This is a genomic window from Brevibacillus thermoruber 423, assembly GCF_000454065.1.
Lineage (GTDB): Bacteria > Bacillota > Bacilli > Brevibacillales > Brevibacillaceae > Brevibacillus > Brevibacillus thermoruber.
This window is the reverse complement of the sequence record NZ_ATNE01000001.1, coordinates 290858-750575: the sequence shown is the minus strand read 5'-3', so window position 1 is coordinate 750575 and position 459718 is coordinate 290858. Positions and strand designations below refer to the sequence as shown.

Genomic DNA, 459718 nt, shown 5'->3' with positions numbered 1-459718 from the left:
GACGTGGTGGGACTGAAGGCGGATCCGGCAGGCATCCTGGTCAAAGTGGACCTGGAGAAGGAGACGTCGATCGTCCCGATTGAAGAGGCGCTTGTGCTCAATGACCACGCCACACGCCGCCGGATCGTGATGGACGCGCTGAAGGAGGAATCGCTGGACCTCGTGGGCTTTCTCGCCAAGGCTGCCCGCAACGAAGACAGCGAAACCGCCCACTACGCCGTTACCGCCATTCTGGAAATGAAGCGGGGGATGATGGCCGAACTGCAGCGGTGGTCGGTCGAACGGGAGCGCCACCCCGATGATCCGTCCATTCTGGCCGGGTACGCCGACGCGTTGAAGCGGTATCTCGGCAGCGGACTGATGGATGCCGAGATGGAGCGCACCTACCGCTTGCTGCAGGCGGACGTGCTGGAGCGCTTGATCCGGGAGAAGGACTGCGGGGAAGAGGCGTTCGCCGACAAGGTGGAGTGCGAACTCGTCCTGCGCCGCTACGACAGGGCGGAAGCGGCCAGCGAACGGTTTCTCCAGGCCTATCCGCAATCGGAGACGGCCTATTACACGGCGCTGAAACTGTATTACACGCTGCGGGCCGGGCGGAAGTTTCACGAGACGCTGAACAGGCTGAAACAATCGTCCGTCACCGTGTCGTATCCGACCCTGCAGATTATTCGGTACTGGAGCAGGGGTTCTCTATGATGATCAAGACAAAATCGCTCAGGCGCATGATCGTGCTGCTTGTCTTTGTCCTCCTGCTGACGCTGTTGATGCAGATGTCCCGTTCGGAGCTGGTGATGCGCTGGAACGGGGACAACGACGGGACCGGACCGCAGGCCGCCGCCCGCAACGCGCTGGCGCCTGCAGAGCTGGCCCGCATCCATCAGGAACGGCTGGTCGTTCTGGTTGACCCGGATGACGCGACGAGCCAAAAGGTGGCGTATCAGGCGGAACAAGTCCTGACCGCGATGAAAAAGCGGTTTGAGCGGGTACCCGTGGGAAGCGTCATGCCCGATCCCGCCCCCGACGGCGTGATTGTGACCGTGTCCGATTTGACGCGGCTCGCGGGAACGGAATGGCTGGACGGCTACGTGGCGCGGGGCGGCCGCGTGCTGCTGGCGATCGAGCCGGAGAACAACGAGGCGTTTTCCACCATGTACCGCAGGCTGGACATCCTCGAGATCGGCACGTACGTGGAGACCAGCGACATTCGCCTCCATACCAACGTGCTGCTCGGGTTTGCCGGCGGCGAGTTTCGCGATCCCGGCCTGCACATTTCCGTGCTGCGCGTCAAGCTGGGACAGCACAGCCGCGTTCACGTCTCGGCGGGGGAACACGTGCCGCTGTTGTGGGAAGCGCCGTACGGAAAGGGAGCCTACATTGTGTTCAACGGCGCGCTGCTGCAGGAGAAGATCAACCGCGGGCTTTTCGCGGGCGCCATCGGCGTGCTGCTGCCCGACCTGATCTACCCGGTGCTCAACGCCAAACTGATGTACATCGATGACTTTCCCGCGCCGTTTCCCCAGGGAACCCATCCCCTCATCGACCGGGACTACCGGATGGATCTGCCGCATTTTTTTAAGAAAGTGTGGTGGCCGGACATGATCCGGCTGGCGCGCAAGCACGATCTGAAGTACACGGGGGCGCTGATCGTCACCTACGGCAACCGGGTCACCCCGCCGTTTGACTGGGAGAGCGACGCGGACGTCTCCAGCCTGGTGCTGTACGGGCGCGAGCTGTTGAAGGAAGGGGGCGAAATCGGCGTCCACGGCTACAACCATCAGACGCTGTCCACCGTTCCGCGGGTGTCGCGGGCGTTCGGCTACAACATGTGGCCGAGCCAGCGGGAGATGACGGACTCGCTTCGCTCCTTGCGGCAGTACGTCGAGTCCGTCTTTCCGCACTACCCGCTGCGCACCTACGTGCCGCCGTCCAACGCCCTGGACGAGGCGGGCCGGCAGGTGCTGAAACAGGCGCTGCCCGACCTCATCAACATCTCGTCCCTGTACATCGAGGACATCCGAAACCTCTCCTATGTGCAGGAATACAAACTGGCTCCCGACGGCGTGGTGGAAATGCCGCGCGTGACCTACGGGTACCGGATCGGGGAGTACGACCGCTGGATGATGGCCAACGCGGTCACCGCCTATGGCATCTTTTCCCACTTTGTTCACCCGGACGACGTGATTGACGAGGTGCGGGGCGGCAATGGAAGCTGGCGCGATCTGTACACGAGCCTGGAGGAGTACCTGGAACTGGTACAGGACCGCTACGGTTGGCTGCGCCCCATGACCGCCGCGGAGGCGAGCGGCGAGGCAAGGCGGTGGCTCGAGAGCCAGCCCGTCTTTGAGCGGCGTCCCGGCGGCTTAAACGGCTACATCAACGGCTTTGCCGGCCCGCAGTACTTTCTGCTGCGGACCGACCGGAACATCGTGCGCACGAAGCGGTGCGAGGTGCGGCGCATCGAGCAGGGCGCCTATCTGGTGCGCGCGGATCATGAAATCTTTTCGATCGATTGGACGGAGAAACCATGAAGATTTGCATTGTCGCGGAAGGTTCCTATCCGTATGTGACCGGCGGCGTGTCCAGTTGGATTCATGACGTGATCAGCTCCATGCCCCGGCACGAGTTCGTCATTTTCGCGATCGGAGCGGAGGAGCGAAACAGGGGGAGATTCACCTACCGGCTGCCCGCCAATGTGAGCGAGGTGCGGGAGGTGTTTCTCGACGCCTTTTTGCAGGAAGAAGGCCGCTGGGGCCGCCGGTTTGAGCTGAGCGGCGAGGAGCGGGACGCCCTGCAGGGGCTGATTGTCGGCGAGCGGGACACCGATTGGGAGGCGCTGTTTCGGCTGCTGCGCGGCGGGCGCTGGAACGCGTCCACGGAATTTTTGATGAGCCAGGATTACTTTGACCTGTTGAGCGATGTGGCCAGACAGCGGTACGAGCAGCTTCCGTTTCGGGAGCTGTTCTGGACCGTCCGTTCCATGCTGCTGCCGCTGATGCAGCTTCTCCGCCACCCGCTGCCCGAGGCGGACCTCTACCACGCGGTCTCGACCGGGTACGCCGGCGTCATCGCCAGTCTGGGCAAGCACCTCTACGGCAGGCCGATGCTTTTGACCGAGCACGGCATCTACTCCCGCGAGCGGGAGGAGGAGATCATCAAGGCGGACTGGGTCAAAGGCTACTTCAAAGACTTGTGGATTCGCTACTTTTACGGCCTGGCCCGCTGCGCCTACCAGTACGCCGACCAGGTGGTGACGCTGTTCAACCGCAACCGGGAGATCGAGATCGAGCTGGGATGTCCCGCGTCGAAAATCGCGATCATCCCCAACGGCATCAAGGCGGACGCGTACGCCGACCTGCCGCGGAAAACGGCGGACGATCCGGCCGTTCACATCGGCGCCATCGTGCGGGTGGTGCCGATCAAGGACATCAAGACGATGATCCAGAGCTTCGCCGCGGTCAAGCGGGAGGTGCCGGAAGCGACGTTTACCATCATGGGGCCGTACGACGAAGACCCGGACTACTACCGCGAATGCGTGGAGCTGGCGGAGACGCTGGACGTGCGGGACCTGACCTTCACGGGCAGCGTCGACGTCAAGGCCCGCATCGGCAAGCTGGACGTGGTCGTTCTCACCAGCATCAGCGAAGGGCAGCCGCTGGCCGTCCTGGAGGCGATGGCGGCGGCCAAGCCGGTCGTGGCGACCGACGTCGGAAGCTGCCGGGAACTGCTCTACGGCAGCGCGGCGGACGGGGTGGAAGGCCGCGCCGGGCTGGTCGTGCCGGTGCTGGACGACAAAGAGATCGCCCGCGCCATCATCACCCTGTGCAAAAGCGAGTCGCTGCGCCGGGAAATGGGAGAAAACGGCCGGCGCCGCGTCCTGTCGGCGTATACCCACGATCAGTTCATTTCCCGTTACGAATCGCTGTACGCCTCGCTCGGAAAGGGGGAGAAGACATGGCGGGAATCGGCTTTCAACTGAAACGGCTGTTTGACCGCGAAGGCTTGTTCGGCCGCGTGCAGGCCATCTCGTACGCCTCCCTGGTGACGGTGGGGCCGATCCTGAGCTGCATGGCGGCGGTCGCGGTCGTCCACTGGCTGCTCGTCGCCGAAATGGCGCCGTATCGGGCCCGCGAGCTGTTTCAGGCGGGAACGGCGTACGCCTTCGCCTTTTCGTTTATCGTCGCGGCTCCGTTCTCCATGCTGTTTACCCGGCTCGCGTCCGACCAGCTCTACGAACAGCGCTGCGACGAACTGCTGCCGACGTTTTACGGAAGCCTGCAGGTGGCGCTGGGCTGCGCGTCTGTACCCGCCGCGGCCTTTCTCCTGCTGGCGCCGCTGGAGCTGGCGGAGAAGCTGGCGCTGGTTGTGCTGTACATGGAGTTGACCGTCATCTGGATGGGCGTGGTGTACGTGTCGGCGATGAAGGCGTACCGGCGGATTGCCGGGGCGTTTTTCGCAGGCATGCTGCTCGCGATGGTAGCGGTCTGGCTGTACGTTCGTCTGGAAGGGGAGCGGTTGGCGGCGTTGTTTGCCGGATTTGCCGGCGGATTTTTTGTCACGGCGGCGGTGCTGCTGTGGGAGGTCGAGCGTTTTTTCCGCACGCCGCGGCCGGCGTCGCCGTACGGATTTGTTCGGGATATGCGCCGGTATCCCTCCCTGTTGGCGATCGGCCTGTTGACTGCCGTCTCGATGTATGCGCATCAGTTTGCCCAGTGGGCGTTTCACGGCGAATGGCTGGAGGGGACGTTTCGCCTGACTCCGGAATACGATGTGGCCGTCTACTATGCCGTCCTCTCCGTGCTGCCGACGCTGGTCTGGTTCGTGGTGTCGGTGGAGACGGCGTTTTACCCGAAGTATCGCCAGTATTACGACGCGATTCTCGGACAGGGGACCATTCTCGAGATCGACCGCGCCCGCCGCGAGATGGAACAGGTGCTGATCGGGGAGCTGGCCAAGCTGATGGGGATTCAGCTCGTCTTTTCGCTGGTGGCCGTCGCCTGCGGCATCCGATACCTGCCCTACATCGGTTTTACCGCCGAACAGGTGGATACGTTCAACATCCTGGTCATGGCCTTTTACGTGTACATCATGAACAGCGTCTCGCTATTGCTGCTGCTCTACTTTGACGATCGAAAGGGAGCGCTGGCGCTCTCGGCGATCTTTTTGGCGGCCAACGTGGCGGCCTCCTGGGCCCTGCGCGACGTCGAATACCAGGGGCTGTCCCTGTTTGCCGCCTCGTTTCCCGTCCTCGCCGCCACCCTGGGCAGGCTGATATACCGGCTGCGCCGGCTGCACTATGCGACGTTCAGCGCGCAGCCGCTGGTTTTGCGGGAGCATGCCCGGATGCGCGGCAGGGCAGGGTGACAGCGGAGGAGGAGAAATGGGATGAAACAGACAAGGAGAAGCGGGTGGCTGGCCGTCTTGCTGGCGTTGAGCGTCGCGGCGGCGGGCGGCTGTACGCCGGACGCAGAGGTCAGCCAGCCGCAGGAGCAGGGTGCCCGGTCGGCCGTGCCGCCTGCCGGGGAGTACGCGCCCAAGCTGCAGGAAAACCGGCTGGTCTACGAAAAGGATCAGCCGGGAAGCGTCGTACATCTGTACATCACCGTGACGGAAGACAATCTCACCGCTGAGCGGCCGATGACCTGGGCGGAGCTGAACCGGATCGCCAACGAGGCCGACAGCACGGCCGAGCGGAAGCTGAACGTCATCGTGCAGGAAGGGACGGATCAGGGGCCGCAGAAAGGGATGTTCGGCTACGGAACCTCAGAGCCCAACGCCTCCATCACCCTCCGGGGCAAGTCGTCGATCCGGGCGCCGCAGAAGTCGTACAAGATCAAGCTCTTTGACAATGCCGGCTACTGGCGGGACCAGCGGACCATCAACCTGAACAAGCACGCTTCCGATTTCACCCGGCTGCGCAACAAACTGAGCTTTGACTACTTCAAGCAGCTTCCGGACATCACCAGCCTGCGCACGCAGTTCGTCCACCTGCACGTCAGGGATCTCACCAGCGGCCGTGCGCAGGCCCCGTTTGAGGATTACGGCCTGTACACCCAGATCGAACAGCCCAACAAGTCGTTTCTCCGGACGCACGGGCTGGATCCCTACGGCCATCTGTACAAGGCGTCCAACTTTGAGTTTTTCCGCTATCCCGACAAGTTGAAAACGGCGGACGATCCCGCGTACGACAAACAGGCCTTCGAGTCCGTCCTGGAAATCAACGGCTCCAACGACCATGCCAAGCTGCTGCGCATGTTGGATGACGTGAACGACATGAGCCAGGATTTCGACGACGTCTTTGACCGCCATTTCGACCGCGACAACTTCCTGACCTGGATGGCGGCCAACATCCTGATGGACGACGTGGACACGTCCACACAAAACTTTTTCCTCTATTCGCCGCTGAACGCGGAGAAGTGGTATTTCCTGCCGTGGGATTACGACGGGGCGTTTGGCTACTACGGCGGTCCGGGCGGCGACCCCCGGGAGCGTTCCTTGTGGCAGCGGGGGATTCAGAACTACTGGGGCAGCGTGGTGGCCAACCGGTTTTTTAAAAATCCGCAAAACGTCGAGCAGCTCGTGGCCAAAGTGCGCGAACTGCGCGCCATCATCAATCCGGAAAACACGCGCCGCATGATCGAGACGTACAAACCGGTCGTTTCCGCTTACGTCAGACGGGAACCGGACATCCGCTACCTGCCGGGACGGGTGGACTTGTACGAGCAGGAGCTGGAGCGGATCATCCATCTGCCCGTGGAGAACGAGCAGGCATTCATCGCCAGCCTGCAGGCGCCGATGCCGTATTTTCTGGGGGATGTGGAGCAGGCGAACGGAGCGCTGACGTTTCGCTGGGGGATGTCGTACGACCTGCAGGGAGACGAGCTGACCTACCGCTTCCAACTGGCGAAAGAGCCGTCGTTTGCCCGCCCGCTGGTGGATCGCGACGGTTTGAAGGGAACTTCGCTCGTGCTGAACGGCATCGGCAAGGGCCATTACTTCTGGAGAGTCACGGTGAAGGACGCGAAGGGGCACATCATGACGGCGTTTGACAACTTCTTCGATGAGAACGGCAGCGTCTATCACGGCGTCCGCGACTTTTACGTGAACTGACGGGAGGGGGAGCCTGCGCGTGCATGGAAACGGGAACATGCTGCGTCACGAACTGAAGTACTACATTCATCCGCACGAATACGTCGGGCTGCGCAGCCGGATGCGGGCGCTCCTTCCCCTGGACCGCCATTCCGTGAGCGACGAGGGCTACCACATCCGCAGCCTGTATTTTGACGACGCCCGGGAGAGCGCGCTGTACGACAAGCTCAACGGCTACTTCCAGCGGAAGAAGTACCGCATCCGCATCTACAACGTCAGCGACCGGTTCATCCGGCTGGAGCGGAAAAGCAAGTGGAACGAGTACGTGCTCAAGGAATCGGCCGCCTTGACCCGCGGCCAGGTGTACCGGCTGCTGGAGGGTGACATCGACTGGCTGGCGGACGAGAGGCAGCGTCTGTTGGCGGATTTTTACCGCGATCTCAAAGAGGGGGCGATGAAGCCGTCCGTGATCGTCGATTACATCCGGGAGGCGTATGTGGACGAGCCGACCAACACCCGGATCACCTTTGACAAACAACTGGCGGCCGGGCTTCATTCGTTTGACCTGTTTGACCCCAACCTGGCGACCTGGGAGGCGATCCAGGGGCCGCGGATGATCATGGAGGTAAAATTCCACCGCTTTTTGCCCGGGACGATTCGCTCGCTGTCGCAGGTGTCGGCTCACCAGCGCTCGACGATCTCCAAGTACGTCCTGTGCAAGGAGAGGCAAAAAGTGTACGGCCGCTGAGGCGGATGCGCGGCGGGGATGCACTGTATGGATGGGAAAGGAAGTGCGTTATGGACGAGCTGATCACGTTTCGGGACATCATCAAAAAAAGCGTGCTCAACCTCGAGGCGTTTGCAAACGTATCGTGGGTGGACATGTGCTGGGGGCTCTTGGTCGCGTTCGCGGTCGGCATGTTCATCTACTACGTGTACCGCGCCTGCTACCGGGGAGTGGTCTACAGCCACAATTACAACGTCACGTTCGTGCTGATGACGATCATTACCGCGCTGATCATCATGACCATCAGCACCAACATCGTGCTCTCGCTCGGCATGGTCGGCGCGCTCAGCATCGTCCGGTTCCGGACGGCGGTCAAGGATCCGATGGACATCGTCTACATGTTTTGGGCCGTCTCGGCGGGCATCGCCGCGGGAGCGAAGATTTATCCGGTCGCCATCTTCGGTTCGCTGGTGGTGGGCGGGACGATCTGGTGGCTGTCGCGGCGCAAGGAGGCCACCTCCCCCTATCTCCTGATCCTGCACTACGAAGCGATCGCCGAAGAGGAGGTCAAGCGGCGGATCCGGAAAATGAACGCCGTGCTGAAATCAAAGACGGTGCGCAAGGAGCTGACCGAGCTGACGGTGGAGCTGCGGATTCGCGACGACAACACCGCGTTTGTCAACGATTTCTCCGCGTTGGAAGGGGTCAAGGACGTGGTGCTGGTCAGCTACAACGGCGAGTACGCCCAGTGACGGCTCCTCCGCCCCTGTCCGGAACCGGCCGGGGGGGAGGGAGGATGGGCGTATTGACAAACGCGGCCATCTGTTTTTATAATCTCTCATGCTTACCTCCTTCACCGTACCGGAGAAGGAGCGGACAGACGCATAGGAAACCACGGCCTTGAAGAGGAAGAGTAAGAGAGGGCGCTGACGTCCAGAGAGCCGGCCCGCAAGCTGAGAGGGCGGCCGTCATCTCTCTTTGAAGCCGCCTTGGAGCTCCTGCTTTTGAAACCGCGAGTAGAAAGCAGCGGATCAGCCCCCGTTATCGGGTGAAAGTCCGTACAGGACTTTCCGAGTCTGCTTTTCGCGAGGAGAGCAGAAAAGCTGAGTGGTACCGCGATTCCGTCGCCTCAGCAATCGAATCATCGGGACGATGCCCCGGGTTCGGTTGCGAGGCGATTTTTTGTTGGGGAACGCGGGTTGGCCACACGCATTTTTCACAGGAATGGAGTGAGGGAAATGGATCGTCAAAAGCAGCGTGAACTGCTGCGGCTGCTGGAACAGGACAGCCGCCTGACCCCGGAACAGATCGCCAGCCTGTTGGCGGAACCGGTGGAAACCGTGAGAGAGACGATTGCCCGGTTGGAAGCGGACAAAGTGATTGTCAAGTATCCCGCGCTTATCAACTGGGAGCTGGTGGAGGACCATCCGTACGTGACGGCCATGATCGACGTCAAGGTGACGCCGAAGCGGGACGTGGGCTTTGACGAGGTGGCGGAGCGGATCTGCCGTTTCCCGGAAGTGAAGGCCGTCTACCTGATGTCCGGCGCCAGCTACGATCTGTCCGTCGTGCTGGAAGGAAAAACGATGCGGGAAGTGGCGGCGTTTGTGTCGCAAAAGCTGGCCACGCTGGACTCCGTCGTCTCGACCGCGACCCACTTTATCCTGAAGCGGTACAAACACGACGGCATTCAGTTTGAAGACAGGGACGAAGACCACAGGATGGTGGTCACCCCATGAGTCAGCAAACCGGCGTTCGCAATCGCCTGTCCGCCACAGTCGCATCGCTCAAGCCGTCGGGCATCCGCCGTTTCTTTGACCTGGCCGCCTCGATGGAAGGGGTCATTTCGCTCGGGGTAGGGGAACCGGATTTCGTCACCCCGTGGCGCGTGCGGGAAGCCTGCATCGCCTCGCTGGAACGGGGCTACACGTCGTATACCTCCAACGCCGGTCTCATCGAGCTGCGCAGGGAGATTCACAAGTACCTGGAGGAGCGCTTCGCCGTCTCGTACCATCCGGAAACCGAGATGCTGATCACGGTCGGTGCCAGCGAAGCGATTGACATCGCGCTGCGGGCCATCGTCGATCCCGGCGACGAGGTATTGGTCGTCGAGCCCTGCTACGTCTCCTACGAACCGGTCATCCGTCTGGCCGGCGGGGTGCCGGTGTTTTTGCACACGCGCGCGGAGCAGTCGTTCAAGCTGACGCCGGAGGAGCTGGAGGCGCACATCACGCCGCGCACCAAGGCGATCATCTTCTGCTACCCGAACAATCCGACCGGCAGCACGATGTCGGCGGAGGAGTGGAAGCGGCTGCTGCCGATACTCGTAAAGCACGATCTGCTGGTCATCTCCGACGAGATTTACGCGGAGCTGAGCTACGGCCGCAGGCATGAGAGCATCGCCGCCCTGCCCGGGATGAAGGACCGGACGATCCTGATCTCCGGTTTTTCCAAAGCGTTCGCGATGACGGGCTGGCGCCTCGGCTACGTCTGCGCGCCGGCGGACCTGCTCGGCGGCATGCTGAAGATTCACCAGTACACCATGCTCTGCGCGCCGGTGATGGCGCAGATGGCCGCCCTGGAGGCGCTGCGGCATGGTCAGGCGGACATGGAGCAGATGGTGGAAAGCTACCGGCAGCGGCGCAATTTCGTCGTGCAGGGATTCCAGGAGATCGGCCTGGCCTGCCACGAGCCGGAAGGGGCGTTTTACGCGTTTCCCTCGATCGCGTCCACCGGGCTGGACGCCAGCGAGTTTGCCGAGCGGCTGCTGATGGAGGAAAAGGTGGCCGTGGTGCCGGGCGACGTGTTTGGCGACAGCGGCAGAGGGCACATCCGCTGCTCCTACGCCACCTCCCTGGATCAGCTCCGAAAGGCGCTGGAGCGGATGGGGCGCTTTGTGCAGAGATTGTCGTGAAATAGGAAAGGCCGGGGAATCCCCGGCCTTTGCCTCACGTATTAGTTGGATACAGTTGTTTCGTCAGTGGAGAAATCCACTTCCCGCAGCGGCACCACTTTCGTCTTTTTCACGGCCTTGTAGCCGAGCCAGACGATCAGGAACAGCGGCAGGCCGATGTACGACACGAGAATGCCGTTCCAGTCGATCGTCTCCCCGGTGAAGGCGGTGTAGTTTTGGCCGAGGATGACGAAGCAGCAGACGACGAATGCGAAGATCGGGCCGAACGGGAACCACTTCGCCCGGTATGGCAGTTGGTTCAGGTCGCGGCCTTGGGCTGCGTACGCCTTGCGGAAGCGGTAGTGGCTGATCGCGATGCCCAGCCAGGCGATAAACCCGGACATCCCGGAGGCGTTGAGCAGCCACATGTACACGGCGCCGTCGCCAAACAGGGAGGCGAGAAACGCGAGCATCCCGATGCTGGCGGTCAGCAGCAGCGCATTGACCGGAACGCCCCGCTTGTTTACCTTGCTGAACAGCTTGGGCGCCTTGCCTTCTTTGGCCAGCATCCACAGCATGCGGGTGGAGGCGTACATGCCGGAGTTGCCCGCCGACAGGACGGAGGTCAGGATGACGGCGTTCATCACCGACGCGGCGAAGGCGAGACCGGCCTTTTGAAACACCAGCGTAAACGGGCTGATCGCGATGTTCTCGATGTCGCCGTTGACCAGGTTGGGGTTGTCGTACGGGATCAAGAGCCCGATCACGATGATCGCCAGAATGTAGAACAGCAGGATGCGCCAAAACACCTGCTTGATCGCTTTCGGCACGTTTTTGGCGGGATTTTCGCTTTCTCCCGCGGCAATCCCGACCAGTTCCGTCCCCTGGAAGGAGAAGCCGGCGATCATGAAGACGCCGAGCATCGCCATGAAGCCGCCGTTGAACGGCGCTTCGCCGACGGTAAAGTTGCGGAAGCCGACCGCTTCGCCGCCCATGATGCCGAGGATCATCAACAGGCCGATGATGATGAAGAGGATGACGGTCGCCACCTTGATCAGGGAAAACCAGTATTCCGATTCTCCGTATCCTTTTACGGACAAATAATTAAGACCAAACATGAGAGCGAGGAACAGGGCGCTCCACAGGATGGACGGCGTGTCGGGGAACCAGTACTTCATGATCAAGGACCCGGCCGACAGCTCGACGGCGATGGTGATGGCCCAGTTGTACCAGTAGTTCCACCCCAGCGCAAAACCGAGGGACGGATCGACGAACTTCGTCGCGTACGTGGAAAACGAACCGGAGACGGGGAGAAACGCCGCCATCTCGCCCAAGCTGGTCATCAGGAAGTAGACCATCAGGCTGATGGCCGCGTAGGCGGCCAGCGCGCCGCCCGGACCGGCGGAGTGGATGGAGCCGCCGCTCGCCAAAAACAGCCCCGTGCCGATGGAGCCGCCGATGGCGATCATGGTCAGGTGTCGGGCCTTGAGGCCCCGCTGCAGTTGATTGGATTCCATGAGTGCATGCACGACCTTTCTGATGAGATAGTCGGAAGGAAGGTCGGACATAAAAAATACCGCCACAACGAACAGGGCGGTATTGTTACATCCCCACCAAGCCTTCGTTGAAGATAGCACACCACGTTTGCCCGGCTCGCAAACGTGACAGTTCTGCCCCTTTCGGGTACAGCCCCAGCCCGTGTGCCCAGAGAATGCACAGCGGACTTCGGCGGCTTTTCCCTCCTCTGGAGTCATCGATCTTCTCTGGATCTCGTGCCAGAATCATATAAAAGCCGCGACCTCTATCCTCATCGTATTTGATGAGGATAATCTATGCAGTTATGTTATGGTTCAAGTATATAGAAAAACGGGGCAAAATCAAGGGCAAAATTTGTAAGATGTCCGTGCGTCTCGTGACCGTGACCGGAGACTCCAGCAGTCCGACTTGTCTGAAAAATTTAAGCGTCTTCATTGACAGAAAGAGATGGATCTGGTTATACTTAAAGAAACGTTGATCGGATAGCATATTTTCCCATACGGTTAGGCGGAGAAACGGAGAAAACCCTTACCCGTAAACACACTCCCAAGGGGATGTGTTTATCTACGTGAGGGTTTTTCTTTTTCTCCTGCCAAACTATTTGACTATTCGATCAACAATAAATAGAAAGAGGGGTCTGACGCATGTTGAAAAAATGGATGAACGTCGCAGCCGCGGCCGTTTTGCTCTCCACTGTCGCCCTGGCGGGGTGCTCCTCCGGCGAAGAGGCTTCGCCCGGCGGCACACCGGCAGGGAACGGATCGGCGGGAGCGAAGGAACTGGGACCAATCGCGCTCTATTCGCCGGAGACGCCGGATATGACCAAAGAGATCGGGCTCAATTTTGAAAAGGCTTACAAAGGGTCCTCCATCAACGTGCAGTACGCCGGGACCAACGTGCTGGTCAACCGCATGATCGCGGAAAAAGACAACCCGCAGGGCGACGTCTGGTACGGCGGCGGCGGATTCCTGCCGTTCGAGGCGGCCAAGGACAAGGACATCATCACATCGTATACGCCGGAAGCGATCAAGGATTGGCCGGAAGTACGGGACGGCATCAAACTCCGCGACAAGGACTGGAAGTGGATCGGCGCGGAGGTGTTCGTGCTCGGGTTCGCCTACAACAGCGACCTGGTGAAGCCGGAAGAGGCGCCGAAAACCTGGGATGACCTGCTCGATCCCAAATGGAAAGGCAAAATCCAGATGCCCAACCCGGCCGCGTCCGGCACCGCGACCCTCACCGTGCTGAGCCAACTGATGGCCCGCGGCGAAGAGCAGGGCTGGGACTACTTCAAAAAGCTGGTGGAACAGATGAGCGCCATGCCCGACTCCGGCTCCGCGCCTTCCAAAGCGGTTGCCAAAGGGGAGGCACACATTGCGATCGCCTTTGACTTCATGGCGTACGAGATGAAGGCCAAGGGGGAGAAAATCGATTTCATCGTGCCGGACAAGACGCCGGTCATCGTCAACCCGGTGTCGCTGGTGAAGGACGGCCCGAACCCCGACGGCGGCAAGGCGCTGATCGACTACCTGCTGTCCAAGGAAGGGCAGCAGACGCTGGCCAACTGGTACCACATCCCGATCTCCAAAGAAGTGGAGTCGAAAACGCCGCTTACCCTGGAAAATGTCATCCCGCACGCGCAGGAGCTGGACGTCGACTGGGTCGTGAACAACTACGACCGGGTGCGCAGCGAGTGGCGGCAAAAATTCCAGTAAGGAGGCTCTTGGATGGGGTCGGTTCGAATCGAACACTTGCATAAACAATTCAACGGAATCACTGCTTTGGAAGACGTCAATCTGGAGATTCGCGAGGGCGAATTCTTCGCCCTTCTGGGACCTTCCGGCTGCGGAAAAACGACGACCATGCGCTGTGTGGCCGGTTTTGAAAGCCCCACCGCGGGAAAGATTTTCATCGGGGAGCGGGATGTGAGCCATGTGCCCGCCAACCAGCGGAACTGCGGCATGGTGTTTCAGAGCTACGCGCTGTTCCCCCATCTCAGCGTGTTTGAAAACGTCGCCTACAGCCTGCAGGTGCGCCGCTTTTACCAGGGCGGCCTGGACACGAAGCTGTCCGTGCTGGCCCACATGCTCAACCGCAAGCTGGGGAAAGTGGACAAGGACACCGAAAAAAAGGTGCGCGACGCCCTTGATTTCGTCGAACTGGGCCACCTCGCCGACCGCCTGCCCGGACAGTTGTCCGGCGGCCAGCAGCAGCGCGTGGCGCTGGCCCGGGCGCTGATCATGGAGCCGGCCGTCCTGCTGATGGACGAGCCGCTGTCCAACCTGGACAAGAAGCTGCGCAGCAGCATGCGCGTCACCATTCGGCGCATCCAGCAGAAAGTGGGGATCACGACGATCTTTGTGACCCACGACCAGGAAGAAGCGATGAGCATGGCCGACCGCGTGGCCGTGATGCAGGGCGGCAGGCTGGTGCAGGTGGACACGCCCACGGCCCTGTACAGCCAACCGGCCTCCACGTTTGTCGCCGATTTCGTCGGCGCGTCCAACATCTTCAAAGCGACGGTGAAGGAGTCCGGCGAGGCGGGCACCGTGCTGCAGCTCGTCGGCGACGGGGTGATTCGCTCCGCGTTTCCGACCAACCGCAGCGAAGTGGACGTGATCATCCGGCCGGAAAGCATCCGACTGTTTGCGGACGGGGCGCAGGTGGATACGGGCGACAACCTGCTGGAAGGCACGATTTCCATGTCCACCTATCTGGGTTCGACCATCCGCTACGACGTGCAGGTCGGCGAACTGCAGGTGGAAGTGGACAAAACCTTTGAAGCGGGCAGCCCGCTGCTGCCGGCGGGGACGAACGTGAAGCTGGCAATCGATCCGAATGTCGTGGTGATCTTATGAAACAGCGGCACTCCTTTACCTTCAACGGCTTTACCGTGCTGAAATGGTTGATTTATCTCTTTTTCCTTGTGTTTTTGCTGGTCCCGCTGTTTTCCATCCTGCTCGTCAGCCTGACGGGAGAGCCGGTCAACCTGTTTGGCAGCCTGACCAGTCAGAAAATTTTGTCGTCCACGCTGAAGAAGCTCTCTCACCTGTCGCTGGACGCGTACTCGTCGCTGTTTGAAGGCACGGGGTACTTCGCCGCGCTGGTCAACAGCCTGAAGCTGAGCACGGGGGTGGCGCTGCTGGTGACGGTGTTGGTGCTGCCGATCGCCTACGCCTTCGCCCGCACCACCATGCCGTGGAAGCCGTTCTTCGCCGCGCTCTGCACCATCCCGCTGGTGGTGCCGACGTTCATCTCGTCCTACGCGTTTACCCTGATGTTCGGCAAGACCGGGTGGGTCAACCACATCTACCGGTCGCTAGGCGGCGAAGGCGTGCTGTTTGACGTGCAGTCGATGTTGGGAATCGTGCTGGTACAGGTCTTTTTCTTCTTTCCCTACGCGCTTTGGCCGATGGTGGCGGCGTTCAAGATCAGCGACCTGACGCTGGAGGAAGCGTCGCAAAACCTGGGGGCGCAAGGCTGGTACACCTTTTTGCGGGTGACGCTGCCGCTGGCCGTGCCGGGGATCGTCTCCAGCATGCTGCTGATTTTTACCGTCAGCTTTTCCGATTTCGGCACGCCGATCATTCTGGCGCCCAAAGACCTGAACCTGATCGTGGTCGAGGCGTACCGCGAGATCGCCGGCTTCTACAACTGGGCGGGCTCGGCCGTCCTGACCGTGATCATGCTGCTGGTGGCCGCCTTCTTTTTCTGGCTGCAGCGGTTGGTGGTCAAAGGGAAGGAGTACGGCACCATCTCGGGCAAGCCGACGCGGCAGAAGCTGAACGACCACAAAGGGGTCGTCGCCGTGCTCACTATCTACACCTTCCTGGTGATGCTGGTGCCGCTTTTGGCCGTCGGGTCCGTCTTTCTCTCGTCGCTGGCGACCACCTGGGGGCATCACGCCCTGCCCGACGGCTACACGCTGAAGCACTACCTGACCATCTTCAGCACGTCGCATAAAAATATCGTGAACAGCCTGGTGCTGGCGGCCGGAGCGCTGGTGCTGAGCGTCGTGATCGCCACGTTTGTCTCGTACTTCGTGGTGCGGCGCGGCTCCGGCGGGCTTGACTTCGTCTCGTCGATCCCGCTGATCGTGCCGGGGATTTCCCTGGGGATTGCGCTGATCCAGACGTTTAATACGGCGCCGCTGAAATTGACCGGCACCGCCCTCTTGCTGATCGTCGCCTACACGATTCGGCGGATGCCGTACATGATTCGCTCGACGATGAGTTCGATGATGGCGATCCGCAAAGACATCGAAGAAGCGGCCGTCAACCTGGGCGCCTCCAACCTGTTGGCGGCGGTTACGGTCATCGGCCCGCTGATGCTGCCGGGCATCGCGGCGGGCGCCATACTGGTGTTCGTGACGGTGATCAAGGAGACCAGCATCTCGCTCCTGCTCGCTCCGACGGATTGGGCGCCGATGAGCCTGGCCGTGTTTCAGAACCTGCTGCGCGGCGAGTACTACACCGCTTCGGCGATGGCGATCCTGATCATCGCCATTGTCATCGCGCTGCAGTCCCTGGCGAAAAAACTGACCAAAGACCAACTGTACTAAGGAGAACGGGCAATGAGAGGGTTTATCTTTGACCTCGACGGTACGGTCTATCTGGGGGACCGTTTGATTGAGGGGGCGGCGGAGGCGATCCGGACGCTGCGGGCGCGCGGCGACAAGGTGGTGTTCCTCTCCAACAAGCCGATCGCCACCCGCCAGTCCTACGCGGAGAAGCTGACGAAAATGGGCATCCCTACAACGGTGGACGACGTGCTCAACTCTTCGCTGATCACGGCCCGGTACCTGCAGCGGGTGATGCAGCCGGGCGAGCGGGTGCTGGTCATCGGGGAGCAGCCGATCCGTGACGAGCTGGCGGCGCACGGCATCGTCATGAGCGACGACCCGCACGATGTGCAGTACGTCGTCCTGTCGTGGGACCGGCAGTTCAGCTACGGGATGCTGAACGCTTTGTACCAGGCGGCGGTGCGGGGAGCCAAGGTGATCGCGTCCAACCCGGACCGGACGTGCCCGCTGGAAGACGGACAAATCCCGGACACCGGCGCGTTTATCGGGGCATTGGAAGGGGCGACGGGCAGGCCGGTCGACCTCGTGGTGGGCAAACCCTCCCCGATCGCGGCGGAAGCGGCCGTCTGCCATCTGGGGCTGGACTACGCTTCCTGCTACATGGTGGGCGACCGGCTGGAAACGGACATCAAGATGGGCAATGACACCGGGATGAATTCCGTCCTCGTGCTGACCGGCATCTCCACCAGGGAGATGGCCGAGCGGAGCGAATACCGTCCGCGCTACATTTTAAACAGTATTAAAGAAATTGTGAACATTTAGAAAGTGGTGGTATAATAGGAGCAACCAACCTGACCTGGAGGGTAACGGATGTATCCTATTGTCGATCTTGTCGAACACCAGACCATCGCCGCGGTTCAATCGGAAGCCGATGTGGACGACGCGATCAAAAGCGACGTGAATATCGTCTTTCTGTTGACCGGCTCGATTTTCAACATCAAGGAACTGGTGGACCGGATCAAGCAGGCCGGCAAATGCGTCTTTTTGCACATGGAGTTCATCGAGGGCATCGCCCCTGACAAAAGCGGCGTGGCGTACGTGGCCCAAAACATCGCGCCGACCGGCATCATCTCCACCCGCAGCAACCTGATTCGGGTCGCCAAGGAGATGGGGCTGATGGCGATTCAGCGCATCTTTCTGATCGATCGCAACGCCGTGATCAAAGGCATCAAGGTCGTGGAGCAGAGCATGCCGGACGCGGTCGAAGTGATGCCCGGCGTGATGCCGAGGGTGATCCAGGAGATGACCGGCCTGACGCCGCTGCCCATCATCGCCGGCGGACTGGTCGGCACCAAGCAGGAAATTGACGACGCGCTTGCCGCAGGGGCGCTGGCCGTGTCGGTCGGCACCAAGGACCTGTGGTTTTAGTGGACGTAGTTTTCGTGTAAGTCTTCTTGTGAATAGGAAAAAGGGAAGAGAACAGGAGAACCCCCTTGAAAGGACGGCTTGTCTGATGATGGCAGGCCGCACTTTTCACAGGGGGTTTTTTTCGGCATGAAACATGGAGCGCGTGAGAAGAACCGGCGCGGGCGAAGCGGCTGCAACAGGGAGGCTTCGTCCTGCCGGAGAGGAGGCTTTTGTGTGAAAATGAAATTTTCAGCGAGCAGCCGGCTGGCTGTACTTCAGGAGATGGCGGGGGAGACGCTTGACCTGCTCGTGATCGGCGGCGGGATTACCGGTGCGGGCATCGCGCTGGACGCCAGCGTCCGCGGCATGAAGGTGGCCGTGGTGGAAAAGGCGGACTTCGGTTCGGGGACGAGCAGCCGCTCCACCAAACTGATTCACGGCGGGCTCCGGTATCTGAAGCAGGGGGAAGTGAAGCTGGTGCGGGAAGTAGGGAGAGAACGGGCCATCCTGTACAAAAACGCCCCCCATCTGGTCATTCCCGCCCCGATGCTGCTGCCGATCTACCAAGGGGGAACCTACGGCTACCTGGCCTCGTCGGTCGGCCTCTACCTGTACGACCTGCTGGCCGGCGTGGAGCGCACGGAACGGCGGAAAATGCTCAGCCGCGACGAGACGATCCGGCAGGAGCCGCTGCTCAAGCGGGACCGGCTAAAAGGAGGCGGACTCTACGTGGAATACCGCACGGACGACGCCCGCCTGACGCTCGACATCATGAAGACGGCTGTGGCACACGGGGCACGGGCGGTCAATTACGCGGAAGCGCGCCAGTTTCTCTACGACAACGGCCGGTTGACGGGGGTGCGCGTCGCGGATGGCGTGTCGGGCCGGACGTTTGATCTGTACGCCACATGCGTCGTCAACGCCGCCGGCCCCTGGGTGGACGAACTGCGCCGCTTGGACGGCTCGCTTGCCGGCAAGCGCCTCTATCTGACGAAAGGCGTCCATCTGGTGGTCGCCTACGACCGCCTGCCGGTGGCGCAATCGGCGTACTTTGACACCCCGGACGGGCGCATGGTGTTCGTCATTCCGCGCGGCACGATCACCTACATCGGCACGACCGACACGCCCTACCGACACGACATCGACCAGCCCCGCACCACCGTCGCGGACCGCGACTACCTGCTGCGCGCGGTCAACGCGATGTTCCCCGATGTCAGGCTGAAGCCGCGGGACGTGCTCTCCCATTGGGCCGGACTGCGCCCGCTGATTTACGAGGAGGGCAAAGGCCCGTCGGAACTGTCGCGGAAAGACGAGGTGTTTCATTCCCCTTCCGGCCTGATCACCATCGCCGGAGGCAAGCTGACGGGCTTCCGCAAGATGGCGGAAAAGGTGGTCGATCTGGTGGCGCAGACGCTGCGGGAGCGGGAAGGACGGTCCTTTCCCGGCTGCACGACCGACCGGATTGTGATCAGCGGCGGAGAGCGGAACGGGCGTGAGCGGTATGAAGACTGGAAGCGGGAGATGCTGCGGCTGGGGGTGGAGAAAGGCGTCGACCGGGAGACGGCGCAGGAGTGGCTCGACACGTACGGCACCAACACGCTGCGGATTTACGATCGGCTGCCGGGACCTCCTCTTACCCCCGAACAGCTTCTGCGGGCGCAGATTCAATACGCCGTGGAGGAGGAGATGACAGTACACGCCGTCGACTTCCTGCGGCTGCGCACCGGCTGGACCTATTTTCAACTGCACAAGGCGGAAGAACAGGCGGAGCGCGTCGTCAGGCTGATGGCGGACGAACGGAAATGGGACGCCGCGGAGGCAGCACGCCAGCGGGAGATGATCGCGCGCTTGATCGCGTCGATCCGCCAGCTTCCGGAAAGCGACGCGGCGTTGGAGGAAGGAACGCGTTGTCCGCTTGACAGGGAGTCTCGTTGCAATTGATTTTTGACAAGCCGTTGACAAAGAAGGTCAACGGCTATTTGACTTCAGTTATGTACCCGAAAGTGAAGACGAACTGCTTATTCACTCAGATCAAGGCTGGCATTACCAAATGAGCAAGTACCAACATGCATTGAAAGAGAAGAACGTCACGCAGAGTATGTCGCGGAAAGGAAACTGTTATGACAATGCTGTCATGGAGAACTTCTTTGGTATCCTGAAATCGGAATTATTATATATGCAAGAGTTTGAAAGCATTGAGCATTTTAAACAAGAGTTGGCAAAATACATCGACTACTATAACAACAAACGCATCAAGGCAAAATTAAAAGGCTTGAGTCCAGTGCAATACCGAACTCAAACCTTACTTGCGGCTTAACTAAAATTACTGTCTAACTTTTTGGGGTCACTTCAGTGCTGGTGGTTTATTTTTTTGCTTGCTTTGCTTTTGGGGTTACCGAAAGATTTATTGAAGGATATCACGCTGAGCAATGCTTGGCTATTGGGAAAGCTACTTAGATGAAATTAGGGCGTCTAGTAGAAAGGGAGGAATATGTATATGAACAAAGCATGAATAATAGACATCTATTTGATGAGGCATCGATAATTCAATCGTTTATAGCTACGGCGTATTTGCTAAAGGCAAGCCGCAGATGAAGGTCATGGCATTCAAGCTTTTCGAAAAAATATGTACTCGACAAATGAAGATAGAGGAACGATGGCCAAGACTTGGCGGGAGTGACCATCTCAGACGGCTCAATGAGTGTCCCGCCCCTACAGCAAATGCCTGACGACAGGAAGTGGTGCATCAGGGACTCATAGAATTGCAGGCGACGTACCAGTTTGGGCTGTGCACCTTTTGGGACTGTAGAGATTCGTAAACAAGCCATATAAAAAACGAAAACTACGATAGAAAAATTTCAAGCACGATTAAAGATGAAACCCAAAATATGACATATAAAGTGTTGATATGTCAAAATTATAAGAGTATAATACCAATGTAAAGGTAAAAAATTGAAAAATAGGAGGTTTAATAATGTTAATGAAGAAAATGCATATTCTAACGTTATCAGCATCACTTGTTACATTATTTTTCTTCCAAGGGGTGATGACACCTGAAGCTTATGCAAAATCGAAGCAAAAAACTATTGACAGTATAGAGTTTAAACAGGATAGCGATAATGATGGATTAACAGACTTTAATGAATTGTTCATTACCAGCACAATAAACAATGATACTAATGGTAATGGGATATTAGATGGTGATGAAGATTATGACGGTGACGGACTTACAAATCTTGAAGAACAGGAATTGGGAACAAAATTAGATGCTAAAGATAGTGATGGCGATGGTTTAGATGATAAAGTTGAAATAGTTAAATACCAAACAAAACCATCAGTTGCAGATACTGATGGAGACGGTCTTAAAGATGGTATTGAAATTTCGTATTTAGGATCGGATCCATTAAATTCTGATGAAAACAACAACAAAAAGTTGGATGGGGATGAGAAACATAAATACACATTTCCAAAAAATGAATTTGGCATAAAAGGCGAAATGATCGGAATTTCAAACGTTCCTCAGAAAGTAATTGTCCGTCAGACACCAGTTCTGTTAGCCCAAGAAATAAGGAGTGCGCTAACTTTCAATATTGTAAGTTTGGATCCAAATATAGAATTTAATCTGTCGATACCAGTTAATGAGAAAGAAAAAAATGAAGATTATGTTTTATATAAATACAATGAAAAGAAAGTTCAGTTAGAACCTATTAAGGAACAAAAGTATTCCAAAAGGACAAATTCAATAGAGGTTGAGTTTCTAGGAGGAGGGACTTTTGTTTTACTATCCAGCAAAGATTTTACAGAATATGTACCAACAAAAGAAGCTAAAAAAGGAAAATTCAAGAAGAAAAAGGGGAAAGTAAAACTTAACAATTTACCACTAGAAATCGACGCTGAGAGCATTAGTGATGATGGGACATTTAAAATTTCAAAGACTGTAAAATATGATGATGATATCAGTCTGGATGGCGTGTCAACGCCGACTTTATTTTGACCCACCATCGCCGGTTTAGAATTGACCCACCCGGCGATTTTTTGTTGGTTAGGTGGTAGAGGGGGAGCCGTAGGCTCCAGTCCTCATCTTCTCACGAAGTCGGTAACTATTCCCCCTAATATTGACGATGTGGGAATGGTGTAAGAGCCGATCCAGGATAGCCGTAGCAAGTATCGGATCGCCCATCAGTTCCCCCCATTCACCGAAACTCTTGTTGCTGGTCAACAGAATACTCCCTCTCTCGTATCTTGCACTTACTACCTGGAAAAAGAGGTTAGCTGCCAAACTGTCAAACGGTAAGTAACCAATTTCGTCAATAATCAGGAGCTTTGGTCGAATATAGATGCGTAGGCGTTTATCCAGCCTGTTTTCCGTGTAAGCTTTTCGCAGATCTTCGATGAGTTGCGAGAGACTGACAAAGTAAACGGATATCCCTTGCGAGATGGCTTCTACAGCCAACGCCACCGCCAGATGACTTTTTCCTACTCCGGGAGGCCCTAAGAACAAGACATTCTCGTGTCGGGTTACAAAAGTCATCGTGGCCAGCTCTCGAATCAACCGTTCGTCAATGCTGGGTTGGAAAGCAAAATCGAACTCCTCCAGCGTTTTTCGGTAAGGCAAGTGTGCGAGTTTGGTGCGTACCTCCATATTCCGTTTTTGACGTTCCGCTATCTCTGCATCTAGAAGCATGTTGAGAAAGGACAGATAGGTGGGCTGTCCATGACTTGCCGCTTCCAAATGGGCATCCAAGAGTAGAGCCGCTTGCTGAAGCCCAAGTTCCTCAAGACGTAGCCGTGCCTGTTCCAGTTCAATCATGCTCCCACCCCCGTCAGCTGCTCATAGACATCCAGCGAACGCACTTCCACTTGCTGCGATGAAATCTGTCGGGCTTGCGGACGTGGATAGGCATATCCTTGAGCAGTCGTAAGACCTGCATACTGGTTTTCACAAAAAACAGTTGCACGGGATCGATAGACCTTTTGGTGTCGAGCAATACATGTGCCGTCGGCCCAGATTTCCACCCACCCATTCACTTCTCGCACGGTACCCTCACGTCCACTGTACCTCCATGGAACCCCATATCGTACACCATCGTAGCTAACAAATCCGTCTCGGCTGACCTGTCTCGGTTCATGCAAGTATTTTTCCCATCGTTCAGCTGAAGGGATAGGCGACAGATTTTCCTCACGGAGTCGGTCGATGGGACGTTCGCCGGTTGTTCCATGAATACGGCGGTTAATCCGCTCGCACCAGTGTAGGGCTTGTTGATTGAGATCCTGTAAATCAACGAAGCGTTTGCCAGGAAGAAAGTTGTTTTTTACGTATTGAACGCCTCGTTCCACTTTTCCCTTTGTTTCGGGGCGTCGAACTTTGCATACTTTTGGAACAAGCCCAATCGCTGCAGCAAAGTCGGCAAAAAGCGGATGCCAGCGAGGTTTTCGATCATCTCCCATGCCCAGTACGACGGTTTTCATCTGGTCGGTCAGCATTACCTTTGGGATGCCCCCAAAATATTCAAAAGCATGAATCAAGCAACGAAGAAAGCTGTGAATGTCACAACGCTTAGTGAACTCTATATAGGTGGAACGAGAGTACCCCAATACCATGACAAATACCGGCACTTTTCGGACTGTACCGTCCAAATCTACGTAATCACACAGTCCCCAGTCGACCTGTGCATATTCACCAGGTTTCGTCTCGTAACGAAGAACAGCGGGAACTTGTTTGGGAGGACGGAAGTCCTTCACATAGTCTTTCAAGATGGTACGTCCCCCGGTATACCCCTTTTCTCGTAGAAGATCGAATAAAACCTCGCAGTTATAGATACCTTCTTGAAGACGTTCCTGCAGGAACGGTTTATACGGATCAAGCTTGGAACCACGAGATTTACGGGTTCCCTTTTCGGGGGAGAATTCACCCCGGAGATATCGGCGAACTGTATTTCGAGAATGCCCCGTTAGACGGGCAATTTCACGAATACTCTTGCCTTCTGCCCTCATGGTATGTAACGATATCACTATCCCACTCCTTAGCATGTGTCTCCCTCCGAAGATTAACTTGGCCGTTAATACCGAAGGGGATATATTCGCTAAGGGTGGGTCATTTTCTTTCCGGCGAACCTGGGTCAATTATATCCCGGCGGTGACATGGCGAAGCGGATGATGTTGATAACACCCATTTATTGGAGTCTACTTATAAAATAGAAGATGTGTATGAACAGGGGGATGAGACAATAGCTACTGCTACTGCTGTCACCACCCAGTCTGGAAAGACACCCGTTATCTTAGTTCATGGCTTATTGGGAGGGGCTGACACTTGGGGATTCGAAGATAGATGGTATCATATTGGATACGATGAACCTTGGGCCTCTGAACCCATTCGTTCTTATGAAACGATAACTGGAGAAAGCTATAGCACTCATGAAGAAACTACATATTCAAATATTGATGTTCATTCAATAACTGGAATTGTTGATGATGAAGAGCTTGGTCCAAAGTTAATTATTGATTACGGGTATACCCCTAATGAAGATATTTTTACATTTATATATAACGCTGATGGTACTTCAGGTTGTGTTAGAACAGCAGCTAACCATCTAAATTCAGTTATTCGTGAGTTGAAGAATAGTGTATTCAGTAGTTCAACGCAGGATGTAAATCTGGTTGGGCATAGCATGGGAGGCTTGGTTTCTCGGTATTTAGTTGAGAATATCAGAAGCGCAGATGTTGAAAGGGTGGTTACCCTGGGGACTCCGCATTTTGGAAGCGATCAGGCACCTTTTGGAGATTTAGATAGAGATGATAGTGAATTGTGGAATGGTTCCAGGAAGTTTGAAAATGATTTCAGCAAACCACTTATTGGTTTTGCTGGATGGAACCCGAGCTATAATACACTGGTTGGGGATTTTGGCGATATAAGAAACATATATCAGACTGGACTAGGGGTTGGACCGACAAAAACTTATTCGAGTTGGAATGAATATGTAAATGAAAAATATTATGATAAAACGGGAGATTATCCTTTGTACGGAGATATTGAAGATGGTCCAGTAAATATTGATTCAGCTCTTGGCTCGGATTATGACCCAGAGGAAGACTTCGGTGATTCTCCAGTAGAAATGAATACTAGATTCCTGATTTGGGATGATGAGTTTGGAGGACATAGTACGATGCGTAAACACCCAAGAACACCATACTATGTAGAAAAGCATTAACAGGAACATATGACGATCGCTCTAAAAATTAAATAAGCTTGGGAAATAAAAAAGAGGGAGGAAAATAGCTTGGCAGTTCATTTCCTCCCTTTACTTTAGTAAAAATGTGGATTTGTTGAAAACAATAACAAGGAGTAATACATGGACAAAATCATGTCAAAAATAATTGCAATATATGCAATCATATGGCTAACAGTTCTAGCTATTATTATAGCAACCCAAGAAGAAATAACATTATACTACGCATCAATAGGTACATTTGTTATCGGGTTGATCGTTTTGATCGGCTTGTTCGCTTTAAAAAAAATACTCCATATTCGCTCTGCCGATAATAAAAAACAAGAAGTTTTATGGGGCATTATTTTTGCCTTATTATTTGTTGCGTTAATTCTTTTTGTAGTCGTTATGACAGCACTGTTTTAGGCGAATGGATCGGATTAAAGGCTCGAAATCACTAAAATTTTGCTTGGCGATTCCAGTTTATTATCCCCTCGCTATTAAATCGCAATATATACCCCATGCATAGCCGCAACCGGGCCCGCCGCTGGTGTGGAGACAAGATCTGCGGCAACCAGATGTAGGTCCGCCAGTTGCGCAAACGGCAGAAAAAAGGGGAAGCTGAAAGAGGCTTCCCCTTGGCTTGTTTCTATCCTTTTACAAACACCGTCTTGATCGCGGTGAAAAACTCGATGGCGGCCTGCCCCTGCTCGCGGGAGTGGGAGCTGGACTGCTTCATGCCGCCGAACGGGGCCTGCAGTTCCACACCCGCGCTCTCGGCGTTGATGCGCACCATGCCGGCGTCCATGTCGCGGATAAAGGCCAGCATGTTCCCGATGTCCCGGGTGAAGATGGAGGCGCTGAGTCCGAAGCGGGAATCATTGGCCACCTGCAGGGTGTCCACTTTTATCAGCGCCAGCACCGGGCCGAAAATCTCCTCCCGGGCGATGGTCATGTCCGGCGTGACGTTTTCAAAGACAGTCGGCTCCACGTAAAATCCGTGTTCCAGGCCGGGCGCGGTCACGCGTTTTCCGCCGCACAGCAGTACGGCTCCTTCTTCGAGTCCTTTCTGGATGTAGCCGAGCACGGTCTGCATCTGCCGTTCGCTGGCGCACGGTCCCATCCAGGTGTCGGGGGCGAGGCCGTCGCCCACTTTCAGAGCGGCCACCCGTTCCAGCAGCTTTTGCTTGAACGCGTCGTAAACGGCGCTCTGGACGATGACGCGGCTGGTGGCCGTGCACTTCTGGCCGGTGGAGCGAAGACCGCCGCTCACGGTCGCCTCCACGGCCAGATCGAGGTCGGCATCGGCCGCGACGATGACTGGGTTTTTGCCGCCCATCTCCAGTTGGTACTTGGCTCCCCGGGCGAGCGCTCCCAGGCCCACCTGCTTGCCCACCTGATCGGAGCCGGTGAACGTAACGGCGGCGATGCCGGGATGATCGACGATTCCCTGGCCGATTGTCAATAATCGCTATACAATTCCCCAAAAATATCGGTCGAAAATTCCCCATTTTCTCCGTTATTGCTCGTTAACTTCGGCAGGCTCCGGACGAAAGAAGCCTGCCTTTTTCTTTTCCTTGATCCGATAACTTTCTCCCTTTATGTTGGTCGTATTGGAGTGATGTAATAATCTATCCAAAATGGCCGTCGCCAAGACAGTATCGCCAAAGATTTCTCCCCATGCTCCATAGGTTTTGTTGGAAGTCAAGATCATCGAACCTTTTTCGTACCGTTAAGAGACAATTTGGAAGAAGAAGTGGGCGGCGGTTTCGTCCATCTTTCGGTATCCAATCTCGTCAATGATCAGTAGATCCGGTTTGGTTAGAGCCTTTATCTTTTGGGCAATCGTACGATTGCCATAAGCTGTCTGTAGCGTCTGAACCAAGTCGTGGGCGGTAATGAAATACACCGAATATCGATTCTTTATGGCTTCTAATCCGAGCGCTACTGCTAGATGGGTTTTACCAACGCCAGGTGGGCCTAGAAAGATGAGATTCTCCTGATGCTCCAGAAAACGTAACGTAGCAAAATCTCGGATACGCCTTTCATCGATCGATGGTTGAAAGACGAAATCGAATTGGTCTAGTGTTTTTCGATAAGGAAGTCGGGCTAAACGAGTACGTGTTTGCAAAAATCACTCGTATTTTGCCGCTAGCTCCTCCTGCAATAACTTGTCCAGAAACTCTAAATACGGTATGTTTTGTTTGGATGCTTCTTCGGCGTGGTAGTGGAGGATATCCGGAATGCGTACCCAACCTAATTGACGGCACGCTTCCAATAGTCGTTCTTGCAGAATCAATGCAGGACCTCCTCCTCTTCCATCAACTCTTCATATGCCGTAAGTGAGCGTTCTAACACTTCGGGTGTTGAATTCGGAACATAGCGGGGAGTAGTTGGGGAACCTTGGTGCCCGTCATTGTCCGGATTCCTTCGAAGTGTTTTTTATGCTCACAGTTTGATTCCGACCTATCTGCTTAGGATGTTCTGCGATCTGTTGACCGGCATAATAGAAACGTAAGATGCCGTTCTTTGCGTCTTGTATTTCTACTGTATATCCTACATAGGTCCATGGTACGGAATAGCGATTAGCCGCATAGGAAACGTGAGCGTCAGCCATCACCTTTCGGAAATGACGCTCGACAGTAGCAAACGGAACGTTGTTCATTGGTAGGAGAGTTTCCTCTTTCCAACGCTTAATTGGTACCTCATGGGTTGTTCCATGAACACGACAGTTAGCAACTGTGTCTAGCCAGTGCCGTACCAGTTCATTCAGCTCTTGAAGTCCAGTAAAGGTACGGACACGAGGCCAGAAGTTTTTGCATAGGTACCCCACTCCATTTTCCACTTTTCCCTTCGTACGAGCCCGATAGGGCTTGCAGCGTAACAACTTAAAACCGTAATGGCTAGCAAAACGGGCAAAACGCTCGTTCCAAATTACCTGGCCTTTGTCGTCCTGACCGATAACTACTGTCTTCATGTTGTCATATAGACAGTTTTGAGGAACACCACCGAAGCTGCATCGCTCGGACATGACAACCCATAAGGGGTTCTAGTTTTTCATCTTCCGTAAATTCCACATACATCATCCGAGAATACCCTAACACCATGACAAAGGCGTATACCCGTTTTTGCTTGCCGCCGTATGCCACTCGAAAATGTCCCCAGTCCACTTGTGCCTGCTGCCCAGGCAATGTCTCGTACCATTCGGTTGCCTTTGCCCGAATTTGTGGCCGTAAGGGTTTCATAAAGTCACGCAAGATTGTGTCCTTACCGGTGTAGCCACGCTCTTTTATTTCATCGTAGATAATTCGAGCATTGATACAACCTTCTGCCATTCGAGCACGAATGTACCACTTGAAAGGTTCCAGCTTGCTAACACGAGGTTTACGTAGGCGATAGCTCTCCGGTTCATTTTTCTGTAGCCACTTCCGAATCGTTTTTCGATCTCGTCCAGTTTCTTCCGCGATTTGGGTGATATTCATCCCTTTTTGTCTCATTTCCTTGATCACAAAAAACTCCCCATTCTTCACCATATTTACTCTCCTCCCGGAGAGTATGTCGGCTTTTTCTGGGGAATTTTAAACCGCTGATATTGGGGATTTTACGACCGATTTTGACACGATGACCGAACCCGCGCCGGTTACCATGTTGACGACGCCCGGGGGCAGCCCTGCTTCGTCCACGCATTCCATCAGCTTGGCGGCGGTGATGGCGGTCTCCTGTGCCGGCTTGAAGACGACCGTGTTGCCGTAGACGATGGCCGGCGCGATTTTCCAGATGGGAATGGCGACGGGGAAGTTCCAGGGCGTGATCACGCCCACGACGCCCAGAGGTGAACATCAGCCCTTCGCTGTCGTCGGCTCCGTTTCCGGTTTTTTGTTAATTGTAACCAAAAGTTGCGTGGAAGTCTCCTTCTGCGACACTTTTAAAAAACAGCCTACGTCGTAGGTTGCAGCTATTCGGACTTGAAGATAGCGGAGAGTGGATTCCACTTAATGAGATACTATTACTATCTGCTGAATTGGGGCAATGTAAAAAAATAATTGGAAATATTGTAACGAATATCCAATATAGTCCGTCTTTATTTAAGGAGGGACAACTCCAACAAATATAGAGTAGAGGTTGGTGATCATGTCAAAAAAGAAATTGCTCGCCAGTCTACACATCGTTGGTTTAGAGGTAAACGGAAAGGACGCATATCAGGAAAAAAGCTAATTTGGTCAGTTCATATTTCTTTCGGGAATGTTTTTCTTGAAAGCATTCTAAACAATGTCTTATGGTCTAAGGCTACTAATCAAAATGGAGGGTGATTATTCGTGAAGCTAAAGAGAGCATTGGCAGTTGTAGGGGCACTTTGTTTAAGTCTAAGTTCTTAAATCAGCGTGTCTGCTGAAGCACAATCATTGCCAAATAACGATAACTTCAACGTATTTAAAGCCAGCGACATTCGCTTCCTAAAAACCCTTCCCGGCGATCCCGAAGTGGAAAAAAAGAAGGCTTTAAAGGAACACAGCGTGGCAATTGATATTATCAACAAGCATATAAAAGATAATGGTATTCAGATTGAAACCGACCTAGATAACCCAGAATATCAACAATTCGTTAAGTCTCTAGGGGTTGCGTATGGTCTATTTAGTGAAGCCGACATGGAAAAAGTCGTTTCTTTCGTCAAATTCATAGATTTATATGAGAACTACGCAATAAATGACAAGATTAAAGCTTACAAAGATAAACTGGAAAAAAACATGACTCTTTCAGAAGATGAAATCGATGAGTTAATCATCCTTATGCCGATTACTCCAAATGCACCGTCTACAGCAGACAATAAAGCATCGGATTCGGCATCGGTAAGTACCACGGACATATCTGTTGCTGCTAGTAATGGGTATGATAACATTGCAGCGCGAGATTATGCGTATGAATGGTGGAATGGCAGAAATCCAGTGTATTCGTCGTATTATGCTGACAAATATGGATGTAAAATCGATGAGAAATGTTGGAACGATTGCGCTAACTTTGTTTCTCAAGCCTTACACGAAGCGGGAATGAAATATAAATATGGGTCGAACTACCAAGACCCTAAGTCTTGGAGTTTTGGGGTCGTTCCGTCATATACATGGGGCGGAGCACATAATTTCTACTTGCATTGGAGGGACCGCGCAGGTGTAGCTGCTTATGTTTCAGATTTACAAACTGGTGACGCTGTAAATGCAGATTTCGCTGGTGACGGTCATATCGACCACACAGCACTTATCACCAGAAACACGGGTAGTTCTAGCAGCAATAAATATCTAACTCAGCATACTTATGATGCTAAAGAAGTCATTCCTGGTACAAATACTGCGTATACTCTGGCAAAGTGGTACAATGATGGTTACACAGTATTCGGATATGAAATGGATAAAGCTACAAATTGATTTATGCAGAGAATTCACCGTCGTTTCTTGGGCGACGGTGAATTTTTTGAAAGATAATAAATAATTGAGATGGAAAGGGACGGTGAGGTTCAACTCATGAAAAATCCGTGGAAGATTGCTTTTTTTGGCTTAGCTGGCGTGGTGATTCTCGGTGTGACAGCGGTCGTGCTTTTTGTGAATCGGGTCGGATTTGACAATCTAAAGCTGCTGTTTACGTTGAATCAAACCGATAGCGACTACCTCATGCCGGTGTACATCTTGAAAACAACAGATCAACCAATCGTTCCGGTCGCAGTCACCCCGGAAGGGCATGGCATATACCTGACGGACAAACGACGCAGCTCTGATGTTCTGGAACTTCTGAAGGAGCGAATGAACAAGGAAGGCTGGACCTACGACACACAAATGGGCAGCGGTTATCTGTTTACAAAGGATCAGCAGAAAGTAATGGTGGAAACAAGAATATGGAACAGTGATTACGTCAGAATCACCGTTCCAGGCAATGTTGTAACGATTGCGGATTAAATAAAAAGGCGGCTCAAACGGGTCGCTTTTTGTTTTTCCATCTCGAAACGCTTAGGGACGGGAAAACAGGAGGGGGGCACATCAACGAATCCCACGCACTTATTTCTCTAGCAACGAATGCGACCTGACGAATGTTTTGATCCACGCTGGGAAAGAATAAGGGCAGTCTTTTGAGATCCCTCCTCAATGATCATTCTCGTGCACTGACACATCGTGGTATGGACAGAAGAAAGGAGGGGGCATGTTGGACCGCAAGTGGTTCCGAAAATCCAAACTGCTTCACCATCGTCAGCCGTCCACTTCTCAACAAGATACGCTTACCACGGATTTTCAAGAAAACCTGCGGGTTCTTCGTTCCCTATACACCAACTGTTCGGATGTGATCTTTCGGCCCTTTTTGATAGGGGGCAAGAAGAAAGCGGTGATTGTCTACATCGAGGGGCTGTCCAACATCGAGGAGATCGACCGGAGTGTCCTTGGGCCACTCATGGATGATGCAGGCGGAGCAGAAACCACCGTGCGTGCGATTTTTGAAAAAAAGGTAACGGCTGCAAAGGTGAAGGAAGTGAAGACTTTCGCCGACTGCATCGAGCAGATTTCGAGCGGCAATCCGGTGCTTTTGTTCGAACAGGAAAACAGGGGACTTTCGTTGGGACTGGCCAAGTGGGAGAAAAGGTCGGTTGAAGAACCCGTGGCGGAATCGGTATTGCGGGGACCGCGGGAAGGATTTACCGAGACCATGACGGTGAATACCTCTCTTTTGCGGCGAAAGATTCACAGCCCCCAACTGAAAATACTGTCGCTGAAAGTGGGACGCTATTCGCGGACCCAGGTCATGATCGTGTACATAGAAGGGCTTGCGGACAAGACCTTGATTGATGAGGTGAAAAATCGGCTGCAGCGCATTGACATGGACGGCGTCCTGGAATCCGGGTATATCGAGGAAATGATTGAAGATAATCCGCTGTCCCCGTTTCCGCAGGTGATCAATACGGAACGCCCGGATGTGGTCGTGGCGAATCTGCTTGAAGGACGGGTGGCCATCTTGCTGGACGGCCCCCCCTCTGCCCTGATTGTTCCGGCAACCATGTTTTCTTTGCTTCAAGCGGCAGAGGATTATTATCAACGGTTTATGATTGGCACCGCGATCCGCTGGCTGCGCTACATGTTCTTTATCATCTCGTTGCTGCTTCCTTCGCTGTATGTTGCGGCGATCACCTTTCACCAGGAAATGGTGCCCACCACGCTCTTGATCAGCATGGCACGTTCCCGGGAAGAGATTCCGTTTCCGGCACTGGTGGAAGCGCTCTTTATGGAGGCTACGTTTGAAGCGCTGCGGGAAGCAGGGGCCCGATTGCCGAAACAAGTCGGCGCTGCCGTCAGTATTGTCGGATCGCTGATTATCGGGCAGGCGGCGGTCACGGCTGGTATCGCTTCCTCGCCGCTGGTGATGGTGGTGTCGATCACGGGAATCGCTTCCTTCTCGGTTCCTCGCTATTCCGCCGGCATTGCACTCAGACTTCTGCGCTTCCCGATGATGTTTCTCGCGGGAATACTGGGATTGCTTGGCGTTATGCTTGGAATCATCGCTATCGTTGTGCACCTGTGCACGCTCCGCTCCTTCGGGGTTCCCTACCTGACACCGATGGCCCCGTTAATTCCACGTGACATCAAATACGTGCTGATCCGTCTGCCGTGGTGGAAGATGAACACGCGGCCCCGTTTAACCGGAGACGAGAACAAACACCGACAAGCTCCCGGGCAGAAACCAGGTCCGACCAGAGGAACAGAATAGGAGGCAGGCCGATGGGAAAGAGGCTGCTTGAGGAGGAAAGGGAAACATGATCGAGAAGGGCAAAATTTCCGCATCCCAGATGGGCATCATGATGTATCCGACAATCGTGGCGACGGCGCTGCTCTGGATTCCGGAAGCGACGGCGACCAAAGCGGGGCGTGACATGTGGATCTCGCCGATTTTGGCGTCCCTCGCCGGCTTTCTTACCGTGTATGTGGCGGTCCGGTTGAACAAGATGTACCCGAAGGAGACGATCATCCAATACAGTGAACATATTGTCGGCAGGATTCTGGGAAAGTGTATCGGGTTTGTCTACCTGCTCTTTTTTCTGCAATTGGAATGGATTGTGATGAGAGAATATGGGGAGGTGATGGTGGGTCAATTTCTTCCCAGAACCCCTCTGATTGTGATCCTTGGCTCCATGCTTCTGATCTGTGCTTTCGCCGTTCGCGGCGGATTGGAAGTATTGGGAAGGGCCGCCCAGTTCTTCGTTCCCCTTTTTATTCTCGTGTTCGGTGCAATCACTCTCCTGCTCGTTCCTGACCTGGAGCCGGAAAACATGCTGCCTGTCTTGGAGAAGGGAATCCTGCCGGCCATCCTGGGAGCGGTTGAACCGCTAAAATGGTTCGGCGAATTCATTGTCATCTCCTTCATGCTGCCCTTTTTGACAGACCGGGAAAGAGGGATGACATGGGGAATGATCACCGTGATTGCCACGATGGTCACGATGGCAGTGATCAATCTCGTCGTCCTTTGGTTGTTTGGGGAGATTACCACCAGTTTAACCTACCCGTTGGTGGAAGCGGTACGGTACATCAGCATGGGAGACTTTCTCGAACATATCGAGTCGCTGGTGATGACAATCTGGGTGGCGGGGACGTTCGTCAAAATCGCTGTGATCTATTATGTGCTTGCGCTTGGTACCGCCCAATGGCTGAATCTTGCTGATTATCGCCCCGTCGTATTTCCGATCGGTATGCTGCTGATTGTTACCTGCATTTGGCCGACCCCCAATTTGGCGGATTTGGCCGTTTATCTCAAAATCATCGCCCCGATCATCGGCATCTTCATCCAAACACTCTTGCCGCTGCTGCTGTTGATCATTGCCGTCATCCGAAAGCAGGTCGCCAATGGGGGTAGAGCGATGCAGAAAGGGTGAGCGAGAAGGCCATCCCCGCCTGCTTTTTTACGTGAAGACCGCTCACCCAAAAAAGGGGGACACAGAGATGATCATTCCTGGTTGGCGAAGACTATCAAGAACACTCCTGCCCCTCTTCCTCTGCGGAGCTGTTCTGCCGATTGCCGGCTGCTGGGACAGAAAGGAGATCAATGATGTACTGCTTGTGTCGGCAATCGGCATAGATAAAACGAACGAAAAGGTAGAGCTTTCGGTTCAAATTGTCGTTCCGAAAGCCACGGGTGGCGGCCAGCAGTCAATGGGGGGCGGAGGAGGCGGAGGAGGAGGCGGAGGAGGCGGAGGAGGCGGGGGAGGAACAAACCCGACCTTTGTCAATTCGGCAACGGGCACAACGATTGCCGATGCGATGGCGAAGCTTCAGGAACAGATCTCGCGGAAGATCTTCTGGGGGCAGCTGAAGGTTTTGGTCATTGGGGAAAAACTGGCGAAAGAAGGCATTCGCGAGCACGTGGATTACCTCGCACGCCATCCGCAATCCCGCCTGCGGATTCATGTGTTTGTCAGCAAGGGGAAGGCGGCCAACATTCTGGAAGTGCTTCCTCCTCTCGAAAAATCTTCAGCGGAATCAGCGCGGGAGTTGGCCAACCTGCAGTTCGGGATGAACAAGACGATGAAAGAGCTGCTGCAGATGTTGAAGGGAGAGGCAGGAGCGGCTGCCCTGCCCCGGATTGAAGAAGTCCCGCCCAAAACGGGAGGCGAGAAAGACCACACCACCTTGCGCTTGAACGGTACAGCGGTGTTCAAGAAAGGTAAAATGGTCGGATACGTCAACGACGAGCTAACCAGAGGGATTCTGTGGGTGAGAAACGAGATCAAAAGAGCGACGATTACCATTGAGCCAAAAGAGGCGAAAGGCCATGTTTCACTCGAACTGATTCGGGCGAAAACGCAGCGAATTCCCCACATTGAAAAGGGAACCTGGAAAATGACGCTGAAGGCCGTGGCAGAAGATGATGTGGTGCAAAACGCCGCCAATCTGGACTTGTTACAACCGACCGTTATCAAAATGCTGCAGCAACAAGCGGAAAAAGACCTTGAAAATCGGGTGTACATGGCCCTGGAAAAGGTACAGAAAGGGATGAAGGCGGACATATTCGGTTTCGCCGAAGCCTTTCATCGAAAATATCCCAAGCAGTGGGCTGCGGCGAAAGATCGCTGGGATCAGATCTTTCCCCACGTGGAAGTGAAGGTTGACGCCAAGGTGTACATCCACAGACCCGGTCTGTCCACCGAACCCCCGGCCGTACCGGAGAACGAAGTGCACAAGTAGAAGAAAACGGGGTGTCGCATGGAACGAATCCATTGCCTGCACGCTGAGCCGGCCTACAAGCCGGTTTTTTTTCATTCTCGTACGTTTGCTCCGCCTATTCAAACGACCGTCTCGCCGGCCAGGAGCCCTGCAGCTTGCGAATCTGCACGATTTGGCCGGTGTGAAAGGCGTCGTGCAGGACGAGGCTGAAGACGGATTGGGCCAGCGGCACGGCGGGCAGCGGACGGTCGAGCGCGTCGTCCTCCGCGGATGCCAGCCATTCCCCAATCTGCCGGTGCACCGATTCCATGCGGGAGAGGACGGCCTGCCACGCGTCGTCGTCATCGGGGCCGCCGGCGGGCGTAAAGGTGTCGTCGTTGGTGCGGGCGGTGTCGGCGAACGCCGTTCCTTTCAGGCGGTGGAGTAACCGCTCCTTGTAATAAAGCAGGTGGCTGACGTTTTCCCAGATGGTGTTGGCCGCTTCTCCCGGCGGCCGCCAACTGGCCTGCGCGGCGGTCAGGTTGGCGAGCGCGTCCTTCAGCGGCGGGTACCAATCCTCCTTGTCGTACGTGCACGTCCATGCGTGGCGAAGCAGGTCCAGGCGATCCATGTGACTCCTCCTTTTTTTGTCCAAGGGTCTGTTCGGACGGTATAATGGCGGTGACGAACATGATTGGTTTGTAACTACCTAAATTGATTATGACGGTTACAAGCACATGATACCAAATGATGGGAACGAATTCAAGCGTGCGTGCATCGTTTCGCTGCTTTTTCCCATGATGGAGGGTGGATCGTGGAGTGGCTCTGCATTGACTTTCTCAACAGCGACTGGAGGGACTGGCGCGGCTCGGGCAGGAGGGAAGACCGGTTGGACAAGGCGGACTGGTGGGCGTACGTTCTCCGCAAGTGGAACCTGGAGGCGGCCGTACCGCCTGATGCCCGGACGCGTGCCGCCCTGGGCGAGCTGCGCGACCGGATGAGGAGGATGGTGGAGGCGCTGGCGGCCGGGGGGACGCCGGAGGAGCGTGACGTGGAGGCGCTGAATGAGGCGCTGCTGCTGGTGCCGTCCCATCTCCGGCTGACAGGCGAGGCACAGGGGTACCGGCTGGAACAGGTGACCCCTGCTGAAGGCTGGCCGCTGGTCATCGGGCGGATCGCCGCCTCTTTTGCCGAACTGCTGGCAAACGGGGACGTGCGCCGGATCAAAATCTGCGACAACCGGGACTGCTGCTGGATCTTTTACGACGAGAGCCGCAACCGGGCCCGCCGCTGGTGTGACGACAAGATGTGCGGCAACCTGATGAAGGTCCGCCGGTTTCGCGAGCGGCAGAAAGAAAAAGGGGGAAGCTGAGGAGGCTTCCCCTGAGGCTTGTTCCTATCCTTTCACAAACACCGTCTTGATCGCGGTGAAAAACTCGATGGCGGCCTGCCCCTGCTCGCGGGAGTGGGAGCTGGACTGCTTCATGCCGCCGAACGGGGCCTGCAGTTCCACACCCGCGCTCTCGGCGTTGATGCGCACCATGCCGGCGTCCATGTCGCGGATAAAGGCCAGCATGTTCCCGATGTCCCGGGTGAAGATGGAGGCGCTGAGTCCGAAGCGGGAATCATTGGCCACCTGCAGCGCTTCCTGCAGGGTGTCCACTTTTATCAGCGCCAGCACCGGGCCGAAAATCTCCTCCCGGGCGATGGTCATGTCCGGCGTGACGTTTTCAAACACAGTCGGCTCCACGTAAAATCCGTGTTCGAGGCCGGGCGCGGTCACGCGTTTTCCGCCGCACAGCAGTACGGCTCCTTCTTCGAGCCCTTTTTGGATGTAGCCGAGCACAGTCTGCATCTGCCGTTCGCTGGCGCACGGTCCCATCCAGGTGTCGGGAGCGAGGCCGTCGCCCACTTTCAGCGCGGCCACCCGTTCCAGCAGCTTTTGCTTGAACGCGTCGTAAACGGCGCTCTGGACGATGACGCGGCTGGTGGCCGTGCACTTCTGGCCGGTGGAGCGAAGACCGCCGCTCACGGTCGCCTCCACGGCCAGATCGAGGTCGGCATCGGCCGCGACGATGACTGGGTTTTTGCCGCCCATCTCCAGTTGGTACTTGGCTCCCCGGGCGAGCGCTCCCAGGCCCACCTGCTTGCCCACCTGATCGGAGCCGGTGAACGTAACGGCGGCGATGCCGGGATGATCGACGATTCCCTGGCCGATGACCGAGCCCGCGCCGGTCACCATGTTGACGACCCCCGGGGGCAGCCCCGCTTCGTCCACGCATTCCATCAGCTTGGCGGCGGTGACGGCGGTCTCCTGCGCCGGTTTGAAGACGACCGTGTTGCCGTAGACGATGGCCGGCGCAATTTTCCAGATGGGAATGGCAACGGGGAAGTTCCAGGGCGTGATCACGCCCACGACGCCCAGCGGCACACGGCTGGTAAACATCAGCCCTTCGCTGTCGGTGGAGGGGATGACGTCGCCGATTTTGCGCATGCCTTCCCCCGCGTAATAGCGCAGGATGGCCACACCGCGGGCCGTCTCGCCTTTTGCTTCGGGCAGCGTTTTGCCCATCTCCCGCGTCATGGTCGCGGCGATGTCGTCGAGATGCCGCTCCAGCACGTCGGCCAGGCGGTACAGGTACTCGCCGCGGGCGGGACCGGAGAGCTTCCGCCAGGCGGTTTGCGCCGACCGGGCCGCTTCCACCGCTTGGTTCAGATCCTCGGCGGACGATTTTTGTACGTATCCGACCACCTCGTGCCGGTTGGCCGGATTAATGCTCGCCTCCACCTGGTTGGACGCGGACGGGCGCCACTCGCCGCCGATGTAGTTCTGGTAGGTTTGCGCTTGTGTATGAACGCTCACGATGATTCCTCCTCTCAATAAATGGCTGAAAATGGGAAACGGCCGCTAGAACGTGGGGCCGATCCGCCAGATGCCGAAGTCGTGCTGCTTCAGGATTTCCGCTTTGGTCAGCTTGCCGGAGCAGACGCGGACCAATTCGTCAAAAATCCGCTGTCCCACGGATTGGAGCGTTTCCTTTCCTTCGATGATCGTGCCCGCGTTCAGGTCGATGTTGTCCCCCATTTTCTCGAAAATGGGCGTGTTGGTGGCGATTTTGATCACAGGGGCAATCGGCGAACCGGTAGGCGTGCCGCGGCCGGTTGTGAACAGCACCACCTGCGCTCCTCCGGCCACCATGCCGGTCAGCTGCTCGATGTCGTGTCCGGGCGTATCCATCCAGACCAGGCCTTTCTTGGTCGGCCGCTGAGCGTAATCGATCAGCTCCTGCAGCGGCCGGGTGCCGGCCTTGTTGGCCGCGCCCAGGGACTTTTCCTCCAGCGAACTGAGGCCGCCCTTGATATTGCCTGGACTGGGGTTGCCGGTGCGGATGTCCACGCCCATCAGGATGGAGCGCTGTTCCATGGCGTGGATCACTTCGTAGACGCGCTTGGCTACTTTGTCGTCGACGGCGCGGTTGGCCAGCAGATGTTCCGCGCCGATCAGCTCCGTCGTCTCCGCCAGGATCGAGGTGCCGCCGAGGTCGACGATCATGTCGCTGACTACGCCTACGGCCGGGTTGGCGGACAGACCGGAACAGGCGTCCGAACCGCCGCATTCCGTTCCGACGATCAGTTCGCTGAAATCGCACGGCTCCCGCCGCAGGACGGACGCGTCCTGCACCATCTTGGCGGCTATTTTTGCGCCCTGCGCGATCGCCATCAGCGTTCCGCCGTGATCCTGGATGGAGACCAGTTCCACCGGCTTGCCCGTCTTGGCGATTTCCCCGGCCACGCTCCGCGCCTGATGCGTTTCACAGCCGAGGCCGAGGACGACGACGCCGTAGACGTTTGGATTGGCTCCCATTCCAACGTAGGTGCGAAACGTCTGCTCGTAGTCGACGCCCACCTGGGCACAGCCGTGCTGGTGGATAAACGAGACGGTCCCCTGCACCAGTTCGGTGATCTGCCTGGCCGCCTGCACGGCGCATGTGATCGTAGGCAGAATCAGGACGTGATTGCGCACGCCGACGCGGCCGTCCGGACGGCGGTAGCCCCAAAAGGTCGTGTCATGCTTCATGGGCGATCTTGTCTCCTCTCCCGCGTTTTCCTTCCAAATTGTGCACATGGACGTGTTCGCCGGGGGCGATGTCACGGGTGGCGACCCCGATGACCTCCCCGTATTTCACGATGTCCTCTCCCTTTCCGATCGAGCGGACGGCAAACTTGTGCCCGAATTCAATCGCATGCGGCAGCGTCACCGTATGCTGCACGTCCAGGCAGGCGACGGTGACGCGGCTGTCTGCCGGAATGGGTTCGAGGGCCGTAGCCACGTTGTCATGCGGCTGCATCATGATGGCGCGATAGGCGGACATGGACAAGCCTCCTTTCCGTATGCAAAGCGCAGGGGATGGGGATACCGGGATGTCGGGGCGCAAGAAGTCGACGGGATGGCATGTTCGGCAGAACGTCCCGTTTGTTTGATGATGTAAAACAACATCCGACAATATCGGATTGGAGTTGGCAATTTTTATGATAGGGCAAGAGGAAAAGTAATTGCAACCGTTTTCTGAATAAAAAAATTTTTCAAAAGAAGATGATTGTTTGAGGAGAAAATCGTGTGCTATGATGAGGGTAATCATTTTACAAAACCTGGTTTATTATACAAAACCGATGGGCACGACAGGAAAGGCGCTGGTTGTTCATGGACAAGAAGTACTGGGTACCCGCGCTGGAGAGAGCCAACGACATTCTGCACCTGCTGGCTGCGGAACCGTCGCGGCTGCGGCTGATGGATCTGGCCAACCGCTTGAAGATCAACAAAAGCTCGATGTTTTCCCTGCTGCACACGCTGGAGACGCTGGGGTGGGTGGTGAAGGAAAAGGGGGGGACCTACGCGCTGGGGCCGACGCTGGGGGCGCTGTCCGCCTCGTACTTCCGCCAGTTCCACATCCTGCAGGCGTTTAACGCCGAAGCGGGCGCATCCGTCCGGCGGGTAAACGAAACGGTGCAGCTCTCCGTGCTGAACGGCCGGGACATTATGTACCTGGCCAAGGAGGAGTGTTCCGGCCCGCTCCGGGTGGCGACGGATCCGGGCATGAAGCTGCCCGCCTACGCCACCGCCATGGGGAAGGTGCAGCTTTCCCGACTGGATTACGCCGAATTGAAAGCGCTCTATCCCGAGTACCGGCTGGAGCCGAGGACCCCGCACACGGTCCGCGACGTCGATCAGTTGTGGGCCCAGCTTGCGCAAATCAGGGCGTCGGGTTACGGCAGCGACGAGCAGGAAGCGATGACCGGCTTTTTCTGCGTGGCTGCCCCGGTGTTTAACCACGACGGGCAGATCATCGCCGCCGTGAGTTTTACCATGCTGGAGAACAGTTGGATGGAAAAGGCGGACGCGGCCCGGGACGAAATCATCGATCTCGGCAGGCGGCTTTCCATGCGCGCCGGTCATGTCTTTTCTCCAGGATAAAGGATTGCCGGAAAGGGGCGATTGCATGAGGCTGAAGGGAAAAGTGGCACTGATCACGGGCGGCGGCTCGGGGATCGGGAAGAGCACTGCGCTGTTGTTCGCGCAGGAAGGGGCGGCCGTGGCGGTCAACGACGTCTCCGCGGAGAGCGGAGAGGAAACGGCCCGCGAGATTCGGCAAGCCGGCGGTGAAGCCGTGTTCCTGCAGGCGGACGTCACTGACGACGGGCAGGTGGCGGCGATGGTGGAACAGGCGCTCAAGGCGTTCGGTGCCATCGACGTGCTGTTCAACAACGCCGGGATCTCCGGAGTGGGCGCTGTCCACGAGACCAGCGAGGAGCTGTGGGACCGGGTGGTGGCCGTCAACCTGAAGGGCGTCTTTCTGCCCAGCAGGCACGTCCTGCCCCACATGATGGAGCGGCGGGCAGGCTCGATCATCAACATGTCCTCCTGCATCGCCGAAATCGGGCTGATGCGGCGGGCTGCCTACGCCGCCACCAAGGGCGCGGTCCTGGCCCTGACCAAATCGATGCAGGTGGATTACGCCCCGTACAACATCCGGGTAAATGCGCTGCTGCCCGGCACGATTCTCACCCCGTTCGTGGAACAGTACCTGCAAACGTCCTACGACAACCCCGACGAGGCGCTGGCTGCCATCAGGAAACGGCAGCTTACCGGCGAACTCGGCCGGCCCGAAGACGTAGCGAAGGCCGCCCTTTTTCTGGCGTCGGATGAGTCCCGCCTGATGATGGGATCACCCTTGTACATCGACAGCGGGGTCGTGTTTGGAAAAATGGCATAAGACAGACGGAGGGAACCACGATGAAGCTTTTGACCTTTTATGCGGAGCGCGGCCTGGCGCTCGGCGTCAAGACGGACCGCGGCGTACTGGACGTAACGGCGTCGGTGGAGCGGCACGGAGGAGCGGAGGCTGTACCGCAGACCATCCGCCGGTTTCTCGAGGGAGGGGAGGAGGCGTTTCAGGCGCTGGCGGCCCACGTCCGCCGCATGGAGTCGGCGGGGGAGCCGCAGTTGTTCCTGGACGAATCGTCCCTGCGCTTCGGGCCGTGCGTGCCGGAGCCGGGCAAGATCATCTGCGTCGGACTGAACTACCGGAAGCACGCGGAAGAGTCCAACATGGCCGTGCCCGAATATCCGGTGCTGTTCAACAAGTTCAGCAACACGCTGGCCGCCCACAACGACGAGATCACGCTGCCCGCGGAATCGCAGCAGGTGGATTACGAGGCGGAGCTAGCCATCGTGATCGGCAGGCGGGCGAAGCGGGTGAAGCGGGAGGAGGCCCTCTCGTACGTGGCCGGGTACTGCAACGCGAACGACCTGTCCGCCCGCGACCTGCAGATGCGCACCAGCCAGTGGCTGCTGGGCAAGAGCTGTGACGGCTTCAGTCCGCTCGGCCCCTACCTGGTCACCTCCGATGAGGTGGGCAATCCGAACGATCTGGAGATCAAGTCCATCGTCAACGGCGAAGTGCGGCAGCACTCCAACACCTCGGACATGATTTTCCCCTGCGACGAAATCGTCCACTACATCTCCCGGTACATGACCCTGGAGCCGGGCGACGTCATCCTGACCGGTACGCCGGAGGGCGTGATTCTCGGCTATCCCAAAGAGCGGCAGGTGTGGCTGAAGGACGGGGACGAGGTGACGATCGAGATCGAAAAGCTGGGCCGTCTCACCAACCGGATGAAGCAGGAGGCGTAATCCGGGGGAAAAGCCTGTGCAGCAGCGACAGAAAACCGGACCTTCAGAGGTCCGGTTTGGTGTGCAGACAAAGTGACTGCTGGGAGGAGAAGCACGTTTCCGGCTTCCGCTCCGTGCTCGCCCACCAGGGAAGCAAAAACTGCACGCTCCGCACCGCTTTGCGGGGGATCGCCAAAGTCGTATCGCTGCGCAGCCCATTCCAAGGTGGCGCTCCTTTTTTCCGCAAATCGCTGCTCCGCTCGGTAGGGCTCACAAGTCGCTCTGCCTGGAAACATGCTTCTCCTTCGATCCAATTGATTTGTCTTCAGTCTGAACCAACCGGACCTGCAGAGGTCCGGTTTTTACCTGCGCTAATTGGTATCCGCCGCATCGTCCGAATCATCCGAGCCCGAAGTACCGCTGCCCGAGGAATTGTCCGTACCCGACGTGCCCCCGCCCGTCTGGTTCGTTGCGTCCGGCGCGGTCGAGCCCGCAGGCTGCGATTCGTCCACCTGATTGTCGTCGATGATGATGATCTGTCCGTCTTTTTGCCAGTCGACCGTGGCCTCCAACTGCTCGCTGATGAACCGAATCGGCAGGTATAGGCTGCCGTTTTTCACCACGGGAATGGCGTCGGTCGTGATCTTGTTCCCGTTCGTTTCGACTTCGTTTTTGTTCACATGCAGCGTGATCGTGCGGTCCCCGCGGGTTACGGTGACGGCGCCAGCGGCCTCATCCCAGCGCACATCCGCATCCAATGCCTCGCGGATGACCCGCTCCGTCACGAGAGCTCGTCCGCCCACGATAAACGGCGCCTGATCCATCGTGAGTTCCTCGCCGTTGACGAACGTTTTGACATCCGTCACGTTCGCCTTGGCGTACAGTTGGCCCAACTTTTGAAACGGCTCGGTATCTCCGGGCTGGTAGGTTCGCTCCAGCAGTTCTTTTTGCACCTCGATCGCCTGCGGCAGATCGGCGATGTCGACGAGCGCGTTGACCAGCTCCTCGTACGTGGCTGCCACCTGTTCCGTCACCTCGGGCGCGTCTTTCAACTGCTGACGAAGTTCGTTCAGTTTTTCCGCGGACTGCACCGCTTCCTGGACACTCAGGGTGGTGGGGGACTGATCGGACGTGGTTGCGGGGGAGGTTGTTGTATCGCTTTCGGTTTGAGAGAGAGTGTCCGCTGTCGATTGGTCATCTGTGCTCGCCGATGTGTCAGAGCCGGCTTCATCCGCCGTCCCGGCTGCGCCGCCGGCGGCATTCTCGCCCTGCACATCGCCATGGGCCGCCGTATTCCGGTCCGCAAGTCCTTCCGTTTGCGCCAGCGCTGCGGGTACGGCGCCCAACATCAAGGCAGCCGTGAGAGAGGCCGTTACGATCTTTTTCATCAGTGATCCTCCTCCTTCTTGCAAATGATGTCGACGTATCGCGACAGTGTCATTCTACCAAATGCTGCTAGACGGAAAATGATCGAATAGACCAAAAATTTTATACAGCCATGGTCCTTCGCATGCCGGCTCAAACCGGGGCAGGCGCAGGCACATCTTCACCCGAACGCGTCGGTTCAGTCCCATGTTCGTGATCGGTTGGTACGATGCAAAGCTGCACGCGGTCGCCTAAAAATGGAAGGATGGCGCTGTTCGTTGGGGGTGGAGACGGCGGAGGAAGGGCGGAAAAAACGGTCGAAGGGTCCGCCCGTCGATATTCCGACAAAGCTAGGCCAAATCTCGTGCAGGCCCGGACCATTTTGAGGCGAAGCAACAAATTTGTTCCAAAAGCAGTCTTTTTCTGGGAAAAAAGCAACCGCACCGATGTCGACAATCGGTGCGGTTTGGCGTGTTTAGGAGAAAACGGACGGATTCAACAGATTCTCGGGCCGCTCCCCAAACAGGCCGGCCAGCATGTTGCGCGCCGCTTTCAGCGCCATGTTTTCGCGCGTTTCGCGGGTGGCGCTGCCGATGTGGGGCAGGGTCACCACATTGGGCATGCTCAGCAGCGGATTGTCTCTGGACACCGGCTCAACCGCGTACACATCCAGTCCGGCGCCGGCGATGCGCCGCTCGGAAAGGGCGTGGATCAGCGCCTGTTCGTCGACGACGCGTCCGCGGGAAGTGTTGATCAAAATCGCATCCGGCTTCATGAGTGCCAGTTCCCGTTCGCCGATCAGCCCGGTTGTCTCCGGAGTCAGCGGGGTCATCACCACGACGTAGTCGGAGCGGCGAAGGAGATCGTCCAATCCAGCGTATTCCGCGCCCAGTGATCGTTCCGCTTCCTCTTTGCGGGTACGGTTGTGGTAGAGAATGCGCATGCCGAAGCCTTTTGCCCGACGCGCCACTGCTTCGCCGATCCTTCCCATGCCGACGATGCCGATGACCGCGCCGTGCACGTCCTTTCCCAGCATCAGGCTGGGGAGCCACTCGTTCCACCGTCCGTCCTTGACATACCGATCCGCTTCCGGGATGCGGCGGGCAGCCGCCATCAGCAGCGCAAACGTCAGGTCGGCGGTCGTCTCGGTCAGCACGTCCGGCGTATTGGTCGCCATAATGCCGCGGGCGGTCAGTTCGTTCAGATCGAGGTTGTCGTACCCGACGGCTATATTGCTGACGATTCGCAGGCGGGGAGCGCGGTCCAGCACGTCCGCGCTGATTTTATGGCGAGAGTAGATCATCAGTCCATCCGCCTGTTCCAGACCGGCGAAAAACGCGGCGTCGTCCAGCTTCTCCTCGATGTCGCGGTAGTCCAGCGTACAGCGCTCGCCGAGCATGGCTAACGCGCTCTCCGCAATTCGGTGGGGGATAAAGATGCGCGGTTTTGTCACCACATACCACTCGCTTTCCTAGGATCTCGCCTGTTTGACGGCCTCCGTAAACTTACGGGCGGTTTCCGTCAGTCTGGACAGGTAGGCCTCGCTTACTTCTTCCTTGAAGCTGACCAGGGAACCGCCGACGCCAACAGCGACGGCTCCGGCGCGGATGTACGCGGCGGCGTTGGACAGGTCGATGCCGCCTGTCGGCATCAGCGGAATGTGCGGCAGGGGCCCGTGAATGTCCTGCAGGTAGCGAGGGCCGACCACGTTGGCCGGAAATACTTTGACCACGTCGGCACCGTGCTCGTACGCCGTGAGGATTTCCGTCGGAGTGAGCGCCCCCGGAATGCTGATGACGCCATACCGCTTGGTCAGGCGGATCGTCTCGGGGTGGACGGTCGGTGAAAAGATGAAGGATGCGCCCGCCATGATCGCGGCGCGGGCCGTCTCCGGATCAAGAACGGTACCGGCCCCGACCACCACCCTGTCATCGAATGCATCCTTCACCTGCTCGATCAGCGTGAGTACTTTCGGCGTCTCCACGGTGATTTCCAACGTGGTGACACCGCCCTCGTAGAGTGCCTGGACGACCGGCATGATTTTGTCCGGAGTCGCCCCGCGAATAACGGCGACGATGCCGCTGTCGATGATTTTGTCCAATACACGCATGGCTGCTCTCCTCCCATGATTAGCGTATCACTTCTTCATTGGGCTCCTCGGCGAACCGCTTCAGGTCGGCCCGCTCCGGCAGCCCTTCCACGTCGCCGTTCACCATCGTGACGATCGCGCCGACGGCATTGGCCCGTCTGACCGCGTCGGCCATCGGCAGGCCGTCCAGTAGACCGGAGACAAACCCGGCGGCAAATCCGTCTCCCGCGCCTACTGGATCGACGACGCGGTCCACGCGGTAACCGGGGATGTATTCGTCCGTCTCCCGGGTAAAATAGTGGGCTCCTCCTTCCCCCAGCTTCAGCACCACCGTCTGCGCGCCGTGCTCGAGAAAGCGCCGACCCAGCTTCAGCGGATCGCTTTCGCCGAACAAAAACTCCCCTTCCGACAGGCCGGGCAGGACGATGTCCGCTTGAGCCGCAAGGGCCAGCAGCGTCTCGCGGGCCTGTTCCTCCGGCCACAGCTTTTTGCGCAGATTGGGGTCAAACACCACGGTCAATCCGTGCTTTTTCGCCAGCGTGATCGCCGCCTGGGTCATCGCCCGGCAGGTGTCACTGAGCGCGGGCGTAATGCCCGAGACGAACAGATACTTGGCCTGGGCCAGGTACTCTTCGTCCAGATCGCTTGGCGTCATGCGGCTGGCGGCTGACCCTTTTCGGTAGTAATAGACGTTGACGTCGTTGGCGCCGCGAATCTCCTTGAAGTAAATTCCGGTGGGGGCGTCCGGGTCCAGCCGGACGCGGCTAACGTCCACGCCTTCGCCGCGGACGAACGCGAGCAGCGCTTTGCCCAACTCGTCGTCGCCCACCCGGCTGATCCAGCCGACGCGGTGTCCCAGCCGGGCGAGCCCGATGGCAAAGTTGGTCTCCGATCCGCCGAATTTTCGCGAGTACGTGTGGGCATAGCGCATGAAACCCGTGGTTTCCGGGGTGAAAAGCACCATCGTTTCTCCAAAAGTGACTACGTCCATCTTGGTTTCCTCCAAAGCAGCGTTATTGATAAGCGCGTTTCCACTGCTGCCATACGGCTTTCACGATCGGAGTGAGAAGAGTAATGGCAGAGAGCAGCAGGAGAACCAACGGGATCGGGCGCGTGTAAAAAATGTCGTAGCTGCCGTTGGAAAGCGCCAGCGCACGGCGGAACTGGCTTTCCGCCATCGGACCGAGAATCAGTGCCAGTACGATCGGGGAAGCGGGGAAATCGTACTTTTGCATGAAGTACCCGACTACACCGGCGACCGCCATGATGATGACATCGAAAAAGCTGTTGTTGATCGCGTACGAACCGACGATGCAGAGCACCAGAATGATCGGCGTCAAGATTTCCCTGGGGATTTCCACCACTCTGGCGAAATAGCGGGCGGCGAACAATCCCATCAGGAGCATGATGACATAGCAGATGATCATCCCGATGAACAGGGTGTAGACCAGGTCGCCGTTGTTCTTAAACAGTAGCGGACCGGGCTGCAGTCCTTGCACCATCAGCGCGCCCAGCATGACGGCGGTTACCGCGTCGCCGGGAATCCCCAGCGTAAGCAGCGGCACCAGCGCGCCGCCCGTGCAGGCGTTGGCGCCCGATTCGCACGCGGACACGCCTTCGATCTTCCCTTTGCCAAACCCGTCCTTGTCTTTGCTGAACCGCTTCGCTTCGTTGTACGAGACAAACGCGGCGATATCCGCTCCCGCGCCCGGGATAATCCCGATAAACGTGCCCAGGCCGGTGGAGCGGAGGATGGTCGGGATCAGGCGGCGAAACTCGGCCCAAGTCGGGAGAATCTTCTCGATTTTCACCTTCACTTTCTCTTTTACGTTCATCTCCGAAAGCGACTTGAACGCTTCTGATGCGGCGAACAAGCCGATCATGATCGGAATGAAGGGGACGCCGTTGATCATCTGCTCAATCCCGCCCGTGAAGCGGGGGAAGCCGAGAATCGGGTCAAGCCCTACCATGGCCAACAGCAGCCCGACCATCCCGGCGATCAAGCCTTTGACCAGAGATTTGCCGGAGATGCTGGCGATGATGCTGAGACCGAAAACAGCCAGCGCAAACGTTTCGGGCGCGCTGAATTCCAGCGCGATGTTGGCCAGGATGGGAGAGAGGAACATCAAAATGACGATGCTGAGCGTTCCTCCGGTAAACGAGGAGAGTGTGGCGACGCCAAGCGCCTTGCCGGCCATTCCCTTTTGCGCGAGGGCGTAACCGTCCAGAGCGGTGGCGGCTGCCGCCGGCGTACCCGGCGTCTTGAGCAGGATGGCCGTAATCGAACCGCCGTACACCCCGCCGAAGTAAACGCCCGACAGCAGCAGCAGTCCGGCCACCGGCTCCATGCCGAACGTGAGCGGCAGCACCAGCGCCACCCCCATCGTCGCCGTCAGCCCAGGAAGCGCTCCGACGATGATGCCGACCGCCACCCCGACAATGGACATCACCAGCGCGAAAGGGTCTGTGAAAATGTTGCTCAGCCCGTTGAGAAACAAGTCCAACATGCGGTTCCCTCCTTACTCGAAGAATAGGCCTGCAGGAAGGGGAACCTGCAGCACTTTTTCAAAGACGAGATAGATAAACAGCGTCACCAGTACGGCCACAGCGACGGTCGGCACCGGCTTGCGGTAGCCGAGCAGCCACATGAACCCCAAGAGAAACACGGGCGTGGAGAGAAAAAAGCCGCATAGGCAGATGAGTGCAAGAAACGCAAAGGTACAGACAAAACCGAGCAGCGTCTGCTTCCAGGACGTCTGTCCCGTTTCCTCGTCTCCACCGCCCCGACGGCGATATCCGGAAGCGATCAGGATGAGTGACAGTACGAGCAGGATGGAGGCGATCAGCCGGGGGAAGAAGCCCGCACCCACATCCGTGTCGCCGACAGACGGGAAATTTCCTGCGGTGATCCACGTGGCGACGGACAGGACGATCAGAAGCAAACCGACAAAGATATCAACCTTCTTCACGAGTGACCCTCCTAGGCAAGGGCGGGTTATGGGAAACACCGCGCAATCTACGGGACACGGGCTTAGCGGTTACCCGTGTCCGAATTCTCTTACTTTTTCAAGCCAAGATCGGCAACAAGTTTGGCAAACAGTTCGCTGTCCCTTTGAATCGCCTCTTTGAAGGCAGCATCATCAGCGTAGGACACGCCCAGGTTCATGTTGTCGAGGACATCGGTAAAGGCCTTGTCTTCCGTCACTTTTTTGGCTGCCTCTTTCAGTACGGCCACCACGTTGTCCGGCGTATCTTTCGGCACGGCGAGGCCTCTCCAGGTGCCGATCGACAGATCCAGGCCTTTTTCTTTCAAGGTCGGCACGTCCTTAAACTTCGGCAAGCGTTCGTCGGCCATCACTCCCAGCATTTTCAACTTGCCGGCCTGTACCTGCGCCGCTACCTCTGCCGGGCTTACGGATACCGCTTCGATGTGACCGCCAAGCAGGGCGGTTACGGCCGGATTGGCGCCGTCAAACGGGATGTGGCTAAACTTGGCGCCGGTTTTTTGCTCCAGAGCCGTGGCAGCCAGATGCCAGATGGCACCCGTACCGGAGTTGCCGATGCGTACTTTGCCCGGATTTTGTTTCGCGTAGTCGAGGAATTCTTCGATGGTGTTCCACGGTGCGTCGGCGCGTACGGTGATGGCCGCCGGGTCGGCGTTCAGCCGGGCGACTGGTTTGAAATCGTCAGGGGTAAAGGCAGCCAGTCCCAGCAGCGGAAGCGTTGTCATTTCCACGGTAACCAAGGTGACCTTGTAGCCGTCCGGCTTTGCTTTGCTTCCTTCGCTCATGCCGACGGCCCCGCCGCCACCGGTCTTGTTCACGACCCCGATCGGCTGCGGCAGCACCTTTTTGGCCGAATCGGCAAATGCACGGGCGACCGCATCCGTGCCGCCGCCGGCCGCATAGGGAACGATGAGTTCGATTGGCTTTTTCGGGTAGTCTCCCTCGCCTGGGGAGCCATTGCCGCCGGACGGCGATGCCGCATTGTTGGAGCCGCAGCCGACGAGGGCGGCGATCAGGGCGGAAGCAGTCAAACCTGACAGGAAGCGTTTCCAATTCATATTGTCATCCTCCATTTCGTTTTTTGTTCCTCATTAAGGAACATCGTTCCGTAACATGCTGAAAAAATTACCCTCGGTATCCAAGGTGTCTGGAAATTTCCCGAGCGTAAAAAACAACACGATCCTTGCAAAACGCCAGCTTCTCTTCGTTCATCCGCATCGTCGGGCCGGATACGCTCACCCCAGCCACGGCTTCCCCGTTGTGATTGAGAATGGGGGCGGCAACGCAGCAGATGCCAGGTTCATGCTCTTCCCTGTCGAGGGAGTAGCCGTTGGCCTTGATCTCCTGCAGATGGACGAGCAGGTCATCCAGGGACGTGATTGTATTCTCCGTGAACTTTTTCAGTCCGCGCTGGGCGGCGATGCGCCGTACCTGCTCCTCCGGGAGGTAGGCGATGATCGCCTTGCCGACGCCGGTGCAGTGAACCGGTGCCCGTTTGCCGATCAACGAGTACATGCGAATGGTGTAAGGGCTTTCAATTTTCTCAATATAGACGACTTCTCCGTCCTCCAGGATTACCAGATGGGAGGTTTCCCCCGTTTCCTGCACCAACTGGTTCAAGATTGGCTTGGCGATCGTGCGGATTTCCAGGGATTGCGTCACGATCGATCCCAACTCGATCAGCTTCAATCCCAGCAGATATCGTTCCGTAAGCGGATCCTGCCTGACGTATCCCTGGTTTTTCAGAGAGGTCAGCAGACGGTGAACCGTACTTTTTGCCACATCCATGCGGTGGGCCAGTTCCGTAATGCCCAAGCCGTCGTTATGTTCCTTCAACAAGTCCAGGATGTACAGCGCCCTGTCAACGGACTGAACCGAAGAGGCATCGCGTACAGTTTTTTCCATTTTACACCTCCTTGTCGGTGTTGTTCTTCATTACGGAACATTGTTCCTTTTTTATATTGTCTGAATTCATCTTAATTTTTTTCGAGTACGTTGTCAATGAAAATGATCCGTGATGCAGACGGACGCGGTGATTGCGACATACTACCTGACAAGGAAAACTCATACAGCGAAACGAGGGACGCATGTGACCAGGAGGATAAAGCGTTGGGGATTGGTTCTCGCCGCGGCGGTTGTGCTGCCGGCTGCGGCTGCCGCGTGGTATTTTCAGCCGTACGAGGCGGACAGCGCCGCGATTCGCGCCATGCGGGACGGGGAAGGCGTGTCGGTTGCGAAGAAGCACGGTTTGATCGTGTTTGAAGGGAGCGAGGTGAGGCCGCCCGGCATCATCTTGTACCCCGGCGGGTTGATCGCGCCGGAAAGCTACGCGCCGCTGGCGAGGGCGTTGGCCGCGTCCGGACGGCGGACCGTAATCGTCAAGATGCCGTTTTACCTGGCCGTCGCCGGTGTCGACCGGGCGGATCGGGTGTTGGCCGCCTATCCCGGCGAAGCGTTTGTCATCGGCGGCCATTCGCTTGGCGGCACAATGGCTGCGCGCTATGCGGCCAGCCATCCCGGCCAGGTGAGCGGTCTCTTTCTGCTCGCGGCGTACCCCGACAAGCAGGGAAACGTGCGCCATGCCAATCTGCCCGTGCTGTCGCTCATCGGTTCGCGCGACGGCATCGTGGACAGGGAGAAATGGGAGCAGGCCGCTCAATTTCTGCCGGCCGACACGGCCTACATCACCATCGAGGGGGGAAACCACACCCAGTTTGGCAGCTACGGTCCGCAGAGAGGGGACTACCCTGCCGCCATCCTGCCGCATGATCAGTGGCAGCAGACAGCCTCCATCCTGGATGGCTGGCTCAGAAGGCTGCCGCGTTGATCAAAACAGCGCCTCTCCCGCATCCCCGTCCCCAATCCGCCCTGTCTCGTACGGCGGAGAGATGATGCCGGAGACGACGCCGACGATGCGGATGTTTTCCGACGGCAGGACGAGCGGCGCGACTCCCTCCTTGGCGGCGGCAAACACGCACTCCACCGGATTGACGTCGGCGGCAATCCGTACGATGTACTGCCCCTCCTGCCTCACCAGGACAGGCCTGCCCCGCACCGGCTCCAGAGAAAAGTCGGCGATCAGCAGGGCGTCCCCCGCCCGGATCCCGATGTTTGCAAGCCCGCCGTCCCGCATGATCAAGGCGAAACGGGCCATGTGGTAGCTGGCCGCATGCAAATACGGCATCAGGGAAAGCTCCTCATCCTCCAGCGGCAGCTCAAAGAAACGGGTGCTGTAGGCATCGCCGGCGATAAACACACGCTTCATTCCACATCCTCCTCTCGTCACCACGCAACGGGATACCCTTTGGCGTACAGTCTGTTGAGAAAACGGTCAAACCGCTTGTGGGCAAAGTCGAGCGGCACGCGGAACGTCCGGGCCAGGTAGAAGGGCGCTTCAAACCGGGTGCAATGCCCGATCAGCGCGGTGAACATGTAGTACGGCATCAGCAGGTGTTCGGCGAAGTGATTGGCCTGGGCCTCCTGCCAGTCAATCATCAGGTCGCTGCCCAGCGGCTGGACGCCCTCGTGCAGCAGCAGATGTCCCAGCTCGTGGGCGATTTTGACCCGCCGCGCGGGCTCGTCCAGCCGCTCGTCGACGGCGATCACGAAGCGGCCGGCTTCCGCCGGATGCCGGTGGGCGCGGCTCCGCCCGCGGATGCTGCGCAGCTCGATGCCGTAGCTGGCGCACAGATCGGTCAGGCGGATCTGCTCGGGACGCTGGATTCCGTGGTGCCGCAGCAGCAGGTAGACACGTGATTCCAGCCACGTCTGCGGCTGGCAGATATCGGATACGAGGGAGTGCATGGGAACCTCCTTGATACGGAACATATGTTCGTTTTGTGGACGGAAAGAATGCCCCGTCACGGGGCTACTTTTCCTTTTTGATCTCCTCCGTGATGGCGTACAGGGAAGGAGAACGGCTTTCTTTTACATGATGGGGCTTCATTTGCTTTTTCAAATCGTACCAGTATCGGCGAATCTCTTTTTTCTCTTCTTCGGACGCTTCCAAATACCCGTCGAGAAAATAGTAGTCGTCAGGATCGTCGATTTTTTCCTGAAGCAGCTCGTCCAGTGTCCGCTCGCGCCTCCGGTCGTCTGCGGCGGAAGGGGGAAGCGGCTCGTCCACTCGCCCGAGCAGCCAGTCCGTCGAGACGTTCAGAACGTCCGCCAACTGGGTCAGCATGTCATTGGGCGGCGAGCTGTGATTGTTTTCGTAGTTGCTGATCGTTCCCTTGGTCGTCCGGACCTTTTCCGCCAGTTCTTCCTGCGTCAGTCCTTTAGCCCTGCGGGCCGTTCGCAAGCGCTGGGACAGCATGGACCATCCATTCCTTCCTGTAAGTTAGGTACAAATATATTGTACACAAATGGAGATAAATAGGAAACATGATATAAAAATTTTGTACTTTTACGTTGACATACAAGACTCTTGTACTATATGATGTGAATGTCTTCTAAATCTAGGAACATATGTTCTTGTTTGGTTGTTGCAGTTATCCATATTTTTCCTACTAATGTGAAAGGATTGGTGCAAAGGGGGAGGGTTCCGTTGAAACAGTGGCCGTTGACGGAGGAAGAATGCCGCAAGGTGCTGCGCCGGATCGCTTGGCGCATCCAATATCAGGCCAAGAAGTACAGAAAGCGAGAATGCCTGGGCGCCGAACGCGTTGTGACCCTGGCTTCCGTGGAACATGACTTGTCCGCGTTGTACGTCCGGGAGATGTTGGCGGAGATTTCGTCGGACAAGGGAAGGTGGGTCGTTCAACGCGTGATCCTGCACGGGTATACCGAAAAGGAAACGGCTCGCGAGTTGTCCATGACGCAACAGGGGGTGCACAAATGCAAAACGAAAGCGCTGCACCAGCTTCGCACGTGTCTGCAGCATTTGAGCGGATGATGGACGAGGCCAGAAAAGGGAACAACGAGGCGCTGCTCCAGCTGTTGGAATGGTTTGAGCCGGAGATTCACGCGCTCGCCAGGTTTATCAAAATGCCGAAAGAAGACAGCATCCAGGAGATCAAGGCGCAGTTTATCGCGTTTATCCGCGAGGGAGACTGACCGTACGGATGCTCGGACAGCTCGGTTTTGATCTTCCGGTATACGTCATAAGTCTGACCGATCCGAGTATGGACGGCGGACAAGCCTGTCGGAAAAAGGCTGCTTAAAAAGCCCATTTCCCAAGAAAGAACCGGCTGCAGGAGAGTCGGTTCTTTCTTTTTTCGGTTGCATGGCGGTTGTTGGTTTGTACGTGTTTTTTCCTTCCAGAGTGAAGGGGAAAACAAAACAGGCAGAGAGGCTGGGGATAGGCCTCGTCTACCCTGTATCCCTTTTGTTTTCTCCTCCATCCATCTGAACTGAATGGGGGATCTGGAAATGGGAAGTTTGCAATCATGCGGACCGTTCGACTGCGCGAAATACGGTTCCCGCACCTTATACAACATCACGTCGTCCGCCATCCAAAAATGGCTGCCGCAGGCGAATGCGGCGGGGAAAGCTTACGGCATGAACCCGGCCACTCTTTTGGCGCTCGCCTCTGTCGAAACCAACGGTAACCCGACAGCCATTGATCCGACCGGTTCGACGTATGGCATTGTGCAAATCGGCAGCGATCACTTGAACGCGTATAATTGCGCCCACGGCACATCGTATACGTTGAACGACCTTATTGGCAAGGGGAACATCGTGAAGGACACGACCACCGCCGTACAGGTATCGTTCAACATTCTCGCCCAATACCTGAAAGCCATGACGACCAAAACGAGCAGTTTCAAACTGAGCGCGACGGGATGGAACGGGGCCATGTGCGGATACTCGGGCTCCATTGCACCGTACGGCAGCGGCTGCGGCAACTGGCCCGTTCCCACCAAGGCGTCCGGCTATGGTGAAGCGGCTTACAAGCTCGCTTCCGCTTACAGCCCGTGGTGGATCAATCCCAATACGGGTCAGGCCAGTTCGTTTTACTTCGGTGATTTGCAAGAAGCACCGAGCGGGGCTCTACCCGTCTACACGACGGTTTGTTTTGGGCCGTAAGGAAAACGCAAGGCCGGGAACTGATGTTTCCCGGCTTTTCTCCTCACGAAATGGAGGGGAGAAGATGAGAAGCCTGCGTTCAATGGTACGCCGTTGACCCGCAGGGTTTCCCTCTGCCGCTTTTCTGGCGGAATGTGTTTCATTGCACGTAGCTAGTCGGAGGCTGTTTGTTTTTGGATGACAACAGTCACCGTTTTGGTTGGCGCATGCGGATATGTCAATTCCAGCGTATAGTGATCCGGTTTGGCATTCGGAAAGGGGACCAACCTTCCCACGGGAAAATGGACGGTAAAGGTACCGTCAGGATTGACAGGATAGTCAAACGCGTACATCATATGCTGCTTGTAATTCTCCTGACCGCCATACAATCCGATTTGAAGCGTTTTACCCGGTTGCACGTAACCGTCGATTTTACCCGCAACGGTGATTTGGTTATCGGGAATCGGCAGTTTGAATACGCTCAGTTCTTGAGGGGACAGAATGACGATTTCGGAAGCGGCCTTTTCTTGGGAGGCAGCCGGTTCGTCCGCTCCTGTTTCCGGAGACTCGGGGGAATAGAGACCACTTACCACTACACATAGCGCAGCGACAATCTGTACGAGCATCTTTGGTTTTCGCACCTCGATCCATATATGGTAGACGACGCTTGCAATCCTTTCCAAAAAAGAGACGTTCCTGCATCCGGTAATGTTTCTGCTTCGCGCAAAAAACATGCATCGAAAGAGCCCTCGAAAGGCTCTTTTCTGTTTGGAAGAAAAAGGGAAGTCCCCGGTTGTTATTGGGCCGTGATGTTTTCCTATAGAAGTGAAGCGCGAACGTGCAGGCGCAACCTGTCAAGGAAGGAGGAGAGCGCCATGGAACAAACCGTCTTTGACTCGCTGATCCAGCAGGGGCCGTTTGCGGCTCTTTTTGTTTGGCTGTTGTTCTACGTGATGAAAGCCAACCGCGAGCGGGAAACCCGGCTGCAGGACCTGCTGGACAAGTTCAGCGACAAGTACGATCTGATCATCTGCGAACTGCGGGAAATCAAGGACAAGGTGGGGGAGTGAGATGGAGATACGCGAGATGCTGCTCACCAACAAGCGGGCCGCCCCCGGCGTCAGGATCACGCCCAAAGGGCTGGTAATCCACTGGACGGCCAACGAGGGAAAGGGGGCGGACGCCACCGCCAACCGCCAATACTTCAACAGGCCCACCACCCAGGCCAGCGCTCATTACATCGTGGACGACACTCAAATCGTCCGCTGCATCCCCGAAGACGAGATGGCTATCACGTCGCCAAGGCCGTGGCTGTGCTGGGATCCTATCCCAACAACGCGACGCTCGGCATTGAGATGTGCGTCAACGCGGACGGCGATTTTCGCAAGACGTACCGCCGGACCGTGGAACTGGCCGCCGATGTCCTGAAACGACACGGCTGGGGAGTGGACAGGCTGTGGCGCCACTACGACATCACCGGGAAAAACTGCCCGGCTTTTTTTGTTTCCGACGAAAAGGCCAGGCAGTATCTCGGCATGTCGGCCGCGCAAGCCTGGGCGAAGTTCAAGGATGACGTTCAAAAAACAGTCGTCACCGAACATCCACACCTCGAACAAAAACCTGTGGACACGGTTTCCATTGAGATAAACGGAAAGCGCCTCAGCGTGCAGGGCTGCCTCCGCAGCGGCGTATCCTGGCTGCCGGTTCGGGCCGTGGCCGAGGCCGTCTGCGGCAAGGTGGAGTGGTGCGGGCAAACGAAAACGGTGAAGCTGAGTAAGGGAGGGGAATGACAAGAAAGGGAAATCTCCAATTTTCAAGTAGTCAAATTTCCATTATGATAATGAATAGAGAGACTAATATGAAAAAGGGGAACGGGGATGGCGTCTATTTTTGATGAACGCAAAGCCTTGCACATGACGCTGCAGGGGTTGTTGGAACAGCGTGCCGCACTGCGGCGACAGTACGTGGATCAGGACAAGCAATTGGGATTGGACATCAAGGAACTGTTGGCCCGGATCAGGGAGCTGGACGAGCGTGAAGGCGCCCGCCAGAACGCAGACGTGGAGGCGTCCGCGGCCGAGGAGATGCCGACGGAAGTGCTGGAGCATTTGCGGAGCAGAAAGACGCATACCCGTCACGATTACGCGGCCGTGGCCGAACAGGTGGAAGCCATCTTGCGGGAGGCGTCGGCGCCGCTGACGCTGATGGATCTGTGCAGCGAGCTGAAAAAGCGGCACGGCGTGGAGTTCGCCAGTCCGTATATCGGCATCCAAAAAGCGTTGAAGCACCTGCCGCAGGTGAAAGTGGACAAGGACGGACGCAAACTGATCTTTTCCCTGAACCGGTAAAAAAAAAGCCGCAAAAAGGGCGTCGTGCGGCAAGCACGGACGCCCTTTTGTGCATGGACGGTGTCGGGGAGCAGCGGTTCGGGAAGCGGCCGGATGGCTGGAGGTTAGCGCAGAAAGGCTTTCAGCATCCAGACGTGTTTTTCCAGACTGCTGCGGATGGAGAGCAGCATGTCGGCGGTCGCTTCATCGTCCGCTTGTTCGGCCGTTTTGATGCCGTCCTTCAGTTCGTCGACCAGCGTCTGGAAATCGTCGATCAGGGTCTCGACCATCTGTTCGGTCGTTTCGATGCCGGATGCCTCCTCGACGCTGGCGTCCCGCAGACATTCACCCAGCGTGGCGATCGGTTGGCCGTTCAGCGACAGGACGCGTTCGGCCAGTTCGTCGATGCGGGCGGCCGCTTCGTTGTAGAGCTCGTCAAATTTGGCGTGCAGCGTGAAAAAATGGGGGCCTTTCACGTTCCAGTGGTAGTTGTGCAGTTTCATGTGCAGGACGGTCCAGTTGGCAATTTGTTTGTTCAACACGCTGTGAACCTGATTCGTCATGGTTTATCCGCTCCTTAATTAGAATTATTATTGTTTAATACTTATTATAAACAAGAGTCCTGTTTTGTCAATGCCTTTCAGAAAATCAACAGGGACTTTTTTCCACATGAACCCATTTCTTCACTCGATCCTCCCCGCAGCGGGCGGGAGCGAAGCCAACTCCGGCAAACAAGCGACCAGGTACGGTCAGCTTGCCATCAACGGCAGCCGCGGATGAGGGCGGTCACAATGCGAAAAAAGAAGCCGGGAAGGCTTGGGAAAAAGACGGCCGGAACACCGTGATTTCACGTTATCGGTACAGGGGCTGATTCTTCCCCAGGCTGCTCTTCCTGTTGGCAAACGCGGACCCAAAACGGAAGCCCGGGCTGTCCACCCGAGCTTCTTTTTTTGCGTGACACGATTGCGGCCAGCTTTTCACGTCCGACCGGACCCGGTCGTACAGCTTGATCGCGCGGCCGATGTCCGTGATGCCTGCCGTGTGCTTCATCGTACGTGCCGGTACCGGCGATGATCGTCATCCTGTCGCCGACGATCTTCGTTTCGATCTGCAGCTCCGACGCCGAGATGGCCTCTGCCACCTGCTGGGCGATGGCAGGGAACTTGCGCCAAACGCTCACGCCTCTCCCCTCCCGCGCGCGGCCCAACCGGCTGAAGCGACATTTCCGGACGGCTGTAACACCCGTTTGCATCCGAACAGTTCAACGTCTCCACGTGGAAAAATTGCGCAGCAGCGTTCCTGTACCCATTCGGTTGAGCGGGGGACAACCCCTCTCCATTTTGGGAATATTCCAAAATAATCGCCGGACATTGGCCGGGGGCGAGAGGAGGGTCAGGTCCGAAAGCGGTCGGTCAGGCTTTGCAGCTCTTCGGCCATCTTCGCCAGTGTCTGGGCGGACCGGGCGACTTCCTGGATGGACGCGAGCTGTTCTTCCGACGAGGCGGAGACGTTTTGCGCCTTGGCCGCCGATTCCGACGCGATCGACGCGATGCCGGACACCGCCTTCGCCACCTGTTCCGAGGAAGACGACATCTGTTGAGCGGCTGCGGTTACCTGCTGGATGTCGGCCGTCAGGGTGCGGATTGACTGCTGGATCTGTTCAAACGAGACGCCTGCATCGTGCATCACGCGGATGCCTTCCGAGACTTCCGCGCTGCCGACCGCCATCGCGTCCACGGCTGCTTCGGATTCCCGCCGGATGCTGTCGATGAGCGCGGCGATCTGCTGTGTGGCTTCCGCCGACTGTTCCGCCAGTTTTCGCACCTCGTCCGCCACCACGGCAAAGCCGCGTCCGTGTTCGCCCGCCCGCGCCGCTTCGATGGCGGCGTTCAAGGCGAGCAGATTGGTCTGCTCGGCCAGGGCGGTGATGACCTCGGTGATCTGGCCGATGGAGCGTGAGCGCTGCCCCAGTTCCTGGATCGCCAGCGCCAGGCGGTTCATCGTCTCGTAGATGCTGTTCATCTGGTCGACGGCCTGCCGGATCGCCCTGTCTCCCTCCCGTGTCTGCTCGGCGGTCGCGTCGGCCACACGCGAGACGTCCTGGACGTGGGAGGCGATGCTGCGGGCGTTGGCGGCGATTTCCTCCATCGTCTGCAGGCTGCTCTCCACCTGGTGAAGCTGGTGGTCCGCCCCGGCGGCTACCTCGGTGATATTTTCGGCAATGTGCTGGGTCGCCTGGGTGATCTGTTCCGCGCTGGAAGAGAGGTTGTCCGCGGCCGAAGAGACGTGGAGCGCGGTGCGGGAGAGCTGATCGGCCAGTTCTTTCAGGCTGCTGCACATCGCGTTGCAGGAGGCGGCGATGCGGCCCACCTCGTCAAGGGAGTCGTCGGAGACGGTCCGGGAAAAATCGCCGCGGCCGGCGTGTTCCAACGCGTCGCCGATCCGGACCAGCCGTTTCTTCAGATGGCGGACGAACAGGAAAACGGCGAGCAGCGCGACGGCGAATCCGGCCAGGAGCGTGCCGGAAAAGTAGGTCATAAAGCGGCTTTGGACGGCATCGATCAGCGATTGGGACGCCCCCACGTACCAGATGCCGATGATCTGGCCGCGGCCGTCCTTGATCGGCTGGTAAGCGGCCTGGTACTGCCGGCCGACCACGTTGGCTTCGCCGAGGAAAATCTGCCCCTGTTTCAGGACTGTCTGGGCCACCGCGTCCGACACTTTGGTGCCGATGGCGCGCTGGCCGTCTTTGATCACGTTGGTCGCCACCCGGGTGTCGCCGAGAAAAATGGTGACCGTGTCACCGCCGGTCAACCGGCCGATTTCATCCACAAGTGCGTCGTTTCCGTTGATTTTCGTCTCCCCTTTGTACAGCACGCCGTCGCGGACCGACCATTCTCCGGGGTGCTTCGCCTCCAGGTAGGCGTACCCCAGGGCCAGGTCGCCTTTGGCCTTTTCCAGGGCAGCCGACTTGATGCCCGATTCCAACTGCCGCTGTGCCACGACTAGGATCGTACAGGACAGGAGCAAAAGAACGGTGAGAAACAGCAGGTTTAATTTGCTTCCGAGCGAAAGTTTCCTGACGATGTTCACGGTGAACGATTTCCCCTCTCTTTTGCAAGGCTACTGGTATTATCGAACAAAAAAGTCAGAAATTTAGAGTTTTTTTTACCCTCGGTTCATATTAGAATATAACTTTTAAGGTGAGGGGAGTGGTGGATATGGGTGTGTTGACAATCGGCGGGGTGGTGCTGGCGGGAGGCCGCAGCAGCCGGATGGGGCGGCCCAAAGAACTGCTGGGCTGGAAAGGGGGCACGCTGATCGGACACGTGGTCAGCGAAGTGACGGCGCTGAACCTGCCCTGTCTGATCGTCTCCAACGCCCCCGACCGGCTGCCGGGGGAAGTGACCGGGCTTTCAGGGGTAAGCGTGACCGGTGACCTGGTGCCGTCCGCCGGTCCGATCAGCGGAATCGTGACGGCGTTTCGCGTGCGCCGGGAAGAAGCGCTGCTCGTCCTCTCCTGCGACCTGCCCTTTGCCGACCGGGAGCAGATCGGCCGCCTGCTCGCCCATGCGCAGCGAACGGAGGAGTGGGATGTCGTGGCGGTGCGAACGGACGGCCGTCTTCATCCGCTGTTTGCGCTGTATCACCGGAGGACGCAGCCGATGTGGGAAGAAGCGCTGCGGGCAGGCCGTCATCGGCTGATGGAGGTGCTGGAGCGGCTGCGGATCGCAGAGACGCCGGCCGGTCTCCTGGACGACTTGGCCGCCTACAACGCCAACACACCGGAAGAATACCGGAAGGCCCTCGCGGAACAGCACGCGCGGGAAGCGGGGCGGAAGCCGACGTGACACGTGAAAACCCCGGCAAGGCCGGGGTTTTCTTCATTCATCGCCAGCAGCGATCCGCTCCGCATGCGTGTACACGTTCATCTTGCCGTGGCGGACGAAGCCGACGGCAGTGATGTTCAGCTCCTCTGCCAACTGCAGCGCCAGGTCGGTGGGCGCCGATTTGGAGAGGATGATGCCGGCGCCGATCTTGGCCGCCTTGAGCAGCACCTCGGAGGAGATGCGGCCGCTGAACACGAGGATTTTGTCCTCCGTCGGCAGGTTTTCCCGCAGACAGTATCCGTAGATTTTGTCCAGCGCGTTGTGCCGGCCGATGTCGGAGTATCGGAGCAGCGTCCGCTCCGGCGTGCACAGCGCGGCGTTGTGCACGCCGCCCGTGCTGCGGTGGATGTCGGACGACGCCTGCAGCTCGTCCATCAAGCGGAACACCTGCTCCGGCGTGACGGTGACTTTGCCCGCCACCGGTTTCGCGGTTCGCGCATCGCTGAAAAAGTAGAACGACTGCCGGCTTTTCCCGCAGCAGGACGTGATCCGCCGCTTCGAGTAAAAGCTTTGCGACAGCCCGGTTTGCTGATGCAGATCCACGTAGGCAAATCCGCGGCTTTCGTCAATGGACATCTGCTTGATGTCCGCGTATTGCCGGATCGCCCCCTCGGCGGCGAGAAAGCCGACGACCATTTCCTCCAGGTCGGCGGGGGTGCAGACGATCGTGGCAAACTCTTCGTCGTTGAGAAAAATCGTCAGCGGGTATTCCGTAACGATCTCGTCGTCTTCCCGGGCGAGCCGGTCCTGCCCGATCTTCAGCACCGGCCGTCTGATCGTGCGCATCAGGTTTGACATAGAAGCCTCCTTGCCGTTTCATACGGGGTGTAAAAAAATTTTGAAAGTAATGTATTGTCGAGTAAGCGCTCACATGATAGTATACTATGTGAGGTTTTAGTTGTCACAAAAAATTCACCTTTACTTGCAACAGTTCACTAATAGACACGGGATAGCGCACCTGTCGCCGGTTTATTTGTGACACTGCCGGAAGTGAATAGCAAACACTTGCTGTTGATGCTGAAGTAGCGACCCTGCTGATGATTAACTGCCGTGTTTCATCTGTTCCCTCCTCGGGGCCAAAGCGTGGACGACGAGGAGAACCGGATGGATGCGGCAGTTTTTCTTTATGCAAGAGCCTGTTCGCGTTTGCGGACGCTCTTTAAACCCTTCAAAGGAGATGAATCACATGCAGGAAAAAGTGAAGAACCGCTGGCTGATCGCTGCGGCTGCGGTGGGGATCCACCTCTCCATCGGTTCGGTGTACGCCTGGAGCGTATTCACCAAGCCGATCATCAACCAATTTGGCTGGGAGCTGTCCGAGGTGCAGTTCACGTTCAGCATCGCGATCCTGTTCCTGGGGCTGTCGGCAGCGTTCCTCGGCCACTACGTGGAAAAACACGGTCCCCGCAAATCGGGCACTCTTTCGTCCATCTTTTTCGGTCTGGGGATCGCCGGGTCCGGTCTGGCCATCCACTTGGAAAGCCTCCCGCTGCTGTACCTCTGCTACGGCGTGTTGGGCGGCATCGGTCTCGGGGTCGGCTACATCACTCCCGTTTCCACGCTGGTGAAATGGTTCCCGGACCGCCGCGGGCTGGCCACCGGTTTGGCCATCATGGGCTTTGGCTTCGCCTCGCTGATCGCAAGTCCGATCATGCAGGCGCTGATCGTAAGCGTAGGTATCGCCAATACCTTCTTCATCCTGGGAGCCGTCTATTTTGTCGTCATGTTTGCGTCCGCTCAATACCTCTCCCCGCCGCCGCAGGGATGGGTGCCGGAGGGCTACTCGGCTGAAGAGGGAAGCGGCAAGCAGATCAAGAAAGACCTGTGCCAGTTGACGGCCAACGAAGCGGTGAAAACCCGCCGTTTCTACCTGCTGTGGCTGATGCTGTTCATCAACGTGACCTGCGGCATCGCGGTCATCTCGGTCGCGTCGCCGATGGCGCAGGAGATCGTGGGCATGTCCGCGGCGGCAGCCGCGACGATGGTCGGCCTGAACGGCCTGTTCAACGGGGCCGGCCGGATTGGCTGGGCGTCCCTGTCCGACTACATCGGCCGTCCGAACACCTACACGGCGTTTTTCCTGATTCAGCTCGTCCTGTTCTTCCTGCTGCCCAACCTGACAGTGCCGGCTCTGTTCATGGGCGCGATGTTCATCATCATGACCTGTTACGGCGGCGGATTCGCGTCCATTCCGGCCTATATCGCCGACCTGTTCGGCACCAAGCAGATGGGCGCGATTCACGGATACATCCTGACGGCATGGGCAGCGGCCGGTCTGGCCGGGCCGATCTTCGCCGCCTGGGTGCGCGACAGCACGGGCAGCTACACCGGCACGATGACCGTCTTTGCCGCCATGTTTGCCGTCGCCCTGGCCATCTCGCTGATCATCCGCCTGGATATCAAGAAATTGCGGGAGCAGGCGAAACAGAACGAAAACTCTGTTGAATTGGCAAGCTGATCAGTGGTAAAGTTTTAGTAAGAGAATTTTGTAAAGGTGACACCCTCGATGAATAAATACGAAGCTGAGTTCAGCAATTTGGTCAGAGCTTTCCGCAAGCGTCACATGGGCAAAGGCCCCAGCAAGATCGTGACCACGTTTTGCAAAAACTGGGCGATTTGCGAAATGGAGGGGAATCTTTCCCCGGTGGAAAAGTTCATTGCGACGGCTGATGAAGGCAAACAGATGCTCCGCGCGGCCCGTACGGAAATGGTAAAGGACATGTACCGCAAAAACCGGCCGGTCGAGATGGAGTCATTTCTGGGCGCAAACTTCGTCGATTTATTCGTCGATATTGACATTGAACGCGATTTTGGCATGTCCATTTTCGTCTTTGATCAAGACATCGAGAAAAAGTTTAAAAACGAGTCGTGAGTCTGCAGGAAGCAGCGACCCTGTTTGCCGGGCAGACAAGACGGCATTCGAAACACGCGCGTAGTTGGGACTTGGTAGCGACCCTGCCTGAGACAACCACCGTGGACATTCTCTGTCCGATGAGAAGGGACTGGTTCATGGGAGGGTTGTCTTTTTTTTTCGTCCTGCGCTGCGCGCCGGAAAACGGGGGATCAACGAGCCGTCAAGGGAAAAGGCGGGGGGCACGTGAAAAAGCGTGGACATGCGCGAAGAGACGCAGCAAGGAATCGGACGTAAACGCCGGCTGACCGGCGCGACATCAGGGAACGGGTTTCGAAGCAGAAGGAGGAACAGACGATGCACTTTCAGCGACAAACCATCAGCGTGGAGGAAGCGCTGCGCAGGCTGTTGGCGGGCCTGACGCCGCTTCAGGAAGAACAGGTCGGCATTGGCGAAGCGCACGGGCGGACGTTGGCCCGGGATCTCGCCGCCACGTGCGACATGCCGCCGTTTGACCGCTCGCCGCTGGACGGGTTTGCCGTGAGAGCGGCGGATACGGCCGGGGCCACTCCTGACCGGCCGGTTCGCTTGCGGGTGCTGGAAACGGTCGGGGCCGGACAGATCCCCCGGCAGACGGTAACGGCCGGAACAGCTGTCCGGATCATGACTGGCGCGATGATGCCGCCGGGAGCCGATGCCGTGATCATGTTCGAACAGACGGAGCAGCCCGGCGAGCTGCTGGAGTGGGTCGGGGTAAAACGAGCGCTTCACCCCGGGGAAAACATCTCCCGCCGGGGAGAAGAAATCGCCGCCGGGACGTGCGTGGCCCAAGCGGGAACGCGGATCAACGCGGGAACCCTGGCGGTGTTGGCGACGTTTGGCTACGCGCAGGTTCCGGTCGTTCGCAGACCGCGCGTCGGGTTGATTTCCACCGGCACGGAACTGCTGGACGTGGACCAGCCGCTCGAGCCGGGGAAAATTCGCAACAGCAACGCGGTGATGCTGTCCGCCATGATCGCCGAGGCGGGCGGCATCCCTGTTTTGTACGGACGATTGCCGGACGATCTGGCCCTGGCCAAGCGGCACATGGCCAAATGTCTGGAGGAGGTTGACCTGCTGGTGACGAGCGGCGGGGTGTCGGTCGGCGATTTCGACGTGATGGCTGCGTTGGCGGACGATCCGGACGTCACCCTGCTGTTCAACCGGGTCGCGATGCGGCCGGGCGGACCGACAACCGCCCTCCTGTACCGCGACAAACTGGTCTGTGCGCTGTCGGGCAATCCGGGGGCCTGTTTTCTCGGCGCCGAGCTGTTCGTCCGTCCCGTGCTGCGCCGGCTGCAGGGAGACCGGGAGGCGGGCCTGCGCCGCATCCGGGCCACGCTGGCGGAGACCTACGACAAACCGTGTCCCTACCCGCGCTATTTGCGCGGCCGGCTAACGGAGCGGGAGGGAAAGCTGTACGTCGTCCCCGACCACAACGACAAGGCGGGCAACCTGGCGACGCTGGGCAAAAGCGAATGCTTCCTGATCATCCCGGCAGGCGGCAGGGGCAAACAGGCGGGAGAGACCGTCGACGTGATTCCCCACGCCGCGCCGGACTGGAGAGATGAGGCGTAGCGCATGGCGAACAAACCGATGGTGCTGCAGGTGGTAGGCTATTCCGATTCGGGCAAGACAACGCTGTTGACCCGACTGATTCCGCTGCTGGAGCAGACGTGCCTGCGCGTCGGCGTGATCAAGCACGACGGCGGTCACGATTTTGAGTGGGACCGGCCGGGCAAGGACACGTGGCGCTACCGGGAGGCGGGAGCGTCGCTGGTGGCGATCGCCTCGCGGACCAAGACGGCAATGCTGGAGCTGAACCCCGTGCCGCTGCCTGTCCTGGTGGAGCGGATGGCGGACGCCGGCGCCGATCTTGTGCTGGTCGAGGGATTCAAACGGGAGGACTACGAGAAACTGGTCGTGCTCCGCGAACCGGCGCACCGCGAGCTGCTGGAGGCAGTCACCCGGCCCGTGGCTGTGGCAAGCTGGGAACCGTTTGAGCACCCGGCGCTGCCGGTGTACGCCATTGACGACGCGGCAGGCATCGCGGCGTTTGTCCGCGCACTATATAATAAGGAAAGGACGCGATGAGGCGTCCCTTTTTTCATACGCGGCGGCAGGCACCTAACATGCGGCAAGAATCGGGAGACCATTCGCGCCGTAGCAAAAATTGTTTCACGCAATCCGTGTCGCGGTGCACATCCGCGCGCTTTCTGCGCTACAATGGCGAGGGAGGGATCGATATGGAAAAACGTTTGCCGCAGCGCTGGAATCTGGAGGTGCTGTTTTCCGGCGGAAGCGAGTCGGAGTCATTTCGCGCGTTTCTCAGCATGTTGGAAGGAGATATTGCCGCTCTGCAGGCGCAGGTGAGCGCGGACCGCGTGCGGATGGACGACGAGGATGCGTTTGTCTCCATGCTGGCCCAGGTGCAGAGCATTGCCGTCCGGCTGAAGGAGGCGGGGGCGTTCGTCTCCTGCCTGACCGCCCAAGATGTAAAGGACGAACAGGCCAAGCTCCTGGGCGGACGGGTGAAAACCGTTGCCGCCTCATTTGCCGCGGCGCTGGCCAAATGGGAGGAACACCTGCTCGCGATCGACGAGCCGGTCTGGAACAAGCTGCTCGCCGCTCCGGAGGTGAAGCCGGTCGCGTTCAATCTCAATGAACGGCGCAGACGGGCGATGGAAAAGCTGCCGCCCGCGCAGGAAGTACTGGCCAACGACCTGGCCGTGGACGGATACCACGCCTGGCAGGATCTCTACAATACCGTCGTCGGCCGCATGACAATCGAAGTAGAGGTGGATGGCGAAACGAAGCGTCTCTCCGTCGGCCAGGCCGCCAACCTGATGCACCACCCGGACCGCAGCGTCCGCGCCCGCGTGTTCGCCAAATGGCAGGAGGCCTGGGCGCAGGAAGCGGAACTGTGCGCACAGGCGCTCAATCACCTGGGCGGCTTTCGCCTGGCGCTGTACCGGCATCGGGGCTGGGATTCCGTGCTGCGCGAGCCGCTTGACATCGGGCGGATGCAGGAAAAGACGCTGGACGCGATGTGGCAGGCGATCGACAACCGCAAGGACCGGCTCGTCGCGTACCTGGAGCGCAAGGCCAAGCTGCTGGGCGTGGACAAATTGAGCTGGTACGACGTGTCCGCTCCGGTCGGCCGCCAGCACAAGAAGATGTCCTATGAGGAAGGCGCTGCGTTCATCCTCGAACAGTTTGGCCGGTTCAGCCCGAAGCTGGCCGCCTTTGCCCAAAACGCCTTCGAAAACGGGTGGATCGAGGCGGAGGACCGGACGGGCAAACGGCCGGGCGGCTTCTGCACCAGCTTTCCGGCGAGGGGCGAGTCCCGCGTGTTTATGACCTACGCGGGCAGCCTGCAAAACGTGTCCACCCTGGCTCATGAACTGGGGCACGCCTATCACCAGCACGTCATGAACGATCTGCCGCCGCTGACGCAAAACTACGCGATGAACGTGGCGGAGACGGCTTCCACGTTTGCGGAAATGATCGTGGCGGACGCGGCGGTGAAGAACGCGGCCAGTGCGGAGGAGCGGGTGGCTCTCCTGGAAGACAAAGTGCAGCAGACCGTCTCCTTTTTCATGAACATCCAGGCCCGCTTCCTGTTTGAGAAACGCTTTTACGAAAAGCGGAAATACGGGCTGGTCAGCGTAGAGGAGCTGAACCGGCTGATGCTGGAAGCCCAGCGAAAGGCGTACCGCGACGCGCTGGCCGAATACGAGCCGCTTTTCTGGGCGTCCAAGCTGCATTTTTACATCACGACCTATCCGTTCTACAACTTCCCGTACACCTTCGGCTATCTGTTCAGCCTGAGCGTGTACGCGCGCGCCCTGCAGGAAGGGCCGGCCTTTGCCGACAAGTACGACGCCCTGCTGCGCGATACGGGACGGATGACCGTGGAAGAGCTGGCGATGCGCCATCTGGGCGAGGACATCACCGACATCCGGTTTTGGCAGAAGGCGGTGGATTTGGCCGTAGCCGACATCGACGAGTTTCTCAGCCTGACGAAATAAAGCGGGGCATTTCAGCGCGAGCGGACGGCTTCCCGACGACCGAAGGGGAACCGGTCCGCGCCGCGCGCATCCGCCAGGCCGACTGGCGGCCATGGATGGGGGAACCCCCGCCGGTGCTGCGATCTGCAGCTCCGGCGGGGGTCTTTTGTTGCGAAACCGTAAAGGGAACCGGCGGAATCTTTGGCAATCCTTAACCTGCCGTTTAACCACGGACGATCGTTTTGTCGTACAGTCATGGTAGGGGGAAATGGCGTCACGAACAGAAGGAGGGCGGCGGATGGCAAACGCGGCGAACGGGATGGTGACAGGCCGCACCGATTCGAGGGCACCCTGACAGAACACGAGACAAAGCGCGAAGAACAGAGGACTGCATGGGAGGGATCGTGATGGATACGGGAAGCCATCTGTTGTTGGGAGTCACACTGGCCGGTTTGGCCCACGTCAATCCGGCTGTCGCCGAAAATCCCGCACTCGCCCAGGCGTTGATGATTGCGACGATTGTCGGGTCGCATGCGCCTGATTTTGACACGCTGGTCAGACTGCGCGGCATTACCACGTACATCCGCTATCATCGGGGGATGACCCATTCCATTCCCGCCTTGTTTGTCTGGCCGGCGGTGATCGCCGTTCCGCTGGCGCTGGCATACGGATTGACGGATCACGCCGGGCTTCTGTACGTGTGGACCTGGATTGCTGTCGTCTTCCACGTCTTTCTCGACATGCTGAACACGTACGGCGTCCAGTGCTTCCGGCCGTTTACGAGGCGGTGGGTGCACCTGGACGTGCTGGCCATTTTCGAGCCGGTCCTGTTTGTCCTGCATGGCGCCGCTGCCGTCTGGTGGCTGGCCTTTGCCGGAGAGCCGGGGCGCATCTTTCCCGCCGTCTACCTGATCTCCCTGCTCTACATCGGGCTCCGCGCCTGGCAGCACGGCCGCGAGGTGCGAAGGGTGAGGGCCGCGCTCAGGCAGGAGGGGGTCTGTCACGTCACGCCGAGCTTTCATCCGTTTCGCTGGCGGTTTGTGATGGAGACGACGGAGCGCTTCTACACGGGCAGGATCGAATACGGGACGGTCATGCTGGAAGAGATCTACCCGAAGGAAAAGAGCAACGAGATCATCCGGGCCACGATGGGCATCGACGGCGTGCGGGCATTTCTCGGGTTTGCGCAGCGTGTGCACGTCACCTGGAAGGAGATCCAGGACGGCTACGAGGTCACCTGGAGCGACGTGCGCTTCTGGTACGACCGGAAACTGCCGTTTGGCGTCGACGTTCGTCTGGACCGCAACCTGAACGTTGTCACCCACAGGCTGGGCTGGCGCAAAAAGGCGTGGGACCCGCCGTTTGTGTGAACGGGAGGCGTGCTCCGACAGCACGGCAGCGATGACGGACAGCTTTCGCCGGGAAAAGGCGGGAGCTGTTTTTGCATAGAGGGGATTGACAATTAAAGGAAAGAAAGGTAATCGGGGCGGGCCCGCTGGCCGGTACGGTGGGCGGCTTTCTCGGCGGCGTGCTGCTGGTTACCGTGCACGGGGAGATGTCGGTGACCCTCTCCCAGTATCTACAGGCCCATATCGCTGACGGGGTAGCCCTGTTTGGCGTCATGATGAGCGTCAATGGCATGACCGTCCTCCTGCTGCAGGCGCCGTTGACACGCTGGACGGAGCGGTTTTCGCTGTTCCGGCGGCTGGTGGCGGGCGTTCTCCTGATGGCCGCGGGAGAGGTGGGATTTGCCTTTTCCGCGGAATGGGGCTGGTTCGTTGCGGCAATGATCGTGTTTACACTGGGAGAAATCCTGATCATCCCGGCCGAATACGCCCAGATCGACCAGATTGCGCCGCCCCGGATGCGGGGAACGTACTACGGGGCGCAAAGCGTCAGCGAACTGGGCAACTTTCCCGGTCCGTGGGCAGGCGGTCTGATTCTCTCCGCCTACGGCGGTCCGGCGATGTTTCTTGTCATGGCCGCGTTGGCCGTGGCCAGCCTCGCCTTTTACGGACTGGGCCGCCGTGTATGAAAAGAGGCGCGAGCGTTCGCCCGATCAGCCGGTTTCTGCACATTCATCATGCGGTTGACGATATCCCATCCGGCTCATCCCATCCAGCGGTCGCCGGGTGGGTTTTTTGCAGGATGACGGCGGACACCCAAGCCGCCGGCGTCTCGCTGGGACGAACGGAGCAGAAAAAATTTAGGCTTGGGGCGCACGAGAAAGTAAGTTAAAATGAAGGGCGTGGCGCAAGCGTTCATGCGCGAGACAAGAGAGGAGGAAAACGGCGGCATCGCCAAGCTGCCTCTTTTTCCAGAAAGGTGAGTACAATGGATCTGTGGTCAATGTTCGTAGCATTCGTATTAGGGCTTGTGGAAGGACTTACGGAATTCGCGCCCGTCTCCTCGACCGGGCACATGATTATCGTTGACGATATGTGGCTGAAATCCAAGGAGATGTTTTCGCCCGAGGTGGCCAACACCTTCAAGGTGGTGATTCAGCTCGGATCGATCCTGGCTGTGGTGATCGTCTTTAAAGAGCGCTTTTTCGATCTGCTCGGGCTGCGGAAACGCACGGCAGGCGGACAAGCCCCCGGCCCCAAACTGAAACTGGCCCAGGTGATTGTCGGGCTGCTGCCGGCTGCCGTATTGGGGTTCCTGTTCGAGGACTACATCGACAAATACCTGTTTTCGGTGAACACCGTGCTGATCGGGTTGGTGGCGGGCGCTTTCCTGATGCTGGCCGCCGATTGGTTCCGCCCGGGCAGGCCGAAAGTGGAGACGGTTGACCAGCTTACGTACAAGCAGGCCTTCTTTATCGGCTTGTTTCAGTGCATCGCGCTGTGGCCGGGCTTCTCCCGTTCCGGTTCGACGATTTCGGGCGGGGTGCTGCTGGGATTGAGCCACCGCGCCGCGTCCGATTTTACCTTTATCATGGCCGTCCCCGTCATGCTGGGGGCAAGCTGCCTTTCGCTCATGAAGCACTGGCAGTCCATCACCCTCGATGTCCTGCCGTTTTTTGCGGTCGGCTTCATCAGCGCGTTCGTCTTTGCACTGCTCTTCATCCGCTTCTTTTTGAAGCTGATCGACCGGATTAAACTGGTTCCGTTTGCCCTCTACCGCATCGTGCTGGCGGCGGTGCTTTACATGGCCCTGATGTAAGAAAAAACCGGCCCCGGAAGTTCGCGTCGAAAACGCCCGGGGCCGCCGCCGGACAAAAGCAAAAGCAGTCGGAAACGATGGGGCGTTCCGACTGCTTTTTTGTTGGCTGAGAAGGAAATCATGCGGCTGTTTGTCCGGGCGTCGGCATATGTTGGTGGTGAGGAGGGAGTCGGATGCGGGAGAAAACGGCTTTCGCCGTGCTGCGGATGGTGACGGGCATGATTTTTTTCGCCCACGGCCTGCACAAGCTGCAAAAAGGAATGGGAGCGGTGGCGGAGTGGTTCGGGAGCGTCGGCCTCCCGACGTGGTTGGCCTATCTGGTGATGCTGGCGGAAGTGCTGGGCGGGATGGCGCTGCTGATCAGGGTGGTGGTACGGCCTGCGGCGCTGCTCCTGGCCGTGATCATGGCAGGCGCCATCGTCACCGTCAAATGGCCAAACGGCCTGATAGGCAGCGGCGGCACGAGCGGCTACGAGCTGGATCTGGTGCTGCTGGCGGTGACCCTGTATCTGGCCGTAAAAAAGGGGGAGGGTCGCGACGGGAATGTCCGCTAAGCTCCGTCCAGCCAAAAAAACCGCTGGGGCAGCGGTTTTTTTCGTTCATCCGTATACCGGCTGCTCCCACCAGCCGAAAGAGACGGTCAGTTCCGAGGACGGGACTTCGGCGGGGATGTGGAACAGCAGGGCCGTTCCGGGGCCGAGGATCCAGCGGCCGCTCTTTTCGGCGGCGGTGGTGCTGCTCGGCGGGAGGATCCGGGTGGAGGCGATAACCCCGTCCCGGGGCATCTCGGACGTGGCGGACGCGTACAAGATTTGCCCTTTCGGGGCGGGGCAGGGGGGCAGTTGGATGCTGCCCGGGGATACCTGCCGGGAAGCGGTCGCCCCGCCGAGCTGGTTGGCCTTGCCGAACCAGATGTGCGCTTCCACGGGATGGTCGGCCCGGTTAGTGAGAAACCAATCGTTTACGTACACCTGGACGCCTGAACGGTAGGGATTGACCAGTGCCCCCCAGGCCTGGACGCCGTCGCCCGCAGTCAGCTTTTCCGTTTGCCCCAGGTAGTATTTGCACTGCATCGCCATCGCCGTCGCCAGAGGAATGTCGACGCGCATGTCCGTTTGCTCTCCGGCGGTCTGGCCGGAATACGGAAAGTATCCCATCTGCAGGAACATGTCGGGGATGCCGTAGTAGTACGACGGCTGCGTATACGGGGGCTTTTCCATACGTTCAGCTCCTTTGGGATGGAGTAGACGCTACAGCATATGGCAGCAGCCCGCGAGACGTGTTTACGTTTCCGGGGCAAACGGATCGATGCCCCGCTCCCGCAGCGCCTCCACCGCCTCCCTGACCGGCAAGAGGGGCAGGCGGAACTCGTCCGCTACCGCCTCTTCCAGCTCCCGGACGGAACCGAGCGTCACCTGGCGCTCGCTGCCGTCGGCGTGCGTGATCAGCAGGGTGTTGTTTTTCAGGGAGACGCTGCGTTCGTTGTCCCATTGATACACATGGATGCGCAGGCAGTTGAGAAAGGTGGCGCCGGGGAGGAACGAGCGGGCGATCGCGTCGGCGAAATCGTCCGGTTCCCGCCGCTCCTCCGGGTCAAAGTGCCAGTGATCGCTCACCAGCTTCTCCCGCCGGTAACGCAGGTATCGGTAACGACCCGGCCGCTCCGTATCCGGCGCGATCCGCACCGCCTCCGGGCCGAACCGGGTGCAGTTGTCGGGATCGCGGCGAAAACGGACCGGCTGATACAGGGGAGCGGCGGAGCCGAGATCGACGTAGACCGGCTCTCCGCCCCATTCCGGCAGCCGGACGATGACCGCCGTATGGGCGTCCCCCACCGGCACGAGATGGGCGGAAAAGTCCAGCGCGCGCAGCAGCGCGAGGAAATTGGCGTGGATGGAGTAGCAGGTGCCGCCGAACCCGCAGCGGGCGGCGTCGGCGACAAACTGTTCGGGCGAGGGGAGGCCGCTGTGCCCCGGACGCCGGGCCTGCAGCAGTTTGCCGACGTTTTCAAACGGAAACGCCTGCAGATGGGCGCGGCACAGCTCGCTGAGATAGGCGTAACCGGCCGGGCGCGGTTCCAGTCCCAGCCGGTGGAGATAGGCATATGCCCAAGCGGGTAACCGCGACATGGGAAACCTCCTCAGGAGACGGATTTCCAGGCGTGTACGGCGAGAAGCGCCCAGCCGGCCAGGAACAGGAGGCCGCCAAACGGGGTAATCGCCCCGAGCGCTTTGATGTTGGTGAAGCTGAGGGCGTACAGGCTGCCGGAAAAGAGCAGGGTGCCGACAGCGAAGCACCAGCCCGCCCAGGTTAGGGCAGACGAATCGGGGAACCATTTGCATAACAGGGCGACCAGCACCAGCGCCAGCGCATGCGTCGTCTGGTAGGTAACCCCGGTGTGGAAGACGCCGAGCAGGTAGTCGTTCAGTCTGCCTTTCAGCACATGGGAACCAAACGCGCCCAGGGCGACGGAGAGAAAACCGCTGATACTGCCGAGCAGAAGAAAGATACGCACAAAACATTCGCTCCTTTGTGTGACGATATGCATACACAGCGTTATTGTACCGCAACCGGTGCGTCCATGCCCAATTGCAAATTGTTGAACGCGCTTTCTGGCCTCCTGTCCAGACCGCGTGACAACCTCCGGCATAGTATACAGTACGTGGCGGCAGCGCTTGCATGCCGCCGCCGCAGGAGGTGAACAGCATGGGCAAATGGACGGCGCTTGTGGGCGGCCTCGTAGGCGGTTGGTCCTTTTTGAAAATCCCGCTGGAAGGCTCGTTCCTTTCCGCAATCGATCCTGTCGTCGATGGCATTGGCATCGTGGCGACAGTGGTGTTCTCGGGCGCACTCATCTATTTTGGCGTACGCGACTGGCTCCAGAAGTAACAACCGGATCGGTGCCGACAGAGGCAAAGGCGTCCCTGCAGAAAGGGGCGTCTTTGTTTTGGTCCGGATTCACTTCGTCGTTTTGTCGAGTGCTCTCATGCCGGATGCCCCCATATACATAGAGGAGGGAGAAGAAAATGGGGGGAAGCGACATGACCAACGACGAACGCAAGGAACTGGAGCGCTCGATTGAAGAAATCACGGAAATCGCCAAAGGCTTCGGCCTTGACTTTTACCCGATGCGCTACGAGATTTGCCCGGCGGACATCATCTACACGTTTGGCGCGTACGGCATGCCGACGCGTTTCTCGCACTGGAGCTTTGGAAAGTCCTTTTACAGGATGAAACTGCAGTACGACCTCAATCTGAGCAAAATCTACGAGCTGGTGATCAACTCCAACCCGTGCTACGCCTTTCTGTTGGACGGCAACACGCTGATCCAGAACAAGCTGATCGTCGCCCACGTCTTGGCCCACTGCGACTTTTTCAAAAACAACGTGCGGTTCTCCAACACCAACCGCGACATGGTGGAGAGCATGGCGGCCAGCTCGGAGCGCATCCGGCAGTACGAGATCGAGCACGGCAAGGAGGCGGTGGAGTCGTTTTTGGACGCCTGCCTGGCCATTCAGGAGCACATCGATCCCAGCCTGCTGCGGCCGAAACTGCGCTGGAAGCGGGAGGTGGAGGAGACGACCGGCAAACCGGGCAAAACGGAGCGGACAACGCCGTACGACGATCTGTGGCGGCTGGAACGCACAGAAGAAAAGCCAGCCGATCCGGGCAAGCCGATCCGCAAGTTCCCGCCCGAACCGGAGAAAGACCTGCTGTTGTTCATCATGGAGTACAGCACCATTCTGGAGGACTGGCAGCGGGACGTCATAACGATCATCCGCGACGAGATGCTCTACTTCTGGCCGCAGTTGGAGACGAAGATCATGAACGAAGGCTGGGCCACCTACTGGCACATGCGCATCCTGCGGGAACTGGACCTGACGGAAGCGGAGACGATCGACTTTGCCAAGCTGCACGCCTCGGTGATCCAGCCGTCGCCGACCAGCATCAACCCGTACCATCTCGGGCTGAAAATCTTTGAGGATATCGAGGCGCGCTGGGACAATCCGACCAGGGAAGAGCAGGAGCGTTTCGGCCGCACGCCGGGCCAGGGGCGGGCGAAGATTTTCGAGGTGCGCGAGATGGAGTCGGACATCAGCTTTCTGCGCAATTATTTGACCAAGGAACTGGTCGACAAGCTGGATTTGTACCTGTTCGGCAAGCAGGGCAGCGACTGGGTGGTGACGGAAAAATCCTGGGAGCAGGTGCGGGACGGCCTGGCCGCGACGCGCGTCAACGGCGGCTTCCCGTACGTCATGGTCCACGACGGCGACTACCTGCGGGCAGGCGAGCTGTACCTGAAGCACTACTACGAAGGACTGGAGCTGGACGTCAAGTACGTGGAAAAGACGCTCCCGTACGTGTACCAGCTCTGGGGCAAAAACGTCCACCTGGAGACGGTGATCGAGGAGCGGGCGGTGCAGTTTACCTACGACGGGAAAAAGGTGCATCGGAGGTTTTTGTAAGGGAAACGTGATTGGATGGCAGAAGCTGTTCCTTTGAAGAAGAGGAACAGCTTTTTTTGCATGGATCCTGGCCTGAGAATAAACCCAGCGCGCCCGCAGAACTGGAAAGCGCCCCCAACCTCCAAGAAAAAACGACAATTTTTTGAGAAAAAATTGAACAAAGCGTGAACAAAATGTGAAAAATGTGTTACAATAGAGCCATGAACCAATCGATAACGGACAGGGGTTGGGTGCCATGAACCAAATGAACAATGGTATCAAAGCAGCGGCAACCTTGAAATGGCTTGCGTGGGCGGCAACGATCATCGGTGCTGTTCTGCTGGTGATCAATGTAAGCGATTTCCGCGCGGAGAATTTTGGACTGATGGCGGCGATTGGATTTTTGATCGGAGGCATGAACATCTTTTTGCTGAGCACGGTGTTCCGGCTGCTTCACACCGAATCGTAGGACAGATGGCGACATTCCATGATCAGACACATAATAAGATGAAGAAACTGGGTGGATGACCTCTCAAGACGAGCGATCTTGAGAGGTCTTTTTTTTGTGTGCATGCGGCCTGACCGTGCCGTTTCGCGCGCGACTCGCCGGGGCTTCCCGCCGATGGCAGCCGGGAGAGAGAGGGCAGGCAATCTGCTTGAAAAAACCACCTGTATTGGCTGCTAATTAGAAAAACAGGGGATCGGTAACAAAGTTTTGATCAAATCGTGAAGTATTAGTGAACACTTTGTCACGAAAAAAGGGCAAATTCTTGAACGGTGTGTAAACAAAGGTACAAAACAAATGCGCTTTTGATACGATATGAGAGCAAAAAACATGTTTACTAATACTGAATGTGAACGGTTGTTTCCTTTCTGTTGGAACGGAGGAGGGGTAGGAAGAAATGGGAGCTAGAAAGTGGCTCGGACGGGTCCAGTTTTGGATCATGGCGGTATTGGCCAGCGTCCTGTTGAGCGGATGCGGGAGCGAATACATGGTTCTCAATCCGAAGGGGCCCGTTGCTGAAACGCAGTACAATCTGATCATTATCTCCGTGATTTTGGTCTCGATCGTGATCCTGCCGGTGTTGGCGATTACGTTCTACATCGTGTGGCGCTATCGGGACAAACCGGGGAACAAGGCGCCGTACCAACCGGAATGGGCGCACAACACCACCCTGGAGGTCATCTGGTGGGGGATTCCCGTCGTCATTATTGCCATTCTTGGCTATTTTACGGTGCGCGACACCTACGCGCTGGTCGAGCCTCCCAATAAAGAAGTGAAGCCGATCACGGTACAGGTGACGTCGCTCGATTGGAAATGGATGTTTACTTATCCTGAACAAAACATCGCAACAGTCAACTATGTGCATATTCCGGTGGGCGTTCCCGTTCAATTTGAGCTGACCGCCGAGGCGCCGATGAACTCGTTCTGGGTACCGCAGTTGGCCGGCCAGATCTATACGATGCCGGGCATGGCGATGGGATTGTGGCTGCAGGCGGATGAGCCGGGCGAGTACTTCGGTACAGGGGCCAACTTTACGGGGAAAGGCTTCGCCCACATGCAGTTCAAGGTGATTGCCGAACCGCAGGAGGAGTTTGACAAGTGGGTGCAGCAGGTGAAAAACACTGCGCCGGGCATGACCAGACAGGACTACGAAAACCTGGTGAAGCCGGGTCTGTCCGACCGCTTGACGTATTCGTCTTTCCCGCCGGGGCTGTTTGAGGAAATCGTGAAGAAATACGGCCATGCGCACGGCAATCATCCGGGCGGAATGAACCACTACAAGAACAATCTGAAAAACAACGACGACCAACACGACGAAGGACATCAAGGCGGTGGACAGCAGGATGCCGGACAGCACGGCAGCCACGGCGGAAATGACGCCCAAGCTTCTCACCAGCACGACATGTCCGGAACGAACCATTAACGCATAAACGGAAAGGGAGGAGGATCACCGTATGTGGGAGGACATCAAGTCTTTTGCATCCACGTTTTTTGTCACCGGTGACCCGTTGATTTACGGGGCGGATGTGGCTATTGTGCTGACCACCCTGGCCATCGTGTTTGTCCTGACCAAGTACAAAAAATGGGGCTGGCTGTGGCGCGAATGGCTGACGACCGTCGACCACAAGAAGATCGGGATCATGTACCTGATCTGCTCGCTCTTGATGCTGTTCCGCGGCGGCGTGGACGCGCTGCTGATGCGTCTGCAGCTGGCGCTGCCCAATGTGGAGTTTCTGCACTCCGAGCACTACAACGCGATCTTTACGACACACGGCACGATCATGATTCTGTTCATGGCGATGCCGATGATGTTCGCGCTGTTCAACATCGTCGTGCCGCTGCAGATCGGCGCGCGCGACGTCGCGTATCCGTTTTTGAACGCACTCAGCTTCTGGCTGTTCTTCTTCGGTGCGATGCTGTTCAACCTGTCCTTTGTGATCGGGGGTTCCGCGGAGTCCGGCTGGCTCGCGTATCCGCCGCTGTCGGAAAAAATGTTCAGTCCGGGCGTCGGACAGGACTTCTACATCTGGGGGATTCAGATCTCCGGTATCGGTAGTTTGGCCACCGGGATCAACTTCCTGGTGACCATCCTGAAAATGCGTGCACCGGGCATGTCGCTGATGAAGATGCCGCTGTTCTCCTGGTCGGTTCTGTCCAGCTGCATCACGATCATCTACGCGTTCCCGATCCTGACCGTGACGCTGGCGCTGCTCTTCATCGACCGTTACCTCGGCGCCCATATCTTCACGATGGACGGCGGCGGCAACCCGATGATGTACGTGAACCTGATCTGGATGTGGGGCCACCCGGAAGTGTATATCGTGGTGCTGCCGGCCTTCGGTATCTTCTCTGAGATCGTGGCTACGTTCTCCAAGAAACAGATTTTCGGTTACAAGTCGATGGTCTTTGCGATGATCATCATCAGTGTGCTGTCCTTCTTTACCTGGGCGCACCACTTCTTCACCATGGGCGCGGGGGCGGACGTCAACTCGTTCTTCGCGATCAGTACGATGGCTATCGCCATTCCGACCGGGGTGAAGGTGTTCAACTGGCTGTTCACGATGTTCCGCGGACGGATTCAGTTGAAACAGCCGATGCTTTGGACGATCGCGTTCATTCCGTGCTTCGTGATCGGGGGGGCGACCGGCGTGATGCTGGCTGTCGCTCCGGCGGACTACCAGTACCACAACAGCTACTTCCTGATCGCGCACTTCCACCAAGTGCTGATCGGCGGGGTCGTATTCGGATACCTCGCAGGGATTTACTACTGGTGGCCGAAAATGTTCGGCTTCAAGCTGGATGAGCGCCTGGGCAAATGGGGCTTCTGGCTCTGGAACATCGGCTTCTACGTCTGCTTCATGCCGCAGTACGCGCTCGGCTTCATGGGCATGACCCGACGCCTCTACACGTACGGATGGGACCTGGGCTGGGCACCGCTCAACCTGGTTTCCACTGTCGGCGCGTTCATGATGGGGCTCGGCTTCGTCTTCCAGGTATGGCAGATCGCCTACAGCATCAAACACGGCGAGCGCGACACCACGGGCGACCCGTGGAACGGACGCACGCTGGAGTGGTCGATTCCGTCTCCGGCTCCGGTGTACAACTTCGCCGTCATTCCGCAGGTAAAAGAGGCGGACGACTGGTGGGCGACCAAGCAGGCGAGGGCAAACGGCACGGCAAACGAAGCGCCGGCCAAGCTGGAGCCGATTCACATGCCGAAAAACTCGGGCATTCCGTTTATCATGTCTTTCTTCTGGTTCATTGCCGGATTTGGGTTCGTGTGGGGCTGGACCTGGTGGATCGTGATCGGTCTGGCAGGCGTCGGCATCTCGATGCTGGTGCGTTCGTTCCAGTATGACACGGACTACTACATCCCTGTGGACGAAGTGAGACGGACGGAGGCCTCTCTGGGGAGGGCTGTATAATGCAACAAACGATGGCACATCATGACCACGATCACGGACACGAGGACCACGAATCTCTCAAGGTCCTCGGGTTCTGGATCTTCCTGGTTACGGACTGCATTCTGTTCGGCACGCTGTTTGCCACCTATGCCGTATTGATGCACAGCTACGCGGGAGGGCCGACCGGTAAAGAGATGTTCCAACTGCCGGGCGTGATCGCCTCCACGTTCATCCTGCTGACCAGCAGCTTCACCAGCGGGTTGGCGATGCTGGCCATGCACAAGGGAAAAGTGAAACAGGTGATCGGCTGGCTGGCGATAACCGCCGTCCTGGGTCTGGCGTTTGTCGTGCTGGAAGTGACCGAGTTTTCCCATCTGGTCGCGGAAGGCGCCGCCATTTACACCAGCGCGTACTGGTCCGCGTTCTACGTGCTGGTGGGAACGCACGGTCTGCACGTGACGCTCGGCCTGTTCTGGATGGCCGCGCTGATGATCCAGTTGGGCAAACACGGCATCACGGCGGTCACCAAGCGCAAAATCACCAATCTGGGCCTGTACTGGCACTTCCTCGACGTCGTCTGGATCTTCCTCTTCACGGTCGTCTATCTCATGGGGGTGATGTAAGATGATGCAACACGACAGTCATGGTCACGGGGAGGGGCACGGCTCCCTCAAGTCGTACGTCATCGGGTTTGTCCTGTCGATCGTGCTGACCATCATCCCGCTGGTGCTGGTCATGAACAAGGTGCTGAGCGGCACTGCGCTGGTTGTCGCGATCATGGCGATGGCCGTTCTGCAGTTGTTCGTGCAGTTGTTCTTCTTCATGCACATCCGCGAAGGGGAGAAACCCCGCTACAATGTGCAGGCGCTGATCCTGGGCGCGGTGATCCTTTTGACGATCGTCGCCGGCTCCATTTGGGTCATGAGCTTCAACTCCATGGTGCAGTAAGGCGGACAGACAAAGCAAAGCAAGGCAAAACCTCTTGGGCCAATCGGGCTCAAGAGGTTTTTTTGTACGGGCGGCCGGAACAGCGCCCCCTCACAGCCGGACAATACCGGCAGCGGAAGGCAGGCCGTGCATGGAAGCACGGGGAGTGTAGGGGGATGGTGCCGCCAATGTGCCCCGGTGGTTTTTCTTTTTTCAAAACTTAGTTTATAATTAAGTTGACAATCATAAAAACTGGAAAGGGGCTTGTCTGAATGTACGAGATCGCGATTATCGGTGCAGGACCGGCAGGGGCCAGCGCGGCGCTGTTTACGGCGAAGGCGGGCAAAAAAACGCTGCTGATCGACAATGACAAGAGCATCACCAAACGGGCCTGGGTGGAAAATCACTACGGCGTGATGGAGATCACCGGCCCCGACCTGGTGGAGACGGGGAAAAAGCAGGCGGAAAAATTTGGCGCCGAGCTGGTGGCTGGCCAGGTGACCAACATCGTCAAAACGGAGCAGGGCTTTACCGTGGAGACGGACGGCGCAGGCACGTTTGAAGCCAGACACGTGATCCTCGCTACCGGCGTCTTGGTCGATCTGGCGGAAAAGATCGGCGTGGCGACCAAGCCCGGCACCGAGCCGCGGATCAAGACGGTGATCGACGTCGACCGGGACGGCAAAACCAGTGTGGAGGGCATCTGGGCGGCCGGAACGTGCGCCGGCGTCAGCGTTCATACGATCATCACCGCCGGCGACGGGGCCAGGGTGGCGATCAACGTCATCAGCGAGCTGAACGGCGAGCGCTACGTCGACCACGACGTGCTGAAAAGCTGAAACAGGATGAAATTCTCGTGCCCTTCTCTCCGTATAGTTGGGAGGGAAGGGTTTTTTCTTTGCAGCCCGAATTGGCTATAATCATGTTCATAGTGAAAACGAACGAGGAGGAGATCGGCGTGATCGCCAAGGAAAGTAACGTGAATGTTGTGGTGGCCGGGCTCCTGCTCGGTCTCTTGATGGCGTCCATGGACAACACCATCGTCGCCACTGCGATGGGAACGATCGTCGGCCAGTTGGGCGGTCTGGACAAGTTTGTCTGGGTCACCTCGGCGTACATGGTGGCCACGATGGCGGGGATGCCGATCTTCGGAAAACTGTCCGACATGTACGGCCGCAAACGCTTTTACGTGTTCGGGCTGGTACTGTTTTTGCTCGGGTCCATCCTCTGCGGGACGGCCGGCAGCATCGTCGAGCTGAGCATCTATCGGGCCATCCAGGGGATTGGCGGCGGGGCGCTGATGCCGATTGCCTTCACGATCATTTTTGACGTCTTTCCGCCGGAGAAGCGGGGGAAAATGACCGGCCTGTTCGGGGCGGTGTTCGGCACGTCCAGCGTCGTCGGCCCCCTGCTCGGCGCCTACATCACCGAGTACTTCGGCTGGCACTGGGTCTTTTACATCAACGTGCCGATCGGCCTCCTGTCGCTCTGGTTCATCTCCGCGTACTACAAGGAGTCGCTGGAGCACCGCAAGCAGAGCATTGACTGGTGGGGCGCGGTCACGCTGGTAGGAGCCGTGGTCAGCCTGATGTTCGCACTGGAGCTGGGCGGCAACCAGTTCGCCTGGGACTCCGCGGTGATTCTCGGCCTGTTTGCTGCCTTTGCCGCGCTGTTTACCGTGTTTTTGTACGTGGAAAAACGGGCGGCCGAGCCGATCATTTCGTTTTCCATGTTTAAGCAGCGGCTGTTTGCCGCGAGTAATGTGGTGTCCCTCCTGTACGGGGCGTCCTTCATCATCACGACCGTCTACATCCCGATTTTTATCCAGGGGGTGTTTGGCGGCTCGGCGTCCAACTCGGGTCTTCTGCTCACCCCGATGATGCTCGGGTCGGTTCTCGGCAGCCAAACGGGCGGGATGCTGACAACGAAGACCAGCTTCCGCAACATCATGCTGCTGTCCGCCGCATTTTTCCTGCCCGGCATGTTTTTGTTGGGGACGCTGACGCCCGAGGTCTCGCGCGGTCTGGTGACCGTCTACATGGTCCTCACCGGTTTTGGCGTCGGCTTTTCCTTCTCGGTGCTGGGCATGGCCGCGATCCACAACTTCGACATGCGTCAGCGCGGCTCAGCCAGTTCGACCAACTCGTTTTTCCGCTCGCTGGGCATGACGCTGGGCGTGAGCGTGTTTGGGATCGTGCAGCGCAACCTGTTCCAGAGCGGCATGGAAGAGGTGTTCGCCGGGGAAGGCAGCGGCGTTCCGGCAGGGGCGCTGGTCGATCCGCGGGCGGTGCTGACTCCGGAAACCCGGGCGTCCATTCCGGCACCTGTCCTGGAGCAGATTACCGCGGTCCTCTCCTCGACGATTGCCCAGACGTTCATGTGGGCGCTGATCCCGGCCTGTCTGGCGGTCGTGGGAATCCTCCTGATGGGCGGCGAACGGGTGAAAATTCCCGCTGCACAGGTGCGTCCAAAAACAGCGGAGCGGGAACGGGTGTAGCTAAAAGCGGCGGTCATACGCGTGGGGCTGATCATTCATCGGTCTGCTGACGGACGGGAAAAGGCCCCTGACATGCGGCAGTTGATGCAGGAGCGGGGCATCGGCTGCTGACGGGGCTTTCGTTCGCCTGCCGGGCAAGTATGAACGTATGTGGAACGAATCTGGATGTTCAACGTTTTCCAACGGTTTCGTTTATCATTCTGCTTGTGATTGGTTTTCAGCAATGGAGGTGTTCACGTGTTTCATACGCCTATCGGGCGCCTGCGCGCCGTCGGGTATGCGGAAGGCATCTCGTTTCTCGTGCTGCTCGGGATTGCCATGCCGCTGAAGTACCTCTTTCATTACCCGTTGGCCGTCACGATCGTGGGTGCGCTTCACGGCCTGTTTTTTGTGCTGTATCTGATCGCCGTTGTACACGCCGCGAGTGTGCACCGCTGGTCGTTCCTGCGGGTGCTGGGCGCGTTTGTCGCGTCGCTTTTGCCGTTCGGCCCGTTCGTGTTTGACGCGCGGCTGCGCCGGGAGCAGTAGGAGCCGGGCGGCAGGGTCAGGAACTGTACCGTGGAACCCGTTCAATCATCCCGAATAGTCGGGGGGTGGACGTGGTTCTTTTTTATTTGGGCCGGCGAGGGCAATTTACACCCGGTCCCGGACGTATTATAATCGAAGCCGTTTAGAGAAGACGCCCGAAAACGGGCTGGAGGGCTAACCAGTGGGATACGAGATCATTCTCATCATTGTCGGCATCAACATCCTCTACGTGTCGTTTTTTACGCTGCGCATGATCCTGGTGATCAAAGGGTACCGGCTGTTGGCCTCCCTGCTGTCGATGGTGGAGGTATTCGTCTACTTGAAAGGGTTGGCGATCGTCCTGGACAATCTGGACAACCCGCTCAATCTGGCCGCGTACTGCATCGGATGGGGAATGGGGGTCTATCTGGGATGCCGGATCGAGGAATACCTGGCACTGGGGTATGTCACCCTGCAGGTGGTCGTCGATTCGCCGGAGCTTGACCTGCCGGCAAAGATGAGAGAACACGGCTTTGGCGTCACCTCCTGGGTGGCGGATGGCAGAGACGGCAAACGGCTGGTCATGCAGGTGCTGACCAAGCGAAGCAACGAGCAAAAGCTGTGGATGCTGATCAACAACCTGGCGCCGAAAGCGTTTGTCATCTCATTTGAGCCGAAACACCTGAAAGGCGGTTTCTGGGTAAACCGGCTGAGAGGCTGAGGGAAGCGGCAGAGACGAACAGCGAATGCAAGCGAAAAACAGCCCGCGTGCACCGGAGGGAACACCGGCGGCACGAAGGGCTGTTTTTTGCGTGTGGGAAGCATCTCGCCCGGCTCAAATTCGGCCAGGTGACATTCGCATCATTGAACTTTTCGTTGGAACAAGTCCACAAGTCCGCCGTAGATGGCTTGTCCGTTCGTCTGTCTCGCCCAGTTCAGGGTGCCGTACTCGTAGTGCCACCACTCCTTGGGATAGTTGACGAACCCTGCTTCCGTCATCAGGTGGTACAGGAGGCGGCGGTTGTCGCGGATGCGCTGCTCGGTCTCGTCCGGGGCCGCCATGCACTCGTAGTAGCGGGTCGCCGCCCGCTCGCTGAAGTCGTCAAACGCCGTGCCCATGTCCAGCCAGCCGTCCGGCCCCGCAATCGTCAGGTCGACGGCTCCGCCGGACAGGTGAGGGGCGGGCTTGTGCACGTTGACGGTGGGAGAGGCGACGTACTTGTCCAATTCGCGGGCCAGCGCCTCCCCTTCCTGCCAGCCCTGGTCGATCAGCGACTGCTTGAACCGCTCGTACAGCGAAGCCTGCACCCGATAGGAGCGCCATCCGTCCAGCACCACCAGCCGATAGCCGTCGGGAAGCCGCCCGGCCGCTTGGGCCAGCCGCAGCGCCGCCCCTTCGCGCAGGTACGCTTCCGGGAGGGCACCCTGATAGCCTTGATGGTAGTAGGCGGGGTAGACGGAGATCCTGGGCGAGAGCGTCGAGAGGGGAACCAAGGGTTCGCCGCATTCCTGCAGCGGCGGAAGCAGGGCGGAATCACTGCGCGGCTCGTGCGGAATCGGGGGGTATGTCATACGGGTCACCTCCGTGCTGTGTGTTTGAATGGTTTTGCAGCTATCGTAACGAATCATAGAGATACAGTAAACGGATTCTTTCAGCAAGGATCAATGGGCACACATCCTGCTGCGGCACAAATCCTCACGATTTTTCTTCCTGGAATGATGGCAGCAGGGGTTGGGCTAGCTGCATCGTTATCATACTTGTCATTACCGAGTACTGTTCCAGCGCTTGTGAAAGTGTTTATCTTCTCACAATAAAACACTAGATAATTTCAATATTTAAAGATAGTGGTTTAAAAATCTTAATATATATTATATAGTAAATATTGGTATTTGAACAAAGTTGTTATGGGGAGATAATACTGATGCTGAAAAAGATGTATGGATTGGTATGTTCAACCGATCAAACACAATGATATTGATCCGGATACCGGAAAAAACCTAATTACAAGATACTTGCATTTGGAGCCCGGAACGTTAAAGTTTACAGCTAATAAAACAGTAAGCAAAGGTACAACAATTGCTACCTCTGGTAAAAGTGGAGCCACTGGTTACCATTTACACTTCGATGTACATGCAAAAGGAATGACTTATCCGGGTGATTACGATACGTTTTCTCCCTGGGTTTTTTGGCCCGAAAAGAGACCTTCACTATTAAATATAGATCTTGGAGGAGTTACACAAGGACAACACGAGGAAAAGTTCGACGATCCGGAATACTTCTTCGACTTTTTACTTATCGATTACGTTGGTAAGGACGAATTTTTTAGATGGATGGACTCTATTGAGGAGTCAGAGCGTACAATGACAAACTTTAAAAAATATTTCAAATTAACAGAAAAAGATATTAATAAGATTATGAAGACTTCATTGTCGCCTGAAAGAGAAAAGAAAATTTTGGGTAAATCCTAGATTAACTCCACTTAAAAACACTCTCATGACTTAAAGCGTGAGAGTGTTACATTTTCTATTCAATAACGAAGGGGGACAACCATTTTGCAAAGAAAAACGTACCTATACCTGACTCTTCCCGCAGCCATTGCCGCGATCTTGGTCACCTTTTATACCATTGATTCGTTTGACAGAATCTTCGTATCCTCACCAGAAAGGCAGACCGTTCGTGAAGAAGATGTGCTGCAAACCGTTGCCAGGATAAAAGACAACGTAAAAATCGGCTCATCCAAACAAGAAGTCGCCGCACTGTTCGGAGACCGTTACGTTCTCGTGGATGACCAGGGGGATCTCGAAAACGGCTGTGAAGAATTCTGGCTGTACCGCTTTTTCACAGAGGAGGATTACCAGCCTTCGGTGCCCGACCATGTCATTGATGAAGAAGGAATTCGCAGTGGAAAAGTAGGAGCCGCTTTCTTCATCGGCTGGAAAGATGAACGGGTGTACCTGTACACCATCGCTTACCTTCAAGGCCCGAATCACGATCTACATTTTTACTCCAATGTGAATGGAACCATCGAGGATGAAATCATGAATCCAGACGGCACGACGACTCGCAGCGAATAAGACAGCCCATTGAACCCCCGCTTTTTCCTTCCTATCCACGGCCACTTTTGTTATGATGGAGACAAGTGCCAGTCATGTGCGGCACAGACAGCTTCATACGGAGCAAACAGGTCTTCACCTGCGCGGACGCTTCCGGGTGGGTGAAGTTAAAAGGGAAGTTTGGTGAAATTCCAACGCGGTCCCGCCACTGTAAGAGGGGAGTTTTCCTTCACGGCGACAGCCATCCACTGCTCCAGCGGGAGTGGGAAGGAGAAGGAAAGCGGCGATCCTCAAGCCAGGAGACCTGCCTGTTTTGCGTGTGCACTGATTTCCTTCGGGTCAAAGGAAAAGGTGAGGATTGTCGTGGACGTCGTGTCGACGCTTTGCTTCCTTTGGTTTCCAGGGAAAGCAAGGCGTTTTTTGTTGTTTCTGGAAAGAAAATGTGAACGGTGTTTGCGATGGCCTACAGGGAGCGGACCGTTTGGCGTCGCGTCCCTGGTTGGCCGGCGAGAGGGGAGGAAACGGGCCGATGAACAAACCGGACAACAAGCGGGGACTGGTCCTGGTGTACACCGGGGACGGCAAAGGGAAGACGACGGCGGCACTCGGGCTGGCCGTACGGGCGACCGGGCGCGGCAAGCGCGTCTTGGTGGTTCAGTTTATCAAGTCGCCGGAGCGCACCTACGGGGAAAAGATCGTGTTTGACCGGCTGGGAATCGAGATGGTGCAGAAAGGCGTCGGCTTTACCTGGACCAAAACGCCCGAGGAGCACCGCGCCGCCCTGCGGGAAGCGTGGCGCTACGCCAAGGAGCAGGTAATGGGCGGCCAGTACGACGTGGTGATTCTCGACGAGCTGAACAACGCGCTGGCGATTGAGCGTTTTCCCGTGGCGGACGTGCTGCCGCTGGACGATGTGCTGGACACGATCAAGAACAGGCCGCGCCACGTGCATCTGGTGATTACGGGACGAGACGCGCGGCCGGAAATCACGGCGATCGCCGATCTGGTGACGGAGATGAAAGCGGTCAAGCACTACTATGACGAGGGCATCCCCGCCGTCCTGGGGGTGGAGTATTGATGACGGACGTGCTGGAGGTGTTCGGCCACGGCGGCGATCTGGTCACGGCGGCGGAGCGCTTCGGCGTGGAAGCCGGGCGATTTGTGGATTTCAGCGCCAACATCAACCCGCTGGGCCCCCCAGCCCGCGTGCTGGAAGGACTGCGGGAGGCGCTGCCCCAGGTGGTTCACTATCCCGATCCGGGGCACCGGTCGTTTCGCAGCGCCTTGGCGGCGAAGCTGAACCTGCCGGCGTCGTGGCTTCTGCCGACCAACGGGGCGGCCGAGGCGATGGCCCTGGCGATCCTCGCGCTGGAGCCAAAGACGGTCGGCATCGTCACGCCCTGCTTTTCCGAATATGCCCAACTTTCCAAGCAGTTCGGCGCCCGCGTGCTGGCGTGCCCGGGCCGGGAAGAACGCGGCTTCAAGCCGGACGAGGCGGAACTGTACCGGCTGTTTGAACGGGCGGACCTCGTCTTTGTCGGTTCTCCCAACAACCCGACCGGTCTCTTGTATGAACCGGACGAGCTGCTGCGGATGGCCGGCTGGACGGCCGAGACGGACACGCATCTGGTGGTCGACGAGGCGTTTCTCGACTTTGTCGCGGAAGAGCGGCAGTTTACGCTGGCCGGCAGGCTTTCCCGGTTTCCGCGCGTGCTCGTGATGCGCTCGCTGACGAAGATGTTTGCCATCCCCGGGCTGCGCCTCGGCTACGCCGTCGCCGTTCCCGCGCTGATCGAACGGCTGCGGGAAAAACAGGTGAGCTGGAGCGTCAACAGTCTGGCGCTTGCGGCCGGGGAGCTCTGTCTGGAGGAATCCGCCTACGCAGCAAAAACCAGACGGCTGATCGCCGAGGAGCGCTCCTATCTGTCCGGCGTCATCGGGGAGGAGTTGGGCTGGCGCGTCTGGCCGGGCGAGGCCAACTTTCTGCTCGTGCGCTGTCCGGCTGGGCTGACGGCGGCGGAACTGCAGGAGATGCTGGGCAGACGGGGCATTCTGATTCGCAGCTGTGCCATGTACCCCGGCTTGACGCCCGGCGATTTTCGCATCGCGGTCCGCACCCGGCAGGAAAACGACCGCCTGCTGGCGGCCTTGCAGGACGTGTGGAGCGAAAGGAGGGAGCGGCGCTGAGCCTGATCGTGGTGACCGGGGGCGTCCGCTCGGGAAAGAGCCGCTTCGCCGAAGAACTGGCCGCACAGACGGGAAGCCCCGTCTTGTACGTGGCCACCGGCCAGGTATGGGACGAGGAAATGAAGCAAAGGATTGAGCGGCACCGGGCGCGGCGCCCCCGAGATTGGGGACTGGCCGAAACGAACGGCACCCTGTCCGCTGCCCTTCCCCAAATGGAGAGGTATCCGGTGGTGCTGCTGGACTGCCTGTCGACGTGGATCAGCACGCGGCTGATGAGCGTGCCGGAAACGTCCTGGCGGGACGAAGCGATCTCGCGGGCGCTCATGGACGAGGCGGAGCAGTGGCTGGATGCCGCTTGCAGCTGCGGCCGGACCGTCATCGCCGTGACCAGCGAGGTGGGTCTGGGCGGCGTCGCGATGACCAAGCTGGGCCGTTGGTTTGCCGACGTGCTGGGCGACGTCAACCAGTTGGCCGCCAGACGGGCCGATACCGTCTACGCCGTCCTGGCCGGCATTCCCTGGAGGATTAAAGGATGAACGCGTTTTTTCATGCACTGTCGTTTTTTACCCGCATCCCTGTTCCCTGGCTGCGCCCGTCGGAAGAAGCCTGGAAGAAGAGCGTCGCCTGGTACCCGGCTGTCGGGCTGGTGATCGGCTTCGTGCTGTGGGGGGCGCATCAGGCGGCCTTGTGGGCGTTTGCGCCGCTGACCGCTGCCGTATTGACGATGGCCTGCTGGGTCTACATCACCGGCGGGCTGCATCTGGACGGCTGGATGGATCTGGCGGACGGTCTGGGCAGCAGCCGGCCGCGGGAACAGATGCTGGCGATCATGAAAGACAGCCGGACCGGCGCGATGGGGGTGCTGGCGGCGATCGTGCTGCTTCTGGTCAAGACGGCGGCGCTGGCCGAGCTTGACCATGCGGGTCTCAGCGTCTGTCTGTTCCTGGTGCCCGCCGCCGCCCGCACGCATGTGCTGCTGGCGATCCGCTGCTGGCCGTACGTCACCGGGGAAAAGGGCATCGGCAAAAGCGTCGGCGAGGCGCTCCGTCCCTGGCACATCGGTATCGGCTATCTGCTGGTGCTGGCGTTGGGCTGGTGGATCGCCGACGTCCGGGCGGTGACTGCCGTCCTGCTGTCGCTCGCGGCCAGTCTGCTGTTTGCCCGCTCCGTCGCCCGCAAGCTGGGCGGCTTGACCGGCGACTGCTACGGCGCCCTGATCGAGAGTGCCGAAGCCGTGATGCTGCTCATCCTGATTGGGAGCTGGTGGCCGTGAGATGGATGTGGGTGAGGCACGGACAGACGGAGGAGAACCGCGCCGGCCGCTACCTGGGACACAGCGATGTGCCGCTGAACGAGCACGGCTGCGCCCAGGCGGAGCAGGTGGCCCGGCTGCTCGCTTCGGAACGTCCGTCGGCGCTGTACACCAGCGATTTGCTCCGCTGCCGGCAAACGGCGGAACGGCTGGCAGCGGTCTGGGGACTGGAGCCCAGGGCCGTTCCCGCTCTGCGCGAGCTGTCGTTTGGCGCGTGGGAGCGGCTTACCTATGACGAGCTGATGGCCCGGGACGGCGAGCACGCCCGCCGCTGGTACGACAATCCGTTCGACTGCGCTCCGCCCGGCGGGGAGACCTTGGCCCAGTTGGGGGAGCGGGTCGATCGCTGGCTGATGCGGCTGATGAAGTCCGTCTCCATGGACGATACGGTCTGCCTGGTGACCCACGGCGGCGTCATCCGCTGGTTTCAGGCGGCCTGGGTGGAAAACGATCCCGGCCGCTACTGGCAGGTGGACGGCGTGGGCCACGGCGCCGTCCTCGTCGCCGAGTGGGACGGAAGCCGCTGGACGGCGTCGGTGCGGCGCTAGGCAGGCGGGAGATGCGGGAGATTGGAGCTTGCCTGCCTCCCGTCCGGGAAAAAGAACGGAACTTCCGTGAGTGGAAACAAAGAGAGGGACGAGATGAACGAGGCATTGATTTTGCTCGCGGCGTACTGGATTGATCGGGTGGTGGGCGATCCGCGCGGCCTGCCGCATCCGGTGGTCGGAATGGGCTGGTGCATCTTGCGGCTGGAGCGGCTGCTGCGCGCGCTGGTCAAGCGGGAAGAGCACCTGAAAGCGGCCGGCCTGCTGTTCCCGCTGTTGATCGCAGGCGGCAGCCTTGTTGTCACCTGGGCACTGCTGTACGCGGCGGGAAGGGTCCATCCCTGGCTGGCCGTCGCCCTGGAAGTCTGGATGATTTCCGCCACGATTGCCACCAAAGGCTTGGCCGACGCCGGCATGGAAGTTTTTCATCACCTCCGGGCAGGTGATCGGGAGGCGGCGCGCCGGTCGCTCTCCATGGTCGTCGGCCGGGACACGGAGCGGCTGGACGAACCGGAGATTTGCCGGGGGGCGGTGGAGACGGTGGCGGAGAACATCGTCGACGCGATCATCTCTCCGCTGGTGTACGCCGCGCTGGGCGGCGCGCCGCTGGCGATGGCCTACCGGGCGGCCAATACCCTGGATTCGATGGTCGGCTACAAGAACGAGAAGTACCGCAATCTCGGCTGGGCGTCGGCGCGGTTTGACGACCTGCTCAACTTCCTGCCCGCCCGCCTGACCGCCCTGTTGCTCGTCGCCGCAAGCTGGCTGATGCGGCTGGACTGGCGCCAGTGCTGGGCGGTGATCCGGCGCGACGCCCGGCTGCACCCCAGCCCCAACAGCGGACTGCCGGAAGCGGGCGTGGCGGGTGCGCTCGGCGTGCAGCTTGGCGGACTCAACTACTACCAGGGCGTGCCGTCCAACCGGGCCAAACTGGGCAATCCCCTCCGGCCGCTCCGCCCGGACGACATCGGCGCGGCGGTCCGGCTGATGAAGCTGGTGTCGGTCCTGGGGCTTGTCGTCTGCATGGCGGCGGCCTTCGGGATATCCGTGAGTACGGGCGAATAGGGATGCGTTATGGAAAGGAGGCTCCTCATGAGCGGAAAATTGTTTGTCATCGGCTTTGGGCCGGGCAGTTTCGACCACATCACCAAGCGGGCCCGGGAAGCGATCGAGGAAAGTGACGTGATCATCGGGTACACCACCTACGTGGACTTGATCCGCGGCCTCTTGACCGGTCAGGAGATCGTCAGCACCGGCATGACGGAAGAGGTGAGCCGGGCGCGGGAAGCCGTCCGGCAGGCGGAAGCGGGCAAAAAGGTGGCGGTGATCTCCAGCGGCGACGCGGGCGTGTACGGCATGGCCGGGCTGGTCTACGAAGTGCTGGTGGAACAGGGCTGGACGCGAGCGAACGGCGTGGAGGTGGAGGTGATTCCCGGCATCTCCGCGATCAACTCCTGCGGGGCCCTGCTGGGGGCGCCGATCATGCACGACGCCTGCACCATCAGCCTGAGCGACCACCTGACGCCGTGGGAACTGATCGCCAAGCGGATCGACGCGGCGGGGCAGGCCGATTTCGTCATCGCCCTGTACAACCCGCGCAGCGGACGGCGGACGCGTCAAATCGTGGAGGCGCAGCGCATCCTGCTCAAGTACCGCTCGCCCGACACCCCGGTCGGCATCGTCAAAAGCGCCTATCGGGAGCGGGAGCGGATCGAGCTGACCACGCTGGCCAACATGCTGGAGCACGACATCGGCATGCTGACGACGGTGATCATCGGCAACTCCTCCACCTTTGTCTACGACGGCCTGATGATTACACCGCGCGGCTATCAGCGCAAGTATACGCTGACGACAGACGAACAGGCGCTGAAGCCGCACCAGCGCCTGCGGGTGGAAAACGAGCCGTGGTCGCTGGAAGCGAAGGCGGGAAGCGGCGGAGTTCATGCAGCGCCATCCCCTGCCTCGGAGGAGTCCGCCGCGGCTGTCCTGGACGCGTCGACCGGACAGCGGGAGCAGCCTGACGCCGACAGGACGCCGTACGAGTGGGCGATGCAGGCGCTCGCCGCGCTTCATGCGGACAAAGGACCAGAGACGGCTGCTCTGCAGGCTGGCAGTCCCCCCAGCGGGTTTGTGCCCGAATTGATTTTCGAGTGCGCGGTCAGCCCGGGAGTGGCAAACAAGAAGTTTACCCCCCAACAGATGCTCGCGCTGGCCGAGTTGGCGGGAGAAAAAGGGGAAATCGAATACACGCCGCATCACCAGATCATTTTGCGCGTCCCGACCGCCGATCCCGGCGCGGTGACCGAACGCCTGCGCCAACTGGGGCTGGTGCTGATGCCGACCGGTGACGTGGTGCAGGTGAAAGCGTGCGACTTCTGCGACGGGGAGAAAAAGGACGGGATCGCCTACGCGGAGGAGATTCACCAAAAGCTGGGCGGCCAGGAGATGCCCAAGGAGCTGAAGATCGGGTTCAACGGCTGCGGCATGGCCTGCTACGGCGCGGTCAAGGAAGACATCGGCATCGTCTTCCGCAAAGGAAAGTTTGACCTCTTCCTCGGAGCCAAAACGGTGGGGCGCAACGCCCATGCCGGCATACCGGTGGCGGAGGGCATCGCGCCGGAGGAAATCGTGCCGCTGATCGAGCGGATCGTGGCTCGTTACAAGCGGGACGCCTTCCCGAACGAACGGTTCCACAAGTTTTTCCAGCGCGTCGGCGAGATCGAGGGATTTGTCTGGCGGGAGCCGGCCGCGCCCAAGATTGAAAACGCCGTCTGCGGGGATTGAGCGCACCCGCCGGGCCGGAGCGGGCCCGCAAGCGAAAAAGGAGGACGAGAAATGGACGCGGTGTTGTTTGTCGGCCACGGGAGCAAGGATCCCGAGGGCAACGAAGAGGTCAGGCAGTTTGTGGCCTCGCTGGCCCCGGAACTGGACGTTCCCATTATCGAGACGTGTTTTCTGGAGTTTGAACGGCCGGACGTGCTGCAGGGATTGGACGCCTGCGTGAAGCGAGGGGCGACCCGGGTGGCGGTCATCCCGATCATCCTGTTCTCCGCCGGCCACGCCAAGATTCACATTCCGGCGGCCATCGACGAGGCGAAGGAAAAGCATCCGCACGTGCAGTTTATCTACGGGCGGCCGATCGGCGTCCACGAACAGGTGCTGGACATTCTGGCGGCGCGCATGGCGGAAGCCGGCTTCGCCTCCGGTGCGGATGACGAAGACCTGGCCGTGCTGATCATCGGTCGGGGCAGCAGCGACCCGGACGCCAACAGCGACATCTACAAGATGTCCCGCCTGTTCTGGGAGCGGTGGAGGGCGAAATGGGTGGAGACGGCCTTCATGGGCGTCACCTTTCCCCTGTACGAAGAAGGGGTGGAGCGCTGTCTCAAGCTGGGGGCGCGCCATGTGGTGGTGCTGCCGTACTTTTTGTTTACCGGCGTGCTGATCAAACGGATGGCCGACCAACTGGAGCGGTTCCGCGCGCGTTACCCCGAAGCCCGCTTCACGCTGGCGGAATATTTCGGCTATCATCCGCTGCTGAAGGACGTGCTGAAAGAGCGGGTGGAAGAGGCGCTGCACGGCGAAGTGAAGCTGAACTGCGACACCTGCCAGTACAGGCTGGCGGCGATGGAGCACATCGGCCATCACCACCACCATCATCACGACCACGATCATGGCCACGGGCATCATCACCACGGGCATCACCACGCACACGATCACAGTCACGATCACAACCACGACCACCATCACGACCGCGTACGGCACGCGACGAAGTAGGAGGGACGAGCAATGATTCTCGTATTGGCCGGAACCAGCGACGCGCGGGAGTTGGCCCTGCGGATCAAGGCGGCGGGGTACGACCTTTTGACCACCGTCGTGACGGAGAACGCCGCCAAAAGCATGGAGGAAGCCGGTTTGCCGGTGCAGGTGGGCCGCCTGACCGCGGAGGACATCCGTCGATTGATCGAAGCCAAAGGCGTGCAGGCCGTGGTGGACGCAAGCCACCCCTACGCCGAGGAAGCGTCGAAAAACGCCATGGCCGGAGCCAGGGAAGCGGGCGTCCCCTACATCCGCTACGAGCGGGAAAGCATCGCCTCGCCCGGGCATGACAAGATCACCGTGGTGGAGGATTACGTCCAGGCGGCCGAAGTGGCGGCGCAAAAACGCGGAGTGATCATGCTGACGACCGGCAGCAAGACGCTGAAGAATTTCACCGACCGGCTGCTCGGCCTGCCGGACACGACGCTGGTCGCCCGGATGCTGCCGCGCGTGGACAACATGCAGAAGTGCGAGGAACTGGGCATCGAGCAAAAAAACATCGTCGCCATGCAGGGGCCGTTTTCCAAGGAGCTGAACAAGGCGCTCTACAGCCATTACGGCGTGACGCTGATGATCACCAAGGAGAGCGGCAGGGCGGGCGCGTTTGACGAAAAAGTGGAAGCGGCCCTGGAGATGGGCATCGAGACGATTGTGATCGCCCGGCCGCAGATCGAGTACGGCACCGCGTTTTCCGATTTTGACGGCGTCATCGGGCAGCTGCGGGAGTTGGCTGCCCCTGCCGTGGGGTGAACAGCCCCCGGGACCGCTCCCGCCGGGACGGACCCGCTGAGACGGGAAAGAGAGCTGCCGCAAAGAAAGGGAGGAGCGCGACATGGACTTTCGCACGGAGTTTAAACCGCTGACGGTTCAGCCGCAGGAAATCGAGGACAAGAGCTTTCAGATCATTACGGAAGAACTGGGAGAGCATCCGTTTACCGAGGAGCAGTTCCCGGTGGTGCAGCGCGTGATTCACGCCTCGGCCGACTTTGAGCTGGGGCGCAGCCTGGTCTTTCACCCGGACGCCGTCCGCGCGGGCATCGAAGCCATCCGCAGCGGCAAAATCGTCGTGGCCGACGTGCAGATGGTGCAGGTGGGCATCAGCAAGAACCGGATCGAAAAGTTCGGCGGCGAGGTGAAAGTGTACATCTCCGACAAGGACGTCATGGAAGAGGCGAAGCGGCTCAACACGACGCGGGCGATCATCTCCATGCGCAAGGCGGTCAAGGAGGCGGAGGGCGGCATTTTCGCCATCGGCAACGCGCCGACCGCGCTGTTGGAGCTGATCCGCCTGGTGAAGGAAGGAGAGGCCAAACCGGGCTTGATCATCGGCATGCCGGTCGGTTTCGTCTCCGCCGCCGAGTCCAAGGAAGAGCTGGCCAAGCTGGACGTGCCGTTCATCACCAACATCGGGCGCAAGGGCGGCAGTCCGGTCACCGTGGCGGCCGTCAACGCACTCTCGCTGATGGCGGAACGGCTGGGATAGGTCATGGCGGCAAAAGCGGCAACGGACGAAAAGGAAGCGAAACCGCTCCGCCACGGATACACCACGGGCGCGTGCGCCGCGGCGGCGACCAAGGCGGCCCTCACCGCCCTGATCACCCAGGAGCGGCAGACGCAGTCCACCATTCCCCTGCCGGCCGGCATGGATGTGACGTTTCAACTGGAGAGCTGCGAGTGGACGGCCGACGAGGCGACGGCGGGCATCATCAAGGACGGCGGAGACGACCCCGATGCCACCCACGGCGCCTTGATCCTCAGCACGGTCACCTGGCGGGACGAGCCGGGCATGGAGCTGGACGGCGGCGTCGGCGTGGGCCGGGTGACCAAACCGGGCCTGCCGGTGCCGATCGGCGAGGCGGCGATCAACCCCGTCCCCCGGAAAATGATCCGGGAGGCGGTCCAGTCCGTGCTGGAGCAGTACGGCGTGGAACGGGGCGTGCGCGTGGTCATTTCCGTGCCCGCCGGTGAGGAGATCGCGAAAAAGACGCTGAACGGGCGGCTCGGCATCATCGGCGGCATTTCCATTCTCGGCACGCGCGGCATCGTCGTCCCCTTTTCCACCGCCGCCTACAAGGCCAGCATCGCCCAGGCGATCAATGTGGCCCGCGAGGCGGGATGCGAGCACATCGTGCTGTCCACCGGCGGGAAAAGCGAGCAGTTCGGCATGCAGCTGTACCCCGAACTGCCGGAGGAAGCGTTCGTCGAGATGGGGGATTTCGTCGGGTTTTCCCTGCAGCAGTGCAAGCGAAAGCAGGTGAAAAAGGTGACCCTGGTCGGGATGATGGGCAAGTTTTCCAAAGTGGCCCAAGGCGTGATGATGGTTCACTCCAAAAGCGCGCCGGTCGATTTCGGCTTTCTCGCCGGGCTCGCGGCCGAGGCGGGGGCGCCCGACGAGCTGGTGCAGCAGGCGAAGGAAGCCAACACCGCGGCCCAGGTGGGCGACATGATGGCGGACTACCCCGCCTTTTTTGCCAAGCTGTGCGAAAGCTGCTGCCGCGCCGGCCTGAAGGAAGCGGGCGGCGGCATGGAAATCGAGACCGTGCTGATTACGATGAAAGGGTCCCTGTTGGGAAGGGTGACAGTGAATGACACAGGCGATTAAGGTGATCGGAATCGGGGACGACGGGCAGCAGAGCCTGCTGCCGTTGTACCGCACATGGATCATGGAGAGCGAACTGCTGGTCGGCGGAGAGCGGCACCTCTCCTTTTTTCCCGAGTACGCGGGCGAAAAGCTGGTGCTGAAGGGAGGCCTCTCGGCGCTGGCGGACCGGCTGCGCGAGGAGAAGCGGAAAACGGTGATCCTCGCCTCGGGCGATCCGCTGTTTTACGGCGTCGGCAGCCTGCTGGCAAAAAAGCTGAACGTGGAAATTTACCCGCACCTCAGCTCGATTCAGCTCGCCTTTGCCAAGACGGGCGAGTCGTGGCAGGACGCCTACTTCGCCAGCGTGCACGGGCGCAGCATGAAGGGGCTGGCGCAGCGGATCGATGGCCGGGAAAAAGTGGCCCTTTTGACCGACCGCGAGAACAATCCCGCCGCCATCGCCCGCTACCTGCTCGCGTTTGGCATGACCGAGTACGACGCGTTTGTGGGCGAAAACCTGGGCAGTCCGGAAGAACGGACCGGCTGGTACTCGCTGGAGGAGATGGCGGACGGCGCCTTTTCCGACCTGAACGTGGTGATCCTGCGCAAGCGGCGGGAGAGCCCCGTCTGGCCGCTCGGCATCGCCGACGAGGAGTTTTCCCAGCGCAAGCCGGACAAAGGGCTGATCACGAAAAAGGAAGTGCGCATTCTCAGCCTGGCCCAGATGCAGCTTCACGCCACAAGCGTCGTCTGGGACATCGGCACCTGCACCGGTTCGGTGGCGATTGAAGCGGCACGCATCGCCCGGGAAGGCGAGGTGTACGCGGTGGAAAAAAACGCGGACGATCTGGAAAACTGCCGCCAGAACATGGCCAAGTTCCGCACCGACTTCACCGTCGTGCACGCCAGGGCGCCGGAGGGACTGGACCAGTTTCCCGACCCGGACGCGGTCTTTATCGGCGGGAGTGGCGGCGAACTGCGGGAGCTTTTGCACGTCTGCTGCAGCCGCTTGAAGCCAAACGGCCGGATCGTCGTCAACGCGGCCACGATCGAGACGCTGTACGCGGCGACGCAGGCGTTTGCGGAGGAACACTTTGAGACCTCGGTGACGCTGGCGCAGCTGTCGCGCAGCAAGCCGATCCTGAACATGACCCGGTTTGAAGGGCTCAACCCCGTCTACATCATCACCGCCTGGGCCAAGCAGGAGGAGAAAGAGAGAGGAGGAGACAGCGAGTGAGCAGGATTGGAACCCTGTACGGCATCGGCGTCGGCCCCGGCGATCCGGAGCTGATCACGGTCAAGGCATTTCGCCTGCTGCAGCAGTCGCCGGTGGTCGCCTACCCGAAAAAGCGGATGGGCAGCAAAAGCTACGCCCACCAGATCGCCGAGCTGTACGTCAAGCCTTCGGAAGGCAAGGAGATGCTCGGACTGGTCTTTCCCATGACCAAAGACAAGGAAGTGCTGGAGCGGGAGTGGGCCAACACGGTGGAACTCGTCTGGGAGCGGCTGCGCCAAGGCAAGGACGTCGCCTTTGTCACCGAGGGCGATCCGCTGTTTTACAGCACGTTTATTCACATGATGCGGGTGATGCAGGCGGCGCATCCCGAGGTGCCGATTGTCTCCGTGCCGGGCGTCTCTTCGTTTCTCGGCGCCGCCTCCCGCCTCGGCCTGCCGCTTGCGGACGGCGACGAGCAGATCGGCATCATTCCGGCCACGGACGACCGGGAGGCGATGAGACAGGCGCTGCTTTCGCACGACTGCGTCGTCTTTTTGAAGGTGGCCAAGGTGCTGCCGATGATCATCGGGCTATTGCGCGAGCTGGACCTCGTCGACAAGGCGGCCGTCGCCACGAAAGTAACCTCCGCCGAAGAGATGGTGTGGACAGACGTCCGGGAGCTGGAGCGGGCGGAGCTCGGCTACCTCACGCTGATGGTGGTGAAAAAGACATGAAACTGTACATCGTGGGAGCGGGTCCGGGCGACCCGGATCTGATTACGGTAAAAGGGCTGAAACTGCTGCAGCAGGCGGACGTTGTCCTCTACACCGACTCGCTCGTCAGCGACGAACTGGCGGCCAAGGCCAAGCCGGGCGCGGAAGTCCTGCAAAGCTCCGGCATGGCGCTGGAAGAGATGGTGGAGCTGATGGTCGACCGCGTCCGCCAGGGGAAGACAGTGGTCCGGCTGCACACCGGTGACCCGTCCGTCTACGGGGCGACGATGGAGCAGATCGCCCTCTTGAAACAAGCGGGCATAGACGTGGAGATCGTTCCGGGCGTCAGCTCCGTCTTTGCCGCGGCGGCGGCGCTGGGGGCGGAATTGACCATCCCCGAGCTGACGCAGACGCTGATCCTCACCCGGGCGGAGGGGCGCACCCCGGTGCCGGAGCGGGAAAAGCTGCGCGCGCTGGCGGAGCATCACTGCACGATCGCCCTCTTTTTGAGCGCCACCCTGACGAAAAAAGTGGTCCGCGAGCTGACGGAAGCGGGCTGGAGCGAAGATACGCCGGTGGCGGTGGTGCAGCGGGCGAGCTGGCCGGATCAGGTGATCGTCCGCACCACGCTGAAACATCTGGACGAAGAGATGGGCAAGCACGGCATCCGCTCGCACGCGATGATTCTGGCCGGCTGGGCGCTTGACCCGGCCATTCACGAAAAGAGCGGGCAGCACCGCTCCAAGTTGTACGACAAAACCTTTACCCACGGGTACAGAAAAGGTGTGACAGAGGGATGATCATCGAACTGACGGAAGGGGAGATTCCCGCCATCGAGCAGCGGGGCGACTACGCGATCATCGCCATCACCAAGCACGGTGTGGAGATGGCGCGCCGGCTGCATGAGTCGTTTCCGGGGACGGATCTCTACTACATGAGCAAGTTTGCCAAGGGCGACGAGGGGGCAAAGGGCATCCAGCTCTTTTCCGGCAGCGTCCGCCTGCTGTTTCCCGCGCTCTGGCCGGCCTACAAGGGACTGATCGTGATCATCTCGCTCGGCGCCGTCGTGCGGATGATCGCGCCGCTGTTGGAAGACAAAAAGACCGATCCCGGCGTGGTGGTGATCGACGACCAGGGGGAACATGTGATCAGCGTGCTGTCCGGCCACCTCGGCGGCGCCAACGAGCTGGCGCGGGAAGTGGCGGCGGTGATGGGGGCACGGCCGGTGATCACGACCGCCTCCGACGTGCAGAAGACGATTCCCGTCGACCTGTTTGGCCGCCGTTTCGGCTGGGAGTGGGAGTCGGCGGACAAACTGACCCCGGTCAGCGCCTCCGTGGTCAATGAGGAACGCGTCGCCGTGGTGCAGGAGTCGGGGGAGCGCCACTGGTGGATGCACGACACGCCGATGCCCCCCAACATTCGGGTGTACACGTCCATTCCGGATGCGCTGGCTGACCGGCCGCAGGCGGCGCTGGTGGTGACGCACCGCCTGCTGACCCGCGAGGAAGAAGCGATTTTGGACAACGGGGTCCTGTACCGGCCCAAGGTGATCGTGCTCGGCATCGGCTGCAACCGGGGAACGTCGGCGGAAGAGATCGAAGCGGTGATAAAGGAAACGTTGGAGGACCTGAAGTTCTCCCTCAAGAGCGTCAAAGCGGTGGCCACGATCGAATTGAAAAAGGATGAAGCGGGCCTGATCGCCGTGTGCGAAAAATACGGCTGGCCGTTTGTCTGGTATGCGCCGGAAGAGCTGAACCGCGTGCCGATGGAGGAGCCGTCGGACACGGTGTTCAAGTACACCGGCGCGTACGGGGTGAGCGAACCGGCGGCCAAGCTGTACGCGGGCGTCGACAAGCTGGTGCTGACCAAGAAGAAATCGGGCAACGTCACCATCTCCGTGGGACTGATGCCGTACGGCGGGGAGGGACGCCCATGAGCGCGAACGACCGCCGGATCGTGATCGCCGGAACGGGCAGCGGCGCCGGCAAGACGACCGTCACCATCGGCCTGATGGCGGCCCTGAAGCGAAAAGGGTACGCCGTCCAGGGGTTCAAGTGCGGCCCGGATTACATCGACCCGACCTACCACACGGCGGTGACGGGACGGGTGTCGCGCAACCTGGACAGTTGGATGCTGCCGCACGACACCGTCCGGGAGATCTTTGCCCGGGGCTCGGAGGGGGCGGACATCGCCGTGATCGAGGGCGTGATGGGCATGTACGACGGCAAGGAGCCGACCAGCGACCGGGGCAGCACGGCGGAGATCAGCCTGCTGACGGCTTCGCCCGTGCTGCTGGTGGTCAACTGCCAGAGCATGGCCCGCAGCGCGGCGGCCATCGTCAAGGGCTTTCAAATGCTCAACCCGCAGGTGCGGATCGTCGGAGTGGTCGCCAACAAAGCGGGCAGCGAGGGGCACTACCAAATCGTCAAGGCTGCCGTCGAGCAGGAGTGCGGAGTGCCGGTGGTGGGCTACCTCAAGCGGGAGGCCGACCTGGAAATTCCCGAGCGCCATCTCGGCCTGGTGCCGTCGGTGGAGCGGGGCGAACTGCAGCCGCTGTTTGACCGCCTGGCCGAACGGGTGGCGGAGACGGTGGATGTGGACCGGGTCTGGGAGCTGGCGCAGGCGGAGCCGTTTCATGTGGAACGGAAGCTGTTTGCTCCCGTCTCCGCCGTCCCCGGGGAGAAACGGGTGAAGATCGCCGTCGCCAAGGACGCGGCGTTCCACTTCTACTATCCGGAAAACCTGGAGCTGTTGGAGGCAAACGGGGCGGAACTGCTCTTTTTCTCCCCGCTGGCCGGCGAGCCCGTTCCGCAGGAGGCGGACGGCCTTTACATCGGCGGCGGGTTTCCCGAGGAGTTCGCTGCCGAGCTGTCGCGCAACCGGACGGTGCTGGAGTCGTTCCGCCGGGCGGTGCGGGCCGGACTGCCGACGCTGGCGGAGTGCGGCGGATTCATGTACCTGACCGACGCGATCGTGACGACGGACGGACGCACCTACCCGATGGCCGGTATCATCCCCGGCACGGTGACGATGCAGAAGCGGCTGGCCGCGCTCGGCTACCGGGAGGTGCGGGGGACGGCGGAAAACTTCCTGATCGGCCCGGACGAACAGGCCCACGGGCACGAGTTTCACTACTCCACGTTTGCGGCCGACCTCAAGCTGCCGCACGCGTACGAGACAAAGGGGCTGCGCGGCACGAAACCGGAGGGGTACGCCCGCGACAATCTGGTGGCCGGCTACACCCATCTGCACTTCGCTTCCAACCCCGCCCTGCCCAAGCGCTGGGTGGAGCGGTGCCTGGAGGTGAAGGCGCGTGGCTAAGGCGCTGCCGCTGATGATTCAGGGAACCAGCTCCGACGCGGGCAAAAGCGTGTTGGCGACGGCCTTTTGCCGCATCTTTGCCCAGGACGGCTACAAGACGGCTCCCTTCAAATCGCAAAACATGGCGCTCAACTCCTACGTCACGCTGGACGGCAAGGAAATCGGGCGGGCGCAGGGCGTGCAGGCGGAGGCGGCCGGCGTCATCGCCACCACCGACATGAACCCGATCCTGATCAAGCCGACGCGGGACGCGGAGTCGCAGATCGTGGTAAACGGCGAACCGTACGCCAACATGAAGGCGCTCGCCTACCGCAGCGATTTTTTCGAGGAGGGACTGCGCGTGATCCGGGAAGCGTACGGCCGGCTGGCCGCTGCGTACGAGCGGATCGTGATCGAAGGGGCGGGGAGTCCGGCCGAGGTCAACCTGAACGATCGGGAACTGGTCAACATGCGGGTGGCCCGCCTCGTCAACGCGCCGGTCATCCTGGTGGCCGACATCGAACGGGGCGGCGTCTTCGCCAGCCTGGTGGGCACGCTGCAGCTCCTGGAGCCGCAGGACCGGGAGCGGGTGATCGGCGTGATCATCAACCGGTTCCGCGGCGATTTGTCCCTGCTCCAGCCGGGGCTGGACTGGTTTGAACAGTACACGGGCAAACCGGTGCTGGGCGTCGTTCCGTTCATTCCCGACCTGTGGATCGACGCGGAGGATTCGCTCATCCTGCACCGCTACCAGGGGCAAAAGGAAACGGCACGGGAGATCGATGTCGCGGTGATCCGCTATCCGCGCATTTCCAACTTTACCGACGCCGATCCGTTTTTCGTCGAGCCGGACTGCACCGTTCGCTATGTCACCCGGCCGGAAGAGCTGGGGCAGCCCGATCTGATCCTGCTCCCCGGCAGCAAAAACACGCTGGAAGACCTCTTGTTCCTGCGGGAGACGGGGCTGGAGCGGGAGATTCTCTCGCTGCACGCGGCGGGCCGCTCGTTTCTGGTTGGCCTGTGCGGCGGCTATCAGATGCTGGGGCGGACGGTCAGCGACCCGGACGGTGTGGAGTCGCCCCGCCAATCGGTGGCGGGCATGGGATTGATCCCGATGACGACCACGCTGGAGCGGCGCAAAACCACCGTCCTGTGCAGCGGCGAGGCGTCGTTCGCGGGCAGGCGGATTCGGCTGGAGGGGTACGAGATCCACATGGGCCGTTCCGTATTTGCCGACGGGGTCTCCCCGTTCATCCGGCTCGCCGATCGCGCGGACGGCTTCTGCGATCCCGAGCGGCGGGTGCTCGGCACGTATGTTCACGGGCTGTTTCACAACGATGAATTCCGCTGGCTGCTGCTCGACGAGCTTCGCGCGCGGAAGGGGCTGGCGCCGCTTGGCGAACGGCCGTCGTTTGTCGCGCTGCGGGAGCGGGGATTTGACCTGCTGGCCGACTGCGTCAGGAGACACGTGCGGCTGGATCTGATCGAGGAGCGGATGAGAGCGTTTCAGGAAAATGGGGTGGGAAGATGAAAACAGAATGGACACAACCGTATGTAAAGATTGAGCCGCTGAACGAAGCGGCGGCGGCTGAGGCCAGACGCCGCGTGGATCAGCTGACCAAGCCGCTGGGCAGCCTGGGCCGGCTGGAGGAGCTGGCTGTCCGGCTGGCGGCGATGACGGGCAGCGCGCTTCCTTCCGTAACACCGCCCGGCGTGCTTGTCTTTGCCGCCGACCACGGCGTGACGGCCGAGGGGGTCTCCGCCTACCCGCAGGAAGTGACCGCCCAGATGGTGGCCAACTTCGCGGCCGGGGGCGCGGCGATCAACGTCTTTTCCCGCCAGATCGGAGCCCTGCTGCACGTGGTGGACGTGGGTGTAGCTGCCGATGTGGAGGCGCCTGGCGTGTGGCGAAAAAAAATCAGGCCGGGCACCGGCAACCTGCTGCGGGAGGAGGCCATGACGCCGGAAGAGGCGGAGCGCGCCGTACAGGTCGGCCTGGAGTGTGCCGGCGCAATTGCCGACGAGGGCGCGAAGCTGTTGATCATCGGCGAGATGGGCATCGGCAACACGACGGCCAGCAGCGCCCTGCTGGCGGCGCTGAGCGGGGCGGAACCGGATGAGCTGGTCGGCCGCGGGACGGGCGTCGGCGACGCGGCGTGGGAGCGGAAAAAAGCGGTCGTCAAGCAGGCGCTCGCCCGGCATCGTCCGGACCCGGCCCGGCCGTTGGAGGCGCTGGCCAAAGTAGGCGGCCTGGAAATCGGCGCCATGGCGGGAGCCGTGCTCGGTGCTGCGGCGCGGCGCATCCCCGTGCTGGTGGACGGCTTCATCTCCACGGTGGCGGCACTGCTGGCCGTCCGCCTCTGTCCGGGAGCGGCCGACTACCTGATCGCCGGCCACCGCTCCCAGGAGCCAGGCCATCTCCATGCGCTCCGGGCGCTGGGCAAAGAGCCGCTGATCGACCTGGGCCTCAGGCTCGGCGAAGGCAGCGGGGCGGCGGTGGCGTTTCCGATCGTGGAGGCGGCCACCCGGATGATTCGGGAGATGGCGACATTTGAGTCGGCAGGGGTGAGCAGCCGATGACGCAGCGCGGCAAGGTATACCTTGTCGGGGCGGGGCCGGGCGATCCCAAGCTGATCACCGTCAAAGGGCTGGAGTGCCTGCGTCGGGCGGACGTCGTCATCTACGACCGCCTGGCCAATCCGACGCTGCTGGAGCACGTCCGGGAAGACGCGGAGCGCATCTACTGCGGCAAACTGCCGGACAACCACACGATGCGGCAGGAGGCGATCAACGCGCTTCTGGCAGAAAAGGCGCTGGAGGGCAAAACGGTCGTCCGGCTCAAGGGCGGAGACCCGTGCGTGTTTGGCCGGGCCGGTGAAGAAGCCGAGCATCTGGCCCAAAGAGGCGTCCCGTTTGAGATCGTTCCCGGCGTCACGGCCGGCATCGCCGCTCCGGCCTATGCCGGCATCCCCGTCACGCATCGGGAGCACGGCTCTTCCTTTGCCGTGGTGACCGGGCACTTGAGCGGCGGCAAATCGGGAGAGGACGCGGAAAAGTGGCGGGCGCTGGCACGCGGCGTGGACACGGTCGCCTTTTACATGGGGATCGCCAATCTGCCGCTGATTTGTGCCCGGCTCCTGGAACATGGCCGCCGGCCGGACACGCCCGTCGCCGTGATCGCCAGGGGAACGCTGCCGGAGCAGGCGACGGTGACCGGGACGCTGGCCACCATCGAGGAAACGGTCCAGCGCCACCCCGGCATCTCCAACCCCGCGATCATTCTGGTCGGCGACGTGGTACAATTGCGGGAGAAGATCAAGTGGTTCGAGGAGTGAGGCAGGGTGCGGCTCTACCCGATGATGGCCAATCTGCGGGACAAACGGTGTCTCGTCGTCGGCGGGGGACACGTGGCGGAACGAAAGATCGGCGGCCTGCTGAACACGGGAGCCGTCGTCACGGTCGTCAGTCCCGCCTGCACGCCGGCGGTCGATTCGTGGGCGGAAGCGGGACGCATTACGCTGCACCGCCGCCCGTTTGTTCCTGACGACGTGCGGGACGCGGTCGTGGTGATCGCAGCCACGGACGATCCCCGCGTCAATCTGGCTGTCCACCGGGCGTGCGGCCCGCACCAGTGGGTCAATGTCGTCGACCGTCCCGACCTGTGCACGTTTACCGTTCCGTCCGTGGTGGAGCGGGGCGATATGCAGATCGCCATTTCCACGGGCGGACACAACCCCGGTCTGGCGAAAAAACTGCGCCGGCAGTTGGAGGAGCGGTTCGGACCGGAGTACGGGGAATACACGGCCTTTTTGGGAGCGATGCGGGACAGGGTGCTCGCGCTCGGACTGAACGAAACACAGCGCCGGGCCGTTCTGGCCGAACTGCTGGACGACCGCTTCCTGCAGTGGACCGCGGCGGGAGAAACAGAGCGGCGCGATCAGGAAGCGGAGCAGGTGATCCGAAACCTGGGGAAACCCTGAGCGAAACGTCATGAACCGGCAGCCCGGACAACGGGTGTACCGGTTCTTTTGCTTTTTCCGGCCAAAGTTGTATAATTTTAGCGATACCTGTTTCATTTCGCAACATATTGGAGGCAAGAACATGGCGAAGATCAAGGTAAAAGGCATCGCGCCGTACCCGGGCTTGCGGGATCTGCTGCTGGACATCGCAAAAGAAGACGACCGGATCGAGATGGATGTGGAAATCGCCGATCTGGAAGAGGCCCTGCCCATTGTGCTGCAGGCCGAGAAGCAAAAGTACGACGTGATTGTCAGCCGCGGCGGAACGGCCCAGCTCATCCGCAAGCACGTGTCCATTCCGGTCGTGGACATCCCCGTCTCCGGCTACGACATCCTGCGCGTTCTCACATTGATCAAGGATTCCAACAGCAAGCCGGCCATCATCGGCTTCCCGGGAATCTGCCAGGGGGCGGCGACCGTCTCCAGCCTGCTCAACCTTGAAATACCCGTTTACCCCGTTCACCATGAGTCTGAAGTCAGAGGCGCGCTGGAGCAGGCGACCAATCAGGGCGCGCAAATCGTACTGGGCGATGTCGTCACGGTGAGGACCGCACAGGAAATGGGCTATCACGGCATCCTCATCACATCCGGCCGCGAGTCCGTCCAGGAGATGTTGACGGAGCTGGTGTACGTCCACGATATCTACATGAAGGGGCAGGAAAAGGCGCGTTTTTACGAGGAACTCCTGCAGCACGACACGACAGGCGTGCTGGCGGTGCGTGCGAACGGCGACATCCTGTACGCGAATCCTGCGGCGCAGGCGTGGCTGGGCAATGCCGACGCGATTCCGCCGGCAGTTGCGTCCCTGCTTTCCGCCGACCAGCCGGACGGCACAACGGTCACAGCAGAACACGTGGCGATACAAGACCGTTTGTGCGATATCCGGATTGCCGCCCGCACAAAGGAGGAACCGGCCGCTTTTGTTCTCTACCTGCAGGAAAGCAAGGGCGTGCCGCCCCAGCCATTTCGGGAGATACAGACGCCGGAGCGGCTGGCCGCGTTTGCGCAGGTGATCGGGTCCAGCCGGGAGATTGCGAAAACGGTAAAGCGGGCCCAGACGTACGCGCAGACGAACAAAAGCGTCTGGCTCACCGGGGAGATGGGCAGCGGCCGCATGCATTTTGCCCAAGCCATCCACGTGGCGAGCAGACAAGGCCGGCACCGATTCTATTCCGTCTGCTGTTCATCCGCAGAGGAAGAGAGGCTGGCGGAAGAACTGTTCGGAACGGAGGAAAAACCAGGTTTGCTTACAACCGCATCAGGAGGAACCCTGTACCTGGAGGAAGCGGACAAGCTGTCTGTTCGCCTGCAGGATCAGTTGGCGGCCGAGCTGCAAAAAGGGGGACGGCTGCGGCTGATTGCCTCCTCCACCCTGTCGCCCGGACAGGTCGCGAAACGAGGCGGCTTTTCCTCTCTTCTGCTCCACCAGCTCGCCGAGTGCCAACTGCGCATTCCTCCGCTGCGGGAACGCGTGGAGGACATTGGGGAATTGGCGCGCGTGCTCATCGCCCATCACAATTCGGCGTACGGCAAGCACATCGTCGGCATCAGGGAAGAGGTAATCGAACGGCTCGCCGAATACGACTGGCCCGGCAACCTGAAAGAATTCGAAAACGTCGTGGAAGAAATGCTGCTGCTGACGGAGGGCCACTATGTGGGCCTGGAAGAATGGCAGGAAGCGTGGCAGCGGTACAGCGCGGAAACACGTGCCGGAAACGGGGGGCTGCCCCTGGGCGGATTGAATCTGGAGGGAACTTGGGAAGAGATTGAACGGCAAATTTTGCTGCACGTGCTGAAAGAAGAAGGCATGAATCAATCACGCGCGGCCAAACGATTGGGCATCAATCGAACAACGCTGTGGCGAAAATTGGGAGGAGTGTTGAAAAAATAAACAGTTTGAATATTGAATCCCCCCTTTGACCCGTCTTATAATGACTATTGAAAGCGATATCAAATAGTTATTGTTTCATTTTTAAACAATAGTACCAAAGGGGGCACTTGCGCATGAAAATTAAAGCATCCATTGAACGGATTCCGGGCGGCATGATGATCGTCCCGCTGCTGCTCGGTGCGGTGATCAATACCGTGTTTCCCGGGGCGGCGAAGACGTTTGGTTCGTTTACAGGTGCGCTTTTGACCGGAGCACTCCCGATTCTGGCTGTCTTCTATGTGTGCATGGGCGCGACCATCGACTTCAAGGCGACGCCGTATATCGCGAAAAAGGGCGGTGCCCTGCTGGCTGCCAAAGTGGGTACGGCTGTCGTGCTTGGCTTTATCGCTGCGAAATTTCTCGGCGAAGGCATGGTTGAAAGCGGATTCTTTGCCGGATTGTCTGTATTGGCGATCGTGGCCGCGATGAACGACACGAACGGCGGCATGTACATGGCGTTGATGGGACAGTTCGGGAAAAAGGAAGACGTCGGGGCGTACTCGATCATGAGCCTGGAGTCGGGGCCGTTCCTGACGATGGTGACGCTGGGTGTGGCAGGTCTTTCCGCCTTTCCCTGGGAAACGCTGGTCGGCGCCATTTTGCCGCTCGTCGTCGGCATGATTCTCGGCAACCTCGACAAAGACATGCGCGACTATCTGGGCAAGGCCGTGCCGGTACTGGTGCCGTTCTTCGCCTTTGCGCTCGGCGCCGGTCTGAACCTTCAGAATGTGTGGAAAGCCGGACTGCTGGGGGTATTGTTGGGAGTGGCGGTGGTCGCCATCACCGGCATCGTGCTCTTTGCCGCAGACAAATTGACTGGCGGCAACGGTATTGCCGGTTTGGCAGCAGCCACCACCGCGGGTAACGCCGTGGGTGTGCCGGCCGCAGTAGCTGCCGCCAATCCCGTGTACGAACCATTGGTGCCGTCGGCAACGGCGCTGATCGCTTCCTGTGTGATCGTGACCGCCATTCTGGCACCGATCGTAACGGCTTGGTGGGCGAAGCGGATCGGCGTCAAAAGCAACACGGCTCAATCATGAGCCATCGAGAAGGAGGGAGTGTCCCGAGGCAGCGGCTCGGGACGCTTCGCTTCGATCGTCAGAGGAAAGAGGCTCCCGGCTGGCTGTTCTGCCTTCCCGCTGCGGCTCGGCGGATGATGTGCGGACGGTGGGGGTAGACAGCCCGGGACGGGAGAAACATGGACAGAAGGCGAGGCAACAGTCATGAGAAAAATAGGCATCATCGCAGACGATCTGACAGGCGCCTCGGATTCAGGCGTTCAGTTTGCGCGGATGGGCTTGGAGACACGCGTTCTTTTTGATTGGAAAAACGCGGCCGCGGAGTGCGTCGACGCGGACGTCGCGGTCATGGATACGGACAGCCGCTCCCTCCCGATACCGGACGCGTACGCCAGGGTGAGGGAAGCGGCGCAGTATTTGCGTGAACTGGAGTTCCAGCATGTTTACAAAAAACTGGATTCGACGCTGCGCGGCAATCTCGGGGCGGAAATTGACGCGGTGATGGACACGATTGCGTTTGATTTCGCCGTCGTCGCCCCGGCCTATCCCAAAATCGGCCGTGTGACGAGAGGCGGGAGACACTTTCTCAACGGGACGCCCATCGACCAGACGGAGATGGCCCGCGATCCCAAATGCCCGGTGAGCGAATCGGACATCCCCAAGCTGCTCGCCTCTCAATCCAAACGGAAAACGGGACTGGTCCCGCTGGCTGTGCTGCGGGAGGGGGAGGAAGCCGTTCGGGCACAGGTGGACAGACTGCGGCAGGACGGCGTGGAAGTGATGGTCTTCGACGCCGAGTCGGACAGCGACATGCAGCGGATTGCGTCAATCATGACGGGGTACCGGGCACGAATCTTGTGGACCGGCTCTGCGGGATTGGCCGATGTTCTTCCCGAGACGCTTGGACTTGCGGGACGCCCCCGGCCGAGGGTGGCGATTGCCCCGGCCGGAAAACCGGTGCTGCTGGTTGCGGGAAGCATCTCGCAAACGACACAGGAGCAGGTGAGGCGCGTTTGCGAAGCGCCGCACGTGGCTCGCGTGGAACTGAATCCCCTCGCCCTGCTGGCAGGGGAGGACGAGCAGCAGCGGGAACTGGAGCGGTGCGTCCGGGAACTGGAGGAAGCGGTCCAGAGCGGACGGGATGCGGCGTTCTATTCCCTCGCCACCTCCGCCCATGTAAAAGGGGCCAAGGAGTTGGGAGAGGCCCGGGGGATGACGGACACGGACATCTCCAACCGGATCGCGGATGCGCTGGGCACCGCCGCCGCCGCCATTGCCGCCCGGCATGACCTGCAGGGGATGATTCTCACCGGAGGAGACACGGCGAAAGCCGTATGCCGCCACTTGGGTGTCAGCGGCATTCAGCTCCTGGACGAGATTGAGCCGGGGATTCCGCTCAGCCGCCTCGTTGGCGCGCACCCGCTGTTTGTCGTCACGAAGGCGGGAGCTTTTGGCACCAATCACACGCTGCTTCATGCGTTACACGTTTTGAAAGGGGATCGGGAACATGAGTAAACCGATTGTAGGCATTACGATGGGCGATGCCGCCGGGATCGGCCCGGAAATTATTGTAAAGGCGCTGGCAGATCCGGCTGTCTATCAGATGTGCCGGCCGCTTGTCATCGGCGACGCGAAAATGTTGGAGCGCGCCAACCGCATCACGGGAGCCGGATTGTCCGTGAGTCGGGTCAGTGATGCGGGCACGGCGAAGTACGAACACGGCGTGATCGACTGCCTCGACCTTGACCTGCTGCCGGAAGACCTGCCGTTTGGACAGGTATCCGCCCAGGCCGGGGACGCCGCGTTCCGCTTCCTGGAAAAGGCGATCGAACTGGCGAAATCCGGGGAGATCGACGCCATCTGCACGGCGCCGCTCAACAAGGAAGCGCTGCACAAGGGCGGGCACATCTACCCGGGTCATACGGAAATACTTGCGGAGCTGACCAATACCAAGGATGTTTCCATGATGCTGTCCGCTCCCAAACTGAGAGTGATCCATGTGACGACCCACGTGGGGCTCATCGATGCGGTGAAAATGATCACGCCGGAGCGGGTCTACAAAGTCATCGTCCTGGCTCATGAGACCTTGAAGAAGGCGGGGATTTCCTCCCCGAAGATAGCCGTTTGCGGAATCAACCCGCACGCGGGCGAAAACGGGTTGTTCGGATACGGCGAAGAAGAGGAAAAAGTGGTGCCCGCGGTTCGGCAGGCGCAGCAGGAGGGCATTGACGTGGTGGGACCGCTCCCGGCTGACACCCTCTTTTTCCGCGCGACGCGGGGAGACTTCGACATTGTCGTCGCGATGTATCACGATCAGGGACACGGCCCTGTCAAGGTGCTCGGCTTGGAAGCCGGTGTGAACATTACCGTGGGGCTTCCGATTATCCGCACCAGCGTCGATCACGGCACAGCGTTCGATATTGCCGGAAAAGGCGTGGCTGACGAGCTGAGCATGAAAGAGGCGATCCGTCAGGCGGTCGAACTGGCGCCGAAACGGGCGTAACGCGCGTGCCGAGGCCGGCTGGCCCAGCCGTGTGGAAGCCAACGGCCAGCCTGGACCGAGGGACAACACGCAGATGGTTACCAGGCTGCGGCACGAGGAATAACAGCCCGGAGGATATCAGGGGATCCGATATCTCCCGGGTTTTTTTTCGTATCCATCATGCGGCGGGGCGCTTTTGTAAGAGAGAATAATCAAAATTGATAGATAATAAAAATGGGTTACAAGATCCTCAGAGGAGAATCCTTTTCGTACGGGCAGGGCGTGGAACAGTACCGGGAAGCGTGAGGGGGGACGGCGGATGAGGTTGGCTCGTTCGTGGATGTTCGTGCCGGGCAGCAGCCGGCGGCGGCTGGACAAGGTGAGGGAGCTGGCGGCTGACATGATCATTTACGATTTGGAAGACGCCGTGCCGCTTCAGGAAAAAGTGGGCGCGCGGGACATGGTGCGCCTGGCGCTGCGGGAAAACGACAGCCGTCTCCAATACGTGCGGGTGAACGACCCGTCCACGCCGTTTTACCTGGACGACCTCAACGGCACGATCGGGCGCGGACTGACGGGCATCGTTCTGCCCAAAGCGGCAAACCGTCAGCAGATTCTCGCTGCGGACGCCCACCTGACGCAGCTTGAGCATCACTTGAATCTGCCGTGCGGCTCGACGGAGATCGTACCCCTTATCGAAACGGCGGCCGGTCTCTACCACGCCTACGACATCGCCTCGGCAAGCCCCCGGGTGAAGCGGCTGGCGTTCGGTTCGGTCGACTTCGCCCTCGATATCGGCGCCCGGCTGACGCGGGAGGGAACAGAACTCTTGTTTGCCCGCTCGCAGTTGGTGGTCATTTCCCGGGCAGCCGGCATCGAACCGCCGATTGACGCCGTCTTCGCGGACGTCAAGGATGCGGAGGGCCTTGCGCATGAGGCCCGCCTTGCGCGGCAGCTCGGGTTTCAGGGCAAGCTGGTGATCCACCCCGACCAGATCCCGATTGTCCACGACGCGTTTTCCCCGACGGCGGAGGAAATCGCGGAGGCGAAAGCGGTCGCCGCCGCCTTTGACGAAGCGCTCGCTTCCGGCAGCGCCGCCATTCAGGTCAACGGCAAGCTGGTCGACTACCCCGTGGCGGAGCGGGCCAAGCGGATCCTCCGGGAGGCGAAAGCGCTGCAGCACCCCCGTACTTGACCCCACGGCCCCGATGTGATACAGTACGGCCAAACGGAAGAGCACTTGTTTTCTAGGGTTCCGCAGCGTTGGCTGGCCTGGTCCGAGAGAAAACACACAGCGGATTGGCTGTGACACGGAGGGATAAAAGCCCGGGAGATATCGTTGTGCCGACGATACCCCCGGGTTTTTTTGCTGCTCCGGAAAAACGAGACCACCAGGATGAAGAGGAGGAGAGAGACGTGAACAGAGATTGGGGAAAGGTGTTCATTGCGGCAGGGTTTGAAGTGTTGTGGGTGATCGGGCTGAAACACGCGTACGATCTTTGGACGTGGCTGGGAACCGCAGCGGCCATTGGCGTCAGCTTTTTCATGATGATCAGGGCCGGCCGGACACTGCCGGTGGGCACCGTCTACGCCGTCTTTGTCGGCATGGGCACGGCCGGCACGGTGTTTGCCGACATCGTCTTTTTCGGCGAGCCGTTTCAGTGGTTGAAAGTGCTCCTTATCCTGCTGCTGTTGGGGGGCGTAGTCGGACTGAAGCTGGTGACCCACGAGAAACCGGAAGAGAAAGCGGAAGGAGGGGAGACGCAATGGCGTGGCTGTATCTGATCGCCGCCGGACTTTTCGAGATGACGGGCGTCGCGATGATCAACAAATGGCACCGCGACCGGACCTGGCTGACGCTGGCGCTGCTGCTCGCCAGTTTCGGGGCCAGCTTTCTGTTTCTCTCCCTCGCGATGGAAACCCTGCCGATGGGAACGGCCTATGCGGTCTGGACCGGCATCGGCGCGGCGGGCGGGGCGATTCTGGGCATGGCCCTGTACGGCGAGTCAACCGATTGGCGCCGGATGCTGTGTATCGGCGTCGTCCTTGCCGCTGCGGTCGGATTGAAGCTGATTTCCTGACCGGGAGAGGGGATGAGGCCCCTCGTTCAACTCGTGCGGATCAACCGCCAGACGAGCCCCCCGGCCGTCATGTACGCGATCCCCGTGATCAGAAACGCAAGACTTGCCCCACCATACCAGTCGGCCGATTCGTGGAGCACCACGCCCATGACGGCCACTCCGAACAGTGCCCCCATCTGCCTGTTGGCATTCAAAATGGCGCCGGCCATATTGGTGTCCGACAGTCCCGACGCCTGCATCACGGCTGCCGTCATCGCCGGAACTGCGACGCCCACCGCCAGATTGACGGCCGCCAGCACGACCGCCAACAGCCAATAGGGGGTGGCCGGGGAGATGGCGACCAACAGCAGCGACCCGATGCCGGCCACGGCGAGTGAGGCGAGCATGGGCAGTCTCGCCCCCAGACGGGGCGTCAGGCGGGCGAACAACAGATTGCCCGCCACGAACACGAGCATCATCGGCAGGAGCTGTACCCCGGCCGCAAAGGGACTGGCTTCCCGCGCCTTTTGCAGAAAGAGGCTCAGCATGAAGGTCCCCCCGAAGAGGCCGAAGTTGATCAAAAAGCCAACCGCATTGGCAGCGGCAAAGCGGGAGTCTCGCCGTAACCGGACGGGAATAATCGGAGCTGCCGCACGGCGCTCCCTGTGCAGGAACAGGATCGCGGCGGCGGCTGCCAGGCAGACCGCACCGATGATCGACGGCGAGGTCCAGCCGTGAGACGGGCCTTCGATCAGGGCATAGAGCCCCGCCAGGGCGATCATTCCCCACGCATGACGGGCCGTATGCAATTCGACCGCTGCGCGGGGCGTCTGAGGCACCACCCGATGCGTCATGAACAGCCCGAGAATCCCGATCGGGAGGTTGATGAAAAAGATGCTCCGCCATCCGCACGCCTCGACCAATACCCCGCCAATGAACGGCCCCAGCCCCGAAGTGACGGAGACGATCGCCGACCAGATGCCAAACATTTTCGCCCGTTTCTTCTCATCCGGATACGCGTAGGCAAGCAGGCTGAGGGAACTGGGCATGAAGAAGGCCGCCCCGACGCCTTGGAGAAGACGGCCCGTCACGAGAATGGCTCCGCTCGGCGCCAAAGCGCACAGCAGGGAGGCCAGGACGAACAGGGTCAATCCCCCCATGTAAACCGTCTTGGCGCCATAACGGTTGGCCAGTGAGCCACCCGCCAGCAGGAGAGAGGCGAAGGACAGAATGTAGCCGTCGACAACCCACGTCAGGCTGGCGAGCGTAATGTCCAGCTTGTTTTGCAAGTCGGCAGCGGCGACATTCACCACGGTCACGTCAAGCGTTGCCATAACAAACCCCATCGCCAGTGCGACCAGCGTCGCCATACCCGTGGACGAGTTCGTTTGCAGCCTGGGTGTGTCCGTCTGCAGATCAGACGCCCGCTGTAACGTCATCTCAGTTCAAACCCCCCTGCCGAAAGCTGCTGTGCGCTTTGCCGCAGTATTGTGGTCCATAGCGATTTGCCGGGTGATCTCCAACAAGGCGCGGACCCGGGAAAACGACAGTCTTTCATAGGTTCCAACATCCTTTATCCATGTGTTGTTGTACCAAGGGGCCCCTTGCGGACTATACTAAATGAAGTGCTATCTGGATAAAAGTACTGATATTTTTTATAGTAACTATAGAGTGGTATAGCGAGGTGAGTAACGGATGGAGAACCCGTTGGATCGCGGCCAGTCCGCGTGCCCGATCGAAAAGATCATGGATGTGTTGGGCGGCAAGTGGACGTTTGTCATACTGCGCGATTTGTTTTACGGTCCCCGCCGCTTCGGCGAATTGCAGCGATCCTTGAAGGAGATAAGCCCCCGAACCTTGTCCCTGCGGCTAAAGGAACTGGAGGAAGCGGGCATTGTCAACCGAACGATCTACTCGGAGATTCCCCCTCACGTGGTCTATTCGTTGACCGAAAAGGGGCTCGCGCTGCGGCCGGTTTTTGACGCGATGAAGGAGTGGGGAGAGACCTGGGGGGTGTAAGGATGGGGAAAACCGCCGATTCCTGCTTTTTCCACGCAAAGCAAGAGGCGTGTCCGTCAACATTTGATCGGACAAGCCAACAGACATCAGGTCTGCAAAGGAGGAAAGCGCATGAAATTCATTGACAATCGAGGAATCACCGATCCCCGCATCAACCTGGCGATCGAGGAATACGCCTTAAAGCACCTGCCCGCCAACGAAGACTACCTGCTGTTTTACATTAACGAACCGTCCATCATCATTGGGAAAAACCAGAATACGATCGAAGAGATCAATGTCGACTACGTCAACGAACACCGGATTCACGTGGTGCGCCGGCTGTCGGGAGGCGGCGCCGTCTATCACGACCTTGGCAACCTCAACTTCAGTTTTATTACCAATGACGACGGGGAGTCCTTTCACAACTTCCGCAAGTTTACCGATCCGGTCGTTCGCGCTCTGCGCCAGATGGGCGTCGACGCGGAGCTGACGGGCCGCAACGACATCCAGGTGGGCGAGCGGAAAATTTCCGGCAACGCCCAGTACGCCGCCAAAGGACGCATGTTCAGCCACGGCACGCTGCTGTTTGACTCCGACCTGGAGCGCGTCGTCTCCGCGCTGAACGTGAATCCCCAGAAAATCCAGTCGAAAGGGATCAAGTCGATTCGCAGCCGGGTCGCCAACATCACGGAATTTCTGCCGCGCACGATGACGATCGAGGAATTCAAGCAGGCGCTGCTCGCCTTCATCTTCGACGGCAAACCGGTGGAGGAATATCCGCTCACCGACGAGGATTGGGCGAACATCCACGAGCTGTCCCGCTCCCGCTACCAGAGTTGGGAGTGGAATTACGGCAAATCGCCGAAAAGCAATTTCCGGCAGTCCCGCCGGTTTGACATCGGGACGGTGGAGGTGCGGTTGGAGATCGAGAAGGGGCGCATCAAGGAAGCCAAAATCTACGGGGACTTCTTCGGAATGAGGGACGTGTCCGAAATCGAGGCCATGCTTCGCGGTGTGCCGTACGACAAGCAGGCGGTGGCGGATGTGCTCGCTCGCATCGACATCGAGCCGTTTTTCGGAAAATGGTCGCGCGAGGAGCTGCTGTCCCTGTTTTTCTAGCGAAACCATTCGAAAGGTTACAAGGCAAAGAAACCCTCTCCTCCCTCGTGAAAAGGGGGACGAGAGGGTTTGTGCTGCGGCGGGTTTGGGGAAAGGCCGCGACACGGGAGGCCAGGGGGCCGGCGGGAATCACGCCGACGCCTGCTCGTTTGTTTTTCCCATCGATCGTTTCGCGATCTTGTTTGCCACCAGCGTAACCAGGAACGAACTGACGAGCCCGCCGGCCATGGCAATGGCAAATCCGGCGATGTTGTTGGACAGCAAAGGGGCCACGACGGAGGGGACATACGCCGTTCCCCTGACGCCGAACATGCCTGCCAGCATGCCGGCCAACCCGGCGGAGCCGATGGCCCCGGCAAAGACGATGCGGTTGGCAAACATGAACGGGTAGGCGGCCTCCACAAACGTGCCGAAGCCCATGTTGATCAAAAAGCCGGGGGCGGCCACCGCCGCTTCGCTCTTTTCCCGCGGCGAGACGATGTTGGCCAGCGTGATTCCCGCGGACACCATAACCAGCCCGACCATGTCGACGGCGCCCAGGAAGCTGTTCCCCGTTTTCTCCATTTCCAAAAGGACGATTGGCAGGATGGCGGCATGGTAGACGCCGCCGAGGATCGCCGGCCAGATCAGGAGACCGGCAATCAGTCCGGCGAGAACGGGACTGTAGCCCACCGCGCTTTCGATCAGCACCTTGATCAGTTCCCCCGCCTGCAGGGCGACGGGGGCGAACAGGAAGTGGACGGCCAGGCCGGCCGCCAGCCCCGACACGCCGCCGGCGATAATGTTGACCGTCGTCGCCGGGAAGCGCCATTCGACGCACGTGCGAAACAGCAGATGGACGAGAACCCCGGCGCCGATGCCGCCGATCATGCCGCCGATGATCCCGCCGTCCACGGACAGAACGCCCGCCAGGACACCGGCGACGACGGAGACTTCCTCCATCTCGGCCACCTGCTTGGCGGCCACCGCCGCGACGACGACGGGAAGCGCCTTGATCAGCAGGTCGAAGACACCCTGCAGCGCCTCCAGGCCGGGAACCTTGCCCAGCGCGAGAATGACCGCCATGGCGATAAAGCCGGGAAGCGACGCCATCATGATCCCTCTGACGTTGATCCGCTTCCACGGCTGTCCGTCCGGGATGGCGCCGCTCTTTCCGGTCGTTCCGATCACCGGGCGGTAGTTGATCCCCCAGTGTTTGCTCAAAGCGGCGACGAAGCTGACCGCCCTCGTCCGGTTGGTGGTTCCCGTCGTGCCGGAGGAGGCGATCACGTTGGCCCCTTTCGCGCTGACCAGGGCCATTGACGTGCCGCCCGTTCCGACGATCGGAACGCCCCGTTCAACAGCCGCCTCAATCGCCAGCCGGTTCGCCCCGTCCGGGTCCGCGCTCATCAGGATCAGGCCGTCAATCTCACCCCGCCGGATGTCGGCAGCGATCTGTTCATCCAGTTCCCGCACATGCCGGTTGCACGCCTCCAGCGTGCCGGCGAAAAGCACGGCGGGCGCCTCGCCGTCCCATCCGAATACCGAGGCGCCGGTGTCGCTGCCCGCCATGTCCATGGACCCTTGGGCGGCGATGAACTGCACCGCCCGAATGCGCAGGCCGGCCGCTGCCGCCTGTACGGCGATTTCTTCCAGCAGCTTGTCCGGCTCTTTTCCGCCCAGATTGTACAAGTTTCCCCCGCTGCTCCCGAGGATCGCGATCGTTTTCATCCCAAAATGTCCTCCCGTTTTCTTTGCTGCTGCTTTCCTTTGGTAAAGTGATATAGGATTACTTTATAAAAGAATGCCGGAAGATTCAACCGATTTTCGCGCGTTTCATGCATGAAAAAGAACCTCCCGGTAAGGGGAGGTTCAGCGCCGGATGGAACTTCGCGGTTCACATCCGGGAAAAACGTGTTGCTGTCCAGACCCGTCAAAAGAGGTGTGGTGTGGCCGCCGTTACGCCGAGATGGCCGGCGATTTCCCGTCCGACGGGGCAGGCGGATGAAACTCGTTTTCGTGCTTGGCGATGACTACCGCAGCCACGCCGTTGCCGATCAGGTTGGTGATGGCGCGCGCTTCCGACATGAAGCGGTCGACGCCGAGCAGGAGCGCGATGCCCTCGACCGGGATCATCGGGAACGCGGCCAGCGTTGCCGCCAGGGTGATGAAGCCGGAGCCGGTGACGCCGGCCGCCCCTTTGGACGTGAGCATCAAGACGCCGAGCAGGGTCAACTGCTGCCAGATGGACAGGTCGACGCCGTACGCCTGCGCGATGAACAGGGCCGCCATGGAGAGATAAATGGACGTGCCGTCCAGGTTGAACGAGTAGCCGGTCGGCACGACCAGACCGACGACCGATTTGGAACAGCCGTATTTTTCCAGGCGCTCCATCATGCGGGGCAGTGCCGATTCGGACGACGACGTGCCAAGCACCAGCAGGATTTCTTCGCGAATGTATTTGATGAACGAGAAGATGCTGAAGTTGTAGAAGCGGGCAATCAGCCCCAGCACCACGACGATGAACAGGAACATCGTGATGTAGACCGAACCCATCAGCAGGCCCAGTCTCTTCAGGGAGTCGATGCCGAAGGTGCCGATGGTGTAGGCCATCGCCCCGAATGCCGCGAGCGGGGAGACTTTCATGATCATGTTGACGACGCCGAAGAACCCGTGCGCCAGCTTGTCAAACAGGTTGATCACCGGCTGGGCGGCGGAGCCCAAGGCTGCGAGAGACAGGCCGAACAGGACGGCGAAAAACAGGATGGGCAGCAGTTCGCCTTTGGCCATGGCGTTGACGACGTTGTCCGGAATGATTCCGACGAAGAAGTCGATAAAGCCGTGGCTGGTTTCCTCGGCCGCCTTGGTGTACTTGGAGATGTCGGCGCCGCTGAGGCCGGTCTTGTCGAAGCCGACGCCCGGCTTGATGATGTTGACCACCAGGAGGCCGATGGCGAGCGCGATCGTGGTAACGATTTCAAAATAAATCAGCGCCTTGCCGCCGATTTTCCCCACCTTCTTCATGTCGCCCATGCCGGCGATGCCGTTGACGACGGTGAAGAAGACGATCGGCGGGATCACCATCTTGATCAACTTGACGAACACGTCGGCCAACACTTTCAGATCAGACCCGAACTTGGGCGCATAATGGCCGACGATAATCCCGAGGATAATGGCGATCACGACCTGCACGGTCAGGTTTTTAAAATTGATCCGCATAAGTCCCCTTCCTTTCCGTATGATGAAAGCGCTTTACATTCTCTGTATTTGCATTCTAAAGAATTGATGGAATATTGGAAACGATACGGTCATATTGGTTGTTTTGGTCTTTTTGGTCACGGACAACACGGAGCGCGGATCAGGGGCCAGCAAAAGGCCCTTGGCCTGCCGGTCCGGCAAGCCAAGGGCTGTATGGGTTTCGGTGTCTGTCCAGTCGTCAGCGGCCGGCACTGCCCGCTGCCGCATCGCGTGCGGAAGAGGAGGGTGCTGCGGCTTCCTCCAGCCACTGTCTGTACCGGTTCCAAGCCTCTTGGGAATCAAGCGCCTGGCGGGCCGCCGCCACGCCGTCATCCAACGTCGGGACGCGTCCGGTGATCCACAGCCGCAGGGCGCTGTTTACGAGCACCGTGTTGCGGTAGGCAGGTTCCGCCGTTCCGTTCAGCACCGCTTCCGCCGTCTGCCATTGCAGCTCCGGCGTCCAGTCGGTTTCCGGCGCTTCCGCCTGCAGGCCCAGCGAGGACGGATCGACGACAAAGGGACGGCAGCTGCCGTTTTCCACGATCAAGGTGCGGGTCGGTTTGGCGGCGGACACGTCTTCGGAACCTTCCATGCCCTGCACGACGATTCCCCGTTCCACTCCGAGGCGGAGCAGCAGTTCCGCCACCTTTTCAAATACCGTGCCGTGGAAGATGCCGATGGCCATGTACGGAGAGTCGGCTACCCGCAGCAGCTTTTCCACCGTGTTGAACAGGGTGCGGACGCCAAGTTCCAGCCGCAGGGGCCGCAGATTGCGCAGTGCGGGACACCACGCTTCCGTGGGGACGAACAAGACGCCGCTGCGCTCGGCTGCCGACAAAAGCGCCTGCCTGTCGGCGGCATCCGCGGACACGCCTGCGGCCTTCAGCACATCCGTCAGCGTGATGCCCCACTTGGGCGGCAGGGAAGGACTGCCGTGCAGGGTGACCCGCTGTCCGCAAGCGGCCAGCACAAAGGCGGCAGGGAACGTGGCCATGAACGATTTTCGCCGACCGTCGTAGGGGCCGGCACAATCGAGACTGTCCGGAAACGAGACGGGCGAAACAGTCCGCCGGAACACCTCCACAAACGCCGCCAATTCGTCCAGCGACTCCATTTTGATCCGCTCGGCCATCAGAAACGCGCCCATCTGCGCGGGCGTCGCGCTGCCGTTGAGAAACATCTCCGCCGCTGCTGCAGCCTGCTCGTACGTCAAGTCTTTTGCGCCGCGTTTGCCGCGTCCCACTTCTTTCAACAGCTCAAACATCGTGTCCGTCACCTCTCCCGAATCAGTCGGCATCCGCGGACTACCATGGATCGTGCCGCATCCGCCCTTGTTTGCGTTCGTTCATCGTATGTCTGCGCAGCACATGCGCATAACTTCCGGCATGTTTTTTGGCGTGCGCAAGACAGAATGCCGCCACTCCCCGTTCCGTCCAAGGTCCGCGGCCGAGGCTGTCGTTTGTCCTGCATCCGCAACAGCGGGGGGAAAGAGGAACGACAGACACGGTATCGCTGCGAGAAGACGGGAAACGAGACGGCGAAGACGATGGCGTTATACATGATTAGTATACTGGAAAGCCCTTCCTTTTGAGAAGCCGCACGACGGACTGAACGGGTTGCCGCCACCAGTGCGATCATCAAAAAATCACGATTAATCACGAACCGTTTTCATCTTGCCCACACGAAATGACTTTGCTAAGAGATGGAGGGTACTCCATGAATTCAATTGCAAGTATGAGCAGACTCGAACTGTTCAGTATGCGAAGCGCCTTGACGGTTTTTCATGGATACAGAGGCAAGGAGACGCTTGATGAATTTATCGAGATGATGGCAAACGCGTAAAGAGCCGGTAAGGTCGCTTCCTTATACGACAGTCAAGTATTGACAGGATGATGATAAAGCGACCTTTCCCAACAGCAGATGCGTACTTGAGGGTCAGACATTCTCGGTATATGTGGACGTTCTGCTTGCGGAGCGTCCTTTTTACATGCTGAATTCCAGGCCGATCCGGCGGCGACCCGGGGACTGTAAAAACGGGGAAACCAGCAGGACAACAAACGAATCGGGCGGAACAACCAACGGGAACCCCGGTACCGCGTTTGACATGAAACCAAAAGGTGTCATAAAATCAAAAAGGAAACCATTTGGGTTCCAATCGCGAACATGAACCTCGATCGGGTTCGCCCTCAGGAAAAAGGGAAGCACACATACCAGGAGGTACGACAATGGAGAACAAGACCCCGCAAACCCTTCCGGACATTCGACACACCCAGGTGTTCCATGCTCCGATCCAGAAAGTGTGGGAAGCCGTTGCCACGGCGGAAGGTCTCGCCGCATGGTTCATGCCGAACGACTTTCAACCTGTGGTCGGCCACGCGTTTCACTTGAATGCCGGTCCGTTCGGCATGTCCCCCTGCAAGGTGACGGAAGTGGATCCCCCCAACCGTCTTTCGTTTCGCTGGGGGAAAGACTGGATCATTACGTTTGAACTGAAAGACCTTGGCGGGAAAACGGAGTTTACGCTGATCCACTCCGGCTGGAATCCCGACACCGTTACGGAATTCGGCGAACCGCATACAATCGTGCGCGACCGCATGAATCAGGGCTGGACCGGGCTTATCCAAAAACTGGGCGCGCATGTCGAGGGCTGACATGGCTGCTTCGCCGTCCAGACATGACGTCTTTCAGGCCATCGCTGATCCTACGCGCCGCCAACTGCTGAGATTGCTGGGGGATCAGGAAATGTCTGTCACCGTCATCAGCGGACACTTTCCGATGAGCCGGACGGCCGTTTCCAAACATCTGCGCATTTTGGCCGAAGCCGGCCTGGTCAAAGGGAGGAAAGTCGGCCGGGAGACGCGCTACCGGCTTGATCCGGAACCGCTGCTCGAATTGAAGCAGTGGCTCGCGTATTACGAGCGGTTTTGGGAGAACAAGATGGCGATGCTCAAACACTACGTGGAGTCCGGCAAATTGGACGGCGCCGAGCCCGCAGCCTCGCTGAAAGCGGTCCAGCCGACGAAAAAGGAATAACCGCGCAGCCATTTGGCGCTGCGCCTGCCGCTGTGAAGACAGTCTAAGACGGTTCCTTCCCCGTTTTAGCCTGTCTTTTTTCGTTGGGAAAACGGCGCCTTTCCCTGGGGCCAAACGGGTGGGACGTGTTCATCGCTGCTCGTGCAGCTTGCTGATCTCGTCCATCAGCGCCGGACCGATCACCGGGGCGAACGTCTCGTACACCGGCTGCAGCGCCTGCCGCCAGACGGCCTGCTCCTGCGGCGTCAGCACGTGTATCTCCATGCTGCTCTCTTTGGTCAACTGCTTCCACTGCTGCTCGTTCATGGAGACGGCTATTTGGTAGCTGTAGGCCGTCGCCTCCTCCAACGCCTCGGCGATCACGCGCTGTACGTCGGCGGGAAGCTCCTCCCAGAACGATTTGTTGATGATCACGGCGTAGCCCAGATAGCCGTGGTTGCTGACGGTCATGTACTTCTGCACCTGGTAGAGACGCTTGCTGTAGATGTTGGAAATGGTGTTTTCCTGGCCGTCCACTTCGCCGTTCGCCAGCTTGCGGTAGACGTCGTTGAACGGAGCCCCCTGGGCTGTCGCCCCCAGCGCGCGAAACTGCGCTTCCAGCACGGGGCTTTGAATGATGCGGAAACGCTGGCCGGCGAAGTCCTGCGGCGTGCGGATCGGCTTGTGGCTGGTCATCTGCTTGAAGCCGTTGCTCCAAAAGGCCATCCCCTTCATGTTCAGCGGCTCCAGCGTCTCAAACAGCATCCGGCCGATCTTCCCGTGAAACGCCTGCTCCACGTCCTGCTGGTCGCGAAACACGTAGGGCAGATCCAGCACCGACCACGCCGGAATCCGGTTGGCCAGATTGGAAAAGGCGGGGGCGATCATCTGGATGTCGCCGCGCTGCAGCGCGTCCATCTCCGTCTTGTCGGAGTGGAGGATGCCGTTGGGAAACACCTGCACTTCCACCCGGCCGTTCGTCTTTTCCTTGACCAGTTGGGAAAAGCGTTCCACGGCCAGGCCCTTGGGCGTATTTTCCGCCACCACATGGCTGAACTTGATGATGATTCGCTCGTTCAGCCCTTCCTGCTCCTCGTCGTACCCCAGCGCCGCAAACGGCAGGTCGCTGCGAAAGCCGATGATCACGGCGCTGAGCAGGCCGAGCAGGACGAACACGACAATGCTTGCGAACGATCTCATGGGCCGACACCTGCTCTATGATCAGTTGATTTGCTCCACGTACTGTACCAAAATATATGGTAGCAGGCAAACCCCCCGGAAAGGAAGAACACACCTGTTCAAACGTCTGAAAATTAAGTGGAAGATCATGCTGCTGTCGGTCGGCATCGTGCTCTTTTCCCTCTTGATCGGCGGCATCATCATCATGGGCAGCATCATTCGCCTGACCGAAGCGGAGTTGGGACAGCGGCTGATGACCACGGCGCGGACGGTGGCGGAAATCCCGCTGATCCAGAAAAGCATCCAGGAGCCGGACGGCTGGCGGATCATCGCTCCGACGGCGCGGCGGATCCGCATCGTCAACGACGTGACGTACGTGGTGGTCATGGACATGAACCGGGTCCGCTATTCCGATCCGCTGGACGAGCGCATCGGCACCGTCTTTCTCGGCAAAGACGCGGAGGAGGCGTTTGCCGAACACACCTACATCCGCAAGGTGCGGGGAGAGCTGGGAACGGCGCTCAGGGCCTACGTGCCGATCATGAACGCCGAGCACCAGCAGGTGGGCGTGGTCATGGTGGGCCATCTGCTGCCGAGCATCCCGCAGATCCTCTACGACCAGCGGGAAAACATCGCGATCACGTTTTTTCTCTCCCTGCTGTTCGGCATCTGGGGGTCGTACCGGCTCGCCCGCCACATGAAACGGCAGATGCTCAACCTGGAGCCGGAGGAACTCGCCCGCATGCTGGTAGAGCGCACCGCCACGTTTCACGCCATGCGGGAGGGCGTCATCGCGATCGACACGCATGAGCGGATCACCATTTTCAACGACAAGGCCAAGCAGATTTTCAACATCGAAGGCGATGTGCTGGGGAGGCCGATCCGCGAGGTGATTCCCGACACCGCGCTGCCGGAAGTGCTGGAGAAGCAGCAAAACTTTTACGACCACGAACTGCACGTCGGAGGCGCGCTGATCTGGTCTAACCGCTTCCTGATCAAGACGGACGGGAAAGTGGTCGGGGCCCTCGCCATCTTCCAGGACCGGACCGAAGTGGCGCGGATGGCGGAAGAGCTGACCGGCGTCAAGGCGTTCGTCGACGCGCTTCGCGTGCAAAACCACGAGTACATGAACAAGCTGCACACGATCGCAGGACTCCTGCAGTTGAATCAGAAGGAAAAGGCGCTGCAGTACCTGTTTGAAATCAGTGAACAGCAGGAAGAACTGACTGCGTTTCTGTCGGCCAAGATCGCGGATGAAAGCGTTTCCGGCCTGCTCTTGGGTAAGGTGAGCCGAGGCAAGGAACTGGGCATCCGCGTCGTCATCGACCGGCGCAGCAACCTGGAGCGCTTTCCGCCGTACATGGACCACCACAACTTCGTGCTGATCCTCGGCAATCTGATCGAAAACGCGTTTGACGCCCTGGAGCAGGCGGACCGGGACGACAAGGAGGTCTACATCAGCATCGAGCAGGACGACGACATCTGCTCCATCCTGGTGGAAGACAACGGCATCGGCATGGATGACGAGACCCGGCGGCAAATGCTGGAGCGCGGCTTCTCCACCAAGGCGGGGAAGAACCGCGGCCTGGGCCTCTACCTGGTGCAGCAGTTGGTGGCGAAGGGGCGGGGCGAGCTGAGCTGCCAGTCGCAGCCCGGCGAAGGCACCAGCTTTTTGATTACCTTTCCGATGAAGGAGGCGGAAGCGTAGATGGCCAACCCATTTCGCGTGGTCGTCATCGAGGACGACCCGATGGTGCAGGAAGTCAACCGGCAGTTTATCGAGCGGGTGCCGTCCTTCCGCGTGGTCGGCGCGGCCTCCAACGGAGCGGAGGGGCTGGCTCTGGTGGAACAATTGAAGCCCGATCTGGTGATCATGGACATTTTCATGCCCGTGCTGGACGGCGTGCGCACCCTGCAGAAACTGCGCACCGCCAACCAGGCGGTGGACGTGATCGTAATCACGGCGGCGAAGGACAAGCCCACGATCCAGGCGATGCTCCGCAACGGCGCGATGGATTACATCATCAAGCCGTTCAAGTTCGAGCGCATCCAGCAGGCGTTGGAAAACTACCGGGCGTTTCGCCAGCAGTTGGAGCAGGAGGGCACCGTCTCCCAGGCGGAGGTGGATCAGCTCTTGTTCCGCAAGGCGGCGAAAAGCGCCCGGGAGGAGGAGCCGCTGCCCAAAGGGCTGCACATGCATACGCTGGAGCAGATTGTCCGCCATCTGCGCGAGGAAAAGCAGCCGCTGTCGGCGGAAGAGGTGGCGGAGCGGGTCGGCATCGCCCGGGTGACGGCGCGCCGCTACCTCGAATACCTGGAAAAGAGCGGACGGGTGAAACGGGACGTGGCTTACGGCGGCGTCGGCCGGCCGACCAACCGGTATGTGCTGGTGTGACGGACCCGGGAAGCGCAGCGCGACAGCCGAAGGGGAGCGGCAGACGGATGATCGACGGAGCCCCCTGTTTCCGGATGGAATCGACGAGCTTCCCTTCCGCCTGCAGGTGAAGCTCCTGACCGTGCTCCCGGTCATGCAGGAAATGTTTGAGGAAGCGGAGAAACAGTTTCTGGAGGTTCCGCACCGAAAGCGGTTCGCCGGTGAATCGGGATGAGGATGAAACCCTCGCTTCCCCATCGGTGTAATTTTTGTAATATTCAAAATAAATTGATACTCAGGGGGAGTTCATACAATGAAACGACGATGTTCCATCCTCATCGCTGTCTCGTTCGTGCTGGGGAGCATGCTCAGCGGGTGTTTCGCGGGCGGAAGCGGCACTCCGGCCGGCACCGGGGCGGCACAAGAGCCCGGGAAAACCGGCACGGCGGGCACCACCGCTTCCGGCGAGCCGCAAGTGCTGCGCATGAACCTGGAGGAGCCGGCCACACTTGATCCGACCTTTGCCGAAGACACCGTTTCCGGTGCCGTCATCCGCGCCGTTTTTGACGGGTTGACCCGTCTGGACAAGGACGGCCAGCCAATTTACTCCATCGCTTCCGACATGAAGGTGTCCGAGGACAAGACGGTCTATACGTTTACCCTGCGTGACGCCAAGTGGAGCAACGGCGATCCGGTGACGGCCCACGACTTCGAATTTGCCTGGAAGCATGCGCTCGATCCCAAGACCGGTTCACAGGCCGCGTACCAGTTTTACAGCATCAAAAACGCGCAGGCGTTTGCCGCTGGCAGGGCCAAGCGGGATGACGTCGGCGTCCGGGCGCTGGACGACAAGACGCTGCAGGTGACGCTGGAACATCCCACGCCGTATTTCCCGACGCTTGCTGCCTTCCTCATGCCAATCAACAAAAAGGTGGCGGAAGCCAACGAGCATTGGGCGAAAGACCCGAAAACGCTGGTGGGGAACGGACCGTTCAAGCTGGAGAGGTGGGAGCACAAAAACAAACTCGTCCTGGTGAAAAGCGACACCTACTGGGATCACGAGGCGGTAAAATTGGATCGCATCGAGTTCTCGATGATTTCCGACGCCAATACGGAGCTGGCGCTGTTCCAAAACGGCGATCTCGACTGGGCGGGTGGGCCGATCAGCAGCTTGCCGGTGGATGCCGTCAAGCCGTTGAAGGAGGAAGGCAAGTTGAAGACCAAGCCGAAAGCCACCTCCTACTACATCCGCTTCAACGCCGAGCGGGTGCCGTTTACCAATGCCAACGTACGCAAGGCGTTCGCCTACGCGATCAACCGGAAGGAGATTGCCGACAACATCGGCCAGGCCGGCCAGACGCCGCTGATGGGCATCACGCCGATCACCGCCTCGCTAAAACCGGAAGGATTCTTTGCCGATAACCAACCTGAAGAAGCGCGCAGGCTGCTGGCGGAGGGCATGAAGGAACTGGGCATCACCAAGCTGCCGGAAATCAGCTACCTCTACAACACGTCGGACCGCAACAAGGCGATCGCCGAAGCGCTCCAGGCCACCTGGAAACAGGTGCTGGGCGTCGACGTCAAGCTGGTGAACAAGGAGACAAAGGTGTACCTGGACGACCAGGAGCAGGGCAAATTCGAGATCACCCGCTCCAGTTGGACGGCTGATTACAACGACCCGGTCAACTTCCTGGAGAAGTTTATCGAAAAGTACAGTTCCAGCAACATTACCCGCTGGCACAACCCGACATACACGGAGCTGATTCACAAGTCGTACGCGGAAACGGATGAGGCCAAGCGAAGGCAGCTTCTGCTGGAAGCCGAGACGCTTTTAATGGACGAGATGCCGCTGACGGGAATTTTCAGCGACGTCAACGCCTGGGTGCAAAACGACAAGGTCAAAGGCGTGCAGATCGATCCGCTCAGCAAAATCGATTTCAAATGGGCGTACAAGGAGTAAAAAACAGCGAGGAGAATGCCGGATGAACAAGGGAAAAGCACTGAAACCAGGGGATACGATCGGGATCATCGCCCCGTCAAGTCCTCCGAAAGAAATCGACAGCGTACATCAGGCCAAGGAAGATCTGGAAGCGTTGGGATTCCGGGTGGTACTGGGAGAAACCTGCTATGAAAGCTGCGGCGGCTATCTGGCGGGAACACCCGAACACAGGGCGGCCGAGCTGAACGACATGTTTGCCGACCCCGACATCGACGCCGTGATGGCTTTGCGCGGGGGGTACGGCTCGCCGCAAATCCTGCATCTTCTCGACTACGACATGATCGGGCAAAACCCGAAACTGTTCATCGGGTACAGCGACATTACCGCACTGCACACGGCGCTCCGGCAGCAGGCGGGATTGGCAACCCTGCACGGTCCCAACGCATCTCCCGGACTGCTCAGCGGGACCAACGCGTATACGCGGGAATGCCTGCTGCGCGCCATGACCAGCCCCGAGCCGCTGGGCGAGATCGTCAACCCGCCGGGGGAGGAGATCGTCTGCCTGGTGGAAGGAGAGGCGTGCGGCGAGATCGTCGGAGGCAATCTCTCGCTGGTGGCGGCGCTGGCGGGCACGCCCTTCCAGGTGGAGGCGAAAGGCAAGCTGCTCTTCCTGGAGGATGTGGACGAGGAGCCGTACCGGGTGGACCGCATGCTGACCCAGTTGGCGCTGGCCGGCACGTTTGCGGAGTGTGCCGGGGTCATCCTCGGCACGTGGACCAACTGCCAGCCGAAAAAGCGGGAAGGCTTTACCGTCCTCGACGTCTTTTCCAACATCGTCGCGCCGTATCAAAAGCCGATGATCTGGAATCTGCAGGCAGGCCACGGCGACAACAACGCCGCCCTGCCGTTCGGCGTGCAGGCCTATCTTGACGCGACAGGCTGCCGGCTGATCGTCGAGGAGGCGGTCGTCCGGTGAAACCGGACAAGGAGGCGGTCTGGCGGCGGGCCGGATCGCCGGCAGGGACGGACAGATGATCGCGGCGTCCGCCCCCCTTTACATCTCCGCACGCGGGGAAAACGGCCACGGCGCTTTGGAGGAAAAAGCGCCGCGGTGAAAGGGAACGGCCGCAGCGTCTGCGAGGGAATAAACAGCGGCTCACAGCGAAATACTAACATCGTTCTGTACCATCATCATGCGAGGAAAGGATGAAGCGACGACGGATGAGCCCTGCTGTGACAGAAGTGAAAATCCGTTCCCTGACAGACGTGTTGAACAAGCAGATTGCCAACTGGAGCGTCCTGTACATAAAACTGCACCACTACCACTGGTATGTGACAGGACCCCACTTTTTCACGCTTCACGAAAAGTTTGAGGAACTGTACAACGAGGCGGCCGGCTACGTGGACGAACTGGCGGAGCGGCTGCTGGCCATCGGCGGACAGCCGGCCTCGACGATGAAAGCCTGTCTGGAGCAGTCGACCCTGCGCGAAGCGGCGGGCGGGGAGACTGCGGAACAAATGGTCCAGGCGGTGGCCGCCGACTTCCAGCAGGTGATCCGCGAGCTGGAGGAGGGCATGTCCATCGCCGAACAGGCAAACGACCAGGCGACCAGCGACATGTTTCTGGAGATCAGCACCAGCCTGCAAAAGCACGTCTGGATGCTGCAGGCGTTTCTCGGCAGGCAGCCGTGAAAAATCCCCCCTGGGCCGAACGAAAAGGCCCCGGGGGGATTTTGTTTAGACAAACAGGTTGATGCCGGCGTCTTCGGCGTCGCCCAGGTAGCTGGCGACACCGGCGAATTCGACGCCGTCGATCAGCTCTTCCGGCTTGATGCCCATGATCTCCATGCTCATCGTGCAGGCCACCAGCTTGACGCCGGCCGCCTGCGCGTTGCGCATCAGTGTCTCCAGGGAGTCGACGTTTTTCTGTTCCATGACGTAGCGGATCATCTTCGCGCCGAGACCGCCCATGTTCATTTTGGACAAGGGCAGATCGTGCGGTCCTTTGGGCATCATCGCCCCCAGCATTTTCTCCAACGGCTGTTTGCCGGACGCGGACGCGCCCTGCTTCCGCAAGATGTTCAGGCCCCAGAAGGTAAAGAACATGGTCACGCGTTTCCCCATCGCTGCGGCCCCCGAGGCAATGATAAACGAAGCGATCGCCTTGTCCAGGTCGCCGCTGAACACGATCAGGGTGGCGCCGTTTTTGGACGGGACGGCCGAGACGCCAGCGGGAGACGCGTCTGACACGCCGGGGTTCGCCTCCTTCGCCGAAGCTGCCTGCAGAGCGGCCGCTTCTTTTGCGGCGCCGCCTTTGCGGATGTAGGCGGTGCAGACGTTTTTGTCCAGCTCGGAATGGAGCAGGACGTGGCCGGTCTTTTCGCACCAGGCGGCGATGTCTTTGCCAAAGCCCGGATCGGTGGCGGAGACGGCCAGCACTTCACCCGGATTCATCTGCTGTATCGCCTGAAACACCTGCATGATCGGCCCGGGGCACTGCAGTCCGCAGGCGTCGATGGTGACGTGGGCGGATGGGTGCGCTTCCGCGGAATGACCCCCTGCGGGACGATCCGCCGGCCGTGTGTCGGCCTGCCGGTCCCCGGCCGCCCCTGTGCCGTCAGGGTCGCGCGGCGGCCGCGATTTTTCCCGGGCGGCATACGAATAGGTCTTGTAGCCCCCGTCCAGGTTTTTCACCCGGTACCCGTGCTGGGCCAGGATCCGGGCGGCCAGGTAGCCTCTCAGCCCCACCTGGCAGGAGACGTACACCGGCCGATCGCGCGGGATGTCCGCCAGCCGATCCCGCAGTTGATCCAGCGGAATGTTGATCGAGCCCGGCACAAAGCCCGCCTCCCGCTCGATCGGTTCGCGCACGTCGATCAGCAGGCCGCCGTCCGCCACAATTTGGTCGATTTCGTGCCATTGAACGGTTTCGGCCAGCCCGTCGACGATGTTGGAGGCGACGTACCCGGCCAGGTTGACGGGATCTTTGGCCGACGAGTACGGCGGGGCGTAGCAGAGCTCCAGATCGGGCAGGTCCCGCACGGTAAGACCGGCCTTCATCGCCGTGGCGATCACGTCGATGCGCTTGTCGACGCCGTCCGCCCCGACCGCCTGGGCGCCGAGGATGCGGCCCGTGCTGCGGTCAAACAGCAGCTTGAGCGACAATTGGGCTGCGCCCGGGTAGTACCCGGCGTGGGAATTGGGGTGGATGTGGACCGTCTCGTAGGGGATGCCCCATTTTTTCAGCGTCTTTTCGTTGTTGCCGACGACGGCGGCCGTCAGGGAAAAGACTTTGACGATGGCCGTTCCCAGCGCGCCCCGGTAGGAGACGTCCATGCCGTTGATGCGGTCGGCCACCAGCCGCCCCTGCCGGTTGGCTCCCCAGGCGAGCGGCACCACCGTCGGCTGTCCGTTCACCAGGTCGTGCACCTCGATGGCGTCACCGATGGCGTAGATGCTGGGATCGCTCGTCTGCAGCGTGGGGGACACCTTGATCGCGCCGCGCACGCCCAGCTCCAGTCCCGCCTCTTTGGCCAGCTCGCTTTCCGGCTGCACGCCGATGGCCAGCACGATCATGTCGGCGGTCAGCTCGCGGCCGCTTTGCAGCAGGATGCGCCGCCCCTTGTCCGCCAGGGCTTGGACGGCATCTCCCAGGACGAGTTCCACGCCGTTCGCCCGCATATGCTCCTGCACGATGGCAGCCATTTCGAAGTCAAGCGGCGCCAGCACCTGATTGCCCAGCTCCACCAGCGTCACGGCGACACCGCGCTCCCGCAGGTTTTCCGCCATTTCCACGCCGATGAATCCGCCGCCGATCACGACCGCATGCTGCGGGCGGGCATTGTCCACGTATGCCTTGATTCTGTCCGTGTCGGGGATGTTCCGCAGCGTAAACAGGGCTTCCGCCTCCTGGATGCCGGGCCAGTCGGGGACGATCGGCTTGGCGCCGGGTGCCAGCACCAGGATGTCGTAGTCCTCCTCGTACGTCTCGCCCGTCTGCAGGTTGCGGATCGTCACCGTTTTGGCCGCCCGGTTGATCCGCGTCACTTCGCTCTGGGTGCGGATGTCGAGGGCAAACCGCCGGCTCATTCTCTCCGCCGTCTGGACAAACAGCTTGCCCCGCTCGCGGATCGCTCCGCCGATGTAGTATGGCAGGCCGCAGTTGGCGAACGAAATGTGTTCGCCGCGCTCCACCATCACAATCCGATCCGTTTCATTCAGACGGCGCAGGCGGGCGGCTGCGGTCGCGCCGCCGGCCACGCCGCCGACAATCACGATTTTTCTCTCCATGTGCAGTCCCTCCGGTTCGTTTTCGCTCGGCAAACGCCGGGCGTTCGATCTGGATCAGGCAACGTTTCTTTATACCTATGGGGGTATATACCTATGTGGGTATTATGAATCGTCTGCACCATTCTTGTCAAGAGACGCACCTCACGTGTTCCCAAGAAGCGGCCACAGGTGGTACACTATTGTGGAACATTTTACAGGACATGAACGAGAAAGGATGTACGGTTCCCATGGCATCTCCTTACATGACTTTCAGTCGCGAGCAGTGGAGAGGACTGCGGGCTTCCACGCCGCTTACCATATCAGACGAAGAGTTGGCCTGTCTGCAGGGGTTGAACGAAAAGCTCTCCCTGTCGGAAGTGGCGGACATCTACCTGCCGCTCTCCCGGCTGTTGAACCTGTATGTGGGGGCCACCCAGGAACTGTATCATGCCACGCATACATTCCTCGGCAAGCAGGACAAGAAGGTGCCGTTCATCATCGGCATCGCCGGCAGCGTAGCGGTCGGCAAGAGCACAACCGCCCGCATTTTGCAAACGCTTTTATCCCGCTGGCCCAACCATCCCAAAGTGGACCTGGTGACCACGGACGGCTTTCTCTACCCCAACCGCGTCCTCGAAGAGCGCGGCCTGATGAAGCGCAAAGGGTTTCCCGAAAGCTACAACACCAAACGGCTGGTGTCGTTTCTGTCCGACGTCAAGTCCGGCGTGCCGGAAGTGGCCGCCCCCGTCTACTCCCATCTGGTGTACGACATCGTGCCCGGCGAGTGGCAGGTGGTGCGCGAACCGGACATCTTGATCGTGGAGGGGCTCAATGTCCTGCAGACGCCGGTGGACGAAAAACAGCGCCGCGTGACGGAAGTCTTCGTCTCCGACTTTTTCGATTTCTCCATTTACGTCGACGCGCGCGAAGAGGACATCATGAAGTGGTACGTGGAGCGGTTCAAGCTGCTGCGCGAGACGGCCTTCTCCAACCCGGCTTCCTACTTCCGCCGCTACGCCAACCTCACCGACGAAGAGGCGACGGCGGTGGCCACGAGCATCTGGACGGAGATCAACGGCATCAACCTGCGGAAAAACATCCTGCCGACGCGGGGACGCGCCCAACTGATTTTGGAAAAGGGGCCGGATCACATGGTCCAGAGCGTAAAGCTCCGCAGGCTGTAACCCCGGTGAATCCCCGAACGCAAAGAGGACAGTCCGGCTGGCGGACGTTTGCGGTCGGTGCGGACAGCCCTGGTTCGAAATCCTCGAGGAAAGGATCTGGTAAGAGTGAAAATCGTCAGTGCCTGTCTGATCGGCTGCCAGTGCCGGTATGACCAGCGCGCCTGTCTGGACGCGGAAACCGAGGCGCTGCTCAAGGAAGGAAAGGCGATTCCCGTCTGTCCCGAGCAGTTGGGCGGTCTGCCGACGCCGCGCCCGCCGGCGGAGATCGTCGGCGGCGACGGCTTTGACGTCCTGGACAGCCGGGCCCGGGTGATCGACCGGACCGGCCGCGACGTGACGGCCGAGTTTCTCGCCGGGGCCCGGCAGGCGCTCAGGCTGGCACAGGCGGTGGGGGCCACCTCCGCCGTGCTGAAGGAGAACAGTCCCTCCTGCGGCAGCTCGTTCGTCTACGACGGAACGTTCTCCGGCAACAAAACGGCCGGAGTGGGCGTGACCGCCGCGCTGCTGATCCGCAGCGGAATCGCGGTCCAATCGGAGCAGACGAAATAAAAGGAGATAGCGGCGGGCTCTCTCCCGCCATCCCTGAAACGCCGGCGGCTCTGGTCCTGCCGCCCGATGCGCGGACGGAGCCATTGAAAGGAGCGGGGGAAAGGGGGAGGCGGCGAACCGCGCGAAGCCATGCAAACAGGCCCGAGGCAGCACCTCGGGCCTGGCGGTTTTCTATTTCGTTTCCACGGCGTGCCCGCCAAATTCATTTCGCAGGGCAGCCACCACTTTGCCGTGGAAGGTGTCTTCCTCCAGCGAGCGGTAGCGCATCAAGAGGGACATCGCGATCACCGGCGTCGCCACCTGCAGGTCCAGCGCCGTCTCCAACGTCCATTTGCCTTCGCCGGAGGAGTGCATGACGCCGCGAATGCTGTCCAGCTTCGCGTCTTTGCGGAAGGCCCGTTCGGTCAAATCCATCAGCCACCCGCGGATGACGGAGCCGTTGGCCCAGACGCGCGCCACTTCGGCGAAGTCAAACGTGTAGCTGCTCTTCTCCAGCACTTCAAAGCCCTCGCCGATCGCCTGCATCATGCCGTACTCGATGCCGTTGTGCACCATTTTCAGGAAGTGTCCGCTGCCTGCTTCCCCCGCGTACAGGTAGCCGTTGTCAACGGTAATATCCTTTACCAGCGGTTCGATGTGGGCAAACGCCTCCTTGTCCCCGCCAATCATCATGCAGGCACCGTTCCGTGCCCCTTCCATTCCGCCGCTTGTGCCGACATCGAGGAAATGGATGCCCTTTTGCTTGAGCGTGTGATACCGCTCAACCGACTGCTTGTAGTGGGAATTTCCGCCGTCGATCACAATGTCGCCAGGGGACAGAAGGCCGGACAGCTGTTCAATCAGCTTGTCCACGATGTTCCCCGCCGGCACCATCAGCCACACGATACGCGGCGCAGACAGTTTCGCGACCGCCTCTTCGACCGAAGCGGCGGGAATCGCTCCGTGCCTGCCCAGTTCAGCGGCAGGGGCGGGGTCGACGTCATAAGCGACGACCTCGTGCCGGTGGGAGAGCAAGTTCAGGGTGAGATTGTATCCCATTTTGCCTAATCCAATCATCGCTAATCGCATTGCTATCGAAACACTCCTTAGTATCCAGGTTGTCAAACTCGCGGGATCTGACTTAGCTGTATTATATGACAAAAATATTCGTGTTTCATCACAAATGAAGAAAATTTTTTTCAAAATGACTTCGTCCCGGACATTGCCTATAATGTGAACCAGAAAGACATGATTGAGAGGTGCATGTTGTTTGCCCGATTCCACACCGCGTGTTTCCGAAAGCGTTCTCGCCAAACTGCGCGCCGTTTATTCGCAGCTCAGCAGCAAAGAGCAGCAGGTGGCCGGCTACATCCTGGAGCATGCGAGCGACATTGTCCATTTGTCCATTACCGAGCTGTCCGAGTTATGCGAATGCGCTGATGCGACCGTCTTTCGCCTCTGTCGGCGGTTGGGTTTTCGGGGGTACCAGGCGTTCAAGATTGCGCTGGCAAGCGAAGTGACGAACCCCAAGCAGGCGATTTACCAGGAAATCAACCTGGAGGATGACGACGTCCTTTCCATAGCCGGCAACATTTTCGCCGCAAACATGGAAACGCTGCGCGATACGCTGCACATTCTCAACCGCGACGAATTGTCCACCATCATCGATTGGCTGGCGGGCGCCAAACGCATTGAATTCTACGGGTCCGGCGGATCGGCCGCCATCGCCCAGGACGCCTATCACAAGTTCATGCGTACCGGGATCCCCTGTATTCATCACTCCGATGCCCACTATCAGGTGATGTCGGCCTCCCTCTTGCAGGAAGGGGACGTGGTTGTGGGGATTTCCCACTCCGGTTCGAACAAGGACATCCTGGAAGCGCTGCGCGTGGCGAAGGACGCCGGAGCGAAAACGATCGGCATCACCAGCTACGGCAAATCGCCGCTGGTAAAACTGGCGGACTGCTGCCTGTATACGACCTCGCGCGAGACGGTTTTCCGCACGGAAGCGCTCTCTTCCCGCCTGGCCCAGCTTTTCCTGATCGACCTCCTGTACGTGGCGGTTTCCCTCCGCCGGGAAGCGCAAACGGTCGAGAACATCCAGCATATCCGGGAAGCCATTTCCTTAAAACGCCTCTGACCACGGGCGTTTTTTTTCTTGGGGATACTATTGGTGGCGGAAAGCGTGGAGATGCACTTTTTGAAATAAATTTTTTTCTCATGTATTAACAAAAGAAAAAAATTTCGATATAATCACCTTGACCATCTTGAAAGCGGATACACATGAAGGGTGAGACCATAATGAACGAAACGTATTTTATCGGACTGGACATCGGCACAACCAGCACAAAGGCGATTGTGTTCACGCGCTCCGGTTCGATCAAGGGAACGGGGAATGTCGATTATCCGCTGCTCGTTCCGCAGCCTTCGTGGGCGGAACAGGAGCCGGACGCGATTTTTGCCGCGGTCATACAAGCGCTCCGCCAGGCGATTGCCCAGGCCGGGGCGCAGCGGTCGGAAATAGCCGGCATCGGGTTCAGCACGGCCATGCACAGCCTGATCGCCGTGGACGCCAGCGGCAATCCGCTGACCAACGTCATCATCTGGGCGGACAACCGCAGCGTGGAGCAGACGGAGCGCTTGAAACGGGACGGCACCGGCCACCGGATCTACCTGGCCACCGGGACGCCGATCCATCCGATGTCTCCTCTGACCAAACTGATCTGGATGAGGGAGAAGGACCCCGACACGTTCCGCAGGGCGGCCAAGTTTCTCTCGATCAAGGAGTATGTGATTTATCGGCTCTTTGGTCAATTCGTGGTCGATTATTCCATCGCGTCGGCCACGGGGCTGTTCAATCTGAAGCGGCTTGATTGGGACGAGGAGGCGCTGCGCGTCGCCGGCATCTCCGCGCAGCAGTTGAGCGAGCCCGTCCCGACCACACACGTGCTGCGCGGCCTGGACAAGCGCTATGCGGACGAGATCGGCATCGATCCCGACACGCCTTTTGTCGTGGGGGCAAGTGACGGGGTGCTGGCCAACCTGGGCGTCGGCGCGATCGAGCCGGGGCAGGTGGCGATCACCATCGGCACGAGCGGCGCTGTGCGGACCGTTGTGCCGGAACCAATCACGGATCAGAAGGGACGAACGTTTTGTTACGTCTTGACCGACAAGCACTGGGTGATCGGCGGGCCGACCAACAACGGGGGATTGATGCTGCGCTGGTTCCGCGATGAGTTTAGCTGGCCCGAGGTGGAAAAGGCGAAGGAATTGGGCGTCGATCCGTACGACGTGATGATTCAGGCGGCCCAGGACGTGCCGGCCGGGGCGGAAGGCCTGCTGTTCCTGCCGTTTTTGTCCGGGGAGCGGGCGCCCTACTGGAACCCGCAGGCGCGCGGGTCGTTTTTCGGAATCGGCCTGCACCACAAGCGGCAGCACTTTATCCGCGCCGTGCTGGAAGGGATTTTGTTCAGTGTGTACAGCGTGGGGATCGCCCTTCGCGACTTGGCCGGAGGGGCCCGGGAGATTCGCGCGTCCGGCGGCTTTGCCCGCTCCAGGGAGTGGCGGCAAATCATGGCGGACATGTTTGGGTATGAGGTATTGATCCCGGAAACCCACGAAAGCTCCAGTCTGGGAGCGGCCGTGCTGGCGATGCATGCCGTCGGCGCCATCCGCGACCTGTCCGAGGTGAACGGCCTCCTGCGCATTGCTCACCGCCACGAGCCGGACCTGGAGCGTTCCGGCACCTATTTGGAGTTGTTTTACATCTACGAGCGGGTCTATCTCAACCTGCTTGAGGAGTACAAGCTCATCGCCGACTTTCAACAACGGTCGAGAACTTCGCAGCACACGCGATAAAAAGGAGGGGTCACCATGCCGTTAGTCATCACCTTGCTGGCTATTATCATCCTGCTCATTCTGATCACCCGATTCAAGGTAAACCCGTTCATTACCCTGTTGATCGTTTCCGGTTTTGTCGGGATTGCCTCGGGGATGCCGCTCGACAAAATCGTCGATTCCATCAAGGAAGGGATGGGCGGTACGCTTGGATTCATCGCCATCGTGCTCGCGCTGGGCACCATGCTGGGGAAAATGATGGCGGAGTCCGGCGGCGCGGAGCGGATTGCCCGCACGCTGATCAACCTGTTCGGCGAAAAGAACGTCCACTGGGCGATGATGTTCGTGGCGTTTATCGTCGGGGTTCCCGTTTTCTTTCAGGTAGGCTTTGTGCTGCTGATTCCGCTGGTCTTCACCATCGCCCGTCAAACGGGAATGTCCCTGTTGAAGATTGGCATCCCGCTGATTGCGGGGCTGTCCATCGTGCACGGGATTGTTCCTCCCCATCCGGCGGCGATGGCGGCCGTCGATATTTTTCATGCGGACGTGGGCAAAACGATTTTTTACTCCATCCTGGTCGCCCTCCCGTCCGCCATCGTCGCCGGTCCCCTCTACGGAAGCTGGATCGGCAAACGGATCAAGACCAGCATCTCCTCGGAGCTGGCGGCGCAGTTGGCGGAACCGAAGCAGGACCGCGAACTGCCCGGCTTTGGCGTCACCGTGTTTACGATTTTGCTGCCGGTCATCCTGATGCTGGGGGCGACCATCGCGGACATCACGCTGCCGAAGGAACACACGGTTCGCGTGTGGGCTGACTTCATCGGCAGCCCGATCACGTCCCTGCTGATTGCCACCGTGATCTCGTTCTGGACGCTGGGCTTTGCCCGCGGATTCACCAAGGACGACATTCTGAAGTTCACCAACGACTGCCTGGCGCCGACGGCCACCATTCTGCTGGTGATCGGGGCAGGCGGCGCGTTCAACAAGGTGCTGCTCAACAGCGGGGTGGGCGATTACATTGCCGATCTGGCCACAGCGTCGGCCATCTCCCCGATCTTCCTCGGTTGGCTCATCGCGGCGCTGATCCGCGTCGCCACCGGTTCGGCGACGGTATCGATGATGACCGCCGCGGGCATTGTCGCCCCGATTGCGCAGCAAATGCCCGGAACCAGTCCGGAGCTGTTGGTGCTGGCCACCGGCGCGGGATCGCTCATCCTGTCCCACGTAAACGATTCTGGTTTTTGGCTGATCAAGGAATATTTCAACATGAGCGTTCAGGATACGTTGAAGTCCTGGACAGTCATGGAAACCATCCTGTCCGTCACGGCCATTATCCTGATCATGGGCTTGTCCCTGTTCGTCTGAGAAAACAGGCGGTGCTTCCCCGAAGTGAGGAAGCACCGTGCGCTATCCCCTCACCGCGCGTGAGGGGATGTTTTTTGTCATCGCTGTGCAGGGACCGTGTCTTCGCGTTTCACCGGAACACCAGCGACCAGGATTGCCGGTCGATCATCGAGCACCTGGAGGCCGGCGGAGAACAGGAGCGACAGGTCGCGGAAGCGATGCGCATCGTCCGGGTCAACGGCGCCAACCGGGTCTACACCGCCGGCCGCTGACGGCCGCGTCCTACACCTCGGCCGAGGGCGCAAACATCCGGATGAACCGGCGGGCCGCCTTGGACAGATGGCGGCCGGTCTGCCAGACGACGGCGGCGGAGGAGGAGACGGAGGTGCCGGTAATCTCCAGACAGCGGATCGTCTCGCCGGCCTGGGTCTCCCAGGCGGAGCGGGGGACGATCGACGCCGCCACGCCGGCCCCCACCATGCTGACGATCAGCGAGATGTCGGGACATTCACAGATGACGTGAGGGCTCACGCCCAGCCGGGAAAACTCCCGGACCAGCATCTCGTAGATGCCCAGCCCCGGCGCGCTGGGCATGATCAGCGGATGATCGGCGATGTCCCGCATGTGGATCCGGCTGGCGCCGGCCAGAGGGGAGGAGGCCGGAACGATCAGCACGAACGGCTCCTCTTCCAGCGGGATGGTGGTGCAGCCGGACAGCGAATGGGGCAGGCGGACGATGGCGACTTCGATCGTCCGCCGCTCCAGCCACTGGCTCAACAACTGCGTATCCCCTTTCCACACCTTGTAGCTGATCAGCGGATACTGCTGCTGAAACCGGCGGATCTGTTCCGGCAGCCCGTAGGAGGAGAGGGCGCTTACGCCGATTGACAGCGTGCCGCGGATGCCGGCTCCGGTTTCCTGCACTTCCGTGATCGCTTCCTCCATCTGGTGCACGATGTTGAGCGCCTGCCGGTAGAGCGTGACGCCCGCCTCCGTCAGCTCGATTCGTTTCCCCGCACGTTCCACCAGCGCCACGCCCAGTTCTTCTTCCATTTGCTTCAACTGCTGGCTGAGGGGCGGCTGGGCCATGCGCAAGCGCTTGGCGGCCCCGGTAATCTGCCCTTCTTCGGCAATGGCGATAAAATAGCGCAACTGACGGATGTCCACCGCACGAGCCTCCCTTGCTTTCATATCGATTTCATATGAATCCTAGATGGAATCAATATTTTTCATATCATACAGGCTATGATAGCATATGTGTCGGTAACAAGCATGAGAAGCAAGCGAGAAAGAAGGGACAGATGCATGCGTACATGGTTGGATCACATCTTTCGTCTGCGTGCTTCCGACACGACCGTTCAACGGGAAATTACGGCCGGATGTATCGGCTTTGTCACGATCGTCTATATTGTCGCCGTCAACGCTTCGATTTTGCAGGACGCCGGGATTCCCCTGGAAGCGGGCATCCTGGCGACGGTGCTGACCGCGTTTGTCGGCTCGCTCCTGATGGCGTTCTGGGCCAACGCGCCGATTATACTGGTGCCGGGGATGGGCATCAACGCGCTGTTTACCTTTACCCTGTGCCAGACGATGGGGCTTCCCTGGCAGCAGGCGCTGGCCGCTGTCTTCCTCGCCGGGCTGCTGTTTTCCGCCATCGCCTTCACCCGGGCGGCGACGCTGCTGTCGGAGGCGATCCCCGTCTCCCTCAAAGAGGCGATCACGGTGGGAATCGGCTTGTTTCTCACCTTTATCGGGCTGCAGAAAGGGGGCTTGATCGTCACCAATCCCTCCACGTTTGTCGCCCTGGGCGATTTGGCCAGCCCGCAGGTGATCGTCACGCTGGCGACGCTTGTCCTGACAATGATTTTGTTCATCCGCAGCGTGCCGGGAAACTTTCTGATCGGGATTGCCGCCGGGACGGTGATGGGGATGCTGGCGGGATTGGTACGGCCGGAGACGGGCGGCTTGGCCGCCTTGTCGCTGCACGAGTACGGCCGGGTGTTCGCCGGCTTGTCCTTCTCCGGGATGTGGACGCTGCCGTTCTGGGCCGCCGTGTTCTCGATGGCGATGGTGATCGTCTTTGAAAACATCGGCCTGCTGCACGGCCATACCGGCATGCTGGGCCAGCCGCAGAAGTTTCGCCGCTCCCTGCAGGCGACCGCCGTGTCCACCGCCCTGAGCGGCGTGCTGGGCACCAGCCCCACGGTGGCTTCGGTGGAATCGGCCGCGGGCATTGCCGCCGGAGGGAGAACCGGCCTGGCCTCGCTGGTCACCGGCGTGCTCTTCCTGCTGACGCTGGTGTTCCTGCCGCTGGTCAAGCTGATTCCCGACAGCGCGATCGCGCCGGTGTTGATCATCATCGGCGGGCTGATGCTGCAAAACGTGCAGAACATCAACCTGCGCGATTTCACCGAGGGCTTCCCCGCCTTCTTGATCATCGCCCTGATTCCGCTGTCGTACAGCATCGTGGACGGGATCGCCTTTGGCTTTGTCGCCTATCCGCTGCTGAAGCTCGCCCTCGGCAAGCGCCGGGAAGTGCCGGCGCTGCTCTACGTGATCGCCGGGCTGTTCCTGCTGAACATGGTGCTGCCCATCGTGGCGTAGGAAAGCTGCCAGCCGCGGCGAATGGAGCCGTAGGCCGATCCGCACCTCGGCACGTCGACAGCCGTCTCATGCGCAAGTTGCGCACGGGACGGCTGTTTTTATTATGTTCGGCTTCTTTCGGGAGTGGACGACCTGCTTTCTCCGTTTTTTTGTCCGTCCGGCAGGAGGTACAAGGGTAAAGAGGGGGGATGATCATTTGGAGAAATGCCAGCACACCGACGGTTTTTGCGTTGGGGCGAACGAGTATGACAAATCTTTGCTGCGGAGATGGTCGACGAAAAGTTTGCGCTGCTTGTTGTGTCACGGTCCGGTCAAATACCGGCACGGTCCAAAGATAAAGCCCCATTTTGCTCATGTAGCGAGGGCAGTTTGTGAGTACCGGGAGCCGGAGACCCATGAGCATGTCTGCGGCAAAGAGGTGATCAAGCAGTGGGTGAGCAGTCTGTTTCCCGCTAACAACACTACTGTGGAAGCGTGTGTATCAAACGGCAATCAGCGAGCGGACGTTCTCACCGTATTTCCGGACGGACAGCAATTGTGCATCGAGTTTCAATGTTCGCCCGTGCCTTTGGAAGTATTGCGAAAAAGAATGAAGGGTTACGAAGAAAACGGAATCGCTCAACTATGGATCATCGGGAATTCACGTTTCCGTGGAAAGCCGTTAAACCGGTTCCGGCTGCATGCATGGGAGGATGTGATTCGCCAACGGCACAAGCCCGGCTATTATGCCGTTCCCGCCGTTGCCATGCTCCTTTTGCCGGGCAGGCGCATATCCTGTAGGTGAATCACGACAAAGGAGACAGGACGAGATGAGTGGATACTGGTACGGACCTTATCGGTACACATCTTACATGCCCTTGCGGCACGCCGCGCTGGAGGGGTACGATGACCGGATGAAGGTCGTCCTCCGGATGATACAGGAAGGCATCGCAGGAGAGCGGCAGGATGAGCTGTTTTACGACTACCTGATCGGGAAAGCGCCGACCGAGCAGGAAAAACAGGTGATTGCCGGCATTCGCGATGACGAGCGGAAACACCGCCGGCTGTTTCTCCAGCTCTACGGCCAGTTGACCGGACAGCGTCCTGTGACGCATGACGAGAACGAGGCGTTCCAGCCTCCGGAGAGCTATCTGGCCGGGATTGAACAGGCCCTGTTTGGCGAACTGAAAGCGTTCGAACGTTACCGCACCATCTATAAATACATTCCGCTGCAGTATCGGGATACCGTGTTTGAAATCATGACCGACGAGCTGAAGCACGCCAGCTATTACAACTGGCTGTACGCCAAGAACAGGTGACGCTTAAGCGACGGCCGCCGCTCCTGTGGGGGAGCGGTTGAAAATCGACCGATACCGGCAGGCAGACCGAAACCGCCCGAAATCGGAGCGGTTTTTTACCGCTTCCTGAAACGGCACGACGTACGCGCTGCGCAGCAAGACCGGCTTCCCCGAAAGGGCTTCGGCCGAAGCGTGTCTGCCTGGCCCGAAGGCGCGCATCCGGCTGTTGTAGGGCCCATGACATTGTAGTACAATGATACAAACACACGTGAAAACAATAATCACTATCAATAAATGAGCCGCAAACATTGCCTGAACCGGAGATGATGACCATGCAGCAAGCAGACTTTGACAAACTGGAGCGGCACTTTTTTACCAGCAGGCGGGAGATGGCGAACGTCGTCTGGTCCGGCCCCGCGTCCGAGCTGTTGGAAACAGCGCAGATGTCCAGCCTGATCGGCGTGTACGCCCGACTGATCAAAGCGCCGGACCCGGCACCGGCCGCCACCTATTTCAGCGGGTGGCTGTGCGGACCGGCCCTGGCCGTGCAGTACGCGATGTCCGTCTGGAACAAGGCGTTTGACCTGTCGCTGAACAACCTCACCGTGCAGTTGTACGCCCAGGACGGCTACCACCGGTTCTCGTTCATGCTCAACCGCTGGGCGGAGCAGGACGGGCCGGCCGACGAGGCGGCGAGAGCGGAGTGGCGCGGCAGGGTGCTTCAGGATGTGTACGGGAACACGGTCAGGCCGCTCTTGGAGGCCGTTTCGGCAGCGGCCGGGGTAAACGTCAGCCAGTTATGGGGACAGCTTCCGGCCCGCTTTCAATACGAACGGGACGGATGGCTCAAGGAGACGGAGCAGGAGCTGTTGCGCCGCCGGATCGCCGACGACTTCCGCTTTCTGACCGAGCAGCTTGACCCGCAGGTATTCGGCCGAACGAAAAATCCGTTGGGGGTGAAACTGCGGCTGATCGAAGACCCGTTCGATCCCGACCGGCAAGTCAGCATGAAAAGCGCCTGCTGTCTCTACTACCGCACGGAAGGAGGCCGTTACTGCTACACCTGTCCTCGCCTGAAGGAAGCGGAACGGGCGGACATGAGAGCCAGACTCAGAGCGGAGGCGGCTCTGGCGAAGGCCAAAAGCGAATGACATGCGGCCGCCATCCGCGGCAGGGCCGCCTCTGCATCGGTCGTCCCGCCTCCGCTGCTGCGGAAACGGGTTTTTTTTCCTGCAACAAAGCGCTGCGGACACCGTCTTACTTATTAAGAATAAAGAAACATCCCAACATGAATCGGGGGGATACCATGCGCAGGTTTCTTGTGCTCTGCCTGCTGGCCGGGCTGCTGCAGGGCTGCGCGGCGTCGGAAGAGAAGCCGAACGACCAGGCCCAACCCGGCACGGCGCCCGCTACGGCTCCATCGGATCAACCGCCCGCCACGGCTCCGTCAGAACCGCCGAACGATGCCGCTCCGGCACAGCCGGATGCCGGACAATCGCAACCCCGGTACGAGAACGACCGGTTTCAAGACGTGACCGTGAAAAAGACAAAAGAAGATACGTTTGAAGTAAAAGGGAAAGCCCGCGTATTTGAAGGCGTCGTTCACTACGTCGTCGAGGACGGTCATAATGAACTGGCAGCGGGGGTCACCCAGGCGTCCGCCGGGGGGCCCGAGTGGGGAGCGTTTCACTTTACGCTTTCCGTGAAAAAGGAGAATCCCAATACGTCGCTCACGCTGATCTTGTTTGAAGAAAGCGCAAAAGACGGCAGCAGAACGATGGAACTTCCCGTCCCGCTGCCCTGACGTCCGTCCGGACAGACGACCCGCGCACTCCGCTCGGGTCTTTTTTTGTGTTGTACGGATCTTGTCCCCGGGCCGGCAGGTGCGTAAATAGGGCGGCGGTCCGAGCCATCCCCCGCGTTTTTCATACCAAAGCTCCATTCAATCTTTGTGATTTATTTACATACAATTTAGACAACTTGTGTAGAATCAGGAATGAATTTCCATGCAGGAAGGAAAGGGATGGGGACGATGGACAAGGAACGCAAGGTACAGGGGCGCTGGCGAAAACGATTGCTGGCGGCGGTGCTGGCCGGCTGCGTCATGCCCGCCGGACCGCTGCCCCAAGCGGGAGCGGAAACGGCCGGCCACGTGGTCATCAGCGAGGTGTTTGGCGGCGGCGGCAGCAGCGGCGCGGCGTATCGGCACGACTATGTCGAGCTGTACAATCCGACCGAAAAGGCCGTGACGCTGGACAACTGGTCGGTTCAGTACGCCTCCGCCACGGGCACGACGTGGCAGAAGACGGAGCTGTCCGGCAGCATTCCGCCGCACGGCTACTTCCTGATTCGGGAAGGGGGCGGCAGCGACGGGGCCAGCCTGCCCGCACCGGACGCCTCGGGAGGCATCGCCATGAAAGCGACGCAGGGGAAGGTGGCGCTGGTCAGCCACAGCCAACTGCTGTCGGGTGCCGATCCCGCCGGACAGCCGGGGGTCATCGACTTTGTCGGATACGGCAGCACAAACGCTGCCGAGGGAGGCAGCCCCGCCCCCGCACCGTCCGTCGTGACCAGTGTGTCCCGCAAAAGCAGCGCGTCCGCGGTGGTGCCGGGGGAGGGGAACGGCTGGGACACCGACCAAAACGGCAGCGATTTTGTCGCCGGCGAGCCGACGCCGAAACACAGCCGCAGTCCGGCGGAGCCGCCGCTCGACAATGGAAGCGATCCGGGCAAAGTGCCGGCCGTGACGGCCCAGCCGCCGGGTCCTGCCGTGTCCGCCGGAACGCTGGTGAAGCTGACGACCCCGCTGGAAGGGGCGGTCATACACTACACCCTGGACGGCACGGAACCGACCACGGCCAGTCCGGTTTATCAGCAGCCGATCGCGGTGGCCGAACCGCTGACGATCAAGGCGTTAGCCGTCAAGGACGGATGGACGGCGAGCGACGTCGCCGTCTACTCCTATACGATACAGGCCGACGTCGTCCGCATCCACGACATCCAGGGGGCGTCCCACGCGTCGCCCTACACAGGCGTGACGGTGGCAAACGTGGAAGGGATCGTCACGGCAGTCGCTGCGGGAGGGAGCGGCACGACCGGCTTTTACATGCAGGACCCTGAGCCGGACAGCGATCCGCGCACGTCGGAAGGCCTCTACGTCTACGAGCCGAACGCCCGGGTAAAGGCGGGAGACCGCGTCCAGGTGAGCGGGATCGTCAAGGAGTACGTGAGCAAAAGCCGGCAGGAAACCGACCTGACGCTGACGGAGATCGACGCGACGTCCGTCCGGGTGCTGGCGAGCGATCAGCCGCTGCCCGCCCCGGTTGTGCTGGGAGAGGGGGCGTATTCCTTCCCGCACCGCGTGATCGACAATGACAGCTTTGCCCGCTTCGATCCCGAGGAGGACGGCATCGATTTCTGGGAGAGCGTGGAAGGGATGCTCGTCCAGGTGAATCATCCCCGTGTCGTGGGGGCGACGGAGACGTTTGCCAACCCGCCGAGCGCGGAGTTCGTCATCGTCGCCGACGGGGCCAATCCGGACGAGGTGCGCACCCCCGCGGGCGGCGTCGCGATCGCCGAGGACAGCTACAACCCGGAGCGGATCACGGTGGCCGACAAACTGGTCGCAGGGGCGCCCGCCGCAAAAGTGGGCGATACCTTTGCGGGGCCGATCGTCGGGGTGATCGACTACAGCTTTGCCAACTACAAACTGTACAACACCGAGCCGCTGCCGGCGCTGGTGAACGGCGGCCACGAACGGGAAGTCACGGCGCTCGAACCGCAGGCGGATCGCGTGACGATCGCCTCCTTCAACATCGAGAACTTCTCCGCCCGCGCGGATGCGGAAAAAGTGAGGCGCATTGCCGACTCGATTGTCGGCAATCTGAAGCGGCCGGACATCCTCGGCCTGATCGAGATGCAGGACAACAGCGGCCCGCAGGACGACGGCGTGACCGATGCCAGTCAGTCGGCGCAGGTGCTGATTGACGCCGTGGCGAAGCGGGGCGGCCCCGCCTACCGGTACGTGGACATCGCGCCCGAAGACAAGCGGGACGGCGGACAGCCGGGCGGCAACATCCGCGTCGGGTTCCTGTACAACCCCGAGCGCGTCCGGTTGGCCGAGCGGCCGGCGGGGGATGCCGTCACCGCCGTTCGCGTGGAAACGGAGCAGGGCATGGCCCGCTTGTCCCACAACCCGGGCCGTATCGACCCGGCCAACCCGGCGTTTGCCAACAGCCGCAAACCGCTTGCCGCCGAATTTTGGTTCGGCGACAAACCGCTGATCGTGATCGCCAACCACTTCAACTCCAAAGGAGGGGACACCCCCTTGTTCGGCGTCCGGCAGCCTCCCGTACTCGCGAGCGAAGCCCAGCGGGTGGAGATCGCCAAGGCGGTCAACGGGTTCGTCCGCGACATCCACGCCGCCGATCCGCAGGCCAACGTGGTCGTGCTCGGCGATCTGAACGACTTCCCGTTCTCCCGTCCACTGCGGACGCTGGAAGGGGACGTGCTCCGCAACATGGTGGAAACGCTGCCGGCCGGCGAGCGGTACACCTACGTGTACCAGGGCAACTCCCAGGCGCTCGACCACATCCTCGTCAGCCGCCACCTGGCGGAGCGCACAACCGTTGACATCGTCCACATCAACGCCGATTTCACCGGCGAACAGGGGCGGGCCAGCGACCACGACCCGGTGCTGGTGCAGATCGACCTGTCCGAGCGGAACGGGGGGCAGTCCCCTGACGTGCGGGCGCTCATCGTCCGGGAACGTCACGTCAAGCTGCGGCCCGGAAGCGAAGTGCGGCTTCAGGTGGCGGCCGTTTTGGGGAAAGGCGGGCGGCGGGACGTGACCACGGAATGCGTCTACACGTCCAGTGAGCCTGACCTCGTCGCCGTGAGCCCGGAAGGCGTCATTCGCGCGGCGGATCACGCCAAAAACAGTGACCGGGCGGTCCTCACCGTCTCGTACGGCGGCCAAACGGCCAAGGTGCAGGTGACGGTCACCGGCGAAGCGGAGTGAAAACCGGCCCGGCATGTCCATTCGAAGGCCCGTTCGCAGCGGAATGGGCCTTCAGGGAAGGGCCTCTCCATCCGGAAATGGCAAACCCACCGGGATGTTCCGGTGGGTTTGCCTGTGGTGCGCCCGGCCGCTTATTCCTTGGCCGTCTTCCAGTATTCGTATGCGTGGACGGCGTTCCCCTTGTACGACGGGTGCTCCGACAAAAGCCTGGGCAGCTTGGCGAGCTGCCGCATCATTTCCGCTTTCCCTTCCTCGAAAAAGGTAATGTGCTCTCCTTCTCCGCTTTCCTTCATTTCCACGGCGATGATCAGCTTCTTGTCCAACTCGTCGGCAAACATCATTTCGTCCTTGGCCACGGCGGCGATGCCTCCCGGTCCTTCGGCGTAGTCGCGAAAGGCCATCAGCGTCACGTGGTCCAGCCGGTCGATCACCCACTTGCTGAAAGAGGTTCCGGGTTCGTCCGGGACGTCAAACTGGTCCAGCCAGACGGCCAGGTCGCAGCTTGTCTCCAGGTTGCTCTCCCGTTTCGTCTCTTCCACGAACGCGTCGAGATTGCCCATCCACTGCCGCAGCACATCGTTCGTGTCCTGCCGCCAGACGGGCATGACGTAGGGCTCGATGTCCAGATGGATGCCGCGGAACTGCTGATTGGGGGCGACATTCCGATTGTAGTCTTTCACGTAGCGGACCAGCTTCAGCATCCGCTCCCGGTACTGCTCCAGGGCCCAGATCGGGTGTCCGCCCATCGCGTGTACTTCGATTCCGGCAGCCGTCGCCTTTTCCACAAAATCGGCGTACGCCTCGTAGGGCTGCTGCAGGTCCAGCCGCACGTACAGCAGATTGATTCCCTGCTCTTTGGCAAAGGCGAGAATCTCGTCCCCTTCGGTGATGGCGTGCTCGGCGTGCCACACGTACGTGCCGAGAACCGGCTTCGTCGTCGTGTCCGTAGGCTTCCGCAGGTTTTGCCAATGGCGGTAATCGTGAACCGCGACGCCGCCGAAAGACGAATGGCCACCCAGCCGCGACGTCACCTCGGCGAGCTGCGCGTCCATCGCTTCCGCTCCCTCCTCAAAAAACGAGGTGTGCGGATCGTGCGGCATCTCTTTTGTGTTGACCGCGATGATCACCTGTTTGCCGAGGGCGTCCGCCGCCTCCAGCTCGTCCTTGACCAACGCTTCGATGCCATTGGGGCCGTCCACCGTGTCGCGGTACGCCATCAGGGTGACGTGGTCAAACGTGTCGATCATCCATGTGCTGAACGGCGTACCGGCTTGTCCCGGCACAGGCGTTTGATCGAACCAGACGGCCAGGTCGGTGCCCACTTCCAGACCGTCCTCCTCTCTGGCTGCGGCCACAAACGCCTCGATGTTGCCCATCCACTGTTTCAGCACGGCGGGCTGATCGTCGTACCACTCGTCAAGCAGGTACGGCTCGATATCCAGGTGCACCCCCCGTATGCGTTCCTCCTGGTCCACCGAGCGGTTGTACCGTTTTACCCAGTCCACGAGGCCGAGCATTCGCTCCCGGTCGACGGCAAGGGCCCAGCGCGGATGGCCGCCCAAGGCGTGCACGTCGATGCCGGCCAATCGGGCCTCCCGGATGAACGGACGGTAGTAGTCAAAGGGCTTTTCCCTGTCGATGCGCAGATAGATCAGATTGATCCCTTGGCTTTTGGCAAAGTCGAGAATCTCTTGGCGTTGGGTGTCGATCAGCTCTGCCTGCCAGATCCAGGTTGCTTTTTTCCCCTTGTCGGGCGACGAAAAGCCGACCAGCAAACCGGCAGCCAGACAGAGCAGCAGGTAGAGAAAACGGGCTGGTTGCATGGCATGATCCTCCGTCGGGAAAGTTGGCGCGAACGGGCCGCTTGTCAAGCGGGAGAACCGCTTTCGCTCGGGGGGCATTTACACTTTTCCCATCTTATTACAAGGGGAAAACCATCCACAAGTGAACATTAGCCTACTTTCGGGTATGAAAAAACGGACATAGAAAACGGGCTGCCCCGAAAGGCAGCCTTTTGGCAGGGAGTGTTCCCCGCGTCCGATTCGTTTACAGCCGGGCCATGCCCATGGCCTTTTCCACTTTGTACAGCATCTGGTTGGCGGCACGGTTCGCCTTCTCGGCGCCGGCGGTGAGAATGTCGTCCAGATCCGGCGAGTTGATCAACTGATGGTAGCGTTCCTGGATCGGTCTCAGCGTCTCGATGACCACTTCGGCCAAATCGGTTTTAAAGGCGCCGTAGCCTTTGCCTGCGTACATCTCTTCCAGCTCCTCCAGGGATTTGCCGGAGCAGAGGGAGTAGATGGTCAGCAGGTTGGAGATGGCCGGCTTGTTCTCCTTGTCGTAGCGGACGGCGTTGTCGGAGTCGGTCTGCGCCCGCTTGATTTTTTTCGCGATCGTGTCCGGGTCGTCCAGCATGGAGATGTAGGCGCCCTGGTTGGGATCGGACTTGCTCATTTTCTTGGTACCGTCCTGCAGCGACATGATCCGCGCGCCCACTTCCGCCACGCGGATTTCCGGGATGGTGAAAATCTCGCCGTAGCGGTTGTTGAAGCGGATGGCCAGGTCGCGGGTCAGCTCCAGGTGCTGTTTCTGGTCCTCGCCGACCGGGACGTAGTGCGTGCCGTACAGGAGAATGTCGGCCGCCATCAGCGGCGGATAGGCCAGGAGACCTCCCGGGATGGACTCGCCGCGCCCTTGGGATTTGTCCTTGTACTGGGTCATCCGCTCCAGTTCGCCCACGTAGGAGGTGCAGAGCATGATCCAGCCGAGCTTGGCGTGGGCCGGCACTTCCGACTGGATAAACAGGGTCACTTTCTCGGGATCCAGGCCGACAGCCAGATAGAGGGCGGCCAGGCGGCGGATGTTCTCGCGGAGCGCGGCCGGGTCCTGCGGAACGGTGATGGCGTGCTGGTCGACGATACAGAAGTAGCAGTTGAATTCATCCTGCAGCGGGACGAAGTGCTTCATCGCGCCCAGGTAGTTGCCCAGGGTGAGGATGCCGCTGGGCTGAATGCCGGAAAAAATGGTTTTCATGGGTTGGTTCGCTCCTTTCCAAAATTGACGGTGAAGATGAAGAGCAATAAAAAAGGTCCATCCGCCCACAACAGGGACGGATGAACCGCGGTGCCACCCTTCTTATTTCAATCCACGGCTGTGTGCCCGTGGTTGAAATCGCTTTGTTCCGTACCGGTGATACGGTGTCCGTTGTAACGTGCGGACGCTCACGCCGAAGCCTACTGCCGCCGGGCGGGTTCGGTTCGGAGCTCGGAAGCCCATTCAACATCCAGTTGACGCTGATTCGCACCAGCCATCAGCTCTCTTGAGTCTCCTGTGATGCCTACTCTTCTTCCTCATCGCCATGTACATCCTCTTTGAGCAAACATTTTACCGATTGCCCGGCAAAAAATCAAGGGAGATTCCCACTGGATCGGCCAAAGGGCGGTTCGGTCGGCAGGGCAATGATCGCGGGCCGCGTTTCCTCGCCGGGCCAAATTTGCTAAGGTAAAAGAGTGGGCAAGACAGACTGCGCGAAAGAGGGACGTGTGTTGAAACTCAGACTCGGCGTATTGGGCGCGGACGATTCGCTGGAGATTATCCGATCCGTCGTCCAGGAATTTGGAGAGATTGAATGCCTGCCGATCGTGTACTGGTCGGAGGAGGAGATTTTTGACTTGCTGGAGCCTCACATCGGGGAGGCGGACATGTGGCTGTTTTCCGGCCAGGTGCCGTACGCGATGGTGAAGGAATGGGGCAGGATTCACGCGCCGATGGCCTACGTGCCGCATATCGGCGCCAGCCTGTACCGGACGCTGCTGTACCTCTCGCACGAGGCGGGGATGCGCGTCAACGAGCTCAGCTTTGACACGTTTTCACCCGAGGAGCTCGCCCGTTTCCTGGAGGAAGCGGGCATCGTCCACACGCATCTTTGGCTGAAGCACTACGACGGGGCGATTCATTTCCGCGAACTGGCCGACTACCACGAGCGGCTGTGGCGCGACGGCAGGACGAAGGGAGCCGTCACCTGTCTGCGGACGGCCCAACTGGAGCTGCGGCGGCGCGGTGTCCCCGTCTACCGGGTGCTGCCCACGCGGACGGGCGTCCACTCGGTGATCAGCATGCTTCTGCGCACCCGCGAAATGCTCCAGTTCAAAGACACCCAGATCACCGTGCAGATGATGGAGATCGATTCGTTCCAGGGACTTGCAAGCGGCGCGTTTTCCACCGACGAGCTGCACAATCTGGAGATCAAGACCACGGAGAAGCTGCTCCGCTACGCCAAACAACTGCAGGGATCGCTGAAGACGGCCGGGCCGGGCCGCTACGTCATCTTTACCACCCGCGGCATGCTGCGCGATGTCACGGCCAATTACACGTCCGTCCCCAATCTGGAGGAGCTGTTCGGCATTCGCGGCGAGCTGGTGACGTGCGGGATCGGCGTCGGCAAAACGGCCTACGAGGCGGAAATTCACGCCGGCACGGCGCTGCTGCACGCCAAAGAGCGCGGCCCCGGCACCTGGATGGTCTATTTTGACGACAAACGCATCGTCGGTCCGCTGGGACGGCAGGAGCAGATCACGTACAGCGCCGCCTCCGGCCAGCTCCAGGAAATCAGTCGGCAGACCTCGCTCAGTGTGCAGACGTTGAGCAAGCTGCACTCCATCCTGAAAAAGCGAGGAACGTCGGAGATCAGCGCCCATGAGCTGGCGATGTACCTGCAGATCATGCCGCGCAGCGCCCGCCGCATCCTGATGGAGCTGGAGGCGAAGGGCTTCGCCCAGGTGATCGGCGAAGAGAGTCCGCATCCGCGCGGCCGGCCGCGAAAAGTGTACCGGATTCACCTGTAAGACAGAGGGGGGGGTGCGAAGCGGGCTGCAGCGGCCCGAACTCCCACGCAAAGACTCTTTGCCTGCAACAAGCAAAGAGTCTTTCGTTTGTTTGTTCTTTTCAAAATTACGCGACTATTATAGAATTATGGACATATCCGTAAATTAACCGTTAATCGTTGATTCCATATAGAGGAGGTAGCAGCGAATGATTCATGCGGAACGGCTGTGGGATCGGTTGATGCGGCTCAGCGCCGTCGGCAGGCAGGAATCCGGCGGGGTCACCCGGCTTTCCTTCACGCCGGAAGAGCGGGCCGCCAAGGATCTGGTTCGCGGCTTCATGGAGGAAGCAGGCCTCAGCGTGCGGGAGGATGAAGCGGGCAACCTGATCGGGCGGAAAGAAGGACGCAACCCGCAGGCGTCGGTGGTGCTGGTCGGTTCCCATCTCGACTCCGTCTTCAACGGCGGCAACTTCGACGGTCCGCTCGGCGTGCTGGCGGGCGTGGAAGTGCTGCAGACCATGAACGAACAGGGCGTTACGACGGAACATCCGATCGAGGTGATTGCGTTCACCGACGAGGAAGGGGCCCGTTTCAGCTACGGGATGATCGGCAGCCGCGCCATCGCCGGTCTGCTGAAACGAGAGGAGCTGGAGCACCGGGACAAGGACGGTATCTCCATCGCCGAGGCGATGCGCGCAAGCGGCCTCGACCCCGACGCCGTCGGCAGGGCCGCCCGCCCCAAAGGGAGCGTGAAGGCGTACGTGGAGCTGCACATCGAGCAGGGAAAGGTGCTGGAAAGCCGGGGCCTGTCCGTCGGCGTGGTCAGCGGGGTGGCCGGACCGCTCTGGCTGAAGTTCGTGCTGGAAGGTGAAGCGGGCCACGCCGGCGCCACGCCGATGGCGCTGCGCCGCGATCCGCTGGCAGCGGCGGCCGAGATCATGCTGGTGATCGAGCGCGAAGTACGCCAAACCGGCACCGCGGTCGGCACCGTGGGGCAGGTGACGGTGTCGCCCGGCGGCGTAAACATCATCCCCGGCCGGGTGGAGTTTTCGCTCGACCTGCGCGACGTGGACAAAGCGGTGCGCGACCGCGTGGAGCAGGAGATCGTCCGGCAGGCGGAAGCGATCTGCCGCGAACGGGGCGTGCGGCTCGGCGTGGAGCTGCTGCAGCGCATTCCGCCCGTCGTCTGCTCGGCGGAGATACAGGCGGCCGCCCTGGCAGCCTGCGAAGCGCTGGGGCTGGAGACCATCACCCTGCCGAGCGGCGCCGGACATGACTGCATGCAGTTGACGGAGCTGTGCCCGGTCGGGATGATTTTCGTCCGTTCCCGGGACGGCATCAGCCACAATCCGGCGGAATACACCAGCAAAGAGGACTGCGCGGACGGCGCCAACGTGCTGTACCGAACCGTACTGTCCCTGGCCGAATCGGCTTAATTGTTGAAAAATACAGAATGCGGGACCCCTGGACCGGCGCAAGCTCCGCCGTTTGCAGGGAGGCCGCACATCACAAGGAGGCATGAAAGATGACGACGACAGCCACGCTGAACGAAGCGGTGGAACAGATCAAGGAGCAGGTGATCGCGTGGAGGCGCCATCTGCACCAGCATCCGGAGCTGTCCTTCCACGAGGAACAGACTGCCCAGTTCGTCTACGATACACTCCTTTCGTTCGGCAGCCTGGAAGTGCACCGGCCGACCAAGACCAGCGTCATGGCCCGGCTGATCGGCTCCCAGCCGGGGCGTGTCCTGGCGATGCGGGCGGACATGGACGCCCTGCCGATTACCGAGGAGAACACGTTTGATTTTGCCTCGAAAAATCCGGGCGTGATGCACGCCTGCGGACACGACGGCCACACGGCGATGCTGCTCGGGACGGCCAAGATTCTCTCGGGGATGAAAGACCGGATCAAAGGCGAGGTGCGCTTCCTGTTCCAGCACGCGGAGGAACTGTACCCCGGCGGAGCGGAGGAGATGGTGCAGGCGGGCGTGATGGACGGCGTCGACGTGGTGATCGGCACGCACTTGTGGTCGCCGCTGGAGTACGGCAAGGTCGGCATTTGCCCCGGGCCGATGATGGCCGCTCCGGACACGTTCTGGATCACGGTCCTGGGCAAAGGCGGCCATGCCGCCCTGCCGCACCAGACCGTCGACAGCATCGCCATCGCCGCCCAGGTGGTGACCAACCTGCAGCACATCGTCTCCCGCAACACCGACCCGCTGGACAACCTGGTCGTTTCCGTCACCCAGTTTGTCGGCGGCACGACGCACAACGTGATTCCGGGATCGGTCAGCATCTGCGGCACGGTGCGCAGCTTTGACCAACAACTGCGCGAGAGGGTTCCGGCCCTGATGGAGCGGGTGGTCAAAGGGATTACGGAAGCGCACGGCGCCGCGTATGAGTTCAAGTACGAGTTCGGCTACCGGCCGGTCATCAACGACGCCGAAGTGACCAGGCTGATGGAGGAAGTGGTGGTGGAGACGCTGGGGCCCGAATGGGTGGACCACATCAAGCCGAACATGGGCGGCGAGGACTTCTCCGCCTTCCAGCAAAAAGCGCCGGGCTGCTTCTTCTACGTGGGCGCCGGCAACAAGGAGAAAGGCATCGTCTACCCGCACCACCATCCGCGCTTTACCGTGGACGAAGATGCGCTGCAGGTGGGCGTGAAGTTGTTCGTCAACGCCGCCCGCAAAATCGTGATGTGACCGTCCCCCGGCGATGTCTGCCCGCCGCCCCACGCAGGCGCGGCAGCATCTCTTGACGGGAACAAACCAATCGCGGTCGGACACAGACCGGATCGAACAGGTTCGTACAGAAAAAGAAGGGAGGGTTCCCATGAAGGCGATTCATCTCTTGGCGCTGCTGCCGTTCATCGGCATCCTCGCCTGCATCCCGCTGGTTAACAGCGTCACCCCATACGTGTTCGGCCTGCCGTTTCTCCTCTTTTGGATCGTCATGTGGGTCGTCCTCACATCGGTGATCATGGCTGTCGTGTACAAACTGGACCCGGCGAACAAGGAGGAGGATGCGCAATGAACGCCGCGTTGCTGATCATTTTCGGATTTCTGGCGATCTCCCTCTACCTCGGCATCCGGGCGCGCAAAGGCAAGGACATGAACCTCGAGCAGTGGACGGTGGGGGGACGCGGCTTCGGCACCATTTTCGTCTTTCTCCTGATGGCGGGGGAAATCTACACCACGTTTACGTTCCTCGGCGGCAGCGGCTGGGCCTACAGCAAGGGCGGCCCGACGTTCTACATCATCGCGTACGGCGCGCTGGCCTACGTTCTTTCGTACTGGCTGCTCCCCGCCATCTGGCGCTATGCCAAGGAGCACAAGCTGGTCTCCCAGTCTGACTTTTTCGTCAGCAAGTACAACAGCCCGTATCTGGGCATCCTGGTTTCACTCGTCGGCGTGGCGGCGCTGATTCCCTATCTGGTGCTGCAGCTCCAGGGCCTGGGGATCATCGTGTCGGAAGCGTCGTACGGCAGCATCTCCCGCCAGGCGGCCATCTGGATCGGGACCATCGCCGTCACCGTCTACGTCATGGTCTCGGGCATTCACGGCTCCGCCTGGACGGCGATGCTCAAGGACATCATGATTCTGTTTGTCGTCGTCTTTCTCGGCCTCTACCTGCCGTACCACTACTACGGCGGCATCCAGCCGATGTTTGAAGCGGTGGAAGCGGCGAAGCCCGGATTTCTCGCCCTGCCGGAGAGCGGCATGAGCCCCTCCTGGTTCATCTCCACGGTACTCTTGACAGTGCTGGGCTTCTACATGTGGCCGCACACGTTCGGCTCCGCCTACTCGGCGGAAAACGAGCGGGTGTTCCGAAAAAACGCCATGATCATGCCGCTGTACTCGCTGGTGCTGCTGTTTGTGTTCTTTGTGGGCTTCGCCGCCATTCTGCAGGTGCCCGGCCTGAAGGGAGCGGACGGCGACCTGTCGCTCCTGCGCCTGTCCATCCAGACGTTTGACCCGTGGTTTGTCGGCGTGATCGGGGCGGCGGGCCTGCTGACCGCCATCGTGCCGGGGTCGATGATCCTGATGGCCGCCGCCACGCTGCTGGCGAAAAACGTGTACAAGGTGTTCGCCCCGCAGGCGAGCGACACGCAGATTTCCAAACTGGCCAAGTACCTGGTGCCGGTGGTGGCGCTCATCTCCCTCTACTTTACGTTTGCGGGCGGCAGTGCGATTGTCGCGCTGCTCTTGATGGGGTACAGCCTGGTGACGCAGTTGTTTCCGGCTCTCTTGTTCAGTCTGATGAAGCGCAATGTGGTGACCAAGCACGGAGCAGCGGCCGGCATTGTCGCCGGGGTGGCCACGGTGGCCTACATCACGCTGAGCAAGACCACGGTCGGCAGCCTGTTCCCCTTTTTGCCGCAGGCGATTCAGGATCTGAACGTCGGCATCGTCGCGCTGATCGTCAACGTCGTGGTGATGATGGCCGTCAGCCTGGTGATGCGGAACAGGACCGCGGTCCGCGACAAAAACGCGCACGCCGCGTGACAACATCAAACAGATTGGAAAGAGAAGGAAGATACAATGGGGCTGTTGAAGAGATGGTCAACAGCCCGTTTTTTCTGCAGGAAAAAAAGCCGGCGAGGCGCAGCGGAACCAGGCCGTTCCAACCGCATCCCGGCAGACCGACAACCGCACCGGGCACGCACGGCAAACGGCCCGTCAGGTGATGCGAAACAATTTGTGACAGATGGTGGTTTTGCGCTTCTCGTCCTGCATCCGGGCGATTTGCGCCTTCGTTTCCAGGATGTCGCGCATTGCCTTGGTCAGGCGGCGGTCCCGCTCCTTCAGGCTGCTGCGGATGTAGGCCTCCTGCTTCTCCAGCCGTTCCAGCAGGGCCATCTGCGCGTCCTCCTGCCGCTGCACGTGCCGGGCCAGCATGTGAATCTGCTCCTCCAGCCGTTCGAACGGGGCGGGAGAGCGGGGGACGAGCGGAGCGGCCGCTTCTGTTCGTGCCGGGACCGACGCGGGAGCGGGAGCGGTTCTCGTCACCACCTTGCGGGCCGCTTCCTCCAGCGGAACCAACTGCTCTTTGGTCATTTGGTAAAACGAACGCAGGGCCGCCACATCCGCCTGCCAGTATTCCCGGCGGTTTTGGCTGTCCCGCAAAAACCAGTATCCGTGCTGTTCCAACAGCATGCTCCACTTGCGCAGTGTACTGGCGCCAATCCCGAGCGTCGCGGCCACTTCCCGGCCGGAGTAGGTTTTTCCCTGGCGACCAGTTCAATCACGTTTCCCATACCGATCCCTCCCGTCTTGTCCATGTGGCGTTGGCCCACCAGCCAGTTCGCCATGCCGGCTCTGGCTGAAGCGATTCCTTATTCTGTAAAAGCCTTTCTGTGTGGGCGGGAAAACTCCTGTTGCCAACCGTGCGACAAATTCCTGCACTGTTCGGCCTGGTGGATTTTGCGACGGTTGCTCCCACCCAGATGCTAATCACGCAGTACTTCCGCGGACACTCTGTCGGTCAGATCCTCGGCTGGCTGTTCTTCAGCCATCAGGTCGGATCGGCTCTGGGGGCGTATGTACCGGGCCTCTTGCATCATCACACGGGCGGATATGCCTTGTCGTTTGTCGCCTCCATCGTTTTGCTGGTCGCGGCATCCGCTGTCAATCTGATACTGCCCGAGCCGGATCGGGATGTGAAAGAAAACGTGTGCGCCGAAATCAAAGCCTCCGGATGACGGGAAAGCGATTTGACATGAATTTCATTCCCTTCTATGATCAGAGGGGAAGCACGATTATTGTAGAGGGAAGGAAGGGAGATCACATGTTGGAAATCCGGTATCACGGCCATTCCTGCGTACAGTTGACGAGCGGGGAGCATTCGATCATCGTGGACCCGTTCATCTCCGGCAACCCGCTGGCGGCGACCAAGCTGTCCGACATCCGCGTGCAGTACATCCTGCTGACGCACGGCCACCAGGATCACATTCTCGACGCCGTGGAACTGGCCAAGCAGAACGATGCGACCATTATCGCCACGTTTGAACTGGCCAACTACCTGGCCTGGCAGGGAGCGAAGACGACGGCGCTCAACCTGGGCGGGTCGGCAGCGTTTCCGTTTGGCCGCGTGAAAATGACGCAGGCGTTCCACAGCTCCGGCATGGTGTACGATGAGGAGAAGCGGATCGTCTACCTGGGCATGCCCGGCGGGTTCATCGTGAACATGGGCGGCAAGACCGTGTATCACGCCGGCGATACCGGCCTGTTCGGCGACATGAAGCTGCTCGGAGAGCGCCACGACATCGATGTTGCCTTCCTGCCGATCGGGGATGTCTTCACGATGGGACCGGAAGACGCGGAAACGGCCGCCGAGTGGCTCAAGGCCAAGTTCGTCGTGCCGATTCACTACAACACGTTCCCGCCGATCCAACAGGACGGAGAGGCGTTCGCTGCCCGTCTGAAGGAGAAACGGATCGATGGACAAGCGCTGAAGCCGGGAGAAGTCATTCGTCTGTAAAAGGTTTGCGAAAAAACAAGCAGCGTGCAGTGCGAACTGTACGACAAGCATGGGCAGTCAAACAGGCAGACACAGCCGTTCCTCCCTTTCAAACCGGGAGGGCGGCTTTTTGTGTTTGCCGGGGAGACGTTCTTTACTCCGTACATATCTGAATGATATAATGATGATATCACTTTAAAATGATTATAAATAAGGAAGGGACGTGCGGAAATGACGGAAAAACAGACGTGGGCGCTGAATGGATTTTTCGGTTTGCTGCTGGTTGCGGTGCTTTTTGGATTGGGACTGTATTTCCTCAGCGAGGGCAGTTTGATCGGCATCCTCTTTCTGCTGCTTTTCGCTGCGGGAATCACGGGGTTCTTCATCGTTCATCCCAATGAAGCAAAGGTGCTGATCTTCTTCGGCCAATACCTGGGCAGCGTACGCAGGAGCGGCTTCTGGTGGGGAACGCCGTTTACGATCCGAAAAAAGGTGTCGCTGCGCGTTCGCAATTTCAACAGCGCAAAGCTGAAAGTCAACGATGTGGAAGGAAATCCGATTGAGATCGCGGCTGTCGTCGTGTTTCGCGTGGTCGATTCCGCCAAAGCCTTGTTTGACGTAGACAATTACGAGAAGTTTGTGGAAATTCAAAGCGAAACGGCGCTCAGACACATTGCCAGCAAATATCCCTACGATACATTTGAAGACATGAATGCCAGCTCGCTGCGCGGCAATGCGGATGAAGTCGCTTCGGAGCTGGCCCGTGAACTGCAGCAGCGGCTGCTTGTTGCCGGCGTCGAGGTGTTGGAGGCGCGCCTGACACATCTGGCCTATGCGACGGAGATTGCGGGAGCGATGCTGCAGCGCCAGCAGGCGGCCGCGATCATTGCCGCCCGGAAGAAGATCGTGGAAGGGGCTGTCGGCATGGTTCAGATGGCCGTCAACAAGCTCAAGGAAGACGGCGTGATCGAGCTGGACGACGAGCGAAAGGCGGCCATGGTCAACAACCTGATGGTGGCCATTGTATCCGAGCGGGAAGCTCATCCGGTTATCAATACGGGCTCGATCTATTAAGAGCAGATGCTGGTACAGGGATATGGCCAAAAAGAAGCAGTTTCCCTTGCGAATTGACATGAATTTGTACGAGGTGCTGGAACGGTGGGCGGCCGATGAATTCCGAAGCGTCAATGCCCACATTGAATTCCTGCTTCGGGAATCCGCCAGACGAGCCGGCCGCCTGCCGGCTGGCGGCAAGGAAAAGAACAATCCGGATGAGAACGAACAGGAACCTGACTGATGCCCCTGCGCACACAATCGCAGCGGGTTCGCCGGCACCGCTCCGGGGCCAAAAGGAGCGGAAGAAAGAACAAGCCGTGTTTCCCATTGGGAGCACGGCTTGTTTTTTCCGCGACCGCGTGTTCCGTCACAACCCCTGAACCAGTCTCGCCGCCCGCTTTGCCGCCTCTCTCTTTACGTCTTCCCAGGAGAGGGTCAGCAGTTCACGCCGGCGCATCAGCATGCGGCCGTTGACGAACACGGTGTCGACGTCCCCTCCCTCGGCGCTGTAGGCGATCAGCGAGGCGATGTTGTGGACGGGCTGCAGGTGGGGCTTGTCGAGGTCGATCAGAATGAGGTCCGCCTTTTTGCCCGCTTCCAGCGTCCCCACCTCGTGGTCGATGCCCAGCAGTTTGGAGCTTTCGATCGTCGCCATGCGCAGCGCCTGCTCCGCCGGCAGTCGGGTCGGGTCGCCGTGATCCAGCTTCTGCAGCCAGGTGGCCGCCTTGATTTCCGCAAACATGTCCAGCGTGGTGGCGCTGCCGGCGCCGTCCGTGCCCAGGCCGACGGTGACGCCCTGCGCGAGCATCTCCGCCACCGGCGCGATGCCGCAGCCCAGCTTCAGGTTGCTGACGGGATTGTGGGCGACACCGCCGCGCATCCCGCGCAGGAAGCCGATGTCCCGGCGCGTCAGGTGAACGGCGTGGGCCAAGAGGACGTGATGGTGTTCGAACAGGCCGAGCTGGTACAGGTATTCGGTCGGGGTCTGTCCGTACTTGTCGCGGATTTTGACCGTCTCCTCGACGGTTTCGGCCAGGTGGATGTGGATGGGAACGCGCCGCTCCCGGGCCAGCGCGATCACCTCCCGCAGCGGCTCGGGCGGGCAGGTATAGGGGGCGTGCGGGCCAAACATCGTGGTGATGCGCCCGCCGCCCGCGCCTGACCACTTTTCCACCAGGTCGATCCCTTCCTGCATTCGCCTGCCGCCGTCATCCTGGAGAAAGACCAGCCCCCGGGTGAGCGAGGCCCGCATCCCGCTGTCCAGCACCGCCTGTCCCACCGCGTCCATGCAGACGTACATGTCGGCAAACGCGGTCGTGCCGGAGCGGATCATTTCCGCTGCGGCGAGCAGCGTGCCCCAGTAGATGTCCTCTTCGGTCATCCGCGCTTCGGCGGGGAGCATCTTTTTCTCCAGCCAGTCCATCAGCTTCAGGTCGTCGGAAAAGCCGCGCAGCAGGGACATGGCGGCGTGGTTGTGGGCGTTGATCAGGCCGGGCATCGCCGCCATCCCCCTGGCGTCGATCACCTCGTCCGCCTCCCGGTCGATGACGGGGGCGACGCCGGCGATCCGCTCGCCCTCGATCAGAATGTCCCCCGCAAACGGCTGATCGCCCTCCCGCATCGTCAGGATCGTGCACCCTTTGAGCAGTGTCGTGTTCATCTGGATTTCCCTCCGCTATGATGGTGATGATGGTGTCGCTTCCAGCGTAAGGGCTGCCGCTGCGGAAAGGTCAAGAGGCGGGGAACCCCCTCGTCTGATATCCCTTTCGTTACTGTTCCGAAAATTTTCATGGAGGGTTGTCTATGCCTGATGCACCCTGCTCAAAATACGGATACACGGAATGATTTCCCAAGGTTTTGCAAACATGTTCGATGCGAATACGCGAGATAGGCATTTCAGTGCTGGGGATGGTATAAAAGCATATGTGGTGAAGCGTTTGCTTGCAGCGGATATGCTCACACTGGAGGCAGGATTGGAAATGATGCAACGCATAGGGGACTTGAGGAACGGTAGATTCACGGAATCACGGGCCATATATACGTTTATCCTGAACATATTTTTTACACTATTAGCTCATTTGACGGATTTCAATTGTAACAGGTTGTCGAGAATTTCTCGACAACCATGATTTTTGTAACGAGTTTTAGTGATAGTTTCAATATTAGGTTTATTTTAATTTGAATGAAAGAATATAGATAATCATAAAAATAACGAGACTCACGATGGAAACTATTCTTCGTTTATTAAATTCCTTCTCATTTTTCTCTACAATCCATTTAATTGCTTCTAAAAAATTGTATATAGCAAGAATGAATAGGATAATCAGTATTCCTAAGTAATAAAATTCCACATTAATACCTCCCTTAGTGTTTTGAAAAATATAACACATGTCAACGCCGACTTTACTTTGACCCACCATCGCCGGTTTTGAATTGACCCACCCGGCGATTTTTGTTGGTTAGGTAGAAGAGGGGGAGCCGTAGGCTCCAGTCCTCATTTTTTCACGTAGTCGGTAACTGTTACCTCTAATATTGACGATGTGGGAATGGTGTAAGAGACGATCCAGAATAGCTGTAGCAAGTATCGGATCACCCATCAGTTCCCCCCATTCACCAAAACTCTTGTTACTGGTCAACAGAATACTCCCTCTCTCGTATCTTGCACTTACTACCTGGAAAAAGAGGTTAGCTGCCAAACTGTCAAACGGTAAGTAGCCAATCTCGTCAATAACGAGGAGCTTTGGTCGAATATAGATGCGGAGGCGTTTATCCAGCCTGTTTTCCGCATAAGCTTTTCGCAGATCCTCGATGAGATGCGAGAGACTGACAAAGTAAACGGATATCCCTTGCGAGATGGCTTCTACAGCCAACGCCACCGCCAGATGACTTTTTCCTACTCCGGGAGGCCCTAAGAACAAGACATTCTCGTGTCGGGTTACGAAAGTCATCGTGGCCAACTCTCGAATCATCCGTTCGTCAATGTTGGGTTGGAAAGTAAAATCGAACTCCTCCAGTGTTTTTCGGTAAGGCAAGTGTGCGAGTTTGGTGCGTACCTCCATATTCCGTTTCTGACGTTCCGCTATCTCTGCATCTAGAAGCATGTTGAGAAAGGACAGATAGGTGGGCTGTCCATGGCTTGCCGCTTCCAAATGGGCATCTAAGAGTAGAGCCGCTTGCTGAAGTCCAAGTTCCTCGAGACGTAGCCGTGCCTGTTCCAGTTCGATCATGTTCCCACCCCTGTCAGCTGCTCATAGACATCCAGCGAACGCACTTCCACTTGCTGCGATGAAATCTGTCGGGCTTGCGGACGTGGATAAGCATATCCTTGAGCGATCGTAAGACCTGCATACTGGTTTTCGCAAAAAACAGTTGCACGGGATCGATAGACCTTTTGGTGTCGGGAAATACATGTGCCGTCGGCCCAGATTTCCACCCACCCATTCACTTCTCGCACGGTTACCTCACGTCCACTGTACCTCCATGGAACCCCATATCGCACACCATCGTAGCTAACAAATCCGTCTCGGCTGACCTGTCTGGGTTCATGCAGATATTTTTCCCACCGATCAACGGAAGGGATGGGCGACAGATTTTCCTCACGGAGTCTGTCGGTGGGACGTTCACCGGTTGTTCCATGAATACGGCGGTTAATTCGTTCGCACCAGTGAAGGGCTTGTTGATTGAGATCCTGTAAATCAACGAAGCGCTTGCCAGGAAGAAAGTTGTTTTTTACGTAATGAACGCCTCGTTCCACTTTTCCCTTTGTTTCAGGGCGGCGGACTTTACATACTTTTGGAACAAGCCCAATCGCCGCAGCAAAGTCGGCAAAAAGCGGATGCCAGCGGGGTTTTCGATCGTCTCCCATACCAAGTACGACTGTTTTCATCTGATCGGTCAGCATCACTTTAGGGATACCCCCAAAGTATTCAAATGCATGAATCAAACAGCGCAGAAAGCTGTAGATGTCACAACGCTTGGTAAATTCAATATAGGTGGCACGAGAGTACCCCAATACCATGACAAATACCGGCACTTTTCGGACCGTACCGTCCAGATCTACATAATCACACAGTCCCCAATCAACCTGGGCGTATTCACCAGGTTTCGTCTCGTAACGAAGAACAGCGGGAACTTGTTTGGGAGGACGGAAGTCCTTCACATAGTCTTTCAGGATGGTGCGCCCTCCGGTGTATCCCTTTTCTTGTAGAAGCTCGAATAAAACCTCACAGTTATAGATACCCTCTTGGAGCCGTTCCTGCAGGAACGGTTTGAATGGATCAAGCTTGGAACCACGAGATCTACGGGTTCCCTTTTCGGGGATAAATTCACCCCGGAGATATCGGCGAACTGTATTTCGAGAATTCCCCGTTAGACGGGCAATTTCACGAATACTCTTGCCTTCTGCCCTCATGGTATGTAACGATATCACTATCCCACTCCTTAGCATGTGTCTCCCTCCGAAGTTGTCTTGGCGGACTATTTTCGAAGGGGATATATTCGCTAAGGGTGGGTCATTTTCATTCCGGCGAACCTGGGTCAATTATATCCCGGCGGTGACAACACAAGCCAAAATCCCCCATCAAGGGATTTTGGCTTACCTTAATTAGTAACTAAAAGTTATGCCATAATCAATAAGGTCACTTACTGAATTTGGATCTATAGATAAACCTGCTGGATAAATTCCAAAAGATACAGAACCAGACCATCTTTGATGACCGTATTGGAATTTTACGTTTGTGGTACGCACTACCTTTTTAGAGAGTGCAGTTTAGCGTTCATGCTCAAACTTCCGGGGGTAGTTGAGCTTGAAGGCTTGCCTTCCAAAGCCGACTCTAGCAATTTGCTCATCATGTTCTGCAGATGTAAAAGTATAAACTGTTTGTAATTCCATCTTATTTATTTCGTGAAATTTCCGTTTTTTCTCCAATCATAAACCTCATCCGGTACATCGAGTTGAACACCATTAATCACAACAGTATCGTGATCAGCCCAATGCATCTCCGCAGTACGTTGACTATATTGAAAATAAATATTTTTTGTTTTATTATGCTCTTTGTTAAAAATCAATTCCCCAACAACGGAATAAGACGTCGTCGCCCCCATATCCGACAAGTATGCTTTTACGGTATACGTGCCATCAGGGGACACTTTTTCATCAAGCAAAGCTCCTTTCGGTATGCGTTCCATATCAAAGAAAGCCCAATGGATGCCATATCCGATCAGGCTTGCTAGAAACAAACCGATTACCGCTAAGAAGATGGCTGCCTTTCTTTTCACCTTTTTGCTCTCATGTGCAGCCGCTTCATCCATGCCATGCAAATGCTTTGCCTCCTCTCAGCCTCATTATACCAAAATATACCAAGAACACCCAGCTTAATCAAAGATAGGTCAGCCTGCCTACCCCCTTTTGGATGGAGACGCATGCCTTCATCAAGTCTTTTTTCAAGGAAGCCCAAAACGACAACGTCCTCGATTGTTGCACCTTTCCAACGGGCATTTTTTTGCTGCTGTTGTAATATTGTTTAATAACTGGTGATTGACGTTAGAAATAAAATTTCATAAAATAAAGGGAAGATTTGGTAGAAAGTGGTGTCGGGATGCTGAGCGGAGGTCTTGTCAGTCTGCAAGCGATATTGGAAGAGTTGAAGCCGTCTGAGCGCAAGGTGGCCGATTTCATTTTGGCCCATCCGCAGGAAGTGGTCAAGCTGTCGGTCCAGAAGCTGGCGGAGTTGAGCGGCGTTTCGGAAGCGACGATTATCCGCCTGGCGCGGACGCTGAACATGAAGGGATACCAGGAGCTGAAGCTGAGAATCGCCGGGGATCTGAACAAGCAGTCGGTGGCGGGCAGCTACCAGGAGATCATGATGGAGGGCAGTGTGGACTCGATCATGCAGGCGATCAGTTGGAACAACATCCAGTCGATCAAGGACACGCTCTCCGTCCTCTCCGCCGAAGAGGTGGCGCGGGCGGCCGAGGCGCTGTCCCGGGCCCGCAAGATCGACGTGTACGGTGTAGGCGCCTCCGCCGTGATCGCGGAGGACATCAAGCAAAAGTTTTCCCGCATCAACCTCTGGTGTGAAGCGTATTCCGACTTTCACGCCCAGCTCACGTCGGCCGTCAACCTGACGGAGCAGGACGTGGCGATTGGCATCTCCTACTCGGGGCAGACGGAAGACATCATCCAGTCACTGACGGAGGCGAAACAGCAGGGGGCCGCCATCATCACCCTGACCAAGTTCGGGCCGTCTCCCGTTGCCGATCTGGCCGACATCCGGCTGTTTACCAGTTCGGTCGAAAAAAGCATCCGCAGCGGCGCGATGGCGTCCCGGATCGCCCAGTTGAACGTCATCGACATTTTGTTTATCGCCATGGTCTCCAGAAGGCAGCAGGAAGTGATCCCGCTGCTGGAAAAAACGCGCCTGGCCGTGAGCCGGACCAAGCGGTCGTAGAGGGGGAAGCGGAGATGGAGAGCGTCAAGCGTCTGCTTGCGGATTGGGTGGAGCAGGGGTTGATTCCGGGGGCGGCCTTGCGGGTCGTAAACAGGGACGGCCTCCTCTTCGCCTGTGACGCGGGCCGGACCAGCCTGACGGACGGACAGCCGGTGACGCCGGATACGCTGTTCGACCTCGCTTCGCTGACAAAAGTGACCGCAACCCTGCCTGCCGTCCTGCTGCTGATGCAGGAGGGGCGGCTCGCCCTGGACGATTCCGCAGGCCGCTTCTTTCCCGACTGTCCGGCCGACAAGCGGAGCATCACTGTCGAGCAGCTCCTTACGCATACGGCGGGATTGGCTGCCGACGCGGCGGAACGGCGCAGGGACGGGCACATCCGGCTGCCGGAGCTTTTGTACGGGCGGCCGCTCCTGCATCCGCCCGGCGAGCGCGTGGTGTACAGCGACCTGGGAATGATCTGGCTGGGGCTGCTCGTGGAGAAGCTGACCGGCGAGCCGCTGGACCGCTATGTCAAGCGGCGCGTGTTTGACCCGCTGGGCATGCGGCACACCTGCTTCCGTCCGGATCGACTTATTTTTCGGAATATTGCGTCTACTGAATTTTGCCGTTTGACCAACCGCTTCCTCACCGGTGAGGTGCACGACGAAAAAGCGTACGCGATGGGAGGGGTCGCCGGCCATGCCGGCTTGTTCGCCACCGCCGACGACTTGTGCCGCTACGCCGCGATGTGGCTGGGCGGCGAACCGTCGCCGATCGCCCCCGAATGGAGAGAGCGGGCCGTACGCTGCCGCACGGAGGGAAGGGGAGGGGCGAGAGGCTTGGGCTGGGAGATGAACAGCGCCGGCGAGGGGCTGAGCTGCGGCGGCGGATTCAGCCGGAACAGCTTCGGCCACACCGGCTTTACCGGGACCAGCATGTGGATTGATCCGGAGCGAGGCTGGGCCGTCATTTTCCTCACCAATGCCGTCCATCTCGGTCGCGATCACGCGCTCAGGCGCTTGCGGCCGGTCCTGCACGACGCCGTCACGGCCCGGCTATTGCCGGACCTGACATAAATTGCAGTCCAAACAGGTGTACGAAAAGGGGGAAGTTGGACCATGAAGAGGTACTGTTTGCACACAGCCGCTTCGGTCGTGCTGGCCGCCGCGATGGCCCTGGCCGGATGCAGCGGCGGAGGAGAGACGGCCAAGCCGTCAGGCGAGCAGGGGGGTAGCCAGGGGGGACAGGGCGGCTCCGGGCAGGTGACGCTCACCATGAACAGTTGGCGCGTCGAGGACACGGAGGGGTACAAGAAGATCATCCAGGCGTTTGAAGCGGAGAACCCCGGCATCAAGATTGACTTCAAGCCGCTCAAGGCTACGGAGTACGACACGATCCTGAACACGGCCCTGCAGAGCGACAGCGGCCCCGACATCCTGCAGCTGCGGCCCTACGCGCCCGGCGTTTCGCTGGCGGAGGCGGGCCATTTGGAGCCGCTTGACAATCTGCCCGGCATTCGCGAGTTTCCCCAGGACGTCCTGGCGGCTGCCACCGGCAAGGACGGCAAGGTGTACGGCGTCCCGCTCTCGCTCAACTCGACGCAGATTTACTACAACAAAAAGATCTTCGACCAGTACGGCCTGAAGGAGCCGAAGAGCTGGGACGAACTGATCGCCACAGCCAAAACGCTGAAGGAAAACGGCGTGGTACCGTTCGCGTTTGGCGCCAAGGAAGGCTGGCTGCTCTCGCTCAGCCACGGCGTGATCGCGCCGGGAACCTACAACGGCAACGCGTTTGTCGACAAGCTGCTGAAAGGGGAGAGTACCTTCACCAGCCCCGAGTTCGTCCAATCGCTTCAGCGGATGCAGGAGCTGGCCCCTTATTTCCCGGAAAATTTCGTCGGCCTGGAGCTGAACGACATCCGCACGATGTTTTTCACGGAAAAGGCGGCCATGTTCATCAACGGCAGCTTTGAGCTGGAAGGGCTGAAAAAGATGAACCCGGACCTGCCGATCGATTTCTTCCCGATGCCGACGGATGACGGCAGCACCGTCCTGACCACCTGGGTGGACGGCTCGTACGCGGTCAACGCCAAGTCCAAGCACAAGCAGGAGGCGCTGAAGTTTCTGGCGTTCATGACGACGAAAAAATTCGGCGAGCTGTTTGCGGGCGAGTTCAAACGGATCAGCGCCGTGCCCGGGGTGAGCACCGACGACCCGCTGGTCAACAAGATGGCGGAGATGTCGCAGAGCATCGCCACGCCGTATCTGATGGTGGTCCATTTTGCGGAAGGCAATCCGTCGACGAAGAAGACCCTGGAGAACGCCCTGCAGGGCATGTACCTCGGCAAATTGACGCCGGAACAGGTGGCGCAAGAGGTGCAGAAGTCGGCGGAAAAATGGTTCCCTGCTTTCAAGAAATAAACAATTCCGGCAAATGGCGGCGGGGTGAGAGTGTGCTTGTTTCCGCTCCGCCGTCCCCATCAGGGGGTGGGTGAACATGGGCATATCCAAGACACAGGCTGCCCGTCCAAAGGGAAAGGCGCGGTGGCTCGTCCACCTGTTTCCCCTTCCGGCTCTCGTGATCTACACGCTGTTTGTCGTCTATCCGATCGTTTCCGCCTTCACCTACAGCTTGTACGAGTGGGAGGGCATTGCCAGAGGCGCCTACGTCGGCCTGAAAAACTTCATCACGCTGTTTCGGGTGGAGCCGTTTCACGAAATGTTCTGGAACGCGTTTGGCCACAACGTCATCTACTTTGTGGTCGAGATGATCGTGCAAAACGGCATCGCCTTTGTGCTCGCCTTTCTCATCTACCGCAAGATCAGGGGAGCCGGCTTCCTCAAGGTGGCGTACTTCCTGCCCCGGCTCTTGTCCGTCATCGTGGTCGGCTTTTTGTGGAAGCTGATCCTCAACCCCAACTACGGGGCGCTCAACACCCTATTGCACAAGCTGGGGCTTTCGGAGTGGGCCAGGCCCTGGCTGGGAGACCCGGATACCGCCCTGTTGGCGATCATTCTCGTCAACTGCTGGTTTGGCATCGGGTTTGCGGTGCTGATTTTTCTCGCCGGGCTGCAGTCGATTCCCGAGGAGCTGATCGAGGCGGCCCGCCTGGACGGGGCGAGCGGCCCCCGGATGCTGGTGAGGATCATCCTGCCGCTCTGTATGCCGTCGATCACGATCATGACGATCTTTACCTTCATCCAGGCATTTGAAGCGTTTGAACTGGTGTACGCCATGCAGGGGTCGATGGGCGAACCGTTTCATTCCACCGACACGCTGGCCGTCTACTTTTACCGGTTGGCGTTCAGCGGGGCGGGGGGCGCGGGTGACGTCTCCATCGGCCTGGGCTCGGCGCTTGCCGTTGTCATCTTTTTCATCGTCGCGTCCGTTTCGGCGCTTTCCCTCTACCTGATGCGGAAACGGGAAGTGCGGCACTGACGGAGCGGAAAGGAGGAGCAGCCCGTGAAAACTGGCGTGGGCGTCCGGTCGCTGCAGTATGTGTTCGCCTATCTGTTCGTGCTGGTGGCGACCTACCCGATTGTGCTGATGATCGTCTCGTCGTTTAAAACCAATGCGGAGATTTTTTCCGATCCGCTCTCCTTGCCCCGGTCGTTCAGCCTGGAGACGTACCGCAAGCTGTGGGAGGCGGTGCCGTTTGCCCACTTTTTCTGGAACAGCGTCGTTGTCAGCGTCGCGTCGGTCGTGCTGATCGCCCTCTTTTCGGCGATGGCCGCGTTTTACCTGGCCCGGTTTTCGTTCCGCTGGACAGGGGTGCTGTACTTTTTCTTTCTGATCGGCTTGATGATCCCGATCAAGTTGGGGATTGTCCCGCTGTTTATGCTGATGAAGAAGCTGGGGCTGTTAAACTCCCTCTGGTCGCTGATTGTGATTTACACGGCGAGCGGCATCCCGATCTCCGTGTTCATCCTCACCGGCTTTTTCCGCACGCTGCCGGTGGAACTGGAGGAGGCGGCACGAATCGATGGCTGCAGCCACTTTCAAGTGCTGTGGCGGGTGCTGCTGCCGCTGATTCGGCCCGCGCTGGGGACCGTGGTGATCATCAATTTTATTGGCGCCTGGAACGACTTCTTTTTTCCGCTGATCTTTATCCAGGAGGAGACGCTGAAGACGATCCCCGTGGGGATGATGGTGCTGTTCGGCGAGTACGAGACGGACTGGAGCCTGCTGTTTGCCGGCCTGACGCTTTCCGCCCTGCCGATGATCGGCGTGTTTCTCCTGGCGTCCAGGCAGTTCATGGAGGGGCTGACAGCCGGTGCGGTCAAGTGAAAAGCGGCGCTGGTTTCTCGGCATCGACGGCGGCGGGAGCAAGACCACGGCGGCCGTCTGCGGCGCGGACGGGCGGATCGTCGCCCTGGCTATGGGAGAGGGGAGCAATCCGCTGTCGCGCCCCTGGCCGGAGGTGGAGGAGACGCTGCGCGCGTTAATCCGCGACTGTCTCAGGCAGGCGGGAGCGGCGGCACACGAGGTGGAAGGGCTGTTTTTCGGATTGGCCGGAGCCGATCGGCCGCAGGTACAGACGATGATCGTCAACGCGTTTCAAGCGGAGTGGGGGGAGCGGCTGCAGATCGACAACGACGCCGTGGCCGCGCTCTACTCCGGCACCTGGGGCGGACCGGGCATCGTGCTGATTGCCGGTACCGGCTCCATCGCCTGCGCGCTGACGGCGGACGGCAGCCGGCATCGCGTCGGGGGCTGGGGGTATCTGGTCGGCGACGAGGGCAGCGGTTTTGACCTGGGCCGGCAGGCGGTTGCCGCCGCGCTCCGGGCGTTTGACGGCCGCGGCGAAGCGACGGCGCTGACCGGGATGCTGGTGTCGCACTACGGGGTGGACACTCCCGACCAACTGATCGCCCGGCTGTACGGATCGCCCAACCCGCGCAGGGAATTGGCCGGGGCGGCCATCCTGGTGGACCGGGCGGCGGCCGCGGGCGACGCTGTGGCCGGACGGCTGGTGCGGCAGGCGGCGGCTTCGCTGCTGGAGCTTGCGGAGACGTGTCTGGCCAAGGCGGGGGAGCGGCTGCCCGTGGTGCTGGCGGGCGGGCTGATGGCGGCCGATACGATGCTGCGCCGCGCCGTGCTGGAGCTGGCCCGGTTTGAGGCGGTCGTGCCGGCCGCGCCGCCGGTGACGGGCTGTCTGGCCGCGGCGCTGATGCGGGCGGGCCGGCCGCTCGATGCGGCAGTCAGGAAGAATCTGTGCCGATACCATCCAGAGGGGGAAGCCAATGGGGGAGAACTTGTTTGAGCTCACAACGGAGATGCGCAACCAGGCGAGCGAGTCGCTGGATCAGATGTCCAGCCTGGAAATCGTGACGCTGATGAACGAAGAGGACAAAAAGGTGGCGCACGCCGTACAGCGCGTCCTGCCCGAAGTGGCACGGGCCGTGGACATGATCGCTGCCGCCCTGGAAACAGGGGGGCGCCTCTTTTACTTCGGCGCCGGCACGAGCGGGCGGCTGGGGGTGCTGGATGCGGCGGAGTGTCCGCCCACCTTTGGCACCGATCCGCAGTTGGTGCAGGGGATCATCGCCGGAGGGGAAGCCGCTCTGAAGGAAGCGATTGAAGGGGCGGAAGACTCGCCGGAGCTGGGACAGGAGGACGTCCAGCGGTGCGGCGTGCGCGCCGGGGACGTGGTGGTGGGCATAGCCGCCAGCGGGCGGACGCCGTACGTGATCGGCGCGCTGGAGGAAGCCAAGGCGCGGGGGGCGGCCACCGTCTCCCTCTCCTGCAACCCCGATCCCGACATCAGCCAGGGCGTGGACGTCTCGATCAACATCGTCGTCGGCCCGGAAGTGGTGACCGGGTCGACGCGGCTGAAGGCGGGGAGCGCCACCAAGATGGTGCTGAACATGCTGACGACGGCCAGCATGGTCCACCTGGGCAAAGTGTACGGCAACCTGATGGTCAACGTGCAGGCGACCAACCACAAGCTGCGGGAGCGGGCCAAGCACATCGTCATGCAGGCAGCCGGCGTCGGCTACGCCGAGGCGGAGCAGTTGATCGCCGACGCGGCCGGAGACGCCCGCGTGGCGATTGTGATGAAGCTGGCCGGCCTGTCGGCGGCGGAAGCGGCGGAGCGGCTGCGCCGGGCCGGCGGCAAAGTGCGGAACGCCATCCATCAGGCGAAGGAATAGGCGGAAAAAGACAGCGGCGCAGGCGGGTCCGGCGAAACGGATCGCCTGCGCCTCGTGTCGTTTGCGGGAGGCGTCGGCACGCGGGAGAGTTGGCGAAAAAGACTGGATGATTTCGGCCGGTTTGCGTATGAGGGGCAGCGTGGTTGACATCCTGAAAGGCGCAAGGAAGTGGTGCTCGTTGCCTTCGCTGGTTTTGCCCGACCGGCGGCTGTCCGTCTTTTTCGACGTGCTGATCCGCGGGCTCTTTCTCCTCTGTCTGTTCCGCAGACGATTTCGAACGTTATGCCGCGAACAGGGGATGGAAACAACAGAGGGAATAGGGTAATATTGGTTGTACATAGCAGAAAAAAACGGTACAGGCTATTGCCGTGAAGGGGTAGCCGTTTTCTCGTCCGCCAAAAAAGGGAGCGGATCGGGCGAACTTTCTTTTCCATCGTGGATGGCCTGCATGGCCTCGGCGCTGGCCCGCACCGGACGGATCGTCAGCCCGCATCGGTGCCGGCCAAGCCGCGTGCGGTGGCCATTGCAAAACGGAAACGGACGGTGAGCGAGGAGGATGAATCGGATGGCGGACTGGGCGGACAAGCGGACCGTGCTGACGGCGGGCTTTGCCCAAATTCCCAAGGGGACGACCTTGTACGAATTGTCCACGATGGTGGGATGCGTGCTCATCATCGACGTGGAAGACGAAGTCATCTGCGACGCCAGCTTTACGTTTGTCATGGAGAAAACCAGCGACTTTCTCGCCTCGCTGTTGAGGGGCAAATCGGTCGCGAACGGGATGGCGGAGATCGTGCAGGAGGTGCAGGAGCGCTTCCTGGCGCCCGGACAGGGAGCGGTGCTGCAGGCGATTCGCGCCGCCGTCGACCGCTATCACGAGAGAAAACGATAGGAAAAGCGCAGCCAGTTGCAGGATGCCAACGGAATCAACCGCCCGAAGGTGCTGGAGGGTTGTACATGCGAGAAGAAACATCGACAAGGGAAGAGTACACGCAACACCTGCTGAAACGGTACAGTCAGTGGCTGCACCGGATCGAACAGGTGGACCGCGGGGAAGTGGATGCGCTCTCCCGCGAACTGGCCGGGGTGCTGCCGGAGCGGGAACGCATCGGTCACAAACAACTGCTGGAGGAAATTGTCAAACTAAACGAAAAAGTGACACACCTGCTGTGGCTGTCAGAACATTTGAAAATTCTCCATGATCTCAGCCACATCTTCGCCAAGACCTTCGAGGAAGAAGAGATTCTGTGGAAGGCCTTTGAACTGGTCTCCCGGGTGATGCCGACCGACGCCTTCTTCATCGCCTTTTACGATGAAGGGGACAGCGAGATCCGCATTCCGATCAGCATCGACAACGGGGTCAACTACGGACCGATCACCCTCCCGTACGGAAAAGGTCTGATTTCCAAAGTGCTCGCCACCCGGCAAACCGTCCATCTGCAGACGTCGGGGGACGAGACGGAAGGCGCGTCCGTGCGGTGGGGCAACCCCGACAGCGACACCAACGCCTGTATTTTTGTGCCGCTGATGCTGGACAACCAGATCAAAGGGGTGATCTCCGCCCAGTCGTACCGCGAGTTCGCCTACAAAAAGGAGCACGAGGAACTGCTTGCCATCATCGGTTTTCAGGTGGCCAGCGCGATCGAGACCGCCAGACTGTACGACCGGATGTACCAGATGTCGTTTCGGGACGAGCTGAGCGGCATTCTGAACTACCGCGCCTTTCACCGCGACCTGGAGCAGATCCTGCAGAGCGAGCCGCCCTCCGTCGCGCTGGTCATGCTCGACTCCGACCATCTGAAAGCGGTGAACGACCAGTACGGCCATCACCTGGGCGACGCGCTGATCCGGCGCATCGCCGAGGCTCTAAAGCAGAGCGCCTCTCCAGGAGACAGCGTCTACCGCTACGCCGGAGACGAGTTCATGCTGCTTTCCCCGCGAGCGACGCTGGACGAAGCGATGGCCAAAGTGCGGGCCATCCGGGAGTACCTGCGCCTGCACCCGCTGGTTTACGAAGGGCGGGTCATCCCGGTGACGGTCAGCGTGGGAATCGCTTGTTATCCCGAGCACGCCGCTACGGCGGACGGGTTGAAGCGGGCGGCGGACGAAGCGCTCTACCGCTCCAAGCACAACGGGAAAAACTGCGCCACGGTGTACGGCACAGCGTAGCGCTCAGCGGCGGAACCAGGCGTAGAGAAACGTAAACAGCGGCGACAGCCACAGGTACAGGGCGTACGGCAGGTAGTCAACCGTCGACACGTGCAGGGTGGTGGTGAAAAACGCGCCGCTCACCCCCCAGGGAATGAGCGGATTGACCAGCGTGCCGCAGTCCTCCAGGGTGCGGGAGAGACGCTTGAGCGCCATCCCCCTGCGGGCAAAGGCGTCCCGAAACATCTGGCCGGGCAGCAGGATGGAGAGGTACTGCTCGCCGGTCAGGGCGTTGACCAGAATGGAGGAGGTTCCGGCCAGCCCGACCAGGTCGCCGTCCCGCTTGATCCGCTGCATCAGCGCGCGGAACAGGCCGTCAAACACGCCGCCGTGCTGCAGCAGACCGCCCAGGGAGAGCGCGATCAGGATCAGGGAGAGCGACCAGGTCATCGACATCAGGCCGCCCCGGTTGACGATCGAGGCGACGGTGTCGTTGGCGAACTCGGCGTGAAAGCCGTTTTGCATCACGTTCAGCCATTCGGCCGGCGAGGTCGCCCCCTGCAGCAGCGCAGCGGTCGCGATCCCGCTGGCAATGCCCAGAACCAGCGTCGGCATGAGCGGCATGCGCATGGCGGAGCAGACGAGCACGGCCAGCGCCGGCAGCAGCGTCAGGGCCGAGAGCGTAAAGTGCTGCTCCAGCTCCTGCCGGATGGCGGAAATCCCCTGCAGGTCGACAGGGGATGTCTGTCCCTGCAGGCCAAAGAAGAGCACGGTAATCGCAAACGCGGGCACTGTAGTCCGCGTCATGAAGCGGATATGCGTCATCAACGGCACGCCCGCCACCCCGGCGGCAATGTTGGTCGTGTCGGACAGTGGCGACATTTTGTCCCCAAAGCAAGCACCGCAGATGACGGCGCCCGCCGTCACGAGCGGGTCAAGCCCCAGGGCGGCGGAGACCCCCATCATCGCGACGCCGACCGTGCTGATCGTGGTGAACGAACTGGTGGTCACGGTCGAGACGACGATCGTCAGGAACAGGGCGCTCAGCGTAAAGTACTGCGGCTGGATGGTGGCGATCCCGTAGTACAGGATGGTCGGAATCGTCCCGCTCATCATCCACACCCCGATCAGGATGCCGATCAGCGCGAGGAGCAGCATCGGCCCGACGGCTGACTGCACCCCTTTCACCAAACCTTCCTCCATCTGGCTCCACGTGATTCCGTACAGGCGCAGCAGAACCGCAGAGGCCACGGTCGCGGCCAGGAGCGGCATGTGCGGCTCCGCTTTTCCCCAGAACATGGCGGGAAACAGCACGGCGAAGACGGCGACCAGCACCGAAGCGCTTTGCGCAAACGACAACGATTTGTTCATCAATAGTCATACTCCTTGTACAAAATGGGATGCATGCACGTTCCCGCTTTTTGGCTTTACGGCTTTTGTGCTTTTGTGCGTTTAAGCGGGATAGAGGTACTGTAGCCCGATTTGCTTGATTCGTCAACGAATTTGACCGAATTCGGAATGGCAAAAAAATACCGAGTAGTAGGGGAATTTCCGGCCTCTGTCCGCCGATTTTCAGACGCGTTTTCGTCCTTGTCTGTTCAACGTCCCCCTTCATACAATAAACCTACAGCGTCGTGCTGCAGCTTCTCGCGGGAAGAACACGTAAATCGGGAGGAACGCATGAAGACAGTGGAAGAGCTGGAACGAAAAATGACAGAACCTTCAGTCGATTTGATCCGAGCAGTATCCCAACTGGACGGGGACCTGATCATCCTCGGCGTCGGCGGCAAGATGGGACCCAGTTTGGCCATGCTGGCGAAAAACGCGATCAGGGCGGCGGGGGGAAACCAACGGGTGATCGGCGTTTCCCGTTTTTCCTCCGGGACGCTCCGATCCAGGCTGGAATCGGCCGGGATTGAAACGATCGCCGCCGATTTGCTGGACGACCAACAGCTTCAGCGGCTGCCCAAGGCGGAAAATGTGATCTTCATGGCCGGCCAAAAGTTTGGCACGACCGGCAGAGAGCCGTATACCTGGGCGATGAATGCCTACCTGCCGGGGCGGGTGGCGGAAGCGTTTCGCCACGCGCGGATCGTCTCCTATTCGACGGGGAACGTCTATCCGCTGATGCCGCTGAACCGGGGAGGAGCCACCGAGGAGACGCCGGTGTCGCCGGTGGGCGAATACGCGCAGTCGTGCCTGGGCCGGGAGCGGATTTTTTCCTACTTTTCCGCTGCCTACAACATCCCCATGCTGCATTTTCGCTTGAATTACGCGATAGACATGAGGTACGGGGTCCTGCTCGAAGTGGCGAAAGCCGTCCGCGACCGGCAGCCGATCGATTTGGGCATGGGGCATGTCAACGTCATCTGGCAGGGGGACGCCAACGACATGGCCATCCGCTCCCTCGCCCTGTGCGAGACGCCTCCGCGCGTCCTGAACGTAACCGGTCCGGAAACCGTTTCCGTACGCTGGCTGGCCGAACAGTTCGCCAAGCGGTTTGCGGTCGATCCCGTCTTCGTGAATCAGGAGCAGGAGACCGCCCTCTTGAGCAATGCGGCCGAAGCCCATCGGCTGTTCGGGTACCCGCGGGTCTCGCTTAGGCAGATGATCGACTGGACGGCGGAGTGGATCGAAGCGGGCGGCGAGATATTGAATAAAGCGACGCGCTTCCAGGAGCGAAAGGGGGAATTTTGAGGTGGTTCAAGAGCTTCGTCCGGCCGTTGCCGCACACCTTCGCGACGGAGTGGTGATTCCCGCCCACCCGCTCGCTCTCGACGCCTCCCGCAAGCTGGACGAACGGCGGCAGCGCGGACTGACGCGATACTATCTGGCTGCCGGAGCCGGTGGAGTGGCCGTGGGGGTCCACACGACCCAGTTTGCGATCAGGGACCGGGAGATCAATCTGTTGGAACCGGTGCTGCGCCTCGCCGTCGAGGAGGTGGAGCGGGCGGGAAAAACCGACTCGTTCATCAAGGTGGCCGGCATTTGCGGCCCCACCCCGCAGGCGCTGCACGAAGCGGAATTGGCGGCGCGTCTGGGCTACGATCTGGGGCTGGTCAGCATGGGGGGGCTACACAACTGGAGTGAGGCGGACCTGCTCCGGCGAACCGAGGAGATCGCCAAGGTGATCCCGGTGTTTGGCTTTTACCTGCAGCCCGCTGTCGGGGGACGGGAGCTGAGCGGCGCGTTTTGGCGGGAGTTTGCCGAGATACCTGGCGTCATGGCGGTGAAGCTGGCCCCGTTCAACCGGTACCAGACGCTCGATGTGGTGCGGGCGGTCTGCCGCTCCAGCCGCCGCGACGACATCGCCCTGTACACGGGCAACGACGACAACATCGTCGCCGATCTGCTGACGACCTATCGGGTTTGGGTGGACGGAAGACCGGTGGAAAAACGGATCGTCGGGGGGCTGCTCGGCCACTGGGCGGTCTGGACGCATGCGGCGGTGCGGCTGCTCGACGAGATCAAACGGGTGAGGGCGAGCGGGGTGATCCCGGCGGAACTGCTGGCCCGCGGGATCGCCGTCACGGACGCCAACGCCGCCTTTTTCGACCCCGCTCATCAGTTTGCCGGGTGCATCCCCGGCATCCACGAAGTGCTGCGGCGGCAGGGGCTCCTCGCCGGGCGATGGTGCCTTCGGCCGGATGAAGAGCTGTCGGACGGCCAGCGGGAGGAAATCGACCGCGTGTACCGGGAGTACCCGGAGCTGAACGACGATTCGTTTGTCCGGAAACATCTGGACGAGTGGCTGTCGTAAGTCCCGACAGGCGCAGGGAGGAGGGCGTGGCGATGCAGGTCAAAATCAAGATCGGGGTCATCGGCCCTGTCGCGATCGTGGAAAGCATCCGGGAGGCGATCAAATCGTTTCCCAATTTCATCCCGGTATTTCGCGCCTCCGATCAGATCGCGGACGCGCCCGTCTTTGCCCGCGAGCTGATGGACGAAGTGGAGGTGCTCTTGTTCTCCGGCTACTATCCGTACAAAATCGCCAAGGAATCCGTGGCCTTTTCCGTCCCGGTCCACTACGTGCCGCTGACGGGAACGGGTCTGTACCGCGCGCTGTTTCGCCTGAATCCGCACAGGCGGCGGGGCAGCTTCTCGATTGACACGCTTGCCCGGCAGGCGGTGGAGAAGGTGCTGGATGAACTGGGGGAGCCGTTTGCCGCGATGCATTACTACGGCGGAGGCTCCTATCAGGTGGAGGAGATGATCCGCTTTCACCGGGAAGCGTTTGAACAGGGGGGAAGCGACGGGGCGCTGACGGGCGTGAAGGCTGTGTCCGACGCGCTGACCGGTCTCGGCATCCCCAACGAGTGGGTGACGCCCACCGTCCAGGACATCACCGTTTCCCTGGAACGGGCCCTGCTGTCGACGGAGAAGCGGCGCAACAAGGAGTCGCAGATCGTCTTCGGACTGATTCAGATCGACGGCTACACGCAGTGGGTGGAGCGGAGCACGTCCGAGTACGACGTGCAGAAGCGGAAACTGGAGATTCACCGGATGTTTCTCGATTACGTGGGCTGTCTGGACGGCTATTTGACCAGCCTGGGCGGGGGAGAGTACCAGTTTGTCACCACCCGGGGGATTTTCGAGCGGGAGACGAGAGGGTACAAATCGATTCCGCTCTTGACGGACGCGAAAACCGCCCTGGGCGTCTCGCTCAGCATCGGCGTCGGCTTTGGCAAGTCGGCCAACGAAGCGGGAACCCACGCCCGGCTGGCGCTCCGCCAGTCCAAAGAGTTCGGAGGGGACATCTGCTTCATCGTGCTGGAAGACAGAAGCGTCATCGGTCCGGTCGAGATGGCTCATCCGATGGTCTACGGGCTGTCCATCACCGACAAGGATCTGCTGCAAAAGGCGGAAAAGGCGGGCATGACCGCCGCTTACATGAGCAAGCTGATGGCACAGGTGACGCGCCTGGGGAAAACGGAGTACACCGCGCAGGAGCTGGCTTCGATCCTCGGGGTGACCGTCCGCAGCGCCCACCGTATCATGCTGCAGTGGCTCGACGCCGGGCTGGTGGAAATCGTCGGGGTGGAAAAAATCACGTCGCGGGGCAGGCCGCGGCAGGTGTACCGCCTCTCCTTTGCCGCCTCCCCGGTCTGCCGCGGCGAGCAGGAGCGGGCCTCGGCCGAGTGAGCGGGCGGGAATTCCAGACGGGTTTTCGACATTGACCCATTATCCGGGGATTGCGTACAGTTGAAGTACGGCCGTTTTTATCTGAATGTTTTTAACCTTTTAACAATAAGGACTTCGACGCGGATGAGCGGCCCACCGTCCTGACGGCAGTCCCGGCTCATCCGGTTTGAAACGGAGAAGAAAAACGGGGGGATTCGCATGCGAAAACACCGCATCGTCACGTGGCTGGCAGCCGTTGGCCTGAGCGGAGCGCTGCTCGTCTCCGGCTGTTCGGGCAGCCGGGACGCCGCCGGGAACACCGGCGAAAAAGTGTCATTGAAGCTCGGCTACTACTCGTCCGGCAGTTCGGACGCGAAAATGCAGGAGCTGGTGAAACGGTTCATGGATAAGCACCCCGGCATCGAAGTCACGACCGAATCGGCGCCGTACGGCAAGTTCTTTCAAAAGCTGGACACCCAGATAGCCGCCGGCAGCGCACCGGACGTCTGGCTCTCCGACGGCGTCTACGTGGCCAAGTTTGCCGAGCGGGGGGCTGCCAAGGACTTGACCGATTGGGTCAGCAAAGACTTGAACACGGACGACTACTACGGCCTGGAGTTCAACAAGGACGCCAACGGACGCTACTGGGGAGTGCCGCAGGGGGTTCAGATCGCGGTGCTGTTTTACAACAAGGAGATGTTTGACAAAGCAGGCCAGCCGTACCCGAACGAGAACTGGACCTGGGACGATCTGAAACAAGCGGCGGAAGTGCTAACGCTTGACAGCAGCGGACGCAATGCCCGCGACCCGGCCTTCGACGGCAAGGCTGTCAATCAATTCGGCCTGGCCTTTTTCAGCATCACCGAGGGCTGGATGAGCGTGTTCAAGTCCTACGGCGGCGGCGTGCTGGACGAGACGATGCAGAAGTCGGTCATCCAATCGCCGGAAAACAAGCGGGCGCTGGAGTGGATCGTGGACGGGATGAAGCGGAACCTGTTTACCGATCCCAGCGATCTGAAGAGCTTCAAGAGCCCGGTCGCCCCGTTCCCCAGCAGGCAGGCGGCGATGCGGATCGGCATTTACGCCAGGGTGCTGGCGGCCAACGAAGCGGGTCTGAACTACGACGTGACCCTGCTGCCCAAAGGGCCGGACGGCAAGCGGTTCGCCCCGATCATCGCCAATTCCTGGGTGATCAACAGCAAGACGAGCGACGCGAAGGCGCAGGCGGCCTGGGAGTGGATCAAGTACTGGGTGACGGACGACGAGGTGCAGAAGGAATGGGCCCGTCTGGGCGAAGCCGTGCCGGTGAAAAAATCGGTGGCAAACTCCCCGCTGTTCCTCGAGACCGGCACTCCGCCGCAAAACAAGCAGGCGTTTTTGGACAGCTTCGCCTTCGCCGGACGGCTGGACGACAACGCGGTGTGGGAAGAGTGGCTGAGCAAGTTCAACGACAGCATCAACCGCGCCTTTCTGGGCGAGATGCCGGTGGAGGAAGCGCTGGCCAAGGCGGATCGGGACGTACAGCAGGTGCTGGACGCATTTTACCAAAAGTGAGGGCGCGTCGCGATGGAAACGGTGAAGAAACATGCCCAAAAAAAGAGTGAGGGGAGATGGGGGCTGTTGATGGTCTCCCCTTACATCGTCCACTTCGTCGTGTTTGTGGCGGTGACGTTTCTCGCCTCGCTCTACTTCAGCTTTTCGGACTACGACATCCTGAATCCGCCGCAGTGGGTGGGTCTGGCCAATTACGAGAAGCTGGTCCACGACCCAGTGTTTTGGAAGGCGCTGTGGAACACCGTCTATTTCGCCGTCTTGTTCGTGCCGGCCCAAACCTTTCTGGCGCTGGTCCTGGCGGTCGCGCTGAACCAGAAGCTGATGGGGCTGAAGCTGATCCGGCTGGCTCACTTTCTGCCGGTCATCTCCTCCTGGACGGTGATCTACTACGTGGCCGACGCGATCTTCAACCCGCGCTTCGGCATGGCGAACTCCCTCCTCATGCGGCTGGGGCTGGAGCCGCAGAAATGGCTGCAGGACGAGTGGCTGGTCATCCCCATCCTGGTGCTGGTGGCCGTCTGGAAGGGCGTCGGCTACATCATGGTGATCTTTCTGGCGGGGCTGCAAAACGTTCCGCAGGAGCTGTACGAGGCGGCGGACATGGACGGGGCGGGAGCGGTCAGGAAGTTTTTCCACATCACCATGCCGATGATCTCCGGGACGACCTTTCTGGTCCTCATCCTGAGCACCATCTCCACGTTTCAGGCGTTTGAGCAAATCTACGTGATGACCGGCGGATCGGTGGACGCCACGGCGGCCGGCGGCCCCAACAACGCCAGTCTGCTGCTCATGGTGTACCTGTATCGCGAAGGCTTTTCCTTCCTCCATATGGGCTATGCCTCGGCGATCGCCTGGGTGCTGTTCATCATGTTGTTCGCGTTCACGCTGATCCAGGTGAAACTGCAGAAGCGCTGGGTGTATTACGAGAAATGAAGGGTAGGTCCCGGAGCGAAAGGAGACGTTCCATGAACTACTTCCGGTTGAAAAAAGCGGCCGGCTACGCCGTGATTCTGGTCAGTTCGCTCGTGATGCTGCTGCCCTTTGCCACCGCCGTGTTCAACTCGCTGAAGACGTATCAGCAGTACACGGCCGTGCCGTCCACGTGGCTGCCCGATCCCGCGCAGTGGAGCAACTACGCCGAAGTCTGGAACATGGCCGACTTTGGCACCTACACTTTAAACAGCCTGATCGTCGCGATCCTGTCGGTCATCGGGGCCATCCTGTCCAACTCCATGATCGCCTACGCGTTTGCCCGTCTGGAGTTTCCCTTGAAAAACACGCTGTTCCTGATCGTGCTGGGAACGATGATGATCCCCGCCGTCGTGACGATGATTCCGCAGTTTATCATCTTCAAGGAGCTGAACATGCTGGATACCCTGATGCCGCTGTGGATCATCGAGTGGCTCGGGCAGCCGTTCGGGATCTTTCTTTTGCGGCAGGCGTTTTTAAGCGTCCCGACGGCGTATGAGGACGCGGCCAAGCTGGACGGCTGCAACCCATTTCAAATCTACTGGCGGGTGTTTCTGCCCATGTGCAAGCCGGCTCTCGCCACGCTGGCCATCTTTACCTTCATGACCAAGTGGAACGAGATTCTGCTGCCGGTGCTGTACCTGACGTCCAAGGAAAAGTACACGCTGCCGATCGGCATTCTGGCGCTGCAGGGGCAGTGGACGGGGAACGAACAGTACCTGGTGGCGGCCGCGCTGATGAGCCTCCTGCCGATTCTCATTGTCTTTCTCCTGGGAGAAAAGTACTTTGTCCACGGAGCAGGCAGTTCCGGTTTGAAGTAAACGGCGCGCAGGGGGCGAACGGCTCCGTGCGGAAGCGGAAAGGGTGAGGGACTTACATGTACCGGGTCGTCGTCATCGGGGCGGGCGAAATCGCCAACAGCCATTTGGAAGCGATCGGCGCGAGCGGTGAGCTGCAGGCGGTCGCGGTCGCCGACATCGACGCCGATCGGGCGCGAGCGGCGGGCAGACGCTTCGGCGTCACTCCCTACGTGTCCTACAGGGAGATGGTGGAGCGGGAACAGCCCGACATCGCGGTTGTGGCGCTGCCGCACCACCTGCACCGGGAGGCGGCCGTCTTTGCAGCGGAACACGGCTGCCACATCCTGCTGGAAAAGCCCATGGCGCGGAACGAAGCGGAGTGCGATGCGATCATCCGGGCGGCGCAGCAGCACGGCGTGACGCTGATGGTGGGCCATACCCAGCACTTCAAGCCGGAGAATCGCAGGGCCAAAGAGCTGACGAAAACCGGGGCGTTGGGCCGGCTGGTGATGGTCAACGACACGCGCCACCTCCACTACTTCCGCGAAGAGCGCCCCGCCTGGTTTTTGGAAAGGGCCAAGGCGGGCGGCGGCATCCTGATGAATCTGGGCGTCCATTCCGTCGACAAGCTGCAGTGGCTGACGGACAGCAGGGTAGTCCGGGTGAAGGCGTCCGTCAGTCATTTTGGCCCGAGGGGAGATGTCGAGGGGAGCGGGCTGGCCTACCTGGAGACGGACAGCGGCGTGGCGGCGACGATTTCGCAGTCGGGGTACAAGGGAGCGGCGAAAGACGAAACCGAGCTGATCTTTACCGGCGGGATGCTGAAGCTGGTCAGCGGGAAAGGGCTGTGGATGAGCGACGGCGGGGAATACCGGCGCGTCGCCGTGGAGGAGGAAGTCGATCCGTTCGCGCTGCAGTTTGCGGAACTGCTGCAGGCGATCCGCTCCGGCTCCGAACCGGAGTGCTCCGGAGCGTATGGGAAAAGCGTCGTCTGCGTGGTGGAGGCCATGTACCGGTCCCATTGTCTCGGCGCGGAAGTCGAAGTCGCACAGGGGGGGACAGCGCGGTGAAATGGAGCATGTGCACGACGGGATGGAAGGAAAACACGCTGGAAGAGGCAGCCGCTGCTGCCGGCCGGTTGGGGTTGGACGGGATCGAAATCTGGACGGGACATCTGGATGGAGGGAACGGGCGTGACGGGACGCTGGCGCAGGCGCGCGAGCTGCTGCGCCGCTTGGGGATGTCCGTGCCCGTGATCAGCACGTACGCCCGTTTTTCCGCCGGCGGGGAAGCGGAGAGTCTGGCGGAGACGGAGGCGGCGATGCGGCAGGCGGTCGCGTTGGACTGTCCGGCCGTCCGTGTCTTTGCCGGCGGCAAGCCGTTTGCGCAGTCGACGGCGGAAGAGCGGGAGCGGATGGCGGCCGCCCTGGAGCAGGCGGCGAAACGAGGGGAGCGGTACGGCGTAACCGTCGCCGTGGAGCTGCACAACAACACCTTGGCCGACAGCGTCGAGGGGGTGGAAACGCTTCTGGCCGCGGCGAATCACCCGCGCCTTCGCCTGATTTTTGACGGCTTCAACCTGTACGTGGACGGACGGGACCAGTTGGACGCGCTTGATCGCTTGTACCGCTGGGTCGACCACGTCCATCTCAAAAACTACCGCTGGCAGCCGCAGCGGTGGGCCGACAGCGTTCCCGTGTCCGTCTTTGCGGGAGACGTGGACAACCGGAAGCTATTGGCTGAACTGGGCAGGCGCGGCTACCGGGGATTCGTGTCGTTCGAATACTTCGGCGAGCAGGCGGAGTCGTGCGTCAGGCAATCGCTTGACGAGGTGAAGACGATCGCGCCGACAGAATGAACGAAGCGGGGACGAGGTCACGCAGAAGGACTCCCCGCTTCCCGAGGAGGAGGAACCATGGCTGAACACAGGTCAACGCCTGCGTTTTTTTGGTCCGAGCAGGACCGGGAGTATCTGGCTGCCGCCTGCCGGTCCCATTGGCCGCAGGAGGTCGCCGAGGTGCTGAAACGGGCGGACCTCGCCTGCGAAAACACCTTTGTCTTTACCCACCGCTGGGACATGGAACGCTGCGACACGCCGGTTTCCTTTCCCGGCCGCATCGATTGGACGTACCGGCTCAACGGGGATTTCGAGTGGACGGTCATGCTCAATCGGGCGCGGTACATGGCGGAACTGGGGCAGGCGTACTGGCTGACCGGCGACGAGAAGTACGCGGCCGGGTTTGTTCGGCTGATGACGGACTGGCTGGCGCAAAACCCGCTGACGGAAGAAGAGGTGCACGCCAGCCGGGAGCGTTTTTACAACGTAAAGGATACGTGGCGCAAGCTGGACAGCGGCATCCGGATCGTCAACTGGATCAAGGGCTATCACTGCGTCCGCACCTCTCCCGCCTGGGGAACGGACGAAGAGCGCCTGTTTTGGGATGCGCTCCGGCTGCACGGGATGTACCTGCACATCGCCTACGTGCCGCACGACCGGCAGAGCAACTGGGGATTTTTGGAAATGAACGGACTGTTTCAAATCGGGCTGCTGTTTCCCGCCCTGGCCGAGGCGCAGACCTGGCTGAGCGCGGCCGTCGAGCGGCTGGCCGCGATGGTCCGCCTGCAGGTGTTTGAAGACGGCATGCACAACGAGCAGTCCCCGATGTACCACCACGAAGTGCTGCAGTGTCTGTTCGAATGCGTCTGGCTGGCGGAGAAAAACGGACTGGCGTATCCCGACGAGCTGAAGCGGACGCTCTATAGCATGTACACGGCCTCCCTCGCTCTGCTGAAACCCAACGGTCACCAGCCGATGGCCAGCGACAGCGACGATACCGACATCCGCGACATTCTCTGCCAGGGCGCCGTGCTGTTTGCGCGGGGAGACTTGAAATCGCAGGCCTATCCCGTGCTGGACTATCAGGGCATCTGGTACTTCGGCCGCGAGGGGGTGGACGCGTACGAGCGGCTCCCGGCCGAACCGCCTGCGTTTGCCTCGGTTCATCTCGAACAGGCCGGGTATGTCGCGATGCGCAGCGGGTGGTCGCCGGACGCCCATTACCTGCTGTTTGACGCCGGACACATGGCCCTGACGGGAAAAGCGCACGGCCACGACGATCTGCTGCACATCGAGCTGTCGGCCCACGGCCGCGAGTTTCTCGTCGATGCCGGCCGCTATACCTACATGGAGAACGACGAGCGCCGGTATTTTAAGGAGGCGTTTCAGCACAACGTCGTCACCGTGGACGGCCTGCCGGTGTCGGCCTACATCGACTCGTGGCAGTGGGGCAGGACGGCGCTGCCCCTTGACAGGTACTGCCGCATTCACGAGGCGTATGCGTACGCGCAGGCAGGGCACGACGGGTACCTGTCGCTCAGCCGGCCGGTGCAGGTCCTGCGGCGGATTTTGTACGTCCCGCCGGACTGCTGGATCGTGGTGGATACCTTCCGCTCCGACGGCGCTCACGGATACGCGCAGCACTTTCACTTTGCCGAGGACGTCCCGCTGCGGATCGATCAGGAGACAGGCACGGCCCGTACCGCCTTTTCCGAGGGCGGCAACCTGACCCTGATGCAGCTCGGCCGGGCCCGGGGCGAGTGGACGATGCAGCCCTGCTGGTTTCCCCGCCACTACAACCAGAAGCGGAAGGCGACGAAGCTGGTCTATCGGCAGGTGGCACACGGGTTTCACGCGTTCGTGACCATCCTCACCACCCATCTGGGGCGGGAGGAAGCCGGCCTTGCCGTGCGGGAGCTGGAGGTGAGGGATACGCGGGACCGCCTGCTGGCGGCGGAACAGGTGACGGCGCTGGAGATCCGGCGGGAGGGGCGGTCGGCGGTGGCGCTCTTTTCCCATCAAGGGCCGGACAGCTATCAATTCGCGGGAACGCACATGAGCGGCGAGGTGATGCTGATTCGCCGGGAAGCGGGTCAGGGCGAACATGCGTATGTCGTGAAGGTGTGACCGCTTGTGCGAAGGAGGAGGGAGAGGAACCGATGGGCAAACGGCTTGGGATTCGCTTGGACGGAGAGCTGGCGGAGGTGGCGGCGGGCGTGGAGGCGCTGAGCGGGGAACTGGGCGTGCTTCATGCGCCGGACGGCATTCCCGTGCGCGCGATCCGCGAGCCGGGCGGGATTGCGGTATCGTGGGAAAACGGGCGGGGCGAGATCCGTTACGGCCAACCGATTCACTTCTTCCGCGGCCTGGGCCTGCTCGTGGAGGCCCTGCGGGAGGCGCCTGAGAGGCCGGTCCGGCTACGGGAGGAACCCCAGTTTGCGATGAACGGCGTAATGGTGGATGCGTCGCGCAATGCCGTGCCGACCGTGGACAGCGTGAAAACCCTGCTGCGGCACATGGCGGTCATGGGCCTGAATGTGCTGATGCTGTACACGGAAGACACGTACACCGTCGACAGCCAACCCTACTTCGGCTACATGCGCGGCAGGTACACGCCCCGGGAACTGCGGGAGATCGACGATTACGCCCATCAGTTCGGCATCGAGGTCATCCCGTGCATCCAGACGCTGGCCCACCTGGAGACGTTTTTGAAGTGGAGGGCGGCCGACGGTCTGCGGGACACGCCGGACGTGCTGCTGGCGGGGGACGAGCGGACCTATCGGTTTGTCGAAGAGATGATCACGGCCGCCGCCAGGCCGTTTCGCAGCAAGAACATTCACATCGGGATGGACGAAGCGCACGGGCTGGGCAGAGGGAGGTATCTCGACCTGTACGGGTATCGGCCCCGGTTTGAGATCATGACGCACCACCTGAACAGTGTGCTCGCGATTACGCGCAGACTGGGGCTTGCTCCGATGATCTGGAGCGACATGTACATCCGGATCGGGTCAAAGACGGGTGACTACTACGACGAGGCCGCCGTCATCCCTCCGGACGTGATCGCCGGCATGCCGCGGGACGTCCGGTTTGTCTACTGGGACTACTACCACACCGACCCGGCCTTTTACGAGAAGTACATTCGCCTGCACAAGCAGTTCGGCTCCCTGCCGGTCTTTGCCGGAGGAATCTGGACGTTCTCGGGGATCGGGACTCATTACGAGAAGACGTTCCTCGCCACCAACGCCGCGCTGGAGGCGTGCAAGCGGGAGGGGATCACGGACGTGTTTGCCGCGATTTGGATGGACGACGGAGGGGAGAACCACCTGTTTTCCAGCCTGCTCGGCCTGCAGTTGTTTGCCGAACACGGCTACGCCCGGCAGTTGGACGAGGGCAAGCTGAGCAGACGGTTTCGCTTTTGCGCAGGCGCCGATCCCGAAGCGTTCAGGCTGCTCGGCTCGATCGACACGCCGCCCGGTGCCGAGTGGCGGCAGACGCTGGAGCCGGACAATCCCGGCCGGTACCTGCTCTGGCAGGACGTCCTGCTCGGCCTGTTTGACCGGCACGTGGAGGGGCGGGACGTCGCCTCCCATTACCGGCGGCTGGCCGGTGCGCTGGCAGAGGCGGCGAGGCAGAACGAGGCGTGGCGGCACGTTTTCGAGGTGCCGGTCAGGCTGTGTGAAGTCTTGAGCGTGAAAAGCGAGATCGGCATCAGGCTGAAGCGCGGGTACGAGGAAAACAGGCGGGACGAACTGGAGCGGCTGTGCGCCCGCGATCTGCCCGAGCTGCACCGGCGCGTCGACGAACTGCGGCGGGCGCATCGCGACCAGTGGCATCGCATCTACAAGCCGTTCGGCTGGGAGGTGCTGGATATCCGCTACGGCGGACTGCTCGCCCGGATCGACACCGCGATCCGGCGCGTCACGGACTATCTGCAGGGAACGATCGGGAACATCGAGGAACTGGAGGCGGAGCGATTGTACTTTGACGGCCCGCAGAGAGCGTACGGGGAGGGGATGGGCCGCTGCAATCGCTACCGGCACATCTGCACAGCCAACGTGTTATAGGCGGGGAAAAACACAAGCCCGGGCGGACAGCTCGGGCTTGTGTTCGTTGGGGCGGCTCCCTTTCAGCGGTACTGCCTGGACACGATCCACTCCGTGAGCGGCAGAACGATCATCGAGAAGCAGGTGACCACGATCAGCGCCATGTTTTCCCGGCCGAACGCCCATTTTTCCACAACGAGGGCAGCGAGCAGCAGGCCGGTGAGGATAAAGTAGCTGATCTTGGCGCTTTTCATCGTGATATGCCGACCCAGTTCTTCGTCTTCGGCCGGCCCGTCTCCCTCTTCACGCGATCCCCAGGTGATTGCGGAGAGAAACGAACCGAGCAGAATCGCCGTGGACGTCAATTCGCTGAAGCCGACGGACTGGCCCGTCAGCCACTTGTACACGGTAAACCCTGCGGCGATGGCAGTGCCCGCTCCGAACAAGGCGGCTCCCCATTTCCGTGTCGTCATCTTCATCTCACATCTCCTCCTTACGCGTGAAACAGTTCGTCGACCGTCACCCCAAGCGCGCGGGCAAGCTGAAACGCCAACTTGAGGCTGGGATCGTACTTGTTGTTTTCAATGGCGTTGATGGTCTGCCGGGAGACGCCGCACACCCTGGCCAGTTCTTCCTGGGAGATGCCTTTCAGCTTGCGCAGTTGCTTGATCTTGTTTTCCATTGGCGGTCTCTTCCTTGTGAAAATGTAAAAGATGTTTTACATGTACAGCGTACCAATCTTCCGAAAAAATGTCAAAAGTGTTTTACATATACGTTTTAATTAAAATAATTATAAATAGATATTGACTTTTACTTTGGATCTAGTAAAATGATAACTGTTCCCAGTTGATAATCATTTTAATTTGATCATGGAAAGAGGGGGGAGCTGGCATGTACGATGTGATTGTGATCGGCAGCGGTCCGGCGGGCACATCCGCTGCCATCTACACGGCGAGGGGCAACCTGAAGACGCTGGTGATCGACAAAGCGCCCGGCTCCGGCGCGCTTGCCCTGACCCATAAAATCGCCAACTACCCCGGTGTGGAAGGCGAGCTGACGGGTAAAGAACTGCTGGACAAAATGAAGCGGCAGGCCCAGAGCTTTGGCGCCGAGTTCCTGCAGACGACGATTACGGCGGTGGATGTGGAGGACGAGGTGAAACGCATCTACACCGCGCACGGTACGTTTGAAGCCAAAGCGGTGATCGTCGCCACCGGATCCAAGGGACGCAACCGCATGCTGCCCGGCGAGGAACGCCTGCTGGGCAGAGGCGTCAGCACCTGCGCCACCTGCGACGGGGCGTTTTACCAAGGCGGGCACGTCGCGGTGATCGGCGACACGGAGGAGGCGCTGGAGGAAGCCATGGCGCTGACCAAGTTTGCCAGCAGGATCACCTTCATCATCCCGCGCGGCGACCTGCAGGGCGTAGACGAGATGCCGGAGTTGCCCAATACGGAGGTGCTGTTCCGCACGCGTCCGCTGGAGATCGTCGGCGAACAGAAGGTGGAAGGCGTCCGCATCCGGCGGCCGGACGGCGCAGAGGAACTGCTTCCCGTCGACGGCGTGTTCATCTTCCTGTCGGGCAGCAAACCGGGCACCGACTTTCTCGAGGATCAGGTCCCGCTGGATGAGGAAGGGTACATGATTCTCGACGAGTACATGCAGTCTGCCGTACCGGGCGTGTTCGGCGCCGGCGAAGTGCGGAGAACGCCGGTCAAGCAGGCGGTCGTCGCAGCCGCAGACGGCGCCATCGCGGCGATGGCCGTCGACAAGTACATCAACAAGCGGTCCAAAATCGTACCGCAGTACAAATAAGAATTCCGAGAGAAAAGGAGCGACCGTTTCATGGCACAAGCAATCGTTTATTCCAGCACCAATTGCGGCTTCTGCAAGCAGTTGAAAACCTATCTGGAGGAGCAAAACATCTCCTACGAAGAGCGCAACATCGACGAAAACGAGACGTATCGCGAGGAACTGGCACGATTGGGCGTGATGTCCGTGCCGCTGACGCTGATCGGCGACAAGCAGATTCTCGGCTTCAACCCGACCCGCATCAAGAAGGCGCTGGCCAGCCTGGAAGCGAGCAGCCAGTAACCCGACACCCATACCCGGAGAGGAGAGAAACCAACATGACAACGAACGCGACAGCACCGCGAGTGGAACTGAAAGTGGGCAAACCCGCCCCCGATTTTTCCATGCTGACGACGAAAAACCTGGAGACGCTGGAAGAGCGCGTCACCCTGGCCGACTACAAGGGGAAGTGGCTCGTCCTGTTCTTCTGGCCGTTTGACTTCACCTTCGTCTGCCCGACGGAAGTGACGGCGTTCAGCGACCACCTGGACGAATTCCACGACCTGGATTGCGAGGTCCTGGGCGTGTCGACGGACAGCGTCTATACGCACCGCGCCTGGATCCAAACCCCGCGCGAACAGAACGGCATCGGACCGGTGAAGTTCCCGCTGGCCAGCGACTTCAACAAGGAAACGGCCCGGGCATACGGCGTGCTTGACGAAGAAACCGGCGCGGCCCACCGCGGCCTGTTCATCATCGACCCGGAAGGCGTGCTGCGCTACCAGGTCGTGACCGACATGAACGTCGGCCGCAGCGTTGACGAAACGCTCCGCGTCCTGCAGGCGCTGCAGGCGGGCGGCCTCTGCCCGGCCAACTGGAAGCCCGGTATGAAAACGTTGTAATCAGGGGGATGGGACTGCTGTACGATTCGCCTCCAATACGCAAAAAGCTTGGCAAGACGCCAGGCTTTTTTGCTATTCGTCGTGCCGATGGTTGGATGGACGGTAGGCAAGCAGCCAGCAATCCCGCCATTCCCCCTCATGCCTTTCGTGTCTGGGCAGAAACCACTTCTTTGCATGTTCACGGGCGTTCCGGCGGTGGCGGCGGCGAAACGCGTCCGCCCTCCGGCAGCGTTCGCTGTCAGCCGGACCATTCTCCAGGAGGAACCGCGGCGGCATGGACGGAGAGCGTGCAAAATCCAGCGGTTTTCGTGCGCGTTTTTGCCGGTTCTGCGGTACAATGAAAGAAAGAGAAACCACAGGAAGAGGCGACGTGACGATGCGGGATGTCAAACATCGCTATCGGGGGCTGCCGCCCCGCACGCCGGAGATGCTGTACAACATCGTGCGCAAGTTTTACCGGGGAGCGGTCAGCCACTACGACGTGATCCAGGAGAAAAAGGCGGACGTCAGGGAAGCCTGGCTGCGGCGACGGGAGTGCGGCAGCGACCAGGAACTGCGGCAGGCGATGACCACGCTGTTTTTGGAGTTTCACTTGTACGTCACCTGCTGGCTGCAGATTGAGATGGCCCTCTATCGGCTGGCGCGGCAGGACGAGCGTCAGGCGGAGGTGATGGAGCGCTTCCGCGAGACGTTGGAAAAGCACGTGAAGGTGCGGGAGCTGCTGGATGAGACCGAGGCATGCGTCCAGGCGCAGTGGCAGCATGACGGCCCCGGTCTGGCGTGCGTCGAGAGGGACGGATACCGGTTCGGAGACGTGACGTTTACCGTGGACGAGCAGAGCCTTCAAGACCTGCACGCCTTGTATGCGGCGATCATGGCCGCGAGAGAAGCCAATCCCCCCGCCGCGCCGACCGTCTCCGGCTGAGGCTGTCCGGCCCGGCGCCGGGACGGGTATGCTCACGATCAACACGAAAAAACGTGACCGCCAGTTTCGTGACGGTCACGTTTTTCGTTTGTGCCGGTTGTGCCGGAATCAGTAGCTGCCCGGGAAAATGGAGCCGATTTGCTGCGGAGCGTACTGGCCCGCGTTGAGGGCGCGGACTTCCTGCACGTTGGTGCCGGCAAAGCCGGGCTGAAACACGGCTTGCGCGCCGCCGCCAAACAACTGGCCGAACGACTGCTGGGGCTGAGCCTGCTGCGCGTACCCGCCGCCCAGGGATGCGGAATAGCCGCCCTGGTTCTGCTGGCGCACTTCCTGTACGTTGGTCCCGGCGAATCCGGGCTGGAACACGGCTTGGGCGCTGCCGAACGACTGGCCGAACGACTGCTGGGGCTGAGCCTGCTGCGCGTACCCGCCGCCCAGGGATACGGAATAGCCGCCTTGGTTCAGTTGGCGCACTTCCTGCACGTTGGTGCCGGCAAAGCCGGGTTGAAACACGGCCTGCGCGCCCCCCCCGAACGACTGGCCAAACGACTGCTGGGGCTGAGCCTGCTGCGCGTACCCGCCGCTCAGGGACGCGGAATAGCCGCCCTGGTTCTGCTGGCGCACTTCCTGTACGTTGGTCCCGGCGAATCCGGGCTGGAACACGGCTTGGGCGCTGCCGAACGACTGGCCGAACGACTGCTGGGGCTGAGCCTGCTGCGCGTACCCGCCGCCCAGGGATGCGGAATAGCCGCCTTGGTTCAGTTGGCGCACTTCCTGCACGTTGGTCCCGGCAAAACCAGGTTGAAACACGACGTTTGCAGGGGCGCCGACAGATGGAAACTGCTGGTACTGCTGTCCTTGTGTGAAGTGAGTCATGTGTGTTTACACCTCCTGCCATTATCATTTCCAAGGATTAGAAGCTAATGCACGTGACTCCAATTCAAGAGAATTCTCATTTGGAAGAAAACGGGCGCTCCGGCCTGCGCCCGCAAGCGCACTGCCTCCTGATTCTGGCATCATGCCAAGCGAACCGGACAAGGATGGACGGCAAAAAAGCATGCCGGCCCCATCATCCGGCATGCTGTTCCAAATCCTCCGCGCTCCAGCCTCCGAACGCCAGCCACAAGGTGGGCTTTTCGGTAGGGGCAATTCTCGCCTTCACCGGTTGGAACCCGAGCCTGTGAAACAGGGCGAGACTGGGCTCGTTGTCGACGGCCACCCGTACGTACAGCTTGGGCAGCAGACGGCACATGCGCGCCGCGAGCGCCCGACCGATTCCCCGCCTGCGGTATCGCCTGTCGACGACGAGAAGGGAGTGGGTCAGCCCGCAGCGGGCGACGGCAAACACGCCCGCCAGCCGCTTGCCGTCCAAAGCGACCACCAGCGCGGTCTCCTCATCGGCCAGCATCGCCGGGGTCAAATAGTCCAACCAGTTCACGTCCTGCTTGTCGATGCGCCGATCCCCCTGCTGACGCACGAACCGAACCAAGATCGGCTGAACCTGCTGCAGAGAGCGGGGAGACAGGACGACCAGGTTCATCCCCGCTACCCCGCCGCCATTCCCTGGCCGCCGGGAAGGCGGGAGACGTACTGTGCGTAATGGATCAGGTTGGACAGAGAGGAGCGGCGGATGGACGGTTCGTCAAACTTTTCCGGTTTGGCGTTGGCTTCGAAAAACCAGAGCTGTCCCTCCGCGGTCAGTCCCAGGTCCATCGACATTTCCGCCAAGGCTTTGATCTCTTCGTTCAGGGCGCGGGCGATGGTCAGCGAGGTCTCGTTGATCTTCGTTTCAACGGCCGGGGCTTCTTCATGGAACAGGGCGTTCAGCACGGTGGACAGCGGGTGAATCGAACCGCCGCGCGGCACGTGGGTGGTGATGTGCTGCGATCCGGCGCGGCGGATGCCGATCCCGGCGACACACCACTCACCCGTGCCGTTTTTCTGCACCAGGACGCGCACGTCGAACGGCTTTCCCTGAAACAGCGCCCGATTGATCCCCTGCTGCATGATGTATCCCTGTTTCCGCATGTGCCATCTGACGTGTTTCCAGACGGCGTACAGCGAGGAGAAGCGGCGGGTAACCGCTCGTTTTTCCTTCAGCCGCTGCAGGAGCCAGCCGTTCTTTTTCAGTTCCACCCGCATGATGCCCTGCCCGGCTCTGCCCCGTACGGGCTTCAGGTAGACAAACCGGTGCTGGTTGCAGAAGGTTCGGAAGCGGGTGAACGTATCCAGCTTCTTCGTCTCCGGCAAAAAGGGGGCTACCTCGGCGTGGCTGCTGAGCATGCGAAACAGCGCGTGCTTGTCAAAAAAGCAGCGGTTGAACAGCGTGACGTTCTGCAAGTCTTCGATCTGGTCCAGGGCTTTCTTCACGTCGGAGCGCCTTTCCGCCTGACGCGACGGGATGCGGTTGTAGACGACGTGCGGGAACGGCAGCACGGTTTCCAGCCACAGATTCTGCTGTTCGTCGTACAGATAGCCGCGGACGTTTTTCTTCTCCCAGTTGATCCCCTGAGGAGTGAACACGTAGACCAGCGCGCCCAACTTTTTGCCGGAGAGGGAGAGGTCCCTGAAATGATCACGATTGCCGAGAAAGGTCGGTCCGGCGCCGACAGTCAGGATGCCGATCAGCGGTCCGATCTTCAGGGAGTTGTTGACGGTCTTGTAGTTGATGCGGGTGCGGATGCGGCCCGGCTGCGGCTTTGGATTGCCCAGGTGAAGCCGTTTTTTGCAGTCAAACGGCCCCAGGCTGGCGATCAACTGCCGGTGACTGCTCGGCGTGAGCGCTTGTCGCGGGACGTGCAAAAACCATCGGCCGCTGGGGAGGATGGTCAGCCACCCGGAGCGCTGTTGGGGCATGGGTGTTTCCTCCTTCCTGTACGGTGGTTCGCCTCACCACTCAAAAGTTGGCCAGGTAGCAGCTGTAGTCGACAAGCAGGCGGCGGGATTCCTGGTCCGCCTGTTTCAGCCGGGCGTGTTTGAAGATGGACCGCCCCGGCTTGGAATTGGCTTCAAACATCCAGACGTGGCCGTGGGTGTCGATCCCCATGTCCAGTCCCAGTTCGCCCATGTCCGTCCCTCTCGCCTGTTCGAGCGCGGTGGCGATGAGGATGGCGGCCCGGGTGATGCGTTCCACCATCAAGTCTTTCTGTTTGCCGAACAGGTGGGTCAGCAGTTCGTCTCCCGGAATGACGGTTCCGCCGGTGCGGACGTGGGTGGTGACGCTGCCGGAGCCGGCCACTTTGGCCGCCATGCAGGAGACGACCCAGTTGTTCTGTTGGTTCTTGTGCAGGTGGACGCGGAAGTCAAACGGCCGGCCGTCAAACGTCAGGAGCGAGATGCCCTGTTGGGCCAGGTAGGAGCCGACGCGGCGGGTGCGGAAAACGTGCTGGTACAGCGAGGAGAGCTTGGCAAAGCGCCGCTTGACGTTTCTGCTGCCGGTGTGGTAGGAGACGTCATATCCGCGCCCCGGTTGGCGGACGATCTTGACGATGCCGTACCCCAGACTGCCGTTTTTCGGCTTCAGATAGACGATCGGGTACTTCCGCAAAAGCGTTCGGAGCGTCTGCAACGACGGCGAGGAATAGGTTTCCGGGATGTGCTCGTTCACTTCGGGATTGGGGTAGAGGATCTGATGCACGGTCCACTTGTTGAAAAACCCCTGGTTAAACATCGGCAGGTTGGCGGAGTGGGCCAGCTTGTATTTGAATTCCTGAACGGCTTCGTGGCGCTCCATCGTCCGGGAAGGAATGCGGTCGTAGACGACGTCGGGCAGGGCGGTGTTCATTTTCCGCCAGACGTACCCGCCCTGCTTGGTTGGGCGCAAGAACCAGGCGTCCACGCGGTGATGGTCCCAGTTTACATCGTGCGGGGAGAAGATAAAGTAAAAGACGCCTTTCCCCTCTTGAGCCTGCAGCAGGTTGTAAAAGAACGAGGTGCGCCCTCCGATCGGCTGGCGGGAATTGCTGCGCAGCCCGGTGGTGACGATGCCGATGGAGGGGCCGATGCGCAGGGTGTCATCTTCCCATTTGAGGTGGATCAGCCCGCCGTGCGGAATGCCCAGCTCGGCTTTCAACAGGCTCGTGATCTTGACCACATTGCTGTCCGGGTTTCGCCGGTCCTGAAAGACGGTGGCGACCACTTCCCGTTTCCCCAGCGAGATCTTGATCTTTTGACGGGGACGTAGCTGCAGCTTTTGGAAGAGGTGGGGCGGCAGGATAATGCCCGAGACATGCGGGTAGGACAGGAAGCGGAGCCGCACTCTGATCGATTCCATGCGTTGTTTACCTCCTACATGCTTTTCATGAGATAGCGGGCGTAGCGAACCGGATGCGTGATGGAGTGGAGCCGGGCCTTCGGATCGTCGATCATGCGGAACACGGTCCGTCCCGGCCTGCTGTTTACCTCGATGATCCAGACGCTGCCCGCCGTGTCGATGCCGACGTCGATCCCCAGCTCCACCAGCCGGCCGTGCACCCGCTCCAGAAAGGGAGGGAGCTCAGCCGCCAGGCGGTCGATCTGCTGTTTGATGCGGGCTTGCGTCTTCGGTTGGTAATGCCGGGCGAGAAAAGGACCCAGCGGCACAGCCTTGCCGCCTCCGTGGAGATTGGACGTGATGCTGCGCTTATCGCCCAGCCGTACGGCTTTTCCGGTTGTTTCCCACGTACCGAGGCCGTTCTTTTGCACCAAAACGCGCACGTCAAACGGCGTCCCGTCCGGCGTGTGCAGCGACAGATACGGCTGGACCAGAAACGTCCGCCCCGCGGTAAAGCCGGTGACGAAGGTCTTCAGCCCTTCTACCGTGCGGATCGTGCGGGAAAACGGCTCGTTTTTCCGATCCCGCCCGGCAATCTCGTAGCCGTTGGGGGTGGGAACGATCCGCACCACGCCGGAACCGTGCGTGCCGGCGATCGGTTTGATCACGGCCGAGCCGTGCGTTTCCAGCATCTCCCGCAGCGCGGACATGGTCAGGATCTCGGTCGGAGGAAGCCACGCGGCCAACTCCGGCGACTTGCTCAGCATCTGGTGGACCTGCCACTTGCCGGAGAGACCGTGGCCCAGGAACGTGATCTGCGGATCGTTTTGCAACTTTTCCACGAATGGTTTATAGTGGCGGTATGACGGACCGACAAAACAGCGGTCGTAGATGACGGCCGGCAGCGGAAAGGTGCCGCTGCGCCAGGCGCCGTCACGATATTCAAACCCGGCGACGGTACGGGATGCAAAATCGACCTGGCGCGGAGAAAAGACAAAGACGTGGATGCCTGCCTTGCGTCCGATCAGCGTCAGTTTTTTGTAATACGCTTTTTCCTGAAAATGGGGGCCGTGGCATCGGGTCATAATGCCCAGGCTTTTTTGGTTTGACGTCATGGAGGGTCACCTTCGTCTGATTTTCTTGCCTTTACTTTTTTTGGCTGTCCGGGGAAACCCGCACAAATAGGCGGCGTAATCCAGCATTCGCAGGACGGATGGACGCGCGCGCCGGGGAGGGGCTTCCTCCCTGGCCGCCAGCGGTACCGTGTTGGCCGATTTGGAGGGCTTGCTGTTTATTTCCAGGAGCCAGACCCGGCCGCGGATATCGACGCCGAGATCCACGCCGAATTCCGCGTACCGGCCGGAGAGCGACTGCTCCAGCAGCCGGGAGAGCTTCAGAGCGACGCTACGGAGCGTCGCGACGGTCGGACGCGTACCCGCTGCCCAGGGGCCGCAGATGCGCAGAGCCTGGGCGGGACCGATCATCGCTCCGCCGCGCGAGACGTTGGAGACGACGCTGTTTTGGCCCAGACGTGCGACCATCGACGTGACGACCCATTCGCCTCTGCGGTCTTTTTGCACCAGCACGCGAAAGTCGGCGGGGCGCTGCTGGATGCCGATCAACGGCAGCCCCTGCTGCAGCAGGTACGGCTTTCCGTTTGTCCGGCTCAGCAGGTATTGATGCAGGCCGGAAATGCTCGAAAATGCTCTGGCCGCGCCGCCGGGCCGGGTCGTCTGATACCCGCCGCCCGTGCGCCGCAGGCGGATGATGCCGCGTCCCATGCTGCCGTTTGTCGGCTTGGCGTAGACGGTCCTGTGTCTCTCCAGCATCTGTTTCAGATCCGTCAGACCGTAATAGCGGACCGTCCGGGGCAGATGTTCGGCGGCGGCCGGCTCGTTTTCCAGAGCTGTGTGAACGTGCCACTTATTGAGAAATTGTTCGTTGAAAAACGGGATGTTGAATTCCTTGCACCGCTGGATCCATTCGCCCATGGCCTCGCTTTGCTCCCGCTTCCGGGAGACGAGCCGGTTGTAGATGCATTGAGGCAGCGGCAGCACCGTTTGCCTCCATTCTCCGCTGCGGCGGATCATGCCGCGGACGATCTGCTGATCCCAGTTGACGTCCTGCATGCGAAACGCGCAGACGATCCCGCCGCGGCGGCTGCAGACGTCCGCCATCTCGTTGAAGAACGAGGTGAACGGACCAAATGGGGCGGCCGGGGACTGGGTGTCGTAGCGGGAGACCAGAACGCCCAGATAGGGGCCAAAAACAAGACGCTGCTGGCTCGCGTAAAAACGTGCCAGCAGGGGAACTCCCGTAGGCAAATGCAGCGTGTGGGCCAGTGAGGGGCGAATCAGGGTGAGGCCGCTTCGTTCCATGCCCTTTACGCGGGCGCAAGCCGTCTTGCAGCCAAACTGGACGGTGAGCGTCGACGGAGCGAGCTTCCACTTGCGCAGGCACGCCTGGGGCAGATACAAATCGATGTCCGTCTTGGGATCGTACGATTGCAGAACCGTCGGAACGTAAGACATGGCAATCCCCTTCCCATCAGACATGAAGTTAGTCTATTTTATGAGCAGGCATATACTTTGGTTCCATGGAGGAAAAAGAGAGGGCGTTTGCATAGATGAATGCGTGGATAGTGTTGCTGATGAACGTGGCGGTCGGTTCCGCCATTGGCGGCGTGACAAACGAGTTGGCGATCCGCATGCTGTTTCGCCCGCACAAGCCGTGGAAGATCGGCGGGTGGCGGGTACCGTTTACGCCCGGATTAATTCCCCGCCGGCGGGATGAGATCGCCGTCCATATGGGGCGGCTGGTGGAAGAGTACCTGCTGACCACCGAGGGCATCAAACGGGCGCTGGCCCGAAGCGGGATGGAGAACACCTTGAACACCTGGCTGACTGGCGTGGCCGACAGATGGTGCGCGGACGGCCGCACCCTGCGTGAGTTTCTGCACGCTGCCGCTCCCGGGCTGTTGGCCGAAGACGGCGGCGTAAGCGAAAGCGTGCGCCGTCCGCTTCACCTGCGGTGGCAGGCGTTTGTCGACGAGCTGATTCATCATTATGAACAGAAGCGGCTGCGCGAGCTGATCCCCGCGGAGGGGATGGCCCGGATCGACACGGCGCTGGAGGATGTCAGCCGCCTCCTGCTGGAGCGTTTCCGCGCCTATCTGCATTCACCCGACGGTCAGCAGACGGTACAGCAGATGCTGCGCGGACTGCTCGGCGGAGGGGGCATGTTTGGCGGATTGGTCGGCATGTTTCTGACGGACGAGAAAATCGCCGGCAAGCTGCTGCCCTACCTGGACGACCTGCTGGCCCATCCGGAACTGGCGGATCGCCTCAACCGCTTTTTGCGCCAGGAAGCGGACAAATGGCTGGACAAAACCGTGCGGGAAGTGCTTGACTGGATCGGAGCGGAGCAGGTGGAAGCGTGGTCGTCTGCCCTTTTTGCCAAACTGGAGGAGCAAGGCGTCCGGCTTCTGGACAAGCCGCTGGGCCATCTGCTGTCCCCGCTGAGGGAGACGGTGGCGGGCCAGGTGATTCCCCGGCTGGCACGCTGGATGGTGGAGACGGTGGAGCACAACGTGGAGCGGCTGCTTCACAAACTCTCCATCCGCGACATCGTCACCAGGCAGGTGGAGGGCTTCCCGATCGAGCGGATTGAGGAGATGATCGTGGGGATTTCCGGACGGGAGTTTCGCATGATCACCATTCTCGGGTTTATCCTCGGAGGCGTCATCGGACTGGTGCAGGGGCTGTTGGCCGCCTTGTGGGGATAGCGATGCGTCCTGCTCTCCGGCCATGACCATCTGAAACGAAACTGTAAAGCCGCTGTAATCTTTCTGTAATATTCCCGGGGTAAGATAAAGACACGATGAAAACCCCCTTAATGATATACTTTCTGCCGGAGTAGCCGCAAAGCTACTCTTTTTTTTTACCCGGCCATCAGGTATAGTGAACCCAGGAGAGTACCTGAACATCCCGGGTTGGCCGGTCCCGGCGGCAGCGCGTGCCGGGGCCATCCGTACCGCCGTGGAAGCAAAGGATGGAGGGTGGGTACAAAACGAATGGCAACCAAACACGAGCAGATTCTTCAATATATCGACCGTCTTCCGATCGGTACGAAGATCTCCGTGCGCCAGATCGCCAAGGATCTGGACGTGAGCGAAGGCACCGCCTACCGGGCGATCAAGGAAGCGGAAACACAGGGCTACGTCAGCACCATCGAGCGCGTCGGAACGGTGCGGATCGAGAAAAAGCAAAAGGAGAACATTGAACGGCTGACGTTTGCCGAAGTGGTCAACATCGTCGACGGCCACGTCGTGGGCGGCCGCGAGGGGCTGCACAAAACGCTGAACAAGTTCGTCATCGGCGCCATGCAGTTGGAGGCGATGATGCGCTACATCGACGCGGGCAGCCTGCTGATCGTGGGGAACCGCTACCAGGCGCACAAAATCGCCCTGCAGCAGGGGGCCGCCGTCCTGATTACCGGCGGCTTCGACACCAGCGAAGAAGTAAAGCAGTTGGCCGACCGGCTGGCCCTGCCGATCATCTCGTCCAGCTATGACACGTTTACCGTCGCCTCGATGATCAACCGGGCCATTTACGATCGGCTGATCAAAAAAGAGATCGTCATGGTGGAAGACATCCTGAAACCGCTGGCGGAGACGCCCGTGCTGCTCCCGACGGACACGGTCGCCAAGTGGCACCAGTACACGGAGCTGTATCAGGACACCCGCTTTCCCGTCGTGGACGAGCAGATGCGGCTGATCGGGATCGTCACGTCGAAAGACATCATCGGCCACGAGGAGACAGCGACGATCGACAAGGTGATGACAAAAAATCCGATCACCACTTCGCCGCGCGTCTCCGTGGCCTCCTCCGCGCATCTGATGGTGTGGGAGGGCATCGAACTGCTGCCGGTCGTGGACAACTACCGCAAGCTGGTCGGCGTGCTCAGCCGCAACGACGTGCTGAAGGCCCTGCAGTACACGGCCAAGCAGCCGCAGATGAGCGAGACGTTTCCCAACCTGATCATGTCTCACTTCCGCGAGGAGCGGCAGGGAGAGCAGCTCGTCTACCAAGGGGAAGTGACGCCCCAGATGACCAACCACCTGGGGACGATCGCCAGCGGCATCATGACCACCGTCATGGTGGAAGCGGCGTGCAACCTGCTGCGCCTGCACCGGCGCGGGGACATGGTGCCGGAGAACATCACCGTCTACTTTTTGAAGCCGGTGCAGATGGAGAGCCAGATCGAGGTGCGGCCGCGCCTCATGGACATCAGCCGCCGCTTCGGCAAGGTGGAAGTCTCCGTGTACCACGGCGACCAGCAGGTGGGCCAGGCGATGGTGACGGCGCAGATCATCGATCGGTAATCAATCGGAATCACGAAAAAAAGGTCGTCCGGACGGCAGTGCCGCGGACGGCCTTTTTGGCTTGCAGGCGGAGGGTGTCCGAGGAAGGCTAACGGCTGGCCGGGTCCGGCCGGGACATGTGGAAACAGCAGGCAAACACCCAGTACGAACACGTCACAAACAGCATGAACACCCCGATGAAGTGGACGGCAACGGGCTCTGCCAGCGCCTGCAGGGAATCGCGGAGGATCGCTCCCACGGCAGCATCGTCCAGGTCAGCCGCCGCCGAACCGTCCAGATCAGGCGGATGGCCGTCGCCGCCAGCAGCGGAATCCAGGCCAGGGCCAGGTTGGGTTTGATCAGCCACAGATAGCTGGTGCTCGACATCGTCTGCATGCGGTGCCACAGCAGCAGGGCGCAGGCCGCCGACGCCGCGCCCAGCGCGAAAAGCAGACAAACAGACGCTTTTTGTGATGGATGAGCGTACGCAACGGTTTTCGCCTCCTACTGTCCCGGACAGGTATGTTCCTTACGCGGCCGCATATACGTTTGTTCACCGGGACCTGTACAATGTCAATTGGTGAGGTTATCTGTACGAAGACAGAAAAAAGTTGAGCAGTCCGACTGCGACGAAAAAACCGAGCAGCCCAATCAGGAAATAACCTATATACAGAATGATTCGGTAGGGGGATTGATTGCGCATGGTTGTCCACCTTCCCTTGCGTATTGCGGCAGCCGCTTGGCTGTCACCGCCCGTTTTGCTTACGGGCACGGGCTGTGCCAATTTCCGTGGGTTGCGCCATACAGCATCGCTTCCTCCTGGTAGTGCTTCGCGGAACACTGATCCCGATCGGGCAGAATGCCGGAGCGGCGGAACTTCCAGGCACAGGCGATGAGACCGAGCGCCAGGGAGCCGAGGACGTACATCATGATCCCGTCACCATCCTTTTTCCAGTTCTTACTGGTATATACGTGCTGACCGGCCCGGACGTTTCGCGGTCCGCATTGACAGCGGAGAAAAAGCGGCTTATGTTTAGGATTAGACAATCATCTAATGTAATGGACACGATATACACGATAGAAACGGAAGGAGGGGGTTCCCGTGCAGCTGGAAAAGCTGGTCACCTTTTACAAAGCGCTGGGAGACCCGACCCGTCTGCGCATCGTCGCGCTCCTGGCGAACGGTCCGCTGCACGGCCAAGCGCTGGCCGGCAAGCTGGGCGTCACCCCGCCCACCATCACGCACCACATGGCAAAGCTGCGCGAGGCCGGGATCGTCTATGAGCGGCGGGATAAAAACACGATTTACTTTACCCTGCACGAGACCAATCTGACGCGCAAATCGCAGGCGCTTCTGACCCTGCTGGACAAGGCGAAAGGAACGGAAGGAGCGGCAGAGATGGAGGAGTCGGACGAGAAGTGGGCGGCGGAGAAAATGCAGGTGATCCGCCATTTCTTCACGGCGGACGGCAGGCTGAAGCACATCCCGACGCAGCGGAAGAAAAAGCTGATCGTCTTCGAACACATGGTGCGGGGACTGGAGCGGGGACGAAAGTACGAGGAGCGGGAAATCAACGAGTACATCCGCCGCTTCCACGACGATTACGCCACGATCCGGCGCGAATTTGTGATGAACCACTATATGTACCGGGAGAACGGCATCTACGAGTTGAATCCCCCGGAGATGTGGGCCAAGGCGGAAGACCTGCGCTGAAGAGCGGAGCGGCTGCGAAAGCGGCGCAAACAAAAAAGGACAACCGTCGGCACCTGGCACTCCGGTTGTCTGAAGCAAGAATGTCACACAGGCTCATTATACGCAGGAACAACGATTTTGGCCAGAAAAAATGAATGGGAACGGAGGAAAAACGTTCCCATGGCAGGCTCGGCCGCAGACGGCTACGAGCCTTTTTTCAGTTCCGCCTGCCACGCGGCGCGGTAGTGGAGGAAGTTGCGCGTGCCGAGAAACAGGTTGACGCCGCCGACAAACAGGAGCAAGAGGGCGATCACGACGCGGATCGTGTCCAGCGGTTCAAACGTCAACTGGTTCAGTCCCAGCAGGGTGACCAGCACGCCGAGCGACATGTTCATCTTGCCCAGGGTCATGCGCGACGCCAGCGGGTGCATCCCGCGCTGACGAGCGGTAATGCTGTAGTACACGCTGGCCACCAGGGAAGCCAGCACTCCGGTTACATAGGTCGCAAACCACATGCATGGATTCATCCTCTCCTGCGATCTGGTACTATCCTACCAAAGTTTGCGAAAGCGGGCAAACCGGACAGGGGAATGTTTGTTCCCGTCCGGTTTTGTGGTATAATTTTCTTGTACAATAGTACACCGGTTCGCAAAGGGCGGCTCTCCCCATCCCTGCGAGAAAGGGGGTGACGCGATGACGGTATACCAAGCGTTGAGTCTGATGCTGACGTTCGGTACCCTAGTTGTCTTGCTCCTGACGAACAAAAAGAAGTAGGCCGCGCGTGAGTCCGACAGCTCCGCGACCTACTCCTCTTCCAACGGGCCGTTCCCTTTGCGGAAACGTCTATTGTGCGATGACCGGAGCGCGGCAACGCTTCGGTCTCTTTCGTTTGATTCCCGTTCCACGGCCGTTGCCGGCAAGGGAACCCCTTTCTTTCACTATACCCCTGCGGGGAGGGATTGTAAAGCCCGCGCCTGCCGCGACGGGGCCGGGATGGAGTATAATGAAAGAAAACGACAACGGGACGGAACAAGAGAGGAAGGAACGCGATGACCCCCTTTGTCCATCTGCACGTGCATACGGAATACAGCTTGCTTGACGGCGCGGCCCGCATCGAGGAACTGGTGCGCCGGGCGGTGGAGCTGGGCATGCCGGCCCTGGCGATGACCGACCACGCCAACCTGTACGGCGCCGTGCCGTTTTACAAGGCCTGCCGGGACGCCGGCATCAAGCCGATCATCGGCATGGAGGCGTACGTCATCGAAGGAAACCTGCAGGATCGCGTGCGCAATGCCCCCGCACCGTACCATCTCGTGCTGCTGGCGGAGAACGACCGCGGCTACCGCAACCTGCTCAAGCTGGCTACGCTGGCCAACACGGAGGGCCACTTCATCCTCCCCCGGCTGAACAAGGAGGCGCTGGCCCGCTACAGCGAAGGGCTGATTGCGCTGAGCGCCTGCCGGGAGGGGGAGGTGGCCCGGCTGCTGCTCGCAGGCGATATCGAGGGGGCCCGCCAGGCGGCGCTCTGGTATCGGCAGGTGTTCGGCGCCGACCGGTTTTACCTGGAGCTGCAGGACCACGGGCTGGAGATCGAACGCAGGCTGAATCAGCGGCTGCTCCGCCTGGGGCAGGAGACGGGCATTCCGCTCGTCGCCACCAACAACGTGCACTACGTCTACCGGGAACAGCACCGGCAGCATGACATTTTGCTGGCGATCGGCGAGGGCAAGACGGTGGACGAGGAGAACCGGTTTCGCTACGAGACCGACGAGTACTACCTGAAAAGCGGCGACGAGATGGCCCGCCTGTTCGCCTACGCGCCGAAAGCGCTGGCCAACACGGCCGCCATTGCCGAGCGCTGCCAGTGGCACCTGTCGTTTGGCCAGCACATTTTGCCGAAATTTCCCCTGCCCGCCGGACAGGAACCGACGGCTTTCCTGCGGGACCTGTGCGAACGGGGCTGCCGCGAGCGCTACGGGGAAATCACGCCCGAGGTGCGCGAGCGGCTGGAACACGAGCTGGCGATCATCACGCGGACCGGCTTTACCGATTACTTTCTGATCGTCTGGGATTTCATGCGCCACGCCCATGAGCAGGGCATTCCGACCGGGCCGGGACGCGGTTCGGCGGCGGGCAGCCTGGTGGCCTATGCGCTGAAGATCACCAATGTCGATCCGCTCCGCTTCAGCCTGCTGTTTGAACGGTTTCTCAACCCGGAGCGGGTGACGATGCCGGACATCGACATCGATTTTTCCGTGGAGCGGCGGGACGAGGTGATCCGCTACGTGGCCGACAAGTACGGGCATGACCGGGTGGCCCAGATCATCACGTTCGGAACGATGGCGGCCCGGGCGGCCGTTCGCGACGCGGGGCGGGCGCTGGGTCTGTCGCTTGGCCTGGTGGACCGGGTGGCCAAAATGATCCCGCAGTCTCCCGGCATGACCATCGACAAGGCGTTCCAGCTCAATCCCGAGCTGGGCAAGCTGTGCGAGACGAACAGCCAGGCGAAGCAGTTGATCGAGGCGGCCAAGGGCGTCGAGGGGCTGCCCCGTCACGCTTCCACTCACGCGGCCGGCGTGGTGATCGCGCCGGAGCCGCTGACCGAGTACGTGCCGCTGCAGACCGGCAGCGAAGGATTGGCCTTGACCCAGTACCCGATGGAAGCGCTGGAAGAGATCGGGCTGTTGAAGATGGATTTTCTCGGCCTGCGCAACCTGACGATCATCCAGGAGACGCTGCGCCACCTGCGGGAACAGGGCATCGACCTCGACCTGGAGCGGATTCCCCCCGACGACGCCAAGACCTTCCGGATGCTCAGCCGCGGCGAGACGACGGGGATCTTTCAACTGGAATCGGCGGGGTTCCGCAGCGTACTGCGCGAGCTGAAGCCGACCAGCCTGGCCGACATCGTCGCCGTGCTCGCCCTCTACCGGCCGGGGCCGATGGAGATTATCCCGCAGTACATCCAGGCCAAGCACGGCGAAACCCAGGTGCACTACGCCCACCCCGACCTGGAGCCGATCCTGAAAGAAACGCACGGCTTCATGATCTACCAGGAGCAGATCATGCAGATCTCCTCCAAGCTGGCCGGGTTCAGCCTGGGAGAAGCGGACATTTTGCGGCGGGCGGTGGGCAAAAAGAAACGGGAGCTGCTGGCCGAGCAGCGGGAGAAGTTCGTCGCCGGCTGCGTCAAGCAGGGCTACGGGGAGCGGCTCGGCAACGAGATCTACGACCTGATCGTGCGCTTCGCCGACTACGGCTTCAACAAGGCGCACTCGGTCGCCTACGCGATCATCGCCTACCAGATGGCCTACCTGAAGGCCAACTATCCGCTCGCCTTCATGGCCGCGCTGCTGTCGCTGTCCATCGGCAGCCAGACGCGCATTGCCGAGTACACCGAAGAAGCGCGCCGGCTGCGGCTGACCGTGCTGCCTCCGGACGTCAACGAGAGCCAGGCCTTCTTTACCGTGGAGCAGGAGGCCATCCGCTTCGGACTGGCCGCGGTCAAAAACGTCGGCTACGGCGCCATCGACTCGATCGTGCGGGAGCGGGCCAAACGGCCGTACCGCGACCTGTTTGACTTCTGCGCCCGGGTGGACGGCAGGCTGGTCAACCGGCGGGTGGTCGAATCGCTGATCCTCTGCGGCGCGCTGGATTCGCTGCCCGGCCACCGCAGCCAGCTCATGGTGCTGCTGGACGAGGCGATGGGCAAAGCGACGGGCAGGCGGCAGGAGCGGGACGCCGACCAGCTCAACCTGTTTGCCGGAGAGGACGGAACGGAGCCGGCGCGTCCGCCGTCCGAGTACCCCGACGTGCCCCCGTTCTCCCGCAGCCAGCGGTTGAAAGAGGAGCGGGAACTGCTCGGCGTCTACCTGTCCGGCCATCCGCTGGACCAGTTCGCCCACCTGGTCAACCGGCCGGAGGTGCACGCCGTCTCTTCGCTGGCCGAGTGCGCCCGGGACCAGACGGTAAAAGTGGTGGGCATGATCGTCGAAGAGCGGCGGATTCAGACCAAAAAAGGGGAACCGATGGCTTTCGTCACGCTGGAGGACAAAACTGCCCAGGTGGAGATGGTCGTCTTTCCGAAGGTGTACGCCAAATACGCCGGCCTGTTGGCGCGGGAGCGGATCGTCGTCGTGGAAGCGCGGGTGGATCATCAGGACGACGCGGTGAAGCTGCTGGCCTCCCGCATGTGGGATGCCGAAGCGCTGCCCAGGCCGTCGACGGAACCGGTGCTGTTTGTCAAAATTGCGCCGGAACAGGAGCGCGATTCGACGCTGCACCGGCTGCAGCGGCTGTTTGTCGAAAAAAAAGGAACGATTCCCGTCGTGCTGTACTACGAAGGAAAAAAGCAGACGATTCGCCTGCCGGACGCGATCCGCGTTGAGGTTGATGAGTCCTTTTTGGAGCAAGCGCGAGCAATTGTGGGAAGTGACAGCGTAATCCAGAAAGAATTGCCTGTAAACTGGGGAGGATGAACCAAGTCCTCCCTTTTTCGCCGTTTTCGGCAGCTTTACAGGAGAATGGGTTTTGTTATAATGGGGACATACGCAGAAAAGTGGTCTGACCACTTAGGTTCGATATAGATAAGTGAAACAGATAACCAAGCGATACCAGACATACATGAAATGGAGTGGTACTTGTGTCCAATTTGCGAGAGGATGCGCTGGAACTTCACCGGAAGCACAGGGGGAAACTGGAGGCGGTCACCAAGGTGCCCGTACGCAACGCCCGCGATCTGAGCCTGGCGTATTCGCCGGGGGTGGCGGAGCCGTGCAAGGAGATCTTTGACGACGTGTCCAAGGTGTACGACTACACGATGAAAGGCAACCTGGTAGCCGTGGTCAGCGACGGCACCGCCGTGCTCGGACTGGGCAACATCGGCCCGGAAGCGGCCATGCCGGTCATGGAAGGCAAGGCGGTCCTGTTCAAGTCGTTTGCCGGCGTCGACGCCTTCCCGATCTGCCTGAACACCACCGACGTGGACAAGATCGTGGAGACGGTGAAGCTGCTGGAGCCCACGTTTGGCGGCGTCAACCTGGAAGACATCGCCGCACCCGCCTGCTTTGAAATCGAGGAGCGCCTGAAAAAGGAAACCAACATCCCGATTTTCCACGACGACCAGCACGGCACGGCCATCGTAACCGCAGCCGGTCTGATCAACGCGCTGCGCGTGGTGAACAAAAAGCTGGAGGACATCCGCGTGGTGACCAACGGGGCCGGAGCGGCCGGCATCGCCATCATCAAGCTGCTCCTGTCCATGGGCGTCAAAGACGTGATCATGTGCGACACCAAGGGAATCGTGTACGAAGGACGTCCCTTCGGCATGAACCCGGTCAAGGAAGAAATGGCGAAAATCACCAACCGCAGCAAAAAGCAGGGTGATCTGGCCGAGGCGATGAAGGGCGCCGACGTATTCATCGGCGTATCCGTGGCCGGCGCCGTCACCCAGGAGATGGTCCGGTCGATGAACCGCGATCCGATCATCTTTGCGATGGCCAACCCGGTTCCGGAAATCATGCCGGAGGAAGCAAAAGCGGCGGGTGCTGCCGTCGTCGGCACGGGCCGTTCCGACTTCCCCAACCAGGTGAACAACGTCCTGGCGTTCCCGGGCATCTTCCGCGGCGCGCTGGATACCCGCGCCACCAACATCAACGAAGAGATGAAACGAGCGGCGGTTTACGCCATCGCCGATCTGATCTCGCCGGAAGAGCTGTCTGCCGACAAGGTGATTCCGGCGCCGTTTGACCCGCGCGTCGCTCCCCACGTGGCGGCTGCGGTGGCGAAGGCGGCGATGGAGAGCGGCGTGGCCCGCATTTCCGTCGATCCCGAAGAGGTCAAGGAAAGAACGGCGAAACTGGCCGCCATCTCGCTGCAAGAGGCGTAATCCCGGCCGTACGGGAACAACGATGAACACCCTCCCAACCGTGCGAGCGGTCGGGAGGGTGCTTCGCCGTAGACAGTCAATAAGGAGGGTGGAAAGGTGCTCGATTCTGCGCAAGAGCGAAAAGTGTACGAGGGCATTCTGCTGCAGATCCATGAAATCGTTCGGGAAAAAAACTTGCGCCCCGGCGACAAGCTGCCGTCCGAACGGGAGCTGTCCGAACAGTTGGGAGCGGGCCGTTCCTCCGTCCGGGAGGCGCTTCGGGCCCTGGAACTGCTGGGACTGATTGAAACCCGCCGGGGAGAAGGCACCTTTTTGAAGCACTACCGTCACAACCGCCTGATTGACATTCTCGGCTACTTTATCCTGCGGGACTACAAGACGAAAAAAGACCTGATCGAGATGCGCCGGATTCTGGAGCTGGAAGCGGTGCGGCTGGCCTGCCGGCGCGCCACAGACAAGCACTTTGAAGAGATGGAGCGGATCCTGAAAGCGGCGGAGGAGCGCGTGGAGCGCGGCGAGGTTCCCACCGAGGAAGACTACCAGTTTCACCGCGTCATCTGCCGATCCAGCCGCAACTCCATCCTGCATCGCATCTGGGCGCCGCTCGTCGAGTACAGCGACAGCGTCCGCAGCGAATCGCTGGGACGCGAAGGCCGGGCCCGCACCGCGCTGGCGGAGCACCGTCGGATCATGGAAGCCATCCGCGAGGGAGACGAAGCACTGGCGGTGGAGAGGATGAGGGAGCACCTGGAAAACAGCAAGCTCTAGGCGAGCGCCCCGCCTTGTCCGCGCCCTCCCCCGATTTGCGACGAGCGCTGGCGCTGTGATATGATGATGCAGACCTGTTTTGGACGATGAAGGAGGTTGCCAGCATGTGGACGGTCATCTACATCGCTCCTAGCGCAAAAATCGCGGAACGGATACAGCAACGTTTGACAGATGAAGGATTCCTGGTCAAGGTTCGCGAGGCGAAGGTTTCGAAGCAGTACGAGATTCTCGTGCCCGAAAGCGAAGTTCACGAAGTCCAGGAAGTACTCGGCACGATCCTTCACTGACCAGAAAGGTGAGGTGTAACTGTGCTTAAAGACCTGTTCGGGAAGAAGCGAAAGTTCGCGACTGTCCCCGCGGAGACGTTTGCGCGCGTTCCCGCCGGCGCTGACGGCGCCAAAGTGACGGGACCCAAGGAAAAGGAAGTTCCCGAGGGACTGATGAATAAATGCCCGCACTGCGGGACCATACACTACTCCAAGGACCTGGAGAAAAACCTGCGCGTCTGCAAAGGCTGCCAGTACCATTTCCCCATGTCCGCTCCCGAGCGCATCCAGTCGCTCCTGGATGACGGGAAGCTGACCGAGGAGTTCGACGCGGACCTGATCACCGCCAATCCGCTCGGCTTTCCCGGTTATCTGGAGAAGCTGGAACAAGACATGAAAAACACCAATCTCAACGAGGCGGTCATCACCGGCGAGGGCGTGCTCGGAGGCAACCGCATCATCATCGGCGTGATGGACTCCCGCTTTCGGATGGCCAGCATGGGCTCGGTCGTCGGCGAGAAGATCACCCGGGCGATCGAGCGGGCCGTGGAGCGGCGTCTGCCGTTTCTCCTCTTCTCCGCGTCCGGTGGGGCGCGGATGCAGGAAGGCGTGCTCAGCCTGATGCAGATGGCCAAGACGAGCGCGGCGCTGGCCCGGCTGGACCGGGAGCGGCTCTTGTTCATCTCCGTGCTCACCAACCCGACATACGGCGGGGTGACCGCCAGCTTCGCCTCGCTCGGCGACTACAACATCGCCGAACCGGGCGCGATGATCGGGTTTGCCGGTCGCCGCGTGATTGAGCAGACGGTTCGCCAGGAGCTGCCAAAAGATTTTCAGACGGCGGAATTCCTGCTGAAGCACGGACAGCTCGACATGGTGGTGCATCGCAAGGACATGCGGACCACGCTGGCCAAACTCGTCGAGCTGCACACGATTCGGGAGGGAGTGTAGAGATGGCAGGCGAACTTCCCTTTGAAAAGCCGCTGGTGGAACTGCAGGAAAAGATCAAGGAACTGCGCAGGTTTACCGAGGAAAAAGGCATCGATTTTTCGGATGAGGTCGTTCGTTTGGAGAAAAAGGCCAAGGATCTGGCCGAGCAGATTTACGGCAATCTGACGCCGTGGCAGCGCGTGCAGATCGCCCGCCACCCCGAGCGGCCCACGACGCTGGACTACATTCATCATATCTTTACGGATTTTCTGGAAGTGCACGGCGACCGCTGTTTCGGCGATGATCTGGCGATTGTCGGCGGAATCGCCAAACTGGACGGCCGTCCGGTCACGGTGGTCGGCCACCAGAAAGGAAAAGACACCAAGGAAAACATCAGCCGCAACTTCGGCATGGCTCATCCGGAAGGTTACCGCAAGGCGCTGCGGATCATGCAGCAGGCGGACAAGTTCGGCCGCCCGATCATCTGCTTCATCAACACGTCGGGGGCGTATCCCGGCAAGGCGGCGGAGGAGCGCGGCCAGAGCGAAGCGATTGCCCGCAACCTGCGGGAGATGGCGGGCTTCCGCGTTCCGATCATCTGCGTGGTGATCGGCGAAGGCGGCAGCGGCGGCGCCTTGGCCATCGGCGTCGGCAACCGCGTCTACATGCTGGAGAACTCCACCTACTCGGTCATTTCGCCGGAGGGGGCGGCGGCCATTCTCTGGAAGGACGCCAGCCTGGCGATGCGCGCGGCGGAAACGATGAAGATCACCGCGCCCGACCTTTTGGAGCTGGGCGTGATCGACGGGATTATCGAGGAGCCGTTTGGTGGCGCCCACCGCGATGTGGTCCAGCAGGCCAGCCATGTCAAGGCGAAGCTGCTGGAAGGATTGGAACAGCTCGACCGTTTGAGCCCGGAACAACTGATACAGGATCGTTACGAAAAGTTCAAACAGATCGGCGCCTACGCCTCCCTCTGATCCAGAGGAGGCGTTTTTGGCTTTTTTCTGCGCGGGAAATCTGCTACAATCGTATTCGAATGCGGGATTTGTCAGATCTTTCAAAAAGTATGGCACATATTCCGCAATGAGTGTAACAGATATAAATGTGGAACTGATACAGCATGTTTCAAACGCGTTTTGGCACATACTGTTTCCGTTTCAAGACATGCTAATGACGATAAGAAGGGTCGTTGAGCCTTTGTTTACGACAGGAGAGGTGGTTTCCATGCAGAAAATCGCAGTTTTGACCAGCGGCGGGGATTCTCCGGGGATGAACGCGGCCGTTCGCGCCGCCGTGCGCCGCGCCGCCTATCACGGCGTGCAGATGTACGGGGTGTACCACGGGTACGAAGGGCTGATGCGCGGCCATATCCAGGAGATGACGCTGGGATCCGTCGGGGACATCATCCATCGGGGCGGAACCATCCTCTATTCGGCCCGCAGTGAAGAGTTCAAGACGGAGGCAGGCCAGGAGAAGGCGGTTCGCCAACTGCACAACCACGGCATCGAAGGATTGATCGTGATCGGTGGCGACGGCTCCTTCCGCGGAGCGCAGAAGCTGACGGAAAAGGGCATCCCCACCATCGGCGTGCCCGGTACCATCGACAACGACATTCCGTGCACCGATTTCACCATCGGGTTTGACACCGCGCTCAATACGATTGTGGAAGCGATCGACAAAATCCGCGACACCGCCACTTCGCACGAGCGCACCTACATCATCGAGGTGATGGGGCGCGACGCCGGAGACCTGGCGCTGTGGGCCGGTCTGGCCGCAGGCGCGGAGTCGATCATCATTCCGGAAGCGGAACAGGACATGGACGACATCATCGAACGGCTGCACGCCGGACACCGCCGCGGCAAGAAGCACTCGATCATCATCGTGGCGGAAGGCGTCGGCAGCGCCGCCACCTACGCGGAGGAAATCAAGCAGCGGACCGGCTGGGAGACCCGCGTGACCGTGCTCGGCCATATCCAGCGGGGCGGTTCACCGACCGCGTTTGACCGCATGCTGGCCAGCCGCATGGGCGCGGCGGCCGTGGACCTGCTCCTGGAAGGAAAGCGGGACCGAATGGTCGGCATCCGCAACAACCAGATCGTCGACGTCGATTTCAAGGAAGCGTTGTCGCAAAAGCACCAGCTCGACTTGTCCGTCTATCAGTTGGCGCGCACCCTGTCCATTTAGAGCGGCGGGAATGACAGCTTGTTTCATAGGAGGGACGCACAGTGCTGCGTAAGGCGAAAATCGTATGTACCATCGGACCGGCTAGCGAGTCGGTCGAGACGCTGAAAAAACTGATTCACGCCGGCATGAACGTGGCCCGGCTCAACTTTTCCCACGGTTCGCACGAGGAGCATGCCGCCCGGATCGCCAACATCCGGCAGGCGGCCGAAGAGACGGGCAAGCAGGTGGCCATCCTGCTGGATACCAAGGGACCGGAAATCCGCACCGGCTTGCTGGCCGTGGATGCGGTGGAACTGCAGGAGGGCGGAACGATCGTGCTGACCACGGAGGACGTGCCCGGCACGGCGGAACGCGTATCGATTACGTATGCCGATCTGCCGCGCGACGTGAAGAAGGGCGACACCATCCTGATCGACGACGGGCTCATCGGCCTGACCGTGGAAGCGGTGGAGGGCCATGAGATCGTCTGCCGCATCAAGAACGGCGGCACGTTGAAAAGCAAAAAGGGCGTCAACGTGCCGGGCGTCAAGATCAACCTGCCGGGAATTACGGAAAAGGACGCGCAGGATATCGAATTCGGCATCCGGCAGGGCGTCGACTTTATCGCCGCCTCGTTTGTGCGCAAGGCGTCCGACATCCTGGAGATTCGCGAAATCCTGGAACGCCACGGCGTCCGCATCGACATCATCGCCAAGATTGAAAACCAGGAAGGCGTGGACAACGTGGACGAGATCCTCGCCGTTTCCGACGGCCTGATGGTGGCCCGCGGCGACCTGGGCGTGGAAATCCCGGCGGAGGAAGTGCCGCTGGTACAGAAAAAGCTGATCAAGAAGTGCAACGAGCTGGGCAAACCGGTCATCACCGCAACGCAGATGCTCGACTCGATGCAGCGCAATCCCCGTCCCACCCGGGCGGAGGCGAGCGACGTGGCCAACGCCATCTTTGACGGCACGGACGCGATCATGCTCTCCGGCGAAACGGCGGCCGGCAAGTATCCGGTGGAGTCGGTGGAGACGATGAACCGGATTGCGCTCAGAGCGGAGCAGGAGCTGAACTACCGGGAGATCCTGTACAACCAGGCGCTGCAAAAGCAGGTGACGATTACGGACGCGATCAGCCAGGCCGTGGCCAACGCCGCGCTCGACCTGGACGCCGCGGCCGTCATCACGGCGACGGAGAGCGGCCATACCGCGCGCATGGTCTCCAAATACCGGCCCAAAGCGCCGATCGTCGCCGTCACGCCGCACGCCGACGTGGTGCGCCGCCTCGCGCTCGTCAACGGGGTCTACCCCGTGCTCGGGCCGATGGCCAACACGACCGACGAAATGCTGGAGATGTCCGTGCAGCAGGCGCTGGAGGCGGGGTATGTCCGCCACGGCGACCTCGTGGTCATCACCGCAGGCGTGCCGGTGCGTGAAGTGGGCACCACCAACCTGATGAAGATTCACGTCATCGGCGATATTGTGGCGAAGGGACAAGGCATCGGCCGCAAAGTGGTGACCGGCCGGGTGGCGGTCGCCCGCTCGGCGGAGGAAGCGCTGGAGAAGATGCAGGAGGGCACCATCCTCGTGACGATTGGCACGGATTCGGACATGATCGGTGCATTTGAAAAGGCGGGGGCGGTCATTACCGAGGAGGGCGGACTCACCTCTCACGCCGCCATTGTCGGGCTCAACCTCAACGTCCCGGTGATCGTCGGCGTCGCGCGTGCCACGGAACTGTTGAAAGACGGCCAAATCGTCACCGTCGACTCCGAACGCGGCCACATTTACACCGGACATGCCCGAGTGCTGTAAAAAAGTGCCGGAAACACCCTGAATCTGGGAGGGGGTGATGGACAGCGTCACCCTCTCTTTCCCATACCGTTTTTTCGGAAAAAAGCTTCCTTCCTGCCCTGTCCGCACTGCTTTCGCGGGCAGGGCGGTTTCCATTTCGGGCACCATAAGTGCAGGAGGGGGCTGAAAAACGACAGAAAATCTGCTACAATGAGGACTTCCCGAACGTGTTTTCTCCCGGCAGGCGAACAGCCTTGTCAAGTCCCTTTTTTCACAAAAACACTACATATTGTGTTGTCGAAAAATATTGCACACAACATATAGAAAAAACTATTGAGTTTTTGCTGGAAAAAGAGTTAACTAGAGATGATAGCATTGAAGGAGGAACCGACATGTTGGCAACAGAGACGAGAACCCGTTTTTTGCGGGATGAATTTCTTGACCGTTACCCCGATTTCCCGCCGCACATGAATGCGCTGGGGCAATTTGTCTACTATCGGACGTATTCCCGTTTTCTCCCGGAAAAAGGCAGGCGGGAGACCTGGAAAGAAACCTGCCGCCGCTCGGTGGATTACAATATCAAGCTGGCCTACCAGCATCTGCAAAAGATCGGGCTGACCCCCGACCTGCGCGAACTGGAGAAGGAAGCGGAGGGACTGTTTGACAACATGTTCAACCTCAGGCAGTTCCTGTCCGGCCGTACCCTCTGGGTGGGCGGAGCGGAAAACGGCGTAGCCGATTTGTATCCGCTGGCAAATTTCAACTGCTCCTTCCTGAACATCAAGTCGTGGGAGGACCTGTGCGACCTGTTCTACCTGCTGCTGGTGGGGACGGGCGTCGGCTTCAAGTGCACGAAGCAGATGGCGGAAGGACTCGCGCCGATCCGCACCAATGTCACCCTGCTCTCTTCGGAGTACAAGCCCCTGCCGAAACACCAGCGGCTGGAGCGCTCCGAACTGAAGGTGCTGGAAAACGGCTACGCCAAAATCTACGTCGGCGACAGCAAGGAAGGCTGGGTGGAGTCGCTGCGCCTCTACCTGGACATCCTGACGAAAAAGGAATACGAGCACATCCATACCGTGAAGATCTCCTACAACAGCGTCCGCCCCAAAGGGGAGCGGCTGAAGCGCTTCGGCGGCACGGCCAGCGGCCACGAACCGCTCCGCGAGATGTTCGAGGGCATCGACAAGGTGCTGAAAAACCAGATCGATCCTCATCTGGCGCCGATTGAAAGCGACGAGAAGGGCTACGGCAAGGTTCGTCCGATCCACATTCTCGACATCGGCAACCTGATCGGGGCCAACGTCGTGGTGGGCGGCGTGCGCCGCACGGCGGAGATCTTCCTGTTTGACCACGACGACTACGAGTGCCTGTTTGCCAAATACGGCATCAACGGATTCTGGACGGAAGAGCAGCTCGACCATCACCGCAAAGTGGGCGAACTGTTGGGCGACCGGAAACCGTCCTGGTTTGACACGATTCAAAAGGTGGGGGACGGCCGCTTTGGACTGGACCACCGCCGCATGTCCAACAACTCCATCGCCTTCACGCAAAAGCCGAGTCGGGAGTTTTTGCACCTCGTCTTCACGATGATGCAGTTGGAAGGCGAACCGGGCTTCATCAACCTGGAAGAGGCGAACCGGCGCCGTCCCAACGCGGAGGGGCTCAACCCGTGTGCGGAAATTCTGCTCGACTCCTACGGCGTCTGCAACCTGACCACCGTCAACCTGGTGCAGTTCGTCAAGGAAAGCCCGGACGGCTCCAAATACCTGGACCTGGACGGCCTCCTGGACGCGCAGCGCAGATCGGCCCGCGCCGGACTGCGCATGACGCTGGTCACCCTGGAACTGCCCCACTGGGACAGGGTGCAGCAGCGTGACCGTCTGCTCGGCACGTCGCTGACCGGGGTAAAGGACGCCATCGCCTCGCTCGGATACACCGAGGAGCAGGAAGTGGAACTGCTCCGCCTGCTCGGCAAAACCGCGCGCGAGGAAGCGAACCGCTACGCCTACGAGCTGCGCGTCAACGCGCCGCTCCTGGTGACCACGGTGAAACCGGAGGGCACGCTCTCCCAGGTGGCCGGCGGGGTGTCCAGCGGTCTGCACTGGTCCCATTCGCCGTACTACATCCGCCGCATCCGCATCAACGCCGAAGACCCGCTGGCGAAGGCGGTTCAGGCGTTGGGCTGGAGGGTCCATCCGGAAGTGGGCACGCCGGGCGAAACACACGAGGAGCGCATGGCCAACGCCCGCACGCTGGTGATCGACTTCCCGGTGGCTTCCGGAGCCAAGGAAACGAAGGACCAGGTCAGCGCCAGACGGCAGTTTGAGACGTATTTCCGCTTCCAGAAGGAGTATACGGAGCACAACTCCTCCAACACGATTACCGTTCGGCCGGAAGAGTGGGGCGAGGTGGAAGAGATCGTCTACTCCAATTGGGACAATTTCGTCGGCGTGTCGTTCCTGCAGCTCGACGGCGGCACGTACCAACTGGCTCCGTACGAAGCCTGCACCAAAGAGGAGTACGAAGCGCTGAAAGCGTCGATGAAGCCGTTTGACCCGGCCATCCTGCAGCAGTTCGAGACAGGCGGCGACGCCGACCTGTCGACGGCGGAATCGTGCGAATCCGGCGCGTGCCCGATCCGCTAACGCCGCCCGTTTTCACAAAATCCAAACCGGAGAAGAAACGAACCCCTTCGTTCTTCCCCGGTTTTTTGTTTGTCCGGGAGGGGAGGACGGCATGCGGACAGGCGGCGAAGCCGGAGGAACGCACCGACGGACGGCTCATCCCGCCGGGAGAAGCGTTTTTCCGCCGGACTGTGGTACAATAACAGGAGAAAGGGGCGGTTGCATTGAGTGCGGTTGTACATACTCACCGGATACAGGTGCGGTACGGTGAAACCGACCAGATGGGCGTGGTCTACCACGCCAACTACCTGACCTGGTTTGAAGTGGGGCGGACGGAGTTTCTTCGCCGATCGGGGCTGACCTATCGCGACCTGGAGGAAAAAGGCGTGCTGCTGCCCGTCACGGAGGCGACGCTTCGGTACAGGCTGCCGGCGCGGTACGACGACTGGGTGGAGATTCGCACGCGGATCGAGGAGCTGACGCCGGTGCGGCTGACGTTTGCCTACGAGCTGTACCGCATCCCGGACGAGGCGCTGCTGGTGACCGGCAAAACGCTGCACGCCTTCACGACACCGGCGATGAAACCGATCCGTCTCTCCCGTGCGGAACCGGACGTCTACGCCTGGCTTCAGGCCCAGTACGAAGGAGGAGAGTAAGCATGCTGGTTCGCATCCTCGTGGTCTTGTTTATCGTCGTGCCGGCGATTGAACTGTGGGGGCTGATCGCGGTAGGCAAGGTGATCGGCGGCTGGAACACGGTGGCGCTGGTGATCCTGATCGGGCTGGTCGGCGCCTGGCTGGCCAAGCAGCAGGGCATGCAGGTGCTTCGGCTGCTGCAGCTCCAGCTCTCGCGCGGTCAGATGCCGACGGAGGCGCTGATCGACGGCGCGCTCATCCTCGCGGGCGGAGTGCTGCTCTTGACGCCGGGCTTTTTCACCGATCTGTTCGGGCTCGTGTTTCTCATTCCCTACACGCGGATGATCGTGCGCCATCTCTTGAAGCGCTGGCTCTGGTCGCTCATCTCCAGCGGCCGCGTGCACATCCTTTTCCGCAGGTAAATCGGCATCAGGACATGAAAAAAAGGAGGGAAGACGCCTCCTTTTTTACGTGCCCTTGATGTATCGCCAGATGTCGGAAAAGACGTCCGCCTTCACCAGCGCATTGATCAGCACGAGCGAGACGGGACCGATGATCAGCCCGAGAAAGCCGAACAGATTCAGCCCCACGAACAGGGCGACCAGCGTCAGCAGCGGGTCGAGACCGACGTTTTCCGCCACCACCTTGGGCTCGATGATCTGGCGGAAAATCAAGACGATGGCGTACAGGATCGACAGGCCGATCACCAGGCTGTAGTTGCCTTTGAAAAAGAGATAGACAATCCACGGGATAAAGACCGTGCCTGTCCCCAGATACGGCAGCAGATCCACCAGACCGGTAATCAGCCCGATCGTGATGGCGTATTCGACGCGCAGGATCAACAGGCCGACAATCACGATCGCGGCGGTGAGCGAAATCAGCGTCAACTGCGCCTTGGCAAAGCCGAACAGCGCGGCTTTCAGGTCTTTGAAAATCTGATCCAGCCGGTTGTTCACGCCGTTTGGCAAAAGGCGGCGGAAGCGCGCTTCCCAGAGGAAAAAGTCCTTGGCGATGAAGAAGGCGCCCAGGATCGAGATCACCAGCACGGTCGCCAGGTTCGGCAGCGAGACGAGCAGGTTTTTCAGCCCGTCCAGGAACTGCACGATCAGGATCTGACCGGCCTGGGTGATCGAACTGATCCCCTTGCCCACGGTGTTGTCGATCTCTTCCTTGTAACTGGAATCAAGCTGCTCGTAGAACCACTGCACCTGGTTGTACAGCCCCATCAGGAAGTCTTGGGAGATCGTCCGCTGCAGGTACGTTCCCAGCTCGTTGGCAAACCCGGGCAGCCGCTTGGCCAGTTCCCCGATTTCGACGACCGTCTCGGTGACGACCAGGGTGACGACGCCGGCGGTGAGCACCATCAGCAGGAGCAGGGCGATGGTCACCGACAGCCAGCGGGGGATCCTGGCCTTTTTCGTCAGATAGGTGACCGGCCGGTGAATGATCAGCGCGATGACTAACGAGATGAGAAATGGGTAAAGTAAGGGTAATGCGAATTGGATCAGCTTGAAGCCCGCGTACACGAGCAGACAGACCCACAACAAGCGAATCAGTTGAAAGAGGCGTTCCACCCAGTTTTCCCGATTCAAATGCGTTCTCCTTTCTGACCCCAAAGGGACGGCGAACTCACTTGTACCTATTATGCCGCATGCTTTCCGCGGCTGACAAGTTTTGGCTGGGCCGCAGGCTTTTCCTGGCAAGTTGTACTTTTTTCATTCACAAAATCGCTATAATCTTTTATAATTGTGTCGAATTACGGTTGGATTCTTTTTATTGCCATGCAGTCGCAAGGCCATCCGGTCTCTCCTCCTCTTTTCGGCGCGTCGAGAAAGCGAATGATGATCCTCAGCACTTCTCATTCACAGCGGAGGGGGGTAGTAAAAAGAACCGCCCCTACTTCTTCCTGACAATTTTATATAGCTTAGAGTGGAAAAGGAGAGAGTTACATGACAGTTACTCGCGGACTGGAAGGCGTTGTTGCCGCTCAATCTTCGATCTGTTCCATCGTCGACGGTGTGCTCAGCTACGGAGGCATCAACATTGACGAACTCGCTGAAAACGCTACCTTTGAAGAAGTTGTGTACCTGCTCTGGCATGGAGCCCTACCGAAGCGCGATCAGCTGGAGGCTTTGAAAAAGCAGTTGGGTGAAAATGCTGCGGTGCCGAAAGAGGTTATCGACAGCATCCGCACCTATCCGAAAGGCGTACACCCCATGGCGGCGTTGCGCACAGCTGTCTCTTCGCTAGCGCTCTACGACACAGAGGCGCAGGACATGTCTCCGGAAGCCAACTACCGCAAATCGATCCGCCTGGTGGCACAAACCCCTACCCTGGTGGCAGCGTTTGCCCGAATCCGCAAAGGGCTGGAGCCGATTGCCCCCAATCCGTCCTACAGCATTGCGAAAAACTTCCTGTACATGCTGACGGGGGAAGAACCGTCGGAAACGGCCGTGAAGGCGTTTGACATCGCGCTGATTCTGCACGCGGATCACGAGTTCAATGCGTCCACGTTCGCTGCGCGCGTCACTGTCGCGACTCTGACCGACATCTACTCCGGCATCGTCTCCGCCATCGGCACGCTGAAAGGTCCGCTCCACGGCGGCGCCAACGAAGCGGTGGCAGCCATGCTGGCGGAAATCGGTTCCATCGACAACGTGGAATCCTACATCCGCAAAAAACTGGACAACAAGGAAAAGATCATGGGCTTCGGACACCGCGTGTACAAGGACGGCGATCCGCGCGCCAAGTGGCTCAAACAGATGTCCAAGGAGCTGACTGCTCAGGTGGGCCGTCCCGAGCTCTACGAGATGTCCGTCAAAATCGAAGAAATGGTAACCGGCGAAAAAGGCCTGAAGCCGAACGTCGATTTCTACTCCGCGTCCGTTTACACCTCGCTCGGACTGGAGAGCGACCTGTTCACGCCGATCTTTGCCATCAGCCGCATGTCCGGTTGGACCGCGCACATCATGGAGCAGTATGAGAACAACCGCCTGATCCGTCCGCGCGCGGACTACACCGGCCCGGTCAACCAGCACTACGTGCCGATTGACCAGCGCTAAGACCTTTGCTTTTCCGAGCGTGGAGGAGGCGGCCGCCGCAGCGGCACGACACTCCTGAGCGCAAGCTTGAGAACTACCACGTCGCGTGGTAGTTCTCCTACGTCTGGAAATATTCTTTCAATACTTTTTCACACTGGAGGGATTCTTGTGTTTAAAACCCTGTCGCAGCCTGCTGCCGGTGAGAAAATCACGGTAGACAACGGAAAACTGGTGGTTCCCAACAACCCGATCATCCCGTTCATCGAAGGTGACGGTACCGGTCCCGACATCTGGAATGCGGCTGTCCGCGTGCTGGATGCGGCCGTGGAAAAGGCGTACAAGGGCGAGAAGAAAATCGCCTGGTTTGAAGTATATGCAGGTGAAAAGGCGTACAACAAGTTCGGCGAGTGGCTGCCGGAGGATACCCTGACCGCCGTTCGCGAATACCTGATCGCGATCAAGGGTCCGCTCACCACGCCGGTCGGCGGCGGCATCCGCTCCATCAACGTCGCGCTGCGCCAGGAACTGGACCTGTACGCGTGCGTGCGTCCGGTTCGCTACTTCGAGGGCGTTCCGTCTCCGGTGAAACATCCTGAATTGACTGATATGGTCATTTTCCGCGAAAACACCGAGGATATCTACGCCGGCGTCGAGTGGGCGGAAGGCACCCCGGAAGTGAAAAAGGTCATCGAGTTCCTGCAAAAGGAAATGGGCGTGAAAAAAATCCGCTTCCCGGAAACGTCCGGTATCGGCATCAAGCCGGTTTCCAAAGAGGGGACCGAGCGTCTGGTGCGCGCAGCGATCAACTACGCGCTGGCCAACAAGCGCAAATCCGTCACGCTGGTACACAAAGGCAACATCATGAAGTTCACCGAAGGCGCGTTCAAGAACTGGGGCTACGCACTGGCTGAGCGCGAATTTGGCGACAAAGTGTTCACGTGGGCACAGTACGACCGCATCAAAGCGGAGGGCGGCGACGCTGACAAGGCGCAAAAAGAAGCGGAAGCAGCCGGCAAGATCATCGTGAAAGACGTCATCGCCGACGCGTTCCTGCAGCAAATTCTGACCCGTCCGGCCGAGTATGACGTCGTGGCTACCCTCAACCTGAACGGCGACTACATCTCCGACGCACTGGCTGCGCAGGTGGGCGGCATCGGCATCGCGCCTGGCGCCAACATCAACTACCTGACCGGCCATGCCGTATTCGAGGCGACGCACGGTACCGCTCCGAAATACGCGGGTCTGGACAAGGTAAACCCGTCTTCCGTCATCCTGTCCGGTGAAATGATGCTGCGTCACCTGGGCTGGAACGAAGCGGCTGACCTGATCATTTCCTCCATGGAAAAAACCATCTCCGCGAAGACCGTGACCTACGACTTCGCTCGTCTGATGGAAGGCGCAACCGAGCTGAAATGCTCCGAGTTTGCCGACGCCCTGATCAAAAACATGTAACATGTAAGTAAGCGAGACGATCACCGGCTTTTGCACTTCAAAACAATTGGAGGCGAACCAAAATGGCATTCCAACGCAAAAAAATCGCTGTCATCGGCAGCGGCTTCACCGGTGCTACCACGGCATTCATCCTGGCGCAAAAAGAACTGGGAGACATCGTGCTGGTTGACATTCCGCAATTGGAAAACCCGACCAAAGGGAAAGCGCTGGACATGATGGAATCCTCGCCGGTGCTGGGATTTGACGCCAACATCACCGGTACGGCCGACTACGCCGACATCAAAGACGCCGACCTCGTGATCATCACCGCGGGCATCGCGCGCAAACCGGGCATGTCCCGCGACGACCTGGTGAACACCAACGCGGGCATCATGCGCTCCGTGGCCGAACAGGTGAAAACCTACGCGCCCAACTCCATCGTGATCGTGCTGTCCAACCCGGTGGACGCGATGACCTACACCTTCTTCAAAACGTCCGGTTTCCCGAAAGAGCGCGTCATCGGCCAATCCGGCGTGCTGGACACCGCCCGTTTCCGCACCTTCGTGGCGATGGAACTGAACGTCTCCGTGGAAGACGTAACCGGCTTCGTGCTGGGCGGTCACGGTGATGACATGGTGCCGCTGGTGCGCTACTCCTACGCAGGCGGCATTCCGTTGGAAAAACTGATCCCGAAAGATCGTCTGGATGCCATCGTGGAACGCACCCGCAAAGGCGGCGGCGAGATCGTCAACCTGCTGGGCAACGGCTCCGCTTACTATGCGCCGGCTGCTTCCCTGGTGCAAATGGCGGAAGCGATCCTGAAAGACAAGAAGCGCATTCTGCCGGCCATCGCCTACCTGGAAGGCGAATACGGATACAGCGACCTCTACCTGGGCGTACCGACCCTGTTGGGCGGAAACGGCCTGGAAAAAGTGATCGAGCTGGATCTGACGCCGGAAGAAAAAGCGGCACTCGACAAATCTGCCGAATCGGTTCGCAACGTGCTGAAAGTTCTCGCCTAATATAAAAAACGCTGCTCGTCGGACCTTTGAGGAAGGCGGCGCCGACTCTCGGCGAGCAGCAAAAAAACGTCCTGCACACGCGGGACGTTTTTTGTTGGGGTTACTCACGTTTTCGCAGCTTCACCAACCCGGGTGAATATCCTTCGTACGCCAAATGAGCCCCGATGATCTTCCCATCGACCTCATAGATGTGAAAGGAAATGCTTCCGTGTTCTTGCTGTTCCTGCCGTTCCTGCAGCAGATAGATCGATTCCTGGATTTCCTTGTCTCTATAGGGAGATACATCGATGTCCACGCTTTTCAGCATGTCGAGTTTCTCCCCGGTGTAGAAACCTTTCGGGTGCAGGATACGGGCGATCCCTTTCTCAACATGCCAGCCAAACGAAGTGATATAGTCCTCATGAGCTTTTGGTATCTCAAGATCGCCGCCTGAATGACACCCGATCAGGCCAGCTCCCGCGATCAACAGCAGCGATGCGAGAATCAACACATGGGCGCGGAAAGAAGACATGTGCCACCTCCTCAGTGGATCGTACCGTTATGGCCGCAACCACATATTACCACACGGCAGAAAACGGAAACAGATCCGGACAGGGTATTCTTTACTGAAAATTAACTTGTAAAGCTGTCTGGGCATCTGGCAGACTAAAATTGAGTTTTTCTGTTGTTTTGGTAAAGCTAGCGAAAAGGACTGCAAAAACCTGGGAGGTACTGGCTTGTGACCAAAATTTTGGTTGTGGACGACGAAGTGTCGATTGTGAAGCTGTTGCAATTCAATCTGGAAAAAGCGGGGTTTCAGGTGGTGACCGCGTTCGACGGCAAACAGGCGTTGGACATGGTCCGGAGCGAACAGCCCGATTTTATCATACTGGACTTGATGCTGCCGAAAATGGACGGCATGGATGTGTGCAAGACGCTGAGACAGGAGCGGAACAACACGCCGATCCTGATGCTGACCGCCAAGGACGACGAACTGGACAAAATTCTCGGTCTGGAGCTGGGAGCGGACGATTACCTGACCAAGCCGTTCAGCCCGCGGGAAGTGATCGCCCGCGTCAAGGCGATTCTGCGCCGCGTCCAGACGGGCCCCGAATCGACGGCGGCGCCGGACGAAGTGGTGCTGCAGTTTGGCGAGATCCGCATCTATCCGGAAAAATACGAGGTGTACCGGCGGGACGACAAGGTGGAGCTGACGCCCAAGGAGTTTGAACTGCTCCACTACCTGGCCAGCCATCCCGGCCGGGTGCTGACCCGCGACCAACTGCTGAACGCGGTCTGGAACTACGATTTCATCGGGGACTCGCGCATCGTCGACGTCCACGTCAGCCATCTGCGCGAGAAGCTGGAGGACGACACGAAAAATCCCCGCTACATCAAAACGGTGCGCGGGTTGGGATACAAACTGGAAGGATAATGGGAGGACATTTCCTTGACGCGCTTTCGCATCAAACTGACCATGACCATCCTCGGCCTCATCTCGCTGGTCCTCCTGCTGATGGGAACGTATTTTGCGAAGGTGTTGGAGCGTTCCTACCTGCAGACGCTGCATGAGCTGCTCTCCCGGGAGTCCAAGCTGGTGTCGCAGGTGGTTCGCTTTCCCGAGGTCTTTTCCGACGAGAAGACGCTGGCCGACCGCGTGCGCCAGGTAGCCCCGGAAGAGGTGCGCCTCACGATCATTGACCGGACGGGGCAGGTGCTCTATGACAACAGCACCCACAAGGAGCGGATGGAGAACCACGCCGACCGGCCGGAATTTATCGCGGCGCTGCACGGGGATATCGGCATTTCCCGCCGCTACAGCGAAACGATGGGCTACGACATGATGTACGTGGCCGTGCCTGTCGAGCAGGGGAACAAGATCATCGGGGCCGTCCGCTCCTCCATGTCGATGAAAGACATCACCGACACCGTCCACAACATGTGGTACAGCCTGCTAACGGGACTCCTGGTGACGCTGGTGGTCGGGTCGATCGTTGTCTCGCGCATTTCCTACAGCATCATTCGCCCGATCGAGGAAATTACCCGGGTGGCCCGCAATATCACCCAGCGCCACTACGAAAGCCGGGTGCGGATCAAGGCCAAGGACGAGATCGGCCAACTGGCGGGAGCCATCAACTTCATGGCCTCCAGCCTGGAACAGCAGATGTACGAAATCTCCGAAAATCAGCAGCGCCTTACCGGCGTGCTTACCAACATGACCAGCGGGGTGATCTTCATCTCCGAACAGCGCCGGATCATGCTGGTCAACCCCGCCGTCGAAAAGCTCCTCGGCACGTCCGGACACGAACTCGTCGGCCGGCTGCACATCGAGGCGAGCAAAAACTTCGGGTTGAGCCAGTACATCGACCGCTGCCTCGACACGGGGGAAAAGTTCCGCCAGGAGGTGCACATCTACTATCCGCAGGAACGCATCCTGGACGTGAGCTTCGCGCCGTACATCAACTTCAAGGGAGAGGCGAAAGGGGTGGTGGTCGTCCTGCACGACATCACCGAGATCCGCCGCCTGGAGAAGATGCGCAGCGAATTTGTCGCCAACGTCTCCCACGAGCTCAGAACGCCGATCACCTCGATCAAGGGGTTTACGGAGACGCTCCTGGACGGCGCGATGCAGGACGAGGAAACCTGCCGCAACTTCCTGCAAATCATCTACGACGAGAGCGAACGGCTGTACCGCATGATCCGCGATATTCTCGACCTCTCCAAGATCGAGCAGAAGCGCATCCACCTGCAGATGGCCCCGGTCCATGTGCAGGAGCTGATCGCCTCGACGGCCGCGATCGTGCAGGAGCAGGTGAACCGCAAGCAGTTGTCGCTCACCCTGCCGGACCCGGAGCCGGCGGTCTGGCTGACGACGGACAAGGACTGCCTGCAGCAGATCGTGCTCAACCTCCTGGCCAACGCCGTGGCCTATACCCCGGAGGGCGGCTCCATCGCGCTGCGGGTGAAACAGGATGGGGCGCAGGTGCAGATTCAGGTGGAGGACACCGGCATCGGCATCCCGGAGCAGGACATCCCGCGCATCTTCGAACGGTTTTACCGCGTGGACAAGGCGCGCAGCCGCGATTCCGGCGGCACCGGCCTGGGGCTTGCCATCGTCAAGCACCTGGTGGAAAATCTGCACGGCCAGATCGGCGTGGAAAGCGTGGAGGGAGAGGGAACCACGTTTACGGTGACGCTGCCGTCAGGGGAACACGTCACGTCGTGAAGCGAGAGCTGAGGAGCTCTCGCTTTTTTGTTCTGGCCGCATTCCCTCCCCTGTTTGGCCGCCATGCCGCTTGCCGGGAGGTTCACAACCTTTACACAACGCTAACATTCTCTTCACCCCCCGTATACAATCCCCCTGTAGCATTGGGGGTACAGACAAATGGAGGGGAAAAGGGTATGACGCGGCACGCATTCGAAGAACAACTGGATGTCCTGCACCGCAGCCTGATGTCCATGGGCACGCTGGTGGAGGAAGCCATCCACAAGGCCATCAAAAGTCTGGTCGAACGGGACGTGGAATTGGCCCAACAGGTCATTGAGCACGATACGATGATTAACGAACTGGAGCACGACATCGAAAGCGGCTGCTTCCGCCTGATCGCGCTGCAGCAGCCGGTGGGAAGCGATCTGCGCCGTTTGGGCACGATGCTGAAGCTGGTGACGGATCTGGAGCGGATGGGCGACCACGCCGTTGCCATCGCCAAGACGACGCGCCGGCTGATGGCGGAACCGTACGTCAAGCCGCTGATCGACATTCCGCTGATGGCGGACCATGTCAAGGCGATGGTGCGGGACTGCCTGAACGCCTACATCGCCCGCGACAAGGAAGCGGCCGAAGAGATCGCCCTGCGCGACGACGCCGTCGACAAGCTGTTCTCCACGATTTTCCGCGACCTGATCGACGTAATGAGCAGCAACAAGCAGTCCATCAACCAGGGCACCCACCTGCTCCTGGTGGCGCAGTACCTGGAGCGGATCGCCGACCACGTCACCAACATCTGCGAGTGGATCATTTACCTCAACACCGGCAAAATGACCGATCTGAACAAGTAACGCGCCCAACAAACCGGGCAGTCCGCGGGGCTGTCCGGTTTTTTAACGGCGGCTGATCGGCCCCGGCGGGCGGCGCCGGCTTTCACGACGGGTGGGCCATGCAGCGGGGGCCAAGGCGGCAGCACATTTTCTTGCCGTGGGCAGAAGCCTATCGCTTCATGAACGCATAGGATAAAACCGATCCGGATTGACACACAACATCCAGGAGGGGTTGCCAATGAATGCAACGGTGCGCCACATTTACGCGGGCGGCAATACGGCCAGAGGATACCGCTGTTTTTTTGATTCCGTTTTGGCGGAGGTGGACCGCCTGTTCGTCCTGACCGGAGGAGTGGAGGGGCTGGCTTCGACGCTGATTCAGCGGATCGGAGACGAGCTGGCTCCCCGCGCCGGCAGCGTGGAGTGGATTCACTCCCCCTTTGTCAGCGGCGCGTTTGACGGGGTGATCTTCCCCGAACTGCGGGCCGCCGTGGTGGACGGGAGCTATCCGCGTTCGCTGCAGCCGAGAGCACCGGGTCTGATTGAGACGTATGTCGACCTGCAGGCCGCGATTGACGCGGACCGCCTGTCTCCCCGCAGGAATCTGATTGCGACCTGGTACGAAGCGCTGTACCAGAAGACGCAGGAAGCGTACGAGGCGTTCGCCCAGGCGCTGGGCATCCACGACGAGTGGGAGGAAATCTACATCGCCCGCCTGAATCGGGAAGAAGCCAACCGCGTGGCGGAAGAAGTGACGGCGCTGTTCTTCGGAGAGGAAACCCTGCCAAAGAACGCCCGCATCCGGCACATGTATCTGGGCGCGGCCACGCCGGCCGGACCGGTCGACCACATTCCCAATCTGACCGCCGGCATCGGCAAACGCTATTTCATCAAAGGGCGTCCCGGTTCCGGCAAGTCGACGATGCTGAAAAAACTGGTGGCGGAAGCGAAGCGGCGCGGCTTCGACGCGGACGTGTACCACTGCGGACTGGACCCGCACAGCCTGGATATGGTGATCCTGCCCGAAAAAAGCCTCGCCATCTTTGACAGCACGGCGCCGCACGAGTACTTCCCCGATCGGAGCAGTGACGAAGTGATCGACATGTACGCCCGGGCCATTGAGCCGGGCACCGACGAGGCGTTTGCCGACCGGCTGGCGGAGATCAGGGAGCGCTACGCCGCCGTGATGAAAAAGGGAACGGCCAGCCTGGCCGAAGCGCAGGCGTGCCGCCATCGCCTGGCCGACATCTACGGACAGGCGGCCGACCGTGAAAAAGTGGACGCCATTCACCAGGCCATTATCCGCGAGCTGACCGCCCGGCTGGCCTGACGTTCGGCTGCCGCCCATGCGCATGAAACCCGTTCGGCTGCTCATACTATTCGGAGGAGGTGAGCAGTCCGGATGGGTTTTCCTGTTGTGTTGGCCTTGCTGCTTCTGGCCAATCCCCTGGACGCGACCGATTTTTTGCGGATCGAATGGGGAGAAGAGACGATTGCCATACTCGACCGCGCCGATTACACCCTGCCGTTCTCCGGCGTTCCCCTGGTGGACGAAGCAAAGCTGGAGCAGGTCATCAAAAGCGTGGCAGAACATGTGTACCAGGCACCGGTGAACGCCACGATCGACGGAGCGGGCAGGATCGTTCCCGAGAAGCGGGGGCGGGCGCTGCATGAAAAAGCGTTTACCGAACAGGTCTACGACTACTTTTACGCAAGCGGTTCCGAAAGCATTACGCCCGCCATCCGCGAGGTGATGCCCAAGGTAGACCGCGAATTGCTGAACCAGGTGCGGCAGAAGTTCATCGGCGGCTACGCCACCTATTACAATCCCCGAAACAAAAACCGCTCTCATAACATCATGCTGGCTGCCAAGGCTATCAACAATTACGTCGTCCTGCCCGGCGAGATCTTTTCGTTCAACAAGGTGGTCGGCCAGCGCACCCGGCAAAAGGGCTATCTGGAAGCGCCGATCATCGTCAGGGGAGAACTGTCGGAGGGGATCGGCGGTGGCATCTGCCAGGTGTCGTCCACCCTGTACAACGCCGTCGACCGCGCCGGCATGCATATTTTGCAGCGGTATTCGCACAGCCGCCACGTCGCGTACGTCCCGCCCGGACGGGACGCCACGGTGAGCTGGAACGGACCTGATTTCGTGTTTCAGAACAAGTACGCGTATCCCATCCTGATCCGCGCCTTCTCCGGAAACGGACAGATGTCTGTCACGATCCATTCGTTCCCGGAAATCGAACACGAACCCCGGCATGTGCCCAGCGTGCGCAACCACGTGCCGGAAGAAACGCCGGCCGATCCGCGGCTGCCGGACTAGACAGCACCCGTTGCGAGGTGCTGTTTTTGTTTGGGCGGCTCCGTCCGGGGGCTCCGTGCATGTGCTGGGCGAACGAAAAACATATTGCCAGGGATTTGAAAAAGGCGTAATATAAATTTCGTGTTAAAAAATTTCGGGTACGAAATAATTGCGGAGGAAGGGAGGCGCATGATGAGCAAGCCGATCTTGGTGAGGGATCTGTTAAAGCGGCTGAACAAAACGATTACCACCATGGCGACCAGAGAATTGGGGAAATTCGGGTTGACTGTGCCGCAATTGATGGTACTCAGGCAAATCAAATGCGAACCCAAGACGATCGGCCAGATCAGCAAGGCCGTCGACCTGTCCTACAGCACGGTCTCGGGCATCATCGACCGGCTGGAGCGGGAGCAACTGGTCGAACGCGTCCGCGACGAAAAGGACCGGCGGGTGGTCTGGATTCGCGGCACGGGCAAGGTGAAGGAAAAGGTCGAGCAGGTCCCGATCTTTTCCGAAGAGTTTTACAACAAGTTGTTCGCAGACATTTCCGACGCGGAGATGGATCAAATCGTCAACGCGCTGGAAACGCTGATCGAAAAACTAGAAAGAGAAAGTTGAGGAGAAACCATGAAGCGAAAACTTGTCTTGTACATCATCCTGCTCCTGATGGTGGCGGGAGGGGGCGGCATCGGGTACTACTACTGGTATCAGGGGAGCCACTACGTCACCACGGAGGACGCCCGCGTCGCCGGTGACATTTACCGCGTCATGCCGCGGATTGCCGGCAAGCTGACGATGCTGAAGATTCACGAGGGCGATGTCGTCGTGGCGGATCAAATCGTCGGACAGCAGGATACGACCAATCTGACGACCAGCCTGCTGGAAAACGCGGTGCTGCGTGCCCCCATCACCGGCACGGTGATCAAGACGCTGGCCAAGGAAGGAGAGGTTGTCTCTCCCGGCCAGGCGGTGGCCATGGTGGTGGACGAGAAAAACCTGTACATTTCCGCCAACGTGGAAGAGACCGAGCTTGGCCGCCTCAAGCTGGGGCAGAAGGTGGACATCGCGCTAGACGCCTACCCGGGCAAACTGCTGACCGGTCACCTGATCGAGATCGGCCAGGCCACCAACTCCACCTTTGCGCTGCTGCCGGCCGTCAACACCAGCGGCAACTTTACCAAAGTGACTCAGCGGATTCCGATCAAGGTGGCGATTGACAGCACCGCCGGAATCCATCTGACCCCTGGTCTGAACGCGGAAATCAAAGTGCACGTGAAGGGGATGTAAGCGATGAACAAGACAACGAAATGGAAACGATTGGGAACCGTCGTGGCGGCCCTTTCCCTGTTCGCCGCAGGCTGCAGCGAAACGACCGCCGGACCGGAAGAGAACCAGCCGGTCGTGAAAGTGTGGAAGCTGGAATCGACCCAGACCGGTTTGATCGCAAACGGGAAAATCGCACCGGCGGAAGAAATCCAGGTGGTCTCCAAACTGCCGGGGAAAGTGGAGCAGGTCCACGTGAAGGAAGGCTCGGTCGTGAAGAAGGGCGACGTGCTCGTCTCTCTGGAAGCGACCGATTACCTGGAGCAGATCAGACAGGCGGAAGCCGCCATCGACAGCGCCCAGGCGCGTCTGCGCGACACCCAGGCGGGCGTGCGCAGCCAGGAGCTGCAGCGTCTGGCGAGCGGCGTGGAGCAGGCAAAAGCCGCGCTGCAGGTGGCCGAGAGCAGCTACAATCGGATGAAGGCGCTGTATGATTCCGGCGCGATCTCCCAGGCCGATCTGGAAAAGGTGTCGCTGGAACTGGAAAAAGCGCGGACGGGATTCGATCAGGCCCAGGCCCAATACGACCTGGCCAAGGCGGGGCCGACAGCCAATTCCGTGGCCGCGCTGCAGGCGGAAGTGAAACGCCTGCAGGCCGGTTTGGACCTGGCCAGAAGCACCTATGAAAACACGAAGATTCTCGCGCCGATCTCCGGCATCGTGGCTCGCCGCAGCATCGATCCCGGCGAGATGGCCCAGCCGGGCGTCCCGCTTCTGGTGCTGGTCCAAATGAATCAGGTCAAAGTGGAGGCGAGCGTGCCCCAGGAGCAGATCAACCAGGTGAAAGTCGGTGCGGCCGTCGACGTGAAAGTGGACAGCCTGGACGGAAAGACGCTCAAGGGAACGGTGGAGTTCGTCAGCCCGATCTCCGACCCCAACAGCAGTTCCTTCCCGATCAAGGTGCGCGTGGACAACAAGGACGGCGCGCTGCGGGCCGGGATGCTGGCGGAGGTGTACCTACCGAACCAGGCGTCCAAAAACGAATTGAAAGTCCCCGCCTCGGCCGTGGTGACCAAGGACAACAAGCACTTCGTGTACAAAGTGGATCACGACATCGTGCACCAGGTAGAGGTGACCGTCGGCGAAACCAAGGGCGATTGGATTGCTGTGACCAAAGGGGTAGCCGCTGGCGACCAGCTCGTGCTGAACCCTGGTGACGGGTTGGCCGAGGGCAGCAAAGTGATCGTCAACTGACGGGAGGGAGAACCATGGCGGAAGCAGCGGCACAGCGCCATGAGAACAGCGGAGGCGAGATGTGGATTTCGCTTCTGGCCATCCTCATGGGTACCTTCGTCGCCATCTTGAACAACAGTTTGATCAACGTCGCCCTGCCTACCCTGGTAAACGTGTTCGGCTCCACGACGGACACGATCCAGTGGGTGTTGACCGGTTACATGCTGGCGAACGCCGTGATGATCCCGATGAGCGGCCTGCTGGGCGAAAAGTACGGGTACAAGCGGATCTTTTTGCTCTCGCTCTCCGCATTTACGGCTTCGTCCGTCCTCTGCGCGCTGGCTTGGAACGACAGCAGCCTGATCGCCTTCCGCGTCGTCCAGGGGCTGAGCGGCGGGATGATCATGCCGATCGGGATGTCGATGATCTACATGATTGTCCCGCGGGAAAAGATGGGGCTGGCTCTGGGGCTGTTTGGCATCGCCGCGATGGTGGCGCCGGCGGTCGGGCCGACGCTGGGCGGGTACATTGTCGAATACCTGAACTGGCAGTTCCTTTTCCTGCTGGGCGTTCCCATTGGCGTGTTTGCCGTGGTGATGAGCAGCGCCCTGTTGAAGGAAACGCCGAAAAAGCCGGAGTTGAAGTTTGACTATCCGGGAGCGATTCTTTCCGTCATCGGCTTCGGGACGCTGCTGCTCGCGCTCAGCAAGGGCCAGACGGAAGGGTGGGACTCGTTTTACATCGTCAGCCTGCTGTTTGTCTCATTGATCAGCCTGGCGCTGTTCGTTTGGGTGGAGACGGGCAAGGAACAGCCTCTGCTTGACTTCAGCCTGTTTAAAATTCCCGTGTTTACCCTCAGCGTCATCAGCTCCAGCTTTGTCATGATGGGGATGATGGGCGGGATTTTCATGATGCCGATCTTCCTGCAAAACATTCAGGGCATGTCGGCGATGGACTCCGGGCTTCTCTTGATGCCGCAGTCGATCGCCATGGCGCTGATGATGCCGATCAGCGGCAAGCTGTTTGACAAGTACGGGATCGGTCCCGTCGGATTGGTGGGCATGCTGGTCATGGGGGTGACCACTTACGAACTGCACAACCTGACCGCGGATACGCCGCACAGTTGGTTGAATACGGTGCTGACGATTCGCGGGCTCGGCATCGGGCTGTGCATGCAGACGCTGGCGACGGCGGGGATGAACGTCATCCCCCGCGCCAGCGTCGGGAGGGCATCTTCCCTCTCCAACGTGATCCGGCAGGTGATGAGTTCGTTTGGGATCGCCATCCTGACGACGATCATGAGCTCGCGCCAATCCTTTCACACCGCGGCGATTTCGGACAGCGTGTCCGTGACGTCCACCACGGCGATCGAGGCGCTCCAGGGTCTCGCCGGACTGTTTGCGCAGGCGGGTGTGGACGCCGCGACCGCCCAGGGAGGAGCCGGATCCGTTCTGGCCGGGATGATCGCCAAAGAGGCGGTCGTTCGGGGCATTGCCGATGCCATGCTCGTGTCGGCCATCCCGATCTTTTTGTCCATCCCCTTCATTTTCTTCATGCACAAAAAGCCGGCCAAGCAAGGGGCGGCACAAGAGCAGCAAAAAACAGCAGCCTAAGCGGCTGCTGTTTTGCTTGATGACGGATTTCAGAACAGTTTGCTGAGCCAGTAGATGATCCGGCCGACGATGTAGCCGAGCAGGACGGTCCAGCCGATCTTGGCCCAGATACTGAGACCGCTCACGAACTCACGCAAGCTTTTCCGGCGGTACGGCGGTTGCTTCACGAGACTCCACTCCTTTGGCTGTATTGCAGCGGATGAACAGGTAGATGCCGGCGAGAATGATCAGGCCGCCGACCCATTGCGGAAGCGTAATCACTTCGCCCAGGATGATGTACGCCAGAATCGCCGTTCCGACCGGTTCCCCCAGAATCCCCATGGAGATCGTCGTGGTGTTCAGCCATTTGATCACCCAGTTGAAAATCGAGTGGCCGAGCAGCGTCGGAAACAGGGCGAGGCAGAAAAACCAGCCCCAGTCCTCGGCCCGGTAACCGGCCAGCGGGTACCCCAGCGCCAGATCGTACGCCACCAGCAGCACGCTGGTGATCGTGTAGACGACGAGCGTGTAGGAAAACGAGGAAAGGTGCTGCCGCACGTACTGGCCGACCAGCCAGTAGCCGGTGACGGTGGCGGCGCCCATCAGCGCCAGAATGTCTCCCCACAGCGCCATGCCGCCGACGCGAAAGTCCCCCCAGCCGATGACGAAGCTGCCGGCGATGGCCAGCAGGCCTCCCGTCAGCGCCAGCGGGCGGATCCGCTCGCCAAAGAAGAAATACCCGCCGACAAAGGCAAACAGCGGCTGCAGCGTGACCAGCACGGTGGAGCTGGCGACGGACGTGAAGTTGAGCGATTCGAACCAGAGCAGGAAGTGGCTGGCCAAAAAGGCTCCCGACAGGAGACAGAGCAGCCACTGCCTGCCCGGCATCCGCATCATTTCGCCGATGGCCCCGCGGTTCCAGAACAGCAGCGGCAGCGTCAGCAGCACGGAAAAAACCAGCCGGTACGTGGCGATAATCGGCGCCGGCGCGCTGGACAGCTTGACGAAGATGGCCGAAGTGGAGACGGCCGCCACGCCGAGAAACAGGGCGAGATAAGGCGGTACCCAGGGCTTTTCGTTGGGATTGTTCATGCCTACACCTTCTTGCAATAGGGAAATCGCATGCTCTCTATTTTACAGGTCCATCGAAAAATTCACAATCGCCACACATTGGCAGCCGCACGGACAAAGGGGGCGGGACCTGCCGCCCGCCCTGCCGTTCCAAAAAAAATCGCCCAGGCGATCACAAACGCCGTGAGCGATGAAGACCGGACGCCTTCAGCCGGAACCGACGAGAACAGCCGGTTCAAACGGCTAGGGCGCGAAGCTGTTCAAAAGCGTGGAGACGGTGACAAGCGTCGCCTCCTTCTGTATGCGCGGGATGTACTGGCGCAGAACGGAGGCCGTTTTCTTGCCGGGAGGCCCGACGTGGCCGATGGCAATGCAGACAGGGTGGTCTTTCATTCGCCTGCACAGCGTTTCCATTTGGCGGGTAATGTGCGAGACGGTGTAGACGTCGTCCAGAAACAGTTCGTTTTCCAGAAACGGCACGCCCAGCTCCCGGGCAATTCTGGCCGCGGTGCTGCGGGGCGTCGTCCTGCTGTCCAGGTAGATCAGCCCCCGTTCCTTGCACACGCCCAGCACGGCCCGCATCACGCGCTCGTCTGCGGTCGCCTTGGAGCCCATGTGGTTGTTCAAGCCGATCGCGTGCGGAACATCGTCGATCGCCTTGCGGACGCGGTCGCGGATCTCCTCGTCGCTCAGGTCAGTGGTGATGGCCCCGGGCCCCAGCCAGGAACGCTTTCCCTTTACCGGCTCCATCGGCAGGTGGACAAACACGTCGTGTCCCTTCTGATGGGCCTGCTCCGCGTCCCGTTTGGTGCTGGGCAAAAACGGCATCACCGCGACCGTCAGGGGAACGGGCAGGTTGAGAATGTCGTCCGTACCCGCCATGTTGTTCCCAAAGTCGTCGATGACAACCGCCACCTTCTTGCCGGCCGCTTTTGCCGGGGAAGCACCGGGAGCGAGGGCGTGCGCCCCCGCCGTGAAGGAGAACAGACAGGCGGCGAGCAGGGCTGCCCCCCATGTTCGTTTGCGCATGTGATCGCCTTCTTTCCGTTTGTTTTTCCTAGTTTGTTCAAGCAGAGGAATGCTTACCCGCCGGATCCGCCGCAGAGAGACTTGTTTTGCCAGGGGTGTGGCCCTGTGGTAAACTGAAGGAATAGTGATGGAACGAGAGGAGTCGTACGAGTTGAGCCACTTTGTGTTGATTGACGGGAACAGCATCGCCAACCGGGCGTTTTACGCGCTCCCGCTGCTGTCCACGTCGGCGGGACTGCACACCAACGCGGTGCTGGGCTTCACCACCATGCTGCTCAAGGTTCTGGAAGAGATGAAGCCGACGCACATGCTGGTCGCGTTTGACGCGGGCAAAGTCGTGTTTCGCCACAGCGAGTTTGCCGAGTACAAGGGCGGCAGGGCCAAGACGCCGCCGGAGCTGTCGGAGCAGTTTCCGCTGATTCGCGAGCTGCTGGACGCGTTTTCCATCCAGCGCTTTGAACTGGAAGGATACGAAGCGGATGACATCATCGGGACGCTCACCCGGCGGGCGGACGAATCGGGCTGGAAGACGACGGTGATCACCGGGGACAAGGACATGCTCCAGTTGGTCTCCGACAACGTGTCCGTGGCGTTGACGCGCAAGGGCGTAAGCGAGATGGAGCTGTATTCGCCCAAGGAGATCGCGGACAAGTACGGGTTGAAGCCGCTCCAGATCATCGACCTGAAAGGGCTGATGGGCGACGCCTCGGACAACATCCCGGGCGTGCCCGGCGTGGGGGAAAAGACCGCGCTGAAGCTCCTGCACGAATACGGATCGGTGGAAGCGGTGCTGGAGAACATCGACCGGATCTCCGGCAAAAAGCTGCAGGAAAACCTGCGCGAAAACGTGGAGCAGGCCAGGATGAGCAAGGCGCTGGCGACCATCATGCGGGACGCCCCCGTCGATCTGGACGTGGAACAGACGGTGTATCCCGGCTACGACGCGGCGGCTGTCACTGAGTTTTTCAAAAAAATGGAATTCAAATCGCTCCTGCCCAAGGTGAAGGCTGCCGCACCGGAGGAAGCGGGCGCGTCGGGACAAGAGCGCGCGCCGTTTTCCTTCGAGGTGGTGGAGAGCGGCAGGACAGACCGCTACACCGAAAAGCTGACGTCGCCCATGGCGCTGTACGTGGAGATGGACGGCGACAACTACCACCACGCGCCGATCCTCGGCTTCGGGCTGGCCGCAGAAGGCGTCTCGCTCTACGTGCCCTACGACGCGACCGTGGAGTGGCAGGCGTTCCGCGACTGGCTGGCGGACGATACCCGGGAAAAATGGGTGTTTGACGGCAAACGGGATACGGTAGGACTGGCCTGGCACGGTCTGGAGACAGCCGGCATCGGCTTTGACGTCTACCTGGCCTCCTACCTGCTGAACGCGACGGAGAGCAATCCGACACTGGACGGCGTCGCCGCCCAGTACGCCGAGGTGGGCGTGCTGCCGGACGATGAGGTGTACGGCAAAGGAGCCAAGCGGCTGGTGCCGGAGACAGACGTCCTCAGCGAACACGTGGCCCGCAAAGCGGCTGCGATCTGGCAGAGCGTGCCGAAACTTCGGGACGAGCTGGCCCGGCACAAGCTGGACGAACTGCTCACCGACCTGGAAGCGCCGCTCAGTCTGGTCCTGGCCGCAATGGAAAAGCAGGGCGTCAAAATCAACCGCGAGCGGCTGCTGGAGATGGGCGAAGAGCTGGACAGCCAGTTGGAGAAGCTGACGGCGAAGATTTACGAGCTGGCCGGCACGCCGTTCAACATCAATTCGCCGAAGCAGTTGGGGGAGATCCTGTACGACAAACTGGACCTGCCCGTGCTGAAGAAGACGAAGACCGGCCCGTCCACCAGCGCCGACGTGCTGGAAAAGCTGGCGCCGTACCATCCGATCATCGGGGAGATCCTGCACTTCCGCCAGTTGGGCAAGCTGCGCTCCACGTACATCGAGGGGCTGACCAAGGAGATTCACGCCAAGACGGGCAAGATTCACACGCGGTTCAATCAGGCCACCACGGCGACCGGCCGCCTGTCCAGCACCGAGCCCAACCTGCAAAACATCCCGATCCGCCTGGAGGAAGGCCGGAAAATCCGCGAGGCGTTCATTCCTTCCGAAGAGGGCTGGTACATGCTGGCCGCCGACTATTCGCAGATCGAACTGCGCGTCCTGGCCCACATCTCCGGGGACGAAAACCTGATTGACGCCTTCCGCAAGGGGATGGACATCCACACGCGAACGGCGATGGACGTGTTTGGAGTGAGCGAGGCGGAGGTCACTCCGCTGATGCGCCGCCAGGCCAAGGCGGTCAACTTCGGCATCGTCTACGGGATCAGCGACTACGGCTTGTCGCAAAACCTGAACATCACCCGCAAGGAGGCGGCCGACTTCATCGAACGCTACTTCGCCGTCTTTTCCGGCGTGAAGCGGTACATGGAAGAGATCGTCAAGCAGGCGAAGCAGGACGGCTACGTCACCACGCTTCTGCACCGACGCCGCTACCTGCCGGACATCAAGAGCAGCAACTTCAACCTGCGCTCGTTTGCGGAGCGTACGGCGATGAACACCCCGATCCAGGGAACGGCCGCCGACATCATCAAGCTGGCGATGATCCGGATGCAGGAGAGCATCAGGGAAAAAGGGCTCCAGAGCCGGATGCTCCTGCAGGTGCACGACGAACTGGTCTTCGAAGTGCCGGAAGCGGAACTGGCCGTCATGCAGAAGCTGGTGCCGGACGTGATGGAAAACGCGCTCAAGCTGGACGTGCCGCTGAAAGTGGACGTGCATTACGGACGCACCTGGTACGACGCGAAGTAACCGGGACGATCCCACAGCATCGAGAGACAAACGAGAGGAGGAGACCCATGCCGGAACTGCCTGAGGTGGAAACGATCGTCCGCACCCTGCGCACCCTCGTGCTGGGCAAGACGATCGAACGCGTCAGCGTGACGCTGCCGCGGATTGTGCGCCGGCCGGACGACGTGGAAGCGTTCAAGGCGCAGCTGGCCGGCCAGACCATTCGTGAGATCAAGCGGCGGGCCAAGTTTATCCAGTTCATTCTGGACAAGGACGTGCTCGTCTCCCATCTGCGCATGGAGGGACGCTACGGCCTGTATCAGGCCTCGGATCCGGTGGAGAAGCACACGCACGTCATTTTCCACTTTGCCGACGGCACCGAACTGCGCTACCGGGACGTTCGCCAGTTCGGAACGATGGACCTGTTCCCGATCGGATTGGAAACGAGCGAGGGGCCGCTGGCCAAACTGGGCGTCGAACCGCTGGAGGACAGCTTTACCCCGGACGTGCTGCGCCGTCTGCTCAAAGGGCGGACGACCAAGATCAAGCCGCTTCTGTTGAATCAGGAATGTATTGTCGGGTTGGGGAATATTTATGTGGACGAATCCCTCTTTCGGGCGGGCATTCACCCGGAACAGCCGGCAGGCAGCCTGACCGCCAAACAGGTGGCCAAGCTGCACGAAAGCATCGTCGCCACGCTGACAGAGGCGGTGGCACAAGGCGGCAGTTCGATCAAGTCGTACGTCAACGGCCAGGGCGAGATGGGCATGTTTCAGCAGTCGCTGTTGGTATACGGCCGCAAAGGGGAGCCGTGTACCCGCTGCGGAACCGAGATCGTCCGGTTCGTGGTCGGCGGCAGGGGGACGCACATCTGTCCCGCCTGTCAAAAAGTTGGCAAGCCCATCAAACGAGGAGGAAATCGGGCATGATTCTAGGATTGACAGGAGGCATCGCCACGGGAAAAAGTACGGTGACGGCCATGCTGCGGGAGCGCGGCATTCCTGTCATTGACGCCGACCAGATCGCCCGCGAGGTTGTGGAGCCGGGCAAACCTGCCTACGAGGCGATCGTTCGTCACTTCGGCAGGGACATCCTGCTTGCCGACGGCCAGATCAACCGCAAGAAGCTGGGGGAAATCGTCTTTTCCGACGAGGCGGAGCGGCAGAAGCTGAACGCCATCGTCCACCCGGAAGTCCGCCGGGTGATGCGGGAAGAGGCGGAAACCGCGGAGCGGAACGGGGCTGCCATTGTGTTTATGGATATTCCCTTGTTGTTTGAGAGCAAGCTGCAGCATATGGTAGATAAAATCGTCGTGGTGTACGCGCCGGCCTCCGTCCAGTTGGCGCGGATGTTAGAGCGGGACGAGCTGGATGAGGAACAGGCGCACAAGCGGCTTAGGGCGCAGTGGCCGATTGAGCAGAAAAAACAGCTCGCCGATTTTCTGATTGACAACACCGGGACGCGTGAAGAGACGGAACGGCAGGTGGAGCGCCTGCTGGCAGAATTGAAAGCGGAGCTGTCGGGATGAAGCGAGGCAGGCGAGCGACAGTCGTCCTGATCGTGCTGATGGGCGTCTTTTTGCTGATCAACTCCCCCTTGGTCTGGAAGTGGATGTATCCGATCAAGTATCAGAGCGAGATCTTGGAGGCGTCCCGCCGCTATCAGGTAGACCCCTACCTGATTTTGGCCATCATCCGTTCGGAGAGCGGCTTCAAACCGGACAACGTCTCGAAAAAGGGAGCGATCGGGCTGATGCAGATCATGCCCGACACGGCAGAATGGATTGTGGAGCAGGCGGGCTTTCAGCCGAAGCAAAAGGACTACCTGTACGATCCGGAGATGAACATCAACATCGGGACCTGGTACCTGTCGTTCTTGCAGCAGAGGTTTCAGGGCGACGTGGTCAAAACCATTGCCGCCTACAACGCCGGCCCCGGCAAGGTAAACGTATGGCTCACGCGCGAGCAGTGGAACGGAGAGCGAGACACCCTCGAGGACATCCCGTTCGGCGAGACCCGCCTGTACGTCCAGCGGGTTCTCTACTACCACGACCGATACCGCAACATCTATTCCGAAGAACTGCAGTAATGCCGCTTTCTCCCCTGGGGAGAGCGGCTTTTATAGTTCCTCTGGCTTTGATTTTGACTTTGACGTAACAGCTGCTTTCGCCCCTTTCTGTATGTGTTCCAGTATCTCTTCTGGAGCGTACGGCGTGGAGGGAGACACATTCAAAATCGTTGCCGCCCGTCTATCCAGCCACACACTTTCTTGTCCTTTTTGGTCAACAGCGACAAAAATAAACCCGCCCGCGTAAAAAACGTACGTGAGGTTAACGTCTTCGCCCAGCTCCGCCTTTATTTTCTCGTGCAGTTCAAACAATTCAGACCCTGATTCACCGGCCATGATTGGCCTCGTATCCGTTGCGAGCGTAAACCCTTTCACCTGATTGCCATCCAGGATAAATGAGAGCTTCTCATCCGAAGGCAGCAGCAGGTCTGTCATGGTTGAACCTTCGTAGGAGAGGATTTCCTCCACATCCGGCAATTCGGCACCCTGAATGGAAAAGTCGGACAGGCGGTAATTGGCACTTTCATTGCGCAGCGATTTGTTATGGCGGCCTCGAGATTCCTCCATCTGCTTGAATGCGCTAACCGCCTGTATCATACAAATTTTACCATGGATAGTCGTCACTTGCAGCCAATCACCCTCTAATGTCAGCATCTTACTCCACAGACGCTGTTTTCCCGCTGCACTTGCTGCATATGTCGTCGTACGGCAGGGTCCCTTTTGTGCCCTGGGCTGATTGGTAGCTCTCAGGCATTCGTCCACAATTGTTCCTGATTCTTCGACGGGCCTCCTTCCCGAACAGATGGGGGCTTTTCATGCTTTACGCGTTCGCTCCCTGCCACCTCGATCGCCTGGTCGCAGTCTCATGCCCTTCCCGCTTGTCCTGTCCTTTGCCTGATCACCCCGCCCCTTCCGACCGAACGGAAAACAGGATGGCAAATCGTCCAAATATTTATTTTTTCAGTAAAACACATTGATAATTGTGTCATACTTATTATAATAAAAGTAAGGATTAGTGTAACTCAATGTAGGAAGGGGTTTCTAATTATGACAATCAAAATCGGTATTAATGGTTTCGGACGCATCGGACGTATGGTTTTTCGCCGCGCTGTTCAGGACCCCAACATCGAGATCGTTGCCATCAATGCCAGCTATCCCCCTGAAACACTCGCTCATCTGTTGAAATACGATACCATTCACGGGCGTTTTCCCCATAAAGTGGACGTGCAGGACAACCAGATCATCGTAAACGGCAGGCCGACTGTCGTGCTGTCCGACCGCGACCCGCTCAATCTGCCGTGGGGCGAACTGGGCGTGGAGATCGTCGTGGAGGCCACCGGCAAGTTCAAGGACCGCGAAGGCGCCGGCAAGCACCTGAAAAGCGGCGCGAAAAAGGTGGTCATCACCGCGCCGGCCAAGGAAGAAGACGTGACTATTGTCATGGGCGTAAACGATGAGATTTACGACCACGAGAAGCATCACATCATCTCCAACGCCTCCTGCACCACCAACTGCCTGGCGCCGGTGGCCAAGGTTCTGCACGACGCGTTCGGCATCGAGCAGGGCCTGATGACGACGGTTCACTCCATCACCAACGATCAGGTGAACATCGACAACCCGCACAAGGATCTGCGCCGCGCACGCGCTGCCGGCGAATCGATCATTCCGACCACGACCGGCGCCGCTCGTGCCGTGGGCAAGGTGCTGCCGGAGCTGAACGGCAAGCTGAACGGCTTCGCCCTGCGCGTCCCGACGCCGAACGTCTCCGTCGTCGACCTGGTCGTCAACACCAAGAAGCCGGTGACCGTGGAAGAGGTGAACCGCGTGCTGCGCGAAGCGAGCGAAGGCAGCATGAAGGGCTACATCGAATTCTGCGACGAACCGCTGGTCTCCAGCGACTTCAACGGCAACGATCACTCCTCCATCATCGACGGACTCTCCACGATGGTGATGGGCACCAACCAGGTAAAAGTGATCGCCTGGTACGACAACGAGTGGGGCTACTCCTGCCGCGTGGTCGATCTGGTGCGCCACGTGTCCGAGGATCGCAACCGCACCCGGACAAAAGAGGCGGCAGCCGTAGCCGCGAACTAACCTGCCCGTAAACAGCGAACCCCCTGGGACCCTTGCGGAGTCCAGGGGGTTTTTGCGAACGTGCAAGACAAGGGGTAAATCATCTTGAATGATGATAGGGGGACTTCGTCTTCCGAAACAGGTTCCCGCTGTTCTTCGCTACGAGACGAAACTTGGTGAGATTGACTGGGGGTTATCATGTAGCTCTGGATGGTTCAGTCCGAAAAGTGCCGGTATTTGTCATGGTTTTAGGATACCTCGTGCCACTCATATCCTCTAACCAACAAAAATTCGCAGGTTAGATGTAAACCGTCGATGGTGGACAAAGATCACGCATCAAGACGATTCGTTCAATCCTGTCAAAGAATAAAACAAGGGCCCGCTGAACAGATTCAAACTTCATTGGCCACATGGGATTTGCCTCGTTTTCATCGAAATCATGTACAAGGAAATCAATGTTCGAAATTCCTTGCGCTGGAACGGATATGGATGTATCCATACGCCTCTGTGCTTGAAAACCAATTACTAATCCTGTGTGTCACCCTAAATATTTGAAATTTTTTGGTATTAATGCTAGAATTGTTAGGTTAAAAAATTATGGGCGGTGTTACGATCTTAGCCATGCTTTCTGTATTGTTGGCACCGGGAGCCTCTGCGAAAACGTATACTTGCGACAATGATCCTGTTTCTGGTTCCGGTTGTAGTGATTACAATGGAAGTACTTTTGTTTACAAAAGTAATCTGTCAATCAATATACCGCGGATGAAGGGTGGAATTTTGTTGGGGATGACGTTACTGTTACCGGGGATGTTGAGTTGATGGTCATAGCGTATGATTATGATTGAAGCGGGGATACTGGAGCGGATGCTGCACGATTGGTTTATTAATGAATGTAAAACAAGTAAGGAGGGCATATAATGTCAAAAAAAATAATGATTGCCGGCTGCACAGGTATATGTTTACTACTCACTTCAGTCGCCTATGGCTCTAGTGGAGATACAGGAAATGCTCCGTCTCCCGCTTCAAATGAAACCACGGTTCAGCAAAAATCAGAAATACATTCCGCACGTCAAGATATTACCGCTGCGGAAATCCGGGATAAAATGCTCAACGCCATTGATTATTATACCACCATTCAAGGAGCTTATCGAATCATTCAAAAGCCAATTGGCGTCGATGAGGTTGTGGAATTTGACGTATCCATAGGCGATACACCCGGGAGCTACGTAAAAGTGAAAAGCAACGTGACAGGGAAGCAGAGTGAGCACATATCAAATGGGGAGACCATGATCCATTTATACGAACAGGAAAAAGCATTTGTCAAACAGCAGAAAATAAAAAAGGTGACGAAGGAAAGCAAAATCCAGAAGGGCCCCCGCTACTATAAAGATGAAGAGGGAATCCCTGTATATAAATACAGAAAAGACCCATCGTATGCAGAAAGGGCTCACGATGTCATCTTTCCGCAGGCTTATGGTTTTTGGCTCTATCGGTACCCGCACGAAATTGTGGGAACGGAACAATATCTGGATCGAACGGCAGTCGTACTTGAAGGAACTCTATCCGGGACACTGGCAGAAAAACACCGGGCGAACACATTCAAGCTATGGGTTGATCAGGAAACGGGAGTGTTGTTAAAACTGGTTGAGACAGATGATGAGGGAACCGTAATGAATCAGATGGAAGTGCTTCGTCTGTCAATTGACAAAGGCGCTGACACTTCCAAGTTTCAGATTATAGAACCGAAGGGATGGAAGGATATAAGTCCTGTTTTGAACAAGGAAAGGGAGGTACGAGTGGGTCCAAGCGGCAAGGAAGCTGAGTAGCGTTGAGAGACCTGCCTCCGAAGTCGGGGGCAGGTTAGTTTTCGATAGAGGCTTTTCTGTAAAACGAAGAAGTCATGGAAGAAAGTTGGGGGGCCCCCGCCCGGCTCAGCGTTAGGTATAGCCGGGTGGGGTTTATTATGGGAAGGAGACGTTTCAATTTGCACTGTTTTGCGCAAGCCCTTCCAGCGAGAACAATTCTTCGTCTTCAAAGCCGACGATGAACAGGTTGATCTGCGACTTCAGATCCAGTTCGTACGGCACGCGCACGTCGTTGCCGCGGCCGTCCTTCAAGACACGGACGGTGGGGCGGTGGCAGTAGTCCGGGTCGACCCGGCAGACGACGCCCACCTCGCCGGTGTTCAGCACGACGCTGCTGCCGATCGGGAAGACGGCGATGTGTTTGCTGAAGGCTTTGATCAGATGGTGCTCAAACAGGTGTCCGCCCGCCCCGAACAGGTATTCCAGCGCGTCCTGCGGCATGTACCGCTTTCGCCAGGGGCGGGGAGACGTGAGCGAATCGTAGACGTCGCAGATACCGACGATCTGCGCGTACTCGTGAATGTTCTTTCCTTTCAACCCCTGCGGGTAACCGCTGCCGTCCAGCCGCTCGTGGTGCTGCAGGCAGACGTGGGCGGACAACAGCGAGATGTCGTGCTGCTTGCGCAGGAGGTTGAAGCCCAGCATCGTGTGCTGCTTGGCGATCTCCTGCTCTTCCTCGTTCCAGCGCTCCTGCTTTTGCAACAGCTCCGGCGGAAGCTGCACCTTGCCGATGTCGTGCAGCATCGCCCCGATGCTCAACTCCATCAGTTGGCTGCGGCTGTAGCCGAGCGACATGCCGACCGCGGCCGCCAGTACCGCCACGTTGACCGAGTGATGGTAGAGCGAGGGCGAATGGGTGGAGATGCTGGTCAGATGGAGCAAGAGCTGCTGGTTGCCCATCATGTCGTCCAAGATGGAATTACAGGCCTGCTGAAAGAGAAGCCCCATTTCGTTGAGCGAAACCTTCCGGGCCAGCTTGTTCGAGTTGGTGATCTGCTTGACTGTTTTGACAATCGCTTCGACGGCTGTCTGGCGGGTTTCCGGCCGGATGACGTCCTCCACGACGATGTCTTCCGTACGCTCGTCTTCAATGTAGAGCGAGTCGATGCCGGAGCGGGTCAACCCCTGAATCAGCCGTTCGGTAAGGGTGACGCCTACCCCCAGTAACGTTTTCCCGTCTTCGGTAAAGATCGTGCGGCCCACCTTCATCCCGGGGCGGGCTTGTTTTATTGAAACTAACCGCATAGGAATCCCTCCAACCTGTACCCAAATTGTACTCCATTTGGCTTAGACGTGAAATAGGTACAAGGATTGACTTGACTTCCGGCGGGAAATTGAGGGACACTGAATGAAAGTACCGTCATAATTGGAGTTGATTCCGCGATGCGCTGTCCGTTTTGCGATTACAATGGGACCAGGGTACTAGATTCCCGCCCCTTTAACAATAACAAGTCGATTCGCCGCCGGCGCGAATGCGAAAAGTGCGAACGCCGCTTTACCACGTTTGAGGTGGTGGAGGAGACACCGCTCTTGATCATTAAAAAAGACGGAACCCGCGAAGAATTCAGTCGGGAAAAGGTGCTCCGCGGCCTGGTGCGGGCCTGTGAAAAGCGGCCGGTGCCGCTGGAGGTGCTGGAGAACGTCGTCAACGAGATTGAGAAGGAACTGCGCAGCAGCGGCCAGTCAGAAATCCCCAGCAAGGACGTCGGGGAAAAAGTGATGGAGCGGCTGTACCACGTCGACGAAGTGGCCTATGTCCGGTTCGCTTCCGTCTACCGCCAGTTCAAGGACATCAACGTGTTCATGAAGGAACTGGAAGAACTGCTGGCCCAGGCGCGCGGCTCGGGTCAGGCGGAGTAAGGCAGCGGGGAAGGGGAGGACAAGCCTTTCCCGCAAATCGCTGCGTCGCTTGGTAGGGATTCGCCAGTCGCTCTGTCTGGAAACATGCTTCTCCTTTGATACAATTGGGTTGTCATCAGGCCAAGAAGACGCCCTTGCGATGTGCAAGAGCGTCTTTCCTGCTGTCTTCAAACCCCATTCGTTCGGGTTTCAGAGAGCCCCTTTCCCGATAGCCGCGAGCACGTCCTGCTTTCATCCGCGGAGGGCCGGACGGCGGAGGAGGCGATCTTTTTTGGCTCCGCGTTGGCGAGCCGGAGGTCGTCGTGTCCGGCCAACGCGCTCCGTTCTTCTGGAGCGGGGACGAACTGCTTCACCCCCCTACGCGCGTCCCGCCGTTTCGGGTACGGCGGCGGCGCGTGCTCTTCCAGCCACTGTCGTATCTATCGCCGGCCGGACATGATATAATAGGGAAACCAGACTAGTCAGGAAGGAAAAGGATCAATGCCTCGTCTCGTGTGGAACGAATTACTGCCGAAAGATCGATATCTGGTGCGGCTGGCGCGTCCGCTCAGCTTTGCCGAAATGGGCTTCGTCACCCAGCTCTACCTGCCGATCATCGGTGTGGAGTCGTTTTCCCTCTACCAACTGCTGGTGCACGAGGTGCAGGAGGCGAACGGAGCGGCGGTGGAAAGCACGCACCGCAGCCTGATGCTGATGACCGATCTCTCGCTGGACCGCCTGCTGGCGGCGCGGGAGCGGCTGGAGGCACTGGGCCTTTTGGCCGTCCGCAGACGGGAGAATCGGCAGCGGGACTACTTTTACGAATACCTGGTAAAACCGCCGCTGACGCCAAACGAGTTTTTTGCCGACTACGTGCTGTCCGTGATGCTGCTGAACAAAATCGAAAACGTCCGCTACCAGCAGTTGCGGCAGCGGTACGCCGACCCGCTGGGGGCAGCTTTGGAACAGGAGTACCCGGTGGCGGAGACGGTGACCAAGGATTTTTACGAAGTGTTCCAATCGTTGAAACCGTCCGAGTTGGAAGTGCACAAAGGATCGGAGCGGGAACAGTTTCTCGCGCAGATGGAAACCCGCTATCCGGCGTCTCCGATGCAGTCGGGCTTTGAAGCGGCGGTCCATCACCCGCTCGGGGCTTCGTCCCTGCGCCACTACCTGCCGGACAACGCCTCCCCGGACAAGGTCTTCTCCGGGGAAAGCGTGGAGTTTTTGTACAAGCTGCACCACTTCTACCAACTGGACAGTTGGGGATTGGGGCAGGAACTGCGCGACTGGACCCTGTACAAGCCGGACGGCAGCCTGGACATGGACGTCCTGCGCAAGCGGCTGGTGCAGCGCTACACGGACGACAAGCTGCACCGCACGCCGGCGGCCCCTGCCCCAGGCGACGACGAGTGGGGGCCGGGCCGCCTGCCGGAACCGGGCAGCGAAGCGTTTGCCCGCGCCTGCCGGCAGCTCTCGCCCCTCTCCCTGCTGGAGCGGGTGGTTGGCGGCCGGGTGAGCCGGGTCTTTTTGGAACGGGCGGAAAACCTGGTGTTTGGCGACGGCCTGACCGTCGAGGTGGCCAATGCGCTGCTGCTTCACACGCTGCAGAGCATGCAGATGGAACTGCCCAAAGCCTACATGGAGACGATCCGCGACAGTTGGAAGGCGAAGCGGATCACGACCGTGGACGAAGCCGTGCGGCAGATCCTGGAGCGCGCCGACCAGCGGGCGCAGCACGCGGAGAAGGCGAAGCGGCCGAAGCGGGAAACGGACACCGCCGTTCGCCGTGGCGGCCGCCCCATCCTGCAGGACAAGCTGCCTGCTTCGGTGGAATGGCAGCTTTCGCAGGAGCGCGAGCCCCAGGAGACGGTCAAAGGACAGTCCATCCAGGACGATCCCGAGTTGAAAACCATGTTGGAATCGCTGCGCAGACGGCAGAGAGGAGTGTGATGAGGGATGGAATCGATCAGCCAATTCATGCAGGAACTGGCCAAGCGGACGCCGCGCCACCTGCTGACGCCGGATCAGCAGTTGGACAAGATGTTTCGCTCCTCCGCCTATTTGCAGTCGTTTCAGCAGGAACACCCGGACCTGTCCCGCGACGACTACCTGCGGGCCCTGTCCAGCGTCTACACGGCGGTAAAGGAGCAGTACTGGTGTGAGCACTGTCCCGGGCTGGAGCAGTGTCCCAACCTGGTCAAGGGCCACCGCAGCCAGCTCAGCGTGAGAAACGGCGCCATCGTCAGCGCCATCTCTCCCTGCGACAAGCAGCAGGCGTACGAGGAAGACCTGCGCCGCCGCCGCTTGATGCGCAGCTACTACGTCTCCGAGGAGACGATGGCCGCCAGCTTTGACCGGCTGGAGCTGGACCAGGCGAATAGGGCGGCCGTGGCGGCGGCCATCCGGTTTTGCCAGACGGTCGGCAGCGGCGAGCGGGTAAAAGGACTGTACCTGCACGGGCCGTTTGGCGTGGGCAAAAGCTACATCATGGGGGCGATCGCCCGCGAGCTGTCGGAGCGCAATATCGCTTCGCTCATGGTGTACGTGCCCGATTTTGTCCGCGAGATGAAGGACTCGCTGTCCGACCAGTCGTACGCCGGCAAACTGGAGATGCTGAAGGAAGTGCCCGTTCTGATCCTGGACGACATCGGCGCGGAAAACCTCACGCCCTGGGTGCGCGACGAAGTGCTGGGCGTCATCCTCAACCAGCGCGTCAACAACCACCTGCCGACGCTGTTCACCTCCAACTACTCGCTGGAGGAGCTGGAGGAGCATCTCTCCATCTCCAACGGCAACCGGATCGAACGAACAAAGGCGGCCCGCATCATGGAGCGGATCCGCCATTACGTGGACGTGTATCTGATCATGCGCAAGAATCAGCGCATCGAAAGCTGACTTCCCAGATACGAGAGGCGCCATTTGGTGTACGCCAGCACCTCTCGCGCCAAGTGATACGGCCTGTACAGCACGTTGGACTTCACCCCGACGGGATGGGCGGATATGCCCAGCGCTTGCGCCATGTCCATCGCCCGGACGAGGTGATAGTCGTGGCTGACGACAAGCGCGCTGTGCAGGCCGTTTTGCTGCATGACCTGCCGGCTGAACAGCAGGTTTTCGTACGTGTTGGTCGCCTCGGACTCCATCAGGATGCGGTCTGCCGGCACGCCCTGCTCCACCAGGTAGCTGCGCATGACCAGCGCCTCCGTCACGCCTTTTCCGTCACCCAGTCCCCCTGTGACGATCAGGGTGGGCACGTATCCTTCCTTGTACAACCGCAGCGCCAAATCCAGCCGCTCCCGCAGCCCCGGACTGGGCTGGTCTCCCCACACGGCCGCCCCCAGCACGATGGCCGCGTCCGCTTTTTGCGGAGCGGCGTTGCGGCTCGTCTGATCGATCCGCCACAGAACGTACCCGGACCACAGCGCGGCCGCCGCCAGGCAGACGGCCGACCAGGTGAGCAGGCGTTTTTTCCAGGGGTGTACGGTTGGGATGGTTGATGTCGGTATCATGGGTTTCCTCCGGTTGTCAGGGGTTTTGAGCGTTTATTGATGTTGCTCGGTGTTCGCGATCCGCTTGCCCATCGTTTTTTCGGGCGGTGTGCTTATGCTCGTGCTGCAGTCCGCCGCGCTATGAATGGATGATGGCGAGTTGATTTCAGGGCAGCGGTGTTCCTATGTACATATACGGATAAGCGGGCCGGTCCGTTACGCTTGGTGGGCGCATGCAGGGGGGGTGGATGGCGGGGGAGAGGTGACGGTCAGGTATTTATAGCGGCGAAGGAGGAGGCGTATCAGAAGGTCGTTCAACGGGTTTCGGGCAGAACATTTTCCGTTTCGTCAGGGTGAAAAATTTTTTTAAAATCCTATTGATCTTTGAAGAAGGCATGTGCTATAATCAATCTCGTGGTAAGGAACGAGATGTTCCGAAGAAGATAACGTGATACGGGGCATTAGCTCAGCTGGGAGAGCGCTACACTGGCAGTGTAGAGGTCAGCGGTTCGAACCCGCTATGCTCCACCATACAACGAACGCCAGAACCCTTGAGAAATCAAGGGTTTTTCTTATGCCAAGAAGGCGATCAATTTTAATCGTAAGCAAAAGATTAAACGTGGCATCGACGAATGGAAACATACGACTTCAACATTGCGAAAAAACTTCTTCCCGAGATCATTACGGGTCTAAAACAAAAAATTGAGGGATTTATGATTGATTCCATCAAGGAGGTAGCAGCGCAGATTGATTTTGCCGCTGTACTCCTCTTGCGGTTCCGGGATCGGATCGCATCGCCATGTTCCAGCTTAACATCTAACCATCCGCGCTTTGCTTCTACCAGGTTACGCAGCAGTTCCTCAACTATCTCGCCATGTGACTGGCAGCCGTCCAATCCAGGCATGTTCCGTAATCGTACCGGACAGATTCCTTAGACGGAATTGATACTTCATAAAAATCCTTATACAAATAAATCCCCAATCAAAATGAAATCGTAACATTTTTTGGGTTAAAGCGTCTAAACAACTGGCGGTAGGAAAATGGACAATAGTGGCGCGTAATGCCATTTATTCGATTGGATGTCGTAACGGAAAAGGGAATAGGTGCTACGTTAAGAGGTGAATTTCATTTGAGCAGAAAACTTGAAATGTTTGTTATTTTAGCTATCCTGACAGCCGCAGCAGCCATTCGCGTTCATTTTAATTTGCGATATTCAGCCGAGCTTTTCGGTGATTCCATTCATATCGCCAGATTTGCGGAATCCGTTGCGAGAACAGGAGCATATCCGACGGATCATGGTATTTATTGGTCACCGGGTGTTGTCTATTTTCTAGGTTGGCTAATTCCGGTTATTGGCAATGAACAACATTATCTGTCTTATAGGCTGCTGCAAAGTCAATTGGGAACAATGTGGGGACAAACTACGCAAAATTGAACAAATTTTTCCATAAAATAACTATGCCCTTCCTGTTCGGGAGGGCAGTATTCCTAATGCGGCAGCTCCTACGCGCCTTATCAGCGTGTGCTGTGGTGTGCGGGATTAAACAAAGTTGTCGTAAACTGCTTCTATGAAAGCGCAAAAGCCCCAGTTCAGGAGACTGAGGCAGATCTTACCAAACTGTGGTAGAATGTTACTTGCACAATAGAATCGGCTCCTCAAGGGTGGTCGGCTCATCCCCTCATGAAAGGGGGTGATGCTGATGGAGGTTTATCAAGCATTGACGCTGATGTTCATGTTCGGCATGTTCATCCTCGCATTGCTGACTTACCTCAAAAAGAAATAGACCGCCCTTGAGCTGACATCTCGCGCGGTCTACTCCGAAATGAACTTGAGCCGCCCCCTTTTGGGGAACGTCTATTGTGCAAGACCGACAGCGTTGCCGCGCTGTTGGTCTTTTTTAGTGTGCACAAATGCTGCTGGGTTTAAGATACCACAAAACCCTGAAGATTAACAGCCGATCACCCTTGAGCTTGGCTGCATGGTGACATACTCCCCACAATGTCAACCACGCCTTGGTTATTGTTCAAGACGGGAAACGTCCCAGCGCTTTGTAGTTTTTAGGATACCACAAATCACTGGAGAATAAAAGCAGATATGACGTGTTTGTCGTTCCCCCTGCTCCCCCCATATATATGGAGGGAACAAAATGTGAGGGGGCCAGCGCGCATGCCGGAACAAATGCTGTGGGGAGTAGATTCAGCTTCACGAGTGGGAAACGATTTGTATCAATGTGTGGTTCGCAACTTCGGCAATCCTGCCTACTGGGGGAGGTATTTGGCAACCGTACCCAATGCGGCGGACGGACTTACGAGAGCGGAAGCATCTTTTCTTCATCGCAACGGCGTGAAGATCCTGCCAATTTACAGTAAATTCACCCAAGCGGTCGGCTATGGCCAGGGGCGAATCGCTGCAAGAAACAGCATGTATTATGCTCAACTGCTCGGTATTCCCAAGGGAACCATGCTGTTTGCCAACATAGAGAAACGGTTTCAGGTGGATGAGGCGTGGATCCGCGGTTGGGTTGACGCCGTCGATCAGGGGGGATATCGTCCGGGGATTTACTGTGACCCGAGTCAACCCGCCTTTTCCAGAGCCTATTGTCTTGCGCAGGAAAAGAGTGAAAAGGTGAGAACGCGAACGGTGCTGTGGAGCCAGGAGCCTACGCCGGGCCCATCGTCCCCGCGTCAAGCACCGGCGTATTCACCCGTACGTCCCCCCTGTCCGGCACAGGTGTGGGCATGGCAGTATGGCGAAAACGCGAGAGAATGTCCGGTCGACACCAATCTGATGAACCGCAGGCTGTTTCAATGGCTCTGGTAAGTGTCCTTTCGGGGCCATCCCAACATGAGTGTACAGGAGAGAGCAGCAGTTCCCGTGACGAGCAATGCAATGTCGAGACCAAGGGCAGCCATGAATACATCATCACCGGGATATCTGGGTTTTAATGTAATTCTTCTGTAGAGAACATAACAGGATAACAGCCAGTAGAAACTGCTTCCGATCGCCGCCAATATGAAACGCTCTTTTTGTGTTCCTCGCCAGAGTCCGCCAATGAACAGCCAAACGGTGATGCTTAGAACCACTGCATAAGGAACAAATGTAAACAGAGTACGTGTCATGTTGAAATATATAAGTAAGACAGCACCAAAAAGTGCAGCATTGAACAGCAAAACCATGATGCCAACCAACCACGGGTTCGCTTTCCACTTCCAATGCACCTTCGCAAGCAATCCCCCTATGGCCAAAAAGGTCAGCAAACCTGCAAGTACACTTGTTTGCAGCACGGTACTCAATCGAATCCCCCTTCCCCGTTTACCTGCTTCGTGATGCTTTGAAGACCGCAAGTGATGGGAACCCTGCGCGGCTCCACAACCACAAGGGTGTATGCACGTCAATGGGTGCCAACCCACTGCCGAGCAGGGCTGCTTCCCATGCGTCAGCCACCGCCTGCCGGTCGTCGGCGGTCCCCCGTAAAACCTCTGGCGAACATAGTCCCAATGTGACGGTCGCTTTCAAGATGTGCGTATCAGGAGCAACTGTGATACGTTCACGGGTTCGTCATGATCCTCCTCCATGATCGGAGAGTGTATTCGAATTTTTCTTGATCTTACATGGAAATCTATGGTATTAGTATAGAAGATTTACAGCCGTTCCGAAAGAATTGAGGGAAAAAAGGCCGGAACGCCATCATTGGCAGCATCCACGAAAAAACGGAGACGAATCGCGCGTCTCCGTTTGGTCTATCTCTATTCCGTTCGTTATTCCGTTCGTTTTTCGCTGCGAGTGGAACCGGACGTGTTCTTCCGGCGCCGACCGCATTGTGTTTTGCATCCGTCTGTGTTAGAATGAGGAGTGGTCACTACCAATTAAAAAACTGAATAATATATCCCAATATAATCATACCACAAACGATCCGGTTTGTCAAACACTGTGGTCCCAAAAAATTGGCTGAAGAGGAGCGATACGATGAGCGTAACGGAGAGAGAATGGCGGGAAGAAGAAGAGCGCGTTGAACGTGTCATCGGCGAGATTGACCGGAAAATCGGCAGTCTGCAGGAGCATGTCAGCGACGTGCGGGCGGACATCGTGGAGATCCGCAAAAACTTCTGGGACGACGTGACGGTCAACGTTGACGATGCGACGGAAGCGGTGGAGACGTACGCGAGCATCAAGCAGCAGGCAGAGGTGCTGTCGGAGCGGGAACGCAGCCACCGCCATGCGAGCAAGCAGCTTGACACGTTGAGGAAGCTAAGACAGTCGCCCTATTTCGGGCGGATCGATTTTGTTGAAGACGGGGAGCGGGAAGCGGAGCGCATCTACCTGGGAATCGCCTCCCTGCTCGACGAACGGGACGAACAGTTTCTCGTCTACGATTGGCGGGCGCCGGTGTCCAGCCTGTACTACGACTACCCGCCCGGACCGGCGCAGTACGAGACCCCCGGCGGCACGATTGCCGGCACGATGGAGCTGAAGCGGCAGTACATCATCCGTGACGGCCGGATTCGCAGCATGTTTGACACGGGGGTCACCATCGGCGACGAACTGCTGCAGGAAGTGCTGGGCAGACAGGCGGACGGGCAGATGAAAAGCATCGTGGCCACGATTCAAAAAGAACAAAACCGCATCATCCGCAACGAGCGAAGCCGGCTGCTCGTCGTCCAGGGGGCGGCGGGAAGCGGCAAGACGTCGGCCGCCCTGCAGCGGGTGGCCTATCTCCTCTACCGGTACCGGGAAACGCTGCGGGCGGAGCAGATCGTGCTGTTTTCCCCCAATCCGCTGTTTAACAGCTACGTGTCGACCGTCCTTCCCGAACTGGGGGAGGAGAACATGCAGCAGACGACGTTTCAGGCGTATGTGGAGCACAGGCTGGGGGAGACGTTTCGCATCGAAGATCCGTTCGCGCAGATGGAATACGCCTACACCGCCATGGACGAACCGGGGTATGACGCCCGCATGGAAGGAATCCGCTTCAAGGCGTCCGCCGCGTTCATGCAGGTGATCGAGCGCTACGTGGAATCGCTCGGGCAGGCTGGGATGATCTTTGCGGATGTGACGTTCCGCGGCCGGACCCTGATAGACGCCGAGCGAATCCGGGAGCAGTTTTACTCGCTCGATCCCTCGCTGCGCCTTCCCAACCGGATGAGGCTGACGGCGGAGTGGCTGCTGGAGGAGCTGCGGAAGCGGGAGCGCCAGGAGCGAACCCAACCGTGGGTGGAAGACGAAATCGACCTGCTTGATCAGGAGGCGTATTACCGCGCCTATCAAAAGCTCCGGCGGCAAAAGCGCTTCACCGAAGAGACGTTTGACGACTTTGAGCGCGAACGGGAGCTGCTTGCCGCCACGGTCGTCAACGATCACTTCGATCCGCTGCGCCGGTGGGTAAAGCAGTTGGGATTTGTCGACATGCCGGCCGTCTACCGGCAGTTGTTCGCCGATCCGCGGTACGCGTCTCGTTTTGCGAACGACGTCCCCTTGCCGCAGCAGTGGGAGGAGATCTGCGCCCGGACCGTGGAGATGCTGGACCGATCCGAGCTGTTCTGGGAGGACGCCACGCCGTATTTGTACGTAAAGGAGCGGATTGAAGGGTTTCAGACCAACACGTCGGTCCGGCACGTGTTTATCGACGAGGCGCAGGACTACTCTCCGTTTCAGTTCGCCTTTATCCGGCGGCTGTTCCCGCACAGCAGAATGACCGTGCTCGGCGACTTGAACCAGGCGATATACGCCCATGTCGATGCGCAAACGGACTTTTCCCCGCTCGCTTCGCTGTACGAAGACGGGCAGACCGAGACGATCGTGCTGACGCGGAGCTACCGGTCCACGCGGCCAATCGTCGAGTTTACCCGAGGGCTGATCGCCGGGGGCGAAGCAATTCAGCCGTTTAACCGGGACGGGGTGAAGCCGACCTTGACGCAAGCCGCCGACACGACCGACCTGATCGACAAGATCGCCGCCCGCATCCGCGCGCTTCAAGATGCGGGACACCGGACGATTGCGGTCATCTGTAAAACCGCCCGGGAAAGCCGGGACGCGCACGCGGCGCTCAGCGACAGGCTGCCGGTGCGCCTGATCGGCAAGGAGACGGTCTCCTTCGAACCGGGCGTGCTCGTCATCCCGTCCTATCTGGCCAAAGGCGTCGAATTCGACGCGGTGCTCATCTACGACGCGTCTCGGGCGAAGTACGGGCGGGAGACGGAACGCAGGCTGTTTTACACCGCTTGTACACGGGCGATGCATGAACTGCACCTGTATGCCGTCGGCGAGGTGAGCCCGTTTGTGACCGCGCTTTCCCCCGATACCTACGTCGTGGAGAGCTGACAGCTGCAGGCCGCCGGGCCCCCGCACCCGCCGTGTGCGTCAAAACGCGTGCCGGCCGCTTGCGAAGCGGCTATAATAGCAGAGGAAGAACAGGATGTTCGCGGCTGGAACAAACATGAGGTGATCGCATGAACACATTGCCCGTCGATTCGATCATCCCGGCGTTGAAAGAGGCGCTTCGTACCCGCAGCGGCGCGGTGCTGGTGGCTGCGCCCGGGGCGGGGAAGACGACCCGGGTGCCGCTTGCGCTTCTCGACGAGCCGTGGCTGGCCGGACGCCGCATTCTGATGCTGGAGCCGCGCCGTCTGGCTGCGCGGGCGGCGGCCCGCTACATGGCCGCCTCACTGGGGGAACAGGTGGGAGACACCGTGGGGTACCGGGTGCGCCTGGATTCCCGGGTCGGTCCTGCCACGCGCATCGAAGTGATTACCGAGGGCGTGCTGACGCGGATGCTGCAGGCCGACCCGGCTCTGGAGGGCACGGGACTGGTCATTTTTGACGAATTTCACGAGCGCAGCCTTCACGCCGACCTGGGATTGGCCCTGTGCCTGGAGGCCCAGTCCGTGCTGCGCGACGATCTGCGCATCCTGGTCATGTCCGCCACGCTGGACGCCGAGCCGGTTGCCGCGCTGTTGGGCGATGCGCCGGTCCTGACGAGCGAGGGGCGGGCCTATCCGGTGGAGACGCGCTATTTGGACCGCCGGGTGGAGGGACCGGTCGAGCCGGTCGTCGTCCGTCAGATTCAGGAAGCGCTCGCGTCCGAATCGGGAGACATCCTCGTCTTTTTGCCGGGCGCGGGCGAGATCCGCAGGGTGGAAGAAAGGCTCGCCGAACTGGATTTGGGCGCCTCCGTCCGGGTGGCCCCCCTCTACGGGAATCTGCCGCAGGAGGCGCAGGACCGGGCGATCGCGCCGGGACGGCCGGGCGAGCGCAAAATTGTCCTCGCGACCTCCATCGCCGAGACCAGCCTGACGGTGGAAGGGGTCCGGGTGGTGATTGACAGCGGCCTGGCGCGGGTGCCGCGCTTTTCGCCGCGAACCGGCATGACGCGGCTGGAAACGATCCGGGTGTCGCAGGCGTCGGCCGAGCAGCGGCGGGGCCGGGCAGGCCGTCTCGGCCCCGGCGTATGCCGCCGCCTGTGGACTGAACAGGAGCACCGGCACCTGGCTGTGCGAAACACGCCCGAGATTCTGGAATCGGACCTGGCTCCGCTGGCGCTCGAACTGGCTGCCTGGGGCGTCGTGGACCCGGCGGAGCTGCGCTGGCTCGATCCGCCGCCGGCCGCCGCGCTTGCGCAGGCGCGCGACCTGCTCGTCCAGCTCGGCGCGCTGGAGAAAAGCGGGACGATTACCCCGCACGGACGGCGGATGGCGGAGCTCGGTCTACATCCCCGCCTCGCGCACATGATCCTGCGGGCCATTCCGCTCGGTTTGGGCGGATTGGCGTGCGAACTGGCGGCAATTCTGAGTGAACGGGACGTTTTGCGCAGCGGTCATGCTCCGGCCGACGCCGATCTGCGCCTGCGGGTGGAGACGCTGCGACAGGCAGCGGCGGGAGGGCGGCCCGGCGATGCCGCACCGCCCGGTTACACGGTGGACGCGGCTGCGTGCCGGCGGATTCTTGCCGAGGCGAACCACTGGAAGCGGGAGGCGGGGATTGCCGACGACAGCGGCGGCGACGTGGACGCGTGCGGGCTTTTGCTCGCGTTCGCCTACCCCGACCGGATCGCGCGGAGGCGCGACAGCGGACGGTTTCTTCTGCGCAACGGCCGCGGGGCGGCGCTGGCGGGGCCGCAGCCGCTGGCCAAAGCTCCCTGGCTGGTGGCAGCCGAACTGGACGATCTGGGGGCGGAAGGACGCGTGCATCTCGCTGCTCCGGTGGACGTGTCCGATCTGGAGCGGCACTTCGCCGACCAGATCGAGGCGGAGACGACCGTCTACTGGGATCGCGAGGCGCAGGCCGTGCGGGCGAGACAACGGGAGCGGCTGGGGGCCCTGGTGCTGAAAGACGTCCCCCTGGCCGATCCCGATCCGGAAGAGACCGCGGCTGCGCTGCTTCGCGGGATCACCGAAGAAGGGCTGGAGATCCTGCCGTGGACCAAGCAGGCCCGCCAGTTTTGGCAGCGGCTGTTGTTCATGAGCCGGCACGAGGAGGGCTGGCCGGACGTGTCGGAGGAGGCGCTGGCGGCTTCGCTGCCTGACTGGCTCGGGCCGCACCTGTACGGATTGAAAAGCCGCGACGACCTGCAGCGTCTCTCCTTGACCGACATCCTCGCCGGGATGCTCTCCTGGGAGCGGCGGCGCGAGCTGGACGAGTACGCCCCGACGCATATCGTCGTGCCCAGCGGTTCGCGCATTCCCGTCGACTACAGCGATCCAGAAGCTCCGGTGCTGGCTGTGCGGCTGCAGGAGATGTTCGGGCTGAAGGAAACGCCCCGGATTGCCAGGGGGAGGGTGTCGCTGACGCTCCACCTGCTGTCGCCGGCACACCGCCCCGTGCAGGTGACGCGCGATCTGGCCAGCTTTTGGCGCAGCGCCTATTTTGAAGTGAAGAAGGATTTGAAAGGGCGTTACCCCAAACACTACTGGCCGGACAATCCGCTGGAGGCGCTCCCGACGAACCGGACCCGCCCCCGTTCGTGAAGCCAACGTATCACGTACCCCAAAAATGAGGACCTGACGATAACAGGGCTGTATCCGCCAGCGGCGAATGCCGCTTGACGGGACAGCCCTGTTTTTTGTTTACGTGCGCCGCTCACGTGCTTGAAACGGCTTGTTCCCTGGAGGAGAAACTCCTTGCGTATGACTGGCCCGCCAGCGCGTCTTTTACGGACGGACGGGCTGGCCGGCTTTCACGGAGTCCGGAAGGCGGCCCCATTTTTCTTCGAAGATGAGCCGCTCCAGGTCAAGCCTGCGCTCCCATTGGAAGATTTCCAGCAGCGGCCGTTCCGGGTAGTGGTCCGTGTAGCCGATGGACAGCAGGGCAACCGGTTCCACATGCGGCGGGATGCCGAGAATGCGGCGCACATCCGGCTTTTTGTAGAAGCTGACCCAGCCCATGGCCAAGCCTTCCGCATAGGCGGCCAGCCACATGTTTTGGATGGCGCAGCTTACGGACATGATGTCCGTTTCCGGTATGGAGTTGCGCCCGAGCACGTGGTCCCCGCCTCTGGTGGGATCGCAGGTGACGCAGAGGGTTATCGGCGCTTCCTTGATCCCTTCGATTTTCAGATCCAAAAAGGCGAGTTCCCTGTCCGTCCCCTCGTAGTGAATGGCCAGCGCCCGCCGCTCCTTTTGCACGATCTCCGCCAACTGCTGTTTCGTCGCCGGGTCGCGGATGATGACAAAATTCCACGGCTGCATGAAGCCGACAGACGGAGCGTGGTGGCCGGCCTGCAGGATGGCGAGCAGCTTCTCGTCCGGAACGGGCTTGTCCAGAAACGTGCGGATGTCCCTGCGGTTTACGATGGCCTTGTACACGCCCCGTTTTTCTTCCTCCGACAAACGATTCACGAATGCCTTCCTCCTTGCGATTGTAGTGGACATGCTGCGCTGTGAACATTGTACCATTTGCGTAGGTCCGGACTCGCAAAAACGCGAATATCGGCAACCTTTTTGCCGTCCTGCCGTCTGTAAGGTACACGCTTCACGTATTACCCCTCCCTTTATGAGCTGCTTGTACGATACAGGTGGCTTTTTTTTATATTGCAGATGGCGGGTAGGGCAGCCTTCGCGAAAGAAACGGCGAAGCTCCCGATGTGGGGGCTTCCTGGCGTCTGTTCACAGCAGGGATGTATCGCGCCATCTCCGTCCATGGTATCTCTGCCATGCGACGGTTTTCACGATGAAGCCTATGCTGGTTCCTCCGTTCGTAACTTTTCCTGAACTGGGGAATACTAGCTCCTGAGGTGTTGACCCGGATGGAGCAAAATATTTCCTTTACCGTATCGTGGAGCGACGCGACCCGCTTGGCCAAAATGCTGCAAGCCAGAAACCTGCGCTACGCCGTCAAACAACTGCCGGGAAAAACCACCCTGGCATTCGTCTTTCCCAAGCTGAGTCTCAGTCAGTACGTCTACCTGTACATCCTGTTCGGGGGAAAGCGGCAGGAAGGATGAAGGGAGGATGAACGGCGGCACCGAACGAACCGCCCCGGGACAGACGGGAGCACGCACCTGTAAATCGCGTCCCGCCATGGTGCAGATTTGACAAATTATGAAGAAAACAAAAGACGACACTTTTCGATAAGCGAAAAGCATAGTACAATTCCTAGTATGTACGAACTTGGGGAGTTCGTGACGGCGGTCCAAAACTGTGCAGGAGGGACCGCCTCTTTTTTATGTGTCCAAAAGGTTCCCTCCTGAAGCTGACAACAGGTGTCTAGCCGAAGGAGGGCGGTTTGTGTGCGGGAAAGGTTTCGACCGGCGCAAAGCTGCCGTTGATTAGCGCGTCGATCAACTGCTCGGCGGTCAGCGAGATGGTGATGCCGGGGTCGGGGATGTCGACCTGGAACTTGTCGTTATGATAGCGGTACAGAAGCGTTCCGAGCGGCTGGATCGGGTAGATGGGGATGTCTTGGGCAAGCCGCTGTCCGGTTTTGGCGATCTCCCGGAGCGCCCAGAACAGTTCACCCCAGACGGGCAGGTACGGTTTGCGCTTGTGCCGCCTGAGCACTTTCACGAGATGGACACGCAGGCTGTCCAGCAGCTCCCGGCTCTGGTCTTCCACGGTTTGCATGACGGGCTGCCACTCCTTTGTCGGTGCGCTTGGGGGACAGGCCTTGGCGTCGTCCCCGGCGGGCAATGTCCTGCTGTCGGAATTGCCGGCCAATCACTTCTACGCATCAGTGTAAGCCACGCATGGAAGGGACGCAAGAGTGTGAACGCAGAGCCCGTCCCGCAGGTCTGCTGTCCGTCGGCTCATCGTCTCAGACAATTTGACCGATTCAGACCAATTGGGATAGCATAGGGGCAAACGGACTGCCTGAAGCAGAGAAAGAGGGGAAAGCCTGGTGGAGAAACGACAACTTCTCGTCGACATGGGCGCGCGGCGGGACGATGCGATCGCTCTCTGGTGCGCGCTGCGGTGGCCGGATGCGGAAGTGTGCGCCGTTACCTGCGTCGGCCCGGATCAGGAGGAGGCGGCGGCACGTGCGCTGGAGGTGGCGGCCCTCGCCGGGGCAAAGCAGATGCCGGTTGCCAGAGGGGCCGTCCAACCGCTCCTGCGCCGGGGAACGGCCGCGGGGACGGCTCGTCAGGAAAAACGTCTGCCGCTGCCGGACGCCGGCCGGATGCCCGCAGCCGCATCGGCGGCGGAACTGATCGTGCAGACGGCGGAGCAGGCGGAGGGCGGCTTGACGATCGTGACGCTGGGGCCGCTCACCAACCTGGCGCTGGCGGCGGCCCGGGACCCGGAGCTTGGCCGCAAGCTGAAGCGCGTGGTTGCGCTGGGCGGGGCGATTCGCGTGCCGGGCGATGTGACCCCCGTGGCCGAAGCCAATGTTTACGCGGACCCGGAAGCGGCCCGATTTGTCCTGGAAGCGGGGTTGCCGCTGACGCTGGTGCCGCTTGACGCCACCCGGTCCCTGTCCTTGCCTGCGGCTGCGGAAGCCTGGCCAACGCTGCTTGGGCCCGTGACGGACGGGGCAGCCCGCCTCGACGCCTTGGCGGCGATGCTGGTCGCACTGTGCCCGGAAGCGGCCCGGACGGAACGGATGAAACTGGCGGTGGAATGCCAAAGTGCGCTGTCCGCCGGAGCGGTGCTGGCCGATCTGCGGGCCGTTCCCCGCGTCGGAACGGACGTCGACGTCTGCGTCGCCGTGGACGCCGCGCAGGCGTATCCAAGCCTGCAGGCAATCGTTCAGGGAGAGGAGGGCAGCCGATGAGAGAAAAAGTGATCCTGGACGTGGACACCGGCATTGACGATGCGCTGGCGATCTCCTACGCCGTGCACGCGACCGAACTGGACGTGCTCGGCGTGACCACCACGTTCGGCAATATCGCGGTGGAAGAGGCGACGCGCAACACGCTGCAGCTGCTGGAGCTGCTGGATGCGGCGCACATTCCGGTCTTTCAGGGGGCGGCCAAGCCGCTGTTTCGGGAGCTGAAGGAAAAGGCCAAGCTGTTCCACGGCGAAAACGGCCTGGGGAACGTCCAACTGCCTCCCCCGAGGACGGCGGCCCGGCAGGCGAGTGCCGCCCACTTCCTCATCTCGGCGATCAAGGCCCACCCGCATGAGGTTACGGTGGTGACGGTGGGGAGCCTGACCAACCTGGCACTGGCGATCATGGCCGCGCCGGAGATCGTCCCGCTGGTCAAACGGGCGGTCGTGATGGGCGGAGCGGTTACCGTACCGGGCAACCGCACGCCGGTGGCGGAGGCCAACATCTGCGCCGACCCGGAGGCGGCCGCGTACGTCTTCCAATCGGGCCTGCCGATTACGCTGGTGGGGCTGGACGTGACGATGCAGACGCTGCTCACCCGCGACCACCTGCAGGAGTGGAGAAGGCGCGACACGCCGGTCAGCCGCTTTTTTGCCGACATCTGCAGCTTTTACATGGAGGCCTACGCCCGGGCGGGCCATGTGCGCGGCTGCGCGCTGCACGATCCGCTGGCGGTCGGGGCGGTTATCGACCCGACGTTTGTCACGAGCGTCCCGATGCATGTGCAGGTAGACACGTCGGGCGGCCTGTCCGACGGGCGGACAATTGGCGACAGGCGCCCGCAGCCGGCAGCCCCGCCCAACGTCGACGTCTGCCTGGAGGTCGACGCCGGCCGTTTTGTGGAACATTTTTTGCAAAACGTCATGTTCCGTTGTGATGGATGACGAATGGGGCGGGGAACGGTTTCCAAGCGATGCTTGGAAGGATGAAGGGTTGCATGCAAACGAAACGGTCAATCGGGGAGGGATTCGACACGGTGGCTCGCACAATCATTGAACCATCCGTCACGATGGCCAACGGTCCGGTCAGCCGCGAGGTCACAATCCCGCTGACAACCCAGTGGGTGATGCAGTCGCGCGCTGCGAACCGGGACTATCGAATTGTTGTGCATCACCTGCGGAAGAGCCGCCTTCCGAAGGCTATCCGGTGATGTACTTGCTGGATGCCAATGCCGTGTTTGGCACGATGGTGGAGACGCTTCGAGCGCAGGCAGGACGACCCGAGAAGACGGGAGTTGTTCCGGCGGTTATCGTCGGCATCGGTTATCCGACGGACGATCCGTTCCCACCCGCGCGCCATTGCGATTTTACGCTGCCGGTGCCTGTAACGGAGCTGCCCGTGAAACCCGACGGGACAGCATGGCCGGAACAGGGCGGGGCGGACGTATGTCGCAGGCAGCCCATCCATTCATTGGAACAAGCGCGTCATTCGCGAAGAGGAGCAGCAATTCGTGGCCCGCGTAAAACAAGAAAAGATCGACGTCCGCATCCTGCTCGCGGTGGGGGAATGGGAGAGCAGCCATCCAAGCCGCGTAAACGACAACACGATGGAACTGGCGGAACGCCTGCGGACCCTGGCAGGCCGCGGAGTGCACGTGGAGTTCAAGGAGTTTGAGGAGGAGGGCCATCTATCGCTGCTGCCGGCCTTGATCAGCCGTGCCGAACGGTTTGCATCAAGCGGCTGAAAGGCGGTGTCCCCAACGAAGAAAAGCCGGATACCCAAAGGCGGGTGTCCGGCTTTTTGCGGCCCTTATTTGTTTGCCAGGATTTTCGACACGTCTTCCATCACCTGTTGGCCTGCGAGCAGTCCGCTGTACAACCAACTGCTGTCGGAGCTCATTTCATACACGTGTCCTTTCTTGACGGCAGGGAGGTTCTTCCAGATCGGATTGTTGAAGATTTCCGATGTCTGCTCGGTGTCGCTCTTGACCAGGAAGATGTGATCGGCGTCCAGCTGCGCCAGCTTTTCCAGCGAAACCGGGCTCCATGTCGCTTGCGAGTTGCTGGGCAGATCGGACAGGTACTGCGGGACTTTGATTCCCAGGTCCCCGTACAGAACGGAGCCGCTGGAACGCGTTTTGTCCACCACGTAGAATTGTTTTTGCGTCAACCAGAGAATCGCGACGGATTGGTCGCCGATGGTTTGGTGCAGTTTCGCCTTCAATGCTTCCGCTTTTTGATCGTATTGCTTCAGCAGTTGTTCGGCCTCGTTCTTCTTGTCAAGAAGTTCCCCCATCTTCAGAAGCGTTTTCCGCCAATCGCTGTTGATTTCGTCTCCCAGCACATAGGTCGGCGCAATTTTGGAATACGCTTCGTACAGACCGTTTTGTACGGACGAGGGCGAGCCGATGACAATCAGGTCCGGATTAAAACTCGCCACTTCTTCGGGGGGAAGATTGTAACTGATCGTCGGCACTCCCTTCAGTTCCGACTGCAGGTAACCCTGAACCGTTTTGCCGTCTGCCACCGACCATTGGGCGACTGGTTTGACGCCCAAGGCCACCAGCGGATCCTCCAGATACGAGGCAATGATCCGCTGCGGATTGGCCGGAATCGTTACATGATGGCCCATGGCGTCTTGGATGACTCGATCAGATGCCGACTGTTCGCCGGGCTGGCTTGAACCGGCAGAAGCGTTCGGCGAGTGATCGCCCGAATGACTTCCGGAACTTCCGCAAGCTGCAAGCAGTACGCTTACAACCATAATCGCGAGGAAAACCAAGCCCATTTTCATTTGTTTTCGTCCGAAGCGCACGACAAGTTCCTCCTATGTTGATAATGTATGGATGCACGGTGAGGTTTCTCACATCGAAAAAGATAATGATTATTATTATCATTGTCAATATAAAAATGACATCCATCGCAAAAACGTGCGTCTTCTCAAACGTCTCTGTCTTACAAATGAGCGCGGATCATCGCGAAAAAGAGAGAACGCAGCTAGCTGCGGCGGACTTGCCTGGCAGGTCTGCCGCTTTTGTTTTCTTTCTTGAAATAAAATTTAGTTACTATTAATTGACTCAGGAAATTTTGTTACATATAATGATGATAGCGCTTTAAAGTCTGTATTTTTTCAACATTCTGTTTGTGAAATGCTCGCAAGGAGGTGGCCCAATGGACGGTCAAGCGCAGCGGTGCTACCGGGAGAAACGGGAGCATTTGGTCATCGGATTGATGTCGGGAACCTCGCTCGACGGAGTGGATGCCGCGCTGGTGGCGATCGAAACGGACCAGGCGGGGGCCATCGCCGCGGTCCGTCTCCGAAAATTTCACTACCTGCCGTACTCGGATGAGCTGCGGGAGTGGCTGGCCGAGCTGTGCAGTCCGCAGACGGCCCGAATCGACCGGCTGACCCTGGCCCATTTCGGACTGGCGGAGTGGTACGCCCACGCGGTCAGCGAACTGCTGGAAGGGGCCGATGTCGCTCCCGGCGAAGTGGATGCGATCTGCACGCACGGGCAGACTGTTTGGCACGTCGCCGGCCGGGCGCCATTTCCCGGTCCGGCGGGCACGACGGACATCCGGGCCTCCCTGCAGATCGGCGAACTGTCGACGCTGGCGGAGCGGACCGGGATTCCCGTCGTCGGCAATTTCCGGGCGCGCGACCTGGCGGCGGACGGCGAAGGGGCGCCGCTCGTTCCGTACGCCGATTACGTCCTGTTTCGGCACGGCGAAAAGGGGCGGCTGCTGCAAAACATCGGCGGGATTGCCAACGTGACCGTGCTGCCGGCGGGTGCTTCCATCGACGATCTGGTTGCCTTTGACACCGGACCGGGCAACATGGTGATCGACGAGATCGTGCAGATGGCGACAAACGGCCGGCAGCGCTTCGACGAGGGCGGCCGGATGGCAGCCGAAGGGACGGTCTGCGCCGAACTGCTGCAGGAGCTGCTGGCTGATCCGTACTACCGGCTGGCGCCGCCGAAAAGCACGGGGCGGGAGACGTACGGTCGGGCGTTTGCCGAGAAACTGTGGGCCGAGAAAGACGCGCGCGGCCTCTCCGCCGCCGATCTGGTGGCCACGGCGACGGCGCTGACGGCGGCCACGATTGCAGCGGCGTACGAATCGTTTGTGCTGCCGGCCACGCCGGTGCACGAAGTGATCGTCTCCGGCGGCGGCGCCCGCAACGAGACGCTGCTCCGGATGCTCCGGGATCGCCTGCCGGCGGGCATCCGGCTGACGACGACGGACGCGTACGGCGTCCCGGACGACGCCAAAGAGGCGATGGCCTTTGCCATTTTGGGCCACGAAACGCTGATGGGCCGGCCGAGCAGCGTGCCGTCCGTCACCGGGGCCAAACGGGCGGTCGTCTTGGGAAACATTTGTTATTGAACCAAAACAGGGGGGAATCAACGTGAAAAAACGGGCATGGGCAGGTATTTTCCTGTCATTTTCCTTGCTGCTTTCCGCCTGCAGCGGCGGAGGCGGCTCTGCGAGCGATACGGCTAATCCGCAGGCGGGGCAGCAGGGCGGAAGCGGCAAGACCGAGCTGGTCGTCGCGGCGGATCAGGACCCTGTCGGCTTTGATCCGCACAAGGTGCCGGCCGCGTCCAGTGTCCGCGTCTACGCACTGGTTTACGACGGCTTGACCCGGCTGGACGAAAACCTGAACGTCACCCCCAGCCTGGCCGAGAAGTGGGAGATTTCCCCGGACGGCAAAACGGTTACCTTCACCCTGCGCAAGGGCGTGACGTTTCACAACGGGCGGGAGATGACGGCGGAAGACGTCAAGTACAGCTTTGAGCGGATTCTCAATCCCGAGACCGGCTCCATCGCCAAGTCGTACTTCGCCAGCGTGGACGCGATCGAAGCAAAAGATCCGGTCACGGTCGTGTTCAAGCTGAAACACCCGGACGCCGCCTTGCTGACCAACATGGCCAGCTCGTTTGCCGCGGTCGTGCCGAAAGAAGTGGCTGACCTCAACAAGGAAGCGGTGGGAACGGGACCGTTCATGCTGGAGAAAAACGAGCCGGGGCAGTACGTGCTGTTGAAGAAAAATCCCGACTATTTCCAAAAGGGTCTGCCGAAAGTGGACGCGATCAAGTTCCAGATCATGAGGGATGAAGCGGAGCGGCTGGCCGCGATCCGCTCCGGCAAGGTGGACATCACCAGCGTCTCCGCCGACTCGGCCACGCTCCTGGATGGCAAGCCGGGCGTGCAGGTGAAAAGCTACCAGTCGCTGGAGTACAGCTATCTCGGCATCAACGTGAAGAAAAAGCCGTTTGACGACCCGCGCGTGCGCCAGGCGATCAGCTATGCGGTGGACCGCAACCAGATCGTGCAGACGGTGTGGAAGGGACAGGCGTCGCTGACCGGGCCGATCTCTCCGGCTGCGGCTAACTGGGCGCTCGATCCCAATACCTACGACAGCTACAAGCAAAACCTGGACAAAGCGAAGCAGCTGCTGGCGGAGGCCGGCTACCCCAACGGCTTTGACACGGTGATCGAGACGGCTTCCACCTATCCGGACATGGTGGAGACGGCGCAGGTGCTGCAGCAGCAGTTGAAAGCCGTCGGCATCAACGCCAAGATCAACCAACTGGAGTGGGGCAACTACATCCAGACCTGGAAGTCCAAGGAGATGTCGCTTCTGGTCGGCCGCAACACGTCCGGGACGGACTCTGACCGCTCCCTTCGCTTCTTTTTCCATACGGAGGGCTCCGCCAACGTCTGGAACTACTCCAACCCGCGCTTTGACGAACTGGTCGTCAACGCGCTGCAGACCGTCGACCAGACCGAGCGGAAGAAGCTGTACGACGAGGCGCAGAAGCTGCTGGTGGAGGACGCGCCCAACCTGTTCCTCGCTTCCCCGAAGAGCTTTTACGCGGTCCGCGACAACGTGTCGTTCCATCCGACGGCGGCGGGCGAATCCACCGCGCTGCTCCAGGCGTCCGTCAAATAGCGCAGGAAGTGCCAAGGAAGCCGGGGAGCCGCCGTCTCCCCGCTTCTTCTTTTCCGAGGAGGGGTAATACGTGGGAAGCTATGTCATCAAACGCATCGTCGGCCTTGTCCCCATCCTGTTCGGGATCTCCGTGCTCGTCTTTACCATCCTGCATCTCGTGCCGGGCGACCCCGCTTCCATCATGCTGGGGACCAACGCCACGCCGGAAGCAATCGCCGCCCTCCGAACACGCATTGGGCTGGATGAGCCGCTGATCACCCAGTACCTGTCCTGGCTGGGTGGTTTGGTGAAAGGGGACTTTGGCGTTTCCGTCCACACCGGCGAGGAGATTCTGCCGCAGATTCTGAAGCGTTTTTCGATCACGCTGCAGCTCACCCTGTTCGCCGTGCTGATCGGCTGGACGATCGCCATCCCGCTGGGCATCCTGTCAGCGATCCGCGTCCACTCAAAAACCGACATCGTCGTGCGCATCGCCACCCTGCTCGGCATCTCCGTTCCCAACTTCGCCGTCGGGACGCTTTTGTTGCTCGTGCTGTCTCTGTATTTCGGCTGGTTTCCGCCGATTGACGTGGTCAGCTTTTGGGAAGATCCGGGGGAGGCGCTGCAGGTGTTTCTGCTGCCGGCGGTCACGATGGGCATCGTCATTGCCGCCGGGGTGCTCAGGATGACGCGCTCGGCGTTTCTGGAGACGATGGAAAAGGACTTCATCCGCACCGCGCGGGCCAAGGGAAACAGCATGTGGACGGTCGTGTTCGGCCATGCCCTGCGCAACTCGTCCATTCCGATCGTGACCATCGCCGGCATGCAGATCGGGTACCTGCTGGGCGGCTCGGTGATCGTGGAGCAGTTGTTCTCCATACCCGGTCTGGGTCAGTACGTGCTGGAGGGCATCTACCAGCGAGACTACCCGGTGGTGCAGGGAGGCGTGCTGTTTGTGGCGCTGGTGTTCGTCCTGGTCAACCTGCTGATCGACATCATCTACACCTGGATTGACCCGCGCATCAAGTACTAGCGAGGAGAAATCGTTCATGAGCACATTTCGCCGACGCTTTCGGGAAAACAAAACCGTCGTCGTCTGTCTCGCCGTTCTCGCCGTTCTGGCTGCCGCTGCGGCGCTGGCGCCCGTCATCGCCCCGCACGATCCGACGCAGATGTTTCCGGACCACCGCATGGAGGGCAGCTCCGGCCAGTTTTGGCTGGGGACGGACCAGTTCGGCCGCGACCTGTTCAGCCGGATTATCTACGGCGCGCGGGTATCGCTGACCGTGGGCCTTTCGTCCGTGCTGCTCAGCGCCGCGTTCGGCACCTTGTTCGGGCTGATCGCGGGGTATTTCGGCCGCTGGATGGACAGTTTGATCATGCGGGTGATGGACGTGTTGTTCGCCTTTCCGGAAATCCTGCTGGCGCTTGCCATCGTGGCGGCGCTGGGACCGGGCACGAGCAATACGATTTTGGCGATCGGAATCGTCAACATTCCGGTGTTTACCCGGACGGTGCGCAGCGCCGTCCTGTCCGTGAAAAACCTGGAGTTTGTGGAAAGCGCCCGGGCAATCGGCGCGGGAACGCCGCGCATCCTGTTTCTGGAGATATTTCCAAACGTGACGGCGCCGCTCCTGGTGCAGGCGACCCTGGCCATTTCCGGCGCCATCCTGACAGAATCGGCTCTCAGCTTTCTCGGATTGGGCATTCAGCCGCCCGACCCGTCATGGGGCGGGATGATTTCCGAAGCGCGCCGCTACATGGAGCTGGCGCCGGGGATGATCGTTTGGCCGTGCGTCGCCATGACGGTCACGATTCTCGCCTTCAACATGTTCGGCGACGCGGTGCGCGACATTCTCGATCCGAAGCATCGGAAGAGATAAGGGGGGAGAGCGGATGGACAAGGAACGAATCCGGCGTCAGCTGGCGGAAAGTCTGGACGAAGGCATCGCCCGGGGGATTTTTCCCGGAGGCGTCGCCAGCCTGACCATCGGCGACGAGCCGCCGATGGTGGTCGTCCGCGGAAGCCTCGGGAGGGGAGAACAAACGGCTCTCCCGTCAGCGGAAACCGTCTACGATCTGGCTTCGCTGACCAAGGTGATCGTCACCCTGCCGCTCGTGCTGTTGAGCGTGCAGACGGGGAAGCTGTCGCTCAGCGATCCCCTGGAGATTCACCTGCCGGAGTGGGAACGGGCGGAGGACCCGCGTAAGCGGCGGATTACCCTCCTGCACCTGCTGACCCACACCTCCGGCCTGCCGGCATGGCGTCCGTACTATCTGCTGGCGCGCGGGAGGGACGACTACCTCTCCCTGATCGCCGCCGAACCGCTGGCGGGCGAGCCGGGCAAACAGGTGATCTACAGCGATCTGGGCTTCATGCTGCTCGGCTTTCTCCTGGAGCGCATTTGGGACGAACCGCTGGATCGGTTGGCCGAGCGGCTGATCTTTCAGCCGATGGGCATGACGGCGACCGGGTACCGTCCGCTGGCGCGCGGCGTCGACAGCCGGCTGATCGCCCCGACGGAGGACGGCAACGCGTACGAACAGGACCTGTCCCGCCAGCAGGCGGAGCAGATGACGGCGGTCGGACATCCGTACGCCGGGCGGCTGCGGGAGCGCCTGGACCGCTTCGCCTGGCGGGAGGGGATCATCCGCGGCACGGCGCATGACGGCAACTGCCATTACGGCCTGGACGGGGTGAGCGGCCACGCCGGCCTCTTTTCCACCGCGCAGGACGTGGAGCGCTACATGCGGATCTGGACGTCCGCCGACGCCCAGGTGCGCCTGGACCCGGTTCTGCTCTCGTTTGCGGCGGGCTGCCGGACCGGCCGGCTGGCTCCGGCGCGCGCGTTGGGCTGGGAGGCGTCCGCCCAGGCGGGACCGCTGGAGGCGGCGGCCGCCGGCTGCACGGGAGGGGATCTGCTGTCTCCCGGCGCCTTTGGTCACACCGGGTTTACCGGCACGTCGATCTGGTGCGATCCGGTCCGGGGGGCCACGCTGATCGCGCTCACCAACCGCGTCCATCCCGCTGTCAGCCCGCTGATGCCGCGCTGGCGAAAAGCGTTTCACAACCGGGTCTTGTCGCTCGTCAGCGGGTCAACCCGAACATCCTGAGGAGAAGGGGGAAACGCCATGGCACCCATGTTGGAAGTGGAGCACCTGAGCACCACGTTTGCCGAAGCCGGCCGAACGCTGACGGTCGTCGAGGATGTCAGCTTTTCCGTCGAAGCGGGGGAGACGCTGGGCGTCGTCGGCGAATCCGGCTGCGGCAAAAGCGTCACCAGTCTGTCCATCATGCGCCTGTTGGGCAGCAGCGCCAAGCTGGACGGCAGCATCCGGTTTGCCGGCACGGACGTGCTGCGGCTGTCGGAAAAGGAGATGCAGTCGATTCGCGGCAACCGGATCGCGATGATTTTTCAGGAGCCGATGACCGCGCTCAATCCGCTGCATCCGATCGGCAGGCAAATCGCCGAGCCGCTGCGCCGCCACCTCGGATTGTCGCGGCGGGAGGCGGCAGAGCGGGCCGTCCATCTGTTGAAGGAAGTGGGCATCCCGCGGGCGGAGGAGATCGCCGCGGAGTATCCGCACCAGCTCTCCGGCGGCATGCGGCAGCGGGTGATGATCGCGATGGCGATGGCCTGTCAGCCCCAACTGCTGATCGCCGACGAGCCGACCACGGCGCTGGACGTGACGATTCAGGCGCAGATTTTGGAGCTGATGAAAAAGGTGCGCCAAGAGCACGGCACCGCCATTTTGCTGATCACCCACGACCTGGGCGTGGTTGCGGAGATGTGCCACCGCGTCATCGTCATGTACGCCGGCCAGATCGTGGAGGAAGCGGACGTGCAGAGCCTGTTCGCCGACCCCAGGCACCCCTACACGGTCGGCCTGCTGCGCTCCATGCCGAGCATCAGCGGCGAACAGGAACGGCTGCAGGCGATACCGGGAGCGGTGCCGCTCCTGCACGAAATGCCCGCCGGCTGCCGTTTTGCGCCGCGCTGCTCCAAGGCGATGGCGATCTGCCGCGAGCAGATGCCGGAACTGTTCGTCGTCTCCGCGACGCAGAAGTGCCGCTGCTGGCTGTACCGGGAGGAGGGAGAAGCGTGAGTCAGCCGCTGCTGGAAGTTAGGGGCTTGAAAAAATATTTTCCGGTCAAAACGGGCTTCTGGGGCAGGGAAAAGGTGGTGCGTGCCGTGGACGGCGTTCACCTGACCGTCTATCCGGGAGAGACGCTCAGCATCGTCGGCGAGTCCGGCTGCGGCAAGTCGACGACCGGCCGCTGCATTCTGCGCCTGATTGAGCCGACGGAAGGGGAGATCCTGTTTCAGGGTCGGGACATCCGCGCGCTGAACGCCGCCGGGCTGCGCGCGGCCCGCCGTGACATGCAGCTCGTCTTTCAGGACCCGTTCGCCTCGCTCAATCCGCGCAAGACCGTTGGCCAAATCCTGCAGGACCCGTTGATCGTTCACGGCATCGGCACGCCGGCCGAGCGGCGGAAGCGGGTGGAGGAGATGATCGAGATCGTCGGACTGACCAGACAGCATCTGGACCGCTTTCCGCACGAGTTTTCCGGCGGACAGCGGCAGCGGATCGGCATCGCCCGGGCGCTGATTCTGCGGCCCAAGCTGGTCGTCGCCGACGAGCCCGTCTCCGCGCTGGACGTTTCCATCCAGGCGCAGATTCTCAATCTGCTGAAAGACCTGCAGCGGGAGTTTCAGTTGACCTATCTGTTCATCTCCCACGACTTGAGCGTGGTGCGCCACATCTCCGACCGGGTGGCGGTCATGTACCTGGGCAAAGTGGTGGAAGTGGCGGACAAGAAGGCGCTGTACGAACGGCCGGCCCATCCTTACACGCAGGCGCTGCTCTCCGCCGTTCCCGTTCCCGATCCCACCCGGGAGGTGAACCGGATCATCCTGGAAGGGGATTTGCCCAGTCCGGCCAATCCCCCGTCGGGCTGCCAGTTTCATCCGCGCTGCCGTCACTGCATGGAGGTGTGCCGGACGACCGTGCCGCCGCTCAAGGAAGCCAAGCCCGGCCATCTGGTCGCCTGCCATCTGGCGTAAATATCCGCGGCGGAGGAAGCAGATTGAGGAGGTTTCGGAGAGAAGATGATGGAAAAACTGGAGGAATTGACCACCGAATTGCCGAATGAAGAAACGCAGCAGTTGGATCGGCTCTCCGTGCGGGAAATCCTGCGCCTGATGAACGAGGAGGACAAAAAAGTGCCGTTCGCCGTGGAACGGGTGCTGGACCAGGTGGCGGACGCGGTGGAACTGATCGCGGCGTCGCTGGAAAACGGCGGGCGGCTGTTCTACTTCGGCGCCGGCACGAGCGGCCGGCTGGGTATCCTGGACGCGTCCGAATGCCCGCCGACGTTCGGCACTGACCCGGAGCTGGTGCAGGGCGTGATCGCCGGCGGCCCCGCCGCGATGGTCCGGGCGATCGAAGGAGCGGAAGACAGCCCTGAGCTGGGACGGCAGGACGTTCACACGTACGGGGTAAAGGCGGGAGACGTCGTGGTGGGCATCGCCGCCAGCGGCCGCACGCCGTACGTGATCGGCGCCCTCCGGGAAGCGCGCAGACTGAATGCGGCGACGATCGCCCTCTCCTGCAACGAACACGCCGTGATCGACGCGTTTGCCGACGTGGCGATCAACGTGGTCGTCGGGCCGGAAGTGCTGACCGGTTCCACCCGGCTGAAGGCGGGGACGGCGCAAAAGCTGGTGCTGAACATGCTGACCACGGCAACGATGATCAAGCTGGGCAAGGTGTACGGCAACCTGATGGTAAGCGTGCAGGCGACCAACGTCAAATTGCGGGAGCGGGTGAAGCGGATCGTGATGGAAGTGACCGGAGCCAGCTATGCGGAGGCGGAGCGCCTGGCCGAGCTGGCGAACGGGGACGCCAAGACGGCGATCGTGATGAAGCTGACCGGACGGGGAGCGGAAGAAGCAAGACGGCTGCTGGACGAAGCCGGCGGCAGAATCAGGGACGTGCTGGATGGGCTGGGCTAACCACCCGGCGGATCGGCACAACGATTCCATGATGGTGAAAAGCGGGAGGGAGGATGGCCATGCTGCCCCAACATGTGCGAGACCGGCTGCGGGCGATCGTCGGAGAGGCTCACTGCCTCGACAGACCGGAAGCGCTCGTCGCCTATTCCTATGACGCTACGCCGATGCACCAGGCGCTGCCGGACGCGGTCGTGATGCCCAAAGACACGGCGGAAGTGCAGCAGGTGATCAAGACGGCGGCGGAAGCGGGCATCCCCGTCGTCACGCGGGGAGCCGGTTCCAATTTGTGCGCGGGAACGGTTCCGGTCGGCGGGGGAATCGTCCTCGTGCTCAACCGGATGAACCGCATTCTGGAGATTGACGAACAAAATCTGACGATTACCGTGCAGCCGGGCGTGCGCACGGCCGACATCCATCAGGCGGTGGAAGCACGCGGCCTGTTTTACCCTCCGGACCCGGGCAGCATGGTCGTCTCCACCATCGGGGGGAACATCGCGCTCAACTCCGGAGGCTTGCGAGGACTCAAGTACGGGACGACCAAGGATTACGTGCTCGGCCTGGAGGCGGTGCTGCCCAACGGCGAGGTGATCCGCACAGGCGGGAAGCTGATGAAAGACGTGGCCGGATACGACCTGACCAAGCTGCTGGTCGGCAGCGAAGGCACGCTGGCGGTGATCACCGAAGCGATTCTCAAGCTGATTCCCAAACCGGCCGTGCAGCGCGTCATGCTGGCGACGTTTGCCAACCTGACGGAGGCAGCCCGGACGGTCTCCGACATCATCGCCAGCCGGATCATTCCGGCGACGCTGGAGTTCATGGACCAGGGGACGCTCCGGGTGGTGGAGGATTTCAAGCGGATTGGCCTGCCGACGGACGCGGCCGCCATGCTGTTGATCGGACAGGACGGAGATCCGGAAACGGTGGACCGTGACGTGGAGCGGATCGCCGCCATCTGCCGGCAAAACCGGGCGGTCCAGGTAAAAGTGGCGACGAATGCCGAGGAGGCGGACGAGGTGATGACGGCGCGGCGCAGCGCGCTGGCCGCGCTCTCCCGGCTCAGGCCGACGACGATTCTCGAAGACGCCACCGTACCCCGCGCCGCGATCACGCCGATGGTGGAAGCGATTCAGCGGATCGCCGCCGCATACAACGTGCAGATCTGCACGTTTGGCCACGCCGGGGACGGCAACCTGCATCCCACCTGCATGACGGACGCCCGCAACCCCGACGAGATCGAACGGGTGGAACGGGCGTTTGAAGAGATTTTCGCCGCTGCAATCGAACTGGGCGGCACCATCACCGGAGAGCACGGCGTGGGCATCGTCAAGGCTCCTTATCTGGAGTGGAAGCTGGGGGCCGCCGGCGTCGAGGTGATGAAGGCGATCAAACGGGCGTTTGATCCGAACAATCTGCTGAATCCGGGCAAAATGTTCGCCCGGGAGAGCCGGAACAGAGTGGTGGTCAACCATGCACAGCGCTGACTGGAAAGCGGCGCTCGATTACGAGGAACTGTCCAACTGCATGCGCTGCGGCTTCTGCCAGCCGGCCTGCCCCACCTTTCGGGAGACCGGCTACGAGGCGGCCTCGCCGCGCGGCCGCATCGCCTTGATGAAGGCGGTGGCCGACGGCATCCTGGAGCCGGATCAGGACGTCGTCGACCAGATGAGTCTCTGCCTGGGCTGCCGCGCCTGTGAGCCGGTCTGTCCGGCCGGGGTCAAGTACGGGAAGCTGATTGAGCAGGCGCGGGAAGCGATCGAGCGGGAGTGCGTCCATTCGTGGCCGGTGCGGCTGCTGCGCTGGCTGGCGTTTCGCCAGCTCCTTCCGCGACAGGACCGCCTCTACCTCGCCGGCAGGCTGCTCCGCTTCTACCAGCGCTCCGGCCTGCAGCGGCTGGCTCGCAGGCTGGGCCTGCTTCGCCTCCTGCCCGAGCAGATGCGGACGATGGAAGCGGTTCTCCCTGAAGCGGCGGGAAAGGGATTGACAGAGGCGGTGGGAACCGTCGTGCCCGCCAAAGGGGAGAAGAAGCTGCGAGTCGGCATGTTTCGCGGCTGCATCATGGACGTCCTGTTTCACGAGACCAATGTGAACACGGTCACACTGCTGGCGGATGCCGGATGTGAAGTGGTGATTCCGCCTGGCCAGGCGTGCTGCGGAGCGCTCCACGCCCACAGCGGGGAGCGGGAGCAGGCGCGTCAGCTCGCCAGGCAAAACATCGCCGCCTTCAAACAGGCGGACGTGGAGCTGATAGTCTCCAACGCGGGCGGCTGCGGAGCCATGCTGCAGGAGTACCACCATTTGCTGGAGCACGATCCCGCATGGGAGGCAGACGCGGATTGGTTTGTCCGGCGCGTGCGGGACATCAGCGAAGTGCTGGCCGGGCTGACGGGGACGCCCCCTCTGCAGCCGCTGCCCAAGCGCATCACCTACCAGTCCTCCTGTCATTTGCGCAATGGCATGAAGGTGACCAAAGAGCCGGTGAAGCTGCTTCAATCCATACCGGAGGCGACGTTTGTCCCGCTGTTCGAAGCGGACCGCTGCTGCGGCTCGGCCGGCATCTACAACCTGGTGCAGCCGGACATGGCGGGACGGATTCTGGACGAAAAAATGGGCCACGTGGCTGCGACGCGTGCGGACATTCTGGTCACGTCCAACCCCGGCTGCCTCCTGCAGATGAAAGCGGGCATCGAGCAGGCGGGACTGGGGGACCGGATGGAGGCGGTGCACCTCGTCGATCTCCTGGCGCGCGTGCGGCGCGACGCGGAAACGGAAGGGGAGCGCCCTTCCCTCGACGCCGTGACGCAAATCTGATTCACAGCCGGATGCGGCAGAAAACCTGAACAAAGCGGTCTGGATCGGCACGTTCCGATCAGACCGCTTTTGCATGTTCAGCAAGGCGGCGGGAAACGACAGAAACGGCCAGTCCATACGTCATCGTTCGACAATGTTATGCCCGGCATATGAAAATCAAAAATAGTAACAAAATATAAAAGAATACAAAATCGGTGACTTTGAAAAATTCATGTTACTATAAAATCCACGGCTTCATTTCGACTGCAGGCCTACGTAACCGCTTTAAAGAAGGAATCTTTTCACATTGAGCCGGTCGAGACGTGTCTGGTAAGATAGGTGTGGATAATCGACAAAATTCGACAATTATTTGTCGATTTTTTGTGCGATATAGATTATAACGAAAGGATAGCGAGGTGTCAGGATGAAACGTTATGGACTGGCCATTCAAATTGTCATTGGTCTTTTACTCGGTATTCTTGTGGGCGCCCTGTTCTACGGGAATCCTGCAGTGGAAACCTACCTGCAGCCGATTGGCGATGTGTTTATCCGCCTGATCAAAATGATCGTCGTGCCGATCGTCATCGCCACCCTGATCGTGGGGGTAGCCGGCGTGGGCGACGTGAAGAAGCTGGGGAAAATCGGCGGGAAGACGATTCTGTATTTTGAAATCGTTACCACGATTGCCATTATTGTCGGTCTGCTGGCAGCCAACCTGTTCCAGCCGGGTGTCGGGGTGGACATGTCCCAATTGACCAAGACCGATATCCACAAGTACGTGGAAACGGCCGAAACCTCCCAGAGCCACGGCTTTATTGAGACTTTTGTCAACATCGTACCGAAAAACGTCTTCGAGGCAATCGTCAAAGGGGACATGCTGGCCATCATCTTCTTCTCCGTCCTGTTTGGGCTCGGGGTAGCGGCGGCCGGAGAGAGAGGAAAGCCGGTGCTGAATTTCTTCCAGGGCGTGGCCGACGCCATGTTCTGGGTGGTAAACGCGATCATGAAATTTGCGCCGTTCGGCGTATTCGCCCTGATCGGCGTAACCGTTTCCAAGTTTGGTCTCTCGTCGCTGGTCCCGCTGGGGAAACTGATGATTCTCGTGCACGCCACGATGCTCTTCTTCGTGGTTGCGGTGCTGGGTGTGATCGCCCGCATGAGCAGCATCTCCATCTTCACCCTGATCAAAATCCTGAAGGACGAACTGCTGCTGGCATACTCCACGGCCAGCTCCGAGACGGTTCTCCCGAAGATCATGGAAAAGATGGAACGCCTCGGCTGTCCGAAGGCGATCACCTCTTTCGTGATCCCGACTGGGTATTCGTTCAACCTGGACGGCTCCACGCTGTACCAGGCGCTGGCGGCCCTGTTCATCGCCCAGATGTACGGGATCGACATGCCGATCAGCGCGCAGATTACCCTGGTGCTGGTCTTGATGGTCACCTCCAAAGGGATCGCCGGCGTTCCCGGTGTCTCCTTTGTAGTACTGCTCGCCACCCTTGGTTCGGTGGGCATCCCGCTTGAAGGACTGGCCTTTATCGCCGGGATTGACCGTCTGCTGGACATGGCCCGCACGGTGGTCAACGTCATCGGCAACTCGCTGGCTGCTGTCGTCATCTCCCGCTGGGAAGGGCAGTTTGACCAGAACAAAGCAAAAGAGTATATCCGTGAAACCACGACACAAGTGGCGTAACGCGTTACACGCCTCCTGCAGAATGCCTTCTGCGGGGGGCTTTTTTGTTGTGTCGGCACCTCCGGGAAACCTGCCCGAAGGCGGAGGATGTTGCAGCGGATGCTCTTCGTTCGGGCCAGCCGCTCGGAAAACGTTTCGCGGCCGGCGATGCTCCAGCAGGAATGCAGCCGTCATCTGCCGAAGGGGTAGGGACGAATGGGTTGGCAGTCTGCAGCAGACCCAGCATGCGAGGAGGAAGAACATGAAAACAGACAAGTACAGCGTCGGCGTGATCGGCGCCGGCGTCATGGGAGAGCGCATGATGAACGCCCTCTGTTCACACGAGCGGTTTTGCCTGACAACCGTCGCGGACGTCTCCCCCGACCGGGCAAAAGAAGCGGCACGACACGCGGGAGGAGCTTCGTGGCACACCGATCACCGCGAACTGCTGGCCCGGGAAGGGCTGGATCTGGTGTATCTCGCCGTTCCCCCCAAGTTCCATCATCCGATCGCGCTGGACGTGCTGGCGTCGGGCCGGCATCTCCTGTGCGAAAAGCCGCTCGCCAACACGACGAAGGAGGCGGAGGAGATGCTGCGGGCGGCAAGGGCGGCCGGGGTGATCCACGCCATGCACTTTCCGCTCTACTACCGCCCCGTGTATGCCGAGCTGAAACGGCGGCTTGAGGCGCTGGGCACCATCAGGCGGATCGACATCGTCACCCATTTTCACCAGTGGCCCCGTCCGTGGCAGCAGACGGCGTGGCTCTCCGGCCGCGAACAGGGCGGATTCATCCGGGAAGTCCTGCCGCACTTTCTCCATCTCACGCAATCGCTGTTTGGGCGGCTGCGGGTCGTCCGTTCCGACGTGGAATACCCCGCCGACCCGCTGGCCTGCGAGGTGGGCGTGAGCGCCCTGCTGCAGGTGGAAGACGGGACGCCGGTGACGATCAACGGGTTGAGCGGGATTGCCCGCCAGGAGCATTTGTCGTACACCGTCTACGGGACGGAAGGCACCCTCTCCGTGGTCAACTGGGGCACGCTCCTGGCAGGCGGTCGAGGCGAGCCCCTTGCCGAAGTGCCCCTCCCTGATGAAAATCGGCTGCATCAACTGCTGGACGAGCTGGCCGCCGCCCTGGATGGCCGCGAAGCCAGACTGATCGGATTTGAGACGGGGGTGGAGGTGCAAAACGTGCTGGACGCCCTGCTGGATTTGTCATAAGACGCCGCACCCGAATGTCCGGGAGGGTCCCCGGCTGCAGGAAAAGAGCACTTCCGTTCCGGAAGTGCTCGCTTTATTTCGACGCGGAGGCGTCACGGCCGGGCCAAAGCGATGGTGATCGCCACCTCGTCCGTGTCCGGCCGCCGTTCCGTTTCGATGATTTGCCAATTGGGGGAGATCGTCGAGCGGAGCCACTCGACGTCCGCCTGTTTCAGCCTGATTCGCTCCAGATAATCTTCATGAACCGCGTAGTCGCGCTCTGCCTGCTGCTGAAACTTCAGGGAGAGCAGGGTTTTGATTCCGTTGAACGTGGAAAATTTGATCTGATAGCCGTCGCGGACGGCCCGCTCAAACAGGTCCCATTGGCTTTGGGACAGATCGAGAAGATGCGCGAAATCAAAGCGGCCGTCTTCGATTTGTTGGAACGGGCGGATATCTCCGCTTTTGAACCGGTCAATGATCTCCTGATCCTCTGTCCCGTGCGCGCGCAGTACCTCAAGCAAAATCGCTTCCCACTGTGACAGTTTGACGTGTGCCATGATAACAGCCTCCTTTTGTGCGGCGTGTCCGATGCCTCTCTTCTCCTTGTTCACCAATCGGCCCGATCATTCCTGCCTGATGACGAACGGATCGGCGGGGCGAAAAGAGCGGCGCGGCAAAGAGCGGAGCGGCGACTACCGCTTCCGGCCGGCGCGGCCCTTGGGCTGGATGCGGACCTGGACGCTGCCGGGGACGTGTTCGGGATGGCCGAACAGACTCGACACCCTTTTCATTTTATGTCAGAATATTGTCAGTTTAGCTGACTTGAAAGGGGGAGAGGGATCTTTCGATGAGTTGGTTTGTATCCGGGTTTTTCCTGTCGCTTTCCCTCTGCCTGGATCTGGGGATTGTCAACGTCGCAATTTTGCGGGCCGGTGTTCAGCGGGGAATGCTTCCGTCCTTTCTGATCGGAGCCGGTTCCAGCTTCGGCGATCTCTTCTACGCGCTGCTGTCCATGGCAGGCATGTCGCTGTTGATGAGCAATCTCTATGTCCGCTGGGGGTTGTGGCTCGGCGGGACGGTTATCCTCCTCTCGATGGCCTGGAGCATGATCAGGGAGTTTCGCCGTCCGAAAATGATTGATCTGGACGAGCGGAGCGGACAAGAACCGGAACACCGCCAAGGCTGGAAGGATTTCACCTGGGGATTGGGGCTTGCGCTCGCTTCGCCCTCGGCCATTCTCTGGTTCGCCACGGTCGGCGGAAGCGTGATCGCGGCCTCCCAGGGCCATTCAGCCAGTTCGCTGTTGTTGTTCTTTTCCGGATTTTTCACGGCTTCCGTCCTCTGGTCGCTGTTTATGGCAGGGGTGTCCAGTCAGGGAGGAAAATGGCTGGGACCGCGCCTGGTTCGCGGGTTCTCCCTCTTGTCCGCGCTGCTCTTCCTGTTTTTTGCGGGCAAGGTGTTCCTGGACGGCTGCCGTACGCTGTTGTAAGGGCGAGACAAGTCTGAGCGAAAACGGGTGAGAAAACGTGAACGACGAAATGCTTGACATCTATGACGAATCGGGCCAGCACACCGGAGCGGCCCCGCGCGGCGAGGTCCACCGCTGCGGACACTGGCACAGGACGTTTCACTGCTGGATTTATCGCCGGGACGGCATCCGGCAAAGGACACCTCGCCCGACAAGCTGGACATTACTTCCGCCGGCCACCTGCTCGCCGGTGAAGAGCCGCGGGACGGGGTCCGTGAACTGGAAGAAGAACTGGGCCTGTCTGTGCCGTACGAGCGGCTAAATCCCATCGGCGCGGTCAGGGACGTATCCGTCGAGCCGGGAATTGTCGACAAGGAACTGTGCCACGTCTACGCGTACGAGTGCAATCAGCCGCTGGAGCGCTACCGGATTCAACAGGAGCCGGGGCCGGTTCGGCACCGGCTGGGAAGGCCCAACAAGGCTTGATTTTTCCCTGCGTATGACCTATAACGAATCATGTAGGAAATGGTGCCAAACAGGATCGCTTCCGGGCATCATCTGTGCTGCCCTCCCATATAGTGGTACTAAATGGGAGGAGGAATGCAGCGTGTGGGCTTCGTTATACGTCTTCTTCTTTTTCATGCTCATTGTGTGGGGCGTGGTGGAACTCCTCTTGCGGTTGATCCGTCGCGATTCGATCATACACGACAAGAGCCAGTTGTGGGAAAAGTTTCCGCTTACGCTGCAGGACATGCACTACCCGACAAAGAAAAAGTAAAGAAGCGCCGGCTCATCGGCGCTCTTTTCCTGTACGTCGGCAGAGGATGTCTGACATGATCGCTTTCATACCGCCAAGCAGGGGTGAACGTCGTGGATCGCTGCGTCACTATGCAACAACGGGAATATTTCCGTCTGAAACTGGACCCGCCTCTGTGCGCGGACATGACCATCGTCATGATCAAAGGAAAGACGCTGGAAGTCGGCAGCACCAAAGTGCTGATTGAAGACATCAGCGGCGGCGGGCTTCGCTTTCTGACCCACCTGAAGCTGCCCGTCCACGATCAGCTCGTCCTGCAGTTTGACACGGAAGTGTTTTCGCAGTGCCTGCAGATGTACGGACACATCGTGCGCAGCGCACAGTGGGACGTCGGGATCAACGAGTACGCGGTCAAATTGACGATGGAAGAAGCGGTGCACCGGGAAATCAACCGGGTGGTCAATCGCTTGGCCATCCGCCTGAGGCAGAAAGGGGCGCTGCCCGACGGTTCGTTTTTGCAGGGGGACAGAAGGGAGTACCTGACCGCAATCCGCTTGATGGAGGAGCAGTGGATGTGAACACGCCAAAACCTCATCCCAGGCGGATGAGGTTTTTGGTCGGACGGTCCACCTATTTACCGAGCGGTGGGCGGCAGCGCCGGCGGCACGTAGTTCAGCTCTTCGTCCGTTGTGATGTAGTCCGTGTTGACCATCAGCAGCAGATAGCGTCTGCCCGTTTGCGGATCGCTGAGGATGATGTGATCGCGTCCCGCGGCTTCCAGGCGGCCCCGGAAGATTTTGGCGTTCCATTGGGTGTTGTTCTCGAACGTTTGGTAGACGGTGATTACTTTGCCCAGATTCAAGCGGAGGATGTTCTCGATGTAGGACTCCTCTACGAACTGCCCCGGCGCCAACGGCGTTCCGGGGATGAAGGACCCGCTGGGCGGCATCGGCATCGGCATCACCTGCTGCTGCTGTGCCGTCGGATACGGATAAGACGGCGACGCATACGGATCGACATACGGATTCGCATAAGGCGGGTAAGGAAATTGCTGGCTCATGATGACCTCTCTCCTTTAGTAAACTCGTGGACAATCTTGCGGGGTAGGTACAAAGAAGCAGTGCGCTTTGAAGCGTCCTGCATTTCGTTGATTATACCACTGGGGCGGACAGTTTCCGGCCGGCCGGAAGAACCACAGCGCGTTTGAGGCAGGGTGCTGCCGTTCGCCGTTGATGTTGCGTCTGGCCAATCGCCTTTCCTTGTCCCGGGCGCGCTGGTAAAAGTACGGCTTTTGCACCGCTTCGAAGCCGCCAGGCGATTGGAACACCATCTGGCTCATCGTGCGGATGCCGCGAAAGTCAAGGCAGTTGGCGAGGATGCGGTTGACGCCGACGTTGCCGACCATCAGCATGCCCAGGACCCCTTCGCCTTCTGCTTCGGCGCGCATCAGTCTTGCCAGCATGTCTACATCCCTGCTGTTCGCTCTGATTACGGCCATTGCTTCACCTCCTCCGAAACTCACACTTACAATATACGGACGGCGCGCCGGTAGGTGAATGTCCCGCCATTTTTTTGTCGGCGCTGCCATGCCCCGTAGCAAAAAGACGCGCCTCGCAGCAGCTCTGCGAGGCGCGTCTTGCTTTTCACGCCGGGTAGCGGCGGTTACGCCGATTTTTTCCGCTTTTTCCAAATTAGCCAGACAATGGCCACCAGGGCGCCGATTCCGAGCACGGTTACCTCCAGGTAGTTGTCCAGCAGCACCTTGGCATGTTTGCCGTAGAGGTGGAACAACAACCCGATGAGGAAAAACTTGATGCCGCGTCCCAGGATGGCAAACAGCATCAGCTTCGTCAGCGAGTAGTTGAACACGCCGCTCAAAATGGTAAAGACTTTGAACGGAATGGGCGTAAACGAACCGATCAATACGGCGGCATCGCCATTCTTGGCAAATTGCTCCGTCGCCATCGCCGTCCACTTCTCGGGAAGCAGCTTTTGCAAGAGCGGTTTGCCCAGCCATTTGCCCAGCATGTAGCCCACCGGCGCCCCGAGGATGGAACCGGTAAACGCGACGGTGGCGTACCGCATGGCGGAAGCGGGATCGATCAGGCTCATCCCGATTTGCAGAAAAAAGGGCGGGACAGGCACGATAAACGAGTCCAGAAAGGCGAGGCCAAACAATCCCCATATGCCGTACTGCATAAAGATGTGCGTAATTTGTTCGAGCATGAGCGTCTCCTTCAGGAGGTTTTCCTCGTCTGTCGCTTTGAGAAGAACCAGCTTCTGCGAAAGGACTTCATCCGGCGTTTTTCTTCATTATACAGGAAACAGAAGGGTTTCTGTAGTTATATCCTATGACAGGCTCTCTCCAGACAGAATGATTTTTGGTGCGGTGCAGCCATGCTTTTCCGACAAGGTATTACGTGGCTGAAGCCGAAAGGTTACCCTCCATTTTCCAGATACCTTTGTGTTTTTCTCGTGCGCTTCTATCCGCTGGCCGTTTCGGACATACTGTTAGGGATTTGGAAAAAAGGAGGAAACCGTCATGATGCAACCTCATCCGTACGGAGCACATGAAGTGATGGAACTGCATGAGGCGCTCACCTGCGCGATCGACGCGCTGAACACGATGCAGTTGTACACTCCCTATATCCGCGACCCGGAACTGGCCCAGCTTGTCAGCTACCAGATGCAGTTCATGCAAAACGAATACAACAGCATGGTACATACGGTACACGGGCTGGGAGCGGGCGACAGCCTGCCGTACCGGCCCAGCACGCAGGCGTGGCGGACGCAGGCCCCGCCATCGTCCGCCGCGGCCCAACCGCCAGCGGCTCCACAGCAGGCCGCTTCTCACCAGCCCAATGCCCACCCGGATCAGATGGACGATCACGATGTGGCGTCAGCCGTGCTCGGCCTGCACAAGGCGGGGGCCAAAGCGAAAATGGCCGCGGCGCTGGAGGCGGCCCATCCGCACCTGCGCGGCATGCTCTTGCAAGGGGCGGTCAACTGCGCCCAGCAGGCCTACGACGTGTGGCGGTACATGCAGCGGAAGGGCTACTATCCGCTGGCGACGCTGCGGGAGGAGACGAGCGCCCAACTGCTGCGCGGCTATCAGCCGGCAGCCGTGGACGGACAGATGGCGATGTCCGAGCAGGTTCCGCCCTTCGCGTCCGTCCAGCCGCAGACCCGGCCGGCCGTCGACAGCGTGCTGACGAATGCGGTCGATCCCGGAGTGGCCGCCGTGCAGCAGACGCCGCCGCCGTCGTCCCTGCATGCCGGCGGAGCGGCGGGCCAGCCGGTCAATGCCAGCCAGATATTTTCCTCCTCCGCCTATCGTCAGGAGCATGCCGGCGTACCGGCAGGCGAAACGGCGATGATCGCCGGACAGGACGCCGCGATGACGGCGGATCTGACGGGAGAAATGTCCCGTGAAACGGAGGAGCGGCAGGCAAAAAGGCGCAAAAAGGATACGCCTCCCGATTCGTCGGTTGGTCAATAAGTTCCAGATCGGACGTTGACGATGGGAAAGATTGTCTACTACTATAGAGGTACAGTCCATACAACGGGAGGTACCGATGAAAACGCTGGGATCGGGGAAAGTCATCTACTATGCACCGGATGGGACAACCCTGGAGCTGAAAGGGGAAATAGACGTCCGCGGGGACCGTGTGGCCGTCACGGAGATTATCTATTTTAATGGAAAGCCAAACGGCGCGCGGGAGATGAATCTGCCGCTCGCCCAGTCGGTCATTTACTGGGAACCGGAAGTGTACGAGGAAATCGGCTTCGAATAGAGTTGACGCAACCTTGCCAATAGGCAGGGTTGCTTTTTTGTGTTACCATGAATCGTGGACGCAGTGTAGAAGGAGTGATCCTTTTGATCGATAAGATTTTGGAGCGGGCGCTCGCCGGTGAACGCCTCGGCCTGGAAGACGGCCTCGCCCTGTTTGCGAGCGACGAGATTGAAAAAATGGGCCACTACGCCGACCTGGTCATGAAGAAGTGGCATCCGGAGCCGATCACCACGTTTGTCATCGGGCGCAATATCAACTACACCAACGTGTGCGACACCTACTGCCGGTTCTGTGCCTTTTACCGGCCGCCGGGTTCCAAGGAAGGGTACGTGCTGCCCAACGAAGTGATCTACCAAAAAATTCAGGAGACGGTGGACGTGGGCGGTACGGAAATCCTGATGCAGGGCGGCACCAACCCGGACCTGCCGTTTGAGTACTACCTGGATCTGCTGCGAAACATCAAAAAGCGCTTCCCGCAGATCACGATGCACTCGTTTTCCACCGCGGAAGTGCAAAAAATGGCGCAGGTGTCCGGCCTGCCTGTGGAAGAAGTGCTGAGGCAGTTGAAGGAAGCCGGCCTCGACTCGCTGCCGGGAGCGGGCGGCGAGATCCTGGACGACCGCACGCGGCGCAAGATTTCCCGCCTGAAGGGTTCCTGGAAAGAGTGGATCGAGACGCAAAAGGCGGCCCACCGCGTCGGCCTGCCGGGTACGGCGACGATGGTGATCGGCTTTGGCGAGGAGATGGAAGAACGCGTGCTCTCGCTGATGCGCATCCGCGAGGCGCAGGACGAGACCAAGGGCTTCACGGCCTTTATCGTCTGGACGTTCCAGCCGGAAAACACCAACATGAAGGCGGTCAACAACACCCCGGAGGAATACCTGAAGACGCTGGCGATCAGCCGCCTGATGCTGGACAACATCGCGAACTTCCAGTCGTCCTGGGTGACGATGGGACCGGAGATCGGCAAGCTGTCGCTCTCTTACGGATGCAACGACTTCGGCTCGACCATGATGGAGGAGAACGTCGTTTCCGCCGCCGCATGCACCTACAAGGTGAACACCAACCTGATCCTGCAGCTCATCCGCGAGGCGGGCAAAATCCCCGCGCAGCGCAATACGCGCTACGAAATCCTGCGCGTCTTCCGCGAAGGGGAGATGGCGGAGCGCGACTTTGTCATGCAGAATTGACCGATCGGACAAAAAAACACGGAGCCGCAACGGCTTCGTGTTTTTTTGCGCAAGCGAGCCTTCCCCCTGTTTCCATCCGTTTAAAAGTATATCGCCCCAGTCGGGACATATACTGTAACTACACTGCGGATGGGGGGATGGATATGCAGAGTTTTGCCGTGTGGCTGGAAAATGTCCCTGCGCATTGTGACGCCTTTCGCTCCATCGTGACCGAGCTGAAGGAGCGGGTCAACACGGAGCCGGTGCGCATTACATACAGGGAACGGGAGCAGGGCGAGTACCGCTTGTTCCACTTTCGAAGCTGGTCCGCCGAGGAGTACAACGCGGAGACGATCGAGTGGGCCCGGGCGTTTGTTTCCCTGGCGGTGGCCGAATGGGTCCTCCGGGTCAAGGAGCCGGAAGTGCTGGAGGAGATCGCCGCTGACCTGCTGGAAGCGGAAGCGCTGGAAGAGGAGTGGCCGTTCATCCTTCCCTATGTGCAGCGGATCTGTCAAGACCAGGAAGAAGGCGGCACGGACCTGCTCCAGGCTACTGCCCGCAAGGCGGCCGTCTACCGCAAAGTGTTCGCCTTTCTGGAAGAGGAGCGGGAGCTGAATGTGCTCGGCTTCGTCCGCTTCCGTCTGCAGGAGCATTGGAACGAACTGTTTGAACTGGTGGAAACCGGTCTGGACGATTATCTGGAAGACAAGCAGTACCAGGAATTTGTCGATCTGCTGCGGTATTTTATCGCCGCGCAGGAGACCAAACAGGAAGTGGTTCACGTCGTTCCTAGTGTGGACAAACCGTTCTTCCTCTATGACAAGCACGGCCAACGGCTGCGGCTGGAACAGCTCGATGCCGTCTTCAGCATCGGCGAGCAGAACAGCCGCGAAGAGGACTACCTGGTGAGCGCGCTGGTGACGCTCGCTCCGGAGCGCGTCGTGCTGCATCTGGTACAGGACAGGCCCGCCTTGATCCAGGCGATCCACAGCATCTTTGACGGAAAGGTGATGACGTGCCATTCCTGTCCGCTTTGCCTGGCGGGCAGACGCGCACTTGACGGACACAAGCCAACTCCACTATAATGACAGACAACAACTACAGATGTGTTGAAATACGATGAGAAGGACATGGACGATATCCACGTCGCTCCAGAGAGGCGGGCCGCTGGCTGGAAGCCCGCTGCGGACGCGTATCGCTCCACCCCCTTCGAGTAGCGGCCGGGAACGAAGCCACGCGCTTCCAGTATCGGCTCGCCGGGCATACCGTTATGGCAAGGAAGGATTCGGCTTTCGTCCGCATGGAGGATGGGTCGGGAGGACGTCCCGACGGCAATTGCTCCGGCCGAATCAAATGAGGGTGGTACCACGGGTAAGAAACACTCGTCCCTTTGGGGATGGGTGTTTTTATTTTTTCCAATCCCATTATTTTATGCAGAAAGGACGTATGGATCGTGGCACAAGTCAACATTACGTTTCCGGATGGGGCCGTACGCCAATACGAATCCGGCATCACCATCGAGGACATCGCGGGCTCCATCAGCGCGAGCCTGAAGAAAAAGGCCGTCGCCGGCAAGCTGAACGGAAAGGTGGTGGATTTGTACACGCCGGTGCAGGAAGACGCAGCGATCGAGATCGTGACGCTGGACAGCCCGGAAGGCTTGGAAGTGTACCGCCACAGCACCGCCCACCTGCTGGCGCAGGCCGTCAAGCGCCTCTACGGGAAAGAGGTGAAGCTGGGGATCGGTCCCGTCATTGAAGACGGCTTCTATTACGACATGGACATCCCGGTAACGCTCACCCCCGACGATCTGGGCAAAATTGAAGCCGAGATGGAAAAGATCATCAAGGAAGACCTGCCGATTCGCCGCAAGGTGGTCAGCCGCGAAGAAGCGATTCACATCTTTCAGGGAATCAACGACCATCTGAAACTGGAGCTGATCCGCGACCTGCCGGAAGACGCCGTGATCACCATCTACGAGCAGGGCGAGTTCTTTGACCTGTGCCGCGGGCCGCACCTGCCGTCCACCGGCTACATCAAGGCGTTCAAGCTGATGAGCGTGGCCGGCGCGTACTGGCGCGGCAAAGCGGAAAACCAGGTGCTGCAGCGCGTCTACGGCACCGCGTGGCCGAAAAAGGCGGAGCTGGACGAATACCTGCACTTCATCGAAGAGGCGAAAAAGCGCGACCACCGCAAGCTGGGCAAAGAGCTGGAGCTGTTCATGTTCTCCGAAGAGGCGCCGGGCATGCCGTTCTACCTGCCGAAGGGCTTTACCGTCCGCAACGAGCTGGAGCAGTTCTCCCGCCGCCTGCAGCAGTTGGCCCACTACACCGAGGTGCGCACGCCGTTCATCATGAACCAGCGCCTCTGGCTGCAATCCGGCCACTGGGACCACTACCACGAGAACATGTACTTCTCCGAGGTGGACAACACCACCTACGCGCTGAAGCCGATGAACTGTCCGGGCCACATGCTGATTTACAAAAACAAGATCCACTCCTACCGCGACCTGCCGATCCGCTACTCCGAGTTCGGCCAGGTGCACCGCCACGAGTTTTCCGGTGCGCTGAACGGGATGCTGCGGGTACGGACGTTCTGCCAGGACGACGCGCACGTCTTCGTTCGTCCGGATCAGATCGAGAGTGAGATCAAAAGCATGATTCAGTTGATCGACAGCATCTACAAGGTGTTCGGCTTCGAGTACAGCGTGGCGCTCTCCACCCGTCCGGAGGATTCGATGGGCTCCGACGAACTGTGGGAGATCGCGGAAAGCTCGCTGAAAAAAGTGCTGGAGGAATCCGGCATGCCGTACGAGATCAAGGAAGGGGACGGCGCGTTCTACGGACCGAAGATCGACTTCCAGATCACGGACGCGCTGAAACGGCGCCATCAGTGCGGCACCATCCAGCTTGACTTCCAGATGCCGGAGAAGTTTGACCTGTCCTACATTGGCCAGGACAACGAGAAGCACCGTCCGGTCGTGCTGCACCGCGCCATGTACGGTTCCATGGAGCGCTTCATCGGCATCCTGATCGAGCACTACGCGGGCGCATTCCCGACCTGGCTGTCGCCGGTTCAGGTGCGTCTAATGACGATCAGCGACGCACACGTGCCGTACGCCGAAGAGGTAAAAGCGAAAATGGAACAGGCCGGCATCCGCGTGGAACTGGACGCCCGCAACGAAAAAATCGGCTACAAAATCCGCGAGGCCCAGGTGCAAAAGATCCCGTACATGCTGGTCATCGGGGAAAAAGAAGTGGCGGAGGGCACCCTGTCCGTCCGCAAACGCGGCGTAGGCGACGAAGGGGCGCTTCCGGTGGATGCGTTCATCGCCAAAATCAAACAGGAAATCAGCGACATGAAATAAGCTGAATCAAAAGGGCCGCTCCCGGTTGGGGGCGGCCCTTTTCTCGCATAGTGGGGACTCTAATGTCCCACATATTTGGCATACAACGTGCGGGCGGTCGTGATCTCCGAGGTCCCCTGTACGAGCACACGGCCGTCGCGGAAGAAGACGAGTGTGCAGCCGTCGACGTGGAAGCGCAGGAGAAACGGATTTTGTTCCACCCGGCCCAATGGCTGGAACCGCTTCGCGAGCAGCGCAAAATCAACGGGGCGGGGGTGCAGGGGGCTGATCTGTACCGCATCCCTGCCGCAGAGGGTGGTAAACGCTTCCGTTTCTCCGCCGATCTGCAGATAGTCGAAACGGTTCATGACGCAGGCGGGGCAGGCGGGATTCCTGCCGCCCGCCACGTTCATCTGCAGGTGTTCGTTCTGCCAGATATCCCACTGCTCCAGATGCGGGTTCAAGTCGTCCGTGGCGCCGAGCAGCAGTTTCAGCGCTTCCGCGGCCTGGTACGAGGCGACGATGTGCACGATCGGGCCGATCACGCCGACCGTGTCGCAGGTTTCGCCCCGGCCTTCCGGAGCGTGGGGAAAGAGACAGCGAAAACAGGGCGTGATCCCGGGACGAACGACCGCGAACATCCCGCGCGCACTGACCGCTCCGCCGTACACCCAGGGGATGCGGTGCTTCACCGCCACGTCGTTGATCAGATAGCGGACGTGAAAGTTGTCCGACCCGTCCAGAATCACGTCGGCGTCCGCGAGGTAGGTTTCCGCATTACCGGCGTGCAGGTCGGCCACGATTCCCTCGATCGCAACACCGGAGTTGATCCGCCGCAGCTTGTGTTCCGCTGCCACCGCTTTCGGCAGATGCTGCCGCGCATCCTCCTCGTCGTACAGCATCTGCCGCTGCAGATTGCTTTCCTCGACGAAATCCCGGTCAATCAGCCGCACGTGACCGACGCCTGCCCGCACCAGGTGGTTGGCCAGGACCGTCCCCAGCGCGCCCATCCCGACGATCGCCGCCTTTTTCTGCAGCAGCCGCTCCTGTCCCGTTTCGCCGATCGGCGCGAACAGCACTTGTCTGGAATAACGCTGTCGGTGCTCGTGTTTCATGGGAAGCTCCTTTCTCATCACTCAGCAGATCATCCGCCCGGAAATGAAGTCCTGCAGTTCCCGACACGCCGCTCCGGAAAATACGGCCGCCGTTTCGCCGCACTCGACGATCCGCCCCTGGTGGATGAACAGGCACGCGTGCGTCAGACGCCTGGCCTGCGCCAGATTGTGGGTGACGATCAGGATCGTCGTTCGCCTGGTCTGGTGAATCGTTTGAATGACGCGTTCAAAAATGGCAATGTTGTGCGGATCGAGGCTGGCCGTCGGCTCGTCCAAAAGCAGCAGCGGCGGTTCGTACACCAGCGCTCGGGCGAGGGCAATCCGCTGCGCTTCCCCGCCGGAGAGCGTGTCAGCCCGCTGGCCGGCCGCGTGCTCCAGGTCTACCAGCTTCAGCGCTGCGAGGACACGCGGGCGGATCGCCGCCCGATCCTCGCCGCGGTAGCGCAGCCCCATCGCCACGTTGTCGAACACGGATGCGTGGAACATGGCCGGTTTCTGCGCCACGAAGCCCATTTGCCGCTGAATCGGCAGCCCTTTGGCATGGGTGAGGGCGGCCAGGTCGACATCCGTGCCGAACACGTGCATGCTGCCCTGGGCCGGCCGCTCCAGCAGGTTGATCACCCTGAGCAGGGTGCTTTTCCCGGCCCCGCTCGGCCCGATAATGCCGTAGATCTTCCCCTGCTCGAACCGGACGCTGTCCACGCGCAGAATCGTTTTTCCCTCATGGCGGACCACCAGATCCCGCAGTTCCAGTATGTTCATGCTCTCATCTCCGCTTGGCTTTCCATTGGTTCAGCGCTCCCACCATCAGGAAGCTGTTAAACAGGAAGCTGACCGCCAACAGGACCAGCCCCAACTGCAGCGCGGCCGGGAAGTTGCCCATCCGCGTCTCCAGTATGATCGCCGTGGTCATCACGCGGGTGTGGTGTTCAATGTTGCCGCCGACCAGCATCACCGCGCCCACTTCGGAAATCGCCCTGCCGTAGGCCGCCGCTGCGCCCGACCAGATGCCTGTGCGCGCTTCCCTGACGATCGTTGCGATCAACTGGATGGGACTGGCGCCCAGACTTTTGGCGGTTTCTCGGTAGGCACGCTCCTTTTCCTGTACGGCCGACATGGTCAGTCCGGCCAGAATCGGCGTTACCAGGGCCACCTGCGCGATAACCATCGCCTGCGGCGTGAACAGCAGGCTGAGCGATCCGAGAGGGCCGTACCGGGAGAGCAGCAGGTAGACGATCACGCCGACCAGCACCGGGGGAAGTCCCATGCAGGTGTAGACGAGCACGACGATCAGCCGTTTCCCCGGAAAGGAATAGAGCCCCAGGAAGGCGCCGAAGGGGATGCCGATCAGCATCCCGATGGCGATTGCCGTTGTCGTCACTTTCAGGGAGAGCCAGATGATCTCCCATACGTCCGGCGGGAACAGCATGGCATGTGCTCCTATCGCTTTTTCGCGGCCGGAACGAACAGACTCTTGCCGTACGTGTCCTTGCCGAACTGGCCGATCAGTTTCTGCCCGTCATCGCCGACGAAAAATTGGATGAGCTGCATGGCTGCATCCGGTTTGGCCGTCGCTTTTACCTGGATGATGCCGTACGGGTTCAGCAGGGATTTGTCCCCCTGCATCAAGACCTGCAGGTTCAGCTTGCGGGACAGAAACGTCGCCTCGTCCGTCAGGGTGTACGCCTGTTTTTCGTCGGCCATCTGCAGGGTGGCGCCCATCCCCTGTCCGGACGAGAGGTACCAGGTGCCGTCGGGGTTGATCCCGGCTTCCTTCCAGATGCTTTTCTCCTTCTTGTCGGTGCCGGAATCGTCGCCGCGCGAGATGAACAGCGCCTGTTTTTCGGCGATGCGGGCGAACGCGTCCGCTGCCGTTTTCGCTGACGTGACGCCGGCGGGATCGCCAGCCGGCCCGACGATGAGGAACTGGTTGTACATTACGTCGTAGGCGTTGACGCCGAATCCTTTGGAGACGAATGCGTCTTCCGCACTCCGCGAGTGGACCAGGAGCACGTCGGCGTTGCCGTCTTCCCCCAGTTTGATCGCCTGTCCGGTTCCCACCGCGACCACTTTTACCTTGATGCCCGATTTGGCCTCGAAAGCGGGGATGAGCACGTCAAGCAGGCCGGAATCCTGGGTGCTGGTCGTGGTCGCCAGGACGATCTCGTTGTCCGCCGGAGCGGACTGCGGCTGTTTCGCCGCCGTCTCTGTCGAAGACGCTTGCTGCGGCGCTGCGGCCGGCTGGGCGGGAGCGGCCGAACAGGCGGCGAGGAAAAGGATGAGCATGGACATGAGCAGGGGGGTAATGATGCGAATGGGCTTCATGATTTCCAACTCCTTTGCGATCAGGGAATCGTCAGAACAATCGGTCAATGGTTTGGCCGGTCCGGGAAACATCGCAGCCGCCCTGGGCCGCCACCGCTTGTTTGAAGGGGGGGTCCCGCAGAACCTCCAGCAGGATTTGAAAGCGTTCCTGTCGGAGGAGCGGAGCGGGAATCACCAGATCGTACCGTTCCTCCTGCACGGGGAAGAAATCAAGCGGAAGACCCCGGACAACGCTCTCGATCCCCAAGGCGACGTCCGCCTCTCCGCGCAAAACGGCGGATGCGGCCGCACAGTGGGTCGTCACTTCATGATCGTATCCGGGAACGCTGGCGGGAGAGACGCCCAACTGCTGCAGGTGGAAGTCGAGCAGTACACGCGTTCCGGACCCGCGCTGCCGGTTGACGATCCGATGCCGGCCGGAGAAGAATTCCTCCCAGCAGGTGATCATCCGCGGGTTGTGTTTGGGCACGATGAATCCCTGCCAGCGTCCGGCCAGGTTGATCACCGCCACCCCTTCATGGGGCATGAGACAGCGGATGTACGACAGATTGTACGCTCCCGTCGACCTGTCCAAGAGGTGGCATCCGGCCATGTCGACGCGTCCTTTGTACAGTTCGATCAATCCGTCCAAACTCCCGGAAAACGCCGGCAAGAGGGTAATCCCCCGATTGGCCAGCATCCGGGTCAAGAGATCGATGGCGGGATCGTGGCTGCCGGCGAAGTAAATGTCATTCGTCCGCGGACTGTTCCGGCGATCGGCGGCGGGAGCGAACGGCGGCGCCGCCTGCGCATCCCGCGGGCTGTGCCCGTGCAGGAAAGCGTCCAGGTCGGGGCGCGAGATTCTCAGTGCCCGTCCGATTTTGTAGGCGGGCAAATCGCCGCGTTTGATCATTTCATAGACCGTATACCTGGAGAGCTTCAGTTCTTCTGCCACCTCTTCCGGGGTCAGATACGCGTGTCTCATACCATCCCCTCTTGCGTTTTGGTTTGGTTGGTTCCCGTTTGTTTTCGTTTGGTTGGTTTGGATTGGTATAAAATTACCATACTGCACGGATCGGTGCTTGGCAACAGGAAGTGTCGAAAAATTATCAATCTTGCAGTTTTTCAGAGGAGTGCGGGAGGGAAAATCGGCATACAGGTCGAACTAGGAGCATATTGTATGAGATCCTTGTGGAAGAAAAGGGGGAAGCAACCAATGGCCTTGGGTGGGTTCAAAAACCGGGAAATGCTGGTCGACCTTTCTTCGGGCACTGTCGATTATCGGGAAATCAATGAAGAGCTGGCGAAGAAGTACGTCGGCGGACGCGGGCTGGGGGTCAAGTACGTGTTCGACAACGGTCCGGACGTAGAACCGTTTTCGGAAGAGAACATCCTTTGCCTGATGACGGGCCCGGTCACCGGTTCCCGTTCGGCGATGAGCGGCCGCTTGTGCATGGTGACCAAGTCTCCGCTGACCGGGACCGTCACGGATTCGCACATGGGCGGCTGGTCGGCTGCGCGGCTGAAATGGGCCGGCATCGACAACGTGATCTTCAGGGGCAAAAGCGACAAACCGGTCTATCTGTACGTGGAAAACGGCCAGGGAGAACTGCGCGACGCCAGCGATCTGTGGGGCAAGGGCACCCGCGCGACGGTAAAAGCGATGCAGGAGCGCTACGGCAAGGAGAACCTGAGCGTCATCTGCATCGGGCAGGCGGGCGAAAATCTGGTGCGTTTCGCCGGGTTCATCAATGAGAACGACCGCGCGGCCGGACGCGGAGGCACGGGGGCGGTCGCCGGTTACAAAAAATTGAAGGCGATCGTCATCAAGGCTGCGCAAAAAGGGAACATGCCGCAACCGGCACGGGATGAGGAGTACAAAGAGGCCAACCAGAAGGCGCTGAAGGCGATCATGGAAGGCGGCTTGACGGCGCCGAAAAAAGGCGGCCTCTCCGTCTACGGAACCAACGTGCTGACGAGCATCATCAACGAGGTGGGCGCGCTGCCGACGATGAACTCCAAGTACACGCATTGGGACGGGGCGGAAGGGCACAGCGGCGAAACGGTCAACGCCACGCTGCTGGTCGCGGACAACACCTGTCACGCCTGTCCGGTCGCCTGCAAAAAGGAAGTGGAAGTAAAGGACGGAAAGTACAAGACCCGCGTGGAAAGCTTCGAGTATGAGTCGGGCTGGGCGCTTGGCGCGAACTGCGGGCTGAGCGACGCCGCTCCGATCTCCTATCTGATCAACCTCTGCAACGAATACGGCATGGACACCATCGAGCTGGGCAACACGCTTTCCTGTATGATGGAAGCGGCGGAGCGCGGCTTGATCGAAGAAAAGGCGGACTGGGGCGACGCCGACCGCATGATCGAACTGACAGAGATGCTCGTCTTCCGCAGAGGAATCGGCGATGTGCTGGCCGAGGGGACGGCCCGGGCCGCGAAACAATTCGGCGACGAAAATCTGGCGATGTGCGTTAAAGGCCAGGCGATTCCCGCGTACGACCCGCGCGGCATCCAGGGGATCGGCCTCGGCTACGCAACCAGCAACCGCGGCGCCTGCCACCTGCGCGGCTACACGGTGGCGAGTGAAATCGCCGGCATCCCGATGCCGACCGACCGTCTGAAACCGGAAGGAAAAGGGGAACTGCTGAAAGTGTTCCAGGACCTGCTCGCCTTCTCCGACTCGATGAACATCTGCAAATTCTCCTCCTTCTCGGAAAACGCAGAGCACTATGCGGAGCAGTATTCCGCGATGACCGGCATTCCGGTGACGGCGGACGACGTCATGAAGATCGGGGAGCGGATTTACAACCTGGAGCGCTATTACAACAACCTGGCCGGCTTCAACAAGCGCGAGGACGACTACCTGCCGAAGCGCTTCACCGAAGAGCCCGCCACCGGCAACAGCGCAGGCCATGTCAGCCGCATGGACGTGATGCTGGATGAGTATTACCGGGTGCGCGGCTGGGTGGACGGCGTTGTGCCGGAAAGCAAGCTGAAGGAACTGGAGATTGTGTGAATCCATGCGCAGGACAACATGATCCATGCCGATCCGCCAAAAAAAGGTGGAACGCGTCTTCCACCTTCAAAGCTAGGGGCCCAGCCGATTCCGGTTAGGGCCCCGCTTGGCACAGCGTTCGCTATCGCCGATCAGGTGAGGCTTTCGCCCGACGGCTGGGTTGTGTTACCCACCGCGCGGGGGACCGTTTTCCGGCCTACCCGCCTACCCGCATGACCTTGATGCGGAAGCGGTCCATCAGGCGTTTCAGCGTGTGATCGTCGTCGGCATGGAAGCGGATGAACACGGCGTTGACGTGAAAGCGGGAGGTGATCCGAACGGATTCCTCCCGCAGCACCTCCGCCTGCCAGCCTTGCCCCCGAACGGTGATCGGCAGCGTTTCATCCGGCGGCGGGTCGCCTCCGCATTCGACCAGATAGGCAACCAGATGGGACAGAGGGATGCCGCGCAGCTCGAGAACGTGTTCGGCCATCTCAGCCTCCTGCCACCGGCGGGAACAGCGCAAACTGGTCTTCTTCCCGCACGCGGGTCTCCAGTCCGTCCGCATGGATGATGTTGCACCCGTTGATGAAGACGTGGACAAACGGTTTGAGTGTTCGCTCCGATGTGAACACTTCCTCTTCCAGCGCAGGATACATCCGAATCAGGCTTTCCAGAATATCGATTACCCGGCTGCCGTTGTCCGCAGGCACTTCCACCGTTTTGGCCTGGCAGATCTCGCGGAAATTGGCGAATACCTTTACTTTCATCCAGGACATTTCTCCCTTTTCGTTTTACCCTTTATTATAATGAATTTTTCGACGAATCCAAACAACCATCCATGGAGGCGCTGATGAAGTTCTTAAATGTGAAAACCGTGACCGAGACGTTGGCCGTGATTGCAGAAGAGTTCCGCCCTGTCCGGCTTCCGGTGAAGGTGCCGCTGGCTGAGGCGCTGGGGATGGTGCTGGCGGAAGACGTGATTTCCGGGGAACAGGTGCCCCACTTTGCCCGTTCGACGGTGGACGGATACGCCGTCAGGGCCAAGGATACGTTTGGCGCTTCCGATTCGCTTCCCGCGTTTCTCACGATTACCGGACAGATTGACATGGGCCGGGCCGCAGACCTGTACCTGCACGAAGGACAGGCCCAGGCCATTCCGACCGGCGGGATGCTTCCCGATGGGGCAGACAGCGTGGTCATGATGGAGCACGTGGAGGAAGTGGGGGATTTGCTCAACGTGTACCGGCAGGTGGCTCCGGGCGAAAATGTCGTTCGCGCCGGCGACGACGTGGAGATCGGAGAGACGGTCATGGCGGCGGGGCACCGCTTGCGCCCGCAGGATCTGGGCGTGCTTGCCGCCATCGGCAGAACCAGCGTCAGGGTGTACCCGCGTCCGATCGTCGGCATCCTGTCCACCGGTGACGAGGTGGTTCCCGCCGACAAACGGGAACTCGCTCCCGGCGAGGTACGCGACATCAACAGCGTGACCGTCGGCGCGGCAGCCAGACAGCACGGAGCGGACGTGATTTTCGGTGGCATTGTCAAGGACGACTGCGACGCGTTCCTGGCAAAAGCCGAGGAATTGTACCGGCAGGTGGATTTCCTCATCCTGTCCGGCGGCAGTTCCGTCGGGACGCGCGACTTTACCGTGCAGGTGATGCAGTCGCTGGGAGAACCGGGGGTGTTGGTGCACGGGGTCTCCATCAAGCCGGGGAAGCCGACGATTCTGGCCAGGGCCGGGGAGAAGCCGCTGCTCGGGCTGCCCGGCCACCCGGTGTCCGCGCTGATCATTTTCCATCTGTTCGCGGTGCCGATCCTTCACCGCCTGCAGGGGATGCGCCCGTCAGCGTCTGACAAGCGGCTGCCCGCCCGCATCTCCCGCAACATCCCCTCTGCGGTGGGGCGTTCCGATTACGTCCGGGTCAAACTGGAAGAGCGCAGCGACGGGTTGTGGGCCGTGCCGGTGTTTGGCAAATCGGGCCTGATTTCCACGCTGGCAAAAAGCGACGGCATGGTGGAGATCGCGGCGAACAAAGAAGGGATCCTGGAAGGCGAAGTCGTCAGCGTTTACGTGTTTCCCTAACCGCGGGTCGATGGAAAACCCACGAGTGATGACAGGAGGAGAACCATGCGCAAGATCTACTTGGAAGATACGCCGCTCCAGGAAGCGCAAGAGCAGCTAGTGAAACGAGTACGCTTTTCGCCGGAAGTGGAGGTCATCCCGACGTCGCAGGCGCTGGGCCGTGTCACCGCGCAGCCGATCTACGCGAACGTGTCGATGCCGAACTACCATGCCTCGGCCATGGACGGCATCGCGGTGAAGGCGGAAAAAACGTATGGCGCCGACGAGCAGCATCCCGTCAGATTGAAGCGGGGAGAGGATTATGTCGTGGTGGACACCGGCGATCCCATCCCGGACGGGTATGACGCCGTCATCATGATTGAGAATATCCACCAGATCGACGAAGAGACCGTCGAGATTCTGGAACCGGCCGCTCCCTGGCAGCACATTCGGCCGATCGGCGAAGATGTCGTCGTCGGGGAGGTGATTGTTCCCGACCGGTACAAGCTGCGCCCGGTTGACCTGGGAGCGCTCCTGGCCGGCGGCAACGTGACCGTACCCGTGCTGCGCAAACCGCGGGTGGCGATCATCCCGACCGGAACCGAGCTGATACCGCCCGCCGAGCATGTGACCGAAGGGGAAATCATCGAGTTCAACGGAACGGTTTTTGCCGCGTATCTGCAGGAATGGGGGGCGGAACCGGTGTATTGCGGCATTGTTCCGGACGACTACGGCTTGATCAAGGAAGCCGTGCAGGCGGCCGTGCGGGATGCAGACATCGTGCTGGTGAACGCCGGCTCCTCGGCCGGACGGGAGGACTTCACCGTCCATGTGCTGGAAGAACTGGGCGAAGTGCTGACGCATGGCGTGGCGACCCGCCCCGGAAAGCCGGTGGTGGTCGGCATCGTCGAGGGAAAACCGGTCATCGGGCTGCCCGGCTACCCGGTGTCCGCCTACTTGAATCTGGAATGGTTTGCCCGGCTGCTGGTCCATCATTACTATGGCCTTACCGAACCGCAGCGTCAGCGGATCAAGGCGACGGTTGGGCGGCGGATCGTCTCCGTCATGGGGGCGGAGGATTTCATTCGCGTGACGATCGGCTGCATCGACGGGCAGTATATCGCCAATCCGCTGACCCGCTCCGCAGGCGTCACCATGTCGATGGTGCGCGCCGACGGTCTTTTGCGCATCCCGCCCGGTCACCTCGGGTACGAGCAGGGCGAGATCGCGGAAGTGGAGCTGTACCGCCCGCTGGAGCAGATTCACAACACGATCGTGGCGACCGGCAGTCACGACCTGTCGATGGACGTACTCCATTCTCTCGTGCGCAAAGCCAATCCCCGCCGCTTCCTCGTCTCGTCCCATGTGGGCAGCATGGGCGGCATTCTCGCCATCCAGAAAGGGGAGGCGCACATCGCGGGCGTTCACCTGTTTGACGAAGCGACCGGCAGCTACAATCTGCCGTTTGTAGAAAAATATTTGCGCAGCCGCGACGTGGTTTTGGTACAGTTGGTGTATCGCCAGCAAGGATGGATCGTACGACAGGGCAATCCGCTCCGGATCGGGACCGTACGCGATCTGGCCCGTCCTGGCATAACCTATATCAACCGCCAGCGGGGCGCCGGAACGCGGCTTTTGTTCGATTACCTGCTGAAACAGGAAGGGATTGACCGGGAGCAGATCTACGGCTACTCGCGGGAAGCGGTCTCCCATTTGAGCGTGGCCGCTGCCGTTGCCGGAGGGACGGCCGATGTCGGCCTCGGCATCTACTCGGCGGCGACGGCGATGGGCCTTGATTTTATTCCGGTGGCGGAGGAGCGCTACGACCTGTTGATGAGCGGGGCGTTTTACCGGAGCAGCGAAGGGCAGGAACTGCTGGAATGCATCCGGTCCCCGGAGTTTGCCCGCCAGGTGGAAGCGCTGGGCGGGTACAGCTGCCGCGATGCGGGAAGGATCGTGTATGCACCCCGTTCATCGTCCCGCGCTTGATCTTTGGCAGGCCGCAGGTCTAGTATGGAAGCAGGAGAGTGATCAGAAATGCCTGAACAAGTGTTGGATTCACGAAAACGTCCTCTCCGAGATTTGCGTATTTCCGTGACGGACAAGTGCAATTTTCGCTGTCGATACTGCATGCCTGCCGAAATTTTCGGCCCGGATTACCCGTTTTTGCCGCAGCACAAGCTGCTGACGTTCGAAGAGATCACGCGTCTGATCTGCATCTTCACGTCGCTCGGGGTGGAAAAAATCCGCATCACCGGCGGTGAGCCGCTGATGCGAAACAACCTGCCCGATCTGATCAGGATGATTCGCCAGGTGGAAGGCGTGCGCGACATCGCCATGACCACCAACGGTTCGCTTCTGGCCAAACATGCCAAGGCACTGAAGGAGGCGGGATTGGACAGGGTGACCGTCAGCCTGGACAGCCTGGATGACGAGCGGTTCGGCTGGATCAACGGCAGAGGATATCGGGTGCAGGACATCCTGCGCGGCATCGATGCGGCGGCAGAAGCCGGCCTTCTGGTCAAAATCAACATGGTGGTGCAGCGCGGCGTCAACGACCAGGACATTCTTCCGATGGCCCGTTATTTCCGCGAAAAAGGGCACATCCTGCGCTTTATCGAGTTCATGGATGTGGGCAACAGCAACGGCTGGAAACTGGATCAGGTGGTACCCTCCAGCGAGATTGTGCGGATGATCCACGCGGAGATGCCGCTTGTGCCGATCGAGCCCAATTACTTCGGAGAGGTGGCTTCGCGCTACCGGTATGCGGGTACGAATCAAGAGATCGGCTTGATCTCCTCCGTAACGCAGGCCTTCTGTTCCACCTGTACGCGCGCCCGGCTGTCGGCGGAAGGGAAAATGTACAACTGTCTGTTCGCTTCGTCCGGGGAAGATTTGCGCGGCCCGCTGCGGGAGGGAAAAAGCGACGAGGAGATTCGGGACATCATCCAATCGATCTGGGCCCGCCGCGACGACCGCTACTCGGAGGAGCGGTTGAAGCACACGCCGGGCCTGCCCAAACGGCCCAAAGTGGAGATGTCGCACATCGGCGGGTAAGCATGACAAAACGAGCGGTCCCCACTTCCGCATGCGCGGAGGGCGACCGCTTTTGCATTCGTCAGTCTTCGGGGCGGGAGAGCGGGTTCCACGGCCCCTGCTGGTGGCCTTTCCACTCGCTGCCGTCTTCCCAGATTTCCTTTTTCCAGATCGGCACGATTTGTTTCAGCCTCTCGATCGCATAGCGTCCCGCTTCGAACGATTCGCTGCGGTGCGGCGTGGCGACCGCGATGATCACGGCGATGTCCTCAATGGCGAGATCGCCGATGCGGTGGTGCATGGCCACTTCCGCCTGCGGCCAGCGCTGCTTGATTTCGTCGGCGATCTGCTTCATTTTTTGGATCGCCATCGGCACGTACGCTTCGTAGGTGAGCGAGACCGTTCGCTGGCCGTGTGTAAATTCTCGCACTGTTCCGACAAATGTGAGCACGGCGCCTGCCCGGGGGTTGGAGACCAGCCGGATGACGGCATCTGCTGACAAGGGCTGATCGGTGATGCGAAACCGTCCGTCTTCGCCGCCGCTGACCGGGGGCAGGATCGCGATTTCGTCGCCAGGGCCGATCGGCGTCTCGGCGTTCGCATACTCCTGGTTGACGGAAACGAAGCAGCGGGGAAGCAGGTCGGCCAACTCGGGATGCAGCCTGCCGACTTCCGCGAGCAGGGTATGTACGGTGGCCGGTTCCGGGAGAGGGACGAGCGCTTCATGCCGGTTGGCCCGTTCCGCAAGCGCGGCGAACAAGAGAACCTTTACATGCATCTGCATTCTCCTTTGCGTATGGGGGTATACCATGACAATATCACAAGAATGCTGTCCGGGACAGGGGGGCGGCCTGTCAACTGCGGCGCCGATTGTCATGAAATCCTTGACAAGATCGAATCTGCACGGTATGATTGATCCAGTGTAAAAACTTCATTCTTCGAGAAACAAGCAGAAGCGCCCAGCTTCTCACCTGGTTCGACGTCTTCACGACTGTTGACAGGTCACTCTTACGCAAAAGCAAACTGTGGATCTGTTGAATTTGCTAGGTGAGATATGTGCGGGCGCGTCAGCGTTCGCACATTTTTGTTCCTTCTCGAAATTGACGGAGGTGGCAAGTATTAGCAAGGATCAACTGTTAGTCAACGAAGCGATTCGTGCCCGTGAAGTCCGCTTGATCGGACCGGACGGAAACCAGTTGGGTGTCGTGCCCCTCAGGGAAGCGCTGCGCATTGCGCAGGAAGCCGATTTGGATCTGGTGAACGTCGCTCCTACAGCCAAGCCGCCTGTTTGCCGTATCATGGACTACGGCAAGTTCAAGTATGAGCAGGCAAAAAAGGAAAAGGAAGCGCGCCGCAACCAGAAGATCATCGAGCTGAAGGAAGTGCGCTTTTCTTCCAACATTGAGGAACACGATTTTCAAACGAAGCTTCGCAACGTCCGCAAGTTTTTGGAGGATCATCACAAGGTGAAGTGCTCCATCCGTTTCCGCGGACGTGAAATCACCCACTCCGAAATCGGTCAACAGGTCCTGGAGCGTGTCGCATCCCTTTGCGAGGACATCGCCGTCGCAGAGCGTAAGCCGAAGATCGAAGGGCGCAGCATGATCATGATTCTGGCGCCGAAATCGGATAAGTAAACAGCGTTTAGGACAGGAGGATTTCTACCATGCCGAAAATGAAAACCCATAAAGGCGCAGCGAAGCGCTTCAAAAAAACCGGTAGCGGAAAGCTGAAGCGTGACCACGCCTACACCAGCCACTTGTTCGCCAACAAATCCACCAAGGCGAAACGCCATCTGCGCAAAGGCGCTCTGGTGTCCAAAGGCGACCAAAAACGTATCGAACAGCTCGTTACGTACCTGTAAGATTGTTTCGCACTACCACACACTATTACGCAGCATGCGCTCCCTAAGCGCCTCGTAAGCGGGGCCGCCATGCTGGAATGACCAGGAGGAATTACGTATGCCAAGAGTAAAAGGTGGCATTGTTACACGCCGTCGTCACAAGAAAATCCTGAAACTGGCGAAAGGATACTTCGGTTCCAAACACCGCCTGTTTAAATCCGCAAATGCGCAGGTAATGAAATCCCTGCTGTACGCATACCGTGACCGCCGTCAGAAAAAGCGCGACTTCCGCAAACTGTGGATCACCCGTATCAACGCGCAAGCTCGCCTGAACGGCCTGTCCTACAGCCGTCTCATGCACGGCCTGAAGGTAGCCGGCGTGGAAGTAAACCGCAAAATGCTGGCTGACCTGGCGGTAAACGACAAGGCTGCGTTCAACGATCTGGCAGCTCTGGCAAAAAGCAAACTGAACGCGTAAGCTTTCCGCTGCGCACAAAAAAGCATCCGAGCATTCGGGTGCTTTTTTTTATGCCCTGCCCGCCGCTGATACGACCTGAGACCTGGAAAAGTGCTGGCCGTGATTGGGTCTATATTCCCAAAACCATACAAACGATTTTTTCAGCCTTTTTTTGCGTCAAAGCAACGACAATCGCCACGACGAGACTCAGCAGGCCGATGATGAAACCGCCGAACTGAATCACAAGTCCGGCAGCGTTTTCACCTCGCTCATGGGTTCGGCGCTTCTTGGCGTGGACGACTCTCCACTTGCCTCGGCGGCTCATATGATGATGGGGTAACGCCTAGCAAGAAGGGAGAATCAGCATGAATCATCGCCGCAGGATTACGGATGATGAGTTGAACCTGACGGCCAGCCGATTGGAGAACGGGCGGCCCGAGGACGCTCTCGCATGGGCGGTCGAACAGTTTGGCGGCCGCGTGGCGCTGGCTTCCAGCTTCGGCGCGGAGGACGTGGTGCTGATCGACATGCTGCACAAGCTGGCGCCCGCCACCCCCGTGTTTTATCTCGATACCGGCCTTCACTTTCCGGAAACCTACGCCGTCCGCGACCGTCTCCGGGAGCGGTACGGGATCGAGTTTATCCGCGTGCTGCCGAAGCTGACGCTGGCCCAACAGGCGGAACAATACGGCGACAATCTGTGGGAGAGGGAGCCCAACCTCTGCTGCGGACTGCGCAAGGTGGAGCCGCTGGGCGGATTTCTCGCCGGGTATGACGCCTGGATCACCGGGATTCGCCGGGAACAGGCGCCGACGCGGGCCAGCGCGAAAAAGGCGGAATGGGACGAAAAGTTTCAGTTGGTCAAGGTCAATCCCCTCGCCGATTGGAGCCGCGAGCAGGTCTGGCAGTACATCCGCGAGCACGGCGTGCCGTACAACCCGCTGCACGACCGGAATTATCCCAGCATCGGCTGCCGCGTCTGCACGCGGCCCGTCCGCCCGGGAGAAGACCCGCGTGCCGGCCGCTGGTCGGGCTTTGACAAGACGGAGTGCGGATTGCACAAATGAATGCCAAGGGAGGAATGACCATGACCCATACGATTCTGCCGCACGGGGGCACGCTGGTCAACCGGCTTGCGGACGGTCCGGCGGGCGGCGGCGAGCGGCTGCGCAGTGTCACGGTCGATCGCTGGACCTTGTCCGATCTCGATTGTTTGGCAATCGGGGCGTTTTCTCCGCTCACCGGTTTTCTCGGGGAGCGCGATTACGACGCCGTCGTGGAGACGATGCGGCTGGCCGACGGGACGGTTTGGCCGCTGCCGGTCACGCTCGCCGTGGACGAGACGGAATACGCGGATGTCCGGGAGGGAGAGCGCCTGCTCTTGCGCGGAGAAGACGGGAAGGCGTACGCCGTGCTCACCGTGGAAAGCCGGTACCGGCCGGACAAACGGCGGGAGGCGGTGCGCGTCTTTGGCACCGAAGACCCGTCCCATCCCGGCGTGAACAAGCTCTTTGCAAAGCCCGCCCTCTATCTGGGCGGCCCGATCGAGCTCCTGCAGCGGCCGATCCCCCAGCGGTTTGCCGACTATTACTACACCCCGGCCCAGACCAGGGCCGCGTTCAAGGAAAAGGGCTGGAAGACGGTCGTCGGGTTCCAGACGCGCAACCCGGTGCACCGGGCGCATGAGTACATTCAGAAAACGGCGCTGGAAATCGTGGACGGGTTGTTCCTCAACCCGCTGATGGGGGAAACGAAGGCGGACGACGTGCCGGCCGCCGTGCGCATGGAGAGCTATCTGGTGCTGCTCCGCCATTACTATCCCCGGGAGCGCGTCTTCCTCGCCGCCTTTCCCGCCGCGATGCGCTACGCCGGTCCGCGGGAAGCGGTGTTCCACGCGCTCGTGCGCAAAAATTACGGCTGCACCCATTTCATCGTCGGCCGCGATCACGCCGGCGTGGGCAGCTTTTACGGAACTTACGACGCCCAGCACATTTTCTCCGCGTTTTCGCCGGGCGAGCTGGGCATCCAGCCGCTCTTTTTCGAGCACAGCTTTTACTGCACGGCCTGCCAGGGGATGGCCACGGCCAAGACCTGTCCGCACGGGGCGGAACGGCACGTGGCGCTGTCCGGGACCAACGTGCGGCAGATGCTGAAAAGCGGGCAGACGCCGCCGCCCGAGATTACCCGGCCCGAGGTGGCCCAAGTGCTGATCACCGGGCTGGCCGAATCGGGCCGCACCGAATCGTAAGGGCGCGGGGGCAGCCCAATCATCGAGGAAGCGGGTCCGGGGATTCCCCCCGGGCTTTTTTTGCTGATCCCGCAATCGCTCCCGTACAGCCGGGCCGCGTAAAAAGGAAACCGCACCGTGCTCATATCGGGGCTGCGTCAGAGGCAGGGTCCAGGTCGGCAAAGCGGAGACAAGGAACGGGTCCCCATGTATCCGCTTACACGAAAAAACCGCGCCGCTGCGCTGTTTTTGACTGAACATTCGTTCGGACAAAAGTCTGGCAAAATGTTTTTTATTTCGTTGACACCCCTTGGGCACGTGGCTATAATCAGACGTAACACTTTATTTTCTGATAACTTCAAAATTAGCAATATTGGCATAAACACAGGCTGTGACGAGGAAGGTGCCCGCCTCTTCTTTTACAGAGAGCCCAGGGAGCTGAGAATGGGTAAAGAAAGCGACCGCACTGCTCGCCTCCGAGCCGTCTTGCTGAACGTCGCTCCTCCGCGAGGATCAGTAGGCAAGGCCGTTTGACACCCGTTAGCGTGTTGCAGTCGATGAATGTGACTGGCTGAGATCGGCCGACCGTGAGGCGCCGATGAAGTTGGGTGGTACCGCGAACCCTTTCGCCCCAAGCAGACATGGAACCAAAACCGTGTCGGGGCGAAAGGGTTTTTCTATTAGCCAATAGGTTTTTTCAATATGGGCAAAGACATGGGAGGAGGAGAGAAAATGAGTGTTCAAATCGCCGAATTGCAGGGGAAAAGCGGCATGCCGCCGGTCCGGTTCGGTGAGGAGGTGACGGGGGCGGAGACGCTTCTGCGCTGTCTCATCCTGGAGCAGGTGGAGTACATCTTTGGCTATCCGGGCGGTGCGGTGCTGCCGATTTACGACTCCCTGTACGGCAGCTACTTCAAGCACATCCTGACCCGTCACGAGCAGGGCGCGATTCACGCGGCCGACGGGTATGCGCGGGCGACCGGCAAGCCGGGCGTCGTCATCGCCACCTCGGGCCCGGGCGCGACCAACCTGGTGACCGGCATCGCCACCGCCCAGATGGATTCCGTGCCGCTGGTCTGTATCACCGGCAACGTGCCCCAGCACCTGATCGGCACCGATGCCTTCCAGGAGGCCAACATCACGGGGATCACGATTCCGATCACCAAGCACAGCTACTTCGTTCGCGACGTCCGCGACCTGCCGCGCATCGTCAAGGAGGCGTTCTACATTGCCACGACGGGGCGACCGGGACCGGTCCTGATCGACATCCCCAAGGATGTGAGCAACGCCAGGGCGCCGTTCACCTATCCGGAAACGGTGGAGATTCGCGGCTACCGCGCGTCCCTGGTGCCGAGCGATGAAGACGTGCACGCGTTCGTCGCGGCGATCCGGGAAGCGAAGCGCCCGGTCATTCTGGCCGGCGGCGGGATCATCTCGGCGGGAGCCGACCGGGAACTGCTCGCCTTCGCGGAAAAGACGCGGATCCCGGTGATCAACACCTTCATGGGACTGGGCGGCTTCCCGGGCGTCCACGAATTGGCGCTCGGCATGCCGGGCATGCACGGCAGCTACACCGCCAACCAGGCGCTGCTCAACGCCGACTGTGTGATCGGCCTCGGCGCACGCTTCGACGACCGGATCACGATGGGGCGCACCAAGGAGTTTGCCCCCAAGGCACGAATCGTCCACGTCGACATCGACCCGGCGGAATTGGGCAAAAACGTGGCCACGGCCGTCATGGTGGCAGGCGACGTGAAGAGCACACTGCAAAAGGCGCTGCCGTTCGTCACCGCGTGCGACTCGGAAGCGTGGATCGCCCAGTTGAAACAGTGGCAGGAGCAGCATCCGTACCGCTACAAACACGACGATCAGGTGCTGAAGCCGCAGGCGGTCATCGAGCTCTTGTACCGTTCCACCAACGGGGAAGCGATCGTCACCACCGACGTCGGCCAGCACCAGATGTGGGTGGCGCAGTACTACAAGTTCAAGCACGCCCGCTCGCTCATCTCCTCCGGCGGCCTCGGCACGATGGGATTCGGCTTCCCGGCGGCGATCGGGGCACAAATCGCCCATCCGGACCGCACCGTCATCGCGGTGGTGGGGGACGGCGGCTTCCAGATGACCAACCAGGAGCTGGCGATTCTCGCCCAGTACAACACGCCGGTCAAGGTAGCGATCATCAACAACCAGTGCCTCGGCATGGTGCGCCAGTGGCAGGAACTGTTCTACGACAACCGCTACAGCCAGATCGACCTGACCTGCAGCCCCGACTTCGTCAAGCTGGCGGAAGCGTACGGCGTCAAAGGGCTGCGAGCTTCCACGCCGCAGGAGGCGGAAGCCGTCTGGGCGGAAGCGCTCCGGCATGACGGTCCGGTGGTCGTGGACTTCCGGGTGGCCCAGGAGGAAAACGTCTACCCGATGGTGGCGGCGGGCAGCACATTAGATCAAATGGTATTGGGGGACGAATAGATGCAGCGACATACGATTGCGGTACTCGTCAACGACTACCCCGGGGTGTTGACGCGCGTCGCCAATCTGTTTGGTCAGCGCGGCTTCAACATCGACAGCATCACGGTGGGCGCCAGCGAAGAGCCGGGCCTCTCCCGGATGATCATCACCACCGGGGGCGACGAACAGAAGATCGACCAGTTGATGAAGCAGTTGTCCAAACTGATCGACGTGATCTCCGTGACCAACCTGAGCGAGAATCCGTTCGTGTCGCGGGAGCTGGCGCTGATCAAGGTGAGCGCCACGCCGAGCCAGCTTGCGGAACTGAACGGCATCGTCGAACCGTTCCGGGCGGCGATCGTCGACGTCGGCCCCACCTCGCTGATCGTGCAGGTGACCGGCGATACGGAGAAAATCGATGCCCTGCTGGTGCTCCTGCAGAGCTACGGCGTCCTCGAACTGACGCGAACCGGCACGCTCGCGATGGCGCGCAGCGTGGTACCGTCGCCGGTGACCGTGTAAGCGGCAGCGGTCAAATTCAGAATAGTGATTCCATCTAAACATTTTTAAGGAGGCTATACACATGGTGAACATGTACTACGAAGCAGACGTAAACAAAGAGGCACTGCGAGGCAAGACCATCGCCATCATCGGCTACGGCAGCCAAGGGCACGCGCAGGCGCAGAACCTGCGCGACAGCGGCCATCAGGTGATCGTCGGCCTGCGTCCGGGCAAATCCTGGGACCAGGCGGTAAAGGACGGCTTCCAAGTGGTAACCGTGGCCGAAGCGGCCAGCCGCGCCGACGTGGTGCAAATCCTCATGCCGGATGAACGCCAGGCCCAGGTGTACCGCGACGAGATCGCGCCCAACCTGAAAGCGGGGGCTACGCTCTGCTTCTCCCACGGCTTCAACATCCACTTCGGCCAGATCGTGCCGCCGGCCGACGTCGACGTGATCATGGTGGCGCCGAAGAGCCCGGGTCACCTCGTGCGCCGCGTCTTCCAGGAAGGCTTTGGCGTGCCTGGCCTGATCGCAGTCCACCAGGATGCGTCCGGCCAGGCGAAAGAGACGGCGCTGGCCTACGCGAGCGGCATCGGCTGCACCAAGGCGGGCGTCATCGAAACGACCTTCCGCGAAGAGACCGAAACCGACCTGTTCGGGGAACAGGCCGTTCTCTGCGGCGGCGTCAGCGAACTGGTGAAAGCGGGCTTCGACACCCTGGTGGAAGCGGGCTACAAGCCGGAGATCGCCTACTTCGAATGTCTGCACGAGCTGAAGCTGATCGTCGACCTGATGTACGAAGGCGGCCTCGCCCGCATGCGCTACTCCATCAGCGACACCGCGGAATACGGCGACTACAGCACCGGACGCCGCATCATCACGGAAGAGACGCGAAAGGAAATGAAAAAAGTGCTCGCCGAAATCCAGGACGGCACGTTTGCCCGCAACTGGATCCTGGAGAACCAGGCAAACCGTCCGGCCTTCAACGCACGCCGCCGCCTGGAAGCGGAACACGGCATCGAACAGGTGGGCGCGAAGCTGCGCAGCATGATGTCCTGGCTGAACAACGAGACAAAAAAAGAAGAAGCGAAGGTCGGTCAGTAACAGCCTGCTGATCCGGCCGACAAATGCCCGGCAACGGGGAAACCAGTGGAGGTGGAGAGTTCATGCGGACCATTGAGATTTTTGATACGACATTGCGCGACGGGGAGCAGTCTCCGGGCGTCAACATCAGCACGAACGAAAAGGTGGAGATCGCCCTTCAACTGGAGAAGCTGGGCGTAACGAGAATCGAGGCGGGCTTTGCCGCTGCCTCCCCGGGCGATCAAAAGTCCGTGGCCGAAGTGGCAAAGCGGGTGAAGCATTCCACCATCGTCAGCCTCGCCCGTGCCGTCAAGGACGACATGGATAAGGCGTACGAGGCGCTGCGCCACGCGCAGGACGCCTGCCTCCACGTCTTTATCGCGACCTCGCCGATCCATCGCCAGTACAAACTGCGGATGAGCAAGGAGCAGGTGCTGGCGCGGGCGGTGGAGGCGGTCACCTACGCGAAGAAGTACTTTGCGCAGGTCCAGTTCTCTGCGGAGGACGCGGCCCGCACGGAGATCGACTTTTTGGCGGAAGTGGTGGAAGCGGTCATCAAGGCGGGCGCCACCACCGTCAACATCCCCGACACGGTCGGCTACATGACGCCGTACGAGTACGGCAACATCTTCCGCGAACTGCGCCAGCGCGTCCCCGGCATCGACCGGATCCGCCTGAGCTGTCACTGTCATGACGATCTCGGCATGGCCGTGGCCAACAGCCTGGCGGCGATTGAAGCGGGGGCGACCCAGGTGGAAGGCACGATCAACGGCATCGGCGAGCGGGCGGGCAACGCCGCACTGGAAGAAGTGGCGCTGGCGTTGGAGACCCGCAAGGACTTTTACCAGGCCACGACCAAGCTCAACCTGAAAGAGATTGCCCGCACCAGCCAACTGGTCAGCCGTCTGACCGGGATGATCGTACCGGGCAACAAGGCGGTGGTAGGGGCCAACGCGTTTGCCCACGAGTCCGGCATTCACCAGGACGGCGTCCTGAAAGAGGCGTCCACCTACGAAATCATCCGTCCGGAGACGGTCGGCTTCAAGTCGAACAAACTGGTGCTGGGCAAACACTCCGGCCGCCACGCCTTCAAGGAGAAGCTGGTGGAACTGGGCTACCACCTGGAACAGGACGAAATCGACGCCGCGTTTGCCGCCTTCAAGGAATTGTGCGACAAGAAAAAAGAGGTCAGCGACGACGACATCCTCGCGCTGGTTGACGCCAAGATGGTTCGCGGAACGGAGATGTACCGGCTGGAGTCGGTGCAGCTCTCCTATGGCAACATCTCCCTGCCGACGGCCAGCGTCAGACTGGTGCGGGCCGACGGTACGGTGTGCGAGGAAGCGGCGTGCGGCAATGGCTCCGTCGACTCGATCTACAAGGCGATCGACCGGGCGACAGGCGAAGAGGTCACCCTGACGGACTACAAGATCCTCTCCGTCACGCACGGCAAGGACGCGCTCGGGGAAGTATTCGTCCGCCTGCAGCAGGGGGACCTTACCGTCACCGGCCGCGGGGTCAGCACCGACGTGCTGGAGGCGAGCGCCATCGCGTATGTGCGGGCCGTCAACAAGATCCTGGAGCGCAAAGAGACGATGACGGTGGCCGCCAACTGACGGGGGCGGCAGGATAGGATGGAAGAGAAACCAAACAGGTTCGGAAAAAAAGAGTGTACAGAGGATCTATATATAATAGAAACAACTATACACAGAAAAGCGGGATGAAGATGAAGAAAACCTATCGCATCGCCGTTCTGCCCGGGGATGGAATCGGACCGGAGATCATGGAGGAAGCGGTCAAGGTCCTCGCCCTGGTGGCGGAACGGGAAGGAGTTACGTTTGAATTCAAGCACGGCCGGATCGGCGGAATCGCCATCGACACGGACGGCACGCCGCTGCCGGAAGAGACATTGACGATCGCCAAGGAGGCGGACGCGGTGCTGCTCGGCGCCGTGGGCGGTCCCAAGTGGGATCAGAATCCCGGCCATCTCCGTCCGGAGGCGGGGCTGCTCGGCATCCGCAAGGCGTTGGGGCTGTTCGCCAACATCCGGCCGGCGACGATGCACCCATCGCTGGTGGAGGCCTCCTCGCTGAAACCGGAAGTGGTCTCCGGCGTCGATCTGATCGTCGTCCGGGAGCTGACCGGCGGCATTTACTTCGGCGAGAAAAAGCGCTATGACGGGCCGAACGGCGAAGTGGCGGAAGACCAGTGCATCTACCACGAAGCGGAGATCGAGCGCATTGTACGAGTGGCTTTTGACATTGCCCGCAAGCGGCAGAAGCGCCTCGTCTCGGTCGACAAGGCCAACGTCCTGGAAAGCTCCCGCCTGTGGCGCAAGGTGACCGAACGCGTGGCGGCCGACTACCCCGATGTGGAGCTGTCCCACATGCTGGTGGACGCGTGCGCGATGCAGCTCGTTCGCGCGCCCAAGCAGTTTGACGTGATTGTCACGGAAAACATGTTCGGTGACATCCTGAGCGACCAGGCCGCGATGCTGACCGGCTCGATCGGCATGCTGGCGTCGGCCAGCCTGGCGGAAGGCAGCTTCGGGCTGTACGAACCGGTTCACGGTTCGGCGCCGGACATCGCCGGCCAGGGTATAGCCAATCCGCTGGCGACGATTCTCTCCGCGGCGATGATGCTGCGCCTCTCGTTCGGGATGGACGCGGCGGCGGACGCGGTGGAGCGGGCGGTCTGGTCGGTGCTGGAGGCGGGACATCGCACCGGCGACATCGCCGCCGACCGCAGCCGGGCGATCGGCACGGCGGAGATGGGCCGCCTGGTCCGCGAAGCGCTCCAAAGCCAAGCCATTTCCCGATAAGAACACAGAACCCAAAAAAGACCCTGTTTCTCCGTCCGACGGATTGGACGGAGGGCAGGGTCTTTCCTTACCACGATTGGCGGTTTGTTCTGTCCTCAGGCCGGACGGTTTCCACTTGTCACTGTACCCGTTCTCGTCATATACTACAATCATTCATAGAATGAGTCGCAATTTCGTGACTTGTGCAAAAGAGGTGGCATCGTGTCTTCGCTTGGATTTCTTCTCAGTTTTGTCGCCATTCTGGCGTGTACGATCGCTGCCGGCCTGATCGCCAAACGATCCGTTCGCCGCAGCAGCGACTTCAGCAACGCCGGCGGTTCCCTGTCGGCGGGGATGGTGGCCGGGGCACTCGTCGGCGGATTTGTCGGCGGCACGTCGATTGTCGGCACGGGCGAGCTTGCTTTCCGGCACGGACTGGCCGCCGTGTGGTTTACGCTGGGGGGCGGGGTGGCTGTCATCCTGCTCGGATTGTGTGCCGGCCGCTTTCTCCGACTGCAGGTGGAAACGCTGCCCGAACTGATCGGCACGCAGTATGGCGGACGGGCCCAGCTTGGGGCCAGCCTGTTTCTCTCGCTGGGGATGTTTATCCAGGTGATCGCGCAGTTGTTGGCCGCCCTGCCGTTTGTCTCCGTCTTCTGGAAGGCTCCGCTGCCGCTGCTGGCGCTGATTCCCGCCGCGCTGATCTTCGCCTACGTGCTGGCCGGGGGATTTATGGGAGCGAGTATCGTCGGCACGCTGAAAACGGTTATGCTGATCCTCCTCCTGCTGGGAACGGGTGCCTGGCTGTGGGGACAGTTGGGCGGAGAGACGATCGTCCGCTGGTGGCAGCAGGGGCGCCTTTCCCTGGTGGTTCCCGAGGCCGGGCTGGGATGGGTGCAGGGAGCGTCGATGATCGTGGGGATTTTTTCCACGCAGGCCTATCTGCAGCCCATCTTTGCGAGCCGCAGTGAACGAGAGGCGCGCAGCGGTTCTGTCGCGGCCGGTCTGGTCATCATCCTGATCGGCCTGGTCAGCGCCTGGATCGGCCTGTACATGCACGACACCCACCCCGAGCTGGCGCCGCGCGAGGCCGTTCCGATGTTTTTCCTGACCCATGCGCCGTCCTGGCTGGCGGGTGCCGCTTATGCCGTTATTCTCCTGTCCGTCGTGATGACCGGGGCGGCGCTTGCGCTGAGCATCGCCACGATCCTCAACCGGGATGTGATCCAGCGCTACACCGCCCGGTTCCGTTCGGAGGAGAGCAGGCTGCGCCTGTCCCGGGCGCTGATCCTGGGCGTCATCGCGGTCGCCTACGCGCTGGTCTGCCTGGACGAAAACGCGCTGATCTTGCACTGGGCGTTTTTGGCCATGACGCTCCGAGGCGTGACGATCTTCTTTCCGGTGCTGTTCTACCTCTTTCACATTTCGCCGGTGGAGCGGCGTTGGGCGGTCCTGGCGGTCTGGGGAGCGCCGCTGCTCGCGCTCGCCTGGGCGTGGTGGCTGTTGCCCGCGACCGGCATCGATCCGCTGTACGTGAGCGGTCTGTGGAGCGCGGCCGCACTGCTGGCCGGCCGCATGACCGCGCGAAAAACCCCGTCTCTTCGGCCGATGGGCTGAGGAGGGGGGCCACACCCGTTACAGGAACATGCAGCCTCTTCACGAGAAGAAGGCTGCATGTTCTGCTTTCGGAGGTGCGTCACCCTTTTCCGCCTCTAAAAAGAAGGAAAATAAACAATATTCAAAAATATGTATTCCTAAAATTGGAAACTTCTGTTACTATGGGATCGGGTATATTTTTACTGATTGCTTAATTTTATCCATGTCAGGGTGCAGGTGATCGGATGAAACCGCGCAAGAAATGGCTTCCTCTGTACGCGGCATTCCTGTCGCTGACAGCGATGCTGATCTACGCGATGGCGGTGTACCAGCCTCTTCTCTTTGTTGCCGGCGATCAAATCTTCCGCAAAGACGATTGGGAAAGGATCAAACCCCTCTATGTTCAAGGGAGGCCGCACACGCCGGAAGAGGAGGAAAGGCTGCTGGAACAGCGCAGTTTGGAAGAATTGGTTCTCTACAAGGGGAGACAAATGGGCGTCCAGATTGACCAGCGTTTCATCGACGAACACATGAAGCAGTTGGGGAGCACGAAAGAGGAGCGCGAACAAGCACTGCGGCAGATGAACATGACGGAAGCGGACAGCGTCACGAACATTCGGCGGGCTCTGATCGGGTTTGAAGTGAAGCGGAGGGTAACCGGGGAGATCACGGTGACCGAGGAAGAAGTGAACAGCTACTACCGGGACCACCTCGAGTCGTTTCGCATTCCCGAACTGCGCACCATCTATTACGTCCGGGCGGGACAAGATGACAAGCCGTGGATGGACAAGCTGAAAACCATCACCACAGAACGTTTTCCCTCCCTATTAAAAGAATACGGCAGCGACCTGGAGGGACGGGCCGGATTCTATGAATGGGTTTCGCAATCCGAGCTGTCCGCGAATGTCGGCGAAGCTGCTGCTGATGCCGTGTTTCGCTCGCCCGTGAAGCAGGTCGTCGGTCCGGTCGTCTACGAACAGTGGACGTATTGGTTTTTGCCGGTTGAGACGATGCCGGCCAAGACGCAAAGCCTTGCGGAAGTGAGGGGGAAGATCTACCGGGCCCTCTATCTGGAGAAAGAATCGGCGGTGTACGGGAAATGGCTGGAGGAGCAGAAAAGGGCAAATCCGTACCGGGTATTTCCGGAAAATTTGAAAAAGAATCGGTTTTGGGCGTTCTGGAGCGATCTGCCTGTACGGCTGCAGCTGTTTTTCCAACCGCCTGCGTAGTCTATCCGAGACGAAAAGTCGTTTCGTATAGAAAAAACCAGTAAAGGAGAGATTGGGTATGAAATGGTCAAAACTGCTGGTCTCCACACTCGTTGTGAGCAGTTTGGCGGCTGCCGCTCCCGCGTTTGCCGAGAGGGAAATCGCCGACGAACCCGCGTGGGACAGCGAGCCTGCCCCACACAACTACGACCCGCAAAAGCGGGAGGAAGCGGACAAGCGCGTCTTTGACAAGGAATCATTCCAACTGGCCGCCAATCCTGTCATCGTCATCGACCCCGGGCATGGCGGGGACGACCCGGGCGCGGTGGGCAACGGGTTGAAAGAGAAGGACTTGACGCTGGACATCGGTCTTCGGGCCAAGAACTACATTGTGGCCAATTATCCGGCCACGGTGTACATGACGAGAAGCTCCGACACAACCGTTTCGCTGTCCAGCCGGACGTCATTTGCCAACGCCCAGAATGCCGACTTCTTCGTCTCCATGCACATCAATGCCGCGACGGACGCTTCGGCCAACGGAGTCGAAACGTACGCGTACCCCGGATCGGTAAACGGCAAGCGATTGGCTACGGAAACGTACAACCAATTGAAAAGTTCCTTTGCCAATCCCAGAGGGGTGAAAGAATATGCGTACTACGTGCTGACCTATACCAACATGCCGGCGACACTGGGCGAGACCGGTTTCATCTCCAACGCATCCGACGCGTCCAAACTGGCGCAGAGCTCGTTCCGCCAAACGCTTGCCACCCAATACGCCAGCGGGATGCACCGTTACTGGTGGGGCTTCTAGAAAAAAGCAGGGCACCGTACAACTTCGCTGGTTGGACGGTGCCTTTCTTGCTGCGTTTACCCGATCATGATCTTGCCTTTCGGGTAGCGGTAGTATTCCTTTTGTTTCCGCTGGGCCAGGGCAAAGGCGATGGTCAGCGGCCCCACCCGTCCGGCAAACATGGTTAGCACGATCAGGATTTTGCCGATGGGCGACAGCATCGGCGTCAATCCCATCGACAGTCCCGTGGTGGCAAATGCGGACGTCACCTCAAAGAGAATCATCTGAAACTCCGCCCCCGCTTCGGTGATGGAGAGGGCCATGGTTACGGCCATCACGACGAACAGCCCGCTGATGGTGACCGTCAGCGATTTGTAAATCATGTGCGGCAAAATGCGCTGGCGGTAGAAGATGACGTCCTCTTTTCCCCTGATCTGCGCGATCACGGCCCCGATAAGCGTGGCAAACGTGGTCGTCTTGATCCCGCCGCCCGTCGACCCGGGAGATGCCCCGATGAACATCAGCACGATGATGAGGAACAGCGACGACTGCCGCATGTCGCCGATGTTCAGCGTATTGGAGCCGGCCGTGCGGGGCGTGATCGACTGGTACAGCGAGGCCAGCACCTTGCCCAGCGGGGAGAGCGGCTGCAGGGTTTTCGGGTTGGTGTACTCCAGCAGGAAAATCAGCACGGCCCCGACCGCAATCAGCGCGGCTGTCGTGGACAGCACCACTTTCGTGTGCAGCGACAGCCGATGGGTGCGGCGGTACTCGTACACTTCGCTGACGACGATAAATCCGATCCCCCCCAATACGATCAGCGAACAGACGACCAGGTTTACGACCGGATCTTCCACGTAGCGGGTGAGGCTGGAGAAGTCGCCCATCAGGTCAAAACCTGCGTTGTTGAAGTTGGAGATGGCGTGAAAGATTCCGAAATAAAAGGCTTTGCCGAGCGGCATGTCAAACGAGAACCGGAGGCCCAGGATCAGACCGCCGATGGCTTCGGTCAAGGCGGAAAAGATGATGATCATTTTGGACAGCCGTACGATGCCTTCGATCGAGACCAGATTGAGCGACTCCTGCAGCAGCAGGCGTTCGCGCAGCGAGATCCGCTTCCGCATCAGCAGGGCAAAAAAGGTGGCAACCGTCATGAAGCCGAGCCCGCCGACCTGGATCAGGGCGAGGATGACAAGCTGGCCGAACAGCGTAAAGGTCGTGCCGGTGTCCACCACCACCAGTCCGGTTACGCAGGTGGCCGACGTGGCTGTGAACAGCGCGTCCAGCCAGGGAAGCCCCTGTCCGTTGACGGTGGCGGCGGGCAGCGTCAGCAGCATGGTGCCCAGGAGAATGATCAGGGCAAAGCCAAGCACCAGCGTCTTGGGAGGGTCAAGGCGCAGGTTTTCCTTGAAGTTCTGAATCATGCGCAATCATTCCTCAATTTTGTCCGATTTTGGCGGGCCGCACAGGAGATTCTTTCCGTACTAGTATGTATGGCGTCAGATGCTGCAAGTATAATGGAGACCGCTGGAAAAGAAAACAGGATTTTTCGCACCGATCAGCGGAGCATCGCTGCTCCCAGCCGGTGCAGTCAGTGTTTCAGTTCCCGCTCATCCAGCGGAGAAAGCGGAAACCGAACGGCGGGGCGGCGGACGATGCCGACCGGTTCGTCCGGCAGGCGAAAGGCTTGGCCCGGCATCAGCTCCAGTCCCTCCTCGCGCAGCAGGGAGACGATTCGCGCCTCCTGGCTGGCGGCGAGCGGACTGGCCGTCCCCCATTCGATCCAGGTGTTCAGCCCGCCGCTGATCGGCAGGATGCGGGCATGCTTCGGCAGCGCCTGCCGCTGTTCCTGCAGGAGACACTGCCAGCGGGATGAAAACAAGGCCCGGCGTTCCGGCAGATACACCTCGGCAAACCACGGATCGGCCAGCAGCCGGGCGGCCGCCTCCAGCACCACCAGGGGAGGCTCGGCACCCATGAGGGTAACGAACTGGCGAAGCCGCTCCCGCTCTTCGCCGGCCATGACCCAGGGAAGAGCGAGCACGCCCAACTGAACGTCGGGGGCGAGGGTCTTGGAAAAGGAATGGAGGTAGTAGACCGGAACCGGACTGCCCGCCTCCGCCGCCAACCGGTACAGCGTCCGGCCGGGGCGGCGAAACCAGAGGTCGCCGTGATGATCGTTTTCCAGCAGGCGGACGCCGTGCCGTTCCGCCCATTCCAGCAGATATCGCTTCCGTCGCGGCGAGTAGCTGATACCGGTCGGAAAGTGGTGGTGCGGATTGACCATCAGCCAGTCGGCCGGCCGTTCCCGCTGCGCCGCCTCCAGCGCCTCGGGACAGATTCCTTCGTCGTCCAGCCGAATCGCCCGGACCTCGATGCCGCTGTGCCGCAGCATGGCCATAAACACGGGATAGCTGTACGCTTCGACGAACACGACGTCAGTCCGTTTCATCACCTGCTGGACCAGGAAAGAAAAGCCGCTGACGCTGCGGTTGAACAGCAGCAGCCGTTCCGGGACGTGCGGGATGCCGCGCCGGGCCAAATGGCCGGCGAACACCTCCGCCGCTTGCGAGCGGCGCGCTTTTTTTTCGTCGGGCCGATCCAGCAGCACGCTCACGCTCTCGTAGAACGCGACGCGCAGCCGCCGCATCAGCTCCGCTCCCGGCTGGGGCGTCGAGTCGACCAGCGAAGCGAGCGGAATGTCGGTCAGCGGCAGTCGTGTGCAGTCCCGCGCCTGTTTCGCCTTCGCCGTCAAGAAGTACCCTTTGCCGTGCACCGCCTCCAGCCATCCGTCCGCCACGAGGTGATCGTACGCTTTTTTGACCGTTTCCAGCGAACAGCCGCTGACCGCTTTCATCTCCCGAAGCGAGATCAACTGCTCCCCGCCGACGAGAAAAGCGCCCCGCAGGAGAGCCGTCCGCAGTTGTTCGGCCAACTGGACGTAGAGCGGTGTGTTCGACCGCTTGTGAAAGTGAACCGCAAAAAAAGGACGATTCGCCATCGTTCTCGTGCTCCCTTGTCCGTTTCGTCCGTCTCTCGATTTCCTCATTATAGCGGATGCGGCCGGGGAACGGGTATAGGGTCTCCCGCTCCTGACTGGATAGGCTTCCCTGTACATGGTATCATGGCTTCAGACGAGACCGGGCCGTTCCGGTCAAGCGGCGACCGTTCTGTTCCCAACCGGGAGAACAACAGCCTGCCAAGACAGGAGAGGGAGAGTGGCGATGAGTACACAGGAACATAAAGCGGAAGCCCCCAAACGGGTGGGCTGCATGGTGATCACCGTTTCCGACACGCGCACCGAGGAGACGGACAAAAGCGGAAAGCTGATGAAGGAGCTCTTGGAGGAGGCCGGCCATGCCGTGATCTTGTACCGGATCGTCAAGGACGAGCCGGCGGAGGTGGAGGCGGCGATCGAAGCCGGGATCGCCCATCCGGAGGTGCAGGTGATCCTCTTGAACGGCGGCACCGGCATCTCTCCGCGCGACAACACGTTTGAGGCCGTCTCCAGGCTGCTGGAAAAGGAAATGCCCGGGTTTGGCGAACTGTTTCGCATGCTCAGCTACACCGAGGACATCGGTTCGGCGGCGATATTGAGCCGGGCCATTGCCGGCACCCGGAAGGGAAAGGCGATTTTTTCCACGCCCGGCTCCACCGGCGCGGTGCGGCTGGCGATGACCCGGCTGATCGTGCCCGAGCTGGGGCACGTCGTCCGGGAACTGAACAAGTAGGCGGGAGGGGCCGCCGGGGCCCAGGATCTTCATTTGCCGCTGCCGGCGGCTTGTGTTACGGTTACGGATAGAAGAAGCACGTATTTCAAGGAGAGTCGACAGACACATGAAGATTTTACTGTCTACGCTGAACGCCAAGTACATTCACTCCTCCCTGGCGCTGCGTTACTTGCGAAGCTACGCCCAGCCGTCGTTTCCCGACATCGAGCTGGTCGAATACACCATCAACGACGTGACGCTCAACATCGTCGCCGACATCTACAAGCGGCAGCCCGACGTTGCCGCCTTTTCCTGTTACATCTGGAACATCCGCGAGACGATCGACGTGATCCGCAACCTGAAAAAGGTGCGGCCCGACCTGCCGGTGGTGCTGGGCGGGCCGGAGGTGACCTACGACGCCGACGAGTGGTTGAAAAAGCATCCGGAGTTTGACGTGATCGTCATCGGTGAGGGAGAACAGACGTTTTTGGAACTGCTGCAGGTCTACGCCGAATCCCGCCGGACCGGGGAGCCGCCCCGCCTGCGGGACGTGGCGGGGATTGCCTACCGCGAAGGGGAGCACGTGCGCTTTACCGCCCCCCGGGCGCAGATCGAAAACCTGGACTCGATCCCGTCGCCGTACGCGGACAACCTGGACGAACTGAACAACCGCGTCGTCTACTTTGAAGCGTCCCGCGGCTGTCCGTTCAAATGCCAGTACTGCCTGTCGTCGATTGAAGACGGCGTGCGCTATTTCGGTTTGGAGCGGGTGAAGGCCGACCTGCTGCGGCTGATCCGGCACGGCGTCAAGACGATCAAGTTCGTCGACCGCACGTTTAACATCAACAAAAAGTACGCGCTGGAAATCTTTCAGTTTTTGATCGACAACCACAACGGCACGATCTTTCAGTTTGAAATCACCGCTGACATCCTGCGCGCCGACGTGCTCGACTTTTTGACCGAAAACGCGCCGCCGGGCATTTTCCGCTTTGAAATCGGCGTCCAGTCCACCAACGACGAGACCAACCGGCTGGTCCAGCGGATTCAGCGCTTCGACCGTCTGGCCCACACCGTCACCCGGATCAAGCAGTCGGGCAAAATCGCCCAGCACCTGGATCTGATCGCCGGTCTGCCGGAGGAGGATTACCAGTCGTTTCGCAAGACCTTCAACGATGTCTTTGCGCTGCGCCCCGAGGAACTGCAGCTCGGCTTTTTGAAAATGCTGCGCGGCACCGGCGTCCGCGCGCGGGCGGCCAACCACGGCTACATTTTCATGGACGAGGCGCCGTACGAGATTCTCGGCAACAACGTCCTGTCGTTTGCCGACATCCAGCGGATCAAGCGGGTGGAGGACGTGCTGGAAAAATACTGGAACGCCCACCGCATGGATACCACGCTGGAATGGCTGGTGACCCGCTGCTTCGAGACGCCGTTTGATTTCTTCCAGGCGTTTGGCGATTTTTGGGAAGAACAGGGTTGGAGCCGGATCGGCCACCAGTTGGAAGATCTGTTTGTGCGGCTGCGCCGCTTCCTGGAGACGCGGGAGGTGGAGCGGCTCGACCACGTGATCAGCCTGATGAAGTTTGACTACCTGCGCAAGCAAAAGCACCGTCCTCGCAAGCTGTGGTGGGACGACGTGCTGGACAAACGGGAGATGCAGGCAGCCTTTGAGGCGGTGCACGAGCGGCTGGAGGATCTCCGCCCAGACTTTGCCCGGCGTGCGGCGCAGCAAAAGGACTTCTTCAAGCACACGCTGTCGGCCGGCGTCAGCTTTGACATTGAGACGTGGATCAAGTCGGGTGAACTGGTGGAAGGCGACTTCGTGCTGGTGGTGTATTTTCCGTACGAAGACGGACGGGAGAACGACTTTGTCGTGGTCAGACGGGCGGCCGCTGCGAGCGGATTGGTGTAAGCGGGCAAAAACGGGGCAGAATACAAAAAGTTGGCGAAAAAACAACAGGATTGCGGTAGTGCTTCAGCATATAAACTGCTAGAATAAGGAAAGCTCATCCGCGGCAGCCTGCGGACGGGATGGCGGTGCGCGCGTAACTTTTTTCGCGCCGATCCGTATTCAAAAAAGGTTGCGTGAATGGAAACGTTGCCGGCAATGGCCAGACAAGAAAGCCGCCGAGTGGCGAGGATAGGGGATTTTGCGTCATGGAAATCAACATGCTGATGTCGATCATCGAGCAATACGGATATGCGGCCATCTTCTTTTTGCTCTGGCTGGGCATTGTCGGTTTGCCGATCCCCGACGAGCTGGTTGTGGCTACCGGCGGGTTTCTGGCGTCCATGGCGCTGCTGGACCCTGTCTATGGGTTTCTTGCCGGCTACCTGGGCGTGGCGTCCGGATTGACGATTGGGTTCCTGCTGGGGAAGTTTTTCGGCCGGCCGATCCTGCAGTGGCTGTCAAAGAGCGAGAAGATGAGGCATACGGTGGAGCGCTCCACCGCTCTCGTGGAAAAGTACGGGACGTTTGCCCTCTGCTTCAGCTATCTGTTTCCCGTCGTTCGCCACGTGGTTCCCTACATCGTCGCCATGGGCGGGATGACCTATCGCCGCTATGCGTTCCTGTCCTATCCGATCGGGCTGTTGTGGACGACCGTTTTTTATCTGATTGGCTACGTGTTCGGGAAAAACGTGGATGTGGTCGTGGCGATGATCCGCTCCTACGGGTTCTGCGCCCTGTTCGTCGTGATCGCGCTGCTCGTCGCGGGGTGGGCCGTTCGCCGCTTTTTTCTAGCTGGCCGCTCCTTTCGGGCAAAAGGGGAATAAACGCATGCATCATCAATGGTTGAAAGCGCACAGGCAGCGCCGCAACGGGGTATGGGCGGCGGGCTGGCTGCTCGTTCTGTGCGGCTGGTGGCTGACGCGTCTGCCGCTTGTGGCGGCGGGGCTCCTGATGCTGAACGTGTACGCCGCCGGCCTGATGGCCGCGGACAAGCGCTCCGCGCGGCGGGGCGGACCGCGCGTCCCGGAAGCGAGCCTGCTGCTGACCGCGTTGTTGGGCGGCGGAGCGGGCGCGCTGTTGGGCATGCTGGCGTGGCGCCACAAGACCCGGCATGCCTTGTTCATGACGGTGGTGCCGCTCTGCTGCGCATTTCAGATCGTTCTGATTGTTTTCTGGCTGTTCAACCGATAGGCAACAGGGTTGTCGAAGCCGCTCCTGCCAAACAGGGGCGGCTTTTTTGCATGCCAACACGTGGACTGCAGCATCAAGCTGCGCCGACTCGGCATAGACATGCAGGAGATCGCAAACAGAGGGAGAGACGGCAGCGTCTCTCCCTCTGGCCCGGCACCGGTCCAGACGGCCCTACACCGGCGGGTTTGCCTGTTTCGGCAGATGGTCGGCGATTGTTTGCACCATGCTCTGCCGGGCCGCTTGATCGCTGTTTTGCCACAGCACTTCAAACAGCACGCCCAGACCGGGCAGGGTTTTTTCCTGGCCGCTTGCGATCGCGTCGGTGATCGTTTCCTGCACGTCGTTGGCATCGGAGCCCTGCATTTTGTACATGATCGCTTGGCGCAGATTGAGTGCGGCAATGTTCATGGCGGACATACACCCCTCTTGTCGTGATGGCTGCGCCTATAGTATTCGTCCCGCATCGGCCGCTCATACCCGTTTTGTAGCCGATGGAAGCGTTGTGGTATAATGCTTGGTATTGAAAACGACGCTGCGGGTGCCCCGGATGGGGGCTGCCCGGACAGGACGTTTGCGGTCGAGTGGCCACAACATAAGGAGTGGAAGAAGCATGTCAAAGCAGTTTGCCGTCATCGGGATGGGCCGGTTTGGTTCCAGCGTGGCCCGGACCCTGTATGAGATGGATTATGAAGTGATGGGAATCGACGAAAACGAGGAGCGCATCAACGAGAACATCCAGTACGTCACCCACGCCGTCGCCGCCGATTCGACCGACGAGCGGGCGCTGAAGGAAATCGGCATCCGCAACTTCGACGTGGTCGTCGTCGCCATCGGGGCCGATATTCAGGCCAGCATTTTGACCGTGCTGATCCTCAAGGAACTGGGCGTGAAAAAGATTGTCGCCAAAGCGCAGAACGAGCGGCACGGGCAGGTGCTGTACAAAGTGGGAGCGGACCGGGTGGTGTTCCCCGAACGGGACATGGGAGTGCGCGTCGCACACAATCTGATTTCCGCCAACGTGCTTGACTTTATCGAGCTGGCGGAGGATTACAGCGTGGCCGAAGTGGTGGTCTCGTCCAGGATGGTGGGCAAGACGCTGCGCCAACTGGACATCCGCGCCCGCTACGAAGTGAACGTCATCGCCATCAAGAGCGGCGAGAAGTTCAACATCGCCCCCAGTCCGGACGAGGTGATCCAGTACGGAGACGTGCTGGTCGTCATCGGCAACAACAAACATCTGAAAGCGTTCGAGGAGCAGGCGTAAACGATGCGGCACGACGTGATTCAATCGGTGCACAACCCCCTGGTAAAGCGGCTGTACCACCTGCTGGAGCGAAAAGGGCGGGACGAGCAGGGGCGCTTTCTCGTCGAAGGGGCCCATCTGGTGGAGGAGGCCCTGAACAGCGGCGCGGAGGTGATCACCGTCCTGTACGACAGCAGCCGGGAGATGGACCCGGCCTGCCGGCGGGCGATTAACAAGCGCGCAGGGGAGGTCCAGGTGATTCCCGCTTCCGCGGCCGTATTGGCCAAGCTGTCGGAGACGAAGACGCCGCAGGGAATCGTCGCCGAGGTGAAAAAGACGGGGCACGACTGGCATGCATGGCTGCAGGCGGCGGCAAACCGCGATTACCTGCTGCTGATGCTGGACGAGATTCAGGACCCGGGCAACCTCGGCACCATGCTGCGCACGGCGGAAGCGGCCGGCGTCGACGCGGTGATTCTCGGCAAAGGCAGCGTCGATCTGTACAACGGCAAAGTGGTGCGGGCCACGATGGGGGCGCTGTACCGTCTGCCCGTCTTTTCCCGGCTGCTGCCGGAGGCCGCCGCCGAATTGAAGCGGCAGGGCGCGCAGGTTCTCGTCTCCTCTCTGCAAGAAAACAGCCTCGCGTACGACGAGGCTGACTACGCCGGCAAAACGGCAATCGTGATCGGCAACGAGGGGCGGGGCGTCTCCCGCGCCATGAGCGAAGCGGCCGACCGGTTTGTGCACATTCCGCTGTACGGCCGGGCGGAATCGCTCAATGCGGCGGTCGCCGCCGGCATCCTCGTCTACGAGGCGCAGCGCAGACGGCGCAGGCAGAGTTAGTCGACCGCCGTCGGCTGCTCGCGCTTCTGCTGCTGCCGCTTGTGTTCGTCGCGGGCCTGGGCCCATTGATCCTGGGCCATCTGCAGCATCCCGGTTTCGATGGTCCGGCCGCGAAATCCCAGGACTTTGGAAAAATAGTGGATCGCCTTGTCGTACTTCCCGACGCGGCGCATCAGCTCGCCGATCAGGTAGAGCAGGCGCACTTCCGACATGTCCTTGTCGCCCAGGGCGTAGTCGGAGTGGATGTACGACTGCTCGTATTCGTCCACGGCTTGCTGCAAGCAGCGCTGCTCCTCCGCATCGCCCTCAAAGCGGTACAGCCAGGCCAGCCGCAGATACAGCCCGGCCTTGACGGAATGCGCCTGGCCGGTCAGCTCGGCGGCGTAAATGGCCAGCTTGTAGGCGGCGATCGCTTCGGCGGGGCTGCGCTCGGCGCCAAGGTCTTTGCGGGTCCACTTGGCGGCGATCCGTTCCGCCACCAGCTTCTTGTGGGCGGGGGAGAGACGGGGAGCGAACTGGTCGGTAAAGGCGAAGCCGCACTGCGGGCAGACCGCGACCGTGTAGCGAATCGGGTTGAGCGAATGTTCCTTGTAGTAGGTGCAAAAATCGCTGTCCCGCTTGAGCATGGCCAGCGCGCCGCTGCGCACCCGCTTGGTGGTAAAGGCGGTGCCGCAGTGAAGGCAGGAGCATTTCTTGTCGTACAGGGCGGATGCGTGGTCCATCATCGACATATCCCCTTGTAAAACCTGGCAGAAACGCATGCAGGATTTGCATCATTGAAAGTTCGCCAGGGTTGCGCTATAATTTTCCTACATGTGTGTATTATAACGGAAAGCGATGACAGAGAGTAGTACGCAGGCCCCATGCGTTTGCAGGGAGGAGATGCCGCAGACTGAAAGCATCCCAACGCCATGTCTGCCGAATTCACTCTGGAGCCGCACTCTGAACCGCTCGATCCGAGCCCAGTAGGAGCAGCCGGGACATTCCCGTTATCATGGCCAAAGTGAGGCGGAAGTCTGGTTTCCCCAGGCATCGTTTGGGAAAGTAGCCTTCTGCTTAACAAGGGTGGTACCGCGAGTAACAGCTCGTCCCTTTTCGGGGCGGGTTTTTCTTTTTTCGGGGCCCTCCCGGCTTAAGCGGCAGCCGCAGCCGGACGGGGCCGCAGGAAGGTTGCAAATCTTGAGCAAAAGGAGCGATACAACGTGCAAACGCGGTTACAGGAGATGAAACAGGCGGCGCTGGCCCAGATCGGCCAGGCCGCGGACGCGGGCCAACTGCAGGACCTGCGCGTCAAATATCTGGGGAAAAAAGGAGAGCTGACCGAGCTTCTGCGCGGAATGGGCAGCCTTTCTCCGGAAGAGAGGCCTGTCGTCGGCCAGCTCGTCAACGAGGTGCGCGCGGCGCTGGAAGCGGCGTTTGCCGACAAGCAGGCCGCACTGGAACAAGCAGCGCTGGCGGCCAAACTGGCGTCGCAAACGCTGGACGTGACGCTGCCCGGCCGTCCGGTTCCGACCGGGACGATGCACCCGCTTTCCCGCATTATCGAAGAGATCGAGGACATTTTCATCGGACTGGGCTTTGAAATTGCCGAAGGGCCCGAGGTGGAGACAGATCATTTCAACTTCGAGATGCTCAACCTGCCCAAGGATCATCCCGCGCGCGACATGCAGGATTCGTTCTATCTGACGGAGGACATTTTGCTGCGCACCCAGACGTCTCCGGTACAGGCGCGCACCATGCTGAAAAAGGCCGGCCAGACGCCGGTAAAAATCATCTCTCCGGGCAAGGTGTACCGGCGCGACGACGACGATGCCACCCACTCCCACCAGTTTACGCAGATCGAAGGGCTGGTCGTCGACAAAGGCATTGGCATGAGCGACTTGAAAGGGATTCTGCTCACCTTTGCCCGCCAGATGTTTGGGGCCAACCAGCAGATCCGCCTGCGCCCCAGCTTCTTCCCGTTCACCGAGCCGAGCGCGGAGGTGGACCTGCAGTGCTTCAGCTGCGGCGGAGACGGCTGCCGCGTCTGCAAGCAGACGGGCTGGATCGAAATTCTCGGCTCTGGCATGGTACACCCGCGCGTATTGGAGATGGCCGGCTATGATCCGCAGGAAGTGAGCGGGTTTGCCTTCGGAATGGGCGTGGAGCGCATCGCCATGCTGAAGTACGGGGTAGAGGACATTCGCCACTTTTACACCAATGACGTGCGCTTCCTGCGGCAGTTCAACCGAGGCTAGAAAGGAGAGTCGTATCAGAGATGAAGGTATCGTACCAATGGTTGTCGGAATACGTGGATTTAAGCGATATCACCCCGTACGAGCTGGCGGAAAAGCTGACCAGAAGCGGGATTGAAGTGGAAACCGTGGAGCCGCGCAACGCCGGCGTTTCCAACGTGGTGGTCGGGTACGTCAAGGAGCGCAGCAAGCACCCGGACGCCGACCGCCTGAGCGTCTGCATCGTGGATGCGGGGCAGGGCGAGGACCTGCAGATCGTCTGCGGCGCGCCCAATGTGGCGCAGGGTCAGAAAGTGCCGGTGGCCCTGATCGGGGCGAAGCTGCCGGGCGGCCTGCACATCAAGAAGTCCAAGCTGCGCGGCGTGGAGTCGCAGGGCATGATCTGCTCGGCCAAGGAGCTGGGCCTCAATGACAAGCTGCTGGCCAAAGACCAGCAGGAAGGGATTCTGGTCCTGCCCGAGGACGCCGAAGTGGGCATGGATGCCGTCTCCTACCTGGGGCTGGACGACTACGTACTGGAGCTGGGCCTGACCCCCAACCGTTCCGACTGCCTCAGCATGATCGGCGTCGCTTACGAAGTGGCGGCGATCCTCGGCCGGGACGTGATGCTGCCGGAGATCGCCGTCACGGAAAACGGCGGCGACAACCCGGTGAGCGTGCGCATCGAAGCGGAGGATCACTGCTACCGCTACGTGGGACGCCACTTTACCGGTGCGAAAATCACCAGTTCGCCGCAGTGGATGAAAAACCGCCTGATGGCGGCGGGGATTCGGCCGATCAACAACGTCGTGGACGTGACCAACTACGTGATGCTGGAATACGGCCAACCGCTGCATGCGTTTGACGCGACCAAGGTCAAAGACCGCTCCATCGTCGTGCGCCTGGCGCAGGACGGGGAAAAGCTGGTCACGCTGGACGATCAGGAGCGCACGCTGGACAGCCAGACCCTGTTGATCGCCGACGAGGAAAAAGGGCTGGCCATCGCCGGCGTGATGGGCGGCGCCAACTCGGAGATCACCGACGAGACGACGGAAATCATTTTGGAAGCGGCCTGGTTCACGCCGCAGACGGTTCGCCGCACGGCTCGGACCCTGGGCATGCGCACGGAAGGATGCGTCCGCTGGGAAAAAGGTGTCGACCAGGCGCGCGTCCAGGAAGCGGGCGAGCGGGCGGCGGCGCTGATCCAGCAGTTGTCCGGCGCGGCCGTGTCCAAGGGGGTGGCTTCGGCCGTCGTCCGCGAAGCGAAGCCGGCCGTCGTGACGATTACGCTGGAAAAAATCAACCAGCATCTGGGCACGTCGCTGACCGCGGCGGACGTCTCCGCGATTTTCGACCGCCTGCGCTTTTCGTATGAGCAGAACGGCAGCACCTGGACGGTCACCGTGCCGACCCGCCGCGGCGACATTACCCTGCCGGAGGATCTGGTGGAGGAAGTGGCCCGACTGTACGGCTACGACAACATTCCGACCAGCCTGCCGAGCGGCCAGACCACGCAGGGGCAGCTTACCCGCGACCAGCGGCTGCGCCGGACGATCCGCCACCATCTGATCGGCGCGGGACTGCACGAGGCGATTACCTACTCCCTGGTTCACGCGGAGCGGGTAGGGGACGTAGCCGGTCTGCACCGCATCGACGCCAAGCCGATTTCGCTGGCCATGCCGATGAGCGAGGAGCACAGCGTGCTGCGCACCAGCCTGATCCCCGGTCTCCTGCAGACGATCGCCTACAACAAAAACCGGCAAAACCACGATGTGGCGGTGTTCGAATTGGGCAGCGTCTTTCTGACCACGGAGGAAAAGCTGACGCAGCTCCCCGAGGAACGCCTCTACGTGGCGGCGGCCTTGACCGGGCAGTGGCTGCCGCAGAATTGGATGGGCGCAAACCAGCCGGTCGACTTTTACCTCGTCAAGGGACTGGCCGACTCGCTCCTGACCCGGTTGGGAATTGTCGGCGCGACCTACAAGCCGGTTTCCGACCTGGCCGGCATGCACCCCGGCCGCACGGCGGAGGTATGGGTCGGCGAACGGCGTCTCGGCTATCTCGGACAGATTCACCCGGCGATGGAAAAAGCCTACGACGTGTCGGAAACGTACGTGTTCCAGTTCGACCTGGCGGAGCTGGCGGAAGCGGCGGAGGATGCGGGCTACTACAAGCCGCTGCCGAAGTTCCCGGCGGTGACCCGCGACCTCGCGCTGGTGGTGGACCGGGACGTGCCGGCGGCCGCTCTCGAAGCGGCGATTCGCCAGGCGGCAGGGGAGCTCTTGGAATCGCTCACGCTGTTTGACGTCTACACCGGGGAGCGCATCGCCGCCGACAAGAAGAGCGTCGCCTTCTCGCTCGTCTTCCGCCATCCGGAGCGGACGCTGCAGGACGACGAGATCCAGCAGGTGACCGCCGCCGTCGTGGACGCGCTGAAAGCGCAGACCGGCGCGGAACTGCGCATGTAAGGAGACCTTGACGGATTCTGTCATTTTCAGTAACCTAAAAAAGATACAGGAGTACAAAAGTCGCAGAGTAGTGTTGAAGGAGGAAGCCTTCGTGCAAGGTGATGGGAAAAATCGGTTGACGGTTGATATATTTGGCCAGCAATACCGGCTGAGCGGCAAGGCAAGCGTAAACCACATCCGCATGGTGGCCGGTTTCGTCGATGACAAGATGAATGAAATCGCACAGGGCAACCATCGCCTGGACACGGCCAAAATCGCCGTGCTGACCGCGGTCAACATTGCGGACGAGTACTTCCGCCTGCGACAGGAGTACGAGGCACTGTTGAAGATCCTGCATGACGACGCAAACGACAAAGCATAGACGAATCACATAAAAAGAGGGGCAGCATATGCCTCTCTTTTCCCATTGTCGGTAAAAAGCTTGTCAAAAAGAGGGGCGTGGGCAAAAGATGGGTCAGGAGATGGACAAGGAAGCGCTGCGGGAGGCGGCCCGCCGGCTGTCTCTCGCGGAAAAAGAGGAAAAACTGCGCAGGCTGCTGCGCGACATGGGGCGCGTGCTGATCGCGTTTTCCGGCGGCGTCGACAGCACCTTTTTGCTGGCGTGCGCCGTCCAGGAACTGGGCGATGAGGCGATCGCCGTGACCGCGGCGTCAGAGACGTTCCCGACGCGGGAGTTTGAAGCAGCCAAGCAGTTGGCCAAACGTCTGGGCGCCCGGTTTGTGACCACCGAGATCCGCGAAATGGAAAACCCGCAGTTCGTCGCCAATCCGGTCAACCGCTGTTTTTACTGCAAGGACGGATTGTATGAACATCTCGGCCGGATGGCGGAAGAAAATCAATGGAATGCCGTCATCTGCGACGGGGCCAACATGGATGACCTGGGCGACTATCGTCCCGGACGGGTGGCCGCCGTCCAGCGCGGTGTCCGCAGTCCGCTGCAGGAAGCCGGCTTTTTCAAGGCTGAGATTCGCGAGCTGTCCCGGGCCATGGGACTGCCCACCTGGAACAAGCCGTCGTTTGCCTGCCTGTCGTCGCGCATCCCGTACGGCTCGCCGATCACCCTGGAAAAAATCGACCAGATTGACAGAGCGGAGGGGTATCTGATGAGCCTCGGCTTCCATCAGGTGCGCGTGCGCCATCACGATTCGATCGCCCGCATCGAGGTAGACCCGGCCGACTTTTTGCGCCTGCTGGAACTCCGCGACGACGTCTCCCGCACGCTGCGCGAGATCGGCTTTCAGTACGTCACCTTGGATTTGTCCGGCTATCAGACGGGCAGCATGAACGCCGTTCTGGGCACGGATGTGAAAGCGGCGCATGGTTGAGGTAACCGCGATTTTGCGTGAGGTGCAGGCAGGGAGAATGAGCGTGGAGGAGGCGGAAGAGCTGCTGCGGGGCACGAGCCGTCTGGAGTACGCCACGCTCGATCTGGACCGGATGCGGCGAACCGGTTTTCCCGAAGTGGTGTACGCGGCCGGCAAAACAGCGGAACAGGTGGTCGGGATTTTCGGCAGGCTGCGGGAGCATCAGGAGATCGTGCTCGCCACGCGGGTGACGGCAGAGCAGGCGGAGGCCGTGCTGGCCCGCTGGCCCGACGTGCAGTACGTGAAAGAAGCGGGACTGTTGATCGGCACCAGCCGCCCGCTCACGCCCGTGCGGGACGGATACGTGGCGGTGGTAGCCGCCGGCACGTCCGACTGGCCGGTCGCCCAGGAGGCAGCCTGGACGGTGCGCTGTTTCGGCAGCGAAGCGAGAGTGATCGCCGATGTGGGCGTGGCCGGCATTCACCGGCTGTTCCAGCGCTTGGAGGAGATCAGGGAGGCGGCGGTGATCATCTGCATCGCCGGCATGGAAGGGGCGCTTGCCAGCGTTCTCGCCGGACTGGTTGACAAGCCGGTCATCGCCGTTCCCACCAGCGTCGGGTACGGTGCCCACTTCAACGGCCTGGCCTCGCTGCTGTCGATGCTCAACTCCTGTGCCAACGGCGTGGCCGTGGTCAACATCGACAACGGATTCGGCGCCGGCTACCTGGCCGGCATGATTCACCGGCAGATCGCCGCTGCCCGGCAGCAGCCGTAACAAAAAGAGCCAACCCCCTGTCGGGTTGGCTCTTCGCTCACGGGCCTGGATTCAGGTTTCCTGTTTGTTGCCGGCGTCGCCGTTGCGCAGGTCCATGTGCGTCTTGACCGGGATGAACAGGTCGATGATCCCGATGACCAGCGCGGCGAGCAGCGCACCCAGAATGGTGACCCGGAATCCGGAGACGATAAACTGGGTCAGCCAGATCACCACGGCGCTCACCAGAAAACCGACGATGCCGCGATTGTACGGGGAAATCCGGTCGCCGAACATCAATTCGACAAGCCAACCGATAACGGCAATGACCACTGCGGCCATAAGTGCGGGCCAAAAACCGTTTACAGAGAAGCCGGGAACGAGAAACCCGACGAACATCAGCACGACTGCAGCGACCACGAAACGGATGACATGGCGCAAGATCGTCATGAAGAATCCTCCTTTGGAGTTTGTCTCACTACTCATTCTGGCTGTTTTTCCGACAAATTATGCCGCACCGGATGTGTAAATTTATGCTTGCGGCGGACTGCATGTTATAATGGGGAATGTTAGCGTTGACCACGTTAAGGAGGCACCATTTTGGAACAACGGGTGTTGAAAACCTTGGAATACGACAAGATCGTCGCCCTCCTGATGGAGAAAGCGACATCCGCATACGGCAAAGAAAAAGCATCCGCCTTGACGCCCTTTGTCCGCCTGGACGAAGTGCGGACGGCCCAGCAGGGAACGGCCGAGGCGGCAACCGTGCTGCGGCTGAAGGGAAGCGTGCCGCTGGGCGGCATCCGCGACATCCGCGCCGCCGTGCAGCGTGCCCGGCTGAACGCGATGCTGGCGCCGATGGAGCTGCTGGACATCGCTGACACGGTAGCGGCGGGGCGCCGGCTGCGCAACTTTTTGCTCGACCTGTGCGAGGAGCAGGACCTGCCGCTTCTGCGCTATCAGGCGGAGCGGATCGAGGGCCTGCGCGAACTGGAGGCGGACATTCGCCGCTGCGTGGACGAGAACGGCGACATCCTGGACAGCGCCAGCGCGGAACTGCGGCAGGTGCGGCAGGAGATTCGCCAACTGGAGGCGCGCATCCGGGAAAAGCTGGATCAGATGACGCGGTCTTCCTCGTACCAGAAAATGCTGATGGACAACATCGTGACGATTCGCGGCGATCGTTTCGTCATTCCCGTCAAGCAGGAGTACCGCCACGTCTTCGGCGGGATCGTTCACGACCAGTCGGCGTCGGGGGCGACGCTGTTCATCGAGCCGGAAGTGGTCGTGTCGATGAACAACAAGCTGCGTGAACTGCGCCTGCGCGAAGAGCGGGAAGTGGAGCGGATTCTCTACGTCCTGACGGAACAGGTATCCGGCGCGGTGGAGGCGCTGAAGGAAAACGTCGACGCGCTGGCGGAGCTCGATTTCATGTTCGCCAAGGCACAGTTGGCCGCCAGCATGAAGGCGGTCTGTCCGCGGCTGAACGACCGGGGCTACCTGCGTCTGAAAAAGGCGCGGCATCCGCTGATTCCGCATGATAAGGTCGTGCCGGTGGACGTGGAACTGGGGGGCAGCTACCGGGCGATCGTGGTGACGGGCCCCAACACCGGGGGAAAAACCGTCTCGCTGAAGACGATCGGTCTGCTTTCGCTGATGGCGATGGCCGGTCTGCACATCCCGGCGGAGGAAGAGAGCGAAGCAGCCGTCTTCTCGTCGGTGTTTGCCGACATCGGCGACGAACAGTCCATCGAGCAGAACCTGTCCACCTTCTCCAGCCACCTCACCAATATCATTCACATCCTCGGCGCGATGGATGAGAAGAGCCTCGTGCTGTTTGACGAATTGGGAGCAGGAACCGACCCCACGGAAGGGGCGGCGCTGGCGATGGCGATCATCGACGACGTGATCAGGCGCGGGGCCCGGCTGGTTGCCACGACCCACTACAGCGAGCTGAAGGCCTACGCCTACGACCGACCGGAGGTAATCAATGCCAGCGTGGAGTTTGACGTGGAAACGCTCCGCCCGACGTACCGCCTGCTGATTGGCGTGCCCGGCCGCTCCAATGCGTTCGCCATCGCCAAGCGGCTGGGACTGCCCGAGGAGATTATCGAAAAGGCGCGCGCTTCCATCAGCGAGGAAGACAATCAGGTGGAGAGCATGATCGCCTCGCTGGAGCGAAACCGCAGGACGGCGGAAGAGGAGCGGCAGACGGCCGAAGCGCTGCGGCGCGAAGCGGAAGCGCTGCGTGCGCAGCTTGAAGAAGAGCGGGCCCGCTTCGCCGAAGAGAAAAACAAACTGCTGGAACGGGCGGAAGAAGAAGCGCGGATCGCCGTGCAGCTTGCCAAGGAAGAGGCGGATGCGGTCATTCGCGAGCTCAGGCGCATGATGGCGGAAGGCGTGGAAATCAAGGAACACCGGCTGATCGAGGCCAAGAAGCGCCTGGGCGATGCCGTGCTGGAGCTGGAGAAGGAAAAGGTGAAAAAACCGGCCAAGGCCGTGCGCGCCACCCAGGTCAAGCCGGGTGACGAAGTGATGGTGACCAGCTTCGGCCAAAAGGGAACCGTCCTGGAAAAAGTGAGCAGCGACGAATTCCTGGTCCAGATCGGCATCATGAAGATGAAGGTAAAGCGGGACGACATGCACGTGGTGAAGCCTTCCAAGCAGGAACAGACCGCCGCCGCGTACACGTCGGTCAAACGCGCCCGGAACACGGTCAAAATGGAACTGGACCTGCGCGGCTACAACGTGGAGGACGGCATCCGGGAGATCGACCGGTACCTGGACGAGGCGCTGTTGGCCGGCCTGCATTCCGTCTCGATCATCCATGGCCACGGCACCGGCGTGCTGCGCAAAGGCGTTCACGAGTACCTGCGCCAGCACCGGAACGTCAAGTCGTTTCGGCTCGGCGGCCAGGGCGAAGGCGGCGTGGGCGCCACCATCGTCGAGCTCAAGTAGGAGATCGGGAGGTGCCGCATGGAACACTTGCTTCACAACAAATACTTCGCCGCCGTTGCTTACTTCACCGTCACCGGGCTGGCGATGATCGTGTTTTTGTCCGTGTTTGAACTGGTCACGCGCTACCGCGTGTGGCAGGAGCTGAAGCGGGGAAACGTCTCCGTCGCGATGGCGACGGGCGGAAAAATCTTTGGCATCGCCAACATTTTCCGCTACTCCATCCAGCATCACGACTCGATCGGACAGGCGTTGATCTGGGGGACGCTGGGCTTTTTCCTGCTGCTGACCAGCTACTTCATTTTTGAGTTCATGACGCCCAGCTACAAGATCGATGAGGAAATCGCCAAGGACAACCGGGCGATCGGCTTTACCGCCATGGTGCTGTCGATCGGGTTTTCCTACGTGATCGGGGCCAGCCTGACCAGGTGACCAGAGCAGGGCCCATGCCGGACGCAGCCGGCGGGCAGCGAAGGGCGGCACGCTCATCCTCGCCTGGGGGCATGTGCATGGGACCGGTGGTGCGCCAGCGTTCGTGAAGCGAAGAGGAAACGGGGGATGCAAGATGAGCCGGACGGATGATGTCGTCGTGACGGTGCTGCACGATGGGGAACGAAAGCCACTTTCCCTGAAGCGGGGAGAGAACCTGCTGATGGCGCTGGTTCAGGCCGGACTGCCGATTGACTTTTTCTGCACGACGGGAAAATGCACCACCTGCCGCCTCCGCATGGACATTCCGGCTGGTTCGGCTGCTCTCCCGTCGCCCACGGAGCGGTACCGCCTGGGAGAGGCGGCGGTGGCGGCGGGTATGCGGTTGAGCTGTCAGGTGTACGTGACCGGTCCGTTGACCGTTCATCTGGACGCGTCCGCTCCTGCCCGGCCGTGAACCTTCCGTTGAACCATTTTCGATTGGGGAGTATAATTAGGCTTTGGCAGACGGTGCCGAGCCGTCTGCATGAGGAGGCGTCACCTTGGAAACCTTGTACAAGGTCCTCATCGTCTTATGTGTGTTGTTTCTTGCGGCAGGGGTATGGTACCTGTCGGATTGATGTGAAAAGGCCACGCTGACCGCGCGGACCTTTACCAGATAATGGGAAAGAGGAGATCTGCAATGACTCAGCCTGTACGCGTAGCTGTTGTCGGATTAGGATTCGTCGGATTGCCGCTGGCGCTCACGTACGCCATGAAAGGAGCCCGCGTGGTCGGCGTGGACGTCATGCCGAACGTCGTCGAAGAAATCAACGCCGGCAAATCCCACCATCTCGAATCCTATCAAGGCAAGACGCTGCCGGAAATCCTCCGCGAGCAAATCGCCGCCGGCCGCTTCCGGGCGACGACGTCCTACGAAGAAGCGGCAGCGGAAGTGAACAACTACATCGTGACGGTCGGTCTGCCCGTGCACAACGGGGACCCGGACCTGGGACCGCTGAAAAGCTGTGCCCAAACCTTGGGACGCGTGCTGAAAAAGGGAGACATGGTGATGATTCGCAGCACCGTGGTTCCCGGCACGACGGAAGAAGTGATTCTGCCGATTCTGGAAGAAGCCAGCGGGTTGAAGGCGGGCAGCGACTTTTACCTGACCTACTGCTCCGAGCGGATTGCCGAGGGGCGGGCGTTTGAAGAGTTCATCCACATGCCGCTCGTGCTCGGCGGAATCAACGCGGAGAGCGCCGCGAAAGGCAAGGAGCTGCTTTCCTTCATCAGCGAAACGGAGATCACCATCTCCGACATTCGCGTGATCGAGACCGCGAAAGTGATCGAAAACATCCAGCGCGACGTGAACATCGCGATGGTGCAGGAATTTGCCCGCTTCGCCGAGGCGTTCGGGATCGATACCTTTGAGCTGATCAAGGTGGCCAACACCCACAAGCGCGTCAACCTGTTGACCCCGGGGCCGGGCGTAGGCGGCTTCTGCCTGCCCAACGCGCTGTACTACCTGCAGCCCAAGGCCAAAGAGCTGGGCGTCTCCCTGCCCCTGCTGCAGTTGGCCCGCACCACCAATGACGGCGTGCCGGCCGTCCTGGTCGGGATGCTGGAACAGGCCCTGCGGCAAAAAGGCAGGACGCTGGCGGGCAGCCGCGTCGCTGTGCTGGGTCTGGCGATGAAGGACTTCTCCAACGACGACCGGGTGAGCCCGGTGCACGACCTGATCGCGCTGCTGCAGGCCAAAGGCGTGGAGGTACGCTCCTACGACCCGGCGGTGCCCAGCCGCTACGAGCACAAGACGGACAGCCTGGAAGAGGCGCTGCGCGGCGCCGACGCGCTGTTCCTGACCGCCGTACAGAAGGAGTTTGCCGAATTGGATTGGCAGCGCGCCGCCGAGCTGATGGCGCCGTCGCCGATCCTGTTTGACACGAAAAACCGTATTCCGCGCACGCTGGACACCGACAGCCGGATGACCGTGGTGCGCATCTGACGAAAGACAAACGGCAAAAGTCAAAAGTCCCCAGGCCGGGGACTTTTGTTTTTGGGGTGGCGATCCCTATCGAAGAAGGCTCCCGTGACGTGTTCGGTCCGGGAGCCTTTTTGCCGTTGTGAACCGCATGATCACGCGTTTTTCGCATCGGTTACTTTAATGAACAAAATGGGAGTTATGCGGTTTATATCGTTTATTTTCGTTTTCTATTCTCGTCAAAATATTGTTGTTATAATGAAAACACTTTCTTGAAAGCGTATTCTTTCTGGGGGGAAACGAACATGCTGTCTTTGCTCGGCTTCCTGATGATGGCCGTCTTTCTGTACCTGATCATGACAAAGCGGTTGTCCGCGCTCGTTGCCCTGATCGTCGTGCCCATTTTCTTTGCCCTGATCGGAGGGTTCGGGGCGGAGATGGGATCGATGATGCTGGAGGGAATCACCAAGATCGCTCCCACGGGGATCATGCTGCTGTTTGCCATTTTGTACTTCGGGATCATGATGGATGCGGGCCTGTTTGATCCGCTGATCGCGAAAATTCTGAAACTGGCCAAAGGAGACCCGCTGAAGATTGTGGTGGGGACCGCCGTCCTGTCGATGTTGGTGGCACTGGACGGAGACGGGACCACGACCTACATGATTACGGTATCCGCGATGCTGCCGCTGTACAAACGGTTGGGCATGAACCCGCTGATTCTGGCGGTCACGCCGATGCTCTCGATGGGGGTCATGAACATGACGCCGTGGGGCGGACCGACGGCACGGGCGATGAGCGTGCTGCACCTGGATGCGTCGGAAATGTTTACGCCGCTCATTCCCACGATGGTCGGCGGGCTGATCTGGGTGATCGCGGTGGCCTGTATACTGGGCATGCGGGAACGGAAGCGGCTGGGCGTGGCGGAGATTCAATACGCCGCTGACGAACGGATGGCGATGGCCGAACAGGCGGCGGCCGCCGACCAGCTCAAGCGTCCGAAACGGCTGTGGATCAACCTGCTGCTGACCTGTGCCCTGATGACCGGCCTGGTGATGAATTGGCTGCCTCTTCCGGTCCTGTTCATGATCGCGTGCGCAGCCGCTCTTGTGATCAACTACCCCAACCTGCAGGAGCAGAAGGAACGGATCACCGCTCACGCCGGAAATGCGCTGACCGTCGTTTCCATGGTCTTTGCCGCCGGGATTTTTACCGGCATCCTGACCGGCACCAAGATGGTGGATGCGATGTCCAACACGCTGGTTTCCCTGATTCCCGAGTCGCTGGGAACGCACATGCCGATTTTGGTGGCAATTACCAGCCTGCCCTTTACCTATTTCATGTCAAACGATGCCTACTACTTCGGCGTGGTGCCGATCCTGGCCGAAGCGGCAGCCAGCTATGGCATCGATCCGGCGGAGATCGGCAGGGCCTCCATCCTGGGCCAGCCGCTGCACGTCTTGAGCCCGCTCTATGCGGCCCAGTATCTGCTCCTCGGAATGGTGGGGGTCGATTACGGGGAAAATCACCGGTTTATCCTGAAGTGGGCCTGCGGCACATCGCTGGTGATGATGGTGCTCGCCATTCTCACGGGAGTGATGTCGTTCTAGCTCATCCCTGAGGAAAACAGAATCGCACGAGCAGATAGAGGCCCCCTTCGGCCTCTATTTTCACTGTTTTTGCGGCTGAGATTGCGCCGGAATCTGCTACACTGAGGGGAGAGGTGGTTTCGTGCGGTTTCAAAGCAAACTGATCCTGGTGATCTGCACGCTGCTGTTGTGCGTGATCGCCATCCTGGGATGTTCCTTTGAGTACATGCTGGCGAACGCGCTGAAAAAGGAGATCGGCACACGCGCCCTCCATGTCGCGGAAACCGTCGCAGCGATGCCGGAAATCAAACGGGCTTTTTCCGACTCCGATCCGTCCAGGACGATCGCCCCGTTGGCGGAGAAAATTCGCCGGGAAACCCATGCGGATTTTGTGACAGTGGGAAACCGGGAAGGAATCCGCTACTCTCACCCCATCCCGGAGCGGATCGGAAAGAAAATGCAGGGCGGCGACAATCAGCCCGTCTTTGCAGGCCAGTCGATCGTCTCGGAGACGACCGGTTCCCTGGGGCCCGCTCTGCGAGGCAAGGCGCCCATTTTCAACGAGGCGGGACAGGTCATCGGGGTGGTGTCCGTCGGGTTTTTGCTGGAAGATGTCCAAAAAACCATCCATTCCTATCGGGATAAGATCTTCGCGATCGGGTTGATCGCCCTCGCGTTGGGCGTGATCGGCACCTTGTGGATCGCCCGCAGCGTGAAACAGGCGATTTTCGGCCTGGAGCCGTCCCAGATCGGTCAGCTCTACCAGGAGAAGCAGGCCATCCTGGAATCCATCCGGGAAGGGATCGTGGCTGTCAACGCAAGCGGGACGATTACCATGGCGAACCAGACGGCGCTGCAGCTGTTGGGATTGGACAGCTCGAAGGAAATCACGGGCAAACCCGCGGACGAGATTCTGGACAGCTTCCGGCTGCTGGAGGTCCTGAAGGCGGGCAGGGCGATCGTCGACCAGGAGACCTGGATGGCCGGTCATGTGCTGGTCGTCAACTGCGTGCCCATTCTGGACGCGCACAACCAGATTGTCGGCGCCGTGGCCAGCTTCCGCGACAAATCGGAGCTGTACCGGGTCATCGAAGAGCTGTCCCGCGTCAAGGAATACGCGGAAGCGCTCCGTGCGCAAACCCATGAGTATTCCAACAAGCTGTACCTGATTTCCGGCCTGATCCAGTTGGAGTCGTACCGGGAAGCGATCGAGTTTATTACCCGGGAAACCGATGTCCATGTGAATCACACCCGGTTTATCATGCGGGAGATCCCGGATCCGATCATCGGCGGACTGCTGCTCGGCAAGCTGAATCGGGCGAGCGAACGGAAGGTGAAGCTGGAGATTGACCGGGAAAGCAGCTTCCGCGACATTCCGGCGTGGATCGACCGCCACCATCTGATTACCATCATGGGAAACCTTGTCGATAACGCCCTGGAGGCGGTTTTGGCGCCGGGGGCTTTCGCCAGGGAAGTAAACGTCTTTCTGACCGACATCGGGGAAGTGCTGCTGATCGAGGTGGAAGATCGGGGGCCGGGCATTCCCGACGAACACGCAGACCGCCTGTTTGAATTGGGGTTTTCCACAAAAGCGCAGAAAAATCACGGCTTTGGCCTCGCCCTGGTCAAACAGGCGGTCGAACAGTTGAACGGAAACGTCAGTCACACGCCCAATCCGGACGGGGGGACGATTTTTACCGTCGTCATTCCAAAAGAAGCCGAAGCAGCAAGGAGGGGGAAGGGAACGCCATGAAAGCGAGGAGTGATGCGCCCATGATTCAGGTGTTGATCATCGAAGACGACGTGCGGATTGCCGAGGTGAACCGGCGCTTCGTGGAAAAGGTGAGCGGGTATCAGGTCATCGGCATCGCCACGAACCAGCAGGAGGCCGTGGACCAACTGGACATTCTCCAGCCCGATCTGGTGCTGTTGGACATCTACTTTCCCGACATGAACGGTTTGGACTTTTTGTCGGTCATCAAGGATCGGCGTTCGGAGACGGATGTGATCATGCTGACCGCCTCCAAGGAAGTGGACACGGTGGTGGAGGCGATCCGCCACGGCGTGTTTGATTTCATCACGAAGCCGCTGATCTTCGAGCGCTTGCAGCAAACGCTTGCCAACTACCGGGAGTTCCGGCAGAGGGTGCGCGCCTTGAAAACAGAGCGGGGACACATCAATCAGGAAGAAATCGACGAGCTCATTCGCGCTGCGGGACCCAACGGCGGCAGGGATGGCAGTCTGGTCAAGGGAATCGACAGGATCACGCTGGAGAAAGTGGCTGCCTGTCTCAGCGAGGCGGGGGAAGTCACCACTGAACAGGTGCGAAGGGCAACGGGAACGAGCCGTTCGACGGCACGCCGCTACCTGGAATACCTGGTCGTCACAGGGGAGGCGGTCGCGGACCTCTCCTACGGGGCGGTGGGGCGGCCGGAGAGGGTCTACAAACGCGTGAAAAAGGCGAAAGGAATCGCGGAACGATGATGGCGCGGCTTCTGTTTTTCACCATCCTGGTCGCGGCGGCAGGTGGCGCTGCTTTCTCCCTGCTTCGTCTGCCGCTGCCCTGGCTGCTGGGACCGCTGGCAGCAACAGTCGTTTCGGTCATGCTGGGGTGTGACAGACTGTGGCTGCCTTCCTGGTTTCGCCGGATCGGCCTCGTGATCGTCGGCGTCGCGCTGGGCATGCGGATAACCCGGGACATTTGGGGGGCCATGGCGGATCACATCGGGATGATGCTGGCAGCCACGCTCGTGACGATCCTGTTCGGCCTGATGCAGGCCTGGGCGATCCACAAGCTGTACCAGGTGGACGTGATCACATCCATTTTCAGCAACATCCCCGGCGGACTCTCGGAGATGGCCACGATCGGCAGGGAGCAGGGCGGGAACCTGCAGATTATTTCCCTGTTCCACTCCATTCGCATCGTGACGGTTGTGTTCGTGACGCCGTTCGTCGTGATGACGCTGTCCCACAAGGCCAACCTGCTGCCGGTACAACCCGCAAGTCAGACGGTCGGCTGGATGCAGGCGGCGGTGTATTTGGCCGCCGGGGCGCTGGGAGCGGTTGCGGCCGCCCGTTTGAAGATCCCTGCGCCGTATTTCCTGGGGCCGCTTTTGACGGCGTCCCTGGTGTCCTTTGCGCTTTCGTTGACAGGCGGCACTGCCGGTATGGGCACGCCAGCCCTGTCCGGTCTCGTCGTGAAAGGCGCCCAGCTTTTGATCGGGGCGGGGATCGGCATTGAATTCAGGCGGGAAGAGATTCGCACCTACCGCAGGCTGCTGGTGCCTTCGCTGGCCGCGTCTCTGATGCTGACCACCCTGACGTTCGCGCTGGCCTTGCTGCTGTCGTATGCCACGAGCATCGACCTGCTTACCGGCATGCTGGCGACGGCGGCCGGCGGCGCAGCAGAAATGAGTCTGACTGCCCTGGCGATCGGTGCCGACCCGCTGCTGGTGACCGCCTTTCAGCTCTTTCGCGTGATGTTCATCGTCACCGTCTTTTCGTTTTCCATCCGCTGGTTTCTAAAACGGCGCGGATTGTGTGAAACGGCAAACAGGCAGGCGCGCTGAGAAAGCGTGCCTGCCTTGCCGTTGGGGGAAATAGGGCAGCCGCCTTAGAAAAATTCGACCGTTCCCGCCAGATTGATCATCGCCCGCATCGTTTTGTACAGGTCGTGCTGATCGGCGGCGGTGTAGTGTACCGTGCAGCTTTCCCTCTCGTACCGGGTGCCGGGAACGATGGCGGCCATCTCCGCCTGACCGGCATGGGAGAACTCGATGGCCAGTTCCAGCGGCGTCGTCACCCGCAGCGGCGCCATCTGTGCGGCCCGGGACAGCGCCAGCTTGGTCTGCCGCTTCAGTTCGGCGGTCGCCTCTTCGCGGGACAGACAAAGGGCGGCTGTGCGGGATACCGCCTGTTTGACCACGGCGGTACAAATGTCGGGGATGAGCGCCTTCGCCTCTTCCGCGATCAGGTTGTCCCCCGACACGAGGCAGACGGGCACGCCGTACAAACCGGCGTAGACGGCATTGAAGCCGAATTCTCCCACCACCTGGCCGTTGATGTACATGTTGCGGACACAGCCTGACATCGTGTGGCTGAGGACGCCGGGCACCCCCTGCCGCGTGTGGTAGCCGATGAAGAGGGCGGCGTCAAAGCTTTCGTCCAACCCCTGCATCATCGAAAAGTTGCGTGGGGAACCGGCCAACAGTCTCGCCTGGGGATGCAGCGACTCCCACAGGATGTTGTTCATGGTATTGTGGCTGTCCGCCACCACGATTTCCGTTGCGCCCCACTCCAGGGCGGCTTCGATGACGGCGTTGGCGTCGTCCGTCATGAACTGGCGGCCGCGCTGGTAGTTACCCCCGGCGTTCGGATTGATGTAGCTGGTGTCGACAATGCCGGAGATTCCTTCCATGTCGACGGAGAGAAACAGTTTCATCGGGCCCATCCTTTCTCGTACGATTCTGAATCATTCCTCTTCTATGAAAGCAGATTGTCCGGCCGGAGGCAACACCCTGTACGCCGGCGGACCGCTTCACAGAGGCAGAAAAAAACACGGCTGCCGGGAAGGCGGCAGGCCGTGTGTTCTTTGATCTTTTCATCTCGGGACAAACGGGTTCGCTTACACCAGGCGGCGGTACAGCGCCAGGGTGCGCTCCGCCATGCGCTCGATGGTGAAGGTGTCTTCCACCGTCCGCAGGGCGTTGCGGACGAGTGTTTCGCGCAGGTCGGGCGATTGGCGCAGCTCCTGCATGGCCCGCGTCAGCCGCTCGACGTCGCCCGGTTCCACCGTCAGGCCGGTTTCCCTGTCCTTGACGAACTCCTTGACGCCCCCGACGTTGCTGGCGATGACCGGCACTTCCGAGGCCATCGCTTCGAGCAGCGTGTAACCCAGTCCCTCGTAGAGGGAGGAGTGGACAAACGCGTCACAGGCATGCAGGCAGGCGGGGATGTCCTGGCGGAAACCGGCGAACCGGACCCTGTCCTCCAGGCGGTGTTCGCGCACCTTCGTTTCCAGCAGCGCGCGCTCGGGACCGTCTCCCACCATGACGAGGCGGACGTCCTCTGCGCCGTGGTCCCGCGCCAGGCGGGCAAACGCGTCGACCAGGAGCGGCAGCCCTTTCACCGGGACGAACCGGGCGACCGTGGAGAACAAAAACGCCTCGTCGGGAATGTTCCACTCCGCCCGCAGCCGCTTCCGGTCCTCGTCACGCCGATGCGTCTGCCGGTAGGGGGCCAGGTCCATGCCGTTGTAGATGACGCTGATGCGGTCGTCGGGCACACCCTCCTGCCGCAAAATGTCCGCAAGCGCGCCGCTGATCGCCACAAAGTGACGGTTCCATCGGCGGGTGGACCGTTCCATCAGCGTGACGGCGGCGTACGCCAGCGGATGGACGTAGTCGTAGCGGAGGTGGCTGTGCACGGTGGTGACCAGTACGGGGCCGGTTCCCTGCACGGCCAACCGGGAAAAAAAGTTCGCTTTTACGCCGTGGGTATGTACAATGTCCGGTTGAAAGCGGCGAAACGTCTCGCGCAGCGCCTTCAGCAGGCGCACGTCAAAGCGGCCGAACCTGTCCAGCGGGATGACGGAGACGCCGGCCTTGCGCAGCTCGTCGGCGAACAGGGAGTTGTAAAAGCAGACGACCGCCACGTCCACCGCTTCCTGCGGGAGGGAGGTGACCAGGTTGAGAATATGCTGTTCCGCTCCGCCAAATTCCCCCCCGCCGATGACGTGGAGGACTCGTAATTTGCTCATGACAATCCACCCAAACCTTTATGACAAACCCTCTATCGAAGTCATTTCACATCAGCCCGTTCTTCGGTAGAGGTAGTTTTCTGCCGGGATCAAAAAGCAGGACCGGGAAGCGCAACCATTCTGATCCTGTCCGGAAACCCTCTGATTGAAGCCATTTCGCAGACGCTGGTTCTTCGTTAGAGGTGGTTTTTCCCGCAGGATCAGGAAGCAGGACCGGGAAGCGCAACCATTCTGATCCTGTAAGAAAACCCACCCGGCCATAGCATACGCTCAACCCACTCGGCGATGGCTGACGCTGTGCCGAGCGGGGTCCCTTGCTTCGCCGGGCGGGGCCCCTCAACCAATCTTGCAAACTGCCGTCGCGATGAGACACATCATCTCTTCCTGATTCGAAAAACAAAGCCATTCTCACTATAGCAGATGACCGGTGGATTCGCAATAACGCTGGACTTGTGGTATCTTGGTGAAGGAGCATTACGAGAATGGACAAAAACGAGGAAGGTATCCCGATGAAGACCCGCAGTGTGTTGATCATCTGTTACATATTCCCGCCAATCGGCGGAGGAGGCGTACCGCGGCCGTTAAAGATGGCCAAATACCTGGGAGAGTTTGGGTGGAACGTGCACGTGCTGACCGTTGACCCTGTCTACCACGCCACATTGGACCCGTCCCTGCTGGCGCAGGTGCCGGCGGACGTCACGATACACCGCGCCAAGGAGTGGCCCTTGCTGCCGCGACGGGGCGGGGCTGTTGCCCCGGCTGCTGCGGCGGAGGCGGCCCCGGCTCGACGTTCGCTGGCAGCCTCGCTCAAGCAGCAGGCGGTCGGTTTGTTGAAAAAAGCGAAACCGTACCTGTTGATTCCCGACGACCAGATCCTTTGGCTGCCCAACGCGCTGAAGCTGGGGCGGGAGATCATGCGCCGGGAAAAGATCGACGCGATCTTTTCCACCTCCGGCCCGGTGACCAATCACCTCGTCGCCCGCCGTCTCGCTCGCGAGTTCGGGGTGAAATGGGTGGCCGATTTCCGCGATCCCTGGACGCAGAACATGCACTCGTCGGGGATCGCCTGGCGGGAGCGGCTGGAGGAGCGCATGGAAGCGGGCGTGATGGCGGAGGCTGACGCCGTTACCACGGTGACGGCCACGTTTGCCGAGAACTTCCGCAATAAACACGGCAGCCGCATTCGCCGTCTGGAGCTGATCTACAACGGCTTTGACCAGGCGGATTTCGTCGGCCTCACGCCGGAGCATGCCGCGCCCGGCAAGTTTCACGCCGTCTACGCCGGCATTTTGTACCAGAAGCGCAACCCGCGCCTGCTGCTTCGGGCGATCCGCGAGCTGATCGACGCGGGAGACGTGGAGCGCGAGGACCTGCTGCTCAGTTTTGCCGGCGTGTTTGACTATCCGGGTTATTCGGAAAACCGGGACTGCGTGGAGGCGCTGGGATTGGGCGACGTCGTCCGCGTGCTCGGCAACCTGCCGCACAAACTGGCGCTGGGCCTGATGAAAGGAGCGGACGCGCTCCTCCTGATCGGGGACGTTTCGCCGGACGCCGGAGCGTACATCCCCGGCAAGCTGTACGAGTACATGGGCATCGGCAAGCCGATCCTCGCCCTGAACAAGCCAGGGGAGGCGACGCAGATCATCCAGACGTTCCGCCTGGGCCAAGTGGCCGACCCGGAAGACAAGGAAGCCATCAAGCAGGCGTTCCTGAAGCTGTACCGGGAGTGGAAGGCGCAGGGAGCGGCCGGCGCGGCGGAACGTGACGACGACTTTGCCGAACGGGTCAAGCCGTACGAACGGCGCGAGCAGGCCCGCCAACTGGCGGAATTGATGAACGAATTGGTCGGACAATGACCGAAAGCAGACTCCGCACCCTGTGGGTGCGGAGTTTTTTCTTGCGAAGAGACGCTGTTCAGCGAAAACATTTTCTGGATTGACAATATCAGGAAATGGATTGTAATGTAATCATGTAATTGCAGTTACATTGTGGTCCCAACGCGGCAAGGGAGGATGGAGCGTGAGCAGACACTCTGCCAAACGGGCAAGGAGCCATGTGATCTCCGTCCGCCTGGATGACGAGATGCTGCTGGCGGTCGATCTCCTGGTCCGGGCCGGGCTGTTTCAAAGCCGGTCGGAAGCGGCCAGCCAACTGATCAAGGCGGGCGTGCAGGCGTCGGGCGAGTGGCTCCGCCAGGCGCAGGAGATAGCGGACAGCGTGCAAAAGATGAAGCAGGCGTTCATGGAGGCGGTCAAGCAGAAAGACGTGCGGACGGTCTCGTTGCTTTTGGAACAGGACGGGCGGCTGGCGGCGGATTATGCGGAACAGACGGGGGATACGCCGCTGCTGCTGGAGCGGGGAGCCGATCGTGCGGCGCAAAAAGACGACGGCCTGACGCCGCTTGATCTGGCGCGGGAAAACGGGCACGATGCGGTCATCGCGCTCCTCGCCGGACAAGCGGACGGAAACGGGTGAGGGACGAACGATGCTGGCGGTTCAGTTTCTGCGGGCGTACAACTTTTTCTACTTTTCGCTGCTTGCCGTCTTTATCTCGTTTTTACCCGTGTACCTGACGTTTCGCGGCGTGTCGCCGGCACAGATCGGGGTCCTGATCGGAATGGGCTCGTTTGTCGGCATCCTGTCCCAACCCTTGTGGGGCATGGTGAGCGACCGGTACAAGACGATCAAGAAGATCGTGCTGCTTACGCTCGGTATTTCCGTAGCAGTCGGTTTCGCCCTGTTTCAGTCGGTCCATCCGGCGGCGTTCTTTCTCCTGGTGGGGGCGATGTACCTGTTCATGCTGCCGACCGATCCGCTGACGGAGAGCCTCAACTACCGCGTCGCCGAGCAGCACGGACTCTCGTTCGGGGCGATCCGGACGTTCGACGCGATCGGGTACGCGTCCGCATCGCTGATCGTCGGGTTTGCCGTGGACCGGCTGGGTATGGAGCGGCTCTCCTGGGTGTATGGGGTGTACGGCCTGCTCGGGTTCGCCTTCTGTCTGGCCGTGCCCGACGCCCCGGCGAGCGGCAAGCGGCTTTCCTTTGCCGACTTGCGCCGGTTTTTTGCGTACCCGGCGACGCTGCGCTTTTTCCTGCTCGTCCTGGTGGCGGCGATTCCGCACCGCACCAATGACAGCTTTTTGGGCGTCTTCGTGCAAAGTCTGGGCGGAACCTCGGGAATGGTCGGCCAGGCCTGGTTCGTCGCCGCCATCAGCGAGGTGGCGTTTTTCGCGCTCAGCGCCTGGCTGCTGCGAACCGGCAGCGAAATCAAGTGGATTACCCTGGCGGCCGGTCTGTACGCCGTCCGCTACGCGCTGTGCGCGGTGGCGGCTGATCCAATCTGGGTGGTGTATCTGCAGGTGATGCAGGGGATCACCTTTGCCGTGTTCTATACGGCCACGATTCAGTATCTGTACCGGATCATTCCCGAGGAGTGGAAGGCGACGGGGCAGACCGTGCTGGCCGTTCTCTTCTTCGGCATCTCGGGGATTGTCGGGTCGATAGCCGGGGGATGGCTGTTTCAGCATCTGGGGGGCTCCGCGCTCTACCTGGGGATGGCGGGGGTCTCCCTGGCCGGCTGCTTGTACAGTCTGACGCTGTGGCCGCGGGGAACCGCGTCAACGTGACGGGACGGCACGGAATCCAATGAGGCATAAAAAAAGAGGCGATGGGTTTCGCCTCTTTTTTGTTCGCCGGAAACGCCGGCGGCTGCTTTGCGATTGTTCAATACAGCAGATACTTTTCCACTTCCTCCGGGTCCTTGATCTCGATCCCCGGGTCGTTGTACTTGTAAAACTGGAAGAACACCTGCTGGTCCATCGTGCCCCCCTCCGGCATCGGCAGGATGATCCAGGTCTCGTATTGATGGATCAGCCGGTCGTCCTTGCCGAACCAGAAGGTGGTCTTGATCGTGGAATCCCGCAAAACGGCCGCCATGTCCGGGCGGTCGGCCAACTGCTTGCGCAGCGGCTCAAACAGCGGGCTCTTGCTGGCCGCCAGCCAGTCTGCGCCGGTCATTTTCACTTCGAACGGGACGCAGACCGTGCCGTACACCTTCTCTTCGTTTAACTGCACCGCCTGATCCATAAACGGCAGCCAGTCGTCAAAACCGGCCAGCACGTCAAACGGCAGCGGGGTTTCCCGAGCGGTCATCCAGGCATCGCCGACCCGGATGTACCGCTTGTCTCCGATTCGGTAATACTGATAGTCCTGGCGGGCGATCCGCGCATCCACATTGTACCCGTTCGGCTGCACGACGGCGCCGTTAAACATGCTGGTCGTGGTGCGGCTCATGATGGAATTTTTGACATAGCCCTTGTACCAGAACTTCTGTGCATCCTTGTCTGTTTTCGCTTTTTCCAGCGCCGTCTTCAGCCACTCGCTCGCCGACTCCGTCTGCTGCGGGGCCGTCTTTTCCGACGGCGTGCCGTAATTGGTGGTGGCGAAAGACTTGGGCCCCGACTCATAGGTGCAGCCGGTCAAAAGCAGGGCGGAAGCGAGAGCGGACAGGGCGAGCAGTCCCACGGTTCGTTTACGCATGGCGAACCCTCCTTGCGATCCCGTAGCCGATCAATCCGACAAACACGAGGATGACGAGCGGCACGACGGGCACGTTGTGTTGCTTGAACACGATGAGGCGGTGCTTGTCGTAGATGGTGGCGACGATTTCGTTTTCCTTGTCGCCGTCGATGTCGCCCACCTGCACATTCAAGAGCGGCAGGTAGATGCGCCAGGTCTGCTCCAGTCCTTCCGGCGTGTAGCGGTACCCGGCCAGGTAGCGGGTGTCGGTGGTGCTCACCCAGCTCTTCGCCATGGCGACGATCTCCGGCTCTCCGCTCGATCCGACCGGGGCGTAGTTGGTGAAGCGGAAGCTGCGGTCGCCTTCCTCGCTCGCCCAGAGGATCTCCCAGGTGCCGTTCGGCTTCGCCTTCAGAATGTAGGACGGACTGTTGGCCACCAGCAGTTCGTCGGCCCCGTCCTTGTCCAGGTCGGCCGGGATGAATTCCGCGGTCGCCAGCGGCATCTCCTTGCGCGTCAGGGAGTACGCCTCCACGGCGGTGCCGTCCGGTTCCACGGCCATGACGCTGAAGTGTTCGCCCATGGTGATGAGCCCCTCCCGACCGTCCGGCAGCTTCATCGTGCCGACCAGCTTAGTCGCCTTGGTGGTGGCGGCGAACGGCTTTCCTTCATACGTTCCGCTCAGAAGCCCCTCTTTGATGGAGACGTCGCGGTACTTCTCGCCCATCGCGCTGCGGGTGTCCATGCTGCCGCCGTTTTCCGCCAGCTTGTCCCCGATGTTCTGCATGTCCAAAAGCAGGGCGCGGTACGGCGCGGTTCCCACCTGCAGCATCGCTTCCGCGTAGGATTGGCGCTGCACGTTCGGCACCAGTTGGCCGTCCTTCATCGTGTAGTACGGGAAGCCCGGGTAGTCCGACGGCATTTGTTCCTTGATTTTTGCCATCGTCTCCGGCGCGATCTGGTCGTTGGGCATGCGCACCAGCTTTCCGTCCTTCCAGGTGAGCACGTACAGGGAGACGGGCTCGGCCTGCAGATGCAGGAGCTTGTCGGCCAGCGCCTTTCGCTCTGCTTCCGTCTCCGGCTTCTTCGGCTTCTCTTCCGGCAGGGGCATCTCCTCGGCGTTGCCGTACGTGATGATCTCCTGCTTGCCGTCCCCGTCCACGTCGTAGAGGGTGACGGGGAAGTAGTCCACCCAGGCTCCGTTGTAGAGGCGTTCCGATTCATACTTCAGCGTGAAGTGGCTGAGCGCGGCCAGGTTGTCCCGGTGGAAGCTGACGTTGGCCAGCACGGCGACCAGCACCAGCGCGCCGACGGCCGACCAGCTCAGGCGGCCGTACCATTTGGCGATCAGGGCCACGACTCCGATCGCCACCGCTCCGCCGATCACCACGGCGACGAGCGATTTGACGTCCACGTGAGCGAGGGCACGGTCCAACAGCAAAAAGCCGAGCGTAAAGACGACCACCTGCCGCCGCTCGTCCGGATGCACCAGGACATAGCAGAATCCGAGCAGCGGCAAAAAGACGATCAGGGCGATCCAGGAGAGGTCCAGGAACGCCGGTTTGACCAGGATGTGATAGATGAGGAACAGGGCGATCGCGTACAGCGCCCAGTTCACGGCAGACAATACACCATTGCGGCGCATGGACTCACCACCTTTTCTCTTTCGCTTGGTCGGCGTACAGTGCGCACAGGAAGCCGCCAAACAGCCAGAAGTAGAGGGACATGAACGGCACCTCGAAAATGTTTTCCACCAGGTTGTGCATGGCGACGGCAAACAGGCCGCCAAACAGCCCCAGCAGCAGGAAGAACGGCGGCTTTCCGGCCTGTGCCCGGATGAGCCGGACCGCGTAGCGGAACGTCGTGGCAATCAGCGCGATGAGCATGATGACGCCGATGATGCCCAGCTCCGCGATGCTTTTAAACAGGTAGCTGTCGGTGTAGATCGTGCCGAAGTGGCGGGAACCGACAGCGCCGCCGTGATGGCCGAGCCCCACCCCGAACAGCGGTTCCAGCCGCATCTTGTCGTACGCCTCTCCCCAGCGGTCCAGACGTCCGGCCTGCATGCTGGATTCGAGGTACTCGGGGGTAAACAGGGTGAAGATGCGGTTGGAAATCTTCCCGATCAGGGGAGTCGACTCCGGCACGAAGTACAGGCCGATCAGGCCGACGATGCCGGCGAGCACGAGATAGCCGGCCAGCCGCTTGTTCCACAGATAGCAGCAGACAAACAGCGCCACAGCCAGCGCGATCCAGGCCCCGCGCGAACTGGTCAGCAGCAGGGCGAGCAGCGTCGTCAGCGCGACGATCCACCAGATGATGCGCTCTCTCCGGTTCGCTGTCGTGACGGCCAACCCGACCGCGACGGGAGCGATCAGGGCCATGTAGCTGCCCAGCACGTTGGGGCTGGTGACGAACGAAAACGCCCGCGTCGTGACGGCTTCCCCTTCCTGCACCCACGACTGCGGCGTCTGTACGCCCAGCACCACCTGCATGACACCGACGACAGCGGCGAGAAAGCCGACCGCCGCGAGCACTTTCAGGAACGTGACCAGCTGCTCCGTGTCGCGCAGCAGGTAAAAGCCGATGAAAAAGGCGATCATGTACTGGTAGACGGCGCGGAAGCCCTCCACGCTGGCGTCCCAGTTGGCCATGTCGGCCACCGTCAGGGCCAGTCCGTAGACGATGAACGCCGCAAACGTATGCTTGATGGCGGGCATGTCCCGCGTACCTTTCCAATAGGCGAGAAAGGTAAACAGCAGGAGGACGAGCAGCAGGCCGTCATCCCACAGCGACGAAACGACTGGAATCGGCAAAATCTTTCGCAAGACGTAATCGATAACGGGATAGGCCAGCAGGATATAGAGCCAGGTGCCTGACTGCCTTCCCCACTTCCATACGATCTCTCTCATCTCGTTATTTATCCTCCTACACAGGGATTAACCCCACTATTATAATGAATGGGCGAATGCTGTCGCAAGGCGGAGGGGAAAGTGGTTGGTAGGAATACGAGAAATACGCTATGATAACAGGTGTACTTTTTAAGAGGATGGGCGCGTCTTGCAAAGATGGGAGATTCGAACGATGAGCATAATCAAGACTGCCTCGATGATCGTCGTACTGACTTTGATCGGGAGGCTTCTCGGTTTTTTTCGCAACGTATATGTATCCAGCCTGTACGGCACGAGCGAAGCGGCGGACGCCTTTTACACCGCGGTGACGATTCCGCAGACGCTGTTTCTGGTCGTGCCGGGAGCGATCAACGCCGTGTTGATTCCCACCATGCGCGGGCTGATGGAAAAAGAGGAGCGGACCGGAGCGCTGTACAACAAGATGCTGACCATCGTGTTCGCTGCGTTTCTGGCGATGGCGGTGCTGGGCGTCGTCTTTGCCCGGGAGATCGCCTGGTTGATGGGAGCGCAGGAAAACACGCTGGAGATGACGGCCGACATGCTTCGGTGGATGTGGCCGTCCGCCGTGTTCATCGGACTCGCCGGCCTGTGGTCCAGCGTCTGCAACGCCCACCAGCACTTCTTTACCCCGACGCTGGGAACGGTGACCAACGGCGCTCTGGTGATCGCCAGCATGTACCTGCTGGTGCCGCTCTACGGGCCCGACGGACTGGCCATGGCGACCACCCTCGGCTACCTGGCGGCGATGCTGACGATGCTGCCGACGCTGCGCCGATTTGGCTACCGCCAGCACTTGTCGTTTGCATGGAAAGAGGATGAAGCGCTGCGCAGCATGGGGGAGCGGGTGGTGCCCATCCTGATCGGTGCTGTGGTGTCCCAGGCGACCACGTTTTTGGAGCGGGGCTTTGCCAACGGTTTGGGACCAGGCAACGTATCCGCGCTGGCCAACGCCAACCAGATCGTGCAGATGCCGATGGCAATATTCGTCGGGGCGTTTACCCTGCCGCTGTTTCCGCTGCTGGCCAGCCACGTGAAGCGGGGCGAGATGGACCAGATGAAGCAGATTCTGCAAAAAGGGCTGGCGTATCTGCTGATCCTGCTATTGCCTGTGACGGCGGGTCTGATTCTCTACGCCGATCCGATCGTGCGGCTGGCGTTCCAGCGCGGCGAATTCGGCGAGCTGTCCGTCGCGCTGACCGCCTGGGCGCTGCCCTTTTACGGCCTGGGGCTGTACGGGATGGCCGCCCGCGATCTGATCACCCGGGCGTTTTACGCGCTGGACAACACACGAACGCCGGTCGTGATCGGGGTGATCGGGATCGCCGTGTACGCTGGCGCCAACTGGCTCCTGATCCCCTGGCTGGGACACGGGGGGATCGCCCTGGGGACGGCGGTTTCCGCTCTCTTCCAGGCGGGGATGCTGTTTGTCCTGCTCTGGCGAAAAGTGGGAGCGCCCGTCGGTCGGAGCTTCGTGTGGACCGCGCTGCGGACGCTGGCCGCCTGCGGCGTCATGAGCGGCGGGATCCTGCTGGCTGATGCCTGGCTGTCCGCACTGCCGCTGTGGCTCTACCTGCTGCTTGGCGTGACGGGCGGCGCGCTGCTTTACTTTGCGGCGCTGTCCGCGCTGTGCGAGCCGCTGGTCGTCGAGCTTGTGCAAAAGCTGCGCAGACGGTCTACTCCCGCACAAAACCGGTAAGCGGACATTCGCGAATGGCGTAGCGGGTCTTGCCGGAAGCTGTCGGCGGAATCCGGTCGACATGGCATACCTCGATGCTGACTTCCCCCAGTTTGTCCCGGATGGCCCCCAACAGCCGGGCTTCGTCGGCCGGATCGTACCGATCCGGCTCTTTTACCAGTTTGAGCGTGAACATGTCCGGCCTGTGCTGGACGATTTGAAAGGTGCGGAAGCTGTCCAGATTGCGCATGATGTGGTTGAAGTAGTGGCCGTGCACGTACGTCCCGTGAGGCGTGACAAACATGTCGTCTTCCCGGCCGTCGATGGCGGCGAGCAGCGGATAGCCGATGCCGCAGGTGCAGCCGTCCGGCGAGAGGGCGATGACGTCGCCCAACTGGTAGCGCAGCCGGGGCATGACCGTGTTGTGCAGGTCGGTGACCAGAAGCGCACCCCTTTCCCCGGAGGGAAGGGGGCGGCCGCTGGCGGGATCGACCACTTCCAGCACGCAGTTTTCGCTGAAGGCGTGCATGCGTCCGGCCGGACACTGGTAGGCGATGATGCCGCCGTCGCGGGCGCCGTATTCGTTGACGACGGGCGCCCGGAACGCTTTGGCGATCGCTTGCCGCTGGTAGTCGTGGAGCGTCTCCGCCGTGGATACCACCGCTTTCAGCTTCACGCCCGGACTGACGCCGCGGGCCAGCATCATCTCGGCCAGCAGGTGGAGGGCGGACGCGTACCCGTACAGGTAGACGGGACGGAACCGGCGGATCAGCCGAAGGTGTTCGTCCAGCCGCCGCTCGTCCAGGTCGTAGGCGGGAATCATCAGCCGGTTTTTCAACCAGCGCTCTTTCAAGCGAAACCGGCGGGCCTGCTGCTGGTTGAGCTCCAGCGGCGAGCCCCAGATCATGACAGACGGGTCGCCGATGCGAATGCCGTGCCAGGAGAGCCCCAGCCAGCGGGCCGCTTCGTAGCGTTCCACGGCCGGCCGGTTCAGGTAGAAACGGGTCGGTTCTCCTGTGGAGCCGCCGGTCCGGTTGGCGATCAGCCGGGAGGGGTCCGCGTCGTCGGTCAGGTACTGGTCCGACGACGCGCGGAAACGGGCTTTGCTGAGCGCGGGAAGGCGCTCCAGGAAGCGGAACGGGTCGTCGTTTGCCGCCTCCCAGTCGGATGCGTATGCAGTGTAGGCGGGGACGCGGCGGACAGCGTGGTCCAAAAGGCGTCTCAGCTTGTCGGCCTGCCGTTCCCTGAGCGCCTGCGGCGATAACTGCTGCGCCTCTCGCAGTTCGTGCAGATACTGCCGTGTGCGGTTCTGTTTCAGCCGTTCCATCAACGGCCAGTGCACGCAGCGGATGATTGTGCCTGTCAGCGGCATGGGGGTCGCTCCTTTCGCGGCGGCGGATTCCAAACAATGTTTGGAATCTTTTCCCATTAGTATGACTGCCGGATCGGGACCCTATACCTGTTTGCCGGATGGGAGGTTTCCTAGTAGGATAGAGAGAGGATTCACAGCGGGTTTATTCGCGAGGGACGGCAGCGGGTTTGCCGGACGTGGTCCGTTTTGTCGTTTGTGCGAAGCAAACGGCCGCCGTCCTCCGAAGAAAACCGGCTGTGCGGTACACGATTCGATTTGACACTGTTGCAAAGGAGTTTCCCATGGCCAAAAAAAGTCATTTCCTCGCCGGGGCGTTAATCCTCGCCGTGGCCGGGATTTTGTCCAAGGTAATCGGGATGTTTTACCGCATCCCCCTGCAGGAAATCGTGGGGGACAACGGGCTCGGTCTCTATCAGGAGGTATACCCGCTCTACCTCACTTTCTTGATTCTGGCGACAGCCGGCGTCCCCGTGGCCCTCTCCCGGGTGATCGCCGAAGCGCTGGCGGAAGGAAAGCAGGGCGCGATCAGCCAGATTCTCGCCCGCAGCATGGTGCTGATGGGCGGGATCGGGATCGTCCTGTTTGCCCTGCTCTACCTGAGTTCTCCCCTGATCGCCCGGATGATGGGCAACCCGCATCTGATCGAACCGATTCGGGCCATTTCGCTGTCGCTGCTGTTCGTTCCCTTGATCGCGGTGATCCGGGGCTTCTTCTACGGACATCAGAAAATGCTCTACGTCGGCCTCTCCCAGATCGTGGAGCAGACGCTGAGGGTGGCCTTTATCCTGATCGCCTCGCTCTATCTCGTCTCGCTGGGCGAGGATACGGATCAGGTGATCACGGGCGTCAACTTCGGGACGATGATCAGCACGTTTTTGAGCCTCGGCTTTCTCGCCTTCCTGCTGTGGCGGCACAACCGCAAGCAGCCGTTCGCGACCGCGGGCGGGTGGAAGCGGCTGGACTGGTGGTACGACCGCGCCTTTTTCCTGTCGATGTGGCGCATCGCCTGGCCGATCTGCATCAGCGCGCTGGTCATTCCGATCTTCAGTCTCGTCGACTCGTTTTTGGCGATCAACATCTTCCGCTACGTCTGGCATGTGGACGGGCTGACCGCCGACACCTGGTTCGGCATCTACAGCCGTGGGGGCCCGCTCCTGCAGTTGGCCAGCCTGTTCGGCTCGTCCATCGCCCTGTCGATCGTTCCCGCCATCGCCGAAGCACGGCAGCAGCGCGACGAGGAGCGGGTCACCACGCTGACCAAGCTCTCCCTGCGCTTTGCCTGGCTGATCGGCCTGCCGGCGGGTCTGGGATTGACCGCCGTGGCCGAAGGGGCCAACCTGGCGCTGTACGGCGACGTGGAGGGGACCCGGGCGATGGCGATTTTGGGCGTCAGCGCCATTCCGCTTTCCCTGCTGTTGGCCACCAACGGCATTCTGCAGGGGCTGGGCCGGGAAAAAGTGCCGGCGCTGCACCTCTTGTGGGGCGTGCTGGCCAAGATCGGGACGACGATCCTGTTCACCTCCCTGATGGGCATGGACGGGCTGTCCGTATCCTGGCTGTGCGCCACCGCCCTGGTCTGCGCCTTGAACATGCGGGTGATCAACCGGCTGGTGAAGGTGGAGATCCAGTGGCGCTTTGACACGCTGTATCCGCTGCTCGTCGCCAACCTGATGCTGGTATTGGCCTGGGGCGCGACGGAGGCGGTCGGCTTCCTGCTGCATGGGAAAGCCCGTCTGGTGGGCGCGGCGGAAACGGTGATCGGGGTCGGGACGGGGATGCTCGTCTACCTGGGCATGCTGCTCGCCATTCCGCTGATCGACGAAAAAGAGCTGGAGTGGCTGCCCGGAGGCAACAGGCTGCGCGGCCTGATGAACCTGCTGCGCCGGAGAGAGTCGCCGACCGATTTCCGCTGACCTCGGCCTGTCGGCATCAAACAAGGGCTGTACCGTAAACGGAACACCTCCGATTACGGCACAGCCCTTTTCGTCTGTTCGACGGATCGGACCGGCGCGGCCCTGTCCCCGGCAAAAAAGCCGCCCCGCTTGTCCGGGACGGCTTCACGCTTGGCGGTCAGCTATGCTTGCTTTTGATAGACACAGACTACCATCTTGACGAAAAACTCGCGCAGGAACGGCAGCTTGGCCAGTCCGGAGACGACCGGGCGCAGCGGCACTTCCCGCTGGTAGACAACCGGATGGGGGATGCCCTCCTGGATGCGGCGAAAGCGCTTGATCGTCATCCGGTTGATGTAGGAAATGGTCTCTTTGCCGTCCGGCCCCTGACCGAAGCGGAAGGAGATCCGCTCCTCTCCGTCGGGCAGGTGGCGGACCAACTGCTTGTAGGCGTCGATCAGCGCCTGCTCGGAGAAAAACGCGTGCACCCAGGGAATCCCGATGGCGTCGGAAAGATGGGCGCCGTACGGGTGGTAGTAGGGCGGAAAGTTGATGTACAAGTGGCCGCCCGGCTTCAGCACGCGGAAGCATTCGTCCAGCGTCTGCTCCGGCCGGTCGACGTGCTCCATCGCGTCGTTCATGATGATCGTGTCGAACGTGTTGGCGTCAAACGGCAGTTCGGCCGAGTCCGCGGTCATGAACGCGACCCGGTCCGCCAGCCCTTTTTCGCGGGCAAAGGCGTTTCCCTCCTCGGCGTAATGGGGCACGATGTCAATGCCGATCATCCGTTTGGGACCGAATGTGGCGTAGTAGCAGGTTTTGCCTCCGCCGCCGCAGCCGATGTCCAGGACCGTCTTGTCGCGGAACATCTGCTCCTGCGAATGGTAGGGGAGGAAAAACTGGATCGTCTGGTCCCCTTTTTGGAACTGCCACTCGGTGTAGCTCATCGTCCCGTCGTTCGCCAGGTTGAACGGGTGAACGGGGAGCGGAAACAGCTTGTTCAAACGTATCAGAAGCTGGGAAGAAACGGACATCTGCACGTCCTCCTTTCGTCCGCGTTGCAGGGAGCCCTGCCCCTGCGGGCGCTCCGTCCGGCCGTCCGCTTACGTTTTGCGGCGCAGCGCCTGAAGCACCAGTTCACTGCTTTTGGCGGCTTCCTGGGCGAGCAGTCGCGAGCGTTCGGCAATCACGCGCTTTTCCCGCTCCAGGTTGGCCAGCCGCTCGTTCAAGAGGGCAAGGAGCGCCGATTCGTCCAGACGGGTGATATGGCCGGCGCTGGGCATGCCGGCCCGCTCGACAAACCGGTCGATTTTCGGGTCGTAGGAGATGCCGGTAAACGGCGTCTGCAGCATGCAGGCGAGAATCAGGGAGTGCAGCCGCATGCCGAGCACGTACTCGCACTGTTTCAGCACGGACATGATGTCGTGAAAGGTGACCGGCTCGTCCAGGAGCTGCGCCCCCGGCTGTCGCATCATCCCGATGATGTCGCGGGAGGGAGCCAGGTCGCTGGGGTAGTGCATCGGCAGAAACAGCACGTTCCAACCTCGCTCGGCAAACAGGTCGGCTGCCCGGGCGATGGCCTGCTTGAACCGCTGCTCCTGTTTCCAGTCGCGGACCGAGATGGCGACCAGCGGCTTGGACAGGTCGGCAAACTTGTCCGCCAAAAGCTGGCGCCCCCGCTCGTCGGACACGTCGTCCGGCGAAATGGTCAGCGCCGGATCGGCCGTCACGTAGACCGGCGCCTTGCTCACTCCGCACGCCTTGAAATCTTCGCCTGATTCAAAGTCGCGCACGGTGATCACGTCTACCCGGTTCACCACCCGCTTGATCAACAGGCGGCTGATCGGCTTCTGGACGGGACCAAACCCCTGGGCGTAAAACACGACCGGTTTGCCCAGCAGCTTGGCGATCGAGACGATCCCCAGGTAGTAAAGCACGCTGCGCGGACTGGTCACGTCCTGCATCAGTGTTCCGCCGCCCATCACCAGCATGTCGCTTCGCATCAACTCGCGCACGATGGTCGGCAGGCTCCAGCGGTTGTACGCCGGAATGCCAAACAGGGCCGTCGTTCGCTCCGGCTGGTTGGACAACACGGCCAGGGACATATTCGGTTGTTCCCGACGCAGCGCGCTGATGATGCCATACAGGACCACATCGTCTCCGGCATTGTTAAAGCCGTAGTACCCGGAGATGAGAATACGCGACATGGAGTGAACCTTCTTTCTATATCAAACGTACAGGAAAAACACATTCTCAAGTATAATCGAGTAAATGCGGGGAAGTAAAGCAACCCTAGAACAAATAGAGGAAGCCCAGGGCGAACAGACCGGCCCCCATGAGCATCAGGGCGATCATCAGGACCAGCATCCCCTTGTTCTTGCGGCGCCGGTAAAAAAATTCGTCAAACATGGCAAGCCTCCAAAACGGGTTTTCATCCATTCTACTATCATACCATGCAAGCGCACATCCTCGCCATCCATTCAGAGGATCAAATGGGAGAAAGGGGCAGGCAGACGATGGAACAAACATGGCTGAAGTACATCCTGCTGGTAGAGCGGGATGTGGAAGACGCGTTTGTCAGCGAGGTGCTGGCGAGCGCCTACACGCTCGGCTGGGTGGAGCCGCAGATCGAGGTGCTGACGACGGAAAACGGATACGATTACGCGGAAAAGACGGACGGCCCGGTGATCGCCTACCTGTTTGAGCCGCTCAGGGACAGCGAAGCCGAGCACGCGGAGCGGCTGCGGGACTATCTCAGCCGCTGGGGGGAGAAGGTCCGCCTGCAGGAGGTGGAGACGGTGGCGGAGGAGAACGAATCGTGGAAGGAGACATTCCGCGAGGTGCAGGTGGGCGACTGGTGGATTGCGCCCACGTGGACACCGCCGGAAGCGCTGGCCCAAGCCAGGCACGTGCTCTGGATCGATCCCGGCGCGGCGTTCGGCACCGGCTACCACGGCACCACCCAGGACATCCTGCTGATGCTGCAGGAGCGGCCTCCCGCCGGCAAACGAGTGCTGGACATCGGCGCCGGTTCCGGCATCCTGTCGCTGTTCTGCATCAAAAACGGGGCCCGGCAGCCGGTCTGGGCGGTGGATCTCAATCCGCAGAGCGAATACCAGATCCGGGTAAACCTGGCCAACAACGACCTGTCGGAGGAAGCGGTGGAAATCGTGATGGGCGACGCGCTGGAGCCGGACGTACAGGAGCGGCTGCCCCGTGAGGCGGATCTCATCCTCGTCAATATCGGCGGTGACGAAGACGTGGCGATGCTGCCCCTGGTGCGGGAGCGGATCGCTCCGGGGGGAACGGTGATCCTATCCGGGATCGTGCAGTGGAATCGCGGCAAGGTGCTGACCGCTTACGAACAGGCCGGATTCGCCCCGGTGGCGGAGCGGCACAGTGACGAGTGGGTGACGGTCATGATGAGGGACGTCCGGGAGTAGAGATGGTACGGGAACGATTTACGCCGGATCGGACCTGTGTCACAATGGGAGAAACGAACACGGAGGAGGAAACCGGCATGGAACAAGTCGTCATTGCCGCAGCCGGACGCACGCCGATCGGCACGTTCGGCGGCGTTCTGAGAGATGTAAGCGCTCGCAAACTGGCGGAAACAGTGATCCGCGGTGTCATCGCCAAATCGGGAGTGGATCCGTCGCTGATTGATGAAGTGATCCTCGGCAACTGCATCCAGCGGACCGACGAAGCCAACATTGCCCGCGTGGCAGCCCTTGACGCCGGGCTCGGCAACCGGGTGACCGGTTTTACCGTGCAGCGCCAGTGCGCCTCCGGCATGCAGGCGATCGCCAGCGGGGCCGCGCAGCTTCTGCTGGGGGAGAGCGAGGTGGTGATCGCCGGCGGCGTGGAGAGCATGAGCAACGCGCCGTACGTGCTGAAAAACGCCCGCTGGGGCAAACGCCTCACCCACGGGGAGATGACCGACGCGATGTGGGAACTCCTGACCGATCCCCATCACGGCATCCTGATGGGGGAAACGGCGGAACGGCTGGCGGAGCGCTACAGCATCAGCCGCGCCGAACAGGATGAAATCGCCCTGCGCAGCCAGCAAAACGCGGTGCGGGCCATCGACAGCGGCCTGTTTCGCGAGGAAATCATTCCCGTTCCGGTAACAAAGCGGGGAGAGACGGTAATGGTGGAGACGGACGAACATCCCCGCCGCGACGTCACGCTGGAGGGCCTGGCCAGGCTGAAGCCCGGCTTCCGCGAAAACGGGACCGTGACGGCGGGCAACTCCTCCGGGTTGAACGACGGGGCATCGGCGGTCGTGCTGATGAAGGAGAGCCGGGCGCGGGAGCTGGGCATCGCTCCGCTGGGCAGGATCGTCTCGTACGCCTGGGCCGGGGTGGAGCCCGATCTGATGGGATACGGACCGGTGCCGGCGGTGAAAAAGGCGCTGGCCAAAGCGGGTCTGACGCTGGCCGACATCGATCTGATCGAAGTAAACGAAGCGTTCGCCGCCCAGTATCTGGCGGTGGAAAAGCTGCTGGAGCTGCCGCGCGACATCACCAACGTCAACGGCAGCGGCATCTCGCTTGGCCATCCGGTCGGCTCCACGGGCTGCCGCATCGTCGTCACGCTTCTGCACGAAATGAAGCGCCGCCAGGTCAAGCGCGGGCTGGCCACGCTCTGCGTCGGAGGCGGAATGGGCATGGCGATGGTCGTGGAAAGGGGCTGAAGCGGCCGGCGTACAGGTTTAAACGAGGCCTCCCCGGTCAACAATGGAAGCAGGACCCCATCGATGCCGCAGCAGAGATGGGGTCCTGTTCGTCAAAGGGAGGTCTCGTTCATGAACATGTTGTCTTTTTTGCGCAGATACGGAAAGCGGATCGCCCGGTACGGGGCGGCCCTCGTGGCGATCGGCTTATTGGTGGCGGTCTCCTTTGCCGCCTACCACTACAAGCGGATGACCCGGGAATGGTACGCCCCGCTCGAGGCGGGAACGGGAGCGCCTTTGGAGCAGACGGGGGAACGGCTGCCCGGCGCGCTTTTGGCCCAGGCCAAAACGCTCAAACCGTTTCTCCTGCTCGTCATCGGGACGGACAGCCGGGACGGGGAGCAGGCCCGCTCGGACACGATGATGCTGGCGGCCGTGCATCCCGCCAAGCAGCGGGTGCATCTCGTCTCCATCCCCAGGGACAGCTACATGGAACTGCCCGGAACAGGCTACGACAAGCTGAACCACGCCATGGCCTACGGCGGCCCCAAGCTGGTCAAACAGTCGCTGGAGCGCTTTTTCAACCTCAAGATCGACCGCTACGTGACGATCGACTTCGAAGGATTCCGGCAGGTGGTGGACGAGCTGGGCGGGGTGCAGATCGAGGTGAAAAAACGGATGAAGTACACCGATCCGAGCGACGACACCCACATCGACCTGAAGCCGGGACTGCAGACGCTGAGCGGCGAACAGGCACTCGATTACGCCCGCTACCGCAAAAGCGATCTGGGGCGGGAAGACAGCGACTACCAACGGATCGCCCGGCAGCAGGAGATCGTCCGGGCCCTGGCCGACAAGGGCACGTCGGCGCAGACGCTGGTCAAGGCGTTTTCGCTGATGGACATTCTCGGCAGCCACGTCAAGACCGATCTGACCGACCAGGAGATCGCCTCCCTCCTGCTGGCGTACGGCGACCCCGAGCCCAATACGGTGCAGACGGACACGCTCACGGGGGCGGACGAGCGGATCTGGCACAACGGCGTCCTCGGCTGGTACCATCTGGTGCCAAAAGAGGAGCGGTCCCGCGTCCGCCAACTGCTGATGGAGGCGCTGGCCCCTTGACCACGGCGCTGGCCTCCTGACCACAGAGCTTGCCCCTTGACCACGGGCGCTGGCCCCCTGCACGGCGCTGGTTGGAGCGGGAGATTCCGCGGCCGCTTTTCCGGAGCGGCAGGCCTCTTGGCGGGAGGCCGGTCCGCCATGCCCGCCCGTCAACCATGCCCGCCCGCCAGGCGTAGACGCGAGGAGATCAACGGCCGGACAAGCCCGCGACGCCCCCGGACGGCCGCCGCAAAAAGCCCGTCGCCAGCAAGAACGGCACCCCCATCCCGCCCCGGACAGGCGTCTGCCATTTCCTGCAAAAAAATGGTCCGGTTTGTGTATTTTTCGTTGGAAAATTAATTATCTTTCGACTAGAATGGAAGCAGGAAGAGGTTATGAATGTGGATCGTACGGGAGAGGTAAGGCCAATAAGGGATTGGAGGGAATTTGCCCATGTCAAACGCCAAGCCTTGGATTGCCAGTTACCCGCCCGAGACCGCACCGTCACTGGAATACCCCCGTGTTCCGCTGACGCATTTTCTGGAACAGGCGGCCGCCGAGTTTCCCGATCATCCTGCGCTGTACTTCATGGGCAGGCGGATCACCTACCGGGAGCTCTTGGCGATGTCGTATCAGTTCGCCAACGCGCTGATCAAGCGCGGCGTGAAAAAAGGGGACCGCGTCGCCGTCATGCTGCCCAACTCCCCCCAGGCAGTCATCGGCTACTACGGCTCGCTGATGGCCGGAGCGACGGTGGTCATGACGAACCCGCTTTACACGGAACGGGAACTGATTCACCAGTTGAACGACTCGGGAGCCGAGACGATCATCACATTGGACCTGTTGTACAGCCGCGTTGCGGCCGTGAAGGCCTCCACCCCGCTGAAACGCCTGATGATTACGAGTGTGGGGGATTTTCTTCCCTTTTTCAAAAAGATGCTGTATCCGCTGGTGCAGAAGAAGCAGGGCCACCATCCGCAGATAACCTACGGCGGTGATGTTGAGCCTTTTCTTTCCGTGCTGAAAGAAAGCGCTATCAATCCCGTCACGCCTGAGGTTGACCCGGAAAAGGACATCGCGCTTCTGCAGTATACCGGCGGCACCACCGGCCTGGCCAAGGGCGTCATGCTGACGCACCGCAACCTCGTCGCCAACGCGCTGCAGTGCCAGGCTGTCATGTACAAGTTCGTCAGAGGGCGGGAACGGATCCTCGCCGCCCTGCCGCTGTTCCACGTCTACGGAATGACCACGGTGATGAACAAGGGCATTTCCATCGCGGCGGAAATCATTCTCGTCCCCAAATTCAACGTCAAGCAAATCCTCAAACTGATCGACAAGACCAAACCCACCCTGTTTCCCGGCGCACCCACGATGTACATTGGACTGATCAACCACCCCGACTTGCCCAAATACGACTTGTCCTCCATTGCCGCCTGCGTCAGCGGCTCCGCACCGCTGCCCGTGGAGGTCCAGCGCAGGTTTGAAGAACTGACCGGCGGCAGGCTGGTGGAAGGGTACGGCCTGACGGAAGCGTCTCCCGTCACCCACTCCAATCCGATCTGGGGGAAGCGGATCAGCGGCAGCATCGGCCTGCCCTGGCCGGACACCGACTGCCGCATCGTCGACCCGTCGACCGGGGAAGAGCTGCCCCAGGGAGAGATCGGGGAGCTGGCGGTCAAAGGGCCGCAGGTGATGCTCGGATACTGGAACCGGCCGGAAGAAACGGCGGCCGTCCTGAGGGACGGGTGGCTGCTGACCGGTGATATGGGGTACATGGACGCAGACGGGTACTTTTACGTCGTCGACCGCAAGAAGGACATGATCATCGCCGGTGGATACAACATCTACCCGCGTGAGGTGGAAGAAGTGCTGTTTGAGCATCCCGCCGTCCAGGAAGCGGCCGTCATCGGCGTGCCGGACCCCTACCGGGGCGAGACGGTCAAGGCGTTTATCGTGCTGAAGGAAGGAGCGCAGGTCAGCGAAGAAGAGCTGGAGCGTCACTGCCGCCAGCGCCTGGCCGCCTACAAGATTCCGCGGATGTACGAGTTCCGGAAAGAACTGCCCAAGACGATGGTGGGCAAGGTGCTGCGCCGCCAACTGCTGGAGGAGGAAAAGAAACGGAGCGCCGCCGAAGACCAGGTGAAGACGAGCTGAAGGCCATCCGGAAACGCGAGGAAAAACAGGCGGCAACTGCCGCGTCGGGACCATCCCGTCGACCGTGAATGCTGTCCCGAACCGCCCTCCTGATCGGGAGCGGCCTTTTTCTTGTCGGACGGGCGTACGCCTTCGATCGGACCGGCTTTTTCGTGGGGGACTTCTCCGGGCAGACCACCTGCCGTTCGCTTTTGGCCCGGGCGGACGAGGGATTGACAGAGGCTGGAACCTGTATTACACTTTACACATGAATGAACGATCATTCATTTCAACATCTAGTCGAAGCAAACGTGGAGGTACGTATGGCGAAAAAAACGGGGGAGAAATATCAAGCCATCATTGATGCGGCTGTTCGCGTCATCGCTCGTCAGGGCTATCACAGCGCCCAGGTTTCCAAAATTGCGAAAGAGGCGAAGGTAGCGGACGGCACCATCTACCTCTACTTTGAGAACAAGGATGACATTCTCATTTCCCTGTTCAACGAAAAGATGGGAACCTTTATCGAAACCTGCCGGGGACGCATCGCCGAAGCGGAGTCGGTCGAGCAAAAACTGTACGTCCTGGTCCACACCCATTTGAGCCAGTTGGCCCAAGACCCGGAACTGGCAAAAGTGACGCAGATCGAGCTGCGCCAGTCCAATCCGGAAATCAGCGAGGGCATCGGCGCCGTGATGAAGCAGTACTTCAACCTGATTGACGACGTGATCCGCGAAGGCATGGAGAAAGGCGTGTTCCGCCCGGACATCGATGTCCGCGTGGCGCGGAAAATGATTTTTGGCACGCTGGACGAAGTGACGACGTCCTGGGTCATGAAACAATGCAAGTACGATCTTGTCTCCCATGTTGACCCCATTCATAACCTCTTCCTGTACGGTATGAAGGGAAAATGACAAAAGAAAACGCTTTTTTTGCAAGATTCCGTTTGTTACAATAAAAACGTAAAGACTGAGCGTTCGTTCAGATGACGGATGCTTCATGACTCGACGTAAGCAGGGGGGAGAGGGATGTATTCGTATTGGCATGTGCAAAAGGAAGACCGCGTCGCCGTCGTCACCATCAACCGTCCGCCGGCCAACGCGCTGAGCCAGGCGGCGCTGACGGAGCTGGCAGCGCTTCTGGACGATCTGGAACGGGACGGCCAGGTAAAGGCGATCGTCTTGACCGGCGAAGGCCGTTTTTTCATCGCCGGGGCGGATATCAAGGAGTTTACCCAGCTGATGTCCGCGGATGCGGAAGCGCTGGCGAAAGCCGGTCAGCAATTGTTTGAGCGTCTGGAAACCTTCCCGAAACCGATCATTGCGGCGATCAACGGGGCGTGCCTGGGCGGCGGTCTGGAACTGGCGATGGCCTGCCACATTCGGCTGGCGGCGCCCGAAGCCAAGCTGGGATTGCCCGAGCTCAACCTGGGCATCATCCCCGGATACGGGGGCACGCAGCGGCTGCCGCGCCTGGTGGGCCGGGGCAAGGCGACGCAGATGATCCTCACCTCCGAAATGATCGGCGGCGAAGAGGCGCTGCGCATCGGGCTGGTGGAAGCGGTCCATCCGCTGGACCAGCTCCTGGACGAAGCGAAAAAGCTGGCCGGCGCCATCGCCCAAAAAAGCGCCGTCGCCCTGCGGCTGGCACTGGAGGCGGTGCACGCCGGGACGGTGCTCGGCAAGGCGGAAGGCATGCAGCGCGAAGCCGAACTGTTCGGCGAAGCGTTCGCTTCGGAGGACGTCAAGGAAGGCGTCGCCGCGTTTCTGGAAAAGCGCAGGCCGCAGTTTGCCGACCGCTAGCCGGTATCGGAATCGCGCCACCTAGAAGGAGGGAATCCCATGAACATTTTGGTTGTCATGAAGCAGACGTTTGACACGGAAGAAAAAATCGTCATCCAGGATGGCAAAATCTCGGAAGACGGCGTGGAATTCATCATCAACCCGTACGACGAGTACGCGGTGGAAGAGGCGATCAAGCTGAAGGAGGAGCACGGCGGCGAAGTGACCGTCGTCTCCATCGGTCCGGACCGGGCGGAAAACGCGCTCCGCACCGCGCTGGCGATGGGAGCGGACAAGGCGGTTCTGGTGAACGACGAATCCCTGTTCGGAGACGAGTACACGACGGCCAAGGTGCTGGCTGCCGTCGCCCGCAAAGTGGGATACGACATCATCCTCGGCGGACAGATGGCAGTCGACTCCGGCGCTGGACAAGGCGGTCCCCGTCTGGCCGAAGAGTTGGGCATCAACCACGTCTCCACCGCCGTCAAACTGGAGATCAACGGCACCCAGGTGCGCGTGGAACGCGACGTCGAAGGGGATCTGGAAGTGGTGGAAACCAGCCTGCCGGTGCTGATCACCGCCCAGCAGGGGCTGAACGAACCGCGTTACCCGTCCCTCCCGGGGATCATGAAAGCCAAGAAAAAACCGTTGGATCGCCTCTCCGCGGACGATCTCGGCCTGTCCGCCCAGGACGTGCAGGCGAAGACCGTCATCGTCGACCAGTCCCTGCCTCCGAAGAAGCAGGCGGGCCGCATTCTCTCCGGCGACTTGGCGGCGCAAGTGTCCGAATTGGTCCAATTGTTGCGTAACGAAGCAAAAGTGATCTAAGCGAGAGGGAGAGGATCCTGATGAAAAAGGTACTGGTATTGGCAGAAACGCGCGACGGTCAACTGCGCAACGTGTCCCTGGAAGCGCTGGCCGCCGCGCACGTGTTGGCGGAAGGCGGCGAAGTGGTGGCCGCCCTGTTCGGACCGGACAGCGGCGCGCATGCGGCAGTCCTGGGACATCACGGCGCCGGTACGGTCTACGTAGCGGATCATGCCGCGCTGGCGCAGTATACGCCGGACGCGTACGCCCAAGCGCTGAAACAGTTGATCGACTTCGTCTCTCCCGATGCGGTGGTGCTGGGTCACACGGCGATCGGCCGCGATGTGGCGCCGCGTGTGGCCGCCCGTCTCGGGTACGGCCTGATCTCCGACGTGACGGGTCTGGAGGCCGGTCCGGTCTTTACCCGGCCGATCTACGCGGGCAAGGCGTTCCAAAAACGGACGTTCACCGACGGCGCGATCATGATCACGATCCGGCCCAACAACATCCCCGCCGCTGCGCCCGACACCGGCAAAACGGCCACGGTGGTGCCGTTTGACGTGGAGATCAAGGATCTGCGCTCCATCGTCAAGGAAGTGGTCCGCAAAACGAGCGGCAAAGTGGATCTCTCCGAGGCCAAGATCATCGTCTCCGGCGGACGCGGCGTGAAGAGCGCGGACGGCTTCAAACCGCTCTACGAACTGGCGGATGTACTCGGTGCGGCTGTGGGCGCGTCCCGCGGCGCGTGCGATGCCGACTACTGCGACTACTCCATGCAGATCGGCCAGACAGGGAAGGTGGTCACACCCGACCTGTACATCGCGTGCGGCATCTCCGGGGCGATCCAGCACCTGGCAGGCATGTCCAACTCCAAAGTGATCGTCGCCATCAACAAGGACCCGGAAGCTCCCATCTTCCAGGTGGCGGACTACGGCATTGTCGGCGATTTGTTTGAGGTGGTTCCGCTGCTCACGGCCGAATTCAAAAAAGTGCTCGTGTAATCGAGCGGCACGGCTGCGGCGCCCTGTACGGGGCGCCGTTTTTGCTGTCCCGGGAGCGGTGCGCCAAGCGGCGGTCGCGGTATGGCTGCGCACCGTTTTTTTGTCCGCCCCCGCTGTCGTACGCTTGTCCTGTCCGCTATAATAACAAGGAAAAGGGAGCGTGGTCGGAATGAGTGAGGAACTGCTGCGGCAGTTGATCCACATGGTGGCGGAAAACAACCGCATCGTCAAGGAATCGGTCGAGGAGCTGCGCGAGTTCAAACGTGAAATGTACGCGTTTCGCGAGGAGATGTACACGTTTCGCGAGGAGATGTATGTGTTTCGCGACGACATGTACGCGTTTCGCGACGAAACCAACCGCCGCTTTGACCGCCTGGAACGGCATCATCAACTGCTGGAATCCGATTTTGACCTGATGCACCGCAAAGTGTGCGACCACGAACGGGAGATCAACCGGCTGAAGCACATGGGGCAATAGAGTGCGGCGATTCCGGACAGACTAACGTGGAAAGCGCGGCAAAGTGTCGTCCGCCGTAGTCATTTCCGGTGGAGAATGATATACTGTAGGGCGTATGGAACCTTTTGGCGTACCGAATAGAAGGAGGTAACGATACCATGGCAATTGTACATGCAACCGATCAAACCTTTTCCCAGGAAGTGGAGCAAGGCGGCACTGTCCTGGTTGACTTCTGGGCTCCGTGGTGCGGCCCCTGCAAAATGATCTCGCCGGTGCTGGAGCAGATCGACAGCGAAGTGGGGACCAAGCTGAAAATCGTTAAAGTAAACGTGGACGAGAATCCGGAATCCGCCGGCCGCTTCGGCGTGATGTCCATCCCGACGCTGATCGTGTTTAAAGACGGTCAGCCGGTCGACAAGGTAATCGGCTTCCAACCGAAGGAAGCGCTGATGGGCACGCTGGGCAAACACCTGTAAGGAAAACGGATCAACACCTGCCTGGCCGCTTAAGCCGGGCAGGGTCCGTCATCAGCATTCGCACTGCGCGGATGCTGATTTTTTTGTGCCAGCGAGAAACAGTCGTGTTTCGCCGAAAAACGTGGTAACATGGGGACGGAACGTACATTCCCGCCCGTGCGGGAAGGGCCGATGGGCCGGACATGAAGAAAGGAGGGGGCAGCCGTGAACAGCTCCTTGAAAGACAAGCTGGCCGTCCTGCCGGAGAAGCCGGGCTGCTACCTGATGAAAAACAAGGACGGAGACATCATCTACGTGGGCAAGGCCAAGGTGCTGAAGAACCGCGTCCGTTCCTACTTTACGGGCAGTCACGACGGCAAGACGCAGTTGTTGGTCAGCGAAATTGCCGACTTTGAATACATCGTCGTCTCCTCGGCGATCGAAGCGCTGATTTTGGAGTGCAACCTGATCAAGCAGCACAATCCGCGCTACAACGTGATGCTGAAGGACGACAAAACCTATCCGTACATCAAGATCACCAACGAAAAACATCCGCGCCTGGAGATCACCCGCAAGGTGGTCAAGGACAAGGCGCGTTATTTTGGTCCCTACGCCAACGCGGGGGCGGCATCCGAGGTAAAGAAGCTGCTGGATCGCCTCTACCCGCTGCGCAAGTGCAAAACGCTGCCGAAGCAGGTCTGTCTGTACTACCATCTGGGGCAGTGCCTGGCTCCCTGCGTCCATGAGGTGCCCGCGGAAGAGAACCAGCGGCTGGTGGAAGAGATCTGCCGTTTTCTCGACGGCGGCCACGAGGAGGTGAAGCGGGAGCTGACGGAAAAGATGCTGCAGGCGGCGGAAAACATGGAGTTTGAGCGGGCCAAGGAGCTTCGCGACCAGATCCGCAGCATCGAAGCCGTGATGGAGAAGCAGAAGGTGACCTTTACCGACACGGTGGACCGGGACATCATCGGCTTTGCCGTCGACAAGGGCTGGATGTGCGTCCAGATCTTCTACATGCGGCAGGGGAAGATGATCGAGCGGGAGACGACGTCGTTTCCGTACTACGGTGACGAGGCGGAGGACTTTATGTCCTACGTCACCCAGTTTTACTACGACAAGCAAAACGCGCTGCCCAAGGAAATTTTGCTGCCGGAGCAGAGCGAGCCGGAGCTGTTGGCGGAGTGGCTGGGCGTCAAGGTGTACGCGCCCAAGCGAGGCAAAAAGCGGGAACTGGTGCAGATGGCCTCCGAAAACGCGCGGATAGCCCTGCAGGAAAAGTTTGCGCTGATGTCCAAGGACGATGCGCGGACGATCCAGGCGGTGCACAATCTGGGGCACGTGCTCGGAATTGGCACGCCGCACCGCATCGAGGCGTTTGACAACTCCAACATTCAGGGCACGGAGCCGGTGTCCGCGATGGTCGTCTTTACCGACGGCCGGCCGGACAAGAAAGAGTACCGCAAATTCAAGATCAAAAGCGTTGAGGGGCCGGACGACTACGGGGCGATGCGGGAAGTGATCCGCCGCCGCTACACCCGCCTGCTGAAGGAAAACCAGCCGCTGCCCGACCTGATCGTCATCGACGGCGGCAAAGGGCAGATCAGCGCGGCGATGGACGTGCTGGAAAACGAGCTGGGGCTCTACATCCCCGTCTGCGGCCTGGCCAAGGACGAAAAGCACCGGACGGCCCAACTGCTCTACGGCGATCCGCCGGAACCGGTGGAGCTTCGCCGGGACAGCTACGAGTTTTACCTGCTGCAGCGGATCCAGGACGAGGTGCACCGCTTTGCCATCACGTTTCACCGGCAGGCGCGCAGCAAGACGATGCTCTCGTCCCGGCTGGACGAGATTCCCGGTGTCGGCGAAAAGCGGCGCAAGCTGTTGTTCCAGCATTTCGGCTCGCTGAAAAAGATGCGCGAAGCGACGGTGGAGGACTTCCGGCAGATCGGTATCGGCGACAAGCTGGCCCGCGAGATTATCCGCCATCTTCGACAGATGGAAACGTAACGCCAAAAAGGTCGTTGAACCCGAGGCGGCTTCATGGTATAATCCCATACAAACAGCATAACAAGCCTCACTTCCCGTTTGGAGTGAGGTAGAGGCGCGAAAACCATGAGTACCTCCCTGAGATCGGGCATCTGTGACGGGTACGGGAAAGGGGAATTCGCCGAAGTACGGAGAAAGGCCCGCTTCCTCCGTGCTGGGCCTGCGTTGAACAAGCGCAGGACTGTCATCCGCGCAATCACCCGTTGCCGGATGGAGAGCTATCTCACGATGTCGGTTGAGGATGGAACAGGGTGTGTTCCGTCATGCTCAACTGTTCACGTGGTCAAGGGAAGGAGGAACCGGTATGTCGAACTGGCAGGCAGTGACAGGTGTATCCTCGTCGCTGCCTTTTTTGCAAGAGTGAGAAAAACGGCATGTTCCAACAGAAAATGGAACGAAGATGGCCTGACAGAGAAGAATCAAACGAGAAATCATGTTGAATAGGAAAAGGGAGAGAAGCCGCATGGGGTTGATCGTGCATAAATACGGAGGCACCTCCGTAGGTACCATCGAACGGATTATGAAAGTAGCGGACCGGATTATACAATATAAGGAAGCGGGACACGACATGGTCGTCGTCGTGTCGGCGATGGGCAAGTCCACGGACGTGCTGGTGGACATGGCCAAACAGATTTCCCCCTACCCGTCGGAGCGGGAGATGGACATGCTGCTGGCGACAGGCGAGCAGGTGTCGATTGCGCTTTTGGCGATGGCGCTGCACCAAAAAGGGTATGACGCCATTTCCCTGACGGGCTGGCAGGCGGGAGTGACGACCGAATCGATCCACGGCAAGGCGCGGATCACCCATATCGAGACGGAACGGATTCGGAAGGAGCTGGCGCGCGGCCGGGTCGTCATCGTGGCTGGATTCCAGGGAGTCAGCGAAGCGGGCGAGATCACCACGCTGGGCCGCGGCGGTTCGGACACGTCTGCGGTGGCGCTGGCAGCCAGCCTCAACGCGGACAAATGCGAAATTTTCACAGACGTGGCCGGCGTCTACACCGCCGACCCGCGTGTGGTTCCGACGGCGAGCAAGCTGGACAGCATTTCCTATGACGAGATGCTGGAACTGGCCAACCTGGGGGCGGGCGTGCTGCATCCGCGCTCGGTGGAGGCGGCCAAGACCCACAAGGTCCGGCTGGTCGTCCGCTCCAGCTTTACGACAGAAGAAGGCACGTACGTAGAGGAGGTTGCGCATATGGAAACAGGAAGAGTAGTAAGCGGCGTCGCCCACGACGAAGACGTCGCAAAGGTGACGGTTGTGGGAATGCCCGCACGCGTGGGCACGCTGTCCCGTCTGTTCAACACGCTGGCGGATCACCAGGTGAACGTGGACATCATCATCCAAAGCTCGTACGACGCGGCCGTGACCAACATTTCCTTCACGGTGGCGGGGAGCGACCTGAAAAAGACGCTCGACACGCTGAACGCCCACCGGGATCAGCTCGGCTTTGAAAAAGTGGAGTACGAAGAGGGCCTGTCCAAGGTCTCGATTGTCGGAGCCGGCATGGTACACAATCCGGGCGTGGCCGCCGAGATGTTCCGCGTGCTGGCCGAGCAGGAGATCACGATCAAAATGGTTTCCACGTCCGACATCAAGGTGTCCTGCGTCATCCCGGCGGAACACACCGAGCGGGCCGTGCGCAGCCTGCACACCGCATACGGCCTCGACGTGGCGGAAACAGCGGTCGTGCACGGGGTGTAACCCGGCTGACAGCCCAATAGCGACGACACATGCTGCCTCCCCCCTTTTTTCGCCGCGGAAAAAGGGGGGGATTTTTTACGGGAGGATTTTTTACGGGGAAATCTTTTTGCGGCGGCGATACGTTGCCTCACCGCCCGGATCTTGTCCGTCCGGCTCGTACCCGTCCCGGCAAGACCTTACCAGCGGACCGTGATCAGGACGCTGCCCGTCTCCTCCGCCTCCATCCGGGCTTCCGTCTCCTGCTCCTTCCAGCGGCCGACAGCGCCGGCGATGATGCCGCACTCCAGGGAGAGGGAACGGTTGATCCGTTCGGGCGACATGTAGCGATAGATGGTATGGGTCAGGCGATAACGAAGCTGCCGCTCCCCGTCTTCCAGCAGGTCCAGTTTGCCCAGCCCCAGGCGGATAAAGGGAAACACCAGGCCGTTGGCGGAGCGGATGGGAATCTGCCGCCCCATTTCCTTTCCCAGCCAGTGGAGAATGGGCGGTTCGCTTTCGCCCAGCAGCGTACGGGTGAGGTGCTCCCGCAGCAAGTGATAGCCAAGATAGGGCATGTGGATGCGCTCGATATCGGAGATGACGCGGGAAGGCAGCAGGGCTCCCAGTTGATCCGGTTCTTTCATTTCGCGATCCTCCTTCCCGGCTGCAGGCCGCGCGATGGCTTGTCCGCTGTCGGACCCTCCTGCGGACGCCGGTCTTTTGCAGCCGATTGGTCAACCTGTTTGGTACCAGACTATGAGAGAGCGGCCGTGTCTATGACAGATTCATAGAAAAATCGGACGATTGATACGTGTAATCCAACAATGGAATTAGTCTATTCACTGTCTTGACGCTCCTAGGAGACAGGAGTACAATTGGTTGTGGTTCAACGTTTTGCCCAACTTTTTTCCGTTTTCCGACACAATTTGCCAAGCCGGGCGGCAGGGACGGCAGGCTGCTGCGGTTCATGTCTAACCGGCGGGGCAATGGGTTAGGATAGTGGGGAAAAGATTTACCAAAGAACGCTACATACAATTGAAAGGGGGACCATTGTATGGCGAAAGGCCATAGCTTTCTGAACCACAAGCTGCATTCTTTTCTCGGTTTGTTCCCAATCGGGCTGTACCTCTTGTTCCACTTGACGGCGAACTATCAGGCAACCCGGGGACCGGAAGCCTTCAACCAGGTGGTAGGAATGATCGAACACGTTCCATTCCTGCTCGCCGTGGAATTCATCTTCATCTACATTCCCATCCTGTTCCATGCCGTGTACGGGATCTACATTGCCTTCCAGGCGAAACACAATGTGGGCAACTTCGGACATTTCCGCAACCACATGTTCCTCTGGCAGCGCCTTACGGGTATCATCACGCTCATCTTTATCGCTTGGCACGTGTACGAAACGCGCATTCAAAAAGCGCTGGGTGCCGAAGTGAACTTTGACATGATGGCCAACATTCTCAGCGATCCGCTGATGGTCGTCTTCTACACCATCGGGATTCTCAGCACCGTGTTTCACTTTTCCAACGGTCTCTGGTCGTTCCTCGTACACTGGGGCATCACCGTCGGTCCACGTTCCCAGCGTTTCGCCACTTATCTGACCATGGGCATTTTTGTAATCGTTTCGCTCATCGGCTTGCGGGCGATGTCTGCATTCATTCTGTAGGGATAGGGGGACTCATTCATGGCAAAAGGTAAACTGATCATTGTCGGTGGCGGCCTTGCCGGATTAATGGCTACCATCAAAGCAGCAGAAAAGGGCGTTCCCGTACAGTTGTTCTCCCTGGTTCCGGTTAAGCGTTCCCACTCCGTCTGTGCGCAGGGCGGCATCAACGGCGCGGTGAACACCAAAGGGGAAGGCGACTCCACCTGGGAGCACTTCGACGATACCATTTACGGCGGCGACTTCCTGGCGAACCAACCGCCTGTCAAAGCGATGTGCGACGCGGCTCCGGGCATCATCTACATGCTGGACCGGATGGGCGTTATGTTCAACCGTACGCCGGAGGGTCTCTTGGACTTCCGCCGTTTCGGGGGGACCAAGCATCACCGTACCGCGTTTGCCGGCGCAACGACCGGGCAGCAGCTCCTCTACGCGCTGGACGAGCAAGTGCGCCGCTTTGAAACGGAAGGTCTCGTGACCAAGTACGAATACTGGGACTTCCTTGGGGTTGTTCTGGACGACGCCGGCACCTGTCGGGGGATCACGGCGCAGAACCTGCGCAACGGCGAGATCCAATCCTTCCGCGCCGACGCCGTCATCCTGGCGACCGGGGGACCCGGCATCATCTTCGGCAAATCGACCAACTCGATTATCAACACCGGTACCGCGGCATCTGCGGCGTACCAGCAGGGCGTCATTTACGCCAACGGCGAAATGATCCAGATTCACCCAACCGCCATCCCGGGCGACGACAAGCTGCGCCTGATGTCCGAGTCGGCTCGCGGTGAAGGCGGACGTGTCTGGACCTACAAGGACGGCAAACCGTGGTACTTCCTCGAAGAAAAGTACCCGGCCTACGGCAACCTGGTGCCGCGCGACATCGCCACCCGCGAAATCTTCCACGTCTGCGTGGATCTGAAGCTGGGCATCAACGGCGAAAACATGGTGTATCTCGACCTGTCCCACAAAGACCCGAAAGAGCTGGACGTCAAACTGGGCGGCATTATCGAGATCTACGAGAAGTTCGTGGGCGAGGACCCGCGCAAGGTACCGATGAAAATCTTCCCGGCCGTGCACTACTCGATGGGCGGCATGTGGGTAGACTACAACCAGATGACCAACATCCCGGGTCTGTTCGCTGCGGGTGAGTGCGACTACTCCCAGCACGGTGCGAACCGCCTCGGCGCCAACTCCCTGCTTTCCGCGATCTACGGCGGCATGGTGGCAGGTCCGAAGGCAATCGAGTACATGAACGGTCTGGAGCAGTCCTGCGACGTTCTGCCCTCCACGCTGTACGACAGCTACACGAAGAAGGAGCAGGAGAAATACGACAACATTCTCAAGATGGACGGCACCGAGAACGCGTACCTCCTGCACAAGGAACTGGGCGAGTGGATGACCGACAACGTGACCGTCGTGCGCTACAACGACCGCCTGAAGAAGACGGACGAAAAGATCCAGGAACTGATGGAGCGCTACAAGCGGATCAACATCAACGACACGAGCAAGTGGAGCAACTCCGGCGCAGCCTTCACCCGTCACCTGTGGAACATGCTGGTGCTTGCCCGCGTAATCACGATCAGTGCGCTGATGCGCGACGAAAGCCGCGGCGCTCACTACAAACCGGAGTTCCCGGAGCGCAACGACGAGAAGTTCCTGAAAACGACGATGGCCAAATACAATCCGGAGACCACCGCGCCGGAGATCTACTACGAAGACGTGGATGTATCGCTGATTCCGCCGCGTAAGCGGGACTACACGTCCGACAAGAAGAAGAAGTAAGAGGGGAGGGAACTGATCATGGCCGAAAAGTTTGTCCACCTGATTATCACCCGTCAAGACAGCCCTGACAGCACTCCGTACAAGGAAGAATTCAAGGTTCCGTACCGCCCGAACATGAACGTGATCTCGGCGTTGATGGAAATCCAGCGCAATCCGGTGAACGCGCAAGGCCAAAAAACGACGCCGGTCAACTGGGAATCCAACTGCCTGGAGGAAGTGTGCGGCGCGTGCTCCATGGTGATTAACGGCAGACCGCGCCAGGCGTGTTCCGCTCTGATCGACAAGCTGGAGCAGCCGATCCGTCTGGAACCGATGAGCACCTTCCCGGTTCAGCGCGACCTGTCCGTCGACCGCAGCCGCATGTTTGATGCACTGAAACGCGTCAAGGCATGGATTCCGATCGACGGTACCCACGACCTGGGGCCGGGTCCGCGGATGCCGGAAGTGGAACGCCAATGGGCGTACGAACTGTCCAAGTGCATGACCTGCGGCGTCTGCCTGGAAGCGTGCCCGAACGTCAACGAAAAATCGGCGTTCATCGGTCCGTTCGCCATCTCCCAGGTGCGTCTGTTCAACCAGCACCCGACTGGTGCGATGAACAAGCACGAGCGTCTGGATGCGCTGCTGGAAGACGGCGGCATCGCCGACTGCGGAAACTCGCAAAACTGCGTGCAAGCCTGTCCGAAAGGCATTCCGCTGACGACCTCCATCGCTCACATGAACAAAGAGACGACCAAATACGCTCTGAAGAAATTCTTCTTCTCCTGATTTCTCGTGCAGGGGATGACAGACAACAGGCGTGCAAACCGTTACCGTGGTTTGCACGCCTGTTTGCATGTTGGCGTCTGCCTGGATCGATGATCGTGCCTTTTTCCGGACGAGCGCCGCGCGATGTTTACGCGGCTTTTTGAGCGGACGCCTTTTGCTCCGGAGGGGACAGCTTGATTTTGCCGAGCATCATGGCAAGCACGGCGCCCGCCAGGATAAAGACAAGTCCGACGAGATACACCTCATGGAGCGAGGCGACCATGTCCGTCTTGAGAATCGGCAGCAGGGTCTGCCGGATGCCGGCCGGAATGGAGGCCAGCGCTTCCGGGCTCAGCAGCATGGAGTACAGTCCCTGCGGGTTTGTCTGAATCATCGCGGAAAACTGCTCCGCCATGCCGTGAGCCTGCTGCGGCAGTTTTTCCAAACGGGGCATGAGATCATGCGTCAGCAGGGCGGTCGAGCGATGGTTCATGACCGCTCCCAGAACGGTCATGCCAAACGTTCCGCCGATTTGACGGAAGAACTGGCTCGAGGATGTGACGACCCCCCGTTCCGATTTGGGGAAGGATTCCTGCAGCGCGATGGTAATCAGCGGCATCACCAGCCCGATCCCCAGTCCCAGCACGATCATGTACGACATCGCTTCCCATTTGGAGGTGGTTACGACCATCGTGGACAGCAGCCAGAAGCCGGCCGCCATCGTGATCATCCCGATCAGCATCTGCGTGCGGACGCCGATTTTCTTTACGATCCGGCCTCCCGCGATGCTGGTCAGCATCATGGCCAGCATCATCGGCACCATGATGGTCCCCGACTCGGACGGGCTGATGCCGACAATGCCCTGCATGAACAGCGGTACGAACATGATGGCGCCAAACATCCCGACCGACATGAGAAACCCGATGCCGTTCAGCAGCGTGAAGGTTTTGTTCCGAAACAGATGCAGCGGCAGAATCGGCTCGGCCGTTCTCGACTCCACGATCACGAAAGCGGTCAGAAACGCGGCCGACAGCCCGAACAGCGAGAGGATCTGCCACGACGTCCAGGGGAAGTCCTTTCCGCCAAACGTCAGGGCGAGAAGCAGGCTGACGACGCCGCCGGTCATGGTGAACATGCCCCAGATGTCGATGTTGACCGGTCCGCTGATCCGCTGCGATTTGAGTGCCAGCGCAATCAGGATGACGGCGAGAATGCCGACCGGCAGATTGATGTAAAACACCCATCGCCAGTTCAGCGTGTCGACGATCCAGCCGCCAACCTGCGGCCCCAGAATGGAGGAAAGTCCGAAGACGGCGCCAAAGACCCCCTGCCATTTGGCCCGCTGCTCGCCGGTAAACAGATCGCCGACGATAATCATCGCCATCGGCATCATGATGCCGCCGCCGATGCCCTGGATCGCGCGGAAGACGATGAGCTGGTTCATCGTCTGGGCGGCCCCGCAGAGAACGGAACCGGCCATGAAAAGAATCAAGCCGGTCACATAGACCACTTTGCGGCCGATCAAGTCGGCCAATTTGCCGGTGATCGGCACGACGGCCGTGGAGGTCAGCATGTAGGCCGTGGTCAGCCAGGTCATGACCCCCAAGCCGCCCAGTTCGCCGACGATGCGCGGCATGGCGGTTCCCACAATCGTATTGTCCAGAGACGCAAACAACATTGCCACTAACAGTCCGACAATGAGAAGTCCTCGTTTTTCCTGTTGTTCCTGCATAAGATGTCACTCCTTCTCATGTGTTGCGATGCGGGCCAGCTTTTCGAAAAGGCGGACGAGCGCGTCCAGCTCATCCGGAGTCAGATGGCGCAGATAGCGTTGGACAACCTCTTTTCGCTTTCGTTTGGCCTGCTGCAGAATGGCCGCCCCCTGTTCGGTCAACCGGATGGTCACGATGCGGCGGTCGTGCTCGTCCCGGTCGCGCTGGACGAATCCGTGCTTCAGCAGCCGGTCCACCATCGCTGTGATCGCGCTCGGTTTGACGCACATGTTGTCCGCCAGCTCGGTCACCGAACTCGGTCCCTTTTTGGAGAGAAGACTCAGGATGTAAAACTGCGGGCCGGTCAGATCCGCGGACGATTCCGCCAGTTCCGGTCCCAGTTTTCTCATCGTCGTGGAAAAGGCGATCTGAAGCCGCTCGATCGCTTGATCCAAGTCCTTCTGATCCATGACGCACACCTTCCATCATCGCCGGCTCTTCATTTCCTGCCGTTAAAATTTATCGGGATTAATATTTAACGTATTTAAATATAAAGCGTGTGAAACCATTTGTCAATCTGCACGCCCATCCGATTTATGGGAATACGAATCTCCCTTCAAAGGAAAACTGAAGGAAATGGATGTTTTTTGGGGGGCAGACGATGAAAAAACGGATCTTGTGCATCGGGATGGCGCTATCCCTGCTTCCGGCACAGACGGTGGAGATGTGGACGGCAGAGGCCAACCAACGCGGGCAGGATGCCGCTTTTGCCAAACAGGTGCGTCAGGATCTTCGCGATGCCCATTGGCAGGCGAAGGCGGCTCTGCCTCAACCGGAGCGCGGCGGGATTCATGCTGCCGGCGCAGACGAGTGGAACGCGGCAGAGCATGTGCTGCAGGGTGAACAGGTGGCACAGCCCCCTGCCTCCGGGCTGGAGATGATCGAGGCGCCGAAAGCGTGGCAGGAAGCCGGCGTCAAAGGGGAAGGCATGCTGGTGGCGGTGATCGACACCGGCATCAACGGCAGGCACCCCGATCTGCCTGCGCCGCGTGACAAGCGGCTTGCCCAGCAAAAGTCCGGTTCGACGCAAAAGGTCATCCCCGGCTACAACTGGGCAGACCGCAACCAGACGACCGAGGACGTGGGCGAATCGCAGCACGGCGTGCACGTCGCCGGGATCGTGGCCGCCAACGGGAAGCTGAAGGGCGTGGCGCCCGAAGCCCAACTGCTGAGCCAGAAAGTATTCAGCAATTACCAGGGGGAAGTGCCGGGATTGAGCGAATCGATCCTGTTTGCGATCAACGATTCGATCGCGAAAAAAGCGGATGTGATCAACCTGAGCCTCGGCTCATCCGCCGGGTACGTGGACGAGACCAACACGGAGCAATTTGCCGTCAAGCGGGCGGTGGACAGCGGCGTGATCGTGGTGGCGGCGGCGGGCAACGACGCCTACTTTGGCAGCGACAAGGTAAAGGCGCAAAATCCGGATGTCTCCATGATCGGCTCTCCCGGTCTGGCGCCGGACGCCTTCTCCGTCGCGTCGGTCAATGCGACGGCCCTGGCCGGCTACAGCTTTTCCGTACAGGGGGTTCCCGGGCTGGAGCGGGTGGTCTACCTGCACGGCCACGCCGCCGGGGGCAGCGTGATCAACCCCGTCCAGGCCTTGATCAAACCGTACGAGCTGATCTACATGGGCAAGGGGAAAAAGGAAGATTACAATGTCTCCGTCAAGGGAAAAGTGGTGCTCCTGGAGCGGGGCGACATCCCTTTTGACGAGAAACTGCGGCTGGCCCGGGAAGCGGGAGCGGCCGGCGTGATCATCTACAACAACCAGTCGGGGCCGCTGATCATCAGCGCGGAGAACGCCAAACAGATTCCCGCGGTATCCATTTTGAAGCAGACGGGCGAGCGGCTGGCCCAGGCGCTGAAAAAAGGCAAAAAGGTTACGATCAGCTTCGACGGCCAGTACGCGCAAAATCCGATGCCGTATCCGGACGGGGGCACCATCTCCGCCTTTTCCTCCTGGGGGCCGACGCCCGATTTGCAGTTCAAGCCGGAGATTGCCGCACCGGGCGGAGGGATCTTGTCGACGGTGCGGGAGTCGGACTACGCGGTCAAAAGCGGCACGTCAATGGCGACCCCGCACGTCGCGGGAGGGATGGCGCTCATCAAGCAGGCGTATCTGAAGCAGGGGCGCAGCCTGCAAGGGCGGGCGCTGGTGGAGACGCTGAAGGCCGCCGCGATGAATACGGCCGCTCCCGTCCTCGACCCGCACGAAACCGCTGCCGCTTCCGACGGCAGCCGGCCGGGAAAGCTGCCGTACAGCCCGCGCGTCCAGGGAGCAGGGCTGCTGCAGATCGCCAAGGCGATCAAGACGCCGGCGATTGTCACCGATGCCAAAGGAAAGGCGGGCGTTTCGCTCGGGGAGATCGGCGCCCGGACGACGTTTTCGCTCTTCGTGGACAACAAGTTCGGGAAAAAGCCGCTCACCTACCGGATCAAGGACGAGTTCGGCGTGCTGACCGACCTGCGTCAGAACGGGCTCAACCTGCTGACGGAAACCCCGCTGAAAGGGGCGCGGCTGCAATTTTCCAGCCAGCAGGTGACCGTCCGGCCGGGCGAGCGGGCGGAGGTCAAGGTGACGCTGCACATTCCCCCGGAGACGGCGCGCAACCTCTTTGCCGAAGGGTTTATCGCCTTTGAGCCGGTGAATGGCGACGAGCCCGTCCTGCGCGTACCGTACTACGGCTTTTACGGCGATTGGGACGAGCCGCGGGTGATGGACTCCCCCATGTGGGAGGAAGCCAGCCAGGAAAAGCGAACCGGCGTGAAGACAGCCTGGTATCACGACAAGGAAAACGACAAGTGGAAATACCGCGATTACCTGGGAGTCGTCGGGGTGAGCGAAGACGGGACGGTCCAGGTGGACCCGGCGAAGATCGCGTTCTCTCCCAACGGCGACGGCCACTACGACACGGCCGCCCCGTCGATCACCTTTTTGCGCAACGCCCGGCAGGTCATGGTGGACGTGACGGACAGCACGGGCAAACCGATCCGCTCGCTGGTCCGCGACGAAAAGGTGAGCAAGTACGACCAGTCCAAGCTGGGCATTCCCTATTACTACACGGAACGGGAGGAGTGGAGCTGGGACGGCAGGACGTACTCCCCGGAAAAAGGCACGTACGAGCCGGTGCCGGACGGCGCCTACCAGTTCGTCGTCCGGGCCAAAATCGACGGGCGCAACGCCAACTGGCAGACGCTGACCCTGCCCGTCCGGGTGGATACCAAAGCGCCCGCCGTGACCGCTTCCCTGTCGGGCAACCGCGTCCAGTGGAGCACTAGGGACAAGGATGTGCAGGGCTACCTCTTGTACGTGGGCGGGAAAAAGACGGGAGGACCGTACTCGGCCAACGTCACCGGCACGGTGGTCAGCCAGCCGGACAAAAAGGTCACGCTGGTCGCCTACGATTACGCCGGCAACTTCAGTATCGTCCACCTCAACGGGAAAAGCGACGTCGTCCCGCCGTATGTTCAGTTCCCCAACGACCTGTTCCGCTACGTGCTGATTTCCCGCCAGCCGGAAGTGGCGATCAGCGGACGGATCAGCGGGGAAGACATGCTGGACCGCGTGCGGCTCGTCATCAACAAAACCCCGGTGGAGGTGGAGGCGGACGGAGCGTTTCACACCGTCCTGCGCCTGCCGGAGGGGCTGAACTACGTCTCGTACAGCGCGAGCGACATGTACGGCAACACCCGGCAGTTTACGCAGCGGGTCATCGTGGACACGGCTCCGCCGCTCCTGCAGTTGGCAAACGACGGCTCCGAAGACATTCTGTACGATGGGGGCACCAAGCGCATGCTCGTCCCGATCCGCTTCCACTACCGCGACCTGACGTACAAGGGGCAGGCCAGCGTCAACGGGCAGATCGTCGCGAGCTGGGAAGAAGACCAGTTGGAAAAGCCGGTCTGGAAGCAGTTCACGCACACGCTGCCCCTGAAGCACGGGGAAAACCGCATCCTGCTGGAAGGCAAGGACGGGGCCGGCAACCAATCCTCGCTGGTGATCTACGCGTACGTCGACGCCCATGCCGGTTCGCTGGTGCTGCATCACGGGGAGCAGCGGCTCACCTACACGGCCAGAGCGCTGCCCGCTCCGACGCTGAAACTGGAACATAACAGCCTGGAAGCCCGCGTCGGGGCATCGGTTCCCGTCTCCGGAAAAGTGACGGCTGCGGGTGTCGTCCGGCTGCAGATCGTCTACGGCGATCGCCGGGTCCCGGCGGACGTGAACGACCGGGGCGAGTTTCGCGTGCTGCTGGACGGCGTCCGGGAAGGCAAGCAGAAACTGACGGTGGTGGCCACCGACGCACTGGGACGGGAGGCCCACGGCGAGATCACCGTCGTCGGGAAAGGCGGATAAAGGATGTCCTGGTGACATCCTTTTTTCGCTGCAAGGGAACCGCTTCCGCGCCCATGCCGGCAATGCCGCAGGAGCTGTTTGGGGTTAGGAGGAGATTTCCATGTTTTTTCACGGCATCAAGTGGGAATATGTACGGGAGGCGTATCCGCTGCTCTCGCCGCGCCGCAGCGTTTCGCGCAAACGGGGCGACCAGTTGGCCGACCGGCTTCATCTGCTGCAGCAGTTCGGCCTCGAACCCGTCCACCTGCTGGAGGCGGGACCGGACTATCCGCCGGAGCGGTGCGTCCGGGAGTGTCTCTCCTTTGGGGATACGGTGTTTGCCTTTGAACGGCTGGAGGGGCCGCTGTGGCAGCTCAGCCGTCACGAGGTGGGGGTGGAGGTGCTGGATGTGCGTGCGTGCGTGCGGATCTACACGGAGCGGACGGATACCGCCGCCGAGATCAGGGACCTCTTTCCTGGTGTTCTCGTCATCCGGGACTAAAGCATTACAATTTTTTTGCAAATCTCTTGTAACTGTCAAATTTCGACATTATAATGGGCACAAACAGGAAGATTTTGCCCGGGAAAGGAATGGAACTATCATGAACGTCCAATACCTCAATCCGTTTCTGGAGTCGGCCTCCGCGGTCATTCAACAGTTTTGCAACGTGACCGTCACGCGGGGAGAGCTGGCCGTGACTGAGTGGGACTACCGGGACGACCATACCTGGATTCGCATCGGCATGACCGGCCATCTGGAAGGCCACGTCTTCTTCGGCCTGCACAACGACCTCGCGCTGCGAATCGTCTCGGCCATGATGGGCGGTTTTCCCGTCAGTGAACTGGACGAGCTGGGAAAAAGCGCGATTTCCGAACTGGGCAACATGATCTCCGGCAACGCCAGCACGATTCTGTACAGCCAGGGCGTCGAAATTGACATCACGCCGCCGCAGTTGATTCAGCACCGTGACATGCTGGCGGTGAGCGGCCCGGCGCTGTCGGCCCCGCTGGATCTGAGCGACATGGGGCGGATGGAGATACAGGTCATCGTGGTGAAATAGGGGGGGAAGGCGTGCGTCAGGAGGCGGCACGCCTTTTTACGTCGCGTCATGGCGGCCCTTCTCCAGGGGCAGCCGGAATTTTGAGAAAACGGAAAATACTCGCGATTGTCTGGCTGATTTCTTCCAGATCGTGTATTGTTGGAAATAGGAAGGAGGGCTGATCCGCTTGTCCTACGTCAGGCAGTTGATCGGGATGTTTCTGCTCGTGGTCGCCGTCTGCGGCGCGCCGTTCATGCTCTACACCGACAAGGACGAGGTGCACGTTTCCCCGGAAAACGTGATCGTCCGCACGGTGTATTTGCTGGAGCAGATCGCCGACGGTTCGCTCGGCACGTACTGGGTGGGGAATACGGAGCGCAGCATCGCCCAGGACATCGGGCCGTTTGCGCTGAGCACGTTTGAACTGCTGTTTTTCAGCGTCCTGATCGCGGTCGCCGTCAGTCTTTTGTTCGGGCTGTTCCTGCAGCGGTTCGGGGCCGTTCACCAACTGCAGCGGGCGCTGGACGTCATCGCCACCGTGCCCGACTTCGTCCTCATCATGCTGGCCATCCTGGCCGCCATCCAGTTTTACAAGTGGACCGGCATCCGCATCATCACGCTCTCGCCCTTCAGCGACGCGGACAACAACTGGTTTCCCCTGACCATCCTGGCCATCGGGCCCACCATCTTCCTGATGAAGGGAGTCAGCCTGAAGTACGCCCAGATCGGGGGAGAGGACTACATCCGTACGGCGCTGGCCAAAGGAATGGGCATCTGGCACATTCTCGTCCACCACGTCTACAAGAACGTCAAACCGTTCCTGGTGGCCGACCTGAAAAAGACGATCGCGATCACGGTGGCCAACCTGTTTGTCGTCGAATACCTGCTGAACGTCGTCGGCTTGACCCGGTTCATTTTCAGCAAGGACGGCGGCTTTGAGTTCAACGCGGCCGTGATGGGGCTGATGAGCATCGTTTTGCTCTCCATCCTCGTCTATGTGCTGATCCGGGCCATCCTGTACCTGTTTGAGCGGGCGTTCGTCTACAAATGAGCGTTTAGATGCACACGAGTGAGGTTTTGTCATGCAGATACGTCGAACCAATTGGCCATTGCGGATCGGGACGGTCCTGGTGTCGTTTCTCGTGGTGCTGGGCATCGTCGGGCCGCACATCGCTCCGTACGAGCTGGATTTTCAGGAAAAGCTGCACAGCGAGACGGTGAACGGCAAAACGGTGATCGTCATGCCGCCGCTTGCGCCGTCCGCGGAGCACTGGCTGGGAACGGACAAGTGGGGCTACGACCTGCTGACGCTGCTGCTTCACGGGGCGCCGTACACGATTTTCGTCACGCTGGCCGTCGCCCTGCTCCGGGTGCTGCTCGGCACGCTGGTCGGCCTGTACATCGGCATCCAGGACAAGCCGCAGCGCTGGTGGCTGTCGGTGGAAAACGCCTGGAGCTACCTGCCGCTGTTCATCCCGGTCTATTTTTTGCTGCGAGGGGTCAGCATCAATCCGGAGCTGCCCACCTCCACCCTGGTCGCGCTGTTTATCGGCGCAGCGGCGGTGCTGGGAGTGCCCAGCGTCGCTTCGTCCATCCGGCAGAAGACGGAGCAAATCAAAGAGACGCAGTTTGTGCTGGCCGCCGTTTCCATGGGAGCGGGACGGGAGCAAATCTTGTTTCGCCACGTCCTGCCGCACATCAAAGAACAGGTGATCGTCATCCTGGTGACGGAGACGGTGGCCGTGATGACGCTGATGGGGCTGTTGGGCATGTTTGACCTGTTCATCGGCGGCACGAAGATGACGTACGACCCGGTTCTCTTCCACTCCATGACGCATGAGTGGGCTGGCCTGCTCGGCTCCTACCGCGGCTTTGTCTACAGCAACACCCCCTGGGTTTTCGCCATTCCGCTGGCCGCCTTCATGTTTGCCGTCGGGTCGTTTTCCCTGCTCGCCAAGGGCCTGCGCGATCACTTCCGCGAGACGTACCAGCGCACGCCGTATATCTGAGCGGATAGGGCGAGACAGATGTGATCCGTTTTTGAGACAGGAACGATACACCTTTTTCGTTTCGCGATGGGACGATGATAGTGTCAAGCAAACAGGAAAGCCGCTCGATACCGGTCGGGCGGCTTTTTGCTTGGCGGAGAGGAGTACAGGGGATCTTAACCAAACGGATTACAACCGCCGTGGAATTTTTTTATGCTGGCTGTCACATGTTCCGCTTCATCCTTCGTTATTTACAGTGAAAGGGGTGGAAAAAAGATCAAGTCCATATTTGTGTGTAAATTCCTCTCGACTAGAGAATTAAATTACCAAATCGAGTCACTTTAGACACTACTTCTGGAGTGTACGCACAAACCGGACAATCTGAACAATCTGCCGCCCTTGAGGTTGCAAAGAAAAAACGGGGAGTATAACCGAATCGTTCGAAGGAAGCACCTGGCGCTGGCCTTCGATATTGCGGTGCAAAACGGCGGAATCAAAAATTCAGCGGCAAAAGAAATCGAACGGCAAATCAGAGGTAAAAAGCTGAGCCACATTGAAAAAATGCGTATAATCGCCAAGGAAGTTGCCGATGCGTCCAATCCGCGCTGGCGTGATGACGTACTCAGCCGCAAAATGACTATTGTCATTGGGGGAGGCACCGTCCACGGGAAGAAGTATGATCTGGCGAAACAATATGGCCTGTCGGACCGCAAAATCAAGCGATAATCTTTTTTCACCATTGAAGGTATTCTATAATGATATCTGCTGGGAAAAATTTGGAACTAGGCGGGATCATGATGGCAGCTCCTAAACAATCCTGGCTTGTCGCCTTTATTCTGGCAGGTCTCTTGGCGGGATGCGCTCAAAAACAAGCTTCCCAACCGGTGCATGAAAACACGGTCACAAAAGTGGTGGCTGTGAAACCAGAGCTGACTGCCCAGACGATAACACCAGTGCCTAAACCTGTCGAGGAACCGGGCAAGGAACCTTCTCAAGGGCACACTCAGCAGCTTGAACAAGCGCTGCGTGAGTTGAAGGGAATGTTGAGTACGATTGGCGACACAAATCGCTCCACTGACGAACGCTCGCAAGCGCTCGAATCGTTTCTGAAAGGGGTGGAATCGTTTCTTCAATCCGAAGGAAGCATGGCATACTCAGACCAGGATCTTTCACAAAAACTTGATCAGCAGATCGTGGTCAAGACAAAAGTGGAAAATGGAACCAGCTTTCGGATCGTTCACTATGCCGGCCTACCCGAGCTGTTGGGGACATTAGAGCGAAACTGGACCTTTGTCCAATGGAAAGACGCAAACGGTAAGGTGCACGCGCAAACCCTGATCGAACAAGGAGCGGAAATCACCAACGATTTTGTCGTGACCAAAGCGAAAGATGGGCTATTCATTGGTCTAACCGGCTACCTGACCGTAGAGAAACCACACCCTGTTTTTCTCGCCACGTGGACATTGCGTGAAGAGCAATGGCAACCCCGGGCGATACCGAACCTCGCTCAACCTGAGGGATGGACAGTTGAGGTGACTGACAATGAAGCGTCTTTTCAAGCAGATGGTGAAATGTTCGTGGAAGTAAGTGATGCGGACAAGACCATTCACATCTCCCAGGATGAGGCTGGCAAGAGAATTACCCTTTCGTTTCGATCGGGTGAGGTTATGCTTCAGAAACCGTGATCGAAGTGGACTGCCTATTGGCGGGAAACGGGTTACAACGCCTGATCGGAAACGCCTTCTACAGAGCACAAGACTTCCAAGCCGAGGGCGTATTTTAATTTGTTGGAGGCCTTTTCCGCTCCCCAGTCACTCCCCCGGAACCCATCGCCCATTTTCTGAATAAGATGTAAGGCAAAAGCCTAAAATCCCTGTAATTCCGGCACCACCACCCACCCCCCTACATAGGATAAGGTGACTCTGTAATCCCTCAACCTTGTTCCTGTAGAGCCCACAAGGAGGGGTGGCACGATTGAAGGGTAGCGACCAAACCAAGCCGTTGTTGACAAATCGAGAAAGAGAAGTGTTTGAACTCTTGGTCCAGGATAAGACGACGAAAGAGATTGCCGGACAACTCTTCATCAGCGAAAAGACCGTACGCAATCACATCAGCAATGTCATGCAGAAATTAGGTGTCAAAGGTCGATCTCAAGCAGTAGTCGAACTCGTTCGACTTGGTGAGTTAGAGATTTGAACCCAGTCCACCCGGCCTCCCTTTTCTTCCCTTGCGAATGGAAGGGAGGATTTTTTTTGTGGAAAGGAACGCTTTGGCCTTTTGAACGCTTTGTGGTAGACTTCATCTACAAGGTGCTCCTTTCTGCCGCACGTAATCGGGCCACCATCGGACGGCGAACGAAACGAGCACGTTCATTTTGGATCACAAGGAAGATGACTGTGGAGCGTATGGCAGCGATATACGACGATTTTGTGATCGTGGAACATCCCGTTACCGTCGAGGAAGCCCTGAAACAGGTCCACAGCAGCGGGGCACGCCTGTTGGTCGTGCGCAGCCGCAGGGAGATCGTGGGCGTGTGCGACGCGCACGGACTTCTCCTGCAGCTCGGGCAGGGAACCGCGGAGCTGGCCTGCAGCGAACCCTTTGCCGTGGTGGACGAAGAGGCGCTGTTTCAGCAGCGGCCCGACCAGGCGTCCTTCTGGCTCATCCAGAACGACCGGGGGGAGATCATTGGCTGGCTGGACGCGGTGACGATGGAAAACGTCCTGATGAAACGAAAGCTGTCACAGGATGTGACGGAATTGACGAAAGACCTGGAAGCGATCGTGGATTCCATCTACGATGAAATCCTGGTCGTGGACGCGACAGGGACGATCCTGCGCGTGTCCAATCGCAGCGCGAACAATTTATGGGGGGTCCACCTGTCCACGGTGGTGGGCAAGAACATCCTCGACCTGGAGGAAAAAGGCTGGTTCAAGCCGTCCGTCACGCGCAAGGTGTTGGAGGAGAAGCGCAAGATTTCCATCGTGCAGCAAAATCGCTTCGGCCGCAAAATCCTGGCGGTCGGCAACCCCATCTTCAACAAGAAACGGCAGTTGGAGAGAATTGTCATCGCGTCGCGGGATATTACCGAAGTGACCGAGTTGAAAAACGAGCTGCAGCGAGCCAAGAGCCTGACCCAAAAATACAAGGAAGAAATCGATGAGCTGAGAAATCACCAGTTCGTTGCCGTAAACGAGGTGATTTACCGGTCGGAGGCCATGGCCCGGGTGATGGAGCAGGTGAAGAGGATCGCGCTTGTGGAATCGACCGTGATTCTGTACGGCGAATCGGGCGTGGGAAAAGAGCTGATCGCCAATGCCATTCACAACAGCAGCGCAAGACGGGAGAAGCCGTTCGTCAAAATCAACTGCGGGGCCATTCCGGAAAACCTCCTGGAGAGCGAATTGTTCGGGTATGAAAAGGGAGCCTTTTCCGGTGCCAGCCTGCAGGGGAAAAAGGGCTTGTTTGAGCTGGCGCACGAAGGCACCCTGTTCCTGGACGAGATTGCCGAGATGCCGCTCAACCTGCAGGTGAAGCTGCTTCGGGCCCTGCAGGAAAGGGAAATCCTGAAGGTGGGAGGAACCCGTCCGATTCCCGTCGATGTGAGGATCATCGCCGCCACCAACAAAAATCTGGAGGAGATGGTGCAGCGCGGGCAGTTCCGGGAAGACCTGTACTACCGCCTGCACGTGATTCCCCTGTACATCCCGGCGCTGCGGGAGCGGATCGAGGATGTGGAGCCGCTCGTCTACGCGTTTCTGGAGAAATTCAACAAAAAGTTTTCGACCCGCAAGTATTTTTCCGAGGACGCCATCGACATGTTGAACGCGTACCACTGGCCGGGAAACGTGAGACAACTGCAAAACGTGATCGAACGGGCGATGGTGATCTCCCCCGGAAACCTGATTACCGCGAATGAACTGACCAGCATTCTGAGCCATCGGGCGGAGAAGGACCAGCCTCCCGTCCAGGTCAACCGGATTATCCCGCTGAAGGAAGCGGTGGAGCTGACGGAATCGCAGCTCATCCAGTTGGCCCTGGCCAAGTACAAGACGATTACGAAGGTGGCCGAGGTGCTGGAAGTAAGCCAGCCTACACTCAGCAGGCGGTTTCAGAAAATCAGCCGAAACAGGAAGCAGGAGACGAAACCTTAGTCCGGTATCAGCCGGCTAAGGTTTTTTTGACGGCACATCAGAATACGCTTCCGGCGCAGGTTTTGCGAACGGCACCGGGGACACCGGCAGCATTGAATAACGGTCATTCATTTTTGAATAACCGGCAGGATTGCACGGTGTCGACAGCCGTTCGCCCCCATGCTTTCGGGTTGGCACGATCCTTGCTAGGGTAAAATCGTGACAGAAACGAACTTCCGAGGAGGGTTTACCATGAAGACCACCACCCGAACCTTTGTCAAAGTGAACACGGCCATCCCCGGTCCGAAAGCGCGGGAAATCCTGGAAAAACGGGACAAGAACGTGACGCGCGGACTTTCCCATACGGTGTATTCGTTCGCGGATCGGGCGGAAGGTGCGCTGATTACGGATGTCGACGGCAATACCTTTATCGATTTTGCAGGGGCGATCGGAACGCTGAACGCCGGGCACTGTCCCCCCACCGTTGTGGCTGCGCTCAAGGAGCAGTTGGACCGGTTCATTCACACCGGCTTCAATGTGTTCATGTATGAATCGTATGTACAGTTGGCCGAGAAGCTGAACCAGATCACCCCGGGTTCGCATGAAAAGAAAACCATGTTTCTGAACAGCGGGGCGGAAGCGGTGGAAAACGCGGTGAAGATCGCCCGGAAGTACACCGGCCGCAAAGCGATCATCTCCTTTGAACGGGGCTTCCACGGCCGCACGCTGCTCGGCATGTCGCTCACCAGCAAGGTAAAGCCGTACAAGTACGGTTTCGGTCCGTTTGCCCCCGACACCTACAAGATGAGCTACCCGTACTACTACCGCGCCGACGGGTTGACCCCCGACGAACTGGACCGGCAGCTTCTGCAGCGGCTGGAGACCTTTTTCCTGACCGAAGTGCCTGCCGAAGACGTGGCTGCGATTATCATGGAGCCGGTGCAGGGGGAAGGCGGATTCGTGGTTCCCTCTAAAACCTTTGTCCAAGGGGTAAAACGCATCTGCGAAGCGCACGGGATTCTGTTCATCGCCGATGAGGTGCAAACTGGCTTCGGCCGCACTGGAAAGATGTTTGCCATGGAGCATTTTGACGTCGTGCCGGATCTCATGACGATGTCGAAGTCCATCGCGGCCGGCATTCCGATCAGCGCCGTGACCGGGCGGGCGGAAATCATGGACGCGCCCAACCCCGGCGAAGTGGGAGGCACCTATGCCGGCAGCCCGCTCGGATGCGTGGCGGCCTTGAAAGTGATTGAGATGTTTGAACGGGAAAACATTCCGGACCGGGCAAACGCGATTGGGGAACGCATCATGAAGCGCTTCCGCAGCCTGCAGCAGACGTATCCGGTGATCGGCGACGTGCGCGGTCTGGGAGCGATGTGTGCGGTTGAACTGGTCAAGGATCCGGTCACCAAGGAGCCGGACAAGGACCTGACCGGCCGGATCGTGCAGGAGTGCATTCAGCGCGGGCTGGTTCTGTTAAGCGCAGGTCTGTACGGCAATGTTCTGCGTTTTCTCTCGCCGCTGGTGATTACGGATGAGCAGTTGGACGAAGGCCTTGACATTATCGAAGAAGTCCTGGGGGAACTCGTCACGCCGTAAATTCGCATGAGGGAGTGGAGCACAGATGACGAAGCAGAAATTGTTTATCAACGGAGCATGGGTGGAAGCCGCGGCTTACACCCCCCTTTTTTCTCCGTATTCCGGAGAGACGATTGCGGAGATTCCCATGGCGACAGCAGCCGAGGTGGAACGGGCGATTGAGGCGGCGTACCAGGCCCGAAAAACCATGGCGAAAATGCCGGCTCACCAGCGCGCCGGCATTTTGGAAAAGCTGGTGACCCTGCTGGAGAACCGAAAGGAAGAAGCGGCGGTCATCATCGCGCGGGAAGCGGCCAAACCGATCACGACGGCCAGAGCGGAGGTTCAGCGTACCATCACGACGTACAAATTTGCCGCGGAGGAAGCCAAGCGCATCCACGGGGAGACGATTGCCCTTGACGCGGCCCCGGGCGGGGAAGGGCGCGTAGCGTATACCACCCGGGAGCCGCTGGGCGTGATTGGAGCGATTACCCCCTTCAACTTTCCGATGAACCTGGTCGCCCACAAGGTAGGGCCCGCGATTGCGGCGGGCAATACCGTGGTGTTGAAACCGGCCCCGCAGACGCCGCTGTCGGCGTTCTTCCTGGCCGAGCTGCTGCAGGAAGCGGGGCTGCCGGACGGAGCGCTGAACATCGTTACGGGCAGCGGGGAAGTGGGCCAACAGATCGTAACCGACGAGCGCGTGTGCATGATCAGCTTCACCGGCAGCGCCGCTGTCGGCAAGGCGATTCGCAACCAGGCCGGGTTGAAACGCGTCGTCTTGGAACTGGGCTCCAACGCGGCCGTGATCGTCGACAAGGGCGTAACCATCGACAAGATCATCAACCGCTGCGTAACCAGCGCGTTTTCCTACCAGGGGCAGGTGTGCATTTCGCTGCAGCGCATTTATGTCCACGAGGAGGCGTATGAGGAGTTTGTCGAAAAATTCGTCGCGGCCGCCCGGAAGCTGAAAGTGGGCGACCCGCTTCTGCCCGAGACGGACATCTCCGCCTTGATCGCCCCGCGCGAAGTACAGCGGGTCCTGGCCTGGATTGACGAAGCGGTGCAGCACGGCGCCAGGGTGGCGACCGGCGGTACGGCAGAGGGCAACTGCCTCCTGCCCACGGTGATTCTGGACGCGGCGCCGACGCTGAAAGTATCCTGCCAGGAAGTGTTTGCGCCCGTGGTGTTGATCAACAAGGTCGCATCCGTGGAGGAAGCCATCGAGCTGGTCAACGATTCGCGGTACGGACTGCAGGCGGGCATCTACACGGAGAATGTGCACACGGCGTTCGAGGCTGCCGAAAAGCTCCAGGTCGGCGGTGTCATCATCAACGATACGCCTACCTTCCGCGTCGACCACATGCCGTACGGCGGTGTAAAGGAAAGCGGGTTGGGCCGTGAAGGCGTCAGGTACGCGGTGGAAGAGATGACGGAAAGCAAACTGGTGATTTTTAATCGCCTGTAGCAATCGACCAGCCAATTTCATAGCCACAGCGAGGACGAGCCGATGCCTGCATGCAGGTGTCGGCTGTTTTTCTGCGGGGCCAAGTGTGTGCGCATGCTGCGGTCTGGCTGGCGTGAAAAAATCCGTTAACGCTCGGGGCGCTAACGGATTTTTCACTGGGCATTACGAGGCGCTTTGGTTTTCGTGTCCCGCTTCCTGCTCGCTGGCTTCCAGAGTAGTATCGGCGGGTTTTCGCTTGAACAGGAAGTAGGAGGCGACGACGAGAACGGTGATCAGCATCGTCAGGTAGAGCTGGGATCGCATGGATTCCAGGAAGAGCATCGACACCAGAATGAGAACCATCGCGGCCATCGTCAGGTAGGTGAGATAGGGAAACGCCCACATTTTCAGGGTGAGGGCCTGCGGATTTTCCCTCTCCAGTTTTCTTCTGATCCGCACGTGCGACACGGCGATGACCAGGTACACCAGAATGGCGATGGCGCCGGACGCGTTGACCAGAAAGAGAAAGATCTTGTCCGGAGACGTAAAGTGAAAAATCGCACAGATATAGGAGAAAAAGGTGCTCGCCAGGACGGCGCGAACGGGAACCCCGTTTTTGTTCACCCGCAGGAGAGAGCGCGGCGCATTCCCTTTGCGCGCCAGGGAATACAGCATCCGCGAGTTGGTGTACAGCGCGGAATTCAAGCAGGACAGAACGGAGACGAGCACGACCACGTTCATGATTTGCGCGGCAGCCGGGATGCCGAGCATGTCCAGCATCGTGACGTACGGGCTCTTCAACAGGTCGGCGGCATTCCAGGGCAGAAGCATCACCAGAATGGCGACAGAGCCGATGTAGAAGAGAAGAATGCGCCAGACAACGCTTTTGATGGCGACGACAACGGATTTTTCCGGGTTGGGTGTTTCGCCTGCCGCGATGGCCGCGATTTCCGCTCCGAAAAAGGAGAAGACACAGACGACGATCCCGACGAATACGGACGAGGCGCCATTCGGCAAAAATCCGCCCTGTCCCAAAAGGTTGGACAATCCCGGCGAGGGGATGGCGGGGACCAGATTGAGCAGAATGGCAGCCCCTATGCACATGAACAGGCTGATCGCCACCACCTTGATCATGGCGAACCAGTATTCAAATTCGCCGAAGGACTTCACGGACAGCACGTTGGTAATGGTCAACAACACGGTAAGAATGAGACTCAACAACCAGACCGGCACGGACGGAATCCAGCCGTGAACGATGGCGCCGCCTGCCGTCGCCTCGATGGCAATCACGATGGCCCAGTAAAACCAGTACAGCCAGCCGATCGTATAGCTTGCCCAAGGCCCCAGCGCCTGATGGGCGTAGGTGGAGAAGGAGCCGCTGTCCGGATTGACGACAGCCATTTCTCCCAGCATGCGCATGACCAGCACCACGAGCAGCCCGGCCAAGGCATACGAGAGAATGGCACCTGGACCTGTGGAATTGATCACGGAACCGCTGCCGACAAATAATCCCGCACCGATCACCCCGCCAATCGAGATCATCGTCAAATGGCGCGGTTTCAGCTTTTTTTGCAAGGTGTTGCTATGCTGTTGGGCCATATGGATACCCCCTCTGTTGGTATGTGTCAAACACCTCGAAACCTGATTCAATCATGCTGCATCGACGTTTCCTCCTTTGCTGTTGTGCCGCGCTTGATTTAAGTATGCAAATATTATACCAATTTGTATTTTTGGAAAAATAGAATCGAACGTCCTGGTTCTATTCACTTTTGAATCATCGCCTTTCATTTTTGAATGACGGCTGGAGATGGGGGGAGAGGGTAGAGATGACGAACTGAACCTACTCGGAAATCAAAAAATATAGTATTCTTACTGTATTACTTAGTTTTTCGCAACGCGGATCGATTCATCGTGAGTGCGACAACGAGGGAGCGGGAGGTCTGTATGAGCGTCTATCAATCGATTACCGAACTGATCGGAAACACGCCGATGGTCCGCCTCAACCGCATTGTGCCGGACGGCGCGGCCGAGGTGTACGTCAAACTGGAGAAGTTCAACCCGTCCGGCAGCGTCAAGGACCGCGCGGCGTACAACATGATCGCCGCCGCGGAGGCGGAAGGCCTGATTCGGCCAGGGGACACGATCATCGAGCCGACAAGCGGCAACACGGGGATCGGCCTGGCGATGAACGCCGCCGCCAAAGGGTACCGGGCGATTCTGGTCATGCCGGACAACATGTCCAAGGAGCGGATCAACCTGCTGAAGGCGTACGGCGCCGAGGTGGTGCTGACGCCGAGCGAGCTGCGCATGCCGGGGGCGATCGCCAAGGCGCTGGAGCTGCAAAAGGAGATTCCGGGCAGTTTCATTCCGCAGCAGTTTGAAAACAAGGCGAATCCGGACATCCACCGGACGACGACGGCCGTGGAAATCCTCGAACAGATGGACGGGCGCCTGGATGCCTTTGTCGCCACCGCGGGAACGGGCGGGACGATTACGGGGACGGGGGAAACCTTGCGGCAAAAGCTCCCCGATCTCTACATCGCCGTGGTGGAGCCCAAAGGGTCGCCCGTCCTGTCCGGCGGCAAGCCGGGACCGCACAAGCTGGTCGGGACCAGTCCGGGGTTCATCCCGCCCATCCTGAATACGAGCATCTACGACGAGATCGTGCAGATCGCCGATGAAGAGGCGCTGGAGACGATGAGAAAGCTGGCCGCCAAAGAGGGGATCCTGGTGGGGCCGTCCGCCGGAGCCGCCGTCTTTGCCGCGATTGCCGTTGCCAAACGGCTCGGTTCCGGCAAGCGGGTGGCCTGCATCGCGCCGGATACGGGCGAACGGTATCTGAGCATGAACATTTTTGAATAAGGCGAAGGGACACGTGTGAGGAGGCCGTCCTGTATGGGACGGCCTCCTTGACGGGTTCAAGGGGGTTTTTCGCGTTTGTTCGACGGAATCTTGCAAAAATTGCACGATCTGATGGGGAAAAGAATCGTGCTTTACCCCAAGAAAACGGTTTCTTATAATGAACTCAACCAACGCTGACAAGATTCGACGGGAAGGGGGAGGAAAGGTGCAGTTGACCTCGCGTTCCCGCGCATTGCTGAAAGTGCTGCTGGACAGCTCGCGGCCGATGAAAATCCGGGAAGCGGCCCGCGATTTTCGCGTCAGCGAGCGGACGATCAAGTACGATCTGGAAGCAATCCGCACGTGGCTGAAGGAGCGCCACGTCACCCTGCATTCCCAGCCGAACAAGGGCATCTGGATCAGCGAAAACGAGGAAAAGCGGGCCGATCTGCGCCGCCACCTGGAGGGATGGGGGCGGAGCGACCTGATCCTGCATCAGAAGGAACGGGCCAAACACCTGGCGCTCATGCTGCTGCTCGCCGACGGGTACGTGCGGCTGAACGATCTGGCGGACCGGATGGCGGTCAGCCGCAATACGGTGGTATCCGACCTCAGGGAAGCGGAGAGCTTTCTCGCAGGGTGGGGGCTGGAGCTGATCAGCAGGCCGCGCTACGGAGTCAGAATTTTCGGAGAAGAGCGGTCGGTGCGCTTTGCCCTGGAGTGTCTCCTGCACGATCTCTCGGAAGGTGACGAGATGTTCCGGCTGGTGCGGCGGGTGCAGGGCGGCGCGACGGACCCCGCTGCTGCCGATGAAGCCGGCCCCCTCGTGGAACAGCGGCTGCTCGGCGAAGAGGAGATCCGCCTGATCGATCAGGCGGTGCGAGAGCTGATGGCGCAGCTGTCGTTTGCCGTGACGGACCGGACGCTGATCAGCCTGCACATCCGGCTGTGCATTCTCGTGCACCGGGTGCGCAAGGGGAGAGTCCTGCCTGCCGATGAAACAACCGTCCAAACCGCGCAAGGGTGGAGCGGCTACCCCTTGTTCGCGCAGACGGCCAACCGGCTGTTTGCTGCCTTGGGACTGGCGGTCACTCCCGACGAGCTGGCGTACGGCTGCCTTCCCCTGCTGGGGGCGGATTACCCCCTGACGGCTGTGGGCGGCGGCAGACCGGCCCCCGACATCTACGACGTCACCATCCGGCTGACGGAAGCGGTCAGCCAGGCGATGCAGGTGCCGTTTGCCGACGATCCCGAGCTGCGCGAGCACCTGTTTGCCCACCTGAACGACAGGATCATGCGCTACCTGCAGGGGGTGCTGTACCCCAATCCCTTGACCGGCGAGATCAGCCGCTCGTACCCGCGGATGTTCGCCGCGGTCAAGCGGGCCTGCCAGGACGTGTTGTGGCCGAGCGGCATCTGTCTTCTCGACGCGGACATCGCCTATATCGTGCTGCACTTTCAGGCCGCCTGGGACCGCTGGATGGAGCAGAAAAAGGTGAACGCGCTGGTCGTTTGCGGTACCGGACGGGGCACGTCCCGCTTCCTGAAAACCCAGTTGGAGGCGGAAGTGAAAGGGCTGCGCGTCGTCGGCCTGTGCGGCAGCCTGGAGGTGGAGAAGTACCTGGCCAGCCGCAAAGTGGACCTGATCGTCAGCGTTCTGCCGGTAAAGGCGGACGTGCCGGTCGTCGTCGTCAACGCCCTGCCCACCCGGCACGATCTCGAAAAGATTCAAAGCTGTCTGCAAACGATCACCGCAGACCCGCCGGTCGACTCGGCCGCGTCCCGAGGAGGCGGAGGGCAGTGGCGAAGCGATCTCTGCGCCGACCTCCACGAGCGTGACCTGCCGGTGGTGGAGCGGCTGTCGCAGGACGTGATTTGCAAGGGATTCGAGCTGAGCCAAACGATTATGGCGGCGTTTCGCGACCACTTGACCGAACAGGCGGCAGGCGGTCTTATGCTCCACATCCTGCTGATGGTCAACCGCTTGACGTTCGGCTCCTCCTACGTGGAGTGGCAGGCGGAAGCGGAGCCGGAGGGCGAAGACTACGCCGCATGGCGCAAAACGCTGAAGACCCTCGTGGAAAAAGCCGGGCTTGCGGTGCCGGAGAGCGAGATTACGGCGATCATGCGATATTTTTCGGGGAAAGGGGTGACAGAGAGTGACAACGGATTTGCTCATACAGGGCGGGTGGGTGATTGATCCCTCCCAGTCCATCAACGGACGGTACGACATCGCGATCAGCGGCGGGAGGATCGCGGCGCTGGCGGAGCCGGGACGACTGCCGGCGGAAATCGGCGGAGCCACGCAGACGCTGGATGCCTCGGGAACCATCGTGACCCCGGGACTGATCGACCTGCATGCCCACGTGTTTCCGGGGCGGACGCCGCTCGGCATCGAGGCGGACCGCGTAGGGGTCGAACAGGGCGTGACCACGCTGGTAGACGCGGGCAGCGCCGGTGCCCGCACGTTCGCAACCTTCCTGGACGAAGCCGTCAAACCGGCCGAGACCCGTGTACTTGCGTTTCTCAACATCGCCGGGGAGGGATTGTGCGGCGGGCTGTCCGAGCTGGCGGACATGGACCGGCTCACGCCCGGGGAAGCGGTGGCGCTCATCCGGGAGCAGCCGCTGATCCGCGGCATCAAGGCGAGAATGAGCGCGTCGGTCGTCAGGGAAAACGGCATCAAGCCGCTGCTCGTGGCCAAGGAAGCGGCCCGGGAAGTGGGCTGTCCGCTGATGGTGCACATCGGCAACGCGCCGCCGGCCCTGCCGGAGATTTTGCGCGAACTGGACGCCGGCGACGTGGTGACCCACGCGTTTCACGGAAAAACGGGCGGCATCCTGGACGACCGGGGCCGGCTGATTCCGGAAGCGGAAAAGGCGCTGGCGCGCGGCGTGCTGTTTGACGTGGGGCACGGTACGTCCAGCTTCAGCTTCCGCACCATGCGGCAGGCGCGGGCGCTCGGCCTGGCGCCGCATACGATCAGCACCGACATTTACCGGCAGAACGCGGCAGGGCCGGTGCACAGCCTGACGACCACGATGACGAAGTTTCTGGCGCTTGGCTTTTCGCTGGAGGAGGTGATCGCCGCCTGTACGGCAGCGCCTGCCGCCGTTTTGCGGATGACGGATGAAATCGGGACGCTGCGACCGGGTGCGGTGGCCGATCTGAGCCTGCTGGAGCTGACGAACGTCCCCGTCGTCCTGACAGACTCGGAACGAGAGCAGCTCACGGCGGAGGAGTCGGTCACAGCCAAGCTGACGATTAAAGCAGGAAAGGTACTGACATGCAGATGATCAACGCGATTGTGCAAGAAGTGGCCAAACAGTTGGATGCGAATTTATCTGAAGTTTCTGAATTGAACAACCTGATGACGGCAGCCCTTGCCGAGACGACCCGTTTGGGATTAACGGTCCCCCGGGACAGGTGGCTGGCGATGGGCGTGCACATGCTGGGATTTCTGCGGCGGATGCGGAGCGGAGAAACGCTGCCGCCCGTGGAGAAGGAGCTGTATGCGGAGATCCCTCCCGAGATGCTGCATCTCGCCGGACGCGTGCTCGCCGCCGCCGGATCGGAACGGGAGGCCGGGGATGCGGAAGTGTTTTTGATGGCCGTCCATTTTGAAGCGGCACGGGCGCTGCAGCAGGAACAACCGTAGAACATGGAGGAGGGTATGCGAATGGCAAAGGTAAAAGTGGTGATTGGCGACCGGCTGGGCAAGGGACACAACGTGGCCAAAGGCGTGGAAGCGGCGGGAGGCTTGGCGATCCTGATTCCCGGCGTCGGCGCGGACATGAAGGTGGGGGACGTAATGTACCGGGAAAACGCCGATTTCGGCCTGTCGTTTTGCGGCAGCGGCGGCGCAGGGGCGCTGACCGCGAAGACGAAGTACGGCTACCCGGTCGAATACGGGCTCAGGTCCGTGGAAGCGGGCATTACCGCGCTTCGAAACGGCAGCAAGGTGATCGGATTCGGGTTTATGGACACGGAAGAGCTGGGCAGACGGATGACCGAAGAATTCATCAAACTGGCGGGGAGGTAGCGCATGTACACGGAAGTGACTCGCACGCTGAGACTGACGGGGAGCGCAGAGACCAAGGAAGGGGCGTTCAACAAGATTTTCGCCCAGATCAAGCACGCGATCGCGCGGGAGACGTCCGATCTGGTGGTGCGGATTGAGCCGCTCGCGGTCGAGGTGGTGTCCGCGACGGAGACGTCGTACCGGGAGCGGCTGTTCGGCCTCTTTTTCCCGCGCACCCGCACGCGATACGAGATTACCGCAGACGTAAGCGTCCGGCTGGGACTGGTTCGGCTGCAGGAGATCCCGTTCCGGCAGCAAAGCGAGCAGCCGACCGGCGTGAAGCAGCTGCTCGGCCAGCGATAGAAAGAAACAGGGGGAACGTTCATGGTGACATGGATGATTGCGTTGAAATCGATGGTGATCGGCGCGCTGGTTGGCTTCGGCGTGGGGGCGGGGGCGGCCCGGATGTTTCACGCGCCGAACGTGCAGGGAATGGGGGCGTTTCGCACCTTTGGCGAACTGAACGCCTGCGCCGGCGACCCGATCTCCCACTTTTCGTTCGGATTGGGCTTCTTCTTCAACGCCTGGGCGTCCGTGGTCGGGGCCGGCGCGCTGACCCAGGATGTGGACCACCGGATTTTGCCCAACTGGGCGGCCGCCCTTTTGCTGTGGAAAAACAAAAACGTGGAAGAGACGCTGCACGACCCGAAAAAAATGGCGATCGTCGGGGCGGCCGTCGGCGCGGTCGTCGTGACGCTGCTCAACTCCACGGCGACGGCCATTCCCCAGTCGATGCAGCTCGTGGCGACGAAAGTCCTGGTTCCGGCCGCCAACTGGCTGATCAATCCGATCATGCCGATCGTCTTCTGGATGGCCGCGATGGACGCGGGCAAGCGAACCGGCGTCTGGGGCACCGTCCTCGGCGGGTTTTCCCACCTGGTCATGGGCAACGCCGTACCGGGCATTGTGCTCGGCATCCTGATCGGAAAAGGGTTGGACGACAGCGGATGGAACCGGATTACCAAAACCCTGGTGACGGCCGTGGTGCTGCTGTTTATCCTGAGCGGGTTCTTCCGCGCGTTTGACGTGGCGCTGTTGAAGAGCATCCAGGTGGAGGTTCCGCAGTGGTTGATTGATCTGCATGAGATGTTTGGATCGGTGGTGAAAAAGTGATGAACGAACGTCAGGCAAAAGGCTTCTGGTATTCGGAGTGGGCGTTTCCGCTCTTTGTCGCGTGCCTGTCTTCCGGGATTTTTGCCGGGACTCATCTGTATTATGTGTATCACGTGGGCGCTTTCAACGACATCGCCATCGTCGCCATGCTGGAAGCGGGGATAAAAGGCGGCGGGTACGGAGCGGCTGCTGCGTTTGGCGCCAGCTTCCTGTTCGCCCGCGTCCTGGAAGGGCCGCTGGTCGGCATCCTGGACATCGGCGGATCGCTGCAGACGGGCATCGGCATCGGCGTTCCGGCGCTGATGCTCAGTGCGGGCATGACGGCTCCGCTGCTCTCGTTCCCGCTGGCATTGGCGACGGGAGCGCTGCTGGGACTGATCATCGGCGCGGTGATCATCCTGATCCGCACGTTTACGATCAACGCGGCCCAGTCCACGTTTGGCGCCGACGTGATGATGGGGGCGGGCAACGCGGCCGGACGCTATCTCGGTCCGCTGATCGTCATCTCCGCCATCATGGCGTCTATTCCGGTTGGCATCGGTGCCACCATCGGGGCAGCCGTCTTCTACTACTTCAAAAAACCGATTGCCGGCGGGGCGATCATCGGCGCGATGATTCTGGGAGCCATGTTCCCCATCCCGCCGCAGTGACGCCTGAGGCACAACACACCGGGAAGGAGGGTGCCACAACCAAATGGGCATCTACCAATCATACGGACTTAAACAGGTGATCAACGCCAGCGGCAAAATGACGGCGCTCGGAGCCAGCGCCGTCCATCCCTCCGTCGCCCAGGCGATGGGCGAGGCGGCCATGGACTACGTGGAAATCGCCGAGCTGATGAAAGCGGCCGGCCGAAAAATCGCCGACGCGACGGGAGCGGAGGACGGGTGTCCGACATCCGGCGCGGCCGCGGGCATCGCCATTGCCGTCGCCGCCGTCATCGCCGGCCGCAGCCTGCGCCTGATCGAACAGCTGCCGGACTCGGAGGGGCTGCGCAACCAGATCGTGATCCAAAAAGGGCATGCCGTGCACTTCGGGGCATCCGTCCGGCAGATGATCGCCCTCGGCGGCGGGAAGGTGGTGGAAGCGGGCCATGCCAACCATGTGGAAGAAGCGCACCTGCGCGAAGCGATCGGCGACCGCACGGCGGCGCTCCTGTACGTGAAGTCTCACCACGCCGTGCAGAAAGGGATGCAGCCGCTGGAGACGATGATCGCCCTGGGCAGGGAGTACGGACTGCCCGTCATCGTGGACGCCGCCGCTGAAGAAGACCTCCGGGTGTACATCGCCAAGGGAGCGGATGCGGTCATTTACAGCGGCGGGAAGGCGATCGGCGGTCCCACCTCCGGGTTTGTCTGCGGCAAAGCCGAGCTGATGGAAGCCTGCCGCGCCCAGTACAAAGGCATCGGCCGGGCGATGAAGGTGGGCAAGGAGGCGATCGTCGGCCTGCTGGCTGCACTGGAGCGGTACGAATCGGCCAGCGGCGACGCCGGGGAGCAGCTTCGGCTGGTCGAACGGCTCGTCGCGGCGATCAACGAACTGCCCGGGCTTCATGCCGCCGTGGTGCAGGACGAAGCGGGGCGCGCCATTTACCGCGCCCAGGTAAAGGTGGACGAGCGGACGGCAGGGATGACGGCCCAGGAGCTGATTCGCCTCCTGGAAGCGGGCGACCCGGCCATTTTCACCCGCAACCACTACGCCAACACCGGCGTGATCGCCTTTGACCCGAGACCGCTGCGCCCCGGGCAGGAGGCGATCATCGCCGCCCGCCTCCGGGAGATTTGGACCAATAGGAAGTGAGGGAGCAACCGTGTCAACGAACAAGCCAACCATCCGACTCAACGTCATCGCCAAACACGTGGAAAACGCCAGGGAGATCGTCGAAGCAGCCGACGGCCGGGTGCTGATCGGCGTGATGGTAAAAGCGTATCCTGACGCGGACGCCGCCGCTGCCGCCGTGGAATCGTTCCAGCGCGCCGACGTGCCCGTCTCCGTGGGATTGGGGGCCGGCGATCCGACCCAGTGGAAAAAGGTGGCCGAGGTGGCCGCCCGAACAAAACCGGCCCACGTCAACCAGGTGTTTCCCGCCGCCGGCTACACGCTGGGCCGCCTGCAGCAGGCGGGGAGCGGCCACACACTCGTCAACGCGCTGATCGCCCCCAGCGGCACACCCGGGCGGGTCATCGTCTCGACCGGCCCCGTGAGCGGAACCTGGCAGGAGACCGTCTCCTGCGAGGCGGCTGCGGCGATGCTGGCGGAGATCGGCGTGCATTCGGTCAAATTTTACCCGGTGAACGGATGCGAACGCCTCGACGAACTGAGGGCGATGGCCCGCGCGGCGGTCCGCTGCGGACTGTCCGTGTTCGAACCGACCGGAGGCATCGACGCATCCTCCATCCGGCGTGTGGTGGAAACCTGCCTGGAGGAGGGGGTCCAACAAGTGATTCCGCACATCTATACCTCCATCGTCGACAAGGCGACCGGACTGACCAGGACGGACCAGGTAAAAGAGCTGATCGCCGCCCTGCCGCACGTGTAACGCCTGCAAAGAGAGATAGGAGTGGATTCATCGATGATGGAAAAACAAGTGATTGTCAACCTTCCCCAGGGACTGCATGCCCGTCCCGCGTCCGCATTCGTCCGGACGGCTTCCGTTTTTGCCAGTGACATCGGCTTGCGCAAAGACGGAAAGACGGCAAACGGAAAAAGCATCATCAGCATCATGTCGCTGACCGTTGCCAAGGGTGAGCAGGTGACCCTGACCGCTGACGGACCGGACGAGCAGCAGGCGCTGGAGGCGCTGGAAAAGCTGCTGACGGCGACAGCCGAGTAGGGTCCCCCGTACCGTATTCAAACGGAACCCGAAAACCGCCTGACCTGTGCGAAAAGCCTTCCCGTGTGAAACGGGGAGGCTTTTTTCACAATCTTGCGCTCTCATTTCCCGCACCTACCGTGCTGCGCCGGACGAGGTTATACTGTCGGTAGATGCGTGGAGAAGGAGGTGGGCGCGATGAACGATGAACATTGGCGGGCCATCGTCGAGTGCGACCCGGCCAGTGACGGCCGCTTTTTCTACGGCGTGCTGACCACGGGCATCTTTTGCAAGCCCTCGTGCAAGTCGCGGACGCCCAAACGGGAGCACGTCCGCATCTTCGCCAGCGCGGACGAAGCGCTGCGCGCCGGCCTGCGCCCCTGCAAGCGCTGCCAGCCGCACAGGGCGGATTGGCGCTCTCCCGACGAGGAGCTCGCACTGCGTGTCAAGCAGTTGATCGCCGACTGTTTTCCCGAGCCGCTGACGCTGGGGGAAATCGCCTCGCGCCTGCACGTCAGCCCGTATTACCTGCAGCGGTGCTTCACCCGCCTCATGAACTGCTCCCCGGCGCAGTATCTCGTCCACACGCGGATCGAGGCGGCCAAAAGGCTGTTGGTGGAGACGCGGCTGAGCATCGCCGAGGTGGCCATGCAGGTGGGATTTCGGACCGGGGCTTACTTTGCCCACGTGTTTCACAAACAGACAAAGCAAACCCCGACGCAATATCGCACGTGTGCGGAAAGGAATGAACAGGAATGGCCGTAGGGTACTTCGCTTCCCCCATCGGACTGCTGGAGGTGAGGGGGGATCGCGACGAGGTGACCTCCATCCGCTTCGTCGTGCGCGCCGAGGAGGCGGCAGATACGGCAGCCGACGCCGTTCACATCTGTCTTCGCCAGTTGGAGGAGTATTTCCAGGGAAAGCGAACGGCGTTTCAGGTGCCGCTGAAACGAACCGGCACGCCGTTCCAGCGGCAGGTGTGGAGCCGGATCGAGACGGTTCCGTTTGGAAGGACGGCTGTCTACCGGGACATTGCCGCCAGCCTGGGCCGGGCCGGAGCGGTCAGGGCGGTGGGCAGCGCCAATGGGCAAAACCGCTTTGCCATCGTCATCCCCTGCCACCGCATCATCGGCAGCGACGGCAGCCTCCGCGGCTACGCCTGGGAGCTGTGGCGCAAGGAATGGCTGCTCGACCACGAGCGGCGGGTAACCGGCTCGTTTCTTTCGTGAACGAGGTCCATGACGCAACAGGCGGAGCGAGTCAGCCAGCCAGCTTTCGTTCTGCGGTGCCGGACGCTTCCTGTTCCAAAAAGCGCCGGGTTTCCGCCACGACGACGCCGGAGAGGCCGATCAGGCCGATCAGGTTGGGGACGGCCATCAGCCCGTTCATGATGTCGGACAGCGTCCAGACGAGGTCCAGCTTCAGCGTCGCGCCGACGCCCACCATCGCCACCCAGACGAGGCGGTAGCAGCGGCCGGAACCTTTGCCCGCCAGGTATTCGAAGCACTTTTCGCCGTAGTAGGCCCAGCCGAGAATGGTGGAGTAGGCAAACAGGATCACGGCGACGGCCAGCACGTAGCTGCCGGCCGGACCAAATACGGTCTGGAACGCGTAGGTCGTCGCCTCCACTCCCGATTTGCCCGTTTCCCACGCGCCGGTCGTCACCAGGGCCAGACCGGTAATCGTACAGACGACGATGGTGTCGAGAAAGGTGCCGGTCATCGAGACCAGCGCCTGTTTGGCCGGCATGTCGGTCTTGGCGGCAGCGGCCGCGATCGGGGCGCTGCCCAGCCCCGCCTCATTGGAAAAGACGCCGCGGGCCACCCCTTTTTGAATCGCCATCGCCACCGTGGCCCCCAAAAAGCCGCCCGTGGCCGCCGTTCCGTTGAAGGCCCCGTCGAGAATGATGGATACGGCCTGCGGCACCCGGTCCAGGTGGAACAGGACGACGCAAAGGCCGGCGGCGATGTAAAACAGGGCCATGAACGGCACGAGAACACTGGTCACCTGGCCGATCTTTTGCACGCCGCCCAGCACCACGAAAGCGGTGAAAAGCGCCAGCGCCGCGCCGGTCGCGAGCGGGGGAACGGCGAAGTTCAACTGCAGCGCTTCCGCCACCGAGTGGGCCTGCACCATGTTTCCGATCCCGAACGAAGCCAGCGTGCCAAACAAGGCAAAGAGCACGGCCAGCCATTTTTGCTTCAACCCCCGTTCGAGGTAATACATCGGGCCGCCGGAATACCGGCCGTCCGCTTCGCGAATCCGGTATGTGACCGCCAAAATGGCTTCGGCATACTTGGTGGCCATGCCGAACAGGGCGGTGACCCACATCCAGAAGAGGGCGCCGGGGCCGCCTGTGGCGATGGCGGTGGCGACGCCGGCGATGTTGCCCATCCCGATGGTGGCGGCCAGCGCCGTCATCAGCGCCTGAAAGTGGTTGATATCCCCGGCGGAGCCGCTCTCCTGCCGGCCAAAGGCCAGCCTCAAGGCATACCACAGCTTGCGGAACTGCAGCCCCCTCAGCCTCACCGTCAGCATCACGCCCGTACCCACCAATAGCACCAGTGTGGGCAGTCCCCATACGTAGCCGTTGATCACATCCAGCCACTGCATCAGCTTGTCCATGTTGGTTCCTCCTTGTTTGTGCATACAAAAGAAAAAAACATTTCATCGCGGATGAAATGTTTCTGGAGCGGGCATGGACGCAAAACGGCCCGTTCATGGGGGGCCTTTGGATCCACACGGCCAAACCGCCATTCCGGTCGTCTTGTGAGTGTCGTCCGCTCTGTCCTTTTACCTGAGAGATTCATTCGCGTACGCCGCGCGAATTTGCTCCTTCGGTGCCCGTGCCCCTCGCCGATGCTTAAAAGGGGGGTCTCTCCAGAGGTTCGTCCCCATTCAGTTTCACTTGTTGCCAAGACCTGAGAGTTTCGGGATGCGCTCCCTTGCCCCGTCGGTAGATCGTTTCCAATCTTTTCCTGAATGGTTCATCCGATCACATATGCTGTTTGACAGAAAAAATATATAGCTGAATTGAACTTCTGTCAATCCGGTGTAAATGTTTCGTCCGTGTCCCCCATTCCCAGGTCTAAGTGACGGCTCCCCGCAATACGTTATAACCATGAACAACACGCTGCCCGAGAAGCGCCAAAAAAGAGACAACCCGTGCGGGACTCCGATGTCGACCGCGCCTGGCAGCGAGGGGGGATTTGTGCATGCTGCATATCGTCGCCTGTATCAAACAGGTGCCGGACACGAAGATCATCAAGATGAACCCGAAGACCAACACGATGGACCGCTCCAGCGCTCCGGCGATTCTCAACCCGTATGACGCCCACGCCGTGGAAGAGGCGGTCCGGCTGAAGCAGCGCTACGGCGGCACCGTCTCCGTGCTGACGATGGGGCCGCCGCCGGCCGTCAAGGCGATCCGCAAGTGCATCGAGATCGGGGCGGACGAGGGCTACATGATTACCGACCGGGCGTTCGCCGGTGCGGACACGCTGGCCACCAGCTATGCGCTGACCAAGGCGCTGGAGAAAATCGCCAGGGAGAAGCCGATCGATTTGATCATCTGCGGCAAGATGACGATCGACGGCGACACCGGGCAGGTGGGGCCGGGCATCGCCAGACGGCTCGACATGCCGCCGCTGACCAGCGTGAAAAAGGTGGTGGAGATCAACAAGGAGCAGGGATACGCCATCGTCCACCGCAAGCTGGAGGACGGGTACGAAGTGATCCAGTCCACGCTGCCCTGTCTGTTTTCCGTGGAAAAGGAGATCAACGAGGTGCCGTACTCTCCGCTGCCCAACATGCTGCGCGCCGCCCGCTACCAGCCCGTCATCTGGTCCGTCAACGACCTGGAGGACGTGGATCGGAGCCTGCTGGGGCTGAAAGGCTCGCCCACAATTGTCGCCAAGGTGTGGCCGCCGGAGAAGCCCAAGGGAGGCGAAAAGCTGCAGGGGAGCGCGCGCGAGCAGGTGAACCGGCTGATGGAAATCCTGGCGGAGAAGAAGGAACTGTTTCGGGCGAAGGAGGGACGGGCATGAACCTGGCGGAATACCGCGGCGTCTGGGTGTTTTTGGAACAGCAGGACGGCCGGATCGCACCGGTGTCGCTGGAGCTTTTGGGCGCGGGGCGGAAGCTGGCCGACAAGCGGGGCGTGCCCCTTTCCGGCGTGCTGATCGGCGACCAGGTGCGCGAACTGGCGGCGGACGCCTTCCAGTACGGGGCGGACGTCGTCTATCTCTACGACGACCCGATCTTTCGCGACTACCGGACCGAGTCCTACATGCGTGCCGTGATCGCATGCGTGCAGAAGCACAAGCCGGAAATCCTGCTCTACGGGGCCACGTCGACCGGCAAGGATTTGGCCAGCGCCGTGGCGACCGATCTGGAGACGGGGCTGACCGCCGATACCACCCTGCTTGACGTGGATCAGGAGACGGGTCTGCTGGAAGCCAGCCGTCCGGCGTTCGGCGGCAACATCATGGCGACCATCCTGTGCAAAAAGCACCGGCCGCAGATGGCCACCGTCCGGCCCAAGGTAATGAAAGCGCTGCCGCCCGATCCCAACCGCTCCGGCCAGATCGTGGAGGAGCGGATTCACCTGCGGGAGGAAGACATCCGCACCAAAGTGCTGAAAATCGTCCGCGAAACCAGCAAAAAAGTGCGGCTGGACGAGGCGGACATCATCGTCGCCGGGGGCAAGGGGATGGGCAGCAAGGAGGGCTTTCAACTGATCCACCGCTTCGCCGAGGCGATCGGTGCGACGGTCGGGGCCAGCCGGGACGCCGTCGAGGCGGGATGGATCGACCACCAGCATCAGGTGGGGCAGACCGGGGTGACGGTGACGCCGAAACTCTACTTTGCCATCGGCATTTCCGGCGCGATCCAGCACCTGGTCGGGATGCAGAACTCCGGGCTGATCATCGCAATCAACAAGGACCCGGACGCGCCGATCTTTCAGGCGTGCCACTACGGCCTCGTCGGCGACGCGTTTGAAATCGTCCCGCTCTTGATCGAGGCGCTTCAGGAGGAATCGGACAAGGAGGTGCAGTATGGCGGAAAAGTTTGACGCAATCGTGGTCGGAGCCGGACCGGCGGGCACGGCGTGCGCCTACACGCTGGCGAAGGCCGGCGTCAGCGTCCTGCTCCTGGAGCGGGGCGAATATCCCGGCTCCAAGAACGTCATGGGCGGGGTGCTCTACCGCAAAATGATGGAGGACATCATCCCCGGCTTTTACAAGGAAGCGCCGGTGGAGCGGCCGATCGTGGAGCAGCGGTTCATGATGCTGGACGAACAATCGGCGCTGACGTTCAGCTACAAGGGGCTGGAGTGGGCCGAGGAGCCGTACAACAACTTTACCGTGCTGCGCGCCAAGTTTGACCAGTGGTTTGCCGACAAGGCGGTGCAGCAGGGGGCCCTGCTGGTAAACGAGACGGTCGTGCTGGAGTGCATCGTGGAAAACGGCAAGGTGGTGGGGGTCCGCACCGACCGGCCGGACGGGGAGGTGTTCGCCGACGTGGTGGTGCTGGCCGACGGCGTGAATTCGCTGTTGGCCAAGTCGCTCGGCTTCCACAAGGAGTTCCGGCCCGACGAAGTGGCCCTCGCCGTCATGGAAGTGCTCAAGCTGGACCGCAGGATCATCGAGGACCGCTTTAACCTGGAAGGGGATCAGGGCTGTACCATCGAAATCTTCGGCGACTCGACCAAAGGCATTCTCGGCACCGCCTGGCTGTACACCAACAAGGACAGCCTCAACATCGGCGTGGGAGCGATGCTGTCCGGGCTGATCAAGCATAAGCTCAAGCCCCACGCGCTCTTGGACTACGTCAAAAACCACCCAATGATCCGCCCCTACATCCAGGGCAGCGAGCAGCAGGAGTACCTGGCCCATCTCATCCCGGAGGGCGGCTACCGCTCCATGCCCAAGATCGTCGGAAACGGCGTGCTGGTGGTGGGAGACGCGGCCCAACTGGTCAATGCGATCCACCGCGAGGGCTCCAACATGGCGATGACCTCGGGTGTGCTGGCGGCGGAAGCGATCCTGGAGGCGAAAGAGGCGGGAGACTATTCGGAGAAGACGCTGGATACGTACCGCAAAAAGCTGTTGGACAGCTTCGTCGGCCAGGACCTGAAAAAGTACCAGGACGCCACGCATCACTTCGAACGCTCTCCGCAGTATTTCGAAAGGTACATCTCCATGATGAACCGGGCGGCCAGCCAGATGTTTACCGTGGACGGCAGTTCCAAGTGGGAGAAGCAGAAGAAAATCTGGCGCGACCTGGGCACGGCCAGGGAGAAATGGAAGATGGCCCGCGATCTGATGCAGGCATGGAGGGTGATGAAGTGATGAAAGAGCTGCCCAAAGGCCAATCGATCGAGGAAAAGCAGTACCTCGTCCGCTTCAAGGCGGACACCAAGTCGCACCTGCACGTGCTGGATGCGGACGTCTGTGCCACCAAGTGTCCCGACAAGCTGTGCACGATTTTTTGCCCGGCCGAAGTGTACAAGTGGGAAGAGGTGCGCATGCATGTGGGATACGAGGGATGTCACGAGTGCGGAAGCTGCCGGATCGGCTGTCCGTACGAAAACATCAGATGGGAATACCCGAAGGGCGGTCACGGTATTATTTTCAGACTGGGGTAATGGACGGTGGAGCATGTTTAAGCCGGGGGAACGCGTTGTCTACGCCCGCGACGGGGCCAGAGGGATCGTCATCGCGGTGAACGGGGAATGGTACCAGGTGATCTGGGAGGACACCTTCGTCAGTTGGGAAAAAGCGGACGTGCTCACGAAAGCAGAACCGTTTTCGTAACGACAAAAAAGCGGGAGTCAGCGCTCCCGCTTCTTTCTCTTTCCATGTACCGATTCGCGACTGTGAAGAGATGGGACATGCCCGGTCGATCAGGACCAACGTCACTCAATAGAGGATGCACCTGAGCGGCGTCACTTGTCTGCCATGGATGCGAAAACAGCCCAGAACCGGCTGTTGTCCGGCAAGGGACAGGACCAGATAGGCAGTCTCGGGATAACAGGCGTGCTCGATATCATGCGGCGATGGATAAGCGGGAGCGGCCGGATGAGAGTGGTAGATGGCAACTAAGCGTTCCCCTCTCTGTTCCATTTGACCAAAGACCTTGCGAATCTGTTCCTCCCTCATGGAAAACGAAAAGGGGCTTTTATCGGCGTTCTCCATCTTCCAGATGGTTTCCGCCCGTCCGCATCTCCCCGACAGCAGTCCACATGCTTCATAGGGCTGTTCGGCTGCGCAGTGGACGACCATCTCGCGCCACACATGTCCGGCCATCGGCAGTACGATCTCTGCAGGATTACGGCTTGAAACGCCTCCCGCAGCATCCGCCTGATTTTCCCTGCGGCAATGATTTGACGATGTGCGATTTGCTCCACCCGGGATGTCCTGGATGGGAAACGTGCGGCTGACCGTAGCTGGGTAGATGGGGGTGCGTTTGAACCGGCCTCGTTTGCCGTTGTCTGTAGAGTGCGCGGATCTGATCCGGTGTCATGGAAATCCCTTCCTTTCTTTCGACGTATACTATGTTTTATTCGTCGTCGGAAATGGAGGGAACGGCGGTTGCACATCGGGGTGCAGTCGCGAGGGGAAGACGGGCGGTCTGGCAGCGTGGTTACGCGTTTTTAAAGGGATTAAAGGCGGTGAATCCGGGCGTGTTGTGCGGTTTGAGAAAAGAGGCGTGGACGCTGCTGGACGGCAGTCTCAACACCGGCATGCCGCTTGCGGCCCGCTGTTGTTGCTGGGTATTGGCGGGGGATTCCATCCCCTTTTTGCTTCGCGATTCGCGTGACTGGTAATCGTGGATGGCCTGCCGGTATTTTTCTTCTTTTTCCTGCAATTCTTTGACGGTCTGCTTCAACTCCCGGAGTTCCTGCTGCCATTCCGCTTCCTGCGCCTGCAAGCGGGAGATGGCTTCTTCCTTCTCCATGAGCTGCTGCTGGTATTTTTCATCCCGCTCCAATTGATTCGATACGTGTATCAATTTTTGCTGCAATTCATCGATCTGCTGCTGCCATTCTGATTCATCGGCCTGATGGCGGGCGATGATTTCGTCGCGCTGGTGAAGCAAGTGCGTCAGCGCTTCCTCGTTTCGCCGGGAAGATTCAAGCTGCTGCCGCAGTTCTTCAAGCACGGCATGCCATTCTGCTTCTTTTTGCTTGTAGGCCTCAAGCTGTTGGGATAGGGCTTCGGAGAGTTCGTTTGCACTCCGGGAAGCTTCCAATTGCTGGTTCACCTGCAGGAGCGTCTCATTCCATTCGGCTTCTCGGGCTTGATGGCTGGCGATGGTCTCTTCCTGCTGCCTGAGAAGCTGTGTCTGCTCGGCTTCTTTTTGTTGATACGCCTTCACCTGCTGGTTCAGCTTTTCCAGGGTGTCGCTCCATTCCGCCTCTTGGGTTTGATAGCGAGCGATGGCTTCGTCGCGCTGGTGAAGCAAGTGCGTCAGCGCTTCCTCGTTTTGCCGGCAGGATTCAAGCTGCTGCCGCAGTTCTTCAAGCACGGCATGCCATTCTGCTTCTTTCAGCCTGTAGGCCTCAAGCTGTTGGGATAGGGCCTCGGAGAGTTCGTCTGAATTCCGATGGGATTCCAATTGCTGGTTCACCTGCAGGAGCGTCTCATTCCATTCGGCTTCTCTGGCTTGATAGCTGGCGATGGTCTCTTCCTGCTGCCTGAGAAGCTGTGTCTGCTCGGCTTCTTGTTGTTGATACGCCTTCATCTGCTGGTTCATCGTTTCCAGGGTTTCGCTCCATTCCGCCTCTTGGGTTTGATAGCGGGCGATGGCTTCGTCACGCTGGTGAAGCAAGTGCGTCAGCGCTTCTTCGTTTTGCCGGCAGGATTCAAGCTGCTGCCGCAGTTCCTCAAGCGCGGCATGCCATTCTGCTTCTTTCTGCTTGTAGGCCTCAAGCTGTTGGGATAGGGCTTCGGAGAGTTCGTCTGAATTCCGATGGGATTCCAATTGCTCGTTCACCTGCAGGAGCGTCTCATTCCATTCGGCTTCTCTGGTTTGATAGCGGGCGATGGTTTCTTCCTGCTGCTGGAGAAGCTGGGCATAGTCGGCTGCTTTTTGTTGATACGCCTTGACCTGCTGGTTCAGCTTTTCCCATTTTTCGCTCCACTCCGCCTCTTGGGCCTGATAGCGGGCGATGATGTCGTCTTTTTGCTTCAGAAGCTGCGCAGCGTCCTCATCAAGCAGCGACTCCTGGGCTTCCCTTGCTTTTTCTTTCCATTCTTCCATGGTTTTCTGCCATTGGGCTTCCTTTTCCTTGTAATAGGAGATGGTTTGGTCTCGTTGTTCAAGCAGGGCAAGCTGATTTGCCTCGTGTTGTTCAAGCTCGTGCACCCGGTCGTTCAGTTGGGCCACAACGCGGTTCAATTCGTCAGCCCTGCGCTGTTGATCTGTCAGTGATCGTTTCAACTGTTCCAGGTGATGGTTCTGCCATTCTTCCCGGTCCCGCTGCTCCTTCAGTTTTTCGCTGGCATGCTGGAGTTCCTCGTAGTACTGGTTCGCTTTCGCTTCGAAAAACTGCGCTTGCCGCTTCAGCAGGAGAAGCTTTTCCTTCTCCGGCTTTGCTTTGCTGGAGGTCTTTTTTTTCAACACCGTACGTTCCTCCTTTGCAGTGTGTGTTCCCCTATAGACATATGTAGGGGAGCGGGAAGTGTGAAAAAGAAGGGAAGAGATAGGCTCTCCGGCAGCCGGATTGGGGTGAATGACGCCTGCCTTTTGATTGATCCAAAAAAGAACGGGAGAAGATCAACTCTTCTCCCGTTTTGTATAAGAATCTGGCGAATTACGGAATGGACGGCGTCGGGATCACATCCGGGAACGTCACGCAGTCTTGGACCAACAGCTGTTCGTCGGGGACAACCGTAAGTGCGGCGGAGAAGACGGGAACACCGGCGCCGTTGGTCAGAACCAGCAGCACGACATCCGGCAGACCCAGACCGGTCTCGGCCAGGACGAGCGTGTAGTTCACCGTTTCCTGCGTGCCTGTAGCTGTGAACGTTCTTACGCCGGTACCGGTAACGGTCAGACCGAGGGCAATGGTCGGCAGGACAATTCCCAGACCGAGGTCCGGCAGAACCGTGATGCACGTCGGCGAACTGATCGTCGTCGGCGTGAGGCTGAAGCTTTGGTCGCCGGGGAAGACGTCAGGCAGCGGTGTCGGGCCAGGCGTGTCGAAGAAGTTGAAGGTGAACGTGCTGGCCGACGGGTTGCAGCTCGGGCAGATGTCGGCGATCAGCTGCACGGTGCCGACTTCCACCGGTGCCAGCGGCGGCAGGCCGAGGCTTACCGCTACGCCGGTGATGAGCGTATTGGCCGTAGCCTGGCAGTCGCAGTTCGCGCGCGGGAAGATCGTCGGGCACTGCGGCGGGAAGACGATCGGCGGGCAGCGGAAACCGGGGCCGGGCGACGGAGTCGGTACCGGAATGTCGTTCGGACGCGGTGCGCAAAACTTCGCCAGAACCTCCAGCTTCACTTCCGCTTCCACCTGGATTTCCTTGCAGATCGTGATCTCCAGTTCTACCATGCCGCCGAGGAGCACGCTGCCGATGGGCATGCACTCGATCGCGGTGATCCGGCAGAGAATATTGCTTTCGTCCAGAGGCTCCGGCAGGCAGAGCACCACTTCGTCATCAAACTGGATGGTAGCCGGGAATTCGCACAGGAACGTACCGTCGGCAAAAATGCGGAGCAACACGGTAGCGCCGAACAGGAACCGGACAACGCCTACGCGGACGACAGCCCCGCCAACCGTGATCGTCTCACGGCGAATGCCGATGACACGGCAGGAAAATTCGGGTGAAATGGTGGGCTGCGGTTTCGGGATCAGCGGGAACGGCGGCGGAACGATCGGTTCCACGCACTGGATGGTAATATCCTGCCCCGCCCGGATGGCTGCGTCTACCAACGGCCGGCAGTCGTCGGGAATGGGAACCTTGTTGCGGTCCCTGTTGGCGAATACAACCCAGTCGTACACCTTTTGGACGCGAATGCACTCTTCCTGCAGATTGTTGGGAATCGGCGGGGGTGCTGTTGGCGTCGGTGTAGGTGTCGGAAGCTGGTAACCCTTGATGGGCTTCACTTTATGCACCAGTACAACCCTTCCTTTCTATAGGGTATTTGATTTTGCATTACATACTATGGAGGCGGCGGGAGATTTGCTTGTCAACGAATGCCCATTTTTTGGCTGCTGCCTTAGAAAGGAATGGCGAACTGGCGCATGAACCAGTCGTCGTCGTATTTGCGTCGCGCGAAATACCGCAGGCGCTGGGCCGCGGCCCCGCCTTGCAGCACCTCGCGCTCGATCCGGTCGGGATCGGCGTGGATGATCAGTTTCTTGCAGGCCGCGATCCGCGGTTCGCTAAAGTGGCTGTACGCCATCCGCAGCATGTTGTAGTACACATGGTCAAACTCCACTTTATAGGGATGGGCTTTCCGGAACAGATGGAGGATCTTGACGGAGGGCTGCACATGGCAGCGGTAGCCAAACAGCCATAATTTTATGGAAATTTCGATGTCTTCAAAGCCCCATACGCGAAACCCTCTGTCAAAGCCGCCGATGTCCAGAAAGACTTTTTGCGGCACGGCCAGACAGCCGCCGGGGAGGATGGCGGACGGTTCCGGACGGTTCACGTGGCGGGTCCAGACTACGCCCAATCGTTGGTCCAGCGTCTGGCCGTAGCCGATCTTGTGGGGCTCGTGCATCGATGCGATGGCGGGAGATACGGCGTCGGTGCGCCCGGACTTGATCAGATCGACGAGACCGTCGATCCAGTAATGAGGAAACGTGAGATGGGCGTCACAGAAAATCAGATAGGTGCCTTTGGCGTGTTCCGCTCCCAGATTTCTCGCTGCTGCCGCGCCGATTCCGGGCGTGGTGATCAGCTTGACCCGGCCATTCTCTTCTTCTGTTTGCAAAAAGGCGCAGCAGTTGTCCGTTGAACCGTCATCCACCACGATGATCTCATACGGATAGCGCGATTTCGCGGCGCGAAGCGATTCAAGCGTGGTGCGCACGTTGTTTCCTTCATTTTTGGCCGGAAAAATGACGGAAACCAACGGCAGGTGTTCGTCCGACATGGGATCACTCCTTTCTCCTGACATGGTATGGCGGAACAAAGAAGGGGGTACCCGTCTTCCTGAAAATGACCGCGTCACGCCTCACGCATGGTGCCGGCTGTTCATACACTAGACAGCGGATGGGGAAGTACCCATTGAAGGAGTGAATCACATGGACGTCGAGGTATATTACGCGGGACAGCGCAGCGGGACCATGCCGTACACGTCGGTTCCCGCCTTTCGCCTGTTCTGCAAACAGAACGGCTTTCAGATCAGATGGGATGCCGAACAGAAGCGGATCGATCTCGATTCCGGACTACGGGGGAAGGTGTGTGTCCTGGCGGCGGGGGGAGCCGGAAAAGACGCCTCCTACGAATGGGAGATCGTGAACAGGGTGCAGGCGTTTCTTTCCGATTACGGGGCGGAGATCGTGATGGGAGAACCGGCGAAGATCCTCAAAAAGGATGTGGCGATCCGCTTCAGCGTCAAAGAGATCCGCGCATCCGTCCCCCCCAAGTTGATCGTGTTTCGCAGCGAAAACGAGTCACGCAGGACGCTGATTGACTGCCTCCACCATGAATTGAAGCAAACAGGAATGACCTGCGTGGTGAAACTGCAGCGGGAAGCATGCTCTGCTTCCTCCGGTATCGCGATTCAGTTTCAACTCCCCCAGGGAACGGATGCGGAGCAGCGAAAGGCGTACGGAGAAAGCATCGCCTTTTACCTCTCTTCCGGGATTCTTCACTACTTTCTGACCGGGCTGCGTATCTCGCCGCTGTCGTACCTGTCGCTCCACCTGCTGAAAGCCTTTGGGGGCGGAGCCGCTGCGGATGATGCGGATTCGGCGGATGTAGCGGATTCAGCGGCGGCGGAAACGGCCGCATACAGCGGCGGGACGATCGAACAGCAGGAAGCGGCACCGACGGAACCTGCGGAGACAGAGGCGGCTTTGGGCGCACAGACAACCGAAGCGCAGCCCGATCACGACACAGCGGCAGCCGGGACGGACGAGGCGGAGCCGGAAGCCTCTTTGCAGGGGGCAGGCCCCTTGCTCGAAACGTTCCGGCAGGCGGAAGCGAGCCGCCTGGAAGCGGAGGTGTTTTTCGACTACACCGTGCTGCGGTCTGATGTGGAAAACCGGCCGTTTTTGCTCATCGGCAATATTTGCGTAAAAAATACGGGGACAGAAGCGCTGTACAATCCGGTCGTCTGCCTTCGCGCCGATCCCGCCGACAGCATCAAGATGGGGGGGCAGATCCTGCCGCCCAATCTGGTGGAAACGCTTGGCGTGCAAAGTTCTGCCGGGATCAAAGGGTGGAGGTATCTGGAGGATGACTGGTTTACGCAGGCGAAAGAACGGGGGGAGTACTGGATGGGTCCGATTCACCCGGTGAGGATCGAGCCGAAAGCAACCGAGACGTTTCAGAATTTCCAGTTCTCCGTCGTCAAACCGGAAACCGGAAACACCGTGACGGTCGAGGGCTATGTGTTCTTCCAGGAACAGGGGCTGCAGTTCGCGGCCAATAACCGGATCGCCCTTTCCTTGTAAGCGAAAAAGCCGCCACTTTCCGGGGAACGTGATGGCTTTGTTTGAGCGTGTTCCCTGCTGACTGGCTCTGAATGTGCCGTCCCGATGGTACGCGAAGAAAGATGGAGAGAACAAGAAAGTATCAGGAAAAGGAGTGGGAATAATGGGAGGCGTTTCGTGGCTGGATTTGGCGATTCTGGTGCTGGCCAGTTTTCGCCTGACCCACTTGATCGTGTTTGACGAAATCACCTCGTTTCTGAGAGCGCCTTTTTTTACGGAGAAGTATGAAACCGACGCAGCCGGCCAACTGATCCGGCACATCCATTTTCGGGGGGAAGGCTTCCGCCGCTGGCTGGGCATGCTGCTTAGCTGCCATTGGTGCGTGGGCATTTGGGCGGCGGCGGCAGTCGTCGCTCTTTACGTCTATGTACCGGCCGCCTTTCCCTTGCTGCTCATTCTCGCCGTTGCAGGCGCGGCGGCCGTGATCGAGACCAAGATGTACATGGGCTGACGGGGACGGCTACGACGTGCGGGACGCATGCTGAACCGTTTGATAGAGCCGTGCTTCATCGAGAGAAAGGGGAAGCACGTCCTCCGCGACGAAGCTGACCTGCCTCTTCATCGGGTACACCTGATTCGCTAGCGAGACAAACCGCGAAGAAAAAATCGCCACCTCGTTTTTCAGCCGGCTCCTGTCAAGCGGCACCTCCAGCGAGAACGACGGCGTTGTGATCTGGTGCTCAGCTACCAGCCGTCCGTTGACCACGACCGAACACTGGAAATTGACCCCCTGCTCGTTCGGGGAAGGGATGTGCTGGGACGATCTTCCCCTGACAAGCAGCAGGTGCGCCGGGCTGCTCGGATCTGCTTCCACATCAACCGTGAACATGGGAGGGACCCACAAATCCTTGTACCGGTTCATGTGCGTGACCTTGGGAGTATGTTTGCGGGCGGCGTTGGCCTTGATTTGGCGCAGCAGGGAGAAGGCGCCCATGCGCAGGTAGGGGGCAGCGTACCTCATCCACGTATTCGAGATTGTTCCGAAGTGCTTGACGACGGTTTGCAGCACTTCTGGAATCCCGACCGAGTGCCATTGGGTAGCGGTTTTGGAGCTCTCGTGAATCCTGGTGTTTGCCAGATGCTCGGGGATGTACCCGATGGTGTAGTGTTTGGCAATCCGAATCCACAAGTCGTAATCCATGCAAAAATGAAGGGATTCGTCCACACCCCCCACCTGTTGAAACACATGCTTGCGGAAAAACGCGGCGGGCTGGCAGACGCAGCAGCTCTCATACAGCCGTTGGAGCGTGGCGGGGCTGACCGTGAGCGAGGAAGATAAGCGGCTGTTCTTGTTGATGACAAAGCAGTTGCCGTGCACCATGGCCCATTCCGGATGCTGCAGAAATGCCTGCACGGCTTTCCGGACCGCTCCCGCCACATACGTATCGTCGGAGTTCAGCCAACCGATAATCTCCCCCTTTGCCATGGCCACCCCTTTGTTGACCGCGTGGGACTGGCCCCGGTCAGGCTCCGACACGAAGCGGAACCGCTCCCCCCGATCGCTGTACTGCTGCAGGAGGGCGGCCGTGCCGTCCGTCGATCCTCCGTCCACCACGATGTGCTCGATGTTCGGGTAGTCCTGGTTCAAAACGCTTTGGATGGTTTCCGCGATAAAGCCGGCCTGATTGTAGGAGGGGGTGATGATGCTTACGAGAGGAAGATCCTGTTGGGACATACGTCTCACTCCCTTGCCAAATGGAATGCGGGTGGAAAAGGGGGTACCGGGTCTTGCATCCGGCCTCCCTTTTTCCGCTGATGCCCATCGCCATGCGGCTACAAATAATCCGGCACCAATCCGGGATTGCGGAAGGTTCGAAGCAGTTCCCGATAGGACGCCAGTTCCATCTCTTTGCCGGGAATGGCTTTCGCGACCAGACACGCGCGGCCGATCTCGTATTTGCCCGCGCGGCGATCGTGAATCGTGCGAATCGTGTGTGAAAGCGGTTCGAAGAGCGTGGTTTTCAGCATTTCCTGGATGCAGGGGACGGTGGCAGCCCACCAGCTTGTGACATCGTTGTAAAACCGGTATTTGGCTTCCGGCGGGCCGTTAAACAGCATGAACGACTCCTCGCTGTTGAGGATCGCAGCCGTTTCCAGCAGCAAATATCCGCCCGTTTTGATGACGCTTCTCGCCTGAGACAATGTCATCAACGGGTCGCGAACGTGATAGAGCAGACCGAGATGCTGGACGATGTCGAACTGATTTTTGCGAATCTGTTCCGGGAATCCCAGATTCACGGAGGCGTCGTCCATCAAAATGGTCTTCAGCCCGTCCCAGAGATGGTAGGGGGAGATGTTGTACAGAGGGACCACGCTGCATGCCGTCAAAGCTGGCAATGTCGAGAACCCGTTTCCCCTGATAGGTAATGGTGTCCCTTGCCGCTCGAACCATCTACCAGACGCTGTCCAGCGGCAGGCCGGGCGTGATGATGCCGGGGCTGAGTCTTATCTTGTGGTACCACCGACGGTCGCTGATGGCCTGGCGGATGTCGTCTTCGGTCCACGTTCCTCCCATGGAAGGAAGCCTCCTTTCATTTTTTCAGACAGATGTCGTAGAAGCCTTTGTACTGGGCGTAATAGTCGTCGTAGATCGCCAAAAGCTGTTGGACGGAAACAGGTTGCTCACGGCTGAGCTCGATCCGCGAAAAATGCTGCAGCACCCGCGCGGCGTCTTCCCTGGTGGTGCCGTACCGGTACAGGTGATAAGGGGAGTACTCCGCAATGATCGTCGTGTCCTGGCTCACCAGCGGCAGGCATGCCTCGATGATGGCGAAGTCGGCACCCTGCGTGTCAATCACGATCAGATCCATCAGCGGGGGAAAGCTGACGCCGTAACACTGCTTGAAAATCTCCACGGGATTGACCATCTGGATCTTGTACGGCAGGCTGCGGAAGATCGACACTTCCTTGTCGCTGCTTCGCGGCATGGCACACCGGTGATCGGACGAGTCCCAGGCGCTCTTGTAAAACGAGATAAACTGCCCGCTTTTTCCCAGAGCGTAGGGAAACGCATGAATGTTCTGAACCTGGTTGAGGTGAAGATTCACCGTCAGCAGGGCGAAATTGAGCGGGTCGGGCTCAAAGCAGTAGATGGTCGCCCCCGGCTCGGACTTTGCCAGATAAATGGCCGCCGAGCCAAGATGGCCGCCGGCATAGAGAACGCGGCTTCCCGGCCTCAACCGGCTTCGCGCATGCTCCAGCGAATCGCTCCAGAGGCGGTTTCCGCTGCGAAAACCGGCTCCCGCCACTTTGTCATCGAGATGGGTGACCAACTGCATGTTGAGATTGTTCAACGTCACGTGTGCGATTGAAAAAGGATACAAAACCGCTCCTCTCCTTTTATGCCCCCTCGAGGGTCATGCAGAGTATGGTGGAAGCGACTCGTGTCACTGTGCCATTGAATATGATATGTGCGAAACGGTCGTTTTGAAACGGGACAGCTTCATCATGCGGCCGTCCATCCCGGGGACGGAGAGAATACCTATTTTCGTCCATTTCGATATCACCCCTCTTCCCCTGTTCATAAAATAGTGCAGGCCAAGACAAAAATCGGACAGAGGTGCAATGGATGAAACTCATATTGCTATCGGGAGGATCCGGAAAGCGGCTGTGGCCGTTATCGAACGATGTGCGGTCCAAACAGTTTCTGAAAATGCTGCGCAATCCGAACGGCGAGTTGGAATCCATGGTGCAACGGCTGTGGAGGCAGTTGGATGCCAACGGCTTGCTTGATTCTCTGTACGTTTCCACCAGCAAAACGCAGGCGGACCTGATTCAGAACCAGTTGGGGACGACGGTGCCGCTCATCATTGAACCCAAGCAGCGGGATACGTTTCCCGCGATCGCGCTGGCCGCGAGCTTTTTGTACTCCAAAGAGGGCGTTGATCTTCAGGAAACCGTCACGGTCATGCCCGTCGATCCGTACGTCGGGGATGATTTTTTCGCGATGATCAAGCGGCTGGAGGAAGTGCTCGATCAATCGGGAGCTGATCTCGCGCTGATCGGGGTTACGCCCACGTATCCATCGACAAAATACGGCTACATCGTCCCCGCTGAGGAGAAAGCCGACCGAATACAACCGCAGCCGTACCGCGTCCGCTCGTTTACGGAAAAGCCGTCAGAAGAACAGGCAAAGCGGCTGTTGAAGCGGCGTGCGCTCTGGAACTGCGGCGTGTTTGCATTCCGCCTGGGGTATATCATCAACGAATTGGAAAAAAGAGGATATTCCGTCATGTACGACACGCTGGTTCAGCAGTACGAACAACTGCCCGCCATCAGCTTTGACTACGAGGTGGTGGAGAAAGCGGAGCGGGTCGTCGTCATTCCGTACGATGGGTATTGGAAGGATTTGGGGACCTGGAACACCATCACGGAGGAAATGACTGTCAATCTCGTCGGGAAAGGGCACCTGGACAACGGGTGTACCAATACCCACGTGATCAATGAATTGGACCTGCCCGTTGTCGTGATTGGAACCTCCGACGTGGTGGTGGCGGCCAGTCCCGACGGCATCCTGGTTTCGGATAAAGCCAAAAGCCATCTCGTCAAAGAGATTGCAAAAGAGTGGAACCACCGTCCGATGTTTGAAGAGCGCCGCTGGGGGTGGTATCAAGCGATCGGCTACCAAACCATGGACAGCGGGGCCGAGGTATTGACAAAGCGGCTTCACATCGATGCGCAGCGGAATCTGAGCTACCAGTATCATCGCCATCGCAGCGAAGTGTGGGTAATCGTCGCAGGCGAGGGTGAATTTGTGTTGGACGATCGTCTGCGGCATGTCCGGGCCGGGGACGTGCTGGAAATCCCGGTCGGGGCCAAGCACGCGATCAAGGCCGCTGCCGACCTGGATATCATCGAGGTGCAGATGGGAAGCAGCCTGGTGGAAGACGACATCGTCCGCCTGTGTCTCTCGTGGGAAGAGATCATGCGGCGGGTAAACCGTGACGAGCAGGAGGGAGGAGCATGAAACGCTGGACCGACAAGACCATCATGGTGACCGGAGGATCGGGCTTTCTCGGTTCTCACGTGGTGGAACGGCTGAGGGCGGCAGGCTGCGGCCGTATCATCGTCCCGCGAAGCCGGGATTACGATTTGCGCAAGCAGCAGACGGCCATGTCGCTCATCGAGCAAACAAAGCCCGATTTGGTCATTCACCTGGCGGCTTCGGTTGGCGGAATTGAAGCAAACCGCAAAAATCCGGGGGCTTTTTTTTACGACAACTTGTCCATGGGCATCCATCTGATGGAAGCGGCCAGGCTCGGCGGCGTGGAAAAATTCGTGGCCTGCGGAACGATCTGTTCCTATCCCAAGCACGCTGCTGTTCCGTTCCGGGAAGAAGCATTGTGGGACGGCTATCCGGAAGAAACAAACGCTCCCTACGGGTTGGCCAAGAAGATGCTCCTGGTGCAAAGTCAGGCCTACCGGCAGCAATACGGGTTCAACTCGATTTTTTTGCTCCCCGTCAATCTGTACGGGCCGCGCGACAACTTCGATTTGGAGACGTCCCACGTGATTCCGGCGTTGATCCGCAAGTGTGTGGAGGCCAAGGAGCGAAACGACGATCACATCGTCGTCTGGGGGACGGGACAGGTCACGCGCGAATTTCTCTATGTCGAGGACGCCGCGGAAGCCATCGTGCTGGCGGCGGAGCATTACGACGGCGATCAGCCGGTCAACATCGGCACGGGAGAGGAAATCTCCATCAAAGACCTGGCGGATCTGATCGCCCGGGAGACGGGCTTTACGGGCGAGATTCGCTGGGATTCCGGGAAGCCGGACGGACAGCCGCGCAGATGCCTCGATGTCCGGAAGGCAAGGGAGTACTTCGGATTCGAAGCCAGGGTTTCGCTGCAAGAGGGGTTGCGCAGGACGATTGCGTGGTATGCCGCGCAGCGGGCAGAACGGGTCTAGCGGCCTGCAAGTTTACGACTGATCGGAGAGAGGTCACATGAAGCGAGTCATCATTACGGGAGCCGCCGGCTTTCTCGGCTCCCATCTGGCAAAAGAACTGGTGGCGAAGGGCTGTGACGTAATCGGCATCGACAATCTCAGCACCGGGTTGCGGGCAAATGTGCGGGATCTGGAAGGCAAGCCAAACTTCCGGTTTGTCGAACGGGATGTAACGTCCATCGAGCCGGCCATCGAACCGGAGTTCGCCGGCGTCACGGAGATTTATCATCTCGCGTCTCCGGCCTCGCCGAAGTTTTACCAGGCCTCCCCGCTCGAAACGATTGCCGCCAATACGCTCGGGACCCGAAACATGCTGGAAGTGGCCCGATGCCTGCAGGCCAAGTTTCTCTTCGCCAGTACGAGCGAGGTATACGGGGACGCCGACGTTCATCCCCAGCCCGAAGATTACTGCGGGAAGATCAACACCTGGGGACCGCGAGCCTGTTATTACGAAGCGAAACGGTTGGGCGAGGTGTACTGTTTCGAGTATTACCGCATCCATCAGGTCCGGATGCGAATTGCCCGCATTTTCAATACCTATTCGGCCGGCTTGCGGAATGATGACGGGCGGGTGATTTCCAATTTTTTGACGCAGGCGCTGAACGGAGAGGAGATTACCGTGTACGGTGACGGACAGCAAACCCGCTGTTTTTGTTACGTGGACGATACGGTCCGGGGCCTGCAGGCCATGATGGAGTCGGAAGCGGCCGAGGGGCAAATATTCAACATCGGCAATCCTGTGGATTATACCATTCTCGAGATCGCGCAGCTGATCAAACACATGATCGCGTCCGACAGCGCCATTACCTTTTGTCCCTTACCGGCGGACGACCCCCGGCAGCGCTGTCCCTCCATCGAAAAAGCGAAGCAGATCCTGGGGTGGGAGCCGAAAATCGATCTTGAGGAAGGGCTGCGGCGGACGATCGCGGCATACAAAAGGGCGTTGGCGGGGGAAACGCGCGATGAAAACGGGTAGGCTGCGATCGGGGGCGGGAGCATGAGAAGCCATCTGGACAAGACGGGGCGACTGCACGGCTATTACCTGTATCCATGGGATTTTTTATGGGCGTATTACGGCAATCCCGCCATGGTCCAACACCATGTTCGCTCGTTTGACTTCGGACACGCTGAATCGCTTGCCGAACCCAACAAACTGGATGACACGCCTGAGTGGGCGTTTGCAGGCTGTCTGCAATCCAGGCCGCTGCCCAGCTATCTCGCGCTTATCCCCCGGGGGCGCGTGGCAGGGTTCTCCGGCGGCGTGATCAGCCCGGATCACAAGCTGTTGTGGGACGTTTCCTACGAGTTTGGTTCGACACCCGCGACACACACCCTGTTGAAAATGCCCCGTCTCCCTTCCGTTACGCCCCTGCCGGGGATCGCCGCCGTTTTGACGTCCAGTGCCAGTTCCAACTACTACCACTGGCTGTTTGACGTGCTGGCGCGGATTCACCTGCTTCGGCTCGGCGGGATTCCCGTCAGCCGGTATATCATCAACAGCCAGGGACATGTTCCGTTTCAGACAGAAACCCTTGCCGCCCTCGGCATCCCGAGGGAAAAACTGATCATCTGCGGCCATCATACGCATATCGAAGCAGACTGGTTGGTCGTTCCTTCTCTGCCGGGGTACAACGGACATCCCCCCAAATGGGCGTGCGACTTTCTGCGGGAGGCGCTGTACCCGAATCGGGACAGTCAGCCGACGGCGGGTGGCGAACGGCTCTACATCAGCCGGGAGGACGCCAAACATCGAAACGTGACAAACGGGGACGAAGTGGTCAGGGAACTGGCGGCGTATGGATTCCGAATCGTCAAATTGGAGCAGCATTCCGTCCGTGAGCAGGCCCGACTCTTTTCCGCCGCAGAGGCGATCGTGGCTCCCCATGGCGCCGGTCTCGCCAATCTCATCTTCTGCCGGCCGAAAACAAAAGTGTTCGAACTGCACTCCCCCAATTACGTGGTGACCTGTTACTGGGTCCTGAGCAATCACGTGGGAGCAGAGTATTCCTTTTTGCTCGGGGAAGGGCCCCGCCGGTACCTCTATCGCTACAACGACAATATCACCGTGAGTATTCCGGCGTTGAGAAGAATGCTGCAAAACGTGTTCGGGTCGTAAGGCGAATTCGATTCGTCGGAGGGGGTTTTATGGAACGATGGGATGATGGTACCGCTCCTCCCAAGGATTTTTACAACTCCACGGCGGAATGGGCGGCCGCTGCGGATCGAGCGCAGGGAGTCGTGGCGGGCAGGTATCGGGAATGTCCGGCGGAACCGTTCCGCTATGACCCCGGCCGCTTCCGCCAGGCGATGGACCCTTCCATGTGGACGATGTTTGGCGAACCGCTGCCCTACTACATTGCTTTCATGCCGGACGGAAGAGTGTGGGGGGAGAACGGGGCCGTGATCAGTCCGGACAATAAACTGGTCTGGGATGTCTCCCACGAGATGTACCGACTGCCGCAGGAGCATTCCGTCTTTGCGCAGGAACGGCTGCCGCCCGTCACCCGTCTGCCCGGGACCGCTGCGCTGTTGACGTATGTGGGCAGCTCCAATTATTTTTTCTGGATGTTCGACGTATTGGCGCGGATGGAACTCCTGCGGCGCCAGGGGATCACCGTCGACAAATACCTGATCAATCAAAAGCGCCAGCCGTTTCAGGATGAGACGCTTGCCGCACTCGGGGTCACGCCCGATCAGCTGATCGAATGCAGAAGCGATACCCACATTTGCGCGTCCAACCTGGTCATTACCCCGGCGGTGGCATACACCGGCCACGTGCAAAAATGGGTGTGCGACTTTCTGCGCGAACAGTTCGCCGGTTGGCGGGCAGCCGCTTCCGGCGGGAAGGGGGAACGCCTCTACATCAGCCGTTCACGGGCCCGTTACCGACACGTGCGCAATGAGGAAGAAGTGGCCGCTTTGCTGGAACGGTACGGATTTACCTGCATCCATTGCGAGGAGTATCCGGTCGCGGAGCAGGTGCGCATGTTTGCTTCGGCACAGGTGATTGTCGCTCCGCACGGGGCGGGCCTTGCCAATATTGTCTTCTGCCGGCCGGGAACGAAAGTGGTGGAGTTTTTCTCTCCGCACTGGGTTCGCCAAACGTACTGGATGATCAGTTGTCACTGCGATCTGGATTACTACTACCTGCTCGGCGAGAAGCGGGAACTGGTCTACGATGTGTGGTCCATCCGGCACCACATCCAAGACGATATCGTCGTCGATCTGGGGCGCCTGGCCGAGCTGCTGAAACTGGCTGGATGCACATAGCGGCAGGGGGCGGCGAAGGAAAAAACGGGGTGCTTGCCATTGGGCCAAGCACCCCGTATCCGTTTGGATGAGGCGGTATGCGATGATGGGGGGCGTGCCGACCGCATGCGGCGGACTGCAGGTTACAGCCGGGGAACAGGAGTGCGATGATCCCGGACCCACTGTGCGATTCCGGCGGGATTTGCCAGATACGCCCGGTAAAACTGCAGCTCCTGATACGTGAGAGGAAGCACCTGATCGGCCAAAAAACTGATGACGCGCGGATTCGCCGGGGACCCAATCTTCACGTTCCACGATGCGAAAATGTCCACCTCATGGTTCGTCCTGTCCGGCGGGAGCGGAAGTTCCACCGTGAATGTCGTTCCGCTCACGGCAATCCTTCCCGTCATGCTGCCGTTTATCACGTAATGCAGGAAAGCAGGATGGGAAGACGGCGGACTGCCCAGTCTGCTGCCCCTGATCAGCAGCGTGTGCGCGGGAGCCTGCGGATCGGATTGAATCGAGACGTGAAATCTGGGCGGGACCCACATGTCCGGGTAGCGGTTCATCGCTGTGATCCGCGGCGCGCCGCCAAAAACCGCGTGCGCCCGAAAAAAGGTCAGCAGCGGAAAAACGCCCTTGTTGTGGTGAAAGTACAGGTATTCCAGCACCCAGTCGTTTGACACGGTGCCGTAATGCTTGGCGCTCGTCCTGAACACTTCCTGGAGCCCTACCGTCGGCCACTGGTTGACCGATTTGGATGCGGCGTGATACCTGGCTTTTGCCCAGTAATCGGGCACATAGCCGATGGGGTGGCGCTTCGCGATGCGAATCCACAAGTCGTAGTCCATGCAGAAGCTGAGCGTTTCATCCAGGCCCCCCACCTCGTACAAGACCTGTTTTCGGATGAAGGCGGCAGGCTGCAGGATGTTGCACCGTTCGAACAGTTTTTGCCGATCTTGCGGTTTGACGGGAAACGGTCTGATCGGGAGGTTTCGCTCGTTCGCACAGTAGCCGTTTCCGTGCACCATCCCCCAGTGGGGGTTTGCCATCAGGGCTTGAACCGCTTTGCGGATGGCGCCGGGCAGATACGTGTCGTCCGAATTCAGCCATCCGATAATCTCTCCCTGCGCGACAGACAACCCTTTGTTGATCGCGTGGGACTGGCCGCGGTCCGGTTCGGACACGAAGCGGAATTTCTCGCTCTGCCGGTTGTATTGGGAGAGAATCGCAAACGTGTTGTCCGTAGATCCGCCGTCGATCACGATGTGTTCCACATGCGGATAATCCTGCTGCAGCACACTCTCGATGGTTTCCCTGATATACGTCCCTTGGTTATAGGAGGGGGTGATGACGCTCACAAGCGGAAGCGATTGGGTGTCCATGGGTCTCACTCTCCTATTTGCGAGATGGGCCTGGGTGTGAAGTCAACCAGATGTCCACATAGCCGCTGTACTGTTTGCAGTGTTCATCATAGAACGAAAGCAGACTGTCAACGGTAACGGGGGCGGGATTGACATCCTCGACCAGCGAGTTCACGATTTCCGCCCGGGAAAACAGGCGAAGCAGGCGTTCGACCTGCTGCTTGGAGGTGCCGTGGCGGTACAGGTGGTAGGGCGAATATTCCGCGATCACGCTGGTATGCGGGCCAATCATCGGCAAACAGGCCTCCAAAATGTCAAAGTCCGCCCCCTGGGTGTCGGTCACGATCAAGTCAAACGAGTCTGGAGCTTGGTTGCGATAACTCTGCTTGAGAAATTCCGGGGGCTGCACCATCGGGATGTGGTAGGGGATGCCGTGAAAAATGGAGACGTCCGCATCGTCCAGTCGGGGCATGGCGCAGCGGTGGTCGGATGAATCCCAATCGCTTTTGTAAAAAGGGATAAACCCCTGTTTTTTTCCCGCTGCGAACGGAAACGCGTGGACGTTGCGCACCTGGTTGATCACCAGGTTCATCGTCAACAGCGAGTAATTGACCGGGTCAGGTTCAAAACAATAGATCATGGCGGTTGGCTCCACCTTGGCCAGGAAAATCGCCGCCGAGCCGATATGGCCGCCGGCGTAGAGAATCCTGTCCTTGCGTTTGAGAACCTTTCGCGCGTGATCCAGCGCGTCCGACCACAGCTTCTTCCCACTCCGAAATTCGGCGCCGGTGATGTTATCTTCCAGGTTTGTCACAAGCGTCATGGTGACATCGTTCAAAGACACTTCCGTATGAGTAAAAGGGTGCATGACCGTCTACCTCCGCACAAAGATGCCGTTTACCTGAAGCACTTCCCCTGTGGTGTAGTCTGCAAAATCCCTTTCCAGATAGAGCAGATCAAAACCCAAGCGATCCACGTAGTCAATCATGGCCGGGTACAGCAATTGGTGCTGGTACAAGGGGACAAGCGACAGTTCCATTTCCAAGATGTCCACTTGGGGCAGCGTCCGTGCGGCCCCCTTGAGTACCTCCAGCTCGTATCCCTGGACGTCCAGCTTGAGATAGACGCGTTCGTGCGATTGCATGAGCGACGGCTGCAGCGAATCCAAACGCGTGATGGCGATGGTTTCCCTGCCGACGTAGCGCGAATCGGGAGCGCCGATCACGTGCCGGTCCAGCATCGGCAAAAGGGAACTGCTGTAGGAGTTGCCGGCGATATTGATGATGGTATAGCCCTCCGTGCTGCCGAGCGCCACCTGCTGGCAGTCCCAGTGGGGATCGCTGGAAGCCCGTTGGCGCAATTGGGCAAATTCTTTGGACAGCGGTTCAAAGGAGACGATTCTGCCGCGATACCCTTGCTGTCTCAGCTTGGTGGCGTACTGTCCGGTATTGGCGCCAACATCCAGCACGAGTGCAATCTGTTTATCGGCAATCAATTGTGGTCTGCTGGGAAACTGGCGGAAGACCCAGTCAAATTTGCGAGAATCCAAGGCAGTGCGGACCGCGTGCTTCAAGATTTGACGATTGTCCATTACAGGTTCTCCCCTCCGTGTAAATGGCAGGCATCCGGATGATCATTCATTGCCTTATAGAGTAGGATATGATTTCTTCACCCGGATGGTTTGGACAGCAGTGTCATCGTTTTTCGGTTTTTCCGAAAAGATGTGCGTTCTCCTGTGTTCGATCAGCCGAAAATGAATGCCGCACCACGTCCGGCTGCCGGGAAAATCGCCCGGTCTCGCCGCGGAACCGCTTCGCATAGGTTATCGTATCGCGCCGGGAAACATAACTTCTTACAACGAAGGAGGGATATGTGTGGCTTCGGAAGATCTTCCCTTGGTGAGCATCATTACGCCGTCGTTCAATCAGGGGCAATTTATCCGCCAAACGATTGAGAGCGTGCTGCAGCAGGACTATCCCTATCTGGAGCACATCGTGATCGACGGCGGATCTACGGACGACACGCTGGCGGTTTTGGAGCATTTCAGCCAGGTGGACACGCGCTTTCGCTTCGTTGCCGAGCCTGACCGGGGACAGTCCCACGCGATCAACAAGGGACTGGCGTTGGCCAGGGGAGAGATCATCGGCTGGCTGAATTCGGACGATACGTACGAGGCGGGGGCGGTCATGAAAGTGGTGAAGGCGCTTCAAGAGCACCCCGATTGGGGCATGGTTCACGGAAACGCCTATGTCACCAACGAACACAATCAAAAGGTTACCGTCTTCCCGTTTCCCCCAAAACTGCCGGTCGATGCCGTGGAACTGTTTGAATGCTGCCACATCTGCCAGCCGTCCGCTTTCATCCGGAAAGAGGTGATGGAAGAGGTTGGCGGAGTGGATGAGAAGCTGAACTTCTGCATGGATTACGACCTGTGGATTCGGATTGCCAAAACGCATCGCATCGGTACCATTGAAGACTACCTGGCCAACGCCAGATACCACGGCTCCAGCAAATCGGGAACCCAGTGGGCATCGGTCGGAATACCGGAGGTGCTTGAGACCAGCCTGAAACACTTCGGGGCCATTTCCAACACGTGGTTCGCGGATCACTACGTCCCCCAATACCGGAAATACGGCATCTACCGGATACTGCGCGACGTGAAAACATACAAGGTGTTCGGCAATACCCCGAAGCTGGCGGACATGAATCGCTTCCCGGACCGGATGGTTCCGATCCAGCTCGTCCTGTCCATCAAGGTCGATCCCGAGCATCCACTCGACACGCTGCTGCTCAAGGGACAAATTCCCCTGAATGTTCCCGCCCAGCCGCAGAACATTCAGCAGTTGACCGTGATGCTCAACGGCCAGCTTGCCGGAAACGTTCGCATTCCCGCGAACCTGTTTGAGCTGGAAATCCCGCTCCGCTCTGATCAAGCGGAGAACCGGGTTGAAATCTATTCCTCGTGGCATGTCATTGTCCCTGACAGCCAGGCGAACAAACGGGTGTGCAGTTTTCTTGCCCACGAAATCATTCCCCTGTCCCGCGAAGAAGCGGCGTTTTTCCGTGTGTTTACGAAAGAGCAGCATCGGCTGAGAGAGTGGATCCGCGAAACCAGGCGACCCGTTCCCCGAATCTGACCCCACTCACCTAATTTTAACGCCCGTCCGCCAACGAACCACGCAGCATCGAACATGCATGCATATCATAGGATCGTCGGAAAAATTGGCAGCGACGTGCGAAAACTTACGTGAGGGGGTGGCGGGCAATGAGCGGGCACTTTTTCCTGCAGTCGCCCACACTGCGCACCCGGTTGCTGGACATTCAAGCGAAAGTGGCACCCATCCAGGGATGGGTGAGCGATCAAGCGGGCATGGTGTTATACCAGCTCACACGGTTTTATGCGCCCACCGGCACGGTTGTGGAATTGGGATCGTGGAAAGGACGGTCTACCGTCTGGCTGGCCCACGCCGTCAAGGACCGGGGAGCGGGCCGGGTATTTGCGGTTGACACCTGGAAGGGTACGCAAAACGGGGGGCCTGATGAACAAACCTGCCAGGCCTATGACTGAACCTGTCACAAGGGAAGGAGGGGAAGGACTCCGCATGAACCATGCCGATTTTTTGGCCGGGATCTCGTTTCGCAGCATTCAGCCGACCGACCAACTGCCGGGGAACATGTTTTTTGCCGACGATTTCGCCCTGCAGTCAACCAATACGGTGCTGCCGGCAGACGGGCTGCGGTTGACGGAAAACATCCGCAGTGTGTGGGACATTCCGAAAATGTCCACCTTCGCGATCGGGGCCATCCTGAACCGCTTCGTTTCGCAGCTTGCGCCCGGCCACGCCTACGTGAATGTCGGCGTGTGGCACGGATTCACGTTTCTGGCGGGACTGGCCAACCATCCCGATAAAACCTGCATCGGGGTCGACAACTTTTCGGCATTCGGCGGACCGCGCGACCGTTTCCAGTATTATTTTCAGCGGCATAAAAGCGGGAACCACGCATTTCACGAGATGGATTACGTCGAGTATTTCAAACGCGTGCACAAGGAGCTGATCGGCTGTTACCTGTTTGACGGGCCGCACGACTACCACAACCAACTGCTGGCGCTGCAGATCGCCGAACCCTATTTCGCCAACGGCTGCGTCATTCTCGTTGACGATACCAACTGGGCCGATCCGCGCCGAGCCACCCTCGATTTCATCGCGTCCAAGCCCGGTCGTTACCGAATCCTGCTGGATGTCCGGACGGCCGGCAACGGTCATCCGACATACTGGAACGGCTTGATCGTGTTTCAACACGTGCAGGAATCCTAGTTCGCGCCCAATTGCACAGGCGGATGAAAAAAAGCCTCTGAAGATGTGTACCGCTTCAGAGGCTTTGTCGTTCCCATCCGCACAGGGTGGGTTACCTTAACAGGTGCCCGACCGCTTGTTTGAGCGACGCCAGTTTTTTTTCCGCCTCTTCCAGAGAGGTACCCTTGACGCCGACATACAGCTTGATTTTCGGTTCCGTGCCGGACGGCCGGACGCAGAACCAGGACGCGTCGTCCAGCACGTATTTGAGCGCGTCGGTTTTGGGAAAGGTCAGCAGAGCGGTTGTGCCCAGGGCGACATCCCTGCGTTCGCCCGCCAGATAATCTTCCACGACAGTCACCTTTTTTCCGGCTATCTCCGTCAGCGGCCGGCTGCGCAGGCGAGAGAGGATGGACGCCATCGCGGCCATGCCGTCCCGGCCCCTGCAGGTGATTGCATGCAGGTCTTCCATGTAGTACCCGTAGGTGGCAAACAACTGGAGCAGCGCATCGTACAGGCTTCGCCCCTCCGCCTTGTGGAAGGCGCAGGCGTCGGCCATGAACAAGGCAGCCTGCACGGCGTCCTTGTCGCGGACGAAATCGGCGATCAGGAAGCCGCAGCTCTCCTCATAGCCAAACTGGAAGGCGTACGCGCCCGTTTTTTCAAACTCGCCCAGTTTCTCGCCAATGTATTTGAATCCCGTCAGCGTGTCGACGGTGGCCAGCCCGAAATCAGACGCAATCGCCCTTCCCATCTCTGACGTGACGATCGTTTTCAACACGACGCCGTTTGCCGGAAGAGCGCCGCTTCGTCGTTTTTGGGACAGCAGGTAATGCAGCAAGAGCGCTCCGGTCTGGTTGCCGGTCAGAACGACGTAGTCTCCCTGAGGATGTTTCACGGCCACCCCGAGGCGGTCTCCGTCCGGATCGGTTGCCAGAATCAGGTCAGCGCCGTCCTTTCTCGCATACTGAATGGCCAGGCGAAACGCTTGATGCTCCTCCGGATTAGGGGAGGAGACGGTGGAAAAAGAGGGGTCCGGATCGGCCTGCTCCCTTACGACCGTGACGTGGCGGTAGCCAAACGCGTCGAGTCCTTTCATGATCGCTTCGTACGTGGTGCCGTGAAGCGGCGTGAACACGATGCGGACGGGATCGCCGGCCGATTGGACGGCTGGCGGGATGCGGCAGCTTTCCAACCGTTCCAGATACGCCTGCAGCAGCTCGCCGCTGATCGTACGCAATAAGCCGCTCGCCCGGAGCGCCTGTTCGTCCGCTGCCGCAATCCGCAGCTCGTCGCCCGCCTCCTCCATGTGCGTCAGCAGCGCTTCGGCGGTCGCCGGCGTGATCTGCCCGCCGTCTGCGCCGTATACCTTGAACCCGTTGTATTCCGGCGGATTGTGGCTCGCCGTGATGACAATGCCGGCAAACGCCCCCACATGGCGGACGGCAAACGAGAGCAGGGGCGTAGGGCACAAGCGGTCAAACAGATGGACGCGAATGCCGTGCCATCCCAGCACGCTGGCCGCTTCCACGGCAAACGTCCGGGATTTGTGCCGACTGTCGTAGGCGATCGCCACGCCCGCGTCCATCGCCGCTTTCCCGTGGTCGATCACATAGCGGGCCAAGCCCGCCGACGCTTTTCGCACGGTGTACAGATTGATCCGGTTGATCCCGGGACCGAGCTCCCCGCGCATGCCGCCGGTTCCGAATGCGATCGGTCTGGCAAAACAGTCTTCCAGGGTGTGGGGGTCGTCCCGCAAGCTGTCCAACTGGGCGCGAAGTTCCGGATCGAGGTTGGCGAACGTCGTCCAGCGCTGATAGTGGTCCTGCCAATGTTCGGTCATCGCTAGCTTCACTCCCGCTTGATAGTACCAGTTGTTGTTAGGGTATTACCGGCGGTCGGTCCTGGTGAACGATGCGGACACAGGAAAACCGGAACCCGCCTTGCACATGCGCCATATATTGGGGGAGAATGGCATTTTCCGATTCCGGGGGTGAGCCGTTGGACGCGCGGATCAGGGTCAACTGGGTCGGGCCACAATTTGCCGGCCACAGCATCGCTGTTGTCAACCGGAATCTCTGCAGGGAGCTGGAGCGAGATCCTCGCCTTCTCCTGAGAATGGAAGTGCCGCCGGACGAAATGATGCGGGTGCCGTCCTCCCGCGCCGCTTCGTTTGCGCCGTTTTCCGAAGCGGACGCTGCGGTTGTTCACGAGTGGACGCCCGGATGGGGCAAACCGGCCGGGAAGCGCCGGATCTGCATGCAGGCCTGGGAGTATGGAGCCATTCCGCGCGAATGGTTCATCCCGATGACGAAGGACGTCGACGAAATCTGGGTGTACAGCTCCTACAACAAGGAATGCTACGTACGCTGCGGCATTCCGGCAGAAAAGGTACAGGTGATTCCGCTGGGTGTCGACGAATCGGTCTTCCGCCCGGAGGTCGCGCCGATGCGCGTGGGGACGGCAGGGTTTCGCTTCCTGTTCGTCGGCGGCACCATCGTCCGCAAGGGGATCGATCTCTTGCTGCAGGCCTATGTGGACGAATTCACGGCGGATGACGATGTTTGTCTCGTGATCAAGGACAACGGGGCAGGCAGCTTTTATAAAGGAAAGACGTTTCAAACGGCGATCCGGAAAGTCGCTTCCCGGCCGCGCAGCCCGCGCATTGTCTATCTGGACCGGCACTTGTCCGAAACGGAGATGGCGGGCTTGTATGCGGGGTGCGACTGCCTGGTTCACCCGTACAGGGGAGAGGGATTTGGCCTGCCGATTGCGGAGGCGATGGCATGCGGACTTCCGGTCATCGTGCCGGACCAGGGCCCCAGCCGCGATCTCTGTGACGGGCGGACGGCTTTTTTGCTTCCGGCCGAGGTGGTTGGGCTCCCCGAGCAGGGAACGGGTCTCCCAGAGACGGTGGGGCCGCCCTGGTGGCTGTCCGTCGACAAGCACGACCTGCAAAAAACCATGCGCGTTGCCAGCGAGAACCGCGCCCTCGTCCAGGCAATGGGGCGCGCGGCAAGCGAGCGGATGCGATCCGCCTTTACGTGGAAACACAGCGCGGAGGCCGTCCTCCGCAGGCTGCAATCACTTGCTGAAAAGGAGTAGCGAGACCGTGACGAAAACAGCCTTCATCACAGGCATCACCGGCCAGGATGGGGCTTATCTGGCCAAGTTTCTGCTGGAAAAAGGATATCGGGTGGCTGGATTGCTCCCGCGGCGAAGCACCAGCAACCTCTGGAGACTGGAATACCTGAACATCGCCGACGAAGTGGAATACAGGGACGGAGACGTGCTGGACCTTTCGTCGCTGATCCGGGCTGTCAAGGCGGTTAAACCGGATGAGGTGTACCATCTGGCGGCACAGAGCTTTGTCGGCTCCTCCTGGGAGCAGCCCATCTTGACCGCCGAGGTGACCGGCATGGGCGTGCTGCACGTGCTGGAAGCGATTCGCGAGGTGGACCCGGGCATCAAAATGTATCAGGCGTCGTCCAGCGAACTGTACGGGCTGATCCAGGAGCCGATGCAGTCGGAGCAAACCCCGTTCTACCCGCGCAGCCCGTATGCGGTTTCGAAGCTGTTCGGTTACTGGATGACGAAAAACTACAGGGAGAGCTTCGGCATGTTTGCCAGCAACGGCATCCTGTTCAACCACGAGTCGCCGCTGAGAGGGCTTGAATTCGTGACGCGGAAGGTGACCCACACCGTCGCTCAAATCGCGGCAGGCCGGAAAAAGGAACTCCGGCTGGGAAACATTCACGCCAAGCGGGATTGGGGCTTTGCCGGCGATTACGTGGAAGCGATGTGGCTGATGCTGCAGCAGCAAAAGCCGGACGATTTTGTGATCGCGACGGGAACCACCACGACGGTCGAGGAGATGTGCAGGATCGCCTTTGACTACGTGGGGTTGGACTTTCAGGATTACCTCGTGATCGATCCGCAGTTGTTCCGTCCGGCGGAGGTGGACGTTCTGCTGGGGAATCCCGCCAAAGCGAAGCGGGAATTGGGCTGGGAACCCAAAACGGGATTGCAGGAGCTGATCCACATGATGGTGGAGGCCGATCTGCAGAGAGTCAAACAGGCCTAGCGGAATGACGGGGAAAAGGGGCGTACCGGCGCGTACGTCTTTCTTTTTTTGCGGCGCCCTCTATCCTGTGATACCCTGGGTTCAGGCTGTGATAGAATGGGAGAAAGGGGGGGGTGCGGATGCGTGCAGGAGCTCCTGAATGAATTCATGAACCACATGCGTGAATTTCGAAACGAGATGAACGTACGGCTGGATCACCTCGGGCGCGGACTGGACGAGACGAATCAGCGCCTGGACCGGGTCGAGCAGGGGCTGGAGAAAACGACCAAACGCCTGGATCGGCTTGAAAAGGGGCAGGAGCAGATGGCCGTGCGCCTGGAGCGGCTGGAGAGCCGCTTGGAGCGGGTCGAAGAGGGCCAGAAGCAAATGGCCGAACGCCTGGAGCAGGTCGAAAAGGGCCAGGAACAGATGACCGTGCGCCTGGAGCAGCTTGAAAATGGCCAGAAGCAAATGGCCGAACGACTGGAGGGAGTTGAAAACGGTCAGAAGCAGATGGTCGAACGCCTGGAGCGGGTCGAAAAGGGCCAGGAACAGATGACCGTACGACTGAAGCAGCTTGAAAAGGGGCAGGAGCAGCTCAAAAAAGGCCAGGAGGAACTAAAAGAGTCAATCAAGCACTACGCCATCTTGATGACGGAAAATTTCACCTCCATACGTACGGACTTGCGGAAGAATCATATGGACGTCCAAGCTGATGTGAACCTGCTGTTTAAAGAAGTGGAAGGAATCAAGCGACATACGCATAAAATCGAGCAGCGAATCGGCATGTGACAAGAAACAGTCTTGCGAAAGGCTGTTTTTTTTCGTACCGTTTTTGAACAACAATGGGGTGTCCGACTCAGGGGTGTTCGGCTGATTGACGCTCGACCATGACCTGTTAAAACTTTAGGGCAACCTGTTTGGGATAATAGGTTATCCTAAAAAAGAGCGATCAAACAATGGGTTCAGAAAAATACCGCAAGAATATCAGGAATTTTCACGATCTTCCGTCTGTGTCAGCTGGGTTGGCACGAAAGTTGCTATTTTCTCGGAGACGAAGAATCGAATTCTTTCACTTCAACACAAAAGGAGACAAGTCATGAACGTGGTAGCCAACGTATACCGAGGGGAAGCGGTGGAAAGCTCCCACCTCGGCCATGTAGCTGTCGTCGACGCAAACGGAACCCTGCTTTACTGGTACGGCGATCCTTATCGCCTCACGTACGCCCGTTCCAGCATGAAGCCGATTCAGGCGATCCCGGTGGTGGAGACGGGAGCGGCGGATCGCTTCGGGCTGGAGCCGGCCGATCTGTCGCTGTGCTGTGCCTCGCACAGCGGGGAGCCCCGCCACCGCGAGCGGGCGCTGGCGATGCTGGTCCGATGCGGACAAGCGGAAACGGCACTCAAGTGCGGAACACACGTGCCGCGGGACGAGGAGAGTTACAAGCAGCTGCTTCGGGAGGGCAAGCCGCTGACGCCGGTTTACAGCAACTGCTCGGGTAAACACGCCGGGATGATTGCCACCGCCGTCCATATGGGAGAAGATGTGGCCACCTACCATCACCCGGACCATCCGGTCCAGCAGCGCATCCTCGATGCGGTCAGCGACCTGACCAGCTATCCGCGGGAGAAGATTACGCTGGCCACGGACGGCTGCGGCGTGCCGGTCCACCGTCTGCCGCTGGCCCATTATGCCTGGGCGTACGCGAAGCTGGCCAAGCCGGACGTGATTGCCAACCCGTCGCGGCAGCAGGCAGTCCGCCGCATCACCGACGCGATGACGGCCCATCCGGAGATGGTTGGCGGCAATAACCGCTACTGCACCGATCTGATGCGCGCGTTCCGCGGCCGCGTGATCGGCAAGGCGGGGGCGGAAGCGGTCTACTGTCTGGGGGACCGGCAGACCGGGCTGGGCATTGCGGTCAAGATCGAGGACGGAGGAGCCCGTGCCATATACGCCGTCGTCAACGAAGTGCTGCGGCAGCTAGGGATCGGGACGGACGGACCGCTGAAGGAACTGGCGGCGTACACGGAGCTGGTCGTGACCAACATGAGCGGAACCGTTGTCGGGCGCATCGAAACCAGATTTGCGCTCAATCGGGACAACACGGTCTTGCGTGCGTAAAACGGACGACTGCCCAACGCGGCCGCCGTTTGACGAATACAATTAACCACAAAAAAGGGGGATTTTTTTCAATGAATCTGCGCAAAGGATGGAAAGTGTTGAGCACGTCCGCCCTGCTGCTTGCGCTGATGGTGTCCGGCTGCATCCAATCGGCCGCGCCGAGCCAGCCGGACAGCGGGCAGACAGCACAACCGGGCGGAGAAGCAGACACCACGGCCAAGCTCCGCCTCAATCTGAGAACGGAGCCGCCGTCGCTCGATCCGCCGAAAGGCTACGACAGCGTCTCCAATGAAGTGCTGAACGCGATCATGGAAGGGCTCGTCCGGCTGGACAAGGATCACAAGCCGCAGCCGGCCATGGCGGAGAAGTGGACGATCAGCGACGACGGAAAAACGTACACGTTTACGCTGCGCGACAGCAAGTGGTCCAACGGGGACCCCGTGACGGCGCACGACTTCGAGTACGCATGGAAACGCATCGTCGATCCAAAGAACGCCTTCCCGTCTGCTTTCCTCGCCTATTTTATCGAGGGGGCGGAGAAGTTCAACAAGGGTGAGGGAAGCGCAGACGACGTCAAAGTGAAAGCGCTCGACGACAAGACGTTGGAAGTAAAGCTGAAAGCGCCGACCGGCTTTTTCCTCAACATCATCACGCAGCCGACGTTCTTCCCGGTTCACAAAAAGTCGGTGGAAAGCAACCCGAACTTCGCAGCGGAAGCGTCCACGCTCATTACCAACGGACCGTTCAAAATGACGGAGTGGGTGCATGACCAGACGGTGAAAGTGGAAAAGAACGAAGGCTACTGGGACAAGGATTCGGTCAAGATCGCCGGCCTCGACTGGGTGATGGTAAACGACGAAAACACCCAGTACCAAATGTACAAAACCGGACAGCTCGACGCGGTCCAATCCGTTCCCAACGACCTGAAAAAGCAGCTGATCGATTCAGGGGAAGCCAAAGTGATGCCGGAAGCGTCCGTCTACTACTACCGGATGAACACGGCCATGCCGCCGTTTACGAACAAGAACATCCGCAAGGCGTTTGCCCTGGCGATCGACCGGAAGGCCTTAATCGAAAACGTCACGCAAGGCAACGAAATCCCGGCTTTGGCTCACGTGCCGACCGGCTTGCTGGAACCGGACGGACGCGACTTCCGCGAAGTGGGCGGGGACTACTTTAAGGACAATGACGTTGAACAGGCAAAAGCTCTGCTGAAAAAAGGCATGGAAGAGGAAGGCTGGACCACCCTGCCACCCGTTACCATGACCTACAACACCAGTGACGCGCACAAGGCGATTGCCCAAGTGCTGCAGGAGATGTACAAGAAAAACCTCGGCGTTGACGTGAAGCTGGAAAACAAGGAATGGAACGTGTTCCTGGCGGAGCAGCGCGCACGCAAGCTCCAGTTCTCCCGTTCCACCATTCCGGCTGACTATGCGGATCCCTACAACTTCCTGGAACTCTATACCACGGACCATCCGGGCAACCGCGTAAACTACAGCAATAAGGAGTACGACGCGCTCGTGCAGAAGATCCGCGGCACGGCTGACGAAACCGAGCGCTTCAAGCTGATGCACGAAGCGGAGAAGATCTTCATGGAGGACATGCCGATTGTTCCGATCTATTTCAGAACGGTGGCCTACATGGAGCAGCCGAACGTGAAGGGGATCGTGCGCCATGCCGTTGGCACGATCGATTACAAGTGGGCGGAGATTTTGAAGAAATAATACAATGAAGACAAGGGCTGAAACTGCGTGCCCTTGTCTTCACTTTACAGCATGGAGCGGGTTCCGATGAAGAAAAAAACGGTAACGTTTGTCGCCAAAATGGACGAATTCTTGCAGTCTGTGGTCAGCCAATGCCGCGAGCTGGGCATCTCCGAGGATTTTCACATCGAAGGCAGGCGCGTGGATCAACTGCCGTACCGGCCGATTGTGGACGGTTCGCTCGTTGTCCTGTCCTCCAAAAGCATCTATCCGCAGGTGACGGCGTATCTGCCGCCGGGGGCGAAGGTGATCGTGGCCAAGCGGATGCTGCCGTACCACAATTTGCGGGAGATGCTGGAAATACCCAAAGGCGTAAAGGTGCTGCTTGTGAGCGACACGGCGGAGACGGCGGAGGAGACGGTCAGGCTGCTGATCGACTCCGGCATGGACTTTGAACTCTACCCGTACTATCCGGGGGCCGACTATCCGCGCGACATCGAGATTGCCGTCACGCCGGGTGAGGCGGAGCACGTGCCGGACACCATCCGCAAAGTGGTGGACATCGGCTTCCGCGTCATCGACCTGTCCACCTGGCTGGAGATCTACGCCCATTTTGACAGCGGCAATTTTCAGCGGGTGACCGCCCGCGCCATGCAGTCGCTGATTGACATCACGAAACAGCTGAACAATGAAATCCATCACGCCCACCTGCTGCACAAATACCTGGAGGCGATCGTCAACCGGATCGAGGATGCCGTGATCGCCATGGACGAAAAGGAAACCATCCGGTTTATCAACCAGAAGGCGGTGGACACGCTTCACCTGCAGGGCGTGCCGGTTCAGGGCGAAAAAGCGGTCCATTGTCTGCCGCCAGACTTCTGCGAAACGATCCGGCAGTGCGACGAAAACGACGACGTGCTGGTGGACTGGGCTGGCCGGACGTATTTTTTCCGCAAGATGCACATCGTCATGGAGGGGCGCTTTCTCGGCAGCCTGCTCTTGTTCCGCAAGGCGGCGGAAATCGAACAGATGGAACACGACTACCGGATGCGCCTGTACAGCAAGGGACTGGTGGCCAAGTACCACTTTGACGACATCTGCGGAAAAAGCCTCTCCTTTCAAAAGGCGCTGCGGATCGCCCGCAAGATTGCCCGGAGCAGCTCGACGGTGCTCTTGCTCGGCGAAACGGGGACGGGCAAGGAACTGTTCGCCCAGGCCATCCACAACGCCTCTCCCCGCAGGCGGGAGCCGTTCGTCGGTGTGAACTTTGCCGCCATTTCCGAATCGCTGTTGGAGAGCGAGCTGTTCGGCTACGAGGAGGGGGCGTTCACCGGGGCGCGCAAGGGAGGACACATCGGCTGGTTTGAGCTGGCCCACAAGGGAACGATTTTTCTCGACGAGATCGGCGACGCCAGCGGTGCGATCCAAAACCGGCTGCTGCGGGTGCTGCAGGAGCGGCAAATCATGCGGGTGGGAGGAAACAAGGTCATCCCGATCGACATCCGCGTCATCGCCGCGACCAACCAGGATTTGCAGCACATGGTGCGGGAAGGCCGCTTTCGCGCCGACCTGTACTACCGGTTAAACATCCTGCCGATCCATCTGCCGCCCCTCAGACAGCGGTCGGAAGACATCCCCTTGCTGGCGGAGGAGTTTATCCGCAAATACTGCCTGGAGATGCGCCGCCCGCCGTTTACTCTCACGCAGGAAGCGCTGAAGGCGATGCAGGAATACGATTGGCCCGGCAACATCCGGGAACTGGAAAACGTGATGGAATACCTGGCCCACGTGGTGGAGGAGGAAGTGTATGCCAGCCACCTGCCGTTTTTGCAGGCGTCTTCCGCCGTTTCGGCCGCAGACGACGTGCTCGCGGACGAATGCCGGACGCTGTGCGAGGCATATGAACAGCGCGGCTTTTTGGACGATGTCGTCGCGATCCTGCATGCATTGAAACAGCAGGGAGGCGGTAGGTACGCGTTGGGCGAGCAGCTCAGCCGGCAGGGGATCGAGCTGAGCGGCCAACAACTGCGATACCGCTTGAAGCTGCTGCAGCAGGACGGGCTGATACACGTCGGCAAAGGACGGCAGGGCAGCCGCTTGTCCATCAAAGGGGCAGCGTTTCTCGCCTGCTGCGGGAAACGGCCGAAGATAAACTGAGGAGGGAGAAAGATGAGTGATCATTCCAATTACTGGAAGCAGCAGGCCTTGGCGCAGCGCGATGCCTATCTGGAAACGCTGCGGCCGTTTCTGGCGATCAACAGCATCGAGGACATGTCGACCGCCGGTCCGGGCAAACCGTTCGGCGACGGAGTGGCGCAGGCGCTGGACTTCATGCTGGCATTGGGCCGCTCCGACGGCTTTGCGGTGAAAAACCTGGAGGGTTACGCCGGATACGTGGAATACGGAGAGGGCGAAGAAGAAGTGGGGGTGCTCGTCCACGTCGACGTGGTCACCGTTGGCGAAGGATGGACGACGCCGCCGTTTGAGCCGCACATCCGCGACGGCAAAATCTACGCCCGCGGCGCCATCGACGACAAGGGACCGGCGCTGGCCGCCTATTTCGCGCTGAGGCTGCTCAAGCAGTCGGGCCTGCCGCTCACAAAACGCGTCCGCCTGATCATCGGCACCGACGAGGAGAGCGGATGGCTGTGCATGAAGCACTACGCCGAACGGGAAGCGCTACCGGAAATCGGCTTTTCGCCGGACGCGTCGTTTCCGATGATCCACGCGGAAAAGGGGCAGATCAATCCGACGCTGACGCTGGCCGCACAGCCGCAGTCCGCGGCGGATGCCGGTTGGCGGCTGCTGTCGTTCGTCTCCGGCGATCAGGGTAACAGCGTGCCGGACAAAGCGGCCGCCTCGGTGGCGGTGCCGGCGGGAGCGGAGGCGGAAACAGCCGTGGCGGCGGTGACGGAGCGCTGGGACGCGTTTCTCCTTGCCAGCCGTGTGACGGGACGGCTGGAGCGGAGAGAGCCTGGCGTTTTGTCGTTTCAACTCGACGGCAAACCGGCTCACGGCATGGAGCCGTTCAACGGCGTCAACGCCGGCACGCTGCTGGCCCGTTTTCTGTACGACACCCCGTTTGCCGGTTCCGATCGCGTGTTTCTCCGCTTCCTCGCCGAGGTTCTGCACGAAGACCACTACGGCGAGCGGCTGAACGTCGCGTGTCAAGACGAGGTGAGCGGAGCGCTGACCGTCAACGCGGGTATCCTGCGCTACGACAGGAGCGAGGGCGGGTCTGTCCGGCTGAACATCCGCTACCCCGCCACCCTGTCGCCGGAGCCGTACGTGGAGCGGCTGAAGGCACAGACCCAGGAACTGGGCTGGACGGTGTCAAGCCTGCGCACTTCCAAGTCCCACTACGTGCCTGCGGACCATCTCGTCATCCGGACGCTCTCCCGCGTGTATGAGCAGCATACCGGAGAGCCTGCCCGCCTGCTCGCTTCCGGCGGCGCCACGTACGCCAAGACGCTGAAAGCGGGCGTGGCATTCGGCCCCGTGTTCCCCGGAAAAGCGTCGACCGCCCATCTCGCGGACGAATACGCGGAGATTGACGATCTGCTTCAGGCGATGGCGATCTACGCCCAGGCGATGTACGAATTGGCCAAATAACCAGAAGGAGGAGCACCCATGTCCCATTACCTGGCAAAGCGCTTCCTGATGATGCTCTTGACGTTGTGGATCATCGTGACGCTGACCTTTTCGCTGATGCATGCGATTCCCGGCGATCCGTTCGCTTCCGATTCGGATCAACTGCCGGAGCAGATCCGCGCCAATCTGCGAGCCAAATACCATCTGGACGAGCCGCTGCCGATTCAATATCTGCTTTATCTGAAAAATCTGATCATGCTGGATTTGGGCCCTTCCATCAAATCGGATACGCGCGGTGTCAACGACATGATCGCGGACGGATTTGGCGCATCGGCCTTGCTGGGCGCGCAGGCGGTCGCGATTGCGCTGGTGTTCGGGATTTTCTTTGGCATTGTCGCCGCGCTCAACCGCGGCCGTTGGCTCGATTACGCGGCGATGGCCCTGGCCGTCCTCGGGGTGGCGATCCCCAGCTTCATCATGGCCCCGCTGCTGATCAACTTTTTAGCGATCAAGTGGCCGATCTTTCCCGTCGCCACCTGGGGGACCTGGATGCATACGGTGCTGCCGTCGCTGGCGCTGGCGTTCGGCCCGTTGGCGATCATCACCCGCTACATGCGCGCCAGCATGATTGAAGTGATGAACCAAAACTACATCCGCACCGCCGAGGCGAAAGGGATTCCCACCTTGGCCATCGTGGTCAGACACGGCATCCGCAACGCGATCCTGCCAGTGGTCACGTTCCTGGGGCCGCTGATTGCCTCGCTGATCACCGGCACGTTTGTCGTGGAAAAAATCTTTGCCATTCCCGGGATCGGCAAGTACTTTGTTGACGGCATCTTCAACCGCGATTATCCGGTCATCCTGGGAACGACTGTTTTTTACAGCTCCATTCTGATTATTACCATCTTTCTGATCGACCTGGCGTACACCCTGATCGACCCGCGGATCAAGTTGACCAACAAGGAGGGATAGGAAGTGGCGATGGAACAGAAAATCGATCCCCTGTTTCGCCCGCTGGCCAAACAGGAGCAGGCCGACGCAGTTTCTGCCCGCCCGAGCCTGAGCAACGCCCAGCTGGCGATCCGCAAGCTGGTGAAAAACAAGCTGGCGATGCTGGGCCTCGTGATCATCGTCGCGCTGGTCGCGATGGCGATCATCGGGCCGCATCTGGTCCCGTACAGCTATTCCGACCAAAGTCTGATGATGAAAAACAAACCGGTTTCCGCCGAGCACTGGTTCGGGACGGACGATTTGGGCCGGGACATGTTTGCCCGCACCTGGTACGGCGCCCGGATCTCGCTGACGATCGGGGTGGTGGCGGCGCTGATCGACTTGATCATCGGCGTGACGGTCGGCGGCGTCGCCGGGTACATGGCCGGCAGGGGCAAGCGGGGTGAGCGGATCGACACCGTCATCATGCGGTTGATCGAAGTGCTGTACGGACTGCCGTACCTCTTGGTCGTCATCCTGCTGATGGTCGTGATGGAGCCGGGCATGCTGACGATCATCATCGCGCTGTCCGCGACCGGCTGGGTGGGAATGGCCCGTCTGGTACGGGGGCAAATCCTGCAGTTGAAAAACCAGGAGTTCATCCTCGCCGCTCAGGTGCTCGGGGCCAAGTTTCCCCGCATTTTGTTCAAACATCTGATCCCAAACACGTTTGGCGTGATAATCGTCAACCTGACGTTTACCATCCCGTCGGCGATCTTTGCCGAGTCGTTCCTCAGCTTTCTCGGCCTGGGCGTACAGGCGCCGGTAGCCAGTTGGGGGACGATGACCAACGACGCGCTGGGGGTCATCCTCACCGGCGACTGGTGGCGCCTCTTTTTCCCGGCGCTGATGATCTCGCTGACGATGTTTGCCTTCAACGTGTTTGGCGACGGCCTGCAGGACGCGCTCGATCCGCGTCTGCGCGAGTAAGAGAAAGGGGGAAAAACGGCGATGGCCGAACAACATTTGCTGACCATCGACAATCTGAAAGTAAACTTCAAGACGTACGGCGGGGAAGTACAGGCCGTACGCGGCGTCTCCTTCCATGTGGACAAGGGAGAGACGGTGGCGGTCGTCGGTGAGAGCGGCTGCGGAAAAAGCGTCACGGCCCAGGCGATCATGGGCCTGATCCCCGCCCCGCCCGGCCGGATCGTCGAGGGCCGGATCGTCTTTGAAGGAAAAGAGATTACTGCGATGAGCAAAAAAGAGCTGCTGGAGATTCGCGGCTCGCAGATCGGCATGGTCTTTCAGGACCCGATGACGGCGCTCAATCCGACGATGAAGGTGGGAAGACAGATCGTGGAGGGGTTTGTCCGCCATCATCAGGTCTCGCGGGAAGAGGCGCAAAAGCGGGCGATTGAGCTGCTGCGCATGGTGGGCATCCCCGACCCGGAAAAGCGGGCCGACCAGTACCCGCACCAATTCAGCGGCGGGATGCGGCAGCGGGTGGTCATCGCCATCGCGCTGGCCTGCCAGCCGAAGCTGGTGATCGCCGACGAGCCGACCACCGCGCTGGACGTGACGATTCAGGCACAGATTCTCGATCTGTTGAAGCGGCTGCAGGAGGAGCAGGGGCTGTCCGTGCTGATCATCACCCACGACCTGGGTGTGGTAGCGGAAATCGCCCACCGGATGGTGGTCATGTACGCCGGCGTGGTCGTGGAGACCGGCAGCGTGAAGGACGTCTTCTCCCATCCCCGCCATCCCTATACCTGGGGACTAATGCGTTCCCTGCCCCGGCTGGACGGGGAAAAGCAGCGGCTGGTGCCGATCGAGGGGACGCCGCCCGATCTGTTCCATCCGCCCAAAGGCTGCCCGTTTGCGGCCCGCTGCGAATTCGCCATGGAAATCTGCGACCGGCAGATACCGGAGCCTACCGCGTTCGGAGGGGGGCATCAGGCCGCCTGCTGGCTGCATGACCCGCGCGCCCCGCGCATCGAGGAACTGGTCGCGGCAGGGAGGCAGACAGAATGACAGAGGTGCTGGTGGAAGTAAAGGAACTGAAAAAGTACTTTTCCTTCGGTCACGGACTGGAGGTAAAGGCCGTGGACGGCGTCTCCTTTTCCATCCGCAAGGGGGAGACGCTGGGACTGGTGGGAGAGAGCGGCTGCGGCAAATCGACGCTCGGGCGGACGATCGTCCGACTGTATGAACACACGGCCGGAGAAGTGCTGTTCAAGGGGAAGAACGTGCATGAGCTGAGAGGCAAGGAAGTGGCACAGTTCAACCGGGACGTGCAGATGATTTTCCAGGATCCGCAGGCCAGCCTCAATCCGCGCATGACCGTGGAGGACATCATCGCCGAAGGGCTTGACATCCACGGCCTCGCCAGGGGAAGCAGACGGGAGCGGGTGACCGAACTGCTGCAGTTGGTCGGCCTCCGAAAGGAACATGCGCAGCGCTACCCGCATGAGTTCAGCGGGGGACAGCGGCAGCGGATCGGCATTGCCCGCGCCTTGGCGGTGGAGCCGGAATTCATCGTCGCTGACGAACCGATCTCCGCGCTGGACGTCTCCATCCAGGCCCAGGTTGTCAACCTGCTGGAAGACCTTCAAGCACATAGAGGGCTGACCTATCTCTTCATCGCCCATGATCTGTCGATGGTGAAGCACATCTCCACCCGCATCGGCGTGATGTACCTGGGCAAGCTGGTGGAACTGGCGGAGAGCGGGGAACTGTATGCGGAGCCGCTGCACCCGTATACGCAGGCGCTGCTCTCTTCCGTGCCGGTGCCGGATCCGACGGTGAAGCGGGAACGCATCATCCTGAAGGGAGATCTGCCCAGTCCGGCCAACAAGCCGAGCGGGTGCTGCTTTCGCACGCGCTGTCCGCACGCGACGGAGCGCTGCGCCATCGAGGAGCCGGTGTGGCGGGAAGTGCGGACAGGCCATTGGGCGGCCTGCCATCTGTACGCGGACTAGCGGTAGTACCAAACGGTCAGCGCGACGGAAAAGACGATCAGGGCTGCTCCGCTCCAGAGCAGAAGAGACGTTCCGATTCGGATGAACGTCTCTTTTTTTCGGGCGAAAACCGGGTCGTCAAGGTTGTACCAGTCGCTCTCCATCACGCGAGGACGGCGGAAGAAGAGTGCTTGCAGCCGTTTGAAGCCGGCGCCAAACACGGTAAAAAACCCGGAGCGGACGACCAGGGCGATACAGCCGAGGACGAGCAGGAAGAGTCCGGCCAGGAAACTCCGGTTGATGATCGTAAGCAGCGCTTCGGCGGGTACGGTCAGACCGGCTGCCAGAGCGGCCGCCGACACGATGATCAGGAAAAGGATGACAAGTGCAGGCATGATCACGTTCACGTCCTTTGGCTGGAAGTTGCGTAACCGGCTCGCTTCGTCCATTCGACGTGGAGAGCCGGAGAATGTTTTCCGGAAGCCGGCAATTTGACTGTACCGCAAATGCAGAAGGATGCCAATGAGCTGAATCGATGATAAAATGCATCGCCCCTTCCGGCAGATGGGGGACGGAAGGGGCTGCGCGTTTCAGAACGGCTGCCAGCGAAGCCGCCTCGCCTGCTGAAAGCGCTCCTCGACGGCCGACCAGTTGACGACGTTCCACCAGTTGCTGACGTACTTGTCCCGCTGGTTCTGGTATTGCAGGAAGTAGCTGTGCTCCCAGACGTCCAGCACCAGCAGGGGCACGACGTCCCACTGGGAGAGGTTCTGGTGCTTTTCCGCCTGGAGGATCTCCAGGTGCTGCGCCCGCGGCGACCAGACGAGGATCGCCCAGCCCGGTCCTTCCACTTGTACGGCGGCTTGCGTGAACTGGGCTTTGAAGGCGTCAAACGAGCCGAAGTAGCGCCGGATGTATTCCGCCAGATCGCCGTGCGGTTCGCCGCCGCCTTCCGGGTGCATCACCTGCCAGAAAATCGTGTGCAGGTAATGGCCGGCTCCGTTAAAGGCCAGTTCCCGCTCCCAGTGGCGGATCAGGGCGAAGTCGTTTCTCGCCCGCGCCTCCGCCAGCTTCAGCTCGGCCTTGTTCAGGTCCTCCACGTATCTGCGGTGCAGTTTGTCATGGTGGATGCGCATGGTCGTTTCGTCGATGTACGGCTCCAGGGCGTCGTAGGCGTACGGCAGAGGGGGCAGCGTATGGCGTCCGACCGGTACGGGACGGGCGACGGGCACCGGCTGGCGGGACGAGGAAAAGGCGGCCTTCAAGGTCTCCGGCTGTTCCTGCTCGTTGTGCTGGATCAGGCGGAGGAATTGGTGAAACTGCTTTTGCACCACTTCCGCCTTGGCGATCAGCGCGGGAACGGCCTCGTGATGAGGGGCTTTCTTTATCTGTGCCGCTTTGCGGCCGATAAGCGTAAACGCTTCGTCAAACTTGTGCAGGTGGCGCTCCAGCTCCCGGCCGAGCTGCTTGGACTTGCGCAGATGCTCAATCCACTGGCTGCCCCACTGGCTCCAGTTGACGAGGTGCTTGATCTGTTCTTCCAACGCGATTCCTCCTTTTCTCGCTATTCTATTCCAGCGTATGAAAAGCGCCCAGCGATGGTGCGGCATATGCGGAGTACGTGGCACAGGCGGACCGCATATGGTTATACCACAAACGCAAAAAAGTGGTATGCTGGGAGATGGACATCACAACAGGGGAGACACACCTATGAGCGACCAACGAGCAATTGCCATTATTGACTCAGGAGTGGGAGGACTGACGGTAGCGAAAGAAGTGATGCGGCAGCTTCCCGACGAACGGATTCTGTACTTCGGCGACAACGCCCGATGCCCGTACGGCTCCAAGTCGCCGGAAGAGATACGCGCCTACAGTTTTCAAATGATTGAGTTTGTTACCCACTATCCCGTGAAGGCCCTGGTAGTGGCCTGCAACACCGCAACGGCGGTCGTCCTGGAGGAAGCGCAGCAGCATCTGCCGCTGCCGGTCATCGGCGTGATCGAGCCGGGAGCGCGGGCGGCGGCGCGGGCCACGCGGAGCGGCCGGATCGGCGTGATCGGGACGGAGACGACGATTCGCACCCGCGCGTACGAGCAAGCCCTGCTGCGGCTGCGGCCGGAGACGTATGTGGCGGGCCTGGCCTGTCCGGCGTTTGTTCCGCTGGTGGAACACCATCAGCAGCATACGGCGGAGGCGCGCCGGGTGGTGGCCCGGACGCTGGAGCCCTTGATCCGGGAGGAATTGGACACGCTGATTTTGGGCTGCACCCATTACCCGCTGCTGGCCCCCGTCATCCAGGAAGTGATGGGGCCATCCGTCACCTTGATCAGCTCGGCGGAGGAAACCGCGCGGGAACTGACCCGGCATGCCTCGATTGCGAGGGCGGGCGAAACGTCTTCGGCTCCCGGCCATCTGTTCTTCACCAGCGGCGACGCCGACAATTTCCGCTCCATCGCGGAGGAGTGGCTGGGCTGCGGGGTGAAGGTGGAGCGCCGGTCGCTGGAGCAGTCGTATCAACCCTAAGCTAAAAGCGGCGCCAACCATGGCGCCGCTGTTTTTCTTCTGCCAGCTCTCACTCTTTTCGGACATTTCAACGCATAAACCCAAGCCCTGCTCGTATACATGATAGTACAAAGTGTCTGGAGGAGGCTGGGTAATGATGAAGATACATCGCATCGGCACAATCACGGCCGTGCTTGGGGTCAGCGCACTTCTGCTTTCGGGGTGCGGTCTCTTCGGGCCGGAAAAGGAAGCCACCAGCATCGATGCACCCCCGCCGCAGTCGGAAGCCGCCCAGAATACACCGAACGGTCTGCCGCCGACGGATGGCACAGCCGGTGGGGCGGAGGCCGCGGTCACAGAGTCGGTCGATCGTACCGTCTACTTGCTGGACGCCAACGGATTCGTGGTGCCGTTCACGCTGACCCTGCCCAAAACGGAAGGGGTGGCGAAACAGGTGCTGACCTACATGGTCAAAGGCGGACCGGTGGAAAGCCTGCTCCCCAACGGCTTTTCCGCGGTACTCCCTGAAGGGACGGAGGTAAAAGGGCTGGTCATCAAGGACGGATTGGCGACGGTTGACTTTTCCAAGGAGTTCAAAACGTACGACAGCAAGAACGAAAAGCAGATTCTGGACGCGGTGACCCGGGCGCTGACCGAGTTTGCCAACGTCAAAAGGGTGCAGATCTGGGTAAACGGCACGCCGCTTACCGAAATGCCGGTGGGCAGCACCCCGATCTCGTCCGCTCTGGACCGCAGCCTCGGGATCAACCTGGAGCTGGCGGAAGGGGCCGTTCCCGGCCGCACCACGTCGGTCACGGTCTATTTTCAGGGACAACTGGATGACAAGCGCTCCTATTTCGTGCCGGTCACCCGCCTGGTGCCGGAGACGGAGAACGTGGCCAAAGCGGCGGTGGAGGAGCTGATCAAAGGGCCGAAAGACGATTCGCCGCTGTTCAGCTCGCTCCTGCGCACCACCCGGGTGCTGAATGTGAAGCAGGAGAATGACCTGGTCACTGTCGATCTGAGCAGCGACATCCTCAGGTACGACGACGGCAGGGAAGCCAATCCGGAAGCGCTGGAGTCGCTGGTTCTCTCGCTGACCGAAAGCACAGGGGCCAAACAGGTTCAACTGCTGGTGGAAGGCAAGCCGCTCACCAGCGGAACGTACGATTTCACCAAGCCGGTCGCCCGCCCCGTCCACATCAACACGATGCAGTTTTGACAGCGCGCGAGAATCCACGCCCGAATCGGCAGGCGTGGTTTTTTGTTTGCGGCGGACCTGTCAGTCCGGTTGAGCCGGGGCGGCGCTATCGGCTGTCCGGGAGGCCTGCCAGATCAAGACGCCGAGGATCAGCGAGCAGAGGGTGATCAGCAGCCCGGCGGCAAAACCGAGCAGCCGCGGTTCAAAGACGGTGAGCAGCCATCCGCCGACGAGCATCGAGAGGCCGATGAGCACGCTGGAGATGGTCGATTCGAGAGCGAACACACGGCCGTGGTACGCGTTGTTGAGATGCCGCATCAGGAGCGTGCGCAGACTGGCGTTGCCCATCCCCCCGGCGACGGTGGAGAGCGCGTAGCAGGCGGCCGCCAGGTAAATGGTGGGAGCGAAGCTGGTCAGCACGTGAGCGAAGCCTTCGACGGCGAGACTGTAGGAAGCCATGTGGTAAGGCCGCCGTTTCAGCAGATCGGCCGCCACGCCGCCGACGATGAACCCGAGTCCGATCGCGCCGTAGAGGAGACCGACTCCGCTTTTGCCGGCCGCAAACACCTGGTAGGCGTTGACGCTGATCAGCACGTTGAGAATACCTCCCCCGATCGGCCACAAGGTCGTCATCAGCAGGGTGTACAGGACCAGGGGAGTTTGGCGGATCAGCGAAAACAGGTCACGGTAGGACGGTTCGTTCGCTTTGCGCTCCTCCTTGTCCGCTTCACGTCGGACACCGCTTGATCGCGGGGGGAGGGAAATCCGCAGAATCAGCGCCGCGGACAGCACAAAGGAAAGCGAGTTGCAGACGAACGCGGCATCCGTCCCCCAATAGGCGGCAAAGACGCCGCCGACCAGCGATCCGGCCGCCATCACGATCCCGAACACGCTTTCCTCCAGCGCATTGGCCGAGAGGAGCTGATCGCGTTCGACGACGTCCGGGATCAGGGAGATCCTCGCCGGGTTGTACAGCGCGGAAAAGGCGACGAGGGCAAACGTTCCGGCGTAGACGATCCAGACGTCGTCAGCGGAGGAGACGAACAGGAAGCAGAGGGCGATCACCGCCCGCACCAGGTCGCAGGCGACCATGACGGCTTTGCGGTTGAAGCGGTCGGCCAGCATCCCGCCGAGCGGCCCGAACACCAGGTAGGGCAAGGTGCGGAGCGCCAGCGTAATGCCTACGGCCATGGCCGTGCCGGTGATCTCCAACAGCAGGCTCAGGACGGCGACGCTGTTGAACCAATCCCCGACTCCGCTGAAAAAGTTGGCAAGCAGCAGCCTGCGAAAATTGGCTTGACGCAAAAGCAGGGAGGACGTCATAAGAATCACCATTAATTAGTTAATTGTCTAATTAGATGTTAGTCAAATTTGTGTGTGTGCGCAAGACCCCTCTTTGCCGGAGTTTCGTTCCCGCCGAACGGATGGATTTTTCTCCGGGCTTTCGGCAGCGGATTTTTCCACAGCTTCGGAAATGCGTTCCAGGGCTTTGCGGAGTGGCAGAGGGTTTCCTGCGTCTGGTATAATGAGCGGAGTTGACGATAGCAAGCTAGGAGGAAACATGGAATGAGACTTGATGGCCGTGACCGTGACCAATTGCGCCCAGTCAAGATTACGCGCAATTACATCAAACACGCGGAAGGTTCTTGTCTAATCGAAGTAGGAGACACCAAGGTAATCTGTACGGCGACACTGGAGGATCGCGTGCCGCCGTTCATGCGCGGAGGCGGAAAAGGGTGGATTACAGCCGAATACTCCATGCTTCCTCGGGCCACGGAGTCACGCAACCCACGGGAATCGTCCAAAGGCAAAGTGGGCGGACGAACCATGGAAATTCAGCGGCTGATCGGCCGTGCGCTGCGCTCGGTCGTTCAGTTGGAAGCGATGGGAGAGCGCACCATCTGGCTGGATTGCGACGTGATCCAGGCCGACGGCGGTACGCGGACGGCGGCGATCACCGGCGCATTTGTGGCGATGGTGGACGCGATGCAAAAGCTGGTGGAGGCCGGCACCATAAAGCAGATGCCGCTGCGCGATTTTCTGGCAGCGACCTCGGTCGGCATCATCGACGGCCACCCGATGCTGGACCTCAATTATAAAGAAGATTCGACGGCCACGGTGGACATGAACGTCGTCATGACCGGACGGGGCAAATTTGTCGAACTGCAGGGCACGGGCGAAGAAGCGCCGTTTACCGGCGAGCAGCTTCAGGAACTGCTTTCCCTGGCGAAAAAAGGCATCGACGGACTGATTGCCGCGCAAAAGGAAGCGCTGGCCGACGTACCGCTGACGTTTGCGGACGACAACGAAAACGATCAGGAAACGGTGGCGGAGGAGAGTCATGTCTGAGCGAAAACGAGTGGTGCTGGCGACGCGGAACAAAGGAAAGGTAAAGGAATTCAACAGCCTGTTCGCCGAACTGGGCTGGGAAGGCGTCAGCCTGGAAGCGTTTGAAGGCGTGCCGGAAGTGGTGGAGGACGGCGACACGTTTGAAGCCAACGCCTTGAAAAAAGCGATGACCGTTGCTACATACCTGAACATGCCGGCCGTGGGCGACGACTCCGGCCTGGAGGTGGACGCGCTGGAGGGACGCCCCGGCGTCTATTCCGCCCGCTATGCCGGCGAACACGCCAGCGATGAGCAAAACTGGCGAAAGCTGCTGGACGAACTGCGCGGAGTGCCGGCACAGCAGCGGACGGCACGTTTCCGCTGCGTGCTCGTCCTGGCGGAACCGGGCAGCGAGCCCGTCGTGGCCCAAGGCACCTGTGAGGGCGTCATCGCCGAAGCTCCGCAGGGCACCAACGGCTTCGGGTACGACCCGGTCTTTTACCTGCCGGACAAGGGGCTGACCATGGCGCAGCTGTCGCCGGAAGAGAAAAACCGCATCAGCCACCGGGCGATGGCGATGCGCAATCTGCTGGCGGCGATCAAGCGGCAGGGATAGCGGTTCATCGGCAGAATACAGGCAGAAGGGAGTGCGGTACAGTGGGCATTCTGATCCTGAGCGACACGCACGGCTTGGTTCGCGAAGTGAAAGAGACGATGGAACGCCACGCGGCGGACAAGGTCTTTCACTGCGGCGATCTTTGCGTCGACTGGCAGCGGGAACCCTTTGCCGGCATGGTTCTGGTCAAGGGCAACTGCGATGCGGCCGGGGACGTTCCCGACGAACAGCTGACCGAGTGGAAGGACCTGAAAATCCTGCAGACGCACGGCCACCTGTTCGGGGTGAAAAGCTCGCTCATGCGGCTGCACTACCGGGCGGAGGAAACGGGGGCCAACGTCGTGCTGTTCGGCCATTCCCACGTTCCGGTCTGCGGCGTCGAGCGGGGCATCCTGTTTCTCAACCCGGGCAGCCTGCAGCTCCCCCGCGGTTTTGACGTTCCCACCTACGCGTACCTGGAACAGCTTGAGACGAAAAAGCGGGAAGTGCGCGTCAAGGTTACCTATTACGACCACCGCGGCAACCCGTTGGACCGGCTGGGGGGGAGTTTTTCCCTGCGGCGCTGACTTCTTGAAAAATGGTGAATATGTGCTATACTTAAATGGTTATAATGGCTAGAATTGCATCGCCCGTGCCGACTGCAAACCGGTCACTGCGGGCGGTGTTCTGTGGATTCAATCTAGGAGGGGAAGTTTACGTGGCAGCAAAATGGGAAAAGTTAGAGAATAACCAGGGGGTCCTGACGGTTGAAGTAGATGCTTCGCAAGTGGATGCGGCATTGGATCAGGCGTTCAAAAAGGTCGTGAAGAACGTGCACGTTCCGGGCTTCCGCAAAGGAAAAGTGCCGCGCAAGCTGTTCGAAGCGCGTTTTGGCGTGGAAGCGCTCTACCAGGATGCTCTGGACATCCTGCTTCCGGCCGCTTACGGACAAGCTGTGCGGGAAACCGGCATCGAACCGGTTGACCGTCCCGAGGTGGACGTTGAGCAGATGGAAAAGGGCAAACCTCTCATCTTCAAGGCGACCGTAACGGTGAAGCCGGAAGTGAAGCTGGGCGACTACAAAAACTTGACCATCGAATCGAAAGAGTTCAACGTCACCGACGCGGACGTGGAAGCCGAACTGAAGCGCATGCAGGAGCGCCACGCCGAGCTGGTGGCCGTGGAAGAAGGCCCGGCGCAAAACGGCGATCTGGCCGTGATCGACTTCGAAGGCTTCCAGGACGGCGTTGCCTTTGAGGGTGGAAAAGCAGAAAATTACACCCTCGAACTGGGCTCCGGCACGTTCATCGCCGGCTTTGAAGAGCAGGTGGTGGGCATGAACGTAGGCGAGGAGAAGGAGATCAACGTCACCTTCCCGGAACAGTACCACTCTCCGAGCCTGGCCGGCAAAGACGCGGTCTTCAAGGTGAAGCTGAACGGCCTCAAGCGCAAAAACCTGCCGGCGCTGGACGACGAGTTTGCCAAAGACGTGAGCGAGTTCGACACGCTGGAAGAGTTGAAGGCTGACACCAAGAAAAAGCTGGAAGAAAAAGCGGCTCAGGAGAAGGAGCAGTACATCCGCGAGCAGCTCGTGCTGAAAGCGGCGGAAAACGCCGAAATCGACATTCCGGACGTAATGATCGAGCACGAACTGGACCAAATGGTGAACGAATTTGGTCAGCGCCTGCAGTTCCAAGGCCTGAACCTGGACCTGTACTACCAGTTCTCCGGCACCGATG

Annotated in this window: 433 protein-coding genes, 1 tRNA gene, 7 pseudogenes, 5 riboswitches and 2 other annotated features (2 of these 448 cut by a window edge); of the genes and pseudogenes, 323 read left to right on the top strand and 118 right to left on the bottom strand. The window is 60.0% G+C overall.

Going from position 1 to position 459718, the window contains the following annotated elements; genetic code table 11:
* From M516_RS22665 to M516_RS0103595, 9 genes are all read left to right on the top strand, one after another.
* Positions 1-696, top strand: partial view of a hypothetical protein gene (locus tag M516_RS22665; RefSeq protein ID WP_029097923.1) — the 3' portion only. The gene continues 195 nt to the left of window position 1, outside the view; 696 of the gene's 891 nt are visible here — the last part of the coding sequence; its start codon lies off the left edge, out of view; its stop codon occupies positions 694-696.
* A complete protein-coding gene (locus M516_RS22660; RefSeq protein ID WP_081656430.1) occupies positions 693-2528 on the top strand; it encodes a DUF2194 domain-containing protein in 1836 nt (611 codons plus the stop codon). Before M516_RS22665 ends, M516_RS22660 begins: the two co-directional genes overlap by 4 nt.
* Complete coding sequence (gene pelF, locus M516_RS0103625; RefSeq protein ID WP_029097922.1) at positions 2525-3976, top strand: GT4 family glycosyltransferase PelF; 1452 nt, start codon at positions 2525-2527, stop codon at positions 3974-3976. Before M516_RS22660 ends, pelF begins: the two co-directional genes overlap by 4 nt.
* A complete protein-coding gene (gene pelG / locus M516_RS0103620; RefSeq protein ID WP_029097921.1) occupies positions 3952-5361 on the top strand; it encodes an exopolysaccharide Pel transporter PelG in 1410 nt (469 codons plus the stop codon). Before pelF ends, pelG begins: the two co-directional genes overlap by 25 nt.
* 21 nt (positions 5362-5382) lie before the next feature.
* On the top strand, positions 5383-7107 hold the full coding sequence (locus M516_RS0103615; RefSeq protein WP_029097920.1) for a CotH kinase family protein: 1725 nt from the start codon (positions 5383-5385) through the stop codon (positions 7105-7107).
* A gap of 19 nt (positions 7108-7126) precedes the next feature.
* Entirely contained in the window at positions 7127-7834 is a 708-nt protein-coding gene (locus tag M516_RS0103610) for a polyphosphate polymerase domain-containing protein (RefSeq protein WP_238550902.1), read from the top strand.
* 50 nt (positions 7835-7884) lie between these two features.
* Complete coding sequence (locus M516_RS0103605) at positions 7885-8565, top strand: DUF4956 domain-containing protein (RefSeq protein WP_029097918.1); 681 nt, start codon at positions 7885-7887, stop codon at positions 8563-8565.
* A 139-nt stretch (positions 8566-8704) separates the two neighbouring features.
* Positions 8705-8948: a binding site (T-box leader), on the top strand.
* A gap of 103 nt (positions 8949-9051) precedes the next feature.
* On the top strand, positions 9052-9552 hold the full coding sequence (locus tag M516_RS0103600; protein WP_029097917.1) for an Lrp/AsnC family transcriptional regulator: 501 nt from the start codon (positions 9052-9054) through the stop codon (positions 9550-9552).
* Positions 9549-10727, top strand: coding sequence for an aminotransferase (locus tag M516_RS0103595; protein WP_029097916.1), 1179 nt, complete (start codon positions 9549-9551; stop codon positions 10725-10727). Before M516_RS0103600 ends, M516_RS0103595 begins: the two co-directional genes overlap by 4 nt.
* Before the next feature lie 41 nt (positions 10728-10768).
* Here the strand turns inward: M516_RS0103595 and M516_RS0103590 are convergent, their stop codons facing one another.
* Positions 10769-12223, bottom strand: coding sequence for an amino acid permease (locus tag M516_RS0103590; protein ID WP_029097915.1), 1455 nt, complete (start codon positions 12221-12223; stop codon positions 10769-10771).
* 106 nt (positions 12224-12329) lie between these two features.
* Positions 12330-12518: riboswitch (Lysine riboswitch) on the bottom strand.
* 368 nt (positions 12519-12886) lie between these two features.
* Here M516_RS0103590 and M516_RS0103585 point away from each other — a divergent pair.
* The 9 genes and pseudogenes from M516_RS0103585 to M516_RS24245 all read left to right on the top strand — a co-directional run bounded on the left by M516_RS0103585 (position 12887) and on the right by M516_RS24245 (position 22165).
* The gene (locus M516_RS0103585; protein ID WP_029097914.1) at positions 12887-13957 is read left to right on the top strand and encodes an extracellular solute-binding protein; all 1071 of its coding nucleotides are present in this window, start codon (positions 12887-12889) and stop codon (positions 13955-13957) included.
* A gap of 12 nt (positions 13958-13969) precedes the next feature.
* The gene (locus M516_RS0103580; protein ID WP_029097913.1) at positions 13970-15100 is read left to right on the top strand and encodes an ABC transporter ATP-binding protein; all 1131 of its coding nucleotides are present in this window, start codon (positions 13970-13972) and stop codon (positions 15098-15100) included.
* The gene (locus tag M516_RS0103575; protein ID WP_029097912.1) at positions 15097-16803 is read left to right on the top strand and encodes an ABC transporter permease; all 1707 of its coding nucleotides are present in this window, start codon (positions 15097-15099) and stop codon (positions 16801-16803) included. The genes M516_RS0103580 and M516_RS0103575 overlap by 4 nt, the downstream gene beginning before the upstream one ends.
* Before the next feature lie 12 nt (positions 16804-16815).
* Complete coding sequence (locus tag M516_RS0103570) at positions 16816-17586, top strand: HAD-IIA family hydrolase (protein ID WP_029097911.1); 771 nt, start codon at positions 16816-16818, stop codon at positions 17584-17586.
* A gap of 48 nt (positions 17587-17634) precedes the next feature.
* Entirely contained in the window at positions 17635-18192 is a 558-nt protein-coding gene (locus M516_RS0103565) for a glycerol-3-phosphate responsive antiterminator (RefSeq protein ID WP_029097910.1), read from the top strand.
* Positions 18193-18411: 219 nt separating this feature from the next.
* Positions 18412-20112, top strand: a complete 1701-nt coding sequence (locus M516_RS22655; RefSeq protein WP_051188092.1) for a glycerol-3-phosphate dehydrogenase/oxidase — start codon at positions 18412-18414, stop codon at positions 20110-20112.
* Between the two features lie 67 nt (positions 20113-20179).
* Positions 20180-20488, top strand: a pseudogene (locus tag M516_RS22650) (IS3 family transposase); the annotation flags it as partial.
* A 140-nt stretch (positions 20489-20628) separates the two neighbouring features.
* The gene (locus M516_RS26115) at positions 20629-20766 is read left to right on the top strand and encodes a zincin-like metallopeptidase toxin domain-containing protein (protein ID WP_255433741.1); all 138 of its coding nucleotides are present in this window, start codon (positions 20629-20631) and stop codon (positions 20764-20766) included.
* A gap of 379 nt (positions 20767-21145) precedes the next feature.
* The gene (locus M516_RS24245; protein WP_029097909.1) at positions 21146-22165 is read left to right on the top strand and encodes a thrombospondin type 3 repeat-containing protein; all 1020 of its coding nucleotides are present in this window, start codon (positions 21146-21148) and stop codon (positions 22163-22165) included.
* Positions 22166-22213: 48 nt separating this feature from the next.
* Here M516_RS24245 and istB (M516_RS0103540) read toward each other — a convergent pair whose 3' ends face one another.
* Positions 22214-22981 (bottom strand): IS21-like element helper ATPase IstB, encoded by a 768-nt coding sequence (gene istB, locus M516_RS0103540; protein WP_008409491.1) that lies wholly within the window; start codon positions 22979-22981, stop codon positions 22214-22216.
* Positions 22978-24201 carry an IS21 family transposase gene (gene istA / locus M516_RS24555; RefSeq protein ID WP_008409807.1) on the bottom strand — a complete coding sequence of 408 codons (1224 nt, stop codon included), beginning with the start codon at positions 24199-24201 and terminating at the stop codon, positions 22978-22980. The genes istB (M516_RS0103540) and istA (M516_RS24555) overlap by 4 nt, the downstream gene beginning before the upstream one ends.
* A gap of 173 nt (positions 24202-24374) precedes the next feature.
* Here istA (M516_RS24555) and M516_RS24550 point away from each other — a divergent pair, with 173 nt between their 5' ends.
* From M516_RS24550 to M516_RS26285, 3 genes are all read left to right on the top strand, one after another.
* Complete coding sequence (locus M516_RS24550; protein ID WP_193746938.1) at positions 24375-25379, top strand: esterase/lipase family protein; 1005 nt, start codon at positions 24375-24377, stop codon at positions 25377-25379.
* 141 nt (positions 25380-25520) lie between these two features.
* Positions 25521-25802: a hypothetical protein gene (locus tag M516_RS0103520; RefSeq protein ID WP_029097907.1), complete on the top strand. Its 282-nt coding sequence runs from the start codon at positions 25521-25523 to the stop codon at positions 25800-25802.
* Between the two features lie 95 nt (positions 25803-25897).
* Complete coding sequence (locus tag M516_RS26285; protein ID WP_143862485.1) at positions 25898-25960, top strand: CGNR zinc finger domain-containing protein; 63 nt, start codon at positions 25898-25900, stop codon at positions 25958-25960.
* A 65-nt stretch (positions 25961-26025) separates the two neighbouring features.
* On the opposite strand, the pseudogene M516_RS22635 reads toward M516_RS26285, so the two are convergent.
* The 5 genes and pseudogenes from M516_RS22635 to M516_RS0103500 form a co-directional block, all read right to left on the bottom strand.
* Positions 26026-26835 (bottom strand): annotated as a pseudogene (locus M516_RS22635) (aldehyde dehydrogenase family protein); the annotation flags it as partial.
* 60 nt (positions 26836-26895) lie between these two features.
* Positions 26896-27675 (bottom strand): annotated as a pseudogene (gene istB, locus M516_RS22630) (IS21-like element helper ATPase IstB).
* A 114-nt stretch (positions 27676-27789) separates the two neighbouring features.
* Positions 27790-27993, bottom strand: a complete 204-nt coding sequence (locus M516_RS26280) for a Mu transposase domain-containing protein (RefSeq protein ID WP_420796313.1) — start codon at positions 27991-27993, stop codon at positions 27790-27792.
* Positions 27994-28357: 364 nt separating this feature from the next.
* Positions 28358-28909, bottom strand: a complete 552-nt coding sequence (locus M516_RS25865) for a DDE-type integrase/transposase/recombinase (RefSeq protein WP_238550901.1) — start codon at positions 28907-28909, stop codon at positions 28358-28360.
* Positions 28910-28957: 48 nt separating this feature from the next.
* Positions 28958-29209 (bottom strand): annotated as a pseudogene (locus tag M516_RS0103500) (aldehyde dehydrogenase family protein); the annotation flags it as partial.
* Between the two features lie 549 nt (positions 29210-29758).
* On the opposite strand from M516_RS0103500, the gene M516_RS0103495 reads away from it, so the two are divergent.
* The 5 genes from M516_RS0103495 to M516_RS0103475 all read left to right on the top strand — a co-directional run bounded on the left by M516_RS0103495 (position 29759) and on the right by M516_RS0103475 (position 35581).
* Positions 29759-30793, top strand: coding sequence for an amidase domain-containing protein (locus M516_RS0103495; RefSeq protein WP_152523337.1), 1035 nt, complete (start codon positions 29759-29761; stop codon positions 30791-30793).
* A 96-nt stretch (positions 30794-30889) separates the two neighbouring features.
* A complete protein-coding gene (locus tag M516_RS0103490; RefSeq protein ID WP_029097904.1) occupies positions 30890-31318 on the top strand; it encodes a hypothetical protein in 429 nt (142 codons plus the stop codon).
* A 241-nt stretch (positions 31319-31559) separates the two neighbouring features.
* Positions 31560-33113: a spore germination protein gene (locus M516_RS0103485; protein WP_029097903.1), complete on the top strand. Its 1554-nt coding sequence runs from the start codon at positions 31560-31562 to the stop codon at positions 33111-33113.
* Between the two features lie 46 nt (positions 33114-33159).
* Positions 33160-34272 (top strand): GerAB/ArcD/ProY family transporter, encoded by a 1113-nt coding sequence (locus tag M516_RS0103480; protein ID WP_029097902.1) that lies wholly within the window; start codon positions 33160-33162, stop codon positions 34270-34272.
* Between the two features lie 67 nt (positions 34273-34339).
* Positions 34340-35581 carry a Ger(x)C family spore germination protein gene (locus M516_RS0103475; RefSeq protein WP_029097901.1) on the top strand — a complete coding sequence of 414 codons (1242 nt, stop codon included), beginning with the start codon at positions 34340-34342 and terminating at the stop codon, positions 35579-35581.
* 94 nt (positions 35582-35675) lie between these two features.
* Here the strand turns inward: M516_RS0103475 and M516_RS0103470 are convergent, their stop codons facing one another.
* Positions 35676-36170: a DinB family protein gene (locus M516_RS0103470; RefSeq protein WP_029097900.1), complete on the bottom strand. Its 495-nt coding sequence runs from the start codon at positions 36168-36170 to the stop codon at positions 35676-35678.
* 183 nt (positions 36171-36353) lie between these two features.
* On the opposite strand from M516_RS0103470, the gene M516_RS0103465 reads away from it, so the two are divergent.
* Positions 36354-36911 (top strand): CGNR zinc finger domain-containing protein, encoded by a 558-nt coding sequence (locus M516_RS0103465; protein ID WP_029097899.1) that lies wholly within the window; start codon positions 36354-36356, stop codon positions 36909-36911.
* Positions 36912-36935: 24 nt separating this feature from the next.
* Here M516_RS0103465 and gucD read toward each other — a convergent pair whose 3' ends face one another.
* Genes gucD through M516_RS0103450 form a run of 3 tightly spaced genes read right to left on the bottom strand, consistent with a single transcriptional unit; the run spans position 36936 to position 39912 of the window.
* Complete coding sequence (gene gucD, locus M516_RS0103460) at positions 36936-38402, bottom strand: alpha-ketoglutaric semialdehyde dehydrogenase GucD (protein ID WP_029097898.1); 1467 nt, start codon at positions 38400-38402, stop codon at positions 36936-36938.
* Positions 38403-38447: 45 nt separating this feature from the next.
* Positions 38448-39617 carry a UxaA family hydrolase gene (locus tag M516_RS0103455; protein ID WP_029097897.1) on the bottom strand — a complete coding sequence of 390 codons (1170 nt, stop codon included), beginning with the start codon at positions 39615-39617 and terminating at the stop codon, positions 38448-38450.
* Positions 39607-39912, bottom strand: a complete 306-nt coding sequence (locus M516_RS0103450; RefSeq protein ID WP_029097896.1) for a UxaA family hydrolase — start codon at positions 39910-39912, stop codon at positions 39607-39609. Before M516_RS0103450 ends, M516_RS0103455 begins: the two co-directional genes overlap by 11 nt.
* A gap of 329 nt (positions 39913-40241) precedes the next feature.
* Here M516_RS0103450 and M516_RS0103445 point away from each other — a divergent pair, with 329 nt between their 5' ends.
* From M516_RS0103445 to M516_RS0103435, 3 genes are read left to right on the top strand one after another with little or no spacing between them, the layout of a single operon-like run.
* Positions 40242-41012: an IclR family transcriptional regulator gene (locus M516_RS0103445; RefSeq protein WP_029097895.1), complete on the top strand. Its 771-nt coding sequence runs from the start codon at positions 40242-40244 to the stop codon at positions 41010-41012.
* A 25-nt stretch (positions 41013-41037) separates the two neighbouring features.
* Positions 41038-41811, top strand: a complete 774-nt coding sequence (locus M516_RS0103440) for an SDR family NAD(P)-dependent oxidoreductase (protein ID WP_029097894.1) — start codon at positions 41038-41040, stop codon at positions 41809-41811.
* Positions 41812-41831: 20 nt separating this feature from the next.
* Positions 41832-42731, top strand: a complete 900-nt coding sequence (locus M516_RS0103435) for a fumarylacetoacetate hydrolase family protein (protein ID WP_029097893.1) — start codon at positions 41832-41834, stop codon at positions 42729-42731.
* Between the two features lie 350 nt (positions 42732-43081).
* On the opposite strand, the gene M516_RS22620 is transcribed toward M516_RS0103435, so the two are convergent.
* From M516_RS22620 to M516_RS0103395, 8 genes are all read right to left on the bottom strand, one after another.
* Complete coding sequence (locus M516_RS22620) at positions 43082-44098, bottom strand: copper amine oxidase N-terminal domain-containing protein (RefSeq protein WP_051188082.1); 1017 nt, start codon at positions 44096-44098, stop codon at positions 43082-43084.
* Between the two features lie 452 nt (positions 44099-44550).
* A complete protein-coding gene (locus M516_RS0103425; protein ID WP_029097892.1) occupies positions 44551-45528 on the bottom strand; it encodes a 2-hydroxyacid dehydrogenase in 978 nt (325 codons plus the stop codon).
* An 18-nt stretch (positions 45529-45546) separates the two neighbouring features.
* Positions 45547-46185: a bifunctional 4-hydroxy-2-oxoglutarate aldolase/2-dehydro-3-deoxy-phosphogluconate aldolase gene (locus M516_RS0103420; protein ID WP_029097891.1), complete on the bottom strand. Its 639-nt coding sequence runs from the start codon at positions 46183-46185 to the stop codon at positions 45547-45549.
* Between the two features lie 19 nt (positions 46186-46204).
* Positions 46205-47155 carry a sugar kinase gene (locus tag M516_RS0103415; RefSeq protein ID WP_029097890.1) on the bottom strand — a complete coding sequence of 317 codons (951 nt, stop codon included), beginning with the start codon at positions 47153-47155 and terminating at the stop codon, positions 46205-46207.
* Positions 47156-47177: 22 nt separating this feature from the next.
* Positions 47178-48671: a tripartite tricarboxylate transporter permease gene (locus M516_RS0103410; protein WP_029097889.1), complete on the bottom strand. Its 1494-nt coding sequence runs from the start codon at positions 48669-48671 to the stop codon at positions 47178-47180.
* A gap of 12 nt (positions 48672-48683) precedes the next feature.
* Positions 48684-49133, bottom strand: a complete 450-nt coding sequence (locus M516_RS0103405; RefSeq protein WP_029097888.1) for a tripartite tricarboxylate transporter TctB family protein — start codon at positions 49131-49133, stop codon at positions 48684-48686.
* Between the two features lie 89 nt (positions 49134-49222).
* Complete coding sequence (locus M516_RS0103400) at positions 49223-50227, bottom strand: tripartite tricarboxylate transporter substrate binding protein (RefSeq protein ID WP_029097887.1); 1005 nt, start codon at positions 50225-50227, stop codon at positions 49223-49225.
* Positions 50228-50294: 67 nt separating this feature from the next.
* Positions 50295-51074, bottom strand: coding sequence for an IclR family transcriptional regulator (locus M516_RS0103395; protein WP_029097886.1), 780 nt, complete (start codon positions 51072-51074; stop codon positions 50295-50297).
* A 184-nt stretch (positions 51075-51258) separates the two neighbouring features.
* Between M516_RS0103395 and M516_RS0103390 the strand changes: the two genes are divergently transcribed.
* The gene (locus M516_RS0103390) at positions 51259-51996 is read left to right on the top strand and encodes an alpha/beta fold hydrolase (protein ID WP_238550900.1); all 738 of its coding nucleotides are present in this window, start codon (positions 51259-51261) and stop codon (positions 51994-51996) included.
* Here M516_RS0103390 and M516_RS22615 read toward each other — a convergent pair whose 3' ends face one another.
* The 3 genes from M516_RS22615 to M516_RS0103375 form a co-directional block, all read right to left on the bottom strand.
* A complete protein-coding gene (locus M516_RS22615) occupies positions 51997-52434 on the bottom strand; it encodes a hypothetical protein (protein WP_051188080.1) in 438 nt (145 codons plus the stop codon).
* A 17-nt stretch (positions 52435-52451) separates the two neighbouring features.
* A complete protein-coding gene (locus tag M516_RS0103380) occupies positions 52452-52973 on the bottom strand; it encodes an ImmA/IrrE family metallo-endopeptidase (protein ID WP_029097884.1) in 522 nt (173 codons plus the stop codon).
* A gap of 64 nt (positions 52974-53037) precedes the next feature.
* Positions 53038-53484 carry a helix-turn-helix domain-containing protein gene (locus M516_RS0103375; protein WP_029097883.1) on the bottom strand — a complete coding sequence of 149 codons (447 nt, stop codon included), beginning with the start codon at positions 53482-53484 and terminating at the stop codon, positions 53038-53040.
* A gap of 231 nt (positions 53485-53715) precedes the next feature.
* On the opposite strand from M516_RS0103375, the gene M516_RS0103370 reads away from it, so the two are divergent.
* From M516_RS0103370 to M516_RS0103360, 3 genes are all read left to right on the top strand, one after another.
* Complete coding sequence (locus M516_RS0103370; protein ID WP_051188079.1) at positions 53716-54063, top strand: RNA polymerase sigma factor; 348 nt, start codon at positions 53716-53718, stop codon at positions 54061-54063.
* Positions 54039-54224: a helix-turn-helix domain-containing protein gene (locus M516_RS25115; protein ID WP_152523336.1), complete on the top strand. Its 186-nt coding sequence runs from the start codon at positions 54039-54041 to the stop codon at positions 54222-54224. Before M516_RS0103370 ends, M516_RS25115 begins: the two co-directional genes overlap by 25 nt.
* Positions 54225-54539: 315 nt before the next feature.
* Positions 54540-55196 carry a transglycosylase SLT domain-containing protein gene (locus tag M516_RS0103360; protein ID WP_029097881.1) on the top strand — a complete coding sequence of 219 codons (657 nt, stop codon included), beginning with the start codon at positions 54540-54542 and terminating at the stop codon, positions 55194-55196.
* A gap of 152 nt (positions 55197-55348) precedes the next feature.
* Here M516_RS0103360 and M516_RS0103355 read toward each other — a convergent pair whose 3' ends face one another.
* Positions 55349-55801: a hypothetical protein gene (locus M516_RS0103355; RefSeq protein ID WP_193746937.1), complete on the bottom strand. Its 453-nt coding sequence runs from the start codon at positions 55799-55801 to the stop codon at positions 55349-55351.
* Positions 55802-56050: 249 nt separating this feature from the next.
* On the opposite strand from M516_RS0103355, the gene M516_RS0103350 reads away from it, so the two are divergent.
* The 4 genes and pseudogenes from M516_RS0103350 to M516_RS0103340 all read left to right on the top strand — a co-directional run bounded on the left by M516_RS0103350 (position 56051) and on the right by M516_RS0103340 (position 57523).
* Positions 56051-56245, top strand: a complete 195-nt coding sequence (locus M516_RS0103350) for a BhlA/UviB family holin-like peptide (protein ID WP_029097879.1) — start codon at positions 56051-56053, stop codon at positions 56243-56245.
* Between the two features lies 1 nt (position 56246).
* Positions 56247-56611, top strand: a pseudogene (locus tag M516_RS26275) (peptidoglycan recognition protein family protein); the annotation flags it as partial.
* Between the two features lie 99 nt (positions 56612-56710).
* Positions 56711-56965 (top strand): stalk domain-containing protein, encoded by a 255-nt coding sequence (locus M516_RS26270; RefSeq protein WP_420796312.1) that lies wholly within the window; start codon positions 56711-56713, stop codon positions 56963-56965.
* A gap of 96 nt (positions 56966-57061) precedes the next feature.
* Positions 57062-57523 (top strand): hypothetical protein, encoded by a 462-nt coding sequence (locus M516_RS0103340; RefSeq protein WP_029097878.1) that lies wholly within the window; start codon positions 57062-57064, stop codon positions 57521-57523.
* Between the two features lie 104 nt (positions 57524-57627).
* Here M516_RS0103340 and M516_RS0103335 read toward each other — a convergent pair whose 3' ends face one another.
* From M516_RS0103335 to M516_RS0103325, 3 genes are all read right to left on the bottom strand, one after another.
* On the bottom strand, positions 57628-58065 hold the full coding sequence (locus M516_RS0103335) for a Dps family protein (RefSeq protein WP_029097877.1): 438 nt from the start codon (positions 58063-58065) through the stop codon (positions 57628-57630).
* A 284-nt stretch (positions 58066-58349) separates the two neighbouring features.
* The gene (locus M516_RS25110) at positions 58350-58682 is read right to left on the bottom strand and encodes a hypothetical protein (protein WP_152523334.1); all 333 of its coding nucleotides are present in this window, start codon (positions 58680-58682) and stop codon (positions 58350-58352) included.
* Between the two features lie 212 nt (positions 58683-58894).
* Entirely contained in the window at positions 58895-60595 is a 1701-nt protein-coding gene (locus tag M516_RS0103325; RefSeq protein ID WP_029097875.1) for a methyl-accepting chemotaxis protein, read from the bottom strand.
* A 128-nt stretch (positions 60596-60723) separates the two neighbouring features.
* Between M516_RS0103325 and mobA the strand changes: the two genes are divergently transcribed.
* Entirely contained in the window at positions 60724-61353 is a 630-nt protein-coding gene (mobA, locus tag M516_RS0103320; protein WP_029097874.1) for a molybdenum cofactor guanylyltransferase, read from the top strand.
* 33 nt (positions 61354-61386) lie between these two features.
* Here mobA and fdhD read toward each other — a convergent pair whose 3' ends face one another.
* Positions 61387-62190 carry a formate dehydrogenase accessory sulfurtransferase FdhD gene (gene fdhD, locus M516_RS0103315; protein ID WP_029097873.1) on the bottom strand — a complete coding sequence of 268 codons (804 nt, stop codon included), beginning with the start codon at positions 62188-62190 and terminating at the stop codon, positions 61387-61389.
* Positions 62191-62578: 388 nt separating this feature from the next.
* Between fdhD and M516_RS0103310 the strand changes: the two genes are divergently transcribed.
* From M516_RS0103310 to M516_RS0103265, 9 genes are all read left to right on the top strand, one after another.
* Entirely contained in the window at positions 62579-63850 is a 1272-nt protein-coding gene (locus M516_RS0103310) for an L-lactate MFS transporter (protein WP_029097872.1), read from the top strand.
* A gap of 48 nt (positions 63851-63898) precedes the next feature.
* A complete protein-coding gene (locus tag M516_RS0103305) occupies positions 63899-64264 on the top strand; it encodes a Na-translocating system protein MpsC family protein (RefSeq protein WP_029097871.1) in 366 nt (121 codons plus the stop codon).
* Between the two features lie 336 nt (positions 64265-64600).
* Entirely contained in the window at positions 64601-65860 is a 1260-nt protein-coding gene (locus M516_RS0103300; RefSeq protein ID WP_029097870.1) for a molybdopterin molybdotransferase MoeA, read from the top strand.
* 3 nt (positions 65861-65863) lie between these two features.
* On the top strand, positions 65864-66376 hold the full coding sequence (mobB, locus tag M516_RS0103295; RefSeq protein WP_029097869.1) for a molybdopterin-guanine dinucleotide biosynthesis protein B: 513 nt from the start codon (positions 65864-65866) through the stop codon (positions 66374-66376).
* Between the two features lie 152 nt (positions 66377-66528).
* Positions 66529-68313 (top strand): M3 family oligoendopeptidase, encoded by a 1785-nt coding sequence (locus M516_RS0103290; RefSeq protein WP_029097868.1) that lies wholly within the window; start codon positions 66529-66531, stop codon positions 68311-68313.
* A 386-nt stretch (positions 68314-68699) separates the two neighbouring features.
* Positions 68700-69662, top strand: coding sequence for a metal-dependent hydrolase (locus M516_RS0103285; protein WP_029097867.1), 963 nt, complete (start codon positions 68700-68702; stop codon positions 69660-69662).
* Positions 69663-69799: 137 nt separating this feature from the next.
* On the top strand, positions 69800-70327 hold the full coding sequence (locus tag M516_RS22605; RefSeq protein WP_238550899.1) for an MFS transporter: 528 nt from the start codon (positions 69800-69802) through the stop codon (positions 70325-70327).
* A gap of 299 nt (positions 70328-70626) precedes the next feature.
* Entirely contained in the window at positions 70627-71457 is an 831-nt protein-coding gene (locus tag M516_RS0103270; RefSeq protein ID WP_029097866.1) for an undecaprenyl-diphosphate phosphatase, read from the top strand.
* A gap of 173 nt (positions 71458-71630) precedes the next feature.
* Positions 71631-72011, top strand: coding sequence for a DoxX family protein (locus M516_RS0103265; RefSeq protein WP_029097865.1), 381 nt, complete (start codon positions 71631-71633; stop codon positions 72009-72011).
* Between the two features lie 45 nt (positions 72012-72056).
* Here the strand turns inward: M516_RS0103265 and M516_RS0103260 are convergent, their stop codons facing one another.
* The 3 genes from M516_RS0103260 to M516_RS0103250 all read right to left on the bottom strand — a co-directional run bounded on the left by M516_RS0103260 (position 72057) and on the right by M516_RS0103250 (position 73972).
* Positions 72057-72677 (bottom strand): DUF6143 family protein, encoded by a 621-nt coding sequence (locus tag M516_RS0103260; RefSeq protein ID WP_029097864.1) that lies wholly within the window; start codon positions 72675-72677, stop codon positions 72057-72059.
* Positions 72678-72740: 63 nt separating this feature from the next.
* Entirely contained in the window at positions 72741-73586 is an 846-nt protein-coding gene (locus tag M516_RS0103255) for an arylamine N-acetyltransferase (protein ID WP_029097863.1), read from the bottom strand.
* A gap of 11 nt (positions 73587-73597) precedes the next feature.
* Positions 73598-73972, bottom strand: a complete 375-nt coding sequence (locus M516_RS0103250) for a DUF423 domain-containing protein (RefSeq protein ID WP_029097862.1) — start codon at positions 73970-73972, stop codon at positions 73598-73600.
* A gap of 191 nt (positions 73973-74163) precedes the next feature.
* Here M516_RS0103250 and M516_RS0103245 point away from each other — a divergent pair, with 191 nt between their 5' ends.
* The 11 genes from M516_RS0103245 to M516_RS0103195 all read left to right on the top strand — a co-directional run bounded on the left by M516_RS0103245 (position 74164) and on the right by M516_RS0103195 (position 84463).
* Complete coding sequence (locus M516_RS0103245; protein ID WP_029097861.1) at positions 74164-74346, top strand: hypothetical protein; 183 nt, start codon at positions 74164-74166, stop codon at positions 74344-74346.
* Positions 74347-74498: 152 nt separating this feature from the next.
* Positions 74499-75923 (top strand): SpoVR family protein, encoded by a 1425-nt coding sequence (locus M516_RS0103240; protein WP_029097860.1) that lies wholly within the window; start codon positions 74499-74501, stop codon positions 75921-75923.
* Between the two features lie 235 nt (positions 75924-76158).
* Positions 76159-76371, top strand: a complete 213-nt coding sequence (locus tag M516_RS0103235) for a hypothetical protein (protein WP_231558799.1) — start codon at positions 76159-76161, stop codon at positions 76369-76371.
* Between the two features lie 433 nt (positions 76372-76804).
* Entirely contained in the window at positions 76805-77830 is a 1026-nt protein-coding gene (gene coxB, locus M516_RS22600; RefSeq protein ID WP_081656426.1) for a cytochrome c oxidase subunit II, read from the top strand.
* 31 nt (positions 77831-77861) lie between these two features.
* Positions 77862-79832: a cbb3-type cytochrome c oxidase subunit I gene (locus M516_RS0103225; protein ID WP_029097858.1), complete on the top strand. Its 1971-nt coding sequence runs from the start codon at positions 77862-77864 to the stop codon at positions 79830-79832.
* On the top strand, positions 79832-80434 hold the full coding sequence (cyoC, locus tag M516_RS0103220; protein WP_029097857.1) for a cytochrome o ubiquinol oxidase subunit III: 603 nt from the start codon (positions 79832-79834) through the stop codon (positions 80432-80434). The genes M516_RS0103225 and cyoC overlap by 1 nt, the downstream gene beginning before the upstream one ends.
* Position 80435: 1 nt before the next feature.
* Positions 80436-80759 carry a cytochrome o ubiquinol oxidase subunit IV gene (gene cyoD, locus M516_RS0103215; protein ID WP_029097856.1) on the top strand — a complete coding sequence of 108 codons (324 nt, stop codon included), beginning with the start codon at positions 80436-80438 and terminating at the stop codon, positions 80757-80759.
* A 251-nt stretch (positions 80760-81010) separates the two neighbouring features.
* Entirely contained in the window at positions 81011-81577 is a 567-nt protein-coding gene (locus M516_RS0103210) for an FAD-dependent oxidoreductase (RefSeq protein WP_029097855.1), read from the top strand.
* 119 nt (positions 81578-81696) lie between these two features.
* On the top strand, positions 81697-83235 hold the full coding sequence (locus M516_RS0103205) for an MDR family MFS transporter (protein WP_029097854.1): 1539 nt from the start codon (positions 81697-81699) through the stop codon (positions 83233-83235).
* Between the two features lie 237 nt (positions 83236-83472).
* Positions 83473-83763, top strand: coding sequence for a DUF3817 domain-containing protein (locus M516_RS0103200; RefSeq protein WP_029097853.1), 291 nt, complete (start codon positions 83473-83475; stop codon positions 83761-83763).
* Positions 83764-83944: 181 nt separating this feature from the next.
* A complete protein-coding gene (locus M516_RS0103195; protein ID WP_029097852.1) occupies positions 83945-84463 on the top strand; it encodes a DUF2179 domain-containing protein in 519 nt (172 codons plus the stop codon).
* Between the two features lie 140 nt (positions 84464-84603).
* Here the strand turns inward: M516_RS0103195 and M516_RS0103190 are convergent, their stop codons facing one another.
* Positions 84604-85314 (bottom strand): M15 family metallopeptidase, encoded by a 711-nt coding sequence (locus M516_RS0103190; protein WP_029097851.1) that lies wholly within the window; start codon positions 85312-85314, stop codon positions 84604-84606.
* Between the two features lie 366 nt (positions 85315-85680).
* Here M516_RS0103190 and M516_RS0103185 point away from each other — a divergent pair, with 366 nt between their 5' ends.
* From M516_RS0103185 to M516_RS0103045, 29 genes are all read left to right on the top strand, one after another.
* Positions 85681-86211 carry a M23 family metallopeptidase gene (locus tag M516_RS0103185; protein ID WP_029097850.1) on the top strand — a complete coding sequence of 177 codons (531 nt, stop codon included), beginning with the start codon at positions 85681-85683 and terminating at the stop codon, positions 86209-86211.
* A gap of 84 nt (positions 86212-86295) precedes the next feature.
* Positions 86296-86817 (top strand): hypothetical protein, encoded by a 522-nt coding sequence (locus tag M516_RS0103180; RefSeq protein WP_029097849.1) that lies wholly within the window; start codon positions 86296-86298, stop codon positions 86815-86817.
* 91 nt (positions 86818-86908) lie between these two features.
* A riboswitch (cobalamin riboswitch) is annotated at positions 86909-87122 on the top strand.
* Positions 87123-87325: 203 nt separating this feature from the next.
* The gene (cobO, locus tag M516_RS0103175) at positions 87326-87874 is read left to right on the top strand and encodes a cob(I)yrinic acid a,c-diamide adenosyltransferase (RefSeq protein ID WP_029097848.1); all 549 of its coding nucleotides are present in this window, start codon (positions 87326-87328) and stop codon (positions 87872-87874) included.
* Positions 87874-88983: a threonine-phosphate decarboxylase CobD gene (gene cobD, locus M516_RS0103170; protein ID WP_035288614.1), complete on the top strand. Its 1110-nt coding sequence runs from the start codon at positions 87874-87876 to the stop codon at positions 88981-88983. The genes cobO and cobD overlap by 1 nt, the downstream gene beginning before the upstream one ends.
* Positions 88956-89519, top strand: a complete 564-nt coding sequence (gene cobU, locus M516_RS0103165) for a bifunctional adenosylcobinamide kinase/adenosylcobinamide-phosphate guanylyltransferase (protein WP_238550898.1) — start codon at positions 88956-88958, stop codon at positions 89517-89519. The genes cobD and cobU overlap by 28 nt, the downstream gene beginning before the upstream one ends.
* Positions 89516-90256 (top strand): adenosylcobinamide-GDP ribazoletransferase, encoded by a 741-nt coding sequence (gene cobS, locus M516_RS0103160; RefSeq protein WP_029097845.1) that lies wholly within the window; start codon positions 89516-89518, stop codon positions 90254-90256. Before cobU ends, cobS begins: the two co-directional genes overlap by 4 nt.
* Before the next feature lie 5 nt (positions 90257-90261).
* Complete coding sequence (locus M516_RS0103155) at positions 90262-90843, top strand: histidine phosphatase family protein (protein WP_238550909.1); 582 nt, start codon at positions 90262-90264, stop codon at positions 90841-90843.
* A 93-nt stretch (positions 90844-90936) separates the two neighbouring features.
* Positions 90937-91905 (top strand): adenosylcobinamide-phosphate synthase CbiB, encoded by a 969-nt coding sequence (gene cbiB, locus M516_RS0103150; RefSeq protein WP_029097843.1) that lies wholly within the window; start codon positions 90937-90939, stop codon positions 91903-91905.
* Between the two features lie 27 nt (positions 91906-91932).
* On the top strand, positions 91933-93624 hold the full coding sequence (gene cobJ / locus M516_RS0103145; protein WP_029097842.1) for a precorrin-3B C(17)-methyltransferase: 1692 nt from the start codon (positions 91933-91935) through the stop codon (positions 93622-93624).
* A 51-nt stretch (positions 93625-93675) separates the two neighbouring features.
* Entirely contained in the window at positions 93676-94617 is a 942-nt protein-coding gene (locus tag M516_RS0103140; RefSeq protein ID WP_029097841.1) for a sirohydrochlorin chelatase, read from the top strand.
* Between the two features lie 12 nt (positions 94618-94629).
* Positions 94630-95409 (top strand): precorrin-6A reductase, encoded by a 780-nt coding sequence (cobK, locus tag M516_RS0103135; RefSeq protein WP_029097840.1) that lies wholly within the window; start codon positions 94630-94632, stop codon positions 95407-95409.
* An 82-nt stretch (positions 95410-95491) separates the two neighbouring features.
* Positions 95492-96142 (top strand): precorrin-8X methylmutase, encoded by a 651-nt coding sequence (locus M516_RS0103130; RefSeq protein ID WP_029097839.1) that lies wholly within the window; start codon positions 95492-95494, stop codon positions 96140-96142.
* 3 nt (positions 96143-96145) lie between these two features.
* A complete protein-coding gene (locus M516_RS0103125; RefSeq protein ID WP_029097838.1) occupies positions 96146-97261 on the top strand; it encodes a cobalt-precorrin-5B (C(1))-methyltransferase in 1116 nt (371 codons plus the stop codon).
* Positions 97245-98477 carry a bifunctional cobalt-precorrin-7 (C(5))-methyltransferase/cobalt-precorrin-6B (C(15))-methyltransferase gene (locus tag M516_RS0103120; protein ID WP_029097837.1) on the top strand — a complete coding sequence of 411 codons (1233 nt, stop codon included), beginning with the start codon at positions 97245-97247 and terminating at the stop codon, positions 98475-98477. The genes M516_RS0103125 and M516_RS0103120 overlap by 17 nt, the downstream gene beginning before the upstream one ends.
* Positions 98474-99190 carry a precorrin-2 C(20)-methyltransferase gene (gene cobI / locus M516_RS0103115; RefSeq protein WP_029097836.1) on the top strand — a complete coding sequence of 239 codons (717 nt, stop codon included), beginning with the start codon at positions 98474-98476 and terminating at the stop codon, positions 99188-99190. Before M516_RS0103120 ends, cobI begins: the two co-directional genes overlap by 4 nt.
* A complete protein-coding gene (cobM, locus tag M516_RS0103110) occupies positions 99187-99969 on the top strand; it encodes a precorrin-4 C(11)-methyltransferase (protein ID WP_029097835.1) in 783 nt (260 codons plus the stop codon). The genes cobI and cobM overlap by 4 nt, the downstream gene beginning before the upstream one ends.
* Positions 99966-101108: a cobalt-precorrin 5A hydrolase gene (locus M516_RS0103105; protein ID WP_029097834.1), complete on the top strand. Its 1143-nt coding sequence runs from the start codon at positions 99966-99968 to the stop codon at positions 101106-101108. The genes cobM and M516_RS0103105 overlap by 4 nt, the downstream gene beginning before the upstream one ends.
* Entirely contained in the window at positions 101105-102493 is a 1389-nt protein-coding gene (locus M516_RS0103100) for a cobyrinic acid a,c-diamide synthase CobB (protein WP_029097833.1), read from the top strand. Before M516_RS0103105 ends, M516_RS0103100 begins: the two co-directional genes overlap by 4 nt.
* Positions 102486-104003, top strand: a complete 1518-nt coding sequence (locus M516_RS0103095) for a cobyric acid synthase (RefSeq protein WP_029097832.1) — start codon at positions 102486-102488, stop codon at positions 104001-104003. Before M516_RS0103100 ends, M516_RS0103095 begins: the two co-directional genes overlap by 8 nt.
* Positions 104000-105052, top strand: coding sequence for a nicotinate-nucleotide--dimethylbenzimidazole phosphoribosyltransferase (gene cobT, locus M516_RS0103090; protein WP_051188077.1), 1053 nt, complete (start codon positions 104000-104002; stop codon positions 105050-105052). The genes M516_RS0103095 and cobT overlap by 4 nt, the downstream gene beginning before the upstream one ends.
* Positions 105049-105807 carry a uroporphyrinogen-III C-methyltransferase gene (gene cobA, locus M516_RS0103085; RefSeq protein WP_029097830.1) on the top strand — a complete coding sequence of 253 codons (759 nt, stop codon included), beginning with the start codon at positions 105049-105051 and terminating at the stop codon, positions 105805-105807. The genes cobT and cobA overlap by 4 nt, the downstream gene beginning before the upstream one ends.
* Before the next feature lie 6 nt (positions 105808-105813).
* A complete protein-coding gene (locus tag M516_RS0103080; protein ID WP_029097829.1) occupies positions 105814-106452 on the top strand; it encodes a precorrin-2 dehydrogenase/sirohydrochlorin ferrochelatase family protein in 639 nt (212 codons plus the stop codon).
* A gap of 121 nt (positions 106453-106573) precedes the next feature.
* Positions 106574-108382 carry a sigma-54-dependent Fis family transcriptional regulator gene (locus tag M516_RS0103075; protein WP_035288611.1) on the top strand — a complete coding sequence of 603 codons (1809 nt, stop codon included), beginning with the start codon at positions 106574-106576 and terminating at the stop codon, positions 108380-108382.
* A gap of 113 nt (positions 108383-108495) precedes the next feature.
* The gene (locus tag M516_RS0103070; protein ID WP_029097827.1) at positions 108496-109461 is read left to right on the top strand and encodes a 2-keto-3-deoxygluconate permease; all 966 of its coding nucleotides are present in this window, start codon (positions 108496-108498) and stop codon (positions 109459-109461) included.
* Between the two features lie 183 nt (positions 109462-109644).
* A complete protein-coding gene (locus M516_RS0103065; RefSeq protein ID WP_029097826.1) occupies positions 109645-110955 on the top strand; it encodes a four-carbon acid sugar kinase family protein in 1311 nt (436 codons plus the stop codon).
* Complete coding sequence (pdxA, locus tag M516_RS0103060; RefSeq protein ID WP_029097825.1) at positions 110948-111943, top strand: 4-hydroxythreonine-4-phosphate dehydrogenase PdxA; 996 nt, start codon at positions 110948-110950, stop codon at positions 111941-111943. Before M516_RS0103065 ends, pdxA begins: the two co-directional genes overlap by 8 nt.
* A 298-nt stretch (positions 111944-112241) precedes the next feature.
* A complete protein-coding gene (locus tag M516_RS0103055) occupies positions 112242-113117 on the top strand; it encodes an HpcH/HpaI aldolase/citrate lyase family protein (RefSeq protein ID WP_029097824.1) in 876 nt (291 codons plus the stop codon).
* A 41-nt stretch (positions 113118-113158) separates the two neighbouring features.
* Positions 113159-113257: riboswitch (guanidine-I (ykkC/yxkD leader) on the top strand.
* A gap of 81 nt (positions 113258-113338) precedes the next feature.
* Positions 113339-113707 (top strand): DMT family transporter, encoded by a 369-nt coding sequence (locus M516_RS0103050; RefSeq protein WP_029097823.1) that lies wholly within the window; start codon positions 113339-113341, stop codon positions 113705-113707.
* Positions 113689-114003 (top strand): DMT family transporter, encoded by a 315-nt coding sequence (locus tag M516_RS0103045; RefSeq protein WP_029097822.1) that lies wholly within the window; start codon positions 113689-113691, stop codon positions 114001-114003. The genes M516_RS0103050 and M516_RS0103045 overlap by 19 nt, the downstream gene beginning before the upstream one ends.
* Before the next feature lie 26 nt (positions 114004-114029).
* On the opposite strand, the gene M516_RS0103040 is transcribed toward M516_RS0103045, so the two are convergent.
* Positions 114030-115421: an MFS transporter gene (locus M516_RS0103040; protein WP_051188076.1), complete on the bottom strand. Its 1392-nt coding sequence runs from the start codon at positions 115419-115421 to the stop codon at positions 114030-114032.
* Between the two features lie 256 nt (positions 115422-115677).
* Here M516_RS0103040 and M516_RS0103035 point away from each other — a divergent pair, with 256 nt between their 5' ends.
* Positions 115678-116001 carry a winged helix-turn-helix transcriptional regulator gene (locus tag M516_RS0103035; RefSeq protein ID WP_029097820.1) on the top strand — a complete coding sequence of 108 codons (324 nt, stop codon included), beginning with the start codon at positions 115678-115680 and terminating at the stop codon, positions 115999-116001.
* Positions 116002-116112: 111 nt separating this feature from the next.
* The gene (locus tag M516_RS0103030) at positions 116113-117099 is read left to right on the top strand and encodes a lipoate--protein ligase (RefSeq protein WP_029097819.1); all 987 of its coding nucleotides are present in this window, start codon (positions 116113-116115) and stop codon (positions 117097-117099) included.
* Between the two features lie 129 nt (positions 117100-117228).
* On the opposite strand, the gene M516_RS0103025 is transcribed toward M516_RS0103030, so the two are convergent.
* From M516_RS0103025 to M516_RS22595, 3 genes are all read right to left on the bottom strand, one after another.
* Positions 117229-118809, bottom strand: coding sequence for a PTS sugar transporter (locus tag M516_RS0103025; protein WP_029097818.1), 1581 nt, complete (start codon positions 118807-118809; stop codon positions 117229-117231).
* Positions 118810-119037: 228 nt separating this feature from the next.
* Complete coding sequence (locus tag M516_RS0103015) at positions 119038-120297, bottom strand: dicarboxylate/amino acid:cation symporter (protein WP_029097817.1); 1260 nt, start codon at positions 120295-120297, stop codon at positions 119038-119040.
* A 217-nt stretch (positions 120298-120514) separates the two neighbouring features.
* Entirely contained in the window at positions 120515-121612 is a 1098-nt protein-coding gene (locus M516_RS22595; protein WP_051188075.1) for an anthranilate phosphoribosyltransferase, read from the bottom strand.
* A gap of 928 nt (positions 121613-122540) precedes the next feature.
* Between M516_RS22595 and M516_RS0102995 the strand changes: the two genes are divergently transcribed.
* Both M516_RS0102995 and M516_RS0102990 read left to right on the top strand, forming a co-directional pair.
* Positions 122541-122966, top strand: coding sequence for an SRPBCC family protein (locus M516_RS0102995; RefSeq protein WP_029097815.1), 426 nt, complete (start codon positions 122541-122543; stop codon positions 122964-122966).
* Position 122967: 1 nt separating this feature from the next.
* Positions 122968-123348, top strand: coding sequence for an ArsR/SmtB family transcription factor (locus M516_RS0102990; protein ID WP_035288605.1), 381 nt, complete (start codon positions 122968-122970; stop codon positions 123346-123348).
* Between the two features lie 129 nt (positions 123349-123477).
* Here the strand turns inward: M516_RS0102990 and M516_RS0102985 are convergent, their stop codons facing one another.
* Entirely contained in the window at positions 123478-124527 is a 1050-nt protein-coding gene (locus M516_RS0102985; protein ID WP_029097813.1) for a DctP family TRAP transporter solute-binding subunit, read from the bottom strand.
* 127 nt (positions 124528-124654) lie between these two features.
* On the opposite strand from M516_RS0102985, the gene M516_RS0102980 reads away from it, so the two are divergent.
* The 6 genes from M516_RS0102980 (at position 124655) to M516_RS0102950 (ending at position 130511) form a co-directional block, all read left to right on the top strand.
* Positions 124655-126214: an ATP-binding protein gene (locus M516_RS0102980; RefSeq protein ID WP_044898303.1), complete on the top strand. Its 1560-nt coding sequence runs from the start codon at positions 124655-124657 to the stop codon at positions 126212-126214.
* The gene (locus tag M516_RS0102975; protein ID WP_029097811.1) at positions 126215-126901 is read left to right on the top strand and encodes a response regulator; all 687 of its coding nucleotides are present in this window, start codon (positions 126215-126217) and stop codon (positions 126899-126901) included. It begins immediately after the preceding gene.
* A complete protein-coding gene (locus M516_RS0102970) occupies positions 126888-127115 on the top strand; it encodes a hypothetical protein (RefSeq protein ID WP_029097810.1) in 228 nt (75 codons plus the stop codon). The genes M516_RS0102975 and M516_RS0102970 overlap by 14 nt, the downstream gene beginning before the upstream one ends.
* Before the next feature lie 78 nt (positions 127116-127193).
* The gene (locus M516_RS0102965; protein WP_029097809.1) at positions 127194-128840 is read left to right on the top strand and encodes a peptide ABC transporter substrate-binding protein; all 1647 of its coding nucleotides are present in this window, start codon (positions 127194-127196) and stop codon (positions 128838-128840) included.
* Between the two features lie 22 nt (positions 128841-128862).
* Positions 128863-129795 (top strand): S66 peptidase family protein, encoded by a 933-nt coding sequence (locus M516_RS0102960; RefSeq protein WP_029097808.1) that lies wholly within the window; start codon positions 128863-128865, stop codon positions 129793-129795.
* A 257-nt stretch (positions 129796-130052) separates the two neighbouring features.
* A complete protein-coding gene (locus tag M516_RS0102950) occupies positions 130053-130511 on the top strand; it encodes a Dps family protein (protein WP_029097807.1) in 459 nt (152 codons plus the stop codon).
* Positions 130512-130556: 45 nt separating this feature from the next.
* Here M516_RS0102950 and M516_RS0102945 read toward each other — a convergent pair whose 3' ends face one another.
* Positions 130557-133109, bottom strand: coding sequence for a CoA-disulfide reductase (locus M516_RS0102945; RefSeq protein WP_029097806.1), 2553 nt, complete (start codon positions 133107-133109; stop codon positions 130557-130559).
* A 227-nt stretch (positions 133110-133336) separates the two neighbouring features.
* Here M516_RS0102945 and coaA point away from each other — a divergent pair, with 227 nt between their 5' ends.
* On the top strand, positions 133337-134272 hold the full coding sequence (gene coaA / locus M516_RS0102940) for a type I pantothenate kinase (RefSeq protein ID WP_029097805.1): 936 nt from the start codon (positions 133337-133339) through the stop codon (positions 134270-134272).
* 105 nt (positions 134273-134377) lie between these two features.
* Positions 134378-134821, top strand: coding sequence for a 2-thiouracil desulfurase family protein (locus M516_RS0102935; RefSeq protein WP_029097804.1), 444 nt, complete (start codon positions 134378-134380; stop codon positions 134819-134821).
* 171 nt (positions 134822-134992) lie between these two features.
* On the opposite strand, the gene gnd is transcribed toward M516_RS0102935, so the two are convergent.
* Positions 134993-135889 carry a phosphogluconate dehydrogenase (NAD(+)-dependent, decarboxylating) gene (gnd, locus tag M516_RS0102930; protein WP_029097803.1) on the bottom strand — a complete coding sequence of 299 codons (897 nt, stop codon included), beginning with the start codon at positions 135887-135889 and terminating at the stop codon, positions 134993-134995.
* A gap of 181 nt (positions 135890-136070) precedes the next feature.
* Here gnd and M516_RS0102925 point away from each other — a divergent pair, with 181 nt between their 5' ends.
* From M516_RS0102925 to M516_RS25410, 4 genes are all read left to right on the top strand, one after another.
* Positions 136071-136940 (top strand): MurR/RpiR family transcriptional regulator, encoded by an 870-nt coding sequence (locus tag M516_RS0102925; RefSeq protein ID WP_029097802.1) that lies wholly within the window; start codon positions 136071-136073, stop codon positions 136938-136940.
* 161 nt (positions 136941-137101) lie between these two features.
* On the top strand, positions 137102-138658 hold the full coding sequence (gene gntK / locus M516_RS0102920; protein ID WP_029097801.1) for a gluconokinase: 1557 nt from the start codon (positions 137102-137104) through the stop codon (positions 138656-138658).
* 15 nt (positions 138659-138673) lie between these two features.
* A complete protein-coding gene (locus M516_RS0102915; RefSeq protein ID WP_029097800.1) occupies positions 138674-140002 on the top strand; it encodes a GntP family permease in 1329 nt (442 codons plus the stop codon).
* A gap of 74 nt (positions 140003-140076) precedes the next feature.
* Positions 140077-140253 (top strand): hypothetical protein, encoded by a 177-nt coding sequence (locus M516_RS25410; protein WP_193746936.1) that lies wholly within the window; start codon positions 140077-140079, stop codon positions 140251-140253.
* Positions 140254-140263: 10 nt separating this feature from the next.
* On the opposite strand, the gene M516_RS0102905 is transcribed toward M516_RS25410, so the two are convergent.
* A complete protein-coding gene (locus M516_RS0102905; protein WP_029097799.1) occupies positions 140264-141148 on the bottom strand; it encodes a LysR family transcriptional regulator in 885 nt (294 codons plus the stop codon).
* 138 nt (positions 141149-141286) lie between these two features.
* Here M516_RS0102905 and M516_RS0102900 point away from each other — a divergent pair, with 138 nt between their 5' ends.
* The 3 genes from M516_RS0102900 to M516_RS0102890 all read left to right on the top strand — a co-directional run bounded on the left by M516_RS0102900 (position 141287) and on the right by M516_RS0102890 (position 143883).
* Positions 141287-142585, top strand: coding sequence for an NCS2 family permease (locus M516_RS0102900; RefSeq protein ID WP_029097798.1), 1299 nt, complete (start codon positions 141287-141289; stop codon positions 142583-142585).
* 103 nt (positions 142586-142688) lie between these two features.
* Entirely contained in the window at positions 142689-143369 is a 681-nt protein-coding gene (locus M516_RS26265; protein ID WP_081656424.1) for a competence protein CoiA, read from the top strand.
* Between the two features lie 25 nt (positions 143370-143394).
* Positions 143395-143883 carry a ferritin-like domain-containing protein gene (locus M516_RS0102890; RefSeq protein WP_051188073.1) on the top strand — a complete coding sequence of 163 codons (489 nt, stop codon included), beginning with the start codon at positions 143395-143397 and terminating at the stop codon, positions 143881-143883.
* Positions 143884-143886: 3 nt separating this feature from the next.
* Here M516_RS0102890 and M516_RS26105 read toward each other — a convergent pair whose 3' ends face one another.
* The gene (locus M516_RS26105) at positions 143887-144021 is read right to left on the bottom strand and encodes a hypothetical protein (RefSeq protein ID WP_255433358.1); all 135 of its coding nucleotides are present in this window, start codon (positions 144019-144021) and stop codon (positions 143887-143889) included.
* A 173-nt stretch (positions 144022-144194) separates the two neighbouring features.
* Here M516_RS26105 and M516_RS22590 point away from each other — a divergent pair, with 173 nt between their 5' ends.
* The 3 genes from M516_RS22590 (at position 144195) to M516_RS22585 (ending at position 148882) form a co-directional block, all read left to right on the top strand.
* Complete coding sequence (locus M516_RS22590) at positions 144195-145013, top strand: (2Fe-2S)-binding protein (protein WP_051188072.1); 819 nt, start codon at positions 144195-144197, stop codon at positions 145011-145013.
* Between the two features lie 155 nt (positions 145014-145168).
* Entirely contained in the window at positions 145169-145666 is a 498-nt protein-coding gene (locus tag M516_RS0102875) for a Gmad2 immunoglobulin-like domain-containing protein (RefSeq protein ID WP_029097795.1), read from the top strand.
* A gap of 219 nt (positions 145667-145885) precedes the next feature.
* A complete protein-coding gene (locus M516_RS22585) occupies positions 145886-148882 on the top strand; it encodes a chitobiase/beta-hexosaminidase C-terminal domain-containing protein (RefSeq protein ID WP_051188071.1) in 2997 nt (998 codons plus the stop codon).
* A 131-nt stretch (positions 148883-149013) separates the two neighbouring features.
* Here M516_RS22585 and M516_RS0102865 read toward each other — a convergent pair whose 3' ends face one another.
* Together M516_RS0102865 and trpS are read right to left on the bottom strand one after the other, a co-directional pair.
* Positions 149014-150705 carry a hypothetical protein gene (locus M516_RS0102865; protein ID WP_029097794.1) on the bottom strand — a complete coding sequence of 564 codons (1692 nt, stop codon included), beginning with the start codon at positions 150703-150705 and terminating at the stop codon, positions 149014-149016.
* Between the two features lie 223 nt (positions 150706-150928).
* On the bottom strand, positions 150929-151915 hold the full coding sequence (gene trpS / locus M516_RS0102860) for a tryptophan--tRNA ligase (protein WP_029097793.1): 987 nt from the start codon (positions 151913-151915) through the stop codon (positions 150929-150931).
* Between the two features lie 69 nt (positions 151916-151984).
* Positions 151985-152245 (bottom strand) — a binding site (T-box leader).
* Between the two features lie 182 nt (positions 152246-152427).
* Here trpS and M516_RS0102855 point away from each other — a divergent pair.
* From M516_RS0102855 to M516_RS0102835, 5 genes are all read left to right on the top strand, one after another.
* On the top strand, positions 152428-153726 hold the full coding sequence (locus M516_RS0102855) for a helix-turn-helix domain-containing protein (protein ID WP_029097792.1): 1299 nt from the start codon (positions 152428-152430) through the stop codon (positions 153724-153726).
* 187 nt (positions 153727-153913) lie between these two features.
* Positions 153914-155143: a Zn-dependent hydrolase gene (locus tag M516_RS0102850; protein ID WP_029097791.1), complete on the top strand. Its 1230-nt coding sequence runs from the start codon at positions 153914-153916 to the stop codon at positions 155141-155143.
* An 89-nt stretch (positions 155144-155232) separates the two neighbouring features.
* Positions 155233-156411 carry a M20 family metallopeptidase gene (locus tag M516_RS0102845; protein WP_029097790.1) on the top strand — a complete coding sequence of 393 codons (1179 nt, stop codon included), beginning with the start codon at positions 155233-155235 and terminating at the stop codon, positions 156409-156411.
* Positions 156412-156541: 130 nt separating this feature from the next.
* Positions 156542-156742, top strand: a complete 201-nt coding sequence (locus tag M516_RS0102840; RefSeq protein WP_029097789.1) for a DUF3311 domain-containing protein — start codon at positions 156542-156544, stop codon at positions 156740-156742.
* Positions 156739-158214: a sodium:solute symporter family protein gene (locus M516_RS0102835; RefSeq protein WP_029097788.1), complete on the top strand. Its 1476-nt coding sequence runs from the start codon at positions 156739-156741 to the stop codon at positions 158212-158214. Before M516_RS0102840 ends, M516_RS0102835 begins: the two co-directional genes overlap by 4 nt.
* 174 nt (positions 158215-158388) lie before the next feature.
* On the opposite strand, the gene M516_RS22580 is transcribed toward M516_RS0102835, so the two are convergent.
* Entirely contained in the window at positions 158389-158865 is a 477-nt protein-coding gene (locus tag M516_RS22580; RefSeq protein ID WP_238550897.1) for a substrate-binding domain-containing protein, read from the bottom strand.
* A 248-nt stretch (positions 158866-159113) separates the two neighbouring features.
* Between M516_RS22580 and M516_RS0102820 the strand changes: the two are divergent.
* The 4 genes and pseudogenes from M516_RS0102820 to M516_RS0102805 form a co-directional block, all read left to right on the top strand.
* Positions 159114-159410, top strand: a pseudogene (locus M516_RS0102820) (MFS transporter); the annotation flags it as partial.
* An 86-nt stretch (positions 159411-159496) separates the two neighbouring features.
* Positions 159497-160189 (top strand): metal-dependent hydrolase, encoded by a 693-nt coding sequence (locus M516_RS0102815; protein ID WP_035288601.1) that lies wholly within the window; start codon positions 159497-159499, stop codon positions 160187-160189.
* Positions 160190-160399: 210 nt separating this feature from the next.
* A complete protein-coding gene (locus M516_RS0102810; protein ID WP_029097785.1) occupies positions 160400-161242 on the top strand; it encodes an SPFH domain-containing protein in 843 nt (280 codons plus the stop codon).
* A gap of 22 nt (positions 161243-161264) precedes the next feature.
* Positions 161265-161465 (top strand): type II toxin-antitoxin system antitoxin, encoded by a 201-nt coding sequence (locus M516_RS0102805; protein ID WP_029097784.1) that lies wholly within the window; start codon positions 161265-161267, stop codon positions 161463-161465.
* A 126-nt stretch (positions 161466-161591) separates the two neighbouring features.
* Here the strand turns inward: M516_RS0102805 and M516_RS0102800 are convergent, their stop codons facing one another.
* The 4 genes from M516_RS0102800 to M516_RS0102775 all read right to left on the bottom strand — a co-directional run bounded on the left by M516_RS0102800 (position 161592) and on the right by M516_RS0102775 (position 166534).
* Complete coding sequence (locus M516_RS0102800) at positions 161592-162884, bottom strand: amidohydrolase (RefSeq protein ID WP_029097783.1); 1293 nt, start codon at positions 162882-162884, stop codon at positions 161592-161594.
* 799 nt (positions 162885-163683) lie between these two features.
* Positions 163684-164451 carry an IS21-like element helper ATPase IstB gene (gene istB / locus M516_RS0102790; RefSeq protein ID WP_029097781.1) on the bottom strand — a complete coding sequence of 256 codons (768 nt, stop codon included), beginning with the start codon at positions 164449-164451 and terminating at the stop codon, positions 163684-163686.
* The gene (gene istA / locus M516_RS24545) at positions 164448-165671 is read right to left on the bottom strand and encodes an IS21 family transposase (RefSeq protein ID WP_081656422.1); all 1224 of its coding nucleotides are present in this window, start codon (positions 165669-165671) and stop codon (positions 164448-164450) included. The genes istB (M516_RS0102790) and istA (M516_RS24545) overlap by 4 nt, the downstream gene beginning before the upstream one ends.
* 449 nt (positions 165672-166120) lie before the next feature.
* On the bottom strand, positions 166121-166534 hold the full coding sequence (locus M516_RS0102775; RefSeq protein ID WP_029097778.1) for a DUF5412 domain-containing protein: 414 nt from the start codon (positions 166532-166534) through the stop codon (positions 166121-166123).
* 287 nt (positions 166535-166821) lie between these two features.
* Here M516_RS0102775 and M516_RS0102765 point away from each other — a divergent pair, with 287 nt between their 5' ends.
* The 9 genes from M516_RS0102765 (at position 166822) to M516_RS0102725 (ending at position 175979) form a co-directional block, all read left to right on the top strand.
* Entirely contained in the window at positions 166822-167673 is an 852-nt protein-coding gene (locus M516_RS0102765; protein ID WP_029097777.1) for a MurR/RpiR family transcriptional regulator, read from the top strand.
* Positions 167674-167687: 14 nt separating this feature from the next.
* Positions 167688-168731: a serine hydrolase domain-containing protein gene (locus M516_RS0102760; protein WP_029097776.1), complete on the top strand. Its 1044-nt coding sequence runs from the start codon at positions 167688-167690 to the stop codon at positions 168729-168731.
* A gap of 42 nt (positions 168732-168773) precedes the next feature.
* Positions 168774-170078, top strand: a complete 1305-nt coding sequence (locus M516_RS0102755; protein ID WP_029097775.1) for an ABC transporter substrate-binding protein — start codon at positions 168774-168776, stop codon at positions 170076-170078.
* 76 nt (positions 170079-170154) lie between these two features.
* Entirely contained in the window at positions 170155-171096 is a 942-nt protein-coding gene (locus M516_RS0102750; RefSeq protein ID WP_029097774.1) for a carbohydrate ABC transporter permease, read from the top strand.
* Between the two features lie 24 nt (positions 171097-171120).
* Positions 171121-171945: a carbohydrate ABC transporter permease gene (locus M516_RS0102745; RefSeq protein WP_029097773.1), complete on the top strand. Its 825-nt coding sequence runs from the start codon at positions 171121-171123 to the stop codon at positions 171943-171945.
* Positions 171932-172921 (top strand): N-acetylglucosamine kinase, encoded by a 990-nt coding sequence (locus M516_RS0102740; RefSeq protein ID WP_029097772.1) that lies wholly within the window; start codon positions 171932-171934, stop codon positions 172919-172921. The genes M516_RS0102745 and M516_RS0102740 overlap by 14 nt, the downstream gene beginning before the upstream one ends.
* Positions 172902-173810, top strand: coding sequence for an N-acetylmuramic acid 6-phosphate etherase (murQ, locus tag M516_RS0102735; protein ID WP_029097771.1), 909 nt, complete (start codon positions 172902-172904; stop codon positions 173808-173810). Before M516_RS0102740 ends, murQ (M516_RS0102735) begins: the two co-directional genes overlap by 20 nt.
* Before the next feature lie 565 nt (positions 173811-174375).
* Positions 174376-174702 (top strand): DUF3870 domain-containing protein, encoded by a 327-nt coding sequence (locus M516_RS0102730; protein ID WP_029097770.1) that lies wholly within the window; start codon positions 174376-174378, stop codon positions 174700-174702.
* 65 nt (positions 174703-174767) lie between these two features.
* Positions 174768-175979: a sensor domain-containing diguanylate cyclase gene (locus tag M516_RS0102725; protein ID WP_029097769.1), complete on the top strand. Its 1212-nt coding sequence runs from the start codon at positions 174768-174770 to the stop codon at positions 175977-175979.
* A gap of 3 nt (positions 175980-175982) precedes the next feature.
* Here the strand turns inward: M516_RS0102725 and nhaC are convergent, their stop codons facing one another.
* On the bottom strand, positions 175983-177329 hold the full coding sequence (gene nhaC, locus M516_RS0102720; RefSeq protein WP_029097768.1) for a Na+/H+ antiporter NhaC: 1347 nt from the start codon (positions 177327-177329) through the stop codon (positions 175983-175985).
* A gap of 309 nt (positions 177330-177638) precedes the next feature.
* Here nhaC and M516_RS0102715 point away from each other — a divergent pair, with 309 nt between their 5' ends.
* The 10 genes from M516_RS0102715 (at position 177639) to M516_RS0102670 (ending at position 190303) form a co-directional block, all read left to right on the top strand.
* Positions 177639-178655 (top strand): NAD-dependent epimerase/dehydratase family protein, encoded by a 1017-nt coding sequence (locus tag M516_RS0102715; protein ID WP_029097767.1) that lies wholly within the window; start codon positions 177639-177641, stop codon positions 178653-178655.
* A 1-nt stretch (position 178656) separates the two neighbouring features.
* On the top strand, positions 178657-179718 hold the full coding sequence (locus M516_RS0102710; protein ID WP_029097766.1) for a dihydrodipicolinate synthase family protein: 1062 nt from the start codon (positions 178657-178659) through the stop codon (positions 179716-179718).
* Positions 179719-179750: 32 nt separating this feature from the next.
* Positions 179751-181100: a helix-turn-helix domain-containing protein gene (locus M516_RS0102705; RefSeq protein ID WP_029097765.1), complete on the top strand. Its 1350-nt coding sequence runs from the start codon at positions 179751-179753 to the stop codon at positions 181098-181100.
* Positions 181101-181298: 198 nt separating this feature from the next.
* The gene (locus tag M516_RS0102700) at positions 181299-182633 is read left to right on the top strand and encodes an ABC transporter substrate-binding protein (protein ID WP_029097764.1); all 1335 of its coding nucleotides are present in this window, start codon (positions 181299-181301) and stop codon (positions 182631-182633) included.
* Positions 182634-182645: 12 nt separating this feature from the next.
* Positions 182646-183566 carry a carbohydrate ABC transporter permease gene (locus M516_RS0102695; RefSeq protein ID WP_029097763.1) on the top strand — a complete coding sequence of 307 codons (921 nt, stop codon included), beginning with the start codon at positions 182646-182648 and terminating at the stop codon, positions 183564-183566.
* Positions 183567-183598: 32 nt separating this feature from the next.
* Positions 183599-184423 (top strand): carbohydrate ABC transporter permease, encoded by an 825-nt coding sequence (locus M516_RS0102690; RefSeq protein WP_029097762.1) that lies wholly within the window; start codon positions 183599-183601, stop codon positions 184421-184423.
* 56 nt (positions 184424-184479) lie between these two features.
* Positions 184480-185472: a Gfo/Idh/MocA family protein gene (locus M516_RS0102685; protein WP_029097761.1), complete on the top strand. Its 993-nt coding sequence runs from the start codon at positions 184480-184482 to the stop codon at positions 185470-185472.
* The gene (locus M516_RS0102680; protein ID WP_029097760.1) at positions 185469-186260 is read left to right on the top strand and encodes a sugar phosphate isomerase/epimerase family protein; all 792 of its coding nucleotides are present in this window, start codon (positions 185469-185471) and stop codon (positions 186258-186260) included. Before M516_RS0102685 ends, M516_RS0102680 begins: the two co-directional genes overlap by 4 nt.
* Positions 186261-186317: 57 nt before the next feature.
* A complete protein-coding gene (locus M516_RS0102675; protein WP_029097759.1) occupies positions 186318-188366 on the top strand; it encodes an alginate lyase family protein in 2049 nt (682 codons plus the stop codon).
* Between the two features lie 32 nt (positions 188367-188398).
* Entirely contained in the window at positions 188399-190303 is a 1905-nt protein-coding gene (locus M516_RS0102670; protein ID WP_029097758.1) for a beta-N-acetylhexosaminidase, read from the top strand.
* A 62-nt stretch (positions 190304-190365) separates the two neighbouring features.
* On the opposite strand, the gene M516_RS0102665 is transcribed toward M516_RS0102670, so the two are convergent.
* Positions 190366-190761: a hypothetical protein gene (locus M516_RS0102665; RefSeq protein WP_051188070.1), complete on the bottom strand. Its 396-nt coding sequence runs from the start codon at positions 190759-190761 to the stop codon at positions 190366-190368.
* Positions 190762-190775: 14 nt separating this feature from the next.
* Positions 190776-190964: a helix-turn-helix transcriptional regulator gene (locus M516_RS0102660; protein WP_029097756.1), complete on the bottom strand. Its 189-nt coding sequence runs from the start codon at positions 190962-190964 to the stop codon at positions 190776-190778.
* A 209-nt stretch (positions 190965-191173) separates the two neighbouring features.
* Here M516_RS0102660 and M516_RS0102655 point away from each other — a divergent pair, with 209 nt between their 5' ends.
* From M516_RS0102655 to M516_RS0102640, 5 genes are read left to right on the top strand one after another with little or no spacing between them, the layout of a single operon-like run.
* Entirely contained in the window at positions 191174-192097 is a 924-nt protein-coding gene (locus tag M516_RS0102655; protein WP_029097755.1) for an NAD(P)/FAD-dependent oxidoreductase, read from the top strand.
* Between the two features lie 30 nt (positions 192098-192127).
* On the top strand, positions 192128-192376 hold the full coding sequence (locus tag M516_RS0102650; protein ID WP_029097754.1) for a glutaredoxin family protein: 249 nt from the start codon (positions 192128-192130) through the stop codon (positions 192374-192376).
* Positions 192377-192411: 35 nt separating this feature from the next.
* Positions 192412-192975 (top strand): peroxiredoxin, encoded by a 564-nt coding sequence (locus M516_RS0102645; RefSeq protein ID WP_029097753.1) that lies wholly within the window; start codon positions 192412-192414, stop codon positions 192973-192975.
* An 8-nt stretch (positions 192976-192983) separates the two neighbouring features.
* A complete protein-coding gene (locus M516_RS25105) occupies positions 192984-193316 on the top strand; it encodes a hypothetical protein (RefSeq protein WP_152523332.1) in 333 nt (110 codons plus the stop codon).
* 35 nt (positions 193317-193351) lie between these two features.
* Positions 193352-193900, top strand: coding sequence for a hypothetical protein (locus M516_RS0102640; protein ID WP_029097752.1), 549 nt, complete (start codon positions 193352-193354; stop codon positions 193898-193900).
* A 108-nt stretch (positions 193901-194008) separates the two neighbouring features.
* Here M516_RS0102640 and M516_RS0102635 read toward each other — a convergent pair whose 3' ends face one another.
* From M516_RS0102635 to M516_RS0102610, 6 genes are all read right to left on the bottom strand, one after another.
* The gene (locus tag M516_RS0102635) at positions 194009-194776 is read right to left on the bottom strand and encodes a hypothetical protein (protein ID WP_029097751.1); all 768 of its coding nucleotides are present in this window, start codon (positions 194774-194776) and stop codon (positions 194009-194011) included.
* Between the two features lie 193 nt (positions 194777-194969).
* The gene (locus M516_RS0102630) at positions 194970-195440 is read right to left on the bottom strand and encodes a GNAT family N-acetyltransferase (RefSeq protein ID WP_029097750.1); all 471 of its coding nucleotides are present in this window, start codon (positions 195438-195440) and stop codon (positions 194970-194972) included.
* Positions 195441-195445: 5 nt separating this feature from the next.
* A complete protein-coding gene (locus M516_RS0102625; protein WP_029097749.1) occupies positions 195446-196756 on the bottom strand; it encodes a YheC/YheD family endospore coat-associated protein in 1311 nt (436 codons plus the stop codon).
* Between the two features lie 40 nt (positions 196757-196796).
* Positions 196797-198173: a YheC/YheD family endospore coat-associated protein gene (locus tag M516_RS0102620; RefSeq protein WP_029097748.1), complete on the bottom strand. Its 1377-nt coding sequence runs from the start codon at positions 198171-198173 to the stop codon at positions 196797-196799.
* A 14-nt stretch (positions 198174-198187) separates the two neighbouring features.
* Positions 198188-199267, bottom strand: coding sequence for a YheC/YheD family endospore coat-associated protein (locus M516_RS0102615; RefSeq protein ID WP_029097747.1), 1080 nt, complete (start codon positions 199265-199267; stop codon positions 198188-198190).
* Between the two features lie 6 nt (positions 199268-199273).
* Complete coding sequence (locus M516_RS0102610) at positions 199274-200683, bottom strand: YheC/YheD family endospore coat-associated protein (RefSeq protein WP_029097746.1); 1410 nt, start codon at positions 200681-200683, stop codon at positions 199274-199276.
* A gap of 95 nt (positions 200684-200778) precedes the next feature.
* Between M516_RS0102610 and M516_RS0102605 the strand changes: the two genes are divergently transcribed.
* Entirely contained in the window at positions 200779-201936 is a 1158-nt protein-coding gene (locus tag M516_RS0102605) for a DUF445 domain-containing protein (protein ID WP_029097745.1), read from the top strand.
* 288 nt (positions 201937-202224) lie between these two features.
* Positions 202225-203535, top strand: a complete 1311-nt coding sequence (locus M516_RS0102600; RefSeq protein WP_029097744.1) for a DRTGG domain-containing protein — start codon at positions 202225-202227, stop codon at positions 203533-203535.
* Between the two features lie 88 nt (positions 203536-203623).
* On the opposite strand, the gene M516_RS25100 is transcribed toward M516_RS0102600, so the two are convergent.
* Both M516_RS25100 and M516_RS25405 read right to left on the bottom strand, forming a co-directional pair.
* Positions 203624-203881 (bottom strand): hypothetical protein, encoded by a 258-nt coding sequence (locus tag M516_RS25100; RefSeq protein ID WP_152523331.1) that lies wholly within the window; start codon positions 203879-203881, stop codon positions 203624-203626.
* A 395-nt stretch (positions 203882-204276) separates the two neighbouring features.
* Positions 204277-204444, bottom strand: coding sequence for a hypothetical protein (locus M516_RS25405; protein ID WP_156110532.1), 168 nt, complete (start codon positions 204442-204444; stop codon positions 204277-204279).
* A 172-nt stretch (positions 204445-204616) separates the two neighbouring features.
* On the opposite strand from M516_RS25405, the gene M516_RS0102580 reads away from it, so the two are divergent.
* On the top strand, positions 204617-205228 hold the full coding sequence (locus M516_RS0102580; RefSeq protein ID WP_029097743.1) for a DUF2087 domain-containing protein: 612 nt from the start codon (positions 204617-204619) through the stop codon (positions 205226-205228).
* A 182-nt stretch (positions 205229-205410) separates the two neighbouring features.
* On the opposite strand, the gene M516_RS0102575 is transcribed toward M516_RS0102580, so the two are convergent.
* Positions 205411-205722 carry a YtpI family protein gene (locus M516_RS0102575; protein WP_029097742.1) on the bottom strand — a complete coding sequence of 104 codons (312 nt, stop codon included), beginning with the start codon at positions 205720-205722 and terminating at the stop codon, positions 205411-205413.
* Between the two features lie 178 nt (positions 205723-205900).
* On the opposite strand from M516_RS0102575, the gene M516_RS25860 reads away from it, so the two are divergent.
* The 12 genes from M516_RS25860 to M516_RS0102515 all read left to right on the top strand — a co-directional run bounded on the left by M516_RS25860 (position 205901) and on the right by M516_RS0102515 (position 220704).
* On the top strand, positions 205901-205981 hold the full coding sequence (locus tag M516_RS25860) for a putative holin-like toxin (protein ID WP_255309754.1): 81 nt from the start codon (positions 205901-205903) through the stop codon (positions 205979-205981).
* Positions 205982-206256: 275 nt separating this feature from the next.
* On the top strand, positions 206257-209685 hold the full coding sequence (locus tag M516_RS0102565; protein WP_029097741.1) for a DNA polymerase III subunit alpha: 3429 nt from the start codon (positions 206257-206259) through the stop codon (positions 209683-209685).
* A 164-nt stretch (positions 209686-209849) separates the two neighbouring features.
* Positions 209850-211094 carry an NADP-dependent malic enzyme gene (gene ystJ, locus M516_RS0102560; protein WP_029097740.1) on the top strand — a complete coding sequence of 415 codons (1245 nt, stop codon included), beginning with the start codon at positions 209850-209852 and terminating at the stop codon, positions 211092-211094.
* Between the two features lie 96 nt (positions 211095-211190).
* The gene (locus tag M516_RS0102555) at positions 211191-211862 is read left to right on the top strand and encodes a FadR/GntR family transcriptional regulator (protein WP_029097739.1); all 672 of its coding nucleotides are present in this window, start codon (positions 211191-211193) and stop codon (positions 211860-211862) included.
* A 104-nt stretch (positions 211863-211966) separates the two neighbouring features.
* On the top strand, positions 211967-212149 hold the full coding sequence (locus M516_RS0102550) for a hypothetical protein (protein WP_029097738.1): 183 nt from the start codon (positions 211967-211969) through the stop codon (positions 212147-212149).
* Between the two features lie 21 nt (positions 212150-212170).
* Positions 212171-213079, top strand: a complete 909-nt coding sequence (gene accD / locus M516_RS0102545; protein ID WP_029097737.1) for an acetyl-CoA carboxylase, carboxyltransferase subunit beta — start codon at positions 212171-212173, stop codon at positions 213077-213079.
* A gap of 2 nt (positions 213080-213081) precedes the next feature.
* Positions 213082-214038 carry an acetyl-CoA carboxylase carboxyl transferase subunit alpha gene (gene accA / locus M516_RS0102540; RefSeq protein WP_029097736.1) on the top strand — a complete coding sequence of 319 codons (957 nt, stop codon included), beginning with the start codon at positions 213082-213084 and terminating at the stop codon, positions 214036-214038.
* Between the two features lie 247 nt (positions 214039-214285).
* Positions 214286-215245 (top strand): 6-phosphofructokinase, encoded by a 960-nt coding sequence (gene pfkA, locus M516_RS0102535; protein ID WP_029097735.1) that lies wholly within the window; start codon positions 214286-214288, stop codon positions 215243-215245.
* Between the two features lie 41 nt (positions 215246-215286).
* On the top strand, positions 215287-217041 hold the full coding sequence (gene pyk / locus M516_RS0102530; RefSeq protein WP_029097734.1) for a pyruvate kinase: 1755 nt from the start codon (positions 215287-215289) through the stop codon (positions 217039-217041).
* Between the two features lie 371 nt (positions 217042-217412).
* Complete coding sequence (nrdJ, locus tag M516_RS0102525) at positions 217413-219668, top strand: ribonucleoside-triphosphate reductase, adenosylcobalamin-dependent (RefSeq protein ID WP_029097733.1); 2256 nt, start codon at positions 217413-217415, stop codon at positions 219666-219668.
* Between the two features lie 203 nt (positions 219669-219871).
* Positions 219872-220303, top strand: a complete 432-nt coding sequence (locus tag M516_RS0102520; protein WP_029097732.1) for an acyl-CoA thioesterase — start codon at positions 219872-219874, stop codon at positions 220301-220303.
* Between the two features lie 2 nt (positions 220304-220305).
* Positions 220306-220704, top strand: coding sequence for an FxsA family protein (locus M516_RS0102515; protein ID WP_035288591.1), 399 nt, complete (start codon positions 220306-220308; stop codon positions 220702-220704).
* Positions 220705-220749: 45 nt separating this feature from the next.
* On the opposite strand, the gene ytvI is transcribed toward M516_RS0102515, so the two are convergent.
* The gene (gene ytvI / locus M516_RS0102510; RefSeq protein WP_029097730.1) at positions 220750-221874 is read right to left on the bottom strand and encodes a sporulation integral membrane protein YtvI; all 1125 of its coding nucleotides are present in this window, start codon (positions 221872-221874) and stop codon (positions 220750-220752) included.
* Between the two features lie 357 nt (positions 221875-222231).
* Between ytvI and citZ the strand changes: the two genes are divergently transcribed.
* From citZ to mdh, 3 genes are all read left to right on the top strand, one after another.
* On the top strand, positions 222232-223344 hold the full coding sequence (citZ, locus tag M516_RS0102505) for a citrate synthase (protein WP_029097729.1): 1113 nt from the start codon (positions 222232-222234) through the stop codon (positions 223342-223344).
* A 147-nt stretch (positions 223345-223491) separates the two neighbouring features.
* Positions 223492-224775 carry an NADP-dependent isocitrate dehydrogenase gene (icd, locus tag M516_RS0102500; RefSeq protein ID WP_029097728.1) on the top strand — a complete coding sequence of 428 codons (1284 nt, stop codon included), beginning with the start codon at positions 223492-223494 and terminating at the stop codon, positions 224773-224775.
* A 62-nt stretch (positions 224776-224837) separates the two neighbouring features.
* Positions 224838-225776: a malate dehydrogenase gene (gene mdh, locus M516_RS0102495; RefSeq protein ID WP_029097727.1), complete on the top strand. Its 939-nt coding sequence runs from the start codon at positions 224838-224840 to the stop codon at positions 225774-225776.
* Between the two features lie 100 nt (positions 225777-225876).
* On the opposite strand, the gene M516_RS0102490 is transcribed toward mdh, so the two are convergent.
* Complete coding sequence (locus M516_RS0102490) at positions 225877-226287, bottom strand: DUF4830 domain-containing protein (RefSeq protein WP_029097726.1); 411 nt, start codon at positions 226285-226287, stop codon at positions 225877-225879.
* A gap of 207 nt (positions 226288-226494) precedes the next feature.
* On the opposite strand from M516_RS0102490, the gene M516_RS0102485 reads away from it, so the two are divergent.
* The 9 genes from M516_RS0102485 to M516_RS0102445 all read left to right on the top strand — a co-directional run bounded on the left by M516_RS0102485 (position 226495) and on the right by M516_RS0102445 (position 236207).
* Entirely contained in the window at positions 226495-227190 is a 696-nt protein-coding gene (locus M516_RS0102485; RefSeq protein WP_029097725.1) for a response regulator transcription factor, read from the top strand.
* A gap of 15 nt (positions 227191-227205) precedes the next feature.
* Positions 227206-228981: a two-component system histidine kinase PnpS gene (gene pnpS, locus M516_RS0102480; protein ID WP_029097724.1), complete on the top strand. Its 1776-nt coding sequence runs from the start codon at positions 227206-227208 to the stop codon at positions 228979-228981.
* A 176-nt stretch (positions 228982-229157) separates the two neighbouring features.
* Entirely contained in the window at positions 229158-229814 is a 657-nt protein-coding gene (gene phoU, locus M516_RS0102475; protein ID WP_029097723.1) for a phosphate signaling complex protein PhoU, read from the top strand.
* A gap of 217 nt (positions 229815-230031) precedes the next feature.
* On the top strand, positions 230032-231123 hold the full coding sequence (locus M516_RS0102470; protein WP_029097722.1) for a PRK06851 family protein: 1092 nt from the start codon (positions 230032-230034) through the stop codon (positions 231121-231123).
* A gap of 72 nt (positions 231124-231195) precedes the next feature.
* On the top strand, positions 231196-232119 hold the full coding sequence (locus tag M516_RS0102465) for a VanW family protein (protein WP_029097721.1): 924 nt from the start codon (positions 231196-231198) through the stop codon (positions 232117-232119).
* Positions 232120-232290: 171 nt separating this feature from the next.
* Positions 232291-232716 carry a MarR family winged helix-turn-helix transcriptional regulator gene (locus tag M516_RS0102460; RefSeq protein ID WP_029097720.1) on the top strand — a complete coding sequence of 142 codons (426 nt, stop codon included), beginning with the start codon at positions 232291-232293 and terminating at the stop codon, positions 232714-232716.
* Positions 232717-232725: 9 nt separating this feature from the next.
* Positions 232726-233385, top strand: a complete 660-nt coding sequence (locus tag M516_RS0102455; protein WP_029097719.1) for an HlyD family secretion protein — start codon at positions 232726-232728, stop codon at positions 233383-233385.
* Between the two features lie 3 nt (positions 233386-233388).
* On the top strand, positions 233389-234615 hold the full coding sequence (locus M516_RS0102450) for an efflux RND transporter periplasmic adaptor subunit (RefSeq protein WP_029097718.1): 1227 nt from the start codon (positions 233389-233391) through the stop codon (positions 234613-234615).
* A 14-nt stretch (positions 234616-234629) separates the two neighbouring features.
* Positions 234630-236207: a DHA2 family efflux MFS transporter permease subunit gene (locus M516_RS0102445; RefSeq protein ID WP_029097717.1), complete on the top strand. Its 1578-nt coding sequence runs from the start codon at positions 234630-234632 to the stop codon at positions 236205-236207.
* Positions 236208-236236: 29 nt separating this feature from the next.
* On the opposite strand, the gene M516_RS25400 is transcribed toward M516_RS0102445, so the two are convergent.
* The 3 genes from M516_RS25400 to M516_RS0102430 form a co-directional block, all read right to left on the bottom strand.
* Positions 236237-236374 carry a hypothetical protein gene (locus M516_RS25400; RefSeq protein WP_160297111.1) on the bottom strand — a complete coding sequence of 46 codons (138 nt, stop codon included), beginning with the start codon at positions 236372-236374 and terminating at the stop codon, positions 236237-236239.
* A complete protein-coding gene (locus tag M516_RS0102435) occupies positions 236337-237278 on the bottom strand; it encodes a DMT family transporter (protein WP_029097716.1) in 942 nt (313 codons plus the stop codon). Before M516_RS0102435 ends, M516_RS25400 begins: the two co-directional genes overlap by 38 nt.
* Before the next feature lie 222 nt (positions 237279-237500).
* Positions 237501-238286: a divergent polysaccharide deacetylase family protein gene (locus M516_RS0102430; RefSeq protein WP_029097715.1), complete on the bottom strand. Its 786-nt coding sequence runs from the start codon at positions 238284-238286 to the stop codon at positions 237501-237503.
* Positions 238287-238437: 151 nt separating this feature from the next.
* Between M516_RS0102430 and polA the strand changes: the two genes are divergently transcribed.
* Genes polA through M516_RS0102410 form a run of 4 tightly spaced genes read left to right on the top strand, consistent with a single transcriptional unit; the run spans position 238438 to position 243156 of the window.
* Complete coding sequence (gene polA, locus M516_RS0102425) at positions 238438-241089, top strand: DNA polymerase I (protein WP_029097714.1); 2652 nt, start codon at positions 238438-238440, stop codon at positions 241087-241089.
* 47 nt (positions 241090-241136) lie between these two features.
* Positions 241137-241997 carry a DNA-formamidopyrimidine glycosylase gene (gene mutM, locus M516_RS0102420; protein ID WP_029097713.1) on the top strand — a complete coding sequence of 287 codons (861 nt, stop codon included), beginning with the start codon at positions 241137-241139 and terminating at the stop codon, positions 241995-241997.
* A complete protein-coding gene (gene coaE, locus M516_RS0102415) occupies positions 241994-242596 on the top strand; it encodes a dephospho-CoA kinase (protein WP_029097712.1) in 603 nt (200 codons plus the stop codon). Before mutM ends, coaE begins: the two co-directional genes overlap by 4 nt.
* The gene (locus M516_RS0102410) at positions 242593-243156 is read left to right on the top strand and encodes a lytic transglycosylase domain-containing protein (RefSeq protein WP_029097711.1); all 564 of its coding nucleotides are present in this window, start codon (positions 242593-242595) and stop codon (positions 243154-243156) included. Before coaE ends, M516_RS0102410 begins: the two co-directional genes overlap by 4 nt.
* A gap of 30 nt (positions 243157-243186) precedes the next feature.
* Here M516_RS0102410 and M516_RS22570 read toward each other — a convergent pair whose 3' ends face one another.
* Positions 243187-243789 carry a hypothetical protein gene (locus M516_RS22570; protein ID WP_051188069.1) on the bottom strand — a complete coding sequence of 201 codons (603 nt, stop codon included), beginning with the start codon at positions 243787-243789 and terminating at the stop codon, positions 243187-243189.
* A gap of 393 nt (positions 243790-244182) precedes the next feature.
* Here M516_RS22570 and M516_RS0102400 point away from each other — a divergent pair, with 393 nt between their 5' ends.
* Both M516_RS0102400 and M516_RS0102395 read left to right on the top strand, forming a co-directional pair.
* Complete coding sequence (locus M516_RS0102400) at positions 244183-245229, top strand: glyceraldehyde-3-phosphate dehydrogenase (protein WP_029097710.1); 1047 nt, start codon at positions 244183-244185, stop codon at positions 245227-245229.
* 896 nt (positions 245230-246125) lie between these two features.
* Positions 246126-247034, top strand: coding sequence for a sigma-E factor regulatory protein RseB domain-containing protein (locus M516_RS0102395; protein ID WP_029097709.1), 909 nt, complete (start codon positions 246126-246128; stop codon positions 247032-247034).
* Positions 247035-247187: 153 nt separating this feature from the next.
* On the opposite strand, the gene M516_RS0102390 is transcribed toward M516_RS0102395, so the two are convergent.
* Positions 247188-248318, bottom strand: coding sequence for an HD-GYP domain-containing protein (locus M516_RS0102390; protein WP_029097708.1), 1131 nt, complete (start codon positions 248316-248318; stop codon positions 247188-247190).
* Between the two features lie 138 nt (positions 248319-248456).
* Between M516_RS0102390 and nrdR the strand changes: the two genes are divergently transcribed.
* The 3 genes from nrdR (at position 248457) to dnaI (ending at position 251810) form a co-directional block, all read left to right on the top strand.
* Complete coding sequence (gene nrdR, locus M516_RS0102385) at positions 248457-248933, top strand: transcriptional regulator NrdR (protein WP_029097707.1); 477 nt, start codon at positions 248457-248459, stop codon at positions 248931-248933.
* Positions 248934-249413: 480 nt separating this feature from the next.
* Positions 249414-250865, top strand: a complete 1452-nt coding sequence (locus M516_RS0102380) for a replication initiation and membrane attachment family protein (protein WP_029097706.1) — start codon at positions 249414-249416, stop codon at positions 250863-250865.
* A 6-nt stretch (positions 250866-250871) separates the two neighbouring features.
* Positions 250872-251810, top strand: a complete 939-nt coding sequence (gene dnaI / locus M516_RS0102375; protein ID WP_029097705.1) for a primosomal protein DnaI — start codon at positions 250872-250874, stop codon at positions 251808-251810.
* Here the strand turns inward: dnaI and M516_RS0102370 are convergent.
* Positions 251792-252424 carry a YdcF family protein gene (locus tag M516_RS0102370; protein ID WP_029097704.1) on the bottom strand — a complete coding sequence of 211 codons (633 nt, stop codon included), beginning with the start codon at positions 252422-252424 and terminating at the stop codon, positions 251792-251794. The genes dnaI and M516_RS0102370 overlap by 19 nt on opposite strands.
* Before the next feature lie 434 nt (positions 252425-252858).
* Here M516_RS0102370 and M516_RS0102365 point away from each other — a divergent pair.
* The 5 genes from M516_RS0102365 to M516_RS0102355 all read left to right on the top strand — a co-directional run bounded on the left by M516_RS0102365 (position 252859) and on the right by M516_RS0102355 (position 255224).
* Positions 252859-252934, top strand: a tRNA-Ala gene (locus tag M516_RS0102365).
* 101 nt (positions 252935-253035) lie between these two features.
* The gene (locus M516_RS25395) at positions 253036-253338 is read left to right on the top strand and encodes a hypothetical protein (protein WP_193746935.1); all 303 of its coding nucleotides are present in this window, start codon (positions 253036-253038) and stop codon (positions 253336-253338) included.
* Between the two features lie 194 nt (positions 253339-253532).
* Entirely contained in the window at positions 253533-253838 is a 306-nt protein-coding gene (locus tag M516_RS25090) for a hypothetical protein (RefSeq protein ID WP_193746934.1), read from the top strand.
* A 259-nt stretch (positions 253839-254097) separates the two neighbouring features.
* A complete protein-coding gene (locus M516_RS26100; RefSeq protein ID WP_134687556.1) occupies positions 254098-254187 on the top strand; it encodes a putative holin-like toxin in 90 nt (29 codons plus the stop codon).
* 383 nt (positions 254188-254570) lie between these two features.
* Positions 254571-255224: a glycoside hydrolase domain-containing protein gene (locus M516_RS0102355; RefSeq protein ID WP_029097703.1), complete on the top strand. Its 654-nt coding sequence runs from the start codon at positions 254571-254573 to the stop codon at positions 255222-255224.
* Here the strand turns inward: M516_RS0102355 and M516_RS22565 are convergent.
* The gene (locus M516_RS22565; protein WP_051188068.1) at positions 255209-255697 is read right to left on the bottom strand and encodes a hypothetical protein; all 489 of its coding nucleotides are present in this window, start codon (positions 255695-255697) and stop codon (positions 255209-255211) included. The genes M516_RS0102355 and M516_RS22565 overlap by 16 nt on opposite strands.
* A gap of 673 nt (positions 255698-256370) precedes the next feature.
* Between M516_RS22565 and helD the strand changes: the two genes are divergently transcribed.
* Together helD and hrpB are read left to right on the top strand one after the other, a co-directional pair.
* Positions 256371-258722, top strand: coding sequence for an RNA polymerase recycling motor HelD (helD, locus tag M516_RS0102345; RefSeq protein WP_029097702.1), 2352 nt, complete (start codon positions 256371-256373; stop codon positions 258720-258722).
* A gap of 128 nt (positions 258723-258850) precedes the next feature.
* Positions 258851-261364, top strand: coding sequence for an ATP-dependent helicase HrpB (gene hrpB / locus M516_RS0102340; RefSeq protein ID WP_029097701.1), 2514 nt, complete (start codon positions 258851-258853; stop codon positions 261362-261364).
* Between the two features lie 183 nt (positions 261365-261547).
* Here the strand turns inward: hrpB and bluB are convergent, their stop codons facing one another.
* Positions 261548-262234, bottom strand: a complete 687-nt coding sequence (gene bluB, locus M516_RS22560) for a 5,6-dimethylbenzimidazole synthase (protein WP_035288588.1) — start codon at positions 262232-262234, stop codon at positions 261548-261550.
* Between the two features lie 407 nt (positions 262235-262641).
* Here bluB and M516_RS0102330 point away from each other — a divergent pair, with 407 nt between their 5' ends.
* Complete coding sequence (locus M516_RS0102330) at positions 262642-262839, top strand: hypothetical protein (RefSeq protein WP_029097700.1); 198 nt, start codon at positions 262642-262644, stop codon at positions 262837-262839.
* Positions 262840-263101: 262 nt separating this feature from the next.
* On the opposite strand, the gene M516_RS22555 is transcribed toward M516_RS0102330, so the two are convergent.
* Complete coding sequence (locus tag M516_RS22555) at positions 263102-263458, bottom strand: hypothetical protein (protein WP_035288586.1); 357 nt, start codon at positions 263456-263458, stop codon at positions 263102-263104.
* A 274-nt stretch (positions 263459-263732) separates the two neighbouring features.
* Between M516_RS22555 and M516_RS0102320 the strand changes: the two genes are divergently transcribed.
* The 3 genes and pseudogenes from M516_RS0102320 (at position 263733) to M516_RS22550 (ending at position 266346) form a co-directional block, all read left to right on the top strand.
* Positions 263733-264605: a nucleoside hydrolase gene (locus M516_RS0102320; protein WP_051188067.1), complete on the top strand. Its 873-nt coding sequence runs from the start codon at positions 263733-263735 to the stop codon at positions 264603-264605.
* A complete protein-coding gene (locus M516_RS0102315; RefSeq protein WP_029097698.1) occupies positions 264602-265546 on the top strand; it encodes a nucleoside hydrolase in 945 nt (314 codons plus the stop codon). The genes M516_RS0102320 and M516_RS0102315 overlap by 4 nt, the downstream gene beginning before the upstream one ends.
* A gap of 125 nt (positions 265547-265671) precedes the next feature.
* Positions 265672-266346, top strand: a pseudogene (locus tag M516_RS22550) (alpha/beta hydrolase).
* Between the two features lie 65 nt (positions 266347-266411).
* Here the strand turns inward: M516_RS22550 and M516_RS0102300 are convergent.
* Positions 266412-267233, bottom strand: coding sequence for an iron-hydroxamate ABC transporter substrate-binding protein (locus tag M516_RS0102300; protein WP_238550896.1), 822 nt, complete (start codon positions 267231-267233; stop codon positions 266412-266414).
* A 539-nt stretch (positions 267234-267772) separates the two neighbouring features.
* Here M516_RS0102300 and M516_RS0102290 point away from each other — a divergent pair.
* The 12 genes from M516_RS0102290 to M516_RS0102230 all read left to right on the top strand — a co-directional run bounded on the left by M516_RS0102290 (position 267773) and on the right by M516_RS0102230 (position 282234).
* Positions 267773-268990, top strand: coding sequence for an anhydro-N-acetylmuramic acid kinase (locus M516_RS0102290; protein ID WP_029097693.1), 1218 nt, complete (start codon positions 267773-267775; stop codon positions 268988-268990).
* A gap of 22 nt (positions 268991-269012) precedes the next feature.
* On the top strand, positions 269013-270560 hold the full coding sequence (locus M516_RS0102285) for an ABC transporter substrate-binding protein (protein WP_029097692.1): 1548 nt from the start codon (positions 269013-269015) through the stop codon (positions 270558-270560).
* 70 nt (positions 270561-270630) lie between these two features.
* Positions 270631-271572 (top strand): ABC transporter permease, encoded by a 942-nt coding sequence (locus tag M516_RS0102280; protein WP_029097691.1) that lies wholly within the window; start codon positions 270631-270633, stop codon positions 271570-271572.
* Positions 271573-271588: 16 nt separating this feature from the next.
* Positions 271589-272422, top strand: a complete 834-nt coding sequence (locus M516_RS0102275; RefSeq protein WP_029097690.1) for an ABC transporter permease — start codon at positions 271589-271591, stop codon at positions 272420-272422.
* Between the two features lie 13 nt (positions 272423-272435).
* Positions 272436-273653 carry a serine hydrolase domain-containing protein gene (locus M516_RS0102270; protein ID WP_029097689.1) on the top strand — a complete coding sequence of 406 codons (1218 nt, stop codon included), beginning with the start codon at positions 272436-272438 and terminating at the stop codon, positions 273651-273653.
* Positions 273654-273671: 18 nt separating this feature from the next.
* The gene (locus M516_RS0102265) at positions 273672-274646 is read left to right on the top strand and encodes an ABC transporter ATP-binding protein (RefSeq protein WP_029097688.1); all 975 of its coding nucleotides are present in this window, start codon (positions 273672-273674) and stop codon (positions 274644-274646) included.
* Entirely contained in the window at positions 274643-275605 is a 963-nt protein-coding gene (locus tag M516_RS0102260) for an ABC transporter ATP-binding protein (RefSeq protein WP_029097687.1), read from the top strand. Before M516_RS0102265 ends, M516_RS0102260 begins: the two co-directional genes overlap by 4 nt.
* A gap of 45 nt (positions 275606-275650) precedes the next feature.
* Positions 275651-276556, top strand: coding sequence for an N-acetylmuramic acid 6-phosphate etherase (gene murQ / locus M516_RS0102255; RefSeq protein WP_029097686.1), 906 nt, complete (start codon positions 275651-275653; stop codon positions 276554-276556).
* Positions 276557-276615: 59 nt separating this feature from the next.
* A complete protein-coding gene (locus tag M516_RS0102250; RefSeq protein ID WP_029097685.1) occupies positions 276616-278037 on the top strand; it encodes an FAD-linked oxidase C-terminal domain-containing protein in 1422 nt (473 codons plus the stop codon).
* A complete protein-coding gene (locus tag M516_RS0102245; protein WP_029097684.1) occupies positions 278024-279364 on the top strand; it encodes a (Fe-S)-binding protein in 1341 nt (446 codons plus the stop codon). The genes M516_RS0102250 and M516_RS0102245 overlap by 14 nt, the downstream gene beginning before the upstream one ends.
* A 403-nt stretch (positions 279365-279767) precedes the next feature.
* A complete protein-coding gene (locus M516_RS0102240) occupies positions 279768-281036 on the top strand; it encodes a cation:dicarboxylate symporter family transporter (RefSeq protein ID WP_029097683.1) in 1269 nt (422 codons plus the stop codon).
* A 241-nt stretch (positions 281037-281277) separates the two neighbouring features.
* The gene (locus tag M516_RS0102230) at positions 281278-282234 is read left to right on the top strand and encodes a Gfo/Idh/MocA family protein (RefSeq protein WP_029097682.1); all 957 of its coding nucleotides are present in this window, start codon (positions 281278-281280) and stop codon (positions 282232-282234) included.
* Positions 282235-282326: 92 nt separating this feature from the next.
* On the opposite strand, the gene M516_RS0102225 is transcribed toward M516_RS0102230, so the two are convergent.
* The gene (locus M516_RS0102225) at positions 282327-282773 is read right to left on the bottom strand and encodes a hypothetical protein (RefSeq protein ID WP_029097681.1); all 447 of its coding nucleotides are present in this window, start codon (positions 282771-282773) and stop codon (positions 282327-282329) included.
* A 290-nt stretch (positions 282774-283063) separates the two neighbouring features.
* On the opposite strand from M516_RS0102225, the gene M516_RS0102220 reads away from it, so the two are divergent.
* From M516_RS0102220 to M516_RS0102205, 4 genes are all read left to right on the top strand, one after another.
* Positions 283064-283705, top strand: a complete 642-nt coding sequence (locus M516_RS0102220) for a LysE family translocator (protein ID WP_029097680.1) — start codon at positions 283064-283066, stop codon at positions 283703-283705.
* Positions 283706-283987: 282 nt separating this feature from the next.
* Positions 283988-284170: an NUDIX hydrolase gene (locus M516_RS26380; protein ID WP_029097679.1), complete on the top strand. Its 183-nt coding sequence runs from the start codon at positions 283988-283990 to the stop codon at positions 284168-284170.
* Between the two features lie 121 nt (positions 284171-284291).
* Positions 284292-284462, top strand: coding sequence for a hypothetical protein (locus M516_RS25390; RefSeq protein WP_176703351.1), 171 nt, complete (start codon positions 284292-284294; stop codon positions 284460-284462).
* A gap of 110 nt (positions 284463-284572) precedes the next feature.
* Complete coding sequence (locus tag M516_RS0102205; protein WP_035288582.1) at positions 284573-285019, top strand: PilZ domain-containing protein; 447 nt, start codon at positions 284573-284575, stop codon at positions 285017-285019.
* Positions 285020-285075: 56 nt separating this feature from the next.
* Here M516_RS0102205 and gerQ read toward each other — a convergent pair whose 3' ends face one another.
* The 3 genes from gerQ to M516_RS0102190 all read right to left on the bottom strand — a co-directional run bounded on the left by gerQ (position 285076) and on the right by M516_RS0102190 (position 286667).
* Entirely contained in the window at positions 285076-285501 is a 426-nt protein-coding gene (gene gerQ / locus M516_RS0102200; RefSeq protein WP_029097677.1) for a spore coat protein GerQ, read from the bottom strand.
* Positions 285502-285516: 15 nt separating this feature from the next.
* Complete coding sequence (locus M516_RS0102195; RefSeq protein WP_029097676.1) at positions 285517-285939, bottom strand: cell wall hydrolase; 423 nt, start codon at positions 285937-285939, stop codon at positions 285517-285519.
* 164 nt (positions 285940-286103) lie between these two features.
* The gene (locus M516_RS0102190) at positions 286104-286667 is read right to left on the bottom strand and encodes a YqaA family protein (RefSeq protein WP_029097675.1); all 564 of its coding nucleotides are present in this window, start codon (positions 286665-286667) and stop codon (positions 286104-286106) included.
* A gap of 316 nt (positions 286668-286983) precedes the next feature.
* On the opposite strand from M516_RS0102190, the gene M516_RS24225 reads away from it, so the two are divergent.
* From M516_RS24225 to thrS, 5 genes are all read left to right on the top strand, one after another.
* Positions 286984-287940 (top strand): spore coat protein, encoded by a 957-nt coding sequence (locus M516_RS24225; protein WP_051188066.1) that lies wholly within the window; start codon positions 286984-286986, stop codon positions 287938-287940.
* Positions 287941-288016: 76 nt separating this feature from the next.
* Positions 288017-288235 carry a hypothetical protein gene (locus M516_RS0102180; RefSeq protein WP_029097674.1) on the top strand — a complete coding sequence of 73 codons (219 nt, stop codon included), beginning with the start codon at positions 288017-288019 and terminating at the stop codon, positions 288233-288235.
* 83 nt (positions 288236-288318) lie between these two features.
* Positions 288319-289425, top strand: coding sequence for a cyclic dehypoxanthinyl futalosine synthase (gene mqnC, locus M516_RS0102175; protein WP_029097673.1), 1107 nt, complete (start codon positions 288319-288321; stop codon positions 289423-289425).
* Between the two features lie 143 nt (positions 289426-289568).
* Positions 289569-290489 carry a putative sporulation protein YtxC gene (ytxC, locus tag M516_RS0102170; RefSeq protein WP_029097672.1) on the top strand — a complete coding sequence of 307 codons (921 nt, stop codon included), beginning with the start codon at positions 289569-289571 and terminating at the stop codon, positions 290487-290489.
* Positions 290490-290857: 368 nt separating this feature from the next.
* Complete coding sequence (gene thrS / locus M516_RS0102165; RefSeq protein WP_029097671.1) at positions 290858-292771, top strand: threonine--tRNA ligase; 1914 nt, start codon at positions 290858-290860, stop codon at positions 292769-292771.
* A gap of 59 nt (positions 292772-292830) precedes the next feature.
* Here thrS and M516_RS0102160 read toward each other — a convergent pair whose 3' ends face one another.
* The 5 genes from M516_RS0102160 to M516_RS0102140 are packed head-to-tail and all read right to left on the bottom strand — an operon-like array spanning position 292831 to position 297154.
* Positions 292831-293865 carry a ThiF family adenylyltransferase gene (locus M516_RS0102160; protein WP_029097670.1) on the bottom strand — a complete coding sequence of 345 codons (1035 nt, stop codon included), beginning with the start codon at positions 293863-293865 and terminating at the stop codon, positions 292831-292833.
* Between the two features lie 21 nt (positions 293866-293886).
* Entirely contained in the window at positions 293887-294627 is a 741-nt protein-coding gene (locus M516_RS0102155) for an ABC transporter ATP-binding protein (protein ID WP_029097669.1), read from the bottom strand.
* A 4-nt stretch (positions 294628-294631) separates the two neighbouring features.
* A complete protein-coding gene (locus M516_RS0102150) occupies positions 294632-295294 on the bottom strand; it encodes an ABC transporter permease (protein WP_029097668.1) in 663 nt (220 codons plus the stop codon).
* 11 nt (positions 295295-295305) lie between these two features.
* The gene (locus tag M516_RS0102145; RefSeq protein WP_029097667.1) at positions 295306-296190 is read right to left on the bottom strand and encodes an ABC transporter substrate-binding protein; all 885 of its coding nucleotides are present in this window, start codon (positions 296188-296190) and stop codon (positions 295306-295308) included.
* A 31-nt stretch (positions 296191-296221) separates the two neighbouring features.
* Positions 296222-297154: a substrate-binding domain-containing protein gene (locus M516_RS0102140; RefSeq protein ID WP_029097666.1), complete on the bottom strand. Its 933-nt coding sequence runs from the start codon at positions 297152-297154 to the stop codon at positions 296222-296224.
* 231 nt (positions 297155-297385) lie between these two features.
* Between M516_RS0102140 and M516_RS0102135 the strand changes: the two genes are divergently transcribed.
* Positions 297386-299194, top strand: a complete 1809-nt coding sequence (locus M516_RS0102135; protein ID WP_029097665.1) for an aldehyde ferredoxin oxidoreductase family protein — start codon at positions 297386-297388, stop codon at positions 299192-299194.
* A 196-nt stretch (positions 299195-299390) separates the two neighbouring features.
* Here M516_RS0102135 and M516_RS0102130 read toward each other — a convergent pair whose 3' ends face one another.
* Positions 299391-299666, bottom strand: a complete 276-nt coding sequence (locus tag M516_RS0102130; protein WP_029097664.1) for a MoaD-like domain-containing protein — start codon at positions 299664-299666, stop codon at positions 299391-299393.
* Between the two features lies 1 nt (position 299667).
* The gene (locus M516_RS0102125; RefSeq protein ID WP_029097663.1) at positions 299668-299943 is read right to left on the bottom strand and encodes a ubiquitin-like small modifier protein 1; all 276 of its coding nucleotides are present in this window, start codon (positions 299941-299943) and stop codon (positions 299668-299670) included.
* 83 nt (positions 299944-300026) lie between these two features.
* Between M516_RS0102125 and M516_RS0102120 the strand changes: the two genes are divergently transcribed.
* From M516_RS0102120 to moaA, 3 genes are read left to right on the top strand one after another with little or no spacing between them, the layout of a single operon-like run.
* Positions 300027-301259, top strand: a complete 1233-nt coding sequence (locus tag M516_RS0102120; RefSeq protein ID WP_029097662.1) for a molybdopterin molybdotransferase MoeA — start codon at positions 300027-300029, stop codon at positions 301257-301259.
* A gap of 45 nt (positions 301260-301304) precedes the next feature.
* Positions 301305-303227 (top strand): molybdopterin biosynthesis protein, encoded by a 1923-nt coding sequence (locus M516_RS0102115; protein WP_029097661.1) that lies wholly within the window; start codon positions 301305-301307, stop codon positions 303225-303227.
* Between the two features lie 48 nt (positions 303228-303275).
* Positions 303276-304295: a GTP 3',8-cyclase MoaA gene (moaA, locus tag M516_RS0102110; protein WP_029097660.1), complete on the top strand. Its 1020-nt coding sequence runs from the start codon at positions 303276-303278 to the stop codon at positions 304293-304295.
* Between the two features lie 61 nt (positions 304296-304356).
* Here the strand turns inward: moaA and M516_RS0102105 are convergent, their stop codons facing one another.
* On the bottom strand, positions 304357-305052 hold the full coding sequence (locus M516_RS0102105; protein ID WP_029097659.1) for a molybdenum cofactor biosynthesis protein: 696 nt from the start codon (positions 305050-305052) through the stop codon (positions 304357-304359).
* A 331-nt stretch (positions 305053-305383) separates the two neighbouring features.
* On the opposite strand from M516_RS0102105, the gene infC reads away from it, so the two are divergent.
* From infC to rplT, 3 genes are all read left to right on the top strand, one after another.
* Positions 305384-305911, top strand: coding sequence for a translation initiation factor IF-3 (gene infC / locus M516_RS0102100; protein WP_081656421.1), 528 nt, complete (start codon positions 305384-305386; stop codon positions 305909-305911).
* Between the two features lie 29 nt (positions 305912-305940).
* A complete protein-coding gene (rpmI, locus tag M516_RS0102095; protein ID WP_029097657.1) occupies positions 305941-306138 on the top strand; it encodes a 50S ribosomal protein L35 in 198 nt (65 codons plus the stop codon).
* A 97-nt stretch (positions 306139-306235) separates the two neighbouring features.
* Positions 306236-306595 (top strand): 50S ribosomal protein L20, encoded by a 360-nt coding sequence (gene rplT, locus M516_RS0102090; protein WP_029097656.1) that lies wholly within the window; start codon positions 306236-306238, stop codon positions 306593-306595.
* A 109-nt stretch (positions 306596-306704) separates the two neighbouring features.
* Here rplT and M516_RS25845 read toward each other — a convergent pair whose 3' ends face one another.
* Positions 306705-306899: a putative holin-like toxin gene (locus M516_RS25845; protein ID WP_238550895.1), complete on the bottom strand. Its 195-nt coding sequence runs from the start codon at positions 306897-306899 to the stop codon at positions 306705-306707.
* A 40-nt stretch (positions 306900-306939) separates the two neighbouring features.
* Here M516_RS25845 and M516_RS0102080 point away from each other — a divergent pair, with 40 nt between their 5' ends.
* The 10 genes from M516_RS0102080 (at position 306940) to M516_RS0102030 (ending at position 319249) form a co-directional block, all read left to right on the top strand.
* A complete protein-coding gene (locus M516_RS0102080) occupies positions 306940-307641 on the top strand; it encodes a phosphoadenylyl-sulfate reductase (protein ID WP_029097654.1) in 702 nt (233 codons plus the stop codon).
* Between the two features lie 20 nt (positions 307642-307661).
* A complete protein-coding gene (gene sat, locus M516_RS0102075) occupies positions 307662-308822 on the top strand; it encodes a sulfate adenylyltransferase (RefSeq protein ID WP_029097653.1) in 1161 nt (386 codons plus the stop codon).
* Between the two features lie 711 nt (positions 308823-309533).
* Positions 309534-311270 (top strand): biosynthetic-type acetolactate synthase large subunit, encoded by a 1737-nt coding sequence (gene ilvB / locus M516_RS0102065; protein ID WP_029097651.1) that lies wholly within the window; start codon positions 309534-309536, stop codon positions 311268-311270.
* Positions 311271-311771 carry an acetolactate synthase small subunit gene (ilvN, locus tag M516_RS0102060; protein ID WP_029097650.1) on the top strand — a complete coding sequence of 167 codons (501 nt, stop codon included), beginning with the start codon at positions 311271-311273 and terminating at the stop codon, positions 311769-311771.
* Positions 311772-311832: 61 nt separating this feature from the next.
* Complete coding sequence (gene ilvC / locus M516_RS0102055; RefSeq protein ID WP_029097649.1) at positions 311833-312855, top strand: ketol-acid reductoisomerase; 1023 nt, start codon at positions 311833-311835, stop codon at positions 312853-312855.
* Positions 312856-312917: 62 nt separating this feature from the next.
* Complete coding sequence (locus M516_RS0102050; protein WP_029097648.1) at positions 312918-314450, top strand: 2-isopropylmalate synthase; 1533 nt, start codon at positions 312918-312920, stop codon at positions 314448-314450.
* A 110-nt stretch (positions 314451-314560) separates the two neighbouring features.
* Positions 314561-315655 carry a 3-isopropylmalate dehydrogenase gene (leuB, locus tag M516_RS0102045; RefSeq protein WP_029097647.1) on the top strand — a complete coding sequence of 365 codons (1095 nt, stop codon included), beginning with the start codon at positions 314561-314563 and terminating at the stop codon, positions 315653-315655.
* A gap of 201 nt (positions 315656-315856) precedes the next feature.
* Positions 315857-317251, top strand: a complete 1395-nt coding sequence (locus M516_RS0102040) for a sodium:solute symporter family protein (RefSeq protein WP_029097646.1) — start codon at positions 315857-315859, stop codon at positions 317249-317251.
* Positions 317252-317475: 224 nt separating this feature from the next.
* On the top strand, positions 317476-318459 hold the full coding sequence (locus tag M516_RS0102035; protein ID WP_029097645.1) for a peptidylprolyl isomerase: 984 nt from the start codon (positions 317476-317478) through the stop codon (positions 318457-318459).
* Between the two features lie 58 nt (positions 318460-318517).
* Complete coding sequence (locus M516_RS0102030; protein WP_029097644.1) at positions 318518-319249, top strand: N-acetylmuramoyl-L-alanine amidase family protein; 732 nt, start codon at positions 318518-318520, stop codon at positions 319247-319249.
* A 56-nt stretch (positions 319250-319305) separates the two neighbouring features.
* On the opposite strand, the gene M516_RS0102025 is transcribed toward M516_RS0102030, so the two are convergent.
* Positions 319306-320652 (bottom strand): TrkH family potassium uptake protein, encoded by a 1347-nt coding sequence (locus M516_RS0102025; RefSeq protein ID WP_029097643.1) that lies wholly within the window; start codon positions 320650-320652, stop codon positions 319306-319308.
* A 167-nt stretch (positions 320653-320819) separates the two neighbouring features.
* Positions 320820-322229 carry an aminotransferase-like domain-containing protein gene (locus M516_RS0102020; RefSeq protein WP_029097642.1) on the bottom strand — a complete coding sequence of 470 codons (1410 nt, stop codon included), beginning with the start codon at positions 322227-322229 and terminating at the stop codon, positions 320820-320822.
* A 223-nt stretch (positions 322230-322452) separates the two neighbouring features.
* On the opposite strand from M516_RS0102020, the gene M516_RS0102015 reads away from it, so the two are divergent.
* From M516_RS0102015 to M516_RS0102000, 4 genes are all read left to right on the top strand, one after another.
* Positions 322453-322959 (top strand): MogA/MoaB family molybdenum cofactor biosynthesis protein, encoded by a 507-nt coding sequence (locus M516_RS0102015; protein WP_029097641.1) that lies wholly within the window; start codon positions 322453-322455, stop codon positions 322957-322959.
* A gap of 106 nt (positions 322960-323065) precedes the next feature.
* Positions 323066-324850 carry a B12-binding domain-containing radical SAM protein gene (locus M516_RS0102010; protein WP_029097640.1) on the top strand — a complete coding sequence of 595 codons (1785 nt, stop codon included), beginning with the start codon at positions 323066-323068 and terminating at the stop codon, positions 324848-324850.
* A gap of 245 nt (positions 324851-325095) precedes the next feature.
* Positions 325096-325713 carry a DedA family protein gene (locus M516_RS0102005; RefSeq protein ID WP_029097639.1) on the top strand — a complete coding sequence of 206 codons (618 nt, stop codon included), beginning with the start codon at positions 325096-325098 and terminating at the stop codon, positions 325711-325713.
* A gap of 4 nt (positions 325714-325717) precedes the next feature.
* Positions 325718-326080 carry a DUF1294 domain-containing protein gene (locus tag M516_RS0102000; protein ID WP_029097638.1) on the top strand — a complete coding sequence of 121 codons (363 nt, stop codon included), beginning with the start codon at positions 325718-325720 and terminating at the stop codon, positions 326078-326080.
* Between the two features lie 171 nt (positions 326081-326251).
* On the opposite strand, the gene sspI is transcribed toward M516_RS0102000, so the two are convergent.
* A complete protein-coding gene (gene sspI / locus M516_RS0101995; RefSeq protein ID WP_029097637.1) occupies positions 326252-326488 on the bottom strand; it encodes a small acid-soluble spore protein SspI in 237 nt (78 codons plus the stop codon).
* A gap of 202 nt (positions 326489-326690) precedes the next feature.
* Here sspI and M516_RS0101990 point away from each other — a divergent pair, with 202 nt between their 5' ends.
* Both M516_RS0101990 and M516_RS0101985 read left to right on the top strand, forming a co-directional pair.
* A complete protein-coding gene (locus tag M516_RS0101990) occupies positions 326691-327344 on the top strand; it encodes a potassium channel family protein (RefSeq protein WP_029097636.1) in 654 nt (217 codons plus the stop codon).
* Positions 327345-327347: 3 nt separating this feature from the next.
* A complete protein-coding gene (locus M516_RS0101985) occupies positions 327348-328166 on the top strand; it encodes a TrmH family RNA methyltransferase (protein WP_029097635.1) in 819 nt (272 codons plus the stop codon).
* On the opposite strand, the gene M516_RS0101980 is transcribed toward M516_RS0101985, so the two are convergent.
* A complete protein-coding gene (locus tag M516_RS0101980) occupies positions 328163-328891 on the bottom strand; it encodes a DUF2225 domain-containing protein (protein WP_029097634.1) in 729 nt (242 codons plus the stop codon). The two genes, M516_RS0101985 and M516_RS0101980, sit on opposite strands and share 4 nt — an antisense overlap.
* 477 nt (positions 328892-329368) lie before the next feature.
* On the opposite strand from M516_RS0101980, the gene pheS reads away from it, so the two are divergent.
* The 5 genes from pheS (at position 329369) to larB (ending at position 334926) form a co-directional block, all read left to right on the top strand.
* Entirely contained in the window at positions 329369-330403 is a 1035-nt protein-coding gene (pheS, locus tag M516_RS0101975) for a phenylalanine--tRNA ligase subunit alpha (protein WP_029097633.1), read from the top strand.
* 20 nt (positions 330404-330423) lie between these two features.
* A complete protein-coding gene (gene pheT, locus M516_RS0101970) occupies positions 330424-332847 on the top strand; it encodes a phenylalanine--tRNA ligase subunit beta (protein WP_029097632.1) in 2424 nt (807 codons plus the stop codon).
* 91 nt (positions 332848-332938) lie between these two features.
* Positions 332939-333208, top strand: a complete 270-nt coding sequence (gene zapA / locus M516_RS0101965) for a cell division protein ZapA (RefSeq protein ID WP_029097631.1) — start codon at positions 332939-332941, stop codon at positions 333206-333208.
* A gap of 88 nt (positions 333209-333296) precedes the next feature.
* Positions 333297-334172 carry an ATP-dependent sacrificial sulfur transferase LarE gene (gene larE / locus M516_RS0101960; RefSeq protein WP_035288578.1) on the top strand — a complete coding sequence of 292 codons (876 nt, stop codon included), beginning with the start codon at positions 333297-333299 and terminating at the stop codon, positions 334170-334172.
* On the top strand, positions 334165-334926 hold the full coding sequence (gene larB, locus M516_RS0101955; protein ID WP_029097629.1) for a nickel pincer cofactor biosynthesis protein LarB: 762 nt from the start codon (positions 334165-334167) through the stop codon (positions 334924-334926). The genes larE and larB overlap by 8 nt, the downstream gene beginning before the upstream one ends.
* Positions 334927-334977: 51 nt before the next feature.
* Here larB and M516_RS0101950 read toward each other — a convergent pair whose 3' ends face one another.
* Complete coding sequence (locus M516_RS0101950; RefSeq protein ID WP_029097628.1) at positions 334978-335352, bottom strand: phage holin family protein; 375 nt, start codon at positions 335350-335352, stop codon at positions 334978-334980.
* Positions 335353-335502: 150 nt separating this feature from the next.
* Between M516_RS0101950 and M516_RS0101945 the strand changes: the two genes are divergently transcribed.
* The 8 genes from M516_RS0101945 (at position 335503) to M516_RS22535 (ending at position 345404) form a co-directional block, all read left to right on the top strand.
* Positions 335503-337860 (top strand): endonuclease MutS2, encoded by a 2358-nt coding sequence (locus tag M516_RS0101945; RefSeq protein ID WP_029097627.1) that lies wholly within the window; start codon positions 335503-335505, stop codon positions 337858-337860.
* Between the two features lie 18 nt (positions 337861-337878).
* Complete coding sequence (locus M516_RS0101940; protein ID WP_029097626.1) at positions 337879-338289, top strand: DUF350 domain-containing protein; 411 nt, start codon at positions 337879-337881, stop codon at positions 338287-338289.
* Between the two features lie 133 nt (positions 338290-338422).
* Complete coding sequence (locus tag M516_RS0101935; protein WP_029097625.1) at positions 338423-338743, top strand: 2Fe-2S iron-sulfur cluster-binding protein; 321 nt, start codon at positions 338423-338425, stop codon at positions 338741-338743.
* A gap of 225 nt (positions 338744-338968) precedes the next feature.
* Complete coding sequence (locus M516_RS0101930) at positions 338969-340273, top strand: nucleotide sugar dehydrogenase (protein WP_029097624.1); 1305 nt, start codon at positions 338969-338971, stop codon at positions 340271-340273.
* Between the two features lie 281 nt (positions 340274-340554).
* The gene (locus M516_RS0101925; RefSeq protein WP_029097623.1) at positions 340555-341856 is read left to right on the top strand and encodes a CitMHS family transporter; all 1302 of its coding nucleotides are present in this window, start codon (positions 340555-340557) and stop codon (positions 341854-341856) included.
* A gap of 121 nt (positions 341857-341977) precedes the next feature.
* Positions 341978-343588, top strand: coding sequence for an ATP-binding protein (locus tag M516_RS0101920; protein WP_029097622.1), 1611 nt, complete (start codon positions 341978-341980; stop codon positions 343586-343588).
* 20 nt (positions 343589-343608) lie between these two features.
* Positions 343609-344319: a response regulator gene (locus M516_RS0101915; RefSeq protein WP_051188065.1), complete on the top strand. Its 711-nt coding sequence runs from the start codon at positions 343609-343611 to the stop codon at positions 344317-344319.
* On the top strand, positions 344316-345404 hold the full coding sequence (locus tag M516_RS22535) for an AbrB family transcriptional regulator (protein ID WP_051188064.1): 1089 nt from the start codon (positions 344316-344318) through the stop codon (positions 345402-345404). Before M516_RS0101915 ends, M516_RS22535 begins: the two co-directional genes overlap by 4 nt.
* 44 nt (positions 345405-345448) lie before the next feature.
* Here the strand turns inward: M516_RS22535 and M516_RS0101905 are convergent, their stop codons facing one another.
* Both M516_RS0101905 and M516_RS0101900 read right to left on the bottom strand, forming a co-directional pair.
* Complete coding sequence (locus M516_RS0101905; protein WP_029097620.1) at positions 345449-346276, bottom strand: M55 family metallopeptidase; 828 nt, start codon at positions 346274-346276, stop codon at positions 345449-345451.
* Between the two features lie 183 nt (positions 346277-346459).
* Positions 346460-347593: a glycosyltransferase gene (locus tag M516_RS0101900; RefSeq protein ID WP_029097619.1), complete on the bottom strand. Its 1134-nt coding sequence runs from the start codon at positions 347591-347593 to the stop codon at positions 346460-346462.
* Positions 347594-348102: 509 nt separating this feature from the next.
* On the opposite strand from M516_RS0101900, the gene M516_RS0101895 reads away from it, so the two are divergent.
* The 3 genes from M516_RS0101895 to M516_RS0101885 all read left to right on the top strand — a co-directional run bounded on the left by M516_RS0101895 (position 348103) and on the right by M516_RS0101885 (position 351221).
* Positions 348103-349449, top strand: coding sequence for a glycosyltransferase family 4 protein (locus tag M516_RS0101895; protein WP_029097618.1), 1347 nt, complete (start codon positions 348103-348105; stop codon positions 349447-349449).
* A 163-nt stretch (positions 349450-349612) separates the two neighbouring features.
* Positions 349613-350068: a hypothetical protein gene (locus tag M516_RS0101890; protein WP_152523329.1), complete on the top strand. Its 456-nt coding sequence runs from the start codon at positions 349613-349615 to the stop codon at positions 350066-350068.
* Positions 350022-351221, top strand: coding sequence for an MFS transporter (locus M516_RS0101885; RefSeq protein WP_238550894.1), 1200 nt, complete (start codon positions 350022-350024; stop codon positions 351219-351221). Before M516_RS0101890 ends, M516_RS0101885 begins: the two co-directional genes overlap by 47 nt.
* Positions 351222-351318: 97 nt before the next feature.
* On the opposite strand, the gene M516_RS0101880 is transcribed toward M516_RS0101885, so the two are convergent.
* From M516_RS0101880 to M516_RS0101870, 3 genes are read right to left on the bottom strand one after another with little or no spacing between them, the layout of a single operon-like run.
* A complete protein-coding gene (locus tag M516_RS0101880) occupies positions 351319-352134 on the bottom strand; it encodes a hypothetical protein (RefSeq protein ID WP_029097615.1) in 816 nt (271 codons plus the stop codon).
* Positions 352127-353758 carry a hypothetical protein gene (locus M516_RS0101875; protein WP_029097614.1) on the bottom strand — a complete coding sequence of 544 codons (1632 nt, stop codon included), beginning with the start codon at positions 353756-353758 and terminating at the stop codon, positions 352127-352129. Before M516_RS0101875 ends, M516_RS0101880 begins: the two co-directional genes overlap by 8 nt.
* A gap of 4 nt (positions 353759-353762) precedes the next feature.
* Entirely contained in the window at positions 353763-355025 is a 1263-nt protein-coding gene (locus M516_RS0101870; RefSeq protein ID WP_029097613.1) for an O-antigen ligase family protein, read from the bottom strand.
* A gap of 172 nt (positions 355026-355197) precedes the next feature.
* Here M516_RS0101870 and murJ point away from each other — a divergent pair, with 172 nt between their 5' ends.
* The gene (gene murJ, locus M516_RS0101865; RefSeq protein ID WP_029097612.1) at positions 355198-356721 is read left to right on the top strand and encodes a murein biosynthesis integral membrane protein MurJ; all 1524 of its coding nucleotides are present in this window, start codon (positions 355198-355200) and stop codon (positions 356719-356721) included.
* Here the strand turns inward: murJ and M516_RS0101860 are convergent.
* Positions 356699-358072, bottom strand: coding sequence for a phenylacetate--CoA ligase family protein (locus M516_RS0101860; protein ID WP_029097611.1), 1374 nt, complete (start codon positions 358070-358072; stop codon positions 356699-356701). The genes murJ and M516_RS0101860 overlap by 23 nt on opposite strands.
* A 281-nt stretch (positions 358073-358353) precedes the next feature.
* On the opposite strand from M516_RS0101860, the gene M516_RS0101855 reads away from it, so the two are divergent.
* Entirely contained in the window at positions 358354-359985 is a 1632-nt protein-coding gene (locus M516_RS0101855) for a putative polysaccharide biosynthesis protein (RefSeq protein ID WP_029097610.1), read from the top strand.
* Positions 359986-360146: 161 nt separating this feature from the next.
* Here M516_RS0101855 and M516_RS0101850 read toward each other — a convergent pair whose 3' ends face one another.
* Positions 360147-361004 (bottom strand): class I SAM-dependent methyltransferase, encoded by an 858-nt coding sequence (locus M516_RS0101850; protein ID WP_274518663.1) that lies wholly within the window; start codon positions 361002-361004, stop codon positions 360147-360149.
* Between the two features lie 63 nt (positions 361005-361067).
* The gene (gene csaB / locus M516_RS0101845; protein ID WP_029097608.1) at positions 361068-362171 is read right to left on the bottom strand and encodes a polysaccharide pyruvyl transferase CsaB; all 1104 of its coding nucleotides are present in this window, start codon (positions 362169-362171) and stop codon (positions 361068-361070) included.
* Between the two features lie 309 nt (positions 362172-362480).
* On the opposite strand from csaB, the gene M516_RS0101835 reads away from it, so the two are divergent.
* From M516_RS0101835 to M516_RS0101780, 12 genes are all read left to right on the top strand, one after another.
* On the top strand, positions 362481-363407 hold the full coding sequence (locus M516_RS0101835) for a 50S ribosomal protein L11 methyltransferase (RefSeq protein ID WP_029097606.1): 927 nt from the start codon (positions 362481-362483) through the stop codon (positions 363405-363407).
* A 77-nt stretch (positions 363408-363484) separates the two neighbouring features.
* On the top strand, positions 363485-364660 hold the full coding sequence (locus M516_RS0101830) for a thiolase family protein (RefSeq protein ID WP_029097605.1): 1176 nt from the start codon (positions 363485-363487) through the stop codon (positions 364658-364660).
* Between the two features lie 111 nt (positions 364661-364771).
* Positions 364772-365761: an LCP family protein gene (locus M516_RS0101825; RefSeq protein WP_029097604.1), complete on the top strand. Its 990-nt coding sequence runs from the start codon at positions 364772-364774 to the stop codon at positions 365759-365761.
* Between the two features lie 432 nt (positions 365762-366193).
* Complete coding sequence (locus M516_RS0101820) at positions 366194-367894, top strand: long-chain-fatty-acid--CoA ligase (protein ID WP_029097603.1); 1701 nt, start codon at positions 366194-366196, stop codon at positions 367892-367894.
* Positions 367895-368196: 302 nt separating this feature from the next.
* The gene (locus M516_RS0101815; protein ID WP_029097602.1) at positions 368197-368784 is read left to right on the top strand and encodes a TetR/AcrR family transcriptional regulator; all 588 of its coding nucleotides are present in this window, start codon (positions 368197-368199) and stop codon (positions 368782-368784) included.
* Between the two features lie 114 nt (positions 368785-368898).
* The gene (locus tag M516_RS0101810) at positions 368899-369672 is read left to right on the top strand and encodes an enoyl-CoA hydratase (RefSeq protein ID WP_029097601.1); all 774 of its coding nucleotides are present in this window, start codon (positions 368899-368901) and stop codon (positions 369670-369672) included.
* 39 nt (positions 369673-369711) lie between these two features.
* A complete protein-coding gene (locus tag M516_RS0101805) occupies positions 369712-370479 on the top strand; it encodes an electron transfer flavoprotein subunit beta/FixA family protein (protein ID WP_029097600.1) in 768 nt (255 codons plus the stop codon).
* Positions 370480-370499: 20 nt separating this feature from the next.
* Positions 370500-371459 (top strand): electron transfer flavoprotein subunit alpha/FixB family protein, encoded by a 960-nt coding sequence (locus tag M516_RS0101800; protein WP_035288573.1) that lies wholly within the window; start codon positions 370500-370502, stop codon positions 371457-371459.
* Positions 371460-371628: 169 nt separating this feature from the next.
* Positions 371629-371937 carry a hypothetical protein gene (locus tag M516_RS0101795; RefSeq protein ID WP_029097598.1) on the top strand — a complete coding sequence of 103 codons (309 nt, stop codon included), beginning with the start codon at positions 371629-371631 and terminating at the stop codon, positions 371935-371937.
* Between the two features lie 137 nt (positions 371938-372074).
* Complete coding sequence (trxA, locus tag M516_RS0101790) at positions 372075-372392, top strand: thioredoxin (RefSeq protein WP_029097597.1); 318 nt, start codon at positions 372075-372077, stop codon at positions 372390-372392.
* 204 nt (positions 372393-372596) lie between these two features.
* Positions 372597-374378: an excinuclease ABC subunit UvrC gene (uvrC, locus tag M516_RS0101785; RefSeq protein ID WP_029097596.1), complete on the top strand. Its 1782-nt coding sequence runs from the start codon at positions 372597-372599 to the stop codon at positions 374376-374378.
* A gap of 81 nt (positions 374379-374459) precedes the next feature.
* Positions 374460-374646, top strand: a riboswitch (Lysine riboswitch).
* Positions 374647-374880: 234 nt separating this feature from the next.
* A complete protein-coding gene (locus tag M516_RS0101780; RefSeq protein WP_029097595.1) occupies positions 374881-376122 on the top strand; it encodes an aspartate kinase in 1242 nt (413 codons plus the stop codon).
* 176 nt (positions 376123-376298) lie between these two features.
* Here the strand turns inward: M516_RS0101780 and M516_RS0101775 are convergent, their stop codons facing one another.
* A complete protein-coding gene (locus M516_RS0101775; protein WP_029097594.1) occupies positions 376299-376745 on the bottom strand; it encodes a DUF2507 domain-containing protein in 447 nt (148 codons plus the stop codon).
* A 410-nt stretch (positions 376746-377155) separates the two neighbouring features.
* Here M516_RS0101775 and M516_RS0101770 point away from each other — a divergent pair, with 410 nt between their 5' ends.
* The 3 genes from M516_RS0101770 to sdhB are packed head-to-tail and all read left to right on the top strand — an operon-like array spanning position 377156 to position 380314.
* Positions 377156-377767, top strand: a complete 612-nt coding sequence (locus tag M516_RS0101770) for a succinate dehydrogenase cytochrome b558 subunit (RefSeq protein WP_029097593.1) — start codon at positions 377156-377158, stop codon at positions 377765-377767.
* An 18-nt stretch (positions 377768-377785) separates the two neighbouring features.
* Complete coding sequence (sdhA, locus tag M516_RS0101765) at positions 377786-379546, top strand: succinate dehydrogenase flavoprotein subunit (protein ID WP_029097592.1); 1761 nt, start codon at positions 377786-377788, stop codon at positions 379544-379546.
* Positions 379547-379564: 18 nt separating this feature from the next.
* Positions 379565-380314 carry a succinate dehydrogenase iron-sulfur subunit gene (gene sdhB / locus M516_RS0101760; RefSeq protein WP_029097591.1) on the top strand — a complete coding sequence of 250 codons (750 nt, stop codon included), beginning with the start codon at positions 379565-379567 and terminating at the stop codon, positions 380312-380314.
* A gap of 127 nt (positions 380315-380441) precedes the next feature.
* On the opposite strand, the gene M516_RS0101755 is transcribed toward sdhB, so the two are convergent.
* A complete protein-coding gene (locus M516_RS0101755; protein ID WP_029097590.1) occupies positions 380442-382025 on the bottom strand; it encodes an MDR family MFS transporter in 1584 nt (527 codons plus the stop codon).
* A 6-nt stretch (positions 382026-382031) separates the two neighbouring features.
* Positions 382032-382475 (bottom strand): MarR family winged helix-turn-helix transcriptional regulator, encoded by a 444-nt coding sequence (locus M516_RS0101750; RefSeq protein WP_029097589.1) that lies wholly within the window; start codon positions 382473-382475, stop codon positions 382032-382034.
* A 191-nt stretch (positions 382476-382666) separates the two neighbouring features.
* Here M516_RS0101750 and M516_RS26095 point away from each other — a divergent pair, with 191 nt between their 5' ends.
* The 11 genes from M516_RS26095 to M516_RS0101695 all read left to right on the top strand — a co-directional run bounded on the left by M516_RS26095 (position 382667) and on the right by M516_RS0101695 (position 396614).
* Positions 382667-386425, top strand: a complete 3759-nt coding sequence (locus M516_RS26095; RefSeq protein WP_029097588.1) for a S8 family serine peptidase — start codon at positions 382667-382669, stop codon at positions 386423-386425.
* Between the two features lie 100 nt (positions 386426-386525).
* The gene (locus M516_RS0101740; protein ID WP_029097587.1) at positions 386526-386906 is read left to right on the top strand and encodes a hypothetical protein; all 381 of its coding nucleotides are present in this window, start codon (positions 386526-386528) and stop codon (positions 386904-386906) included.
* A gap of 100 nt (positions 386907-387006) precedes the next feature.
* Complete coding sequence (locus tag M516_RS0101735; RefSeq protein ID WP_029097586.1) at positions 387007-387465, top strand: chemotaxis protein CheX; 459 nt, start codon at positions 387007-387009, stop codon at positions 387463-387465.
* Positions 387466-387631: 166 nt separating this feature from the next.
* On the top strand, positions 387632-388495 hold the full coding sequence (locus M516_RS0101730; protein WP_029097585.1) for an ABC transporter permease subunit: 864 nt from the start codon (positions 387632-387634) through the stop codon (positions 388493-388495).
* Positions 388496-388526: 31 nt separating this feature from the next.
* Complete coding sequence (locus tag M516_RS0101725) at positions 388527-389453, top strand: ABC transporter permease (RefSeq protein WP_029097584.1); 927 nt, start codon at positions 388527-388529, stop codon at positions 389451-389453.
* 384 nt (positions 389454-389837) lie between these two features.
* Positions 389838-390158 carry a hypothetical protein gene (locus M516_RS0101720; protein ID WP_143862260.1) on the top strand — a complete coding sequence of 107 codons (321 nt, stop codon included), beginning with the start codon at positions 389838-389840 and terminating at the stop codon, positions 390156-390158.
* A 29-nt stretch (positions 390159-390187) separates the two neighbouring features.
* Positions 390188-391117, top strand: coding sequence for a hypothetical protein (locus tag M516_RS0101715; RefSeq protein WP_029097582.1), 930 nt, complete (start codon positions 390188-390190; stop codon positions 391115-391117).
* 289 nt (positions 391118-391406) lie between these two features.
* Positions 391407-391628 (top strand): helix-turn-helix domain-containing protein, encoded by a 222-nt coding sequence (locus tag M516_RS0101710; RefSeq protein ID WP_003387736.1) that lies wholly within the window; start codon positions 391407-391409, stop codon positions 391626-391628.
* A gap of 209 nt (positions 391629-391837) precedes the next feature.
* The gene (locus tag M516_RS0101705; RefSeq protein ID WP_238550907.1) at positions 391838-393586 is read left to right on the top strand and encodes a sigma-54 interaction domain-containing protein; all 1749 of its coding nucleotides are present in this window, start codon (positions 391838-391840) and stop codon (positions 393584-393586) included.
* Between the two features lie 231 nt (positions 393587-393817).
* Entirely contained in the window at positions 393818-395167 is a 1350-nt protein-coding gene (gabT, locus tag M516_RS0101700; RefSeq protein WP_029097580.1) for a 4-aminobutyrate--2-oxoglutarate transaminase, read from the top strand.
* A gap of 25 nt (positions 395168-395192) precedes the next feature.
* Complete coding sequence (locus tag M516_RS0101695) at positions 395193-396614, top strand: aldehyde dehydrogenase family protein (RefSeq protein WP_029097579.1); 1422 nt, start codon at positions 395193-395195, stop codon at positions 396612-396614.
* Between the two features lie 162 nt (positions 396615-396776).
* Here M516_RS0101695 and M516_RS0101690 read toward each other — a convergent pair whose 3' ends face one another.
* On the bottom strand, positions 396777-398192 hold the full coding sequence (locus tag M516_RS0101690; protein ID WP_029097578.1) for an amino acid permease: 1416 nt from the start codon (positions 398190-398192) through the stop codon (positions 396777-396779).
* Between the two features lie 345 nt (positions 398193-398537).
* On the opposite strand from M516_RS0101690, the gene cysK reads away from it, so the two are divergent.
* From cysK to M516_RS0101625, 13 genes are all read left to right on the top strand, one after another.
* On the top strand, positions 398538-399455 hold the full coding sequence (gene cysK, locus M516_RS0101685) for a cysteine synthase A (RefSeq protein ID WP_029097577.1): 918 nt from the start codon (positions 398538-398540) through the stop codon (positions 399453-399455).
* A 205-nt stretch (positions 399456-399660) separates the two neighbouring features.
* Positions 399661-401634: a BglG family transcription antiterminator gene (locus tag M516_RS0101680; protein WP_029097576.1), complete on the top strand. Its 1974-nt coding sequence runs from the start codon at positions 399661-399663 to the stop codon at positions 401632-401634.
* Complete coding sequence (locus M516_RS0101675) at positions 401594-402730, top strand: amidohydrolase/deacetylase family metallohydrolase (RefSeq protein ID WP_029097575.1); 1137 nt, start codon at positions 401594-401596, stop codon at positions 402728-402730. Before M516_RS0101680 ends, M516_RS0101675 begins: the two co-directional genes overlap by 41 nt.
* Complete coding sequence (locus M516_RS0101670; protein ID WP_029097574.1) at positions 402721-403092, top strand: hypothetical protein; 372 nt, start codon at positions 402721-402723, stop codon at positions 403090-403092. The genes M516_RS0101675 and M516_RS0101670 overlap by 10 nt, the downstream gene beginning before the upstream one ends.
* A 21-nt stretch (positions 403093-403113) precedes the next feature.
* On the top strand, positions 403114-403476 hold the full coding sequence (locus tag M516_RS0101665) for a glycine-rich SFCGS family protein (RefSeq protein ID WP_029097573.1): 363 nt from the start codon (positions 403114-403116) through the stop codon (positions 403474-403476).
* 3 nt (positions 403477-403479) lie between these two features.
* Positions 403480-403818: a DUF4312 family protein gene (locus tag M516_RS0101660; RefSeq protein WP_029097572.1), complete on the top strand. Its 339-nt coding sequence runs from the start codon at positions 403480-403482 to the stop codon at positions 403816-403818.
* Positions 403819-403839: 21 nt separating this feature from the next.
* Positions 403840-404628, top strand: coding sequence for a DUF4311 domain-containing protein (locus M516_RS0101655; protein ID WP_029097571.1), 789 nt, complete (start codon positions 403840-403842; stop codon positions 404626-404628).
* The gene (locus M516_RS0101650) at positions 404628-405278 is read left to right on the top strand and encodes a DUF4310 family protein (protein WP_029097570.1); all 651 of its coding nucleotides are present in this window, start codon (positions 404628-404630) and stop codon (positions 405276-405278) included. The genes M516_RS0101655 and M516_RS0101650 overlap by 1 nt, the downstream gene beginning before the upstream one ends.
* 43 nt (positions 405279-405321) lie before the next feature.
* A complete protein-coding gene (locus M516_RS0101645) occupies positions 405322-406428 on the top strand; it encodes a DgaE family pyridoxal phosphate-dependent ammonia lyase (protein WP_029097569.1) in 1107 nt (368 codons plus the stop codon).
* Between the two features lie 10 nt (positions 406429-406438).
* Positions 406439-407167: a KDGP aldolase gene (locus tag M516_RS0101640; RefSeq protein ID WP_029097568.1), complete on the top strand. Its 729-nt coding sequence runs from the start codon at positions 406439-406441 to the stop codon at positions 407165-407167.
* A 33-nt stretch (positions 407168-407200) separates the two neighbouring features.
* A complete protein-coding gene (locus M516_RS0101635; RefSeq protein WP_029097567.1) occupies positions 407201-407461 on the top strand; it encodes an HPr family phosphocarrier protein in 261 nt (86 codons plus the stop codon).
* Between the two features lie 177 nt (positions 407462-407638).
* Entirely contained in the window at positions 407639-408205 is a 567-nt protein-coding gene (locus M516_RS0101630; protein WP_029097566.1) for a bifunctional transcriptional activator/DNA repair enzyme AdaA, read from the top strand.
* A complete protein-coding gene (locus M516_RS0101625) occupies positions 408196-408669 on the top strand; it encodes a methylated-DNA--[protein]-cysteine S-methyltransferase (RefSeq protein WP_029097565.1) in 474 nt (157 codons plus the stop codon). Before M516_RS0101630 ends, M516_RS0101625 begins: the two co-directional genes overlap by 10 nt.
* A 31-nt stretch (positions 408670-408700) precedes the next feature.
* Here the strand turns inward: M516_RS0101625 and M516_RS0101620 are convergent, their stop codons facing one another.
* A complete protein-coding gene (locus tag M516_RS0101620) occupies positions 408701-410065 on the bottom strand; it encodes an alanine/glycine:cation symporter family protein (RefSeq protein ID WP_029097564.1) in 1365 nt (454 codons plus the stop codon).
* A gap of 150 nt (positions 410066-410215) precedes the next feature.
* A riboswitch (glycine riboswitch) is annotated at positions 410216-410334 on the bottom strand.
* A gap of 321 nt (positions 410335-410655) precedes the next feature.
* Between M516_RS0101620 and M516_RS0101615 the strand changes: the two genes are divergently transcribed.
* From M516_RS0101615 to M516_RS25385, 5 genes are read left to right on the top strand one after another with little or no spacing between them, the layout of a single operon-like run.
* Complete coding sequence (locus M516_RS0101615; protein WP_029097563.1) at positions 410656-411486, top strand: electron transfer flavoprotein subunit beta/FixA family protein; 831 nt, start codon at positions 410656-410658, stop codon at positions 411484-411486.
* On the top strand, positions 411483-412514 hold the full coding sequence (locus M516_RS0101610) for an electron transfer flavoprotein subunit alpha/FixB family protein (RefSeq protein ID WP_029097562.1): 1032 nt from the start codon (positions 411483-411485) through the stop codon (positions 412512-412514). The genes M516_RS0101615 and M516_RS0101610 overlap by 4 nt, the downstream gene beginning before the upstream one ends.
* Entirely contained in the window at positions 412498-413793 is a 1296-nt protein-coding gene (locus M516_RS0101605; protein WP_029097561.1) for an FAD-dependent oxidoreductase, read from the top strand. Before M516_RS0101610 ends, M516_RS0101605 begins: the two co-directional genes overlap by 17 nt.
* Positions 413793-414089, top strand: a complete 297-nt coding sequence (locus tag M516_RS0101600) for a ferredoxin family protein (protein ID WP_029097560.1) — start codon at positions 413793-413795, stop codon at positions 414087-414089. Before M516_RS0101605 ends, M516_RS0101600 begins: the two co-directional genes overlap by 1 nt.
* Positions 414090-414102: 13 nt before the next feature.
* Positions 414103-414258, top strand: coding sequence for a hypothetical protein (locus M516_RS25385; protein WP_162836711.1), 156 nt, complete (start codon positions 414103-414105; stop codon positions 414256-414258).
* A 105-nt stretch (positions 414259-414363) separates the two neighbouring features.
* Here M516_RS25385 and M516_RS22530 read toward each other — a convergent pair whose 3' ends face one another.
* From M516_RS22530 to M516_RS0101575, 4 genes are all read right to left on the bottom strand, one after another.
* Positions 414364-414750: a M67 family metallopeptidase gene (locus M516_RS22530; RefSeq protein ID WP_035288570.1), complete on the bottom strand. Its 387-nt coding sequence runs from the start codon at positions 414748-414750 to the stop codon at positions 414364-414366.
* A gap of 337 nt (positions 414751-415087) precedes the next feature.
* Complete coding sequence (locus M516_RS0101585; RefSeq protein ID WP_029097559.1) at positions 415088-417070, bottom strand: coiled-coil domain-containing protein; 1983 nt, start codon at positions 417068-417070, stop codon at positions 415088-415090.
* Positions 417071-417260: 190 nt separating this feature from the next.
* On the bottom strand, positions 417261-418565 hold the full coding sequence (locus M516_RS0101580; RefSeq protein WP_238550893.1) for a BMQ_0737 family morphogenetic spore coat protein: 1305 nt from the start codon (positions 418563-418565) through the stop codon (positions 417261-417263).
* 104 nt (positions 418566-418669) lie between these two features.
* Positions 418670-419554, bottom strand: coding sequence for a glycosyltransferase (locus tag M516_RS0101575; RefSeq protein WP_029097557.1), 885 nt, complete (start codon positions 419552-419554; stop codon positions 418670-418672).
* A 151-nt stretch (positions 419555-419705) separates the two neighbouring features.
* Between M516_RS0101575 and M516_RS0101570 the strand changes: the two genes are divergently transcribed.
* Both M516_RS0101570 and M516_RS0101565 read left to right on the top strand, forming a co-directional pair.
* On the top strand, positions 419706-421082 hold the full coding sequence (locus M516_RS0101570) for a hypothetical protein (RefSeq protein WP_029097556.1): 1377 nt from the start codon (positions 419706-419708) through the stop codon (positions 421080-421082).
* A gap of 142 nt (positions 421083-421224) precedes the next feature.
* On the top strand, positions 421225-421572 hold the full coding sequence (locus M516_RS0101565) for a DUF1360 domain-containing protein (RefSeq protein WP_029097555.1): 348 nt from the start codon (positions 421225-421227) through the stop codon (positions 421570-421572).
* A 9-nt stretch (positions 421573-421581) separates the two neighbouring features.
* On the opposite strand, the gene M516_RS0101560 is transcribed toward M516_RS0101565, so the two are convergent.
* The 4 genes from M516_RS0101560 to M516_RS0101550 all read right to left on the bottom strand — a co-directional run bounded on the left by M516_RS0101560 (position 421582) and on the right by M516_RS0101550 (position 424444).
* A complete protein-coding gene (locus M516_RS0101560) occupies positions 421582-422796 on the bottom strand; it encodes a glycosyltransferase family 2 protein (protein WP_029097554.1) in 1215 nt (404 codons plus the stop codon).
* Between the two features lie 98 nt (positions 422797-422894).
* Positions 422895-423458, bottom strand: a complete 564-nt coding sequence (locus M516_RS22525) for a DUF1698 domain-containing protein (RefSeq protein ID WP_238550892.1) — start codon at positions 423456-423458, stop codon at positions 422895-422897.
* A 55-nt stretch (positions 423459-423513) separates the two neighbouring features.
* Positions 423514-423636: a hypothetical protein gene (locus M516_RS26090; protein WP_274518662.1), complete on the bottom strand. Its 123-nt coding sequence runs from the start codon at positions 423634-423636 to the stop codon at positions 423514-423516.
* 16 nt (positions 423637-423652) lie between these two features.
* Positions 423653-424444, bottom strand: coding sequence for an FkbM family methyltransferase (locus tag M516_RS0101550; RefSeq protein WP_029097553.1), 792 nt, complete (start codon positions 424442-424444; stop codon positions 423653-423655).
* Positions 424445-424689: 245 nt separating this feature from the next.
* On the opposite strand from M516_RS0101550, the gene M516_RS0101545 reads away from it, so the two are divergent.
* The 5 genes from M516_RS0101545 to M516_RS22515 are packed head-to-tail and all read left to right on the top strand — an operon-like array spanning position 424690 to position 430340.
* On the top strand, positions 424690-426087 hold the full coding sequence (locus M516_RS0101545) for a sugar phosphate nucleotidyltransferase (protein WP_029097552.1): 1398 nt from the start codon (positions 424690-424692) through the stop codon (positions 426085-426087).
* A complete protein-coding gene (locus tag M516_RS0101540; RefSeq protein WP_029097551.1) occupies positions 426084-427031 on the top strand; it encodes a GDP-L-fucose synthase family protein in 948 nt (315 codons plus the stop codon). Before M516_RS0101545 ends, M516_RS0101540 begins: the two co-directional genes overlap by 4 nt.
* Before the next feature lie 37 nt (positions 427032-427068).
* A complete protein-coding gene (locus M516_RS0101535) occupies positions 427069-428046 on the top strand; it encodes a UDP-glucuronic acid decarboxylase family protein (protein ID WP_029097550.1) in 978 nt (325 codons plus the stop codon).
* A 21-nt stretch (positions 428047-428067) separates the two neighbouring features.
* Positions 428068-429186 carry a glycosyltransferase family 61 protein gene (locus M516_RS22520; protein ID WP_051188062.1) on the top strand — a complete coding sequence of 373 codons (1119 nt, stop codon included), beginning with the start codon at positions 428068-428070 and terminating at the stop codon, positions 429184-429186.
* Between the two features lie 29 nt (positions 429187-429215).
* Complete coding sequence (locus M516_RS22515; RefSeq protein ID WP_051188061.1) at positions 429216-430340, top strand: glycosyltransferase family 61 protein; 1125 nt, start codon at positions 429216-429218, stop codon at positions 430338-430340.
* Between the two features lie 122 nt (positions 430341-430462).
* Here M516_RS22515 and M516_RS0101520 read toward each other — a convergent pair whose 3' ends face one another.
* From M516_RS0101520 to M516_RS0101510, 3 genes are read right to left on the bottom strand one after another with little or no spacing between them, the layout of a single operon-like run.
* Entirely contained in the window at positions 430463-431704 is a 1242-nt protein-coding gene (locus M516_RS0101520; protein ID WP_029097549.1) for a glycosyltransferase family 2 protein, read from the bottom strand.
* 13 nt (positions 431705-431717) lie between these two features.
* Positions 431718-432551, bottom strand: coding sequence for an FkbM family methyltransferase (locus M516_RS0101515; RefSeq protein WP_029097548.1), 834 nt, complete (start codon positions 432549-432551; stop codon positions 431718-431720).
* 6 nt (positions 432552-432557) lie between these two features.
* Entirely contained in the window at positions 432558-433274 is a 717-nt protein-coding gene (locus M516_RS0101510; RefSeq protein ID WP_029097547.1) for an FkbM family methyltransferase, read from the bottom strand.
* Positions 433275-433557: 283 nt separating this feature from the next.
* Between M516_RS0101510 and M516_RS0101505 the strand changes: the two genes are divergently transcribed.
* From M516_RS0101505 to M516_RS0101495, 3 genes are all read left to right on the top strand, one after another.
* Positions 433558-434820, top strand: coding sequence for a glycosyltransferase family 2 protein (locus tag M516_RS0101505; protein WP_029097546.1), 1263 nt, complete (start codon positions 433558-433560; stop codon positions 434818-434820).
* Between the two features lie 128 nt (positions 434821-434948).
* Positions 434949-435251: a class I SAM-dependent methyltransferase gene (locus M516_RS0101500; protein ID WP_029097545.1), complete on the top strand. Its 303-nt coding sequence runs from the start codon at positions 434949-434951 to the stop codon at positions 435249-435251.
* A 34-nt stretch (positions 435252-435285) separates the two neighbouring features.
* A complete protein-coding gene (locus M516_RS0101495) occupies positions 435286-435999 on the top strand; it encodes a class I SAM-dependent methyltransferase (RefSeq protein ID WP_029097544.1) in 714 nt (237 codons plus the stop codon).
* Between the two features lie 91 nt (positions 436000-436090).
* Here the strand turns inward: M516_RS0101495 and M516_RS0101490 are convergent, their stop codons facing one another.
* Positions 436091-437821: a phospho-sugar mutase gene (locus M516_RS0101490; protein WP_029097543.1), complete on the bottom strand. Its 1731-nt coding sequence runs from the start codon at positions 437819-437821 to the stop codon at positions 436091-436093.
* Positions 437822-437949: 128 nt separating this feature from the next.
* Between M516_RS0101490 and M516_RS0101485 the strand changes: the two genes are divergently transcribed.
* From M516_RS0101485 to M516_RS0101435, 11 genes are all read left to right on the top strand, one after another.
* Positions 437950-439083 (top strand): glycosyltransferase, encoded by a 1134-nt coding sequence (locus tag M516_RS0101485; RefSeq protein ID WP_029097542.1) that lies wholly within the window; start codon positions 437950-437952, stop codon positions 439081-439083.
* A 7-nt stretch (positions 439084-439090) separates the two neighbouring features.
* Positions 439091-440062, top strand: coding sequence for a GDP-mannose 4,6-dehydratase (gene gmd, locus M516_RS0101480; protein WP_029097541.1), 972 nt, complete (start codon positions 439091-439093; stop codon positions 440060-440062).
* Positions 440063-440185: 123 nt separating this feature from the next.
* Positions 440186-440833, top strand: a complete 648-nt coding sequence (locus M516_RS0101475; RefSeq protein ID WP_029097540.1) for a hypothetical protein — start codon at positions 440186-440188, stop codon at positions 440831-440833.
* 307 nt (positions 440834-441140) lie between these two features.
* The gene (locus M516_RS0101470; RefSeq protein ID WP_029097539.1) at positions 441141-442166 is read left to right on the top strand and encodes an asparaginase; all 1026 of its coding nucleotides are present in this window, start codon (positions 441141-441143) and stop codon (positions 442164-442166) included.
* A 71-nt stretch (positions 442167-442237) separates the two neighbouring features.
* On the top strand, positions 442238-443893 hold the full coding sequence (locus tag M516_RS0101465; protein WP_029097538.1) for a peptide ABC transporter substrate-binding protein: 1656 nt from the start codon (positions 442238-442240) through the stop codon (positions 443891-443893).
* A gap of 66 nt (positions 443894-443959) precedes the next feature.
* Positions 443960-446029 carry a sigma-54 interaction domain-containing protein gene (locus tag M516_RS0101460; RefSeq protein WP_029097537.1) on the top strand — a complete coding sequence of 690 codons (2070 nt, stop codon included), beginning with the start codon at positions 443960-443962 and terminating at the stop codon, positions 446027-446029.
* Positions 446030-446041: 12 nt separating this feature from the next.
* On the top strand, positions 446042-447484 hold the full coding sequence (gene pepV / locus M516_RS0101455; RefSeq protein WP_029097536.1) for a dipeptidase PepV: 1443 nt from the start codon (positions 446042-446044) through the stop codon (positions 447482-447484).
* A gap of 18 nt (positions 447485-447502) precedes the next feature.
* Positions 447503-448435: an ABC transporter permease gene (locus M516_RS0101450; RefSeq protein ID WP_029097535.1), complete on the top strand. Its 933-nt coding sequence runs from the start codon at positions 447503-447505 to the stop codon at positions 448433-448435.
* Between the two features lie 9 nt (positions 448436-448444).
* Entirely contained in the window at positions 448445-449383 is a 939-nt protein-coding gene (locus tag M516_RS0101445) for an ABC transporter permease (RefSeq protein WP_238550906.1), read from the top strand.
* Between the two features lie 21 nt (positions 449384-449404).
* Positions 449405-450427, top strand: a complete 1023-nt coding sequence (locus tag M516_RS0101440; protein WP_029097533.1) for an ABC transporter ATP-binding protein — start codon at positions 449405-449407, stop codon at positions 450425-450427.
* Positions 450424-451374 (top strand): ABC transporter ATP-binding protein, encoded by a 951-nt coding sequence (locus M516_RS0101435; RefSeq protein WP_029097532.1) that lies wholly within the window; start codon positions 450424-450426, stop codon positions 451372-451374. The genes M516_RS0101440 and M516_RS0101435 overlap by 4 nt, the downstream gene beginning before the upstream one ends.
* Here M516_RS0101435 and M516_RS0101430 read toward each other — a convergent pair.
* Together M516_RS0101430 and M516_RS0101425 are read right to left on the bottom strand one after the other, a co-directional pair.
* A complete protein-coding gene (locus tag M516_RS0101430) occupies positions 451371-451748 on the bottom strand; it encodes a DUF3899 domain-containing protein (RefSeq protein WP_029097531.1) in 378 nt (125 codons plus the stop codon). The genes M516_RS0101435 and M516_RS0101430 overlap by 4 nt on opposite strands.
* A 195-nt stretch (positions 451749-451943) precedes the next feature.
* Positions 451944-452897 (bottom strand): superoxide dismutase, encoded by a 954-nt coding sequence (locus tag M516_RS0101425; protein WP_029097530.1) that lies wholly within the window; start codon positions 452895-452897, stop codon positions 451944-451946.
* A 166-nt stretch (positions 452898-453063) separates the two neighbouring features.
* On the opposite strand from M516_RS0101425, the gene racE reads away from it, so the two are divergent.
* Both racE and M516_RS0101415 read left to right on the top strand, forming a co-directional pair.
* Positions 453064-453876 carry a glutamate racemase gene (racE, locus tag M516_RS0101420; protein WP_029097529.1) on the top strand — a complete coding sequence of 271 codons (813 nt, stop codon included), beginning with the start codon at positions 453064-453066 and terminating at the stop codon, positions 453874-453876.
* A 136-nt stretch (positions 453877-454012) separates the two neighbouring features.
* Entirely contained in the window at positions 454013-455077 is a 1065-nt protein-coding gene (locus M516_RS0101415; RefSeq protein ID WP_029097528.1) for a GerMN domain-containing protein, read from the top strand.
* 60 nt (positions 455078-455137) lie between these two features.
* Here the strand turns inward: M516_RS0101415 and M516_RS0101410 are convergent, their stop codons facing one another.
* On the bottom strand, positions 455138-456379 hold the full coding sequence (locus M516_RS0101410; RefSeq protein ID WP_029097527.1) for an MFS transporter: 1242 nt from the start codon (positions 456377-456379) through the stop codon (positions 455138-455140).
* Positions 456380-456622: 243 nt separating this feature from the next.
* Here M516_RS0101410 and rph point away from each other — a divergent pair, with 243 nt between their 5' ends.
* From rph to tig, 4 genes are all read left to right on the top strand, one after another.
* On the top strand, positions 456623-457405 hold the full coding sequence (gene rph / locus M516_RS0101405) for a ribonuclease PH (RefSeq protein WP_029097526.1): 783 nt from the start codon (positions 456623-456625) through the stop codon (positions 457403-457405).
* Positions 457398-458000, top strand: coding sequence for an XTP/dITP diphosphatase (locus M516_RS0101400; protein ID WP_029097525.1), 603 nt, complete (start codon positions 457398-457400; stop codon positions 457998-458000). The genes rph and M516_RS0101400 overlap by 8 nt, the downstream gene beginning before the upstream one ends.
* A gap of 41 nt (positions 458001-458041) precedes the next feature.
* Entirely contained in the window at positions 458042-458566 is a 525-nt protein-coding gene (locus M516_RS0101395; RefSeq protein ID WP_029097524.1) for a metallophosphoesterase family protein, read from the top strand.
* A 131-nt stretch (positions 458567-458697) separates the two neighbouring features.
* Positions 458698-459718 carry the 5' portion of a trigger factor gene (tig, locus tag M516_RS0101390; RefSeq protein WP_029097523.1) on the top strand. Its footprint extends 272 nt past the window's final position, so 1021 of the gene's 1293 nt are visible here — the first part of the coding sequence; it begins with the start codon at positions 458698-458700; its stop codon lies off the right edge, out of view.

Coding starts and splice junctions, on each gene's coding strand:
- M516_RS24225 (WP_051188066.1), top strand. CDS start 286,984: ATGATGCAACCTCATCCGTACGGAGCACATGAAGTGATGGAACTGCAT.
- M516_RS0103490 (WP_029097904.1), top strand. CDS start 30,890: ATGAAAAATCCGTGGAAGATTGCTTTTTTTGGCTTAGCTGGCGTGGTG.
- M516_RS0101740 (WP_029097587.1), top strand. CDS start 386,526: ATGTTTTTTCACGGCATCAAGTGGGAATATGTACGGGAGGCGTATCCG.
- M516_RS0102240 (WP_029097683.1), top strand. CDS start 279,768: ATGAAACGTTATGGACTGGCCATTCAAATTGTCATTGGTCTTTTACTC.
- M516_RS0101900 (WP_029097619.1), bottom strand. CDS start 347,593: ATGAGCAAATTACGAGTCCTCCACGTCATCGGCGGGGGGGAATTTGGC.
- M516_RS0102490 (WP_029097726.1), bottom strand. CDS start 226,287: ATGTCTTCTTTCCGCGCCCATGTGTTGATTCTCGCATCGCTGCTGTTG.
- M516_RS0102460 (WP_029097720.1), top strand. CDS start 232,291: ATGAGCAAGCCGATCTTGGTGAGGGATCTGTTAAAGCGGCTGAACAAA.
- M516_RS0102635 (WP_029097751.1), bottom strand. CDS start 194,776: ATGACTCACTTCACACAAGGACAGCAGTACCAGCAGTTTCCATCTGTC.
- M516_RS0101880 (WP_029097615.1), bottom strand. CDS start 352,134: ATGCGTAAACGAACCGTGGGACTGCTCGCCCTGTCCGCTCTCGCTTCC.
- M516_RS0102630 (WP_029097750.1), bottom strand. CDS start 195,440: ATGAACCTGGTCGTCCTGTCTCCCCGCTCTCTGCAGCAGGTTCAGCCG.
- M516_RS0102160 (WP_029097670.1), bottom strand. CDS start 293,865: ATGAAACACGAGCACCGACAGCGTTATTCCAGACAAGTGCTGTTCGCG.
- mdh (WP_029097727.1), top strand. CDS start 224,838: ATGGCATTCCAACGCAAAAAAATCGCTGTCATCGGCAGCGGCTTCACC.
- istB (WP_029097781.1), bottom strand. CDS start 164,451: ATGATCGAACTGGAACAGGCACGGCTACGTCTCGAGGAACTTGGACTT.
- M516_RS0102150 (WP_029097668.1), bottom strand. CDS start 295,294: ATGCTGTTCCCGCCGGACGTATGGGAGATCATCTGGCTCTCCCTGAAA.
- M516_RS26265 (WP_081656424.1), top strand. CDS start 142,689: ATGTTCGGCTTCTTTCGGGAGTGGACGACCTGCTTTCTCCGTTTTTTT.
- M516_RS25865 (WP_238550901.1), bottom strand. CDS start 28,909: ATGGTGAAGAATGGGGAGTTTTTTGTGATCAAGGAAATGAGACAAAAA.
- M516_RS0103575 (WP_029097912.1), top strand. CDS start 15,097: ATGAAACAGCGGCACTCCTTTACCTTCAACGGCTTTACCGTGCTGAAA.
- M516_RS0103055 (WP_029097824.1), top strand. CDS start 112,242: ATGAGGTTGGCTCGTTCGTGGATGTTCGTGCCGGGCAGCAGCCGGCGG.
- M516_RS0102975 (WP_029097811.1), top strand. CDS start 126,215: ATGGCCAACCCATTTCGCGTGGTCGTCATCGAGGACGACCCGATGGTG.
- M516_RS0101825 (WP_029097604.1), top strand. CDS start 364,772: ATGAACATGTTGTCTTTTTTGCGCAGATACGGAAAGCGGATCGCCCGG.
- M516_RS0101600 (WP_029097560.1), top strand. CDS start 413,793: ATGAAAGAGCTGCCCAAAGGCCAATCGATCGAGGAAAAGCAGTACCTC.
- M516_RS0103445 (WP_029097895.1), top strand. CDS start 40,242: ATGGACAAGAAGTACTGGGTACCCGCGCTGGAGAGAGCCAACGACATT.
- M516_RS0102995 (WP_029097815.1), top strand. CDS start 122,541: ATGGAGAACAAGACCCCGCAAACCCTTCCGGACATTCGACACACCCAG.
- M516_RS0102690 (WP_029097762.1), top strand. CDS start 183,599: ATGAACTACTTCCGGTTGAAAAAAGCGGCCGGCTACGCCGTGATTCTG.
- M516_RS0101715 (WP_029097582.1), top strand. CDS start 390,188: ATGATATCTGCTGGGAAAAATTTGGAACTAGGCGGGATCATGATGGCA.
- M516_RS0102915 (WP_029097800.1), top strand. CDS start 138,674: ATGCCGTTAGTCATCACCTTGCTGGCTATTATCATCCTGCTCATTCTG.
- M516_RS0102565 (WP_029097741.1), top strand. CDS start 206,257: ATGACCCCCTTTGTCCATCTGCACGTGCATACGGAATACAGCTTGCTT.
- cobJ (WP_029097842.1), top strand. CDS start 91,933: ATGAGCGGAAAATTGTTTGTCATCGGCTTTGGGCCGGGCAGTTTCGAC.
- M516_RS0101450 (WP_029097535.1), top strand. CDS start 447,503: ATGTCCCATTACCTGGCAAAGCGCTTCCTGATGATGCTCTTGACGTTG.
- M516_RS0102455 (WP_029097719.1), top strand. CDS start 232,726: ATGAAGCGAAAACTTGTCTTGTACATCATCCTGCTCCTGATGGTGGCG.
- M516_RS22595 (WP_051188075.1), bottom strand. CDS start 121,612: ATGCCGACTGATTCGGGAGAGGTGACGGACACGATGTTTGAGCTGTTG.
- sdhA (WP_029097592.1), top strand. CDS start 377,786: ATGGCAAAAGGTAAACTGATCATTGTCGGTGGCGGCCTTGCCGGATTA.
- coxB (WP_081656426.1), top strand. CDS start 76,805: ATGGGAGCTAGAAAGTGGCTCGGACGGGTCCAGTTTTGGATCATGGCG.
- M516_RS0101570 (WP_029097556.1), top strand. CDS start 419,706: ATGGACGTCGAGGTATATTACGCGGGACAGCGCAGCGGGACCATGCCG.
- M516_RS0102695 (WP_029097763.1), top strand. CDS start 182,646: ATGGAAACGGTGAAGAAACATGCCCAAAAAAAGAGTGAGGGGAGATGG.
- M516_RS22620 (WP_051188082.1), bottom strand. CDS start 44,098: ATGAAAAAGATCGTAACGGCCTCTCTCACGGCTGCCTTGATGTTGGGC.
- M516_RS0101410 (WP_029097527.1), bottom strand. CDS start 456,379: ATGACGTCCTCCCTGCTTTTGCGTCAAGCCAATTTTCGCAGGCTGCTG.
- M516_RS0101515 (WP_029097548.1), bottom strand. CDS start 432,551: ATGCACCCTTTTACTCATACGGAAGTGTCTTTGAACGATGTCACCATG.
- rplT (WP_029097656.1), top strand. CDS start 306,236: ATGCCAAGAGTAAAAGGTGGCATTGTTACACGCCGTCGTCACAAGAAA.
- M516_RS0102450 (WP_029097718.1), top strand. CDS start 233,389: ATGAACAAGACAACGAAATGGAAACGATTGGGAACCGTCGTGGCGGCC.
- M516_RS0103040 (WP_051188076.1), bottom strand. CDS start 115,421: ATGACGTTACAGCGGGCGTCTGATCTGCAGACGGACACACCCAGGCTG.
- M516_RS0102620 (WP_029097748.1), bottom strand. CDS start 198,173: ATGGAATCGATCAGAGTGCGGCTCCGCTTCCTGTCCTACCCGCATGTC.
- M516_RS0102115 (WP_029097661.1), top strand. CDS start 301,305: ATGCGCAAGATCTACTTGGAAGATACGCCGCTCCAGGAAGCGCAAGAG.
- M516_RS0102640 (WP_029097752.1), top strand. CDS start 193,352: ATGCGGGATGTCAAACATCGCTATCGGGGGCTGCCGCCCCGCACGCCG.
- M516_RS0101615 (WP_029097563.1), top strand. CDS start 410,656: ATGCTGCATATCGTCGCCTGTATCAAACAGGTGCCGGACACGAAGATC.
- M516_RS0101795 (WP_029097598.1), top strand. CDS start 371,629: ATGAGTGAGGAACTGCTGCGGCAGTTGATCCACATGGTGGCGGAAAAC.
- M516_RS0101770 (WP_029097593.1), top strand. CDS start 377,156: ATGGCGAAAGGCCATAGCTTTCTGAACCACAAGCTGCATTCTTTTCTC.
- M516_RS0101990 (WP_029097636.1), top strand. CDS start 326,691: ATGTCAAAGCAGTTTGCCGTCATCGGGATGGGCCGGTTTGGTTCCAGC.
- pdxA (WP_029097825.1), top strand. CDS start 110,948: ATGAGTAAACCGATTGTAGGCATTACGATGGGCGATGCCGCCGGGATC.
- M516_RS0101860 (WP_029097611.1), bottom strand. CDS start 358,072: ATGCCGCTGACAGGCACAATCATCCGCTGCGTGCACTGGCCGTTGATG.
- M516_RS0102315 (WP_029097698.1), top strand. CDS start 264,602: ATGAGAGAAAAAGTGATCCTGGACGTGGACACCGGCATTGACGATGCG.
- M516_RS0101445 (WP_238550906.1), top strand. CDS start 448,445: ATGGAACAGAAAATCGATCCCCTGTTTCGCCCGCTGGCCAAACAGGAG.
- M516_RS22515 (WP_051188061.1), top strand. CDS start 429,216: ATGGAACGATGGGATGATGGTACCGCTCCTCCCAAGGATTTTTACAAC.
- M516_RS0103440 (WP_029097894.1), top strand. CDS start 41,038: ATGAGGCTGAAGGGAAAAGTGGCACTGATCACGGGCGGCGGCTCGGGG.
- M516_RS0103035 (WP_029097820.1), top strand. CDS start 115,678: ATGGAGAACCCGTTGGATCGCGGCCAGTCCGCGTGCCCGATCGAAAAG.
- murQ (WP_029097771.1), top strand. CDS start 172,902: ATGGGGGAGAACTTGTTTGAGCTCACAACGGAGATGCGCAACCAGGCG.
- M516_RS0103375 (WP_029097883.1), bottom strand. CDS start 53,484: ATGCTGTCCCAGCGCTTGCGAACGGCCCGCAGGGCTAAAGGACTGACG.
- hrpB (WP_029097701.1), top strand. CDS start 258,851: ATGAACACATTGCCCGTCGATTCGATCATCCCGGCGTTGAAAGAGGCG.
- M516_RS22580 (WP_238550897.1), bottom strand. CDS start 158,865: ATGCTGTTGGAACAGCACGGATACTGGTTTTTGCGGGACAGCCAAAAC.
- M516_RS0101495 (WP_029097544.1), top strand. CDS start 435,286: ATGAACCATGCCGATTTTTTGGCCGGGATCTCGTTTCGCAGCATTCAG.
- M516_RS26100 (WP_134687556.1), top strand. CDS start 254,098: ATGCTGATGGAGGTTTATCAAGCATTGACGCTGATGTTCATGTTCGGC.
- cyoD (WP_029097856.1), top strand. CDS start 80,436: ATGATGCAACACGACAGTCATGGTCACGGGGAGGGGCACGGCTCCCTC.
- rpmI (WP_029097657.1), top strand. CDS start 305,941: ATGCCGAAAATGAAAACCCATAAAGGCGCAGCGAAGCGCTTCAAAAAA.
- M516_RS0101780 (WP_029097595.1), top strand. CDS start 374,881: ATGGGGTTGATCGTGCATAAATACGGAGGCACCTCCGTAGGTACCATC.
- M516_RS0102155 (WP_029097669.1), bottom strand. CDS start 294,627: ATGAACATACTGGAACTGCGGGATCTGGTGGTCCGCCATGAGGGAAAA.
- M516_RS0103410 (WP_029097889.1), bottom strand. CDS start 48,671: ATGTTGGACTTGTTTCTCAACGGGCTGAGCAACATTTTCACAGACCCT.
- cobA (WP_029097830.1), top strand. CDS start 105,049: ATGACGCAGCGCGGCAAGGTATACCTTGTCGGGGCGGGGCCGGGCGAT.
- M516_RS0101465 (WP_029097538.1), top strand. CDS start 442,238: ATGAATCTGCGCAAAGGATGGAAAGTGTTGAGCACGTCCGCCCTGCTG.
- M516_RS26115 (WP_255433741.1), top strand. CDS start 20,629: ATGAAATTAGGGCGTCTAGTAGAAAGGGAGGAATATGTATATGAACAA.
- fdhD (WP_029097873.1), bottom strand. CDS start 62,190: ATGTCAAACCTGATGCGCACGATCAGACGGCCGGTGCTGAAGATCGGG.
- M516_RS0103255 (WP_029097863.1), bottom strand. CDS start 73,586: ATGTCGCGGTTACCCGCTTGGGCATATGCCTATCTCCACCGGCTGGGA.
- M516_RS0102355 (WP_029097703.1), top strand. CDS start 254,571: ATGCCGGAACAAATGCTGTGGGGAGTAGATTCAGCTTCACGAGTGGGA.
- M516_RS0102970 (WP_029097810.1), top strand. CDS start 126,888: ATGTGCTGGTGTGACGGACCCGGGAAGCGCAGCGCGACAGCCGAAGGG.
- M516_RS0103140 (WP_029097841.1), top strand. CDS start 93,676: ATGGACGCGGTGTTGTTTGTCGGCCACGGGAGCAAGGATCCCGAGGGC.
- M516_RS26090 (WP_274518662.1), bottom strand. CDS start 423,636: ATGGGAGGAACGTGGACCGAAGACGACATCCGCCAGGCCATCAGCGAC.
- M516_RS0102550 (WP_029097738.1), top strand. CDS start 211,967: ATGTGGACGGTCATCTACATCGCTCCTAGCGCAAAAATCGCGGAACGG.
- M516_RS0102410 (WP_029097711.1), top strand. CDS start 242,593: ATGAAGCGAGGCAGGCGAGCGACAGTCGTCCTGATCGTGCTGATGGGC.
- gntK (WP_029097801.1), top strand. CDS start 137,102: ATGAACGAAACGTATTTTATCGGACTGGACATCGGCACAACCAGCACA.
- M516_RS0102275 (WP_029097690.1), top strand. CDS start 271,589: ATGAGCACATTTCGCCGACGCTTTCGGGAAAACAAAACCGTCGTCGTC.
- M516_RS0101540 (WP_029097551.1), top strand. CDS start 426,084: ATGAAACGCTGGACCGACAAGACCATCATGGTGACCGGAGGATCGGGC.
- M516_RS0102265 (WP_029097688.1), top strand. CDS start 273,672: ATGGCACCCATGTTGGAAGTGGAGCACCTGAGCACCACGTTTGCCGAA.
- gerQ (WP_029097677.1), bottom strand. CDS start 285,501: ATGAGCCAGCAATTTCCTTACCCGCCTTATGCGAATCCGTATGTCGAT.
- ilvN (WP_029097650.1), top strand. CDS start 311,271: ATGCAGCGACATACGATTGCGGTACTCGTCAACGACTACCCCGGGGTG.
- M516_RS0102010 (WP_029097640.1), top strand. CDS start 323,066: ATGAAGATTTTACTGTCTACGCTGAACGCCAAGTACATTCACTCCTCC.
- M516_RS0102835 (WP_029097788.1), top strand. CDS start 156,739: ATGAACGCCGCGTTGCTGATCATTTTCGGATTTCTGGCGATCTCCCTC.
- cobO (WP_029097848.1), top strand. CDS start 87,326: ATGAACAAACCGGACAACAAGCGGGGACTGGTCCTGGTGTACACCGGG.
- pheT (WP_029097632.1), top strand. CDS start 330,424: ATGAAGGTATCGTACCAATGGTTGTCGGAATACGTGGATTTAAGCGAT.
- M516_RS0102765 (WP_029097777.1), top strand. CDS start 166,822: ATGCTGAGCGGAGGTCTTGTCAGTCTGCAAGCGATATTGGAAGAGTTG.
- M516_RS0102655 (WP_029097755.1), top strand. CDS start 191,174: ATGTACGATGTGATTGTGATCGGCAGCGGTCCGGCGGGCACATCCGCT.
- M516_RS0101800 (WP_035288573.1), top strand. CDS start 370,500: ATGAAAAAGGTACTGGTATTGGCAGAAACGCGCGACGGTCAACTGCGC.
- M516_RS0102390 (WP_029097708.1), bottom strand. CDS start 248,318: ATGCGGTTAGTTTCAATAAAACAAGCCCGCCCCGGGATGAAGGTGGGC.
- M516_RS0102725 (WP_029097769.1), top strand. CDS start 174,768: ATGCGAGAAGAAACATCGACAAGGGAAGAGTACACGCAACACCTGCTG.
- murJ (WP_029097612.1), top strand. CDS start 355,198: ATGAGCATAATCAAGACTGCCTCGATGATCGTCGTACTGACTTTGATC.
- M516_RS0102005 (WP_029097639.1), top strand. CDS start 325,096: ATGGAAATCAACATGCTGATGTCGATCATCGAGCAATACGGATATGCG.
- M516_RS22615 (WP_051188080.1), bottom strand. CDS start 52,434: ATGAAGCGTGTGTTTATCGCCGGCGATGCCTACAGCACCCGTTTCTTT.
- M516_RS0102140 (WP_029097666.1), bottom strand. CDS start 297,154: ATGAGACACGCGTATCTGACCCCGGAAGAGGTGGCAGAAGAACTGAAG.
- murQ (WP_029097686.1), top strand. CDS start 275,651: ATGATGGAAAAACTGGAGGAATTGACCACCGAATTGCCGAATGAAGAA.
- M516_RS25385 (WP_162836711.1), top strand. CDS start 414,103: ATGTTTAAGCCGGGGGAACGCGTTGTCTACGCCCGCGACGGGGCCAGA.
- M516_RS0102000 (WP_029097638.1), top strand. CDS start 325,718: ATGCATCATCAATGGTTGAAAGCGCACAGGCAGCGCCGCAACGGGGTA.
- M516_RS0101755 (WP_029097590.1), bottom strand. CDS start 382,025: ATGCAGGAACAACAGGAAAAACGAGGACTTCTCATTGTCGGACTGTTA.
- M516_RS22555 (WP_035288586.1), bottom strand. CDS start 263,458: ATGCAAACCGTGGAAGACCAGAGCCGGGAGCTGCTGGACAGCCTGCGT.
- M516_RS0101575 (WP_029097557.1), bottom strand. CDS start 419,554: ATGTCGGACGAACACCTGCCGTTGGTTTCCGTCATTTTTCCGGCCAAA.
- M516_RS0102715 (WP_029097767.1), top strand. CDS start 177,639: ATGAAGACAGTGGAAGAGCTGGAACGAAAAATGACAGAACCTTCAGTC.
- M516_RS0102945 (WP_029097806.1), bottom strand. CDS start 133,109: ATGGAGAGAAAAATCGTGATTGTCGGCGGCGTGGCCGGCGGCGCGACC.
- M516_RS0101935 (WP_029097625.1), top strand. CDS start 338,423: ATGAGCCGGACGGATGATGTCGTCGTGACGGTGCTGCACGATGGGGAA.
- nrdJ (WP_029097733.1), top strand. CDS start 217,413: ATGTTGGCAACAGAGACGAGAACCCGTTTTTTGCGGGATGAATTTCTT.
- M516_RS0102750 (WP_029097774.1), top strand. CDS start 170,155: ATGGGCATATCCAAGACACAGGCTGCCCGTCCAAAGGGAAAGGCGCGG.
- M516_RS0101605 (WP_029097561.1), top strand. CDS start 412,498: ATGGCGGAAAAGTTTGACGCAATCGTGGTCGGAGCCGGACCGGCGGGC.
- cobD (WP_035288614.1), top strand. CDS start 87,874: ATGACGGACGTGCTGGAGGTGTTCGGCCACGGCGGCGATCTGGTCACG.
- M516_RS0101875 (WP_029097614.1), bottom strand. CDS start 353,758: ATGCGCCGCAATGGTGTATTGTCTGCCGTGAACTGGGCGCTGTACGCG.
- sat (WP_029097653.1), top strand. CDS start 307,662: ATGACCCATACGATTCTGCCGCACGGGGGCACGCTGGTCAACCGGCTT.
- M516_RS0103565 (WP_029097910.1), top strand. CDS start 17,635: ATGTATCCTATTGTCGATCTTGTCGAACACCAGACCATCGCCGCGGTT.
- M516_RS0101625 (WP_029097565.1), top strand. CDS start 408,196: ATGGCCGTAGGGTACTTCGCTTCCCCCATCGGACTGCTGGAGGTGAGG.
- M516_RS0103580 (WP_029097913.1), top strand. CDS start 13,970: ATGGGGTCGGTTCGAATCGAACACTTGCATAAACAATTCAACGGAATC.
- coaA (WP_029097805.1), top strand. CDS start 133,337: ATGGCATCTCCTTACATGACTTTCAGTCGCGAGCAGTGGAGAGGACTG.
- M516_RS0102270 (WP_029097689.1), top strand. CDS start 272,436: ATGGACAAGGAACGAATCCGGCGTCAGCTGGCGGAAAGTCTGGACGAA.
- pfkA (WP_029097735.1), top strand. CDS start 214,286: ATGCAGAAAATCGCAGTTTTGACCAGCGGCGGGGATTCTCCGGGGATG.
- M516_RS0101815 (WP_029097602.1), top strand. CDS start 368,197: ATGGCGAAAAAAACGGGGGAGAAATATCAAGCCATCATTGATGCGGCT.
- M516_RS0103290 (WP_029097868.1), top strand. CDS start 66,529: ATGGAAAAACGTTTGCCGCAGCGCTGGAATCTGGAGGTGCTGTTTTCC.
- M516_RS0102245 (WP_029097684.1), top strand. CDS start 278,024: ATGCACAGCGCTGACTGGAAAGCGGCGCTCGATTACGAGGAACTGTCC.
- trpS (WP_029097793.1), bottom strand. CDS start 151,915: ATGAAAACCATTTTTTCCGGCATTCAGCCCAGCGGCATCCTCACCCTG.
- M516_RS0102865 (WP_029097794.1), bottom strand. CDS start 150,705: ATGCAACCAGCCCGTTTTCTCTACCTGCTGCTCTGTCTGGCTGCCGGT.
- M516_RS0101545 (WP_029097552.1), top strand. CDS start 424,690: ATGAAACTCATATTGCTATCGGGAGGATCCGGAAAGCGGCTGTGGCCG.
- M516_RS0102445 (WP_029097717.1), top strand. CDS start 234,630: ATGGCGGAAGCAGCGGCACAGCGCCATGAGAACAGCGGAGGCGAGATG.
- M516_RS0102180 (WP_029097674.1), top strand. CDS start 288,017: ATGAAAACGCTGGGATCGGGGAAAGTCATCTACTATGCACCGGATGGG.
- moaA (WP_029097660.1), top strand. CDS start 303,276: ATGCCTGAACAAGTGTTGGATTCACGAAAACGTCCTCTCCGAGATTTG.
- M516_RS0102195 (WP_029097676.1), bottom strand. CDS start 285,939: ATGGCCGTAATCAGAGCGAACAGCAGGGATGTAGACATGCTGGCAAGA.
- M516_RS0101535 (WP_029097550.1), top strand. CDS start 427,069: ATGAAGCGAGTCATCATTACGGGAGCCGCCGGCTTTCTCGGCTCCCAT.
- M516_RS0103520 (WP_029097907.1), top strand. CDS start 25,521: ATGGACAAAATCATGTCAAAAATAATTGCAATATATGCAATCATATGG.
- csaB (WP_029097608.1), bottom strand. CDS start 362,171: ATGTCGCGTATTCTCATCTCCGGGTACTACGGCTTTAACAATGCCGGA.
- M516_RS0102615 (WP_029097747.1), bottom strand. CDS start 199,267: ATGACGTCAAACCAAAAAAGCCTGGGCATTATGACCCGATGCCACGGC.
- M516_RS0103240 (WP_029097860.1), top strand. CDS start 74,499: ATGACCAACGACGAACGCAAGGAACTGGAGCGCTCGATTGAAGAAATC.
- M516_RS0102685 (WP_029097761.1), top strand. CDS start 184,480: ATGTACCGGGTCGTCGTCATCGGGGCGGGCGAAATCGCCAACAGCCAT.
- pelF (WP_029097922.1), top strand. CDS start 2,525: ATGAAGATTTGCATTGTCGCGGAAGGTTCCTATCCGTATGTGACCGGC.
- M516_RS0102810 (WP_029097785.1), top strand. CDS start 160,400: ATGACGGAAAAACAGACGTGGGCGCTGAATGGATTTTTCGGTTTGCTG.
- M516_RS0103075 (WP_035288611.1), top strand. CDS start 106,574: ATGGCGAAGATCAAGGTAAAAGGCATCGCGCCGTACCCGGGCTTGCGG.
- M516_RS0102015 (WP_029097641.1), top strand. CDS start 322,453: ATGAGTACACAGGAACATAAAGCGGAAGCCCCCAAACGGGTGGGCTGC.
- M516_RS0101980 (WP_029097634.1), bottom strand. CDS start 328,891: ATGATGGACCACGCATCCGCCCTGTACGACAAGAAATGCTCCTGCCTT.
- nhaC (WP_029097768.1), bottom strand. CDS start 177,329: ATGAACAAATCGTTGTCGTTTGCGCAAAGCGCTTCGGTGCTGGTCGCC.
- M516_RS25105 (WP_152523332.1), top strand. CDS start 192,984: ATGGGACTGCTGTACGATTCGCCTCCAATACGCAAAAAGCTTGGCAAG.
- M516_RS0101950 (WP_029097628.1), bottom strand. CDS start 335,352: ATGACGATCTTGCGCCATGTCATCCGTTTCGTGGTCGCTGCAGTCGTG.
- M516_RS0101895 (WP_029097618.1), top strand. CDS start 348,103: ATGAAGACCCGCAGTGTGTTGATCATCTGTTACATATTCCCGCCAATC.
- M516_RS0101905 (WP_029097620.1), bottom strand. CDS start 346,276: ATGAAACTGTTTCTCTCCGTCGACATGGAAGGAATCTCCGGCATTGTC.
- M516_RS0103270 (WP_029097866.1), top strand. CDS start 70,627: ATGGATCTGTGGTCAATGTTCGTAGCATTCGTATTAGGGCTTGTGGAA.
- M516_RS0101670 (WP_029097574.1), top strand. CDS start 402,721: ATGCAGATGATCAACGCGATTGTGCAAGAAGTGGCCAAACAGTTGGAT.
- M516_RS0102705 (WP_029097765.1), top strand. CDS start 179,751: ATGCAGGTCAAAATCAAGATCGGGGTCATCGGCCCTGTCGCGATCGTG.
- M516_RS0102840 (WP_029097789.1), top strand. CDS start 156,542: ATGAAGGCGATTCATCTCTTGGCGCTGCTGCCGTTCATCGGCATCCTC.
- M516_RS0103310 (WP_029097872.1), top strand. CDS start 62,579: ATGCAGGAAAAAGTGAAGAACCGCTGGCTGATCGCTGCGGCTGCGGTG.
- coaE (WP_029097712.1), top strand. CDS start 241,994: ATGATTCTAGGATTGACAGGAGGCATCGCCACGGGAAAAAGTACGGTG.
- M516_RS0103380 (WP_029097884.1), bottom strand. CDS start 52,973: ATGCACTCCCTCGTATCCGATATCTGCCAGCCGCAGACGTGGCTGGAA.
- M516_RS0101925 (WP_029097623.1), top strand. CDS start 340,555: ATGCTGTCTTTGCTCGGCTTCCTGATGATGGCCGTCTTTCTGTACCTG.
- M516_RS25405 (WP_156110532.1), bottom strand. CDS start 204,444: ATGATGTACGTCCTCGGCTCCCTGGCGCTCGGTCTCATCGCCTGTGCC.
- M516_RS0102800 (WP_029097783.1), bottom strand. CDS start 162,884: ATGAACACGACACTGCTCAAAGGGTGCACGATCCTGACGATGCGGGAG.
- M516_RS0103615 (WP_029097920.1), top strand. CDS start 5,383: ATGAAACAGACAAGGAGAAGCGGGTGGCTGGCCGTCTTGCTGGCGTTG.
- M516_RS0103105 (WP_029097834.1), top strand. CDS start 99,966: ATGATCATCGAACTGACGGAAGGGGAGATTCCCGCCATCGAGCAGCGG.
- M516_RS0103335 (WP_029097877.1), bottom strand. CDS start 58,065: ATGACGAATCAGGTTCACAGCGTGTTGAACAAACAAATTGCCAACTGG.
- M516_RS0102730 (WP_029097770.1), top strand. CDS start 174,376: ATGGCGGACTGGGCGGACAAGCGGACCGTGCTGACGGCGGGCTTTGCC.
- M516_RS0101510 (WP_029097547.1), bottom strand. CDS start 433,274: ATGGACAATCGTCAAATCTTGAAGCACGCGGTCCGCACTGCCTTGGAT.
- M516_RS0102020 (WP_029097642.1), bottom strand. CDS start 322,229: ATGGCGAATCGTCCTTTTTTTGCGGTTCACTTTCACAAGCGGTCGAAC.
- M516_RS0101460 (WP_029097537.1), top strand. CDS start 443,960: ATGAAGAAAAAAACGGTAACGTTTGTCGCCAAAATGGACGAATTCTTG.
- M516_RS0101775 (WP_029097594.1), bottom strand. CDS start 376,745: ATGAAAGAACCGGATCAACTGGGAGCCCTGCTGCCTTCCCGCGTCATC.
- M516_RS0103185 (WP_029097850.1), top strand. CDS start 85,681: ATGGATTGGTATGTTCAACCGATCAAACACAATGATATTGATCCGGAT.
- M516_RS0102985 (WP_029097813.1), bottom strand. CDS start 124,527: ATGAGATCGTTCGCAAGCATTGTCGTGTTCGTCCTGCTCGGCCTGCTC.
- M516_RS26095 (WP_029097588.1), top strand. CDS start 382,667: ATGAAAAAACGGATCTTGTGCATCGGGATGGCGCTATCCCTGCTTCCG.
- M516_RS0102465 (WP_029097721.1), top strand. CDS start 231,196: ATGGGTTTTCCTGTTGTGTTGGCCTTGCTGCTTCTGGCCAATCCCCTG.
- M516_RS0103350 (WP_029097879.1), top strand. CDS start 56,051: ATGGAACAAACCGTCTTTGACTCGCTGATCCAGCAGGGGCCGTTTGCG.
- trxA (WP_029097597.1), top strand. CDS start 372,075: ATGGCAATTGTACATGCAACCGATCAAACCTTTTCCCAGGAAGTGGAG.
- M516_RS0102610 (WP_029097746.1), bottom strand. CDS start 200,683: ATGTCTTACGTTCCGACGGTTCTGCAATCGTACGATCCCAAGACGGAC.
- M516_RS25860 (WP_255309754.1), top strand. CDS start 205,901: ATGACGGTATACCAAGCGTTGAGTCTGATGCTGACGTTCGGTACCCTA.
- mobA (WP_029097874.1), top strand. CDS start 60,724: ATGGGTGTGTTGACAATCGGCGGGGTGGTGCTGGCGGGAGGCCGCAGC.
- M516_RS0101635 (WP_029097567.1), top strand. CDS start 407,201: ATGATGGAAAAACAAGTGATTGTCAACCTTCCCCAGGGACTGCATGCC.
- M516_RS0103265 (WP_029097865.1), top strand. CDS start 71,631: ATGCGGGAGAAAACGGCTTTCGCCGTGCTGCGGATGGTGACGGGCATG.
- M516_RS0103415 (WP_029097890.1), bottom strand. CDS start 47,155: ATGGACGTAGTCACTTTTGGAGAAACGATGGTGCTTTTCACCCCGGAA.
- M516_RS0101655 (WP_029097571.1), top strand. CDS start 403,840: ATGGTGACATGGATGATTGCGTTGAAATCGATGGTGATCGGCGCGCTG.
- M516_RS0103045 (WP_029097822.1), top strand. CDS start 113,689: ATGGCGTGGCTGTATCTGATCGCCGCCGGACTTTTCGAGATGACGGGC.
- M516_RS22590 (WP_051188072.1), top strand. CDS start 144,195: ATGCAGCAAGCAGACTTTGACAAACTGGAGCGGCACTTTTTTACCAGC.
- ytxC (WP_029097672.1), top strand. CDS start 289,569: ATGCAGAGTTTTGCCGTGTGGCTGGAAAATGTCCCTGCGCATTGTGAC.
- M516_RS0102290 (WP_029097693.1), top strand. CDS start 267,773: ATGGACGGTCAAGCGCAGCGGTGCTACCGGGAGAAACGGGAGCATTTG.
- M516_RS0102700 (WP_029097764.1), top strand. CDS start 181,299: ATGCGAAAACACCGCATCGTCACGTGGCTGGCAGCCGTTGGCCTGAGC.
- M516_RS0103025 (WP_029097818.1), bottom strand. CDS start 118,809: ATGAAAACGATCGCGATCCTCGGGAGCAGCGGGGGAAACTTGTACAAT.
- M516_RS0102755 (WP_029097775.1), top strand. CDS start 168,774: ATGAAGAGGTACTGTTTGCACACAGCCGCTTCGGTCGTGCTGGCCGCC.
- M516_RS0102080 (WP_029097654.1), top strand. CDS start 306,940: ATGAATCATCGCCGCAGGATTACGGATGATGAGTTGAACCTGACGGCC.
- M516_RS22535 (WP_051188064.1), top strand. CDS start 344,316: ATGATGGCGCGGCTTCTGTTTTTCACCATCCTGGTCGCGGCGGCAGGT.
- larB (WP_029097629.1), top strand. CDS start 334,165: ATGGTTGAGGTAACCGCGATTTTGCGTGAGGTGCAGGCAGGGAGAATG.
- gabT (WP_029097580.1), top strand. CDS start 393,818: ATGAAGACCACCACCCGAACCTTTGTCAAAGTGAACACGGCCATCCCC.
- M516_RS0101430 (WP_029097531.1), bottom strand. CDS start 451,748: ATGCCTGCACTTGTCATCCTTTTCCTGATCATCGTGTCGGCGGCCGCT.
- M516_RS0102850 (WP_029097791.1), top strand. CDS start 153,914: ATGATTCATGCGGAACGGCTGTGGGATCGGTTGATGCGGCTCAGCGCC.
- M516_RS0102435 (WP_029097716.1), bottom strand. CDS start 237,278: ATGAACAATCCCAACGAAAAGCCCTGGGTACCGCCTTATCTCGCCCTG.
- M516_RS0102900 (WP_029097798.1), top strand. CDS start 141,287: ATGCGTACATGGTTGGATCACATCTTTCGTCTGCGTGCTTCCGACACG.
- cobM (WP_029097835.1), top strand. CDS start 99,187: ATGAAACTGTACATCGTGGGAGCGGGTCCGGGCGACCCGGATCTGATT.
- M516_RS0101915 (WP_051188065.1), top strand. CDS start 343,609: ATGATTCAGGTGTTGATCATCGAAGACGACGTGCGGATTGCCGAGGTG.
- istA (WP_008409807.1), bottom strand. CDS start 24,201: ATGCTAAGGAGTGGGATAGTGATATCGTTACATACCATGAGGGCAGAA.
- M516_RS0102145 (WP_029097667.1), bottom strand. CDS start 296,190: ATGAAGCCCATTCGCATCATTACCCCCCTGCTCATGTCCATGCTCATC.
- accA (WP_029097736.1), top strand. CDS start 213,082: ATGGCAGGCGAACTTCCCTTTGAAAAGCCGCTGGTGGAACTGCAGGAA.
- M516_RS25845 (WP_238550895.1), bottom strand. CDS start 306,899: ATGAGCCGCCGAGGCAAGTGGAGAGTCGTCCACGCCAAGAAGCGCCGA.
- M516_RS0102225 (WP_029097681.1), bottom strand. CDS start 282,773: ATGGCACACGTCAAACTGTCACAGTGGGAAGCGATTTTGCTTGAGGTA.
- M516_RS0102395 (WP_029097709.1), top strand. CDS start 246,126: ATGTCAAAAAAAATAATGATTGCCGGCTGCACAGGTATATGTTTACTA.
- M516_RS0101650 (WP_029097570.1), top strand. CDS start 404,628: ATGAACGAACGTCAGGCAAAAGGCTTCTGGTATTCGGAGTGGGCGTTT.
- M516_RS22660 (WP_081656430.1), top strand. CDS start 693: ATGATGATCAAGACAAAATCGCTCAGGCGCATGATCGTGCTGCTTGTC.
- M516_RS0103285 (WP_029097867.1), top strand. CDS start 68,700: ATGGATACGGGAAGCCATCTGTTGTTGGGAGTCACACTGGCCGGTTTG.
- M516_RS0101520 (WP_029097549.1), bottom strand. CDS start 431,704: ATGGACACCCAATCGCTTCCGCTTGTGAGCGTCATCACCCCCTCCTAT.
- M516_RS0101725 (WP_029097584.1), top strand. CDS start 388,527: ATGCAGATACGTCGAACCAATTGGCCATTGCGGATCGGGACGGTCCTG.
- M516_RS0103435 (WP_029097893.1), top strand. CDS start 41,832: ATGAAGCTTTTGACCTTTTATGCGGAGCGCGGCCTGGCGCTCGGCGTC.
- M516_RS0102665 (WP_051188070.1), bottom strand. CDS start 190,761: ATGAAGATGACGACACGGAAATGGGGAGCCGCCTTGTTCGGAGCGGGC.
- M516_RS0102815 (WP_035288601.1), top strand. CDS start 159,497: ATGTTGGAAATCCGGTATCACGGCCATTCCTGCGTACAGTTGACGAGC.
- M516_RS0101620 (WP_029097564.1), bottom strand. CDS start 410,065: ATGGACAAGCTGATGCAGTGGCTGGATGTGATCAACGGCTACGTATGG.
- M516_RS0101885 (WP_238550894.1), top strand. CDS start 350,022: ATGCGGTCATCGCGCTCCTCGCCGGACAAGCGGACGGAAACGGGTGAG.
- M516_RS0102400 (WP_029097710.1), top strand. CDS start 244,183: ATGACAATCAAAATCGGTATTAATGGTTTCGGACGCATCGGACGTATG.
- M516_RS0102250 (WP_029097685.1), top strand. CDS start 276,616: ATGCTGCCCCAACATGTGCGAGACCGGCTGCGGGCGATCGTCGGAGAG.
- M516_RS0102890 (WP_051188073.1), top strand. CDS start 143,395: ATGAGTGGATACTGGTACGGACCTTATCGGTACACATCTTACATGCCC.
- M516_RS0103475 (WP_029097901.1), top strand. CDS start 34,340: ATGATCATTCCTGGTTGGCGAAGACTATCAAGAACACTCCTGCCCCTC.
- M516_RS0103300 (WP_029097870.1), top strand. CDS start 64,601: ATGCACTTTCAGCGACAAACCATCAGCGTGGAGGAAGCGCTGCGCAGG.
- M516_RS0101705 (WP_238550907.1), top strand. CDS start 391,838: ATGGCAGCGATATACGACGATTTTGTGATCGTGGAACATCCCGTTACC.
- M516_RS0102050 (WP_029097648.1), top strand. CDS start 312,918: ATGCGGACCATTGAGATTTTTGATACGACATTGCGCGACGGGGAGCAG.
- M516_RS0103455 (WP_029097897.1), bottom strand. CDS start 39,617: ATGAAGCATGACACGACCTTTTGGGGCTACCGCCGTCCGGACGGCCGC.
- M516_RS0101820 (WP_029097603.1), top strand. CDS start 366,194: ATGTCAAACGCCAAGCCTTGGATTGCCAGTTACCCGCCCGAGACCGCA.
- dnaI (WP_029097705.1), top strand. CDS start 250,872: ATGGAATCGATCAGCCAATTCATGCAGGAACTGGCCAAGCGGACGCCG.
- M516_RS0101695 (WP_029097579.1), top strand. CDS start 395,193: ATGACGAAGCAGAAATTGTTTATCAACGGAGCATGGGTGGAAGCCGCG.
- M516_RS0103245 (WP_029097861.1), top strand. CDS start 74,164: ATGGGCAAATGGACGGCGCTTGTGGGCGGCCTCGTAGGCGGTTGGTCC.
- pepV (WP_029097536.1), top strand. CDS start 446,042: ATGAGTGATCATTCCAATTACTGGAAGCAGCAGGCCTTGGCGCAGCGC.
- M516_RS0103065 (WP_029097826.1), top strand. CDS start 109,645: ATGAGAAAAATAGGCATCATCGCAGACGATCTGACAGGCGCCTCGGAT.
- M516_RS22585 (WP_051188071.1), top strand. CDS start 145,886: ATGGGGACGATGGACAAGGAACGCAAGGTACAGGGGCGCTGGCGAAAA.
- M516_RS0103120 (WP_029097837.1), top strand. CDS start 97,245: ATGACACAGGCGATTAAGGTGATCGGAATCGGGGACGACGGGCAGCAG.
- racE (WP_029097529.1), top strand. CDS start 453,064: ATGAGCGACCAACGAGCAATTGCCATTATTGACTCAGGAGTGGGAGGA.
- M516_RS0101870 (WP_029097613.1), bottom strand. CDS start 355,025: ATGAGAGAGATCGTATGGAAGTGGGGAAGGCAGTCAGGCACCTGGCTC.
- M516_RS0102805 (WP_029097784.1), top strand. CDS start 161,265: ATGGCCAAAAAGAAGCAGTTTCCCTTGCGAATTGACATGAATTTGTAC.
- M516_RS0102205 (WP_035288582.1), top strand. CDS start 284,573: ATGCAACAACGGGAATATTTCCGTCTGAAACTGGACCCGCCTCTGTGC.
- M516_RS0103100 (WP_029097833.1), top strand. CDS start 101,105: ATGAGCGCGAACGACCGCCGGATCGTGATCGCCGGAACGGGCAGCGGC.
- sspI (WP_029097637.1), bottom strand. CDS start 326,488: ATGAACATTGCCGCACTCAATCTGCGCCAAGCGATCATGTACAAAATG.
- rph (WP_029097526.1), top strand. CDS start 456,623: ATGAGACTTGATGGCCGTGACCGTGACCAATTGCGCCCAGTCAAGATT.
- M516_RS0103190 (WP_029097851.1), bottom strand. CDS start 85,314: ATGACATACCCCCCGATTCCGCACGAGCCGCGCAGTGATTCCGCCCTG.
- mutM (WP_029097713.1), top strand. CDS start 241,137: ATGCCGGAACTGCCTGAGGTGGAAACGATCGTCCGCACCCTGCGCACC.
- M516_RS0103260 (WP_029097864.1), bottom strand. CDS start 72,677: ATGGAAAAGCCCCCGTATACGCAGCCGTCGTACTACTACGGCATCCCC.
- M516_RS0102130 (WP_029097664.1), bottom strand. CDS start 299,666: ATGGCCGAACACGTTCTCGAGCTGCGCGGCATCCCTCTGTCCCATCTG.
- M516_RS0102845 (WP_029097790.1), top strand. CDS start 155,233: ATGACGACGACAGCCACGCTGAACGAAGCGGTGGAACAGATCAAGGAG.
- M516_RS0101440 (WP_029097533.1), top strand. CDS start 449,405: ATGGCCGAACAACATTTGCTGACCATCGACAATCTGAAAGTAAACTTC.
- M516_RS0103450 (WP_029097896.1), bottom strand. CDS start 39,912: ATGTCCGCCTATCGCGCCATCATGATGCAGCCGCATGACAACGTGGCT.
- M516_RS0101930 (WP_029097624.1), top strand. CDS start 338,969: ATGACTCAGCCTGTACGCGTAGCTGTTGTCGGATTAGGATTCGTCGGA.
- M516_RS0102600 (WP_029097744.1), top strand. CDS start 202,225: ATGGCAACCAAACACGAGCAGATTCTTCAATATATCGACCGTCTTCCG.
- M516_RS0103030 (WP_029097819.1), top strand. CDS start 116,113: ATGAAATTCATTGACAATCGAGGAATCACCGATCCCCGCATCAACCTG.
- M516_RS0101805 (WP_029097600.1), top strand. CDS start 369,712: ATGAACATTTTGGTTGTCATGAAGCAGACGTTTGACACGGAAGAAAAA.
- mobB (WP_029097869.1), top strand. CDS start 65,864: ATGGCGAACAAACCGATGGTGCTGCAGGTGGTAGGCTATTCCGATTCG.
- M516_RS0103480 (WP_029097902.1), top strand. CDS start 33,160: ATGATCGAGAAGGGCAAAATTTCCGCATCCCAGATGGGCATCATGATG.
- M516_RS0103130 (WP_029097839.1), top strand. CDS start 95,492: ATGGACTTTCGCACGGAGTTTAAACCGCTGACGGTTCAGCCGCAGGAA.
- M516_RS0101690 (WP_029097578.1), bottom strand. CDS start 398,192: ATGGCCCAACAGCATAGCAACACCTTGCAAAAAAAGCTGAAACCGCGC.
- cobT (WP_051188077.1), top strand. CDS start 104,000: ATGAAAACAGAATGGACACAACCGTATGTAAAGATTGAGCCGCTGAAC.
- cbiB (WP_029097843.1), top strand. CDS start 90,937: ATGAACGAGGCATTGATTTTGCTCGCGGCGTACTGGATTGATCGGGTG.
- M516_RS0103125 (WP_029097838.1), top strand. CDS start 96,146: ATGGCGGCAAAAGCGGCAACGGACGAAAAGGAAGCGAAACCGCTCCGC.
- M516_RS0102230 (WP_029097682.1), top strand. CDS start 281,278: ATGAAAACAGACAAGTACAGCGTCGGCGTGATCGGCGCCGGCGTCATG.
- M516_RS0102760 (WP_029097776.1), top strand. CDS start 167,688: ATGGAGAGCGTCAAGCGTCTGCTTGCGGATTGGGTGGAGCAGGGGTTG.
- cysK (WP_029097577.1), top strand. CDS start 398,538: ATGAGCGTCTATCAATCGATTACCGAACTGATCGGAAACACGCCGATG.
- M516_RS0101565 (WP_029097555.1), top strand. CDS start 421,225: ATGGGAGGCGTTTCGTGGCTGGATTTGGCGATTCTGGTGCTGGCCAGT.
- M516_RS22530 (WP_035288570.1), bottom strand. CDS start 414,750: ATGGCCGGACATGTGTGGCGCGAGATGGTCGTCCACTGCGCAGCCGAA.
- istB (WP_008409491.1), bottom strand. CDS start 22,981: ATGATTGAACTGGAACAGGCACGGCTACGTCTTGAGGAACTTGGGCTT.
- M516_RS0101645 (WP_029097569.1), top strand. CDS start 405,322: ATGGGCATCTACCAATCATACGGACTTAAACAGGTGATCAACGCCAGC.
- M516_RS0102300 (WP_238550896.1), bottom strand. CDS start 267,233: ATGGGCCATCATGTAACGATTCCGGCCAATCCGCAGCGGATCATTGCC.
- M516_RS0103395 (WP_029097886.1), bottom strand. CDS start 51,074: ATGGAAAAAACTGTACGCGATGCCTCTTCGGTTCAGTCCGTTGACAGG.
- M516_RS0102875 (WP_029097795.1), top strand. CDS start 145,169: ATGCGCAGGTTTCTTGTGCTCTGCCTGCTGGCCGGGCTGCTGCAGGGC.
- M516_RS0102670 (WP_029097758.1), top strand. CDS start 188,399: ATGGGCAAACGGCTTGGGATTCGCTTGGACGGAGAGCTGGCGGAGGTG.
- gnd (WP_029097803.1), bottom strand. CDS start 135,889: ATGCGATTAGCGATGATTGGATTAGGCAAAATGGGATACAATCTCACC.
- istA (WP_081656422.1), bottom strand. CDS start 165,671: ATGCTAAGGAGTGGGATAGTGATATCGTTACATACCATGAGGGCAGAA.
- M516_RS0101835 (WP_029097606.1), top strand. CDS start 362,481: ATGGAACAAACATGGCTGAAGTACATCCTGCTGGTAGAGCGGGATGTG.
- M516_RS0102035 (WP_029097645.1), top strand. CDS start 317,476: ATGAAACCGCGCAAGAAATGGCTTCCTCTGTACGCGGCATTCCTGTCG.
- M516_RS0103470 (WP_029097900.1), bottom strand. CDS start 36,170: ATGGATCGCCTGGACCTGCTTCGCCACGCATGGACGTGCACGTACGAC.
- M516_RS0102330 (WP_029097700.1), top strand. CDS start 262,642: ATGGAGCAAAATATTTCCTTTACCGTATCGTGGAGCGACGCGACCCGC.
- M516_RS0101665 (WP_029097573.1), top strand. CDS start 403,114: ATGGCAAAGGTAAAAGTGGTGATTGGCGACCGGCTGGGCAAGGGACAC.
- M516_RS0101735 (WP_029097586.1), top strand. CDS start 387,007: ATGAACGTCCAATACCTCAATCCGTTTCTGGAGTCGGCCTCCGCGGTC.
- M516_RS0103485 (WP_029097903.1), top strand. CDS start 31,560: ATGTTGGACCGCAAGTGGTTCCGAAAATCCAAACTGCTTCACCATCGT.
- M516_RS0101400 (WP_029097525.1), top strand. CDS start 457,398: ATGTCTGAGCGAAAACGAGTGGTGCTGGCGACGCGGAACAAAGGAAAG.
- M516_RS0102960 (WP_029097808.1), top strand. CDS start 128,863: ATGAACAAGGGAAAAGCACTGAAACCAGGGGATACGATCGGGATCATC.
- citZ (WP_029097729.1), top strand. CDS start 222,232: ATGACAGTTACTCGCGGACTGGAAGGCGTTGTTGCCGCTCAATCTTCG.
- M516_RS0102370 (WP_029097704.1), bottom strand. CDS start 252,424: ATGATACCGACATCAACCATCCCAACCGTACACCCCTGGAAAAAACGC.
- M516_RS0102030 (WP_029097644.1), top strand. CDS start 318,518: ATGAAATGGTCAAAACTGCTGGTCTCCACACTCGTTGTGAGCAGTTTG.
- leuB (WP_029097647.1), top strand. CDS start 314,561: ATGAAGAAAACCTATCGCATCGCCGTTCTGCCCGGGGATGGAATCGGA.
- M516_RS0102025 (WP_029097643.1), bottom strand. CDS start 320,652: ATGATTCAGAACTTCAAGGAAAACCTGCGCCTTGACCCTCCCAAGACG.
- M516_RS0102980 (WP_044898303.1), top strand. CDS start 124,655: ATGCTGCTGTCGGTCGGCATCGTGCTCTTTTCCCTCTTGATCGGCGGC.
- M516_RS0103070 (WP_029097827.1), top strand. CDS start 108,496: ATGAAAATTAAAGCATCCATTGAACGGATTCCGGGCGGCATGATGATC.
- sdhB (WP_029097591.1), top strand. CDS start 379,565: ATGGCCGAAAAGTTTGTCCACCTGATTATCACCCGTCAAGACAGCCCT.
- M516_RS0103585 (WP_029097914.1), top strand. CDS start 12,887: ATGTTGAAAAAATGGATGAACGTCGCAGCCGCGGCCGTTTTGCTCTCC.
- M516_RS0101415 (WP_029097528.1), top strand. CDS start 454,013: ATGAAGATACATCGCATCGGCACAATCACGGCCGTGCTTGGGGTCAGC.
- M516_RS0102430 (WP_029097715.1), bottom strand. CDS start 238,286: ATGCGCAAACGAACATGGGGGGCAGCCCTGCTCGCCGCCTGTCTGTTC.
- pelG (WP_029097921.1), top strand. CDS start 3,952: ATGGCGGGAATCGGCTTTCAACTGAAACGGCTGTTTGACCGCGAAGGC.
- M516_RS0102190 (WP_029097675.1), bottom strand. CDS start 286,667: ATGCTCGAACAAATTACGCACATCTTTATGCAGTACGGCATATGGGGA.
- M516_RS0102990 (WP_035288605.1), top strand. CDS start 122,968: ATGGCTGCTTCGCCGTCCAGACATGACGTCTTTCAGGCCATCGCTGAT.
- M516_RS0101560 (WP_029097554.1), bottom strand. CDS start 422,796: ATGTCCCAACAGGATCTTCCTCTCGTAAGCATCATCACCCCCTCCTAC.
- M516_RS0103570 (WP_029097911.1), top strand. CDS start 16,816: ATGAGAGGGTTTATCTTTGACCTCGACGGTACGGTCTATCTGGGGGAC.
- M516_RS0102645 (WP_029097753.1), top strand. CDS start 192,412: ATGACAACGAACGCGACAGCACCGCGAGTGGAACTGAAAGTGGGCAAA.
- cobS (WP_029097845.1), top strand. CDS start 89,516: ATGAACGCGTTTTTTCATGCACTGTCGTTTTTTACCCGCATCCCTGTT.
- M516_RS0103590 (WP_029097915.1), bottom strand. CDS start 12,223: ATGGAATCCAATCAACTGCAGCGGGGCCTCAAGGCCCGACACCTGACC.
- M516_RS0101985 (WP_029097635.1), top strand. CDS start 327,348: ATGCGGCACGACGTGATTCAATCGGTGCACAACCCCCTGGTAAAGCGG.
- M516_RS0101750 (WP_029097589.1), bottom strand. CDS start 382,475: ATGGATCAGAAGGACTTGGATCAAGCGATCGAGCGGCTTCAGATCGCC.
- M516_RS0101435 (WP_029097532.1), top strand. CDS start 450,424: ATGACAGAGGTGCTGGTGGAAGTAAAGGAACTGAAAAAGTACTTTTCC.
- M516_RS0101610 (WP_029097562.1), top strand. CDS start 411,483: ATGAACCTGGCGGAATACCGCGGCGTCTGGGTGTTTTTGGAACAGCAG.
- M516_RS0102575 (WP_029097742.1), bottom strand. CDS start 205,722: ATGTGGTTTGCGACCTATGTAACCGGAGTGCTGGCTTCCCTGGTGGCC.
- M516_RS0101660 (WP_029097572.1), top strand. CDS start 403,480: ATGTACACGGAAGTGACTCGCACGCTGAGACTGACGGGGAGCGCAGAG.
- M516_RS0101485 (WP_029097542.1), top strand. CDS start 437,950: ATGGCATTTTCCGATTCCGGGGGTGAGCCGTTGGACGCGCGGATCAGG.
- M516_RS0103015 (WP_029097817.1), bottom strand. CDS start 120,297: ATGCGGATCAATTTTAAAAACCTGACCGTGCAGGTCGTGATCGCCATT.
- M516_RS0101810 (WP_029097601.1), top strand. CDS start 368,899: ATGTATTCGTATTGGCATGTGCAAAAGGAAGACCGCGTCGCCGTCGTC.
- M516_RS0103600 (WP_029097917.1), top strand. CDS start 9,052: ATGGATCGTCAAAAGCAGCGTGAACTGCTGCGGCTGCTGGAACAGGAC.
- cobK (WP_029097840.1), top strand. CDS start 94,630: ATGATTCTCGTATTGGCCGGAACCAGCGACGCGCGGGAGTTGGCCCTG.
- ilvB (WP_029097651.1), top strand. CDS start 309,534: ATGAGTGTTCAAATCGCCGAATTGCAGGGGAAAAGCGGCATGCCGCCG.
- M516_RS0101490 (WP_029097543.1), bottom strand. CDS start 437,821: ATGACCGAACATTGGCAGGACCACTATCAGCGCTGGACGACGTTCGCC.
- ilvC (WP_029097649.1), top strand. CDS start 311,833: ATGGTGAACATGTACTACGAAGCAGACGTAAACAAAGAGGCACTGCGA.
- M516_RS0102515 (WP_035288591.1), top strand. CDS start 220,306: ATGCTGGTTCGCATCCTCGTGGTCTTGTTTATCGTCGTGCCGGCGATT.
- M516_RS0103605 (WP_029097918.1), top strand. CDS start 7,885: ATGGACGAGCTGATCACGTTTCGGGACATCATCAAAAAAAGCGTGCTC.
- M516_RS0102775 (WP_029097778.1), bottom strand. CDS start 166,534: ATGGATGAAGCGGCTGCACATGAGAGCAAAAAGGTGAAAAGAAAGGCA.
- M516_RS0102470 (WP_029097722.1), top strand. CDS start 230,032: ATGAATGCAACGGTGCGCCACATTTACGCGGGCGGCAATACGGCCAGA.
- M516_RS0102625 (WP_029097749.1), bottom strand. CDS start 196,756: ATGCCCCAACAGCGCTCCGGGTGGCTGACCATCCTCCCCAGCGGCCGA.
- M516_RS26280 (WP_420796313.1), bottom strand. CDS start 27,993: ATGGCTGACGCTCACGTTTCCTATGCGGCTAATCGCTATTCCGTACCA.
- phoU (WP_029097723.1), top strand. CDS start 229,158: ATGACGCGGCACGCATTCGAAGAACAACTGGATGTCCTGCACCGCAGC.
- M516_RS22655 (WP_051188092.1), top strand. CDS start 18,412: ATGAAATTTTCAGCGAGCAGCCGGCTGGCTGTACTTCAGGAGATGGCG.
- M516_RS0102675 (WP_029097759.1), top strand. CDS start 186,318: ATGGCTGAACACAGGTCAACGCCTGCGTTTTTTTGGTCCGAGCAGGAC.
- M516_RS0102380 (WP_029097706.1), top strand. CDS start 249,414: ATGCCTCGTCTCGTGTGGAACGAATTACTGCCGAAAGATCGATATCTG.
- M516_RS0103400 (WP_029097887.1), bottom strand. CDS start 50,227: ATGAATTGGAAACGCTTCCTGTCAGGTTTGACTGCTTCCGCCCTGATC.
- M516_RS0101855 (WP_029097610.1), top strand. CDS start 358,354: ATGGCCAAAAAAAGTCATTTCCTCGCCGGGGCGTTAATCCTCGCCGTG.
- M516_RS0101630 (WP_029097566.1), top strand. CDS start 407,639: ATGAACGATGAACATTGGCGGGCCATCGTCGAGTGCGACCCGGCCAGT.
- M516_RS0102965 (WP_029097809.1), top strand. CDS start 127,194: ATGAAACGACGATGTTCCATCCTCATCGCTGTCTCGTTCGTGCTGGGG.
- M516_RS22570 (WP_051188069.1), bottom strand. CDS start 243,789: ATGCTGACATTAGAGGGTGATTGGCTGCAAGTGACGACTATCCATGGT.
- M516_RS0101470 (WP_029097539.1), top strand. CDS start 441,141: ATGAACGTGGTAGCCAACGTATACCGAGGGGAAGCGGTGGAAAGCTCC.
- M516_RS0102660 (WP_029097756.1), bottom strand. CDS start 190,964: ATGGAAAACAAGATCAAGCAACTGCGCAAGCTGAAAGGCATCTCCCAG.
- M516_RS0101830 (WP_029097605.1), top strand. CDS start 363,485: ATGGAACAAGTCGTCATTGCCGCAGCCGGACGCACGCCGATCGGCACG.
- M516_RS0102125 (WP_029097663.1), bottom strand. CDS start 299,943: ATGAAAGTAAAGGTATTCGCCAATTTCCGCGAGATCTGCCAGGCCAAA.
- M516_RS0103420 (WP_029097891.1), bottom strand. CDS start 46,185: ATGCGTGTATTGGACAAAATCATCGACAGCGGCATCGTCGCCGTTATT.
- M516_RS0103225 (WP_029097858.1), top strand. CDS start 77,862: ATGTGGGAGGACATCAAGTCTTTTGCATCCACGTTTTTTGTCACCGGT.
- M516_RS0103360 (WP_029097881.1), top strand. CDS start 54,540: ATGGGAAGTTTGCAATCATGCGGACCGTTCGACTGCGCGAAATACGGT.
- helD (WP_029097702.1), top strand. CDS start 256,371: ATGAGCGTAACGGAGAGAGAATGGCGGGAAGAAGAAGAGCGCGTTGAA.
- larE (WP_035288578.1), top strand. CDS start 333,297: ATGGGTCAGGAGATGGACAAGGAAGCGCTGCGGGAGGCGGCCCGCCGG.
- M516_RS0102605 (WP_029097745.1), top strand. CDS start 200,779: ATGAATGCGTGGATAGTGTTGCTGATGAACGTGGCGGTCGGTTCCGCC.
- M516_RS0102220 (WP_029097680.1), top strand. CDS start 283,064: ATGAGTTGGTTTGTATCCGGGTTTTTCCTGTCGCTTTCCCTCTGCCTG.
- M516_RS0101500 (WP_029097545.1), top strand. CDS start 434,949: ATGAGCGGGCACTTTTTCCTGCAGTCGCCCACACTGCGCACCCGGTTG.
- M516_RS22520 (WP_051188062.1), top strand. CDS start 428,068: ATGAGAAGCCATCTGGACAAGACGGGGCGACTGCACGGCTATTACCTG.
- M516_RS0103355 (WP_193746937.1), bottom strand. CDS start 55,801: ATGCTCGTACAGATTGTCGCTGCGCTATGTGTAGTGGTAAGTGGTCTC.
- nrdR (WP_029097707.1), top strand. CDS start 248,457: ATGCGCTGTCCGTTTTGCGATTACAATGGGACCAGGGTACTAGATTCC.
- M516_RS0102105 (WP_029097659.1), bottom strand. CDS start 305,052: ATGCATGTAAAGGTTCTCTTGTTCGCCGCGCTTGCGGAACGGGCCAAC.
- M516_RS0103235 (WP_231558799.1), top strand. CDS start 76,159: ATGAACCAAATGAACAATGGTATCAAAGCAGCGGCAACCTTGAAATGG.
- M516_RS0102135 (WP_029097665.1), top strand. CDS start 297,386: ATGGCCTTGGGTGGGTTCAAAAACCGGGAAATGCTGGTCGACCTTTCT.
- M516_RS24245 (WP_029097909.1), top strand. CDS start 21,146: ATGTTAATGAAGAAAATGCATATTCTAACGTTATCAGCATCACTTGTT.
- M516_RS0103210 (WP_029097855.1), top strand. CDS start 81,011: ATGTACGAGATCGCGATTATCGGTGCAGGACCGGCAGGGGCCAGCGCG.
- cyoC (WP_029097857.1), top strand. CDS start 79,832: ATGCAACAAACGATGGCACATCATGACCACGATCACGGACACGAGGAC.
- M516_RS0103595 (WP_029097916.1), top strand. CDS start 9,549: ATGAGTCAGCAAACCGGCGTTCGCAATCGCCTGTCCGCCACAGTCGCA.
- M516_RS0103305 (WP_029097871.1), top strand. CDS start 63,899: ATGAATAAATACGAAGCTGAGTTCAGCAATTTGGTCAGAGCTTTCCGC.
- M516_RS25395 (WP_193746935.1), top strand. CDS start 253,036: ATGGAAACATACGACTTCAACATTGCGAAAAAACTTCTTCCCGAGATC.
- M516_RS26270 (WP_420796312.1), top strand. CDS start 56,711: ATGTCGGCCGCGCAAGCCTGGGCGAAGTTCAAGGATGACGTTCAAAAA.
- M516_RS0102120 (WP_029097662.1), top strand. CDS start 300,027: ATGAAGTTCTTAAATGTGAAAACCGTGACCGAGACGTTGGCCGTGATT.
- M516_RS0101940 (WP_029097626.1), top strand. CDS start 337,879: ATGGAACACTTGCTTCACAACAAATACTTCGCCGCCGTTGCTTACTTC.
- M516_RS0103155 (WP_238550909.1), top strand. CDS start 90,262: ATGTGGGTGAGGCACGGACAGACGGAGGAGAACCGCGCCGGCCGCTAC.
- M516_RS0102650 (WP_029097754.1), top strand. CDS start 192,128: ATGGCACAAGCAATCGTTTATTCCAGCACCAATTGCGGCTTCTGCAAG.